Origin of the sequence: Brucella intermedia LMG 3301 (assembly GCF_000182645.1) — a bacterium.
GTDB lineage: Bacteria > Pseudomonadota > Alphaproteobacteria > Rhizobiales > Rhizobiaceae > Brucella > Brucella intermedia.
In genome coordinates this window covers 692060-1149755 of record NZ_ACQA01000002.1, presented here as the reverse complement: position 1 = coordinate 1149755, position 457696 = coordinate 692060, and the positions used below count along the sequence as shown (strand labels likewise).

Here is a 457696-nt window from a genome sequence, read left to right as displayed (position 1 = left end):
AAGGATGTCGATGGTTTCCATTTCATCAATGTCGGCAAGCTTGGCACTGGCGAGGTTGAAACGGCTTTCGTTCCCTGCACGCCCGCAGGCGCGATGATCATGATCGAGCGCGTCCATGGCCGCGATCTTTCGGGGCTCAATGCCGTGGTGATCGGGCGTTCCAACATTGTCGGCAAGCCGATGTTCAATCTCCTGCTCGCCGCCAATGCGACGGTTACGGTAGCGCATAGCCGCACGAAGGACCTGCCCGCGATTGCCCGCACCGCGGATATTCTGGTGGCGGCTGTCGGACGCCCGCAGATGGTCAAGGGCGACTGGGTCAAGCCGGGCGCAACAGTGATCGATGTCGGCATTAATCGCATTCCGGCGCCTGAAAGGGGCGAAGGCAAGACACGACTGGTTGGCGATGTCGATTTCGCGGAAGCCGAAAAGGTCGCCGGAGCGATCACGCCGGTTCCGGGCGGCGTCGGTCCGATGACCATCGCCATGCTCATGGCGAACACGCTCACCTCGGCTTGCCGCACTGCTGGCGTGAAAAAGCCAGTTTTTTGACACAATTGAACTGCGCTTTTTGTGCAGTTTCATTCCGGTTTTGATGGTTTGAGAGGCAAAACAGCTGAAATCACTGTTTTGCCTTAATTTAATTTAGAGCCTTTTCAGAACACCGAAGCGCCTTCGTCAGCCCGACCGGCGATCTGGCGGAAAGCACGAAACAATTCGCGTCCCATGCCATGTTCATTGCCGGAAAGATCGGGGCGATCCTCGCCGCGATCGTTCAGCAGGGCAATATTGGTCAAGGCTTCCAGCGTGCCATTAACGGCATCGAGGCGGATAACATCGCCGTCGCGGATTTTCCCGATGATGCCGCCATCAAGCGCTTCCGGCGTGACATGGATGGCAGAGGGAACCTTGCCCGATGCGCCGGACAGGCGGCCGTCGGTGACAAGGGCGACACGCTGGCCGCGATCCTGCAAGATGCCCAGAACTGTCATCAGCTTGTGCAGTTCCGGCATGCCATTGGCTTTCGGACCCTGATAGCGAACCACGGCGATGAAATCGCCGGTCAGATCGCCCGCCTTGAACGCGGCCTGCATTTCCGCCTGATCGTTGAATACCCTGGCGGGCGCTTCGATGACCTGGCGTTCCGGCTTCACGGCGGAAACCTTGATGATCGCATTGCCGATATTGCCGGTCAGGACCTTGATGCCGCCGGTAGGCTGGAACGGCGCATGAATCTTCGCCAGAACCTTGTCGTCGCCGCTTTTTTCCGGCACCGGCTCGCGCACGACATTGCCGTCAGCGCCAAGCTTCGGCTCGATCGCGTAAGGCCGCAGACCTTCGCCGAAGACGGTGCGCACATCCTCGTGCAGGATGCCGCCATCGAGAAGCTCGCGGATGAGAAAGCCCATGCCACCAGCGGCATGGAAATGGTTCACATCGGCAAGACCGTTCGGATAGACACGCGCCAGAAGCGGGACCACGTCCGAAATCTCGGAAATATCGTGCCATGTCAGCTTGATGCCAGCGGCGGCGGCCATGGCGATCAGGTGGATGGTATGGTTGGTGGAACCGCCGGTTGCATTGAGGCCGATGACGCCATTGACGAAGGAACGCTCGTCCAGCATTTCGCCGACCGGCGTATATTCATTGCCGAGCGCGGTGATCGCCAGCGCACGCTTTGCCGCTTCACGGGTCAAGGCGTCGCGCAGCGGCGTGCCCGGATTGATGAAGGATGCGCCCGGCAGATGCAGGCCCATGATTTCCATCAGCATCTGGTTGGAATTGGCTGTGCCGTAGAAAGTGCAGGTGCCGGGGCCGTGATAGGATTTCGACTCCGATTCCAGCAATTCGGCGCGCCCGACCTTGCCTTCGGCATAGAGCTGGCGGGTCTTGGCTTTTTCGTCGTTCGGCAGGCCGCTGGTCATCGGCCCGGCAGGCACGAACACGGCGGGCAGGTGACCGAAGGCCAGTGCACCGATGATGAGTCCGGGCACGATCTTGTCGCAGACGCCGAGATAGACGGCGGCATCGAACATATCATGCGACAGGCCGACGGCGGTCGCCATCGCAATCACTTCGCGGGAGAACAGCGACAGTTCCATGCCCGCGAACCCTTGCGTGACACCATCGCACATGGCGGGCACGCCGCCTGCAACCTGCGCCACTCCGCCCGCTTCACGCGCAGCCTGCTTGATAAGCTGCGGAAAGGTTTCGAACGGCTGATGCGCCGACAGCATGTCGTTATAGGCGGTGATGATGCCGAGGTTCGGAATCTCGTCGCCGGTCAGCGCCGCCTTGTCGTGCGGACCGCAGGCGGCAAATCCATGCGCGAGATTGGCGCAGCCCAGCACCGCCCGCTTCGGCTTGTTGGATGCAGCCTCACGCACACGGCCAAGATAGGCTTCGCGCGTCGGCTTGGACCGTTCGCGAATGCGCGCGGTGATTTCCTGAATGCGTTTATGCGCCGTCTCGGTGGGCATGGGGTGTCACCTTTGCCGATATAACCAGAGCATTTCCTGTTATTGATGAAACGCTGGGAATGCTCTATCTGTTTGTTTTATCGCGCATCTTTTCCGAAAACCGGGTCCCACTTTTCGGGATACGCTCTAGCTGCTCCAGTAAAGCTGGATCGGTGTGCGGGCATGATGGAAGACAGCCCGCACGGGCATTTCGTTCTCGTCATCGCCGGAAAGCGCCTTTTCCAGCGTTGCCTGCTTGGCGGCGCCTTCGATATGCAGAACCAGCATTTCGGCTTCGGCGATGATGGGAAGGGTCAGGGTCAGGCGTTTCTCGCCAGCGCCCTCGGCATGGATCGGCAGCACGAGCGCCCGGGTTTTCGGGTTGATCGCCTGATCGAGACGGTCCGCACCCGGAAAGAAGGAGGCGGTATGCCCGTCATTGCCCATGCCAAGCACCACCACGTCGAAAGGACGACGCAGCGCATCGATGCGGCTGGCGGCGGCAAGCGCCGCCGTTTCGGCCGTCGCCGCCGGATTGTAAAGGCCGACGAACCTTGCCACGCCCGCATGGTCGCGGAGAAGATGCTCACGCACCAGCTTTTCGTTGGAGCGATCGCTTTCGACGGGCACGAAACGCTCATCCACAAGGGTGATCGTAACGAGGTTCCAGTCGATCATCTTGCGGGAGAGCACTTCGAACAGCCTGAGCGGCGTGGTGCCGCCGGAGACGGCGAGCGTTGCCTGTCCCCGTTCAGCGATGGCGGCATTCAGCTTGTTCGCAATGGCTTCGGAGAGCGCCTGCGCCAGTTCTGTTCCGCTGGTGAAATCGTGCCGTTCGATGCTCATTCCATTCCCTTCCAAGACAGAAATCAGAGGCTTTCGTGCCATGTACGCCCGTCACGCTCGATGAGCGCGATGGACGATGACGGCCCCCATGTTCCTGCCGTGTAGCCCTGCACAGGCTGGCTGTTCAACTCCCAACCTTGCAGGATCGGATCGACCCAGCGCCATGCGGCTTCAACTTCGTCGCGCCGCATGAACAGCGTCTGGTTGCCGCGAACCACATCCATGATGAGGCGTTCATAGGCATCCGGATTGCGCTCGCTGAAGGATTCGGCAAAGCTCATGTCCAGCGGCACATGGCGCAGGCGCATGCCGCCCGGACCCGGGTCCTTGATCATCAGCCACTGCTTCACGCCCTCATCGGGCTGGAGCCGGATGACGAGCTGGTTGGCGATCACCTTGCCGGCGCTTTCGCCGAAGATGGAATGCGGGATCGGCTTGAAGGTAACAACGATTTCAGAAACGCGCGTGGCAAGCCGCTTGCCGGTGCGCAGATAGAAGGGCACGCCAGCCCAGCGCCAGTTGGCGATTTCGGCCTTCAGCGCCACAAAGGTTTCGGTATTGCTGGTGTCGCTTTCCAGATCTTCCAGATAGCCGCGCACCGGCCCGCCCGCCGAGGCACCGGCGCGATACTGACCGCGCACCGTCACATCTTCGACATTGAGATTGGTAATCGGCTTCAAGGAGCGCAGAACCTTGACCTTTTCGTCATGGACGGCATCGGCTTCGACCGATGAAGGCGGCTCCATCGCAACAAGGCAGAGAAGCTGGAGAATGTGGTTCTGCACCATGTCGCGCAGGGCGCCCGCCTTGTCGTAATAGCCAGCGCGTCCTTCCAGGCCGACCGCTTCGGCGACGGTGATCTGCACATGGTCGATATGGGCGGAGTTCCACAACGGCTCATAAAGCGCATTGGCAAAGCGCAGCGCCATCAGGTTCTGCACGGTTTCCTTGCCGAGATAGTGGTCGATGCGGAAAATCTGGTCTTCGCGGAAAACGCTGCCGAGCGTGTCGTTGAGCGCCATGGCGGATTCCAGATCGCGACCGATCGGCTTTTCCACGATGATGCGCGTGTCGCGGGTGATCAGGCCATGTGCTTTCAGCCGCGTGGCGATATCACCGAACAGCGTCGGGCTGACGGCGAGATAGAAAGCGCGGATCTTTTCCGGCTTCTTGCCGATCAGGGTCTTGAGTGCATCCCAGCCTTCTTCCGACTTCGCATCGACAGCCACATAGCTGAGGCGGGCAAGAAACCCGTCGACTTCCTTCTCGTCGACTTCCTCTGGCTTCACATGCTCATGAATGGCATTGCGTGCGAACTGTCGGTATTCGTCATCCGTCATGGCGCTGCGCGATGCGCCGATGATGCGCGTCGGGTCGGTGAGCTGGCCTGCACGCTGACGCTGGTACAGCGCCGGGATGAGCTTGCGTTCGGCAAGATCGCCGGAACCGCCGAACACGATGCAGTCGAAGGGCTCTACCGGGATTGTCTGGCTGGTCATCTATCGCTCTCTTCTCTTCTGGCGCAAATCAGTCTGCCTTTGGGCAGCATGCGATTTTAACGCTGCCCTTGTCTATTATCTAATCGATTTAAATTCAACAGTCGCAATGCCGCATTCCCGCGAAAGTGAAAGCATCCTGCGATAATTGACGGATTAACGGCTTGTGCACACATGACATGTTCATCTTAAGGCCATATTGGAACAAACAATCCGGATTCAAGTGATTTGGCCAAGTTGGATGGTGTCTTGGTTATGCCAAAGGAGAATGACATGAAGAGGCTGCAGGATAAGGTCGCAATCATCACCGGCGCCGGTTCGGGCTTCGGTTCAGGCATGGCGCGCCGATTTGCAGCCGAGGGCGCCAAGGTCGTTCTCGCCGACGTGAACGTGAAGCACGTTGAGGATGAACTCGCCGAGATCGGCAAGAACGGCCTTGCCGTGCAGGCCGATGTTTCGCGCAAGGACGACATGGAGCGCGTGGCGCGCGCGGCCTTTGAAGCATTCGGCTCCATCGACATCATGATCAACAATGCCGGTTTCACGCATCGAAACATGCCGCTGACGGAAGTCACGGAGGACAATTTCGATCTGATCGCCGCGGTAAACATGAAGGCGCTTTATTATTCGACCCAGATCGTCGTGCCGATCATGGAGCATCAGGGCAGCGGCGTCATCATCAACACGGCTTCGGCAACCGCGCTGCGTCCGCGCAAGGGGCTTGTCTGGTACAGCGCCTCCAAGGGCTGGATCATCAGCGCGACCAAGGCCATGGCGCTGGAGCTGGCGGAAAAGAACATCCGCGTCAACTGCATCTGCCCTGCCGAAAGCGAGGGTGAGGCATTGAAGCTGTTTCTGGAGGAGGATACGCCGGAAGCCCGGGCAGCGCTCAAGGCGACCATTCCGCTCGACCGGTTCTCCACGCCCGACGATGTGGCGGAAGCCGCTCTCTGGCTGGCCTCGGACGCCGCCTCCATGGTGACGGGGACGGCACTCAATATCGACGGTGGTTACTCAATCTGAGATTGCAGCTCCGGCGGCCTGCAAATGGCGTTGTTTTGCGCTTCCGGTGCTCATGCTCGCCATAACCACAATCTACCAATCTAGCCGTTGGCTTCGGCGAGGAAGTCATCGAAGATGGCTTCCAGCCGCCTGTGCCGTTCGGCTGCCATGAGCTTTCCGGTTTCCGTCTTGAAACCGGAGGCGAGGCCGAACAGTTTTGTGCGGAAATGGTCGAGCGCGAAACGCTTGTCGTCCAGCGGGCGGTTTTCGGCGTGCGGGTCGTGCCAGTCGTAAAGCGCACTGCCCATGCGGCCTGCAATGTAGAAGCACCGCGCTGCACCAATGACGCCGATGGCATCGAGCCGGTCGGCATCCTGCAATATTTTCGCTTCCACCGTGACCGGCTCGATATTCGCCGAAAAACTGTGCGCCTCGATGGCGTGGGCGGCAAGGCCGATGCTCGCTTCATTCCAGCCGAGACCGCGCAGCAGCCTCGTCGCCTTTTCCGCCGCCAGACGCGAAGCGCGGTTTCGGTCCGGCGAATTCTTTTCCACGCTCACGCAATCATGCAGCAGGGCGGCGGCGCAAAGCACTTCCGCATCGCCGCCTTCCCGGCGCTGGATGGCGGCTGCATTCTTCCAGACGCGGGCAAGGTGGGACAGGTCGTGCGATCCGTCCTCGCCATGTTCGAGCGCATGAGGCAGCAGCCTTTCGGCGAGCGTTTCAAAGGGCGCGAAGATATGTGCTGTCATGCTGGCTCCGCCATGGTTGGGGGATTCGGTCCATGACAGAATTACGGGTTCCTACGCAGCACGGTCCAGTTATAAAATGCGCCGAGCATCATGATCAGGCATGTGCCGAGGAACACGGAGCGCATGCCGAAGTGACCGCCGACAAAGCCGCCTGCGACCGGCCCCACAACCTGGCCGACATATTGCGCCGAGACGGAAAGCCCGAGAATGCCGCCCGCCACACGGTCGGGGACATTGTGTCTTATGACGCTGCTAATGCAGGGCAGGAGGCCGCCCAGTGCCAGCCCCATCAGAAAACGCAGGCCGATCAGCTGCCAGGCTTCCGTCACGAAGGCCTGCGGGATCAACAGGAGTGCGGAAATCGACAGCGCGCCGATGATGACGCGCGTATGGCCGATGCGGTCGGCAAGGCGACCGAGCCGTGAGGACGACAGGATGCTGCCGAGTGCGGCAGCGGCCATCACCACGCCGGAAATCAGCGTCACTTTCGTCTGGTCGTCCATCAGTTGCATCACGTAGACGGTGATGATCGGCTCTATCGACATATTGGCGAAAAGCAGCAGCATGCCCGTCACCAGCATGGCGATAACCGGTTTCCTGTCAGGGACGGCTGCCCAGATGGATTCCGCCTTCTGCTCTTTCGTCGGCTTGGGCGGCTTGCGCTCTTCGCGGATGAGGAATGTCGTGGCCAGAAAGGTGAGAAAGATCACGCCGCCCGCCAGCCAGAAGGTTGCGCGGATGCCGATCAGCGGCGGCAATGCGCCGCCGAGCAGCGGGCCTGCCAGATTGCCCGCCATGATGCCCGCAGAAAGCGCGCCCAGCGCCCAGCCGGTTTTTTCCCTTGGCGTCTGCGTGGCGACGAGGATCATGGAGCCGGACGAATAGCCGCCCGCAATGCCGACGAACAGGCGCAGCGCCACCAGCTGCCACACGCTCGTCACCATGCCGATCAGCGACATGGCGATGGCCATGCCGAGGCTGGCGCGGATCAGCATCAGCTTGCGCCCGTAACGGTCGCCGAGCTTGCCCCACAACGGCGCGACGAAGGCTGCGGCCAGAAAGGTCGCGCCGTAGGCGATGCCCGACCACTGCACGATCGCCGCATGATCCGCGACGCCCAGCTGTTCCACATAGAGCGGCAGGAAGGGGAGAAGGAGCGACATGGCGATGAGCGTGGTGAAGGAACCGAGGAGGCAGATCAGCAGGTTCTGCTTCCAGTAGCGTTCCGGGTTGTCTTCAGCGGTCACATTTTCCTGGCGGGCTGCGGTCTCATCGTCGGCAGCGGCTTGGGCGGTGCTCATGTCATGTCTCGCGATTGCAATGTATTCCATTTTGGGATACCAAAACGGTATGCATGAATGCGCCTGTCGAAACGACTTGTCAATCGGGGCGCTGCCTTAAAACGGAGAATGGTTGCCGATGTCACAGATGAGGCAGGTTGAAACGCAGCTTCGCGACATGATCCTCGGCCTGGAACTGGGGCCGGGCGAGCGTTTGACCGAACGCTGGATCGAGGCGCAGTTTGCCGCCTCGCGCACACCGATCCGGGCGGCACTTCTGCGGCTGGAAGCGGAGGGGCTGATCTGCCGCGAAGGGCGCGGCTGGACGGTTTCGCCAATCAATCTCGGCGAGATCGAACAGATCGGCGTCTATCGCGAGGCGCTGGAAATCGCCGCGTTAAAGCTGACCTGCGCGCTGGAAGATCGCAGCGGCGTGGAGCCGATTGCGGCCATGCTGGACAGTTGCGACGCCGACACCTCGCGCGAGGAATGGCACCGGATCGGCATGGATTTTCATATCGAGCTGGCGCGGCTTTCCGGCAACGAATTTCTCAGCCGTGGCGTGCGCGATGCCATGCAGCGCCTCTCACGGGCGCGCTGGCTGGAGGTGCGCGACGAGGCAGCACTTGCCCGCGCATGGGCCGAACACCGCGCCATTCTCGACGCGGTGCGCGAAGGAAATGCCGAAAAGGCGACGGCGCTGATGGGCGCGCATCTGGACGGAAGCCGCAGCCGCCTCGTCAGCAATCTGCACGAAGACCGTCGCGGCCTCAAGGCACGCGGCTTTGCCGTCATCAGCGCGTGACGGGGTCATCGCCATTCGGGCAGCTTATGCCCGTCTCGCGAATAATATTGCGTGCGTCCGTCACCGATGCCGATATCCCGCAAGAGATATTCCGGCGAGTATTCGTTGATGGTGACACGGGTGCGCCTAAACGAAAACAGGCGTGAAAACAGCGCGCTCCAGCCACTTTCCGTTGCGTGGCTGATCGCGGAGGCCGTGGCGGTCGTGCAGGCAGAATCGAGGTTCTTCATCATCTCACCTATCGGATGAAGCGGCTGTGGGAGGCAGCCGCCTGTTAAATTCTGCCTATAGCTATGCGCCGGAAAACCTTTGTTTTCCAATCGAACATCGAGTAGTGTGCATAAGGAGAACTTATGCATCATGACGACAGCGCTTCCCCCTTTATCGGCCATTCGCGTTTTTGAATCCGCCGCCCGCCATGCAAGTTTCACCCGCGCTGCGGCGGAGCTGGGCATGACGCAGGCTGCTGTCAGCTATCAGATCAAAATATTGGAGGAGCGCGTCGGCGCGCCCCTGTTTCTGCGTATGCCGCGGCAGGTGGAGCTGACCGAACTTGGCAAGCAGCTCGCGCCCGCGATCACGGAGGCGTTCGAGACGATGCGCAATGCCTTTGCCAGCCTGCGGGAGGACGCGGAGGGCACGCTGTCGATCAGCGTTCTGGCCACCTTTGCCGCCAATTGGCTGGCGCATCGGCTCGGCTCGTTCCAGATGCGGCATCCATCGCTCGCGGTCAGGCTCGACACGTCCGACAGCTTGATCGACTTCGCGACGACCAATGTCGATATCGCGATCAGAAGCGGCTTCGGCAAATGGCCGGGACTGGAGGCGCATCAGCTCATCAAGGCGAGTTTCACGCCGATGCTGAGTCCGGCTCTGGCCGCAACCATCGGCGGGGTGAAGGAACCTGCCGACCTGCTGCGGCTCAAGATCATCGACGCGAGCGACCCCTGGTGGAAAATCTGGTTCGAGGCGGCGGGGATCGAAAACCCGCAATTACCGGGCAATACGCAGAACCGGCTTGGAGCACAGCATATTGAAGGGCGGGCGGCGGCCGCAGGGCAGGGCGTCGGCATCCTGACGCCCGCTTTCCACCAGATGGAAATCGCCACCGGCCAGCTTATCCAGCCCTTCGACATTCTCGGCGACGATGGCCGCGCCTATTGGCTGGTCTATCCCAAATCCCGCCGCACCACGCCAAAAATCCGCGCATTTCGGGAATGGATATTGAGCGAACTTGACTGCGGATAGATGGCAGCAGAAAGGCTCAATCTTTCGATGCGACGAGGAAAACCGCGTGCTGGGCGTCATATGCGCGCCTGAAGGCAGGGCGTGCCTCCCCGCGCGCGACATAGGCGGCAAGGTTCGGATAGTCGTTCAATATGCCTGAACTCTTCAGCCGTCGCAGTACGGACACCATCAAAAGATCACCGGCACTGAATGCGCCCTCAAGCCAGTCATTATCGCCCAGACAAGCGGAAAGTGCGTCCAGTCTTTTGCGGATACGCGCTTCCACGATCGGCATGCGCTGCTCGTACCAGCTTTCCTTCCGTTCGACAAAACCGGCCATTTCCCGTTCGACGATTACCGGTTCGATGGTGTTATGCGCAGCGAACATCCATGTGATGGCGCGTGCGCGGCCATTGGCGTCATCCGGCAGAAGACCGGGGTTCTGCTCCGCGATATGAAGCACGATCGCGCCGGATTCAAACAGCGCAAGATCGCCCTCTTGATAAGTCGGTATCTGGCCGAAGGGTTGAAGATCGAGATGGGGGCGGGCTTTCATCGCCTCAAACGAGACGAGGCGCACATCATAGTCCCGCCCGGTCTCTTCAAGCGCCCATCGAACGGGCATGTCCCGCGCCATCCCTCGGCCGCGATCGGGAGAATTTTCAAATGCGGTGATGATAGGACGTGGCGGACTGTCGCCGCTGGAAGGCGTTTTCGTCATGATGGTTCCTCCTCAACATCACTTCAAATGGAAGCCGGGCTTTCCGATGCAATCTCCGCCTTGTTCTCCAAACAATACCGACCAGTTGGTATGTTGTCAACGCGCGTGAAAAGCTGGCACTACAGTTGCACATTCATCAGGTTCGTAGCGAACAGAGCGATTTTCGAGCACGGAGCGGAGTGTGAAGGATACGCGAGCACCGGAGCGCAAAAAATGCTCTTTGCCGCCGGGCATCACGAGGAATGCAACTGCTGTTTCAGGAAGGGGAGACACGGTGAGGAGATCCGGCCGAGGACAACAGGAAAGGAGGGACGGATTGGGAAACGGAGAAAAAGGGGAGCGAAGAAGCGTGCCGGGCAATGAAAAAACGGGAATGAGCGGGCAGGTGCGAAGAGAACGGCGAAAGGGAGATCCGTCGCAACCGGGGAGGAGACCGGCGTAAACATCCAGATGGAGCAGTCCAATTGTCCAGTCAAAACAGGCAATGCCCATCGTGGGGCCTGCTCGTGCGTCTTTTCCTTCTCGCTTCAAGTGGGGGAGTTTTGTTCCATCGCATAAGCGCCAGAACGTCAGGCGCTCAAAATTTTTTTCTGTCTCATGTCACATTCGGCATTGCTCGTTCGTCATGTCTATCGAAAGCCCTTCAACCAAAAGGAACGATACCATGACCCCTCTACTCAACCCGTTCAACGTTGCTCCCGCCACGATGAAATCCTGGATGGCCGCTTCGATGACCATCGCCTCCAGTCTGGAAGCGAGCCTGATCGAACTCGTCAAAATCCGCTCGTCGCAGATCAATGCCTGCGCCAATTGCATCAACATGCATACGGTCGAGGCGCGTTCGCTGGGCGAGACCGAACAGCGCATCTATTTGTTGTCGGCATGGCGCGAAGCACCGTGCTATTCTGAGCGCGAGCGTGCGGCGCTGGGCTGGGTCGACGCGCTGACCCGCCTGTCACAAGGCCACGATCTGGAAGAAGCACGCAGCGCCATGCAGGCACAGTTCTCCGAGGAAGAACAGGTGAACCTTACGCTGATGATCAACATCATCAATGGCTGGAACCGCATGGCTGTCGGCTTCAATCTCTGGTTCGAACCCGAAACCAAGCAGCCTGTCGCAAAGGCAGCCGTCTGATGACCGACATATCCTCGCAAGGCGATGCAGCCGAAAGCTTCGATCCGCTGCGCCCGAAACTGATCCGCGTTGCCTATCGTATGCTGGGTTCGGTCGCCGATGCCGAGGATATGGTGCAGGAGGCGTTCATCCGATGGATGAACGCCGACCGCAGCGAGGTGCGCGAGCCGGAAGCCTTCCTGCGCCGCACCGTCACCCGTCTATGTCTCGATTTCCTGAAATCCGGGCGCAACCAGCGCGAAACCTATTTCGGGCCATGGATTCCCGACCCGGTTGTCGAAGAAGAGGCGGATGATGACGTGACCCTGCCGCTGATGCTGGCGCTGGAGCGTCTTTCGCCGCTGGAACGTGCGGCCTTCCTGCTGCACGATGTCTTCGGGCTGGATTTCGACGAGATAGCGCGGACCATCCAGCGCGATGCCGCAGCCTGCCGCCAGCTTGCGGCGCGGGCCCGCAAGCATGTGCGCGAGGAGCGTCCGCGTTTTCAGGTCGACAGGCAGCGCGGGCTCGAACTGGCGCAGGCCTTTTTCACGGCGTCACGCAGTGGCGACATGAATGCGCTTGGTGCGATGCTGGCGGCAGATGTGAACCTTCATGCCGATGGCGGCGGCAAGCGTCCGGCTTTCCCGAAGCCTGTTTTCGGCTTCGACGAGGTGATGAAGACCCACGAGAAACTGGCCGCCTATTTCAGCGGCAACCAGTCCACGCTTTTGCGCACGGTTTTCATCAATGGGTTGCCCGGCTTCATCACGCAAGAAGCCGATGGAGAAATCCAGACGACGGCGCTGGATATCGAAGAAGGAAAGATCGTCGGGATTTATGTCGTGCGCAATCCCGACAAGCTGAAGCACTTGCACTGAACTGAAGCGCCGCTATCCGATGAAATAGCGGCAAAGCCCCGCCGCGCCGATGCCGATCAGCACGGTCGGCAGCATGGAAAAGCGCGTTGCAGCGAAGATGGTGATCGCGAGCGCGATCAGGTCGGCAGGCTTGTCCGACACGAAATCGGGCGCGATGACCGAGATCAGGACGCAACCGGGGGCTGCTTCCATCACCGCCGTCGCACGTTTGCTGAGCGTGCGGTTGCGCAGCAGCACATAGCCGCCGATCCGCGTGAGATAGGTGACGCTTGCCATCAGGACGATGGTCAGAACAGCTAACGGATCGATCATTCTTCACCTGCCAGCAGATAGGCTGCAACGAGACCGGACAAGGCCCCGGCGGCGACATACCAGGCGCCGGGAATGGTGAGATAGGTCAGTGCGGCCACGACAAGGCTGACCAGCCAGGGCCGCGCGGCCGCGAAGCCTTTCCACATGCCTGCCAGCAGCACCAGAAAAACCGCCGGAAACGCCATGTCGAAACCATAGGGGCGCAGGTCTCCCATCATCGGCCCAAAGGCAGCGCCCAGCGTGGTGAATAAAACCCATGCAAGGTAGAAAGGAATCGCCACACCGGCATAGAAGGTGAGGCTCAAGGCCGGATTGACGCCCTTCGACTGGCGACGTTTGGCGTCGGCAAGGCCGAGCGCCCAGCTTTCATCGCACATCAGAAACAGGCTGGCGAACGCCTTGCGCTTGGGCAGATGGCGGATAAAGGGTGCCAGCGCCGCGCCCATCAGCAGGTGGCGGCTGTTGACCAGAAAGGTGATGGCGACGATCAGCAGGACATGCGGCGGTGAGGTCCAGAGCTGGATGGCCGCAAATTCCGACCCGCCTGCAAAGTTCAGTCCGGTCATCAGCGGCACTTCCACGATGCTGAGGCCTTTTTGAGCAGCCTGCGCGCCCAGCACCAGCGCATAGGGAATGATGCCAAGCAGAACCGGCAGACCGGCTGCGGCCCCGCGACGGAATTCCGAGCCGCGCCCGGATCTGCTTTTTTGAGGCGCATAGGCCTGTGAAATATCCATAGAATTCCTGCTGGAGCGGTGCGCTCTGTCTGGTTGTTTGGCGGCGCTTGTGCAGCGTCGGGTCTCATCTGGCTGCAAGATACGGTGGCTGGCCGCTGGTTCGCGGCCGCCCCTTGGTCAGTCTCTTGCGGGCTTTCATGAGAGGTTTCGCAACTATAACCGCTCTCTTCGGCAATTTGGTTGCGAATTACGCCGGTTTGCGCCAATGTTTGGCAGGAAATGCCACAGATATCGCCATAAATGGAATTCAAAGCCAATGAAGCTGGATGAGATCGATAAACGGATTCTCCGCGTGCTGCAGCGCGATGGCCGCATCGCCAATAATGATCTGGCCCGCGAGGTCGGCCTGTCGCCTTCGCCATGCTTGCGGCGGGTGAAGCTTCTGGAAGAGGCGGGCGTGATCGACCGTTATGCCGCCGTGTTGAACCCGGCCAAGGTCGGCAAGGGTTTGACTTTCTTCACGCGCATCCGGCTGGACCAGCAGGACGAGGAGACGCTGCAGACCTTCGCCAAGGAAATCCTGAAGTTGCCGCAGGTGCTCGAATGCTATTTCATGCTGGGCGACTATGATGCGATGATCCGGGTGGTCGCGGCGGATATCGAGGATTACCGCCGCTTCCAGTCGGAATATCTGAGCCGGATCAAGGGCGTTCAGAACCTGAAGACCGACGTGCCGAGCCAGACGGTCAAGCAGACTTCCGAAATGCCCCTGTAGCGGCATTTTCGGGGGGATGCGATTATGCAGCCTCCTCTCTGGCAGCCATCGGCTGCACGCGCGCCAGTTCCTCATTGATCTGATCGGCCAGTGCGAAGAAGTGCCTTCGCACCTGCGGAGCATAGGGGTTGGCGTGTTCGATCGCCTGAAATACTTCCGGCGCATCGTGACGCACCATGCTGACCGCCTGCATCAGAAGATCGAAGCTCTTCGTCGTCATGCGGGTTGGCAATGGCTCCATCTGCACCAGAACCCGGGCGATAAGATGCGTCAGGCCCTGAACCATCGCCGCCTCGCGGTCGTGGTCTTCCGGGGTCGTTACGATGACATTGAGGGAAAGATGCTTTTTCAGGAAGGCCGCAACGCGGTGGAAGCGCGTGCCGCGCACGGGGCAGACGGCGATTTTCAGACCGGCAATGCCGTGGCGCGCGCTTTGCGGACCGAACAGCGGATGCGTGGCGACGATATCGACATGCGCCGGAAGACCACGCCGCATGATGTCGGCAGGCCCGACCTTAACCGAGCCGACATCCAGAACGAGCGCGCCCGGACAAAGATGCGGAGCGATCTTATCCACCACGCTTTCGAGCGTTGCAACCGGCGTTGCAAGGATGACGATATCGCAGGCCGCAACCTGCTCCACGGAGGCCAGGGCAACGCCGTGCATAAGTGCGGTCTGTTCCAGATCTGCGGCGGGATCGTAAGCATAGAGCCGGAAATACGGGTTCAGGTGACGGGCGATAAGCTGCCCGAATGCACCAAAGCCGATAATGCCGATTTTCGTATGCTGATTTCTGTCGCGAGACATGGACTGACCTCTTAAGGGCCGCATGGCCAGAGGCGCTGTCCTTGAAACTCAACCGCTGGCAATGCAGCGGTTGAACTATGACAAAGCAAACCCGCCGCTATGTGCGCGGGGCGTAATAAGACCGGGTGCTGATGCGTGCTTTGTTCATGCTGTCTAGCTATTCCTGCTTCGGGCGCATGTCAACATGTGGTTTATTTCAGATAGGCGCGAACCACGTCGACAAGTTCACCTGCGCCTTCATCACGCTCCTTTTGCGGAAGGGCGCCATCGGCCACATGCATGAGAATATGGTCTTCGATCACTTCCGCCATCAGCCCGTTGACCGCGCCGCGAACGCCCGCAATCACCTGCATGATTTCCGCGCAGCCCTTCTCATCTTCGAGCATCCGTTCCACGCCCTCCAGCTGGCCACGAATGCGGCGCACGCGGTTGATGAGCTTCTGCTTCTCGCGGATGGTATGGGTCATGGGCGCTTCGGTCCTTCATGGCAATGTTGCGGGTATTCACGCGGTGCGCGGTTCAACCTCCACCGTCACATGCGACAAATCATGGATTGCAGCAAGCTTGTTGCGGTAATAGGACGGCGCTCGCGGCTCCTCCGCGATGATGGAAACGATGGCGCCGTGATGGCCCGGCCCGAGCTGCCAGACATGCAGGTCGGCGATTTCCCCGCCCTCGCGGCTGATGATTTCGGCGATCTCGTCCGGCAGGTCTTCTCCATCGGGCAGGTAGTCGAGCAGGGTCGAGCCGGTGTCCTTGATCAGCCCCCACGACCAGCGGGCGATCACCACCGCACCGACGATGCCGATCGCCGGGTCAAGCCAAAGCCATCCATAAAGACTGCCCAGCAGAAGCGCCGCGATGGCAAGCACCGATGTCAGTGCGTCGGCGAGCACATGCATATAGGCGGCGCGCAGGTTCTGGTCATGACCGTGATGATGATCGTGGCCCGGTTCATGGTGATGATGGCCATGGTGGTGCGAATGGTCGTCCCTAAGAAGCCAGGCGCAGACGAGATTGACAATCAGCCCTATGACAGCGACCAGAATGGCCTCCTGAAAGCCGATGTTGACCGGTGCGCTGAACCGCCAGAAGCTTTCCCAGCCGATCAGAAGTGCGATCAGCGCCAGAACGATGGCGCTGGCAAAGCCTGCCAGATCGCCGAGCTTGCCGGTGCCGAAGGTGAACCGCGAATTATGCGCGTGTTTGCGTGCATAAACATAGGCGAGGGCCGCGATCAGCATCGCCGCCGCATGGGTGGACATATGCCAGCCGTCGGCGGTGAGCGCCATGGAGCCGTAAAGGTTTCCGGCGATGATCTCCACGATCATCATCGTCGCCGTGATGGCGATAACGAGCCAGGTCCGCTTTTCATTGCGCCGGTGGTTTTCTCCCAGAAAGACATGGTCGTGTCCGGAGACTGGATGACGCCCGGAATGATCGGCATGGTGATGCGTGCTCATGGAAACGCTCCCTTGTTAGAATAGGGGGGTATACTATTTTCACGCGCGTTACAAATCACACTTTCATGGAGAGCGTTTAACCTCGATCAGCAGGAATGACCGCTGGCAACGCCTCTCAACGGCAGAAAAATTCACCTTTAGCGGTAGGACCTACACCTATTCGAGAGGCCTTATGGCCTGATTGCAGGAATCTTTTCGGGGGCGGGATCGGCTAATATCGGAGTCGTAACTTGGGGCAAAGCATCGAAGCGCCGCTGGTCCGGGCAACGCGGAACGACGCTTCGGATTTTGAAGCTGCGCATCGTGCTTTGCTAGAAATCCACGCTGATTTTCAGGCCGGTGCCGTAACGAGAAGAGCGGAGGGATTCATGTCTTCAGACAAGAACGGGCATTCGCCGCGCAGTCGTGCGCGACGGCATTTTCTGGGCCTCACAGCCGCCACTGCCGCCAAGGTTGCGGCGCTGGGCGTGTTTGCTGCAACGGTGTCTTCCCGTCCATCACAGGCGCTGGGCACGAAATGGTGGCATGGCGGACATGGCGGTGGCGGCGGAGGCTCCGGCGCCAATTGTCTCCTGAAAGGAACGCTGATCGAAACGCCCGGCGGCCCGGTGGCGGTAGAGGAATTGTCTGTCGGCGATCTTGTGACCACGGTCCGTGGCGACGCGCGCCCGATCAAGTGGGTCGGCTGGCAGAGCCACAGAAAGGGCGGCATGCAATGGGACGAGAGCGTGATGCCGATCCGCGTCAGGCGCCATGCCATCGACGGGAAAACACCGCAGCGCGACCTTTATCTTTCGCCCAACCACGCGCTGCTCATCGATGACGTGCTGATCCGCGTCAAGGATCTGGTCAACGGCCAGAGCATCGCGCGCGTGTCGATGGACAAGCCGATCGACTATTACAACATCGTTCTCGACAGCCATGATGCCGTGCTGGCGGAAGGGGCCGCCGTGGAGACCTACCTGATGCGCGGCGACAGCTACAGGAGTTTCACCAATTTTGCCGAATATCAGGAATTATATCCGGAAGAAGCCAATATCATCATGCAGCCCTATGCGCCGCTGATGGGCTATGAAGGTGCCCGCCAGCACATCCATGCGCTGTTGTGCATGAGCGGCATTCTCCCTGTGCGGGACGTGGTTGAGGAAACCTATCAGCGTCTGGCCGCGAAGGCAGGTGCAATCGTAGCGTAGAACATGAAGCACCGGACGATGGTAAGAATGGCGGGGTGCCGACTGCACCTCGCCTTTTTCATGAAAGAAGTCCGGCCTAGATCCTGTCCATCAACGCATACCATGACAGGGCAAGGAACAGGAGCGGCGAGCGGAAAGTGCGACCGCCGGGGAAGGCGGGGATGCGCAGTTCTTCGAACAGTTTCAGCCTGTCGCGATTGCCTGCCAGGGTTTCCGCATAAAGCTTGCCCATGTAGTTGGCGAGCATGACGCCATGGCCGGAATAGCCGCCTGCTGAAATGACGCCCGGCATGACCTCGCGCACGAAGGGCTGGCGCGGCATGGTTATGCCGACCGAACCGCCCCATGCATGGGTGATCTCGACATTGTCCAGCGCCGGATAAATCTCGGCGATCTGGCGGCGTATATGGGTGCTGATGTCGCGCGGATTGTCGGCTGTATAGGCCTCGCGCCCGCCGAAAAGCAGCCTGCCGTCCTTCGAGCGGCGGAAATAGCGCACCACGAAGCGGGAATCGTCGATGGATTCCCCGCCCGGAATAACAGGGCTGTCATCGCCCAGCGGCACTGTCGCCCCGATGAAGGAGCGGATCGGCATGACATGCGATGTGCTGACCGGTTCCAGCACCCCGCCATAGGCCCCACCGTAGGCATTGACGGCGATGAAAGCGTTTTTCGCGACGATGGTTCCGCGATCGGTTTCGACCTCGACCCGCCCGCTCGCTGTGCTGATTTTGGTGGCTCTGGTGTCTTCGAACAGTTTTGCGCCTGCCGCCTGCGCCGCTTTTGCAGTTCCGACCAGCAGTTTCAGCGGATGAATGTGGCCGGTCCCTGCATCATAGACGCCGCCATGATACCGTTCGGACCCGAGCAGGCTCGCCGTTTCCCCACGGTCGAGCAGACGCAGATGCGGATAGTTGAACCGGCTCGTCATCAGCTCGACATGACGCTCATACGATTTCAGATAACGCGGCTTGTGCACGACCGAAATCTGGCCGGGCACATATTCCATGTCGATCCCGTGTTGGTCGGCAAAGGCGAGAAGATGGGCCTTGGCTTCCTCCGCCAAATCGAAGAGGGCCTTGGCGCGTTCAAAGCCATATTGGGCTTCGAGGTCTTCGGCCCATGTGCGCTGGCCGGTGCCGAACTGCCCGCCATTGCGGCCCGACGCCCCATCCCCGAACCGCGCTCCGTCGATCAGCGTGACGTCCACGCCCTGCCTTGCGAGATGATAAGCCGCCGAAAGCCCCGTATACCCGCCCCCGATGACAACGACATCCGCCTGCCGCGACCCATCCATCTCCGGATATTGCGGGCGGTCCGGAACGGTCGCCTCGTACCAGGAATAGCCGGGCGAGATTGGGGACTGGTAGGGCATAGGCGATTCCGTTTAAGGGAGTAGGGGAATAAGGGAATAGGGGAGTATGTCAGGTTTCCGATAATTTGCGGATCAGAAGCCGTAGCAGTTTTCCGACACTTTCACTCTTGGCCATTATGGGTTCCATTTTCTCGCTTCTGATGAAACCCAACCGTTCAACAATGAGCAAGTGAGTTTCGACTTCTTTCAGGGAGCCTTGAGCAATACGCAGAAACTGCTGGTAGGAACCGCGCGTGTCGCGTCCGTAACCTTCGGCAATATTGGCGGGCACGGAAACGGCAGCGCGCCGAATCTGGCCGATAAGGCCATGAATTTCCTCTTTCGGCCAGGTGTCAGTCGATTTGTATATGACCGTCACGAGCTCCATTGCTTGTTGCCACGCAAGTATATCGCGATAAGAATTGATTGCCACAGCCACGCCCCCGCATATCTGCTTACTCCCTTACTCCCTTACTCCCTTAAACATTGAGCAGCAGAAACTCCCGTTCCCACGGGCTGATGACTTCCATGAAGGTTTCGAATTCGGCGCGCTTGATGGCGGCATAGGTGGTCATGAAGGAACTGCCGAACAGATTGCGCAGTTCAGCGTCTTCCTCGAACAGTTCCACAGCGTCGATGAGGCCGCGCGGCAGGTCGATTTCCTTGGTGTTGACGCTTGTGGTCGCAGGCTGTTCCGCCTCGATCTTGTTCACAAGGCCGATCAGGCCGCAGGCGAGGGACGCAGCAAGGGCAAGGTAGGGGTTGGCGTCGGAGGAGGGGATGCGGTTTTCCACGCGCCGTCCATTGGGGTCGGAGCGCGGAACGCGGAAAGCGGTGGTGCGGTTGTCATAACCCCATTTGACGTTGACCGGTGCCGAAGCGTCCGGCGTCAGACGGCGGTAGGAGTTCACATAGGGCGCGAACATGACGAGCGCGTTCGGCACATGGCGCTGCATGCCGCCGATGAAATGGCGGAAAGCCTCGCTTTCGCTGCCATCCTCATTGGTGAAGATGTTGCGCCCGGTCTTCTTGTCCACGATGGACTGGTGGATATGCATCGCCGATCCCGGCTGGCCCTGAATGGGCTTGGCCATGAAGGTGGCATACATGTCGTGTTTCAGCGCCGCCTCGCGGATGGTGCGCTTGAACATGAACACCTGATCGGCCAGTTCCACCGGGTCGCCATGGCGCAGGTTGATTTCAAGCTGGCCTGCGCCTTCCTCGTGGATCAGCGTGTCGATCTCCAGCCCCTGACCTTCGGAGAAATGATAGATATCGTCGATCAGTTCGTCGAATTCGTTGACGCCCGCAATCGAATAGCCCTGACCACCGCCAATGGCGCGGCCGGAACGGCCGACGGGCGGCGTCAGCGGATAATCGGGATCGGGGTTCTTGCGAACCAGATAGAACTCGATTTCCGGGGCAACGACGGGCTTCAATCCGCGCTTGTTATAGGCGGCAACCACATTGCGCAGCACGTTGCGCGGGGTGAATTCCACCGCACGCCCATCCTGATAGACCAGATCGCAGATGACCTGCGCCGTCGGGTCGGACTCCCACGGCACAGCCGAAAGGGTCGAAAGATCCGGCATCAGCTTGAGGTCGCCGTCATCTTCCGGATAGTGGAAGCCGTAGCCGTCTTCCGGGTAATCGCCGGAAATCGTCGTCATGAAGACGGCGGAGGGCAATGCCAGCGAGGTATTGGAGGTGAATTTCTTCGACGGCATCATCTTGCCGCGGGCAACCCCCGCCTGATCGGGGGTAATGCATTCGATGTCTTCTATGTCGCGCCAGGCGAGCCATTCGGTTGCCTGCTTCCAGTTCTTCACACCGCGAAGAGATTTGACATAGGCAGGCGTACGGCGACGCGGCGCGCGCGTAACCTTCTTTTCCGTCGTATCAGCAGACATCCATCACCAGAAAATGATTTCGATATCGGCATGATAGCTGTGACCGGCCGCAATGACAAATGGGTTGGCCAAGCTTTTGTGTGCGCCGTCGCAGAAAGCGCACACAAAAGAAAATCCATGTGTCAGAGGCCGAAATGGCCCTTCAGCGCGGGCACGTTCGCCACGAGCTGGTCGATCAATTGCGGGTCATGATCACGCACATAGTTGATTACCTGTCCGCCTGCTTCGGTGATCTGGTCGCTGGAAAGGCCGCTGGAGCGAAGCGTGGCCGCAGCTTTCAGAAGCGCGCTCATCTTTTCGCCCGCCACATTATCCATCAGGCCCGACAACGCACCCATGATGCCGCCGGCGCTGTTGGCGAGCACGTCGTGGGCGCTGGCGAGCTGCTGCGCATCCGGCAGGAGCGCGAAAATCTTCTTGCCGATTTCAGGCGCGCTGTGCTGCAGCACGGAAAACACCGAGCCGGCGAGCTTTTCGGCAAGCTGCGGATCGATGTTGATCTTGGTGGCGATGCTGTCGATGAGAGATTGGAGAGACATGAAAATTCCGTATTCCTTGCCCCCGCAAGGGGCGGTTCGAACCGCGGTTGGAGGCAAGGCGCTACGGCTTCCGCCCCAACCATCTACAGGCGACCCGAAAACAGAAACCGGGGCCGGGATGCAGGGACCATCAATGAGGCACCGGCGTCAATGCACGGGACGCCGCTTTGTCGGGGTTCGGTGAATTTTTGGTCAAGATTCAGATTGCGGTATTGGCGGTTGCCGCCGCGTCCCGATTGCCCGAGGCAAAAAAAGCCCCGACTGGCAGGACCAGCCGGGGAGGTCAGTTGAGGAAATCCGACCATAAAGCGAGTGGTATATCAAGTCCGTTTCATCGAATTTTACGGACAACCGCGCGTTTGGACATTGTGTCGCTGCCAAAACCCAGATGGGTGAGCATGGCAGCGACGGCGATGGTCGAGAGCGCCATCATTTCTCGTGGGTGACGATGACGGGGATGAGCAAGTCTCCCCAGTTACCGTCGCCGCTCCCGTGCTGCCGAAGGCACACGAAATGAAGGAACATGGCGGCGACGGCAATGGTCAAGGCATCATGATTGCTGGTTGGTGACGATGACCGGGATCAAGAGATCGCCCCAGTTGCCGTCGCCGCTCCCGTGCTGCCGAAGGCACACGAAATGAAGGAACATGGCGGCGACGGCGATGGTCGAGAGCGCCATCATTTCTCGTGGGTGACGATGACTGGGATCAAGAGATCGCCCCAGTTGCCGTCGCCGCCATGATGACGGGCCGAGCGGACCAGTTCCACGGAAACGCCTGCCTCGACCGCCTTCATGACGGTGTAGTTGAGGCGATGCAGATCGTTGGCGAGCATACGGATAACGGTCTGCTGATCCGTGGTCATGCTTGACGATTGTTCTTCTGCTCTTTCCTTGACGCGTGCTGGCGAATTCATGGAACTGTTCCTCCTGTTTGATAACTGGGATTCCGTTTGTTCGCGCATTTCCGAACGCAAAACCGGTTCCCACTTTTGGCTGGAAATGCTTTATTCCGCAGCCGGTCTGAACTGTGCTGTTTCAGTCGATTCCTTCATGGCGGTGGTCGAAGACTGGCCGCCGGTGATTGCAAGCGACACGGCATCGAAATAGCCGGTGCCGACTTCGCGCTGGTGCTTGGTCGCGGTGTAGCCATTGGCTTCGGCTGCAAATTCCGCTTCCTGCAGTTCGGAATAGGCTGCCATCTGCCGGTCCTTGTAACCGCGTGCCAGTTCGAACATGCCGTAGTTGAGCTGGTGGAAACCGGCCAGCGTGATGAACTGGAACTTGTAGCCCATCGCGCCCAGCTCGCGCTGGAACTTGGCAATCGTGGCGTCGTCGAGGTTCTTCTTCCAGTTGAACGACGGCGAGCAGTTATAGGCGAGCTTCTTGCCCGGATGCGCCTTGTGCACGGCTTCGGCGAAGCGGCGGGCCTGTTCGAGATCGGGCTTGGATGTTTCCATCCAGATCAGATCGCAATAGGGCGCATAGGCAATCGCACGGGCGATACATGGCTCGATGCCGTTCTTCACCTGATAGAAGCCTTCCGCCGTGCGGCCTGCATCGTAATCGACGAATGGCTGGTCGCGCTCATCGATATCCGAGGTCAGAAGCTTGGCGGCTTCCGCATCCGTGCGGGCGATGACAAGCGTTGCCGTTCCCATGACGTCTGCCGCAAGGCGCGCCGCGTTGAGGTTGCGGATATGCGCTGCCGTCGGGATCAGGACCTTGCCGCCAAGATGGCCGCACTTCTTCTCCGAAGCTAGCTGGTCTTCATAATGCACGCCTGCCGCACCTGCTTCGATGAAGGCCTTCATGATCTCGAATGCATTCAGCGGACCGCCGAAGCCTGCTTCCGCATCTGCAACGATGGGCGCGAACCAGGTGTCGACCGAAAGTCCCTTGCCTTCGGCGGTTTCGATCTGGTCGGCGCGCTGCAAGGTCTTGTTGATGCGCTTGGCCAGTTCAGGGGCGGCATTTGCCGGATAGAGCGACTGGTCGGGATACATGGCCGAAGCCGTGTTCGCATCCGCTGCAACCTGCCAGCCGGAGAGGTAGATTGCCTTCAGACCGGCGCGAACCATCTGCATGGCCTGATTGCCGGAAAGCGCGCCGAGCGCATTGACGAAATCTTCCTCGTGGATCAGCTTCCACAGACGGTTGGCGCCCATTTCAGCCAGCGAATACTTGATCTCCACCGAACCGCGCAGCCTTTTTACGTCCTCGGCCGTATGGGCACGCTGGATGCCGTCGAAGCGACCCTTGGGTGCCGAAGGAATAAGGCTGTAAAAATCTGTCATTTCGGTGTCTCCTCACACTTTGAATTGGTTCGGGAAAAGCAATTTTCCTGCGCTCTTTCTGTGACCAGATTTACAATCGTGTTTGGCTTGCCGCCAGAAAAACCGACAAAACCGCCGCATAATTGAGGTAATGCTGTCGGTGTTTTGACTGGCGAGCGATGTAAATTTGTAAATATTGTCAAAATCAATCTTTGCATCTATGTTGTCATGAATTGTAAAGATCGGGAGGGTCGAGTTGAGCGAGCGCAAGATATTTGCCGGGCCGCGCATCAGGCGCATCCGTAATGAACGCGGTTTGACCCAGACGGCGATGGCTGAGGCGCTCGGCATTTCGCCGTCCTATCTGAACCTGATCGAGCGCAACCAGCGCCCGCTGACGGTGCAACTTCTTTTAAAGCTTGCCAGTGTCTACAAGCTCGACCTCGACAGTCTCCAGGCTGAAAGCGGCTCCACGATCACGGGCCTTAAGGAAGTGTTTTCCGATCCGCTTTTGACCGGCGAACTGCCGGGCGATCAGGAACTAGTGGAGATCGGCGAGGCGGCGCCCAATGCCGCCGTCGGCATCATGAAGCTTTACCGCGCCTATCGCGAGCAGCAGCAGCGCCTGTCCGACCTTTCGCAATTGCTGTCGCATGAGGGGAGCGGGGCGGAACTTTCCGCCACACGTCTGCCGCTCGATGAAGTGCGCGATGTGATGGCGCGGCGGGTCAATCATTATCCGCGCATCGAGGAGGAGGCAGAGAGTTTCTACACCCTGCTTAAACCGGACGGCGATTTGTCGAGCGCCTTGAAGGATTGGCTGCGCCGCGAGCACGGCATCACGGTTCGCACGCTGCCGGTTGCCACAATGCCGAACTGGCGCAGGCGCTATGACCGGCATTCGCAGCGGCTTTTCATTTCCGAGCGCCTGTCGCCCTTCGATCAGTTGCAGGAAATCGCCATGGAGGCAGCACTTGTCCGCATGCACGTGGTGATTGGTGCTGAAACGGAAGGCTTGAAACTGTCATCGGGCGAGGCGAAGCGCATCGCGCGGTTCGAGCTGGCGCGTTATGCGGCGCAGGCCCTGATGATGCCCTACCGCCAGTTTCGCGATGCAGCCGTGCGGGCCCGTTATGATGTTGACGTGCTGCGCACGCGCTTCGGGGTCTCGTTCCAGCAGGCGGCAAACCGGCTGACCAGTTTGCAGCGTCAAGGTGCGAGTGCGCTGCCCTTCTTCGTGATGGAAATCGACCATGCGGGCAACCGCCTGCGGGTTGCGGGTGCGGAAGGTTTTCCGACCCGGTTCGGCGGGCAGTGTCCCAAGCTACCGGTCTATGCAGCTTTTGCCCAGGCAGGCCAGGTGCTGGTCGAGCCGGTGGAACTGCCGGACGGCTCGGCCTTTCTGACAATTGCCCGCACTCTGGAAGGGCCGCAGGGTGCATTCAGCGAGCGTCCGCGCCGCACCGCGCTGCTGCTTGGCTGTGCGCTGGAAGCCGGCGCCGACACAGTCTATGGCGCGTCGCTTTCAAAGGCCGGCAATACGGAGATCGGCTCCGCCTGTCGTCTCTGCGAAAGACAGGGCTGCATCACCCGCGCCGAGCCGCCGCTGACCCGACCGCTCGGGCTGGACGAGATGGTGGCGGGATTATCTGCCTTCGACTTCCAGTAGGGGCGCGATATTTCGGCTTTGCTGGCCTGCAAATGGCGTGACTTTTCGCTTCCGGTGCTCATGTACCCAAAAGTACGCTCCGCTCCGGTTCTCAAGCCCCACCATTTTCGACTCAGCACAGCCCAAATCTCCTTGCCCTAGGGTTGGGGCGGGGGCTGCGATGCAATTTTTATGTTCGTCCTGTCACGACCCTGTTGACGAACGCGGCGCAATCTAAAAAAGTGCAATAAAGAAACCGTATATCCACCTTGAACCTGCACCGGAATTTATTGTGCAGATTGGAGCAAATGATGGGGATTAAATCCTTCCTTCTGGCAACGACCGTCGTGACGGGCCTTGTCGCAGCTGCCACATTTTCCGCGAGCGCGCAGGAGCGGGTGGTCAATATCTATAACTGGTCGGATTATATCGACGACTCCATCCTCAAGGACTTCACCAAGGAAACCGGGATCAAGGTCGTCTACGACGTTTACGACTCCAACGAAATTCTGGAAACGAAGCTTCTGGCTGGCGGCAGCGGCTATGACCTCGTGGTGCCATCGGGCGAATTCCTTGGCCGTCAGATTCCCGCAGGCGTGTTCCTGAAGCTCGACAAGGACAAGCTGCCGAACCTCAAGAACATGTGGGACGAAATTTCGACCCGCGCGGCAACCTACGATCCGGGCAACGAATATTCCGTGAACTACATGTGGGGCACGACCGGCATCGGCTACAACAAGGCCAAGATCAAGGAAGCGCTCGGCACCGACACCATCGATTCATGGGCCGTTCTTTTCGATCCGGAACAGTCGGCCAAGTTGAAGGATTGCGGCATCTACCTGCTCGATTCCGCCAGCGAAATGCTGCGCCCGGCATTGAACTATCTGGGTCTCGACCCGAATTCCCCATCGCCTGACGACTTGCAGAAGGCGCAGGATCTCTATCTCAAGATCCGCCCGAACATCCGCAAGTTCCACTCGTCGGAATATATCAACGCACTGGCCAATGGCGATATCTGCATGGCCGTCGGCTATTCGGGTGATATCTTCCAGGCCCGCGACCGTGCCGAAAAGGCAAAGCAGGGCGTCGAGATCGGCTATTCGATCCCGAAGGAAGGCGCGCTGATGTGGTTCGACCAGATGGCGATCCCGGCTGACGCCAAGCATGTGCCGGAAGCGCTTGAATTCATGAACTACATGATGCGCCCGGAAGTGGCCGCCAAGGCTTCGAACTATGTGTTCTATGCCAACGGCAACAAGGCTTCGCAGGAGTTCATCGAAAAGGAAATCCTTGACGATCCGGAAATCTATCCGACCGAGGAAGTCATGAAGAAACTCTTCGTGCCGACGCCTTACGACACCAAGACCCAGCGCGTGGTGACCCGCGCCTGGACCAAGATCGTCACAGGCCAGTAATCCCTGCCGAGGGCAGGCCCGGTAAAATCGTGAAGAGCGGCTCGCTGTTTATCAGGGGGCCGCTTTCAATCTTGTAACAGCATATTCATGCAGGTTCCGGCAGGCTTATAGGGGAACGGAATGGAATCTTTTGGCAGTTTTCGCCGCAAGTTTGCGCCTTGGAACGACCCTGCGGCCAAGCCCTTCATTTCTTTTGAAAATGTGACGAAGATTTTCGGCGACTTCACCGCCGTCGATGATCTGTCGCTCAATGTTTTCAATCGCGAGTTTTTTGCGCTGCTTGGCGCTTCGGGCTGCGGCAAGACCACGCTGATGCGCATGCTGGCGGGCTTCGAGGAGCCGACATCGGGCCGCATCACGCTGGACGGTCAGGACATGCGCGGCATTCCGCCCTACAAGCGCCCGGTCAACATGATGTTTCAGTCCTATGCGCTGTTCCCCCATATGACGGTCGAGAAGAATATCGCCTTCGGCCTGAAACAGGACGGCATGGCGAAATCGGAAATCGATGCGCGCGTGGCCGAAATGCTGAAGCTCGTGAAGCTTGAGCAATATGGCAAGCGCAAGCCGCATCAGCTTTCCGGCGGCCAGCGCCAGCGCGTGGCGCTCGCCCGCTCTGTCGCCAAGCGCCCGAAGGTGCTGCTGCTGGACGAACCGCTTGGTGCGCTGGACAAAAAACTGCGCGAGCAGACCCAGTTCGAGCTGATGGATCTGCAGGTCAAGCTCGGCATGACCTTCATGGTCGTCACCCACGATCAGGAAGAGGCGATGACCATGGCCGACCGCATCGCGGTCATGGACAAGGGGCGCATCAAGCAGGTGGCGACGCCTGCGGAAGTCTATGAAGCGCCGCGCTCCAAATTCGTGGCCGACTTCATCGGCAATGTGAACATCATCGAGGGCGAGGTGGTGAAAGCCGCCAATGGCGAGGCTGAGATCGCCACGGAAAAATTCGGCTTTCATATCCAGACGGAAACCCGCGAAGAACTCAATCCGGGCCAGAAGGTCTGGTATGCGGTGCGTCCCGAAAAGACGCGGATCACGCGCGAAAAGCCGGACGATGCTTCGATAAACGCGGTGGAAGGCGAGCTTTGGGATATCGCCTATTTCGGCGACATGACGGTGTTCCATGTGCGGCTGGACAATGGCCGCACGATCAAGGCCGCGAGCCTCAATGCCGTGCGCAGGACCGAAAATCCGCTGACCTATGACGAGCGCGTCTGGGTTTCCTTCGATACCGACGCCGGTCTGGTGCTCACAGCGTGAGGATTGCCCCATGCAGAAGCTGATTGCTTCCATTGCCAGCCGTCTCGTCATCGCGGTGCCTTATCTCTGGCTGCTGGTATTCTTCCTCGTCCCGTTCTTCATCGTCTTCAAGATCTCGCTGTCGCAGGTCGCGATGTCGATCCCGCCTTATGTTCCAACCTTTGGGATCGCTGAGGGGCTTGCCGCGAACTGGGCGAAGATCAAACAGCTGTCCTTCGACAATTATCTCTGGCTGCTCGACGATCCGCTTTATTACAAGGCCTATCTGTCGAGTGTCCGCATCGCGGCGATTTCAACCTTCCTGACTTTGCTGGTGGCCTATCCGATGGCCTACGGCATTGCGCGTGCGCCGACGACGATCCGCCCGACGCTTTTGATGATGGTGATCCTGCCGTTCTGGACATCGTTTCTGATCCGCGTCTATGCGTGGATCGGCATTTTGAAGCCGGAAGGACTGCTCAACCAGTTTCTGATGTGGCTCAATATTATCGATACGCCGCTGACTATTCTGAATACGGATACGGCGGTCTTTATCGGTATCGTCTATTCCTATCTGCCTTTCATGGTGCTCCCGATCTATTCGTCGCTGGAAAAGATGGACTATTCGCTGATCGAGGCGGCGCAGGATCTGGGCTGCACACCATTTTCCGCCTTCTGGAAAATTACCTTCCCACTGTCGCTTGCGGGTGTGCTGGCGGGCTGCTTCCTGGTGTTCATTCCTGCCATCGGCGAATTTGTGATCCCGGACGTGCTGGGCGGGTCTGAAACGCTCATGATAGGCAAGACGATCTGGAACGAATTCTTCTCCAACCGTGACTGGGCCGTGGCCTCTGCGGTGGCGGTCGTCCTTCTGGTCATCCTGATCATTCCGATCGTCATATTCCAGCAAGTTCAGGCACGTGCGCAGGAAAAGGGGAAATAGACCATGAATAGCAATTGGTCGCGTTTCAATATTGCGTCTGTCGTGCTCGGCTTTGCATTCCTGTATCTGCCGATCGTTATCCTTGTGATCTTTTCGTTTAATGAATCGCAATTGGTGACTGTCTGGGCTGGCTTTTCCACCAAATGGTATCGGGGGCTTCTGAATAATGAATCGCTGATGGCGGCAGCATGGATAACGCTGCGCATCGCGTTTCTTTCAGCGACCGTCGCAACCGTGCTCGGCACGCTCGCCGCGCTGGCGCTGACGCGCTATACGCGTTTTCGCGGACGTATCCTGTTTTCGGGCATGGTCTATGCGCCGCTTGTCATGCCGGACGTCATCACCGGCCTTTCGCTACTGCTGTTGTTCGTGGCGATGAATTTCGACCGCGGCTTCTGGACGATTGTCCTGGCCCATATCACCTTTGCCATGTGTTTCGTGGCAGTCGTCGTGCAGTCGCGTCTGGTGAGCTTCGATCGCTCGCTGGAGGAAGCGGCCATGGACCTCGGCGCACCGCCGGTCACGACTTTCATGAAGGTGACGTTGCCGGTGATCCTCCCCGCCGTGGTTTCCGGCTGGATGCTGGCTTTCACGCTTTCGCTCGACGATCTGGTGATCGCAAGCTTCGCCTCCGGCCCGAGCGCAAGCACCTTGCCGATGAAAATCTACAGCCAGATGCGGCGGGGTGTAACACCGGAAATCAATGCGATCTGTACGATCCTGATCGCGCTGGTCACCACCGGCGTCATCGTCGCATCCATCGTCAACAAGCGCCGCGAAGTGCAGCGCCGCCGCGATGAGCAGGCAGCATTCCGCCTCGGGTAATGGGGTCTGCCTGCTGGCCGTTTCCGGTCAGTAGGCAAACCGCGCCGCGAGAAGTTTGCCCCGTGCCATGGTCGGCAATTCGATATAGCGGTGCATCAGCGTAGCAACGCCCACGCTCAGCACAAGATAGGCCGGCAGCAGCGCGATCAGCGCGACATGCCCGTAAAACAGATGTACGAGCGCAAAAAGCACGGTCGCATGGACGAGATAGAGGCTGTAGGAAATGCGGCCCAGAAATTGCGGCAGGGGCAGGAGCAGGAAGCGGCGCAACGTGTCGCTGGAAACCGCAAGCACCATGACCCATACCAGCCCTGTGATCGTCGCCCAGTCCGTCAGGTCTCCGAGCCAGCTTTTGAGCATGGGCGGCCCGGCTCCATAGGTGACGAGTATCAGAGCCAGGATATTGATCGCGATCGCCATCCGGTTTGATAGCCGCCGGTAGAAGCTTTGAATGGCAGGCAGGTTCTGCGCCATCAGGCTGCCCAGCAGGAAGAAGCTCGCAAAATGCACGGTTATCCACCAGCCGCCCGTATAGGGATCGGATCGAAGGCCATTTGCGAGAATGGAAAGCCCGAAAGCAACCACAATGGCCGTTGTTGGCCTTAATGCGATGGTGAGGGCGAAGAGCAGGGGAAATATGATGGATATCCGCATCTCGTAAACCAGCGACCAGAAAGCCGTGTTCACTTCGCCATTGGGATAGGCGCCGATGAACAGCAGATGCTGCGCGATCGTTTGCGGCGTCACCGGTGTGGTCCATGTGAGGTTGAACCAGTTGCTGAGCTGCGGGATTGGCCCGTTCAGAAACAGGGCGCCGACAAGCGCGAGCGAAAGCGCAACGAGATAGGGCAGATATATGCGGCAGGTGCGTCGGATAAGATAGGCTGGATAAGATGGCGCATGGTTCATGAAAGGCAGCGTGAGAACGAAGCCGCTCAACAGGAAGAAGAGCAGGACTGCTTCATGAGCGGCAAAAAAGAACCGCAACGGGGATCGCAGCAGAATGAAAAAGTATGGCCCCATGGCATCATAGGGCCAGATGTTCACGAAATGCCGCATCAGGACGACGGTCGCTGCCAGTCCGCGCAACGCATCAAGTTCGGGATAGCGTCCCGGCTGGGTATGTATCGGCACGAGCGCGATCCCCTGCTTTTAGTGAGGGAACCGACTTTGCGGGCCATGGGTCCTTCGGTCAATTCGGGCCTTCGGATGGCCCGCATCACCGAAAGACGTAAGCGCGCCCCGCATGCAGGAACCGGATTATTGCCCCATTCCCGGCGAGGACGGTGAGATGAAGGGCCTGTCCCACGAGCCGCCGACAAAGAAATTGAGCGGCGGCTTTGCGGGCGGGGCTTCGGCAGGCGGCTGGCTGTTCTGGCCGTCGGTGCCGCCTTCCTGTTGCTGTTGTTGCGGCTGGCCGTTGGGGAAGACGACCTCGCCGCTCAGCGCCAGGCTGCGATCCACGAAAGGCACGATGCCTGCCAGTGTCAGCGTCCCGTCGGATGTGTCGAGGCGCGCATTTTCCAGCGTCGCCACGCCGTCGGAAAGATTGGCCTTCACATCCAGACGATTGAAGGCAAGCGCAACATTCTCCTTGCGTTCAAGCGCGAAAAAACGCTGGCTTTGGGCCTTGGAGAGAAAATCCTGCACGGCAAAGCCCTGCATCTGGCCATTGTTGAGCTGTATGGTAACATTGCCCTGCGCATTGGTCAAAAGGCCGGACCAGCGATTGGCCGGGCCTTTCATGAACAGGGAAACATTGCCCTTGCCGCTCACGAAAGGCTTCTCGAAGCCCATTGCGGTGAAGAACTGCGAGCTGTCGATATCCGAAGCGTTGAAGCGCAATTCGCCGCTCGCGCTTTTCAGGTCGCGCACGATCTGGACATTGGCCTGCATGATGCCGTTGAAGGCCTTGGCGTCGCCGATGTCAAATATGGCACGGCCACCGCGTATCTGCACGGCAGCGGCCACGCCCGTCATGTTGACCGGTCCCGCCGTGGCGTTCTGCGCCGAAAGACGAAGGTCGACCTCCGCGCGGTCGATGAAGCTTGTGTCGACCAGTTCCCGGTCGGCATTGTCGCGCTCGCTCGGCGAACGCGCGGCGCTGTCGGGAAGCGGAATGAAGGCCGAAAACAGGCGGCGAAGGTCCAGCTTGTCGAAGGCCAGGGTGCCGGTCACTGCCGGTTGTGCCTGCTCCAGACCGATTTCGATCACGCCCTTGGCCGGGCTGTCATTGGCGGTCATTTCCACGTCAGCAAATTTGAGCCGCTTCGGTGTCGCGGTGATGGTGGATTCCAGCGAAAACGCGCCGATCTCTGCACTGCCCGCGATAGGCGGGCAGGCTAAGCCAGCGCACCGCGCCGCTGAGCGAGGGCGTTTTTGCAGTCAGCGCGCCTTCGAAAAAACGATCCTTGGAGATATTTGCCTTGCCCTGAAAGGTGAGGCTCAACGGATTGGCGGTGAGGCTCGCGGTCACATCCGATGTGCCGCCTGCCAGCAGCGGCAACGCCTGCGCGGCAGTCAGGCTGAACTGTGAAGTCTCGTCACGCCATTTGGCGCTGCCCTTCAGCGTCGCGGCGCTGGATGTGCGCGGCCATTCCAATGTTGCGCTGACATTGGTGATCTGCTCGTCGCTGGTGATTTCCGGCTCGCTGCCCGGCCGGTTGAAGGCAATCGTTCCGTCGCGAACCACGACGCGGCCAAAGGGCTGCGAGGCCTGCTGCGCGGCCAGCGCATTGTCGCCGGAACCGCTTTGCTGCAATGCGCGCTGCGCGCGGATAGCGGTGCCAAGGCGCCCGTTGGAATTGGCGATGGCGTCAAGGAGTTGCGAGAAATTCGAAACCGGCCCGTCGAGGTTTACATGGGGGCGGACGATCTGCGTTTCGGAAAACGAGATATGCCCCATGATGGCATCGAGCGGTGAAAGCTCGACATCGATGCGGTCCGCGCTCATGAGCGGCTTCTGGCCCTGATCGGTGAGCTTGCTGAGCGTCACGCCGTTCAGGGAGGCGCGCAAAACAGGGAATACCTTCAGGCGGGGCGCCTGCTTGAGTTCAACGCTGTAACCAGTCCAGGCGCTGATTTCCTGAGCAACGCGGATACGGATGGCATCGGTGGAAACGATGAAAGGCACCACAGCCAGCAAGGTTGCTGCAGCCGCGGCGCAGAGAATGACGAGCGCAATTATGAGGCGCGTAAATCGGGGCCAGCGCATCAACCATCCAATCAGTGAAACAAGGTTACGGTGTAAACTAGAGTATTTTTCAGTCAAATGGAAAGATGGGATGCTGCATAAATGCGGCGAAAACAAAGAGATAGAGTACGCTCTGATTTGTTTCGCCAGGTGAAGGAGGGGGCAAAGGCCAATTGGTTAATCAATTGCTGCGCGGAAATTAACCCTGATTTTACAGAGGCTACCAAGGCGTAAACCCGAAACGGGGAATTTAAGCCCTTGTTAACCGGCTTCACGCGATAAGGAGGGCAACACCTGAGTGATGATCGAGCTGCCGTTTCCGGTGCTCCGTTGCGAATTGCTTTTGTGTCCTTTTGTCTCTGAGATTCCGATAGCGCCGGTTCGTCCGGCGCTTTTTTTTGCCCGCGCAAGGGCTGAGGAGGCTCAGTCAGCCAGAACGCGGGTGGGCGGGAAGGCGATCTCGACCACCGTTCCATGTCCCGGAGTGGAATCGATGGCAAATTGCGCCCGATTTGCTTCCACCATGGCTTTTGTCAGCGGCAGGCCCAGGCCGGTGCCTTCGTTGCGCCAGTCCTTGGCGCTTTCAGCCTTGCGTCGCTCCAGCGCGTTGACCTGCCGAAAAGGCTTCAGTGCCTGTTCCACCTCGGATTTGGTCATGCCGATGCCGGTGTCGCGCACCCGCATCACCACATCGCCGTTCAATTCGTAGCTTGTCGACACGATCACCTGACCGCCCGGCGCGGTGAAGCGCACCGCGTTGGACAGAAGGTTCAGCGCGACCTGCTTGATCGAACGCGTATCGGCAACGATGTCGGGCAGGTTGGACTGGAAGCTGGAGCGGATGATGACGCGCTCGCGATTGGCCTGCGGCTGCATCAGCGCGATGGCTTCGGCGATGGCATCGTTGAGCGACACCGCTTCAAACTGCATGTCGAGAGCACCGGCTTCAATCTTCGAGATATCGAGCAGGTCATTGACCAGCGCCAGCACGTGATTGCCGGAACGATTGATATCGCGCAGATAATCCCGATAGCGGTCATTGCCGATAGGGCCGAACTTCTCGTCGGCCATCAGTTCGGAAAAGCCGATGATCGCATTGAGCGGCGTGCGGATTTCATGGCTGATGCGCGCCAGAAACTCGGTCTTCTGGCTTGAGGCGCGCTCCGCCTCCTTGCGTGCATTGGTCAGTTCTTCCTCGGTGCGCTTCCATTGCGTGATGTCACGCAGCACGGCGCAGAACCCACGCGTATGCGGCAGCTTGCCGATGGTCATGAACAGCGGAATAAACCCGCCCTTGGCTTCACGGCCAATCACCTCGCGTCCGTCATTGAGGACGCTCAGAACTCCGTTGCCGGAAAGACCGTGCAGATAGTCCATCGCAGCGCGCTGGCTTTCAATGGCGAACAGCATTGAGAAGAACTTGCCTTCCGTCTCCTCGCGGTCATAGCCGAACAGGGCCGAGGCCGAATGGTTCATGGAGCGGATGCGGCCTTCCGGGTCGATGAGGACAACCCCGTCGGTTGCCGTGTCGAGAATGGTCTTCAGTTCCTCGACATGATCGGCCAGCGCCTGTTTTTCATTATCCTTGTCCATCGCCACCGGCGTTTCAACCGGAGCGGCAGCGGTTTCGACCGGCGCGGGTGTTGCGGGGGCTGCTACCGGCATCAGGCTCAGCATGAGTGCGCGGCCATCGCGCCAGGCAATGGCATTGAGGTGCGCATCGACAGGCTCTTCGCTGCCATCGGCGCGGCGCAGCACCATGCCCTGCCGCGTTTCGCCATCGTCGCTTTCGCTGTTGAACAGCACATCAACGCCACCCGCGCCGCGAATATCATCGAGCGATTCATAACCTGTCAAATCGAGCAGGGCTTGATTGACGTAGTGGATCGTATCGCCCGAATGGATGATGACCGGTACAGGCAGATTGGCCAGCAGGGCGGTTTCATCGCCGTGTGTCGGGCCGGGGGTGTGCAGTGCCGCTTCTTCAACTGCGACCGGCTGCGGGCTGTCCGCCACAGCTTCTTCCGACAGCGCGCCCGGCTCGCTGGTCGACCGTGAACTGGCGAGACCCTGCTTGCGCAGACGGTCGGCAATTTCGCGGAAGGCGTTGCGTTCGGTTTTGGTGAGACCGCCTTCGGGGCGCTCTTCACGCTCCCGTTCCTTCAGGATGCGCGCCTGATCAGCCGCCACTTTTTCCTGAGCGCAGGCGTTCAGCAGGCTGATGACTTTGTCGGATTCGCGACGGCCGGGCGTCGGCGCAATATCGAGCGGCGGCTTGGGCAACGTGGCGACAGGCCTGTCGTCGTTGGCGACTTCTTCGCTCAACGCCAGAATGTCGTCGTCTTCGACAGACGTCACCGTTTCCACGGTCTCGCTGACGGGCTTGCGCGTTTGCGGAATTCCGCCTGCAAGCACCAGACCGATTTCTTCAGGGTCCTTTTCCGCATCTGCAGGACGGACCACGCCGAAGCCGCGGAAGCCGGTGAACTCCCGATCACGGGAATAGACGGGCAGGGCGGCAAGCTCCACTGGCACACGCAGATCCGTGCCTTCCACCGGCCACATCAGGCGTTTTCCCGACCATGTGTCGCGCTTGTCGAGCAGGGCGGCAATGCTGCCATCTGGATCGAAGCCGAAGACATTGGCGACATCGGCAAAGCGGCGTCCGACGACATCGGCTGCATTCGGCCCGATCGTCGCCGCAAGATCCGGAGATATTTCGGTGAATGCGCCATCCGGTCCGACCTTCCAGATGAAGCGCGCTGGCGGCGCATCCTGATCGAACACGAAATTCCGGGGCTTCGGCTGATCGGCTGAAGCCTGTTCGACCATATCGGCGTTCGCGCTCTCGGCAGGCTCGGGGAGCATCTCCTCGAGTATCTCCTCGGCCTCGCCGGGCAGTGCAACGGGCGCTGCCTGCACGACGTCCGGCGCATCGCCGATAATGCAGAGAAGATGCATGGGGCGCGTATCGGTCAGCCGCGCAATCGCTCCCGGTACGGAATGTCTTCCAGCGCGGATGCGACGCTTGACGATGCGGTCAGCCGCGTCTGCGGCTTCGATGACGAGGTCTTCCAGCGTGGCGGAAGAAATTTCGAGCGCGGCAAAACGCGGGCTCGCCGCAATCACGCGGCTGTTTGCGTCGATCAGGGCCACATGGGTGGTTTCATCGCTCAGACCGGAAATGATGGCTTCCGCCTTGGTGTTCTCGCCATTGGCCGTCAGCAGCAGGCCGGACACGCCATCGGGAAGTGCGATGTGCGAAACGCTGAAACGGGTCAGGTCGGAACGCAAGCCTCCGCCAAGGCGAATGGAAATGGTGCGGGTTTCACCCTCCGCATTGCTGTTGGACGAAGCAATCTGCCGGCGCGTGGCAATGGGCAGGTCAAGGCTTCCGCCGATCATGTCTTCCACGCGATCAAAGCCGAAAAGCTTTGCGCCGGGACCATTGACCCAGAGCACTGCCGACAGGTCGTGCGTCAGCACGAGCTGCGCATCGCCCTTTGCAAAGCCCTCGCGGATAGAATCCAGCGCGGCAATATCGATGAAGGGGTATGATCCTGACATACCAGTCCTTACCTGTTCTTTCGACCGCCCGCAGTGCTTGTTAACGCCCTGTTAATAAGCCTCTTATGGGCGCGGGTCCACATTGCCATTGGATATGGGCCGCATTTTCTATTTCATTAGTTAATACGGGAAAGGTAATTTTACAGGCCCAGGCCAATATCGCGGTTGTGCACAGCCGGTCATCTGGAATGGTTACCAGCCCGTGACCTTTATCAGCCGGATTTGATATAGAATCCCGCAATTGGGAATTTCTAAAAAAATAGAGCTATAATCACTTGCAATATGGATCGATTCTCCGTATGTGACCCCCTGTCGGCGACGCCAGAGCGTCACGCAGCCGACACAAAGGTACGCGGTCGTAGCTCAGTTGGTTAGAGCGCAGGATTGTGGCTCCTGAGGTCGTTGGTTCAACTCCAACCGACCGTACCATTACTTTCAGCCATTCAACAAAAATAGTGTAATAATATCAACCACTTAGGCGGATTTTTTATTGTTGGTTCGGTTCTTAAACGTACCGTTGTGTGATACAGACTGTGCTACAAAATGCGATACAAAGCGTGCCATTGCGTGTTATTATTCCTTCATGGCTGGCTATCGCATTAAATCAGACCCTCATCGTTATTTGAAAGATCGCGACGGCGTTTATCAGTACGTTCGCCGTGTTCCCAAGTCTGTGGCGGACAAGGATAGTCGCGCTCCTATCGTCCGCATAAGCCTAAAAACCACCGATCTCGCTCGGGCGATGACGAAGCGCAACGAGTACGAATCTGCTGACGATGCACTTTGGTCGATGCTAAATGCTGGAGCGGATGGCGATAAAGCCCGCGCACTTTATGATGCCGCAATCAAGCGAGCCGACGCTATCGGCATTTCATATGTGCCAGCCGATAGGCTGCTTGCGATGCCAGATGACGCTCTAGCGGCCCGACTAAACCTAGTAACTGGCAATCCAGTAGAAGACGCAGCCGCAGTGGGCGCCGCGAGCATCCCGTCAGTGTCTGTGACGCAAGCCCTGAAAATCTACTTTGATGAAATCACTCCCGACGAATTGACGGGTAAGAGCGAAATTCAGAAAAAGCGGTGGCGCGCACACAAGCAGCGGGCGATCGACCATTTTGTGAAGATCGTTTCAGATAAGGCTATTGCGGAGATTACGCGCGAGGACGCGCAGAAATTCTATAAGGTCTGGCTACAAATGATAACGAAGCCAGCCAAAGGGAAGCAGCCGATATCGGCCAGCATGGGCAACCGCATGATGGGCGGGATGCGAGTTCTTTTTGCTGAGTATTTCAAGCACATGGGAGATAGGGATCGGCCAAACCCTTTCCGCGATTTGAGCTTTGCAGAGAAGGTCGAAAAGTCGAGGCCCCCGATCCCGACCACAATAATCCGGGAGAAGTTCCTAACCTATGGACCACTCGCCAGTCTAAATGATGAAGCTCGCGGCATCGTCCTAGCGATGATTGAAACGGGCTGTCGACCAAGTGAACTTTGCAACATTACGGCCGAGCACATATTCTTGGCCGACAGGGTTCCGCATATCCTGATTGCGCCTCGAAAAGACGCTGCAGATCCGCGTGAGATTAAAACCGCTTCGTCTGTTCGCAAGCTGCCGTTGGTCGGCATAGCGCATGAGGTTTTTAGGAAGCATAGGAATGGCTTTCCTCGTTACAAAAACAAGGAAGACACGCTGTCGGCGACGCTGAATAAATATTTCAAGGACAACGAGCTGTTCCCAAAAGGCGCGGGCTATACCGTTTATTCGCTTCGCCATTCATTCGAGGACCGCATGAAAGAGGCGGGCCTGGACGATGAACTGCGCCGAATGTTGATGGGGCATACAGTTGACCGCCCACGATATGGTACGGGCGGTTCTTTGGAATGGCGAAAAGAGCAAATGGAAAAGTTCACGCTGCCGTTCGACGTAGCCGTGATTTAATACGATCGCGAATATTATCGTTTGCAGTCAGACTGCGCTGCATTCGTTCCACGCGCTCATAAAGTGGCAGGAGATTCTGTTCTGTTTCCGGAAAGCAGGCAATGACACCGGCTATGGCGTCCAACCATCGTTCGGTGTCAGCAAAGGTGTATGACGCCATTACTTGCTGCTTTCTGCCGGGCCGGCACGGCTTGCCTTATCCGCGGCTTCCTGCGCCTCTCGAACCGATTTCGAAACATCCTCGTCAGATGCGGTGCCGCCCTCGTAGCTGCCTTGCGCACGCTCTCCGATGTGAATGTGCGGAATCTGCTGGTAGGCGAGGTATATGGCGACGAGCGCCGCGATGACGATAAATACCCGCTTGTAGTCTCGCGCTGACATCCTCACTCCCTTTCCCGCAGTGCGGCGCGGTGGCTTTCCGTGCTATCACCTTCGCATTCTCTATACGCTTTCTGCGCCGCCTTCACGGCGTGTTCACCCACCACCATCACACCGCCCTCCGCTGCCGGCGGCGGTTGTCATTGGCTGGATTGCGACGCTGGCCTGGAGCGCCATAGCGGAACCGAACGCCAGTAATGCGCGCCAGTTCGAAAGCGGTGTTGCGCAGCGTCTCAGCCTCGGAGTGATAGCCAAGCGCGCGTACGGCCTTTGAGATCGATAGGACTTGCGCAGCAGTCGTGCCTTGTAGCTGGAACTCAGCGGCAGTCAGGATGGGTGCCATAGCGGCGTGCGTCGTCGATACATGTCTGTGCATGTTATTCTCCTCGTGTTTGGTGGGTGCAAAAAGCCGTGGCGCAAAAACGCGCAAGGGCTGTCATTCTTGGAGATTCGGGGGCTTAAGCGCCCCGTCGCTATCTGTGTGCTGTGACCGTCTCGCCCATCCGATAGGACTTGAAGGTAAGCCAGTCTGTCAGGCCGCGTCCGCCGTTGCACTCGGAGCAGGCGGCAGCCAGATTGTCTAACTGGTCTGTGCCGCCTCCACATTTGCGTCGAAGGTGCTCGAGCGTTGCGCGATGCGGCGGATTTGTTCGTCCCGGCGTGTGGTGCAGAATCTCGATCTGTCGATCACAGTAGCAGCATGATCCGCCCTGTAACGAGACCAGCCTTTGTAACGTTCGCTTTCGTTGTGATGGTGTCATGCGGATAACCCCAACCCAACGCCGCATACGGCCACAACAAATCCAATGACGACGGTCATCTCGACCGCTTCACGGGCGGCATAACGTAGCCACGGCTGTGGGCGGCCATGTTTCCTAGCCTTGTAGTCAGGGCGGCGCATAGGCTCAACATTGCCGGCCTTGGGTGTGTCGGTTTCCGTTTCGAACTCGTCGTTGGCGAGCATTTCCAGGAGCGCGCGGTTCATGCTGCTGCCCTCCGGTCTGCCGCCGGTACGTTGTCGTTAGCGACAGGCTCCAGGCAATAATACCCGTGATTGCCCGCGCCCCGATGGTTCATCGGGATCGTCCAGCCATAGGAAGGCAGGCGCTTGCGAAGATGGCTGATTTGCACTCGCACTGTATTGTGCGCGTTGTCCGGTCCGCCGTTCGGATCGAAAGCATAGACGTTTGTCGACGAGGTCGTTGATGTAAATGCGGCGCGGATAAATCGCTGCCAGCGCGTCGACGATGTTTTTCTGTCCACGTGTAAGCGGCGCGTCCTCAAGCTCGATGGTGGGGTTGCGCTCCATCTTACGCAGCCTCCGCCAGTTCAATTGGAGCACAGCAAGCCACGGCCCCGCTCGTCTGGAAAACTTCGAACGTCTCGCCTGGGCACAGGGCAGCGAGACGGGTCGCCTCGGCCAAGGCCTGCTCGAAGGAGCCGTGTTCGTATGGCATGGTAGTGAAGACGCCAACGCGGCCAGTCTTCTTGCCGCGGCGGAATACAAAGAATCCGCCGCCGATGATTTCATTCAGGCGAGGCTTCGAGCTTCTTCTTCTCTTGGTGGGTTCCATAATTGCAGTCTCCTCGTGTTTTGGTCGGTGGTCAGCAGATCAAGCTGGTGAGGCTGTCTTCGTGCTGTGGTGTCATCGTTATATGCGAAATAGTCAACAAATGTCAACACCTGATGATGACAAAAACACATCATGAAAAATGATATGGTTTATTAACTGTAAATTGTTCTTGAAATGTTCCGAAACAGGTGGAATCCTTAGTCTCGTACCAAGGAGAGGCGGATGGCTGCGTTATTTGTCGTTCAATCCTTCACCGAGTGCCGGTGGGGAATCATTCCTGACAATCCGATCGAAGTTGAAAACGAAGATCAGGCTGTGAGGTTGGCGGAGAGACTCGCGCCAATAAAGCCCGCAGTCATTGCGGTCTATCGCTGGAATAATCAGGCCGAAGTGATTGCAATGTTCGGACGTGTGCCAGAGACCGTCCTTGAGGCCGCAAACGGCTAGTCAGCGCGTGTTGTATTTCCCTACAACACGATGGCATACGGGCCAATCAGCGCGGAACTCTTTGAATTCCTTGTGTGGATTATACTGCTCAAGCATCCATTCGCGATCGTTGTAGCCAACGAGTCGCTTAATAATTGCTTCGTTCTCGTCCATTTCGCTAGTGTGATAAAGGATCACATCTTCGTCACGCATCGGCGGCAGATTGGGGTTCACGAGCGCCGTTTCGCCAGGACGATAGGCCGGGACCATGGATTCTCCAGAGAGAAGCAAGCCGTAGCCGCCCTTAACACCCTGCAGAACAGCGGGCATCTTCATATAGCTGATTGGATCGAACGTAATAATTACGTGCCCGTCGCCGCCCTTGGCTGCCGCATATACGGGAAGGTCGCGTTGATCGCCTACCAGCTCGTTGCCGGGAATTAGTTTCGGTGTGAAGATATCGGCAGGGCGTTCAAGTTCCGCCCGCTCTTCTTGGCCAATCATATCGCCTTTTTCAAAGGCAAGCCAATCCTCGCGAACATTCAAGGCTTTTGCCAGGCGAGCGACGAAGTCGACGCTAGCTCCGCGCTTGCCGCTTTCGAGCAAGCTTATTGCAGACTTGTCGCGACCAACAAGGTCGGCAAGCTGGGCTTGGCTCATGTCACGTGCGACGCGCGCATTCTTAAGGCGAAAGGCGAAATCCTTATCCATGATGGGCTTTTCGCATATTGTTGTGAAATTGTAACGTGCGAATATGTCATCATGTGTTGACATAGATGCGAATATGTCATATCTATACGTCATCAACCGACGCATAAGACGTTGGACAGTTCGAAGGAGGGCCTACCTCATGATGCCAGAAAACATCCTCCCAAGGATATCGGCACTCAATAGATAGCGGCCGCGCGAAGGCGCAATCGTAATAGAGGAGAGAGCGAATGACGAAAGTTGCCGACAGAAGCGAACCGGCTCTCGTTGAAGTGCCGCCATAGAATTCATCAGGGACGCTGGCCGCTGAAACGCGGCTGGCGCTTTCGGCGTTCTTTAAAAGCAGGCTGTTATGGGTCGGCACCACCCGTTACCCCAGCCTGCCCGTACGTCGCGGTTAACACGAGGAGGGCCGAAGCCGCTTCTACGCCGCGATTTCCTTCGCAGGTACCACCCCGCGCGACCAGACAGATGCCGTTAGACACGGCACTTGTCAACAGTCACCAACCACACACGAGGAGACATGCAGCATTCATCAAGGCAGGAACTGCAGGCAACTGCCGCCGCGCACCGTAAAAATGGCGCGTCGTTCGGGAAGATTGCGGAATTGATGGGCATTACCAGAGGTCACGCTTGGTCGCTGCTTTCGGAAAGATCGCCCACGCTCCCGGCGCCAAAGCCAACAGAGAAGACCGTTGTGCGGCGCACAACTTTTAACGGCGGTTATTCGGGAGGATGCATGGACATTTATGTCTCGCTGCCCCGCATAACCATTCTGGACGGTCCATTTACAGGCACAGTCCACTAGCCTTTTGAGGCAGGCCGACCGCGAGGATGACGGGGCCGACGACTAACCTCCCGACGAGGAGGCCATCTTGAAAACGAAATATACACGAACGGGCGAGCGGGACATGACAAACCGCAAGCCTTACCGGACGGCTGCGCAAAAAGCAAAGGCGCGCGCGAACGCCGTGCTTCGGAATGGGACGCACGTTTCCAACGCGCCAGTCACTTACCACCGCGCATCGAAAAGAGGTGCCGCATGACCTGCGAATGCGGTGAATGCTGGGATTTGCCCGGCGAGATAGTCGTCCACAAACTGTGGAAATGGAAGGGCATCATCATTGAGGAGCGCGACAGCTTTCGCTGGCTGACCGTGCGCTTCATGATCCCCGGCACCGGCCTTGTGCAACTTGAAGTCTCGCGCTTCGAAGTCGAGCCCGATTTTGAAGAGGATGACGGCGGAGTCGAGGCCGACAAGCCTGAAGATGACAACGTCATCCCGGTCGATTTCGCCAAGAAAGTGAAGCTTACGAAAAACACCAAGACGAGGGGAGCCGCGTGATGACCTCCACCACGTACAGCCACACGCGCAACTATGCGCCCAAAGACTACGCGGATGGCGACACCCTCTATGAGCGGGAAACCACGCTCGGCCTTGGTGACCGCTTTCTCTGGGGCTTGGCAGTCGTTGCTGTGCTCGCCTTGACGGTCGGCTTCTACGGATGGGTGCTGGCATGATCTCTTTTGCCACAAAAGCCGCGGCTGACATGCCGTTCATCGATCCCGGGCGAAAGCCCGGTGTCGGCCGCATCGGGCAATCCTTGGCGCTTGCAGCGTTCGCGCTGGCAATCGCCACGACAATTGCAGCGTTCCTGTTCTGGAACCTGCTGCTGCCGTTCTACGGGCTGCTTTATCTGTGGGGGGCGGCATGACCGCCCCACGCGCATGGCTGCTCACAAGCCCGCCGGCATGGCTCGTAGGCTGGCTCATACTTGCGGCCGTCATCGCCGCAATCACCGTTACCCACCACACCTACTGAACACGAGGAGACCTATGGCTCTATCTCTTTCAAGCCTCAAGTCGACGAAGAGAAACGATCCGCCCGTGATCCTTCTCTACGGCGTCGACGGCATCGGCAAAACATCGCTCGCGGCAGAATTTCCAGATCCGATCTATCTCGCAACCGAAGGCGAGCGCCCGCCGTCTGATATCGAAATGGCAACGCCCGGCACGATTGAATCCTTCGACGATCTGCTGAACGTCATAGGCGAACTGCTGACCGAAGAACACGACCGCCGCACCGTGATTATAGACAGCCTCGACGGGCTAGAGCCGCTTGTCTGGCGTGCGACCTCGGCCCGCCTCGGTATAAACAGCATCGAGGAGGCCGGGTTCGGTAAAGGCTACGTGGAGGCCGATACCGAATGGAACGAGCTCATGGCAGCGGTGTCGGCGCTATCCCGTGCTGGCATGTATGTCGTCATGCTGGCGCACCCTGAAATCGTTCGCTTCGACAGCCCGACTACCGATCCGTATTCTCGATACCAGCCCAAGCTGCACAAGCGATCGAATGCACTGGTTCGCGAGAAGTCCGACATCGTCGCGTTCATGAACTACCGTATCTCCATCAAGGAAAAAGAAGTGGCCCGCCAGACGAAGGTTAGCCACGCGGAAGGCGGCAAGGAGCGCCAGGTGCACTTCAACGAGGCGGCGGGCTTCAACGCCAAAAACCGCTATTCGATGCCGGACAGCGTCGTTTACCGCAAAGGGCAAGGCTTTACCGACATTGCCAAGTTCTGGCCGGTTGGCAACGACAATGACCAAGGGGACGCCGCTTAATGGAAAAAGCTCTAGCTGGCCTTGTAGCAATCGCAGCCATCCTCTTCTTCGCACCGCTCTTGGGTGTTCTCGGTGGCGCGTTCGTCGGCTGGGTCGTGGGCCTGTTTTTCGCAGAAACGATCCATGCGTTCCTTGCCGCCGTTGGCATCAATGCGGCGGGCCTTGCGATGTGGCAGATCGGCGCTTCGCTTGGTTTCATCGGTGGATTCTTCCGCCCGGCTATTCATCGGGCGAAGGCTTAAATCTCGCCGTCACCACACCCCAACAACACGAGGAAATGACAAATGGCAAAACTAGCCAGCAGATTTGATGCGACTGCTCACGATACAGAGCAGCGCGACTACGAGGAACTGCCGAACGGCGACTATGAGCTGGAAATCGAGGCGTCGGAGGTCAAGGAAGGCGCAAACGGTACCGGCCTCAAGACAACAATGACGGTTCTTCGCCCCGAGGAATACAAGGGCCGCAAGGTCTTCAATTTCTACAATCTGGAACACAAGAACGCGCAGGCGCAAGAGATCGGCCAGCGTCAGTTCGCGAGCCTTTGCCGAGCGATCGGCGTCTCGGAAGTCGAGGATTCCGAAGAACTGCACTTCAAGGCGTTTACGGCAAAGATCGGCCTCGGCAAGCCTTCGAAGGACGGCCAATATCCGGCGCGCGCCGAGATCAAAAAATACTACTTCCCAGATGAAGGCAACGTGCCCCAGCCTTCGATCGACGTCAATCAGCCTGTAGCGCAGGCCCGCCCGGCCAACGACAACCGACCGGCTGCGGCTAACAGCAACACGCCAGCGCCAGCGGCTGCTGCGGCAGGCAAGAAACGACCTTGGGGTTAAGCTAAACAACAGGCGCGGCTACCAACCGCGCCTTCTACCACCAACCACGAGGAGACTTTGATGAGAGTCAGCATTGACCGCTCACAGCTCGCGCACGCCTTGGCGACCGTCACGCGCGCCATCGAAACCCGTAATTCAATTCCTATTCTCGCCAACGTGCTCTTGGCTGTTGAGGACGGCCAGTTGCGCCTCACCGGCACCGATCTGGATGTGGAGATAACGACCAGTCTCCCGGTGCTCGACTGCCATTCGGGCAGCGCAACCGTTCCTGGCAAGATGCTTGCGGATATCGCAAAGCGCGTGACGGGCGACATTACCCTTGAGCTGGATGCAGCTAGCAGTGGAGGCCGCCTTACAGTCGCTTCTGGTCGCAGCCGTTACAAGCTCGATGTCTTGCCTGCTGAGGACTTTCCGTCCTTTAGCGTTGGGAAATTCGACACAACACTTGAGCTGGATCTGGTTGCGCTTGTTGCGCCGTGTGTGCACGCAATCTCCACTGACAAGGCTAGGCAGTTTCTACACGGTGTGTTTTTTCACTCGCACGAAGGCAGGCTTGTTGCGGTCGCAACCGACGGCCATCGGCTTGTCAGGAACTATGGCGACGAGGGAGATACCGAGTACGGCGTGATCCTTCCTTCAAAGCTTGTCGCGATGCTTCCGAAAGGCGTCATCAAGCTTAGTCTGTCTCAGACAAAAGTGCGAATAGAGGCTGGCGGCACCGTCATTACATCAAAGCTGATTGAGGGGACCTTCCCCGATCATGCCCGCCTGATCCCGACTGGAAATTCCATCATTCTTACCGTGGACCGGCAACAGTTGATCGGCGCGCTCGGGCGAGTTTCAGCTATCGCCACTGACGCATCGCGCGCAGTGAAATTGGAAGTCGCGGATGTGCTTTGTTTGTCTATCGCCGACAAGGCGCAGGATGAAATCGAAGGCGAGTTGGACGGCGAGCCTTTGACCATCGGATTTAACCCCAAGTACTTGCAGGACATGCTCGGAGCAGTTGATGAGAAGGATGTGTGCTTCGCGTTCTCTGACGGCATGTCGCCAGCCGTTCTGACCGGCCAAGGCAACTGGACAGGGGTTGTGATGCCCCTGAGAGTGCAGTGATGGACAAATTGGATCGAGAGGTCGTTCACGAAGTCATTGATATGCTTCGCAATAGTGCGGTCGAGGAAGCAATTTTGACCTTAGAACGCCACTTTCTGCCAAAATGGGGCAGCGTTCAAGAATGCAAAGCCGCCGTGACTGTAAACGGTGAGAAAATGGGCGGCATTAGCGATCAGCTTGCAAAGGCTCTTGTAATGCAGGGAGCGGTCTAAAATTGGCACCCCTCCCAAAAGCTGAATCCAGCACCGTCCGCGCCATCTACGCAGCTTACGAGGCCCAGGCTAAGTCCTGGGACTCGTGGGGCATCAGCGTGGGCGAGGCGGGCACGGAATGTGATAGAGCCCTTTGGTACGGCTTCCGCTGGGTCTCAGCACACGAAGTTCATTCGGGCCGCCAGCTCCGCCTGTTCGCCACCGGCAATATCGAGGAAGATCGCTTGGTCGCTGACCTCGAACGCATTGGCGTCGACGTTTACGGGCAGCAGGACAAAATCAGGCTGGTGTCTGGGTTCGTGCGCGGCAAGTGCGACGGCAAGGCAATGGGCGTACCCGAAGCGCCGAAGACTGAGCACCTGCTGGAATTCAAGTCGAGCAATGAGAAGGGTATCAAGGAACTGCAAAAGCACAGCTGCCAGAAGGCCAAACCCTTGCACTACGCCCAGTGCCAGCTTGGAATGCAGGCTTTCGGACTGACACGCTGTCTGTATCTGGCGTCGTGCAAGAACACCGACACGCTCTATGCCGAGCGGATCGAGTATGATGTCGAGTTCTGCCTTCGATTGCTGGCACGCTGCGAACGCATCGTGTTTGCGGACGAGCCACCGAGCCGCATCAGCGAAGACCCGGAGTTCTTCGGATGCATGTTCTGCAAACACCGTGGCGTCTGCCACGAAGGCGTGCAGCCGCGCGTTAACTGCCGCACTTGCCTTCATGTTCAGCCCGAGCATGGCGGTGATTGCCACATGTCATGCGCTCGCTGGAACAAGCCATTGTCGATCGACGAGCAGCGAGACGGCTGCCCGGCTCACCTCTATCTGCCGGGGTTGATAAATGGCGAGCAGATCGATGCCGACGAGGTCGCGGAGACGGTCACATACCGGCTGGCGACGGGTGAGATTTGGGTGGATGGCGCCAACGACAACAAGCCGAACAACAAACAGGTAGCATGATGTTACAGCTTAGAGATTATCAACGCGCCGCTGTTGACGGCCTTTACGACTATTGGCGCGAACAACCTGGCTCACCACTTATCGTGCTTCCTACAGGCGGCGGCAAGAGCCTCGTGCTGGGTACGATCTGCAAGGAACTGATCGAAGGCTGGCCCGACATGCGCGTGCTTGTAGTGACGCATGTTCGCGAGCTCATTCTCTCGAACTATCAGGAGCTGCTGAACATCTGGCCGTTCGCACCGGCCGGCATCTTTTCGGCCGGCGTGGGCCGGAGGGACGCAAAGGCGCAGATCGTTTTCGGCGGTGTGCAGACCATCGCAAACAAGGTGGAGCAGATCGGTCATATCGACGTCGTTCTGGTCGATGAAGCCCACCTGATGCCCAGAAATTCGGAAACACAGTACGGCAAGCTTATCGAAGGTCTGCGCGCAATCAATCCGGACCTGAAGCTGGTCGGTCTCACGGCCACGCCTTATCGCTTGGGCGAGGGGCTTTTGACGGAAGGTGACGGCGCGCTTTTCGACGACATCTGCTTTGAAAAGCCGATCGGCGAGATGATTGAGGAAGGTTATCTCTGCCGTCCGATCTCAAAAGGCATGGCAACCGCCTTCGACCTGTCCGGCGTTGGCAAGCAGGGCGGCGACTACAAGCAGAACGCTCTGCAGGCGGCTATCGACAAGGACGACATCACTGCTTCCGTGGTCGATGAGATCGTCACGTATGGCACGGCATCGGGTGCGGAGCGTAAGGCTTGGCTGTGCTTTTGTAGCGGAGTTGAACATGCCCGACATATGCGGGACGAAATTCGCAGCCGGGGATTTAGCTGCGAAACAGTGACCGGAGACACCCCGACCGGTGAGCGCGACCGCATTCTGGCTGACTTCAAGGCTGGCAATATCCGCGCACTTACGAACAATTCAGTGCTCACGACCGGCACGAACCTGCCTATCATCGATCTGGTGGCGTTTTGCCGACCGACCTTATCAGCTGGCCTCTATGTTCAGATGGCGGGCCGTGGCCTGCGCCTTTATCCCGGCAAGGAAAACTGTCTGTTTCTGGACTTTGCTGGCGTCGTTCGCAAGCATGGGCCTATCGATGCGGTTACGCCGCCGGGTATGAAAAAAGGCGACGGCGAGGCGCCCGTGAAGCAATGTCCGCAAGAGCCTGACGATCGTGGTCTAGTGGGCTGCGGCTCGCTGATCCATGCCTCGCTGCATACCTGTCCGGATTGCGGATACGAATTCCCGGTCGACGAAACGCCGAAGATATCTGCGCAGGCCGAAGACGTGCCGATGTTGTCAAAAGACAACGCCAGCACCCGTCAGGTGGAGCGCCGCACATTTGCATACCACGAAGGCAAGGGCGGTAAGCAGGACAGCGTGAAGGTGTCTTACTGGGTTGGTATGTCGCCAATCAACGAATGGCTCGGCCCAGCCCATACCGGCTTCTTTAAGTCGAAGTCTGACAGGTGGTGGCGAAAGCATGGCGGTCAGGCACCGTTCCCGAAAACTGTGCTCGAATTCATGGAGCGTCAGAACGAATTGCTGCCAACCGGGGAAATCGTTGTGAAGCCCAACGGGAAATACTGGGAAGTTGTTGACGCCATTGCGGGTGTTGCGAATGACAACGTGCCGAAGGCCAGCAACGATAATGAGCCGGCGCCGCACTACGCCCGAGTATCTGCCGGGCTGGCTGACGTATTGGATGACGATATTCCGTTCTAGGGAGTTCCGCATCGCATGTTGGGGCGGGGGCTCTGGTTCATGCGATGCGGATGCATTCCAGAGAAGGTTTGCGGCACCAGAATATGGGCATATTAGCGAATGGTGAAATAACAGAATGTAACGGTTGCCAACAATAGGCTCCGCAACTGCATGAAATAGAAAAGCCCGCTTCGCGATTGGGAGGAGGAGCGAAGCGGGCCGATCTGAAAAGCGCGGTTGGGAGGAGGAGTACCGCGCTTAGGGTCCGGTTTCTGGGAGGAGGAGTAAAACCGGACGAGGCGTAAATAGGCGGTCCACTCATGCGTTGCAAGGGCAGAAACTGCATAGCTGATATGCAGGGAAAATAAAAACCGCCCGGCAGCGGACGGTGCGCGCCTGGGCGGTCTAACTCCCTCCCAAGAGTGGCGCGAATATACATAAACAACCGTCGCATGCAACAGTTAAATCCAAGTATTAATTACACTAAAACAGTAGGATTAAGTTTATCAAAATAAACCAATCCATTAACGGGATGCGCCGCGAGGCATGTTAACTTACCTACCGGACTAACCAACCAACCACCGAAACACGAGGAGCAACAATGCAAAACAAAGCCGACAACACGAAAGCACAGAACTATCTGGCATATGATGTTACCGTCCTGGAACGGGAATTCGCCGACTTGGTTGCGGCATACCCCGAACTGGCAGAAGACGACGAACTGCGCGCCGACACAATCGAAGGCGAGACGGACGCATACCGCGTGCTCGGTAAGATCGTGGCCATCGAGCGCGATGCAAACAGCATGGTACTGGCCATCGGCGAACGCGCCAAGGAATTGGCCGCGCGCAAAGATCGATACACCAGACGCAAGGACGCCATGCGGGCCTTGTTGCTGCGCCTGTTGAAGGCCGCTGACCTGAACAAAGTTAGCCTGCCGGAAGCGACTGTGTCGGTCGGTAAAGGGCGCGCCGGGGTTGAGATTGTGGACGAATCCGCTGTGCCTGCGCGTTTTTTGAAGGTTGTGAAATCGCCTGACAAGACGCTTATCAAAGAGGCGCTGGACGCTGGGAAGACCGTCAAGGGAGCCGTACTGCGCGAAGGCCAGCCTACGCTTACAGTGAGGGCGGCGTGAGCTACGCACCGTGGATGGCTATGATGGGCCCTGATGACGAGCCAGACTACCACGCCTATTGGCAAGAAACGGAATCGCTGGCGGACGCAATGATCGACATTGCCACCTATGACGACTGGTTTTCCGACCTAACCCGCCCGATTGCTAGCGTGCAGCAAGGCGGCGAATCCAGCCTATAACCAACACCCCGCCAGCCACCAACTGGCGGGTTACCACCATGAACCACGAGGAGATGAAAATGAATGAACCGCTACCAAGCGGGCCTTTCGGCTGCGTCCTTGCGGACCCGCGATGGGCATTTAGAACCTACAGCAAAAAGAATGTCGCGCCGGCTAGAGGTCGCCAGCCTTACAGCGTGATGTCGCTTGACGATATCAAGGCGCTACCTGTCGAACAGGTATGCGCCCGCGACTGCTTGCTGTTCATGTGGACCGTTTCACACCTGCAGCGTGAAGCATTCGATGTGGCTGCATCGTGGGGCTTCCGTCCTGTCAGCGTGGCTTTTGTCTGGGACAAGGGCCGGATGGGCATGGGCTATTGGACGCGACAGGAAGTCGAAATCTGCCATCTGTTCAAACGAGGCAAGCCGCGCCGTCTTAATAAAGGCGTGCGTTCGTTGATCAAAGCGCCGCGCCGTGAGCATAGTCGCAAGCCTGACGAACAGTACGACCGCATTGAGCGGCTTGTTGACGGTCCGTACCTTGAGCTGTTCGCACGCCAAGCGTGGGCGGGATGGTCATCGTGGGGCAATGAGGCGGGCAAGTATGTGGCCGCAAACGACAATCAGGATTTGCTGGGGAGGGTGGCTTAATGGCTAAGCTTACAAGGGCACAGGCTCAAGCCCACTCTCAAGCAGTCGCCATCCTACGGCAAGAACGGCTGTCGGAAGACGATAAAGAATTTGTCTACAGGAACTGGAACGAAGGCGCGAACCACGTGAACGGCGCTGCAGGCGCTTTCTTCACACCATTCGACATGGCGTTTGATTTTGCAATAGATGCCGGTGGCGGTCGTATCATCGACCTCTGCGCCGGGATTGGAATGCTGTCTTACGCCATCTGGCAACGCAGCCGATTCAATGACAGCAGGCCGCAGATCACCTGCGTTGAGCGTAATGCCGATTATCTAGAGGTCGGGAAAAAGCTCCTGCCAGAGGCAGAATGGATTCATGCTGACGTGTTTGACGTTCTGGATATGGGACTGGGGCACTTCGACAGTGCGATTAGCAACCCTCCATTCGGAAATATCAAGCGGAGCAAGAATTCCCCGAGGTACAGCGGAAAGGACTTCGAATTCCACGTCATTGATATTGCGTCCCATCTGGCAGACTACGGCACGTTCATCGTTCCCCAAATGTCGGCAGGCTTCAACTATTCCGGACGGCAGAGCTATGAGCGACAAACCAGTGGCAAGGCCGTTAAGTTTCAGGAGCAGACTGGCCTGCATTTCGATACAGGCTGCGGTGTCGATACCGCCTATTTCATCGATCAATGGAAAGGCGTCTCTCCAATGTGCGAGATCGTTTGCGTTGACTTTACAGAAGCGCGCCCTGTTGCCGCGAAAGCGCAACCGGCGAATGACAACCAGCCTCCCTTACAGGCCAGCCTATTCGGAGACGCCGCATGAGCCATCCCGAACAGTGTCACGTCTGCGCCCGCCACGCCGTCGGCCTCGGCGTGCAGTCAGACCGCGAACCTATCCGCTGGCTGTGCAAGGAATGCGCCGACATTGCCGAGCATATTCGGCACCGGCGTCGGTTGGACCCTTACGAACTTCGCGCTCTTGATACGGGCGTTGAGGCGGTTGGTTCATACCTTCAAGAGCTTGGCAAAACCGACCTTAAGGAAATGGACGAGCTTGAGGCGCGCATGCTGGTGAAAGCCGCGTGGGAAGGTTGCGGGCGAGGAATGCGGGAAGCGTTGAAGGAGGCGCCGTTCTAAGTTCCGTTCGGCGGTTCGATAGATGGCATCTTCTTGAGTAACGTATCGTTGTATGTGGCGCCACCCTGACCATGATGAACTTTGCGATGGCAGGTTGGGCAAAGCGCAATCACATAACTGGGGTCATCAGGGCCGCCGTCGCTCACTCGACGGATATGATGAGGTTCCAGGTACGGTTGGCCGTTGATGCGCAGAAAGGGCGCTTGGCAGCTGCAACCCTCACAATGACCGTTGGCCCGAGCAAGCACATAATCTCTAACGTGTCGGCTTCGCTCATAGATGGTACGAGTTGACGCTTTACCCTCGCGGCTTCCCGCTGCTTGTCGAGCAAGATCTCTCATAGCAGCTAAATCGACAGCGGGAACGGGCTGTTCATCGTCGACGGCTTCAACAATGTTCTCGAGGTTTCTAAGTTCGAAGATAATGGCTTTGCGCATATCATCGTTGCGATCAGGCGACTGTCCCCAACGCCAACTTTCGCAGACAAAGCTGCCCAGGAAGATCAGATCTTTGCCTTTCCCGAGGCTTTCGAAAAGGAGTAGATCCTTGCCCAACATAGCATGGTCACGAATTGCTTTATTGCCGCGGACCATTTCCATGTCGCCTACCTGACCTTCACCATAATAGTCAAAACGTCCATCGGGCAGATGTTGGTCTTCATAGCCGTAGTGACTGCCAGCCTTACCGGTGATGATAATTACAACGTTATGGTTGGACGGAGTAACGATGCCACCCTGTTGCTGGCCAGCAAACTGACCATGAATGTCGTTTCGCCTGTTATAGTGTCTGCCGACGACAAAACCCCAAGTCATGCTTACCCCGCGCATAAAGCCAGGGTTAAGCACTACAAAAACAACCAGCGGTTTTCCAGTTTAATTCGCATGAGCCTAAGCTGCCATCTTTACATCAGTCGGCCGTCTCGCAACTGTTGTTCGCGCTCATGTTCGACGCGATCGAGTATCGCAAAAGCTTGCTGGGCAACGTCTTCTGTCAGCGCAATTTGTAGTCGGCCTTTGAATGTTATCGGCCGGCGCGTGGACTTAGCCACAATGGACCACGTGCCATCCCCGTTCTTAAGCATATCGTAGTCTTTACACATCTCTTTCCCTCCCGAGGTAATCATGCAGCAATCTGTATTACCGGATACCGACCCCATGCTCGATGTTGCGCTGGCCTACGCAGCGCGTAACTGGCCTGTATTTCCATGCCGTGCCGCCGATGAGGAATTCGTCGACGAGGACGGCCTTATCGAAATCCTCGCCACCAAAACTCCGCTGACCTCAAATGGGTTCCGCGGTGCGACGCTGAATGAACGCATTGTACGCGAACTCTGGCGTCGCAATCCCGGTGCTATGATCGGCGTGCCTACCGGTGCGCCTATTGGTGCGTGGGTGCTGGACATCGACCCGAAGCACGGCGGGCCGGATACGCTCGCAGCATTGGAAGCCGAGCACGGCGCATTGCCCGCGACGCTGACGGCCGAAACAACGAGCGGCGGGCGTCATTACTTCTTCAAGCACAAGGCGGGCGTTCGTAATCGCGGGGCATTGGGTGCTGGCATCGACGTTCGCGGAGACGGCGGTTATGTCATCGCGGCCTGTAGTGTGCCTGCTGTTGGCCAGCCTTACCGCTGGCTGGTCGATATGGAGCCCGTCGATGCGCCGGACTGGCTGCTGGAGCTTGTCTTGCCACGGTCATACGACAGCACGACCATGTACCAGGCGCCGTCGGTGTCTGGCACGATTAATGACCGATACGTCGAGCGGGCGGTACAGTCTGAGCTTGACGATCTCGCCATGGAGCCGATGGGGAACCGCAACAATCGTCTGAACGACGCTGCGTTCCGGCTGGGTACGTTCGTCGGTGCTGGTGCGCTGGCGGAATCCGAAGCGCGGGCATTGCTGCAAGATGTGGCACGCGGCTGGGACAGGGACTTCCCACGTTGCTGCAAAACGATCGACAATGGGCTGAAGGCTGGCAAGATGCATCCGCGTCAGGCACCAGAAGCCGTCAACGACAATACCAAGCTCGTGGACATTACACGCATGCTCGACAATGCGCGGGCGAAGGTGGAGGGCGGAGAGGTCAACCCAGAAGAACTGGTGACGACCGTCCAGATTGATCCAGAGAAGTTACCGCCCATCGAAGAAGAGCTCACCGACCAACCCATCCTCGCAGCTACGCCATTCCAGTGGAAAGACCCGTCGACACTGCCACGCCGCGAATTCGCTTTCGGCCGGCATTTCATCCGCAAGTATGTCTCAGTCACTGTTGCACCGGGCGGCCTTGGCAAAACCGCAAACAGCATTGTGGAAGCGCTCGCGATGGCGTCTGGCAAGGCTCTAAACGGCGTCAAGCCGCCGCGCCGGCTCAAGGTCTGGCTCTTTAACGTGGAAGATCCGCGCGACGAGCTTGAGCGACGCATAATGGCGGCGTGCATCCACTTCAACCTGAAGCCGGAAGATATAGACGGTCATCTGTTCCTCGACAGTGGCCGTGAGCAGGAACTTGTCGTTGCCATCGACGACAAGAAAGGCGTCAAAATCCAGGAGCCGATCGTCGAGGCAGTTGCCGAAACCATCCTTGCCAATGGGATCGACGTGATGATCGTCGATCCGTTCGTGTCGACGCACCAGGTCAACGAAAACGACAACGGTGCTATCGACAAGGTTGCGAAACTCTGGGCGCAGATCGCGGACTATACGAACTGCTCCATCGACATCGTGCACCACCTGCGCAAGGTGAGCGACCGCGAGGCTACCGTCGAAGACGCACGCGGCGCTGTGGCTCTGATCGGTGCAGCGCGTTCGGTGCGCGTGCTTAATCGTATGTCAGAAGCGCAAGCCAATGAGGCGGGCATTCCCGGTATGGATCGGTTCGGCTACTTCTCGATCACCTACGGCAAGTCGAACCTTACGCCGCTGTCACACCGGCTGGACTGGCGGCATATCGAAAGCGTCGCATTGGGCAATGGTCGTGGGCTGACCCAGCCGCAGGACCATGCGCCGGTCGTCACTGAATGGCATTGGCCGTCGAGCGAGGAAGTGGCAGAAGGGCTGACCGATGAACAAAAAGAAGCTATCCGTGGCGCTGTAAACGGCGGCATGTATAAGCAGGCGCCGCAGGCAAAAGACTGGGTTGGGCACGCCGTGGCATATGCGCTGGGGCTGGATGTCGACGACGAAGTGCAGAAGAAGCGTGCGGGCCTTATTACCAAGGCACTCTTCAAGGAAGGTTTCCTGGCGAAGGTCGAGGAGCGCGATCCAGTGCAGCGGAAAACGACATCGTTTGTGCGGGCGGTTTGATTCAACTGATGCCAGTATAACTTTGCCGCTCGCATTTGCGTGCCCTATCTCATAAGATTAGGCGGTGCCGCCTACGAATCTTCCTCGATCAAATTGGAATACACTATGGACAGTGCGGTGCCCTTCCTGCATGCGCGTGGTCAGTCGGCTGATGAAATTCGGCTGTTGGATTGGAGCCGGAACCCCATAGGGGTGCCAGCGAGTTGGCCAGCGCCCTTGGTCACTGCAGTACAGATGATGTTGGCTTCGCATTTCCCCAAAGCAATCATTTGGGGGCCGGAGTTTACGACGATTTATAACGACGCTTTCCGACCAATTCTCGGGGAAAAAGAGAATTGCATGGGGGCTTCGTTTCGCGATATCTGGTCGGAGGCGTGGGATGAGTTGTTGCCCATGGTCAAGAAAGCTTACGCTGGCGAGGCGACATTTATCGAAGACTTTCCGCTCGTGATCGATCGACACGGATATGATGAACAATGCTATTTCACATTCTGCTACAGCCCGATCTTTGATGAACAGGGTCGGGTCGGCGGGATGATCGACACGGTCATTGAGACCACGCAAAAAGTGGAAGCCGAAAAGCACGCCCGGATTCTGAATACCGAACTCGCTCACCGCATCAAGAATACCTTCAGCGTGGTGTCCGCTATTGCGAGCCAGACATTCAATAACAATGCCGATGAAGAGGTCATTAATACATTCATAAAGCGGCTTTCTGCGTTGGGGAACGCGCATGATGTACTAAGGCTCGGCAAAAGCTCGGAAGGTTCGTTGCGTCAGATCGTATCTGGAGTAACAACTGCGCTTGCAGTAGACGATCGCGTTCACATGGCAGGGCCAGATGTATCGGTAGGCCCGAAGGGCGCATCGACCATTTCGCTATTGGTCCACGAATTGACAACAAACGCGATTAAGTACGGTGCGCTTTCTAACCCTACGGGGCAAGTGCAACTGAACGTTGCTATATCCAAAAGGCAGGTTGAGCCGGTTTTCTCAATGAATTGGATCGAAATCGGAGGACCGCCGGTAGCCCCGCCGACAAAGACAGGTTTTGGCTCCAAACTCATAAGAATGGGGCTTCTTGGTTCGGGGGAAGTTAGGTCCGAATATAAACCAGAAGGGTTCAGCGCAGAGTTTACCGCACCGCTGCTGCAGCTCCAGGGAGAGGGGCGTTTGTTTGACTCAACTTGATATCGGCCGGATATTAAATCGTGAAAGCGGGGCTTCGGCTCCGCTTTTTTTATTGAGTACCGTGAGCGCTGATGTCCTGGGTGTCCGACTTTCCGTTTGAGAAAAATATCAGGGTGAGCAGCGCAAACACCATTATGATAATAGCAACGTCGAAGGCGTTTACAGCGCAAGCGATGCCGATAGCTCCTGTCGACCACAGACTGGCCGCTGTTGCCGTACCTTTGACCGATGAACTTAAACGAAGGATTGCACCACCACCGATAAACCCCATGCCGGTGATCACGCCTTCAACAATGCGCGCGAGTGCTTCGGGGCTTTCGGAAGTAATTCCCTCTGTCGCTTGGATGAAGCCGCAACTGGCAACTGCGACCAGCGGAAAGGTCCGAAGGCCAGCGCTCCGTTCTTCACGTTCTCGGTGCCACCCTATCGGCAACGCCAGGATGTACGCGGCGGCAAGCGCTATAATATGTGGCCAGACGTTGAAATTATCGGACTTTAGCGCCTCTTCGAGCGCGATCTGAAGCTGATCCATGTTTCTATCACTCTGGGTCAATGGCTTCAGTAAACGGAGTTAGCCGGTTTCAGTTCCAAACAAGCAACCTTATGGCGTCAATACCATACAGCTCGAGTTATTGGACAAGCTAATAGCGGTTTCTCGGGCCGCTTTCTTATTGCCGCGACCAATCCGGTGTGATGCCGTTCGTGCCCATGATCCAGTAAGTTCCCCCTGTATTAACAAACCAAACGCTGAAAATTGCGCACAGGACTAGGAATACGATGGCCGAGATAGTGATACGCGCTTTACAAGATCTGCGCCTCAACAGGAGATATACGCCTGCACCAACAACAGCAGATGACACATAGGCAGCAATCATAAATGGCCCTTATTGGGAAGAAGACGGAAGCCCAAGCACGGTGTTCGATAGCCCGTTTTGTTGGTCCCAATAAAATTTGCGCGGCGTATCACGAGAGTTCACACATTGCTAACCATAAGTGAAGTGGCTCGCCAACTTTTCGCCGTATGGCAATCAGCAAATGTTGCATCGGAATTCAACCGGAGACGAACAATGTCAATTGGACGGAAAATCGGCGCCTTTGGCCTCACCGCTGGCTTGGCCGTTTCACTTACCTTTTTGCCGGCACTGACTGGCGGCACTCATACCGATGCTGCTTACGCCAAAGGAGAAGGCGGCGGTAATGGCGGAGGCAACGGTGGCGGTCACGGTGGTGGTCACGGCGGCGGACATGGAGGAAGTAAGGGTGGAAATTCCAGCCACTCCGGCAAGGCAGACTCGCATCGATCATCTACCAACAAGTCGATCAGTCATAAATCGGGTTCAGTCACGAAGTCGAGCGTTACCAAGGCAAGTGCAACAAAGGACAAGAATACGCTTGGTCCTTTGAACGCAGCGCATGCATCGGCGACTGCGCGAGCAAACGCAGCTCCGAATTCAGCCGTTGGTAAGATCGCATCCTATGAGCAGGCAAGAGATAGCGCCTTGGCGATCAGCGATCCGATTGAACGGGAGCGGGCTCTGGTCGAGGCAAAAGACCAGTTGGAAACGGCATTCAACCGCACGATTTCAGAGAAAGAATTCTCTCAGATCGACAGTCTGTTGGACGAATAAGACTGGCCTTGCAGAGAAAAGGAAAGCCCCGCCATCGAGCGGGGTTGGGAATGAAGATAGCGGAGCTTAAGCTCCGCTTTTTTTCGTGGGGTAAGATCGAAGGCGATATTCGAGCGCTCTCTTAGTCACTTGAAAGTTGAGGGCAGGACAGATCGCCTTCTTCGCATTTCAGGTGTTCGGAAAGTTGCTTGCTTCTGTCGGCTGTTAATCTTTCCCGGCACATAGCGTATACCATCGGTTGCACCGTGCCGCCCTCTGTTCCTGAGGATGAAAATTCACATTCTGCATCTCGGAATTTAATCCAAGCCCGTTGTGATATGGTCAGAAGCTTCTTAGCGTCGTTGCCAGCAAGACGCCTTTCAAGCTGTTGGTAAAGCGAATTCAGTTTCTTGTCCGCTTTTTGAAAGCCCTGACCGGCACACTTGTTCATTGTTGCCTGATCTTGCGCGTTATCGCACTCAGAGGATGCTGAAGCAGAGCCCGAGAAGAACATAGCTGTTAACGCTATGGCGATATATTTAAGCATTATGCTCTCCGTTACTTTAATGTGATAATAATGGAAGAAATACTCGTAAATTATAAACCATGCATCTGGAATTGCCCGCGATGGTTAATTAGAAGAGGAGCGCATTACTTATTAGAGAAAGCTGATATTAGTGCCGGAAGTTACTTACAGCATGCTATCGCCGCGTTAGACGTGCCCCCCGCCATCGATCGGTGGTTTTCACTGACTCCGCTCGACCGCGAAGCTTGGGGCGTCTTCGCCTTTGCCTTCCTGCAGAAAGTCGATTAGTTCACCCATTAATGCTTCGGCTACAGGTTTGATCATTGCCAATTCGATTGCACCTGTATCTGTTTTGAGAGTGAGAATTCCGACCAGAGGATCATGGTTGAGCACGGTATAGCCCGCACCTAGAATTTTGTTGAAGCCGGTACGACCGATTTTAGCCATTGTTTCCTCCATCAGGTTCGGATCAGCTAACCTCTATCACTAAAAATTGGAGAGAACGATACGCGGTTCGGCTCGACGGTCAGGGGCGCTTCGCCAGGCGCTCGGAGATTCTGGCGCGATTAATAGCTACGGCATCTTCGGTCGGCTCCCAATCATTGCACCATACATCGGGGAAGCCGTCTAGCAGTTGATCGATGTTGGTAAACTGCGGGGAATATCCACGCGCGAGCATTTCGTCGATAATCGCTGCCTGTCTTTTGGCGAGGTAGCCAAGCCGGGGATAGAAAAAGCGAACGTGCCCCTTACCCAAGGTATAAACGGATGGGTTGCGGGCATCGGTGGGTGCTTCTCCTCGCTCTATCGCTGAGCGTACTAAAGCGAAAACACGCGGCAATTCCCTATACTCAGCTATAAGATGGGGGCCGGTTAATTCTGACGGGTCTACGCAATTAATACGAGTCACAGTGCCACTTAACGCTCTGCTATTTGAAAGCGGGGGATATAGCCGGGAATCTCAGATTCAGGCAAGTACCGCTGCTGCCAAAAGTACCTTGCCCAGCCGCCCAATACAACCCGATGTCATAATCAAAATACAACTTCTGATACTGCGCACTTCTTTGTGCGCACTTCTCGAAAAGACCTAAAAGAAGTTCGCAAATGCACGCTGCTTTTGGTGCGTAAGTGTTCTTATATAGAAACTTACGCACAAAGCGCGCGGCGCGCAGTTCTCGAGTTTTGAGAAGTGCGCACTTTTCCTGATTTTTGCCAATTCCAGAATACAACCTGATTTGAGGTCGGGCGCAAAATTTTCGCCACGCTGCGTCGGCCATTAACACCACATTTATTGAGGCGCTGCACACTCGCATCGTCTCTACCAGTTTCTGCTTGACACATTCGTTCGAGACTCATTCCATCTTTATATCGGACTACCATCCGATTCACGCCGCTACCAACGGCATACCGCAATAAACACGAGGAGCTCACATGGCACGCAACCGCACGCGCGCGCCTTCATCTACGACCACGACCGCCACCAAAACGCAAACCGTCCGCATCAACGGCGCCCGTGTCAAGATTACCACCCGCAATGGCCGCGTTACTACCAAGCCCGCCTTGCCGCTCGAATGGGAATTACAGGCGGCACAAGTAGCCAGCCTGCGCCGCCTGCCACAGTACCAACGCCAGTTCCTGCTGGCGGGTGACATGAACGCCAGCAAGCGTGGGCCAAGAGCCCAGGCCCAGGCAATCGCAACAGGAATGGCCAGCGGCGAACCTGACCTTCGCATCTATGGCGAATACGGGCGTCTGCTGATGATCGAGAACAAGGTCGGGCAGGGAAGACTGTCGCCGGCCCAGAAAGACCGCCACGCTGCCCTACAGCGGCTGGGCTACACGGTTCTGGTCATTCGGGCCACCACAACGACAGAAGCCGCTGAGCAGGCCGTTACGGCGGTTCTGGAGTGGCTGGCAGAGACGCACACCACCAAGGCCGCCTAACCAACCAAACCAAAACACGAGGAGTAATTATGTCACATCTCAATTCCAAGCCGACTATCGCAACTAGTGCAATCCATGGATGGACATTGCCCGAGCGCAGCCCAGAGCAGCGAGAAGCCACGAGAGAGCGACTGCGTCTCGAGCGCGCCCGAGAAGTGAAGGCAATTGCCAAGATGCGCCGTCGCATCGAACGGCGCCAGTCAATCGGGAACGATTGGGATGGTCGCGCTGCAAACGATAATATCGCATGGCCCTTGGCCGTGGCGCTGGTCAAAGAGGGTAATACCGAGCTTTTGAAATATGCGATGATGTACCGACGCATACACACTGCAGCTAAGAGTAACGCTCTTCTAGGAGGGTCGGCAGTTTCCCTAGGAGATGGCATGGCACTGGATCGCCATATCCATGTGAAGTCAAACGGCAGCATTGCGTACAAACATGTTCGTCAATCCACCGCCGCAAGTGTTGACATCCCGGCGCAGCGAAAATCAATCACCGACGCAGAGACACAGCTTTCATCCGATAAGTCAGAAAGCGGGTATACAAGCATTCCTAAGCCGTGGCGAGGCGATGTATCTGTGAATGAGATGATTGATGCGAAGCAGAAGTTGCCCCGATTGCAATCTGCATTGGGTTACCTTTGCGAGCCCTTTGAGTTAGCTTGCATCGATGGGAAGACGCTAGCAGAAGTTGGGGCAACCGTAGGTGTATCTAACCGAAGCGGCGCGCAAGGGGCGGGACGAGCTCTTGTCCATACAGCACTTATCACATTACGAGACATCTTGGGAGATTTACGGCGGAAAGACATAGCGGCCTGACGCATGCGCTGAATGTCCCAAAGCTTGGTAATAGTGGGAAGGCAATCTTCCACATTATTCCAAGTTCTGTGCGCACAGGCTGATGCCAGCGACAGACGCTCGGCCACGATGTGAGCCGGGCGTAACTATCGGCAAGGCAGCATAGCTGAGAAGGTTGCGGTTCGTTCGTGGCCGTTCCTTGCCATTTCAACAGCAAACGCAGCATCATCATACGGATGAACGCGACCCGCCTGTATTATGCGCAGGAACGGTGACCGTCACATCGTGGTCGGGATAACCATGGGCACCCGGATGCTGAAAAGGCCACTGCAGGGTCGTTCGTTTGCTGCATTCATCCAGCGTCGTTTCTCCTCCGGCTGCTGGTTCGGCGGGTTGAGCCTATTGCGGTAGGCTCCCCGCCGGCACGATTGGCTTGATTGATTGTTGGGCTCTCCTAATTGATAGTTTGAGGAGCCAGACATGACGTATTCCGCAACGAAGAGTCCGTTTCGTACCGGTGTCCGAGGGCTATGCCCGAGGTGCCAACAAGGACACCTGTTCAAAGGCTATCTAGCACTAGCCAAGCAGTGTGAGGTTTGCGGTCTGGACTATTCGTTCGCCGATCCCGCTGACGGCCCCGCATTCTTTTCGATGTCGATCGCCGCGGTGCCTGCGCTGCTATTCGGTATCTGGTTGCAATCAGTTTTTGATCCACCGATCTGGGTTCATGCAATCACGACCCTGCCGATAATCGTGATTGCATGTGTTCTGTTGTTGAGACCAATTAAAGGTTGGTTGGTCTGCTCCCAGTATTTTCATAAAGCTGAGGAAGGAAGGATTGATACCGACTGGCGGCCAGGTCCGCGATAGTCTGTTTCAACTGGCTGGCTCAACGGAATCTACCGGTAACGACTGCCGCGGCCCTTCATGAGCATGCATGCAACCAAGGCCACCAGACCGACGGATGCCCACGCCGATGCGGTTCCGGGATTTTGTCGTGCGTATTGCACAGCACGCTGGCCATGTTCACGTGCCCCTTCGGCGAGCACATTCACCGCGTCCTTCGTGGACGCAAGGGCGTCGTCGGTTGCGCCGGATAGATTCCCGAGATGATCTGACAATCGGGACGATAGGCTGCTGATTTCCTTGCGCAGTGCGTCGATTTGTTCGGAAACCATGCCTTCGGTGGTCTGTGCCATTTCATTCTCCTTTTCGATTACGAGGAGAGAACGGGCGTCATCGATTAATTGTTCCATTCAATTTCAGCGGGCAAGAGCGCTGGTGTGCTCGCCGGTCTCATAAGCCGGATATGATCGGTTCGATCCCGATGCCCGCAACCAATTAAAGAGCAGCTGACTCTTAATCAGCTGTGCGAAGGTAAGCATGACCAGACGTGATCAGCGCAGCACTGAAGCCGCATCTTACCGCAAGCTCTACAAGACATCCCGCTGGCAACGCTTACGTGAGCGGCAACTGACCGCGCATCCATTGTGCGTCTACTGCCTGCAGCAAGAGGATGTCACGCCTGCCACGGTATGTGACCACGTCCGGCCACATAGGGGCGACGAAACGCTGTTCTTTGATCCCGATAACCTTCAAAGCCTCTGCGCTCCCTGCCATGACCGCGTCAAGCAGCGTGAAGAGCTCGGCCAAGATGTCATTCGGTTCGGACCGGACGGGTGGCCGATAGCATAACCATGCAATTCTCGACCTCTTGCATGGTTCAGGCGGGTGAGCTTCGGCTCCCCGCCTCTTTCATATGAGGTCGGCAAGGAGTCGAGACCTTGGATCTATTTGGAAATTGCATCTCCGCCCCATTAGCGGACAACGATAACCGCCCTGATTATTCGAGGCTTGGTAGGTATGCAGAGTTTCTGGTTTGCGCTGATATCACCAAGAATGGATACCACGCTATTCATTCAGATACGTCTGGGTTCGACGTCCTTATGATAGCAGGCCACAAGACGTATCGAATTCAGGTTAAATCATCATCTATCATTAGGCGCCAACGCGCTGAATGGAGATGCAGGATATCCGTGGACCGACGCGGCGGTAACGCTAGCCGGAAGCGTGAGCTTGATCGGCGTGATGCCGATATACTGGCTCTCTTCCATAATGACTTGGAAACTATCGTTTATCTGCCGGTTTTGCCTGGGTGCGGGCATGTGAAGCTGCCTGTCAGGTATTTGAAGGAAGCAAAAACGATAGAAACCCTTCAGAGCGCCATATCAGTTATGGACGGAACGACAGTTCACTATATCCCCGAAGGTATCCCGGCATAGACGGGGGGATCAAAAAGCGCCCAAGTCCGCAGTCACAGGACCAGCGGGGACCGACAGCGCACGCATCTGCAATTCAAAACATGACCCCATAAGGATTTCATTCCATGGCAAAGCCGAGAAATCCCCTCGGCAAAGCAAAGGTCGAGGGTCGCGACAAAATCAATGCCGGTCGGTACAATAACCGCGCCGAACCGGCCGCAAACGGCCCTCTTGGGGCTCCTCCCGTTTGGTTGAAGGATAGCGCTGAGATCAAAGCGAAGTCAGCCTGGAAGCTTTTCGCCAAAGAGCTGCCGTGGCTGAATGAATCGCATCGAACACTGGTCGGAATGGCCTCGACTATTCAGGGCCGCATCATGGCTGGGCAGGAAGTTGGTGTGCAGGCAATGAACCTGCTTCGCCAGATGCTGGGCCAGATGGGTGCGACACCTGCTGACGCCTCCAAGGTCGCGACACCTGACGAGGGCGAAGAGAAGGATGATCTGCTTGACTGATATGCCTGCGCTTGAGCGTGTGAGCGCTTATGCGCAAGCTGTCATTGATGGCAGTGAAGTTGCTGGCCCTCACGTTCGTAATGCCTGCCGCCGCCATTTCGACGATCTCGAACACGGTCACGAGCGCGGCCTGTATTGGGATGACGACGCCGCCGATCGCGTGTTTAGGTTCTTTGAAGGTCGGCTCAAGCTTTCTGAAGGCCAGTTCGAAGGCAAGCCATTCAAATTGCATGCCTCACAGGCGTTCAAGCTGGGTTCGCTGTTCGGCTGGAAACGTGCTGACGGTTCGCGCCGCTTTCGGCGCGCCTATATCGAGGAAGGCAAGGGCAACGGCAAATCGCCGTTTGCTGGCGGTGTCGGTCTATACGGACTGATTGCCGACAAGGAAGCCGGCGCGCAGATCTATGCCGCTGCTGCCAAGAAAGAACAGGCTGGAATTCTTTTTCAGGATGCCGTGAAAATGGTGCGCGCTGCTCCTGCATTGGTCGAGCGGTTGAAATTCAGCGGCGGTATCGGGCGCGAGTTCAATATCGCGCATCACAAGTCGCAATCGTTTTTTCGTCCGATCTCGAAGGATTCCGGCAAGTCTGGCTCTGGTCCGCGACCGCACTTCGCGCTTTGCGACGAAGTCCACGAACACCCAGACCGCTCGACGATGGAAATGCTTGAGCGCGGTTTCAAGTTTCGTCGCCAGCCTCTGCTGTTGATGATTACGAACTCGGGCAGCGACCGAAACAGCATTTGCTGGGAAGAGCACGAGCATGCCGTCAAGGTTGCAGCAGGGACGCAGACGCCGGATGAGGATTTTACCTATGTCGGCGAGGTGATCGACGACACGACATTTTCCTATGTCTGCGCGCTGGACAAGGGCGACGATCCGCTCAAGGACGAAACCTGCTGGAAGAAGGCTAACCCGCTTCTGGGCGTTATCCTGACGAAGGAATATCTGGCCGGTGTTGTCGCGCAGGCAAACCAAATGCCGGGCAAGCTGAACGGCATTCTTCGGCTGCACTTCTGCTGCTGGACCGATGCCGACAAGGCATGGATGCCGCGCGAGACCGTCGAAAGCGTAATGGACGATTTCGATCCTGAAGTCGAACACGCTGACAAACCGGTTTTCATGGGCGTCGACCTGTCCGGTAGCAAGGACATGACCGTGCTTGCGTGTGTGGTGCCGACTGGCTTCAAGGAAATGGAGCGCGAGGATGGGTCTACCGTCAATCTGCCGACGTTTGATGCGTGGGTTGAGGCTTGGACGCCAGCTGATACGCTGGAAGCGCGAGAACAGGCTGACAAGGCGCCATATGCGCTTTGGGTAAAGCAGGGCTGGTTGAATGCCCCGCCAGGCAAGCGAATTCGATATGACTTCGTGGCTTCGCGGGTGCAGCAAATCGATCACGCCTTCGATATCAAGGCCATCGCCTACGACCGATATGCCTACGACAAGTTCCACGAGGAAGTCGAAGCGCTCGGGTTGGACATTGAACATGTCGCACACCCGCAGGGCGGTAAGGTTCGGGCACGTCCCGAGCCAGCAAAGGTAGAAGCGGCGAAAGCTGCTGGCTTACCGCCGCCTCAAGGCTTGTGGATGCCGGGCTCGGTTCTGGCGCTCGAAGACATGATTATCGACGGTCGCATTCGCACGCGGCGCAATCCGGTACTTATGACCGCCCTGATGGGCGCCACCTTCGATCATGACCCGCAAGACAACCGATGGTTCGTGAAGACGAAGGCGTCAGTGCGCATCGACGCTGCTGTCGCTTTGGCAATGGCGGTTGGTGTAGCGATGGACGGCGCGGTTATGCCGAAAGAATCCGTCTACAAGAAACGCGGCATCCGAATGGCCGGCTAATCGGAACAAGGAAAGATATGGGTATTTTAGACCTGTTCCGGTCCAAACCGGAGGCAGCGCCTTCGGTCGCGCCGAAACGAGCGCCGCGAGCTGACTGGCAATATTTCGACGGCTTGAATGATCCAAGGCTGGCCGCCTTTCTTGGCGGCGGCGCAGAAACTGCGAGCGGCATGGCGGTGACGCCAAAGGCTGCCCTTTTCAACACAACGGTTTTTCGCTGTGTCGACCTCATCTCAGGCAGCATCGGAATGTTGCCATTTTACCTAATGCACAAGGACGGGAAGGGGCGACTTCACCCAGCTGATGATCATTCTCTGTTTGATGTTCTTCTTACGCAGCCGAATAACTGGCAGACGGCGTATGAATTCCGCCGGCAGCTGCAATCACATGCGCTGACCTACGGCAATGCGTATGCCCGTATTGTTCGAAACGGCAAACGTGTGGTGGCTTTGCAGCCCCTGCACCCAACCAATGTCACCGTCGAGCAGAAAGACGACCTGACCGTCATCTACAAAGTCGTCTTGAAGGGTGGTCGATATGTCCAGCTGCCCCAGTCGGAGGTTTTCCATCTCCGCGATATGACGGACGATGGCGTCATCGGCCTTTCCCGTGTTCAGCAGGCAAAAGAAGCCATTGGCCTTGCCATGCAGACCGAAAAAGCCGCGGCTCGCCTATTTAAGAACGGTACGATGGTCGGCGGCGCGCTCACGCACCCAGGTAAACTCGGTGACCCGGAGTTCGAAAACCTCGACACCAGTCTCAAGGAAAAGTTCTCTGGCGCGGAAAACGCCCACAAGTGGCTGATTCTTGAAGAAGGCATGAAGGCAGAGCCGTTCTCTCAGACGGCAAGAGATAGCCAGCAGATCGAGACAAGAAATCATCAAATTGAGGAAGTTGCACGTGCTTTTGGTGTGCCGCGACCTCTGTTGATGATGGACGACACGTCCTGGGGCAGCGGTATCGAAACCCTTGGCCAGCTTTTCGTCCGTTATGGACTGGCGCCGTGGTTCACCGCTTGGGAACAGGCGGTTTCTCGGTGCCTGCTGACCCGAGAAGAGCGTCGATCGTATCAGGCTGATTTCGATGAGCGCGAATTGCTTCGCGGTTCGATTAAGGATCAGGCCGAGTTCCTCGCGAAAGCCTTAGGTTCGGGTGGCTCGAGACCGTGGATGTCCCAGAACGAAGCTCGCGATTATGTGGGCTTGAGCCAGAGCGACGATCCAGACGCGGACAGCCTCAAAAACCCAATGACGCAGCCAGAAACTGGCCGCCCTCCTTCAGGAACACGCAATGAGCCTTAACAGAACGCCGGTTGCTGCCGTTGCGCGACCGAAGTCGTATCAGTGGGATGTGCCTCTCTCCGCCTTGGAGCGGTGGGAGAGTGCTCCCCAAGCGGCAGAAGCAGACGATCCGAACACTATTTCGATCTTTGACGTGATCGGTGAAGATTATTGGACCGGGGGCGGGTTTACGGCTAAGCGAGCCGCCGCCGCGCTTCGATCTATCGGGAAGAACCCGGTCACCGTGAACGTGAATCCGCCAGGCGGCGACATGTTCGAGGGACTGGCGATTTACAATCTCCTCGCAAGCCATCCCGGCAAGGTCACTGTCAATGTGATGGGTTATGCGGCGTCTGCGGCATCAATCATCGCGATGGCTGGCGACAGGGTGATCATGTCGACCGGTTCGATGATGATGATCCACCGAGCTTGGGGCCTTGCTGTCGGCAATACGCACGATTTTACCGACGCTGCGACACTGTTTCAGTCCTTCGATAGTTCAATGGCGGATATTTACGCCGCCCGAACCGGACTGGCGCAAGACGTTGTACTTTCTCTATTGGATGGCCCGTCAAAGGCGTCGGACGGCACTTGGCTATCTGCCGACGAGGCCATTGAAAAGGGATTTGCGGACGAGAAGGGCGCTGGAATCGGCAAGCCAGACGCAAAAGCTGAACTTCCCGCACATATCGCAGCAATGCGCCGAATTGACCGGGCGCTAGCTGCAGCAGGTGAGACGCGGCGCTCGCGTACTCAACTTCTCCATGAAATTCGAGGCGAGCGTGATGCCGCCGAGAACGCCAAGCGCGATGCTGGCGAGGACACGACAAGCGAAGCCGCCATTCGTGCGGCACTTTCCAGCAATTTATCAATTCTCAGGAGGTAGTCCGAATGGACGCTACCGAAATTAAAGCTCTTATCGAAGAGCAGGGCCGCGCATTTGAAGCGTTCAAGGCAGAACACAGCGCTGCGCTCAATGACGTAAAGAAAGGCACGGAAGATGTCGTTCGAACCGAAAAGGTCGATCGCATCAATGCCACTGTCAGCGATCTTCAGGCGGCTCTCGACGAGCAGGCCCAGAAGCTCGCTGCTTTGCAGACGGCAGGTGCCTCGCACCCGGCTCGCGACATCAAGAACGCCGAATACACCAAGGCGTTTGACCGCTTCTTCCGCAAAGGCGATGAGGCAAGCATCGACGCATTCATTCAGGCCAACCCACAGGCCGCGATGAGCGTCGCCGTTCCAGAAGATGGCGGCTATACGGCGCCGACCGAATGGGACCGTACCATCACCGACAAGCTGAAGGTCGTTTCTCCGATGCGCGGTATCGCTTCGGTCATTCAGATTTCTGGTAATGGCTTCTCCAAGCTCTACAACGACCGCGCTACGGCTTCGGGCTGGGTAGGTGAAACCACTGCGCGTCCTGAAACCCCGGCTGCAAAGTTCGCCGAAGTGAAGTTCAACACCGGCGAAATCTACGCGAATCCTGCGGCAACGCAGCGCCTGCTGGACGATTCCGAAATCAATCTCGAAAACTGGCTTGCCGGTGAAGTCGAGACCGAGTTCGCCTATCAGGAAGGCATTGCGTTCGTTTCCGGAAATGGCACCGACAAGCCCAAGGGTCTGCTGACCTATACGGCGGCGAATTCGCACCCGTGGGGCGCAATCCCGACGGTGAATAGCGGTGACGCAGCTGGTCTCACGACCGATGGCCTTATTGATCTGGTCTATGACCTGCCTAGCGAGCGCACCCCGAATGCGCGTTTTGCAATGAACCGCAAAACGCAGGGCGCTATCCGTAAGCTGAAGGACGGTCAGGGCAATTACATCTGGCAGCCGGGTCTGGTTCTGGGCCAGCCAGCAACGGTCCTTGGCTTCCCGGTCAGCGAGCTTGCTGCAATGCCGGACATCGCCGCTGACGCCATCCCGGTTGTCTTCGGTGATTTCCAGCGCGGCTATCTGGTGGTTGACCGCATGGGTATTCGCATCCTTCGCGATCCGTACACCAACAAGCCTTTCGTGCAGTTCTACACCACGAAGCGCGTTGGCGGCGGCGTGACTGATCCGACGGCCCTGCGTTACCATAAGATCGCAACGGCTCCGACACCTTAATCTGAATAGTAACGGGGCGCCTTCGGGCGCCCCTTCATATAGGAGGCGCTGATGGAAGTTCGTGTTTCAAAGGCATTCAGGGCGGTGCCTGAAGGTGAGGTTTATCCGCGCCAGTTTGATGTCGGCGATACTGTGACTGGTCGCATGGCCGAGGTGGCGCGAGCGCTGGGCTGTGTCGCAGATGAGCCTGCCAAGCGGAAGGGTTTCGATCGTGGCGGTGGATCTTGATCGGTTAAAGCGACATCTTCGAATTCAATTCGATGATGAGGACGCAGAGCTTGAAGGTTATTTGTCCGCCGCTCAAGGGTCGGCTCTGCGATATATGAACCGCGACACGGTGCCGACAGGTGCTGAAGCCGAAGTGGATGCGGCCGTGCTGCTTATTGCTGGCGATCTTTACGAAAACCGCGAGCGACAATCGACTGCCGAGCTGTTCGAAAACCGGTCGGCGCGCTGGCTGCTTGATCCGTACAGGCTGTTGAGGGTGTAGTGCCGTTCATCGCAAGTTCATGCATAATTCTTCAAGATGCGTCTTGAAAGGAGTATGCAGAATGAAGCTTGTTAAGGGACTTATTGCTGGGGTTCTGGGCGTCGGGCTGCTGATCGGGGCAGGTGCTGCGCAAGCTGCACCAACAATCAACGTTGCAAAGCCGGACATTAGCTCCAATGTTGAGCAGGTCCGGGATCATCGTGGACATCATTCGCGGAAACACTGGAAGAAGCGGCATTACTATAAGCGCCATCATTGGCGCTCGCACCACCGCCATTACCGTGGGCCACGGTGGCATTCACACCGCTATTACCGACATGACGGCTGGCGTAATCACCATCGTCACCACTATCGCGGTGGGTATTACATCAGAAGAGGGTACTGATTTTAGGGCGCTACGGCGCCCTTTTCTTACGGAGTGATCAATGCCTTGGCTCCGATTTATTGCGACATATGATTTCAGTCCCAAGCCTGCGGTAACGATCCGCTACCCGGCGGGCTACGTCGGACTAGTGACCACACCTTGCGCTAATCGCGCTGTTGCCGCTGGCAAAGCCGAGCGACTTCCAACCCCTACGAAAGACGAGGCCGAAGCATGGCGAAGCGCGCAGGTGCCGGCAGCCTGAACTGCCGTTTGACGTTTCAGCGTCGCGAACAGATAAGCGATGAATGGGGCGGTACACGCGGCGAGTGGGTTGACCAGTTCACCGTACCGGGAAGGCTGGAACCACGATACGGCAGCAACGTTGAAAGCGTCATGGCTGCGCGAATGCAGTCCATGCAGCCGTACAATCTGACCATCCGTGGCAGCAGCGCGGCAAGGCAAATAACGGCATCGTGGCGGGCCTACGACGCTCGGGCAGGTAAGACTGGGGGCAAGCCAAACCGCGTGTTTGGGATAAAGACTGTCGTCAATCCGGACGAGCGCAATGCCTGTTTGGAAATGCTCGTTGTTGCAGGCGAGGAAACCTGATGGTGGTTAAGGTAAAAGGTCTGGATCGCCTGCAGATAAAGCTCAAAAAATTCCCGGAAGTTGCTGAAACACTTGTCAAAGCCGCTATGGAGCAAGGCGCGCAGGACATCGTCAACATGATGCAAAACCTTGTTCCCGTCGATGATGGCGAACTGATGGAAAGCATCGGTTGGACGTGGGGCACCGCCCCCAAATACAGCCAGCGCATCGGCACCGTTAAGTCGAATGACGGCAAGCTGACAATTACGATTTACGCCGGCAATTCCAAGGTGCGTTACGCACATCTGGTAGAGTTCGGCAGCGCGCCGCACGTCAACGGCGGCATGTTCCCCGGAACATTCAACCCGGGTGCCAAGGCGCAGCCCTTCTTTTACGTTTCATGGCGAGCTAAGCGGCGAAGTGCACGGGCCCGAGTGTCGCGCGCAATCACCAAGGCAGCCAAACAGATAGCGGCGGATCGCTAATGGACCCGGTTTTAGAACTTCAGGGCGCAATTATTCAGCGATTGCGCAGCTTTCCCGCGCTTGTCTCGCTGATTGGTCAGCGCAGCTACGATAACCCGCCGACGAATGACCAAGGGCAAGTCTCACCCTCGATTTTTCCGTATGTCAGCGTCGGCGCGTCGAGCGCTCAACAGGCAAACGTCGACTGCATTTTCGCTGACGATATCATTTTCCAACTGGATGTCTGGTCGATTGAGCCAGCCAAAAAGCAGATGCGCGACATCGCAAACGCAGTGCGTCTCGCAACACGAGGGTGGGAGCCTGCTTTGGCATCTAATGCCCTCGTGACATTCGACTACTGGCGAACTGACTACATACAGGACGGCGCGATCAATCATGCGTCGATCCGTTACACGGCGATCATCGAGCAGCCCTAGGGCCTCCACGCCGACCACCCCAAAAATCTATCTATAGACCGCCCTCTGGGTGGTCTTTTTCGTATGGAGGCCGCAATGGCTCAAGCTACGACGATCAAAGGCGGCAAGGTCCGCGTTAAGATCGGCAATGACGCAACGCCGATCGTGTATAAAGCACCATGTGGCTTTACCCAGCGATCGATTACGCTAACCAAGAACCTCAATGAAGTCTCGATCCCGGATTGTGAAAATCCTGACAAGGTCGACTGGATCGGTCGTGACGCCGCATCGCTCTCAATGAGCATTAGCGGCGAAGGCGTGCTAGCTTCAGAATCCGTTGAGGATTGGCTGGATGCAGGTGAGAGCATCGACTCCATCCCGGTACAGGTTGAAATCGAGTTTCCTGCCACGACCTACACCTATACTGGCAAAATGCACGCTGAGAGCCTCGAAATCGGCGCCAACAACGGCGAGCGGGCTACACTCAATGTGTCGCTGCAATCCGACGGCGAGATGGTCCGCACCTCTGCTCCGACGGCCCCGTAATGAGCAGGGACGCGAAAGTCGAACTCGACTGGGCGGATGGTACTTATACCTTCCGCCTCGGTTGGGGTGAATTGGAAGCCTTGCAGGAGGCTTGCGACGCCGGCCCCTGGGTCATTCTGGAGCGGTTATTCACCAAACAGTGCCGCGTCGGCGATATTGTTCATGTTATCCGGCAGGGACTGATTGGTGGGGGCTTGGAACCGACGGCCGCCACGAAACTCGTGCGAACCTACATCGAAAAGCGCCCACCTGCCGAGAATATCGTCTTCGCCACCATCATCCTGCAGGCTGGCATTCAAGGCGTACCGGAAGAGCCGGTGGGGCAGCAAGCGGCGGCAAATCAGACGGAGAGCAACTTGACAGTCTCCCCAACGGAAAAGTCAGATTTGCCGCGGTCTACGGCAACGGGGCGGCGCTCGGATTCACGCCGCAAGAAGTAAGACGAATGTCCATGTGGCAGTTCATGGCTGCCGTTGACGGCTACGTCAAAGCTAACTCGACCGACGATGGCGGTTTGAGCCAGAAGGAAAAAGACGAGCTTTGGGAGTGGGTGAGCGAGGGGTAGGGTTGCTTTCTAGTAGCAACCCAACTGTGTCGCTTCAGCCTGCGCCTGAGCGCGTTCAGCTTCCAGTATTCCAGCATAGTTGGCCCGGCTAAGCAGTTGTTGGCATCTTAGTTCTTTGTTCGCCGTGTCCGATGCCTGATTGCTGGCGCAACCGGACAAAGCCAACATTGCTACGCAAACTGTAGTTATCGCTTTCATAGATCTTCCTCCTCGCAAAGGAGTATGGCTCGTGTCGGCATGATTGGTAAAGTGACGCCGCAAATCTACTTAAACGGATTCAGCGACTTTGCGCCTTTGGCCTTCGGATCGATGGTCAAAGTATATGTGCCGCCCGGAAATTTGTAAGGCGCACATCGTTGCAAGGCCCGGCTGAGCGATTCCACGCCAGCCTTTCCAATCCCGTCTTTCGGGAACTCTTTGGCAGTCACATCCGACAAATCCCCATCTTTATCCAGTTCGACAGAGAGAACAATCTTGCTTGCCAATTTCAAAGAAGCAGGCGGGTTCCAGCACTCCAGAGCGGCCCGCGCGGACGCATCGTTCTGCTCATTAGCCTGCGCGGGAATTGCCATGACGGCGGCAGCAATCACCAAAAAACATACTCTCATGGAGCCTCCCTGCCATGGCAACCAACCTTGAATCTCTTGTCGTCCAATTTTCAGCCGATTTCAAGCGCTTGGAAAACGCCATCAATCGCCAGCGCGGGCAGTTCACGCGGCAGATGCGCCAGATGGAGAAGTCCGCAGATGCCAGTGTGCAGCGCATAAATGCGGCGCTTGGCAATATCGGCAAGGGCACAATGCGAGACCTCGCGGCCCCTTTGACCGGCATTTCTGCCGCTTTGGGGACGCGCGAGTTGATGCAGTATGCGGATGCTTGGACCCAGGCTGGGAACCTCATTCGTTCGTCAGCGACGGCTGCTGGTGTTGGCGCTCGCTCGCTGAATGAATTGAAGGACGGGGCTAACGAAGCCCGAACAAGTCTTGAAGCCTATACTGACCTGTATGCTCGGCTGATCAGATCGGCCTCCGCAGTAGCCAAGTCTGAAGACGAGATTGCTTTGGCGACGTCGCTTGTCTCGAAAGCCTTTAACGCAGGCGGGGCATCGGCACAGGAACAAGCTGCTGGCATCCTCCAGCTTGGTCAGGCGCTTGGATCGGGTGTGCTGCAAGGTGACGAACTGCGATCCCTGCGTGAAAACGCGCCAGTCATCGCGAAGGCGATTGCGGACGAGTTTAAGACGACGATCGCAGGTTTGAAGCAGCTTGGCGCCGATGGGAAGCTGACGTCCGATCGTGTTTTCAAGGCTATCCTGAATGCTCAGAAACCCATTGAAGCGCAATTCAAAGCGACTAACGCAACGATTGCTGACGCATTCACACAGCTGAACAATGAATTCACGGCCTACATTGGAAACGCTGACAAGTCGGCTGGCGCTAGTGCGCAGTTGGTTCAGGCGCTGCAGTACGTGGCCGACAATTTCAAGGAAATTGCCGGCGTCGTCGCAGCGTTTGCAACAGTACTGATTACCGCCTTCACTGGACGGGCGATTGCTGGCGTCGTAGTTGGGATTGGTCAGGCTGTCGTCGCATTGGGTTCTTTTCTGACCGCACTGCGCACCGGAACCAGTGTTGTTGCTGCATTTAGTGCTTCTCTGGGGCCGATTGGCCTTCTTGCAGGTGCAGCTGCTGGGGCGGTTTACCTGCTCTACAACAATATGTCGTCGGGCGACCATGCGGCTAAATCATTCAGCGAAGCCGTTGACGGAAACAAGGTTGCGCTAGAGAGCGCTGCTTCTGCTTCTCGTCAGTATCAGACTGAACTGGTCAAGCAGATCAGTCTGCAGCTCGAGGCCGCCAAAGCGGCTTACGCACAGGCTGATGCGGACTTCTCGGCGGCTAATGCGCGAGCTCAGGGGTTTCGGAAGTTAACCGGGCTCAAGTTTGAACCGCTGGAATATGCCGCCGATCAGGCACTGGCAAACGCAGACGCCCTCGGGTTGGCTGTTGGCAAGTTAGAGGACCAGCAGAAAAAGGCTCAGCAAATCCTCGCCTCAACCCCATCGGGCTACGGCGGCGGCATCCCGGTAACTCCGGACGACAAGAAGAAGGGTCGAACGAAGAAAACCCCTGCTGAGCGCTTTGACGATAACGTTCAACGTATCACCGACCGCACAGCCGCCCTTGTCGCAGAGACCGAAGCACAGCGCCAGATCAACCCGCTGATCAACGACTATGGCTATGCCATGGAGAAGGCGCGTACTGAGCAGGAACTGCTCAATGCGGCGCAAAAGGCCGGTGTTGCACTCACTCCGGAACTGCGAGCACAAATTGCCGCCACAGCAGATCAGTGGGCCCTTGCCAGCGCAGAGGCTAACAAGCTTGCCGAGGCGCAAAACCGCATTCGGGAAACCGCTGAAGATATGGCGGCATTCCAAAAGGATCTGGTCGGCGGGATTGCTAACGATTTTATCAACGGCGCCAGCGCAGCGGAAACCTTTGCCAACGCACTCGGGAGGATTGCCGATAAACTGATTGAAATCGGCCTTGCGAACATCTTCGATACCGACAAGGGCGGCTTCAATCTGTTCGGCGCTCTGGGCGGCATCTTCCGTAAAAACGGTGGACCGGTAAAGCGTGCTGGCGGTGGCATTGTTCGTGGTCCTGGCGGGCCGCGTGGCGACAAAATCCCGGCGATGCTGAGCGATGAGGAATTCGTCGTCAACGCGGCAGCTACGAAGCGCAACCGTGCTTTGCTGGAAGCCATCAACAGCGGGCGTGTTATCGGACTAAAGGACGGCGGCTCGCCTTTGCGCGCGCCATCCATGCCGATTCTGCGCTCATCTGCTGCGACGCAGCAAGCGCAATCCGGCATCGCCGACGTTCGTGTCTTTGTGGATCGTGACGGCAACTGGCAGGCCGAGGTCGAACGCATCTCACAGCGCAACGTCAAGCAGGGACTGGCTTCCTACGACAAGTCTGGAGCTGTTCGGACAGCGCGCGATCTGAGGCAGGTGAATTCAAGAGGACTGGCAAAGTAATGGCTGAACTTCTTCCGACTGGCCTTCGATATCAGCCGACTTTCCCGGTCCTGAATCGCCCGGTTTCCATGTCTCAGTACAGGGATCGGGCCATTTCAGCGATTGAGAACGGCGATCCGTTCTGGACGTGGACGGCGAAAATAAAAGCGATGACGAACGCGCATCGCCAGAGGCTCGAGGCCTTCATCGATCGGTGCCGCGGCGGGCAGGTTACGGTGCATTATACGCCGAAGCATGTTTGCATTCCGCAAGCCTATTGGGGCGACGCGAACAATCCGGCGATTGGCGGTACGGCAACCTTGGGCGCGATCAACGGCAATACACTTACATTAAACGGGGTCGCAGTGGGGCTGAATCTGACGAGCGGCGACTTGGTGGGCTTCACGATCGGCGACTACAACTTTATCGCCCGCATCGTTGCCGACGCCAAAGCGGCCAGCACGAGCGTGCAGGTGAAGGTTGAGCCCTTTCTGCCGTCCTACATCACTGTCGGTGCCACTGTCAGGTTCAAAGACCCCGTTATGAATATGCGGCTCATGCCGCGGACATGGGAAATTGGCGAAGGCAAGTTTCCCGATGCGTCTTTTCAGCTCATTGAGGTGCCGAGGTAGCCATGGCTACCGCTGTCGTCGCGCACGAATAGCGCGAATCCATGTGTTGTTGAACATAATGGCCCCGATGACCAACGCGACGGCGCCGAGGACTATCATGCCGATAGCTACGCCTTGGTCACCGAACTGCTGATACAACCAGCCCGTTCTTTCTACTGCCTGGGCAGGATTTCCAAGGCGAAGAACGCCTTGGATCAAGGCGCCCAAACCGACAATCAACATGCAAACGCTTCTAATCATGCCGGCCAGATATCAGCTGGGCGCGGTTGAATCCACCCTTTCAATGGCTTGGCGGTAACTCATGGCCTTTCCTGCACGTCTACAGCAACTGCTCAACGAGGGCAGGGGCAAGATCGCATCTGCCGTAAAGTTCGAGTTCGGCACCGGCACCTATGGTTTTTTCTCAGGCAAGGGAAGCGTCGATTATGGTGGCCTGACCTATCACGGTAACACCATCATCGATATTGACGAACCAATGTACGCGCTTGGCACAGCGGCCCAACCAGTAACCATGCGCTTGCCCGCTGCCGCCGACTTCGGCCTGACGCCGGATAAACTCGGATTGATCGAGCAAGAAGATTATAAAAATCGACCTGTCACGTTCTACGACTTCTATTTCGACCCGGACAACAACGCTTTCCTTCATGCCGAACCGACCTGGTACGGCTATGTCGATTACATCGACCACCGCGAAGAAAGCGATGAGGTCTGGTTAGAAGGCCACATTGAAACGGGCGCGGTCGACAACTTCCGCGAGGGCTACCGCTACGCCTCGCATGAGGACCAGCAGCTTGTGTCGCCCGGTGACATGCTTTTCGAATACGCCGCGAGGATAAAGAATGAGTTCTTCAAAATCAAATTCGGTTAGGGTTCCCGGTTGGGATCGGGCGTTGGAAGACCTCGCGACGGCTCATGTCTCGATCGCGCCGGAATGGGGCGTTTCGGACTGCCTCATGACTGCCGCCGATGCCATCAAGGCCGTAACCGGCGAAGACCCGCTTGAAGAGTTCCGCGGCAAGTACAAGACGGAAGCTGGGGCAGCCCGCAAGATGCGCGCCAACGGCTGCGAGAACGTCAAGGACGTATTCGAAACCTATCTCCAGCTTGAGCCGGTCAATCGGCTTTCTGCCCGCCGGGGTGATGTGGGCGTTATCCGCATCAATGACGAATACGTGGCCGGGTTCATTTGCGGCTCTGGCTTCGCAGTGAAACAGCCGCATGGGCTCGCGTTCTTGTCCGTGACCGACATCGAGCAGGCCTACAAGGTCGGCCTGTAACCACTTCGACAATTTGCGCCTTTGAAGGTCCGCCAGCAGCGGGCCTTTTTTGTTGCGCCTGCATGAGGCTGTCGCATGCCATTTTTAGCGCCTATCTTCACCGCGATTGGCGGTCTTGTATCGAGCGTGGCCGCATGGGCTGCTGCAAGCCCGATCCTCGCCGGTATCGCGCAGACCGCCTTTGGCATTGCACTCAAATATGCGGTCAATGCGCTGTTCCCTCCCAAGACGCAGAGCCGCGCATCCGAACTGGAAACCCAGTATGGCGCCAATATCCCGCGCTCGGTCATTCTCGGTACCTGCGCGACTGAAGGCCATCACATTTACCGCAACAGCTATGGGTCTGGCGGGCGTCTGATACAGGACGTTTTCGTCCTGTCGAGCTTCCGCATCACAGCGGTGCCACGTGTTCGCTATAATGGCCAATGGCGCATCTTGAGCCAGCAGGACGCCAACGGCTACTGGCTTGTGCCGAACGAAGGAACCAGTGGCGACGATCACGATAACGTCCGCGTCAAGTTCTTCTACGGCACGATGGACCAGCAGGCGGAGCCGACGCTGATCAGCAATGCCCGTCCGGCTGGCCGGTGGACTGCAAACCATCGCGGCGCAGGCGTTGCCTATGCCGTCGTGTTTTCCGAACTGCGCAAGAATGGCGACGGCCTGACCTCTCCGGCAAAGCTGCTGTTCGAAGTCGTCGGTGCGCCGCTTTACGACTGGCGCAAGGACAGCACGATGGGCGGATCAGGCGCGCATCGCTGGGACGATCAGAGCACGTGGGAATATTCCGATAATCCGGTCGTGCAGATCTACAATCTGGAACGCGGTTTTTTCAACGGCACTCAGCGCATGGTCGGCAAGGCTGTTCGTGCAAGCCGTCTGCCGTTGGCAGAATACACCCGGGCTGCGAACATCTGCGACGAAATCATGTCGGACGGTTCGAAGCGCTATCGTGCACACGCAATTGCCAAGGACGGTCCCGGCGCGAACCACGACGCAAATCTGACGCCGATCCTTGAAGCAATGTGCGGCTCGTGGGTGGAGCGTGTTGACGGCGAGTTTCCGATTGCTGGCGCTCCGCAAGCCATCGTTGCAACCATCACCGACGACGATATCAAGCGTGGAGCACCGCTTCGTTTCAGTGCCAAGCGCAAGCGTACCGAACTCATCAATACCGTTGCGGCCTCTTATGTTTCGCCGGATGACTTCTACGAAACCAAGGACGCGGCTACCCGTATCGATGAAGGGGCGCTGGCCGAAGATCGGGAAACGCTTGCCAGTGCCATTCCTTACGCTGCCGTCACCGATGTGCGGCAGGTGGACAGGCTTGCAGATATTGCCATTCGTGGCGCTCGTTATCAGGCATCGGCTGAAATCGTTGTTCATCCGAAATTCCTCGATACCATCAAGGAAGGCCGGTGGGTTCGCTGGAACAGCGCGAAGTATGGAGACCGGACATACCAGGTACTGACGCGCCAGCTTGGCGGGATCAATACGGATGGTGCCCGCGATATCTCGATTGCGCTGCAACAGATCAGCAACGGCGTTTTTGACCCGACGGCTTACGAAACTGACCCTCCTGTCATTATCGTTGTTCCGCCGCCGCAATATCTGGCCGAGGTGCAGAACTTCTTTGTCATTCCATTTAAGGTGGTTGCGGATGGACAGGGAGAAATCCCGGCAGCTCGGTTGCTCTGGGACACTATCGAAGATATCTCGGTCATCGGCGTTAACATCGAATATTGGCCTGCCAATGACCCAACGCAGGTGTTTACGCGGTTTGTCACGTCAGAAGTGACCAATGTTGTTCTATCTGAAGGCCTGACATCCCTCACAGACTGGTTTGTGCGTACTCGGCTGCGTGTCGATAATGGGCGCGCTGTGGCATGGTCGGCAGCAACTCCATTCACTACGCTGGACGCTCGCGGTGATGAAAGCCCGGTCGATTATGGTCGCCTCGACAGCGACGTGAAGGGCCTTGTCAACTGGATGACCGATGACCGGCGCGAGATTATTCGGCAAGCGCAGGAGAATGCGACCGGCACAGCCGATGACGCGCTCAAGGGGTTCGCGAACGTTCTTCGCCTCAGCCAGCAACTGACAAGCACGTTTGGTTCTGCAAAAGCTCAGTGGAAACAGGATATTTTTGTTGCCACCGGGCCGAACAGTGCCATCGGTCAACAGTTGACCGAAATCAATGCGCAATTGTTCACCGACGACGGCGCAAGCGTCATTGATCTGATGCAAGCCCGTGTTGATGGCGTCGAAGGCGATGTAACTGCCATTTCAAACGCTTTGACAGAAGTAAACGCTTCTGTTGATGGCACCGTGGCAAATGCGGCGTGGCGTATGACGGCACAGGCTGGCAGCAGCGGAAACTCAGTAAAGATATCGGCATTTGGTCGATTGGGGATTGGTGATACCTGGAAGCAAGCGGGCTGGTTCGTGAACGTCACGCCAACTGGCAGTCAGTTTATCGTCGTGGCCAATCAGTTCGCCATTGCCGATCCGAACAATGACGGAAGCTATACCTATCCGTTCGTTGTCCAAAATGGCGAGGTCTACATCCAGAATGCGCGCTTGGGCACTCTCAAGTTCGACATCCTCCAAGCCAATAACGGGAAGATGGTCTTGCGCGGTTATGACAACTTCGCAGACATAAGGATTGTGTTCTGATGGGCTTGTTTTTCATGGGTTGGAAACCGGGCGTCGGATCGGTGCTGAAAATCCTCAAGTATGAAACTGATGATCCGTTGACACTGGCGAATTCGGCTTACAATCGGTTTGGAGTGCTCCCCATTTCACCGGACAGGTCGGCTAGTTTGATTTAGCCCTGATGAACTGCCGAGGGGAAGCCATCTTGAGCGCGGAATGTGGATGGATTTCATTATAGTCCTCGATCCATCCGTCGATGAACTGGAGCGCTGTTTCTGCGTCCGGTAGTGCTGCGATGCGAATATAATCCCGCTTCAGGGTTTTGACGAAGGCCTCCGACATGCCGTTCGACTGCGGGCTGGCGACCGGCGTGAAGCAGGGTGTCAGATTGAGTGCTTGCGCAAACAGCCTCGTGTCCCTCGCGGTGTAAGCAGAGCCGTTGTCCGAGAGATGCTCGATTGCATGTGGGGCTCTGGTTCCATTGAAGCGTTTCTCGACCGCCTCCAGCATCATGTCGCGCACGTCTGAGCCGGAGATGCCCGCGTTGGCGACCGCCGTCCAGGCAATGATCTCGCGGTCGAAGGCGTCGATGATGAAGGCGAGACGGATGACCTCGCCGTTCCAGCAGGTGAACTCCAGCCCATCCGAGCACCAGCGCAGGTTGGAGCGCATGACCATGACCTTGCCATCGTGGAGGCGGCCCTTGCGAACGGCTGTGTGCTTTTCCAGCAGCATGGCGTGGTTGCCCATGATGCGATGGACCCGTTTGGCGTTGATGACAGGCTTATCGGCGGCTCGCCTTTCGCGATTGAGGAGCGCGGCGATCCGCCGATAGCCATAGGTTGGCCTTTGATCTACCAGCCTGCGAATGATGGGCAAAAGCTCTGCATCCTCGGCCTTGTGATAGGAGCCGCGCGGCTTCGATCTGCCTTTCAGCCGCTCGTTGAGGTTGGAACGGGATACGCCCAGCGTGTCTGCGACGGCCTTCATCGCGAACCGTCCTTCGGCAACAAGATCGGCCGCGATATCCGTTTTTTTGAGTCTGCTTTGGACAAGGCTTCCCGAAGGATTTCGACCTCCATCGTCTTGCGGCCGAGCATGCGCTCCAGCTCGCGGACGCGATCTTCCAGCTTCTTCACTTCCGAATTGCCGACCACCGGCTCGTCAGAATCCACAGCTGCAGCACCTCCCTCGCTCAAGAGCCTGCGCCACCGATAAAGCAGATTGGGCGCGACGCCATGGCGGCGAGCGGTGGACGATACCGTCTCGCCTGGTTCGAAACTCTGCTCAATGATTGTCAGCTTTTGCTCGGTTGTCCACCGCCTGCGGCGAACATCACCCGTCAGCAATTCAACGTGTCGATACTCGTTAGACATAAGCCTATACCCAAGCCTGTGCTTGAGCCTTTCTGCTTATGCCGACTGTCCGGTCGAAATGGGGGGCAGTTCACGGTTCTTCTTCAATTCTGAGACACAGAACCTGTCCTATATCTGGGACAAGTTCTATTTTTCGACCGGGTTCAATCCGGCAGTTTATCCCGGATCGACTGGCGTGAACGGCAACCTCTACGTGATTGAAGGTACATCTGCTTCGCAGGCAAGGCGGGCGTTCGTAAACCAAATAGTGAGCGGCAGCGATTACTTTCTGTCTTACGAGATATTCCCCCGCTTTCCGGATATGCCAATCGTACCGATTTATGAGGCGAAGCTGATGGACAGCTTTGGGCGAGTGCGTGTTGGTCACATCGATAGCCCATCAGGCAATAAGGACCGCGTTCAAACGGTTCGCGCTTATAATTCTGACATCTGCTACGCGACCCCTGGCGCAACCGGGCCGGGAGGTAACAACATCCGAGGGTTCAGAAGCATTCATCCCGACCTTGGCTATACTGGCTGGGTGGGCCGCATCACTAACAACGAGGGACCATATATTTGCGCATTGAGCAATTCCGACAGTGGCGGCTATTACCGGGCATTGACCTGTCAATGGGACTTGCCCGCAAACAACGCCGCTATCCCCGCACCGGATGCAACGCCAGTTGCCGGACAGGATATGCTTCGGATCAATCCATCGGTTGCAATTCTCACGCGACGGGGATTTACGGTCGATGCCGCTACCGCTCGGCAGTGCATATTCACAAGTACCCGCGTTCCGAATATGTGCGTCATGATGGGGCAAACCGGTCTTATACCGGCAAACACTTCAGTTTACGTGCCGCGAACAACAGATTTCCCTCTGCACGAAACAATGTTCGTTGACACAATCGTGGCGTTGCAGGGGTTGGATTTTACCATCCCGGCTGTTGATCGAACGGCCAACAAGACCGGGCGGCAGATGAAGGTCTTCTACAAGATCGACCCGAACGGCATAACCTTCAGTGTCGAAGGCGATTATGCCGTATATGTCCGTTACATGGTCTATGCGACCAGCACCGACGGTTTTTCGTCCGGCGGTGGCAGCACCTTGCGCAGGCTGGATAACGGTGGCGTCCAGATCAAGAGGCCCGGATCGAGCGATACAGGCCCGACGGGTAACGATATTCTCGTGGATACCCGCTTCCCTTCAATGCGCGTCATGCTTGAGGGATGGATACCGGCGTCGTCATTTTCGACTGCAAACGTGGTGGATAGCCAGTACGGCTCCCATGCTGCCATTGTGAATTTCGACGGTTCGGGGCAGTTCATTTTTCCTAAGGTGATGTGCAACTGGCCGGAGCGGATCACGCAGGGTTTCCATCAATATGTGCGCCTGCCAAACACCAATGCGTGGCAACCTACGAGCCAATCATGCGTGACTGTCGTAGAGACTAACCGGATCGTCATTCACATCAGCCCTGGCGCACCTACGACAATCGACACCTCAACAGGCAGCTTTCTCTACAATCTGCCAGACCCCATCGGCGTCCGTTACTACATCTTGAGCGCCACGACGCTCTAAGCTCTCAGGAGAAAAACCTATGGCTGTTTTGTCCGACTACACGTCGGGAACGATTTCGCTTGCCAATGGCTCAGCGACAGTTACTGGCACCGGGACGCTTTTCGAAGTCACGCGGTTTCGGGAAGGCGACACGCTTCAAATCCAGAACCTGACGGCGGTCATCGCCAGTGTCGACAGCGACACACAATTGACGCTCACCGAACCATGGACTGGCACGAGCATTGTTGATGGTCCGTATCGCGCTCGACAGCTTGCCGACGGCACCCGCGTGGGTACGCAGGCTGCAGCGCTCATTGAGCTTCTGGGCGATGGCACCTTGGCTGGTCTGGCGGCTCTCGGCGTCGAGGAAGGGAAGGCCCCGGTCGGCGGTCCTGCCGGTCAGTATGTGTTGGCCGACATGGTAACAGACCCGAACGGAAGCCTTGGCAAGCTGGCGGCGCTGACGCTTGCGGCACGGCAGATATTGCAGACGGATGCAGCGGGCGATCTGAAGCAAGTTGCACTGGCTGCAAACAAACTCCTGAGAACGGATGCCAACGCAGATATTGCACAATCTGATATTACGGCCGCCGCAATCGCCCTGCTCAATCTTAGTGGAACTGCCGCCGCTGACCGGCTCCCGTACCTTACTGGCGCAAGTGGTGCTGGACTGACGGCCCTTACCGCGTTCGCCCGGACGGCGCTTGCAGCAAATGACGGTTACTCAATGTGGCAAGCGATGGGTGGTGCAACTGTCAGCGGGACATTCAAGCTTCCGGGCGGTTGGCTTTTCCAGTTTACGCGCAGTTCATATGTGACTGATAGCGGCGGGTATGCCGCTGTCACATGGCCAACTGCCTTTGGAAATACTGAATATCTCTGCTGGTCATTTCTCGCATCCAGTAGCACAGGATCGCCGGTTTGGACAATTTGGAATACATCTCAAGGTCTTAGCCAAGCCAACGTGTACTGCGAAAACCGCTCCAGCAACCTTCCTTTCTCGGGACAGGCAATACTAATGCAGAGTCTAGCTATTGGAAAAGCGCCATGACCATCTATGCAACTTTTGACGCACAGGGCTTCGTTTCAGGCTTTTGGGACAGTAATTTCGTTAGTAACAAGCAATCCATCCCGAAAGAAGCAATTGAAATATCGGACGATGACCGACGAAAACTTCTCGAAGCACCATCTACGCGCAAATGGAAAGATGGAGAAGTTGTTGAATGTGAAATAGTTCCAACGCAGCCCGCGATAGAAGAATATCGTCTCGGTATCCAGAGTTATATCGATAGCAAGGCGAAGGAGAAGCAATACGAAAACGGTGCTACGTTCGCGAGCTACGTAAATTCTACCATCCCTCAATGGGCAAATGATGCTTCGGCCTTTGTTAAGTGGCGGGATGACGTTTGGCTGTATTCTTTCTCAGAACTTGATAAGGTTCAGTCGGGCTTGCGGGACCAACCGGCTGTAGAAGACTTTCTCAAGGAACTGCCGGGGCTTGAGTGGGCTGACGTTTGAACGGCAGATTAATTTCCTTGGCCTTTCTGCGGCCGAAATCGGTAAGTGGCTTCTCGAATGTTCGATAGGTGATTTCGCATATTGTCAGCGTCAACACCAAACCAAGAACAAGAATGGCTACGGCCTGCGCATCTCCCAGGGCATCTTTGGACCCGTACCAACGGTAAAAAGCTTCGTACACTGTCAAGAAACAGAAGGCATGCAGGAGGTATATCCCGTAAGACCTGCCGCCTACCCACGCTATAGGGCGCCAAACGGTACGCGTACTCTTAAATAAAAACCCGGATTGATACGAGCAGAGCCAGACCAGAATGGCTGAGAGTACTGCCACCAAGCCTATCGAATAACGGTTGGCCCCGCCTGCTACCAGCCAACAGATCAAGAACAAGGTCGAGGCCAAAACTACGCGTCGTATCGTTGCGGACTTCATGAAAGTCGGGCGAAATTTGCTGAGAACGCCTGCATTTTCAGCTACAGCAATCAGGACGCCCCACAGGAGCGCGTCGAGCCGCGTGACCCAAAAGACCGAGAACAATGGTCGATCCAATGGGAACTGAACAATAATTAATGCCACTGCGATCCACCAAAATTTCCGCCGAAAGAAAACAATCAGTAGCGGCAACGCTATGTAGAACTGTTCCTCCAGCGACAGCGACCAAAAGTGAACATTCACTCCGCAGTAATCGCTTGGATTGACCGTGCACCAGTAGGCTCGCCAGTTCGACATATAGAATGACTGGAAGAATGCATCCGTGAAATTGCCCACAGGGGTTTTGAAAGCTCCCATGTCATTCCAGAAGGCGGCTAGAAGGACGGAGACTAACAGCGTCAGCCAAGCCATAGGTATTAATCGGAAAAATCGCCTGATCCAAAATCTAGCAATTGTATCCGTTTGTTGAGCTGGAGAGGCGCTCCGCAAGTCCAAAATCGTCCGCGTAACGACGTAACCTGAGATGGCAAAGAATATATCGACGCCCGCCCAGAAATGGAACTGTCGTAGTACGGGAACCCAATATGCATCCTTGACTGGTGCCAGAAATGGGTAGTGAGCCAGCATGACCAGAATTACGGCTATACCTCGTAAAACCTCAATTTCTTGATTCTTGTGATTGCTCAAGTTCGGAACCGCCGCTAACATCCCTCGTCTTAGAATTAGCTCATCGCTTCAAAAAACAAAACAAGGAATGACGAACGAGAAAGAAGATTTTCTCCGCTGCTCCTGCATTGTTCTTAGATTGCCGCAGTTCTATTGGTGAGGCGAGGGCCGTTGTATTGCTCTCGCCGTCCTCCTGAAGCCTACTGACGGCGTACGTCTTGATTTAGCGGGTGAGGAATTAATTCTGCTTCACTATTTTCGTTGGCGGGAGCGTTCGCATCAAGGTTTTCTAGGAAATCTACCGCCTTTTGAATGTCATCGAAGGGGATTTGGCGAATTAAATCCTCCGGTAAATTCCACCATTGGCTTTTGAGAAGAGAACGTATCACGTTCTCTTCAAATCTATACCCGATCACGTCCGCAGGTATTCCAGTTACGATAGAGTATGGCGGCACGTTACGGGTCACTACGGCCCGAGCGCCGATGATTGCGCCATCGCCTATCGTCACGCCGTTCTTGATCCATGCGCCATCACCGATCCACACGTCGTTGCCTATAGTGATTGGCTCGATATACCAAAAGCCATCATAGGTCGGCATATCAGGCGTTTTGAAGCCAAGTTCGTCAAAATAAAAGAATGGAGAAGACGACAGAAAGTCTTTCGGGTGGTTCCCGTGTCCAATCACTACCCGTTGCCCGATTGAACAGAAAGAGCCGATCACTGTGCCTACGCTCTGAATATGTGTGTCGGGCGCAGCATAGGTGTAACGTCCGACATGTTGGATAGGGGGAGCCCAAGTCTGAACCGGATGGCGAATTATCTTTTGGTTTCTAAAGCAATTTAGATACCGATCCCACAAGGCATGATCCTTTTGTTCGCTCTGTGGAGCGATCATCAACTGAGGTCGAGCGGCATCCAGCAGCAGCTGCTTCAGGATGTCCCGTATAGCCTTGCTCGGATGAATGTAGGAACCAAGTCGTCTTTTATAATGCCGATAACGAGATATCGGAGCCTGTACGGGTAGCTGGGGTGCTTTGATTGGCTCAGGTGGATCCGATTTTTGAGTGCGCTCGATATTCTCCAGTATCAAGTTGATATCATACCGGGTTCGGCTTTTAATGAAGTTTGTGATGTGCTCGATTTTCTCGATGCTGGAGCCTTGCTCAAAATGCCCGTTAGCAAAGTACAATGCTCGACGCTTAATAAACGGGCATCTGTCTTCTATGAGAACTCGATCGGCGCAACTGATGACGAAATTATACGGAGAGATATTTGCATACTTTTCTGATGGGGAGAAGGCCGCAAACTTGTACCCGCGGGCAGAAAAATATGGGGTCTGGGCCAGCTCGTGCAGATTAACTGAGGCTACGTAGCTGTCGATTTCTGGTAGGTTCTGCCAATAGTTGCGAAAATCCTGGGTAGCAGTGAGTGACCTGCGATACACGACAAAATACGATTGGAGATGTTGAATGTCGTCGCGGTTCTTCACCTTCTCATTAAACCCGGCAAGCCCCCAAAAATCGCAGGGCTTGTCATCCATTCGGGAAAACAATTCTGAAAGCGGAAACACTGGTCCGAATAACGTGAAGTTGGTGACGAGGACCTCGTCAAACTCACCCAAACGATCGTAGCCGATATGCTCAAAAGCATCCTTATAAGCCCAGGCATCAAGGCCGACGTTTTCACGGATAATCAACCGGTTAGAAGAGGCCCGCAGCTTTCTATAGCCATCAGTATTCACTTCTCCGTTCACGACGACAACTATCTCGGAACAGTGCTCGCCTAGCGCTTTTAATGAATGAACGACGTAATCATCAACGATACCGTCAGCATCCCAGAAGAAATATACTAGCAATCGCTTATTAGCAGCTGGACGCGTGACGATAGACAAATTCTTCATAATAAACCCCCGTAGCCCAAACATCATGCCTTGTAGGTAACGATGTGTCGTTATCAAACCGCAATATCATCAACGATCAGTTGCATCCAGATTAATTTCACTCTCACTTTAATTAAGAGGTGTTGCTCACTAAGGCGGCTTTCTCTTTGCCGAAAGGAAAAAGCCCCGGCAAGGTTTCATTAACCGGGGCAGGCGCCTTGGGAAATCTAGCTGAAAGCAACGATAAGCGCCCAGTCGACATTTAGAAGTTAGATTGTAAACAATCCGTATGTATCCGAAAGAAAACCCCGGTGCCGTGTCGCGATCACCGGGGTCCGCGCATGTTTGAAGCGGTGGCTTCATCCGCGCCAATTGATTATCTCACAAAATAAGGAAACCACCAATGGACAAAACCGTGCCTACTGGCGCGGCGCTTAAAGCGTCCAGCCGTAAACCGCGAGCGCAGCCCCACCAACGGCGCCGATGACAGACCAACCAATCATGCTAATCCCCATGAAGCTATGATACGTTTCGGCGGAAATCTTTTTGAAAACTGCAAACACCAAGAGGTTTGCAGCAGCGCCGACGATTAGACCGATACCGTTGGCGACGTAAGCGGCTGGATGAAGCGCCATGCTCTGCATGAAATATGGGCGCAGCAGGAAAGTCGCTCCCAGCATACCTCCGATCAACACAAAAACGGAAACCATTCCGAAACCGGACCATCTTACTAGCATTTGCTCAATTACCTTTGTCATGGGGAAGAGGTCAGGCGGTAATGCCCATTGCTCGTTCGACCGACAACCCTCCGACCGCAAAATCCTCAAGAAAAACCCCGGACTAGCCGGGGCTGTTTGTCAGCGAACTTGCAGTACCTCGCCGGAATACCGGTCGATGACTACCCGCATTTCATCATCGTAACGGTCAACTCCGCGGACGATGTAGACATTGCGTCGACGTGATACGCTGTCGATTTCGTCCATACCTTCTCTCTGAGCGATGCGTGCTGCACGTCGTTCGCTGATACCTTCGCGATATCGCGGGCGATCACTTTCGGGTTCTAGTAAGCGAATGCCGTTCGGGCCGATTTCTATGCTCTGTGCATGAGCAGGAAGAGCGGAAGCCAATACGGTTATCAGTGCTGCGAAAGCTGCAGGTTTGTACATTGTCCATCCAACATTCAGTGGTTCATATCGCCCGCCAATTACCGGCGGCTTTGTACAGCGCCTCGTCGCCAGTGAACATCGGCTTGTGGCTCAATTACGCTAACAAAGCGCATGATCCCGTGATCTTCAAGGCAGTCGACCAGACCCGCATTCCTGGTGGCGCTCGATATACTTCCGGTTCAGCAAATCGACAGCTTCCTTGGCATCGCTCTCGCTGAGGCCGGACTGTTTGTGGCCATCGATAGAGACAATCTCGCCGTTGAATACGTCATAGACGCACCACGTCATATCGCTTTCCCGGCGCATGTCGAAACCATTTCTAATCATAGCCATTCCTCCGATGATCAGATTAACGGCATCGGAATAACGAACGGGCGGCGCTTCCGTTCGATCAATTGGCATTACGCCTCAGAACGAACCGTGCGCGCATAGCACGGATTGAGCTGCCACCTCCAATACAGGACATCCTCATGAACAAAACAACGTTCTTCGCGTATGCGAGGCGCGCGCCTTTTGGCGGCCGTCTTTCGCAGGCGCAGGTCGACGGCACGTCGGCAATTCTCGCCGAAGCTGAGCGCCGAGGCCTGCCAGACGAGCAGACCGCTTATGTGCTCGCGACGGCATTCCACGAGACAGGCGGCAAGATGCAGCCGATCGAGGAAAACCTCAATTACACCAGTGCAGCACGCATCAGGCAGGTCTGGCCGTCGCGCTTTTCCACTGTGCAGAGCGCCCAGCCTTATGTGCGTAACCCGCAGGCCTTGGCGAATAAGGTCTACGGCGGGCGCATGGGCAATACGGGCGCTAACGATGGCTGGCTGTACCGCGGTCGCGCATTGGCGCAGATCACCGGTAAGGACAATTATAAGAAGTACGGCCTTGGCGATAATCCCGACGCCGCGCTGGAGATGGCCACGGCTATTCGCATCCTGTTCGACGGGATGATCAACGGCAAGTTCACTGGCAAGAGGCTGGCTGACTTTTTCGGTAGCGGATGGTCCGCTCCCCAGGATGCGCGCGCGATCGTCAACGGAAGCGATAAGGCCAGCCTCATTGCCGGTTACTACCGCAACTTCCTCGACAGCCTCGTGGCAGCTCGCGAAAAGAAACCTGCCAAGGCGGAAGACGCCAAGCCTGACGACGTGCCGCTGCTACAGGATAAGACCGTCCAGACGATCGTTGCCGGTACGGGCGGCACGCTCGTCACTGGCCTTATCGGTGCGGTTTCCAACCCTTGGGCGTTCGCGACGGTCGCGCTTCTGCTGGTCGCAGCAGGCGCGGGCTTCTGGCTCTGGAAAAGTGGCAGGCTCGAACTGAAGAGGGTGGCGGCGTGAGCCTCAAAAGGATTGCCATTGAATATGACAGCGACGCGGGTACAGCCACGCTGCGGATCGATAACGGCTCGCAGCAGTGGGACAACGCCAAACTCACAGTCTGCGATGCTACCGAGACACGCGACGGCTACTTGCTGCCGTTCACAGGGCAGCATCGCATGCTGATGTTGACAGGAGCGCCGACATGACTTGGCTTTTATCCCTGCGCTCCAAGATCACAGGCTGGGCCGTAGCAATCGCTGCGGCCCTTGCGATTCTGGCAGGCTTACCTCAAGGGCAGGGCGGACAACGCCACAAGCGCCACCGCAGACCGGCTCAAGGCCGCCAATAAAGCAAGGAAGATCGAAGATGAAACCAGCAAACTTGGCGGCGGTGATGTTGACGCTGCTTTGTCTCGGTGGATGCGTGACGGCCGGTAGCTACTGCGACGTAGCGCGGCCTGTCCGCCCGAGCGTCGAGGACAGTCTGACTGACGGCACGAAGCGCCAGATCCTCGCAGAGAACACGAAATTGGAAAAGCTTTGCGGGGTGCGGCCGTGAGGACGCGAATGTGGCTAGCCTGCCTATGGCTGGGCGTAGCAGCAAGGGGGATTATCGGATGACCGGCGCTGAAATCATGGCCGTTGTCGGCTTTATCGTGATGCTGATGGGCTTTCTGTTCGGGCTTTGGAAGTATGTTGAAAGCCAGATCGCGAAAGCTGAAACGCGCAACGCTGCGAAAGCCGATGCTGCAACGGCTCTTGCCAGCCTGACGCGGCAGGAGCTTTCCGACTACAAACTGCGGGCGGCTGAGACCTTCGCCACGAAAGCAGGCATGCAGGAACAGACGTCGCAGATCATGCGGGCCATCGAAAGTGTGGCGCATCGCATCGATGGGCTAACCGAGCGGATTGATAACATCATGGCAACGAGGACGGGGCGGGGGAGGGCATAATGTCTGTGAAATTGTGATGCCACTAAATTGCAGATTCATTTCTTAATCTGAACGTTTGTCGTTTCTAATTTTGTTGATTATGTTTTTGACGGCCTCGTCAATTATGGTGAATTCAGTTGCCATTAATTTTCTTTGGATTATATGATGAGGTTGTAACACCTTGCTAAACGTCCTCAAAAGAGGAGCTGCCACATGACCAACAAAGAACGGACGCAGACGCTACAGGCCCTCCGGGATACCAAAAAGAAGGCAACTGCTTCGAAGGCAGCAGCTCTTAAGTTGCTGAAAGAAGCAGGGCTTCTTACGCCGAAGGGCAATCTGAAAATGAAGTACCGTGAGTCACACAAAGCTGCCTAACGGTGACGTTTGCATAAATTAGCGACTTCCTTTGTGCTCGGCTACCACGGATGCTCTTCCGAGGTGGCCGATAAAGTTTTGGCTGGCGAAAATTTCAAGCCAAGCAAGAATGATTTCGACTGGTTGGGTGAAGGAGCCTATTTCTGGGAAGCGAACCCACTACGAGGACTTCATTACTATCGCGAGTATTGCGCCAGAAAAAAACTGGACTCATCAGATGGTACAGTAGTAGGTGCCGTTATTGATTTAGGTAACTGTTTAGATCTTACCACCTCAGCAAGCGTCGAAATTCTTAAGGAAAGTTACGAACTCACTCGAGTTAGTTTTGAGCAGGTAGGTGTGCCTCTGCCGAGTAACGGTAAAGAACCTGATCTTTTGACCAGGCGTCTCGACTGCGCTGTAATAAATTTGCTTTTTACCTCTCGTGCGCAAAAAAAACTTCCATTGTTCGATACAGTTCGAGGAATATTCATCGAAGGCGAACCTATTTACCCTGGTGCGGGCATTCGCGAGAAAACCCATATTCAGATTGCAGTTAGAAACCCCGAATGCATTAAAGGTGTGTTTCGGGTCAAACCCGCTGAGATCGGAGAGTGACTTCTTTTGATGTCAGGCCGGTCCGTGGACGAGGGGTTAGAAGAATGGCCTCTCAAGAGTGCTCATCTCCTCCAAGTTTGCTTGAACTCTTGGTCAAACCACATTTCCGCATCGTAGCGCGCACCCATTACCGAGCGAAAATCGAGATAATGGGAGTATCCTTTTGAGGATAACCAGGTAATGAAGTCACTGAAGCTCGGGTGCTCAAGTTCCTGTTGCGGTTGCGTCTTTCCCCACTCGTGACAAAGATACCGGATTGCCCGTTCGGCCTCATCTTTTTTCGTGCTGAGTTCCGTTTCTGGGATTTAACTATGAAAACTCACGTTCAATTTCGTCAAAATAAAGAAAGGCGCCCCGAAGGGCGCCAGTCATTTACTTCTTGGTGTCGCCGTAACCGGGCTTAGGTACACGTTCCACCGTGGTCGTCGTTGGCCTATTAACGGCGACGCTCACTGGAATAAATTGACCTGTACGGGAATCGCGACCGACTTTAAAAGTCTTAGACATAGTACTGAACGTACTTTCTCGATGACCTTGATTTTTGGCCCCGATAGTCGTATCCCACCCTTGCTACAGTGATGGATCGACTTGTGTCGCAAGGCGCATCGAAAAATCGACACTACCGAGGCAGGCTGCGAGGAATCGCGTCCTGCCTTTTTTTATTGCTGATTTTCGAATGGAAGTAAACTAGGATAATACAGCGCGTTACACTTATTCTACAAATCCTGTGAATATCTGTCAATATGTAATACGCATAAATGCTTGACTCCGTCCCGAGAACGAGTCCGCAATTGATCCTGTGGATAACTTAGGGTTGCACGTAGGCAGTTTTCAATACCTGTTCCAACTTTGTTCCAGTTATTCACATTTGCCTTTCGGATCTCTCCATTAACACCACATTTATCGAGACATTCCATCCTTCCTTTTGCGCCGCTCACCACGGTTACCAGGACGGCGCCGATCATTTCGTATCTTCTAACTGAAATTCCCGCCTGACCAGATCGGCGATATTCTCACGCCAGTTGGGATCAGTTGCTTGTATCCGGCGCACCAATTCCGCTTCCAACCGAATGGAAATACTCAGCTTTTCAATCGGATTTTTAGGGCGCCCACGGCGCTCACGCCTCCGGTCTTCGTTCATTGGTTACTCCTCTTCCAGATCCTCAAAACAGAAGCTGGGAGATGAACCTTGCCTGAAGGTTACGCGGCGTCTTTCTTATTCCCGCTTGACATCTCATCTCGAGGCTCATTTTCTTTTCACTATCGGACGACCAATCCGCGCCGCGAGTCGGCTACCAAACCAAACACGAGGAGACTGTATGTCCCATGACAGACAGGGCGCGGGTGCGCGCCTTTCACACGAAGAACTCCTGCGCCGAGCGGAGGCTTACCGCGAGCACGGCACGCTGGTTAAGGCTGCGGCGGCGCTTGGCATAAAGAAGTCGGCATTTCACGACAGCATTAAGCGGGCCGCTGAGATTGGGCTGCTGGGTCCGTCACCGACATTGCCCGGCTATGCGATCAAAAGCCTGACCGAGACGCCGAACGGCACTTACGTGCGCCAGACGAAAGAGGCTGGTCCAGTTTATGAGCCGACTGCAGGCCTTGCTGTCAAAGGCAAGACAACGCTCGTCAATGCCGAAGGCCGGGTGATTACTCAGCACATCATGGAGCGGGCGGACGATAAGGCTCGCGCCGAAGCGATGTCGGCAGCTTTGCAAGGCTTCAAGGATGAACTCCCGCAAGCAAAGCCCGTCCTCCCGCCTACGCATACTGCGGGTGACTTGCTGAACCAGTATACAATTACCGATCATCACTTGGGCGCCCTTGCGTGGAATGAAGAAACCGGGGCGGGCGATTACGATTTGAGGATCGGGGAACAACTAATTCTCGACTGGTTTGCCGCGGCTATTGCCCAATCTCCTAACGCCAAGCGTGCGGTCTTCGCTCAGTTAGGCGATTTTCTGCACTACGATTCATTCAAGAGTCTGACGCCAGAACACGGCCACCTTTTGGACAGCGATAGCCGGTATCCAAAGATGGTGCGCGCCGCAATCCGTATCATCCGCACCGTTGTGAGGATGCTGCTCGAAAAGCACGAGCAAGTGGACGTAATCATGTGCGATGCAAATCACGATCCCGCCGGGGAGGTGTGGCTTCGTGAATCTTTCGCTGCGTTTTATGAGGATGAGCCCCGCGTCAACTTCGATACGAACCCGGGAACCTACTCCGTCATTGAGCACGGAGACGTCTCGTTATTCTATCACCACGGCCATCGTCGCGGGACTAAAAACGTGGATTCGATCATGGTCGGCAAGTACCGCGAGATCTACGGCCGCACAAAATACAGTTACGCTCACACCGGCCACCGTCATGCTGACGAACTGCGAACGACCGACCTCATGAAAGTCGAACAGCACGAGACACTAGCCGCTCCAGATGCGTATGGTTCAAACTGGCTTTCTGGCCGCTCTGCCAAAGTAATCACTTACCACAAGAACTATGGCGAAGACGGGCGAGTGATTTTGTCGGCAGCCCGGGTAATGGGCGCCGCGCGTATGCCGATGGCCGCGAATGATAACAAGCCTAGCCGCGCGGCAGCCTGACCACCGCGCCGCCCACGGAGCGGCGCTTTCACCACAAACACGAGGAGAAACCATGCTTGAAGAAGCAGAAGACCGCGCTGCGCGAGCGGCGGTTGAAGGACGACAGATGGGGGCCGGTGGGGCAGTTATAAGTTGCCTGCCAAAACCTTATAACGACAATGTGTCAGTTGCCCAGCAACAGGCACGCAAGCCGCTCGTCATCATTGAAAGCCCTTACAGCGGCGACGTGGAGCGCAACACCAAATACGCCCGCGCGTGCCTTTTGGACAGCTTGCGGCGAGGCGAAGCACCGATTGCGAGCCACTTGCTGCATACGCAGGTGCTGGACGATTTGCGGCCTGATGAACGAGAACTCGGCATTGAGGCTGGACTCGCGTGGTATCGGGTGGCGGAGAAATGCGTGGTCTATGAGAATTTCGGGATGAGCCGAGGCATGGCGGAAGGAACGGCGCGAGCGCGTAGCCATGGCGTGCCGGTTGAATTTCGGCGGTTAGGGGCTTGGAGGGCGGCGGCATGACCAACTTCCACGTAGGCCAGAAGGTCGTCTGCATCGATAGCTCCGTCGGGTTCGAGCAGTTCCTGGAGATCAAGGAAGGCGAGATTTACGAGATCGCCTGGATTGGCCCGTTCGAACACTACACGCAGGGCAGTTTCATCGGCGTTCGGCTGAAAGGCGTCGATCGAGGAGTTTGCCCTCAGTTCGGTTATGACAACCCGCCGTTTGCGGCGCGTCGGTTTCGCCCGCTTGTTCGCGATAAGCTTTCGTCAGTTCGCGGACTGCTTGCAGGCGGGCCGGTGACTGAGAAGTTCGAAGAGCCGAAGCGGAATGTGAGGGAGGAAGTCTAATGGTTCCAGACGCACGAATTGACCGTGAAATTGCTCGTGGCGAACTGGATACCAGAAAGCAGCCCATGCCAAAGCCGGTTCACTTAACAGACCTGGGGCTTCGCGCATCCGCATCCCCCGTCACTTCCGACGGCGGCAGCACAAGCTACTACGAGCTACCTCCTCACGCGACCGAGCTAAACGACCTGATCGAACACAAAGGCATGTCCTTCGCGCTCGGCAACATCTTTAAGGCTTGCTATCGGTTTGGGGAAAAGGATGCGGCTAGTCGAGTGTATGACCTGAACAAAATCATTTATTTCGCCGAACGCCTCAAAACTTTGGAAACGAGAAGAAAAGCGTAGCCAGTAGCGTGCACTCTATGGGTGCTTATCTATGAAAAGAACGTTTTCGCGATGAGCAATCTTCTGAGGGGCGGCCTCTGTTTGTGCACGTCTTCAATATCGCGCCGCGCGGCTTGTCGGGGAAAAGCGGTTTGATCACGCGCCACTAGAAGTCGGTCAGGTCGTATCGGCTCATGGATGGCTTGATTCAGCTTACGTTACTCTTGGAAAGGTACGGCCCATCAACCGGCAGTCGCTAAGGAAGGCCGCATTTCCCCACGATTCTTGACGCCAAAGTTGCCACGGTCCATATAAATGGTGTCGAAAATGGCAGGTCGGTATCTGGTGAGCCCCGACCACTGTTCTTCGGAACGGTTCTTCCAGCCCTTAGCGGGGCCGCGGACCTCGACGGAAGCGAGCGTAACAGCCCGCCCGTCGATGCTGCGTCTTTTCACCTAGATGCATCGTCGGATCGGCTGAGCGCCTCTGTCAACTAAGTGCTGCGGCACGGAGACGAGGAACGTCCCATGTTCACCGACTACATTAAATTTCTTCCCCTGCTCTCGATGTGCGGATGGATCGCGATGTTCGCATCCAAGCATAAAAGCCTGTTCTTAGGCGACTGCATGGGCCTTCTTTACCACTTGGCGCTGGTGCCGGTGGTGGCTCTGCTCCCCGGTACTGTCGAAATCAAATTTGCCGGATACCTCTGGTTATTCAGTGACGCGATGGTCGATATGGCCTCGATCAACGGTGCCGGACACCAGAACGTTTGGACGGCACGGATGTGTGTGCATCTGATGGCATCGATTTGGATAGCGGGTGCTTCCTTCGGTATGACAGGCGCGGCTTGTTTCATCGGCGTTCTTCTGGGCGTGGGTCTTTTCCTGCACGCCCTACTCGGACCGCGTATCGAGCACACAAAGCAGGTTCTGTTCGTATTCGTTTTCCCTGGGATGATCGCTTGGCTCTTGTCGGTTGCCGATTGGCTGGGAGCCTTTTCGTTGACTGTTCCTGTCGGTCGCTGAACTACCTTCGCTTGCCTTACGGGGCATGACAACGTGCGAGCCTATCAAGCAAGCTGAATCTTAGGACGATGCCAAGTTACACCGTCGTTCCCGTTGATGGTTTCACGACTTGGTTCGCGCTATCGTTCAGAGCGTCTCGGATAGCCTGAACGTTCTCAGTGCCACTGGCAGGGCCGGATTGTCAGTCCGGCCGCCTTGGCTGCTTTGACAAACGATTTCCTGGCGGTGTTCGGCAGCCCTTCAAGGTCGGCCAGGCAAGCCTGCAACGCCTCCTCATATTCCTTACCGTGAGCGTCTTCCGGCCAATCCTCAAGCAGGCATCGAGCGGCTGTCGCCGTGTCCGGTACCACGCGGTATTTTCCGATACCGTAAAGCTGGACATCTACTGGTTTTCCCCAAGGCATATTCCCCTCCCGAAGAACTTGCCCTGCCGAGGGACGAGCGACGGCAGGGCTGCGTCAGCGACGGTTCTGGTGCAGGGTGTGCTGTGCTGGCGCCAAGGCAATTGGTTAGACCCCCTCGTGTGAAACTCCGCCTACAACCATTTGTTCCCGCCTAGGCGAGTGGATCGTATTCAACGGGTTGCGCACGAGCCGTCTGCTTTGGACCATTGCTGTTGGCAGCTGGACATTGTTCGATTTCGTGGCGTCTTTCGAACCGTTGGTGGGCCAACCGCGCTGATAGCTCACTGAGATAAGCGTGATCTCTGAGCCCGCTATGGTAAAGCATGATAGTGCACGATGCCAGGTCGGCAGCGGAGTAATCTTGGTCGCTTTCTTCAAGTATGGTCGCAGCATGACTGAAGCAGCTCCGCATGAAATTCACTTCGATAGGATTATATATGCGGCTCGCTTCGCTAAAAAACGGCATTTTGGTCTCCCTTTAGCTTTAGCTAGTAGAAACCCCCACAACTATTAGTTAACCTTGGGCGCTATTAGCCGTTAATACAAATCACAAAACCCCGGACGCAGAAAAAAAGAACCCCGCCTATTCATTGAAAGGCGGGGTAGCGTCAGTGCAGGCTCTTAACGACGCGAATTTGTTTACGGAGACCTTTTAAAACCGGGCAGCGTCCTGGTTGTTCCCAATTATTCGTTTCGATCCTTGCCGGCGTGTCCGACGAACAGTCCGCGTGACACCTCTTGGATAGCTTTCGCGGCTTCGATGGCTGTCCAGCCGGAGTTTTCAGCTTCCTCGATCAGTTCAACGACGCGGAACGCGATTGCTGTCTGACAGTCAATATTACGGTCAGGATATTTGCCGTCGCTTTTCGGACCGGAGATTTTCTTTGAACTCGCCATAAGCACCCTTCCTCATTTTTTGACGAAGGTAGGGCGGGGATTGCGAACTTGTAGTGGCGCCTAGAACAAACTCGGCTGCGCTTCCTCGTTGTCATTCCTTGGCGTCAGGTCGATAAGATCAGCGTCGGCCAGAGGCTTTTGCATTTCCTTGGCTTCGTTCCAGGGAGCCCGCAGCCATGTGTCGATTTCCTCTGTGGTGCGGAGAATAACTGGCATTGCCTTTGGGTGGATCGGCTTCACCACGGCATTCGGGTCGGTGGTCAGGAACGCGAAGATATCGACCTCGACCGGCCCTTCCTTTTTCTTCCTTACACCCTTCCAACTTGTCCATATTCCGGCGAAAGCAAATAGCGGCTTTTCCTCGTTCAGAGCGAACCAGTGCAGCGGCTTGCGCTTGGTCTTCGGGTCCGGTTCCTGCCCATATTCGGAAAAGGAGGTTGCAGGAACGACGCACCGGCTTTCAACGCCTTGCCAGCGTCGCCAATGAGGCGAGGTGAGGTTTCGGATATTCGTTACCCCGCTATCCGCTTCGCCTTTCACATACATCGGCGGCGTCGGCATGCCCCAGCGGAGCATTGCCAACTCTGGCTCATCGCCCTTGAGGTTCCGCAAAACTGGGGCTGGATAGTCGGGAAAGATATCCATCTGCGGATCGATGCGGTTCGTCATATCTCCAAACTTGGGGAACAGGCGGCGCATGGCCTCATGTGTCGTTGTGATGTTGTACAGATTGCACATGCGCTCCTCCTCGTTTGGGGAGAATAGCATTCCTATTTTCGCCGTCCAGCCAGCGCATCCTCGCCTTCCTGCTTGTGGGCGCGACAGAACCATAGCTGGCCATTCGACAATTTATAACCAAAGGTTCCCCACTCCTTACAGCCTTTGGCATAACACCAGTGCACGAACAGACTTCCGGCTTTCGCAACACGGGCGTTGTCGTTCTTGTATTCGGCCATTCTCACCTCGGCATCTTCGTAATTCCAAACTGCGCATCGCCCTTTGCTGTGCATGCCTTGCATCTCAGGCGTCCATGTAGGTCGATGAAGAAGGTATGTGTTCCAAACTTTCGAAGAAGGATCATCCGATCTACCGATCCGATATGTCCGCAGCGACAGCAATAACCATATAGTTCGTACCACTGGAGAAGATCCATAATCCGGGTCGAAGCTGGCATTTCTTGCAGGAAGGGAGGTCGTATTCTCATCGATCAAAGTACGTCTCCCACGGCTTGGATTTCTTGTCCGTCGGGTCGTAAGGCACGCCGCCATAAAGCCGAATGAACTCTTGCTGGCCTTCCTCCGACGCGAATTTCACGATCGAGAAATGATACCCTTCATGATACTGGTAGCCATGCAGGTGATAGGCGCCCAGCCGATGTTCATCCGCGATCACTTCCAAAAGCCGTTGGCGTAATTCGTCTGTCAGATACAATACGACCTGAAACGGGTAATGCTTATTAATCAGGGTTTTCGGCGGTTCGCCGCGTGATCTGCCGCTCATTTCACGAAGACAGTCGGCTTCCATCCTCGGGTATAGCCATGACTGACAGCCATACTGGCTATGGCGACCTCTTTAACGAGAAAATCCCGATCTTTGAGAAGCGCCTCTATCGCGGCTCGCGCATCGCCCTTGTGGTAGGCGAGAACCAATTCAATTTCGTCGTCGTATTCATTTTCCTGCGCAACCGCACTCATTGTTCTGCTCCATTGAAGCAGACACACACGCCACCAAGCATGTCTGGATTTCATCAGCGCCGCCCGCTGATGTTCCTAAAATGTTCTTGTTTGAGAGGAGAGTCAATCGCGAACTCAGCGCTGTGGAAACTTATGGGATCACCTGTGGATTTCCTGTGCGCATTCGCGGGTTTATCGAACCAAAACCTTCTCCCATTTCCCATCGCCGAACGGTTTGCCGCCATGCCGACGCATAAATGCGCTCATGCACCTTTCGGTAGGAAAACTGAAAACGCAGAAACCAACTCCAGACTTGCGGGCCATGCGATGAGGCAGGCGAGCACCGAGCCGATCAGCATCACGATGCACCTCGCGACGTGCAAACTTCAAGGCGTAAGATTCGGGGAGTGCGACCTGGAACGTTTTCATTAGGCTGCCCTCTTAAAGAGATCGACAGGATGGCCATGGGTGACAGCGAGCCGCGAGAGTTCGACTTCGCGAACTAGGAAGTCGCGGTCTTTCAAAAGTGCCTCGATGGCAGCGCGCACATCTCCACCGTGATACGCGAGAACTTCCTCAATTTCGGCGTCATAGCTTTGGACAAGAGCGTTCATAGGTTTCTCCTGCTTTCATTATATGTTCCTATTTTGTTCTCATTGGAGTTTTCAGTCAAGATGCTAAATTGCGTACCTCAACGTGTTACAAATCGTGCAATATTTTGTGTAACAATATGTGCTACAGTTTCGGACGCGTAACGAAAATAACGCAACAAAAACAAGATACAAGGAAGCGGTTTTATACCAACCGACCGTACCATTGCCCTCACATATTAGCTGCGAGTTTAGAGAAGCGCCGACGCAAGGCCTGTGTGGCGGTTCGCTGAATTGGAACCAATTTCCCAGCCTTCCATTAGGTCTATAGCGGCCCGTTTTAAAGCCGCTGCAACCAACAGGAGGATTTGATCCATGAAACAGGTCAACCCGACTGAGGCAAGGCAAGGACGTGAAGGCAAGCCCGTTCTCATGGTGCTGCTGGTCAGCATTGCGGCGGCGCTGGCCGTCTGGGCGCTGGTTGAAATCTACGGTGCCGTCATTTCTCCCGATGAGAACATGCCGAACGGCGAAAATTCCTTGCCGCCCGCGACGACTGAGACGGTTCCTCCGGCTTCGGCACAGTGAGCGACAAGCGAATAATCCCGGCGGAACCAAACCCCACCATGCCCGTTATCGGGCATGGAACAATTCTGGGAACAATTCTGGGCTGAATTCACGCACGACAATATAGTCAGTCTGCCGGTAGTACTGGCGCGAATGCTGCTGGCAACCCTGCTCGGGTCCATCATTGGCCTTGAACGGGAATGGCGCAGGCGGCCAGCGGGACTGAAGACGCATATGCTCGTCTGCCTCGCCTCGGCTACCTTCACGATCGTCTCGCTGGAACTCGTCAACGTGCCGGTATTCAACGATCAGAATATCCGGATGGACCCTTCGCGTCTCGTGGAGGCGATCACCAGCGGCGTTGCCTTTCTGGCGGCCGGTTTCATCATTTTCGCACGTGGAAAAATAACGGGTATCACGACAGGCGCTGGCATGTGGCTCGCGGCTTCCGTCGGTCTCGCCAGCGGTCTCGGCCTCTGGCATATCGCGATCATGGCGACGTTCATCGCCGTCGCGGTCCTGATCGTGGTGGGAAAGATGGAAAACTCCGTCGGCCCGGACAACAGCAAAGTCGACTGTAAAGTCGGGGGCAAGCCCTCCTGAGCTGCCGTCGGGCCTTATCCCTTTGAGGGATGGATCAGGCTTCGGCGAGCGCCTCGGCAATGCGGTCCTTCAAGGCAAGTCGCTGCTTGCGCAGGTTCGTCTCTTCTTCCTGGCTTACCGGTTCTATCTTCGTTTCCGCCCGGTGGATGCGGTCGTTCACTGAATCATATTCTTCCAGAATCTGGGCAAAACGCGCGTTCTTTGCCTTCAGGGCATGGATGGCTTCGAGCTGACCGGGAAACTCTTCACCGAGCGTATGGGGGGTATTCGACATTCCAAGGCTCCTTCCTTTGGGTTGAAAAGAGCTTCGCAAGCTCGCGAGCGGGTGGCATTGATTGCAATCAAGCCGGGTGGAAAGGAATATGCCGAAACTGCATGGCTGGCATGCAAATGGCGATCTTCTAAGCAGGCGGAACGATCCCCATCTAATGAGTGCGGACGAAGAACTGTCCGTGATGGAGAAAAAAATGTTTACCCGCTTCAATAATCGTTTCGGTCGTGCATTCGCGCAATTCGGTAGCGCCGTTCGTGCCTCTGCCGCTGTGCGCGCTGGTCAGAAGCCCACTGCACAGGACCTTGAGACGCTTGGCATCGACGTCGATCAGTTCCGCCGCATCCAGGGTTAAGCAATCCAAATAGGCGTATGCGTATCTGAGTAAAAAGCCCGGCAGTGCCGGGCTTTTGTTTTTTCAATCTTCGTCCGTCGCCATCTGGCTCAGCAATTCGCCCTTGCCGCGCTGGCGCATGATCATGGGGACGACGACTGCGGCAATCGCAAGCGCGATCAGCACAATCGAAACCCATGAATGTACCAGGGCCATCGGGTTGCCCTGACTGATCTGCAATGCCTGACGCAGGCTTTTCTCGGCCATCGGCCCGAGGATCAGGCCAACGACAACCGGCGCGATGGGATAATGGAAGCGCCGCAGCACATAGCCCAGCACGCCGAACGCCAGAAGCAAACCCAACTCGAATGAGACCGGCAGGCCGAACAGCATCGAGGTGGAGGCATTCGCGCCGATTGTTCCAAGCGTTGCGAAAACCAGAATGCCCGCATAAAGCCAGTGCCGCGGGATGGTGAGCATCTTCACCCACAGGCCGATGAGGGGCAGGTTGAGAACCAGCAGCATGAGGTTGGCGACGAGAAGGCTCGCCACCAGACCCCAAACCAGCGTGGCATTGGTCACAAAGAGGAGGGGCCCCGGCTGCAGGCCGAATTGCTGGAAGCCGGCAAGCATGATTGCCGCGGTCGCCGTAGTGGGCAGGCCGAGCGTCAGGAGCGGCACGAGCGTACCGGCGGCGGAAGCATTGTTGGCCGCTTCCGGTCCGGCCACGCCTTCGATTGCACCTTTGCCGAATTCTTCCGGATGTTTCGAGAACTGCCGTTCCGCCGAATAGGAAAGGAAGCTCGACACATCGGCGCCGCCCGCTGGCATGGCACCGATTGGAAAGCCGATTGCGGTGCCGCGAAGCCACGGCATCCACGAGCGTTTCCAGTCGTTCTTCGTCATCCAGACGGAACCCTTGACGGCGATGACCTCATCTTCTGGCCGAAGCTTTTTCGACACGACCGCAAGGGTTTCGCCGATGGCGAACAGCGCGACCGCCAGTGTGGTGACATTGATGCCATCGAGCAGGTTCGGCGTTCCCATGACAAGGCGTGCCTGACCGGTCAACTGGTCAATGCCGATCAGTCCGAGCGCAAGGCCGATGAAAAGGGACGTCAGGCCGCGCAGCGTGGAATCGCCGAAGGCCGCCGAAACGGTCATGAAGGCAAGCAGCATCAGCGCGAAATATTCCGATGGCCCGAAGGAGAGGGCAAATTTCACGACCCACGGCGCGACGAAGGCGAGTGCCAGAGTGGCTATCAAGCCCGCGATGAAGGAGCCGATGGCGGCTGTCGCCAGCGCTGGTCCCCCGCGCCCGGCCCGGGCCATCTTGTTGCCCTCCAGCGCGGTGACGATGGATGCGCTCTCGCCCGGCGTATTGAGCAGGATCGACGTAGTCGAACCGCCATACATGCCGCCGTAATAGATGCCCGCGAACATGATGAGGGAGCCTGACGGGTCGAGCTTGTAGGTAACGGGCAGGAGCAGCGCGACGGTGAGTGCCGGGCCGATGCCGGGCAGCACGCCGACGGCGGTGCCCAGTGTTACGCCAATCAGCGCATAAAGAAGATTCGATGGTTCAAGCGCCACCAGAAGTCCGTTGGCGAGAAGTGCGACAGTATCCATGAGGGCACTCAGCCTTTAAAGCATTTCCAGCAAATGCGCGAAGCGATTTACGTAGGATAATGCGACAAAACAAGAAAGCATTTCCAGCAAAAGTGCGAAGCGGTTTTGCGTAGGATAATGCGACAACACAAGAATGCATTTCCAGCAAAGTGCGAAGCGGTTTTGCGTCGGATAATGCGATATCACGAGGACTTAGGGCATTTCCGTCGTTTCAGCCGAAACGGGGAATGCTCTAAACGAATTGTTCGAGCCAGCCAGACGGCAACGATAGCTGCAGGCCGCGTGCAAAGATGAACCAGATCACGAAGGCAAAAACGATGCCCACGGGAACGCTGATCCAAAATTTGCGATAGCCGAAGCCGCGTGCGGTCGCTGCGAAAAGCAGGCCGGTGGACAGGGAAAAGCCGACAGTCTTCATCGTCAGCATCTGGAGGGCCAGACCGCCGATTATCCACGCCATCGGCGCGATTTCCTGATGCTCACGTTCGGGGAAGTCGCCGCGAAGCGCCTCGAACACGGTCCAGATCGCGAGGCCGAACAATCCGGCTGCGACGACATAGGGCACGGTTTTCGGGCCGACCGGGGAATAGCTCGTCACATCGTTGCCATAGGTTGTCGACCAGGCAATGGCGATGGCGACAGCTGCGAGAACGAGAGCGATGACGAGTGCGGCGAAGTCTGGCGCCGCCCTTTCGGGGCGGCGCTCTTCATGCTGGCCTGATCCTGTCATTTGACGAGACCGATTTCCTTGAGGATGGTTTCAGTCGCGGCAACGTCCTTGGCCAGTTGCTCCTTGAATGCCGGACCGGCAAGGTAGGTATCCGCCCAGCCCTTGTCCTTCAGCGCCTTCTGCCAGGATTCCGACTTCACCATCTTCTCGATATCGGCATTGATGGCAGCTTCCTGCTCGGCAGTGATGCCGGGAGCCGCGCCGACCATGCGCCAGTTCTGGATCGAAACGTCCACGCCGCCTTCCTTGAAGGTCGGTGCGTCGATGCCTTCCACGCGCTCGTCGCTCGAAATGCCGATGATGCGCAGCGTACCGGCCTTGATCTGCGATTCGAATTCACCGTAGCCGGAAATGCCGACGGTCACCTGATTGCCGAGAATGGCCGCCAGCGCCTCGCCGCCGCCAGAGAAGGCAATGTAGTTGACCTTGGTCGGATCGACGCCTGCGGCCTTGGCAAAAAGGCCTGCGGTGATGTGGTCTGTACCGCCTGCGGAGCCGCCGCCCCACGAAACCGAGCCCGGATCGGCCTTGAGCTTCGCGGCAAGGTCGCCAATGTTCTGGATGTCGGAAGAAGCCGGAACGACGATGGCTTCATATTCGCCGGTAAGGCGGGCAATCGGCGTGATCTGTTCCAGGGTAACCGGCGATTTGTTGGTCAGGATCGCGCCGACCATGACATAGCCGCCCACGATCAGCTGGCTCGGATCGCCCTTGTTCTGGTTCACGAACTGCGCAAGGCCGATGGTGCCGCCAGCGCCGGGAACGTTGATGACCTGCACGCTGCCGGAAATCTTTTCGTCCTGAAGTGCGCTTTGCATCGTGCGCGCTGTCTGGTCCCAGCCGCCGCCCGGAGCAGCAGGCGCAAGCACCTTGTAGTCTTCTGCGGAAGCAGAGCCTGCCATAGCCAACGCCGCTACCGACGTCAGGGCCAGAATAAATCTACGCATATGTCCTCCCAACGGAATATATTGCCGCCCTGCGGCGGACCTCCCCAAAGTCCCGCTTTCCTAGCGGGAGCAAACTACATGGAGATTAGCGAAAACAAATTCAATAGGCCAGCATATGCGACAATAGTTTGGCCGCAATTTAAGTGACACGCTTTCGAATCGCTTGAAGATCGCGCGCCGGAAATAGCCGTCGAGACCTGCTTGACGGCGGCAGCGGGCCAACGTAATAGTGTAACGACGGTTCCCCGACCGAGAGCGAAGGGGATTAATAGGGAACACGGTGAGGACGACCCGAAAAGGGGCCGAGACCGTGGCTGCCCCCGCAACTGTAAGCGGATTGCCGTTCATCCTCGTGACGTTGAAAGCGTCATGCCACTGCGCCGGAGAAACGCGGGAAGGCAGATGAACAGCAGATATTCGCGAGCCAGGAGACCTGCCGTCTAGTGTTGTCCATTGTCACGGGCGGGGATGCCCGGAGCAGGAGCCGGTTATGACAGTTTTCCGCGTCGCAGGACGCTTCCTTCCATCGTCATCGCATGATTTCGACATGTCCCCGGATATGCCTGTCCGTCTTTCGCGCGGGATTTTTTCCGCCGCCTGACAGGGCTCGTTTCTCTTATCATTTTCGGGGATTCCCATGAAAATTCCAGGCAATATGCCGTTTCGTGCCGCTCTCTGCGCGGTCGCATTTCTGGCAGCCGGTCCGGCTGCACAGGCAGCAGAAACGCAATATCCGCTGACGCTGAAAAACTGCGGCCGTGATGTCACCTTCAAGCAGGCGCCAAGCCGCGCCGTTGCGGTCGGGCAGAGCAGCGCAGAAAATTCTCTATAGCCTCGGTCTCGGCGACAAGCTTGTCGGGACGGCGGTCTGGTTCGGCCCTGTCCTCAAGGGTTTCGAGGAGGCCAACGCCAAGGTAAAGCGGCTCGCCGATAACGATCCCAGCTTTGAAAGCGTTCTGGCGGAAAAGCCGGAAATCGTGACGGCTGATTTTCAGTGGCATGTCGGGCCCACGGGCATTGTGGCAAAGCCGGGAACAATTCGAGGAGCTTGGCATTCCGGCCTACACGTCGCCATCCGATTGCGTCGGCAAGGATAATTCCGGTGGCGGCGACGGCGTTCGCACGGCAGCGTTCAAGATGGATATCGTCTATCAGGAAATCACCGAACTGGCGGAAATCTTCAACGTGCAGGACCGTGGCGAGAAACTCGTCGCCGACTTGAAGGCCCGCGAAGCAGCGGCGCGTGAGAAAATTTCGTCCAAAGGCGAAAATCTTTCTGCAGTCGTCTGGTTCTCCAGCACACAGGTTGACGCTGACCCCTATGTGGCGGGCAAGTTCGGTGCGCCCGCCTATATTCTTTCGGCGCTCGGCATCAGGAATGTGATCGACAGCGAGGAAGAATGGCCGACAGTCGGATGGGAGACGATCGCGAAATCGAGCCCGTCGATGATCGTTGCCGCAAAGCTGGATCGCCGCCGCTATCCGGCTGATGACATTGCCGTCAAGCGCCAGTTCCTCGACAATGATGCTGTCACGAAGCTGATGCCTGCGGTGAAGGACAAGCATGTCTTCGACATGGATGCGCAATCGATGAGCACATCGCTTCGCGTGATCGAGGGCATCGAAACGCTTGCCGCCGATATCGCCGCCTCGGACCTCGACAAGTGACGGCGCGGGCAACAGCAACAGGCTTGAAACGCAAGGGAAGGGCACGCTCCGGCGTGTCTTTCCTGGTCTTTTCCCTTGTCCTGCTTCTCGTCGCCCTTTGGCTTGGGGCTGCGATAGGCGAAACGGCGATACCGCTCGACGTGGTTGCCAAGACTGTGGCCAACCGGGTGTGGAACGCCGGATATGCGCTCGAACCCATCGATGAGGGCATCGTCTGGAGTTATCGCCTCAGCCGTGCCGTCATCGCCGCATGTTGCGGCGCGTCGCTGGCAATATCCGGCGTCATCCTGCAATCGCTGCTGCGAAATTCACTTGCCGATCCTTACATTCTTGGAATTTCTGCGGGTGCTTCGACCGGGGCTGTCGGCGTCGCCATTCTCGGCATCGGCGCTGGTGTGCTATCGCTTTCGCTGGGCGCTTTCATCGGAGCCATCGTTGCCTTCTGCCTTGTGTCCTTGCTGGCGCTGCGGGCAGGGCGGGGCAGCAGCGCGATCATCCTCGCCGGCATTGCCGGTTCACAGCTTTTCAATGCGCTGACATCATTCATCGTCACCAAGGCTGCAAATGCAGAACAGGCACGCGGCATCATGTTCTGGCTTTTGGGCAATCTTTCAGGCGTCCGCTGGCCGGACGTCATCCTTGCCCTGCCTGCCTGTCTGGTGGGCCTTGCCATCTGCCTGTGGCATTCACGGGCGCTGGATGCCTTTACCTTCGGAACGGAATCCGCAGCTTCGCTCGGCATACCGGTCCGGCGCGTCTATGCGGTGCTGATCGGCGTCAGCGCCATGATGACGGCGGTCATGGTTTCCATCGTCGGCTCTGTCGGGTTCATCGGGCTTGTCATTCCCCATGCCGCCCGAATGGTGGTCGGGGTTCGGCACGGCAGGCTGTTGCCTGCGGCGGCACTGATTGGAGCAATCTTCATGATCGTTGCCGATATCCTGTCGCGCATAATCATTCCGGGCCAGGTGCTTCCGATTGGCGTCATCACGGCATTGTTCGGTGCGCCCGCCTTCGCCCTCCTGCTCGGACAAAGAAGGGCGTCGTCATGATCCTTTCGGCACGCAATGTCGGCTGGTCGGCGGGCAATGTCGAGATTTTGCGCAATGTTTCGCTAAACGTGGCGGAAGGTGAATTTCTTGGCATCATCGGGCCGAACGGATCGGGAAAGACCAGTTTTCTGTCCCTGCTTTCCGGCGTGCGCCGGTGCCGTGTCGGCGAAGTGAACCTTTGCGGTGCGCCCATCGGCAGTTTCAGCCGTCGCGAGATCGCACGCCGGCTGGCGCTGGTCGAGCAGCAGGCGGGCACCACGGAACGCATCACGGCGCGTCAGGCGGTTGAACTGGGGCGGACGCCTTATCTGGGCGCGCTGTCGCCATGGTCGGCGGAAGATGATGCAATCGTTGATCAGGCGCTGGCCAATGTCGATATGGGGCATCTGGCCGACCGCTACTGGCACACGCTTTCGGGCGGGGAGCGGCAGCGACTGCACATAGCCCGCGCTCTGGCGCAGGAACCACGGATATTGCTGCTGGACGAGCCGACCAATCATCTCGACATCGGACACCAGATCGGGCTGCTCGATCTTGTCAGCCGGCAGAAACTGACGGTCGTGGCTGCCTTGCACGACCTTAACCACGCCGCGATGTTCTGCGACCGTATCGCGGTCATGGACCGGGGAAATCTCGTCGCGCTGGGCACGCCCCGCGAGGTGTTGCGGGCAGAGCGCATCGCCGAGGTCTTCGGCATAGAAGTCGACGTCGAGCACACGGGCATCGACGGGTGCCATATCCGCTATCGAGCGCCGGACCGACGTTCTGTGAAACTCAGATATTCGGCTTGACGGGGGTGAGAGGATTGAACAGCAGCCCGCGACGGTCATTATCCTGCTTCATGCGGGCATCCTAATAAATATGGTAGCAAGTAGGATTATAAAATAGAAGTTACTAATATAGATACTTATGAAATAATACTAACATTATGATAAGCTGCATGTTTTATTCAATTTAATCACAGTAAATTGACCGTATTTATTGACAATCTGTTTTCATGGCGTTGACGATGGCGTTATAAAGCCTCAGCGCATCAGGGCATATGCACTGAATGCAAGGCGTAGCCTTGTCTCTAGGTGTATTGCAGAAGGACAGAAGAGATCATTCTTTGATTTGTTCCGTCATTCTCGGTCCTGATATGCGGGTCTCTCTGGCTTTCGGCCGGAAAGATCCGTTTTGGATCAAGAAACAATATTGGCACGCCCGCATTAACGGGCGTGCGGCAAATGCAGTTATTTCAATGAATTACTCTATTTATAATGAGCGGCGGCTTTTCATTTTGGAAAGCCGCCGTAATTTTTCTCAGGGATATTGAGCACCGGTGACGGTGAGATAGACTGCATAAAGCGACTTCGTCGCGGCGATGAAAAGCCGGTTGCGGCGCGGACCGCCAAAAGTCACGTTCGCGACTGTCTGCGGCGTTCTGATCTTGCCGAGGAGCGTGCCTTCCGGGGAGAAACAGTGCACGCCGTCGCCGGCGCTGGTCCACAGGTTGCCGTCCGTATCGAAGCGGAAACCATCCGGCAAGCCATTATCGATGGTGCAGAAGACCGTACCGCCGGTGACCCGTTTGCCGCCATCCACAACGTTGAAGACGCGGATGTGGCGCGGTGCGTTCTCGTCGTGGCTATAAGCGCTGTCGGCAACATAGAGCTTGGTTTCGTCAGGGGAGAAGGCAAGGCCGTTCGGCTGATGGAAATCGGTGATGATCGCATCGAGTTCGCCCGTTTTCGGGTCAAGGCGATAGACGTTGCGTGTCGGCTGTTCGGGTAGGGCCTTGAAACCTTCATAATCGGCCATGATGCCGTATGTCGGATCGGTGAACCAGACGGTTCCGTCTGAACGCACAATCACATCATTGGGGGCATTGAGCTTCTTGCCCTGGTAGCTGTCGGCAAGCACGGTGATGCTGCCGTCCGGTTCGGTGCGGATGACGCGGCGACCGCCATGCTCGCAGGTGACGAGGCGTCCTTCGCTGTCGCGCGTATGGCCGTTTGAGAAATTGGATGGCTGGCGGAATACGGAAACACCGCCTTCTGGCACCCAGCGCAGAATGCGCTGGTTGGGAATGTCGCTCCACAAAAGGCAGTTCTGGTCACCGAACCACACCGGACCTTCCGCCCAACGACAGCCGCTATAAAGCTCGTCCAGATCGGCGCTCGGCACGATCATCTGCTTGAAACGTTCGTCGTGGATTTCGTAAATCGAAACAGTCTGTAGCAAGGAAAATTACTCCGGGAAAAACTATCGTGCGGCCCGACGGCCACTGGCGAGGATGATCACCGCAATGATGGTGAGCCCGGTCAGGACGAGGCGGACACCGGCGCCGAAACCATAAGTGTTGAGCATCGAGACGATGAGGAACATGAACAGGGCGGCGCCCCAGATGCCGGGGATGTTGGAATCGCCACCGGCAACCGCCGTACCGCCAATGATGACGACAGCAATCGACATCAGGAGATATTCCGCCCCCATGTTCAGCGCCGCGCCGCCCGAGAAACAGGCAAGCAGGAAGCCGCAGAGCGAGGCCAGAACGGCGCAGAGCAGATAGGTGACGAAGCGCGTGCCATCGACGGGGATCCCGGCCATGCGCGCCGCGAACGGGTTCTGGCCGATTGCAGAAATCCAGCGCCCGTAGATGCTCTTTTTCAGGAGTACCCAGCCAATAACCGACAGGATCAGAGCCACTATGGCGACATTGGGAATGCCGAAGGTCGAGGCTGTGGTGAACTGTGCCAGGCTTTCCGGCGGTTTCACGCGCAGGCCGCGATTGCTCCAGATGGCCGTTGATTGGATCAGGAAGCTCATCGACAAGGTGGCGATGATGGGCGGAATGCGCAGGAGCTTGATCAGCGCATAATTGCAGATACCGACGGCAAGGCCGATGAGCAGCGCCACAGCGAGCCCGGCGAGGATCATTCCCTCCTGGGAATCCATCAGCTTCAGCGCCAGCGTTGCGGCGAGCGTCATGTTGGCGGGAACCGACAGATCGATATTGCCGGGGCCAAGCGTGATGACGAACATCTGGCCGAGACCGACGATCACCGAGAAGGATGCAAAGGTGAAGGCAGCGTGGGAAAGCCCGTGCGCGCCTGCGCCTCCGGTGAAAAGGATGGTGATGATCCACACGGCGACGGTCGCGATGAACGACCATATCCATGGGCGGCTGGTAAGCAGGGCGAGACCGTTCATTGCTTTTTCTCCCTCTTTTCGAGGCGGTTGAGGAAGAGGCGCAGGGCCAGCACCACGATGAGAATGCCGCCTTGCGCTCCGATCTGCCAATCCGGTGAAATGCGCATGAAGGAGAGGAACGATCCTGCAAGCGTCAGTGTGAGCGCGCCGATGACAGCGCCGATAGGCGAGACGCGCCCGCCGACGAATTCACCGCCGCCCAGAATGACGCCTGCGATGGAGAGAAGCGTATAACGTAACGCGATATTGGCATCCGCCGATGTGGTGAGGCCCACCAGCGCAATACCTGCAAGCACCGCGAAGAAAGCAGCCAATGCATAGGTTCCGGCGCGGATCATGGTGACAGACCAGCCGGCGCGCTCGATGGAGCGCGTGTTGCCGCCTGCGCCGCGCATCAGCACGCCGAAGGTCGACCGCATCACGATGAAATGCGTGACGAACGCAATCAGAATGCTGGCGACAATGGCCATCGGCATGAAAGGCGGCTTGGCGGTCATGATCCACCGCGCCCAGTCGGGAGCCTGGCCACCCGGCGATGGCAGAAGGAGGACTGCGAACCCGCCCCAGACGAAGCTCATGCCCAACGTGACGACGATGGATGGCAGGTTGCGCAGATGGATCAGCGCGCCGAGCGCCGCATAAGCCGCGATTGCGGCGGCAAGGATCAACACCCCGATGACAGGAGCGGTGTGGAGGTAGGTCGCGGCGACGCAGACCACGAAGCTCACGAAGGTGCCCATCGAAAGATCGAGGTCGTTGACGGCCATGATCAGCATCTGTGCGATGGTTGCCAGTGCGATCGGGACGGCAAGGTTGAACAGGAGGTTCAGCCCGGTGTAGCTCATGGCACGCGGCTGCATGTAGAAGACGGCGGCCAGAAGCAGGACCAGCGAGAACACCGGCGTCAGCAGGCGGATGGTGGAAGAGGAGAGGCGCATTATTCGTGACCTCCCTCGAAGGATGCGGCAAGCACGTTCTTTTCCGTAATGTCTTCGCCGGTCAGTTCAGCAACGATAGCGCCGTCGCGGAAAACATAGACCCGGTCGCAAAGTTCGATTTCGTCCATTTCGGTGGAATACCAGACGAAGGTGCGCCCGTTTTCCGCCTCATGGCGCAGAATTTCATAGACTTCCTGCTTGGTGCCGACATCGACGCCACGCATCGGATCGTCCATCAGGATCGTATGCGCGCTGGTTGCCAGAGCGCGGGCGAAGAGCACTTTCTGCTGGTTGCCGCCCGACAGCGACAGGATACGGTTGCCCATATCCGGCGTGCGTATCTGGATGCGGTCCTTCCATTCTCCGCCGAGCGCGTCTTCCCCGGTCTGGTCGACGAGTTTCAGCGACGAAAGCCGGTCGAGCGAACTGACCGTGAGATTGTGCAGGATGCTCCACAGCGGAAAAGTGCCGTTGAGGCTGCGGTCGCCTGCGACGAAGGCGATCTCGCAGGTGCGGGCCGGTATCCAGTTGGGGCGTCGCGCATAGTAAAGGTCGAGCAGCATCCTGGTCTGTCCGTGCCCTGCCAGACCGGCGAGGCCGATGACTTCGCCCTTGAAAGCCTGAAACGGCTTTATGTCGGCGGCGCGCTTTGCGAGGGACAGAACGGGCGAGCCGGTGGCATCGGTCTTTGCGACGCGGCGCGCCGCTTTCTCGCGCTCCACGCTGCCCATGGCCTCGACGAGGCTGCGATTGGTAAATTCGCTGGCGGCGCGATTGGCGACGACCTTGCCGTCCTTCATCACCACGATGCGGTCGGAGGTGGAGAGAATTTCGCCCAGCATGTGCGAAATGAGGATAACGGCACCGCCGGTTTCAACGAAGCGACGCACATAGGCCATCAGTTGCGCGGCAATGCCTGCATCGAGCGACGAGGTCGGCTCGTCGAGAATGACCAGTTTTGGCGCAGTACCGGGAGCGGTGAAGTTGATTGCGATTTCCACCATCTGCCGCTCGGCAATCGACAGTTCGTCGATGGTCGCGCTGCTTTCGATCTTGTGGCCCGGAAAAATCTCGTTGAGTTTTTTGGAAATCAGTTCAACGGCCTTGCCACGCCAGTTCGCGCCTTCGAGGTCGCGTTGCATGATGCGGACATTCTCGGCAATCGTCAGGTTGGGGAACAGCGACAGTTCCTGAAACACGCAGCGCACGCCGTGCTTGCGCGCCATCGCCACGCCATGTCCGGCTTCGCCGTGATAGGAAACGCTGCCTTCGTGCGGCGACAGCCCGCCATTGATGACATTGACGATGGTGGATTTGCCCGCGCCATTGTGCCCCACAAGCCCGACACACTCGCCTTCGCGGATCACGAGTTCGGCGCCATCCAGTGCTTTCACCGCACCGAACTGCACGCGGATATTGCGCGCGGCGACGACCTCTCGTTTCTCTGCTGCTTCTGTCATACGTTCATCTGACTGCTGGAAATGCTGAATAAGGTGACGGAAAAGGGCGGGAACGAAACCCGCCCCGATCGTCTGATGATGCAACGCGCTGCTTATTTCGCGGCGTCGATGACCTTCTGCGCGTCTTCAAGCGAATATTCGACATTCGCGACGCCACCCTTCTGGGTGTTGGCAAGGTCCTTGTCGAGCGATTCCTGGCTGACACTGAGGAACGGAACCACAAGGTCCTTCTTCACGTCCTTGCCGTCGAGAATCTGCTGGGCAACCCAGAAAGCAAGCGTGGATACGCCGGGTGCAATCGAAACCGACATGGTTTCGTAGCCGTTGGCGTCCTTCTGCTGTTTCCACCACTGCAATTCGTCCTCACGATTGCCCATGATGATGATCGGCGTTTCGCGCTTGGCGGCGGCGAAAGCCTGCGCAGCGCCGTAACCGTCGCCACCCTGCGTCACGACCGCATCGATTTTCGGCAGGCTTGGGAGAATGCCCGCGACGGCACGCTGTGCGACGTCTGCGGCCCAGTCGCCATTGACGGAACCGACGATCTTGAATTTAGGATGTTTCTTCACGCCTTCTTCGATGCCGGCATGGATATTGTCATCGACGGAAACACCGGCAAGGCCGCGAATTTCGAGCAGGTTGCCGCCATCCGGGAGGCGCTTGGCAAGATAGTCGATCTGGCCTTCACCCATCGCCTTGAAATCGACCGCGATGCGCCAAGCACAAGGCTCGGTCACGATGCCGTCGAAGGAAACGACCGTGATGCCCGCATCGCAGGCTTCCTTGATCGCGCCATTCAAGGCGGTCGGCGAGGCGGCATTAATGACGATGGCGTCATAGCCCTGCAGGATCATGTTCTGGATCTGCGCGGCCTGTTCGGTCGCCTGGTTTTCAGCCGTCGTGAACGGGTCGGCAGCAGCCACCACGCCGGCCTTCACGGCTTCCTTGGTGATCTTGTCCCAGCTTTCCAGCATGGCCTGACGCCATGAGTTGCCAGCATAATTGTTCGAGAATGCGATCTTCTTCGACGATGTGTCGGCCATTGCGCTGCCTGCGGCCAATACGCCTGCCAGTGCTGCGGATGCGAAAAGGATTTTTGCGAGTTTCATTCATTCCTCCCAGTTGCCAGTATGCGACCCGCAGCGCCCCGGCACTTCGGATCGTCTGAATTGATTGTGGCGCGAGCCTCCCGCACCGCCGCTCCTCAACGGCACCAGTCCGCGCCTGATGCGATTTTTCACTCTTGTATCGCGGGCAATTTTCTGGTGAAGCGAGGATGAAAGAAGAGAAGCCTTCTGTGAAGGCCCATTGAAGCAACTGACTTGCGGGTTCCCGCAGCAAAATTGCGGAAACCCGCAAGACGCGCCGAGGATGTCGCGGCGTATTATAGCTTCATGAGCGGTTTGCGTTCTGGAGGAGAGACGCTTGCTTGAACTCGCCCCCCAAAGGTTGCTCGACCACTATCTGAATATTTCCAGATTGCTGGCGGGACAACTCGACTTCGATTCCATCATCCGGGCGGTGGCGGCGGAGATCACGCATATCGTGCCCTATGACCATCTGGACGTCTGCATCAAGACGCTCGATGGCAAGTTCCATATCGCCTATGAGAGCGGCATATCGACGGACTGGAGCCGCAATCCGCCCGCACCGCTTTCCGGCAGTCCCATTCGAACTGTGCTTTCCGGCGAGGCCGATCATCTTCTCACTGACGATGCGCGCACCGATCCGCGCTTTCATTTTACGGGTGCTTTCTCCAGACCCATCATCGAGCACGATCTGAAGGGCCGCCTGCATGTGCCGCTGAAGGCGCAGGGCGATATTATCGGCGCGCTCAGCTGTTCCAGTCTCACTCCCGCCTGCTACACCATGCAGGATGTGGAAAATGCCCAGTCGATTGCCGATCTGCTTACCCCGTATTTCTTCGCGATCCGTGCGGCGGAACAGGCCAAGCGGTCCGCCATTGTGGAAGCGGAAGCACGAGCGCGGGAGGAAGGCTTGCGCTTCGGCGCGCTTAAACTGACGGAAGCGCTGGAAATCGAGCGCCACCGCATCGGCATGGACCTGCATGACCAGACGCTCGCCGATCTGACACGACTGGCGCGCCATGTGGAGCGGCTCACCCATGCGCCGGACCTCTCCGGCGAACAGCTTGAGCCGCTGTTTCGAGGGCTCCAGCATTGCATGCATGATCTTCGGCAAATCATTGAAGAAGCAAAGCCTTCGATCCTCCAGCTGTTCGGTTTTGTGCAGGCGACGGAAAACCATCTGGGCCGTTCGGTGCGCGACAGCGGATCGTCCGTCGAATGGACGCTGGATGACAGCAGCGGCGGCATGGCGGATCGGCTGGAAGAAACGGTCGCGACTTCGCTGTTTCGCATCGTGCAGGAGGCAATCAACAATGCAATCCGTCATGCTCATGCAAGCCGGTTGCGCGTTGCTTTCCGCAACAAGGGCGGTCGCCTCCATGTTGAAGTGGCGGACAACGGCATCGGTATGGATCGCCATACGCAGCGTCCCGACGTAGGGCATGGGATCGACAATATGCGCACACGCGCGCGGTTGATTTCTGCGAGTTTCGCTATCAGGAAAAACGGGGAAGGCGGCGGCACCAGTGTGACGATTCACCTGCCTGCGGAAATGTGCCGGGAGGGCGGAGGATAAAATGCATGTTCTGATCGTGGAAGATGATCCGTTGCACCGCGCCTATCTCGGCGAGGCCGTGCGGGCGGCGCTGCCGGAATGCAGCGATGTGCTGGAAGCTGAAAACGGGTCGGCGGGCGAGAAACTCGCGCGCCAGCACAGGGCCGCCCATATCGTCATGGATTTGCAGATGAACGGGCGCAACGGCATCGAAGCCGCGCGCACCATCTGGAAGGAAAATCCCGAAACGCGCATATTGTTCTGGTCGAACTATGCCGACGAAGCCTATGTGCGCGGCGTGTCGCGCATCGTGCCGGAAGGGGCGGCTTACGGCTATGTTTTGAAGTCCGCATCAGACGACAAGCTGCGGCTGGCATTGCGCAGCATCTTCGTCGAGGCCCAATGCGTCATCGACCGCGAGGTGCGCGGCCTCCAACAAAAGAGCCTTGGTCATGCCAGCGGTTTCAGCGAAAGCGAATATGAGATTCTGATCGATATCGCGCTGGGGCTTACGGATCGCGTCATTGCGCGCCGCCGCAATCTGTCATTGAGAAGTGTCCAGAACAGATTGCAGCAACTCTATGAAAAACTTGGGGTTTATCAGGAGAAGAGCGAGCCGGATGAGGGGCGTTTCAATCTGCGGGCGCGCGCGGTAACGGTCGCGCTTTTGCGCAAACTGCTGAACTACAGCGCGCTTGAACGCGCCGAAGTCGAACTGAACGAATGGCTGGCAGCATCGGCCCGAAAATCGAATCCGATTTTCGGAAAGCACGACGCGTAGTTTCAGGACGCCATAGCCGCTTTCAGGCGTGGCTGCTCCAGGTCGAGACCGAGTTCCGAGGCGCGGTCGATAACCGGCGCGAAGCGGCGGCGCTTCTTCTCCTCGTGGTTGGAAGCAATGTCTGCGATACGGTGCTTGAGGAAGGGGTTGAGAAACCGTTCCCGCACAGAATCCACATAAGCCGCTGCCTGGTCTCCGAGACCATCCGCAGCGAAAACCGGCAGGACTTCCTCGCGCCAGACTGTTTCCAGTTCACGCCGGATCGTTTCGTCCTGCATGGCTTCCAGCACGATCTCGTCTTTCGGGCGGCCGCCCTTCAGCCATTGCTCTGCGATGAATGTATGGCCAAGGTTGAGCAGATAGAGCTTCAGATGCTCATAGCGCGCGAGATCGTCGGTGACGACGATATCTTTGTGTTCGCAAGGCAACGTCAGGCCGTCGGCCTTCTCGATTGCCCAGAGCGCATAGGGTTCGGCGACGGCGCCGATCGGCTCGATGGGTTCGGAGACGATACGATCGACAAGGCTGTTGGCGAAGACGCAGCGGGTTTCGAGCCATTGCACGAAACTGTCCGGCAGTTTCCAGTCATGGGCGAGATCGATCAGGATTGAGCGCAGCTTGTCGCCATTGCGCGAGATCAGCTCGCAGGGAAATACCGACAGCGGCGCATCGGGATTGTGCTGCCAGCGATGATGCAGAAGCACCAGAAGCTTGGCCGGAAAGCTCTTCGGCAAAGCTTCCGGATTGGCAAGAAGCGAACTGTCATCGCTCTTGTCGAGCTCAAAACCCTTGTCGCCGGTGTTGGAAAGAATCACATCGACACTGGCGCCAAGGTCTAGAATCGCAGGCCAGTCTTGATGGGCGGAATAGGCGGTGGTGACGGCTCGCGCCTGATATTCCTTCTCGAAGGGTTTCCCGTCGGCCAGTCCGCGGATCATTACCGGATAGCTGCGGGCTTCGTTCAGGGCTGCGATCCGCTGGCTGCTCTGCGGATTTGAAGTGGTCTGCACGACGGCGATTGTCCCGATGGCTTTGCCCTCGGCAAGCGCCTCCGAAACAAAGAAATCGACATGAGCCAACAGAAAACGACTGGTGCCGAACTGCAGGATCGCTGGCTTTTCGTGCATGACCTTCTCCCATAAATCAGTGGTTTTAACTAAGCGATGCAGGGCAAATTGGTCAAGCCAGTGGAGAGATTTAACGGCCGAATGATTTCAGCGCAGATGTGGAAATGTGCAATTTGCCGCAATTCTTTGGGTTTTTGCGTATATTGCGCTTCGTTTCGCTTGCTAATATGGTAAGGCCAATTCGAGGAGAGGCGAATTGGGAGCATCATGAGCGACTTTACGGCGACCGCGGAACCGCGCAGGCTTTATCAGCAGATTGCAGACCGGGTGAGAAACCTCATTCAGGACGGCCAGTTTCCTGCTGGCAGCAGGCTTCCGGCTGAGCGCGAGCTGGCACAGCAGCTCGGTGTGTCGCGGCCTTCGCTGCGCGAGGCGCTGATTGCGCTCGAAATCGCCGGCAATGTCGAAATCCGCATGGGTTCCGGCATCTATGTCACGGCAGAGTCGGAAAAGCGTTCGCTTTCACAAGGAGCCTCCATCGGCGAGAGCCCGCTTGAAATCATGCAGGCGCGCGAAATGGTCGAGGGCAGCGTGGTTGTCATGGCCTGTGCGCGCATGACGCCTGAAAGCCTGGCCGAACTGCGCGCAACGATTGACGCCATGAAGGTGAATGTCGATGCCGGGCGCAAGGCCATTGAACTCGACAGGCAGTTTCATCTGCTCATTGCCGAGCAATCGGGGAACTCCGTGCTGGTGCGCATCGTGCGCGACCTTTTTGACGAGCGGCATAGTCCGCTGACGTCGCATATCAGAACGCGCTTCGAGGATAACGATACATGGGCTCTGGCTCTGGCCGAGCACGAGGCGATCTACGCAGCGCTTGAGGCGAAGGATCCGCTTCAGGCGCAGGCAGCGATGCGAACGCATCTGGACCGATCCAAGCAGCGTTGGATGGATAATGAACCCAGCGAGTGATTAGCCGGGGCGATTTGGGAGTGAGGTCAGACACATGAATGATTCCGTTGCTACAGCGGTTGCGCCGGTAATTTTGCTGCATCCTGCGGATGATGTTGCGGTGGCGCGCGTTTCGGTTCGCGCTGGCGATCCGATCGGCCTTGAAGGGATCAAGGCCCGAGAACTGATCGGACGTGGGCACAAGGTTGCCGTTCGCGACATTCCGGAAGGTAAGGAAGTCCTGAAATACGGGCAGGTGATTGGCGTTGCGACGAAGGACATTGCGCAGGGCGAGCACGTGCATCTCCAGAACCTCGCCATGCTGCCCTCCGAACACGAGCATCAGTTCTCCATCGATATTGAGGAACGCGGCATGCTGCCCGAGGCGGAACGCCGTCATTTCATGGGCTTCGACCGTGGCGCTGGCGGCGTCGGCACGCGCAATTTCATCGGCGTGATTTCGTCGGTCAATTGCTCGGCCACGGTGTCGCGCTACATCGCCGATTATTTCAATCGGATGGGCGGTCTCGACGGTTTCGACAACGTCGATGGCGTCGTCGCGCTGACGCATGGCAGCGGTTGCGCGCTCAACACAAAGTCGGAAGGCTATCGCCTTTTGACGCGCACCATTCAGGGCTATGCCAAGCATCCGAATTTCGGGGGGATATTGCTGATCGGGCTTGGCTGCGAAACCAACCAGATTGCGCCGATCCTCGAACATTATCGCATGGAAGAAGGCTCGCGCCTGCGCACCATGACGATCCAGCAGCATGGCGGCACGCGCAAGACCATCGATCATGCGATTGCCGAGATCAAGGAAATGCTGCCTTTGGTCAATTCTGCTGTACGCACCAGACAGCCTCTGTCGAAGTTGAAAGTGGCGCTGGAATGCGGCGGCTCGGACGGTTATTCTGGAATCTCGGCCAATCCGGCATTAGGCTATGCCTCGGACCTTATCGTGCGCAATGGCGGCACGACCGTCCTGTCGGAGACGCCGGAAATCTACGGTGCCGAACATCTTCTGACGCGCCGCGCAGTAACGCCTGCGGTGGCGGAAAAGCTGTTGCAGCGCATCGACTGGTGGCGTGACTACACCGCGCGCAATGGCGACGAACTCAACAATAACCCATCCCATGGCAACAAGCTCGGCGGTCTCACCACCATTCTGGAAAAGTCGCTCGGTGCGGTTGCCAAGGGTGGCTCCATGCCGCTCAAGGCCGTCTATGAATTCGCTGAAACCGTGACTGAACCCGGCTTCGTGTTTATGGACACGCCGGGTTATGACCCCGTTGCCGTGACCGGGCAGGTGGCCGGTGGCTGCAATGTGATCTGCTTCACCACGGGTCGCGGTTCGGTATCCGGCTTCAAGCCTTCGCCCTGCATCAAGATCGCCACGAATTCCGAAATGTACGAGCACATGAAGGAAGACATGGACATCAATTGCGGCGGTATCGTCACCGGCGATGAGACCATCGAGCAGTCCGGTACGCGCATCTTCGAACATATCATCGCGGTCGCATCAGGCGAGAAGACGTTGAGCGAAGTCTATGACTATGGCGACAACGAATTCGTGCCGTGGCAGGTCGGCGCCGTAACCTGATCCCCACGCTTCATAGCCCTTTATTCAATGACGACTGACAGGAATAATTCGATGGTCAAAGCTCTGCGTATCGAGAGCGAAAACGTTACCCGTTTTGCGGAAATCGACGAAGCGCCGTTGCTGGCGGGGCATGTCCGTGTGCGGGTTCGGCATGTGGGGCTCTGCGGCAGCGACCTGAACACTTTCAAGGGGCTTAACCCGCTGGTGCAGCTGCCGCGTATTCCAGGGCATGAAATCGGCGGCGAGATCATTGAAGCAGGCGCGGGCGTCAGCGCCGCCTACGCCAGTGGCAAGCGGGTGATCGTGCTGCCCTACACGAATTGCGGTGAATGTTCGTCCTGCCGCAAGGGCCGGCTCAATGCGTGCCGTTATAACAAGACGCTTGGCGTGCAGCAGAATGGCGGCCTGGCCGATCAGATCGTGCTGCCGGCCGAAAAGCTGATCCTCAACGATACGCTGGAACCGCGTCATCTGGCACTGGTCGAGCCGCTTTCGGTCGGCTTTCATGCCGTCGAGCGCGGACGGGTCCAGGCAGGCGACACGGTCGCTGTTCTCGGCTGCGGCATGATCGGCATGGGCGTGCTGCTCGGTGCAGTCGCCCGTGGCGCCAAGGTCATCGCCATCGATCCAAGTGCTGAAAAGCGCGAACTGGCGCTGCAATTCGGCGCCACACATGCGCTTCCGGGCGGCGAGGACGTTGTCGCGAAAATTCAGGAACTGACAGACGACGACGGCGTGGACGTTGCTTTTGAAGCGGTCGGCCTGCCGATCACTTTCACGCAGGCCGTCGATCTGGCGGGCTTCGCGGGCAGGGTGGTTTATGTCGGCTATTCCAAGGCCCCAGTCACCTACCAGACGCAGTTCTTCAACCTGAAGGAACTCGACATCATGGGATCGCGCAATGCGACGCTTGCGGATTTCGAGGCTGTCATCGCCCATCTGGAAAAGCTTGGAGCGGATGCCGACAAGCTGATCTCCAAAATATTTCCCTTCGATGAAGCTGAAGCGGCGCTTCCCTACTGGGACGGCGACCGCAATGTCTTGAAGATCATCATCGAGCGCGACTGAAATCGAAGCAAATGTCCGGGCCGAATGGACGGTGCCGGACGCTAGTGGAGGAAACCGGCCAAAAGGCCATTGTTTAATGACCCCATACGGGAGGATACTGATGAAGAAACTCGTTACCGGCATGATCGCCGCCAGCATGCTGCTGGCAGGAAGCATGGCTGCATACGCTGCCAATGTGTCGATCAAGGTTGCCTATGAAAACAACCCCGGCGAGCCTTTCGATGAGGTAATGCATTACTGGAAAGACGATCTTGCCAAGCGCAGCAACGGCGAGATCACGCTCGAACTTTATCCAAGCTCGCAGCTTGGCTCCAAGAAGGACGTGACCGAGCAGGCCATGATGGGCCTCAATGTCGTGACCATTTCCGACGTGGGCTTTCTTGCCGAGTATGATCCTGATCTCGGCGTGCTCTATGGTCCGTTTCTGACCGACGATCCGGCGCAGCTTTTCAAGGTCTATGACGGCCCATGGTTCAAGGAAAAGAGCGAAGAGCTGAAGAAGAAGGGCATTCATATCGTAATGCCGAACTATCTCTATGGCATTCGCCAGATCATTTCCAAGAAGCCGATCCGCACTCCTGAAGACCTGAAGGGCATGAAGATCCGCGTGCCGAACAATGTCATGCAGATCAAGACCTTCGAGGCAATGGGCGCGACGCCGACCCCGATGCCGCTCGGCGAAACCTTCCCGGCGCTCGCGCAGGGCGTAATCGATGGTGTGGAGAACCCGATTTCGGTTCTGTACGGCCAGAAGTTCCAGGAAGAAGCCAAGTATCTGAGCAAGGTCGGCTATCTGACCAACGTGGCGCTCATCGTGGGCGGCGAAGCCTTCTTCTCCACGCTGCCGGAAGATCAGCTCAAGATGATCCATGAATCCGCTTATGATGCGGGTCTCTACAGCCAGAAGCTGACGATCGAAAAAGACAATGAAATGATCGAAAAGATGAAGGAAGCCGGCGTCGAAGTTATCGATGTCGACCGCGCTCCCTTCAAGGCACTTGCTGAGAAGGTCTACACCCAGTTCCCGGAATGGTCGCCTGGTCTTTATGACAAGATCAAAGCCGAACTGAACTGATCCATCCTTTTTCGGATATCGCCATGTCGCGGCCTTGCCGCGGCATGGTCTGCTCATGGAATTCAATCCGATGAAATTGTTTGAAAAACTGATCGAATGGCTGGCTGCCGTGCCGCTGTTCATCCTGCTTGCGATGTTCAACATCGCCGTTGTCATGCGTTACTGGATGCACCAGCCATTGCAATGGACCGAGGAAATGGCTGGCCTGCTGATGATCTGGATCGTGATGCTCGGCAGCATTGCCGCGGAACGCAGCAACCAGCATCTTGCCATTCCGATGCTTGTGGACCTGTTTTCGGAAAAGCTGCGCGAGATCATCAACGCTGTCGTTGCCATCCTGTCGGGGCTGTTTCTGCTCTACGTGTCCTATGCCGGCTACAAGCTGTCGGTGGCGGCACAGCTTAAAGTGACCGACGTGCTGCGCGTTTCCTATTACTGGATTGATATCGCCGTGCCGGTCGGCTTCGTCATTATCGCCCTTTATATGTTTGCAGGCGCATTCAAATCCTTGCGCGCCGCTTTTGCGGGAGACAAGGCATGAATCTTACGACCATCGTTCTCATCATGCTGGCGCTGATCGCGCTCAATATGCGCCTCTACGTGGCCATCCTGATTGCGGTCTTCACCTATTTCACGTTCTTCAACCAGATGCCGATAGCGATTGCAGTCCAGCGCTTCATCAGCCCGGCTCAGAACACATCGCTGCTCGCCATTCCGTTCTTCATCATGCTTGGCACGGTGATGGCGCATACCGGCATTGCAGAACGTCTGATCAAGGTCGCGGAAATTCTGGTCGGTCGCATGCGCGGCGGCATGGCGCTCACCAACATCATGGTTTCAACCCTGATGGGCGGCGTCAGCGCGTCCAATCTGGCCGACAGCGCCATGCTTACCCGCATGATGGTGCCGGAAATGGTCAAGCGCGGCTATGACAAGGCATTTTCCTGCGCGGTGACGGCTGCCGGTTCGCTGATTACGCCAATCATTCCTCCGGGCATCGCGCTCATCATCTATGGTCTGATCGCGGATGTTTCCATCGGCAAGATGTTTATGGCTGGTGTCGTTCCGGGCATTCTGGGTGCCATCATCCTGATGATCGCGGCCTATATCACGTCGGTAAAGCGCGGCTACAAGCCAAGCCGTGAAAAGCGGATGAGCGGCGCCGAAGTCGTCTCGACGCTTGCCTCGGCATGGCCTGCTGTCCTGTTGCTGTTCGCGATCATCGGCGGCATCCGCATGAACATCTTCACGCCGACGGAAGCCGGTGCGGTTGCCGTGACGCTGGTTTTGATCATCGGGTTTGTGATCTATCGCGAAATGCGCATCTCGCATGTGGTGGATTCGCTGATCGAAACGGCGAAATCGACCGCTTCCGTCATGCTCGTCATCATGGCGTCGTCAGCGCTCGCATGGGTGTTTTCGCTCGAACAGGCCGGCCAGTCGCTGATGCAGCTGATCTCGTCCTTCACCAGCAACCCTTATGCGTTTCTGCTGGCAGTCAACGTGATCCTGCTGATCCTCGGAGCGCTGATCGAGGGTACCGCCCTGATGATCGTTCTGGTTCCGCTCCTGATGCCAACGGTAAAGGCTCTGGGCATCGATCCGGTACATTTCGGCATCGTCGTCATCGTCAATCTTTCGATTGGCACGCTGACGCCGCCGGTCGGTACTGTCATGCTGATGGTCTGCAACATCGCCAAGGTAAGGGTCGGAGATTTCACCCGCCAGGCGTTCAGCATGTATATGGCGCTGTTCATCCTGCTGGCGCTCGTCACTTACGTGCCGATTATCTCGACCTATCTGGCTCATTAGACTGCGTTTCGATCTGATTTGGATCAGATCGACGCTCTGATCAAAAAAGCGCGGGTAACGCCCGCGCTTTTTCGTTTGTTCACCACGGATTTTCAACACGCGGCCAGATGGTACGGGTGAGCTTGCGATAATTGGTTGTGCGCGGATTGCTCGGATAGGAGCTCGGTGCCGCGACATAGATGATCTCAGCTGCGATCGGCACAAAACCCGCGTGGAAATGATTGGTGGACTTGACCACCAATGTATCCTTCTTCATCGGGTCGATGCCGATATTGGAAAAGATATCCGGCTCGAATGTCTGCGTCCGGTTGGTGTTGAGAATGATGTCGATCTCGGTGCCTTCAATCCGCACCGCCGCCGAAGGTCCAAGCGTCACTCGGCTTGGTCCGAAACTCTGCCAGCCTTCGGCGAGGGTTTTCAGGACAGTCACGCGGGCATCGATGGGTTCACCGCCAAGCGGACCGGATTTGCCGCCGAAACGCAGATCGATTACCGCACCTTCGCCCGCCGCATGGCAGAATGTCACGGCAATGGGGTCCCAGATCGTGGCAACGCCGACATTATCGATACGCCGTTCGATCAGGCGGCGAAGAACATAGGTTCCGTCGCCGGCGACACCGCCGCCGGGATTGTCCCATACATCGGCGATCACCGCAGGTTTGGCAGGATTGGCTGCATGGGCGGCCAGCGCCCGGTCGATGCCCTGATCGGTGTCGAACATGGTCATCAGGGTCTGCTCGCGCAAGGCGATAAGTTCACGCCCGAGTTTTTCCGCAAGGGATTTGCCCTTCGCCGGGTCATTGTCGGTGACGACAAGAATGCGGGTTCCCATTTCCGGCACATCGGCAGCCATGAAGCCATGAATGACGGAAATGGACAGGACGCCATCCTTGCCCTGCATCGCCTTTATGCGGTCGACGAAGGAGCGCATCGGCTCCTTGCTTGTCGGATAGACGCCGATCATTTGGCAGTCGAAGGTGGAGATGACCGGGCTGATCCGGCCTTTCAGCGCATCCAGCGCGAGATCGACCACATGCTCGCCGCGTTCGTAGAAATCCGTGTGAGGAAATTCGAGGAAGGATGCGAAAATATTAAGGTTTTCGACCCGCTTCGGGGTGAGGTGGCTGTGCGGATCGAACTCGCTGGCGACCAGAACATCGGGCCCGACAATGGCGCGCACGCGTTCCAGAAGATCGCCCTCGCAATCGTCATAGCCTTGCGCGACCATGGCGCCATGCAGACCGAGAACAACGGCATCGACAGGCAGCGCGGCCTTCAACTGATCGAGAATTTCATCACGCAGTTCCTCGAAAGCTTGCCGCTGCAACAGGCCGCCCGGTTCTGCCCATGTGGCGGTGCCTTCGATGACCGTTAATCCTTCCGGCGCTGCGCGCTTGCGTAATGCCACGATGGGCGATGAGCATAACGTGGGCGTTTCCGGATGCTTGCCGGGTGCCGCGTAGAATGCCATCTCGAACGAGGCCCTGTCGGTGGGGACCGGCGAGAATGTATTGGTTTCTGTCGCAAGCGATGCGGTGAAAATGCGCATGAAAATGTCTCTGGGCGAGGGGCGTTTTATTTCTGCGGTGCGTAGGCAATGGCCTCGACTTCGATCTTGATGTCGATCATCAGCCGGGACTCGACCGTGGTGCGCGCTGGCGGCTCTTTTGGAAAATAGGTGGCATAGACGGCGTTCATGCGCCCGAAATCCCGCGCGTCTTCCAGCCAGACAGTGGTTTTAACGACGTCTTCCATTGTCGCTCCCGCAAGCGCAAGCGCGGCCTTGACGTTTTCGAGCACCTGTTTCGTCTGTGTTTCTATGCCGCCTTCGACGATCTGGCCGTTCGGTCCCACGGGCACCTGACCCGAGATATAGACTGTGTCGCCTGCGCGGACGGCGGGGGGAAAGAGGCACATGTGATGCGCCGAAGACCTGTTTTCTGGACATGATTTTCTCCGGTTATTTGACTGCCCCAAGCGCCAGTCCCTTGATGAGATAGCGCTGGAGCCAGATGAAGAGGATTGCGACCGGCAGCGTGGCAAGGAAGGTTGCCGCCATGACGTAATGCCATTCGACGGTGTAGCGTCCCGCTACCAGCGAGAAGACCTGAATGGGCAAGGTGTAGCTTTCCTGCCTGCGCAGCATGGTCAGCGCCACGACGAATTCATTCCACGCATTTATGAAGGTGAAGATCGCCGTCACGGCGATGGCAGGTAGGCAGAGCGGCAGGAATACTTTTATCAATGTCTTGCCGCGTCCGGCTCCTTCCATCCAGGAGGCTTCTTCCAGATCGCGCGGTATGGTGTCGAAATAACTCTGCAGCATCCACACGGTGAAGGCGATATTGAAGGCCATATAGACCGCGCCGACCGCCGAAACGCTTTCGATCAGCCCATAAGCGGCGAGCAGCCGAAAAAGGCCAAGCACCAGAACGATGGGCGAGATCATCTGCGAGACGAGCAGGAATTGACGGAACACGCCGTGACCTGCAAAGCGAAAGCGCGACATCGCATAGGCTGCAGGAATGGAAATGATGATCGCGCCCACGGAAGCAATGACTGATACGTAAAGCGAGTTCAGAAGCGCTTGCCCGAATTTGGTCTGGACCCACATTTCCGAAAAGTTCTGCCAGCGAAAGCTGCTTGGCCACCACGTTGGAGAAAGAACTTCCTGCGGCGGTTTGACGGCGGTGAGAAACATTACCGCAAAGGGAAACAGCGTCAGCACGATAAGCGGCGACAGAACGGCCCAGGCAACGATCGTGCGTTTCAATTTTGAGCCGGTCATGCACGTTCTCCCCGCATTGCAAGGCGGATATAGATCGCGGTGAAGACGAGCAGTATCGCCAGCATGATGAGCGATACGGCGGAGGCCTCTCCCAGTTTTCCGAGCCGGAAGGCGAGCTTGTAGAGATGCGTCACCAGAATATCGGTGGAGTTTGCCGGTCCGCCCTGTGTCATGACCCAGATGATCGGAAAGGAATTGAAAACGTAGATCGTATTCAGCACGATGGCGATGTTCACGAAGGGCTTGAGCAGCGGAAAGGTGATTTCGCGAAACTGCTGCCACAGGCTGGCGCCTTCGAGGGACGATGCTTCGTAAAGATCGTCTGGGATGGAGGACAGCCCGCCGAGAAAGATCGTGGTGGTGAACGGCACGGTGACCAGAATGCCGACCAGTATCTGCATGGGAAAGGCTGTCGCGGCGCTCGCCAGCCATTGAATGTTGCTGTCGATGAGACCGAGATTGCGCAATGCGGAATTGAGCATTCCGCTTTCGCCATTCAGCGCCCAACGCCAGACAATGGCCGTCATGGTGAGAGAAACGGCCCAGGGCAGCATCACGATGACACGGGCGACCGACCGCCCATAGAAGTCCATGTTCAGGATGACGGCGACCGGAATGGAAACGATGAGCGCTCCGCCCACCACGGCGACGGTCCAGACGGCAGTGCGCCAGACCGCGTTGAGAAAGTCGGGCGTTGCGAAAAGCGCCGTGAAATTTGCGCCATTGTTGAAATCGCGCAACTGCCCGAAGCGGTTGACGTCGTGGCTGGCAATTTCAACGAGATGCACCACGGGCCAGAAGATCACCACCGCAGCCAAAAGCAGGCTCGGCAGGATCAGGAGATAGGGCAGGGTGCGGCTTTGCATCGGCAATCAAGATCCCGGGAAGAAAAAGCGCCCGGCAGAGCATGGGCTCTGCCGGGCAGGCGGGGAGTGTTACTTCTTCAGGATCGCATCCGCCTTGGCGGCGGCGTCCTTCAGCACGGCATCGGGTTCGCCCTTGCCGAGATAGATGCTCTGCATGGCGTTGGAGGTGATGTCGGCAATTTCTTCCCAGCCCGGAATGACCGGCGCAAAGCGGGCATCCGGAAGAAGCGCGGTAAAGGCGGCGAGATCGGCATTATTCACATAATAATCCATCTTCGCCTCTTCCTTATTGACCGGAAGGAAGCCTTCGCCCTGTGTGAACTTGGCGCGCCACTCTGTCTGGAACAGGAAGTCGAGCACTTTCCAGGCTTCCTCCTTGTTCTTGGAGTTCTGGAACATGATGACGGAATCGGTCACGCCATAGGTGCCGCGCGCGCCTGTCGGTCCGGCTGGAATGGCTGCGACACCGTATTTGAGATTGGGCGCTTCTTCCTTGATCTGGTTGGAAAGAAAAGGCGCGGTTATCATCATACCGACCTTGCCCTGCTTGAAGAGGTTCTGCACGTCTTCTCGTGCATAGGACGTGACGCCGGGCTGGGTGAGGCCGTCATCAATCAGTGACTTGTATAGCTTGGCAGCCTCCAGCGCCCCCGGCGTGCTCAGGCCCGACGTCCCGTCCTTGTTGAGGATTTCGGTGCCGTAGGACCACATGGCATAATAGTAATAGACGTCGGTCTCGATTTCCTTGCCCTGCAGGCCGAAACCGTAATTCTCTCCGCCGAGCGCCTTGATCTTGGTAGCGGCGGCTTTCAGTTCGTCCCAGGTTGCAGGCGGGTTTTCGACGCCTGCCTTGGCAAGCAGATCCTTGTTGTAATACATGGCGCGCGCCGAGGCCGCGATCGGCAGGCCGTAGGTCTTGCCCTCCAGGACGGACGGCGACAGGAAAGTCTCGATGAACCGGCCCTTGAACTCGTCGTTCATGTAGCCATCGAGCGGTTCGGCGATGCCTTGCTGCACGAAATCGATCAGCCAACGTGTGCCGATGATCGAAAGGTCCGCGTTGGTGCCTGCGGAAATGTCGGTGGTCAGTTTCTGCAGAAGCACATCCCACGGGACGACTTCGAAATTAAGCGTGATACCGGGATTGGCAGCTTCGAACGCTTTCTTCACTTCCTCGAAATACGGGCCGGTCTTGGAACTGTACTCCGCGACCGTCATGCGCACTTCACCAGCATTTGCGACTGACGACAACGCCAGAATGCTCAATCCGGCCAGAAGGCCGGCCTTCCATTTGTTGATAGACATCTTCCCGTTCCCTTGTTTTGCCCCGCATTGGCGCGATGACCATCTATTTTTGTTATTTTCCTACATTATCGGCATTGATAGCAGTTTCAAGTGAAAAGTTCTGTTGCAAACTTACATTTTGACTTTTACGCTGGCGGGAATAAACAGTTGCAGAAAGCTGCCGCATAAAAGGGGAATAGCGTGGAGCAAGCAGGCGAATTTGCCGGGAAATCGGTGCTGATTACCGGGGCAGGTGGCGGCGTGGGAAATGCGCTGGTCGATCTTTTTTCCGAACGTGGCGCCCGGGTTGTCGGTTGCGATACGTCACCGGAGGCAATGACGGGCGATGGCTTCCATGCGCGTCACGCCTTCAACCTGCTCGACCGTGACGGGCTGGAGCCCGCAGCAAAGCGGATCATAGCGGAATCCGGCCTGCCTGATATTGTGATCAACAATGCTGGCTGGACCCGTGCCGAGACTTTCGATGGGCTGGATCAGGGCAATATCGACGCCGAGATCGACCTCAATTTGACTGCGGTTGCCGGATTTTCCAATGTGATGGCGCAGGCCATGGCTGCCCGCGGGCACGGTGTTTTTGTGTTTATTTCGTCGGTCAACGGACTTCTGCATTTCGGAAACCCGGCCTATGCGGCCGCCAAGGCCGGGATCAATGCCTTCGCGCGCGCTATCGCGGTGGAGTTCGGAAGAAAGGGCGTGCGCGCCAATGTCGTCTGTCCGGGGTCGATACGGACACCCGCATGGGATCATCGTATCGCGCAGGACGCGGGCGTTCTGGACCGCTTGCAGCGTTTTTATCCTCTGGGGCGTATCGTTGACACCCGTGAGGTCGCGGAAACGGTAGCCTTTCTGGCTTCCGACCGGGCATCGGGGATTACCGGCGCCATCCTCCCGGTCGATGCGGGGCTGACTGCGGGCTGCCGTCCTTTCATAGAAGATATTCTCGGAGGACACTGACCGATGAAAGAGGTTTCGCTGCGCGGCATTACCAAGACCTTCGGGCAATTGACCGTTCTCGATCGTGTCGATCTCGATATTCAAAGCGGGGAATTTCTCGTGCTCGTCGGTCCTTCGGGCTGCGGGAAATCCACGCTTCTGCGGATGGTGGCCGGGCTTGAACCGATTTCCGGCGGCGATCTCCTGATCGGTGGAGACCGGGCCAACGAGTTGCCGCCGCAAAAGCGCAATATCGCGATGGTGTTTCAGTCCTACGCGCTGTTTCCGCATATGACGGCGCGTGAAAATATTGGTTTTGGTCCGCGTATTCGTGGCGAGAAGTCGGAGGAAACCGCAGCGAAAGTGGACAAGGCAGCGTCCATTCTCAACCTCCATTCCTATCTTGATCGCTATCCACGCCAGCTTTCCGGCGGGCAACGCCAACGCGTCGCCATGGGGCGGGCCATCGTTCGCGAACCGTCGGTGTTCCTGTTCGATGAACCGCTTTCCAATCTCGATGCGCAGTTGCGCGTACAGATGCGCACCGAGATCAAGGCGCTGCATCAACGCCTGAAATCGACGGTGATCTACGTCACCCATGATCAGATCGAGGCTATGACGATGGCCGACCGGATCGTGGTTATGAATCAGGGAAAAATCCAGCAGATCGGTGCGCCGCTTGAGCTTTATGACCGCCCGGCCAACAAGTTCGTGGCGAGCTTTATCGGTTCGCCGTCCATGAGTTTCATTCCCGGAACCGTATCGGAAGGCATATTTCGCACTGAAGAGGGCGAAGAAATTGCCGTCTCGGCGGGATCGCCCGAAAACCGGCAGGCCGAAGCTGGCATTCGCCCGGAAAATTTTACAGTCGCGCCGGGTGGCACGGGGCTGACACTTACGGTGGAAGTCATCGAGCCGACGGGTCCGGAAACGCATATCTATGGCCGGATAGCGGGACAGCCCATAAGGGCTGTGTTTCGCGAGCGCTTGCATCTTGCGCCCGGTGAACAAGTGCCTGTAACTGCGAAGAGCGAACACATACATCTTTTCGACAAGGATAGCGGTCTCCCGCTTTGAACTCCCCATGAGCAAGGTTGCCGACATCATCACGCGGCTGCATGTCGTGGCGCAGGACGGATCGAAATCCGAACGGCGGCTGGCTGCGCTCGTGCTGGCAGATCCGGATTACGCTTCCAAGGCGGCAATTTCGGAAATCGCCGCCAGAGCTGGCGTCAGCGAACCTACCGTCACGCGCTTTTGCCGCGCGCTCGGCTGCGACGGTGTTCGTGATTTCAAATTCTATCTGGCACAGGCGCTGGCCATTGGCGGCCAGTATCTGACGGCTGAAATTCCCGCACGCGATGTGCGTGAAAGCCGCATTGCGACCGCTGTGACCGATGCGGCGGTCGCAGCCATCCAACGCGCCAGCGACGGACTGGACATGGCCGTACTGATGAAAGTGGCCGAACGGCTCGCCGCCGGGGGCCCTGTTCTTTGCCTAGGGTCCGGCGGCATCTCTTCCATGCTGGCAACGGAAATGCAGAACCGTTTGTTTCGGCTCGGTATTCCTGTCAGCGCACAGGTGGATGGGCAGTTGCAGCGCATGTATGCTGCCGTCACCACGCATGAGGCGACGGTAATCGCCTTTTCCGTTTCCGGCTTTGCGCGTTCGGTCGTGGAAGCCGTGCTGGTCGCGCGCCAATATGGAGCCCAGACAGTAGCGATCACGCCTGCAGGTTCCGACCTGGCCAAGGCGGCGGACGTGCTCATTCCCTATCAGGCCAATGAAGACGGCAATATCTACAAGCCGACCTCGTCGCGCTTCGCGCTGCTCGCAATTCTTGACATGATCGCCACGGCCACGGCGGAAGCGCGCGGGCCGAAGGTGCTGGAAAGCCTGCGTCGCATCAAGCATAGCCTCAATACGCTGACCATAGATGATCCGCGCCTGCCGCTGGGAGATTGATTCATGACCGGACCGAAAACCATTCACGACGTGGATACGCCTGCGATCCTCATCGACATTGACCGGGTGAAAGCGAATATTGCCCGGGTGCAGGCTCATGCCGATGCGATAGGGGTAAAACTGCGTCCGCATATCAAGACGCACAAACTGCCGTTCTTCGCCAAAATGCAGGTGGAAGCTGGCGCAGCGGGCATCACCTGCCAGAAACTCGGCGAGGCCGAGGTCATGGCCGACGCCGGGCTGACGGATATATTCCTGCCTTACAATATTCTGGGGCGGGAAAAGCTCGACCGCCTCCATGCACTGCATCAACGCGTTACACTGTCGGTAACGGTCGATAACTCAACTTCCCTCGCAGGATTGGCGGCGCGTTTCGCCGATGAAAAGCATCCGCTGAAAGTGCTTGTCGAATGCGACACGGGCATGGGGCGCTGTGGCGTGCAGACGCCAGCCGAAGCATTGGAACTGGCTCGCATCATCGACCAGAGCGCTGGACTGGGTTTCGGCGGTCTTATGACCTATCCCGCAGCGGGCAAGCCGGACCAGGCTGAACAATGGCTTTATTCGGCCCGCGAACTGCTGGATGCAAACGGTCTTTCCTGCGAAACGATTTCGAGCGGCGGCACGCCCGATATGTGGCGCAAGCCCAGTGACAGTGTTGTCACCGAATATCGTCCCGGCACTTATATCTATTTCGACCGGTATCAGGTCGAGAAGGGGGCTGCGACAGTGGATGACTGCGCATTTACGGTGCTTTCAACCATCGTCAGCCATCCGACAGCAGAACGCGCCATCATAGATGCCGGGTCCAAGGCGCTTTCCAGCGATACGTTGGGACTGAGCGACTTTGGCGAGGTGAGGGGACGTTCCGACGCCCGTGTTGTTGGCTTGAGCGAGGAGCACGGCAAGCTGACCGGCGATGTCGCTGACCTGAAGGTTGGCGAGCGCGTGCGGATCATTCCTGATCATGTCTGCGTCGTTTCCAATCTCTTTGACGAGGTTCATCTGGTTTCGGGCGAGGATGTCATCGATATCCTGCCGGTCGCCGCACGTGGAAAGTTGAGATAGTCAGGAGGGTAGCATGAGGTCTGCGGTCAACCCGTTTGCCGGTGACAGGGATCGCGAGCAGATTTGGGAAATGCTCGTGCGGCGCGATATCGAGGCTTTCGTATCGCAGGACTGGTCGCTGGTGGCCGATGATTTCGACGAGGTGCGCTTTCTCGGCATCCACGCGCATAATGATCGCAATCCCGACAAATGGGATGCAGGATTTCCGACGCTTGCAAGTTATCGTGATGAATGGCTGCGTCAGGCGGCGGAAAGTGCGGCGGTCGAATATGCCGAATCTCTGGCAGAAGGAATCTTCCGCGCGACCGATCTGAGTGTCATCGATATTACGGGCGACGTCGCTTTGGCGCGGAAAAAATTCGAAGGGACGATCGCAAGGAAGGACGGCTCCGTCGACCGCCTCAACTGGCAGACCCTCTATTTCTGCCGCCGCGACAAAGCACGCTGGAAGATCACAGGCTTTGTCGGATATATGGCGTATCGCTGAAATATCCGCCCAAGCGGAATGTCTATCGCGGCGCGGATTGCCCGATCTGCGCCGTTTTTATGTATAGACTAGATAGTTCCAGTTCGAAGTATAATCACACTATTTTTCTGCAATTATAGTCGTTTTTGTCCCGAATTATACTAATTCGGATGATGTCGCAGCTGATTGCATATTTGTCGCAGGCCGTTCCGGCAATTGACTGGAAGCGGACTACTATTGTCTTCAGGCTGGTCGATTGCCCTCTGTTTTGGACGGCATTGGCAATCCTCGAAATTCGTCGTGCGACCCTTCAAAACAATCATTCAAGGGGACGGTCGCTGGACGGTTCATTTAGACGAAATCGCGGCAGTGGGTGGACATGTCGGGAAATGACCTATATAGAATCAAGAAATCTATCGATAATCATTCCATGCGGACCGTTCGCGGATCGCAGATACCGTGCGAGGAATCTGCGTTGGAATGAAGTTCTATCATTGTTAAAAAGGAGATTAAGTCCGCCAGCACAGCGGGGTTAGACTTGATGCATGGTATTTTATACAAGGAAGAAAGTATGAAGTCGCCGGCTGAGACTAAAATAAGCTTGAAAGGCATTTTTAAAGTCTTCGGCGATGATCCGGAGCGTGCAATGCAGGAATTGCGCGCAGGTAAATCAAAAACCCAGATTCACAGCGAATTCGGCGCAACAATCGGCGTCGATAACGCGACCTTCGATATTTATGAAGGCGAAGTATTCGTTATTATGGGCCTTTCGGGCTCGGGCAAATCCACGCTTCTGCGTCTGCTCAATCGCCTGATCGAACCGACTGCGGGTTCCATCGAAGTCGATGGCCGCGATGTCGTCAAAATGACAAAGCGCGAGCTGATTGATCTTCGCCGCCGCGACATGAGCATGGTGTTTCAATCCTTCGCGCTTCTGCCCAATCGCACGGTCCTGAACAATGCCTCCTTCGGTCTTGAAGTAGCCGGGATGGGTGAGGCGGAACGTCACCAGAAAGCACTGAAGGCACTCGCAGCCGTCGGGCTGGAGCCCTATGCTCACAGCATGCCGGACCAGCTTTCCGGCGGCATGAAACAGCGCGTCGGACTGGCGCGGGCCCTTGCCAGCGAGCCGACCATTCTTCTGATGGACGAGGCGTTTTCCGCACTTGACCCGCTGATCCGCACCGAAATGCAGGACGAATTGAAGCGCCTTCAGGCGGAGCACAGCCGGACGATCATTTTCGTCAGCCACGATCTGGATGAAGCCATGCGCATCGGCGACCGTATCTGCATCATGCAGCACGGCAAGGTGGTGCAGGTTGGAACGCCCAATGAAATCGTGTCTGCACCGGCTAACGATTACGTCCGTTCGTTCTTCCGCAATGTCGATGTATCCCGCGTTTTCAAGGCCGCTGATGTGGCGCGCGAGGACGAACTGATCGTCTTCGAACCTGAGCAGCTGGCGACAGCGCTTGAAAGGTTCGATGCCAGCGGGAAGACATTCGGCGTGCTGATCGACGCCGACCGCACCTATCGCGGTATGGTCAGCCGTGACGCGCTGGCGAAGGGTGTTGCAGCGCAAGGTGGGGAGAGGCTGGAAGGCGTCTCTGCCATCGAAGCCGAAGCGCCGCTTTCCGGGTTGTTGACGCAGGTGGCCGAAAGCCCATGGCCGGTCCCCGTTACGGATCGCCAGAACCGCTATGTCGGTGCCATCAGTAAATCGGCATTGCTCGAAACGCTTGGCCGCGCGGGTTGATACCTGCACGCCAACGGACTTTTGCCTGACAGGGGCAGAATGGGTCCAATCCAGAAGAAATACGGAAATGGACGGTAAAATATGGATTTGAATTTCAGTGTCGGCGAATGGGCGGATGTTGTGGTCAACTACATACTTGACCACTTTACGCCCGCGCTCGATATGATCGCAGCCACTATCGGTTTTGTTACCGATAGTATCCAGAATGCTTTGCTTGCTGTGCCGCCTGTCGGCGGGGTTGCAGTGCTAGCACTGCTATCGCTGTGGCGCGTGGGGTGGAAATTTGCGATTTTCACCGCTCTTGCGCTGGGGCTCATCATCCACATGGATTTGTGGACCGGCACGATGGAAAGCCTTTCTCTGGTGCTGGCCTCGACAGTTATTGCTGTCGTAATCGGCATCCCGCTTGGTATCGCGATGGCGCGCAGCGACACGATTGCTTCGATCGTCCGCCCGGTTCTTGACCTCATGCAGACGATGCCTGCTTTCGTCTATCTCATTCCGGCTGCCATGTTTTTCGGTCTTGGTGCCGTGCCCGGAACGATTGCGACGGTGATTTTTGCCATGCCGCCGGTCGTGCGTCTGACCAATCTCGGTATTCGGCAGGTGCATTCGGAGTTTGTCGAAGCGGGGCTGGCCTTCGGCTGCACGTCGCGGCAACTCCTGTTCAAGGTGCAGCTTCCGAACGCCATGCCCTCGATCATGGCCGGCATCAACCAGACGATCATGCTGTCGCTTTCAATGGTGGTTATCGCATCGATGATCGGCGCAGGCGGTCTCGGCAATACTGTTCTGACCGGTATTCAGCGCCTCAATGTGGGGCTCGGCTTCGAAGGCGGTCTGGCAGTGGTCATCCTGGCAGTCATTCTCGACCGCATTACCCAGAGCTTCGGCAAGGGTGGCACCGGGTTTTTCAAACGGCTTGCATCTTTAAGGAAGGCGGCGGACACCCAGTCCGCCTCATCCTTTCGCAAGCAGGAAGCATGACGCAAGCAATAATAACCAAGAATAACAACGGGAACTGATACCAATCGAAAAGGAGAAGCTATGTTAGGCAAACTAACCAAATTCGGTCTGGCGGCAGTTGTGGCGGGAACGATGACCATGGGCGCAGCGTTTGCGCAGGACAGCAAGCCGGTTAAAATCGGCTGGGCGCCATGGTCGGATGCTGAATTCGTCACAAAACTTGCCAAGAAGCTGATCGAAGACAATCTCGGCCAGAAGGTCGAACTGGTTCAGACAGACGTGGCCCCACTCTATCAGGGCGTGAGCCGTGGCGATATCGATGCCATGATGATGGCATGGCTGCCGGAAACCCACGCCGATTACTACAAGCGCATTGAAGGCAAGGTCGAAAATCTCGGGCCGCTCTATGAAGGTGCCAAGCTTGGCTGGATCGTTCCGGCTTACATTCCCGAAAGCGAGATCAGTTCCATCGAGGACCTGAAGAAGCCGGAAGTTCGCGAAAAGCTGAAGGGCGAAATTCAGGGCATCGATCCGGGCGCCGGCCTTACGCGCCTGTCGCAGGAGGCGATCAAGAAATATGGGCTGGACTACAAGCTCAATATTTCCAGTGAAGCGGCCATGCTGACCACAGTCGACCGCGCCACACGTTCCGACGGCTGGTTCGTGGCAACGTCGTGGAGCCCGCACTGGATGTTTGGCAAGTACAAGCTGCGTTACATTGCTGATCCCGAAGGTGCACTTGGTGGTGCGGAACATATCGACGCAATTGCGCGCAAGGGCTTCAAGGAAGAAAATCCGAAAGTTGCCTCGCTGCTCACCAAGATGAGTCTTCCGATCAGCGAGCTTGAGGCTGCAATGTTCGACGCGCAGGAAACATCCTATGAAAAGGCCGTCGACAAATATATCGCGGATCATCCGGACCGCATCAAGGAATGGCTGGCTGAATAATCAGCTCAGTAAGAAAGCCCCGGTTCTCCGGGGCTTTTTCATATCCTATCCTCTTCGAGCAATCAGAATACCCGATATCACGATGATACCGCCCAGAGCCTGCAACATGCCGATAGGTTCCGACAGGATAGTCCAGGCAAGAAACGCCGCGACGACCGGTTGTAGAAGCAAGGTGAGTGACGAGAACGACGCGGGAAGATAGGCAAGCGCATAGGCGATCATGCTCTGGCCTGCGGCGTGGGTCACCCATGCAAGGCCCGCGAGGATAAGCCATCCATAGAGCGTCGCAGGCAGTATCTGGCCTTCCATGAAATAGGCGATCGGCAATGAAAATACGGCGGCAATCGCGCTGCTCCATAGCATGATGCGCATGGTAGAAAAGCGGCTGCGCAAGCGACCCACCGAAAGGATGTAGCCAGCATAGAAGACTGCGGCCAGAAGCGCCATCGCATCGCCGGACGATCGCGATTGGAGAAGCTCGCCCGGCCCGCCCTTTAGCACGATGACGCCAATGACAGCGACGGCAAGGCCGATCATGAAGGATGTGCTCACGCGCGACTTGAAAAGCAGCCATGCGCCGAGTGTCACGAAAATCGGCGCCATATTGGCGAGCAACGTGGCATTTGCAACGGATGTCATGTGCAGCGACAAGTGCCACGCGCCGAGGTCGAAAGCGATGAACAGGCCGGGCAGGGCGAGGCGCAGGCAGTCGGTTGGTGTGAGCGGTGCCGCATCCTTTTCGTCGCGCCGTTCGCGACCATCCATGAACAGCAGCGGTAAAACTGCAAGTGCTAGACGCCAAAAGCCTGTTGCCAGCGGCCCCACCTCGGAAAGGCGCACAAATATCGGCGAACTGCCGATAGCGATGCCGCCAACGATGAGGGCTGTCATCGCGACGCGTTGTGCGTTGGAAGGTGCAGGGCTTGCGGCGGTAGTATGCGACATTTTCAAACTCGAATTTGCGCCGAAATCAACCTGCCCGCGCAATGCACGCGGCTAAAGAGTGGCCGTCGGCTGGGACTGAACTGGTCTTGGAGAAAATCAGCACATTTCTTCCAAGATCGGTGTTCTGAATATTGTCCTTCTCGCCGCGAAAGAATGTAACGAAGAAAAATTTCCTCGCGACGTTGATATGACGCAGGCTTGCTTATTCCTGTTTGAATGAGACGTCCAGCGGTGGCCGAAGCAAAATTCGGAAAATTCCGTCCCAATCCGCTTCGGCGTATTGCGGATTGCATGAAAAAGCGCCCCGGAGGGCGCTTTGCGATTATCCACGATAGTAGGGCGAAAAGCACTGTCTACGTGGCCCATTATAGGGCTGGAACGTATTGTCCCAGGAGCGATAGGACCGGAAGCGGTTATAGCACCAACGAACATGCGCGTTTGACATTCTTGGTGCCCGGTAGACGTGGCGCGGCTGGCTTAATGCGCCGCCAACAATGGCGCCTGCGCCAAAAGCCGCCAGCGGATACCACCACCCATCGCTATGGCGACGATAGCCGTGGCGATGATGCCGATAACCCCGGTGACCGTTCCAGTGGCCGGGTCGATTGTGCCGATGGCCCCGGAAATGGCGCGGCGGTCGGCGATGATCGCGCACTTGCTCCACATTGTCGTTGATGACAGGGCGCTCCAGATTCATGGGTGCCGCCATTGTCGGTACAACCGATGTCGCTCCGAAAATCACGGCGAAGGCCCCGACACAGGTCTGCTTGAATATATTCATGTGCAACCCTCCTTGTTAATATAACGAGGTTGAACGATTGAAACTATTCCTTTGTTCCCATTTTTCGTCCGGTTAAAAGTCGGGTCTGGATTCTTGCATGGCTGACTTTTGCAAAGGAAAGGGAGCAGGCTCCTCCCCAAGAACCTGCTCCCCAATGCATCGCCCCCCGCCGTAGGTGGTGCGATGCTTACCTTTATCCATTTTGTTTTTGCGCAGTATCCTGCGCAAATCGCTTCGCACTGTTGCAGGATGGATTTTATCCCGAATTTAGTGTTTCAAACCTTACCTTCGATAGCGGCGTTTAGCAACTTCAACGCGCGTTCCTTTGTCAATTCAATCGGATTGCCGCCGGCAGTAGGATCTACTATTGCCATCTCAGCGATCAGATCTTTGCGGGCATTGTCCATGCTGAGACCCTTGATGAATTCAGGCAGTGCATTGGGGACACCGAGGTCGCTGCGCAGTTTCATGATGGCCGTCAGAAACCCGTCGAACCCGCCCTCGATACCAAGATAATCGGCGAGCCTTTCGATGCGCGTTTCGATGGCCGACCGGTTCTGAATCAGAACATAAGGCATGAAAACCGCATTGGTCATGCCGTGATGTGTATCGTAGAGAGCGCCGATCGGATGGGAGAGGGAGTGGATTGCGCCCAGACCCTTCTGGAAGGCTGTCGCACCCATGGCCGCAGCCGCCATCATGTTGGCGCGGGCTTCGACATTCTTGCCGTCGGCGTAAGCCTTTGGAAGGTTTTCAAAAACGAGACGGATGCCCTCGACCGCGATACCATCTGCCATGGGGTGAAAGCCCGGTGCGCAATAGGCTTCAAGACAGTGCGCCAGCGCATCCATGCCTGTGCCCGCCGTAATGAAAGGCGGCATCCCCATTGAAAGTTCAGGATCGGCAATGACCGTGACCGGAAGCATCTTGGGGTGAAAGATGACTTTCTTGGTGTGGGTCGTTTCGTTGGTCAGAACGCCTGCACGGCCAACTTCCGATCCGGTGCCCGCAGTGGTTGGCACGGCGATGATTGGGGCAATGGCCTTGCTGTCCGCACGGGTCCACCAGTCGCCTATGTCTTCAAAATCCCAGACCGGCCGTGTCTGTCCTGCCTGAAAGGCAATCAGCTTGCCAAGGTCCAGCGCCGAACCGCCACCAAATGCGATGACGCCATCATGCTTGCCGCTCTTGAAAACCTCGACACCCGCGTAGAGATTGCTTTCGACCGGGTTGGGTTTCACATCGGAAAACACTCCGTATTTGACGCCAGCTTCGTCCAGAATAGCGAGTGTTGAGGCCACCACGGGAAGCTTTGCCATCCCAGGATCGGTCACAAAGAGCGGGTTCTCAATGCCAGCACCCTTGAGGACCGCAGGCAGTTCCTTGATGCGGCCAGGGCCGAAAAGCACGGTGGTGGGGAAATTCCATTTGGCAGTCAAAGTGGTCATGTCGATTGCTTTCCAGAACTCAAATCAGGTCAGATTTTCTCGCGCAGGTGGAAGGATTTCGGTCGCGTGAGATTGCCGTAGCCGATGGGCGACAGTGCGGCGCCCTTGCCGGTGTCTTTCACCCCGGTCCAGACAAGTGCAGGATCGAGATAATCGCAGCGGTTCATGAAAACCGTACCCGTTTCGATGCGATCGCCGAGGGCTGTTGCGTGGTCCGTATCGGCAGTCCAGAGCGAAGCCGTAAGGCCATAGATGCTGTCGTTCATGAGTGCTAGGGCTTCCTCATCGTTGCGCACTTTCATGATGCCGACGATGGGGCCGAAACTTTCCTCACGCATGACGCTCATCTGGTGGTCCACATTGGTAAGCACTTCCGGCGCGACGTAAGGGGAACCAGCGCGATCATTTTCGACGCTCATATCGATGTGGGCCTTTGCGCCCTTGCGCAAGGCTTCGGCTTTCTGCTCGCGGATGAGATCGGCGAAACGCGCCTGCGCCATCGGGCCAAGCGTCGTTGAACCGTCGAGAGGGTTGCCGACCACATATTGCTTCGTCAGGTCAATGAAACCGTCAACGAAGCGGTCATAGATGGCTTCATGAACATAGATGCGCTCAATTCCGCAGCAGCACTGGCCGGAATTGAAGAACGCGCCATCCACAAGGTTGGCGACGGCATGATCCAGATTGACGTCGGGGAGCACATAGGCCGGGTCCTTGCCGCCAAGCTCCAGCCCAAGCGTCATGAAGGTGCCTGCAGCAGCCCTCTCAATGGCCCGCCCGCCGCCGACCGACCCGGTGAAATTCACATGGTCGATTGCGCCGGATGCAAGCAGCTTTTCCGTTGACGCGTGATCAAGGACGACGTTCTGGAACACGCCCTTGGGCAGCCCGGCCTTCTCGAACGCTTTTGCAAAGCGTTCACCTGCCAGCAGCGTCTGCGTCGCATGTTTTAAGATCACCGTGTTTCCGGCCATCAGCGCGGGGATGATCGTGTTGACTGCGGTGAGGTAAGGATAATTCCATGGCGCGATTACCATCACGACGCCGAGCGGTACATGTTTGACATACCGACGAAAGCCGTCCTTCTGCGCTGGCACATAGGCCTTGAGGGACTCCTCGGCGATGTCGATCATATATTGGCCGCGTTCCTGAACGCCGCCATTTTCGCCGCCGTAGCGCGTTGGCCGTCCCATCTGCCATGCGATTTCAGGCACGATCTCGTCCTGCATTCCGGCGAGGGCATCAAGGGCTGACCGGCAATAACGTGCGCGTTCCGCTATGCTCAATTGAACCCATCCGGCCTGCGCGTCGCGGGCAGCGGCGACGGCCGAGGCGATTGCGGTCTCGTTCAAGAAAGGACGTTCGGCATATACAGAGCCGTCTATCGGGGAGATGATTTTGGCTGTGCCGCTCATCTGTAGTTTCCTTTGAAGTCTGGCATTATGTCGGGGTCAGTAGCGCTCGAAACCGCGGTGCAGCTCCCAGTCGGTCACGCGCCGGTCGTATTCGATCTGCTCCCAATGGGCGGTATGCACATAATGGTTGACCACGGCCTCACCGAGCGCCTCCTTGAGAAACGCGGAGTTCTTGAGAGCCTGAGCGGCTTCGCGAAGCGTATAGGGAATTTCCTTGAGTTTCACGGCACTATAGGCGTCGCCGACGAAAGGTTCTTCAAGTTCCAGCTGCTCGTCTATTCCTTTCAAACCTGCTGCGATAAGGGCTGCAAAGGCCAGATATGGATTGAGATCGGCACCGCCGATGCGACACTCGATGCGAATGCCCTTCGTGCCTTCGCCGCACAGGCGAAACCCTGCCGTACGATTATCCTGGCTCCACATGATCTTCGTTGGCGCAAAAGTGCCAGCCTGAAAACGCTTGTAGGAATTGATATAGGGCGCCAGGAAATAGGTGTAATCGGTGGCGTATTTGAGTTGCCCAGCTACCCATGAACGCATCAGCGGGGTCATGGTGTAAGGCGCTTTCGGATCGAAGAAGAGCGGCTCCTTGCCGTCGGCGCTCCAGATGGAGTTGTGCACGTGGCTCGAGCTTCCCGCCTTGCTGTAATCATACTTGGCCATGAAGGTGATGCATTTGCCCTGCGCCTCGGCGATTTCCTTCATCGCGTTTTTCATGATGACATGGCGATCCGCCATTTCGAGCGCTTCGGCGTAGCGCACATTCAGCTCTTCCTGCCCCGGGCCCCATTCACCCTTCGAGTTTTCGACCGGAATGCCCGCCGCCGCTAGTTGATTGCGCATTGCGCGAAGAACCGGTTCTTCCTTGGTGGTCAGGTGGATGACATAATCCTGCACATAAGGCGAAGCCGTTTCCATGTCCTGCCAGTGCTTGGCGCGGGCCGTCTTGTAGGTCTCATCGAACAGATAGAATTCGAGCTCGGATGCAAAATAGGCGCGATAGCCGCGCTCGTGCAGGCGGGCGAGTTGCTTCTTGAGGATGGCGCGCGGAGAATGCGCCAGATCCTGGTGGTCGTGATGATCGAGCACGTCGCAAAGCACGATGGCTGTCTTTTCCAGCCATGTGGCGACCCGCAAGGTCGAAAGGTCCGGCTTGATGACAAAATCGCCATAGCCCTTATCCCATCCGGCGGCCTCATAGCCCGGGACCGGCTCCATATCGATATCGTCTGCGAGAAGATAATTGCAGCCGTGGGTCTCGTCGTAACCGGACTCCACGAAGAACTGCCCGTAGAAGCGCTTGCCGATCAGGCGTCCCTGCATGTCCACAAAACACGCAAGAACCGTATCGATTTCATCTTCCGCGACTGCCTTTTTCAATGCATCGAATGTCAGTTGTCCGGCCATTTAGTTTGCTGTGCTCCCACGGAATGAAGTGAGAGGCGCCGCGCGAAAGCACGGCGCCCTTGTTCGTCAGGCATAACGGTACGGTGCGCCTGCATCGCGCATGGTCTTCTGGTATTTCTTGAGGATTTTGACCACTTTCGCGGTTCGTGCACTCTTGGCCGCAATCTCATCCCAGAACTGCATGGCTGCATCTTCCACCTGCTTCCATTCAGCTTCGGGAATGCTGGTCAGTTCCAGCTTCCCTCCTGTGGTGCGATAATGCGCTTCGCCCCACCAATACCAATGCTGGCGGTAGTAATGCGATGAATCCATGGCCAGCTTGAACAGCTGCTTGAGGTGATCCGGCACGGCATTCCATTTTTCCGTATTGGCAAAATAGGAGCCTGCCCCAAGCGCCGCTGATATTGTTGGTGAGGTAGTATTTGTTAATGTCGGCCCAGCCGACCGTATATACTTCCGTCGCACCGGACCAGCACACACCGTCCAGTTCGCCGGTCTGGATGGCTACTTCAATATCCTCCCATGGCAAAGTCACCGGAACGACGCCGAATTTGGTCAGGAAACGTCCCCCGGTCGGGAAGGTAAAGACACGCAATCCTTGCAGATCCTGCAGACTGCGGATCGGCTTGGTTGTAGCAAAATTGCAGGGGTCCCAGGACCCGGCACTAAGCCACGTTACACCCGGAATTTCCTTATATGCTTCTTCCCAGATTTCGTTGAGCCCATACCAGTTGAACAAGGCGGGCACATCAAGGCTGTAGCGCGATGCGAAGGGGAAATAGGCCCCAAACACCGCAACGTCGACCGGCGACGCCATGGAGTCGTCGTCGCTTTGCGCGGCGTCGATCGTGCCGGACTGAACGGCACGGAACAACTCACCTTGCGGCACAAGCTGGTCGGCCGTGTAAAGTTCGATCACCATTTCGCCATTGGCAGCCTTGTTGAACGCGTCAATCGAGGGCTTGATGACGTGCTCGGCAAGGGCCGGGCCTGCATAGGTCTGCAACCTCCATTTGATCGGGCTCTGTGCCCTGACGTAAGGCGTTGCAAGTGTGCTTGCCCCCAAGGCACCTACAGACGTCAGCCCGGCCTTCTTGAGAAAATCGCGTTTGTTAAGCTTGCTATTCTCATTCATGCCCATTCTCCCACTCTTGTTTGAGTTCACCCTTTATTTGTTCCGGTCTGGCCATTGGGGCTCTTGTTACCGGTTATGCGCATTCTCCCGTAATTGTCGTCATCGTCCTGTGTACCAGTTGGGCAACCACATCGCGATCTCCGGAAAAATCATCAGGATGATGATGGTCAGCACCATGAGGAAGAAGAACGGCACGATCGATCGATAGATATCTATCAGCGTGACTTCCTTCGGCGCCAAGGCTCGCATCATGAAGAGATTGTAGCCGAAGGGCGGCGTGATATACGCGATCTGGCAAGTGATGGTGTAGAGCACGCCGAACCAGATGGCGTTAAAGCCGAGGCTCTTGACCAGCGGTATGTAAAGCGGCGCTACGATGACCAGCATGGCCGTATCATCAAGGAACATGCCCAGTATGATGAATGAAAACAGCATTAGTACCAGGATTGTCCACGGCGAAAGATCGAAGGTGTTGAGCAAGATCTTTTCAATGGCTTTCACCGCGCCGAGACCGTCATAGACCGACGAAAAGCACAGCGCCGCCAGAATGATCCAGAGGAACATGCAGGTGACGGTGAGACTGTTGCGTGTCGTGGTTTCCCATACCGCCTTGTTCAGGCGTCCGGTAAAAAGTGCGGCAAGCGTTGCAAGTAAGGCGCCGACGGCGGAACTTTCGACAAGGCTGGTAACGCCGGTGAGGAACAGGCCCATCATCGCGCCGAAGACCACAAGCGGCAAGATGCCTGCGCGCAGGGTGACGAAACGGTCACGCCACGTGATCTTATCCAGCTCTTCTCTGGGCAATGTTGGTCCGAGTTCGGGCTGGATACGGCAGCGGATATAAATGTAGATCGCAAAGAGCGCTGCCATGAGAAGGCCAGGGCCGATGCCTGCGAGCCACAGCTGCAAAACCGGCTGCCGGGCGATCATCGCATAAAGAACGAGCACGACGCTCGGTGGAATGAGGATGCCGAGCGAGCTGCCCGCCTGGATGACACCCGTAACCATCACCTTGTTGTAGCCGCGTTTCAGCAGTTCGGGCAGCGCCACGGTGGCGCCGATTGCCATGCCCGCGACGCTGAGGCCGTTCATGCAGGAAATGATGACCATCAGGCCAATCGTGCCCAGCGCGAGACCGCCGCGAATGCCGCCGAACCAGACGTGGAACATCCGGTAGAGATTGCTGGCAATGCCCGATTCCGAGAGCATATAACCCATGAAGACGAAGAACGGCACCGTGATGAGCGGATACCAGTTCAGTACTGCAAAGGTGGCATTATAGGGCATCTCGAACGAGCCTTTGCCCCAAAGCAGGAGTGCCGCGAGCGAACCGACGAAACCGATCACGCCAAATACGCGCTGCCCGGTCATCAGCAGCACCATCATGGTTGCAAACATGAAGAGCGTAATGAATTCAGAGCTCATATGTGATGTCCTTCCTCAATGGCAGGACCCGCAATCGTGCTGATCGGCTTTCCGCGCAGGGAGGCCCAGTCCTTGAAGAAATTGGAGACGCATTGCAGCAGCAGCAGGAAAATACCGACGGTCATGATGAGCTTGATCGGCCAGAGAAGCGGCGCCCAGGCGGTATAGTTCTTCTGGTTGTAAACGATGGCGTAATTGGTCGCTGAAATTCCGCCCGCAACCATCACGCCCAGATAGAAGATGATGAACAGGATGCTGATCATGTCCGTGATCATTTTTCTTCGCGGAGAAAGGCGGTCGAAGAAAAGATCCATGCGCACATGCGCGCCTTGCTGCATGGCATAGGCGCCGCCGAGCAGATAATAGGCGGAGAGGAGGAACTGGGACATCTCCAGTACCCAATTCACCGGTACGCCGAGAAACACACGGGAAAAAGTGGAGTAAAGGAGGCAGGCGCCGAGTGCGAAGAACAGATACATCGCAAAGCGCCCGATGTAATAATTCATTGCATCAACATATTTGACGAACAGTCTGATCGGCTTCGGCATTTCCGGCTCCTTCAGGCTCCCTGTTCAGTGTCTTGAGGACCAATTGCTTTCGCTATGTCCTCCAATATGGTTGCGAGTTTTTCGGACCAGGCAGTCTGGGCCGAACCATCGGCAATCTCGTTGTTGCGCAATTCGATCATCACGCAGGGTGCATTGCGCGACCGCGCGTGACGCTCCAGCGTGTAATAGACACGATCCGCTGGCGAATAGGGCTCGTTTACGCCCACATGGAGGGTATCGTCCTTGCGCAGGGCCTCAATCAGTGGCTTGCCGATCCGCTCGTCTTCATCGTGGATGATGCCGATCTGCCATGGGCGGGGTACATCCCGATAAATGGGAGTGAAGGAATGGATCGTCACGATCCATGATGGCAGCCCGCGTTGCGCACGTCTTGAAATGATCTGTTCAACAGCAGTGTGGAATGGACGATGCGAAAGATCGATACGCGCCATACGCTCCATGGAGTTGAGTGCATGGTTTCCGGGAACCACGGTCGTCTCGCTGATTTCCGGAATAAGATCATGGGCGTCGAGCGGCCGGTTGCAGTCGATCAGCAGGCGCGAAAGCTGACTTTCGACAAGCGGCGCGTTGAGAGACGAAGCCAGACGTCTGGCAACTTCCACCGCGCCGGGGTCCCACGCAATATGTGCCCGCAAGGCATCGGCATCCAGTCCAAGTCCGTCGAAAGTCTCTGGAATGAAATTGGACGCATGTTCGCAGACAAGAAGATAGGGACTTTCCCCCTCCTTGTTGAAGACAGAAACAGGCTCGCACGAAGCCGTGCGATGTTCTCGCTCGTCCGTCATTCTGTTCGTTCCCCGCGCTGTAACTTATGTTACGTTTTTTCCACTTATGCGCTATTGCGGATTATTTGATACGTCCTATGATTATTTGTCAAACACAATTTCGCCCAAATTTTATAAGGGCAGTCGCTAAGGGAAGTACTCTGCCTGTGCATGCAAGCGTTGCGGAACTGATCAACGAACGGATCGATACGATGCCGGCGGGCGAGCGAAGCGCCGCGCAGACGCTGATCGCCAATTATCCAATCCTGGGGCTGAAAACCGTCGCGGAATTTTCCGCTCTGGCCGGTGTCAGTTCCCCGACGATCCTTCGCTTTGTAAACAGGCTCGGGTTTCAGAATTATCCCGATTTCCAGGCGCGGTTGCAGGACGAACTCGCTGCCCAGTTACAGTCTCCGCATCATCGCAATGAACAGCCGGGAACCGGGCCGGATACGGCTTATCCGGCGGTGGAGCATACGCTGGAAAATATCCGTGAAAGCTTCCGGCACCTTGGCGAAAAGCAACTGAGGCAGGCTGTTTCGGCCTTGACCGACGCCAAGGGAAACATCTACCTGATCGGCGGGCGCTTCACCGATCCCATCGCGCAATATATGGCCGCACATTTGACGATCATTCGTCCCCACGTCTTCCATCTTGGCGGGCAGGAGAGCGTCTGGCGTGACCGCCTTCTCGATATGGGAAAGCGCGACGTTCTGGTGGTCTTCGATATTCGCCGTTATCAGGACAGTCTTTTGCAGCTTGCCGAAAAGGCGCGGTCACGCGGTGTCGAGGTCGTTCTCGTCACCGACCAGTGGCTTTCGCCGATAGCACGCGTGGCCCGTCATGTTCTAGCGGGACGCACAGCCGTGCCGTCCGCATGGGATTCTTCGGCTGCGCTCTTTGTGCTGGCGGAAACGGTCATTCGCGAAATGACCCGAATGCTGGAAAAGGACAGTGCCGCCCGCATTGCGGAACTTGAAGGGCTACGCTGACGAAAATCGTTCAGGGAATGTCCTATTCCAGCCCACAGGCGCGCAGAAAGAGTGCAGAAACTTCCTTCTCGATCCGTTCGAGATCCAGCGGTTCGTCCTTGCCGAGCTCCATCATGCTGCGCACCTGCGCTTCAAAATCGGCATAATGCTGGGTCACGGCCCAGATATGCATCTGAAACAGCAGCGGGTCGACAGGCCTGATGCGCCCGTCGTCCACCCATGACTGGATGAGGCGGACAGCGTTTTGGGTCGCTGACTGATGTTTGGCCCAGTGGCGTCCGAGATAGGGCGCACCATTGGCAATTTCGGTGGTGAAAAGGCGAGAAGCCTTGGGGTTCTTCTGGCTGTATTCGAGCTTGGCGCGAATATATTGCCGGATCACCTTGGCAGGATCGTTTTCGGTATTGGCGCCGAGGAATATTTCTTCCCACTCGTCGAGGATATAGACGATGATATCCTCGTAGAGTTCTTCCTTGCTGGAAATGTAATAGTGCAATTGCGGCTTGGTGAGACCGGCGCGGTGCGCAATGCCTTGCGTGGATGCCCCCGCAAGGCCTTTCTCGGCAAACTCGTCGATCGCGGCGGCCCGTATTGCGCCGAGAATGCGCCGCCTGCGGCCGAGGACCTTGTCCCGTCCGGTCAGTTCGGTGTCTTCATTCTCGTCGCTGTTACTCATCCATACCTGCCGCGATTGGTAAGGGGCTTATTGGCCCAGCTTTTTCTTGATGTCGAGCCCTATGCCCTTGTTAACGAAGGCGTCGGTCGCAACCTTGCTCATGTCGAGTTCGTCACCGCTGACAATTCCTGCCTTGCGGGCAAGTTCGTAAAACGCCTTGACGCGATCCATCGAAATAGCGCCGATTCCCTTTTCGAGCGTGTCGCCGCTGTCGATGAGCTGGAGGTTCTTGATCCGCTCCAGTTCCGCATCGAGCGTTTCCTTGCTCATGTCCGGATTATCTTTCAGGATCAATTCATAGGCCTTGCTGCGGTCGCCATAGAGAAAATTGGTCCAGCCCTCGATGGAAGCGCTGACGAAACGCTGTACGACATCGGGATTCTTTTCGATCAGGTCCTGACGGGTTTCGATCGTGTTGCCGTAAGTGCTGTAGCCATAATCGGCGAGGAGGTAGGTCGTGACCTTCGCACCTTCCTTCTCGGCATAGATCGGTTCCGCAGTAGCATAAGCCTGCTGCACGACCTTCTGGTCGCTAAGAAACTGGGCGAGGCTGTAATTATAGGGACGAAGCTGTTCGTCCTTGAAGCCGAACTCCTTCACCAGCCACGGCCAGAAGGAAAACTGCGCATCCTTGCCCATCAGCACGGTCGGCGCATTGGCGAGGTCCTTGAAATCCTTGTACTGGCCTTCATGCACCATCAGTGCCTGCGGGTCTTTCTGGTAGAAGGCGGCTACAACCGTTGTCGGCACGCCATTGGCGACATTGTTGAACGACAGAAGCAGGTTGCCGGTCAGCAGGAAGTCAAGACGGCCCGCGGCCAGCATCGGGCGGTTGTTGACCTGTGGCCCGCCCATGTCAATCTGCACATCGAGGCCGTATTTCTCGTAAGTGCCATCGGCTACGGCCTGATAAAAGCCGCCGTGACCGGCTTGCGCCAGCCAGTTGGTGCCAAGCGTCACCTTGTCGAGCGCATGGGCCATTTGTGCGGAAAGGCCCACGGAGAGCGCGGCAAACGCCGCAACCAGAGTTTTTTTCATATTGGTTCCCCTTGTTTTAATCAGTCAAAGCCATGTCGGCGGTCCAGCCGCGTGTTTTACCCGGATTGAGCAGGCCGTACGGGTCGGCGAGTTTCTTGAACTCGATCTGAACGCTGTCGATCTCCTTCATGCCGCCATCCTCGATGGTGTAGGCGTGAGGATCGTAGATGTCGCAGCCGTCAACCTGCTCCAGTTCCTTGATCAGGCGATACATCTCGTCACGGCCTTCGAAGCGGACAAGCGGAAGTGCGAAAATCTGCACTTCACCCTCGAGCCGGGCCATTTCGTGATGCATATATTGTGTTTCGCCGTAGCGCGCGATCTGGCGGGTCACCACATCAACATCGAATGGGCGCGGATAGGCAACCTGAAGGTAGGTCCAGCCTTCTTCGGCCTTCAGTGCCTGCAAGGTCGTATGGTTCCAGCCGCATTCGTAAGCGGGCTGGAGACCGTTCTTGTGCAATTCGTCCAGCGTCATGGCGAAGGAAATCTTGCCGCCAAATTCCGTGGCGAGAGCCTCGAAACGGGCCATCTCTTCCGGTGCGATCATGGCGAAAACCGCATCCTTGTCGGAAGGGAAGAGTTCGCCGAACTTGGTATAGAAGCGCGCAAAACGACGATCTACCGTCGTTAGCAGATAGCAGTCCAGATTGGCTTCCAGTGCCTTGAGGCAGAAGTTGAGCGTTGCCTCGTAACTGTCGAACAAGGCTGCGGTATGTATCCAGTCGGTCGATTTGGTGAGGCCGATTTCCAGTTCCAGAATGATGCCGTTGGTCCCATAGGCATGCTGGACTTTATGGATGTCGCGTCCCGTCAGTTGGATGATTTTCGGTTCCGGTTCCACGGTCAGGACCTTGACGGAATAAACGTTGCCATCGTCGCGCAGCATGCCGTGGCGTAGCGAACCGATGCCGCCTGAACCGCCGGAGAAAAAGCCGCCAATCGTGGCGATGCGACGGGTGGACGGATACATCAGCAATTCCTGTCCGGTCTCGCGCACGGCATCGTCAAGACGCGAAATGCGAGCCCCGCCTTCGACACGAACCCTGCCGGGTTCGATGGACACGATGCGGTCGATCTTGGTCATGTCCAGGATGATGCCGCCTTCAAGCGGAACGCACTGGCCGTAATTGCCGGTACCGCCGCCGCGAACGGTGATCGGGATGCGAAGTTTCGCGGCAGCAGCAGCAACGCGGCGTACTTCGTCCTGATCCTTCGGAATGACGACGAGATCGCCGACATAATGGCCGATATCCTCGGTGAGGATGGGGCTGTACCAGAAATAATCCCGAGAGCGCAGTTCGACCTGCTTCGGGTCATCGTAGATGCGGATTCCGTCGATTTCGGCGCGGAATGCGGCCCAGTCATAGATGCGCTGTGGTGCGGCAGAATTCATGGGGTTCTCCGATTAAATTTTTGTACCGTCGCGCCAGACAACGCGGCGGGCCTGCGGACGGCTGATGAGATCGGTAAGGTCTTCGGCATCGTGCCATATGAAGCTGGCCAAGCCGTCCACCTGAAGGGGCTGTATGCGCTCGCTGCCGATAAGTCGGGAGGGCAGGGTAGTGATGCTGTCGAGCCATTCCTGCGGTTCGACATGGCAGACCGGCGCTGCAAGACGCAGTATGGCGAGTGGGTCATAATTGCCATAAGGGTAGAATGCATCGCCAACATTGTCAGAGCCGAGCATGACATCCATGCCCGCTGCTCGCGCTTCCTTGAGAGGCGCGACACCGCGCTGGCGCGGAGATTTCCCCCCGATCCGATCCTGTAGATAAAGATTGGTTGTTGGCAGCGACACGAGCGCGGTGCCTGCATCGGCGGCGGCATCAAGAATCCGCTGCAGTTCGTCCGGCCCGCGCAGCGATAGTGAACAGGCATGGCCGCACAGCACTCGACCGCCCATGCCATGATGTCTGGTGGCCGATACGATCAGCGAGAAGCCGTCCGCTTCTACCTCCAGCCCTTCATCGACATGAAAGTCGAGGTTGAGGTCGTGCTGCACGGCAACACGGAACATCTCTTCGATTTTGGCTTCAAGATCGGCATTGCGATAGAAGAACGCGCCGAACACGCCGCCGTCTTTTGCAACGCGGGCTGCGATTTGCGAACCCGCATCAAGCACCAGATCGCCATGGACGAGCGCTGCAAGCTGGAGGTCGAGGCGGTCTTTCCATTCCTGACGCAGTTCGTTGAGAACGGGCCAGGCAGTGGGCACTTCCGGTGTCGTCCAGTCAACATGGCTGCGCATCGCACCGACGCCTTGTTCAAACGCGGCCTGAAGGCCCTGGGTCGCGCGGGCGCGAATATCCGCCTCGCTCCAGTTCTTCCGGTCTGTGTTCATCAGGTCGATTGCGTCGAACAGGCAATCCACCTTGGCGTCGCCATTTTCAGCAATGCGCCGGATCGTAAAAGTCTTGTCCAGATGGACATGAATATCTGCGAAAAGCGGTGTGACGAAGCCACCATTCCTTGCCTGCGACGGTACAAGCGAGGCGATACGACTGTCTTCGATCTGGATGTCGGAGTGCCCGGTGCGACCGGCTATGGCTACCCCTTGCAACATTCTAGCGCTCACGACGGATCTCGCTTTCATGCCAGCGTCCGAGGACAAGGCGCGACAGCCAACTTGTCACGAGGAAGATCACGATGCCGAGCAGCGATACGAGGAAAAGTGCCGCAAACATGCGCGGAATTTCGTTGCGGAAGCTCGATTCCAGAATGCGTGAGGCGAGCCCTGTGCTCTGGCCTGCCGTACCGGCAACAAACTCAGCGACAACTGCGCCGATCAGTGACAGGCCACCGGCGATTTTCAGCGCGGCCATGAAATAAGGCAATGCGCTTGGCGCCAGCAGATAGCGCAGGCGCTGCCATGGCGAGGCACGGTAGAGCCGGAAAAGATCGCGCAGGTTGTGGTCGGCGCTGCGCAATCCAATCACGGTGTTGGACAGGATCGGGAAGAACGCCACGATCCATGCACAGATCAGCAGGGCTGAAAAAGTATCACGCACATAGATGAGGATCAGCGGCGCGATAGCGATGACCGGCGTTACCTGAAGGATAACGGCGAATGGAAAGAACGCCATTTCTATGGGGCGGGAGAGGGCGAAAATCATGCCGAGCAGAATGCCGCCGATAATTGCACAGCCGAGCGAGATCAGGGTCAACTTGACCGTAAACCACATGGAGGCCATCAGCGATGGCCCGTCCTTTATAAGCGTCTGAGCAACCAGCGAAGGCGCAGGGATCAGGTAATGCGGCACCTGATAATAACGGACGAGACCTTCCCATATGCCAAGGGCGATTATGATCGCCAGCGTCGGCATGACAATACGCAAGGCGCGCTCGCGCCGGGCGAGGCGATCCTGTTCGACATTCAGGACAGGCAGTTCGGTTTGTATCGGATTCATCGTCCTGTCCTCAATGATCGATATCTTCGGAGGAAAGTGTCGCGGTCAGCGCGTCGGACACCTTGGCGCAATATCTCGCGTAGGCATCGGTTGTGCGGTAGTTTTCGGCACGTGGGTAGGGGCCGATGATCGGTATGTCGGCCACAACGCGGCCCGGTCGGGCAGCCATCACCACTACCCGGTTGGACAGATAAACCGACTCATAAACGCTGTGGGTTACGAAAATCACGGTCAGACCGTGTTCCTGCCAAAGTCGCAGAACGTCATTGTTGAGCTTGAAGCGCGTCATCTCATCCAGCGCCGCAAATGGCTCGTCCATCAACAGAAGACGCGGACGCGTAACCAGAGCACGAGCGATGGAAACGCGCATTTTCATTCCGCCGGACAGTTCCCTCGGAAATGCCGTGGCAAAGCGGGACAGGCCCACTTGTGCCAGCGCTTCTTCGACGCGCGGGGTTGCTTCCTTGCGGGCAATGCCGGACAGTCGCAACGGCAAATAAACATTGTCGAAGACGCTGGCCCACGGCATCAGCGTCGGCTCCTGAAATACGAAACCGATATCCTGCGCGCCGATAGGCCCCTTGCCGGGAGCGTGGCCGTTGATACGGATATTTCCGGCTGAAATCGATTCCAGGCCGGCGATCATGCGCAACGCCGTGCTCTTGCCGCAGCCAGAGGGGCCGAGAAAGCTGACGAACTGGCCTTGTTCGATCCTGAGCGACATGTCGCTCACGGCCATCACGCCGGTACCATATTGCTTGTAGACGCCGTCTATCTCGATCAGGGAGGATGGAGCTTGCGAGTTGGGGGCCACGCTCATTGTCCTTACCAGGCTGTTTTGTTGTCGAGCCAGGAGAGCGGCGCTCGTTCAATTTCCGCCAGAACCTCTACCAGGCGCTCGGCGGCAAAATCGATCGTCGCTCGACCTTTCTCCGCGGTCGCGAGCGTCGCATCACCAGCAGCGCCATAAGGATTGATATCCTGAATCTGCCAGGCAGGCTTGGCGCCGCCGCTCAGCGAAAGATGTTGGAAATCACTTGCAAAAGTTTCCGTAAGCGTTCGGAAATCCTGTACTTTCGACATATCGACGAGATCGGGATGCATCTCCAGCATCACTGAGGTTTCCATGTCGCCGGCATGAATGCCGTGCTTCAGGTCGTGATCGCTGTATACACCTTCCGGCATTCCAAGGCCGAACCAGTTGATGCTTACAACAAGCATGTTGTGACGGATGCGAAGCTCCCGCGCTACGATATCCATGACACTGATCTGGCCGCCATGGCTATTGAGCAGCGCCATCTTGCGGACACCGCTTCCTGCCACGCAAGCGCCGATCTCGCACCACATGCGAATGATGGTCTCGGCTGAAAACGTCAATGTGCCAGGGTAACGGCTGTGCTCATTGCTCTTGCCGATGGCTTGCGTCGGCAGGAAAAGCGCGTGGCTTGTTTCAGGCAGGCGGGCGATGGTTTCCTTGACCATGCCGTCAACGATGGCAGCGTCGACGGCCAGCGGAAGGTGTGGTCCGTGCTGCTCGATTGCACCAACCGGCAGAACCGCCACGAGCTTCTCACGCTCGAGGCGGGAGAATGCCTCGCTCGTATAATCGGACCAATATCGTTTCAAGACTGCAACTCCTACACGCTCGGGCCAAGGGCGTTAGAGCGCATCCCGAAAAGTGTGAAACGGTTTTCGGAACAAGATGCGCGTCAAACCAGATTTGAGTGCATCCTACTAAACAATCTGACCGATCGGTCAAACTAAATGTTTTAAATATACGGATTGCGTGCAATTAAGGTGTGAATCCGTGGCTATTTGGTCACGTGACGGGCCGCGACAGGTTTATGATGTGCGGAAAGTTCCGGAGGTCCTATGGACGAAAGATGCATTATCATTGGGGCTGGCCATGCTGGCTCGCAGGCTGCGATCAGTCTTCGGCAGGAAGGCTATGCAGGCGAAATCATTCTCATCAATGACGAAACCGATATTCCCTATCATAAGCCCCCACTGTCGAAATCCTATCTGAAAGCGCCGGAAGGGGGCGGTCTGGTTCTGCGTCCGGAATCGGCCTATCGCGACAATAATATCGAGATGATGTTTGGCCATCGCGTCGATGCCGTATCTATTGCAGACAAGACGGTCACACTTGATGACGGGCGAGTCCTGAGCTGGTCGGAACTGATCTTCGCGACCGGTGCGCGTGCTCGCATTCCCAATTTGTCAGGTGTCGAGCTTGACGGTGTTTTCACGCTCCGCCGGATGGAGGATGCCCGCCGCATCGCGGCAGCAATGCCCAGTGTTGAGAATGTGGTCATTATTGGCGGCGGCTTTATTGGTCTGGAAATGGCTCATAGCGCGATCGCGCTTGGCAAAAAAACGGTTCTGATCGAGGCAGCACCTCGTGTGCTGGGGCGTTCGGTTGCAACGCACATCTCCGCCCACGTGGAAGCGCGGAGCCGCGCCGCCAGTATCACAGTTTTGACGGGTCTCGGCGTGACGGCCATTGAGGGTGAAAATGGTCGCGTGACAGGCGTGGAAGCTGCAGACGGAACCAAATTCCCGGCCGATATGGTTGTGATCGGTACGGGTGCGGTGCCAAACGTGGAGCTTGCTGTTATGGCTGGGCTTGCGATCGACAACGGCATTGTTGTGGATGAGAACCTGCGCACGTCTGCGGGCCACGTCTACGCTATCGGCGATTGCGTAAGCTATGATCATTTTCAGGCCGGTCGTCGGGTGCGGCTTGAATCGGTGCAAAATGCGACAGATCAGGCAAAGCATGTCGCTCGTACCATTGTGGGCCGCGAGGCGCCGTTTAGGGAAATTGCATGGTTCTGGTCGGATCAGGGCGATATGAAGTTGCAGACGGCAGGCCTGTCCTTTGATGCCGACCGGCATATCCTTTCGGGAAACCCGGAAGAAAATGCATTCTCCATCTTTCACTTTGCCGGTGACAGGCTTGTCGCTGTAGATTCCATCAATCGCCCGGCAGATCATATGATCGCGCGTCGGCTCCTGGCCGCGGGCATTAGTCCGAGCGAAGCAGATGTTGCTGCCGGGGCGGCAAGGTTGAAAGAAATGCTGGCCGCTGCGCCGAAAGCTTGAGGATATACGATGAGCACTTTGAAACATCTGCTACCCGCCGACATGGCCGCACCTTTTGCCGCCTACAGCCATGGCGTGAAGTTAAAAGCCGGTGCAGAAATGGTTTTCTGTTCCGGTCAGCTCGGCATCGCGCCGGACGGAAATGTACCGGAAGACGCCGGCGCTCAGGCAGAACTCTGCTTTGAAAATATAAGCCGCATCCTGCGCGATGGAGGCATGGACCTATCCAATGTGGTGCGTATCAATGCCTATGTCACCGACCGAGCCTATATGCACCCATATATGGATGTTCGCGACCGGCTGTTCCCGCAGCCCGCGCCAGCCTCGACACTGATGATCGTTTCCGGTTTCACGCGTGAGGAGTTCAAGGTCGAGATAGAGGTGGTCGCGGCGCGGTAATCGCCAAACGAAAACACCCGTCGCGGGAGGAAGCGACGGGTGTTTTATGGGGAAGACCGGACTTGGGAGGAGGATATCCGGTCTTGTATCACCGAGGGAATGGGAGGAGGAGAAAACACCCCGGCGATATTCTGGAAACTGTAGGACCGCGCAATTATGGGGACTCGCGATCCTTGAAGAAGGCCAATGCCTTCCGGTGCGCTATTAGCGAGCAGCGGCCTTGCGTGCGACGAACGGGATTTCCGAAGGCAGGATGCCGAGGTCGTTCAGTTCACGTGGGCTCAGGCGGCTCAGTTCGTTTACAGTGTTACGGTAACGGCGCCAGTTGTTGTACGAGCGGATCAGGTTCATTTCTCTCACCTAGTAAAAATCTTATCTCTTTGTTGCAACCAGCATATAGGCTCGAAGCATTTCGAATTGGAGAGACAGATTTGCATAGCTGCAATGCGTTTAAGCTTGTCAGTTGCACGTCTTTTGCGCAGCTCGGTCATCATGCGATCACAATCTCATGCCGAATTGGGGAAATCGGCTCGATTCAGGCTGCTTCGGCGGCTAACCGGTTAAAAATTCTTTAAAAATTTACCGTCCAGAAAGTTGCTCCCACAAATTGTAGCGGCGCAACTGTCTGTTAATTCGTCTCACGCGCCTAATTGCGCGATGTCCTTCGTGTCGTGACAGCCTTGTATAATGAAGTATAGATCCGGGTATCCCGGAGGCTTCGAATTTTGTCGCAAAAGTCCGGGAAATCGTCGGTTAGAGACAACAATTCCACATGACTTGCGCCCCGGATTGGGTTAAGGGAGTTTTGTCGGGTGTCGGGATGCCATATCGTATGACGTTCTTGCACTGTCTGTCTGCGGGAGAGCGCCAATTGGCCGCCGAAGGGGAAATCGCCCGAAATCTCTCAGGTACAAGGAACCGCAGACCGGTAAGACAACTCTGGAAAGTCGGGGGCAACCCTGCGCCGAAGGTGTAAGTATGGCTTTAGCCATGCGAGTCTCTCAGGCCTGAGACAGAGGGGCACGAAGCAACCGCATTTTGCGGAGGCACACGTGCGACTCTGGAGTTGTTATGGGCGATACCGCACATTTGAATACCCTGCCTTTGCAGGATCTGCATGAACAGGCTGGCGCGCGCTTCGGCGGATTTGCCGGCTGGAACATGCCGATAACCTATCCGCTGGGCGTCATGAAGGAACATCTTCATACGCGTGAACATGCGGGCCTTTTCGACATTTCTCATATGAAGCTGATCGAGGTTTCGGGCGCGGACGCTGCCGCACTTCTTGCTGAAACCTGTCCGCTTGACCCGACTGTGCTGAAGGAAGGCCAGTCTAAATATACGTTCTTCCTCAACGAAAATGGCGGCGTGCTGGATGACCTGATCGTCACGCGCCTTGGTGAAGACCGTTTCATGGTCGTTGCCAATGCTGGCAATGCCGATGCCGATATCGAGCATCTGAACGAAGCTGCTTCCGGCAAGAACGTAACCGTCAATCCGCTTGACCGGGTATTTCTCGCCCTTCAGGGGCCCGAAGCTGAAAGCGTCATTAATGATGCCGGTCTCAAAGGTGCGGAGCTTGCCTTTATGAGCGGTTTCGAGCCGAAGCAAGGCTGGTTCATGACCCGTTCGGGCTATACCGGCGAAGATGGTTTCGAGATTGGCCTGCCAGCCGATGAGGCCCGCGCGCTTGCAACCAGGCTGCTTGCCGACGAGCGCGTCGAATGGATCGGCCTTGCCGCACGCGACAGCCTTCGACTTGAAGCCGGTCTCTGCCTGCACGGTCAGGATATCACGCCGGAAACCGATCCGGTTTCGGCCGGCCTCACTTGGGCGATCACCAAGCCTGTGCGGGAAAAAGCTGCATTCAACGGCGCAAAGGCCGTTCTGGACGCCATTGCCAAGGGCGCTGCTGCCAAGCGTGTGGGCCTAAAGCCGGAAGGCCGTCAGCCGGTCCGCGCTGGCGCCGATCTTTTTGATGAATCCGGTCGCCAGATCGGCACCGTTACTTCCGGTGGGTTTGGCCCATCGGCAGGTTTCCCGGTCGCCATGGGTTATGTAGAGGCAAGCCTCGCTACCCCCGGCACACGTGTCTTCGCTGACGTTCGCGGCAACAAGGTGCCCGTTGACGTTTCGGCACTTCCCTTTACTCCGCATCGCTATCGCAAAGGATGATTTCCATGGCCAATATCCTGTTCACCGAAGATCACGAGTGGATCAGCGTCGAAAACGGCGTTGCCACTGTCGGCATTACGATCCACGCACAGGAACAACTGGGTGACCTCGTTTTCGTCGAGCTGCCGGACGTCGGCCGCACGGCGACCAAGGGCGAAGGCATCGTGGTTGTGGAATCGGTCAAGGCCGCTTCCGATGTTTATGCACCGGTCGATGGCGAAGTGGTCGAAGTCAACGAAGCCGTTGCAAGCGATCCGGCTCTTATCAATCAGGCTGCGGAAGGCGAGGGCTGGCTGTTCAAGCTGAAGCTTTCGGATGAAAGCCAGCTTTCCGGTCTCCTCGACAAGGCCGGTTACGACAAACTGGTAGGATAACGCGATGACCCAGCAGGTTCTTCCCTTTGTTGCCCGCCATATCGGGCCGAGACTGGAAGACGAGCGCGCAATGCTTGCGGCGCTCGGCCTTCCTTCCATGGAAACCCTCATCACCCAGGCGGTTCCGGCGTCTATCCGTCTGAACCGTGCGCTTGATCTGCCGGCGCCGCTCAGTGAATCCGATGCGCTTGCAGAGCTGAACGCCATCATGGGCCGCAACGTGGTGAAGAAGAGCTTCATCGGCGCGGGCTATCATGGTGTGCATACGCCGCCGGTCATCCAGCGCAATCTGTTTGAAAACCCTGCCTGGTACACCGCCTATACGCCGTACCAGTCGGAAATCAGCCAGGGTCGTCTTGAGCTTCTGTTCCACTTCCAGACGCTGGTTGCAGAACTGACCGGCCTGCCGGTCGCCTGCGCCTCGCTTCTCGATGAAGCAACTGCGGTTGCTGAAGCCATTGGCGTTGCCTGCCGTCATCACCGCGACAAGCGAAGCCGTATCCTGCTTGCAGGCGAACTGCATCCGCAGACGGTTGATGTGGTGAACACCCGCGCTGAACCGCTCGGCTGGCAGATCGAAACCGGCAGCACTCTCGATGAAAATACTGCTGCCATCGTCGTGCCGTGGCCGGATACACGCGGCGTCTACGGCGACTTCAGCAAGGTGATTGCCGATGCGAAGGCCAAGGGCGCACTCGTTATTGCCGTTGCCGATCCGCTGGCGCTGACGATCATGGAAGCGCCTGCGACGTGGGGCGCGGACATGGCTGTTGGCTCCATGCAGCGTTACGGCGTACCGATGGGCTTTGGGGGCCCACATGCAGCATATCTGGCTGTGTCGGAACCTCTGACTCGCATCATTCCCGGCCGCATCGTCGGCCAGTCGGTCGATGCGCATGGCCGTGCGGCCTATCGTCTGGCGCTCCAGACCCGTGAGCAGCATATCCGTCGCGACAAGGCGACCTCCAACATCTGCACTGCGCAGGCCCTGCTTGCCAATATGGCCGCATCCTTCGCGATCTGGCATGGCCCGGCAGGCTTGCAGGCGATTGCCACCCGCGTTGCCGGTCTTGCTGCCCGCTTTGCTTCCGGCCTCAAGGCCGCGGGTGTCGAAATCGCAGGCGATAGCCTGTTCGATACGGTCAGCATCAAGGTTGCCGGAAAGGCGAAGGCCATTGCTGACGAAGCTGACAAGGGCGGTCGTCTGCTTCGTGTCATCGATGCGGACACGGTCGGCGTAACCTTCGATGAAACCTCGACCGAGGAAGATCTTGCAGCGCTTGCCGTTCTGTTTGGTGCCAAGCTGGTCGACGGTGACAAGGTTCTCGTGCCCGGCAAGGGACGCGGTGAAGGCTTCCTCACGCAGGAAGTATTCCATTCGCATCGTTCCGAAACCGAGATGATGCGCTTCCTGCGTCGTCTGGCCGACAAGGATCTGGCGCTTGACCGCGCAATGATCCCGCTTGGCTCATGCACCATGAAGCTCAATGCGGCAGCAGAAATGATGCCGGTGAGCTGGAACACGGTTGCTAATCTGCATCCGTTTGCGCCTGCGGCACAGACCGAAGGCTATGCCAGGATGACGGCGGATGTCGAAGCTTGGCTTTGTGAAGTCACCGGCTTTGCTGGCGTTTCGCTACAGCCAAATGCAGGTAGCCAGGGCGAATATGCTGGTCTGCTGGCAATTCGCCACTATCACCAGTCGCGGGGCGAAGGTCATCGCAACATCTGCCTTATTCCATCGTCTGCACATGGCACCAATCCGGCCAGCGCCTCGATGGCTGGCATGAGCGTTGTCGTGGTCAATTGCCGTCCAGATGGCGATATCGACATCGACGATCTGAAAGCCAAGGCCGAGAAGCATCGTGATAATCTCGCTGCCTTCATGATCACCTATCCTTCGACCTATGGCGTGTTCGAAGAAGGCATCAAGGCGTTCTGCGAAATCGTCCATGAAAATGGCGGTCAGGTCTATTTCGACGGTGCGAACCTCAATGCGCTGGTTGGGCTCGCCCGTCCTTGCGACATTGGCGCTGACGTCTGTCACATGAACCTGCACAAGACCTTCTGCATCCCGCATGGCGGTGGCGGTCCGGGCGTTGGCCCGATTGGCGTTGCCAAGCATCTGGTGCCTTATTTGCCGGGCCATGTGGATATCGGTTCCAAGCACGCTGTTTCGGCGGCGCCTTTCGGTAGCGCATCCATTCTGGTCATCACGTGGATGTATATCCGCATGATGGGCGGCGCTGGTCTCAAGAAGGCGACCGAGGCTGCGATCCTCAATGCCAACTACATTGCGCATCGTTTGAAGGACGCTTATCCGATCCTTTATACCGGCGCACATGATCGTGTGGCGCATGAGTGCATTGTTGATACGCGAGTTCTGAAGGATAGCGCTGGCGTGACTGTGGAAGACGTGGCCAAGCGCCTCATCGACTACGGTTTCCATGCGCCGACCATGTCCTGGCCGGTTGCCGGTACGCTGATGATCGAGCCGACCGAGTCTGAACCGAAGTCGGAAATCGACCGTCTTTGCGATGCGATGATTGCCATTGCAACTGAGGCGAAAAAGGTTGCCGATGGTGTCTGGCCTGCGGACGACAATCCTCTTGCCAATGCACCGCACACGGCAGGCGATACGCTGGCGAGCGAATGGACACATCCTTACACCCGTGAGGAAGCAGTGTTCCCGGCAAGCGCTATCAATGGCGATTTCGACGCGACAGCAAAATATTGGCCACCGGTCAGCCGCGTGGATAATGTGGGCGGTGACAGAAATCTCATCTGCTCATGCCCGCCTGTAGCTGCCTACGGATAAGTTGAAGCGCAGTTTTGCCGACAAGAAGCGCCGCGGAAACGCGGCGCTTTTTTTGCGCATGGACAGGCAGAATTTATTGATTAACTGGATTTCAGTTAATCTGCTTGGAAAGCCGCTCGGGTCGAGGCGTCTCTCCCGGATTGTTCTTTTAAAACAGAAAGATGTGCTGGTTGCATCTATGCGGTGAAATGAGACGCTAGCCGGATTTCAGGCAAAAAAAGAGCCGGACTGGGAAGTCCGGCTAAGTTATGAAGGTGCCTTATAGGCAAACCTCCAGAGGGGAACACTTACCGCGCGCAATGGGAGGAGGCACAGCGGTAAGTGACTGTGATATGTATCACCTTGCTCCAATCTTCAACCCCTGAAACACGAAATTTTTGACCATTTCGGAAAATTCTGAAACTTTTCCCATTTTGACCGTTCCCAGCGGGTCATTGGTCAATATTTGTGTTCCTCAACGGACAAGTCGTGCTTCAAATCGAAACAATCTTTCGTCGTGGTGGTCTCGCTCGACTCCAAGATCGATTCCGAGGCTCGAAGCTTCTTGGGAGCGATCACACAACAAACGATAGCATCGCTTCATCTCGACGCGAATTACCACCGGGATCGCAAAAACGACGACGATACCAATCTCAATCTCGAAGAGATAAAGGTTGGGCGAAAGGGAGAGAGGAAGTCGTGATCCGTGGCCTGCTCCGGATCGAGGCCAGTTTATCTCTGCCCACTGCATCTGCTATCCGGTTACGCGGAGATGACTTAGGTGCATTTTCAATGCCTTATACAATTCTATCATCCAGTCACAGTTATAAGCTTCTGAAATGGTTAGAATAATTCTAAAACATTCCTGCGCTGGTCAACTTCATTTAACTTGCAGGGCTGGCAGTGCGGATATAAAAGATGACCAAATGACGAAGGCTTCATGCCGGGTTTGAAGAGAAGCGACCATCGGACAGGCCGATTTCTCTGTCTTTTGGATAGTCGGAATGCTTGTACCTTTTCTCATCATGTTCCGCGAAGGCGTGGAAGCTGCGCTGATCGTCGGGATTATTGCCACTTATCTCCATCAAACCGGGCGTAGCGCCTGGATGCCTGTGGTCTGGATTGGCATTCTGCTGGCTTTGGCCATGTCGCTGACTGTTGGCGCTATCCTGCAGCTTCTGAGCGCGGAATTTCCTCAGAAAGCGCAGGAGCTTTTCGAGGCCATTATTGGTCTGATTGCGGTTTTCGTCCTCACTTCAATGGTGTTCTGGATGCGCAAGGCGGCGCGCTCCATCAAGGTGGAACTGCATCATTCCATCGATGCGGCGTTCCAAACCCCGACGCACAAGGGCTTTGGTCTTATTCTCATGGTCTTCTTTGCGGTGGCGCGTGAAGGGCTTGAATCCGTTTTCTTTTTGCTGGCTGCTTTCCAGCAGAGCGAAGGCCCGGCGGCGCCTGTGGGCGCGCTGCTCGGCGTTTTGCTTGCAGCGGCGGTTGGATACGGCATCTTTAAAGGCGGCTTGAAGTTGAACCTCCGCCGCTTCTTTCGCTGGACGGGCGTTTTCATCCTGATCATCGCGGCGGGCATTCTGGCCAATTCTGTCATGGCGCTGCATGAGGCAGGTATCTGGAACCACTTCCAGGCAGTCGTTTTCGACGCGAGCGACATTCTCCCGCTAGACAGTACGCTCGGCTCAGTTCTGGCTGGGGTTTTCGGATATATCGCAACGCCGACTGTCAGCGAAGTGGTCGCCTATGTGGCTTTCCTCGTTCCGGCACTCATCCTGTTCCTCATGCCAGCGAGCGGATCAGTGGCCGCAAGCCAGATCAAGACAAGCGCACAATAAAAGAGATTTTCATGACGAACCCGAAGCCTACAGAACCGATGTCGCGCAATCTGGTCCGCATAGGACTGGCCGTCGCCGTGCTGCTGCTGCTCGCTGCCGGTGGGGCATTTTATTATGCATCCCGTGTATCGGACAAAGCGCGGCATGCAGGAGCTGGCGACAAGATACAAGTCGCGATCAATGCAAAAAGCTGCGAGCCGAACGAATTGACCGTCCCGGCCGGGCGCTCGGTTTTTGAAATCATCAACAAGTCGGATCGCACGGTCGAGTGGGAAATCCTCGATGGTGTGATGGTTCTCGAAGAGCGCGAGAATATTGCGCCGGGCTTCAAGCAGACAATCACAGCGAAGCTGGCGCCAGGCGAATACCAGATTACCTGCGGGCTTCTTTCCAATCCTCGGGGCAAGCTGACCGTAACTGCGACCGCTGCCAGCGAAGCGGAAAAGAGCAAACTGCCCCTTATAGCTTTTATCGGTGCACTGGCTGAATATCAGATTTATCTCACAACCGAGGTTGCTGAATTCCAGAAAGCTGTTGCGGCGCTTTCCGCCGCAATAGCGAGCGGTAATCTGGAAGCCGCACAAGCCGCCTATGGTCCGGCGCGCGCCGCCTATGCGCGCATTGCGCCCGTCTCGGAAGCATTTTCCGATCTCGATACGGCCATTAATGCCCGTGCCGATTATTTCGAAAAGCGCGAGAAGGACGCAGGCTTCGGTGGTTTGCACCGTGTCGAATATGGTCTGTTCGAACAGAAATCCGTCGATGGACTGGCAGCTGTGGCTGGCAAGCTTGAGCAGGACGCCACCGTCTTGAAAGAACGCATTCGCGGACTTCGCATTTCACCGGACCGCATGATGGCGGGCACTGCTTCCGCCCTTAACCGTTTCGCTTCAACAGCGTCGGATGAAGGTGAGGACCGCTATGCACATACTGATCTGCAGGCTTTGTCGGGCCTTCTCGAAGGCGCCGCCAAGACTGCCAATGTCCTGCGCCCCATTGTCGAAAAGGTTGATCAAAAGGCATTCGAAGGCATCGACAAGGACGCTGCTTCGATCAAGTCGCTGCTCGGTGCGGACGCTCAGGGCAATGGTTTCAAGGCGTATGACGCACTGTCGCCTGATGAAAAGGCGAAATTCAAGGACGGCGCGGCACAACTTGCTGCGCAATTTACGAAACTCCGCGATCAGCTGGGAGTAGATTGATGACCAGAAAATTTTTTAAAAACGATACGATAACGTCTGAAGAACCTGTTTCGTCCGCTCGGCGCGCATTGCTGCTGGGTGCGGGAGCCGCCGGTGTTGCCGGAACTGTTGGAAGCGTGCTTGCACCTCAGGCAGCACAAGCGCTTTCTTCTGAGAACGTGACCAATGCGCCTGAGAGCGAGAAGCTTCACGAAAGCCAGGCTTTTTACGGAAAGCACCAGCCAGGCATCGTCACGCCGCGTCCCGCGGCCGGGCTCGTTGCTTCTTTCGACGTTTTGGCACGGGACCGCTCCGAACTTGAGCGCATGTTCCGGCTGCTCACCGAGAGGACCGAATTTCTGATGAAAGGCGGGACGCCGCCGGAACTCGATGCAAAATTTCCGCCCTCCGATTCCGGCATTCTTGGCCCGGTCGTCACACCCGACAATCTCACTGTTACGGTTGCGCTTGGTTCGTCTCTGTTCGATGACCGTTTTGGCCTGAAACCGTTGAAGCCGAAACTTCTGCAGCGCATGACGAGTTTTCCCAACGATGCCCTGCAAAAGGACATTTGCCACGGGGACCTCGTAATTCAGTTCTGTTCAAATACGCCGGACACGAACATTCACGCCCTGCGCGACATCATGAAGAACATGCCCGACCTTTTGTTGGTGCGCTGGAAACAGGAAGGGACGGTTCCTGTGCAGCCGCCGCATTCGCCGAAGGCGAAAGAAAGTGCGCGGAATTTCCTGGGCTTCCGCGACGGGTCTGCCAATCCCGATCCATCTGATGAGGCATTGATGAACCGCATCGTCTGGGTGGGCGAAAAAAATGCGGAGCCGGATTGGGCAACCAATGGCAGCTATATGGCGGTGCGCATCATACGGAACTTTGTCGAACGCTGGGATCGTACGCCGCTACAGGAACAGGAAGCGATTTTCGGACGGCGCAAGGATAGCGGAGCGCCATTCGACGGAAAAACCGAAACCGATGTTCCCAATTATGCGAAGGACGCCGACGGCAAAATCACGCCGCTCGACTCGCATATCCGCCTGGCAAATCCGCGCGATGCAAATGCCGAGCAGCACCTCATTCTGCGTCGTCCGTTCAACTATTCCAATGGCGTCAGCAAATCGGGCCAGCTTGATATGGGTCTGCTTTTCATCGCCTATCAGGCCGATCTGGAAAAGGGCTTCATCACGGTTCAGAACCGGCTCAACGGTGAGCCGCTGGAAGAATATCTGAAGCCGATCGGGGGTGGGTATTTCTTCGCGCTGCCAGGTGTTGAGGATCACAAGGACTACTACGCGCGCGCACTTTTGGAGGCCAGCGGTCCGCAAAATGCCCGCGGGTAAGGAAACTACCAGAACATTTTGATTTTACGCGCATTTTTTGAAATGCGTCCCACGTGGAGAGGCAAAATATGAAGTATCGTCTGCCATTGCTTGCATCGGCATGTGCCGTTGCCCTTACGCTCAGCTTCGGCGCTGCGAAGGCCGAAGTTTCACCGCTGGACCTCGTTCAGCCGATCGCTGATTACAAGGTCTATGTGCAGGAAAACCTCGACGTTCTGGTCAAGGACACCAAGGCGTTTACCGATGCGGTCAAGGCAGGCGATCTGGAAAAGGCTAAGGCGCTTTATCCCTCCACCCGTGTCTCCTACGAAAAGATCGAACCGATTGCCGAACTCTTCGCTGATCTCGACGCTTCGATCGACAGTCGTGCGGATGACCATGAAAATGGTGAGAAGTCGGAAGACTTCACCGGATTCCACCGTATCGAATACGGCCTGTTCGCGCAGAATTCGACCGAAGATCTCGCGCCCATTGCAGACAAGCTCTATGCTGATGTGCTGGAACTTCAGAAGCGGGTGAAAGACCTCACCGTGCCGCCAGAGAAGGTGGTTGGCGGTGCTGCTGCCTTGCTCGAAGAAGTGGCGGCAACCAAGATCTCCGGTGAGGAGGATCGTTACAGTCACACCGACCTCTGGGATTTCAAGGCCAATGTCGACGGTGCCCAAAAGATTGTCGAGCTTTTCAAGCCATTGCTGGAAAAGGAAAATCCGGACCTCGTGAAGAAGGTGGAAATCAACTTCAAGACGGTCGATGACATTCTCGCCAAGTACAAGAAGGGCGACGGCTACGAGTCCTACGACAAGCTGTCGGAAGATGATCGGAAGGCGTTGGCTGGTCCGGTAACAACGCTTGCCGAAGATCTCTCCACCCTGCGCGGCACGCTCGGCCTGAATTGAGAATAGAGAATTGAAATGGCGGGGTAACCCGCCATTTCATGCGCTCATGCGCAGCTTGATTTCTGCATTCAGCAGGACGCGCTGGGTTTCCGGCAGTTCCAGCCGGTCATCTGTTGTTTCGCCCAGCGTCCGAAACAAGAGTTCAATCGCCAGACGTCCGATCTCGTTATAGTCCTGAGCCACCGTTGTGAGTGGAGGGCAGGTATATTCCGACAGCGGATTGTTATCGTGACCCGCGACGCGAACGTCACAATCCTTGAGCCTGCCGATTTTAAGGCCGGCCTGCCAGAGGCCGCTAGTTACGCCGAAGGCGATGCGGTCGTTTGAGCACAGAACGGTGCTGGTCGGAAGTCTGCCCTTTTCGCGCAGAATTCTTGCGGTCTGCTCGAATGCATAACGTTCGAAATCCCAGCTGCGGCTTTCCTCCAGATCGATGATGCGCGGCTCATAACCGAGCTTTTCCATTGCCAGACGATAGGCTTCCTGCCGCTTGACAGCATTATTATTGACCATGGGCATGGAAAAATAACACGGCTCGCTGCCCGAGCGGCAAAGGTAATCGACAATTAGGTGGAAGGATTTGAGATTATCGGTCCCAACAAAGGGTGAGGTGCTGTCGAGCGGAGAGTCGACATATACAATCGGAACATCTTCGGCGAGGCGCGCCAACGTTGAATGCTGCGATGCTTCACCGAGCGGCGCAATAATGGCGCCGGCGACATTCAGAGATCGCAAGGTTTCGATCGCCTGCTTCTCAAGTTCGGGCTTGCCATCGGAAGAGAGAACAATTGCCAGATAGCCGCGTTGTTCCGCGAGGGATTGCAACCGTTTTGTCATCGCCATGTAGAAATGGTCGAGCTGGTTGGGGATGATTATACCCAGAATTGTCGTGCGACGCCGATTGAGGTTCACTGCGAAAAGATTGGGACGAAAACCCGATTGTTTGATTGCCGCTTCTATCAGCTCCCGGGTCTTGGGTCGAACGGACGATGGATCGCTGAAGTATTTCGACACCGTCGGACGCGAAAGCCCTACGAATTCCGAAAAATCTTCCATGGTGCGTATCGTCTTGCGCACGTCTCTATGTCCTGTTCGTCAATCGTCGTAGGTTTGGCTGCATGCGGCAAGGCTGCTTTTGGCGAAGCGGCAATGCAAATGGAACGCGCTGATTTCTCAGGACAGAATCTGATCCTGATTGCTGCTTCATCAACGATTTCAGGATGTTCCTCCAGCTCTGTTCGCCTTCATTCTCGCTCAGGCGATATCCGGTCAAACTGTCAAAGGCAGGGCAAAACGTCAAGCCGACAAATGTCTTTGCCGAGAATGATGCCATGGCTATTCCAGTATGCTAAAACAGTAACTCGTGAATTTGGTAGGTGAAATGTCCGCTTTTTCAGCCTTAGCCCCCTCTTCACACCGCGGTCGTTTCTCCTCACAACGCAAAATTGAAAACCGTGCTTGACAAGGCGTGAAAGCTCGCGCCATAAATTTTACATATGTAAGAATTTTGCTATGCATTCGTAAAGGAGGAGACGAAATGCGGACCAAATCTTATGTTGCAGGGCTTCTCGCGTCTGCTGCAGGGGTCGCACTTATGGCTGGAACTGCGTGGGCGGAAGAGCTCACCGTGGCCACAGTCAATAATGGTGATATGATCATCATGCAGAAACTGTCGCCGGAGTGGGAGAAAGCGACCGGCAATAAAATCAACTGGGTTGTTCTTGAGGAAAACGTGCTGCGTCAGCGCGTGACGACCGATATTGCTACCAAGAGCGGCCAGTTCGATATCCTGACCATTGGCGGCTACGAAACCCCGATCTGGGGCAAGGCGGGATGGCTCCTATCGGTCGACGATCTTGGCGAGGATTACGGTTATGACGATCTCATCAAGCCGGTTCGCGCCGGTCTGACGGTTGATGGCAAGCTCTACGCGGTTCCGTTCTACGCCGAAAGTTCGTTTACGCTATACCGCAAGGACCTGTTCGATGCGGCTGGGCTCAAGATGCCCGATGCGCCAACCTATGCGGAAATAAAAGACTTCGCGACCAAGCTTACTGACAAGTCGAAAGAACAATATGGTCTCTGCCTGCGCGGAAAGCCGGGCTGGGGCGAAAACATGGCCTATCTCGGTACGCTGATCAACACTTTCGGAGGCCGATGGTTCGATGAAAACTGGAAGCCACAGATCAATTCAGACGAATGGAAGAAGGCAATCAACTTCTATGTCGACCTGATGAAGGAAGCTGGACCTCCCGGAATTACCTCGAACGGTTTCAATGAAAATCAGGCGCTTTTCTCGACTGGCCATTGCGCCATGTGGATTGACGCCACTTCGGCGGCAGGCCGGATTTATGATCCTAAGCAGAGCCAGGTTGCGGACAAGGTTGCCTTCACCAAGGCACCGGTAGAGGCAACGCCGAATGGTTCGTCCTGGGCTTGGTCCTGGAACCTTGCAATTCCGGCATCGAGCAAGAAGGTCGATGCTGCAAAATCGTTCCTGAAATGGGCGACGTCGAAAGAGTACGTTGAGCTCGTAGGCAAGTCCGAAGGTTGGGTTGCCGTTCCTCCGGGCACGCGCCAGTCCACCTATGCCAATGAGGAATACAAGAAGGCAGCTCCGTTTGCGGACACAGTACTGAAAGCTATCGAATCTGCCGATCCGACCAAGCCGACCAAGGACCCGGTTCCCTATACCGGCATCCAGTTCGTAGCCATTCCTGAATTTCAGGCAATCGGGACATTGGTTGGTCAGGCGATTTCGTCGGCTGTCGCCGGTCAGCAGAGCGTGGATGCAGCGCTCGATGGCGCGCAGCGTCAGGTCGAACAGATCATGACGCAAGCGGGTTACATCAAGTAACGGCCAAAAGAGCGGTTCTGACGTTATCCGTTGGAACCGCTCTGACTGTTTGCTTTGCGCATTTCCCGTACGCAAAATCGTTCATGCTTTTGCTGGAGATGCTCTAGCGGCCTGTCGTCTTCGGTAGGAGGAGAAACGACTGGTCTGATTTTCGTAGACGTTCGCCGTGGCGAATCCGAAACGGGAAGGGGAGGATTGGTTCGAATGCCAGCAAACCAAACGTTGGCCGCAGGCACAAAGTCACGCTTTGCCGTCAAGTCGCGTCGCAGTGTCCGCACGGGACCACTGCTCGCTCCGGCAGTCATACTGCTTCTGCTCTGGATGATCGTCCCGCTGTCGATGACACTGTGGTTCTCGTTCCAGTACTACAATCTTATCAACCCGTTCATTACCGGCTTTGCCGGTTTCTCGAACTATTCCTTCCTGCTGTCCGATCCCACGCTTTGGTCGGCGATCGCCAAGACGCTTATTCTCGTTGTTTCTGTTCTGGTGATATCTGTCGTTTGCGGCGTACTCTTCGCCGTCATCTTCGATCAGGAATTCTGGGGAAAAAACATAGCGAGGCTTCTGGTCATCGCACCGTTCTTCGTTATGCCGACCGTGTCGGCGCTCATCTGGAAAAACCTGTTGATGCATCCGGTGAATGGGCTGTTCGCCTTCATCTCGCGCAGTTTCGGATTGCCGGTCATCGACTGGTTTTCACAGTTTCCAATGGCATCCATCGTCTTGATCGTGTCCTGGCAATGGGTGCCGTTTGCGACGCTGATCCTGATGACGGCAATGCAGTCCCTTGATCGGGAACAGATGGAGGCCGCGCGACTTGACGGTGCCAAGGGGCCGGTCATGTTTTTTTACATCGTGTTGCCGCACCTGCTGCGCCCGATTTCGGTCGTCATAATGATCCAGACGATTTTCCTTCTTTCAGTCTTCGCGGAAATTCTCGTCACCACTTCAGGGGGGCCGGGTATCGCCACAACGACGCTTACCTATTTCATCTATCTTAAAGCACTTCTTCAGTGGGATATCGGCGGCGCTTCCGCAGCTGGCGTTATCGCAATCATCCTGGCCAACATCGTTGCAGCGTTCCTGATCCGGACCGTTGCACGAAATCTGGATAGTTAGGGGGCTGACCGATGGCTGCAAAACGCAGGATCAACAAGGCCGCGGTCTCGGCTGGGGTTATCGGCTGGATTGTGGCGCTACTGATGTTCTTCCCGATTCTCTGGATGCTGCTCGCTGCATTCAAGACGGAAATCGACGCGGTGGCGCCCCCAAGACTATTCTTTGAGCCGACACTGGAGAATTTCGTAGCGGTCAATCAGCGAGCCGATTATTTCCGCTATGCCATGAACAGCATCGTTGAAAGTCTTGGTGCGACCATTCTCTCGCTTATTATCGCGGTGCCAGCCGCTTATGCCGCGGCATTCTTCCCCGGCAAGCGCACTAAAGACCTTCTCTTGTGGATGCTTTCCACCAAGATGCTGCCCGCCGTCGGCGTATTGGTGCCAATCTATCTTCTCGCGCGTGATAGCGGACTTCTCGATACGCGCACGGGCCTTATCATCATCTTCACCCTGTCCAATCTGCCGATTGTCGTCTGGATGCTCTATTCCTTTTTCAAGGAAGTGCCGGGAGAAATCCTGGAAGCAAGCCGCATGGACGGGGCGAAAGTCGGCCAGCAGATACGCTATCTGCTTTTACCACTAAGCCTTCCGGGTATAGCGTCGACCGCGCTTCTTTCCATCATTCTATGCTGGAACGAAGCGTTCTGGAGCCTCAACCTTACGGCTTCGCAAGCGGGCCCGCTCACCGCCTTCATCGCCTCCTTCTCATCCCCGGAAGGATTGTTCTGGGCAAAACTCTCGGCAGCGTCCACGCTCGCCATCGCGCCGATACTTGTCTTCGGGTGGATCACGCAGCGCCAGTTGGTGCGCGGCCTCACCTTCGGCGCCGTGAAATAGAGGAAATGAAATGGCTACACTTTCATTTAAAAACGCCACCAAGTCCTTCGGCAATATTGATGTTATCAAAGGGGTCGATCTGGATATTGCCGACCGTGAATTTGTGGTTTTCGTTGGGCCGTCCGGTTCGGGCAAGTCAACGCTTCTGCGCATGATCGCCGGGCTCGAGGAAATTACTGGAGGTGATCTCACCATTGACGGGCAGCGTATCAACGATACGCCGCCGGACGAGCGCGGTCTTGCCATGGTTTTCCAGACCTATGCGCTCTACCCGCATATGAACGTTCGCGACAATATGGGTTTTGCGCTGAAACTCGCCGGTGTCGCCAAGGCTGAACGTGAGAGCAAGGTTGAAGAAGTTGCAAAAACGCTGCAACTCGATCAGTTGCTCGACCGCAAGCCGAAACAGCTTTCGGGGGGGCAGCGCCAGCGCGTTGCCATCGGACGCGCGATGGTGCGCGAACCGAAGATATTCCTGTTCGACGAGCCGCTGTCCAATCTCGATGCAGCGCTGCGCGTGCAGATGCGTATCGAGTTGGCGCGTCTGCACGACCGCCTCAATGCAACAATGATCTATGTCACGCACGATCAGGTGGAAGCCATGACGCTTGCGCACAAGATCGTGGTTCTCCGTGATGGCAAGGTGGAGCAGGTGGGATCGCCGCTGGAGCTTTACCACCATCCGGTCAATCGGTTTGTGGCCGGCTTTATCGGTTCACCGACCATGAACTTCATCGAAGTCAACGCCAGCATAGTCGATGCCGATGGGGTCACAGTCCAACTCGCCAATGGCCGTTCGGTCAAAGCGCCCGTCAAAGGCGTAGGAGTAAACGCGGGTGCGCCCTTGGTTCTCGGCATTCGTCCGGAACATCTTCACCCGACCTCTGATGGTATTCTCGAGGGAGAGATCATGGTTGTAGAACGCCTTGGCGGTGAGACTTATCTCTATGTACAAAATGAAAGCGCAACCGGACTGGTTGTTGCGGAGGCAGGCGGGGGCAGCGAGGCACGTGCACACGAAACGGCCAAGCTGGGTTTTGACCCGACCGATGCGCATTTGTTTACACCTGACGGCAAGGCTCTGGAGCGCTTTGAACGGCATCCATTATTGCTGACGGAAAAGAAAACGCACCTGTAGGAGCAGGCTGCAATATCCCGGAGTATCCCCATGAGACTGAAAGACAAGGTGGCCCTCATCACTGGTGCGGCGCGCGGTATTGGGCTTGGATTTGCCGAAGCCTACGCGCGCGAGGGCGCGAAGGTCGTCATCGCCGACATCAACATTGACCGGGCGGAAGAAGCCGCGCGCAGTATCGGTACATCGGTCAAGGCGGTAAAGCTTGATGTGACTGACCTTCGCCAGATCGACGATGTGGTCGCGAAAATCGACGCGGATTATGGCGGTATCGATATTCTGGTCAACAATGCCGCGATCTTCGACATGGCTCCCGTCAACGAATTGACCGAAGACAGCTACGAGCGTGTGTTGGGTATCAACCTCAAGGGACCGCTTTTCATGATGAAAGCGGTTTCAAATGTGATGATCAAGCGCGGACGCGGCGGCAAGATCATCAATATGGCCAGCCAGGCAGGGCGTCGCGGCGAGGCGCTCGTGACGCTCTATTGCGCATCGAAGGCGGCCATCATTTCCGCTACGCAGTCGGCCGCTCTTGCTCTGGTCAAATACGGTATCAACGTGAATGCGATTGCCCCCGGCGTGGTCGATGGCGAGCACTGGGATGTGGTGGATGCGAACTTTGCGAAATGGGAAGGTTTGAAACCGGGTGAGAAAAAGGCTGCGGTGGCAAAATCTGTGCCGATCGGTCGGTTTGCGACGCCTGAAGATATTACTGGCATGGCGGTGTTCCTCGCGTCATCTGACAGCGACTATATCTTAGCCCAGACTTTCGGTGTTGATGGCGGCAACTGGATGGCATGAGGCGGTGGGGCCGAGACATAAAATGAAAGCGATCTATTTTACCGGCCACGGCGAAGCAGGCCTGACCGACTTACCGGAACCGGCATTGCAGCCTGGGCACGCCTTGATCGACGTCAAGGCGTCAGGTCTCTGTCATACCGACATTGATGTCCTGCATGGCCGCTACGGTTCCAGCGCATTTCCGTTGGTGCCGGGTCACGAATATGCGGGCATTGTGGTCGCCGTGGCAGAAGACGTAACCAATGTGAAGGTGGGCGACCGCGTTGCGGTCGATCCGAATATTCCATGCGGTTATTGCCGTGCCTGCCTCAAGGGGCTGACCAATCTCTGTTCGGATTTGAAAGCTTATGGCGTAACGCACAATGGTGGCTTTGCGAGTATGAGTCTTGTCGAGGCAAGCCATCTCCATTCCATCGGGGATCTGCCTTTCAATGTAGCGGCCCTCGCGGAACCGCTTGCCTGTGTCCTCAACGGACTTGGCGCAGCAGATCTCAAGACTGGTCCATACGGAACCGAAACCGCGCTCGTCTTCGGTGCCGGGCCTATAGGATTGTTGCTTGCGTTGTCGCTGAAGGCACGAGGTGTAAAGCACGTTGCTGTAGCCGATATCAACGAACACCGGCTGGCATTTGCGGAGGGCCTGGGGCTTGAGCCAGTCGTTTCGGGCTCGGAAATGCTGGATAAGCCTAAACGCAGCTTTGATTTTGTCGCGGATGCCACCGGTATTACCCAGGTCGTTGAAAGCATGGTGAGCTACGCGGCTGATGGCGGGACGGTTCTGATGTTTGGCGTTTGTGCACCGGAGGCCCGGATTTCGGTCGCGCCTTTTGAAATCTTCCGCCGTCAGATTCGAATTGCAGGGTCACATTCGCTCAATCGCAACATTCCGCAGGCCCTGGAAATCCTGAAGCAGGACCAAGGCGAAATGGCACGCCTTGTATCGCACCAGCTGCCCCTTAGGGAGATGCTGCCTCACTTCACCAAACATGGCGGTGATCCAGCCACGATGAAAGTCCAGTTCGTACCCGATTGAATTGAAGGAAATCGTCATGACAAAGCTGTCCCGCGTAACGCTTCAGGGCTTTGATAATGTCCATAAACCCGGCTACGACCCAACTTGTTTGAAACCGGGCATCGTGCATTTCGGTGTGGGGAATTTTCACCGTGCCCATCAGGCTGTCTACCTGGATGATCTGTTTGGAATGGGCGAGGGGTACGACTGGGCGTTGGTCGGGGCCGGGGTGCGTGGCAGTGACGACGCCATGCGTGATACGCTCATGGCGCAAGACTGGCTTACCACAGTTGTCGAACAAGAAGCTGATTATGCGGGGGCAAGGATTACCGCTTCCATGGTCGATTATGTAACCCTATCGACAGAGGAGGGGCGAAAGGCTTTGATGGCCTACCTTACATCACCTGATACTCGCATCGTTTCCATGACGATCACCGAAGGTGGTTATTACATCGATCCGGCAAGTCAGACCTTTGATCCTGCCCACCCCGATATTGTGGCGGATGCCGCCCATCCAAATCAACCGAACACCGTCTTCGGTCTGATTGTGCAGGCGCTGAAATTGCGTAAGGCGGCTGGTGTGCAGCCCTTCACCGTGATGTCGTGTGATAACATTCCGGGCAATGGGCATGTGACCGAAGATGCTGTCGTCGGTCTCGCGAAACTGGATGATCCCGCCTTTGCCGATTGGATTTCAGCCCATGTCGCTTTTCCAAATTCCATGGTGGACCGCATTACGCCGGCCACCGGCGCGCGTGAACGCGAGTTCGCAGCGAAGGAGTTCGGGATCGAAGATGGCTGGCCAGTCTTCTGTGAAGGTTTCAAGCAATGGGTGGTGGAAGACAATTTTCCTGCTGGACGTCCCGCGCTGGAGAAGGTTGGCGTCACGTTTACCGATCAGGTCGCCGCTTATGAATTGATGAAGATCCGTATTCTGAACGGCGGCCATGCGGCTATCGCTTATCCGGGCGGTTTGCTCGACATACATTTCGTGCATGAGGCCATGGAGCACCCGTTGATCCGGCGCTATCTGGAAAAGCTCACCACGGAAGAGATCATCCCTGAAGTGCCGCCGGTGCCTGATACCGATCTGGAGGCCTATCGGCTTCTCATTGACAAGCGCTTCGCCAATCCAAGCATCGGCGATACAATTCGCAGGCTATGCCTCGACGGTTCCAACCGCCAGCCGAAATTCATTCTGCCAACAGCTTCTGATCGAGTGGCTGAAGGCAAGTCTGTGACAGGATTGGCGCTCGTTTCCGCATTCTGGTGCCGCTATTGCTATGGCAGAACCGATAGCGGCGCGATCATCGAACCTAACGATCCGTCGTGGGATCGCCTGGCTCGACAGGCGGCACTCGCGAAAAGTAATCCGTCGGCCTGGCTTGCAATGGAAGACATCTTTGGCTCGCTTGCCTCAAATTCAGCCTATGTCACGGCGTTCTCGTCCGCGCTTCTACGCATCTGGCAGGATGGGACTGTTAAAACGCTCGAGCGGTATCTGGCAGGTGACCCGCTATAACCAAATTACAATGCGCCCGGATAGACCCTGACCGGACGATTGTCCTTGACCGACTCCATGACCACAAAAGTGGATGTGCTCGCCACATTGGGCAAGCTCGAAATCTTTTCGCCCAGCACCTCGCGGTAACGCCGGATGTTGGGCGTTCGCACTTTCAGAAGATAGTCGAAAGAGCTGGCAATCATGTGGCATTCTTCGACTTCGCGTATTTTGCGCACCGCCGTGTTGAATGCTTCAAGTGCGGCTTCGCGTGTGTCGGACAATTTAACTGTCGTGAAGGCGATGTGATCGAGACCAAGTTTTTCGGGATCGATTTCCGCGCGGAAGCCGACAATATAGCCTTCATCGACCAGTCTTTTCAGCCTCGCCTGGCAAGGGGTCTTGGATAGGCCGACCTTTTTCGAGAGTTCGGTCACCGGAATGCGCCCATCTTCGCTCAGGACTTCCAGAATGCGTCGATCAAACTGATCCAGATCGTCTAAAGAATCTATCTTTCGCATTCTTTTTGCCTTCATTCGAGCCAATAATAAGATCGATAATCCTTCATATGAAGCAAATGAAGGCAGAATGCAATTTGGACAAATGTTAGTGTGCGCCCACATAAAGCAGAGCTAAACTGGGCAGAGACGCTCGGGGCTGTTTTCATTTGCGAGCATTGCACCATGACCGACACCATACCCGTCCCCACCAATCCGGTTTTCCAGACTTTTGCGCCGCCGATCCGCGAGCAAAACGCGATGAGGCAGGCGATCACCGCCGCTTATCGTCGTCCTGAAGCCGAATGCGTTTCCGCATTGGCTGCGCAGGCTGCTTTGCCGGAAGAAACGGCCAAGCAGATCCGTGCCACGGCCCGCAAGCTGATCGAAGCGTTGCGCGCCAAGCACAAGGGCACAGGCGTCGAAGGTCTGGTGCATGAATATTCGCTGTCGAGCCAGGAAGGCGTGGCGCTGATGTGCCTTGCCGAAGCGCTGCTGCGTATCCCCGACATGGCGACGCGCGACGCGCTGATCCGCGACAAGATTTCCAATGGCGACTGGAAGTCCCATATCGGCGGCGGGCGTTCGCTTTTCGTCAACGCGGCAACCTGGGGCCTTGTGGTCACCGGCAAGCTGACGAATACAGTCAATGATCGCGGCCTGTCAGCCGCTCTGACGCGCCTGATCGCGCGTTGCGGCGAGCCTGTCATTCGCCGTGGCGTTGACATGGCCATGCGCATGATGGGCGAACAGTTCGTCACCGGCGAAACCATCGACGAGGCGTTGAAACGCGCCAAGCCGTTGGAAGAACGCGGTTTCCGCTATTCCTACGACATGCTGGGTGAAGCCGCGACGACTGCTGCTGACGCCGAGCGCTATTACAAGGATTACGAGACCGCGATCCACGCCATTGGTCGTGCATCGGCTGGTCGGGGCATTTATGAGGGCCCCGGCATTTCCATCAAGCTTTCTGCTCTGCATCCGCGTTACGTCCGCTCACAGAGCGACCGCGTGATGGGAGAGCTTCTGCCCAAGGTGAAGGCGCTCGCTGTCATCGCCAAGTCTTATAATATCGGCCTCAATATCGATGCCGAAGAAGCTGACCGTCTGGAACTGTCGCTCGATCTGTTGCAGAGCCTCATCGAAGACCCGGAGTTGGCGGATTGGGAAGGCATCGGCTTTGTGGTGCAGGCCTATGGCAAGCGTTGTCCGTTTGTGCTCGATTTCATCATTGATCTGGCGCGGCAGAACAAACGCCGCGTGATGGTTCGTCTGGTCAAGGGCGCTTACTGGGATGCCGAGATCAAGCGTGCGCAGGTGGATGGACTGGAAGATTTCCCGGTTTATACGCGCAAGGTACATACCGATGTTTCCTACATAGCCTGCGCCCGCAAGCTTCTGGCTGCGACCGATGCCGTTTTCCCGCAATTTGCAACCCACAATGCGCAGACGCTGGCCACCATCTATCATTTGGCTGGGCCGGATTTTAAAACCGGCAAGTTTGAGTTCCAGTGCCTGCATGGCATGGGTGAGCCGCTTTATGATGAAGTTGTCGGCGCTGACAAGCTTGGCCGTCCGGCCCGCATTTATGCGCCTGTCGGCACGCATGAAACGCTGCTGGCTTATCTCGTCCGCCGCCTTCTTGAAAACGGCGCGAATTCCTCCTTCGTCAACCGTATCGGTGACGAAAATGTTTCCGTTGATGAGCTGATCGCCGATCCGGTTGAAGTCGTTCGCTCCATGGCTGTTGTCGGGGCACGCCATGATCAGATTGCCCTGCCGGAAAATCTCTATGGCGCGCGCAAGAATTCCGATGGTTTCGATCTGTCGAACGAGACTACGCTTGCTGAACTGAGCAAAATTCTGAAAGACAGCGCCACTCGTGCATGGACATCGGAGCCGCAGGTTGCTGGCGCCAAGGTGAAGGGAACCAGCCGTCCGGTGCTCAATCCCGGCGATCACAGCGATGTTGTAGGCCAGGTGACGGAGATTGCCGAGGCAGACGTAGCCAAGGCCATGAAGGCAGCAAAGAAGGCAACGGCGAGCTGGTCGGTGGTCGCGCCTGCTGAGCGTGCAGCCTGTCTGGAACGTGCCGCTGACATCATGCAGCGTGATATGCCGGTTCTACTGGGCCTCATCATGCGCGAAGCTGGCAAATCCATGCCAAACGCGATTGCCGAAGTACGCGAAGCCATCGACTTCCTGCGCTATTATGCGGAACAGACCCGGCGTACGCTGGGCGTTGGCCATAAGGCGCTGGGGCCTATCGTCTGCATCAGCCCGTGGAACTTTCCGCTGGCGATCTTCACCGGCCAGATTGCGGCAGCGCTTGTCGCCGGCAATCCGGTGCTGGCAAAGCCTGCCGAAGAAACCCCGCTTATTGCAGCACAGGGCGTTCGTATCCTGCATGAGGCTGGCATTCCCGCTGATGCGCTGCAGCTTCTGCCGGGCGATGGCCGCATTGGGGCCGCGTTGGTTGCTGCCGAAGAAACATGCGGCGTGATGTTCACAGGCTCGACCGAAGTGGCGCGTCTCATTCAGGCGCAGCTTGCCTCCCGTCTGTTGCCAAATGGAAAGCCTATTCCGCTCATTGCTGAAACCGGCGGTCAGAATGCAATGATCGTGGATTCTTCTGCGCTCGCCGAGCAGGTCGTTTTCGACGTGATTGCATCGGCATTTGATAGCGCCGGTCAGCGTTGTTCAGCGCTGCGTGTTCTCTGCCTCCAGGAAGACGTCGCTGACCGCATCCTGACCATGCTCAAGGGCGCACTGAAGGAACTTTCGATCGGTCGTACCGACCGGCTGAACGTCGATATTGGCCCGGTCATCACCGATGAAGCCAAGACCATAATCGAAAAGCACGTTCAGGCTATGCGCGATCTCGGCCGCAAGGTCGAACAGCTGCCGCTTGGGGCTGAAACCGAGAAGGGCACTTTTGTTGCGCCGACCATCATCGAGATCAATTCGCTTCGCGATCTGAAACGGGAAGTCTTCGGCCCGGTATTGCATGTCGTGCGCTACAAGCGCGATGATATGGAGCGTCTGATCGACGACATTAACGCGACGGGTTACGGGCTTACTTTCGGCCTGCATACACGCCTTGACGAAACCATCGCCAACGTTGCGGATCGTATCCGTGTCGGCAATATCTATATCAATCGCAATGTTATCGGCGCCATTGTCGGCGTGCAGCCTTTCGGCGGGCGCGGCCTGTCCGGCACCGGACCCAAGGCTGGTGGCCCACTCTACCTTGGACGTTTGGTGGAAGCAGCGCCGATCCCGCCGCGCCACAGCTCGGTTCACACCGATCCGGCGCTTAAGGACTTTGCCAAGTGGCTTGGCAATCGTGGCATGAATGATCTGGCACAAGCTGCCCGCGATACCGGCAGCGCCTCGGCGCTCGGCCTTGATCTGGAATTGCCGGGCCCGGTCGGTGAGCGCAATCTTTATGCGTTGCATGCGCGTGGAAATATCCTGCTGGTTCCGCAGACGGAAACAGGCCTTTATCGCCAGATGACTGCTGCCCTTGCCACGGGTAATACCGTCTATATTGACGAGACTTCGGGCTTGCGGAATGTTCTGAAAGATATTCCGGCTTCCGTGGCAGCGCGTACGATCTGGACCAATAACTGGGAATCCGATGCGCCATTTGCCGGTGCTCTGATTGAAGGCGACGCTGAACGCATCGTGGAGATCAATAAGAAGATCGCGACGCTCCCCGGGCCGTTGGTTCTGACGCAGGCGGCTTCCTCGGAAGAACTGGCAAACAACCCGGACGCCTATTGCCTCAATTGGCTTCTGGAAGAAGTTTCGACCTCGATCAACACCACGGCTGCGGGTGGCAATGCCAGCCTGATGGCAATCGGCTGACCCAAAAAAGGCGGCTGCGGCCGCCTTTTTCTTTTTCGGTCGGTCTTGCATGGCTGTGCACCGATAACCTGGAGCGGTTCCTGTTCTAACAGAATCGCCGGAACCGCTCTAAGTGTTTGTTTTAGCGCATTATCCATCCCAAAACCGTTTCACACTTTTGCTGGAAATGCTCTAAAACAGAATTATTGGATTATTTTTTATGGTTTCAGAATAAAATTTACAAAGGCATTGACAGGCTTTTATAAAAAGCAAAGACTATGCACACGCTTGCAAAAGCGTCGGCGTGGAGGCGCCGCATAAAGGGAGGAAAACAATGCGTTCGGCATTTTTCGTTGCTGCGCTCGCTGCGGGCGTATCTTCATTTGCTTTTTCTGCGCAGGCCGCAGGCAATCTCAATCTCATTTGTTCGGCGGATGTGGTCATCTGCGAGCAGATGAAGAACATGTTCGAGAAGGATACCGGCATCAAGGTCAACATGGTCCGGCTTTCTTCCGGTGAAACCTACGCCAAGATACGGGCCGAAGCGCGCAATCCGAAAACCGACATCTGGTGGGCCGGCACGGGCGATCCGCACCTGCAGGCAGCTTCCGAAGGGCTGACGCTTGAGTATAAGTCGCCGATGCTCGAGCAACTGAATGATTGGGCCAAGAAGCAGGCCGAAAGCTCCGGATTCCGCACGGTCGGGGTTTATGCCGGTGCGCTCGGTTGGGGTTACAATACTGATATTCTGGCCAAGAAAAACCTGAAAGAGCCGAAATGCTGGGCTGATTTGCTCGACGCATCCTACAAGGGCGAAATCCAGATGGCCAACCCGAACTCTTCAGGCACGGCCTATACGGCGTTGGCTACGCTCGTGCAGATCATGGGCGAAGACAAGGCCTATGAATATTTGAAGAAGCTCAACGAGAACGTATCGCAGTACACCAAATCAGGCTCGGCCCCGGTCAAGTCGGCGGCGCGAGGGGAGACAGGTATCGGCATCGTCTTCATGCACGATGCGGTTTCGATGACGGCGGAAGGCTTCCCGATCAAGTCAGTCGCACCGTGCGAAGGCACTGGTTATGAAATTGGCTCAATGTCCATCATAAAGGGTGCCAAGAATCTTGAGAACGCCAAGAAGTGGTATGACTGGGCGCTGACCGCCGAAGTGCAGTCGCACATGAAGGATGCGAAGTCCTTCCAGTTGCCGTCGAACAAGTCGGCTGAAGTGCCAAAGGAATCGCCGCGCTTCGAGGACATCAAGCTCATTGATTATGACTTCAAGACATATGGCGAACCGGCCAAGCGCAAGGAATTGCTCGAGCGCTGGGATAAGGAAATCGGCGCGCACGCCAACTGATCTTTCGTTAGCTTGAAATCCGGGTGCGCCGCTCCTGTTGTGCGACGCACCATTTCCAAATGGCGGAGCTGCCAGCGGTATTCCTGAAGAATGCAGGAGCCGGAGCGCTGGTCATTCCTTGGAATCTCCATGGGGAGGACACGGACATTCATGAAACAGCATAATCGCAGACTGAATATTGTTCTTATGCTGGCGTTGGCAGCATTTGTCTTGCTGCCTTGGTACCGCATTGAAGACGGCTTTCTGAGTTTCGGTTGGCTGGACGGAATGTATGGCGACGGTGCAACGGCGCCGGGCTTCTGGCAAATGGCCTTCTTCGGGCGTCCGTGGCTTGGCGCTATCGCCGTGTTGATGCTTCTCTGCGCCTCTGCCCGTTTCATATTGCCTGTAGAGCGTCGTAGCGGTGTTTTAGTCTGGGCAAGTCTCCTTGGTGTGATATTTCTGGCGCTGCAAGGGCTGGCTATCGGCTTTTCCGGCTGGAACTGGACGATCAGCGAAAATCTGTTCGGCACGCTCGCAGACGGTCAGCCGGCCTTCGGCGCAGGAGCGATCCTGACAGGCCTATGCTTTCTGCTCATTTTTTCGTTTGGTCTGGCGGAACGCGGCGTGATGAAGGGGGACGCTTTCGTCGTCTCTTCCATCACCCTGCTTGTCGCGCTGGTAGCTGTATTTGTCTTCTATCCTGTCATCAGCATGTTTGCCGGGTCGGTGCAGGATTTCGATGGCTCGTTCAAGCCTGAAGGGTTTATTGACAATATTCAGGATTCCTCGATCTGGAGCCTGGCCTGTCTTGTCGGGGAAGGACGGTGTGGCGTCGCATGGCGCACATTGTGGCTGGCGCTGATGACGGCGACGGGGTCCACAGTGCTGGGCCTCGCCTTTGCACTGGTCGCTACCCGCACGGGTTTTCCTTTCAAGAAGGGATTGCGGCTTCTCACCATATTGCCGATCATCACGCCGCCCTTCGTCGTCGGGCTTGCTTTGACGCTGCTTTTTGGCCGCGCGGGGGTCGTGACGGAGCAGTTATCCAGCATATTCGGCATCGAGCCCGGACGGTGGCTCTACGGCCTCATTGGCATATGGATCGCTCAGGTCCTGTCGTTTACGCCCATTTCCTTCCTCGTGCTAATCGGCGTTGTCGAAGGTGTGTCCCCGTCAATGGAAGAGGCATCGCAAACCCTGCGTGCCGATCGCTGGCGGACGTTCCGCAAGGTTTCATTGCCTCTGATGGCGCCGGGCCTTGCCAATGCGTTTCTCATCGCCTTCATAGAAAGCATGGCGGATTTCGGCAATCCGATGGTGCTCGGCGGCAGCAATGGCGTGCTCTCGACAGAAATATTCTTTGCCGTGGTGGGCGCCCAAAACGATCCCTCGCGTGCGGCGGTTCTCGCTATCGTGTTGCTGTGCTTTACATTGACCGCGTTTCTCATTCAACGCGTATGGCTTTCCGGCAAGAACTTCGCCACGGTGACCGGCAAGGGTGATTCCGGAATGCATGCCGGCTTGCCACGCGGGCTAAAAATCGGCGTTTATGCCCTTGTCATCCCTTGGATGGTTTTCACTGTCGTTGTTTATGCGATGATCCTCATCGGCGGCTTCGTGCGACAGTGGGGGCTCGATAATACGCTGACGGTCGAACATTACGCACGGGCCTTTTCTATCAATTGGACCGAGAACGGCATTGCATGGACCGGCGTGGCGTGGAACTCGTTCTGGACGACCATGGAAATTTCACTGCTATCGGCACCACTCACTGCGGCAGTCGGTCTGCTGACGGCTTATCTGATCGTTCGTCAGCGTTTTGTCGGACGCAATGTTTTCGAATTTGCCCTGATGCTGAGTTTTGCCATCCCCGGAACGGTAATCGGCGTCAGCTATGTCATGGCCTTCAACTTGCCGCCGCTTGAAATGACCGGCACAGCGCTGATCCTGATTGCATGTTTCGTGTTCCGCAACATGCCGGTGGGCGTGCGTGGGGGGGTCGCAGCCATGAGCCAGCTCGACAAGAGCCTAGATGAAGCCTCCCTGACGCTGCGGGCAAACAGCTTCCGCACGATCCGCAAGGTCATTCTGCCGCTGCTGCGCCCGGCGATCACTGCGGCGTTGGTCTATTCCTTCGTACGCGCAATCACCTCCATCAGCGCGGTCATCTTCCTTGTATCGGCAGAGTACAATATGGCGACGTCCTATATCGTCGGCCTGGTCGAGAACGGCCAGTTCGGTGTGGCCATCGCATATTCATCGATGCTGATCGTGGTCATGATCGTCGTCATCACCAGCTTTCAGCTTCTCGTGGGTGAACGCAAGCTCAGGCGCGAGAACCGCGTTGCAGCCGTCACCCCCGTCAAAACTATTCGTCAGGAGAAAGCCGCATGACTGCGATCCGTCCCGGCTCCGTTACATTTGAAAATGTCACCAAGAAGTTCGGTAATTTTACTGCCTTGCCCGATCTGTCCCTGACTGTCGAGCCGGGAACGTTAGTGACGCTCCTGGGCCCGTCCGGTTGCGGCAAGACGACGACATTGCGGCTGCTGGCCGGACTCGAACACCCAACGTCCGGCCGTATCCTGATCGGCGGCAAGGACGTGACCAATCTGCCGGCCAACGAGCGCGACGTTTCGATGGTCTTCCAGTCCTATGCACTCTTCCCGCATATGAGTTCGCTCGACAATGTGGCCTACGGCCTGGAGTCCTCGGGCTTGAAAAAGGCCGAAGCGCGCGAACGTGCGGAAGAGGGGCTCAAGCTCGTCGGTCTTGCAGGAATGGGGCATCGCCTACCTGCCGAACTCTCGGGTGGGCAGCAGCAGCGCGTGGCCGTGGCCCGCGCTCTCGTGCTGGAACCACAGGTTCTGCTTCTGGATGAACCGCTTTCAAACCTCGACGCCCGGTTGCGGCGCCGGGTGCGGACCGAAATTCGGGAGTTGCAGCAGCGGCTCGGCTTTACTGCCGTCTATGTGACACACGATCAGGACGAGGCGCTTGCCGTTTCCGACACGATCATCGTCATGAAGGAAGGCAACATCGCCCAGAAGGGAAGCCCGCGTGATCTCTATGAAACACCGGCCTCCGCTTTCATCGCGGACTTCATGGGGGAGGCGAATGTTGTGCCATGTGAGGTAGTGACGGCGGATGGAGGTGAAGCGGTCATTCGTGTGGGTGGCCTGATCCACCGCGTCGCTGCCCCCCACGCTCGGCCGGGGCCGGCGCAGCTCGCAATCCGTCCCAATGCCGTGAGCTTACAGCCGCGGGCCGGCGGCGGCTTCCCGGGACGTGTCGCGCATTCAGCCTATCTTGGCGATCATATTGAATATGAAATCGAGACCGAGCACGGCAAGCTTTTCATTGTCGATCCGGCGGTCGAAGAGGCTCTGCCGCCACAAACCGATGTCTCTATCGAGTTCGAATCGCGCGGGCTTGCCATTATCAATCAATAGGCGCAGAAACGTCGCGCCTCTCCTTATCTCTCATCGGAAAACCAACATGACTTCCCATCCCGGACCGGAACTAGAAGCGCGGCTGGCGCTTGCCGAAAAGATAGCGCGCGAAGCGGGCGCCAAGGCTCTCGACTATTTCAAACGACGTGAAACGCTGGTTATCGAAACCAAGCGCGACCCTCAGGATGTGGTATCGATTGCTGACAGGGACGTCGAAAAGCTCATTCGCACCCGTGTGTCGGAAATCTTTCCGCAAGATGGCTTTCTGGGAGAGGAATACGGGCTGAACGAGGGTACGTCAGGTTACACCTGGGTCGTCGACCCGATTGATGGCACCAGCCCTTTTGTCAACGGCATGCCGAACTGGTGCGTTTCCATTGCCGTTCTGAAAGACGGAGAGCCCGTCATCGGCGTAATCCAAGCCCCGTGCTTTGACGAACTCTATGCCTCGGCAAAAGGCTTGGGCGCAACACTTGATGGCAAGAAGCTGGTTCTCGATCCAAGCCGCACGATCCGCAATTCGGTGACGGGTATCGGTGCCAACAACTATGTGACGCCGCAACTCGTGGCCAAAATCGTGGAAGATCTGCTGGAGGCGGGTGGGACCTTTATTCGCAATGGTTCGGGCGCGCTGATGATAGCCTATGTCGCGGCTGGCCGGTTGGTGGGCTATTATGAACCCTACATGCATGCCTGGGATTGCATGGCTGGGTTTTGCCTCGTGCGTGAGGCCGGCGGTTATGCGCATCCTTTCCCAGTCGATGGAGAAAAGCTTACCAAGGGCAACAAGGTTTTCGTGGCTGCACCCGGTGCGGTTGATGATCTCAAGAAAGTGGCCGGTCTCTGACTGATAGTCCCGGCGTATTGGCGCTTATTCCCAGCCATATTCTGAATAGGGTTCGCCTCCGGCGGCGCTGAGAAGCGCCTGCCGGACATAGGGAATGGTGTTTTCCGGGAGATTGTCCAGATGTTTCCATTGGAGATTGGCGTGCTTGTCCGGCTCGCATAGCGCGGGGGTGCCTGCCCATTCCTCGGTGCGGAAGAAATGGCCTATCCACGGGCTGCCAGCCGTCAGGCTATGCAAGGTGTGGACTGATTTCAGAGATTCCGGCGCGATGACCACGCCCGTCTCCTCAAACGCTTCGCGAATGGCTGCGGCGCGGATTGTTTCGCCCCCATCAAGTCCCCCTGCAGGAAGGCTGAATGAACCGTCCATCCATCCCGTCGCTTTCCGCTGCAACATGCAGATTTCTGCTCCGCGCGCCAGAATGACAAAGACAGCGGACGAAAGCTGAAAACGGACACGCCCACTCAATGGGATCTCCTCCAAAAACAAATCGGCAAGTCTTCTACGGACTTGCCGAAAGCTTACACGAGTCGGTCAGTTTCCTAAGGAGGATCAGGAGTTGTCCCGTTGGAAAATCCAGTCATGATCGGGGTGGTTCTTGAACCGCCATTTGCGCAAGGGACCGGCCATCACATTGAGATAATACATCTCATAGCCGTAGGGTGCGCCACATGGGTGATGGCCTTTTGGAACAAGCACGACATCTCCATCCGCGACCGCCATGGTTTCATCAAGGCTTCCGTCTTCGGTGAAGACACGCTGGAAGCCAAAACCCTGCGCCGGATTGAGACGGTGATAATAGGTCTCTTCCAGATAGGTCATGTCGGGAAAATTGTCTTCGTCATGTCTGTGGGGAGGATAGGATGACCAGTTTCCCTGTGGTGTGAAGACCTCGGTAACAAGAAGGCTGTCGGCAACATCCCGGTCTTCCATCGCAATATTGTGGATGAAGCGGGTGTTGGCGCCTTTTCCGCGCTGCTCCAGTGTCAGACTTTCCGGCCCAAGCTTCTGTGCCTTGCGGCCGGGTTTGCCCGGCGCGGTGCAGATCGCCAGAACGCAATCTGTCGTGGCAGTCGCGCGCCAGTCGCTTTCAGCAGGCACATAGAGGCAGTGCGGCGGCAGTTTCTCGAACACATTCATGCGTTCGCCTATCTCACCGAAATCCTCGCCGGAGGCGGAAATCTTCGCTTTGCCTTCCACAAGGACCAGGATCACTTCGGTCGATCCGGTCTTTTCGGATGCACTCTCACCGGGCTTTAGACGATAGAGCCCGAATCCGACATACCCCCATTCGGCACTTTCAGGGGGGATGTCGTGGACCTTTCCATGCGTGCCCTTGGGCTTGCGCAACAAATTGGCCATGTCTCAGTCTCCTTTGTCGAGCCCTGCTTCACGTGCGAATGATTTCAGTGATTTCAACCCGAGTGACTGATACTGGTATGGATTGCGAACTTCCGGGTCCTGTTCGGCTTCGATCACCAGCCAGCCCTGATAGGCTTTGTCAGCCGCGACTTTCAGCACAGACGTGAAGTCTACGCCGCCCTCTGCATCGCCGGGAACAGTGAATACACCGCGACGAACTCCCTCCAGAAAAGACAAGCTCTGGTCCCGTACCTCGGTAGCTATCGCCGGACGAACGTTCTTGGCGTGGATATGACCGACGCGGCCCATATGCTTTTTGGCAACCTGTTCCGGATCACCACCGCCGAACAGGCAATGGCCGGTATCGAGAAGGAGCTTCGTGTGCGGCCCGGTATGCTGCATCAGAAGATCAATCTCGTCTTCGCTCTGCACTACCGTTCCCATGTGATGATGGTAGACAAGCGCGATACCTTGGGCCGCGGCAAATTCTGCCAGTGCTTCGACGCCCGTCCCAAATTCTTCCCAGCGCGCTTCTTCCAGGACCGGACGCTCGGATAGCGGCTTGTCGTTGTCACCATGAATGGCGTTCGAGGTTTCGCAAACGATGATGACCTTCGAACCCATCGCCTTCAGAAGATCGAGCGCAGGCTGCATGGCCTTCTTTTCTTCTTCGACGGAATTCACCAACAGATTGAGTGAATGCCAGCCCGATACGTAGCGAAGCCTGCGGGGCTCGAGCACGGCTTTAAGAGCGTCGGCTTCCTGCGGAAACTTATGACCTTTCTCGATCCCGTCGAAGCCGATTTTGGTGGTTTCATCGAGGCATTGATCCAGGGTGATGTACGCGCCGAGGCTGCGATCATCGTCGTTCGACCAGGCAATTGGATTGGTGCCATAGAGGATCATCGGTCAGTTTCTTTCTTTGAGCTTGGCTTCGTAATCTTTACGGGCAGCGCGCACCTGTTCGCGCTCCGAGACTTCCGGCACGGCAACATCCCACCACCATCCACCGGTTTCAGGCGTCGGGTAGGGGTCGGTGTCGATAATGACGACTGTCGTGCGCGGACTGTTGCGGGCTTCGGCAAGGGCATGTTCCAGCTCGCGGATCGATCCTGCTTTCTTCGTATCCGCGCCCATCGCTCCGGCGTGGGCAGCGAAATCGATCTTCGATGGATTAACATGCGCGGCATGGTCGAGCAGGTTGTTGAACTCGGCGCCGCCGGTCGCCATCTGAAGCCGGTTGATGCAGCCGAAACCGCGATTGTCTGTGATCACGACAGTGATCTTCTGCCCCATCATGACGGCTGTGGCGAGTTCGGAATTGGCCATCATGTAGGAGCCGTCGCCAACCATCACGATGACGTCGCGGTCCGGTTCGGCCATCTTGATGCCAAGGCCGCCAGCAATTTCATAACCCATGCAGGAGAAACCGTATTCCATATGATAGGACATGGGGCGACCAGCCTTCCAGAGTTGATGGAGCTCTCCGGGCATCGTTCCGGCCGCACACATGACGACAGTGTTTTCCCGTGCCTGACGCTGTACCGCGCCAATCACCTGCATATCGGTCGGCAAGGCATTGCCGTCGCTGGGGGCAGCAGTGAAATTGTCTGCTGCGGCAAACCATTTCTCTTTCAATGCGGCATTGACGGGTTGGCGCTTATAGCTGCCGATTGCCTTCGAGAGCGTTTCAAGGCCGATCCTTGCATCGGCAACCAATGGAAGCGAACCATGCTTGGAGCCATCATAGGGCTGGACATTGAGCGAGAGGAGCTTGTGGCCGGGGTGCTTGAACAGCGCCCATGATCCGGTTGTGAAATCCTGAAAGCGCGTGCCGACACCGATCACGAGATCGGCTTCGGCCGCGATCGCATTGGCGCTGTCTGCCCCGGTTACGCCGACCGGGCCGAAATTGAGCGGGTGATCCCACGGCAGGGCCGATTTGCCAGCCTGCGTTTCGATGACCGGAATGCCGTGCGCTTCGGCAAAATTGCGCAACGCTTCGTGGGCGCCGGAATAATGTACACCACCGCCTGCGACGATAATAGGTTTAAGCGCTGCCTGGATCGCCGTGGCTGCGCTGTTCAGTTCGTTTTCGTCCGGTGGCGGACGACGCCAGTGCCAGACTTTCTGTTCAAAGAATTCTTCCGGCCAGTCATAGGCTTCCGTCTGTACATCCTGGCAAAAGGCGAGCGTCACCGGCCCGCAATCGGCAGGATCGGTCATTGTGCGGAACGCACGAGGCAGGGCGGTGAGAAGCTGTTCCGGCCGGGTGATCCTGTCGAAATAGCGGCTAACCGGACGAAAACAGTCATTCACGGTCATGGTGCCGTCGTTGAAGTCTTCGATCTGCTGCAAGACGGGATCAGGGCCGCGATTGGCAAAGACATCACCGGGAATGAGAAGGACGGGCAGGCGATTTACATGGGCAAGGGCAGCTGCCGTGACCATATTCGTCGCTCCGGGGCCGATGGAGGAGGTGACAGCGCAAGCGCGTTTGCGGCCAAGCTGCTTGGTATAGGCAATGGCTGCATGGGCCATTGTCTGTTCATTGTGGCCTCGCCACGTGGGTAATTCTTCGCGAATGCCATGGAGTGCTTCTCCAAGCCCGGCCACATTCCCATGGCCGAAAATAGCCCAGACACCCGCGATAAAAGTCTCCCCTTCCGGCGTCAGCTGGTTTGCGAGATAGCGCACCAATGCTTGTGCGGCGGTCAATCGAATAGTTTTCATAGCTCCTCCAGCGTCCTCCCGGCAGAACGAACTCAATATTTGCGCACGCTGTCCCAAACGTTGCAAAGGCTGCGATAGCGCGTAGCCATGTCGGCAATTGCTTCATCGTCGCTGATCGAACCATTCAGCCATTTGCGTGCCGCGTCACCAAAGATGGTGCGCCCCACCGCAAAACCTTTGACAAGGTCGAAGTCGGCAGCGATAGCAAGGCTGGCTTCCAGTTCTTCGGCGGGTGCGTCCAGTCCCAGGACGACGATGCCGCGTGTGTGTGGGTCGTTGCGTGTGATTGCGTCACAGGCATTGGCCCAGGCCGCTTTGGTTTTCATAGGCTCGAGCTTCCACCAGTCGGGATAAACCCCGATTTCGTAGAACCGCTCGATCACACGAGCTGTCGTATCGTCATCGACTGCTCCTGCTTTTGACGGGATGATTTCGAGCAGGAATTCCAGTCGGTTACGCCGGGCGGCTGCGAAAAGACGTGAAACAGTTTCTTCCTGCTGCGCCTTGAACTCAGCCGTGTCATCTGGATGATAGAAGCATAGTAATTTTACGACATTCTCGACAGGCCACTCCACAAGTCCGCCGCAGTCGGGTCCCAGTTCCGGCTCCAGTTTAAGTGGACGCGAACCGGGCCATTCAGTCGGGCGCCCGATCCACAAGCCCGTGCCTGCTGCCCTGTAAAGAGCATCGCGGCCCAGCCGCCCATCGCATAATATGCCGTAGCCCTTGGCCCCGTCAGCCACCTGCAAGGCAGCATCCAAGCACAGCTGTTTGAATTCTCCGATCTTTTCGCTTGAAACACCCGCTTCGGCGGCCATTTCTTCAAGCTGGATGCGGTGGTCGAACGCAAAGACGCGCATGTGAGGCCAGCCGCCGCTCCGGTTGGTGGACCAATGTAACTGCTCCAGGGCCGCATCCTTGCGCAAAGCCTTGTTGCGAATGCCAGTGCGGAAAAAATACTGAAGCTCTTCCCAGCTCGGATAGGCTGGCGTGCATCCATGCCGCGAGACTGCAAAGGCGCCGCAGGCATTGGCGAATTTGAGGCTGGTAGGCCAGTCCTCGTCCTTCAGCCAACCGCGCAGAAGTCCGGACATGAACCCGTCGCCTGCCCCAAGCACATTGAAAACATCAATCGGAAAACCTTCGCCGCTCTGTCCCTCGTCGAGACTGTCGGGAATCGCGCCTTCAAAAACCACCGCTCCCATCGGACCGCGTTTGCAGACCAGTGCTGCGTTCGTTACATCACGCACCGCCTTCAGTGCCTGTAGCGTATCAGTCGAACCGCCTGCGATATGGAACTCCTCTTCTGTTCCAACGACAAGATCAAACAGATGAAGCGTCGATTGCAGCTTGGCTGTGACGGCTGCGGATTCGATGAAACGGTTTTCGCCGTCACCGTGGCCGGAAAGTCCCCAGAGATTGGGGCGATAGTCTATATCAAGCGCCGTGCGGCTGCCATTGCCACGGGCGAGGCGAATTGCCTTCAGGACCGCCGCTTCCGTCTTCGGATGGGATAAATGTGTGCCGGTTGCCAACACACAGCCCGCTTCGGCGATGAAATCCGGATCGATATCGTCCTCGCATAAAGCCATGTCGGCGCAATTTTCGCGATAGAAGATCAAGGGAAAATGCTGCTGGTCGCGAATGCCGAGAATAACCAGGGCAGTCAGGCGCTCTGGGTCGGTAACGATGCCCCGAGTGTCCACGCCCTCCCGCTCCAGTTCCCGCAGCAGAAAACGCCCCATATGCTCATCGCCGACACGCGTGATCACCGCCGATTTGAGACCAAGCCGCGCGGTTCCGGTTGCAATATTGGTGGGGGAGCCACCGACATATTTGTTGAAGGAGGCCATGTCTTCCAGAAGGCCGCCCACTTGCGCGCCATACAGGTCCACCGAAGATCGGCCAATCGTGATCAAGTCGAGCCGTTTCACTCCATCCTCCCTCGGTATTTTCTTATTGCTGCATGGCTGTGCATGAATCATGACACATAGCAGTTATTCCATTTTTGATTAAAATGGATTTATTATTCTATTTCAACTGAAAAATGGAATGTGCAGGGGAAGGTCAGTCGCTTTGCCTTAGTGTCCCTACGGCGACGGCAAGTGCGATAGCCAGGCAAAGCGTTGCGGAGAGCGAACGAAATGCACCGAAATCCACTTCGGAAACCAGCAGTGTCTGCTTGGCGGATTTGCTCATGGGGCTGACAAAGGTGTCTGTGATACCGACGACGTCAATGCCCCGCGCGGCGACGGTTTCAGCCATGGCGACCGTTTCCGGCGAGTAGGGGGAAAAGGTAATTGCCAGAAGCACATCGCCTTCGCGAATAGCGTGCAGGTTTTCCAGTTTGCCCACGGCACTGTGCAGCATGGCGGGAACGTGCATTTTCTCCAGCGCGTAAGCCAGATAGCTCGCGACCGGAAAGGCGCGACGGATTCCGACGATATGGATTGTATGCGCGCTCGCCAAAAGCTGAACAGCCTTTTCGAGTGCTTCTGGATCAATGGTCTTCAGCAAACCTTCGAGGGAGGTGCGCCCGGCCTCGGCAAACTCCGCAAGAAGGGCAGGGGCGCTACCCGTTGCGGTTTCTCGCAAATGCTGCAACCGGGTCGAGTAATCAGGCCAGCCACCCGCATAGGAATCCCGGAACAGCTTCTGCATTTCGGAAAAGCCGGAGAAGCCCATGATCTGGCAGAACCGCATGAAGGCGGAACTCTGCACGCCTGCCCCTTCGGCCATCTCTGCGACAGTCGACACGGCGATACGATCCTGATTGGCGGCAACGAAATCGGCGCACTGCTTGAGCCTCTTTGGCAAGCGGTCGGACACCTCCAGCAGCTTCGCTTCGAATTCCTTGATATTTGCCGGAACGCTGATCGGTGACGGGGCAGGGGAATCCATCATTGGCCTTTCAATATGGTCTCTTGACAATCTTTATGTCACATTCTAGCAAAATAGAATAAATATTCTACAGCGTATCTTCAGGTGAATGAAGATGGCTGTTTTCCTGGGGAGGATGAGGCAATGGTGACACGTCTGGCGTTACTCGGTGCGGGCCGTATCGGCAAGGTGCATGCGGGCGCAATCGCTGCGGACAGGCGGGCCAGGCTGGTTGCCGTTGCGGATGCCAATGAAGCGGCAGCACGCGCAATTGCCGACTCTGCCGGGGCCGAAGTTCGCAGCATCGACGCTATCGAAAAGGCAGACGACATTGATGCTGTGCTGATATGCACGCCGACCAATACCCACGCCGATCTTATTGAACGGTTTTCGCGCGCCGGCAAGGCCGTTTTCTGTGAAAAGCCCATTGATCTCGATATTGCGCGCGTCCGCGCCTGCCTCGCAGTTATCCGCGAAGCCGGCGCGAAGGTGATGCTGGGTTTCAATCGCCGGTTCGATCCGCATTTTGCTGCAGTACGCAAAACCATTAAAGACGGACGCATCGGCAATGTTGAAATGGTGACGATCACCAGCCGCGATCCCGGCGCGCCACCGGCGGAATATATCAAGGTATCCGGCGGCATTTTTCGCGACATGACGATCCACGATTTCGATATGGCGCGTTTTCTGCTTGGGGAAGAAATCGAGAGCGTATCGGCGTCGGCCTCGGTTCTTGTCGATCCAAAAATCGGGGAACTCGGTGATTACGATAGTGCGAGCGTCATCCTGACGACCGCCTCCGGCCGACAGTGCGTCATTTCCAACTCACGACGAGCTTCCTATGGCTACGACCAGCGCATTGAAGTCCATGGATCACTCGGGGCTGTTTCGGCGGAAAATCAACGTCCGGTTTCGATAGAAATCGCTTCCAGGGACGGTTATAACCGTCCGCCTCTGCACGATTTTTTCATGACGCGCTACACGGCTGCTTATGCAGCGGAAATCGCTTCGTTTATCGATGCACTTGATACAGGAAAGGCGCCCTATCCTTCAGCAGAAGACGGGTTGCAGGCCTTGGCATTGGCTGAAGCTGCTCTTCGTTCGGTCAAGGAAGGTCGGACCGTCAAGGTTGCGGAGGTCCTAGGGTAATACGGTAATTTCGTTTGCCTTTTATCGCAATCGGCTGCGATATGCGGGACATGGCCTACGAGATCGATGATTTACCGTTCGAAGAGTTTTTTGTGCCCGTGAGCAATGCTACGGCGGCCTTGGTTCGACTCGACGAGCGGCTTTCGCGCTCACCTATTCACGATGGCATGATCGAACGGTTGCATATGCACGATGCCGTCGCTTCGATGTGGCTTGAGGGCGAACTGGTGCATATGGAAGACCTGGTCTTGCATGATGCCTTGATGGACAACCGGATGCCAAGCCATGCCTTGACGATAGCGCATGCGGTTTTGCGCATGCGCAGACAGATTGCCGGAAAATCAGCAGACTGGGCCCTCGGACCCGCTGGTATCCAGCAATTGCTCGGCCGATCCATCGATCTCACCCCTTCGGAAGTCGAACCGCGCCAAGCTACGGATGATGATTTCGACCCGTTGCTCAATGACATTGACAGTCTGCTTGCGCGGACGGGTGCTCTTCTGGAAGGCGTGGCTCCCGTCAGACCCAAGCCGGAAACGACGCCGCGTGACACGCTGCTTTATGACGATGACTGGGATGAGGATGCGCGTTTGCAGGAATGGCGCGATTGTCTTGCCGGCACGAGGCATCTGCCACCGCTGATGCGAGCCGCATTGATCCATGACGCCTGGTTTTCGCTGGAGGTTGTGCAGCGGTCATCGTGGATAGGCCGGCTTCTGACGGCCGCACTCCTGCGCCAAAGCGGTCTTGCAACGGGCCATCTGCCGACAATCAGTCTCGGCCTGCGTGCGAAACGGCCCGATGAACGTCGCTCGTCCAACCGTGTGATCAGGCTCAGAACGTTTTTTGAAAGCATTGAAGAAGCTGCCGACCTTTCCATGAAGGAGCATGACCGGTTGCTTCTGGCGCGTGAACAAATGCAACGTAAGCTCAAAGGGCGCAGGTCCAATTCGCGCTTGCCGGAACTGATGGAGATGGTGCTGCGCAGCCCGGTCATTTCCAGCCAGATGGTGGAAAAGGAATTGCAGGTCACGCAGCAAGGGGCGCTGAAACTGATTTCGGAACTCAATTTGAGAGAGATCACCGGACGCGGGCGGTTTCGGGCCTGGGGAGTTCTCTAGATCAGCTTCATGCATTTGCGGCGCAGATGATCCGCGAAAAGCTCGAACTCGTTGCGGCGGGCAGCATTGGAGCGCCAGACCAGAACCAGCGATCGGTAATTGTTCTTGCCCTCGTAAGGAACGACGCTTAGTTCCGTTCCTCGCGTGACACCCGCTTTGACCGCCACCTCCGGCAGAAGGGTGACGCCCATTCCGAAATCGACAAGCTGCACCAGTGTCGTGATCGATGTGGCATGGACATCGCCGCTTGCTTGCGCCGGTGTGGAACCTATGGCGGCCATGACGTGTTCGCGAAGACAATGCCCTGTTTCCAGCAGGAGAAAGGGCTGATCCTGCAAATCGTCAGCATCGACCCGGTCGCGATTGGCCAGGGCATGATCGCGCCGCACCGCCAGATAGAAGATATCGTGACCAAGCTCTGATACTTCAAATTCATCGAGATCGTATGGATGGGCGACGAGCGCAACATCGAGGGATCCTGAACGCAAGCTGTCCAGCAGGGAGCGCGTGAGGCCTTCGCGAATGGTAAGCTGCAGTTCGGGAAAGGCCCTGGAGGTCGCAGGCAGAATTTTGGGTAACAAAAAAGGCGCTATCGACGGAATGACTCCCATCCGCAATCTGGTCGTCAGCGGGCGTTCTGCCTGCCGCGCATGTTCAGGTAGTTCTTCGATGAGAGCTACGATAGTGCGGGCTCGCTCCAGAAAATCTTCGCCGGCAGGCAGAAGCTGCATTCGTCGGCCTGAGCGATCGATCAGCGTTACGCCGAGTTCCGCCTCGAGGGACTGAATGGCGGCACTCAAGGTTGATTGGGTTACGCCCACGACTTCGGCGGCTCGTGAAAAGGAGCCCGCTTTGACGAGGGCCATGAAATAGTGGAGTTGACGGACACTGATGTTGAGCATCGAATCTTAAGTCCTTGTTCCATCGTTATAATCGATGGAATTTATCGATATAATCGCTTTGACCGATTTGGCAAGAAACCCTATATATGACTCGCAGAACGGAAAATTCTGAAAATTCAGAAAATTCCGCATAACCATCGAATTTTAAAGGTAGGTATAAGATGCTCGGTATCGGCGACAAGCTCCCCTCCTTCAAGGTCACCGGCGTAAAGCCCGGCTTCAACCATCACGAAGAAAACGGCGTTTCGGCGTTTGAAGAAATCACCGAAGCAAGCTTTGCTGGCAAGTGGAAGGTTATCTTCTTCTACCCGAAGGATTTCACCTTCGTTTGCCCGACGGAAATCGCTGAGTTTGCCCGTCTTGCATCTGATTTCGAAGACCGTGACGCAGTCGTTCTGGGTGGTTCGACCGACAATGAATTCGTGAAGCTCGCATGGCGTCGTGATCACAAGGATCTCGACAAGCTGCCGATCTGGTCGTTTGCCGACACCAACGGCTCGCTGGTCGATGGCTTGGGCGTTCGCTCGCCGGATGGCGTCGCGTATCGCTATACCTTTGTTGTCGATCCGGACAACACAATCCAGCACGTTTACGCAACCAACCTCAACGTTGGCCGTGCTCCGAAGGATACGCTGCGTGTTCTCGATGCGCTGCAGACCGATGAACTTTGCCCGTGCAACCGCGAAGTCGGTGGCGAAACGCTCAAGGCAGCTTGATAGGTCCTGATTGAGTGCGGAAAGGCGGGTCAAGGCCCGCCTTTCTTCTATCTGAAGCGGTTCCAGCCCAACATGGACATCGGAACTGCTCTATCTCTTTGTTTTTACGCATTCTCCCATGCAAGACCGCACCGCATTTTTGCTGGAAATGCTTTGATATCCCGAATGGCAGATAAAGAGGGTTCCATGTCCATTGATGACCTGAAGTCAAAAATCCCGGATTTCGCCAAGGACGTCCGTCTCAATCTTTCGTCCATGGCAAGCGATGAAACACTGACGCCACAGCAGAAATACGGCCTGTTCGTTGCGTGCGGCATTGCCTCTCGCAACGCCGACGTGCGTAAGGCGTTTGTTGGCGAAGCCACCGCCAAAGTCGACGCTTCCGTCATTCAAGCCGCGAAGTCGGCTGCGTCGATCATGGGCATGAACAATGTCTATTACCGCTTCGTACATCTCGCTACCAATAAAGACTACCGTACCATGCCGGCAAAGCTGCGCATGAATGTGATCGGTAATCCGGGCGTCGACAAGGTTGACTTCGAGCTCTGGTCGCTGGCGGTATCTGCCATCAATGGCTGCGGCATGTGCATCGATGCGCATGAGGATGTGCTGCGCAAGGCCAATGTGTCGTCGGAAGCGATCCAGACGGCTGTCCGCTTTGCATCGATCATCCAGTCGGTGGCTATCGCATTGGAAGCTGCCGACACGGAATAGGGCCCTCGCGCCTCACAAGGAAAAGCCCGCGCGGATCGCTCCACGCGGGCTTTTTGCTTCGTACAGTTTACTATTCGCCGCGCTTGAACGAAATGAAGGTAAAGCCAATCAGCGAAACCACGGCGGCTGCGACCATGTAATAACCGACATAGTCGAAGCTATAGTGCGTTGCGAGCCAGGTCGCGATGTAGGGTGCGACCGAGGCACCCAGAATACCTGCCAGATTGAAGGTCAGCGAGGCGCCGGTGTAACGGACAGAGGTTGGGAATGGTTCGGCGAGCGCGGCACCGATCGGGCCATAGGTAAGACCCATCAGACCGAAGCCGATGATGAGGAATGCGAGGACGCCAGCAGTGCCCGCCATGAACAAGGGCGCCATGATGAAGCCGTAGAGGCCGATCAGGACGGTGACGATAATCATGACCGGGCGCATGCCGAAACGGTCGGACAGCAGCGCAGCCACAGGGATCATCAAGCCGAAGAAGACCACGCCGATCATCTGAAGAATAAGGAATTCCTCGCGGCTATAGCCAAGGGCGCGTGTGCCCCAGCCCAGCGAAAAGACCGTCATCAGATAGAACAGGACGAAGGTTGCAACCGCACCGATGGTGCCTAGGAGAAGGCTCATCTTGTGCTGCTTGAACAAGGTTGCGACCGGTACTTCGACGCGTTCAGCCTTGTCGATTGCTTTCTGGAATTCAGGCGTTTCGGCGATCTTCAGACGGATGAACAAACCCACACCGACCAGAAGAGCGCTGGCTATGAAAGGAATGCGCCAGCCGAAAGCAAAAAATTGTTCTTCGGTAAGAGCCTCGGCCAGAATGAGGAAGATGCCCGTCGCCAGAATGAAGCCAACCGGAGCGCCGAGCTGCGGGAACATGCCGTACCATGTCCGCTTGCCTTCGGGCGCGTTTTCAGTTGCAAGCAGCACCGCGCCGCCCCACTCGCCACCGAGACCAAGCCCCTGGCCCAGACGGCACAGAGCCAGCAGAAGAGCTGCCCAGACGCCTATGGAGTCGTAGGTTGGCAGGAAACCGATGGCGACCGTGGAAATACCCATGGTCATGAGCGCTGCGACCAGCGTAGCCTTGCGTCCGACCTTGTCTCCGAAGTGGCCGAACAATGCTCCGCCGATGGGGCGTGCAAAGAATGCAATCGCAAAGGTTGCCAAAGACTGGAGAAGCGCGGAGTTGCCGTCGCTTGCCGGGAAGAACAGATGGGGGAACACGATCACCGCGGCGGTCGCGTAAATATAGAAGTCAAAAAATTCGATCGTGGTGCCGATCATGCTTGCGGCCAGAACTCGGCGCGCGGAGTTTTTCTGCGGAGCAACCGCTACAGCGACTGTCATTGTTTCAGTTCCAATATTGCGGGCCGTCTTTTTAGGGGAGGGAGCCCAAGATGTGGCTTCTTTAAAGCCGGCGAATATAGAATCGCAAGCGGAAAAGGGCTTTTAAGCAATTTTGTGATTTCGGATGGGCTGTTTTGGAAACAAAAGCGAAAGTGGATAAAATTCCTGTCAGCGCGCGTTCTGATCTTTCATTAGGGCTGATTAAATTTCCTGTGTCATCTGTACGAAAGTAAACATGTTTCGAGCAAAGTACGATATCGGCTTGAGGGGGGCAGCCCGGGACCATGCGGTCCTGCGCTTGCCTTCCCGTGGGCTCGTGACGTTGCTTGCAATCCTGTTTCTTGTTTCCGCGCAACTTTGTTACGCCATGGCGCATGAGGCGCCCTCTGTGCAGACGGTTTCTGATTGTCATGTGAACATGTCGCATCAGATGGACGACACATCGGTCTCGGCGGATGCGGGCAAAACTGCGCCGAAGGATCACGGCGGCAAAACACCGAATGCTTGTGTGATGATGACGTGCGGCTGTGTTGTTCAATTGGCAACGGATTTGCGCGCGGATGTTCCTGTACAGGATTTTGGTTTGCCGCCGCTCGTTGCAGCGCTGAACGGCAAATCCCCGAACAGCGACCTGCGACCGCCCATATCGCTTCAGGCTTGATCTTGGAAATCGCCGCCGAAATTTGGCGGCTATCACGATTATTGTCTGGAGACTTACCATGACTGGAATTACACGCCGCCGCCTGTTCGCTCTGGCGACCGGGGCGGCCTTTGCCACGACCATCCGCCCAATTGACAGCTTTGCTCAAGACGCTCATCAGCATATGGCCCACGGCGCGGGGGCCTTGTGGACCCCGACTGCTGGACGGCCTTTGCCTCTCCCGCCTCTGATCGAACCGGATGCGTCGGGTGTCGTCAAACTCAAGGTGCAGGCAGGGTGGCACAGTTTTGAAGAAGGAAGCGAAGCAGCATCGGCTGGCGTCAACGGTGCCTATCTTGGTCCGCTCGTGCGCTTGAAGAATGGTGAAACAGTCACCCTTTCCGTAGAAAACGGCATGGATGATGAGACTACGCTTCATTGGCACGGGCTTTTCGTCCCCTCCATACTCGACGGCGGCCCCCATAATGTGATTGCGCCGGGCGCGGAATGGAAACCGAAAATCACGGTCAATCAGCCAGCCTCGTTCAACTGGTTCCATCCGCATCTGCATGGAAATACCGCCCGTCAGGCGCATCTCGGCATTGCCGGTCTCATGGTCGTGACTGATGGCAAGGATGCTGCACGCGGGCTGCCCGAAGACTACGGTATAGATGATATTCCGCTGGTGCTTCAGGATCGTCGGGTGATTGAGGGGACAGGATTTATCAGCCTGACATTATGGACTTGATGCATGGTTTCCGTGGCGACAAGCTTATCGTGAACGGGATAGTTTCACCGGAAGCGCGGGTCCCTCAGTCCATTGTCCGTCTGCGCATCCTGAACGGTGCCAATGCGCGAAACTTTCATGTTCGTCTCGGTGATAATCGCCCCTTATTTGTCATCGCGTCGGATGGCGGTTTCATCGGAAAGCCGGAACCGGTCAAAAGGTTGTCCATAAGTCCCGGTGAGCGCTACGAGGTTCTGGTGGATTTTTCCCAAGGCAGGGCAGTCGATTTGCTGACCTACGAAAATGACAGCGGTGGCGATGATCTGCATTTGATGCGGTTTGAGGTGGACAGCGCCTTGCAAGCGAAAATCAAGTCCTTTCCAGATCGTCTGGATGGGCCAGGCGTCCCGGACGAAAACCTTTCCGTAAAACGCCGCTCGTTCTTCTTTGACGAGCGAATGACGGAAAATATGAGGCTGATGATGGCAAAACCGTCCACCGATCCTCATGCCGGGCATAACATGGGCAGTATGGACATGAGCTCCATGCAGTCTGGCGCTATGGATCATGAGATGCACGGGGCCAGAAGTTCTGCCGATGCAGGTCCGGCGCTTGACGCCTTGTCGTCAGGCGTAACGATGGCGATCGCAGGCAAACCGTTCGACATGGGTCGTATCGATGTCGAGGCCAAGCTTGGGTCCTGGGAAATCTGGGAACTTACAACGAAGGAGATGCCGCATCCATTCCATATCCATGGGGCGTCGTTTCGCATTCTTTCCCAGAATGGCAAAGCGCCCCCCGCACATCAAGCGGGCTGGAAGGATACGGCTTTGATTGATGGGAAGGCTGAAATATTGGTTCATTTCGACCGTGAAGCGGCGAAAAGCCATCCATTCATGTTTCATTGCCACGTGCTGGAACATGAAGATGTGGGCATGATGGCTCAATTCATAACGGTATAATCCGCCTCTGACCGCGTGACAGTGTTTGTCACGCGGTCGCTCCGGCATTTTATTTTCGAACAATTTCGAGCGGTGTGCGTTGTCGTCTCATCACGAAGGATCGCGATCAGGAGGAAACAATGCAGCCGTTTTTGATTGCTTCAGCAATGATGCTTCTGGCAGTTCCAGCCATTGCCGCGGATATGAGCGTCAAACTTTATGAAGCTCTGCCAACAGGCCAGGGAAAGGAAATTGGCACCGTCACCATCTCGCAGATGGATGCTGGATTGTTATTCAAGACCAATTTGAGAGGCCTTCCTGCTGGTGAGCACGGCTTTCATGTGCATGAGAAAGGCAGCTGCGCACCGGCTGAACAGGATGGAAAAACTGTCCCGGCGCAATCTGCCGGCGGGCATTACGATCCGTCGCATTCCAAGCACCACATGGGACCGGAAGGTGAGGGGCATCTTGGTGACTTGCCTCTGCTCGAAGCCGACGCACAGGGTAACGTGACTCAAAGCGTGACGGCCCCGCGGCTCAGGTCGCTGGATGAAATCAAGGGGCGAGCCTTGATGGTTCACGTGGGAGGAGATAACTACTCTGATAAACCCAAGCCGCTTGGCGGTGGCGGCGCTCGGTTCGCCTGCGGGGTCATCCAATAATCGCTATCCCCAGTTTTCGATGCGAATCTTGGAACCATCGGAAAACCGGGAAATGTGAAACGCCGAAGGATCGACGACCGGCGTTTCACCTGTAACCATATCGGCAACGAGCTTGCCCGCGCCGGGACCAATCCCGAAGCCATGCCCTGAAAAGCCTGTTGCTACGATCAAGCCTTCAATGCCCGGGAGTGGCGAGATGACCGGGATGACGTCCGGCATCGTGTCGATGAGCCCTGCCCATTCCTGCTCTATCGTTGCCTGGGCGAAAGAGGGGATTGCCTGCCTGAGCTTCGTCAGCACCTGAGCGTTGGCGGCCTTGTGCGGAGCAGGATCGAGCGTGCGAATTTTTTCGAAAATGGATATCTCGTCGGCAGGCCGGAGTTTCCATTGGAAAGCTTCTTCGAAGAAGCGCTCGCCGAACCGGAAGCGCAACGACCGCCACTCGGTTGAAAGCGAGGGTATGAAATCCCGAAAGAACCGGAAACTGTCGGGCACGATATCCGCGATAGAGCCACCGAGGCTTGCAACCGTGTATCCGCCATCAAGCCTCTTGCGCAGGGCAAAGTCCGAAAACGCAATTGCAGGTTCGACACCGGCATCAATGGGAGCCGTGCGGAATACGGAAGAACGCACCTTCAACTGCGGCAGGTGGGCCTTGAAGCTCGAAACGATAAGTCTTGACCAGGCTCCGCCCGCGACGATCACTGCCTCGCAGCACAGACGGCCTTTTTCGGTAAGGACTGCCGTGACCCGGCCATTGGTCGTCTCTATACCGCGCACGGCACAGTTTTGTAGAATGATGGCGCCATTCTCTTGCGCTTTTGCGGCAAAAGCCGGAACCGCCTTTTGCGGTTCGGCCCGTCCGTCGCGCGGCGTTATCATGCCGCCTGCGAGCCGACGATTGATGCCGGGTGCCAATGCTGCGACCTGATTTGCATTGAGAAGTTCCGTCCCAATGCCGTGTTCCCGAGCTATCCTGATCCACTCCGCATAAAGAGCCATTTGCTCTTCTTTTTCAGCTGTGTAGGCAATTCCGGTCACACGGAAACCGGTTTCGCGCCCCGTTCGCTCATTCATGCCTTCCCATAGTCGCATGCTTTCGACGATGAGGGGCATTTCCCGGCTGTCGCGCCCGGTACGGCGGCACCACCCCCAATTGCGGCTGGATTGTTCCCCCGCGATCTCCCCCTTTTCAAGGAGAGTGACAGGAATGCCGCGTTCGGCCAGAAAAAGGGCAGTGGAAACACCGATGACGCCGCCGCCGATGATGGCAATTTTGGTTTCCTGCGGCAAGCTGTCAGCTGTCGCCACCTTATCCGTGACCGGCCCCATTTCGGTATTCTCCTGCAATGCGATTGGGTGATTTGAGCATATGGAAGCACAGTGAACATGGCTCGCTTTTTGTTCACGATCAACCGGATAACCTGTTACACAAAACTTAGTTGCGATATTCCTGAGATAATCCATCCTGTTTTTGTAGCTTTCTGGAGAATGTGTCTCTATATCCGCCTGAACTGCAATCTGGACACGCGATCTTGCTTATGGACGCAGCACGCAACCCGCATGATAAAAGACAGGTATTCGGGCAATCCGGCCCAGCACTGACTCTGTCCGGTATTACCCGCCAGTTTGGCGCTGTGCGTGCGCTCAATGATGTCTCTCTCGATGTTCACGAGGGCGAGATAATTTGCCTGGTCGGCCATTCCGGCTGCGGTAAGACTTCCCTGCTGCGCATTATCGCGGGCATCGATGTTCCAGACAGTGGAACACTCACCATGGGGGGGCAGGCGCTGGTCGGCCCATCCGTCTTTATTGAGCCTGAAAAACGGAACGTGGGTGTCGTCTTCCAGGACTACGCTTTGTTTCCGCACCTGACGGTAAGAGAAAACATCCTGTTCGGATTGCGAAGAATGCCCCGCCACGCGGCGGATGCGCGGACAGGAGAGCTTCTCGAACTGGTGTCGCTCTCGCACATGGCGGATCGCTATCCGCACATGCTGTCAGGTGGCGAGCAGCAACGTGTGGCACTTATCCGGGCCCTTGCTCCGAAACCACAGCTTCTGCTGATGGACGAGCCGTTTTCGAACCTTGATAGAGGACTGCGCGCCCGGGTTCGCCGTGAGACAGTGGCTTTGCTGAGGGAGCTTGGCACAACGGCGATTATCGTAACGCACGAAGCCGAAGAGGCGCTGTCGACCGGAGATCGTGTCGTATTGATGCGATCTGGCGAAGTTGTTCAGAATGGCCCGGCACGCGAGCTTCATGACCAGCCCGTGAACCGGTATGCAGCGGATTTTTTCTGTGACTTCAATGTGATACCCGGAAAAGTCGAGGGTAATGGGCTGGTAACTCCCTTTGGGAAAATTGCCATAAGTGCACAGTTTGGACCCGACGCTGAAGCGTTTGCCTATCTGCGTCCGCGTGACTTTACGATTGTGACCGATAGTGAGACTGGCGAAGCTTCATTGCGTGGTCATATTGAAGCCCGCACCTTTCTCGGTGAAATCGAAGAACTGGTCGTGCGGGTAACAGATGCGGCTCCGCGCCTGCGTGTACGCACCGAACTGCGGCTTCCGGCTTCTTCCAACGATATAGTGCTACGCCCGCATTGGGATAAGGCGCTGATTTTCCCCAAGTGACTGAAAATATCCGCTGTCGAAGTGTTGCAGCAATTGACCGTCGGTGCGCTGCACCGTATAACTTGATTGCGTAACTCATAATTTAATATGAAACAGGTCCATCTGGAGGTAAAATGTCCAAGTTCGCGCGTTCTGGCCTTGCTCTCGCCGCAGTAACGTTCTTTGCAGGAGCTGCCCACGCAGATGAAGTGAACATTTACACGACGCGTGAACCGGGCCTCATTCAGCCCCTGCTCGATGCTTTCAAATCGTCTACCGGAATTACCGTCAATACGGTTTTCCTGAAGGACGGTCTGGCAGAACGCGTAGCTTCTGAGGGCGCCAACTCGCCCGCCGACATTCTTATGACGGTCGACGCCGGGAACCTGGTCGATCTCGTCGACAAGGGACTCACCCAGCCTGTTGATTCCAAGGTGCTGAAAGAAGCTGTTCCGGAACAGCTCCGCGACGCCAAGGATAACTGGTTCGCATTGTCCATGCGCGCTCGCATCGTCTATGCCGCGAAAGACCTCGAGCTCGACAAGATCAACTATGAGGACCTGTCCGATCCGAAGTGGAAGGGCAAAATCTGCATCCGTGCGGGCCAGCATCCTTACAATACAGCACTCTTCGCGGACTATATCGCGCATTACGGTCCGGAAAAGACCGAAGAATGGTTGAAGGGGCTCAAGGATAATCTTGCGCGCAAGGCTGCCGGTGGCGATCGTGATGGTGCCAAGGATATCGTAGGCGGCATTTGCGATATAGCCGTTGCCAATTCCTATTATGTCGGCCTGATGCGTTCGGGTAAGGGCGGTGACGAGCAGAAGACCTGGGGCGAAGGCATCAAGGTTCTGCTGCCGACATTCAAGGATGGCGGAACCCAGGTCAACATCAGTGGCGCAGCCGTTGCAAAGAATGCACCGCACAAGGACGCAGCAGTCAAGCTGCTCGAATATCTGGTGTCCGACGAAGCCCAGCAGCTCTACGCCAAGGCCAATTTCGAGTATCCGGTAAAGCCGGGCGCTCCGCTTGATCCAATCGTGGAATCGTTCGGTGAACTGAAGATCGACAGTGTTCCGCTTTCGGAAATTGTGAGCCATCGCAAGCAGGCAAGCGAACTGGTCGACAAAGTCGGTTTTGATAACTAAAAGCCGAATGAACTAACCAGACCAGCGCCGGTGCATTTCATGCGCCGGCGTTGTACTAGAGCGCGTCTCCCGAGAGCGGATGCTAGTTCGGGCAAAGACGTGCATTAAAACAAATGGATAGAGCATTTCCGAAGATCTAACAGGAAATGCTCTATAGAGAGACCAATGGAAGCTTTTGCAGCCACCCGGAAACGAGTTTTGCGACCCGCAAAAGCGGGACGCAACTGGCTAAGGCTCTCGGCATTGGTTGCAGTTCTGGTTTTACTTCCGGTTCTTGCCCTTGCCTTTGAAGCCATACAAGGATCTGCGGGGCTCTGGGCGCACCTTCTCGCCACCAATCTAGCGACAGCTTTTCTCGAAACGGTAATTCTGCTTATCGGTGTCGGCATCATTGCCGCTTTCATAGGAACGTCAACGGCATGGCTGGTGACGGCATATGATTTTCGCGGGCGGCGCCTGCTTGAATGGGCGCTTTTGCTGCCCTTGGCCGTACCGACCTACATCGTTGCCTATGCCTATCTCGATATCCTGCACCCTATTGGTCCGGTGCAGGGAGCGGTGCGATTCATGCTGGGATACGATAGTCCGCGCCAGTTCCGCTTGCCCGATATTCGTTCAATGGCCGGATGTATTATTCTTCTCGGCTTCGTTCTCTACCCCTATGTCTATATCCCTACACGGGCAATGTTTCTAACTCAGTCCGCCAGCCTTATCGAAGCGGCAAGAACTTTGGGCGTTAGCCGCAAGGGCATTTTCTGGCGTGTTGCATTGCCGCTCGCGCGGCCTGCCGTAGCGGTTGGGGTCAGTCTCGCTTTAATGGAAACGCTGAATGATGTAGGCGCCGCCGAATTCCTGGGCGTGCGCACATTGACTGTTTCGATTTACACCACATGGATTACGCGCTCGGATTTGCCAGGCGCTGCGCAATTGGCCCTCGCTCTCCTGTTTCTGGTGGTTGCTCTTGTTTCGATTGAACGCTGGGGGCGACGCAAGCAACGTTTTGCTTCCAACATCCGTCATTCGCGTGGCTTCGAACCATTGAGCGTCAGGAACGGGCGGGGCGTCTGGTTGTTCTGTCTCTGCTCCCTTCCAGTCGTCATTGGATTTGTTCTGCCGGCAATTTATCTGGTCGTGGAAGCGGTGAAGCGCGCCCGTTTTGCCGGTATCTCTCCGCGATTGGTTGGCGAAGCTTTCAATACCGTTGTGCTCGCGTCAGTGGCTACAGCGTTGGTGCTGATATGCGGAATATTTGTTGCATATGCTGTCCGGCTTTTCCCGGGGGCTGTTTCACGCTGGTCGTATCGCGTGTCCACGATGGGATATGCGGCTCCGGGGACCGTTATCGCCATCGGCATTTTGGTGGTGGCCGGTAGCTTCGATCAACTTTTCAATCTGTTCACATCGCATGTCTTCGGTTATTCGGCAGGGCTGGTGCTGATCGGGACAGGCGCGGCGGTCATCTATGCCTATGTCGTTCGATTTCTGGCCATCTCCGCAGGTGGCATCGATTCCGGGCTGGAGCGCATACCCGTGTCACTGGATCATGCTTCGCGCACGCTCGGGCGTGGCGTTACCGAAACGTTTTGCGCAGTTCATTTGCCACTATCGAAAACAGCCATCGTGGCGGCGGGTCTCCTCGTATTCGTAGACTGTGTGAAAGAACTGCCTGCAACACTTCTGCTGCGCCCCCTCAACGTCGAGACTTTCGCAACGCATCTTTATGGCGAGGCCGCACGCGGAACATACGAAGAAGCCTCCCTTGCCGCCCTCGCCATCGTGACGGTCGGAATTTTACCGGTGATATTGCTTGCGCGTGTCGGTAGGCGCTTCGGTAAGCGTGTTTAATCTCCTGCCATTAACAGCAACAACAGGTGACAAAATCGATAATTCAGGATTGCTTAAATAGTTATCGATACTTTTATTCGGGGAACCAAGCACAGTCGGGATAGTGCTTCTGGTTGTATTTAACAAGAACTGCACCTTAGGCGGGGCAGGGGGCTGCATGTTCAAAGTTCTGGAATGCGTGACTGTACAGCACGATCAGCCTTTTGTGGTTCTGGCTGCATCCATTTCATTTGCAAGCATGTTTGCATTTTTCCTGTTGCTGGCCCGCGCGCGCGAATGCACCAGGAGCCGCCGTGACAACTGGCTCGCAATCAGTGCTTTTGCCGGTGGAGTTGGCGTGTGGGCAACCCACTTTGTGGCGATGCTCGCTTACAGCGGCACCGTAGCAATCGAGTTTGATTTTACCGCCACCGTTCTTTCGGCGGCGACGGCTGTTCTCGGTTTTTGGTTGAGCCTACATCTACTTAAGGGTGCTGCGCTGAAATATGCTCTGATGGCGGCCATTTCGGCGACGCTATCGATAGCCGCAATGCATTTCACAGGCATGAGTGCGATCAAAGCAGCGGCTGACATACACTATGATCTTCCACCGATCTTCGTGGGCGGCGCAATCTCGGTCCTGATTTTGCTGGCCGCTTTCTGGTTTGTGACGAATGCTTCCGGCTGGTCACGTATTCTGCTTCCGACCGTAGGAGGCATACTCGCTGTTTGCACACTCCATTTCACCGCGGTTGCCTCGACTGAACTGGTCCCAAACCCCACTCTTCCCGCGGCCGATCCGCTTGGGATCGGACGCCTCTGGCTCGTTGTTGCCATCGCGGCAGTGGTGTGTAGCGTGGCGCTGGCGACAATTTCTGCCGTGTTTATAGACCGTTACATGACGGACTTGAAGGGGTTTGCAAACGCCACATTAGACGGTTTGGCCGTTATACGGGATGGCGGGATAGTCGAGATGAATGCCCGGTTCTCTGAGCTCATGCGGAGAAGCGAAAAGTCGCTGATGGGTATTGAACCCGATACTTTGTTATTGGCGGCTGACGGGCTTCCGGTCTGTGCTCGCCGTGCCGAGGCTATCGAGGCGGCTCCAAGGTTTCCCAATGATGAACGCATTTTTGAGCTTGCGGTCCATGCCATCGAATATCAGGGACGTCCTTGCGAGGTGCTCGCCGTACGCGATCTTACCGAAAAACGCGCAGCTCAACGCCAGATTGAGCACATGGCGCGTCATGACGCGCTCACCGATCTGCCCAACCGCATGTTTTTTGAGGAAAGGTTGGCGAATGCCGTTGCGCGTCCCAGCCGCGAGCCTTTCGCCGTGCTGGCACTCGATCTGGACCGGTTCAAGGCTGTGAACGACATTTTCGGTCACGCCGAAGGCGACCGGGTATTGAAGACGGTTTCCAGCATCCTGAAGCGCTGCGTAAATGGCATAGATACTGCCGCACGCATCGGCGGTGACGAGTTTATTATTCTGCAAGTGGGCGTCCCGCAGCCTAGAGGTGCCCGGAAGCTGAGCGAGAAGATTCTGGAAGCCTTCCGCTTGGAGCTGAATACCGTGCTTGATCCGACCGCTGTCGGCGTCAGTATTGGCGTTGCCCTATATCCAAATGATGGCAAGGATGCGGAAGCCATCCGGCATGCGGCAGATATCGCGCTCTATCGGGCGAAGACGGAAGGGCGCGGATTATTTGCATTCTATTCCCCGGAAATGGATCAGGAGATAAGAGAGCGGCGCCAGCTAGAAGCGGATTTGCGTCACGCGATGGTGCGGGGACAGATCGGTATCGCCTATCAACCTTTGTTTGCGACGTCTGACGGGCGTTGTACGGGTTATGAGGCATTGGTCCGCTGGAATCATCCGGAACGCGGGCAGATACCACCGGACGTGTTCATCCCTATTGCCGAGGAAACGGGAACAATCGTGGCGCTGGGCGAATGGGTTCTGCGTGAGGCTTGCCGCACGGCCGCCGAATGGGAGAGCCATCTGTCCATCGCTGTAAATCTGTCTCCCGTCCAGTTCCGGCTCGTCAGCCTGCCGGATACCGTCAGGTCGGTTATCGCAGAGACCGGGCTTGATCCGACGAGACTGGAACTGGAGGTAACCGAATCCGCTTTGATGAAGGATCGACTGACGACTCTTGAACTGCTGCGTCGAATGAAGAAGTCGGGAGTTCGCATTGTTATGGACGATTTCGGGACCGGTTATTCATCGCTCAGCAATCTTCAAAGTTTTCCATTCGACAAGATCAAGATTGACCGCAGCTTCATCACCAGCATGGAAACGGATGTCAGCGCCAGAGCAATTGTACGAGCCATTGTCGGGCTTGGTCGCAGTCTCGATCTGCCGGTCGTGGCCGAGGGGATCGAAACCTTTGACCAGCACCGCATGGTGATCGAAGAGGGCTGTGAACAGGTTCAAGGCTTTCTTTTCGGCCGGCCGGCTAATGCGCCCGCTCCAATCGACCCGTCGCGCTGCCTCAACAAAACGGCTGTGGGGCAAGTAAAAGCCAGCTAAGAAGCCCGATCCTTGTGAATAACCGCGAGGTTTCGCTATTTCTAAAGGCTGCCTTGCTGTGCCGAATTGTTACAAAGCTGTTATCTGATGCGATTGTGAACGGAACATTGCAGCGAAGCGCCGACGGCTCGGAACCGCAAATTCGTTAAGCAATGGAAGGGGTTGCGTAGTCCTTGATCTGGCATAGCACCCAGAATAGGGCAATGTTTTCAACACGATATTTCGCGTGAACGCAATAATAAGTGAATTTATCCGGGGGAGCTTTCCATGCTTGTAACACGTTGCGGCCACAAAGCGAAAGCTGAATAGGACGAACAGTAATAGTACTCGGATCGCAAGAAACGTTCTGGCGGATTTCTTGGATACGAATTTAGTCAAGTGGATGATGGAAACGATGCTCACCTCGCAACAATGGCTTCCGGTCGAGTTGCTCAATATCGGTCTGGCCGCTGCCCTTTTCTTCGCCTGCCTTGTTCACTCGCTGTGGAAGGCCGTGTTCGACGAGCTTAACCCTGTATTCTGGCGCCGGACGGCAGCGTTGCTCTGGGCCGGTATCTTCATTGTCGCGCTGAGCGGCGGAATTGAAAGCTTCAACTGGCCGCAGGCAATTGGTTGGCTTTTGGTTCTCGGCGGCGTTGTCGCGACTGTCACACGTACCGGCATGAGCTATTATCGCCAGTACTGCGCCCACACATCGCGCGCCGTCCATTCGGGTCGCGCCCGGCTTTCGGGACGGTGATCGCCATGTTTGCAAAGACCCTCGAAATGCCTTTGCGGCTCCACCGCCCACATAGCCTGCGCTCGTTCTTTATCCGCGCTTTTGGCTCTGCACTATCCCGTAAACATTCGTAGAGCGTGCACCTGATCGGCAGTAGCTAAGGATGGGCCCTTCGGCTTCGTCCAGTGCTGCTGCCATCGCATCCACATCTTCTTGCGTCAACTGACCGCCGACGACCGGAATATAATAGGTTGCAAGTCCTGCTTTTTCTGCGACGCGTGCAATTTCGCTGAATTCGGGCTGCTGGGGGCCTCCCTCGCCATCGGGCCGGTTGCAGATGATCGTGCGAAATCCCTCTGCAGCGATGTCGCGCACATCGTCGGGTTCGATTTGCCCTGAAACCGAATAATTGTCGTCTATCTGGCGAATATCCATGTTTTCCTCGCTTGCCGCCCAACTTGCGACGGCTTGTCCGGTGGCAACTTACATTAAAGTTGTTTTCATGCCACATGAAACTGCCGGGAAAAATGGGCGCGGTGACGGGAGAGCGGTTGAGATGACGATCCACAAAGTTAGCCGGAGTACTCCACGTATCGCCCACCGTGCGTCGGGCTTCCATGAGGGTGAGCGAGTGGTGCCGGAGGAAGTGCCCGTGGCGGTGAGCTATAACGGTTCTACCCAGGCCGTGATGATGGCTACCCCCGATAATCTTGAGGACTTCGGGATCGGTTTCACCCTTACCGAAAATATTGTGGACGATATTTCCGAGATTGAAACCGTCGAGGTCGTGGCATTTGAGAAGGGCATCGACATACAGATTAGATTGTCTGAACGGCCTGAACAGAGGCTTGCCGCGCGACGCAGGTTCATGGCTGGCCCCGTTGGCTGTGGTCTTTGCGGGATAGACTCGATTGACCATGCGTTGCGGTCCCTACAGGCCTTGGAGCAAAGCGGTCGAACATTTTCTCCCCACGATATTTCGCAAGCTGTCGGATCTCTGGCAGACGAGCAGCGATTGAACTCTCAGACCCATGCCGTTCATGCGGCGGGTTTTTATGTTCCTGGCAATGGGCTTATCGCCGTTCGCGAGGATGTCGGGCGCCACAACGCATTGGACAAACTTGTGGGGGCTGTTTTGCTTATCGGGTGCTCGCCAGAAGACGGTATCGTTGTAATTACCAGTCGCGTTTCTGTGGAAATGGTGCAGAAAGCCGTTATGTTCGGCGCGCCTGTTCTGGCTGCGATCTCTGCGCCAACCGCTTTGGCCATTCGGACGGCTGATGAAGCGAACCTGACGCTTGTTGCACTGGTGCGTGGTGACGACTTCGACCTTTATGCGCATCGTGAGCGCATCATTGGAGAAGGACCGGCCTTTTCTTAAAGGCCGGTCAGCGCACGTTACGCTAACGCAGCAATACGGCTACGCTCACTCACAAGTTGCAAAGCAGCATTCGCTGCTTCCACGCCCTTGATCTTGAAGTGGGCATGGAAGAAATCGTGGTGCTCCTTGCTTTCATGGAAATGATGCGGCGTCAGGACCACGCTGAGCACTGGAACTTCAGTCTCCAGCCCAACTTGCATCATGCCGTTAATGACGGCAGTTGCCACGAAATCATGCCGGTAAATGCCGCCGTCCACCACGAAAGCCGCACCGACGATAGCGGCGTATTTTCCAGTCTTGGCCAGGGTTTTGGCATGAAGGGGGATTTCATAGGCGCCGGGAACGTCGAAAATTTCGACTTCCACATTGGCACCAGCTTTTGCCGAGAGTTCGGCAATAAAGCTTTTGCGGGCCTCATCGACAACATCGGAGTGCCAACGGGCTTGAATAAATGCAATTTTGAATGAAGTCTTGTTCGGATAGCTCTGGTTCATAGGTCCTCACGAAACTAGAATCAGGGCGCACAACAGAACGCATGGACAGTGCCGGAATGACACGATCCTGACGTTCAATCGCTCTCTTCCATCCGGACTTTAACCGTCGGCTCCGGCATCTCACCGGATCTGCTGACCCTGAACCATAACCGAATCGGCATGTGTTCAGGCGCTCGCGGGCTCGAAACTATCGCTTCATACCGCCGGTGGGGAGTTTCACCCCGCCCCGAGAACAAGCCCGCACACCATTGTGCGAGCGGCCTGAAATTATGATCTCCTCGCGGTCTTGTCCAGTATGGCGTGAGAAATTTCCGCGCTGTTATTTCATGGTCGAATCCGCCTTGGAAAATTGCAGCGTCTCAAGCAATTAATCCTTGAATTTCTAGGGAGTTTCTAGGCAGGGAGTGCTACCCATGGTTTATTCGATTGAATTTCTCCCGTTTTATCTTTCGAGCATATTGACACGCCGATGGGGTTTGGGCCTATCCTGTGCGTCACAGCTTGTCTTGGGGATACCTTCGCGTCCCATAAAGACAACGTTGTCAATTCGGGTGAAGCGGCGTAAGAGTAAGATGGAGGATCTCGGTTAGTACGTCGTGAGGGTGGCTGGGCGCAGGCGAAAGCGGCAGCTTTCGCATTTTGTTGCGGCAGTGGAAAAGCGAGGAACCGGATATGCGAAGCAGCCGGTTTCGGATCCGTGCCGAGGAGGCCCGGATGGGAATGACGCGATGGATCGCCGCGCAGAAGCGAGAGCCTGCCCGGATATCCGTTAGTTAGTTTTGTTGGTTTCTACGGGAGGTAGATATGCATAAACTTTTGAAGCTCGCTGCGATGGGTACGGCCGCCTGCGCTTTGCTCGCTGGAATGTCGCCGATTTCCAACGCCCAAGATAAGCAGAATGTTGAAGTTCTGCACTGGTGGACCGCCGGCGGTGAAGCCGCCGCGCTCGACGTTCTCAAGAAGGATCTTGAAAAGAAGGGCATCAGCTGGACCGATATGCCGGTGGCTGGCGGCGGCGGCACGGAAGCTATGACGGTGTTGCGCGCACGTGTCACGGCAGGCAACGCGCCGACGGCTGTGCAGATGCTCGGATTCGATATTCGCGACTGGGCAGAGCAGGGTGCTCTTGGCAATCTTGACGAGATCGCCACCAAGGAAGGATGGGAAAAAGTTATTCCGGCTCCTCTGCAGGAATTCGCAAAGTATGACGGCCATTGGATTGCGGCGCCTGTCAACGTCCACTCCACCAACTGGATGTGGATCAACAAGGCCGCGCTCGACAAGGCTGGCGGCAAGGAGCCTGCAAACTGGGACGAACTGATCGCGCTGCTTGACAAGTTCAAGGAACAGGGGATCACGCCTGTCGCTCACGGTGGTCAGCCGTGGCAGGACGCGACAATTTTCGATGCCGTCGTACTTTCCTTCGGTACGGACTTCTACAAGAAAGCTTTCGTCGATCTTGATCCCGACACGCTCGGCAGCGATACGATGAAGCAGGCTTTCGACCGTATGACGAAGCTTCGTTCCTATGTTGACGACAACTTCTCTGGCCGCGACTGGAACCTTGCTTCCGCTATGGTTATTGAAGGCAAGGCCGGTCTTCAGTTCATGGGTGACTGGGCAAAGGGCGAGTTTGTCAAGGCTGGCAAGAAGCCGGGTGAAGACTTCGTCTGCATCCGCTATCCAGGCACGCAGGGCGCGATCACCTTCAATTCCGATATGTTTGCAATGTTCAAGATTTCGGATGACAAGGTCCCGGCGCAGCTGGAAATGGCGTCCGCGATCGAAAGCCCGACATTCCAATCGGCCTTTAACGTGGTGAAGGGCTCTGCCCCAGCCCGTACCGATGTACCTGATACCGACTTCGATGCTTGCGGCAAGAAGGCCATCGCTGACGAGAGGGAAGCGAGCGAAAAGGGTACGATGCTGGGTTCCATGGCACACGGCTACGCCAACCCGGCTGCGGTCAAGAACGCCATCTATGACGTCGTCACACGTCAGTTCAACGGCCAGCTCTCATCTGAAGACGCTGTCAAGGAACTCGTATCGGCAGTTGAAGCTGCGAAATAACAGCGAGAGCGTCCGGGAGTGTTCCCGGACGCCATTATCTCCGTGCTCCAGATGTTGGAAGCGGTGGCAGCAAGAGCCGGAAATCAAAACAATAATTGCATGATGGACGTCTGCATGTTTCCATCGGAGACGGCGGCAGACTGAGCTTATCGGGTGCATTCTGTTGCGCATAATGCTGACGCGTTGGAATGCTGATCAAACAGACGTCCGGACGGACAGCCTGCTGATGTGGGCTAAGCGGGCGACGTAAACAGGGTGGCGCAAATATGCAGCGTAACAGCCGATTACAGGAACTGGTGCCAAAGCTGGTTCTGGGACCGAGCTTTTTGATAGTGCTCGTGTTCGTCTACGGTTTCATAATCTATACCGGCATCCTTTCCCTCACCAATAGCCGAATGCTGCCGTCCTTTGGTTTCGTCGGACTTGCGAATTATACCAAATTATGGGCTTTGCCCCATTGGTGGCGTGCGATCACCAATCTTGCGATTTTTGCCTCGCTCTACATCATTATCTGTTCGGTGATCGGATTATTTCTGGCGATCCTTCTTGACCAGAAGATACGCGGCGAAGGCATCCTTAGGCCGATCTACCTCTACCCGATGGCCCTGTCCTTCATCGTTACCGGAACGGCATGGAAGTGGTTCCTCGACCCAGGCATTGGACTGGAAAACACAATGCATTTATGGGGTTGGGAGAGTTTCTCCTTCAACTGGATCAAGAGCAATACCATGGCAATCTACTGTCTGGTGATTGCTGCGGTGTGGCAGTCCTCCGGATTTGTGATGGCGATGTTTCTCGCGGGCTTGCGTGGGGTAGATAACGAAATCATCAAGGCAGCCCAGATCGACGGTGCGTCAACCGGAACAATCTATCGCCGCATCATCATTCCGTTGATGCGCCCGGTGTTTCTATCCGCTTTCGTGGTTCTCGCTCATCTTGCGATCAAGGCATATGACCTTGTTATCGCGTTGACCGGCGGTGGACCGGGACAGGCCACGGAACTGCCAGCAACTTTCATGTATTCCTACACCTTCACGCGGAACCAGATGGGTATCGGCGCGTCGTCCGCTATTATCATGCTGGTCATGATCTTCTCGATCATCATCCCTTACCTTTATTCGGAAATTCGCGGAGGGTCGCGGTCATGAGCGCCCAATCGCAAGACAATGCCATCAGCAGTGGAAAGCTGACACGGGCGCTGATCTATACCGCGTTGCTGGTCTTCGCTTTCTACTATCTGCTGCCGCTCTATGTGATGCTGGTTAACTCGTTCAAACCCCTCGAGGAAATCCGTCAAGGGGGAATGTTGAACCTGCCGCAACAGTGGACCATCGAGCCATGGCTATCGGCCTGGTCCACTGCCCAGATCGGGGTGCAGCCTACCGGGTTGAAGCCGTTCTTCATCAACTCGATCCTTATGGTCGTGCCGGCGGTTGCTATTTCGACCATTGTTGGCGCGTTGAACGGCTACGTACTGACCAAATGGCAATTTCGCGGCTCAGATATCTTCTTCGGCCTGCTGTTGTTGTCGTGCTTTATCCCATTTCAGATCGTGCTCATTCCTATGGCGCGCGTTCTTGGTTTCCTGGGAATTGCCGGCACGATCTGGGGGCTGATCCTCGTGCACGTGGTGTACGGTATCGGGTTCACGACGCTTTATTTCCGCAACTACTACGAGGCTTTTCCAACGGAACTGGTTCGCGCAGCCCAGATCGACGGGGCAAGCTTTTTCCAGATATTCTGGCGGATTTTGCTGCCATCCTCAGGACCGATCATTGTCGTTTCCGTGATCTGGCAGTTCACCAATATCTGGAATGACTTCCTGTTTGGTGCTTCCTTCTCGGGTGCGAATTCTACCCCGATGACGGTAGCACTCAACAATCTGGTTTCCTCCTCCACCGGCGTCAAGGAGTACAACGTCCATTTTGCAGCAGCCATCCTCGCTGCTCTGCCGACGCTGATCGTCTACATTGTTTCCGGCCGCTATTTTGTACGAGGCCTGATGTCCGGCGCCGTTAAGGGATAAGTTGCAAATGTCTTTTCTGAAAATATCCGACCTCTACAAGTCCTACGGCAATGTTTCGGTTTTGAAGGATATCAATATCGAGATCGACGAAGGCGGTTTTCTGGTTCTCGTCGGGCCGTCCGGCTGCGGCAAGTCCACGCTGCTCAACACGATTGCTGGGCTTGAGCCCATCACTTCCGGGGACATCTCAATCAACGGCAAGTCTATTGCAGGGCTGCATCCGTCGCAGCGCGATATTGCAATGGTCTTCCAGTCCTATGCGCTTTACCCGAATATGACGGTTGCCGGGAACATCGCTTTCGGCATGGAAATTCGCAAGGTTCCAAAGGCCGAGCGTGACAAGGCTATTCAGGAAGTCGCCGACATACTCCAGATCGGTCATTTGCTGGATCGCAAGCCGAGCCAGCTTTCCGGTGGCCAACGTCAGCGCGTGGCCATGGGGCGTGCTCTGGTGCGCAATCCTCAGGTCTTCCTTTTTGATGAACCGCTATCGAATCTCGACGCAAAACTGCGCGTTGATATGCGCACGGAAATCAAACGGCTGCATAGCCGGATGAAGACCACGATCGTATATGTGACGCACGATCAGATCGAGGCGATGACGCTGGCTACCCAGATTGCAGTCCTGAAGGATGGAATCTTGCAGCAGTTCGGCACGCCGGCCGAGATTTATAATAACCCGTCCAACATGTTCGTTGCCGATTTCATGGGCTCCCCAGCAATGAATTTGCTGACAGCACAGGTCGAAAAAAATGGTTCGGGTTATGCGATTAATCTCAAGCGCGGTGAGGGCGAACCGCTCAAGCTTCCGTTGAAGACAGCACCGCAGGGTCTCGGTGCCTATGAAGGCAAGGATATCGTGTTCGGCATCCGCCCCGAGGCATTGACCGATCCCGATGGAGCAGACCGCAATGCCGACGCAATCGTGGAAGGCGACTGCCTTATCGACGTTGTCGAGCCGGCGGGCTCCGACACGTTCGCGGTCACGCGTCTGGGCGGCAAGCATGTCGTGGCACGTCTACGCGCCGATGCCCGCATCACCGCAGGGCAGCCGGCCCGGCTGGCTTTCAATCTCGACAAGTCGGTTTTCTTCGATCCGAACAGTCAGGCCCGCATTCTCTGACCCGTGGCTCGGACAGGGCAGTCTCGGGGTTGCGCATTTCAACCGCTGGAAATGAAAAGAGCGCTTCCAATGAATGGAAACGCTCTTTTTCATGAGTGCCTGGAGGGCAAAAACTTGCTTGGGGCGCGTTAACGCAGGAAATCAAGTCCGAGAAGACCGACTGCGAGGGCAGTGTTGAGCGAAATGATCATCATTCCATAGATGATAGCGGTTCTTGTAATATCGTTCATTTCCTACCTCCTTGAACCGGAGCGGCCCCCCACCCGGTTCGAAGCTTCGTGAAACTGTAACGAAATGTAACAAGCTGTTACGGGAAGCGCAACCCTGTTTTACACAAATGTGAACGGCTGAAATCTCGCGTGAGGCATTCCGGTGCCGGTCTACGGCGATCGTCTTGAGCCTAAACCGCGAGAAATGACTGATTTTATCGCGCATTCACTGCATTGTGACGCCGTTCGGCTAGCAATAATTAGTTGGGCGCTACATAGAATTGCCGATCCTTTCGTGCCCGTTTATTCGGAATATCATCGTGAATCGCATCATTCCTCTCGTGTTGGCCATAGCCCTGTTCATGGAGCAGATGGATTCGAATGTCATCTCGACTTCGCTTCCCGCTATCGCAGCCGATATCGGCACAAGCCCCATTGCGCTCAAGCTGGCGCTGACGGCTTACCTTGTTGCGCTCGCGGTTTTTATTCCCGTCAGCGGCTGGATGGCTGATCGTTTTGGAGCCAAGAATGTGTTTCGGGCGGCGATAGCGGTGTTCGTGGTTGGGTCCGTTGCTTGCGCCGCATCGAATTCACTCACCGCTTTCGTCATTTCACGGTTTTTGCAGGGCATGGGCGGCGCGATGATGACCCCCGTTGGGCGTCTCGTCCTTATTCGTTCGACCCCACGCAGTGAACTCGTTTCAGCCATGGCCTGGCTGACAATCCCTGCGATGGTCGGGCCGCTTGTCGGCCCGCCGGTGGGCGGCTTCATCACGACATTCCTGACCTGGCATTGGATTTTCCTCATCAACGTGCCGATCGGTTTCGTGGGGATCTGGTTTGCCAGCCGGTTCCTTCCAGATAACGACGAGCGCATCGTAAAGCGACTTGATTGGACAGGTTTTTTTCTTTCGGGCATCGCCATGTCCGGGGTGGTGTTCGGACTGTCGGTAGTCAGTCTGCCAGCTTTGCCGCCTGCGGTTGGTTTTACCACCCTTGCAATCGGTGTCGTCTGCACGGTTCTGTATCTACAGCATGCGAAAAGGGTCGACGACCCTTTGTTGAACCTGAAGCTTTTTGATAATCAGGTGTTCCGCGCAGCGGTTATTGGTGGCAGCATTTTCCGGTTTGGGATTGGTGCCATTCCGTTTCTGTTGCCGTTGATGTTTCAGCTGGGTTTCGGTCTCACACCCTTTCAATCGGGCATGATGACATTTGTGTCGGCAATTGGCGCGATCAGCATGAAATTCGGTGCAAAGCGCATCTTTGTCCTTGTCGGTTTCCGGCGCGCCCTGATGGCAGGTTCTTTGATCTCGGCCTGCTTCATTGCGGTCAATGGGCTGTTTACGCCAACGACGCCTTACTGGATCATCATTGGTTTTCTGTTGGTGGGAGGCTTTGCGCGCTCATTGTTCTTCACCGGGGTCAACGCGCTGGCCTTTGCGGAAATACCCGACGAAAAGACCAGTCAGGCTACGCCCATCACGGCCGTTGCCCAGCAGGTTTCCATCGCTATCGGGGTCGCATTGGCAGGTGGTATTCTGGAGATCAGCACATCTCTTCGCAGAGCCCACCTCGAACTCGTAGATTTCCACATCGGCTTCTTCGTGGTTGCCGCTGTTTCGGCCTTGGCTTTTCTCTGGTTTGCCCGGCTTGCGCCGGATGCTGGCAAGGAACTAGCCGCGCCGACCGTCAAGAAACACCGTAGCGAGGAGCACGCAACAATAGAAGCTGCGAGTACCTCCACTGGAAAATAAGCCTTAGCCCTTGAAATCGCGAGCGAGCAGATAAAGCTCCACGGACTCGGCGCGGGATGCCGGTGGCTTTACATGATGCACAGAGCGGAATTTCTGCTTGAGCAGTGCCAGGAGTTCGTTTTCGGTGCCGCCCTGGAAAGTCTTTGTAAGAAAATGTCCACCCGGCTTTAGAACCGAAATGGCAAAATCGGCAGCGACTTCGCAAAGATGTACGGTGCGCAGATGATCGGTACGGCGGTGGCCGGTGGTCGGGGCAGCCATGTCCGAAATGACCAGATCGGGTTTGTCTCCCAGAGCTTCCATCAGCTTCCGCGGTGCTTCGTCGTCCAGAAAATCCATTTCCAGCAGAACGACGCCGGGAAGGGGATCGACGTGGAGATAGTCTATGCCAACGACGTGCGGGTCTTCGTCGGTTGAACCGACAACCTTGGCCGCAATTTGGGACCACCCGCCCGGCGCGGCCCCGAGATCGATGATCTTTTGGCCTTTTTTGAGCAGATTATAACGGTCGTTGATTTCAATGAGCTTGTAGGCCGCACGTGAACGATAGCCGTCTTGCTTGGACTTATGCACGTAAGGATCGTTCAGGTGGCGTTGAAGCCAACGGCGCGACGATTCCTTGATCGTGCCTGCCTTTTTCTTCACGCGCACCTGCAGATTGCTGGAGCCCGCGCCCCCGCGACCGCCAGTTTTCACTCCGCTTTTATTGCCGCCTGTCTTGCTCATCATCAGTGCCTGTTTCTAGCGCCTGTTGCGCGATTGTGCCGCCATGCGCCATCGCGCGACATCAGTTCGGTCAAAATGCCTTCACGCAGACCACGGTCGGCAACGAGTAGCTTCTCGCTCGGCCACACTTTGCGTATTGCGTCAAGGATAGCACAGCCTGCCAATACCAGATCGGCGCGATCCGCGCCAATACACGGGTTGGCTACGCGTGCATCAAAATCCCACGACAGCAGGCGGTTGGTCATTTGCGTTACGTCTTCGGCGCCCATCCACATTCCGTCGACTCGCCGACGGTCGTAGCGTTCAAGTCCGAGATGTATTCCGGCCAGAGTGGTCACAGTTCCGGATGTGCCAAGCAGATGGAAGCGCGGGCTGGCGGTAAGGTTCCCAAGGCACTGCCGCTCGGCAAATTGCGCAAGCAGATCGGTTACATGGGAAACCATGGAATCGAAGCTTTCCTGCGTGACATTCCGTCCGCCGAAACGTTCTGCCAGCGTCACGACGCCGACGGGAAGAGACGTCCAGGCCATGATGTGCTCGGCAAGGCGTGGGGACCGTCGACGGGAAACATCGATCAGGGCGATTTCTGAAGAACCGCCGCCAATATCGAACAACACCACGGCATCCGTTTCACGAGTTACCAGAGTGCCGCACCCAGAAACTGCCAGGCGGGCCTCTGTTTGCCGGTCCACGATCTCCAGTTCAAGACCGGTTTCCGCACGGACTCGTTCCAGAAACTGCTCGCCATTCGATGCCGAACGGCAGGCTTCGGTCGCGATCAGCCTCGACCGTCTGATTTTTTTCCCTGCCAGTTTGTCGCGGCAAATCTTCAGCGCTTCCACTGCGCGATCCATTGCATTGTCACTGAGCCGACCGGTGGCGCTCAAGCCTTCCCCAAGCCGCACAATCCGCGAAAACGCATCCACGACCCGGAACTGACCAGGTCTTGTCGGGGATGCTACCAGCAACCGGCAATTGTTGGTGCCGAGATCCAAAGCTGCGTAAAGGGGGGCATCACCCTTGTCGTGCTGCACGCCGTTGCTGGCTCTGGGCGTCTGGCCATTGGTGCCCTTACGCTTGTTTTGGACAGGGACGTGCGGGTTCTCTGCACGCACAGCATTATGCGAAGTCTTGACCGATACTTCAGCTGCCGGCGGCGTCTGAGCACCAAGTTGCCGCGATTGCTTCTTTTTACGTGCACGCCGGCGGCGATTCGAGATTTTCCCGGAAGACCGCTGTTGGTTGTTGCCCGGATCTGTAGCGGCTGGCTTTTGTGACGAGGTTTCAAGGGCTGGCACGGACTTGCCGCGCCGACGCCGACGCGCACGTTTACGCTGGGCCTGCGAACTCGTGCCTTCGGTTTCGTCCTGTGCTTTTGAGCGTCCTGAATCGGATGCACTACGGGCATTACCGATATCTGCAACGGCTTTTTTGCGCGGTCTGCGCTTGCCGTTATCGGACGGATTCCAGGCTTGCGAATTGCCCGATTGTCCGCCGGACGCCCCTTGATGCACCGTTTCTGCGGTGCGCTCGTCGGGGTTCTTCAAGGTTCTTGTCCTTATGGCGCCGCGCGAACCTGTGAGGACGCAAGCAAGGCGCTTCAATTTCTACGTTGTGCATAATGTAACAGTGGTTTTCTGTTTTACCAAGGGGCAGGCTGTCGGGAGCCGCCGGAAAATTTCGAATACACGTATGAAATTTGAACCAACGGCGTGCCGAGGGCTTTCGCTGGTGGCGAAAGCCCTTACGGAACCGACCTGGCTACAGGTTAAATATCGTAAGTATGGGCTGCGTTGATTGTCGCGACGAATTGTTTCGTGCGCTCACGCGTAGGCCGGGTGAAAACTTCGTGTGCGGAGCCGGTTTCAACAATATTGCCCGACTCGAGGAAGACGACATTTTTTGCAATCTTCGATGCAAGCCGCAGATCATGTGTCGCGATCACCATGGTTGTGCCTTCCCGGGCGAGCTTGCTCAGAACATCAACGACCTCTGATGCCAACTCGGGGTCGAGCGCCGAGGTAGGTTCGTCGCATAACAGCACACGCGGCGAGGGTGCCAGTGCACGCGCAATAGCGATGCGTTGCTGCTGTCCACCGGAAAGGGTCGAAGGCCAGGCATCTGCCTTGTGCGCCATGCCCACTTTCGTGAGCAGTTCCATCGCACGTTCCTTGGCCCTGTCCTTCGGCCATTTCAGGACGGTAACGAGTCCTTCCATCACATTCTGGATCGCTGTCTGGTGTGGAAAGAGCTGGAAGTTCTGAAAAACCATACCCGTCTGGCGGCGGATTGACTGGATCGCTTGCCAGCTGGGCTTGCGGTCAGGCTCGAAGCTGAGGCTCTGGCCACCCAGAACAAGAGTGCCGGAGGTCGGTACCTCCAGCAGATTGATGCAGCGCAACAGCGTGCTCTTGCCGCCGCCGGACGGGCCCACAAGCGCGGTTACCGTTCCCTCTGCAATTGCAACGTTGATGTCGTTGAGAATGACCGCGTCGTCAAAACGCTTCACGATGTGTTGCAGCTCGATCATGCGTTTGTCTCCAGCGTGCCGCCATAGCGACCGAAGCGTCGTTCCAGCCGTACCTGCAGGGCAGAGAGAACGGAACTCATCACCAGATAGATCAGAGCCGCTTCGATATAGAGGATGAGAGGTTCATAAGTGGTGGCCACGATGCGTTGTGCTGATTGGAAAAGCTCCGGCACTGTGATTGCGGCGGCGAGCGAGGTATCCTTCACCAGGGAAATGAAGGAATTGGAAAGCGGTGGTACTGCCGTACGGGTCGCCTGTGGCAGAATGGTGCGCGAGAGGGCCTGACGCCAACTCATCCCGATGGAATAAGCGGCTTCCCATTGACCTTTCGGAACGGCTGATATCACAGCCCGGATTATCTCCGAACTATAGGCGCCGACGCTTAGGGTGAAGCCGATTACCGCCGCAGGAAAAGCATCCAGATAGATGCCTGCACTGGGCAGGCCGTAAAAGATTACGAACAACTGCACAAGCAGTGGTGTGCCGCGGAATATCCAGACATAAAAGCGGGCGATGGACGAAAGCCAGAGCGGCGCGAATAGCCGTACAAGTGCTGTCAACAGGCCCAACGTAAGGCCGAAAGCAAAGGACAAAAGAGTGAGGGGGATGGTGAAAATCAATCCAGCCCACAGAAGGGTGGGCAGGGACTCCGCCATTAGTTGAAGCCAGTCGGGCACGTTCTTCGGCTCCTCATCAATATCTAAGCGTCAGACTGAAATGAAGCTGGGCGCTCATATCTTATACAGTCTGGCATTCATGTCGTTGGAATAGTTTTTCGCGCTCACAATAAAACGAAGCCGGAAGTAGCTTCCGGCTTCGCGGCATGAACCGAGACGACGCTTACTTGGAGACGTCCTGGCCAAAATATTTCTGCGAAATCTTGTCGTAGGTGCCGTCGGCCTTGATTTCATCGAGGGCCTTGTTGATGGCCGCCACGAGTTCGTCGTCGCCCTTGCGGACAATAATGCCGGACGCATCCGCATTTTCCTTTTCGGCGACAACCTTGACCGGTGCCTTCGGTTGGTGCTTCTTGAAATCGAGGAATGACAAGCTGTCATTAAGTGTGGCGTCGGCGCGGCCGGTCAAAACCAGCTGGATCGACTGGTCGAAGCCATCAGTAGCAACGAGTTCGGCGCCAGCTTCCTTCGCCAGTTTCCCATAGTTGCTGGTGAGGGACTGAGCCGATTTCTTGCCCTTGAGATCCGCAAAGTCCTTGATCGTATCGTTCTTGTCGTTGACGATCAGAACGACCTTCGAAACGATATAGGGATTGGAGAAGTTGAATTTCTTCTGGCGTTCTTCGGTAATGCCTACCTGATTGATGACGGCGTCATAACGCTTGGCATCAAGACCTGCGATGAGACCATCCCATTTGCCTTCAACGAATTCCGGCTTAACGCCGAGCTTGGCGGCAACCGCTTCACCGATTTCGACGTCGAAACCAACGAGCTTGTTGTCCTTGTCGTGATAGGTAAACGGCGCATAGGTGCCTTCAGTCCCAATTTTCAAGACACCAGCCGACTTGATGGCGTCGAGATTTTCTCCGGCCATTGCGCCAGTGAGGAGAACTGCCTGAATGATGCCTGCGGTAGCGAGAATCTGAGCGAATTTCATTGTGGTATCCGTGATCTGGTTGATGTCCTATTGATCGCAGAAATTTAATTCTAATGATGCGTCGAAACCGGGTCGCAACGTCCCTCAATTGAGAGTTTATTTCTAATTATCAGCGACAGGATGAAATTGTATTCCATCTGGGGTATTTGTCCAGATGAGAAACAGGAAGACGCTTCCATTGATCGTCGGGATTCTGGCTCGCTAAGGTATGCCTCGAAATGAAAACGCCGCCTTGAAGGCGGCGAAATCTTTAGAATGTCGGATTATTCCGGTTTTCCGTACCCGCCACCGGTCGGTGTGACGACGGTGAAGGCTTCACCTGCCTCCAGAACGGTCTGGTCGCAATTGCCAAGCACTTCAACCGAACCGTCCCCGCGGCGCACTTCGTTACGGCCGGTTTGTCCCGCCTCGCCGCCATCGAGGCCGAAGGGCGCCACGCGGCGATGCCCGGAGAGAATGGCGAATTCCAGCCTCTTCAATGCCCGGATCGTGCGCTTGGTGCCGTCGCCAGCGCTCCATTTGCCCTTGCCGCCCGATCCTTCCCGAATGTGGAAATCTTCCAGCAATACCGGAAAACGGGTTTCAAGAATTTCCGGGTCGGTCAGGCGTGAATTGGTCATATGTGTATGCACCGCATCCGCGCCATTGAAGCCGGGGCCGGCTGGTGCGCCCGAGCAGATGGTTTCGTAATATTGATATTCGTCGTTGCCGAATGTCAGATTGTTCATGGTGCCTTGGGCTGCGGCCATCGCCCTGGTCGCGCCAAACAGACAGTTGGTAACAGCCTGACTTACCTCGACATTTCCGGCCACGACCGCTGCCGGATAGCGTGGTGAAAGCATGGAGCCTTCCGGCACGATAATCTTGATCGGGCGCAGGCAACCCGCATTCATCGGAATGTCGCCTTCGACCAGCACGCGGAACACATAGAGCACAGCCGCACGGGTAACAGGTTGTGGTGCGTTGAAATTGTCGGAACGCTGTTCGGACGTGCCAGTGAAATCGACAGTCGCTTCACGCTTTTCCTTGTCGATCGTAACTCGCACTTCGATCTTGCAACCCTGATCCATTTCATAGGTGAAATGGCCATCCGGCAGCTTGTCCAGCACTCGGCGCACGCTCTCGGCAGCATTGTCCTGAACATGGCCCATGTAAGCCTTCACGACATCCTCGCCGAAAAGCCCGATCATCTTTTTCAGCTCGGCAACACCCTTTTCGTTGGCTGCTATCTGCGCCTTCAAATCGTTGACGTTCTGGGTCAGGTTGCGGACAGGATAGGTTGCGCCGGTCAACAGATCAGCCAGTGCATCTTCCCGGAACGTACCCCGGGCCACCAGCTTGAAATTGTCGATATAGACGCCTTCCTGCTCGATATTGACCGCAAGCGGCGACATGGATCCCGGCGAAATGCCGCCAATATCCGCGTGATGTCCACGGCTTGCGACCCAAAACCGGATTACACGATTGTCATCGTCGAAGACCGGCGTGCAGACGGTGAGGTCGGGAAGGTGAGTGCCGCCATTATATGGGGCGTTGATGAGGAATACATCACCGGGCTTGATCTCGCTGTTTTCGCGAATGGCGGTGGCAACCGATGCGTCCATGGAGCCCAGGTGCACCGGCATATGAGGCGCATTTGCAACGAGATTGCCTGCAGCATCGAAAACAGCGCAGGAGAAGTCGAGACGCTCCTTGATATTGACCGAATAGGCAGTGTTCTGAAGCGTCACGCCCATCTGTTCGGCGATGGACATGAAGAGATTGTTGAAAATCTCAAGCATGACGGGATCGGCTTCAGTGCCGATGGCCGTACGGGCGGGAAGCGCCTTGATACGTGTCAGCACCACGTGGTCATGGGCGCTCAGACGCGCCTGCCATCCGTCTTCGATGACGATTGTCTGGTTCTTCTCGATAATGATCGCCGGGCCGGTAACAGTCTGGCCGCGCTGCATCTGTTCGCGCAAGACAACGCCCGCATCGTGCAATTCGCCTTGCGAGAAGAAGCGTGTCCGCTCGGCTGTTGCGGCTTCCAGATCGCTCTCAAGTGATTGCGCGCTTTCGGTTTCACCCGCGCCGCCGCCAACGGCTTCTACTTCGACAGCATCGATAACGAGAGCCTTGTTTTCCGCAATGAAGCCGAAACGGCGCTTATGCGCGGCTTCAAACTCGGCGCGAAGACGGTCGGCGCTGTCCTCTTCGGGGAAGGTGGCTTCAACGGAGAGGACCGTATCGGTGCCTGCATAGCGGATGTGAGCGCGCAGATGTCGTTCAATGGCATCTGCTTCGATGCCTTGTATAGTGAGTTCGGCAACGCATTCCTGCGCAAGTTCTTCGCCTAGCTCCTTCAACGCTTTTGGAGCGTCGATATCGAGTGGGACGCCAAGCGCTTTTTGGCGCGTGGCGCGAATATCAGCAAGGCCCATGCCATACGCTGACAGGAGCCCCGACATCGGATGAAGAAGGATACTTTTCATGCCGAGCGCGTCCGCCACGAGACACGCATGCTGGCCCCCAGCTCCACCAAAGCAGTTGAGGGCATAGCGCGTCACATCGTATCCGCGCTGGACTGAGATTTTCTTGATGGCCTCAACCATATTGGCCACCGCAATTCGGATAAAACCGTCCGCCACTGCTTCAGGCGAACGACCGTCACCGATTTCGGCAGCGAGCGCGGTGAAGAGTTCGCGCACCCGCTCAACGTCTAGAGGCTGGTTCTGTTCAGGGCCAAAGATCGCCGGGAAAAATTCCGGCAGCAGCTTGCCAAGCATGACGTTGGCGTCGGTGACTGCGAGAGGTCCGCCATTACGATAGCAGGCCGGGCCCGGGTTGGCGCCTGCCGAATCCGGACCGACACGGAAGCGCCCGGCGTCGTAATGCAGGATCGAGCCACCGCCAGCGGCAACCGTGTGGATCAGCATCATGGGTGCGCGAACACGAACACCAGCCACTTCCGTCTCGAAAGCACGTTCATATTCGCCGTCGAAATGGGCCACGTCTGTAGAAGTGCCGCCCATGTCGAAGCCGATGACTTTCGGGAAACCGGCCGTTTCGCCGGTGCGGGCGAGACCGACGACACCGCCCGCCGGACCGGAGAGGATGGCGTCCTTGCCCTGAAAGAGATCCGCCGCCGTAAGGCCGCCCGACGACATCATGAACATGACGCGCGCGCCGGTGCGCTCGACATCCAGTTCGTTTGATACCTGTGCAACGTAGCGGCGGAGAACGGGTGACAGATATGCATCAACGACGGTGGTGTCGCCCCGTCCGACCAGCTTGATCAGCGGCGAAACTTCATGGCTGACAGAGACCTGCTCAAAGCCAAGGTCGCGCGCAATGCGAGCAATTTCAGCCTCATGCGCGGGGAACTTATAAGCATGCATGAGGGCGATGGCGATGGATTTGTAGCCCTGTTCTTTCAGTGCGACCAGTGCGCTTTCGGCTTCGGCGGGATCTAGCGCCGTTTCAATTGTCCCGTCAGCCTGTACGCGCTCATTCAGTTCGATCACCTTTTCGTAGAGCGCCTCCGGCTTGATGATCTCGGTTGCAAAGATGTTCTTGCGTTCCTGATAGCCGATGCGCAGCGCATCGCGAAAGCCTCTGGTGGTCACCAGCGCCAGCCGCTCGCCCTTGCGCTCCAGCAGCGCATTGGTGGCGACTGTCGTGCCCATACGGACTTCTCCGATGATTCCGGCGGGGACCGGATCGCCGGCTTTCAGGCTCAGATGTAGGCGAATGCCCTGGACGGCAGCATCCTTATAGGCAGACGGGTTTTCGGAGAGAACCTTGCGCGCATGAAGCTGGCCCTGTGGATCGCGCCCGATAACGTCGGTAAATGTGCCGCCGCGGTCGATCCAGAAATCCCATACTCCACGTCCCGTTCCGCTCATTATCGGCTCCCTCATCCAATGCAACTGGTGCATTTTGACATCTTTTCAGAATTTCATAGTCCCACTTTATTGACAAAATGTCGATAAGATGGTGACATAAAATACACATAAATGAGGGAGCAGCAAGAATGGGGAAGAAAAGGGACGGTGAAGTAACTGCGACGTTCTCCACCGAGATTCGGGAAGCGAGTTTCGAGGAAGTTGCGCTGCCCAAGCATCTGCGTCCTGTTGCTTCGATTGGCCCCATCGTTTCATCCGCCCATCTCGCTGAAGGCGGTTCACCCGGCATGTCCGAGGTCGAGTATGGCCTTATTCTCGCGTCTCATGCGTTTTCCCGTTGGATGGTACGTTGCATGGCTGCGGCAGGATTGCCGGGTCTTTCCCCTATCGAAGTGCTTATTCTCCACTCGATCCGCCATCGGGATCGCGAAAAGAAACTGGCCGATATCTGCCTCGTTCTCGATATTGAAGACACGCACATTGCAACTTATGCCATTCGCAAGCTTGAAAGTGCCGGCTTGCTGACCACCGGCAAGGCTGCCAAGGAAAAAACGGTAAAGATCACCGCCAAGGGGGCCGAAGCTTGTGCGCGTTATGCGCAGATTCGGGAGCGTCTTCTGGTCGATTCCACTTCCAATGCACGACCTTCGGAAGAAACGCTTTCGGAGGTGGCGGCCCTTTTGCGATTCATGTCCGGCGCATTCAATCAGGCCACGCGGTCTGCCATCACACTTTAAGAGGGTCAGAGTTTGAGCGGAACCGAATTGAGTGAGCCAGTTTCAAAGCCTTTGCTGACCGTCGATGGCCTCAGTGTCGAATTTGGGGCAAGCCGTGTCGTTGACGATTTGAGCTTTTCGGTCCATCCCGGTCGGACGTTGGCTGTGGTGGGGGAATCCGGTTCAGGCAAGTCGATTACGTCGCTTTCCATCATGCGGCTTGCCGATATGAGCGGCGCGAAGTTCCCCTCAGGTCGAATTATGTTGGGCGAGCGCGATCTGCTCAAGGCTGACCAGAAGACGATGCGAAGCATTCGCGGCAAGGAGATCGCCATGATCTTCCAGGAGCCGATGACTTCGCTAAACCCGGTTTTCACTATCGGCAACCAGATATCCGAAGTTCTGATGCTGCACGAGGGCATGACCCAGCAGGCGGCGCTTGCAGAAGGCAAGCGACTTCTCGAAATGGTGCGGCTTCCGGATGCGGAAGGACTGTTGAAGCGCTATCCGCACCAACTCTCCGGCGGTATGCGTCAGCGTGTCATGATCGCCATGGCGCTCGCCTGCCGCCCGAAATTGTTGATTGCCGACGAGCCGACGACCGCTCTCGATGTGACCATTCAGGCCCAGATACTGCACATTATCAGGGAGTTGCAGCAAGAGCTTGAAATGGCGGTAATTTTCATCACGCATGACATGGGTGTGGTGGCGGAAATGGCCGACGATGTCATCGTGATGTGGAAGGGTAAAAAGGTAGAGGAAGGTCCAGTCGGACAGATTTTCTCAAAGCCGCAGCATGCCTATACCAAAACGCTGCTGTCGGCGGTGCCGAAACTTGGCAGCATGACGGGCGAAGCCTTTCCCAAGCGAATGCCGGTCATGACCATGCGCGACGGTGTGCCGGTGGTGGCAGGGGAGGAGCGCAATCAGGACACTGCGCGCTACGATAGCAAGCCTCTCCTCTCTGTTGACGATCTCTATGTGCGCTTCCCGATCAAGAAGAACCTGTTCGGCAAGATCACGCATGTCTGCAACGCGGTATCGAATGTCGCCTTCGATATCTATCCGGGCGAGACACTGGCGCTGGTTGGTGAATCCGGTTCGGGCAAGTCGACCATAGGGCGCACAATCCAGCAACTTCAGACACCATTGTCCGGGGATATTCGCTTCAACGGCAAGGCATATTCGGCAATGAGCGCGGCCGAACGCTATGCAATGCGCCGTGAAGTCCAATATATCTTTCAGGATCCGTTCGCATCGCTCGACCCACGCAAGACGATCGGCTTTTCCATTGCCGAACCCATCCGTACGCATGGCCTTCTCGATAATGACAAGGCGATCAATGCGCGCGTTGCGGAGTTGCTGGAGCGTGTCGGTCTTGGCCCGGAACACGCCAGGCGCTATCCGCATGAGTTTTCGGGCGGTCAGCGTCAACGCGTTTGCATTGCGCGTGCGCTTGCTTCCAGGCCGAAGCTCATCATTGCCGACGAAGCGCTTTCAGCGCTGGATGTCTCCATTCAGGCGCAGGTCATCAATCTGTTCATGGACCTGCAGAAAGAGCACGATCTGGCCTATCTCTTCATCAGTCATGACATGGCGGTGGTCGAGAAGATGAGCCATCGGGTCGCGGTTCTCTATCTCGGCCAGATCATGGAGCTTGGTTCGCGCCAGCAGGTTTTCGAAACCCCATCACATTCTTACACGAAGCGGCTTCTGTCGGCTGTGCCGATTGCCGATCCGACTGCGCGGACCAAGCGACCTGCGCTGGAAGGTGAAATTCCAAGCACGACCCGCCTGATCGACGACAAACCGGCGATTTATAAACATCGCGAGGTCGCAGCCGGGCATTTTGTAGCTGAAACTGCCTGAACCATAAAAGCTTAACGAAACCCAAAGGGGAAAACAATGATAAGGAAAACACTCAAAGCCGTTTTCATGGCTTCCGCATTGTCGACGGCTGTGTTTGCATCTGCTCCGGCGTTCGCTGCCGGAAAGCTCACCATTTCGTCCCCGCAGGACCCGGGCAGTTGGGACCCGATCGACACTTTCCTCGTCAATTGGGCTTCTGTCGCCACCAATATTTTCGATGGCCTTGTCTATCGTGGACCGGACCTCAAGATTGTCCCGGCACTCGCGACTTCGTGGGAAGAACTGGACAAGGGCAAGCGCATTCGCTTCCATCTCCGCGAGAACGTCAAGTTCCAGAACGGTGAGCCTTTTAATGCGGACGCCGTCAAATTCACCTTCGAGCGTCTGTTGGGCGATGAAGGAGCGAAAGGTCCTCAGCGTTCCAACTATATTGCAATCGAAAAGGTGGAAGTGATCGACGAAAAAACCGTCGATTTTCATCTGAAGGCGCCCGATCCGGTTCTTATCACCAAGCTGGCCGGTTACGGCGGCATGATTGTTCCGCCAAAGTACATTCAGGAAAAGGGCGACGATTATTTCAATATGCACCCGGTGGGGACCGGGCCGTTCAAGTTCGTCTCATATGAGCCGAAGGTAAACATCAAGCTTGAGGCTTTCGCAGACCATTGGGGTGGTGCGCCGAAGCTTTCGGAACTCGAATATCGCTTCATAACCGAGCCTTCGACCGCCGTTGCCGAACTTCAGGCCGGTCGCGTCGATCTGGTTATCCCGCCAACCATTCCAATTGGAATGATCCCGACAATTCAGGGCGACCCAAAACTGGAGCTGGTCACCGCTTCTGGGCCTACGGTTTATGCCTTGCGCTTCAATACCGCTGACGGCATCACCAAAGACGAACGCGTGCGCAAGGCGCTGATTATGGCGGTGGATCGCGATGCGATCATTCAGTCCATTCTGGCAGGTCAGGCGGAAGCGATTGCCAGCTTTCAGGGCTCGTTATCCTTCGGCTTCGATCCGAATATGAAGCCGCTGCCTTACGATCCGGAAGGTGCGAAGAAGCTTCTCGAAGAAGCGGGCGTTCAACCCGGCGCAACCGTGCAGATCGATGTGCGCGGGCAGGAGGCAAGCTTCAATGAAGTGGCGCAGGCAGTTGCGAGTTTCCTGCAAATGGTTGGTATCAACGCAACCATCAAGCCTTACGATACCAACGTCCTTTTGAACGACATCATCCCGCAGGGCAAGACGGGTGCCATGTTCCAGCAGTCCTGGGGCGGTTGGACCTTCGACTACGACAACACTGCCTATTCGATGTATCATTCCGGCGAGAAGTGGAATCCCTACGACAAGGACGAAAAGCTGGACAAGATGCTCGAAGCACAGCGTTCGGTTCTTGACCGTGGGGAGCGTGAAAAGCTCCTGCAGGAAATCGCGCATTACGCAGCCGACCGCGCACTCGAAATGCCGCTCTATAACCTCAAGGCGATCTTCGGCGTCAACAAGCGCGTGAAGAACTTCGTTCCGGTTCCCGACAGCCGTCTGCGGTTGACGGACGTTACCGTTGAGTAAGCAAGAATGACAATACGGCGAGCCGGATATGTCCGGCTTGCCGCAGCATTGCGGAGGCGCACTGGTGGCCGGATTTCTGATTAAACGAATTTTGCAGGCGTTATTTGTGCTCGTCGCGATGACGCTGCTTGTCGCTTTCGCGGTCCGCCTGACGGGCGATCCGGCATTGATGCTGACGCAAGGTGCGGGCAGTATCACCGAAGCCGATCTTGCACGCATCCGCGAAGGTCTTGGTCTCAACCAGCCGTTCTTCGTTCAATACTGGCAGTTCCTGAAGGGCCTGTTCACGATGGATCTGGGGCGCAGTTTCCTCGGCGGTACACCCGTATCGACGCTGGTGGCTGGCGCCTTACCTGCTACGCTGATGCTTGCTTTCGCTTCACTGTTCGTTTCCATCGTGATTTCCGTCCCGCTTGGGATCAAGGCGGCCGTGTCCCGCGGAAAATGGGCCGACCAGTTGATCCGCATTTGCTCGCTGGTGGGCCTTTCCTTTCCTAATTTCTGGCTGGCGACCATGCTGGTGCTGCTTTTCGGCATCTCACTGCAGTGGCTGCCGCCAAGCGGCATGAGCGGCGTTGCGAGCTTCATCATGCCGGCGCTCACAATGGGTATCATCCTGACGGCAACGAATGTCCGTCTCGTGCGCACGTCGATGCTGGAAACGTTGCAATCGCAATATATCATGGTGGCACGGGCCAAGGGATTGAGCGAGAACAAGGTTCTCTACAAGCACGCGCTACGCAATTGCGCGATCCCGCTGATCACTTATCTCGGCCTTCAGTTCGGCGGCCTTCTCGGCGGCATCGTGGTAGTCGAGCGGGTGTTCAACTGGCCAGGCATGGGCACACTCGCCTTTGACGCCGTGGCAGGGCGCGATTATCCCGTTCTGCAGGCCACTATCGCGATCCTTTCCATGCTGATCATCGGCGTCAATCTTCTCGTGGACATCGCCTACGGGCTTGTCGATCCGCGTATTCGCACGGAGTAGGACCGATGGCGACCAAGACTTCATCCGTTCTGTTTTCGCGTTTTGCGAGCCTTGAGTTCATCGTCGGTGTCGTGCTCACCGGCTGTATTTGTCTGGCTGTGGTTTTCTCGGGCTATCTCTTTCCCGGTGGCGCTAACAAGATCGATCTTCTGGCGCGCCTGACGCCGCCATTTGTCAATCCGGCACATATTTTCGGGACCGATCCGCTGGGCCGTGATGTGCTGGCGCGTGTCGTCACCGGCGGCAAGGTTTCGCTGTTTGTCGGTTTTGTTTCGGTGATCGGCTCCGTTGTCATCGGCACGGTCATGGGCCTTGTCGCCGGTTATTATCGCGGCTTCTGGGATATGGCGCTGATGCGCTTTGTCGATGTGCAGTTGGCTATGCCGTTTATCCTGCTCGCCATTACGGTCATGGCCATTCTGGGCGGCGGGTTATTCAACACCATCATTCTGCTGATCGTCTCGCAATGTGTGCAATATGCGCGACTTGTGCGGGGCTCGGTACTATCGCTACGCGAGCGGGAATTCATCCTGTCGGCCCGCGCTATCGGCGTGAAGGATTGGCGCATCATTTTCCAGCACTTGCTACCGAACTTGCTCGGTCCGGTGATCGTGCTCATGACTCTCAATGTCGCAAACAACATCCTGCTGGAATCGAGCTTGACCTTCCTTGGCCTCGGTGTTGATCCGACTATCCCGAGTTGGGGCGGCATGTTGGCCGACGGGCGTACTTATCTCCAAACCGCCTGGTGGGTGAGCATATTTCCGGGTCTCGCCATTCTGTTCACTGTGCTAGGCCTCAATCTCCTTGGAGACTGGCTGCGCGATAGCCTCGATCCAACAGGCAGGACTTCACGATGAGCGTGCTTTTTGAGAAAACCTATCCCCGCACCGTTCACGCGCTTGTCGAACGTTTTATGAAACCGGAAATGCGCGGCGCGAAGATGGAAGCCTGGTTGTTCGACGACCAGCCGAGCCGCTTTGCCGCCGAAATGAAGCTGCGTGAAGCAGGTGTCGAGGCACGATTCCGTTCTGCCTACAAACCACTCCTTCACTTCTTTCTTGAAGAGGTGGATAGCGTCACGCTGAGGTCGGCTGCGATCCGCTATCCTCGTCATGACGCCTGCGTGCAGAACCGCTTTCTCCTGGAGACTTATCCGTTGTCCGCGCTGCTGCCGGGGGTGGATGTCACTTTCGCCGCTTCTGGGAAAGACGACTTTCACTATGAAGTTGATCTGCTTTTTGCCGATGGTAACAGCGAGAACCACCGGGTTTTTGCTCCAAACCGCGTGCACGAGGATTTCATCGGCGAAACGCTGGTTTCGCCGACTGGCTGGCTGTCCATCACGCATCATGGCAGAACTGATAGCGAACGCTTTGAAACATCATACGAAAAGCTGTTCCACGATACGATCTCGGCTATCGCCGCGCATGACTGGAAGCATGGCGAACCCTATTTTGACGAACTGAATATTGCAGTCAGCCTACCGATCACCGACCGCCGCCTGCCTTACGATGAGGAAAGGCTCAGCCTCACCGAAGCCATGCACGAGGATATCTATTTCTCGCTGCTCGAAGTTTTCCAGAAAAAGTCCGGCCGTCCGGTCGGGGATCGTGGTTTGCAACCGGGCCAGATCGTACCGGAAGTCCGCTTTCACGATGCGGCTCCTTCAGTCAGGGTCGAAACACGTCCGCTTGCCACAGCTGATGCAGTGACCGCTGAACAGGTGCTGGGAGAGGCTCAGGCGCCACTTTCCGCAGATCAGATCAAGCGTGAGATTATCGCGCTAGGTGGCCTGCCCTTTGAGGCAAAAAGCCGTGCAGGTCGGAGCGTTCGCGCGACCTATATCCAGGGCAGCGACGCGGCGATGATGATCAGCGCAGGTCAACATGCCAACGAGACCACGGGTGTCGTCGGCGCACTGCGTGCGGCCAACCGGCTGATCTCGCGTGAAAGCGCCCATTTCACGATTTCACCGCAGGAAAACCCCGACGGATACGAAATCCACAAACGGCTTTGCGCCTTGCAACCGCATCATATGCATCATGCTGCCCGCTATACGGCGCTCGGTGACGATCTGGAGTATCGCAAAGGCGAGGGGCTTTACGAAAAGGCTATCCGCGTTGAGGCGGAAAAGCTCACAGGCGCAAAACTGCATGTCAATCTGCACGGCTATCCGTCGCATGAATGGACGCGCCCGCTATCGGGTTATGTGCCGCGTTCTTTTGCCATGTGGACCCTGCCAAAGGGCTTTTTCCTCATCATCCGTCATCACGCTTCATGGGAGCGGCAAGCGGAGGAACTGATAGACCGGGTAACGAAGCATCTGGCGGCTATCGACGGGCTGGTTGCGTATAACAACGCCCAGATCAGGCTTTTCGAGCAACATGCCGGTGAAACGGGTTTCCGCATTATCAACGGTTTCCCATGCCTTGTCGGTGTGGATGATCGACACACCGTGCCGCTGACGCTGATTACCGAATATCCTGATGAAACGATTTATGGGGATGCGTTCGTCAAAGGACATACCGCGCAAATGGAAACGGTTCTGGCATCATACGATGCCTTGCAGGCACTGTTTCCGTCCAGCGCGGTTGCTTAGAGCGCGTTTCGATCCGATTGGATCAGATCGGCGCTTTAAAGATAATAAACGCCGATACGCTTCCCGCCGATGATTTCGACGGCAATCTCCATCTCGTAAATGTCTTCGAGGATTTCCGGATGAATGAGTTCGTCCGGGTTTCCCTGATGGACGACCTTGCCGTGGCGCATGGCAACGATATGGTCGGAGTAGCATGAGGCGAAATTGATGTCGTGCAGAACCAGAACGACCGTTTTTCCAAGTTCATCCGCCGCCCGGCGCAGCAGCTTCATCATTGAAGCCGAATGCTTCATGTCGAGATTGTTGAGCGGTTCATCCAACAGCACGTAGTCCGTGTCCTGGCAGAGAACCATCGCCACGAAGGCGCGTTGGCGCTGCCCGCCGGAAAGCTCATCCAGAAAACGTCCGCTTAAATCGTCAAGGCCGAGATAGCCGATGGCCTGTTCGACATGTTTGCGATCCTCATTATTCGGGCGACCCTTGGAATAGGGATAACGGCCGAAAGTTACGAGATCACGCACGGTCAGGCGGGAATTGATTGCGTTCTCCTGCCGCAGTATCGACAGCCGTTTTGCCAGCACGTCACCCAATGTGGTCGAAACGTCGAGTCCGTCTACGGTAACCCGCCCTTTGTCCATAGGCAGGAGACGGCTCATCATGGAGAGTAGGGTAGATTTTCCCGCACCGTTCGGACCGATGATCGAGGTTATGCCGCGTGCTGGCAGTTTCAGGGACACATCATCCACAACCGGGGTGCCATTGTAGGATTTGCTGACTTGGCTGATTTCTATCAACGCGCGTGCCCCCCTGACGAGAAGGATGATGAAGACTAGGCCGCCCAGAAACTCGATAATGACGCTGAGTGCGGAATTGAATGAGAAGACACGTTCAAGAATGGTCTGTCCGCCCACGAGGCAGAAGACTGCAAGCAGGGCCGCTACCGGCAGTATAATTCGGTGCTTTGCCGAACCTGCAATCATGTAGGCCAGGTTGGCCACCAGCAGGCCGAAGAAGGTAATGGGCCCGACCAGTGCGGTGGAAACGGAAACCAGCACCGTGACCATGAACAGGATCTTGCGCACGATCCGCTGGTGATCGACGCCAAGATTGATCGCGGCGTCGCGCCCGAGAGACAGCACGTCAAAGACGTGAATAAAGCGCAGGCCGTAGAGCGAAACTGCAACAACGATAACGGCCGACATTATCAGAATGTCGCTGTTGATGGTGTTGAAGCTTGCGAAAAACCGGTCTTGCAGGACGGCGAAAAGATTTGGATCGAGCATCCGCTGCATCAGGTTGGAAATGCTGCGGAAAAACACACCGCAGACAATGCCGACGAGCATAACGAGATGCAGGCTGCGTGTGGCGCCCGAGAAAAGCCAGTAATAGAGCGTCCCGGCGAAAACCACCATGATGGCGGTTTCTGCGAGAAATCGAATGTTCGGTCCGAGCCAGTCCATATGGACAGCGCCGAAGAAGAAGACCACCACGGTCTGGATCAGGATATAGAGCGCATCGAAGCCCATGATCGAGGGCGTCAGGATGCGGTTGTTCGTGACCGTCTGGAACAAGACCGTCGAAACTGCAATCGAATAAGCAACCAGTAACATGGCTGCAAGTTTGGTACCGCGGAAGGACAGGATAAAGGACCAGCTTCCTTTTGCGCCGACAGTCATGAATGCGGCGACTGTAAGCAACGTGAGCAGGCAAAGCAGCGTGAGGTTCAGGGTGGGGCGCTTAAGCAAGGCGTGAACCTCGCCGCAACAGAAGGTAGAGGAACAGGACGCTCCCTACGACACCCATCATCGTTCCGATCGGGATTTCGTAGGGGAAGCGGACCAACCGTCCGACGATGTCGCAGGCAAGAACGAGCCCTGCGCCGAGCACCGCAACCCATGGCACCGCGCGCCGCATATTGTCACCCATGAACATGCTGACGACATTGGGAACGATAAGCCCCAGGAAAGGTATCATGCCAACCGTCACGACGACCGATGCACTGACCATCGAGACGATGATTAGGCCAAGTGTGACCACGCGGCGGTAGTTGAGCCCAAGGTTGGTGGTGAAATCCTCGCCTAGTCCCGCGACCGTAAAGCGGTCGGCGGCGATATAGGCGATGACAGTCAGGCTGAACGCGAACCAGAGCAATTCGTAGCGCCCGCGAAGAACGCCGGAGAAGTCGCCGGTCGTCCAGGAATTGAGCGATTGCAGGAGGTCAAAGCGATAAGCAATGAAGGTGGTGATCGCGTTGACAACACCACCAAGCATGATGCCGACCAAGGGCACGACAAGAACGGAACGCAATGGAATTGTACGAAGAATACGAAGGAACAGGGCTGTTCCAGCAAGCGCTGTGACGGATGCAACCAGCATTTTGCCAATAACCGGCGTCTCCGGTGCGAACAGTATAACCAGAAGAATGCCGAGACCCGCGGATTCCACTGTGCCAGCCGTTGACGGTTCAACGAAGCGGTTTCGGGTCAGCATTTGCATGATCATTCCCGAAACGGCCATGGACATGCCCGCCAGAATGATAGCAAGAGTGCGCGGAATGCGGCTGATGAGCAGAACTTCAGTGGCACGGTCTGTGCTTCCTGCCCCAAAAAGCGTACTCAGCGATACCTCGCTGACGCCGATGAACAGGCTTATGACAGCCAGTACGGCAACAACGATAACGGCTGCTGCAAGTCCCTTCACACGCATTTCCTGTTCTATTGCCTGATTACGAATTCGGGCCACCGATGGCGGCCCGATCGAATTGGGTTTGGAAAGCTGTCACTTTGCCTTGTCGAAAGCCTGCGAAAGCTGATCAACCGTGCCGTGAAGCGCACCGAGGCCGCCTCCGACGAGATACCAGTTCTGAGCGTTCAGATAGACGACCTGATCCTTCTTCCAGGCATTGGTCTGGCGCACGAGGTCGTTGTCGAGAACCTGCTTGGCCGAATTGCCTTCCCGACCAATCGCCGCATCGCGGTCAATGACGAACAACCAGTCCGGATTGGTTTCCAGGATGAATTCCGAACTGGCAGGCTGGCCATGGTTGCCAGTGGAAAGGTCTGGCGCTGCCGGCTTGACGCCGAAGCTCTCGTGAAGGACTCCGAAGCGCGAACCAGGACCATAGGCGCTGATCTTTCCGCCGGATGTGAGGATAAGAAGCCCTGTACCCTTATTGGCAGCCTTTTCCTTCAGGGCAGCAAGCGCAGCATCAAGCTTTTCGACTTCAGCCTTTGCTTTTGCTTCCTTTCCGAAAATCTGGCCAAGCTTTTCCACATTGGCTTCAGTGTCGACGATAAAGTTTTTCGCGTTGGTGGTGAGATCAATCGTAGGTGCGATTTTCGAAAGTTCACCGTATTTGGCGGCTGAACGGCCTGCCACGATGATGAGATCAGGCTCTGCCGCGTTGACGGCCTCATAATCAGGCTCGAACAATGTGCCGATCTTTACGTATTCATCGCCCTGATATTTCTTCATATATTCAGGAAACGATATGCCGCTGGGAACGCCGGTTACTTTGACGCCGAGACGGTCAAGATTGTCGAGGGTGCCAAGATCGAAAACCAGTACTTTTGTCGGTGAGGCTGGAACCGCTGTTTCACCTTGGGCATGCTTGACGGTCAAATCCGCGGCATTTGCAGATGCAGCGACGCCAAGTGCCACGACAGCGGCACCACACAAGCGGGAAACCTGTTGAGCGATATTCAGCATGGTGTTCGATCCTTTCATCAATCCTGTGCTTTATAGTCAAGTATCTTCGCCGTCAAAGACGGAGAGGTAAAATTCAGTTGTTTTTGACGATGGGAGCTTTTCCGAGCAGGATGAAATCGAGGCTGTCTTCTACCGTTAACGGTATCATTGATCCGTGGCTCTCATTTTCAAAACGACGGAATGCTGCATCCATTTGCGGCAGTTCAGAAAGCTCCTTGAAGATATCCGCACCAGAGGGCCCGCCGCGCAGTTTCTTCAACCGGTCATCATCCTGCTTCGTCTGGCCAGGCCGGTTACCACGTTTGCCCGAGGTTTCTATAAGCAAGCGGATGGGGCGAGGGCTATCCTTGGAACTCGTGACGAACTGATCCTTATCTTTCAAAATTGAGCGGTCATTCCACCAGATCGATGGGTCTGCTGCACTATAACTCTGGAAGGAAGCCGGGTGGTTGAACAGGGCATATAGTGTAAACAACCCGCCCAGAGAGTGCCCGAACAAAGCCTGCCGGTCTTTGTCGATGTTGAAACGCTTTTCGATCTCAGGCTTCACCTGATTTTCGATGAAGTTGAAGAAGGCCTCTCGTCCTCCTGTCTTCGGTACATTGAAGTGAACCGGGATCAGATCATCGCGCGTGGGAGGGGTGAGGTCGAAATATCTCAGCCGGACAATTTCTTCCGGATTGTCGGTGGGGTAGCCGATGCCGACAACGACAGCTTTCAATGCTGGGTTTTCCGCCATACGTTTTGCAGCAATCGGCAACGTGCGATTGCCGTCAATCATGTATATAACCGGGTAACCGCCTTCGGGTGCCGCACCTTTGGGGGCAGCAGTGAATATACGATAGGCAATGCCATTGGCCTCCATGTCAAACGACGAAGTGACAGGCTCGGCAGCTTGCACGGTTGAAGCGGTAAGTATCCCCGTCATTGTCAGGCACACCCATTTTACGATCATCGTCACTACGCTCATAGGAGCATCCCATCAGTGGAAGGCGCCAGCCGTTGGGGCAGGCGTCTTGGCTTGCAATCCTAGAAGCGGGAAGTCATTCCGACCCAGAGACGACGCCCATCGACGACTGAATTGAAGTCATCCACGTCCACCTTCTTGTCGAAGATGTTGTAAACGGCGGCATTCAAGGTGACATTCTCGCTGAAGTCATAAGACCCGCCAATATCGAAGGTCGCATAGGGCTTGTATTTACGGGCGACCACCTTGCCGTTTCTGTAAACCGGTTCGCCGGCTGTTCCGATACGCGCGCCCGCATTGGTTTCTTCGCCGTGGTAGTTACCGGCTGCCCATGCGCTCAGGCCTTCAACCGGCGTTATCCAGTCCGCACGCAGGCTCGCCATGTGCTTCGGCGTGCGTGCCAGAGGCAAGCCCTTGTAATCACCCGTCTGCTGTTCGGAGTCGGTGTAGGTATAGTTACCGCGTAAGGTGATCGTGTCGGTTGCTTCCCAGTTGAAGGTGAGTTCCACACCCTGCATCACGGCTTCATCGATATTGAAGCTGTACCAGAGGCGATAATTGGGATCTTCGCTCCAGCGAACAGGATCACCGTTCGCATCCGTGATCAATGCATTGCTGATCTTGTCCTTGAAATCCGTGTAGAAATACGTTGCGCCCAGACGAAGGCCGGACTGATTGTCCCAGAGAACACTCGCTTCATAGCTCGTGCTCTTTTCTGGCTGCAGGTCCGGATCGCCGATGATCACGCCACAGGTGCCGTTAGGACCGTATGAGCATCCCGCCCCGCCCGTCGTATAAGCGTATCCCGGGGCGATAGTGCGCAGTTCTGGTGCGCGGAAACCTGTGGAGATGCCGCCCTTGAACGTCAACTGTTCAGTTGCGTGCCAGACGGCATAGCCGCGCGGGCTGAAATGCGATCCATAAATCTCATGGTCATCCATGCGCAGGCCACCCGTCAGGGCGAAGTCCGGGGTGATCCACCATTCGTCTTCGGCAAAGAGCGCCCACTGGCGGACACTGAATTCCTCGTCCAGACCGGTGCGGCGTCCCGGGTTTTGATCGGTGAGCACCGATTGCATGAACTGCCCACCTGTTACCAGGGTGTGATTTCCGTAGAATTCAAACGGCGTCGTGAACTTGCCATCGAGCACAGAGTTGCGGATGTGCGGAGAACGTAGATTCTCGACATAGCTCTTCGTCTTCTTGTCCCAGTTGAAATTGGTGCGCTCCGCCCATTCCTGCTGGAACGAGAACTCCGATGTTGTCGGACCCCAGCGGCCGGTGTGGCTGATAGACCAATGATCGCGATCATTGTAGTTGTAGGAGTCCGAACCCGACGCTGCCGTATTGCCAACGGTGGAGTCGCGGCGAAGGCGCGTCTTTCCCAATTCGAGCATGATATCGTGATCTTCATTCGGCGTGATCGTGACACGTCCCGTGATGTCGATATCCTTCTGCTCAGGCGTGCCGCTGACGATATTGTCTTCCTGCCGCTTGAGACCACGCCCCCAGAGCTGAACGCCTACAAGATTGGGAACCAGCGGCCCGGTCATATAGTAGGAGCCTTGCAATGAGTTTCCGAATTTGGAGTGCTGCTGTACCGTGCCGTCGACCGAGAAAGAGCCGCTCCACGTGTCCGACACCTTTTTGGTGATCACGTTGATAACACCGCCCATGGCGTCCGATCCGTAAAGCGAGGACATCGGGCCGCGAATGACTTCGATCCGTTCAATGGCGTTCGCCGGTGGCAGGAAGCTCTGTTCGAAACCGGAATTGCCGTTGGTGCGGGCGTCGCGGGTGCTCTGCCGTTTGCCGTCTACCAGAAGCAGCGTGTAAGAGCCGGGAAGACCGCGAATGAAGATGTCCTTTTCAGCCGCGGGACCGGTTACAGCTACGCCTTGCACATCTTTTAGAGCGTCCGTCAGATCGCGATAGACGCCTTTTTCCAGCTCTTCTCCGGGAATCACGGTGATACTTGCGGGCGCGTCGGTGATGTTCTGTTCGAACCCGGTCGCCGTGACAACGATTTGTTTGAGTTTGACGGCTCCGTCAGCACCCGTCTCGACGGCTGCTTCCGCTGCCTTTTTCTTGGCGCTCGCCTCGGAAGATGCTTCTTCTTTGGCCTTGGTCGCGGTTTGCGCGTTCGCAACCGCTTCGCTCAAAAGCAGCGCTGTGGAAAGACACGTGCCCGCAAGGATCGCCCGGTACACGAGCGGTTTGCCAGCCATACGCCTGTTTTGTGTACCATCGGCCCACAATCCCCGAAACAAGCTCGTCATTTTCGTCACCGTTTAAAGTTGAGTTTTCAAGTCTCCTTATGTATGGCGATAAGGTGACGTCAATCGTCATGTTTTATAAGCATTCTAAGTTCCAAAAACTGCAAATGAACGGGCACAAAAGTGATGTCGGGCAAGGAAGCGAAAACGCAGCAGCAAACGGCGAAAGGTGAGAACGAAAGCCTTCGCTTGGGACAATTACGCCTGCTGATCGCTCTTGATGCACTTCTTGTGGAGGGCAGTGTTGGCGGCGCTGCAAAGCAGATGGGGTTGAGCATTGCGGCGATGAGTCGGCTGCTTGGCCAGATCCGCGAGAAGTTTAACGACCCCATTCTGGTTCGCTCGGGACGTAACATGGTGGCTACGCCGAAAGCCGAAGCGTTGCGTGCGCGTTTGCGACGCCTTGCGAATGAAGCTGAAGCACTCCTCAATTTGGATCTCGCCGAAGTGCCGAAATCCAGTTGCACCGGCCATCATGGCTGGAACCGAAGCGCCATCGTCGCACCGCCGCCGCTCGGTATCCGTAAGGTGGTCGAGCTTGAAAACCACCCCACGCCGGAACAGCTTGCGGCGCAGTTCGCGGACATCCAGGGCGAAAATGATCCAATCAGGAGGCTTGCAAAATATATCGCTGTGGTAGGGCGAAAAGCCGGGCACACCCGCCCGCTGGAAATGTCCGAAGCCGAGGATGCTTTCACGACGATTTTCACAGGGAATGCCGATCCGATGCAGATCAGTGCATTACTACGGCTTATTCACTACCGTGGAGAAACTGCACCGGAACTGGCTGGCATGGCGCGGGCGGCAAGAAGAATTTACTCAGCCGACGCCGGACTGAATATGCCTGCACTGGATTGGCCAGCCTATCTGTCGCCCAATTCCATGCAATCACCGTGGTTCATGCTTTCGGCATTGCTGGTCGCCCGGGCTGGCTTTCCGGTTGTCCTGCACGGAAACTGCGGTACCGGCGAGATATCGGGCAAGCTTGAGATCGCTGCCGAAGCTATCAATCTTCCGATCGCGACATCACACTCTCTGGCGAAAGATGCATTGAGAGCACATGGCATATGCTTCATGCCTATGGCCGGTTTCGCTCCTCAGATCCATGCGCTGATGGCGCTCTATCCCCTGTTCGAGTCGCGTTCATCGATGAACAGCCTCGTTCATCTGCTTAATCCGATGAACCTCAAGGCATCTTTCCTTGGGGTTACCCAACCCGCATATCGCAAATTGCATCGCGATGCAGGTGCGCTTCTTGGCTTGCCGTCGATCTCGGTTGTTTCGACCAGCCGCGATGTTGCGGAACTGGTTCCACACAGGGCCCATACCGTCCACAGACTTCTGGACGGTCGTGAAATAGATCTGCTGCTTCCCACACTATCCAGAGAGAGCGGAGACAAGCATTCGAACTTCAGCTCATTTGAATACTGGTATGGCGTCTGGTCCGGTGCGGCCGTGGACAAGCGCGCAGAAAATACAATCGTTGCCACCGCTGCCATGGGGATGATGACGGCAGCATCCGCCGACAATGAAAGCTATACGCTGTTCTTCGACAAGGCTGGAGAACTCTGGCGCAATCGGCATAGCCAAACGGCAGGATGATTCAAAATCAGCTGCAATTGCGGAACTTGAATCTGTTTCACGTTCCCCAAAATTTGAAAAAGCTTTCCCTGCGGCTGTCCGGGATGGCAAGTCCATGCTTTGTCTACTGATTTTATAGGCTTTATCTTCTCCCCGTAAGTTCGATTGCGAAAGGGGAGCGCCGATGGTTAGCCCGATATTCGGTGAGGCGGGAACGTCGATTTTCGAGGCGATGTCGCGGCTTTCCGTTGAGCGCGGAGCTATTAATCTGGGACAGGGTTTCCCGGAAGGCTTTGAGCCAACTGAACTCCTTGACGCTGCTGCCCTCGCTCTTCGTGAAACTTCACAACAGTACCCACCCATGATGGGCCTGCCCGTCCTCCGTCAGGCGGTTGCAGAAAACACGAGACGTTTTCTTGGCCTCGACATTGACTGGGAAAAGGAAGTCCTCGTCACTTCCGGCGCTACGGAAGCGCTAGCCGATACGTTTCTCGGGCATCTGAACACGGGCGACGAGGTAATTCTGTTCGAGCCAGCTTACGATGCTTATGCAACGCTTATTCGTCGTGCAGGAGGAACGGTGGTCCCGGTACGGTTGAAGCCGCCTCTGTGGGAACTACCGCGTGAGGAGTTGGCGAAAGTCATCTCTCCACGGACGAGGCTGATTGTCGTCAACACGCCGATGAACCCGGTAGGCAAAATATTCGATCTCGATGAATTGGAGTTTCTCGCCGATCTCGCCATCAAGCATGATCTCCTGATTGTATCGGACGAGGTCTACGAGCATCTCGTCTTCGATGAAAGGCCGTTTCATTCCTTATGGGGCGTTGAAAAAATACGTGACCGTGTGGTGCGTATCGGCTCTGCTGGAAAAAGCTTTTCCCTGACGGGTTGGAAGGTTGGTTATGTGACCGCTTCCGAGGCGACTCTTGCGCCAATTGCCCGTGCGCATCAGTATGTAACTTTTACCACGCCCCCGGCTTTGCAAACGGCAGTGGCGGTAGGGTTAAGCTTGCCGGACAGTTATTTCACCGGCCTTCGTGCGGCGCTGGCATCGCGGAGAGACCTTCTGGTCGAAGGGCTGAAATCTGCGGGGTTCGAGGTCGCCGATGTACCAGCCACCTATTTTGCTGTGGCGGACATACGAGCACTTGATAGCGGAGACGATGATCTCGATTTCTGCCGACGTTTGACGCTTGAAGCAGGCGTAACACCTGTGCCCATCTCGTCCTTCTACGGTGCGCGCGATGTGCGCAGCCATGTGCGTTTCTGTTTCGCGAAGCGCGAAGAAACGCTGCAGGAAGCCAGTTCAAGGCTGGCACAGTGGAACAATGAACGCAAACGGCGCGCTGCGTAAGCGTGCCTCAAAAACAACCACAGGGAAAATGACATGCATCCAGTTTCATTGTTGCGCGGAGCTGTTTCCGCAGCACTCTTTTCCGTACTCGTCGCTTCACCTGCATTTGCGGACAAAATCCGTTTCGGCGTGACTTCTGGTCCACATGCGGAAATCGCCGAAGCACTGGCACCCGTCGCCAAGGCAAAGGGATTGGAAATAGAGATTGTGGAGTTCTCGGACGGCGCACTGATCGACCCGGCAACGAATGATGGTGATCTCGACGCCAATGGCTTCCAGCATACGCCTTATTTCGACCAGCAGAACAAGGATCGAGGTCTCAGCCTTGTTGCCGTCGGCGGTCGTACTGTGCTGTTGCCGATGGCCGGATATTCGCACAAATATAAATCACTTGGCGAACTGCCGGAGGGGGCACAGATTTCGATTCCCAATGATCCCAGCAATGCGGGTCGTGCCCTGAAACTTCTCGAGGCGGGGGGCGTTCTCAAGCTCACACCGGGGGTGACTTTCAACGCAACCGAACTCGATATCGTTGATAATCCGAAGAAGGTCAAAATTATTCCAATGGAAACGGCCCAGCTTCCCCGGTCGCTGGAAGACGTGGATTTTTCCGTTATCACTTCGCATTTCGCGCTGAGTGCCGGGCTGGTGCCGAGCCGTGATGCGATTTTGATTGAAGATCAGCTATCCGATTATTTCTGCCTGCTTGCTGTCGCGGAAAAGAACAAGGATGCGCCCTGGGTCCAGACGCTAATCGAATCCTATAAGTCCCCCGACGTCAAAGCGTTCATCGAGAAGAAATTCGGCGGCAACATCATAGCGGGTTGGTGAGATGAATGTGCTCGTACGCAGCGAAAATATGTCGAATACGGCACTGGGTGATGTGACATCACCACTGTCGATCATCGACATACGTTCGCTGACAAAGACCTATGACGAGAAGGCTGGTCCGGTCATCGACAATGTTTCGCTTCAGATTGAAAAGGGAACCATTCACGGTATCATTGGCCGCTCAGGTGCAGGGAAGAGTACGCTGGTCCGTTGCCTGAACGGACTGGTGCATCCAAGCGATGGGAAAGTCTTTGTTTCGGGCCGTGAGATCACAACCCTCCGGCAAGAAGAACTACGGCAGGTCAGGCGTGAAGTATCAATGATATTTCAGCATTTTAGCCTCCTTTCCTCGCGAACTGCTTATGGTAATGTAGCTCTACCGTTGGAACTCGCCGGTATTGATCGGAAAACTATAAAATCGCGTGTTAACGATCTGCTTGAGTTGGTGGGCCTCAAGGAAAAGGCTGGTGCTTATCCATCGGAACTGTCAGGCGGTCAGAAGCAGCGTGTCGGCATAGCGCGGGCATTGGCTCTGGAGCCCAGCGTCCTGCTATCCGATGAGGCTACCTCAGCGCTTGATCCCGAAACCACGGAACAAATTCTTTCTTTATTGAAAGACATCAATCGACGCCTCGGCCTGACGATTGTGCTTATTACGCATGAAATGGAGGTAGTACGCGACATCGCTGACTATGTGACGGTTCTCGATGGCGGCAGGGTCGTTGAAAGTGGCCCGACTTTCGATGTTTTCGCTTTTCCGCAATCCCCAACCGCCCGGTCATTTCTGGCAAGCATTGTTGCTCATGATCTTCCGGCGGAAGTGTCTCGGCGGCTACTGCCGGAACCTGTAGCGGGATCGGATCCCGTTCTGCGTATCGTGTTCGCCGGTGATGCCGCCCACGCGCCTGTCGTTGCAACGCTTGTGCAGCGTTTCGGGATAAATCCGAACATACTGCATGGACGTATAGATTATATTTGCGGCAAACCTCTGGGCATCATGACGCTTGTCGCTGAGCACGGTCCGGCTGATCTTGCCGCTGTCCGAAGCTATCTTTCTTCACTCAATCTTCATGGAGAGGTTATCGGCCATGTTGTCCGATCTGCTTCCCCCGGCGCTCGCCGGGCTCTTGCTTGAATCGCTGAGGCAGACGGCCATTATGGTGGCCGCATCAGCTGTCCTGTCCACTTTGATCGGCCTACCGCTGGGCGTCGCGCTGGTTGTTACCGGCCACGGCCAGTTTCTTGAACGACCGGCTTTTAACCGCATAGCAGGCACGATCGTCAATCTGGTTCGATCCACGCCGTTCATCATCCTGATGGTGGCGATCATTCCCCTGACGCGCCTGATTGCTGGAACCACGGTTGGCACCTATGCAGCCATCGTTCCTCTGACAGTGGCAATCGTACCCTTATACGCGCGACTAGCGGAAACGGCGATGCGTGAAGTAGACCAAAGCCTGATCGAGGCTGCGGAAAGCATGGGCGCGACGCCTATCCAGATCATCTTCAAGGTGCTGCTGCCAGAGGCGCTGCCGGGGATTATTGCCGGGCAAACGGTTACCCTTGTCAGCCTTGTCGGATACTCGGCGATGGCAGGAACGGTCGGCGGCGGTGGCTTGGGCGATCTCGGAATTCGTTTCGGATATCAACGCTTCATGCCGGAAGTCATGATCGCCGTTGTCATCATTCTGGTTGCAATCGTGCAATCCATTCAGATTACCGGCGATTATGCCGCTCGCCTTGTCAATCACCGCGTGGCCCGCAGCCGTCGCTCGCGCTAAGAATTTTCAGGAGGTTTCCATGACCATACATACCACGCCGATCAACCTGCCTTTGCTTGATCTGTCCCGTTTCAACGGAAGTGCGGAGGAGCGCGGCAGCTTTATTGAAGAATTGCGCCGGACGCTTCACGACCACGGTTTTTTCTATCTTACGGGCCACGACGTCGATCCAAAACTCGTGGAAGACGTAGTAAGTACGGCGAAGAAGTTCTTCGCACTGCCCGCGGAAGAAAAGCTGAAGATCGAAATGGTGAAGTCGCCCCATTTTCGAGGCTACAATCGAGCTGGCTTTGAACGGACACGCGGCCAGCAGGACTGGCGTGAACAGCTGGATATCAACACTGAATCGGAGCCCGCCGTAATTGGTTCGGACAGCCCGGCGTGGAAGCGACTGATCGGCCCGAACCAATGGCCGGATGCGTTGCCGGAACTCAAGCCGTTGCTGCTTGCCTATCAGGCCGAGGTGACGCGTGTCGGCATCGACATTCTGAAAGCCATCGCTGCTGCATTGGGACAGCCGGAAGACTTTTTCGCCCAGATTTACGAACCGCATCCGTCTCAGCTCTTGAAGATCATTCGTTATCCGGGCCGCGATGTGGCGGAAAGCGAACAAGGGGTGGGTGCCCATAAGGATGGTGGCTTCGTTACCGTCCTCCTGCAGGATGTTGTTCCCGGTTTGAGGGTTCAACGCGAAGACGGCGAATGGATCGATGCGCCTCCAGTCCCAGGCACCTTTGTCATCAATACCGGGGAACTGCTTGAGCTTGCCACGAACGGATTCGTGCGGGCGGATGTACACGGCGTCGTCGCGCCGCCAGCAGGTGTTGAACGCTTCTCAGTCGCGTTCTTCCTTGGCGCTCGTTACGATGCGACTATTCCGGTTATCGATTTGCCGGAGGAGTTGAAGACCAAGGAACGCGGCGTGACTGTGGACGCGCTTAATCCGATCTTCCGCGAGGTAGGTGCAAATAATCTCAAAAGTCGCCTCCGGTCGCATCCGGATGTCGCACGTGCCCATCACGCGGATTTGCTGACTCCCGAACAGTTGGCAGAACGCACGCCGGGATCGGCATACTGATCGTTTGATTGTCGTTTTGACGGGGCGTATCGTTATTTGTGAACCGGGACGCCCCATTGCCCATCCCTTAACGGCCAATTGCGCTGGTGTCGTCAGTCGCCAAGGAATGGGTCGGGGGTATGTCGACAATTCGCTTCTTGAGACCGTGCTCTGTTGAGCGATGCTGCCTATCATTTGCGTGTCTGCAGATATTTTAAAGCTGTGATTGTTGACAGGCCAGAGGCGGCGATAACCATTTGGCGGCAGTCTTTGCCGATTTGATCGACCGGTTTCACCTCAACTTTGCAAAAATTTCGGCAAATTGACCGTAGACTTGTCATTTTGAACAATTTGCCCCCTACAAATTTAACAAATCCACGGCTTGATCGGTCAAAGCATCAATGGAAATCTCCCTACACTTATATAAGCGTGACGTAGGGAGGGGATCGCTGAAATGCCTGTAATGCCCGAATTGTGTGCCGATACCATAGTTTATAACGGCACGATCTGGTGTGGATACGAAGAGGGCACAGTTGAAGCCCTGGCCATCTGGCAAGGCAAGGTGCTTGCTACGGGTACGAAGGACCAGATATGGTCCTTGAGGGGCGACAAAACCCGTTTGATCGACCTCGAAGGGCGCTTCGCGACACCCGGATTAAATGATGCCCATCTGCATCTTATCTCGGTCGGGCTTACACTCAAATGGATTGATGCGACACCGCAGGCCGCGCCAACATTACAGAGCCTGCTTGATGCCATTCGCGAGAAGGCTGCTTCTGCGCCTCCCGGGACCTGGATCAAAGCACGCGGTTATGACCAGACGAAGCTCGACGTCGGTCGTCATCCCCATAAGTCGGAGCTCGATGCGGTCGCTCCAAACCATCCCGTCATGCTCGTACGTGCTTGTGGCCACGTGTCGATCTTCAACTCGAAAGCCTTTGAGCTGGCCGGTGTGGATGACAACTTCCCGGTACCGGAAGGCGGTTTGATCGAACAGAAAAATGGCGTTCTGACCGGGATGGTGGCTGAAAATGCTCAAGGCGCCGTTCGCAGGGCTATCCCCAAGGCGACGACGGAAGAAATGATCGAAGCCATTGAGGCTGCGGGCAACCTTCTTCTTTCCTACGGCATTACCAGCGTTATGGATGCAGCTGTCGGTCAGGTTGCGGGCTTCGATGAAATCCGTGCCTACAACATCGCGAAGCTGCAAAAGCGTTTGCCGGTACGCACCTGGCTCGTACTGCTTGGCGACCCTGGGCCTTCCATCGTTGAGGAATGCTATAAAGCAGGGCTTGTTTCCGGTGTCGGTGACGACATGCTGACGGTCGGTGCCGTCAAGATTTTCCTCGATGGCTCAGCAGGCGGGCGGACCGCGTGGATGAGCAAGCCTTATCTTGGCGACGACAACAATATCGGTGTCCAGATATTACCGGACGCGGAATTGGAAGCGCTGGTGCTGGACGCGCATAAGAAGGGTTACCAACTGGCATGCCACGCTATCGGCGATGCAGCAATCGGCCAGCTGATCATGGCCTATGAAAAGGCGCTAGTCGCTTATCCCGATCCCGACCGCCGCCATCGTATCGAGCATTGCGGTTTCTCCACGCCGGCGCAACACGAGCGGATGAAGAAGGCCGGCATTTATCCGTGCCCGCAACAGGTCTTCATCTATGATTTTGGAGATGCCTATATTTCTGTTCTCGGCGAGGAACGCGCCCTTTCAAGCTACCCGCTGAAGACGTGGAAAAATCTCGGTTTCAAACCCGCGACCGGCAGCGATGCGCCGGTTTGTCACCCCAATCCCTATCCGAATATCTATTCGATGCTGACCCGTGAAACGGGCAAGGGGACGGTGATGGATGCCCGCGAGTGCGTGACCATTGAAGAGGCTCTGCAGGTTTACACCGAGTTCGGAGCTTTTTCACAGAAGTTGGAGAATGTGAAGGGCAAGCTCGTGCCTGGACAGGTTGCCGATATTGCAGTTTTCACGCGCAACATGCTCACTGCAAAGCCGGAAGAAATTCTCAACGACACGCATTGTGTTCTTACCCTACGCGACGGTGAGATCGTGTTCGAACGGTCGTGAAGCGATACTCCGGTTCCTGCCGGATCATAAAAAGAATTGAAGCGGAAACGCTTCGGCGCAATGTCGGACAGCGAAGTTTCGGCGGAACTGTCCGAATGAACGGTTCATCTGAATCGCAAGAATGACACTTATGAAGGGGAACAATATGAGAAAATTTGCATTGCTGGCGGCGCTGTCCGCAGCTCTGTTGACGGGAACGGCAGCCTATGCTGCGGATGAACCGCGTTCAGGGGGCGTTATCAGTTTCGTCGCGCCTTACGGCGACAGCTTCTCGACGCTGGACATTCAGGCATCGCCTGCCACGCAGGACGAGTTCTACGCCAAAGCTATTCACCGCACGCTCTATGATTGGGATGCCGATTTGAACAAGCCGGTGCTCGGTCTTGCAACGGACGTGGCCGTGTCCGACGACCGGCTCGTCTATACCTACAAGCTTCGTCAGGATGCATTTTTCCACAATGGCAAGCCTTTGACGGCAGACGACATTATCTGGAGCTACACACGGATAATGGACCCGAAAAAGGCATTCCCACCAGCACGCTACATTGCCGAGATCAAAGGAGCGGAGGAATATACGCAGGGTAAGGCCAAGGAAATCTCCGGTCTGAAGAAGATCGATGACCATACGCTCGAGATCACGTTGAAGCAGCCGATCGATCCGGGTTTCCAGTTTATGCGTAACAACACAGCGATCTATCCTGCAGGCGAGGGGGACAGTGAGGAATTTCAGCGCCACCCCGTCGGTCTCGGACCATACAAGTTTGCCGAATATGTTCCCGGCTCACGCCTCACGGTCGAGAAGTGGGACAAATACTACGAGAAGGGCAAGCCTTACGCCGACAAGATCAATATCATGATCATGGGTGATGCGGCGGCGCGCGATGTCGCGTTCCGCAACAAGGAAATCGATGTAGCTGTGCTTGGCCCCGCGCAGTACACTGCCTATCTTGCCGACCCCGAACTGGCGAAGAACATGGTCGAGGTGGCGGAAGTTTATACGCGCGCCGTCGGCTTCAACCCGGATTTCAAGCCGTTCCAGGACAAGCGCGTCCGTCAGGCAATCAACTACGCGATCGATAGCGATCTCATCATCAAGCGTCTGGTCAAGGACAAGGCCTATCGTGCTGTAGGTTGGCTTCCAAACTCATCACCAGCCTTCGACAAGGATGCGAAGCCATATCCGTATGATCCCGAAAAAGCGAAAGCCTTGCTCGCAGAAGCCGGATATCCAGATGGTTTCGAGTTCGAACTGACTGCAACGCAGAATGAGAGCTGGGGTTTGACCATTGTTCAGGCGATCATTCCGATGCTCGCCAAGGTCGGCATCAAGGTGAAGGCCAAGCCGGTAGAGGCCTCTGTGCTTGCTGATGTGGTTCCGGCTGGCAATTTCCAGGCCTATATGTGGTCGCTCGAAAGCGGGCCCGATGCACTCACCGCGATGCAGTGCTTCTATTCCGCGACGCCGCAATCCGCATGCAATTATCAAAAATTCTCCAATGCGGAATTCGACAAGATTGTCGACGAAGCCAAGGTGGCAAAAACCGAAGAAGAGAAGAACGAACTTCTGAAGAAGGCGAACAATCTGTTGCAGGAAGAAGCGCCGGTCTGGTTCTTCAACTACAACAAGGCAGTGATGGCACACCAGCCATGGCTGCATGGCCTGCAGCCGAACTCGGCGGAACTCGCGGTTCAGTCCTATGAAAAGCTCTGGGTGGACGACACGGTTCCGGCCGGTCGCTAGTTCCAGCTGTTCTGGATCGGCCCGCTCTTTCTCGGGCGGGCCACTGATCCCCTTTGCTCCAGCGTAATCGGCGCTGATCCGAAAGGAGGACCGTGTGCTCTATTTTATTTTCCGGCGCGTCCTACAGATGATACCGACGGTCGTGGCGGTATCGTTGTTGATTTTCGTTATCTTCAGCGTGGTTCCAGGTAGCATCGCTTCCGGCCTTATCGCCAATGGCAAGGGCATGAACGATCCGAAAATGGTCGAGAAGATCACCCAGGAATTCGGGCTCGACAAGCCTGTTCATGTGCGTTTCGGTAACTATCTCGTTCAGTTGGCGCAGTTCGATCTAGGGACTTCTTATCGTTCAAGGCAGCCGGTTATCTCGCTTATTCAGGAGCGAATGTGGCCCACGCTGAAGCTCGCTTTTGCCGCGATGGGACTTGCTATCCTGATCGGGGTGCCGCTCGGATTTCTCGCAGCGTTGAAACCCGGAAGCATTCTTGACAGCGTGACCATGATAGGAGCGGTTTCGGGTCTTTCCTTGCCGCAATTCTGGTTGGGTCTGCTCGCCATGTATCTCTTTGCATTGACGCTCGGATGGCTGCCGAGCTTCGGTTATGGCGACGGCGGCATCAGAAATATTATCCTCCCGGCGCTCACTCTGGGTGTCGCGCCCCTTGCACTGTTGGCAAGAACGACGCGAGCAGCCGTGCTTGAAGTGATGGGTGCCGATTTCATTCGAACAGCGCGTTCCAAAGGCATGAGCAGCTTTCGGCTTGTGAAATGGCATGTCATGCGAAATGCGCTGGTGCTGATCATCACGACTATCGGCCTGCAGTTCGGATCGATGATGGGGCAGGCCGTGGTGGTGGAGAAACTTTTCTCGTGGCCGGGTCTTGGTTCCTTGCTGATTGATAGCGTTTCGCTGCGCGACATCCCCGTCGTGCAGGGGGCAATTCTCGTAATCGTGTTGTGGTTTCTGGTTATCAATACGATCGTTGACATCCTCTACGCGGTTATCGACCCGCGTATAAGCCACGAGTAAGCCCATGAAGCTCCGTTTCAATCTCGTATTCGGCGGTTTCATATGCATCGTCATCGCGGCGGCGGCGATTTTTGCACCGCTGCTGGCCCACTATAACCCGGTCCTTGATGCCGATTTGATGAACGCCGAACTTCCGCCTGACACACAATTCTGGTTTGGTACCGATGCACAGGGGCGCGATGTCTTTTCGCGAATCCTCTATGGCGCGCAGGTGTCACTGACCGTCGGCGTCGTCTCGCAGTGCATCAACACTGTCATTGGTTTGTGTTTTGGCATTTCCGCGGGCTATTTCGGCGGATGGTGGGACGATCTCGTCAACGGTCTGACAAATCTGATGCTGGCGATACCGTCGCTCATCTTTGCTCTGGCAATCATGGCTGTCCTCGGTCCCGGTTTGCCGAGCCTTCTGCTTGCTCTGGGTTTGACGAACTGGTCCTGGACCTGCCGGATCGCGCGCAGCTCAACCCTTTCTCTCAAGAAACAGGGATATGTTCAGGCCGCCAAGATGCTCGGTTATAGCGATGTCCGCATCATGATCACGCAGATTGTGCCGAACATGATCGGCCCTATCCTTGTTATCGGCACTCTTGGAATGGGCGATGCTATCCTTGCGGAAGCAGCTCTTTCCTACCTTGGTCTCGGTATCAGCCCCCCCGATCCAAGCTGGGGGAACATGCTCACCGATGCGCGAGAGCTGATTGTGAACGCGCCTTGGGCTGCGGTGTTTCCGGGCCTGGCTATCTTCCTCACGGTACTCGGACTCAATCTGTTCGGCGATGGTCTTCGTGACTGGCTCGACCCGCATATGAGGACGCGCAAAGTATGAGCGAACAACCACTTCTAGAAGTCGAAAATCTTCGCATCGATATCGTTTCCGGTTCAAGCAAACATAACGTGGTCGAGGATGTATCGTTCACAATCGCCGCTGGCGAGACCTTTGGTCTGGTGGGCGAGTCCGGCTGCGGAAAGAGCATCACCGCGCTGTCCATGATCGGGCTGTTGCGTAAGCCGCTGTCAATTACCGGAGGCGCGATCCGCTTCAAAGGACAGGACCTGCGAGCCATGTCGTCGCGCGAAGTGCGAAAGCTGCGTGGCAATCGTATCGCGATGATTTTTCAGGAACCGATGACCGCCCTTAATCCCCTGTCACCAGTGGGAAGACAGATTGCGGAAATGTTCGTGCTGCATCAGGGGGCAACCTGGCATGAGGCAGAACGCAAGGCGATTGAAGCACTTGCCAGCGTTCAGGTGCCCGCACCAGAGCAGCGTGTGAAGAACTATCCGCATCAGATGTCTGGCGGCATGCGCCAGCGTGTGATGATCGCGATCGCCCTTGCATGCAATCCCGATCTGCTGATCGCCGATGAACCCACGACCGCGCTTGACGTGACCGTTCAGGCAGAAATTCTGCGTCTTATGCAGGAACTTTGCATGGCGCGAGGGACTTCCGTTCTGATGATCAGCCATGATCTTGGGGTCATTGCGAAAATGTGTCGTCGCGTGGGTGTCATGTATGCCGGGCATCTGGTCGAGGAGCGTGTAACGGCGGATCTGTTTCATCATCCGGCACATCCTTACGCGCATGGTCTTCTGGCGTCCCTGCCGCAGCTTGGATCGCGCCAGACGGAAGGCCAGCTACGGCTTCAGGAAATCGAGGGTGTCGTGCCATCGATTTCCGCTTTTCCAAAAGGCTGCCGGTTCGAGCCGCGTTGCACGCGTGCGACCGATGTTTGCCGTGCGCAAAAGCCGGGCTGGACGCCGCTTGAGGATGCCGGTGTGGTGAGGTGCTTCCATCATGAATGATCTACATTCAACCAAACTGGCAGAACCTTTGGTTCGCATCGATGATGTCTGCGTTTACTTCCCGGTGAGCGGTGGAATTTTCAGTCGTTCCAAGCAATTGCTGCGCGCCGTCAACAATCTCAGCCTGACGCTTAACAAAGGCGAGTGCCTTTCGATTGTAGGGGAGTCTGGTTGCGGTAAGTCCACACTGGCCCTCTCCATAGTCGGCTTGCAGAGACCGACCAGTGGGCAGATCTATTTTGAAGGACGTCCGATCACAGGCAAGAATGAACCTTCCCGTCTGGAACGGTCGAAGATGGCGCAGATGGTCTTTCAAGATCCGTTTGCTTCACTCAATCCTCGCCAGACGGTGTACACGTCGCTCGCTGCACCTTTGCGACTTCACGGCGTGAAATCGCGTAGCGAAATCGACGGTCGCATTGAAGAGATCCTACGTCTCGTTGGTTTGAAACCCGAGCAGGCGAGGCGTTTTCCGCACGAATTTTCCGGTGGTCAACGCCAGCGTATAGGGATCGCACGAGCGCTGTTACTTAATCCGAAAGTCATCGTGCTCGATGAGCCCGTTTCGGCCCTTGATGTCTCGATCCGGGCGCAGATCATCAATCTGCTCCTGGAGCTGAAGGAGCGGCTTGGCCTTTCCTACATCATGATCAGCCACGACCTGAGCGTCGTGGAGCATATGAGCGACCGGGTGGCGGTCATGTATTTCGGGCAGATTGTCGAAAGTGGTCCGTGGGATCGGATTTTCTCGAATCCAACCCACCCTTATACCCGGCGGCTGATTTCGGCCATTCCTGACCCGATGACCGAATTGACGGGCGGTCGACTGATTGACGATCGAAACCCGCCGCAACCGCCTGCCGGTTATGCGTTTTACCCAGACAGCTTCGGCACGCATGACGTTCATAAGATACCACCTCCTACGCAATTGATTAATATTGGTGGAGAGCAGCGTATCCGCGTTATGAAGAAACCCTGATTTGCAATAAAAAGCGCCGCTAAGCGGCGCTTTTTATTGCTATATTGGAAGTTCAGCCGCTGATGAGCTTGACTTCCATGAAGTCTTCCAGCCCCCATTTGCCGCCTTCGCGACCATTACCCGACTGCTTGTAGCCTCCGAACGGGCTGCCCGGCGCGCGGGAGGTGCCATTGATCTGCACCATGCCGGCACGCAACTTTCGAGCCACGCGTTTCGCCCGTTCCGGGCTGCCGGTCTGGATATAGGCTGCAAGTCCGTAAGGCGTGTCATTGGCAATGGCGATGGCTTCTTCTTCCGTATCGAAGGGGATCATAGCCAGCACCGGTCCGAAGATTTCTTCGCGGGCAATCGTCATGTCATTATTCACATCGGCAAAGACGGTTGGTTTGACGAAGTCCCCTTCGGTGAATCCATCGGGACGCCCCGTTCCACCAGCCACAAGCCGAGCACCTTCGTCGATGCCCTTCTGGATCAGTTTCTGCACTTTCTCGAACTGGATCGAAGAGGAAAGCGGGCCAATATGATCGCCTTCTTCTGCCGGGTCACCAACCTTCGTGCCTTCCGCCACCTTCCTGGCGAGTTCGACCGCTTTGTCGTAAACCGAACGTTCGACCAGCATGCGCGTCGGCGCATTGCAGGACTGGCCGGTATTTTCGAAACAATGGGCAAGGCTGCGGGCAATGGTCTTTTCGAGGTCGGCATCGGCGAAAACGATATTCGGCGACTTGCCGCCAAGTTCAAGCGAAACCCGCTTCACCGTTGCTGCTGCAGCTCGAGAGACCGCTGTGCCTGCGCGCGTCGAGCCGGTAAACGACATCATGTCGACATCCGGATGCTGCGACAGGGCCTCACCAACGACAGCACCTTCGCCATTGACGAGATTGAACACACCTTGCGGGAAACCAGCCTCATCCACAAACTCGGCGAAGAGCATGGCCGACATGGGGGCAATCTCGGATGGCTTCAGTATGACGGTGCAGCCGACAGCTAGCGCAGGGATAACTTTTAGCGCGATCTGGTTCATTGGCCAGTTCCAGGGCGTGATGAGGCCGCAAACGCCAATCGGTTCGCGCACTATCGTCTGGTTCGGAAATTTCGGAGAAAGAAGCTCTTCGAACTCGAAATTCTCGAATGCTGCGATGAAGGCTTTGGTATGCGAAAGGCCTGCCGCAGCCTGCGATTCCCGCGCAAGCGTGATTGGCGCTCCCATTTCCAGCGAGATCGCCTTGGCCATTTCCTCAAGACGAGCTTCATAAATTTCCACGAGCCGTCGAATATAACCGATGCGGTCCGCGGCAGAAGTTTCGCTCCAGGACGGGAATGCCTTGCGGGCAGCTGCGACCGCCAGATCAATGTCTTTCGCAGAGCCTGCAGAGATTACGGCATAAGGCTTCTCGTTAGCGGGATTAATGACCTCAATGGACTTGGCCTCTACCGGAGCGCGCCATGCGCCATCGATATAGAAGTCTGTTTTCTGAATGAGGTTTTTCTGAAGCATCGTGCCGTCCTCCGTCGCGCTTAATGTCCCGGGTCGTTTCAAGCGGACCCGGTTTGTGTTTTGACACTAATACCCGGACATTGCAGCGTCAAAACAGAAGGCTGCATGGAAGCATCAATTTTTCTTATTCATTATCGTAAGCCTCAATCTCGACGCCCAAAGCGGCCAGCCCTTCCTCAAGATAATCTCCGAGAAGTGGTGTGCCGATAAGATACTTGGCCTCCCGACCATTATCGCGGTCGGCAGCGGTTGACAGGGCTTCGTCCCATTCGTCGACGCTGAAATCACCCCGTCCTACCCACATCAGCGCCAGCAGTTCCTGTCGTTCGTCTATGTTAAGAGAACGAATAGCCGCAAAAAGTTCCTTTCGAGTGGGATTGGTCAGCGAGGCATCGAGAATATCAACTTCGTTGTCATCGCTGGCGTTGGATCCGGAGTCTTCATCGGTAGCGGGAACCTGAACATCATATTCCCGAGCCTTGGCGATAATAAATTCCAAATTCTCAATATTGTTGACCAACTCGACCACGCTCGCCTCCGTCACCTTGGCTATTTGTCAAACAACGCTTTCGCGAAGCCTTGGTTCCGGTTGCCTCAAAGAGCGGGATCGGCTTCGCGCAGCCTGTAACCGACGCCTGTTTCGGTCAGGATATAATGCGGCTGATCCGGCGATTTTTCAATCTTCTGCCGTAGCTGGCGGACATAGATGCGAAGATATTGCACGTCAGCCGCCGGTCCCCAGACCTGGCTTAAGATGAAATGGTGAGTCAGCACTTTCCCTGCATGCTGTACGAGCAAGCTCAGGATATCATATTCTTTTGGCGACAGCTTAATTTCTTCGCCGTTCAGTTTTACAATGCGGCGCACGAGATCGACGGTCAGACCACCACATTGGAAAAGCGGCTTTTGTCCCTGCTGTTGTAGTCGATGCCGCAAGGCGACCCGAAGACGAGCGGCAAGCTCCTTCATTCCGAAAGGTTTCGGGATGTAGTCATCTGCCCCTTCTTCAAGGGCGCGGACAATCCCGGCTTCATCGGTGCGGCTCGAGAGGATGAGAATTGGCAAGCTTATTCCGTTCTCTCTCCAGCGTTGGAGCAGAGTATGGCCGTCGGTATCAGGAAGGCCCAGATCGAGCACCACGATGTCGGGCTTATCCATTGCAATGCGTTCGTCAGCTTGGCTGCCATCTGCAGCTTCGACAACGGTATAGCCTTCTGTTGTCAGTCCGACCCGCAGCAATTTGCGGATGGCTGGTTCGTCATCGACAACTAGAATCTTGAGCTTCGGATCGTTCATGAATCCCTGTCAACTTCATCAGCGGGAATGGGCAAGGTGACCGTAAATACAGCGCCAGTACCTTCTTGTTGGTTACCTGCCCGGATGGAGCCTCCCATCGCCTCGATGAAACCGCGTGCGATAGGAAGACCCAGTCCGGTGCCAGCCTGAACGTGATCTCCTTTACGCACACGATAGAACGTATCGAACACATGCTCCAGATCGTCATGAGGAATCCCTGGGCCTCGATCCGAGATTTCCAGCGTTATGTTGGATGTATCCGCGTGAGCTTTAACCGTAATGGGCGAATTCTCCGGAGCGTATTTTGCGGCGTTGTCGAACAGATTGAATAAAGCCTGCTCAAACAGGACGGCGTCAAGGTGGACCATCGGCAGATTGACTGGAACCGCGACGTTGACCTGATGGCAGGCGAGTATCCTGGATGCACGATTGAGTGCAGCCCCGATCAGGTCTCCAACAAAATGAAGCGAGAGATTAGGCTTCATCGCACCGGCTTCGATGCGGGTCATATCAAGGAGATTGGCGATGAAGCGGTTCAAGCGTTCAGATTGATCCACGACGGTTGCAACAAGCTCTGATCGGTCGGCGTCCGGCAAAGATGCGGAATAGTCGCGCAGTGTCGTCGCGGCTCCGAGAATGGCAGCCAAAGGGGTCTTCAGATCGTGCGAGATGGAGGTGAGCAATGCCGAACGCAGCTTGTCAGCTTCGGCGGCCAGTTTTGCCCGCTCTACATCGCCAACAAGCTGAACGCGTTCGATGGCAATTGCTGCCTGATCGGCCAGAGCTTCGAAGAGACGCTGTTGCTCAGGCGTGAGAATTGGGCCCACACGATCATTATCGAGACCGATAACGCCAACGGACGTTCGTGCAGTTTTGAGAGGCAGATAGAGCCGCTTTGCACCCGGCAGCGTATTGGCGCCGCGGCCTGCCGGCAAGTCATGCTCCCAGGTCCAGTGCGCGGCAGCTATATCAGCATCGTCCAGAGTATCATCTGGCGGATAACCGGCCCTGACAGCAATGCTGTTAACGTCGGGAAGCAGAATTACGACCCTTACCTTGAGCATGGATGCGATCTGGAATGCCGTTGCCCAGAGCACATCATCAATTGAACCTGTTCCTGCCAGCTTTTTACTGAAGAGATACAGATCTTCCGTCATGCGCGCGCGTTGTCGCGCAGCCGCGGCCTGCCTTTGGACGCGACTTGCCAGATTGCTGGCGATAACGCTCACAAACAGGAAGAAAACCAACGCTACGACACTTTCGGGATCGGCGATTGAAAGCGTGTAAAGTGGCGAGAGAAAAAAGAAGTTATAGGCGAATGCGCTGATTACGGATGCAAAAAGCGCAGGCCAAAGACCGAGGGTGACTGCGACACCAAGAACGCCAACAACGAATACCAGCGCTATGCTGCGCACATCCAAAAACTGATCGAGCAACAGCCCGACAACAAGGGCTACGCCGGTCATTGCCATGCCGATCAGATAGGGCGTTACATCGGGCGGTGTGTTGTGCCGGGCGGTGTTTATCTTGCGGCTGGCGCTCCCATTTTCGTGCTCGACCCCGGCTGTTATATGAATATCGATAGCACCGGAAAGCCGGACAAGCTCGCGCGCGACGGACCCGTCAATCATCTCGCGCCAACGCGACTTTATGGACTTTCCGGCTACGATCTGAGTGAAGTTGTGAGCTGAAGCGTAGCGAACAATGTCTTCGGCTACTGACTGGCCCGGAATGGTGATCGTTTCCCCGCCAAGCTGTTCGGCAAGCCTCAACGCCGTTGCAAGCCTGTCCTTTGCTTCATCGGCGAGCCCCGCAGAACGGGCGGTTTCGATATGGATTGCGGCCCATGGGGCGCGAAGGCGATCTGCAAGCCGACGGGCATAGCGAACAAGCGATACACTGCGCGGACTGTCATCGACGGCGACCAATATGCGATCGCTTGCCGCCCAGGGCCCTTCTATCGCATGAGCGCGCATATGGCTGAGAAGCTGTTCGTCTACACGTTGGGCGGTGCGGCGCAGCGCCAGTTCGCGTAACGCTGTCAGGTTGCCGGGGGAAAAATAATTGCGGATCGCCCGTTTCGCTGTCTTGGGAAGGTAGATCTTGCCTTCATTGAGCCGTTTAATGAGATCTCCGGGGGTGAGATCAATCAGTTCGATGTCGTCGGCACGGTCGATTATGCTGTCGGGCACAGTTTCACGCACGCGAATACGGGTGATCTGCGCCACAACATCATTCAGGCTTTCGACGTGCTGGATATTGAGCGTTGTGTAAACGTCGATACCGCGCGCCAGAATTTCCTCTACATCCTGATACCGCTTGGGATGCCTGCTGCCGGGCGCATTCGTATGTGCAAGTTCATCTACCAGAACCAGCTGCGGCTTGCGCGCCAGAACCGCATCGATATCCATTTCTTCGAGTTGATGACCCCGATATGCAACGCGCGCGCGAGGAATGATTTCAAGCCCTTCAGTAAGGGCTTCAGTCTCCGCTCGTCCGTGCGTTTCGACAATGCCGATGACGACATCTATTCCATCAGCTTTGCGCGCGCGGCCCGACATCAGCATTTCATAGGTCTTGCCGACACCTGGCGCAGCACCGAGAAATATCTTCAGACGGCCACGCGTCTCGCGTTCCGCCTGTTCAAGCAGAGCATCCGGGGAGGGTCTGTTTTCGCCGAAACGAAGCGGGTCCGATGTCAAACAAGGCTCCTAACAGGAAAGGGCGGCAAATCTTGCCGCCCGAGTTATTCTACTTGGTTTCGTCCCTGTCCAGAACAAGGTTCAGCTCGAGAACATTGACCACCGGCTCCCCGAGGAATCCAAGTTCACGAGGTTCGATCTGTTGCTCTACAATCCGGCGCAATGCGGCTTCATCAATCCCGCGTGCCTTTGCAACGCGAGGCACCTGATAGAAGGCTGCCTCCGGGGAGATATGCGGATCAAGACCGCTTGCAGATGTTGTCACGAGGTCAATCGGTGGTTCTGTAGAGCCTTCTTGGTGCGCAAGGGCCGCGGCGTTCGCTTTAATCCGCTCAATGAGCTTTGGATTGGTTGGGCCCAGATTGGAACCACCGGAGCTTGCGGCATCGTAACCGTCTTTTCCTGCGGCAGATGGCCGACCGTGAAAATACCGATCGCTGGTAAAATTCTGGCCGATCAATTGGGAGCCGATGATTGTGCCGTCCTTTTCGATAAGGCTGCCACTGGCTTTCGCCGGAAAGATCGCTTGGGCGATGCCGGTCATGCCGAGCGGATAGAGTAATCCGGTTATAACGGTAAGCGACACGATCATGACAAGCGCTGGACGAAGTTGTTTCAGCATTTTTGCTTATCCTTATACGAGGCCAAGGGTGATAATCGCCAGATCGATGGCCTTGATGCCCACGAACGGCACGACGACACCGCCGAGTCCGTAGATTAAAAGATTACGCGAAAGGAGAGCGCCTGCGCCGACCGGCTTATAGGTGACGCCTCTCAACGAAAGCGGGATCAGGGCCACAATGATCAGGGCATTGAAGATGATGGCCGACAAAATGGCACTCTGTGGAGAAGCCAATCCCATAATGTTGAGCGCGCCCAACTGCGGATAAAAGGCCAGAAACATCGCCGGAATGATTGCAAAGTACTTCGCAATGTCATTGGCGATGGAGAATGTGGTCAGTGCCCCCCGCGTCATCAGCAATTGCTTGCCGATCTCAACAATTTCGATGAGTTTCGTGGGATCACTGTCGAGGTCGACCATATTGCCTGCTTCACGCGCGGCAACCGTGCCGGTGTTCATGGCCACGCCTACATCAGCTTGCGCAAGGGCAGGGGCATCATTGGTGCCATCGCCGCACATTGCAACAAGTTTGCCCTTGGACTGTTCCTCGCGGATCAAAGACAGTTTGTTTTCAGGCGTTGCCTGCGCCAGAAAGTCGTCCACCCCGGCTTCGGCGGCGATGGCTGCTGCGGTCATCGGGTTATCACCGGTAATCATGACTGTACGAATACCCATCCGGCGCAGTTCCGCGAAGCGTTCACGGATGCCGCCTTTGACGATGTCCTTCAGATGCACGACACCAAGGAGTTGACCATCCTTGGCGACAGCAAGCGGTGTGCCGCCCGCCTTGGCGATCGTATCAGCGATGGATTGCAGTCCGGACAGGGTGCCTTGATCAACGCGGCTGCTCTGCTCCACATAGGCGAGCACCGCATCCACCGCACCTTTGCGAATGACAGAACCTTCAACATCTACCCCGCTCATGCGGCTTTGTGCGGTGAACGGTACAAAATGAGCGTGAAGGCTCTGCATGTCGCGCCCACGCAGGCCGTATTTTTCCTTGGCAAGAACGACGATAGAGCGACCTTCCGGTGTCTCATCGGCAAGCGAAGCCAACTGTGCCGCGTCGGCCAAGTTTTGCGCGGTTACGCCGCTGACAGGTACAAAAGCAGTCGCCTGACGATTGCCGAGGGTGATCGTTCCGGTCTTGTCGAGAAGAAGCGTGTCGACGTCCCCTGCGGCCTCTACGGCACGACCAGACATGGCAAGCACGTTGAACCGAACGAGACGATCCATGCCCGCAATGCCAATAGCGGAAAGCAAGGCGCCGATTGTAGTCGGGATGAGTGTTACAAACAGTGCAACCAGCACTGTGACCGGAACATAACCGCCTGCATAGGTCGCAAAACTCGGGATTGTCACAACGGCCAGAACGAATATCAGCGTCATGCCTGCAAGCAGAATGTTGAGTGCGATCTCATTCGGCGTCTTCTGACGTTCGGCACCTTCCACCAGGCTGATCATCTTGTCGATGAAGGTTGAACCCTGCGCGGCAGTGATGCGGACCTTGATCCAGTCGGACAGGACCTGTGTTCCACCGGTGACGGCGGAGCGGTCGCCGCCGGACTCGCGAATGACCGGTGCGGATTCCCCGGTGATGGCCGCTTCGTTAACGGAGGCCACGCCTTCGATGACTTCGCCATCCGAGGGAATAATGTCACTGGCTTCCACCAGAACCACATCACCCACCTTCAGACTGGTCCCCGGTACATTCTTCCAGCTTTGGCTTTCCGGACTATCCAGAAGTTTGGCCTGCGTTTCTGTTCGTGTGCGGCGCAGGGAGTCCGCCTGCGCCTTTCCACGTCCTTCGGCGACGGCTTCAGCAAAATTCGCAAACAGAACCGTGAACCATAGCCAGAGAACGATCTGGAACGAGAAGCTGGCATCGGGATTGCTGGTGGCAACGTCCTTCAGGAGAAGCAAAGTGCTCAACAGTGAAACGACTGCAACCACAAACATTACCGGATTGCGTGCAAGGCTCCTCGGGTTGAGCTTGCGGAAGGCATCGCCGATGGCGGGTAAAAGGATGCGGGCATCGAGAATGCTCGCGGATTTGGACTGGCTCATAAAGGAGGCTCCAGTAAATTACGTTTCCGTTTCGGAAAATCTCAGATCAACCCGGCAAGCTGAACCGCGAGAAGGATGGCGGTCGTTGCCAGAAGGATAGAGAGGATGCAGTTTGAGGGGCGCAGCATCAGAACATTTGTCCCTTGATCATTGCGAAGTGCTCGGCGACGGGCCCGAGCGCCAGCGCGGGGAAGAAAATCAAGCCACCGACTACGAGAATGACGCCAATCAGCAAGCCGACGAAAAGCGGGCCTGTTGTCGGGAAGGTACCGGCGGATTGCGGAGCGGCTTTCTTGGCGACAAGCGAACCGGCGATTGCGAGAGCCGGAATGATGACGAGAAACCTTCCCATCAACATGGCGAGACCGATCGTGATGTTGTACCACGGCGTATTGCCGGATAATCCACCAAAGGCAGAACCATTATTCGCTGTCCCTGAGGTATAGGCGTAGAGGATTTCCGAGAAGCCATGCGGGCCGGGGTTGGCGATTGACGCCAGACCTGTCGGTAGGACCGAAGCAATGGCCGTGAATCCAAGAATGGACAACGGCAGGCAAAGGACGGCCAGCATCGCCATCTTCACCTCCTTGGCTTCGATTTTTTTGCCGAGATATTCGGGAGTTCGCCCAACCATCAGGCCAGCTACGAAAATGGCGACGACGACGAAGAGGACTATGCCGTAGAAGCCTGCGCCAACCCCGCCGATGATTATCTCCCCAAGCATCATATTGATCATGGGGATCATTCCGCCGAGCGCCATCATGCTGTCATGCATGGCGATCACTGCGCCACATGAGGCAGCGGTTGTAACAACGGCGAATAGCGCGGACATAGCGATGCCGAAGCGTGTTTCCTTACCTTCCATGTTGCCGCCGTCAATTCCGAGTGCATGGATAAGAGGATTGCCGGTGGCTTCCGCCCAGTAGCAGACTGCAACGCCCGCGACGAACAATATGCCCATGGCGGCAAAGATCGCCCAGCCTTGGCGCTCGTTGCCGACCATCCGCCCGAAGACGTTGGTCAGCGAAGCACCGATGGCGAAAATCGCAACCATCTGGATCAGGTTGGAAATGGCGTCGGGGTTTTCGAAAGGATGCGCGGAATTGGCGTTGAAAAAGCCGCCGCCATTGGTGCCAAGCATCTTGATCGCGAGTTGCGAGGCGACTGGCCCGAGCGCTATCACCTGTCGCGCACCCTCCAGCGTCGTAGCTTCGGCATAGGCTCCAATCGTTTGCGGCACGCCGAGACTGACGAAAGCCAAGGTAAGGAGGACGCACAAGGGCAGTAGGATGTAGAGCGTGCAGCGCGTAAGATCGACCCAGAAATTTCCAAGCGTCTTCATCGACTTACGCGAGAACGCGCGAATGAGCGCTATGGCGATGGCAACGCCGGTCGCAGCTGAAACGAAGTTTTGCACTGTCAGCCCTGCCATTTGCGTCACGTAAGAGAGTGTGCTTTCGCCGCCATAGTTCTGCCAGTTGGTGTTGGTGACAAAACTTGCGGTGGTGTTGAAGGCGAGATCAGCGGGAACGTTGCTCATGCCCATCGGATTGAAGGGCAGGGAGCCTTGAACCCGCTGGAGCACGTAAAGGAGCAAAAAGCCCGCCAGGTTGAAAAGAAGCAGGGAAACGGTGTAGGTTGTCCAGTGCTGCTCTTCGCGTTCGCTCGTGCCTGCGAGACGATAAAGCCCGCGCTCCGCAGGCACCAGGATTGGTGAAAGAAAAGTCCGTTCACCGTTGAAAACGCGCGTCATGTAGCCGCCGAGCGGCTTGACGAGCAAAATGATGATCCCGCAGAAAACGAGGATCTGAATCCATCCATTAAGGGTCATTTTCTTTTCCGAGGACTGAATAGCTGCCGGTTACGTGGTGTCGGCCAGAAACCCGCTTAGAATCGTTCTGGTCGCAAAAGCGCATAAAGAAGATAGGCGGCTATGAAGACGGCGACCAAAGCGCCGGCGATGTATTCGATCATCATGACCTGCCTCAAAGCCTTTCGCAGATGCGCAAATAGCCGAACAGCAGGCTAAAAAAGCCGATGCCGATTGCAAGGACGAAGAAATCCATAATCATGCCCGAGAGGGCTCCCTGTTTCTTACAGGGGCATTATGTTGCCGTTTGGCATAGGGTTTCGAGAGCGAAGCCGGGACCGAAAAATAAAAAACTCATATATGGAAGCGGCCCTTTAGGAGCGATGCCAGGGAACGAGAGTTAGAGCGAGGCTGCAGCTGCAGCCCGGCCCGCCGTCCGACCGGAAAAGATGCAGCCGCCAAGAAACGTCCCCTCAAGCGCGTTATATCCGTGATAGCCGCCGCCGCCGAAACCGGCGGCCTCACCTGCAGCGTACAGGCCAGGTACTCTTTCTCCAGCTGAATTGAGAACCTGGGCGTCCAAGTCGGTATGCAGGCCGCCGAGTGTCTTGCGTGTCAGAATATGAAGTTTGACTGCAATGAGTGGACCATTGGAAGCTTCCAGCATTGGATGCAGGGGAACGGCGCGTGTAAGACGATCGCCGATATAGGCCCTGGCATTATGAATCGCCATTACCTGAGCATCCTTGGAATAGCGATTGATCAGCTCGCGGTCCCGCGCTTCGATTTGATCGCGTATATGGTCAAGCTTGAGAAGCTTTTCTCCCGTTAGACTGTTCATTTTTGCAATGAGTTCATCAAGCGTAACCGCTGTGACGAAATCCGCTCCATTGTCCAGAAATGCCTTCACCGGAGGTGGCGGGGCTTTACCAAGGCGGCTTTTAAGCAAGAGTTTCCAGTCCTTGCCGGTGATATCCGGGTTTTGTTCCGATCCGGACAGGGAGAATTCCTTACGAATGATTTTCTCCGTCAGGACGAACCAGGAATAATCGTAGCCGGTGGATAGAATATGTTTGAGCGTGCCCAGTGTGTCGAAACCGGGGAGATAGGGGGCAGGGAGGCGATCACCCCTGGCGTCGAACCACATGGAAGACGGTCCCGGCAGAGTGCGAATGCCATGGTTCGGCCAAATCGGGTCCCAGTTGCGCACGCCTTCCGTGTAGTGCCACATGCGATCGGCATTGATGACGTGACCGCCTGCGGCTACCGCGATATCAATGCCTCGCCCATCGACATGGGCCGGAACACCCAACACCATTTCTTTCGGCGGATTGCCGAGCCGGTCGCGTGGCCATGCTCTTCGAACTTTGTCGGGATCTCCGCCTATTCCCCCCGACGTGACGATCACGCAGTCCGCGAAGTAGGCGAACTCCCCTACGGCATCTCGTGATGAAGGTTTCCCGCGCTCAACGGTCGAAGGGGCCAGCACTTCGCCATAGACGCCGCTGGCTCGTCCGTCTGTAGTGGCTATGCTGTTGACTCGGTGGCGGCATTTCAAGGTAATAAGCCCTTTGCCGATCGCTTCACGAAGAGATCGTTCGAACGGCGCAACGACGGCGGGCCCAGTGCCCCACGTAATATGAAAACGCGGCACGGAATTGCCGTGACCATCTGCTCGCGCGCCGCCGCGCTCTGCCCAGCCCACAACAGGAAACCAGCGCATGCCGAGACTGTGGAGCCAGGATCGCATTTCTCCGGCGGCAAACGCCAGATAAGATTCCGCCCAGCGCTTTGGCCAGTGGTCTTCGGGTCGATCAAATTGTGCCGAGCCGAACCAATCTTGCCGTGCGAGATCAATATTGTCCTTGATTCCAAGACGACGCTGTTCGGGACTGTCGACCATAAACAGTCCACCGAGCGACCAGAATGCCTGTCCGCCGATGGAGTTTTCGCCTTCCTGTTCGAGGAGAATGACTTTGCGCCCGGCAGCAGCCAGCTCGTGAGCCGCGACAAGCCCCGCTAGTCCTGCTCCGATGATAATCGCATCAGCATCAGCCATCCCCGCTTCCTCTCTCCCAAAAGGCGCTTGATACAGGCATCGTGACTGAAGGGACGAAGCGTTGCAAGCGATGGCTGAAACTATTCAACCGAAGAGATAAGGCACGGTCCAGTCGGCAATCAGCTTGATGGAGAGTCCGAACAAGGTCAGTTGAACCAGCAAGAAAAACGGACCGTCCGGCATTATTCGCGTCAGCTTGGCGCCGACGAAGGTACCGACTATTGCAGCGGGAACCAGCCAGAGACCAAGCGACGTATCGAGGTGGGAAAACTGCTGCAACTGCCAGTAAGGAACGAGTTTAACGGCGTTGACGATGGCGAAAAGAATAGTCGAGGTACCGGCGAAGACCAGCTTCGGGAGGTGTTGTGGCAACACATACATCTGAAACGGTGGAGCCCCGGAATGAGAGACAAAGCTGGTCAGTCCGGTAAGTACACCCCAGAATGCTCCGCCGGGCACATCCGCCTTTCTGGCTTTCTTACGATAACGGGCGCCGAACCACGCGTTGAAACAGAAAAGGATACCAACCAAGCCGACCAGCATTCCTATGAATGTAGGCGACAGGTGCGCACTGAACATCCATCCGATGCCGACGCCGAGAATCGCGGCGGGAGTCAGGATCGCGAGATTGCGTGGGGAAAAATGGCGGCGGTAAAGATACAGCCCGAACATATCGCTGATGACATAGATCGGAAGCAAAAGCGCAGCAGCAGTGACGGGTGATATGACTAATGCCATCAAGGGAACGGCAAGTGTACCAACCGACGGCAAGCCACCTTTTGAAAGCCCGACAAGAAATGCCGCAATGACTGCGATTGCGAGAAAAAGGGGCGTATGTTCGATCATGTAACGGCGATGTCAGATTTGCGAGCGGTGAAAAACATCTCCGGTCGGAGGACCGGAGATGTTGTGTGTGGATATCAGGCGTGGGCCCATTCCCAATAAAGGGCACGAGCGCGTTTGGTCAGCGGTCCATATTCCAGTTTGCGGTCATCGAAACCGACGATCGGGACGACTTTGCTCATGTTGCCTGAAGAAAAGATTTCGTCTGCCTGGCGGAAGTCGTCAATTTTCAGAACGGTTTCATGAACGGAAATGCCCGCATTGCGCAACAGGTTGATGACCCTCTGGCGAGTGATGCCGTTGAGGAACGTGCCGTTGGCGGCCGGGGTGAACACCTCACCGCCGCGGACCATGAAAACGTTGGAAGTTGCAGTTTCTGCGACATTGCCAAGAACGTCCGTCACCAGAGCATTGTGGAAGCCCTTTGCCTTGGCCTCACGCAGCATGCGCGCATTGTTCGGATAGAGGCACGCAGCTTTGGCATTGACCGGCATGACTTCCATATAGGGTCGGCGGAACGACGTAGTGGTGATAGTGAAGCCTTTTGGTTCGACCATGGGGATCGCTTCCAGGCAGAGTGCAAAATCCGTTGACGAGGCAAGCGGCGCGACAGTGCTCGTGTCGCCTTCTTCTGCCCAGTACATGGGACGGATATAAACGTCTGTTCCCGGCGCGAATTTCTTCAGGCCTTCGCGCGCCAATGTTTCGATATCGCTGGTAGAAAGTGTGGGCTCCAATCCCAAAGCGCGGGCTGAATCATTGGCGCGTGCACAATGACGGTCGAGATCGGGCGTAACACCTTCAAACAGGCGTGCGCCATCAAATACCAGCGAACCAAGCCAGGTCGCCTGCGAGGCTGCGCCTAGAATTCGTACATCCCCTTCACGCCATTCGCCCTTGTAATAGGTCCACATCGCCCGCTTATCGTTCATTTTCCTAGTCCTTTGACAATATTCTTTCATGCTTCCGCCCGCGTCAGAACGCCTTCAAACACAGATCGTTGTCGGAAAATGCTCGGAGCGTCTCGATATGATTGAAACGGATCAATGTCCTAAGCACACTTTTAAGGTGCGGTTTCATCGATCCGGCACGGGCCTGCGTGCATGGTAGGAGGAGGCAACGCCGGAGACAAGCGCGAACTTGTCACGGTTTGCTTTCAGGATTGTTCTTCAACAAGCGCCGGGGTGGGCTCCGATGTAACCACAGCCGGAGGGCCCTCCACGCCGCGTTGTCTTTCGCGAATGAAAGTAAAGAGACCGGAAATAGTGATGAGAACGATGCCGATCATCATTGGCGTGTCTATATGGTCGTGGAAGACGAAATATCCGAACAGGATCGCCCAAATCATCTGACTGTATTGCGGAGAGGCGATGGCGCTCGCAGGCGCGCGCTGGGCCGCAAGCATCAACAGGATATTGGCTAGTGCTGCCAGAAGACCGTAGCCTGCGAGGTAGATCCACTGCTCAGTGTTGGGTGCCTCAAATGACGGAGCCATCAGAGCTCCGCAAATGATGATGGGACCGATCAACCCGCTTGTATAAAGGGATATGCGCTTTTCCTGCTTACCCATGACGCGGAAGATGATGATGCTCATCGCTCCGCCCATGCCGGCAGCAAGTGCTCCGAGATGGCCGATGGAAAGCTCCCGGAATCCAGGCCGCAGCACGATAAGAACTCCGACGAATCCGATAAGCACCGCCGACCATCGCCTCCAGCCAACCTGCTCTTTCAGGAATACCACGGAAAGGATCGTCACGTAGGCAGGCAGGAGGAAAATGAGCGCGAAAGCCTCCGCCATGGAGAGATGTGTGAATGCGGTAACGCTGCCTATGGTTCCCATGGCGGCCGTTACGGTCCGCAATAGCCACATCTGAATGTTGGTTGTGCGAAACATGTCCAGCCAGACATCGTCTGCTTTCTTTGTAAAAGGGATAGCCAGCAGACCAAGGACGGCGCCGAAAAACGCGACTTCATACGGCGATAACGTTCCATCGAGAAACTTGACGCAGGCGTCGCTGACAGCGAATGCCGCATAGGACGCAAACGCGAGAAAAATACCATAGAGCATGACGATGTCCGAAAGAAACGGGGGGAGGGGTTCGTTCCTATCGTTCCCTTAATCGATTAGAAGCCTATTGGCAAAAGACATTTCTGAAATTCTGTTTTTAAAGTCTATAAGCAGCTCATTGCTTGAGGAAGAAGTAAATTCGACCTTTTCAAGGTTTCGAGCTCAAGCAAAAACGCATGCCTCATTTGCAATCATATCCGTGGTGGAAATTTGGGCAAACGCCTATTTACCCATCATCCAAACGAGGAGAAAGCAAATGAACATTCGTCAGAAAGTACAGCAGTTCGTATCCCGCCGCCGCGCTATCCGTGAGCTCGGTGCAATGGACGACCATCTTCTTGCCGATATCGGTGTTTCGCGTTCGCAGATCCAGAGCGCAGTTTTCGGTAAGTAATAACTTATGGCGTGTCTCCCGAAGGATCGCCCCGTAAGTGAAAATCGAATAAAATAACAAAGCGTCGGTCTCCAGTCCCGACGCTTTTGTTTTATGTATCCCTTATTTAAATAGTTTTTCCTGGCCGACATTCTGGATTAGGTTCGGTATCGCGGTACGCTGGAACCGCTTGAATCCAGTCTTGTCCATCATCTTCTCACAGAATGCTAATGGGACATAATCCGTGCCTTTTTGGGACAGATTGCGATTGCGTGTATCCTGAATTTCAGTCAACTTGTACTTGCGGGGGCGGCGATGAAGGTACGGTCTTTCCGTTTTAACTGCGGTAGAATTGCCGTTCTTCATCGCTTCTATTTCATAGCAACGTTCTATTGCCGGTGCATGTTGTCATACCAAGTCATTGCCAGTAAGAAGTTGGAATGCAGGAGTGCACGTAGATCTACCTCTTGCATCATCGGGCGGTCTCAGGCTTATCTGGCTGCCCGATGATGCAGAGGAAGACTCAAGATGGACATTGTCTGGCGCGGAATTCTGATCGGGATCGGCGCAACCATAGTAATGGATTTATGGGCACTTTTGCTTGCTGCAATGCCCGGACAGGCACGTCCAAACTGGGGTCTGGTGGGACGCTGGTTTTGGCATCTTCGGCATGGGCGGATTTTCCACGACGATATTTCCTCTTCTGCACCTTATAAGCATGAAGTAGCGCTCGGCTGGATCGGGCATTATGCAGTCGGCATTCTTTATGGCGTGATCTTTGCCATTTATGGTGGCGCGGAATGGTTTTCTGATCCAGTATTTTTCCCGGTTTGGATATTTGGTATACTGACGGTATCGGCGGGGTGGTTTTTATTGCAACCGGGCCTGGGAATCGGTTGGGCGGCGTCCAAGCTGCCAAATGCGCGCAATGTGCGACTGCTCAATCTTATAGCGCATACATTTTTTGCTCTTGGCATGTACGGAACGGCCTTGCTCCTGCAAAGCTCATTCCAAACAGTCGGTTAGAATTTGCAGAGCCGCATTCACGAACTGTCTTTTTTGAATCTGTTTCAAATATTTCCCGCAAATGAGTGACTGGCGCGCGGTGAAATCTCAGTCCACACTAAATCATGTCAACAAACTGGCATTCACGCGGCAGAACTGTGCTTTTGTCCGCGATGGGTGTATGGGGAACATGTCCGCCTGCAAATCTGCAGCGGCAACTAACATTATGGCAATCGCATAGGTTGCTTCAACTCGACACATTTGCGGGGCGCAATAGGTTGCGCGTCGTGATTTGACGCGAATTGGGGCGCTAAATTGACGGGCGCTTTGCCTTGGAGGGACGATGCTCGAAAAGCTGTTCAAATTGCAGGAACACGGCACAACGGCGAGAACGGAAATTATTGCCGGCGTGACGACCTTCCTGACGATGTCTTACATCATCTTCGTAAACCCGGATATTCTGTCCACTACGGGTATGGATCGAAACGCCGTTTTCGTTGCCACCTGCCTTGCGGCAGCTCTCGGCTCGATCATCATGGCGCTCGTCGCAAACTGGCCAATCGGCATGGCGCCCGGCATGGGTCTTAATGCCTTCTTCGCCTTCACCGTTGTTGGGGCGATGGGTTTTTCCTGGCAGCAGGCACTCGGTGCTGTCTTTATTTCGGGTATCATCTTCCTGATCCTGACCGTTACAGGTGTACGCCGCTGGTTGGTGGAGGGTATTCCACATTCGCTGCGAAGTGCGATTGCAGCCGGTATCGGCATGTTCCTGGCTTTGATTGGTCTGAAAAGCGCTGGTGTGGTTGTCGGCAATCAGGCGACTTTGGTTGGCCTGGGTGATTTGACGAAGGCGGGACCGCTTTTGGCGATTGCGGGCTTCTTCATTATCGCGGTGCTGGACGCCCTTAAGGTTCGCGGTGCGATCCTCATTGGTATTCTCATTGTCACCGTGGCATCTATCGCTCTTGGCATCAGCCAGTTCGGCGGTGTTTTCTCAGCGCCGCCTAGTCTTGCTCCGACTTTCCTTCAGCTTGATGTGATGGGTGCTCTGCATACTGGCATTCTGCACGTCATTCTCGTTTTCGTGCTGGTTGAAGTTTTCGACGCCACAGGCACGCTGATCGGCGTGGCTAAGCGTGGCGGTCTGATTGAACCGGGGAAACCAAACCGTCTCGGACGCGCCCTTTTTGCCGACAGCACGGCAATTCTGGGTGGTTCGCTTCTCGGTACTTCGTCCACGACGGCCTATGTGGAAAGCGCATCCGGCGTTCAGGCGGGGGGCCGTACAGGCTTGACGGCACTGGTCGTAGCACTTCTGTTTCTTGCGGCCTTGTTCATTTCCCCGCTCGCTGGTTCTGTTCCAGCCTACGCGACGGCACCGGGCCCTTATCTACGTCGCTTGCCTGATGATGCGTGAATTGACCGAGATCGAGTGGCACGACGTAACGGAAGCTGCGCCGGGCTGCGCTGACAGCTTTGGCTATCCCGTTCACCTATTCGATTGCCAACGGTTTGGCCTTCGGTTTCATCAGCTATGTCATCCTCAAAGCCTTCACGGGCAAGGCACGTGACGTGCATCTGGCTACCTGGCTGGTCGCTGCACTTTTCGTCATCCGCTTCGCATTCTTTGCGGAGTAACCGTAAAGCGCCGGGCCGAAAAGGTCCGGCGTAATTCTGCAATAGCGGGAGGAACCAACTGTGCAGACGAATGAACTGAAACTGCTTGAAAAGCTTATTGAGGTTATCGAGCAGGACATCATTCCGCTGACTGAGCGAGGTGTTGCGGAAGGCAACAAGGTTTTCGGTGCGGCGCTGTTGCGCAAGTCAGATCTGTCTCTTGTTCTTGCTGAAACCAATAACGAGACCGAGAATCCGCTCTGGCACGGCGAAGTGCACACATTGAAGCGCTTCTATGAAATGCCGGAGAATGGACGTCCCGATACGAAAGACATGGTGTTTCTTTCCACTCATGAGCCGTGCTCCATGTGCTTATCGGCTATCACATGGAGTGGTTTCGACAATTTTTACTACCTTTTCAGCCATGAAGATTCACGGGATGCTTTCTCTATCCCGCATGATTTGAAGATCCTCAAGGAAGTCTTCACGCTGGAACCGGGCGGATACAACCGCGACAACGCTTTCTGGCATAGCCATTCGATTCCGAAAATGATGGCATCCTTGCCGGACGCCGATCGTTTGCGACTCCGCAAAAAGCTCGACGCGATTTTTGCGAAGTATGACGAATTGTCCGACACTTATCAGTCAAGCAAGGATGGTAACGCAATTCCTCTCAACTGATGAACAATCGTTTCTTATAGTCATACGCCTGAAATAGCCTCGTGCCAGAGGGGATGCGCGATACAGGACACCCCGTTCGCGCATTTTCCATGTCTGACAGGACGAGTATCATGACTTCTGACCACATAATATCAGCGATTGGCTTTTGCACTCCGGCAGGTGACGGCAATTTCAGCACGCTTGAAGGGGCAATCCGTAATATCGTCGAACTCGGTTCGGACGCTGTGGAATTGTCGCTTTATGGCGAGGAAATAATCTCAGGCGGCCGTCTCATTCCGCACCGCGTGGATCGCCTCGTCAATATTACCAGACAGTTTGACGTCCGTTACAGCGTCCACGGACAGATCGTTTCCAATTTCATGGATCGCGAACATCTTGAGTATCAAAAGGCAGTGGTCCGGGCGATGCTGGAACTCTGCGATCGTGTGGGAGCGGAAGTACTTGTTCATCATTCCGGCCACGCCACAATGCCTGCGCCTTCTCGCCTTCCCGACCTCGACAAGATGGAGCGGGATGCGCTCGGCGAAATGGCGGAACTGGCAAAGTCTTATGGCGTCCGCATCGCGCTGGAAAATATCTTTGCAATGAGCGATGCCGAGTATCGGCAGACACCGGCTCAGGTTGCCGAAACGGTCGCTGCGGTCAACCACTCTTCCGTCTGCGGGCTGATCGACTTCAGCCATGCTTATATTGAGTGCAGTCGTCTCGGAATCGATTGGCGTCCGCAAATTCGTGCCATGGCTCCGGTAACCGGGCATCTGCATGTTCATGACAGTTTTGGTCGCCCTTACACGATGACCAAGTTTTATCATCCTGCGGAGGCAACGGCGCTCGGTATTGGCGATCTGCATCTGCCGATCGGTTGGGGCGATATTCCGTGGGACGAGATTTTCGATGAACTGACTTTTTTGCCCGATACCTTCCTGATCATGGAAATCGGGGAAGATCGTTTCAGTACCGAGCAGGCTGATAGTCTTGCGCGTGCCCGCAAGCTCGCCGAACGAGTTAACAGCCGCCGGAAAGCCGCTTGAACGAAACAAAACAGGCCGCGTGACGAGCGCGGCCTGTTCGAGTTTTCAAATTGTTTTTATTTCCGAATTTCGCTTAGCTGCTTTTGCACCGCATCGATGACGTCGTCGCCGATCTGAGACTTGTATTTGGCGTAGATCGGCTGGGATTTTTCGAGCATGCGCGCGTGCTCTTCCGGCGAAAGCGTGTTTACTTCCAGACCCGCTTCCTTGATCTTCTCGAGTGACTTCTGGTTCAATTCACGAATGACCTTGCGTTCTACGTCGCGTCCGACAACGGCGCATTCACGCAAGGCGGCTTGTTCCTCAAGGGAATATGTGTCGAAGATCGGCTTGGAATACAGGAACAGGAACGGCGTATAGGCATGCTTGGTTTCTGTCACATATTTCTGCACTTCGTAGAATTTTGAAGTATCGATGGTGACGTAAGGATTTTCCTGCGCATCGATGGCCTTGGTTTCCAGCGCTGAGAAGATTTCACCGAAAGCCATCGGTGTGGCATTGGCACCGAAATTCTGGAATGTGTCGAGGAAGATGTTGTTCTGCATCACGCGGACTTTCATGCCGCTGAAATCTTCCCATTTGTTGACCGGATGTTTTGAGTTTGAAAGGTTTCGGAAGCCGTTTTCCCAATAGGCAAGATTGACGAGGCCGACGGCCGCGAGCTTTTCGTCCATCATTTTGCCGAAGGGGCCGTCGACGACGGCATCTGCCTCTTCATCGTTTGCGAAGAGGAATGGCAGATCGAAAACGCCAAGCGCTGGAACTATCCCGACGAGGGGCGACGACGAGGTTACCACGCCTTCCTGCACACCGGAACGCAGTGCCTGCGTTGCCTGCAAATCGCCTCCCAGAGCTCCACCCCAGAAGGCGGTTATCTTCATTTTGCCACCGGACTTTTCAGCAAGGCATTCATTCATTGCCTTGATGCCATTGCCGACTGGATGATCCTCGTTGATGCCATTGGAGACACGAATGTTGCGCTCCTGAAATTCGGCAAGAGCGGGTACGGTTAGCGCGGCCGCCATCAGGGCGGTTGTTGCCAGCATAAGCAATTTCTTCATTGAACTCTCCTCCCAGAGTTGATGTTAAACCTAATGCAGCCAGTTCATGGGTACCAGTACGAGACTTGGGAACAGAACCAGCAGGAACAGCACGATCACTTGCGAAATCAGAAATGGATTGACGCCAGCGACCACTTTTCCGAGCGGCACCTTTGAGACGCCGCTCACCACATTCAGCACGACGCCGACCGGCGGCGTGATGAGCCCGATGCTGTTGTTCATAATGAAAAGAACGCCGAAATAGGCCGGGTCGATCCCCGCCTGTTTGACAATCGGCATCAGGACTGGCGTCAGGATGAGGATCGTCGGCGTAAGGTCGAGTGCTGTTCCGACGACGAGCACAAGTATCATGATCGCAAACATCAGCAGTTTCGGACTGTCGATCAGCGGCGCGATGTAACTGCTGATTTCAGCCGGGATATTTGCTGCCGTTATCAACCATGACGACACCAGGGCCGACGCGACGAGAAACATGATGACGGATGTTGTTTTGGCAGCTCGCAAAAACACGCCGTAAAGATCGACAAATCTCAGTTCGCGATAGATGAACATGCCGACAAAAAGGGCATAGGCTGCGGCAACCACAGCCGCTTCTGTCGGTGTCATGACGCCCATACGGATGCCGCCAAGAATGATCACGGGCATGCCGAGCGCCCAAAGTGCACGTCCGGTCGCCTGCAGCCGATCTTTGCCGGATTGCTTGGGAAGCACCTTGAGATTGTCTTTTCTGACGACGATCTGCCAGGTGAAGAGTAACGCGATACCCATCATCAGACCGGGCACTATCCCGGCCATGAAAAGCTGCGTTATCGATACGTTGGCAGCAACCCCAAACACGATCATGGCCATGGATGGCGGGATAACCGGCGCGATGATGCCGCCTGCCGCCATCAGTCCCGCAGACCGGGGGATGTTGTAGCCCGCTTTCGCCATCATGGGGACTAGGATGGTTGCCAGCGCCGCAGTGTCCGCAGCGGCGGAACCCGAAACGCTGGCCATGATGATGGCTGCGAGAATGGCAACGACGCCGAGGCCGCCGCGAATATGCCCGACGCAAGCTATGGCGAAATCAATGATGCGGCGGGACAAGCCGCCGGAATTCATAAGCTCACCAGCCAGAATGAAAAACGGTATTGCCAGCAGCGTGAAGGAATCCACGCCGGCAATCATGTTCTGCGCGATGATCTGCGTGTTGAACATCCCCATGTACCACATGAGAACCACACCGCAGAACATGAGCGAGAAAGCGATCGGAACGCCGATAGCCATGGCGCTGAGAAGCGAGCCGACAAATACTACGAGCGTCATGTCGTCTACTCCATCAGATGGTCGAGCGAGTGTTCGCCCGCAAAGGTGGCAATTTCCTCATCGGTCAAACGACCGGTGACAGCGCGCAGGAAGCGCTCGGCGGCAATGATGAACATTGCGCCACCCGTGAATAACCCGACGCCGTAAACCCAGATCATTGAAAGTCCCGTGACGGGTGCGACCATGCTGGCGTTGATGTCGAACTGTTTCCAGGTGCCCCAGAAGAAAATCCCGGAACAAAGCAGGACGATCAGATAACTGATTGCCATGCAGGTAACGCGCCCTTGCCGTCCAAAGCGAGCAACGAGCGACTCGATGCCCAAATGGCTATTCTCGCGAAAGGTGAGGACGGCTCCAAGAAAAGACACCCAGACGAAAAAATAACGCGCAAGTTCTTCCGATACGGTCAGTCCAGAGTTTGCGGCGTAGCGCAAAATCACGTTGACGAAGACCATAATAGCCATGCCGGCGAGGAGGAAGACGAGAATTGCGCCAAGTATCTTGTAGAAGAAGTCTATGGCTTTCGTCATCTATGCGCCCTCAGACTTTATCGAGCAAATCGCGCGCTTGCAGGTTCTGGATCAGCGCCCTGATACCGAATGTCCATTCAGGACATTTGTCGGTCCGGTCGACCCAGTTGATGAGCCGTCCAAGCTTCGGCGTGGAAATCTCCACGCGGTCGCCGACTTCGTGGGTAAACCCTTGTCCCGCACCACGACGATCCTTCACGGGCGCGAACATGGTGCCAAGAAACAACACTGCGCCGTCCGGATACTGATGATTGCGGTTCATCATCTGTGACGCAAGATTTTCAGGATCGCGGCTGATCGCTTCCATAGGGCTTTCGCCGGTCATTTCGAAACCGTCAGCCCCATGAACCGTCAGCGACAGCTTGAGTTTGCGCAATACGTCCATAGTGAATTGGGCGTCGAACAAACGAACAAACGGGCCGATAGCGCAGGAAGCATTATTGTCCTTCGCTTTACCGAGCAGTAAAGCCGAACGACCTTCCACGTCTCGAAGATTGACGTCATTGCCAAGAGTTGCGCCGACAATACGTCCATCCGAGGCGACAACCAGGACCACCTCGGGTTCCGGGTTGTTCCATTGGGAAATGGGCAGAATGCCGACGGTAGCGCCGCATCCAACGGCCGACATCGGCTGAGATTTGGTGAAGATTTCCGCGTCGGGCCCGATACCCACTTCCAGATATTGGGACCAGAGTCCCATTTCCTGAAGAAGCGCCTTGACCTCCGCAGCCTTTTCGGAGCCTGCCACGACGCCGCGCAAATTGTCGCCGATAACCGGCGCCAGACGTTCGCGAATTTCGCGGGCTCGAGAGGGATCGCCTTTGGCCTGTTCTTCAATCACGCGTTCAAGCATGCTGTCGGCAAAGGTAACGCCTGCTGCTTTGATGGATTGCAGGTCTATGGGAGCGAGCAACTCCCCGCGATCACCGGAAAGATAATCATCCAGAGAACCGAGGTTTGGATAGCTCTCGGTATTCTCCAGTTCACTTATTAGCGAACGGCGTTCCAGAAGGCCCGAAACCGTAGCTGACAAGCTGGACAGATCGTGCACATGGCCATTTTTGACCAATACAGGACAAGGACCGTTTTCGGCTTTCGACCACACACGGCCAATCAAAACCGCTGAGTGGCTGTCTTCAGGCAGAATCAACGTTGCTTTCAGTTCACGCTTGTCTTGCACAGATATCCTCCCAATGTATGGCCGTTTCCCACGGGCCATATGTTGTCAGGATGCCTGACAACAATAGTACTATTATTAGCAGTCCAGAATTGAGTCCAGCCTTGAGACGGCTTTGAGCTCAAAAATTAGATCGATCTGTTTTTCTTCGGCCGACGGTATAGGCTTTGTCCATTTCGGAGCTGAGGGCCATGCCCAGCCCGGTACCGGGCGGAACCGTAATCATGCCGTCCTTGACTTCGGGCAGGGCGGTAACAAGATCGCGATACCATGTTTTGTAGAACGCGCGGACGCTTTCCTGAATCAGGGCATTTGGTGCGTTGAGCGATAGATGCGTCGAAGCACACAGAACGACCGGTCCGGTGCAATCATGTGGCGCGACCGGAAGATGCCAGGCTTCGGCCATAGCAGCGATCTTCCGTGCTTCAGAAAGGCCACCACACCAGCTCAAGTCAAGCATGACGACGCCGGCCACGCCTGTTTCCAGAAGATCACGAAATGCCCATCGGCTTCCTAGAGTTTCGGAGGCACAGATAGGTGCAATGCTGGCTTCTGCATAACGTTTGAGACTGCCGAGACTGTCCATCTTGATCGGGTCTTCGTGCCAGAAAGTCTTGAATGGCTTGAGTTCACGGGCAATCTGCATGGCGGGCAAGAGCTGCCACATGGAATGGAACTCGACCATGATATCCATGCGATCACCGACCGCCGCCCGGATTTTTTCAAAAGGCTGCAATGCCGCTTTGAGATCGGGTTGAGAGATATACTGCCCGCGTGTCTTTTCTGCCGCCATGTCGAATGGCCAGATTTTCATCGCCGTTATGCCTTCTTCCAGCAATGAGAGGGCAAGTTCATCGGCATGGTGCAGGAAGCCGTTCAGATCGTCGTAGCTGGCTCCGGAACCGGCCAGACCGTAGTTGCCGGATTGCTGGCCGGTAGCCTTCTTGATGTATTCGGTTCCGGCGCACGTATTATAAGTGCGGATGGATTGACGACTGAAGCCGCCGAGAAGCTGAGCGATAGGGAGATTGGCAGCTTTGCCGTATAAATCCCACAGGGCGATATCGAAAGCGGAGTTGCCACGCACTTCCGCGCCGGTTGAACGGAAACCGAGATAGCCCACAAGGTCAGAGGCCAGCAGATCGATTTGCAACGGATCGCGACCTAGAACACGCGGCGCGACATATTCGTGCAGATAGGACTCGACCGTCTCGGACATGAAAAAGGTTTCGCCGAGGCCGGTGATTCCTTCATCTGTATGAACTTCCACCCACAAAAGATTTGGCCGTTCGGCGATGCGAATGGTTTCGATTGCTGTGATCTTCATTGCACCTCCCAATGCAACTGCTTATCAGGCGCTAATCTTGAGGAACGTCGTTGAGCTTTTCGATATGAAGAAGCAGGGCGCTATGATCCTTCTCGCCTCCGCCGTCTTCAACGAAAGTCGCAAAAGCCTCTCGCACGGTCTCGGTCAACGGCAATTTCAAGGACAGGTCGCCTGCGGTCTTCAGGATCGAGTTGAGGTCTTTCAACTGAATGCGCGATGTGCCTCCTGGCTTAAAATTGCGGTCGATCATCCGTTTGCCGTGGAGTTCGAGAATGCGGCTTTCACAGAAACCTCCGCGGATGGCATCGCGGAATGCGGCACGCGACCCGCCGCCTTTTTCGACAAGAACCATTGCCTCTGCGATTGCCCCGATGGTCACGGCAACAATCTGTTGATTGGCAAGTTTTGCAAGCTGGCCGGCACCTGACGGACCCACGCGCGTGAGGCGTCCCAACGGTTTGAACACATCGGCGAGGGTGGCGATAACCGCTTCATCACCTCCGGCCATGATGGCGAGTGTACCTTCCTGTGCACCGACCACGCCCCCGGAAACCGGCGCGTCGATATGATTGACGCCCGTCGCCTCCAGACGCTTCGAATGCTCGCGCGCGAAGTCCGGCGAAATTGAACTCATGTCGATGACTATGCTGCCTTTTTTCAAGACAGCAGCGACACCTTGCTCAAAGAGGACATCACGTACCGCTGGTCCATCGGTCAGCATGGTGATGACGATATCGGCGTCCACCCCCGCCTTTGCGGCGGTTTGAGCGAGCTTGGCACCTTTTTCCACAAGGGGGGCAGACTTGGCGCTGTTCCGGTTCCAGACCGTTACGTCGAAGCCTGCATCCAGAAGCCGACCGGCCATTGGTGCGCCCATCAGGCCGGTACCGAGAAAAGCGATCCTGCATTTCAAAGCTTGCCTCCCATTTCATCTTCGATGTGAACGCGAATGATCTCATCAAAGGAGGTTTCGGCGGTGAAGCCAAGGGCCTGTGCGCGTTTAGCCTCGAAACCGGGCGCCCACCCTGCGACCATGCGCATGATCATTTCATCTGGCTCGCGTCGGATGAGTCGGACGGCCTTATCGCCAGCAACGCGGCGCAACGCCTCAATCTGCTCACCGACGGTGGCGCTGAGACCAGGCATGGAAAGATTGCGACGCGCACCGACCGCTTCCGTATCGATAGTGGCTCCATGAATCAGAAAGCCCACCGCTGAGCGCGGCGAAGCATGCCAGTGCCGAACCTCTTCAGGAACAGGTAATATGGCTTCCTGACCGGAGAGCGGTTCGCGCAATATACTGGAGAAAAAGCCGGATGCAGCCTTGTTCGGTTTGCCCGGCCTTATGCAGATCGTCGGCAGGCGGATGCCGATACCGTCGAAGAAGCCGCGTCGCGTATAGTCGGACAAAAGAAGTTCGCTGATTGCCTTCTGCGTGCCGTAACTGGTCAACGGCGTCGTATGAAATTCATCCGGGATCGGATAGGGCAGCGGAGCGCCAAAAACGGCGATGGAGGATGTGAAGACCACACGAGGCTTATAGCCATCGGCAACGTGCGCAAGTCTGATTGCATCGAACAGATAACGTGTGCCGTCCAGATTAATTCGATATCCTTTGTCGAAATCCATCTCTGCTTCACCGGACACGATTGCCGCTAGGTGAAAGATGACATCAGGCCGTCCTGATACGATCTTCTGCGCGGTTTCCTTGGTGGATATATCCGCAGCCAAAGTGTCGACCGATCCTGCGAAGCCGACTGGAGGTTCTGCGGCGACGATATCGACAAGCGTGAGCTTCTCTACGGGGATATCCCCGAGACGGCCATCGTTGGAAAGGCGCTGCGCTAATTTGCGGCCCACCATGCCAGCGGCGCCGATGATTGCGATATGCATCCAGAAATCTCCTCCCTGCCTTGCAGCCACTGACACTCAAATGATGCAGACTTGGCTGTGGAACAACACTTATCCAATCTCCCGCAGATTCATGTTGTAGGGTTGTCTGATAACCTTATATGTAAGCGTTGGAAACAGTTTTCTCCGTTCTGTCCAAGGAATGAAACGGAAAAGCCCGCCGCATCTGAAAAACTGTCGTACTCCTGCGACAGCGCATTGCACTTCGATAAAGCCAAGAGGATATCATGTACGTTACGGGGGACAGGGCGGGAAACAAGCAGGACGGTCTCGTCGCTCTTTTGGGTGGCGATCTGGTTATGACCGAACAAAATGACATGTCTGGCTATTGTCGTGACTGGCCGGGGGATGTGGAAAATGCGGCGGTTGCGGTGATCCGTCCGCGTTCGACAGCGGATGTTTCCGCCGCGGTCAAAGCCTGCGCTTCCCTGGGATTGTCTATCATTCCGCAAGGCGGAAATACCGGTCTCGTGCAGGGTGGCGTACCGGATGGCCGGGACAATCTCGTCATTTTGAGTCTTGAGCGGATGAACCGCATTCGGAAAATAGATCCGGATGATTTTTCAGCGGTTGTCGATGCGGGTTGCATTCTCTCGGAACTGAAAGACAAACTGGCAACCGAAGGAATGTTTTTTCCGCTGGCGCTTGGTGCGCAGGGAAGCTGTCGTATCGGGGGAAATGTCAGCACCAATGCCGGCGGCATCAATGTGTTGCGCTATGGCATGACCCGCGAGTTGATACTGGGGCTGGAGGTCGTTCTGCCTGACAGTACTATATTCAACGGTCTTTCGACGCTGAGAAAAGACAATGGCGGCATTGATCTGAAACAGCTTTTTATCGGTGCGGAAGGCATTCTTGGAATAGTAACCGGCGTCGCAATCAAACTGATGCCCTTGCCGGACAAGGTGGAAACTGCGCTGCTTGGGCTCAATTCCCTTGAAGATGCCATTGCGCTTTATCGGCGGGCACGGGTGCAGTGCTGTGATCTGATGTCGGCATTCGAGTTCATGCCTCCGGTGGCTTTTACACTGGCACAAGAGGCGATGCCGGAACTCGCCACGCCGCTGGGGCAATATCCGGCCTATGTCTTGATGGAGATTTCAGGCTCGGGACTGGTCGATATAGCGTCACTGATGGAGCAGTTTCTTGCAGGAGCAATGGAAGATGGCCTCGTTCTTGACGGGACCATCGCGTCCTCGCGGGCACAAGGTCAAAATCTCTGGATGTTTCGCGAGGCGATGAATGAAGGGCAGGCGCTGCGTGGCAAGCATCTGCGCACTGACATATCGGTTTCATTGTCGAAACTGGCATCGTTCGTCGATGAAGCTGAAAGGGAACTGGCCAAGGTTCTTCCTGATTGTCTCGCGGTTTCCTATGGACATGTCGGGGACGGCAATGTGCATCTCAATGTCATCCCGGAAAGCAATCTCGATGTTGCTGCGAAAGACGCGAAGATCAAGCTTGCGAAGGAAACGATCAATGCTGTTCTGGATCGTTATGCAGGCAGCATTAGCGCGGAACACGGCATTGGTCGCCTGAAAAGGGACGATTTCGAGAAGCGTATTGACCCTGCACGGCGAAAGCTGCTTGAAGGTCTCAAACAGGTAATCGATCCGGACAACATCATGAATCCGGGCTGCCAGCTTTCGCTTGACTCTTCAAAAGGCTGACGACACATCAATTGCACAGGCAATCAGGGAGACTTTATCATTTTGTTTGGTGAAATCAGGCGCAATGAGCAACTCCCTGGACGCATCGCTTCCGAAATCACGCGGCAGATCGGTGAAGGTACTCTCTTGCCGGGGCAAAAGCTGCCGACAGAACATAATCTGGCTCAGAGCTTCGGAGTTAGCCGCTCGGTTGTACGTGAAGCGATAGCCCAGTTGCGCAACGAGGGTCTGGTTGAAACCCGACAGGGTGTCGGGGCTTTCGTGACAGAACCCGACAGGAGACACGCCCTCCGGATAGAGCCAGAAACACTTGCCAATCGCGAAAATTTCCGCAGCCTGTTCCAGTTACGAATGGCACTCGAAATTGAAGCGGCGGGATTAGCGGCGGTTCATCATGATGAACATGACATGATGCAACTCAACGAAGCGCTCGCAGAAATGAGCGGTTCAAAAAAATGGACCGATACGGGTATAGCTGCCGATCTGGCTTTTCATCGGGCGCTCGCTTCTGCAACTCACAATGAGTATTTTCCGTTGGTCCTAGGCTTCATTGCCGAACGCATCAATCAGGCAATCAACGCAGCGCGTGCGCGGGCCGTGCTCGAGCAGATTGTCGAGATCACCATTGATGAGCATACCGCAATCAGGGACGCCGTTCATTCGCGGGATCCGTTGCAGGCACGCGAAGTGATGCGCCACCACATCGTGCAGGCAGCAAGCCGAGTCGGCCTCAAGCTGGAAACTTTTTGATGGCTTCTTCTTTCGGGCTTTTCAATCTGGAAGGGCGCATTGCGCTGATCACGGGTTCCAGTCAGGGCATTGGTTTTGCCCTGGCGCGAGGGCTTGCGGAACATGGTGCAACGGTGATCATCAATGGCCGTGACCGGGGCAAGGTGGATCAGGCTGTCACCCTGCTGGAGGATGATGGACATAAGGTCTTTGCATCTGCCTTCGATGTGACGAATGCCGCGGAAGTCCGCGCCGCCATTGAGATGATTGAAGAGGAAATCGACGCACTCGATATTCTGGTCAATAACGCCGGGATGCAGTACCGCGCACCGCTTGAGGATTTCCCTATCGAGAAATGGCAGCAGCTTCTGGAAACCAACATCTCCAGCGCTTTTTATGCCGGGCAGGCGGCTGCGCGCCATATGATCGCGCGAGGACGCGGCAAGATAATCAACATTGCTTCGGTTCAAAGTGAACTGGCGCGTCCTTCGATTGCGCCTTATACCGCGACAAAGGGAGCTATCCGTAACCTGACCCGCGGTATGGCCACCGATTGGGCCAGACATGGCTTGCAGGTCAATGCGATTGCACCCGGCTATTTCAAGACGCCGCTGAATCAGGCATTGGTTGATGACCCCGAATTTACGGCTTGGCTGGAAAAAAGGACGCCGGCGGGCCGCTGGGGGAATGTGGAAGAATTGGTCGGTGCCGCCGTATTCCTGAGCAGCGATGCTTCCACTTTTGTGAACGGACAGGTCTTGCATGTCGATGGCGGCATGACCGCAAGCGTATGAGGAATTGATGCTGCGTATCATCGTGATGGGTGTTTCGGGTTCCGGAAAATCGACGGTCGGGGAGAAGATTGCAGATGCTTTGAAGCTTCCGTTTCTCGAAGGCGACTCTCTTCATCCAAAGTCGAACGTCGATAAGATGTCGGCAGGCATCCCCTTGCAGGACGAGGATCGCTGGCCCTGGCTCGATAAAGTCGGAGAACGTCTTGCAGCCTCGAGCGACGGGATTGTGATATCCTGTTCCGCATTGAAGAAGAGCTATCGGGATCGCCTCCGCACCGCAGCGGATGCGCCTGTCCTTTTTGTTTTTCTGGACGGCAGTTTTGAAGTCTTGCATGAGCATATGGGGCATCGCACAGGCCATTTCATGCCGGTAACGATGCTGGAAAGCCAGATTGCTACACTTGAAAGCCCGGTCGGAGAGCCGTTGGTATTCCGAGCAGATGTTGCCGAGAGCGTGGAAAAGATCGTTTCCGATAGCCTCGAATGGATAGATTCAGTTCAGCGTTAGCGTTATTTCAACGGCCAGAAGAACATCAGTGTGGGTACCGTTACAATCGCGATGATGATGGATAACGGCAACCCAAGACGCGGATAATCGCTGAATTTGTAGCCGCCCGGTCCCATCACCAGCGTATTGCACTGATGACCGATCGGGGTGAGAAAATCGCACCCCGCACCGATCGCGACTGCCATAAGGAACGCTTCAGGCTTGAAACCGAGCCCAGAAGCAAAGCTTGTCGCGATTGGAGCCATGACGAGGACCGTCGCGGCATTGTTGAGAAATGGCGTCACCATCATCGCTGCCACAAGAATGAGCGTCAAAGCACCGGCCGGTGGTAATTGATGGCCGATTGTGGCAAGTCCCTCTGCTATGAGATCAGTGCCCCCGGTCGTCCTCAGTGCATCGGAAACCGGAATGAGCGCAGCCAGCATGACCAGAATTGGGCCATCAATCTCGTCATAGACCTCGTTGAGAGGTATGACCTTGAACAGAAGCATAGCAACGGCAGCCGCAAAGAAAGCCACCGCAACCGGTACGAGGCTTAAAGCGGTCGCACCGATGGCGGCAATCAGAATGGCGAGCGGGATCAATCCGCGCCGGACACTGCCGAGCATCAACTTGCGGCGGGCGAGTGGCAGCAATTCAAACTCGGGCAGGAAGGTTGATAGATTTGCCTGTCTGCCTTGCAGGACGATTACATCGCCGAAGCGCAGTATAACTTCGCTGAGGCGCTCGGTAATCCGCTCCCCTGGACGACTGACAGCCAGAAGATTCAGATCATACCGCGCGAAAAGGGCGAGTCTCTGGGCCGTCAGTCCGATGAGACGCGAATTTTTTCCAATAACAGCTTCGACGGCTTCGATGTCGGTCGAACCGCTGGTCTCGGAAGGATTGCGGTTCTCGGAGAGGGTGAGCTTTCCCGCACTTATGATCGCATCAAGCGCCTTTGGGTCGCCTTCAAGTAGCACTACATCGCCTTCATTCAGGACGGTGTCGGGAAGCGGCGTCAATCGCTGTTCCTTGCGTACGATGGAGGTTACCATCGCTTCGCCTTCAGCAGCCTTGATGAGATCAGTCACGCGCTTGCCGATCATTGTCGAGGTTTTTGTGATGCGCGCTTCGGAAGCATAATTCTTGATCTTGATTGCTTCATCCAGCGAAACATTTTCGCGCGTGCGTTGCGGGACGAGCCAGTAAAAAAGAACCAGATAGATTAGCCCCACGGCTGAAAGCACGGCGCCGACGGGCGTGAAGTCGAACATGGTGAAGGGCTCCCCCACCATTTCGCCGCGAATGCGAGAAACGACGATATTGGGCGAAGTACCCACCTGAGTCATCAAACCGCCGAGCAGCGCGCCAAACGCCATAGGCATGAGAAACGTTGAGGGGGAAACATTGGAGCGGCGTGCGAATTGAAAAGCGACCGGGATCATGATGGCCAACGCACCGACGTTTTTCACAAAGGCGGAGAGCACGGTGACGACCGCGACCAACACGGCCAGCTGTAATCTTACACTGCTGATCTCCGGCAGGAAACGCTGCACTGCCGCCTGCATGAGACCGGAACGTGCGACGCCTGCGCTAACCACCAGCGCACTGCCCACGATGATGACAATGTCGTCGCTAAACCCCGAAAATGCGTGATCGAATGGGACAACGCCAACAGCTATCGCTAAGAGAAGTGCGCAGAGCGCGACGACATCATAACGGAATTTGCCCCAGATAAACGCCCCCATCATAAGTATGATCACTGCGAAGGAGAGTATCTGCTGATGCGTCATCTATCGGAATTTCCTCACAGGCGGAAAAATATTCCATTCTGTGTAGCCGATAAATTCTAAAACAGAAATCGATTATTATAGCGGGTTGCGACCTTCGACGGACGCAACCCGTCAGAGTGTCAATCGTTCAGGCGCTGGCCGTCCCTGCCAAAAACATGGACATTTTCTGCGGATGCGCCAACCCTCACGGTCTGGTCTATATTATGGGCCGAGCGCCCGGCAACGCGGAAGATAAGTGGCTTGCCGTCAGGCAAAGCAGCGTGAATATAGCTTTCTGCACCGACGAGTTCGACCGCTTCGATACGGACGGTCGTATTGAAACCATCAGCATCGGGCGCGCCATCTTCGAGAATGTGGACATCTTCCGGGCGAACACCGATGGTGAAATTTCCTGCGGGTGTCTTCACCGCACTGCCGGTCGTCCAGCCGACGGTTTCTGCACTTGGCAGCAAGTTCATGGACGGAGAGCCGATAAACGTTGCGACGAATGTGGAGGCCGGTTTTTCATAAAGTTCGATCGGTGTGCCGACCTGTTCGATACGACCTGCATTCAGCACAACGAGACGGTCTGCCATGGTCATGGCCTCCATCTGGTCATGGGTGACATAAACGCTCGTGGTGCCGAGCGAACGTTGCAGACGCTTGATCTCGACACGCATCTGCACGCGCAGTTTCGCATCGAGGTTAGAAAGCGGTTCGTCGAAGAGAAATGCCGCCGGTTCGCGGACGATGGCTCGGCCCATGGCTACACGCTGGCGCTGGCCACCGGAGAGCTGGCGCGGCTTACGCTCCAGAAACTGCTCGATTTCAAGGGCTTTGGCAGCCTTTGCGATGCGACGTTCGATCTCGTCTTTCGGTGTCTTGCGGTTTTTCAGGCCATAAGCGAGGTTTTCCCGTACCGTCATATGCGGATAGAGCGCATAATTCTGGAACACCATGGCAATATCGCGCTCAGCGGGCTCAGCATCGTTGACCACGCGGGCGCCGATGGAGATGGTGCCAGATGTAATGCCTTCCAATCCGGCTATCATGCGCAGCAGCGTGGATTTACCGCAGCCGGAGGGACCTACCAGCACCACGAATTCCCCGTCATCGATCTCCAGCGATACGCCTTTGATGACTTCAACATTGCCGCCATAGCTCTTGCGGACGTTATCAAGAACGATTTTGCTCATTACTTTTCCGTTTCAACGAGACCTTTGACGAACCAGCGCTGCATCAGCACCACAACGAGGATCGGCGGAATGATAGCCAGAATGGCTGTTACCATGACGTAGTTCCAGGGAGTGGAAGCGTCAGCCCAGTCGACCATGCGACGCAGGCCAATGATGATTGTGTTCATCTTTGCATCATTGGTAACGAGCAGCGGCCACAGATACTGGGTCCATCCGTAGATGAAGAGAATGACGAAAAGCGCTGCGATATTCGTCTTCGAAAGCGGAAGCAGGATATCCCGCATGAAACGGAAAGGTCCGGCATTGTCGATACGTGCTGCTTCCACCAGCTCACCTGGAATTGTGAGGAAGAACTGACGGAACAGGAATGTCGCCGTCGCAGATGCCATCAGCGGCAGCGTAAGCCCGGCATAGGTGTCGATCATGCCGAGGTCCACGATTACCTTGTAGGTGGGCAGAATGCGCACTTCCACGGGCAACATCAGCGTGACGAAGATCATCCAGAAGAAGAACATACGCATCGGAAAGCGGAAGAACACAATCGCGAAGGCGGACATGAACGAGATAATGATCTTGCCGACTGCGATGGCCATAGCAACCACGAACGAGTTCCAAAGCAGCCTTTCGAGACTGACGCCGACGACACGTTCAACGCCGCCGAAGATGGCTTCGCCATAGTTTTCTATGAAATGATCGCCGGGCAGAAGCGAGATTGGCGGGCGGATGATCTGGGTCGAAGTCATCGTCGAAGCGACGAATGTATAGTAGATGGGAAAGGCGACGATTATGATGCCAAGGATGAGGATCAGGTGACCGATTAGGTTTGAGATTGGGCGTTTTTCTATCATTGTCGCCACCCTCACGAATAATGCACGCGCTTCTCGACGAAGCGGAACTGGAAGGCGGTCAAGGCAATCACGATTGCCATCAGAATGACGGACTGTGCAGAAGACGAACCGAGGTTCAGATTGACGAAGCCGTCATTGTAAACCTTGTAGACCAGCGTTTCGGTCGCTCTGGCAGGGCCACCTCCCGTCACGGCATGGATGATGCCGAACGTGTCGAAGAATGCATAGACGGTGTTTACGACCAAGAGGAAGAACGACGTCGGTGCGAGCAAAGGAAATACGATGGACCAGAATCTCCGCGATCCCCGGGCACCATCGATAGCGGCTGCTTCGATCAAAGATTTAGGGATTGCCTGTAAACCTGCAACAAAGAACAGGAAATTGTAGGAAATCTGTTTCCAGGCGGCAGCAACGACGACGAGGCCCATAGCCTGATTGCCATCCAGTAGCGGGTCCCATGCGAAGCCATTGCGGCGCAGGATATAGGCGAAAGTGCCCATCGCCGGATTAAACATGAAAAGCCACAGCATGCCGGCCACGGCGGGTGCCACGGCATATGGCCAGATGAGGAGCGTACGATAAAATGTTTTACCGCGAATAACGCGGTCTGCAGCGGTCGCAAGCAACAGCGCTGCGCCCATCGCGAGCAGAGCGGTCAGGATATTGAAAACAATCGTCACTCTGAATGAGTGCAGATAGTTGGGATCGGCCAGAACACTTGTGAAGTTGGCCAGACCCACGAAGGTGGATTTGAGCCCGAATGCATCTTCACGCATGAAGGACTGATAAATCGCCTGACTGGCTGGCCAGAAGAAAAACACCACAGTCAGGATGATCTGCGGGGCCAGCAGGAAATAGGGCAGAATTTTATTTGGAAAGGTTACTTTCTGCACGGGGAGCTTCCTCGTGGGATAACAACGCCGCCTGCCACAAAAGGCAGGCGGCGTTGTGTCAATGTGATCGTTTACTGAGCTGCGGCAATCGCGTCGTTGGCACGCTTGACGCCGTTCTCAAGTGCTGTTTTCGCGTCCTGCTTGCCGCCGAGCATGGCTTCGAACTCTTCATTCAGGATATCGCGGACCTGTGGCAGGTTAATGAGGCGCACACCCTTTGAGTTTTCGGTCGGGGCCCTGCCCATCATCTGGAGAATAGGCGTTTCGCGGCCCGGGTTCTTTTCGTAGAAATCCGACTTCTTGGTTTCCTCGTAAGCAGCGAGCGTCACTGGCAGATAACCCGACTTCTCGTGCAGCTTGACCTGAATTTTGGTCTGGGAGAGGAAGTTGAAGAATTCTGCAACGCCCTTGTACTGTTCGTCGCTAAGACCGGCGAAAACCCAAAGGGCCGCACCGCCAGGAATCGTATTTTGCGGGCCGTGACCTTCATAATAAGGCAACTGGCCGATGCCGTAATTGATGCCCGACTTCACGACATCTCCAAGGCCGCCCGAGGATTCGGTAAGCATCGCGCACTCACCTGAAGTGAAAAGCTGCTTGGCTTCCGACGTACGACCGCCGTAGCGGAACGTGCCGTCCTTTGCGAGGTCGGCAATCGACTGGAAATGCTGAATGTAAAGCGGAGAATTGATCTCGAGCTTTACATCGGTGCCGCCGAGACCGTTTTCGTTGGTGCCATAAGGAACGTTATTCCAGGCCGCAAAGTTTTCGGTCTGAATCCAGGTCAGCCATGTCGAAGTAAAGCCGCACGCTGCCGCACCACTGGACTTGATCTTCTTGGCCGCTTCAAAAACTTCCGGCCAGGTCTTTGGCGGATTGTTTTCATCGAGACCGGCCTTCTTGAAGGCGTCCTTGTTGTAATAGAGGATCGGCGACGAGGAGTTATATGGGAAGGACAGCATGGTGCCATCGGGCTTTGAGTAATAAGCGACGATGCCGGGCAGGTACTGCGACTTATCGAACTTGAAACCACCCTTTTCCAGCACTTCGGCAGCCGGCACTACAGCACCTCCGGCAGCCATCATTACACCGCTGCCGGCATCGAAGACCTGCAGAATTGCAGGGGGCTGCTTGGAGCGGAACGCGGCAATACCGGCATTCAGCGTTTCGGGATAGGTTCCCTTGTAAACCGGAACGATCTTATATTCGCTCTGGCTTTCGTTGAACTCTTTCGAGAGTTCGTTGACCATTTCGTTGTTGGCACCGGTCATGCCGTGCCACCACGCCAGTTCCGTCTGGGCGAATGCCTGCGAACCGATGGTGAGGGCGAGGGCGCTCGTCAGCGCCGAAGTCGTGATCAGACGGATAAGCATGTTTCCTCCTCGAGTGTGAGATTGCGTGAACATTCGAGCTCCTTTAGGGGGGCTCAAAGTTCCGACATCTGCGATATATTCATTGCACTTATATGAATGCAATTTTTTGCAAAGGATCAACCTTCGATTCTTCCAATGGCAGAATAAATCCGAAAACGATAGCATTCGAAATGAAAAAAAGCGAAAGGCAAGTGATAATCGTGGGGAGAACATGTGCACAATGAAGCCGTCGGAAACGCTGCCCGATGGCATTTGAGCACGGTGATTGCCTGTTCGCTGCCCCGGCGGATTGACCAACGTGCAAGTCTGAATTGAATATACCTCCTCGAATCTGGCCGACGGGTTGCTGAAATCCTATCAACCAGGCCGGACATTGATCAGTTTGCAGACGGGTGAGCTTATGCCGAGTGATGATCGCAGGAAAAGTCGCGTTACGCTTTTGGATGTGGCGCGCCACGCCAATGTATCGCGTGCGACGGCTTCACTGGTCATTCGCAAAAGTCCGCTGGTGGGGGCAGCGACACGCGAGAAGGTGGAAAAAGCCCTGCAGGAGTTGGGTTATGTCTATAATATGGGCGCAGCCAGTCTCCGGGCGGAGAGGTCGAATACGGTGGGCGTCATCGTGCCGACCCTCGGCAACCCGTTTTACGGTGAATTGCTTTCTGGAATAGACAGTGTTGTAGGTGAAGCTGGGCTGGTCGTTCTTCTTGCAAACAGCCACGAGAATTTTGCCAATCAAACCACCCTCATGCAGCGTATGCGCGAGCATGGTGTCGATGGCGTGATTGTATCGCTGACGGCAGAAACGGCTCCCGAATTCATCGAGCAGTTTGTGGACTGGGGGCTGCCGGTCGTTCAGGTATTGCGTCATGTGACGGACCGAATTGACTACGCAGGCGTGGATTATGCGGGCGGCATGCGGCAGGCAGTCAATTATCTGGCCCGGTTGGGGCATAGGACGATCGCCTTTGCCGTGCATGGGCCGGTCCATTCCGCATATCGCGAACGTGTCGAAGGATTCCGGGATGCGATGGAGCAACAAGGCCTCGATCCCGGTTTGATCGTTCGCTTGCCATACACGATGCCGGAAATCGCCAAAGCGGCCCCGCTACTCTTTCAGGCGGGAAAAGCGCCGACAGCGGCGATCTGTTTCAATGACGTGGTTGCGCTGGGGCTTTCAGCGGGTCTTTATGACTGTGGGAGGAAAGTTGGTGACGACTTCTCTCTGATCGGCTTCGATGATGTAAGCGACGCGGAGGCGACACGGCCCCGCTTGAGTTCAGTGTCAACGCGACCGGTTGCAGTGGGCCAGAACGCCGCCAGGCTGCTTCTTTCCCGGCTGGCAAGTCCGGAAAAGCAGGCCGAGCGGATCGTGAGCGAGACATATTTGCAGGTGAGGCAGTCCTGTGTACCGTTAAAAGCGCCAGTCATCTAATCCGAATTAATGATTGACGAGCGGCATCAAACCCAATTAGATCGATCTAAATTTGTTGCCGACAGGAGGAAAAGTCGGCATAGTCCGTGTACCGGGAGGTTCGGCATTGTATAATTTCAACTTCGCGCCCGTTTTCGCGTCGATGGATAAGCTGCTTGTCGGTGCGTGGCAGACAATTGAGCTCTCGTGCGCTGCGATGGTGTTAGGCTTGATTGTCTCGATTATCTGCGCCGTCGGTAAGACATCCGGACCCAAACCGGTACGCTTCGTCATCGATGCCTATATCGAAATCATCCGCAACACACCGTTTCTGGTGCAGATTTTCTTTATCTTCTTTGGATTGCCTTCTGCTGGTTTGCGCCTGTCGCCCAATAGTGCTGCGCTTCTCGCACTGATCGTGAATTTCGGGGCCTACGGCACGGAGATTATTCGGGCGGGTATTGAATCTATTCATAAAGGTCAGGTGGAAGCTGGGACAGCGCTTGGTCTCTCCAGGCTTCAGGTATTCCGCTATGTCATCATGAAGCCAGCCTTGCGGACGGTCTATCCATCGCTCACCAGTCAGTTCATTTATCTGATGCTGACTTCGAGTGTTGTATCCGTCATTTCCGCCAATGAGCTTGCGGCTGCGGGTAACGATTTGCAGTCGGCGACCTTTGCGAGCTTTGAGGTCTATATCGTTATCACGCTCATGTATCTCGTCATGTCCATCGGTTTCTCTGCCGTCTTCGCGTTGATCGAGAAGGTGGCCTTCAAATACCCGTTGAGCCGATAGGAGCAGGCCATGATCAGACCTTTTGGCTGGAACGAATTTCTCATCATCGTTTATGCAGCGCAATGGACCATTGCTCTTTCCGCCATTGCCTTTGTGGGCGGCGGTATTGGAGGGCTGCTGGTTGCGCTGATGCGCGTCTCGGATGCCCGCGTCCCGCGTTTCATTGCGCTCGGCTTCATAAGGCTGTTTCAGGGCACACCGCTTCTGATGCAGCTGTTTCTGGTCTTTTTCGGTCTCAATATTTTCGGACTGGGCATCAATCCGTGGATCGCTGCAACAATTGCACTGACTTTGCATGCGAGCGCTTTTCTGGGCGAGATCTGGCGCGGCTGTATTGATGCTGTGCCGCCCGGTCAGCGCGAAGCCGCAACTGCCTTGGGGCTGCGTTACTATAATCGTATGCGCTATGTGATCCTGCCGCAGGCTGCGCGCATTTCCGTTGCGCCAACGGTGGGGTTTCTCGTGCAGCTCATCAAGGGAACGTCTCTTGCTGCGATCATTGGCTTTACGGAACTGACACGCCAAGGTCAGATCATCAACAACGCGACATTCAGCCCGTTCATGGTGTTTGGCACCGTGGCTGCTATCTATTTTGTCCTGTGCTGGCCGCTATCCATTCTCGCGCGCCGCATGGAAGCGAGGTTTTCTCGTGCTACGGCTCGGTAATCGGGGGGCTGGGGAAGACAATGGGCATTTCCGGCCTGCTGCGAGACATGGCTGCGGCAGGAAATGCTCCGAAAAATAAGAAACGGTGCCGGCGAGGAGACCGGCCCTTGATAGGGAAGGAATAAAAATGAATATCACCAGACGTTTGGCTATGGCCTTCATTGGTGCGGGAGCTCTCGCGACCGTGCTGGCACCTGCAGCATTTGCGCAGACTGTTGACGGCATCAAGTCCGCCGGGAAAATCAAGATCGGTATGCTGGTCGATTTTCCACCTTTCGGCATCATGAATACCAGCAATGAACCGGATGGCTATGACGCTGACGTGGCAAAGCTGCTGGCGAAGGAGATCGGTGTCGAGGCTCAGATTGTTCCGGTTACCGGTCCGAACCGGATTCCCTATCTGCAGAGCGGTCAGGTCGATGTCCTGGTTGCTTCGCTGGGCATCACGGAGGAGCGCGCCAAGAGCGTGGATTTCTCCCAGCCTTATGCGGGCATTTCAATTGGTGTATTCGGACCGAAGGATATTGCGGTTGCGAAGCCGGAGGATCTTTCGGGCAAGACCATCGGCGTCGCGCGGGCTTCGACGCAGGATACGGCAGTTACCAAGGTTGCGCCGCAGGATGCCAACATTCGCCGCTTCGACGACGACGCAAGCGCAGTGCAGGCTTTGCTTTCCGGTCAGGTTGAACTGATCGGTCTATCCAACGTTGTGGCGGCTGAGATCGAAAAGGCTGCTCCGGGCCGCTACGAACAGAAAATCCAGCTCAGCCAGCAGGTACAGGGCATCGCTGTTCGCAAGGGCTCGGCCGAAATGCTGGAATTCGTCAACAAGTTCATCGAAAAGGCGAAGAGCGACGGTGAACTGAACAAGATCCATGAGAAGTGGCTTGGCGCGCCGCTGCCGGATTTTGTTTCCCAGGCAAAGTAAGCTCCTGAATTCCGCCTTGCCCGTCCTCAGGCGGGCATGGCGATCCAGTCCACGAAAGTGAGTTTCTCGACATGAACCAGACGGCTCAGGGAACGACAAACCAGATGCAGCACGATGCTTCTGGTGCGGCAGTGCTTATGCAAGGGGTGAACAAGTGGTACGGCACGTACCATGCGCTCCGAAATATCAATCTGACTGTATCCCGCGGCGAACGTATCGTTATTTGCGGCCCGTCTGGTTCGGGAAAGTCTACTCTCATCCGCTGCATCAATCAGTTGGAGACCATTCAGGAGGGCCGTATCATCGTTGATGGCCACGACCTGACTGCTGGTGGAAAGAATGTAGATATCGTGCGGCAGGAAACCGGTATGGTTTTCCAGCAGTTCAATCTCTTTCCGCATATGACTGTTCTTGAGAATTGCACGTTGGCGCCGATGAAGGTGCGGGGCATCTCGAAGCCGGAGGCCGAAAAGACAGCGCGCAAATATCTGGAGCGCGTCCGCATTCCCGAACAGGCGGACAAGTATCCGGCCCAGCTTTCCGGCGGACAGCAACAGCGCGTGGCTATTGCCCGTGCGCTCTGCATGAATCCCAAGATCATGCTTTTCGATGAACCGACTTCGGCGCTCGATCCAGAAATGGTCAAGGAAGTTCTGGATACCATGATCGATCTCGCGAAAGAGGGCATGACCATGCTGTGCGTTACGCATGAAATGGGCTTTGCGCGGCAGGTCGCAGACCGCGTCATTTTCATGGATCAGGGGCAAATTCTCGAAATGGCGGAACCGGAAGAGTTTTTCGGTAATCCGAAACACGAGCGCACAAAGGCATTCATTGGCCAGATTTCCTGATTGTCTCCAATAATTTAGTAATGGAGTTTGAAGTGACGAACGAAGTTCTGCTCATCGAGCCTATGATGCCGTTGATCGAAGAGCGACTGGACGCGGCTTACAAGGTTCTTCGCCTGTATAAACCGGAGGACAGTGGGGCTATCGATGCGGCCCTCGGCACCATACGTGCTGTCGTCACTGGGGGCGGAACAGGGCTCTCCAACGAGTGGATGGAACGTTTGCCGTCACTTGGCCTGATCGCCATTAACGGTGTGGGAACAGACAAGGTTGACCTCGCTTTTTCACGTGGTCGCAACGTCCATGTCAGCACCACGCCGGGCGTTCTGACGGACGATGTCGCTGACACCGGCATTGCCCTCATGCTCGCGGTAATGCGCCATGTCGTTGCGGGCGATCGGTTCGTAAGGGAAGGTAGATGGGCTCGCCGGGAGGCTTTCTCTCTCGGGATAAGCCCGAAAGGCAAGCGGGTCGGCGTCCTGGGGCTTGGCCAGATTGGCAAATCGTTTGCGCGGCGCGCGGAAGCATTTGGCATGGAAGTGCATTACTGGAACCGTTCGCCTGTCGCAGACACCGGTTGGGTCGCACACGCCACGCCTGTGGAACTTGCGCAGCAAAGCGACGTGCTCGCAGTGTGCGTTGCAGCCAACCCTGCCACGGCAAATATCGTGAATGCGGATGTTCTGGCGGCACTTGGAAACAAAGGCTATCTGGTCAATGTAGCCCGAGGCAGTGTCGTTGACGAAGATGCGCTTCTGGAAGCGTTGAACAACGGAACCATTGCTGGTGCCGGCCTTGATGTTTTCGTCAATGAACCGACGATCAGAGCGGATTTTCTGACCGCGCCAAACACGGTGCTGATGCCGCATCAGGGCAGCGCAACGGTCGAAACCCGTGTTGGAATGGGCGAACTGGTGCTCGCCAATCTCGCAGCATATTTTTCCGGTGATGTTCCGCCGACCAAGGTAAACTGAGTTATTATCCATGATTGTCAGACAGGCCTTTTTTGAAGGCGCTATTCATGCTGGGCGCGAGGATGCGTTCAAAGCTTATGTCGCCGATATCCTCATGCCGATGTGGCTCTCCTTTCCCGGTATCAGGGAAGTGCGCGTTCTTTACGCTGTCGAACGCGATGAAGGTGCTCCGGCTTACCCGATGGTGCTTTGGACCAAGTATGACAGCAGGGAGGCTCTGGCGGAGGCGCTCGCGTCATCTGTGCGATATGAAAGCCGGGAGGCGACAAAGGGCCTCCTCGAAATGTTCGATGGTCATATCCATCATCACGTCTTCGATCTCACCCTCGAAGGGTGAGGTCGCGTCTATTCAGCAGCCTCAAGCGCCCCACGTCCGCTCAAGGACATTGATCCAGTTGCCATGGGCCAGCTTGACGATGGAGGCATCGTCGTAGCCGTGCTTGCGGAATGCTTCTATGACCAGCTGGAGATCGCCTACGTCGCGGAGCGTCGACGAAATCGTGGTGCCATCAAAATCGGAACCGAGCGCCAGATGGTCGATCCCGATGCGATCGACAATGTAATCGGCGTGACGAACGATCTCGGATAGATCGGTATCAGGATCGCGCTTTCCGTCTTCGCGCAGGAATGACACGCCGAAGTTGAGCCCAACAAGACCGCCCGTATCGCGAATGGCATCCAGTTGCCTGTCCGTCAGGTTGCGGCTTTGCTGGCAAAGCGCGTGCGCATTGGAGTGCGAGGCCACGAGCGGCGCGTCGGAGATCGCTGCAACGTCCCAGAACCCTTTCTCGTTCATGTGAGAAAGGTCGATCATGACTTTCAGCTCGTTGCATGCGCGAATGAGAGCTTTGCCGTGATCGGTAAGGCCGGGACCGATATCCGGGGAGGCGGGAAAGCGGAAGGGGATGCCGTGGGCAAAAATATTCGGGCGGCTCCAGACAGGCCCCAGCGTTCTAAGGCCAGCTTCATGCAGAACATAAAGCGCATCGAGGTCTTCGCTGAAAGCCTCCACACCTTCGATATGATAGACGGACGCGAAAATCCCCTTCGCAAACGCATCGCGAATATCTGCTGCCGTGCGGCAGACACGCACTCGGCCTTCAGATTCGCGTTCGATTTTCAGCAGGATTGCAGACATGGCGAGCGTCGCCTTCATCGCATCCGTTTGGCTGGGCGTCGCGAGGTTGCCGTTGGCATCGAGTTCGCGTGACGGCGAGGGTACATACACTGCGCAAAGTCCGCCGCCCAGACCACCCTTCTGCGCGCGTGGCAGATCGATATGTCCGACATTTTCGCCATCAAGAAAGCGCTTCTCCGGCGCGGCAGCCTCGGATGACCACAACCGCAACAGCACGTCGTTGTGACCATCAAAAACGGGTATCTTCTGTTCTGTTGCCATGGAGTAGCCTTTTCAAATCAAGTCCAGTATTTGAGACACGGGTGATGGACCCAAGCGCGAAGAATTGCAAATGCGATTTCAGTCACTTGATATGATCACCCTGCATGAGCGGCGATTCCTTGTAGCGAAAGCTTTCTTTTAGGTTGCGCTCATGCAAAGTCTGCATAGGCAATGCAAAATTCTGCATTGGCCCCTGCATCCGCTGACGTGATAGCGGAAAGGTGGAAAAATATATCCGGATATAAGCGTCGACGATTGCATCCCAATTCATGGACATGTTCGGAAAGCGCTGCAAGAGGAGCTCTCAATGATTTCAAGACGTGGTTTTCTGGCGGGTGCGGCTGCCGTTCCCTTCCTGTCCTATGCGAGCATTTTGCCTGCTATCGGAGCTGGACGTCAGGACATTTTGGTTGTGGCGCAGCAGCTCGACAACATGACCAGTCTTGACCCGCATGAGAGCTTTGAAGCTGTCGGCAGCGAAATCTGCAACAACATGTACCAGCGTCTGGTGCATCCAAGCCTCTCCAATCCGGATCAGGTGGAAGGCGGTGTGGCGGTTTCCTGGGAAGCCGACGGCGAAGGCAAGGTCTTTACGTTCAAGATCGATCCGAACGCAAAGTTTGCGAGCGGTGCCCAGATAACAGCGGAAGATGCTGCCTTCTCGCTGCAACGTGCGATCAAGATGAACAAGGGGCCGGCTTTCATCATCGGCCAGTTCGGCTTCACGCCTGAGAATGCCGAGAAGAGTATCGTCGCAACCGATCCATCGACATTGACTTTGACGGTCGAGCAGCCGACATCGCTGCCATTCCTGCTATACTGCCTCTCGGCAAGCGTTGCCAGCATTGTGGAAAAGAAAACTGTTCTGGAGAACGCCTCCGGGGATGACCTTGGCAATGGTTGGCTTCAAAAGAACAGCGCGGGTTCTGGTGAATGGGTCCTCGTTTCCTGGAAGCCGAGCGAAAGCATCATTCTGAACGTTAATCCGCATGGCGCCTACAAGGGCAATGTGAAGCGCATCCTTTTGCGACACGTTGCGGACCCGTCCTCGCAGCTTCTGATGCTTCAGAAGGGTGATGTCGATATTGCGCGTAATCTCACCACTGAACAGCTTCGTATTCTGGACGGTGATGAAAACTACAATCTGGTGCGCAAGGGCGTTGGCGGCTTGATGCTGATGTCGCTCAATCAGAGCGTGGAAGCTCTCGCCAAGCCGAAGGTCTGGGAAGCGATCAAGTGGGCTGTGGATTACGAGGGCATTCAGAAGAACATCGTGCCGCTGAACTACAAGGTGCATCAAACGCTTGTTCCTGAAGGCTTTCCGGCAGCCTTGAATGAAAATCCATTCAAGAAGGATATTGCCAAGGCAAAGGCTCTTCTCGCGGAAGCAGGTGTTCCAGATGGCTTTTCCATCAAGATGGATCACTATTCGGCGCAGCCTAGCCCGGATATCGCACAGGCAATTCAGGCGAGCCTTGCCGAAATCGGGATCAAGGTGGAGTTGCTGGCTGCCGAAAATCGTCAGGTTCTGACGAAGATGCGGGCTCGTGAACACCAGATGGCGTTGACCGTATGGGGCTCTGACTATTTCGACCCGAATACCAATGTCGACGTCTTCTGCAACAATCCGGACAATTCCGATGATGCGAAAACCAAGCCTTTTGCCTGGCGCTCGCATTTCCAGAACGAAGATTTCGCCAAGAAGTCTTTGGCCGCGCGTGATGAACAGGACCCGGCCAAGCGCGTGAAGATGTATGAAGATCTGCAGCGCGAATTCATGAACAACAGCCCGTTCATCATCATGATGCAGAAGTTCGAGACGGCGGCCTGCCGCAAGGACGTTACCGGGATGCGTCTCGGCGTGCTGTCCGATTCCCATTCCTATGCAGGGATCGCCAAGGCGTGAAGAAAAGCCTCAAGAACCTGACCGGAATCCTGAGCAGCGTGTTGATCACGCTGTTCGGGCTTATGGTTATCACATTCATGATCGGCCGCGTCATGCCGGTCGATCCAGTTATTGCTGCCGTGGGCGACAACGCGCCCGAAGCCGTTATCCAGCGCGTACGCGCGGAGATGGGGCTCGATCAGCCGCTTGTGGTTCAGTTTGTACATTATATCGGGCAGGTCCTGCACGGTGATTTTGGCAACTCCATTCTGACCCGCAATCCGGTAGCTCAGGATATCGCACGCTATTTCCCGGCAACGCTGGAACTGGCAACGGCCGCCTTGATTGTTGCTGCACTGATCGGAATTCCGCTGGGCGTATGGGCAGCGGTGCGGCAAGGGTCTTTCGTTGACCAGACGATCCGCGTCATCTGTCTTGCGGGACACTCGGTTCCCGTTTTCATGCTGGCGCTGATTTCACTTCTGGTTTTCTATGCGACGCTCGATCTCGCACCGGGACCGGGGCGCCAGGACATCATCTACGAGGGCATGATTCCGCATGTAACGGGCCTGCTCACGATCGACACGCTCATCGAGGGCGACTGGGACGCATTCTGGGATGCTGTCCGTCACATGATTCAGCCCGTCCTGATCCTAGCATATTTCAGCATGGCGTACATCACACGCATGACCCGTGCCTTCATGCTTGACGCGCTCAAGGGCGAGTTTGTGATTACGGCCCGAGCAAAAGGCCTGTCGCTGACATCTGTGATCTGGAAACATGCTTTCCCGACCGTTGCAGTACAGCTTGTGACCGTTCTGGCGCTTACCTATGCTGGTTTGCTCGAGGGCGCCGTCGTTACTGAAACTGTCTTCAGCTGGCCGGGCCTTGGGCAGTATCTCACGGTCTCATTGATGAATGCCGATATGAACCCGGTTGTAGGGTCTACACTGCTGATCGGTGTTATCTATGTCGGGCTCAATCTGCTCGCCGATATCCTCTATAAAGTTCTGGACCCCCGTGTGCGATGATTTTTGCCAATTTTCATAACTGGGCGCTTGATGACTCGCCCACCTCCCGCTCTCAGGCGAACTGGGGGAGGCGCTATCGTATCTGGGTAAATCTTCGGGCCAATCCGCTCGCAATGATTGGTCTTTTCATCATCGTCGCTTTCGTTGCTTTGTCGCTGGCTGCGCCATTGCTGGCGCCCTATGATCCAAGTGTGCAGGACCTCGGCAACAGACTGTCCGCTCCGACTGCGGAACACTGGTTCGGCACCGATGAACTGGGCCGCGATATTCTTTCGCGCATTCTCTACGGTGGCCGCGTAACCCTTGGAATGGTTATCGCCGTCGTCATTCTTGTCGCGCCGATTGGACTGTTCATCGGCTGCATCGCCGGTTACTTCGGTGGCATGGTTGACACGGCACTGATGCGCGTTACGGATGTTTTCCTTGCCTTTCCGCGACTGATCCTTGCGCTGGCCTTTGTAGCGGCCTTGAAGCCAGGCGTCGAAAGCGCGGTGCTTGCGATTGCATTGACCGCGTGGCCGCCCTATGCGCGTCTGGCGCGTGCGGAAACCATGACCCTGCGCAAAAGCGATTTTATCGCCGCAGCCAAGTTGACTGGTGCTTTGCCTTTCCGCATCATTCTGCGCCATATCATGCCGCTCTGCGTGCCGAGTGTCATCGTGCGTATCACGCTTGATATGAGTTCGATCATCATCACCGCCGCAAGTCTTGGCTTCCTCGGGATGGGCGCACAGCCGCCATCGCCCGAATGGGGTGCGATGATAGCGACCGCCAAGCGCTTTATTTTCGAACAATGGTGGGTTGCCACTATCCCCGGCATTGCGATCTTCCTTGTATCGCTCGCCTTCAATTTCCTCGGCGACGGTCTGCGCGACGTGCTCGATCCGAAGCAAAATTGAGAGAACAGATGCTGGTTGATATCAAAAATCTGCAAATCAGCTTTGAAACGCGCACCAGCCGTTTCGATGCCGTGCGCGGGGTTTCCCTTCAGCTCGGTCGCGAAAAACTGGGTATCGTTGGCGAAAGTGGTTCAGGCAAGTCGCTGACCGCACGAGCCCTGATGAAACTCCTGCCGCCAATCGCTGATGTGAAGGCTGACAAGCTTTCGTTCGACGGTATCGACATTCTGTCGGCTACCGAACGCGGGATGCGTCAGATACGCGGCAAGCGGGCTGGTTTCATTCTGCAGGACCCCAAATATTCGCTTAATCCGGTCAAGACCATAGGCGTGCAGGTGGCTGAGGCGTGGCGCACCCATAAAGGTGGCAGCAAGCGTCAGGCAATGGATGCGGCGGTTGATCTGCTCGATCAGGTCATGATCCGCAATCCGCGTGAAGTGGCAAAGCTTTACCCGCACGAGGTTTCGGGCGGCATGGGCCAGCGCGTCATGATCGCTATGATGCTGGCGCCCGATCCCGAGCTGCTTATTGCCGACGAACCCACATCCGCGCTCGATGCTACCGTACAGGCGGAAATTCTTCGCCTGATCGACGATCTGGTTTCCAAACGGGGAATGGGGCTTCTTCTCATCAGTCACGATCTCCCGCTCGTGTCGCATTTCTGTGACCGGGTAATGGTCATGTATATGGGCCGTGTCATGGAGGAATTGAAAGCCTCGGAACTGGTGCGCGCCGAGCACCCCTATACCAAGGGGCTTCTCAATTGCATTCCGTCTCTGATGCATCCTCGCGATCGATTGCCGGTTCTCAATCGTGAAGAAAGCTGGCTGAACTCATGATAGATATTGATCAACTCCGCATCAGCTTCAACGATCGCGAAGTCGTCAAGGGTGTGTCCTTTCGTGTGGAGAAGGGCGGAAGTTTTGGCATCGTAGGCGAAAGCGGTTCGGGCAAGTCCACCATTCTGCGCGCCATGGCCGGCCTCAACGAACAATGGAGCGGCCACATCGCGTTCGACGGCAAGGACGTAGCCCCGAAGCGGGCGCCCGCCTTCTTCCGTCAGGTGCAGATGGTGTTTCAGGATCCATTTGGATCGCTGCATCCGCGCCAGACAATCGACCGCATTCTGAGCGAGCTTCTGCTGGTCCACGGTATCGGCAATATCGACAAGCGGATTGAAAAGGTCCTCGATGAAGTCGCATTGCCTAAAGCCGCGCGGTTTCGTTTTCCGCATCAGCTTTCGGGCGGTCAGCGACAGCGCGTGGCGATAGCGCGTGCTTTGATTGCCGAACCGGAAGTACTTCTGCTGGACGAGCCAACTTCGGCGCTTGATGTTTCGGTGCAGGCTGAAATTCTCAATCTGCTCGCCGACCTGCGTGCGGAAAAGAATCTCACTTATGTGCTTGTGAGCCACAATCTCGCGGTAATCGCGCATCTGTGTCCAAATGTCGGAGTGATGCAACACGGCGAGATGGTAGAGCAGCTCGGCGCCGAGGATTTGCGCGCCGGCAGAACGACACATCCGCATACCACAGAACTGCGCGCTTTGAGCGTCAATCTGGAAGAACCTGCCTGACGGAGTTTTCATGTCAACGCATGCTGACTGGAACGCGGCTTCTCTTGCCGCGAAAGTCTTTTCGCGAAGCTGGGCCAAGGATGAGCCGGGCGGTGTCATCATCGGCTTTGGCCCTGATGGGGTAAAGTTTGCTTATGCAAGCGGGCTTGAAAGCCTGTCTACCGGTGTTCCATTTACGGCAAATACAGTCGTTCGCTACGCATCAGTCACGAAACATGCATTTTGTGCAATGGTTCTCAAACATGGCGATGTCATTGGCCTGGAGGACCGGCTAGGTGATCATCTGCCGGAATTGCAAAGCCCACTTGCCGATGTCACCGTCGGACGTGCACTCGACATGACTGGCGGGCTCCCCGATACACGCGAATGCCTGACGCTTCTCGGACTATCTGTCTATACGGAAACGGAAGCCGGTCAGCTTCTGGATTATCTGGCTTCCCTCAAACGTCTCAATTTCGATGCCGGCTCAGAGATTTCCTATTCCAACACCGGTTACCGGCTGGTGGAAGCCGCCCTTGAACGAAAGGGATTCCGTTTCAATGATTTTGTGAAATCGGACATTGCGCAACAACTCGGCATTTTCATGGAAGCGCCGGATGTCTGGAATGACCCGGTTGCCGGTCTCGTGCCCGGTTATTGGAAATCTGGTGAAAAGTGGCAGCTTAGCTCCGCTGGCCTGCATATTTCAGCTTCCGGCAGCCTGACGGGCAGCGGGATGGCGCTGACGAAATGGGCGCAGGCGCTCGTTAACGGCGAGGGGCCGTTCAAAGGCCTGTTGGATAGGCTGTCGGCAGACCGTCGTCTTTCTGATGGGCGCGTCACAGGGTATGGCCTCGGGCTGCGCAGGAACGAGGTGGACGGAAAGCGTTTTGTCGGACATGGCGGTTCGCATCCCGGCTATAAGAGCTATTTTCTGCTCGACCCAACAGCAAAAACCGGAATGATCGTGGTTTCGAACCGCGAAGATGCCAATACGTATAAGATGGCGCGGGACTGCATGGCCGCTCTCAACGGTTTGTCGTTGCCTGAGACGAACTGCACCATCCCGGACGGGCTTTACGTGGCGGATAGCGGACCGTTCTGGTTGGAAATGCGCAACGGTATAGCCAATTGGCTCGATTCCGAAGACACGCTTTACGATATCGGCGGTGGCTGGTTCTCATCCCTGTCACCGTCCTCACCGGTTCGGCTTCGCTGGACGGGTACGGAATTGGAAGGGGAAATCGGCTATGTGTCCCGCCGATTGAAGCCGGTCAAAGTGGAGCCGCTCGGCCACGAACTCGACGGACACTGGCAGGCGCCATCCTATGGTGCCAGTTTCGATATCAAGGACGGCCACCTCATCATGGGTATAGGTCCTACGCGTCGGGCCATGCCATTGGAAGACCTGGGCCAGGGACGGGCCCTGTTCACGCTGCATGATGGCCCGTGGACCAAGCGTGTCTGTCTGCACAAGCTTCAGGACGATCGCATCGAACTGGTCCTGAGCCGCGCTCGGATGATTGAGTACGTCCGTTAATCTGGACATCAAAGGTTATGGATGCGGCGGAAGGGCGACCTTACCGCCGCATCTTGCATTATGGTAGGTTGTGACGCTTGATTCCGGAAATATGAGGTAACGTGATGCTGGAACGGATGATCGATCAGGGCGCAGGACGGGAACCTGCCGACATCGTGCTGAAAGGCGGCCGTTTCTTCGATCTCGTGACTGGCGAGCTTGTCGAAAGTGATATTGCCATCTGTGGGGACCGGATTGTCGGAACATTCGGCACCTACCAAGGCAAGCAGGAAATCGATATTTCCGGACGGATCGTCGTGCCGGGATTTATCGATACTCATCTTCACATCGAATCCTCGCACGTTACGCCGCATGAGTTTGATCGTTGCGTGCTGCCGCAAGGGGTGACGACCGCCATCTGCGATCCGCACGAGATCGCCAACGTGCTCGGTGCAGAGGGTATCAAGTTCTTTCTTGATAGCTCCATGGAAACCATCATGGATATCCGTGTGCAGCTTTCGAGCTGTGTACCGGCGACCCATATGGAAACGTCTGGCGCCGAGCTTCTGATCGACGATCTGTTACCTTTTGCGGACCATCCCAAGGTGATCGGGCTTGCGGAGTTCATGAATTTTCCGGGCGTTCTGGCGAAAGACCCTGAATGCATGGCGAAGCTGAGAGCTTTTCAGGGGCGGCATATCGATGGCCACGCGCCGCTTCTGCGCGGCTTTGATCTGAACGGCTATATTTCTGCGGGCATTCGCACCGAACACGAGGCCACAAGTGCGGAAGAAGCGCTCGAAAAGATGCGCAAAGGCATGCATGTGCTTGTGCGCGAAGGGTCCGTTTCCAAGGACCTGAAAGCGCTCATGCCGATCATTACGGAGCGCCATGCGCAGTTTCTGGCGCTGTGCACGGATGACCGTAACCCGCTGGATATCGCCGATCAGGGCCATCTTGATTACCTCATTCGGACCGCGATTGCAGGCGGCGTCGAGCCGATTGCCATTTACCGAGCTGCAAGCGTTTCCGCAGCGAGGGCCTTCGGCCTTTTTGACCGCGGTCTGGTTGCCCCGGGGCAACGGGCTGATATGGTCGTGGTGGATAGCCTCGAAGGCTGCCACGCTGAAATCGTCCTGTCAGCGGGCAGGGTGGTTTCGGAAGATTTGTTTGCCGCGCGCAAGGCCGTCGCACCTGTGGGGCGCAACAGCGTCAAGGCGCCGAAAGTCAGCGCATCGAGTTTCCGCTCGCATTCGAACAGCGGCAAGACCCGCGCAATCGGGATTATTCCGGGCAAGATCATAACGGAAAGCCTGAAATTCGACCTCAAGGTCGGCCCGAAGGGTGTCGAGCCGGATTTCGAAAAGGATGTGGTCAAGATCGCCGTTGTCGAACGGCACGGTAAAAATGGAAATATCGCGACCGGTTTTGTGCACGGCTTCGGCTTGAAATCGGGGGCAATCGCGTCAACGGTCAGCCATGACAGCCATAATATCTGTGTGGTAGGCACATCCGACGAAGACATTGCTGCGGCCGCGAACCGATTGGGCGAAATTGAAGGCGGTTTTGTCGTCGTGCGCGATGGCAAGGTGTTGGCTGAAATGCCTTTGCCCATTGCTGGTTTGATGAGCGCCGAGCCGTATGAAACAGTCCGCGACCAGCTTCGCGTTCTGCGTCACGCAGCCGAAGAACTAGGGTCGGTCCTCGAAGAGCCATTTCTGCAACTGGCCTTCATCGCCCTGCCTGTGATCCCTCATCTTAAGATTACCGACCGGGGCCTCGTGGACGTCGACAAGTTCGAGTTTGTTGGCAACTGATCAGTGCAAGCCGCCCACACCCAATAGTTCCTCAACAGTCTGCTGATTGTCTGCAAGTTCTGTCGACGTGCCAGACCATGCGATGCGCCCGCGTTCCAGTATGATGACATGATCGGCAAAATCGAGCGCGCTCTGGATGCGCTGTTCGACGAGCAGGATCGTCATGTCGCCTTTCTGGGCTAATGCCGAGAAAGCAGCCATTAGTTCTTCGCAGATGACGGGAGCAAGCCCTTCCAATGGTTCGTCGAGCAGCAGTACTGTCGGCTGGCCAAGAATGCTGCGCGCGGTCGAGAGCATCTGCTGCTCGCCACCGGAAAGCTGTGATCCGAGATTGCGGCGTCGTTCCTTCAGGCGCGGAAACATTGCATAGGCTTCTTCAAGCGCGTCTTTCGGTCGGCTTTTAAGGCCAACGAAAAGGTTTTCTTCAACTGTGAGGGTGGGGAAGACATCACGGGTCTGCGGCACGTAGCCGAGACCGGCAATTGCGCGAGCTGCCGAAGGAAGCGTGGCGATATTCTTCCCGTCCAACAGAATTTCGCCGCCATAACGGCGTGTTTGCCCTGCTATGGTAGCAAAGAGGCTGGTCTTGCCGACACCATTGCGGCCAAGAACGGCAAGCCGCGACCCCGGATCGGCTTTGAAGGATACATCTTCGATCACGCGTGTGGGGCCGTAACCGGATGAAAGATTGCGAATTTCAAGCGCGGCTGCACTCATTGCGCATAGCTCCCCAGATAGGCTTCGCGGACACGGGCGTCCTGCACGACATCTTCAGGCAGCCCGTCAAAGATTACCGTTCCTGCGGCCAGAACGACGACGCGCTTTGCAAAGCGGAAAACGAGATCCATATCGTGCTCGATCATGAGAACCGCCAGATCGGGGGGTAATCGGGCAAGTGCTTCCTCGATGCGGCCCGTATCGCTTTGTGGAACTCCTGCGGCAGGTTCATCAAGCAGCAGCACCTTGGGACGAAGAGCCAAAGCAAGGGCAATTTCCAGAAGACGCTGCTGGCCATATGCGATCTCGTTCGCCCGCAATTGGGCGAGAGACAGAAGGCCGAGCGTATCGAGAATGTCGCGCACTTCATCCATCACTTCGGGCATTTTGCGATAGTTGCCGAGAATGCGTCCTGTCATGCCTTCTCGTTGCAGGATCGCAAGCGCGACGTGTTCTTCAGGGGTCATGTCGAAGAAGAGGCGGGTAACCTGAAATGAGCGCACAAGCCCACGCCGAACGCGCTGCATGGCGTTAAGCCTGGAGACATTTTCGCCGCCCAGTGTCACCGTGCCGGAGGTGGCCGGAAGATTGCCCGTAACAAGATTGACGAACGTGGTCTTGCCTGCCCCGTTGGGACCTATAAGCGCAACGCGATCGCCTTTCGCCATGCTGATCGAAACATCGTTGGTGACCGCCAGCCCGCCGAAATTCTTGCGCAGTTTTGTTACTTCAAACACGGTGCTCATTTGCGATGCGCCTTCTTTTCAAAGTAATAGGCGACCGTGCCGTAGAGGCCACGCGGCGCAAACAGCACGACAGCAATCAGCAGGGCACCGACCATCGTAAGCCAGTGGAAAGGATTTGCGGCAGAGACGAGGTCTTCGAACCACATGAAGACTACCGTGCCGATCAGCCCGCCGAACAGCGATCCCGTGCCGCCGAGAACCAGCATCACCAAGGCCTCTGCCGACAGGGTGAAGCTGAGACTGTCGAGCCCGACGACCTGCGTCGATATGGCGTTCAGCGCGCCGCCAACGCCGGCAACGGCACCGGAGATAACGTACATGCGAAGCTGGACTGACTGAACCGAAGCCCCCATCGCGTGAATGCGGATTGGGTCTTCTTTCACGCCCCGGCAAAGCATGCCGAAAGGCGAGCGCACGACAAACCGCAAGAAGATGAAAGAAATCAGCAGCAGGACTACAGCGTAAATGTAGACCGTGTGTCCGTAGAGATCGAACTCGAATATGCCGAGAATTGGATCGGGCGCAATGCCACTCAGTCCATCGCTACCGCCGGTCCAGCTTGATGCCTTATTAGCCGCTTCGTGAAAAAGATGGATCACGGCAATCGATAGGACGAGTTGCGCGAGGCCGTGGGCACGCAGAATGACGGCTCCGGAAACAAGTCCGGTGATCGCGCCAGCTATCAGGCCGATGAGTGTCATCAGGAGCGGGTCGGTAATTCCGAAATGTGCGGCGGCGATGCCGGCGCCATAGGCTCCCGCGCCAAATAGGGCAGCGTGACCAAGTGTTGCGATGCCGCAATAGCCGGTCACCAGATCGAGGGACAATACGAGCAAGGCAATTGCGATGATGCGTGTCAGCAGCGCCAGATTATCGGGAAACAGAAACCAGCCGATGACACTGGCCAGGATTATGGCTGTGATGCCGAGGAAACCCGCGCGAGAATGACGGCGTTGGTTGAGGCTTTGCGTCACGTCGGTCATTTTCTGGCCAACCTTCCTGCAAGGCCGCGGGGGAATAGGGTCACAATGACGATCACCGCCAGATAAAAGAAGAACTCGCCATATTCCGGTGCCAGATAACGGCCGGTAGTATCGATTGCGCCGAGTAGGAGGCAAGCGATCAGCGCACCGGGTATGGAGCCTGCACCACCGACCGAAACAACCACCAGAAAAGTCACCATGTAGCGGAGTGCGTAATAGGGCTCAACAGGCAGAAGTTCGGCGCCAACAACGCCGCCGAGAGCTGCAAGCCCAATGGCAAGCGCAAAGCTGACGGCATAAACGATTTCAGTTCGCACACCGAGGGCTGCCGTCATATTGGCATTGTCGACAGCGGCACGCAGTTTCACGCCGAAGGCGGTGCGTTCGATGATGTACCAAAGGCCAAGAGCTACTACCAGGCCGCAACCGATCGCAAAGACACGGTGTTTCGCGATAGCCCGAAATCCGAGATCGACCGATCCACGCAGCGCTTCCGGCAAGGGGATGGTCTTCAGCGTCGGCCCGAATATGTAATTCGTCAGTCCTATGATGCAGAAAGTGATGCCGATGGTCATCAGAACCTGGGTCAGCTCGGGCGCTCCGTAAATGCGCCGATAGAGCAGCCGTTCCACCGGAACTGCGATGAGCATCGTACCAGCGACGGCAATAATGATCGCAAAGCCGTAATTGAGGCCGAGTTGCTGGGCGGCATAGGATGCGAAATAGCCGCCGATCATCGCAAATGCTCCATGAGCCAGATTGACGACCCGCATCAAGCCCATGGTAACCGAGAGGCCGATGGAAATGACGAAAAGCACCATGCCGTAAGCAAGGGCATCGACAGCAATGCTGAGCACAGTCTGCATTGAATGATCCTGTTGGAACGTATCCCGAGATGCGCAAGACATTGTTCGGGATACGCGGTAAAACAAGCAGTTACGGACCGGAGCGAACGCGTTTCACGCCTCTCCAGGCAATGCGCGGCAGTAGTTCGACCGCCGAGCTATTGAGCTTTCAGTCCGGGGTCTCCCTGCTTCTCGAAAGTCTGGATTTCCTTGTTGTAGAAAGTCCCGTCATCAGCCTTGGCTACTTCACGCAGATAGATATTCTGCGTCATGTGGCGGCTTTCTGGATCGATGGATACTGGGCCGCGCGGGCTGATCCATTCCATGCCTTTGACTGCTTCGACCGCTTTCTCGGCATCTTTTTCGCCGCCGGTCGCTTCGATCATCTTGTATATGACATGCATGCCGTCATACGCGCCAACCGAAGGGAAGGAAAGTTCGACAGGATTGCCAACAGCTTTCCGGGCTTCCTCTACGAACTTCTTGTTCTCCGGCGAGTCATGGGAAACCGCATAGTGGAACGTCGTCAGCACGCCGAGAGCATTCTCGCCCAACGCCGGAAGATCGGATTCCTGGGTCAGATCACCCGGAGCGAAAAGCTGGATGCCCGAGCCCTTTAAGCCGTTATCGACATAGGACTTCATGAAACCGAGCGTCGTTGGCCCTGACGGCAGGAACGCGAACACGCCTTGAGCGCCGGAATCCTTGATGCGCTGCATGATCGGGCTGAAGTCGTTCGTTGCAAGTGGCATACGAATGGCTTCGACCACTTCTCCACCAGCTTCGGTGAACGCTGCCTTGAATGCATTTTCAGCATCCACTCCTGGTCCATAATCGCTCACAACCGAGATAACTTTCTTCACACCCTTGTCGAGTGCGACATTCGCGATCGGGGTTGACGTTTGCCACGTGGTGAAGGACGTGCGCACCACATAGGGGCTTTTGGTTACGATGGAAGACGTGGCGGCATTCATGACCACCATCGGCACATTGCCTTGTTTGAGAATGGGTGTAACCGCCATGGCGTCAGGAGTGAAGTAAAAGCCAGCGAGATATTGTACGCCTTCCTTGACCACGAGTTCCTGCGCAAGTGCCTTGGACTGCGCCGGGTCTGCCTGCGGCACGTCGCGATAAACGATCTCGACAGTGTCATCGCCGATCTTGTTACCATGCTCGGCCATATAGGCGTCGATGCCAGCTTTGAAGTTCTTGCCCTGAAGGGCAAATGGCCCTGAAAATGGACCGATGACACCGACCTTCACCACGTCCGCATAAGCTGCCGACGTCGCAAGTGAAAAGACCGCGAGCGCGGTTATTGCGATTTTCTTCATGTTCTCCTCCCTATCGCCCACCATTCCTGCCCGTGACCGTCTCGTCGCAACAGGGAATGTCCTGATTTCAGCATGCCTATCTAAATGGTCATGTAAAATGAAAAATTACTTATAATCGATACCCGGATGGTTATGTGTCTGGCGCTTGTTCGGTGCCGATCCGGACAATCTTGTCGATCAGCGCCGATGCAATGTTAAGAGCACTGCCGGTTGACGCAACGATCTGCGGCAGGACCATCCATTCGACCATCCAGGCTGCGCCTGAGCGTTCCTGTTCGTGCACCATCGCCTGATGGAGCCCTCCCATTTGGGCTGCATTGAAGCGGGCAAGGCTAATCAATATCTCCGCTCCCACGGGATTTTGCTTGTGCGGCATAGCCGACGATCCGCCGCCACCTGTCAGGGAAAGTTCCTCACCCATTTCGGCCATGAGTGCGATGTCCTGTCCGAACTTTCCCAGAGTACCCGTGACAAGCGAAAGCAGATTACCAAATTCAACGATGAATGCGCGTTGGCTGTGCCATTGCAGACTATCGTGCAGTTCGAGCTTTTCGGCTAGCAGCGCCCGCAGGGCTGGTGCTTGCGTGCCGAATTTTTCAAGCGTTCCTGCTGCGCCTCCGAACTGCACGGGAAAGGAGATGGCGTTCAACTTCGTGCCGTAACTGCAGAGAGGGTTTTTCCAGCTCGAGATGCGGTCCGATACGGTTATGGGAAGAGCAGCCTGCATACGTGTATAGCCGGTGAGCGCATTCGTTCCGAACGTCACCTCAAGCCATTCATAGCGTTGAACCAGTTGTTGAATTCTTCCATAGAGGATTGTGCTTGTACGCTTCAGCCGCAAAACAAGACTCGTATCGATGACATCCTGGCTCGTCGCACCATAATGAACATACTCTCCGTAATCTTTCCCCACAGCCAGTTTTAGCTCTTTCACGAGCGAGGGAATAACCACACCATCGCGGGCCGTGGCCTTTGCCAGACTGGAGAGGCTGGGTTCGAACGTCTCTATCGTTTGCGCGATTGCAAGTCCTGCCTCGGTTGGTATCAGGCCAAGATCGGCTTGAGCCTCGGTCAGTGCCGCTTCGTAGCGCAACATTTCAGCAATATCGGCTGCTGCCGTGAACAGGCTCAATATCTCTTCGTCATCGCCGAAGAGCTGCGCCAGAAATGGGTGTTCGAAGACCGAGATACTCATGCGTCAAATATCGAAAAAGATGGTTTCTTTTTCGCCCTGCAAGTGAATATCGAAATGATAGACGCTACCTTCGCGTCGACCGATGAGAGTTTGCACCCGGCTGCGGTGTTCGATGCGAACAAGGATGGGATCCTCTGCATTGGCATCGGCTTCGTCGGAAAAATACATCCGTGTCTGCAAGCCGAGATTGATGCCACGAGCCACGATCCACAAGGTGACGTGCGGCGCCATGAGGCGACCATCCTTGAAAGGAACGCGCCCCGGCTTGATCGTCTCGAAAGTGAATTCGCCTGTGTCCATATGGCTCGGACACCGGCCCCAGCCACGAAAGCCGATGTCGGCCTTGCCGCCGGTTTCCGAAGGGCTGTTATAGAGGCCGCGCGCATCAGCCTGCCATATTTCCACAAGCGCATCGCGAAGCGGTGCACCCATTCCGTCAATGACATGACCTTTGATGGTGATGCGTTCGCCCGTGGTTTCCTCACCGTAGAGAGGGCCAGACCCGAGGTCCTGCTGGAAGACGCCGTCGATTCCGACAAAGTTGGGGGTCAATCCGATATGGACATAAGGGCCTGCGGTTTGTGAGGCGGTTTCTTTCAGATACGTGAGAGGTTGCGCCATATCAGTTGCCCTCCGGGCGATTTTCGAAGAGGGTTGAACGACGACCGCGTAACACGATGTCGAACTTGTAAGCGAGCATATCCATCGGCAAACTGGCGTTCATATCCAGCGGTGCGACCAACCGTTCGATAGCCGATTTGTCCGGGATGGTTTTGACGATCGGGCATATCCAGATCAATGGATCCCCTTCGAAGTACATTTGAGTGATGAGACGTTGCGCAAAGCCATGCCCGAACACCGAGAAATGAATGTGAGCCGGACGCCAGTCGTTCACGCCATTTGGCCAGGGATATGGACCGGGCTTTATGGTCTTGAACCAGTAATAGCCGTTCTCGTCCGTTATGGTGCGGCCGACACCCCCGAAATTTGGATCGATGGCTGCAAGATAGGTTTCTTTCTTGTGGCGGTAACGTCCGCCGGCGTTGGCCTGCCAGAATTCCAGGAGCGCCCCCGGAACAGGCCTATTGCTTTCGTCGAGAACACGGCCATGCACAAGGATGCGCGGGCCGATCGGCATCTCACCGGGGCGCGCGTAATTCAGGATGAGATCATTATCCAGCTCATGCAGCATGTTGTGCCCGAATACCGGGCCGGCAATTTCGCTTTTGGTGCCTTCGAGCGAAAGCAGCGCGCGGGTAGGTGAGCGAAGCACCGAGGTCTTGTACCACGGCGTGTAGGCCGGTGGATGCATCGACAGATCACGAGCAAAGAATGGAGTTGTCTCTGGCAGACTGTTTTTCATTTTTCGGCCTCCTCCGCATCCATCTGCGCATAAGTCTGCTTGGCGATCTTGAAAGCGTGGTTCGATGCCGGAACTCCCGCATAGATAGCGACATGCATCAATGCTTCGCAGATGTCCTCCCTCGTCGCGCCTGTATTTTTTGTAGCGCGTATATGCATGGCAACCTCGTCGTCTTGCCCGAGTGCGGCAAGAAGCGCAATGGTAACGATCGAACGCTCCCGTTTGGTCCAGCCCGGACGCGACCAGACGGTTCCCCATGCAGCTTCCGTTATAAGCTCCTGAAATGGTGCATCAAGGTCGGTCGCGCTGTTTGAAGCACGATCAACATGCGTATCGCCCAGAACCGAACGGCGCACATTCATGCCGATCTTGTAACGGTCTGACCGCACGGCATTGTCAGCCATGGTTATTCTCCATGCTAGAATCTGTTTGTAATAAAGTTGCGTAACAGCGAGACGTAGGCATCGGGCTGTTCGACGCAGGGGATATGGCCGCAGTCGGCAATCTCTGCAAAATCTGCTTGAGGAACGAGGCCTGCCAATTCGCGCGCAATGGCGGGCGGTGTAGAACCGTCCTGCTCGCCGACCAGACACAATGTCGGCACCGAAATCTTTTTGGCTACTTGCGTTAAGTCGGCATCCCGCAGAGCAGCGCAAGTGGCTGCATAGCCTTCGAGCGGTTGCCGAACGAACATGTTGCAATACGCACGATAGGAAGGATTATCGGGATGCCGATAGGCAGGGGTGAACCAGCGGGGCATTGTCGCGTCGAGAATGCTTGCGAGGCCGTTTTCCCGAATAGCGGCAATACGCGCATCCCACATATCGGCAGTGCCAATCTTGTGGGCAGTGTTGGACAGAACAAGCCCTGTCACCAAATCGGGTCGCGCGGCAACAACGCCTTGCGCAATCAAACCGCCGACAGAAAGCCCGCAGATGATCGCCCGCTTTATCGAGAGCTTGTCTAGCAGTGCGGTGAGATCGGCGGCGAGCAGTTCGATTGTGTAAGGAGTGTTTCCGATGTCCGAAAGACCGTGGCCGCGCTTATCATAGACGAGAACTGATACGTCGTTGCCCAGGCGTAAACGAACTTCATCCCATATGCGCAGATCGGTTCCCAGCGAATTAATGAAAACCAGAACGGGCTTTTCGGCTGCTGCCCGTTGAAAGTCGTAATGGATGACGACGTCGTTTACGGATGCGAATTGCACGGCTTTCTCCTCTTGCATCGCACTGTCATGCTTTCAACTGGTTAAGTAAAATGATATTGTTGGCCGAAATCATAACTATAAGGTTATAGATAGGTGATTGGAAACCGGATCAAGTTTCGCCATCTGCATACGTTTGTTGAGGTTGCGCGACAGAAAAGCGTGGTCAAGGCTTCGGAAGTCTTGAGTATCAGTCAACCGGCCGTGACCAAGACAATGCGTGAACTGGAGGAAATTCTGGGCGTTCCGGTGGTGGAGCGCGATGGTCGCGGGATAAGGATAACGCGGTTCGGTGAAGTGTTTCTTCGTCACGCGGGAACAGCTCTGACGGCTCTCAGGCAGGGACTGGATTCCGTATCACAGGAACTGGACGGATCGGGGCCGCCTATTCGCATTGGCGCATTGCCGACAGTTTCAACACGGATCATGCCGAAAGCAATGAGCCTGTTTCTTGCGGAGAGAACATCCAGCCAGGTCAAAATCGTGACGGGCGAAAATGCTGTTCTTCTGGAGCAGTTGCGGATTGGCGATCTCGATCTGGTCGTCGGGCGCCTTGCAGCACCTGAAAAGATGACCGGGTTTTCCTTCGAGCATCTTTACTCGGAGCAGGTCCGGTTTCTTGTGAGGGCGGGGCATCCTCTGGCAACTGGACACGCGGTTTTCGAAAGGCTGGCCGATTATCCGGTTTTAATGCCGACACGCAACTCGATCATTCGTCCTTTTGTGGACCGGCTGTTGATTACAAATGGGATCGGAACACTGCCTGTTCAGATAGAAACTGTATCCGATGCTTTCGGGCGCGCATTTGTCCGCGAGAGCGATGCGGTGTGGATTATATCAGAGGGCGTTGCGGCCAGGGACGTCTCAGAGGGCAAGCTGGTTGCGTTGCCCATTGATACAAGCGAGACAACGGGCCCTGTAGGGCTCACGATGCGGACCGATATGGCGCAGACCGCCGCGATGCAGATTCTGATCCAGACATTGCGTGAAGCTGCCGGCCTGAAGCCATAGAACCGCGGTCGACTACCTTGATGAGGTGGCCGACCGCGCGAGATGCGACAAGTTCCGATTGGAACTTATCGCCGGGGGTTCAATGAATACTGTTGGGGCCTCTGTACCAAACCCTTGGTATGTCTCGACAATATCAATTGCAGTTCAATCGTCGGCTTTCAGAACGGTAATCCGACATAGTTTTCGGCAAGTGCGGTCGAAGCAGCGTGGGAAGTGCAGAAGTAGTCAAGTTCCGCTTCCTGTACTTTTTCATCGAATGGCGCCATGTCCGGGAAGCGGTGCAACAGTTTTGTCATCGACCATGAAAAGCGCTCGGCCTTCCAGATGCGGGCGAGGGCTTTGCCGGAATAGGCGTTAATACCGGCTTCGGACCTGTCGAGGTAAAAGTCCCTCAGTCCCTCGTAAAGATAATGCACATCGCTTGCGGCGAGGTTCAGTCCTTTGGCGCCGGTCGGAGGAACAATGTGCGCGGCGTCGCCAACAAGAAACAGCCGTCCGAAGCGCATTGGTTCGACCACGAAGGAGCGCAGGGGCGCAATGGATTTCTCGAAAGACGGTCCAGTCACCATGGCTTCTGCATGATGTGCTGGAAGACGCCTACGCAATTCATCGTAAAAGCGCTGGTCGCTCCAGCCTTCGATTGTCTCGTCCAACGAGCATTGAATATAGTAACGGCTGCGGGTGAGGGACCGCATGGAGCACAGGGCAAAGCCCCGTTTGTGGTTCGCATAGATCAGTTCGTGCGCGACGGGTGGAATATCGGCCAGTATTCCAAGCCAGCCGAAAGGATAGATCTTTTCGAAAATATTGATTGCCTTTTCCGGCACGGATTTGCGGCTCACGCCGTGAAACCCGTCACATCCGGCGATGAAATCGCAATCAATACGATGCGTTCTACCCTCTTTCTCGAATGTGACATATGGCGATGACGTATCGAAATCGTGCGGGGTCACGTCGGCCGCTTCGTAAATGCTGGCAGCGTTTGACTTCTGCCGTTCATCCATGAGGTCGTGCGTCATCTCGGTCTGGCCGTAGACCGTGACCCGTTTGCCGGTCATTTCATGCAGATCGATACGATGATCCCGCCCGTCGAAAGCGAGCGAGAAGCCATCATGCAGCAGACCTTCAGCATGCAGGCGCGCAGATGCGCCAGCCTCATCCATCAGCTTGACGGTGCCTTCTTCCAATACGCCTGCACGCACGCGGCCCAAAATATAATCCGCGCTGACGCGATCCAGCACGATATTGTCTATCCCGGCTTTCGTCAGAAGCTGCCCAAGGAGCAGACCCGAAGGGCCTGATCCGATGATTGCGACCTGAGTTCGCATATAGTCCTCCCAATGCAGTCTTCCTTATTCTTGGGGGAACCTTCAGGCTGACAATGGATAATTCCGGCAATTTATTGTACAAATCGAACATTATCGGAGGACAAGATGTCGGAAAATTTTGTTCCAACATACGAGCTTTACGGAGAGGACAACGAGCAGAGGCCGGATTTCTGGCTGCACTGCGAAACGCTTTTTTCGCGATCGAGTTTGCACAATTTCGAGATTTCACTGCATCGTCACGTGAGTTTCTTTCAGCTTCTGTATATTGAAAGCGGTTCGGGGCAGGTAAATTTTGACGGCGCCATCCGCCCATTTCAGACACCATGTGCGATTTTGGTGCCTCCCGGTTTCAATCATGGGTTTGCATTTTCAAAAGATATAGTGGGCCACATCGTGACGATTCTGAGCCCGCATATGCCGTTTGTGGGAGGGGGGACAGCGGGAGTGATGGCAGAGTGGCTGACGCAGCCGCAACTCATATCCATGAAAGACGCAGGCGAAGATAATCTCGGATTACTTTCCTCTCTTCTGAGCCAAGTGCAAGAAGAGTTTCATGCAAGAAAATCATATAAAAACAGCATGCTGGAGTCTCTTGTTCAAGTTGCATTCATTTACATTTTAAGGCATGCATATTCTTCAAACCCGGCGAAGCGTCAAGAAAGCCGGGTATATATGCCCGCTCGTATTGAAAGGCTGTTGGAGCTGATCGATCGCTATTACCGAGATCACAAGCCGGTTTCATTTTATGCGAAATTGCTGGGAGTTTCACCGACGCATCTCAATCGGACGGTGAAGCAGCTAACTGGAGGAACGACACAAGATTTGGTTGCAAACAAGCTGATGGATACGGCCAAGCGCGATTTGATAGCCATGCCATCCTCCGTACAGCATATCGCCTACAGCCTCGGATTTTCAGATCCGGCTTATTTTTCGCGCTTCTTTCTGAAAATGACAGGTGAAACACCACGTGCGTTTCGCTTGAGGGAGCGGGAGCGTCTCGCCGCTCAAGACCTATCACTGTAAGGTTTAATTGGATTTTTCATCCTCGACAGTTCATCTCAGCAAACTGCGAAGGTCCGACTGGACTTGCAACATGGCGGGTAGGAAGCGTTCGACCAGCCCCCCTGTTTCGACGTGAGCCGCCGGCGCCCCGATATTGATTGCTGCAACTACGGTGCCTCTGTGATTGAAGACTGGAACTGCGATTGAACGCAGCCCGAGCTCCAGTTCCTGATCGTTGATTGCATAACCTTGATCACGAATTACGGAGATTTCCGCCATCAATTGGTCAATTGCCACCTTCGTAAATGGCGTCAGCGCTTTCCGTTCGGTGCGCTCAAGAATCGTAAGTGCTTCGGGTTCGTGAAGCGAGGCTAGGAGCACGCGCCCCATCGAGGCACAGTAGGCCGGAAGCCTGCTTCCAGCCATCAGGTTAATGGACATGACACGCATCTGCGAGGCGCGGGCGATGTACACGATTTCTGTTCCGTCCAGAACGGACGCGGACGCACTTTCGCCGACTGTGTCGGACAACCGGTCCAGATGCGGCTGGATGATCGTCGGCAAGGGTGTCGAAGAAAGATAAGCGTGTCCGAGCCGAAGAATTTTCGGCAGAAGCATGAAAAACTTGCCGTCGTATTCGGCATAGCCGAGCGCAGCGAGGGTCAGCAAACACCGCCGTGCTGTCGCGCGGTCGAGTCCGGTAATCTTTGAAACGTCCGCTATCGAAAGACGTGGCTGATTTTCGCCGAACGCTTCGATAACTTTCAATCCTTTGGCAAAGCCTCCGATGAAGTCAGTTTCGCGCATGAAGCCTCCTGAAAGCGACAATCTATTTTGTGCGATATGTGAACAAATGTCAAATAACGCACAAATGTTTTGACCCGTCGTTGATGCGGTGGCTAATTTCATCGTGTTTGAGGCTGGAAACGCTCGGCGTGAAATCGCGCGTTCCAGTATGGAGGCGAAATGGACAAGACAATCGGAAGTTTGGCGGACGCAGTCGCCGGAATAGGTGATGGCGCGAGTGTCATGATCGGGGGATTTGGTGGCGCGGGCGCGCCAATCGAACTCATTCATGCCCTGATCGACAAGGGGCCGAAGAATCTGACTGTGATCAATAACAATGCTGGCAATGGCGGCATTGGCATTGCAGCCATGATCGACGCCGGGATGGTTCGGAAGATGATCTGTTCTTTCCCGCGCTCATCCGATCCGCGCGCCTTCACAGATAAATATATAGCTGGCGACATTGAACTGGAACTCGTGCCGCAAGGAACGCTTGCCGAGCGCATTCGTGCAGGTGGCGCCGGTATCCCGGCATTCTACACCCCGACCGCCTACGGCACGGAGTTGGCGGAAGGCAAGATTATAGCTGAATTTGACGGGCGACCCTATGTGCAGGAGCGCTGGTTGAAGGCTGATTTCGCGCTCATCAAGGCTCATCTTGGCGATAGGCACGGCAATCTGACCTATCGTATGGCGGCGCGCAATTTCAATCCGCTCATGTGCATGGCTGCAGCGAGAACCATTGTGCAGGTGTCGGAAATTGTTCAGCTCGGCGGCATTGAACCGGAAAATGTCATCACGCCGGGCATCTTCGTTGACAGTGTCGTTGAAGTTGCAAATCCGAAGCAGGAAGAAGAACTCATTCGCGCGGGAGTGACCTACGCATGATGATCGATATTCATGACGACATCAAATTATCCAATGCGCAGATCGCCTGGCGTGCCGCACAGGATATCCAGGACGGTGCCTATGTAAATCTCGGTATCGGCTTTCCAGAAATGGTCGCCCGTTATCAACCGGAAGGCCGCGAAGCGATTTTCCATACGGAAAACGGCATTCTGGATTTCGGCGAAGCCCCTCCGGAGGGCGAGGAAGATTGGGATCTGATCAATGCTGGCAAGAAGGCGGTCACGCTGAAGCCCGGCGCGGCTTTCTTCCACCACGCCGACAGCTTCGCAATGGTGCGCGGCGGCCATCTCGACGTGGCAATTCTTGGTGCATATCAGGTTGCCCAGAACGGCGATCTCGCTAACTGGCGAGTAGGGGCCAAGGGTGTGCCGGCGGTCGGTGGTGCAATGGATCTTGTGCACGGCGCGAAACAGGTCGTGGTGATTACCGAGCATGTGACGAAGAAGGGCGAACCGAAGCTCGTCGAAAAGTGCACTTTCCCGCTAACCGGTGTTGCATGTATCACGCGTGTCTATACCAGCCATGCGGTGATCGATATCGACAAGGGGCGTTTTGTGCTGCGTGAAAAGTTGGCTTCCATGACATTGGAAGACCTTCAGGCCATGACCGGTGCGAAACTCCACGTGGACGGCCCGGTTGCCGATCTCGTTGTCCCGGAACTGTGAGGCCATACCATGAGTGAAGCATATATCTGCGATTATATCCGCACGCCAATCGGTCGCTACGGGGGCGCGCTTTCATCGATTCGTGCCGACGATCTTGGTGCGGTCCCACTGAGAGCACTTATGGAGCGTAATGGCTCTGTCGATTGGGAAGCCGTCGATGACGTCATTTTCGGCTCAGCCAATCAGGCCGGGGAAGACAACCGCAATGTCGCGCGTATGTCACTTCTGCTGGCGGGATTGCCAGTTGGGGTGTCAGGAACCACGATCAATCGTCTCTGCGGGTCAGGGATGGATGCTGTCATAACGGCCGCACGCGCAATCAAAGCCGGCGAAGCAGAACTTGTCATCGCCGGAGGCGTGGAAAGCATGAGCCGCGCGCCTTTCGTCATGCCGAAAGCCGACAGCGCATTTTCACGCAAGGCGGAAATCTTCGATACGACCATCGGCTGGCGGTTCGTCAATCCTTTGATGAAGAAGCAGTACGGTGTGGATTCCATGCCGGAGACGGGCGAGAACGTAGCGGAAGATTTCAATGTTTCGAGGCAGGATCAGGACATATTTGCGCTTCGCAGTCAGGAAAAGGCGGCAGTTGCGCAAGAGAATGGACGCCTTGCCAGGGAAATCGTGCCCGTCACAATACCGCGGCGCAAAGGTGAGCCGATCATTGTGGACAGGGACGAACACCCCCGTGTGACGAGCCTGGAAGCATTGGCAAAGCTGGGCACGCCCTTCCGCGAGGGCGGCACTGTGACGGCAGGCAACGCTTCAGGTGTAAATGACGGAGCTGCAGCGCTCATCATCGCGTCAGAGGAGGCCATTAAAAAATATGGCCTCACGCCCATAGCGCGCATTGTTGGTGGTGCTACGGCAGGTGTTCCTCCCCGCATCATGGGTATTGGTCCTGCTCCGGCGACAAGGAGGCTCTGCGCGCGTACCGGTATCGCGACTGATGCCTTCGACGTCATCGAACTGAACGAGGCATTTGCATCGCAGGGCCTGGCAGTGTTGCGCGATCTCGGAATCTCCGACGACGACGAGCGTGTCAACCCGAACGGCGGCGCGATTGCTCTTGGACATCCACTCGGTATGTCCGGTGCGCGCATTGCAGGCACGGCGGCGCTCGAACTTTCGCTCAATCGCGGCAGGTATGCTCTCGCAACAATGTGCATAGGTGTCGGGCAGGGGATCGCCCTTGCGCTTGAACGCGTTTGAAGCGCGCGCGAATGAGAAATCCGGACGTTTCGCCCGGATTCTCCACCTCGTGAAAACGGGATAATACTTTTGCATTGTCGGGCGACTACAATATTGCCCGCGACTAACGATCAAGCTAGCATGGCCCATTACAACAACGTCGGGAACAACCCGTCGAACCAAAATGGGAACATGTCGATGAAAATTGCTCGCCTTGCCCTTATGGGCGGACTCCTTGCAACTGCACTCGATACAGGCTCTGCGACCGCCCGCGATCTGACAGTCGTTTCCTGGGGCGGCAACTATCAGGACGCCCAACGGGAAATTTACTTCAAGCCCTTCTCCGAGAAGATCGGCAAGCCCTTGCTGGATGAATCCTGGGACGGCGGCTACGGTGTCGTTCAGGCAAAGGTGAAAGCAGGAAAGCCCAATTGGGATGTGGTGCAGGTGGAGGCGGAAGAACTCGCCCTTGGTTGTGCGGACGGTCTTTACGAAAAGATCGATTGGGACAAGCTAGGCGGCAAAGACAAGTTTCTCGACAGTGCGGTCAATGATTGCGGTGTCGGTGCGATCGTGTGGTCTACCGCGATCGCCTATAACGCGGACAAGTTGAAAGATGGTCCGCAATCCTGGGCAGATTTCTGGGATGTGAAAAAGTTTCCAGGCAAACGCTCCCTGCGCAAAGGCGCCAAATATACTCTCGAATTTGCACTCCTCGCTGACGGGGTCAGCAAGGACGAGATTTACGATGTTCTCTCGACGCCAGAGGGTGTGGATCGCGCATTCAAAAAGCTTGATGAACTGAAGCCAAATATAGTCTGGTGGGAAGCAGGAGCGCAGCCACTGCAATTGCTGGCCTCGGATGAAGTGGTGATGGCGTCGGCCTATAACGGGCGCATCACGGGCATAAACAGGAGCGAGGGCAAGAATTTCAAGGTGGTCTGGCCGGGCAGCATTTATGCTGTCGACAGCTGGGTCATCCTGAAAGATGCCGAAAACAAGGATGTGGGGCTGGATTTCATTGCTTTTGCGAGCCAGCCCGAGAATCAGGTGAAATTGCCGAAATACGTGGCTTACGGCCTGCCGAACAAGGAAGCCGCAAGCAAGGTGCCCGCGGAATTCGCATCCGATCTTCCGACAGCGGAAGCCAATCTGAAAGACTCTCTGCCACTGAATGTCGACTTCTGGATCGACAACTCAGAAGAGCTGACGAAGCGCTTCAACGCGTGGCTGGCACAATAATTCGCAATTATGGCCCCGTGGGCGCAACACCGGCGGGGTTTCCCCGTTTTCCGGAAGATGGAGTAATTCATTGACGGACTGCCGCATCCGCTTCGAGAATATCAGTAAATCATACGGTGATTTCAAAGTTATAGATGGTTTGAACCTCGATATAGGCAAGGGCGAATTCGTGAGCTTGCTCGGCCCCTCCGGTTCAGGCAAGACCACGCTTCTGATGATGCTTGCCGGGTTTGAAAGTCCGAGCAGCGGGACGATTTATGTCGATGGAAAGCCTATCAATGCGGTTCCCTCATATAAGCGTAACATGGGCGTGGTTTTTCAGAACTATGCGCTTTTCCCGCATATGACCGTTGGCGAAAATGTTGCTTTTCCTTTGCAGATGCGTGGTGTTGGAAAGGGCGAGATCGGCAAGCTGGTGGATAAAGTGCTCGATATGGTGCAACTTTCCCCGATGCGCGAACGCAAGCCATCGCAACTGTCCGGCGGGCAACAACAGCGGGTGGCGCTTGCCCGTGCACTGGTTTTCGAGCCAGGTGTCGTCTTGATGGACGAGCCGCTGGGCGCTCTCGACAAGCAGTTGCGCGAGCAGATGCAACTCGATATCCGCGCGCTGCACAGCCGATTGGGATTGACGATTGTCTTCGTCACCCATGATCAGGGTGAAGCGCTGACCATGTCGGACCGGATCGCTGTCTTCAACAAAGGAAAAATTGAACAGATCGGCACGCCGCGTGCGATCTACGATGAGCCGCAAACGCGGTTTGTCGCCGAATTCATAGGCGAAACCAATCTCGCCGAAGGGATAATCGAGCGGATGGAAAACGCGCGTGCTTTTATTCGCCTGAAGGACGGCGGCACGCTGACCGCAGCATCCAAGGAAACTCTCGCGGCCGGGCAGAAGGTTCTCTTGTCCATCCGGCCTGAGCGTATCGAACTTGGCAGCGAGGATAATTCAGACAACCTCCTTAGAACGCGCGTGGTTGATAGCGTCTATCAAGGAGATCATCTGCGTATCCAGCTTGATGGGAGTGCGCATGATTTCATCGTGCGGCTAGACAGAAAATCGCGCGAATGGACGCCCGGAACTGATGTCGTCGCCAAGTTCAGTGCCGCTGATTGCTGGACGATCGCAGCATGACGGTTTTGTCCGGCAAAAATATTCGAGCGATATTTTTGATCACGCCTCTGCTTGTTTTTATCGCGCTGTTTTTTCTTTGGCCGCTCGGGGTGATGATGAAGCAGGCCGTGTCAGATACAGCGGTATTGCGCGTTCTACCCCGAACCGCAGAAGCGGTAAGTCTTTGGGACGGACAGTCGGGTCCATCGCCAGACATGAAGCAGGCCCTGGTAACGGACCTGAAATCTTCGACTGACCAACAGGCGATAGGCGATATGGTTCGGCGCTTGAACAGCGCTCAATCCGGCTTTCGCACGTTGATGAGCAAAACGCTTTCAGCCATCGAAAAGGGCGATCCTGTTCCAGATCTTGAAATGATCGACAAGCGATGGAGCCGGCCGGAGTTTTGGCGGGCGATTGCAAATGCGCTTTCCCCGACAACTGATCGCAACCTGCTTGCGGCCGTCGATATGGAGCGCTCGACATCGGGTGAAATTGTTTCTATGGCGCCGGGCACATCGGCAAACCGGGCGATCATGCTGCGTACTTTCTGGATTGCTGCTCTGGTGACATTGGCTTGTGCAGCGATTGGTTACCCCTACGCGGTCTTGCTGGCGTCATCTACGGGCTGGATCAAAAGCGTGCTGTTTGCTGCTGTTTTACTGCCGCTGTGGACATCGTTGCTGGTGCGAACGGCTGCCTGGTTCATTCTTTTGCAGGATAAGGGCCTCATCAACGATACGCTGATCTGGCTCGGCATAACCGATGCGCCTTTTCCCTTGATCTTCAACAGGGCGGGTGTGGTCATCGCCATGACGCATGTGCTTCTGCCGTTCATGGTGCTTCCGATCTACAGCGTGCTTGTGTCTATCCCAGGCAATCTCATGCCTGCAGCCGCATCTCTTGGTGCGCCGCCGTGGAGAGCGTTCCTGCGAGTGCTGCTTCCGTTGAGTATGCGCGGTATCGTGTCCGGCATGCTACTCGTATTTATGAGCGCGATTGGCTACTACATCACTCCTGCGTTGATCGGTGGACCGGGCGACCAGATGATAAGCTCGATCATTGCTTATTACGCAACCGGTTCGGCCAATTGGGGCATGGCCGGTGCACTTGGGCTCGTGTTGCTCGTAGCCTGTCTGATACTCTACGCGGTTTACGGACGGCTTACCGCCGATGATCCCCGGAGGGCATGAAGATGGGGCGCTTCGCGAAAATCGTGTTCGGTGCGGCTGCCGTGATCTTTCTGATCGCGCCGCTGTTCGCCATCCTTCCACTGGCATTTACCTCCAGCGTGTTTCTGACCTATCCGGTGCCGGGCTGGTCAGGGCGCTGGTTTGAGGAACTCGCGACAGCGGATGTCTGGCGCCGCGCGATCGTCAACAGCCTGATCATCGGTTCTGGGACTATGATTTTGGCAACCGTGTTGGGGACGATGGCCGCGCTTGGCTTGCGCAGCAGGATAATTTTTCTTTCCGGCCCCATTAAAACTCTGTTCCTATTGCCAATGGTCGTTCCCGCAGTAGTGCTGGGTGTGGGCATGCAACTGCTCTTCGTGCGATTGGGCATAGCAAATTCGTATCTTGGCGTGATTGTCGCGCACACCGTGATTTCGATCCCCTTTGTTCTGGTAAGCGTTACGGGTGCTCTTGGCGGTATCGACCGGCGTATCGAGCTGGCAGCCGAGAGCCTTGGCGCGTCGCCTCTCACAGTATTTCGAAAAATCACGCTTCCGCTTGCCATGCCGGGTATCGCTTCGGGTGCTGTGCTGGCATTCGCCACCTCGCTGGACGAGGTTGTTCTGACGCTGTTCGTCGCGGGACCAAATCAGCGTACCCTCGCGCGCCAGATGTTCTCGACAATTCGTGAGAACATCAGCCCGGCGATCGCTGCCGCAGCCTTTCTGTTTATTGCAGGCACCGTGCTTCTGGGGCTTGCGGTGATGCTTTTTCGCCGAAAGCGCATGAGTGGAGCAGTCTCCACCTAAGCACTGCCAGTGATTCTGACCGCTGCGATATTGTTTTTGTATCTTAACGATCAATTCGCGTCGAGAGGATGATGGACGACATCGTGCGCTCGACGCCTTCCAGCGCGCCTATGCGATCCAGAACGGCATCAAGCTCCTGTATGGAAGGGGCTTCCACAACGACGATCATATCGAAATGTCCGCTCACAGAATGAAGTGAACGGACGGCCATCATGCCGCGCAATGCAGTTTCGACCTTTGGCGCGAGCTTTGGCAAGGCAGTCACTAATACGTGGGCGCGCACCAGATCACGCTCGAACTCCGGGGCGATTCGGACCGTATAACCCTCGATGACACCGCGCTTTTCGAGCTTCTCGATACGGCTTTGAACCGTTGTTCGCGAAACTCCGAGGCGCCTCGCAAGGTCGGCCGTCGAAGCACGGGCATTTTCACGGAGGAGGGCGATGAGGATTAGATCTGCTTCTGTCGTCATAATGCATATAAAATACGTCAATATGCATAAACAAACAACGTCATATCGTCAGTTCGCATACTTCTTTTTGCATGGAACTATGCGATTCTTGCATATCCGAATTGCATTCCAAGGGGAATTTACATGAAAGAGATCGTTGTTGTAGGTGCAGGCAAAATCGGCGCTACCATTGCCGATCTTCTCGCTTCCACAGGCGAGTATGCTGTTACCGTTGTCGACCGCTCTCAAGCGCAGCTCGATGCACTGGAATCGGGTGCCGAAGTCAAGACGCAGGCGCTCGACATTGAAGACGCCAAGGCCCTCGAAGCTGCCTTGGCCGGCAAGTTTGCGGTACTCAGCGCCGCTCCGTTCCACCTGACGACCCGTATCGCCGAAGCTGCGGCCAAGGCAGGCGTGCATTATCTCGACCTGACCGAAGATGTGGCCAGCACGCGTCGCGTCAAGGAACTGGCGAAGGAAGCGAAGACGGCTTTCATTCCGCAGTGTGGCCTTGCTCCCGGCTTCATCTCCATCGTTGCCTATGATCTGGCGAAGCGTTTTGACAAGCTGGACAGCGTTCGTATGCGCGTTGGCGCTCTGCCGCAGTACCCTTCGAATGCTCTGAACTATAACCTGACCTGGAGCACGGACGGCGTCATCAACGAATATATCGAGCCATGCGAAGCTATCGTGAACGGCGAACTGACCGAAGTTCCTGCTCTCGAAGAGCGCGAAGAGTTTTCGCTTGATGGCGTCACCTACGAAGCCTTCAACACCTCGGGTGGTCTGGGCACGCTTTGCGAAACGCTGGAAGGCAAGGTGCGCACGCTCAACTACCGCACGATCCGCTATCCGGGTCACGTTGCGTTGATGAAGGCGCTTCTCAACGATCTCGGCCTGCGTCATCGCCGTGAAGTGCTCAAGGACATCTTCGAAAATGCCCTGCCGACCACTCTTCAGGACGTTGTGGTGATTTTCGTGACTGTGTCGGGCACCAAGAATGGTCGCCTGGTTCAGGAAACCTACGCGAATAAGGTCTATGCCGCTCCGGTTGGCAAGATCGTGCGCTCGGGCATTCAGATTACGACGGCTTCGGCGATCTGCGCCGTGCTCGACATGCTCGCCAAGGGCGATCTTCCACAGCAGGGCTTTATCCGCCAGGAAGACATTACGCTCGGAGCGTTCCTCGCGAACCGCTTTGGCAAGGCCTATGCACAGGAAGACCATTGCGCACGCATGGTTGCCTGATAGCTCCTGCCGCATGAATGCAGGGCCTGTTGCGCTTGTGCGCAGCAGGCCCTGTTTGCGTTTTGGTGGCGGCCGTCTCCGCCCTACCAAAGTCGCAATTGAATAGGATCGGATTTAAGCGCATTGCCCGATCCAAACTGGTGGATGGAATATGTTTGTCCGCTTGATGTGTATCTGTGCACCCCGAAACCACTACAATTCGGGATGTGCTTTGAAGAAGTAGGAAAGCTATGTTGAAATCAATTGTGCTGGCCGGTCTGGCCTCAGTCTTTCTCGCTTTGCCGGTTCAGGCGAAGGAATGGAAAGAAATCCGTATCGCCAGCGAAGGCGCATATCCTCCGTTCAACTACATGTCTCCAGACGGCAAGCTTGAAGGTTTCGATCTCGATATCGCCAATGCGCTTTGCGAAGCGATGGAAGCGAAATGCACGATCGTCGCGAATGACTGGGACGGCATGATCCCCGGTTTGCAGGCCAACAAGTTCGACGCAGTCATTGCTTCGATGGCTATCACCGAAGAGCGTGAAAAGCAGGTGGCCTTCACGGACCGCTACTACACGACACCGCTTGCGGTTGTCGTGCCGAAGGACACGGACATCACCTCGCTTGATCCGTCGGCATTCGACGGGAAAACGGTAGGCGCGCAGGCCGGCACCACGCAGGGCAACTATGCCGACGACGTCTACAGCAAGGCGGGCGCGGACGTGAAGCTCTACCCGACCGCCGACGAAGCCAATGCCGATCTTGAAAGCGGCCGTCTTGATGCCATCGCCGCCGACAAGTTTCTCGCCGCCGACTGGCTGAAGAAGCAGGGCGCAGATTGCTGCAAGTTCCTTGGTGATATTCCCGGTTCCGAAACGAAGATCGCGGTTGCCCTTCGCAAGGGTGATGATGATCTGCGCGAGCAGTTCAACGCGGCGATCAAGAAGATCCGTGAAGACGGCACCTACGAAACGATCCGCAAGAAGTATTTCGATTTCGACATCTATTGATGCCAAAATTTCATCGGGCGCTCTCCAAACATGGCTTGATGTGGGGAGCGTCCGGTGCTTCAGTTGGAAGACGCATAAAAAGGTGGGGCGTTGCGCTGAACTGGTAATGCTCCGATAATATAATTATAACAAAGGAATAAGGGGAACGACCATGCTGAAAGCCATCCTGTTTGCAGGCGTTGCATCTGTAATCGCTGCCTTGCCAGCGCAGGCCAAGGAATGGAAGGAAATCCGCATCGCGACGGAAGGTGCATATCCACCTTTCAATTTTGTCGCCGCGGATGGTTCGCTTCAGGGTCTGGATGTCGAAATTGCCGAGGCCCTGTGCAAGGCGATGGACGCCAAGTGCACCATCGTCGCCAACGACTGGGACGGGATGATACCCGGACTGAAGTCGAACAAGTTCGATGCGGTCGTCGCCTCGATGAGCATCACGGAAGAGCGCAAGAAAGAAGTCACCTTCACCGACAAGTATTACTCCACGCCGCTTTCCGTTGCCGTGCCGAAGGACAGCCCGATCACATCCTTGGATGCGGAGGCCTTCAAGGGAAAGACGATTGGTGCTCAAGGGTCGACCACGCAGGGTAACTATGCCGAGGATGTCTACGGCAAGGCCGGTGCCGACGTGAAGCTTTATCCGACTGCCGATGAAGCCAACGCAGACCTGAAAAGCGGACGCCTTGATGCAGTCGTTTCCGACAAGTTCCCGATCTCCGACTGGATCAAGGGTGACGGCGCGGGTTGCTGCAAGCTTATTGGCGATATTCCCAATACGCAGACCGATACCGGGATAGCGTTGCGTCAGGGCGATGACGACCTGCGCGAACAATTCAACGCAGCAATCAAGAAAATTCGCGACGATGGTACCTATGCCACGATCGTGAAGAAATATTTCGACTTCGACATCTACTGATTGCTTGTAATAAAGGCAGCTCTTTGCTGTAAGCAACAACGCGCCGGCTGAAATCGGCGCGTTTATTTCGTTGTTTTTATGGATGCGTAAATGCCGATTCAGCAACAAGATGTCATCGTTCTGGGGGCGGGTATTGTTGGTGTATCCACGGCACTGCATCTGCAGGCGCGGGGCCGTTCGGTGTGCCTGGTCGACAAAAACGACCCCGGCAATGGCACCAGTTTCGGCAATGCCGGTCTGATCGAGCGTTCAAGCGTCATACCCTATTCCTTCCCGCAAGGCTTCTGGACGCTTGTTCGTTACGGCATGAACCGCCGTTCGGACGTTCGCTATAACCCCTTCTACATACCGAAAATGGCTCGTTGGCTTTTTCGATACTGGAGGGAATCGTCGCCGGAGCGGTTGAAGATTGCGACGGATGCCATGTTGCCCTTGATTGAGGCCAGCGTCCGGGAGCATGACAATCTGGTGGCCCAGTCCGGCAGTGAAAAATTGATCCGGTCACAGGGGTGGATCGAAGTTTTCCGGTCATCTTCGGCATTCGACGCAGCGGTGCGCCGTTTGCCCGATCTGCAGCGTTTCAAACTGTCCTATGACATTCTGGATGCAGCAGCATTGCGGGAACGAGAGAAGTCGCTGGGCGATGTGGCTGGCGGCATTCATTGGCTCGATCCGAAAACCGTCGTTAACCCGGGAGGACTGGTCAAAGCCTATGCCGATCTGTTTATCAGAAACGGTGGGGTTTTCGTTCATGGCGATGCTGCAACCCTGACAGCGGAGGCGGGCGGTTGGCAGGTTACGACTGAGAACGGCATTGCGCATGCGCGTGACGTGGTCGTGGCGCTCGGTCCGCAGTCCGGTCTCGTCTTCAGGAAATTCGGCTATCCAATCCCGCTTGGCATCAAGCGGGGGCATCATCTTCACTTCACCATGAAGGACGGTTCGCGGCTCGGCCATACTGTTGTCGACGAAGAAGCAGGCTATGTTCTTGCGCCTATGGTGCAGGGGGTGCGGCTATCGACGGGCATAGAGTTCGCTTCACCCGATGCGCCCGCAAATTATATTCAACTCAGAAAAGACGAGAAGATTGCGCGCCAGCTTGTGCCGCAATTGGGAGAGGCTGTCGAAACCACGCCCTGGCTTGGATTGCGTCCTTGCCTGCCGGACATGCGCCCGGTCATCGGGGCCGCGCCTAAGCATAAAGGGCTATGGTTCAATTTCGGCCACGCTCATCACGGGCTTACGCTGGGGCCGGCGACAGGGCGCTTGCTTGCAGAGATGCTTGTCGGAGAAGAGCCATTTGTCGATCCAAAGCCCTATTCGGCCGAGCGTTTTCTGTAGGCTGATTTAAAAATTTCGTGACAGGCTTGTCAGCCGCGGTCGAGCGGGGCTATCAATTGGCTCCACTCTCATATCGCGCAGTCGCGAACAATCGATCCGGAAAATCTCGTGAAAATGAAGCCTTTAGGCCGTACCGGCCTTACTGTAACTGAAATTTGCCTCGGCACCATGACCTGGGGCGTACAGAATACCGAGTCCGATGCTCATGAGCAGCTCGACATTGCTCTCGATGCCGGTATCAACTTCATTGATACGGCCGAGGGATATGCCATCCCCATGAGCCCGGAAAGCTATGGCAAGACAGAGACCTATATCGGTACCTGGTTTAAGAAATCCGGAAAACGCGACAAGATCGTGCTGGCAAGCAAGATTGCTGGTGGCGGCAGGCAGAAGTGGATTCGAGATGGTGCCAAACCAAGCCGCAACAATGTCCGCGAAGCGGTGGAAAACAGCCTGAAGCGGCTTCAGACTGACTATATCGACCTTTATCAAGTCCATTGGCCGATGCGGGCGCACTATCATTTTGGCCAAAGCTGGACCTTTGATCCTTCCGCTACGGACGGGGCTGCAGAAACCGAACAGATGCACGACGTGCTGCTCGGACTTGGAGACATGGTTCGCGACGGAAAGATCAGGCACATCGGTCTTTCCAATGAGACAGCATGGGGAACAATGCAGTGGCTTCGTCTGGCCGAACAGCATGGCTTGCCCCGCGTCGCCTCGATCCAGAATGAATATAGTCTTTTGCAGCGCCAGTTCGATTTCGACTTGGCAGAATTGTCGCTCTGCGAAAACGTGGGGTTGCTGGCCTATTCGACGCTGGCCGCCGGTGTACTGACCGGAAAATATCTGGGTGGGAAACTGCCTTCCGGTTCGCGCGCAGCCATTTCCGAAGGTGGCCTCTGGCGCAACAATATTCATTCCGAGCCAGCCGTCCGCGCCTATATCGATGTTGCCACGAAGCACGGGCTCGATATTGCCCAGATGGCAATCGCCTTTGCGTTGACGCGCCCGTTCATGACGTCGGCGATAATTGGTGCGACAACTGTCGACCAGCTGAAGACTGATATCGCAGCTCACCAGGTCAAGCTCTCGGATGACGTTCTGGCGGACATCGAAACGGTCTACAGACAGTATCCGCGCCCTCTTTGAGCCCAAAGTTCCAAAGGCCCGCCAGACCTGGCGGGCTTTTCTATCCCGCGAGATAGACCTCGTGCTTGACGATCCATTGGTCGATGGGCGTTTCACTTGAAGAGCTGACAATCACCATTCGGTCGAAGCGAATGCTGCGGCCGACTAGCAAGCGTGCCATCCGTGCCATCTCTGTGTCGCGCGAGCCATGGTCGGCGACGCCATAGGCAAGCGAGACATGTGGAAGAAAAGTCGAGATGTCTTTCTCCCCCGAAATATCGAGAGAATCCTGCTTTAGCGTCATCAGTGTCGGTGTTTTCTGCAGTGCAGCATAGAAGGAGCGGAAATAAGCTTCGGTTCCCGCTACATCGTCAACCAGAACGTCCAACGGTTTGCGACCGACTGCAAGGCTGAGCACCAGAGGCAGTAGCTCATCTGCCGAACGTCTCATGTCAGGTACGAGTGTCGCATGCGGCTCGAATATGGGTGAATTGAAGCCGGAAGCCAGATCGGTCACGACAGATTCGAGAAATCGGAGATCGTCACGGGCGGGACGCAACCAGATGGAATGGAAGGTCATTGCTGTTGGATCTCCCGAACGCTGCGGTCATTTTTAATGGGCCTCACGCTGCTACGGAGAATGAGTGGCAATTCGAGCATAATTGTCTGAGGTGGTGCGTTCGGTGCGGTCTGCCGCTCGTCCAGCAACCGGATGATCTCGGCGGAAAGCCGTTCTGCGTTCTGATCGAATGTGGTCAGTCGATAGGCACCCCAACGTGCTTCCGCGACATTATCGAAGCCAATGACTGAGACATCGTCGGGAATGGAGAGATTGAAGACATCGCGCGCGCAGTCCATCATGCCGAATGCCATGAGATCGTTGACGCAGAAAATGCCTTCGACGCGCTCTCTTTCGCCCAGCATCAGAGAGGCGGCACCGTAACCGCCGTCATAATCTGTCAGTTCGCCACGCTGCACGCTGACGCTCAACCCAAGGCTTTTGCTTTTCGCGACGAAGGCTTCCTCGCGCTCGACCAGATTGAGGCTGCCGACATTCGACGTTATGAGGCCTAGTTTTTTCATGCCCCGTGCCGCGAAGATTTCGACAGCCGTTTCGGCGGCAAGCCGATTGTTGATATGGATGTGGTCGGCTCCCTCTTCTGTTCGCCCGACGAGAATGAGGGTCTGGCCGTTTCGTTGGGCAAGCTCGACAAATGACGAAGACGGCATGCCAGAAAGAACCACCGTCGCTTCCGCACGATAACGCAGCAGTGTTTCATGCGCGGCAGAGAGGTTCTCTCCGTGTTGGCCGGTCGGAATCAGAACAGGAACACTGCCGCGGGCTGCGAGCCGACGGGAAAGTGCTGCGATCTGGCGGGAGCGAAACGGACTGTCGGGATCTGCCGCGATCATCCCGACAATACGGCTCCGATTGGCCAGAAGGCCGCGTGCAAGGTCATTGACCTGATAGCCGAGCTTTTCGGCAGCTTTCAGCACTTTCTCGCGTGTCGCAGGCGAGACACTGGCGCCTGGTGTAAAGGTGCGGGACACGGCGGAGCGCGATACGCCAGCCTCCAGTGCGACTTCGTGCGCGCTGATAAATCGAGGCAGGCTGTCCGCGATGTCATGCTCTCGCTGTGTTTCTTTATCTGGCATTTCATCGCCCTACTTTTGAAAGGACATCGGCCCTGAGGAAGCGCTCGACCACGAACATGAAGGCAATTGACGGCACCAGCAATATCAGAGCGCTGATCGATGCGATTTGATAATTGCCGCCGGAACTTGCTGTATAAAGCAGCAGGGGCAGGGTGGAAATGTCCGGAGCGCCGACGAAGTAAGTGCCGGTGAACTCGTCGAGCGATTCAAGAAAAACAAAGATCGCGCTTGCAAGCAGGCCGGGCGCGGCTATCGGCAGGGTGATGTCGAAGAATGTCTTGAGTGCGGAAGCGCCCATTGAACGAGCCGCTTCTTCGATCTCGCGATCAATTGCTGAAAACGCTGCCGTGGCGATCCATACGGCGTAGACCAGCCCGTGGGTGACATGCACCAGAACTACACCGGTGATCGTTCCATTCAGGCCGAAAGAATAGAACATCTGCGCAATGTTCACGTAAACGGGCAGGTTAGGGAAAGCTTGCGGGATGAGCAGCGTCAACAGGATCAAGCCGCGAAAGGGCAGTTTCAATCGTGCGAGAGCATAACCGGCGGGAATGGCGAGGCCGAGCGATACGATCACGGTAAGCGCTGCAATAAGGACGCTTGTGCCGAGCGATGAGAGCGCATTGCCGCGAGGCGAAAACACATTCGCCCAGAATGAAAATCCATATTGAAGCGGCAGTGTATGCGGGAAATACCAACGCTCAGCTACAGCCCACAGGAGCAGGTTCGCGAGCGGTCCGAAAATCGCGAAGGCCAGCAGACCAAGCAGCATGCCGCGTGGCAGCCAGCGCCAGTCGAGAATGTTGCTCATTGGCCGTGCTCCTTCATGGTCTGGCGCAGATAAACCCAGGCGACGAGGCTGGTCATGAGAAGCGAGATCGTACCCAGCGCATTTGCGACGCCGTAATCGCCGTAGGCATTGATGCGGAACGCCATGTTGGCCGTAATCATCGTTGGCGACTGCGCATTGATCATCAACGGGACGGACAAGACGGACATCATGGTGACAAAGCTCAATATCAATCCAACGAGCAATGTCTGGCGGACTTGAGGAAGCACGATCTCGATGAGAATGCGCAGCCGTCCTGCACCAAGATTGCGAGCGGATTCGATTGTGCTGCGATCAAGGGATGCCATGGCGCCCGCCAGCAGCAGCGTGACAAACGGTGTCTGTTTCCAGACGAATGCGATGACGATGCCGCGCCAGTCCAGAAAGCTCATCGCTTGCAGCGGCGTGAGGACACCGGTTTCGATGAGCAGGCTGTTCATCAACCCGTTCTTGGCCAGGAAGGTGCGAAGTATCTGGCCGACGACGATGAAGGGGATGAAAAGCGGCCAGCGATAGAGCCAGCGCAGAACGGTAACTGCTCGCGGGTTGGAGCCGAGTGTCAGATAGCCACCGATAGCGATAGAGAACAGCGCGATGAGCAGCGACGACAATGTGACGATGACGAGAGTGAAGATGATGTCGCTGGAATATAGCTCGAATGCCTTGGTGAAGTTGCCGGTTCCCCATTCACCGGAAACATGGAAAGCTCCGGTGATCGCCCCGAAAAGCGGTACGATGAACAGCAACAGCACGATCGCCAGCGCGGGAGCGACAAGAAGAATACCCGTTAGTCGATGCGACATTCGAAACCTCATGACCGTAAGCATAGGAGTGCTCGGCTTGAAACCACGTCCAACCGAGCACTCCAATCGAAGCTGTAGGGTTTAGTTGCCTACTTGACGTTCATATGCTTCCAGAATCGCGGTGTTATAGGGTGCGATCGGGAAAGGCTTTCCATATTTCGCAAGGTCGTCCGGCGAAATATCCGTGAAGAGCTTGTTCCAGGTGTCGCCGTCCAGCTCTGCCTTGACGTGGTCGGCATCGATGCCCGGATACCAGTTGAAGCGCTTGACGATGCCTTCAGCCTGTACCTTCGGGCTTGTCGCCAACGCAACAAACTTTTCGGCCAGTTCCTTGTGCGCACTCTTTTCCGGGATCACATAGTGCATCGGCTGTCCGGGCATTCCGGGTGCTGGAAGGACAAGTTTCATTTCCGGCGGTAGCTGTCCATTGGCCTTCCACGAATAGAACATGTCTACCCAGACCGGCCCCATCGCGATTTCGCCTCGGCTCAGCATGTCGAGTGTACCGGCATTGCCCGGGGTAAGGGTGGCGTTCTTTGTAAAGTCCTTGAGCGAGGAAAACGCCTTGTCCCAGTTCTTTGCTTCGCCTTCTTCGAAAGGCCCCTTCATCAGCTTCTCTGCGTCGCCGCCATAAGCATAAATCCAACCCATGACGAAACTTACGCCGGACGCTCCGCCCTTTATCCCGTTGTAACCGAACTGCTTCGGATTTTCCTTTGCCCATGCCACAAGCTCGTCATAGCTCTTCGGTGGATTGGCGACGAGCGCGGGATTATAGGCAAGCGCGGTTTGGCTGTTGAACATCGGCATGACGTAACCGTCGACATCGGTGCCGAGCGCCATTTTTGCATTATCGCGTGTCACCAGCTTGCCGCTGTCGATTTTGCCACGATAATTTTCGAGGAACTTTGCCGTTACCATTGGCCCGACGAATTTCTCGTGGACGACAGCGACGTCAGTGTCCCACTTTTCCACGCCAGCTTTCGACTGAGCTTCGAAGCGCTCGAGAACCTTCTGCGAGCCGGCATCGCCAGGACCGGTTCCGACCACGCGAACGGTCGTGCCGGGATTCTCCTTCTCGAACAACGGTCCAAGATACTGATTGATGTAATCGACCATGTTCTGGTCGCCTGCCGTGATGACGGTAAGTTCGTCTGCGGCAGCCGGTGCAACGGTGATGCCGATCGCCATTGCCGCGTTCAGGATAGTTCTCATGAAAGGACTCCTGTCTGAAACCGGGGTTTCCGGTCTTATGATTGAAAACAGATGCGGAGCATCTGGTGGTGCTGTTGATCGGGAACGGTAATAATCGCGGGGGCGCATGCCCATGAAAGCAAGCTTGAGACGGGTATTCTCCCGCTTCGGCCGGCGATGCGGGTTTTGGCTTCAATGCACAGCCGTGCATCGCAGGGGTCATTAAAGATTCCGTCGTGCATTGATCTCGGATCTCCTTAACTCAACAATAGGCGCGGGCAGCGAAGCTACAGCCCACGGACTATCTGTCGAACAAAAACAGGGCATGATCCGGTATGCGAATTTCTACATTTGCCCCAGGTTGGTGGCTCTCCTGAGCGTCGACCATGATGTGCCTATCCCCAACACGGATCATATGTCTCCAAAGGCCGCCGGGATAAGTGGTTTGCTCGACGGTGCCATTGAGGACCAATTCGGCTGTGGGGGAGTCGGGATCAGCCCCGGGCTTGGTAAGGCGCGCTGCTTCGCTGCGGAAACGTGCCGATGCCGGGCCATCGGACAGATTGCGGCGACCTGCGGAAATAGTGCTGGCCTTGTTATTGGCGCCAGCAGCGATCTCGATGCGATCAGCCTTTATCTGGATCGGTACCTCGATCAGGTTTTCCGCGCCCATGAATGCTGCGACGAAATCCGACGCCGGATGATTGTAGACCTCTTCGGGCGCGCCAGCCTGGGCGATTTCACCATTGTTGAGAATGACGATACGGTCGGCCATGACCATGGCTTCTTCGCGGTCGTGTGTCACATGAACTGCGGTGATGCCGAGACGGCGCTGCAAGGCGCTGATTTCATGGCGAACCGATAGTCGGATGCGTGCATCCAGGTTGGAAAGCGGTTCATCTAGAAGCAGGATGTCAGGCTGAATGGCGAGTCCGCGCCCGAGGGCGACACGCTGGCGTTGGCCGCCGGAAAGGGCGGCAGGTTTGCGCTCCAGCAAGGCATCCAGTCCCAGCAGGCGCGCAACGTCGTCGACCTTCTGCTTGATGGTTTCCTTCGCTACGCCGCGAATTCGCAAGCCATAGCCCATATTCTGCGCAACTGTCATGTGCGGCCAGAGCGCATAAGACTGGAAGACGAGTGCCATGCCGCGCTTGTCCGGAGGCAGTCTGGTCACATCCTTGCCGTTCAACCGGATTGCGCCGCCGGATGGCATGTTGAAACCCGCAATGGCTCGCAACAACGTTGTCTTGCCGCAGCCAGAGGAGCCAAGAAGCGCGACGAACTCGCCTTTTTTGACGGATAGGTTTACGCCTTTGAGAACTTCATTATTGCCATATCGAACGCGCGCGTCCGCCACCTCCAAAAACGCTGGCATAAGCGGCTCCTCCCCAGGATCGCCGGCTGATTTTATATTTTCTGCACAGCCGTGCAAATTGGATTGAAGCATCTTTAAGCAACCTCGACAAGCCGCAAAAATGAAATTGCGCCGGAAAAACTGTCTCGAGTTCCGTTATGGAACGCCGTTTGGTGGCTGTTTATCGGGATTTCATAACAGCTGTATGACGCAACGTCGATGGCGTGGACAGCGTTGCAATGCTGTCCACGTCAGACACGAGCAGGTCTGGTAGAGACTTTAGAACCGAACTTCACCGTCAGCGTCTAGCCGCTCTTCGACTTTGGGAGTCTGTCGGGAAACGTAAATGAACGCGGCAAGGAATATCACTGTCATCAGCAGAACGATTGTAGGGGCAGGCGCGCTGTCGATGAAGAACGACAGATAGACCCCGAAGAAGGAAGCAAAAACCGCAATTGCTGCGGCGAGCAACATCATGGTGCTGAACTTGCGTGTAAGCAGAAACGCAATCGCACCCGGCGCAATCAACATGGCAATGGCCAGAATGATACCCACCGCTTTCAAAACGGCTACAATAGTCAACGAGATCAGGCAAAGCAGGCCATAATGCAGCAGGCGGACCGGCAGACCGACTGCACGGGCTTGTACCGGATCGAATGCGTGTAGCAGGAAATCCCGCCATTTGACGACAAGGATGCCAGCGGTGAGTGCGGCAATAACGGCCGTTTCGACCAGATCAGACAATGTTATGCCGAGCATGTCGCCAAACAAAATGTGGTCGAGGTGGACCGTCGAGCGGATCGCAACATAAAGAACCAGACCAAGGCCGAACATGCCGGAGAATACGATGCCCATCACTGTATCCTGTTTAATACGGCTGTTCTCGGTGAGATAACCCGTTGCAAGGGCACAGGACATGCCCGCTACAAACGCTCCGAAGCCGAAAGGTATTCCGATGATGTAGGCGACGACCACACCCGGAAGAACGGCATGGCTGATCGCATCCCCCATCAATGACCAGCCCTTGAGAACCAGAAAGCACGACAGCAATGCTGTCGGGATCGCGATGAGGACTGAAATGGCCAAGGCATAGCGCATGAACTCGAACTGAAATGGGGCGGCCAGGGTTTCAAAAATGATCATTGCTGGAACTCCCTGAGGGCTAATGAAGCCTTGCGCCGTGCTGCCAGCAGTCCGTGTTTCGGAGCAAGAAGGAATACGCTGAGAAAAACCAGTGTCTGGAGCACAACGATGATGCCCCCCGTCGCCCCATCCAGAAAATAGCTCACATAGGCCCCGAAAAAGCTTGTGACAGAGCCAATCGCGACAGCGATCCACAGCAGTCGCGAAAACCGGTCCGTCAGCAGATAAGCGGTTGCGCCCGGCGTCACCACCATACAGATGACGAGGAAGGCCCCGACCGTTTGCATGGCAGCGACAGTGGATGCCGACAGCAATGTGAAAAACATGATCTTCAGCAGAGCGGGCCTCAGTCCTATCGAACGCGCATGGTTCTCATCAAAGAACACCACCATCAGGTCTTTCCACTTCAAAAGAAGCAGCGACAGGGAAACGAAGCCGATAATCGCCAACTGCAATGTATCCTCCGGGGTGATGGCGAGGATATTGCCCAGAACGATGGTTTGAACGCTGACTGCCGTCGGCTTGAGCGAGATCATGAAAAGCCCGAGCCCGAAGAACGAGGAGAAGATCAGGCCGATGATGGCGTCTTCCTTCAGCTTTGTCCTTTGGTTGAGGAAAAGCATCGCTGCCGCTGCAAGGCCGCCCGAGAAGAACGCGCCGATGGAGAAGGGGAGGCCAAGCATGTAAGCGCCGGCAACACCCGGAACGATTGAATGGGAGAGGGCATCACCAATAAGCGACCAGCCTTTCAGCATGAGATAGGCCGAAAGAAAGGCACACACGCCACCCACCAAGGCGGAAACCCACATAGCATTCAACATGTAGTTATAGCTGAATGGCTCAAGCAGCAGCGTCATTGTTTCCGGCTCCGGTCGTGGGGCGCCGACCCCCCTTTTTCATAAACAACGAACGGGCGTTCATCGTCCGTTATGACGTTGACGGGTGCTCGTCCGGAACGTTCATTCCGGGTCAGTACGAAATGGCGCAACACACCGCCGAAAGTCTTTTCGAGATTTGCCTGCGTGAAAACTTCGGTGGTCCGACCGTAGTCAAGCACCGTGTGTTTCAACAATACAGTGCGGTCACAGAATTCGGGAACGCTGCCGAGATTATGCGTCGAGACCAGCATGACGCGTCCTTCATCCCGAAGGCTGCGAAGAAGAACGATGATCGCTTCTTCGGTCTTGACGTCCACGCCGGTAAAGGGTTCGTCCAAAAGAATGACGCGTCCATCCTGGGCCAGCGCTCGGGCGAGAAACACCCGTTTCTTTTGCCCGCCGGAAAGCTCGCCGATCTGCCGATGGCGAAACTCAAGCATGTTCACACGGGCAAGCGCATTCTCTACCGCTTCCCTGTCGGGACGGCGCGGCATGCGCAGCATGCCCATGTGGCCGTAGCGTCCCATCATGACGACATCTTCAACGAGAACCGGGAAATTCCAGTCGACATCTTCGCTCTGCGGAACATAGGCCACCAGATTGCGCTTCAGTGCAGCTTCGACCGGCATTCCGAGTATGGATATTTCACCTTTGGCGAGTTTTACAAACCCCATGATCGCCTTGAACAGGGTTGATTTTCCTGAGCCGTTAACGCCTACCAGCGCCGTAATTGTTCCGGTCGGAATAGCAAAGCTCGCATTATGCAGGGCCGTATGGCCATTCCGGTAAGTGACAGTGGCGTCTTTTACATAGATTCCTTTTTCTGGCGCGGAGTGAAGTACTTTATCAATACCTGCGGACAAATTCATTGCTTAAGTCCATTAGCGATGGTGCGCGAAGTAACTTTCAGCAGGTCAATATATGTCGGCACGGGGCCATCCGGTTCTGAAAGTGAATCGACATAGAGAACCCCGGCATATTTTGCACCGGTTTCGCGGGCTACTTGCTTCGCAGGGGCGGGGGATACGGTGCTCTCCGAAAATACGGCGGAGATGCCGTTTTTACGCACTCCATCAATCACTTTGCGAACCTGCTGGGGCGTGCCCTGTTGGTCTGCATTGATTGGCCAGAGATAAAGTTCCTTCAGGTTGAAGTCCCGCGCGAGATAGGAAAATGCGCCCTCACTCGAAACCAGCCAGCGCTTTTCCTTTGGGATTGCCTCCATCTCTGCTCGGATCGGGTCGATGGCGGCTTTGATCTTTGCCTTGTAGGCTTCGGCGTTTGATTTGTAGGTAGCTGCGTTGGCAGGATCGTTTTTGACAAAGGCGTCCCGAATATTATCGACATAGATTAGCGCGGCATTCGGGGACATCCATGCATGTGGATTCGGCTTACCGTTATATGGGCCCTCGGTGATGTCCATTGGCTCCACGCCGTTGGACACGATTGCGCTTGGAACATTGTTGAGACGGGCGAAGAATTTTTCGAACCAAAGCTCCAGCCCCAGCCCGTTCCAGAGTACCAGCTTCGCATCCTGCGCTTTGATCAGGTCTCCGGACGTAGGCTGGTAATTGTGAATCTCCGCGCCTGGCTTCGTAATAGATTCAACGATTGCAGCATCGCCCGCAACATTCTGCGCAATATCGGCAATAACGGTAAATGTCGTCACGGCCTTGAATTTCTCCGCCAGTGCGCCGGTTGCGCTAGACCAGACAAGAGCTGCACTCAAAAGACCAAGCGTTGCTGTTCGTAAAATGCAATTCCGCATATTCCAATCCTTATTGCTAATAATTTGCAATTGCATAATCGAATAACAGTCGACTGACAAGTGCTTTTGCGATCCATTTGCACCTGCAGGGGCTGGTTAGGGCTCAAGATTCCGATTGCAAAAAGCTTCTACACGTATAGATTGCACATACCATGATGGGTTGCATTGCGAAGGGGGCGTCAGTGCCGAGGGGCATGCGGCCTCCCGACAAACCAAGTTTATTCTCTGCGTGGATTGAATGAATGAGGTGACGATGAGCTTACTGATTGACTTGTTGTTGAATATTCTCTGGGATGGGGCTGAGGAATGGTTGTGTATGAACCACATATGAGCGGGACTAGATGGGGCTTTACCTGCGCCACTACGCAGATGGGGCCGGTCAATTATCGCGCAAGCGGGACGACTTTCCTCGTCTTGAGAGAACAGGTTCGCAATCTGAGGTGGTGTTGTTCTGGCCGGGATGGCGAGAATTCCAATTGCCCGACCGGTACCGTGTTTATCATTCCGGCTTTCGTGAAATTAACAATCGATTGGCCCGAGCCCACAGAAGTATTGATAGGGCAGTTTGATGGACAGCTTCTTCGGGACGTTTTTTTCCAGAATATTTGGAAGAACGAGATCAAGAATTTTGGAAGTGCTGCAAAGTTCCTATGTAAAGAATGCTTGCCGATATCAAATATGATCTGGGATGAAATCCGCCTGCGAGGTGAGGGGGATGAGCCTTATCTGCGCGCTCTTGGTTTGGTCCTCATGCATACGATAGCTCGCAGTGCACCGGGCAATCGAATTTCCACTGATAGCAAAGCTGGACTCAGCAAGTTGGCGTGCCATCGTATTGAAACATACCTCTCCCAGAATTTTCATCAGCCTGTTTCGGTCCGGGATATGGCTGATTTGGTCGGAATTTCGGCGGGCCATTTTTCAACGTCCTTTCGCAATAGTTTCGGACAGACACCTCATCAGTATTTGATGGGGCTAAAGCTCGATGAAGCCGAGCGGCTGCTTAAAAAGACATCTATGTCGATAAGAGATATTGCGCGCCATTTGAGCTTTTCCAGCCAGAGCCACCTAACCACAGCTTTGCGGAAATATCGGCAGCTCACCCCGGGTGAGCTGCGCAGATAGATCGGAATTCAATTCCCAGGTGCTGCCCCGTCGGTGCTTGTTTCGTCCGGTTGCCGACTCATCGAGCAGTTGGCGTGTCGGTTGGCTTCCGCTTCAACCATTTGCGCCAGATGTGAATTTCACTTCGGCGGCGCCAGCGGCGGACGCGATGAGAATCGTGCGACAGAACGATAAGTCCGAGGGGAAGCATCCAGAAGCCTAGAATCGGAAGAAACCCCAGAGACCCGCCCACTACGAGTGAGCCGCCAAGCATACGACGCATCATGACAGATTGCGGCATGGGGATTCGCCGACCAAGAATCACAATGGCTTTTTTTCGGGGCATTTCGGCGTACTGATCACTCACTGGGTCGTCTCTCAGGCTGATATGTTACAATTCACAGGCGGAAAATCTCCCAGAGAATATAGGGTTTCGAGGGCAGAATGCAAAAAGATGAAAAAAAATGGATTTAGCCCTTTGCAAAGGCGAAATCCTTTTGCTATACGCCACCTCGCTGACGCAACGAGCACCTGTTCCCCGGTAGCTCAGCGGTAGAGCAACCGGCTGTTAACCGGTTGGTCGCTGGTTCGAATCCGGCCCGGGGAGCCACTTCGCGCTCGATAATTCTATAAATCCATAATCATAAGGCCTTGAGCTTCGCTGAAGCCATCTCACTCGTATGCTCAAACGACTCTGTTAAGGAAGATTGAGCGGCACGTCATAAACCTGACATGTCAGCCTTGCGCTATAAGGTTGCCCATAGCTAAGCTGTTATCTGTTTCGATAACCAGTATGCGCGTCCCACTAAAAATGCCTGAGCAGGCGGCCGATTTGCGCTTGGTTCCGCTCATCGGTATAAGTTCGAGCGCTACATTGTTCGGGAGTGATTTATGCGTTTGGCATCCAGTTTTATTGTTATGAATTTAGCCTTGGTTTCCGTATCTCCGGCTTTTGCTGGTGCGAAAGAAGATGCGTTGACGCTTCATAAAGCCGTCGTTTCGGGGATGATGACTTATATCGAACTGGGCGAGAGTTCCGATGGGCGATCCAGGGAGCTGGGCGTCGCGATGGAAGAAAAGGTGACGACTCCCGTCGCACGTGCTCAGTCTGACTGGCGACAAGCCGCAGACGCGGATGCAAGCTCCGCTGAGTATAAGGCATTCGTAAGTTGTGACGTCGCTGCTGGCTCCCTCATGAAGGTTTCGCAGACAATATCCGAGTACGTTAAAAGCGACAGCACTGATGAACCAGACTACGATCCTTTGCTGACGAAATTTTCCGAGGATTTGACCCTGTGTGAAAAGGAACTTGGCGTTCCTTTGACTTTCTAGACATAGTGGTAGCGAGCGTCCAACCGCTTCAGGTGAGGAACATTGTCACTCCGAATTTCGTTGAACCTACTATTGGTCCAACTGTCGGAGTGAAAAAATGAAACTTTCAGTCCTTATGGCGCTACTGTTAAGCTTTTCGAGTGTGTCTTTCGCCCAGGAATCGGGGATGCCGACACAGTCAGGCACACAGGAACCCGAAGTGCCGGGCAACCCGCCGCCGGCACCGGGACGGCCGCCGTCTGATCCTGACAGCGTTGACGTACCTAAAGCGTCCGAATCGCAGAAACAGGATCGACTTCTGAACTCCAAAAAGGATCAGTGTGTTCCGGGGCAGGACGCAAGGAAGTGTGTTGAACAGCAGCGCGGCCGTAAATGACCCTCACGGTGTCGTATACTGGGAAAGTACTCGATCTGACAGCGGTCGGATAACTCTGCCACAGGCTTCTTGTCACCAGCAGAGGCCCGGCGGAGGATTTAAAAGTCTTGTATTAATCTCGCTTATCGTTGCGAGTTCTTATTTCCGATTGGACTGGCGATAAGCCACTCGATAACGTCTTCTCTGTTTGATTGTTGAGCGTGATCAACAAGAACGTCGTAAATGGCGGCGATGGTTGCTCTCGCCATCACGTTATTCATTTGCAGAATGTCGACAGTTTCCCAGCCACATTGTTCAATTGCTGTGGCTACTTTATCGATGAGAAGGGGATGGGCCACGTTGAGTTCCATTATGATAAAGAGATGCCACTCTACCATAAGAAGCCAGCGATGAAGTTGATTTCAATCAACCGCAGGTTTGGGTGACGACTGAGGGTTTCGCTGAGCGGTTTGGTTGGCTAGGAATGGCGGGGTTTGACACTGGGGCTCGCAGGTCCGCGCTGCATAAAAAAATCTTGGGAAATCGAACGAAACTTGAAATACCAAATGAGTTTGAGAACGGAATGACAAAAAAATGTATGAAAGGCTGTTCAACGGGGAAGCGCCGACAGGGAGTAAAGATTGAGATGAAGATTCTTTTTTGGGTGATCGGTGTTGCCGGTCTGCTTTCAGCCACTAATCTGGGGCTGGCGCAGGATCTGACACGACTATGCCAAACCGTTGAAATGCAGTATCGAAACCTGCATCGCAACGGCAAAGTCAGCACCAAGACCCCGGATGTTCTCGCCCAGTTGGTCGCGACGGCGTCCACCGGCATTACCGGAGCCACGACGACTGTCGAGGATGTTACGCCGGAAAAACTGGTGGAATGGGCTAAAGCCGGGACGCCACCTGTCTCGTTACCGAGCGAATTGGTCGAACAGATAATAGGCAACACCGATACAATACAGGATATGAATCATTTGCCGGGTACGAATTTTTACGTTGTGAACGGCACGGCCGGATCGCTGTCCTGCTATCAGCCGGGCGTATATTTCAGGATAGAGAACGGACAAGTCGTAAATGCCAAGGGGCCCGACAACTGGCTTGAAGAAGGAAGCGGATGCCAGGTCATTCGATCATTTGGGACCATCGACTCGGTTCCTGTTGCCTTTGAAAAGGGATATAATGGCGAAGACAGCGACTATGTTCTCAATATCTCGCCATGGACAGGAGCTGGTTTTGGCCCTGCGTGCACCGCGACTTTTCAGTTTGAAAACGGTCGGCTTTCCCACGTCACTGTGAAGTGAGCCGTCTAGCAATGGAGGTGACTGTCAGATGTCACTAAGCCGTAGCGAATTTGAAAAGAGCTGGATATCGGTGCCGGAAAAAGCGAATTTTCCGGCACCGATCCGAATCCGACGCTATGTAACCGTCAACGCTCGTATCGGGGTGCCGACGCATTGTGGTCGCGAGGTCCTTCTAGTGCCAGCAATCAATGGAATCGTTATCGAAAGGCTTGATATCTACGAGCCAAACTGCGCCGGGCTATAAAGCTCTCTCCGGCGTAACGCCACGAACAATCGGGGAGATGTTTGAGACGGGCGGCTCACAGAGCATGCCTGTGAGTTTATCGGGCTGGCGTTCCGCTACCTTGCTTGTTTATCATAACAAACGGAATCAGATGTGTTGGGTGGATTTGCCAGACCTTTTTGTAAACCCTTGTAATTCAAGGGAATCAATTTGCAGAATGGCGCAATAAGGCTATCTGCTCCGATATCAATAGCAATCTAGACAAATTATTGATTTTATTTGAGAAAATTTGGAGGCCTCGCCCGGAATCGAACCGGGGTGCAAGGATTTGCAGTCCTCTGCGTAACCACTCCGCCACGAGGCCTTCCGTAAAGCCGTTGCCAAATCACTTGGCATTGCCTTGGTCCGTTCCAATATTGATACAGACCGGTCTCGTCAAGCCGTTAGAGGCAAATGTAGAAAATTTCTCCATGGGTTTCCACGACGAGAAAACTCAAGGCTGTTCATCTCTGTCTGGTGGCATTTGCGGGCGGGCCAGATTACCCTTGGAGAAAGTATAGCCTGTTTCGACAACACTCACCCCGAACTTGTTCCTCAACCGGTCGATGGCATTCTCGGCGACGGCGCGTTTGGTGGCCTGTGTGTCCACAAGATCGGGCGGATCGGCCCGGTCGCTTGAAGAAAGTTCGCTAACGCCAATTCCAAGCAGACGAAATTTCGTTCCATCCAGCTCTTTTTCAAGAAGCTGCAATCCATGGCGAAAGATTCTATCTGCAAGTTGGGTGGGGTCGGAAAGCTGGCGATTGCGGGTACGCAATTTGAAATCGCGGGTTTTCAGCTTCAGGACGACGGTGCGTCCGGCTATGTCACCAGCTTTTAGTCGCCGGGATACTTTTTCGGCAAGTGCGCGAAGCACCGGAACGAGATCATTTGCGTCCGACAGGTCGTTGTTGAAGGTCGTCTCGGCCGAGACGCTTTTCATGTCGTGATCAGGCTCGACCTTGCGGCTATCCTGTCCTCGCGACAGTCGGTACAGACGCTGGCCCCTGGTGCCATAGGCTTTCATGAGCGTTCCTTCCTCCATCGTCTGGAGTTGGCCAATGGATCGGATTCCGTCACTTTCCAGTTTGGCTGCAAAGGCCTTGCCGACGCCCCAGATCGTGCTGACCGATCGGTCCCGCAGAAAGGTTAATGCCTCCGCTTCGCCGATAACAGAAAAACCGCGGGGCTTTTCGATGTCTGATGCAACCTTGGCCAGAAATTTGCAGTAGGAAAGTCCTATTGAGGCGGAGATGCCTATTTCGTCCTCAACCCTTTTGGCAAAGCGCGCCAGAACGATTGCGGGCGGCGCTTTGTGCAGTCGCTCGGTGCCGCTCAAATCCAGGAATGCCTCATCGATAGAGAGTGGCTCGACGAGGGGCGTCAGGTCACGCATCATCTGCCGTACGTCGCGACCGACGCGCACGTATTTTTCCATATTGGGTTTGATGACAACTGCGTCCGGACAGGCTTCCAACGCCTTGAACATGGGCATGGCGGACCGCACACCATGAATACGGGCGAGATAGCAGGCAGTCGATACGACGCCGCGCTTCCCCCCGCCGATGATGAGGGGTTTGTCCCGTAACTCCGGATTGTCGCGCTTTTCGACCGAGGCGTAAAATGCATCGCAATCAATATGGGCGAGGGAGAGCCTGTAAAGCTCGCGATGGCGAAGAAGACGCGGACTGCCGCATGCATGGCAACGCCTGCCTGTATCCGTCTTTTGCGGCGCAAGGCAATCGCGGCATACACCTTTTTCCGGACTGTTAGGGGCAGTGGTGTCAGCCATGAGGACGAACCGTCTGATGAACATAAAAGGAACATCCTTTTATAGCATCGAAAGGCTGAAGCGCCACCGGCATATAGGTCCTGCAGGTTCTTACACTTGACATTGCCGGGAATATCACCAAGTTTAGTGCCATGAACAACCGTTTTGCATCCATACTCCATCGGGTTCATCCGATCACGGGATAGCTACCCTCGAGTTCTGCCTAGCGCAGGGGAACTCCGGGGGACGGTACGCCGCTTGTCCAAAGCGGATTTCGAATAAGCGCTTTCTCCAAAATCAATCTGAACAGCTTCGTGCATAACAGCACGGAGATTTATTACCTTTCAACAGCAGTGAGCACTCGCCATGAGCGGAAAGAATCGCAAGAAGCCCAATATCGTCGTCAGCGAAATCGACTATGAACGCCTGATGGGGTTGGCCACCAATGTTTCGGAACGTCTCGAGGAGATTGCCGAGGAACTGATGGCCGAGCTCGACCGTGCAAAAGTCGTGCCTGCAAAGCGCTTGCCGCAGGATGTGATCCACATGGGCTCTACTGTCGAGTTTCGCTCCAATGACGGACAGCAGCGCCGGGTGGCGCTCGTATATCCTGGCGAAGCGGACATTGCGCAGGGAAAGATTTCCATACTCACGCCAATCGGCACCGCGTTGATTGGCCTTGCACCGGGCCAGTCAATCTCCTGGACGGCGCGCGATGGCAAGCAGCACGAATTGAACGTGTTGTCGGTTTCGAATGAAGTCGAGGTTGCTACAGCAACTCCTGCTGCTGAATGATCAATAAGAAAGCCCGGCTTTGCCGGGCTTTGTCATGCGGTGGTTGAGCACACTCCTAGAGGTGCTGGTTCAGACCGCCAGGCAGGTGCGTGAGGGCTTTGTCTATTGTTGCCGGATCTCGTCCTGCTTCCTCGCAGTAGCGCAACAGTGTCGGTTCATGAGACAGGAAAAATTGCAGTACTCCCGCGAGAAAGCCGGGCTCAAGCGCGGCCTGCCGGATGGACGTCGCTTCGATGCCGGTCAGGGCGAGAAAGCGAGGCAGCAGGTCCTTGTCTTGCGCCAGCCACGCTAAAGCTTCAATAGCGATCGCTTCCGCATCCGCCTGACTCATCAGCGTTTTCATGTGGTTTCTCCGCTTTTTTCGTTGTCTGGCCGAATGTGTAGCTGCCGCTCCGTCGAGGAACAATGGAATTATTTGCCTTTCATCAATGAAATGAGGTTAAACTGATCGTGGTCTGAAAGTGGAGAACTTTCTAGTGGTCTATTTCGGTCCATTGTCAGATAAGAAGATCGAGAAAATGCCGGTTTGCTGCAGGGAATAAGACCAAGGAATATTCGATGCCGAAAAGCGTAATGATTGTCGAAGACAACGAACTCAATATGAAGTTGTTTCGCGATCTAATCGAAGCCAGCGGATACGAGACCATCCGTACGAGAAACGGGCTTGAGGCGCTGGACCTTGCGCGAGAGCATCGACCCGACCTGATTCTGATGGACATACAGCTTCCGGAGGTATCGGGGCTGGAAGTCACGAAATGGCTGAAGGACGATGATGAGTTGCGGCATATTCCGGTGATCGCCGTAACGGCATTTGCCATGAAAGGCGACGAGGAGCGTATACGGCAGGGCGGCTGCGAAGCCTATATATCCAAGCCGATTTCGGTGCCCCGCTTTATAGAAACAATCAAATCCTATATGGGCGACGCTTAGCGGAAATCAGGGCGGGGGCATCATGACTGCAAGAATTCTCGTCGTTGACGATGTGGATTCCAATGTAAAGCTCCTCGAAGCCAGGCTGCTCTCCGAATATTACGAGGTCGTTACGGCCCACAGCGGGCCGGAGGCCATAGAGATTTGTCTGGGCGGACAGATTGATGTCGTCCTGCTCGACATATTAATGCCGGACATGGACGGTTTTGAAGTCTGCCGTCGTTTGAAGGACGATCCCCGCACATCCAACATCCCTGTTGTCATCGTAACGTCGCTTGATGGTGCGGAGGACAAGATCCGCGGTCTCGAAGCTGGTGCCGACGACTTTCTGTTCAAGCCCGTCAGCGATCTTCAGCTTATGTCGCGCGTAAAGAGCCTGGCGCGGCTGAAACTCGTCTCTGACGAGCTCTTCCAGCGAACGGGCACCGTAGCGGACGCAGAGGTGGAGACGCTGCTGGCAAGCAAGATGGGCGGGAATTATGCCGATAAGGATGAGGTGGCTCGCATTCTCATCGTCGATGAGGATGAACTGGCGGCCGCGCGCCTTCGTCTCATTCTTGGAGAGACTTATCGCGTGGACGTGGCCAGCGATGCGAACACAGCCCTGATCCGGGCGATAGATACCGATTACGACAGCATCGTCGTTTCAGCCAATTTCACTTACTATGACCCGCTGCGTCTATGCTCCCAGTTGCGAACTATCGAGCGCACACGGCTGGTGCCGATCATTCTTGTCGTGCGGGAAGATGAAGGGGCGCTGGTGGTGCGCGCACTGGAACTGGGCGTAAACGACTATCTCATGCGTCCGCTTGAGAAGCTGGAGCTATTCGCACGCTTGCGAACGCAGATAAAACGGAAGTGCTATAACGATCTCTTGCGGCAAAGCCTCAATCGCACGATTACCATGGCAGTGACGGACAGCCTGACGGGGCTGCATAATCGCCGCTATCTGGATACGCATATGCCGGTCCTGCTTACACGCGCCATGGGGCGCGAGCGGCCATTGTCCGTCATCATGCTCGACTTCGATCACTTCAAACGGATCAACGACCAGTTTGGGCACGATGCGGGCGACGATGTCCTTCGCGAGTTTGCGGCACGCCTGCGCAAGAATATTCGCGGCATGGATCTTCTATGCCGCTACGGCGGAGAGGAGTTCGTCGTGGTGCTTCCAGACAGCGATGTGGAGGCCGCAAGAGCCGTCGCGGAGCGAATCCGGACGGCCGTATCGGAGGCGCCTTTTTCTGTCGCCAACGGCAAGCACAAGGTCAATTTGACCGTTAGCATGGGCATCGCCGGATTGAGGCTGATAGGGGACAGCGCCGAAGCCCTTTTCTCGCGAACTGATGCGGCGCTCTATCAGGCGAAAAAGGGAGGACGAAATCGCATCGTCTCCTCGGCTGCCTGAAAGTTGAACATGGGCAGAAAACGAAAAAGCCGCCTCGAAGGAGACGGCTTTCTATTTCAATCGTCTTGTCGATGACGACCTGAAACGAATTACTTGATCTTCGTTTCCTTGAACTCGACGTGCTTGCGCGCAATCGGGTCGTACTTGGTCTTTGTCATCTTTTCCGTCATCGTGCGGCTGTTCTTCTTCGTTACGTAGAAGAAGCCGGTGTCAGCGGTCGACAAAAGCTTGATCTTGATCGTCGTAGCCTTGGCCATATCGAATTACCTGCTCTGTATCTTTGCCGGAGCATGATCTTGCCGAAAACCGGTTCCCAATTCTCGGGATCATGCTCAATGGATGGAAACCTCCAGCGATTCCGGTAATCTCATCCGGCAGCGGAAATTTGGCGCGACACTACGTATTGGCGGCGAAAAGTCAAGCCCGCTTCTTCCGCAAAAGCAGCCTTCCTGCTGCAAAGAGTGCATATGCGGCAAAAAACACACCGAGAGTCATCGGGAATCCCTTCGGGCCCATCATGTCCATGCCAACGCCGACGGCCTGCGGTCCGGCAAGCATGCCGATGGCATAGCAGAACACGAAGGCGGCATTGGCGGACGCCAGTTCCCGCCCCGTCAGTTCGGAACCCAGATGCGCGAGGCCGATCGTATAGAGGCCCGCCACCACGCCGCCCCAAAGGAACAGGATACCCGCCATGAGATACCAGTGCTGCATGAGATAGGGCAGTGCGATCATGCCGATGAGGCCGGTGGTGGCGCAGAAAAGCAGAAGCTTGCGGCGGTCTGAAATGCGGTCGCTGACAATGCCAAGCGGAATCTGCATCAGAACATTGCCAAGCCCGATCATCGTAAGCAGCAGGGCCGCATCGGCCTCAGGATAACCTATACGCGCGCCGAAGACTGGAAAGAGGGCGAAGCCACCGGTTTCAACAGCGCCGAACACGAAGACGGCCATGGTCGCTGTCGGTACGGCAAAAATGAAGGGCAGAAACGGGACGTGTTCACCTTCCTCGAAATCGGGGCTGTCACGCCAAGCGATCGCAACCGGTATGAGGGCGATCATGATGATGGCGAAGCCGACATAGAAAGGCAGTCCTCCCGTACTGCCGATCTTCGAGAACAGCCACGGTCCGAGCGCAAAGCCCAGCGAAAGCGATGTGGAGTAGATGCCGAGTACCAGGCCACGTTTTTCAGGCGGCGCCGATGCGTTGATCCAGTATTCCGACAGAACGAAAAGGACGGTCAGCGCGAAATGCAGAACGATGCGCAGCGCAAACCAAGCCCAGAGGGGCTGAAAGAAATGGAAGCCGAGAAATGCCCCGCTTCCAATGACAAGCATAAGGAAAATCGCCTTGACCACACCCAGCCGCGCGGCAATAGGCGCGGCAAGGGGGGCGGCAACGATGGAGGCCAGGCCCGCAACAGCGGTATTGGCTCCAATCAGGCTAGCAGAATGGCCACGGCTTTCCAGAAGAACGCTCAACAGTGGAATGCCCAGGCCGATTGCTGCACCAACCGCGCTGATTGTGGCGATGGCTGCAGCGAGCGAACGCCAGTGCAACTGGCCCTCTGCCGGCCCGCCGCCTGGTTCTTGCGGGACAAGATCGGCGGATTGGATTTCTTGATTCATGGAGTTCAGATCACTTCGCGGACAAAGCGGCCATGCCGCTTGCAATATTGTACCACCGGCAAGGTGGCGGGCAGTTCAGAGTCGGCATTTGTCAGAAGCGCGCGCGCTTCTTTCAGGATTGCCTGGGTGATATCGGCCACATCGAACCTGTCGATTTGATCGATCGAAACCCAGTCCAGATCTTCCAGTTCCCCACTGGGAACGAGCGGTTGTCCATCAAGTTCCGGTATATGATCGCGGAAGGCGATAAAAAAGCGGGTATCGAAACGGCGAACATTGTCTGGCGGCGTAACCGCGCGGGCAAAGTAGCGCAGGCTGCTGAGCGCCGGTATCATGCCATTGTCGAAAAATGCCGACCAGTCGCTATGTGCAGGCAAGGTAACCGGTGTCGATGCCGCTTGCCCTATGCGAAGGCCAGTTTCCTCGAAAGTCTCTCGGATGGCGCATAGGCCGAGTGCCCGGGCGCGGCGCAGCGACGCACGGGCTCCCATGCCGGCAAGCAATTTGGCAACATCATTGTTGTGCAGTTCTGCTGTCGCGCCGATAGCGCCATCTATCGGATCTGCCCGGCCGCCTGGAAAGACGAATTTGCCCGGCATGAAGGCAAGGCTGGCGTGGCGTCGACCCATGAGAATGCGCGGCTTGCCCCCCGACCGGTCGACAAGCAGCAGCGATGCCGCGTCACGCGGCCGCAAAGCTTTTCCGGCTTTGATTGGCGAGGATGGAAGCTGAACCATGGCGGTCACGGTGACGTTTAGGTCACGTCGCCATATTCGCCGTCACCCTTGCCTCCAAAACCGTGCATGTACAGCGCCCATTGCAGCCCGATGGTTGCGCCTTTGATTGGCTGCAAAAGCAGCAGCGACATGATCACGGTCAGGGGGCCCCAGATCGCCATATGAGCCCAAAGCGGAAGATTGGTGGTTGCTTCAACGCCCATGAAGGCACCCACGACCACGTGCCCTACGATCAAGATGGTCAGATAGGCAGGAAGATCGTCAGCACGTTGTTCTGTGTAGTCTTCATCACACACGGAACATTGCGCCACGGGTTTCACAAAGGCCCGGAACAGTTTTCCTTCACCGCAATGCGGGCAACGTCCGCGAAATCCGCGCCACATGGCTTCGCCCAAAGGGCGTTTCGGGTGGGCCGCCTTGGGGCTTTCCCCTCCGAAAACCTGTATATTCTGCGCGGAATTGGCCTCTAGCGTGCTCATCAGCGACCTCTTCTCTTCTGACGCGGGATGCCCGCGGGTTTACCCCTTCGTCCACGCATCGTCCGGCTTGCCTTGTGATGCGAGCGGGTCGCCATCGGCAGAGGATGCGGTTCCGAAACCATCTCAAAACGAAGCGCACCCGCCACGGGGAGCGCTTCCACAAGCCGAACCGTCACTGTATCGCCCAAACGGAAGCCCTTGCCGCTCCGCTCACCGGCAATCGCATGGTTCGCTTCGTCATATAGATAGTATTCATGACCCAAAGTTGAAATGGGCACCAGCCCGTCTGCGCCATATGTCGCAAGGTTCACGAAGAGGCCCGCTCTCGTCACCCCGGTAACGCGTCCCTCATATTCATCACCGAGATGTGCGGCGAGGAAATGAGCGATAAGACGATCCACCGTTTCGCGTTCGGCCAGCATGGCGCGACGCTCGGTCGAGGAAATCAGCGCAGAGATTTCCTCCAGATGCGCTTCTTCATCGGCGGTGAGGCCATCGTTGCCGAGGTTCAGGGCCTTGATCAGAGCGCGATGAACGATAAGGTCGGCGTAGCGGCGGATCGGCGAGGTGAAGTGCGCATAGCGACGCAAATGCAGGCCAAAATGCCCGATATTGTCGGGGTTATATTCTGCCTGGCTCTGTGTGCGCAACACCACCTGGTTGACTAGTTCCTGATGATCAGAGCCCTCGACGGCCTCAAGAATCCGATTGAATTGCGCCGGCTGCAACTCGGCTCCCTTGGCGAGGCTCAGGTCCAGCGTCCTCAGAAATTCACGCAAGGTTTCCTGCTTTGCAAGCGCTGGGGCGTCGTGAATGCGGAAAATAAGCGGCTGGCGGCGCGCTTCCAATGTTTCAGCGGCGGCAACGTTCGCCTGAATCATGAACTCTTCGATGAGCTTGTGCGCATCGAGCCGTTCGGGAACGATGACCTTGTCGACCTTGCCGTCGGGCGTGAGCAGGATTTTCTTTTCCGGCAGATCGAGTTCCAGCGGTTCGCGCGCGTCACGCCCCCGCTTCAGCACGGCATAGGCGTTCCACAGCGGTTTCAGTATGCTGTCGAGAATAGGCGAAGTCTTGTCATCCGGCGCACCGTCGATCGCGGCCTGCGCCTGCGAATAGGCCAGCTTCGCCGCCGATTTCATCATGATGCGGTGAAATTTGTGCGATTTCTTGCGTCCGTCGGCCGCAAAAACCATACGGACCGCAAGGGCAGGGCGGTCTTCCAGTTCACGAAGCGAACAGAGATTGTTTGAAATCCGCTCTGGCAGCATCGGCACGACGCGGTCCGGGAAGTAGACCGAGTTACCGCGTTTTTGGGCTTCGCGGTCGAGCGCAGAATCGGGACGGACATAGGCGGCGACGTCCGCTATAGCCACAATGACGATCTGGCCTCCCGGATTCTCGGGGTCCTGGTCCGGCTCGGCGTAAACAGCATCATCATGATCCTTGGCATCCGCCGGATCGATGGTGAGAAGTGGAATATCGCGCCAGTCTTCGCGGCCATCCATCGTGGCTGCGGTCGCAGCTTCTGCTTCGCTCAGCGCTTCAGCCGGGAAAACATGCGGGATTTCATGCTCGTGGATGGCAATCATCGACAGGGCTTTTTCGCTGTCGATCGAGCCTACCACCTGCCGAACCTTGCCGCGCGGCAATCCCTGACGCCGGGAGGAAATCAGGTCGACTTCAACAAGATCACCGGCTTCCGCATTTTCCAGATGGCCCGGATCGAGCTGCACTTCCGGCTGCTTGCGGTTTACCGGGTCAAGCCGCCATTCACCATTGCCGAGCTTGCGCACAATACCGAGCACCGCATTTGTTCGGTGCTCGAGACGCTTCATCACTCGCGCGGTATAGTCCGGCCCGTCACGATCTTCATTGCGGAATATTTTGGCTAGAACGCGATCCCCAACGCCGACGGCCGGGCCGCCTTCAGACGCTTTGTTGAGCCGGGTGCGGCGGATCAGGATGGCGGGTGGCTTGCCATAACCTGCTTCATCCCATTCCGACGGGCGTGCGAGCAAACCGCCATCTTCGTCGCGTCCGGTAATATCAAGCACAGTGACGGCAGGTAGCGCACCGGGGCGAGATAGCCTGCGGGCGCGTTTTTCAACAAGGCCCTCGTCAGAAAGTTCGCGCAGAAGGTCTTTCAGATAGACCCGCGCATCGCCCTTGATGTTGAAGGCTTTCGCCAGTTCCCGCTTTCCCGCCCTGTCGGGATTCTCCTCAATATATTTGAGAACCTCTTCGCGGGTCGGCAGAAACGCGTGGGGATCGCTCTTGCCCTCGGCGGATTTTGCTTTGGCTGCACGCCGTTCGGTCCGCGCGGAACGACCGGTATCGGATTTGGAAAAACGGCGTGCCAATTGTTACTCCTCTGCCGCCTCGGCCTTGGATTTGGCTTTCGGCTTGGCTGTCGACTTGGCTTTTGCTGGCGCTTTCTTGGCCGCAGGCTTCTTTGCAGCAGCTTTCTTTTCCGTGCTGGCCGAAGCTTTGCGGGCAGGGGCTTTCTTGCTCTTGGAAGAGCCGGCTTTTTCCGTAATCAGCGCCAGTGCTTCTTCCAGCGTAACGCTCGCCGGGTTCTTGCCCTTCGGCAAGGTGGCGTTGACCTTACCCCAATTGACATAAGGTCCATAGCGCCCGTCGCGAACAGTGATTGACCCGCCGTCTGGATGGTCGCCAAGCGTCGCCAATGCTGCCGGAGTAGAACGGCCACGACCGCCACCCTTCGATTGCTTGTCGGCCAAAACCGATACCGCACGGTTAAGACCGACAGAGAAAACCTCTTCGGCATTTTCCAGATTGGCGAAAGTGCCATCGTGGCTGACATAGGGCCCATAGCGACCAATCCCGGCGGAGATCATCTTGCCGGTCTCGGGATGCTGACCAATATCACGCGGCAGCGACAGAAGCGCAACGGCTTTCTCATGATCGAGCGCATCGACGGTCCAGCCTTTCGGGAGGCTGGCGCGCTTGGCTTCCTTGCCTTCGCCGCGCTGGACATAGGGGCCGAAACGGCCTGTCCGTGCAGTGATTTCCTCACCGGTGAACGGATCTTTGCCGAGCGATTTCGGTTCATCCGCAGCCGCGGCTTCGCCATTGGCGTCACCGCCGAGCTGGCGCGTATATTTGCATTCCGGATAATTGGAACAGCCGACGAAAGCACCGTATTTACCGAGTTTCAACGACAGGGTGCCCGTGCCGCAGGTCGGGCATGAGCGAGGGTCACTGCCGTCTTCGCGCGCCGGAAACACCAGCGGTGCCAGCTCTTCGTTCAGCGCATCGAGAACATTGGTAACGCGCAGTTCCTTGATGTCATCGACGGAGCCGGAGAAATCGCGCCAGAAATCGCGCAGCACATCTTTCCACGAAAGCTTGCCGTCGGAAATGAGATCGAGCTTTTCCTCAAGGTCAGCCGTGAAATCATATTCCACATAACGCTCGAAGAAGCTTTCGAGGAAGGCCGTAACCAGACGCCCCTTGGGCTCTGGAATAAGCTTGCGCTTGTCGATCGTGATATATTCACGGTCACGCAGCGTGGCCAGCGTGGCGGCATAGGTCGAAGGACGGCCGATGCCCAGTTCTTCCATCTTCTTGATGAGCGAAGCTTCCGAATAGCGCGGGGGAGGCTCGGTCGAATGCTGCGTCGCATCGATCTTTTCGCGTGCCAGGGCTTCGCCTGAACGAATTTCCGGCAGCTTTGCGCTATCCTCCTCGTCGTCTTCTTCCTCGCGGTGATCCATATAGGCAGCGAGAAAGCCATCGAACCTGGTGACCGATCCATTGGCCCGCAGGAGGGCCGAACGCGAGCCATTGACCGCCTCGATGTCGACCGTGGTACGCTCGATATCGGCGGCCTGCATCTGGCTTGCGATGGCGCGCTTCCAGATCAATTCATAAAGCCGTGCCTGATCGTCGTCGAGATAGCGGCGCACGTCCTTCGGATGGCGGGAGAAATCCGTCGGGCGGATGGCTTCGTGCGCTTCCTGCGCGTTCTTGGCCTTGCTGGAATAATAGCGAGGCTTTTCCGGCACATATTTCGCGCCGAAGCTCTTGCCGATTGCATCGCGGGCCGCATTGATGGCTTCCGGCGCCATCTGCACACCGTCGGTACGCATATAGGTGATCAGGCCGGCAGTTTCGCCACCGACATCGACGCCTTCATAAAGCCGCTGCGCCACCTGCATGGTGCGCGATGCGGAGAAACCGAGCTGGCCGGATGCCGCCTGCTGCAAGGTTGACGTGGTGAATGGCGGTCCGGGATTGCGCTTGGTCGGCTTTGCCTCAACGGACAGCGCCTTGAAGCTTGCGCCTTCAAGCATGGTGCGAATGGCGGTTGCCTGTTCGCCATTCTTGATATCGAGCTTGCCGAGCTTCTTGCCGTCAACAGCCGTCAGGCGGGCAGTAAAACTGTCATTGCGCGGTGTCTTCAACAGCGCGGCAATGTTCCAGTACTCCTCCCGAATGAAGCGCTCGATCTCGGATTCGCGATCCGCGACGAGACGCAGCGCTACTGACTGAACGCGGCCAGCCGAACGCGCGCCCGGCAGTTTGCGCCATAGCACGGGCGAAAGCGTGAAACCGACGAGATAGTCCAGTGCGCGGCGCGCCAGATAGGCGTCAACCAGAGGCTCATCAATATCGCGTGGATTGGCAATGGCATCGAGAACAGCTTTCTTGGTAATGGCATTGAATGCCACACGCTTGACCGTCTTGCCTTTGAGCGCCTTCTTCTGGTTCAGTACTTCGAGCACATGCCAGGAAATGGCCTCACCTTCGCGATCCGGATCGGTTGCGAGAATGATGCCGTCGCTGTCTTTCAACGCTTTGACAATATCTGCAAGACGTTTGGAGGAATTGCTATCCACCTCCCACGACATTGCAAAATCTTCATCGGGGCGAACCGAGCCGTCTTTAGCTGGCAAGTCTCGCACATGACCGAACGAGGCCAGAACCTTATAGTTCGAACCAAGATATTTATTGATGGTTTTTGCCTTGGCAGGCGATTCGACAACAACGACGTTCATTTAAAGCAGCCCAGATTCGCGTCCCATGGAGACAAAATATCTCCTCTCCGCGAGAAATTCGTTGCCTTCACATGAACAGCAGGCAGCGTTTGGTCAAGAGCAGGACGACAAAAATAACGAAATACAACTTAAGATTGCTGTTAAGTTGAGTGTAACCAGTAGTAGCATGAAATGAAACAAAGAGCGATTTATCTCGCGGGGAGATAGGTATGGGTGATACAACGAGTTTTCCAGATATGGAAGACGATGACGATGTACAGAGCGCGACTCGGCACGAGACGCTGACATATATCGAGCAGATGCTGGAGCAGCTCAATTTAATGGCAAAGAATACAGATTATCTGTTGCTGTCCTATATGATCGAGATGGCTCTTGTCGAAGCGCGAGAGGCACTTCACAACGAAGCCAAGACATAAGAGGCTATTCCAGAGGGACAAGGGCGACCTGATTACGGGCATATCGGTGCAGCCTCCCGGCCAGGTCCAGCTTCAGAAGAATGAGCTGGATAGCACCGGTATCCAGACCCGTATGGCGAACCAGCGTGTCGATATCGGTCGGCACGGGGCCAAGTGCATCAATAACAATGTCCCGTTGTTCCTCCGTCGCAATCGGTTGATAAGATTCTGGTTCTTCCATGGCCGGAGACAAAAGATCCGGTTGTGTCGGCATATCCGTTGGATACGCACTTGAACCCGGCCAGCGGCCGGAGCATCTCGATAACGTCGTTTGCTTCCGTTACCAATGTTGCGCCTTGTTTGAGAAGCAGGTTCGTGCCGCGCGCACGAGGATCGAGCGGTGAGCCCGGCACAGCGAATACTGTACGCCCCATGTCGCCGGCCATGCGTGCGCTGATAAGCGAACCGGATCGTTCGGCAGCTTCGACGACGATCAATCCCAGCGAGAGCCCTGCAATGATGCGATTGCGACGGGGAAAATCGCGCGAGCGAGGCTCCGCGCCCATCGGCATTTCGCTTATGAGTACGCCACCCTCTTCCGGTATGGCGCGATAAAGGGGCAGGTTTTCGGGTGGGTAGGGGCGATCAAGCCCGCCTGCCAACACGGCGACGGTTCCTGTCTTCAAGCTTGCGCGGTGGGCAGCGGCATCGATGCCGCGGGCAAGTCCGGAAATAACAGCAAACCCGGCTTCGCCAAGATCATTCGCCAAGCGTTCGGTGAAACGCGCGCCAATTACCGAGGCGTTCCGGGAACCGACAATTGCAACGGGAGGCTTGTTGAAAACAGCGGCGTTTCCCTTAATCGTGACCAGCGGGGGTGGGGCCTCACAATTTTTCAGCTGTGGCGGATAATCCGGTTCGCCCATTCCAACAAGGCGGGCACCGGCTCGATCGATGGTTTCAAGCTCGCGCTCTGCATCGTCCATGGACATGACGCGGATGGGGCGTGCGCTGCCGCCCCGGATGTTGAGATCGGGCAGCATTTCTATCGCGCTTGAAGCTGAACCGCAAAACAGAATCAGGTCGCGAAACGTGACAGGGCCGATATTGTCGGTTCGGATGAGGCGCAGCCAGTTGAGACGCTGGCGGTCGGAGAGGCGAATTCCAGTTTTCGAATTCGCGCTTCCCTTCACCCCTTGGCTCCGATCTTGTTTTCGGTGCCGTTTATCAGGCGCCCTATATTCGTCTTGTGTTTGTAGAAGACAAAGACTGTCATGATCGCGAAGAGGACCGCGATTGCGGGACTGCCCTGGAAGTAAAGCGCGATTGGAACAATGATGCTGGCGACAAGCGCTGCAAGGGAAGAATACCGCGTGAGAAGTGCGGTTACGATCCATACGGCGGCGAAGACGAGCGCGCCGGGCCATGCCAAACCGATCAGGATACCGAGATAGGTGGCAACGCCTTTACCGCCCTTGAAGCCGATCCATACCGGAAAAAGATGCCCGATGAAGGCACCGAAGCCCGCGCCGATTGCGGCATCGGGCCCGTAGCGTGAAGCGATCAGAACGGCGACCGTGCCTTTGAGGGCGTCGAGGATCAGGGTTGCTGCGGCAAGCTTCTTGTTACCGGTGCGCAGTACATTCGTCGCCCCGATGTTGCCCGAGCCGATGGACCTGACATCACCCAACCCTGCAAGGCGGGTCAGAACCAGGCCAAAAGGAATCGAGCCCAGAAAATAGCCGAAGACAAGCGCTCCTACGAGCGTCATGCTGACAAATCCCGATTCGGCCATGAACATCCCCTGCTGCTTCTTGATTCCGCCTACCCGGAATTTTCGGTTGATTGTTCCGGGTTATGCGGTGTTTTTCAAGCCGAATATACGGTCTTTCCGGCCACTAATGTGTGGACGACGCGGCCTTGAAAACGCGCACTTTCAAAGCAGCTGTTTTTTGAGAGTGAGTGCAGGTCTTCCGCTCGCACGACCCATGGTTCTTCCAGATCGACAATGGCAAGATCGGCCTTGGCGCCCGGTTTGAGCGTACCGGCATCCAGACCGAAAATTTTCGCCGGAGCTGTCGATAGAACCTCCACCAGCCGCAGGAGCGGAATGCTGTCATTGTGATAGAGGCGGAGTGCAGCTCCCAGGAGTGTTTCGAGGCCGATGGCACCGGCTTCGGCATCCGAGAAAGGCAGGCGTTTGGTATCGACGTCCTGCGGGTCGTGAGCCGAAACGACAATGTCGATGGTGCCGTTTTTCACGGCTTCGACCATGGCAAGGCGGTCCTGTTCGCTGCGCAGGGGCGGGGAAAGACGGAAGAAGGTGCGGAATTCTCCAATGTCATTCTCATTGAGCGACAAATGGTTGATCGATACACCTGCCGTCACCTTGGCGCCCAGATCCTTGGCGCGGCGTACGGCCTCCGCCGACATTTCGCAGGAAAGCTGTGCGGCGTGATAGTTGCTGTTGGTCAGCGCTGCCAGACGCAGATCGCGCTCCAGCGGAATCACTTCCGCTTCCCGGGGACTGCCGGAAAGTCCAAGCCAGCTTGCAAACAGACCTTCGTTCATCACGCCGTTTGCGCCGAGATAAGGATCGCGCGTTTCGCAGGCAATCACGGCATTGAAATCGCGAGCATAGGTCAGCGCGCGCCGCATGAGCTGTGTGTTGGCGATGGTCTGCCTGCCTTCCGTGAAGGCAACCGCACCAGCATCGCGCAAGAGGCCGATTTCGGTCATCTCTTCGCCGCGCAAGCCTTTGGTGATCGCCGCTGCCGGATGCACATTGACGACGGCCGTATCGCGTGCCGTGCGCTTGACGAATTCCACGAGCGCCACGTCATCGATCACCGGATCGGTGTCGGGCATCATGATGATGGAGGTCACGCCGCCCGCAGCTGCCGCACGGCTTGCCGAGGCGATGGTTTCGCGATGTTCTGCGCCGGGTTCACCGATAAAGACACGCGCATCCACCATGCCGGGTAACACTGCCTTGCCGTTCAGGTCGACGATTTCGGCACCTTCCGGCGCACCCTGATTGCGGGCGTTGGCACCGGCGGCAACGATCTTTCCATCGCGGATCAAAACGCTGCCGGTTTCATCGAGACCACGCGACGGATCGACGATGCGCGCGTTTTCAAAGAGGATCGCGCTCATGCATTTTCTCCATTGCCCAGGTTGCGTCGCGGGTCGAGCAGGGCTTCCATTACGGCCATGCGCATGGCAACCCCCATTTCAACCTGTTGCTGGATGACGCTTTGCGGCCCGTCGGCAACGTCAGATGCGATCTCAACGCCGCGATTCATCGGGCCGGGATGCATGACAAGGGCGTCCGGCTCGGCGTGTTTCAGCTTTTCCTTGTCGAGGCCATAGAAGCGGAAATATTCGCGTACCGAAGGCACAAATGAACCGGCCATGCGCTCACGCTGAAGCCGCAGCATCATGACGACATCCGCGTCCTTCAAGCCTTCTTCCATCGAGTTGAAGACCTCGACGCTCATGTCCGCCATGCCGGAGGGCAGGAGCGTGGATGGCGCGACGACACGCACCCGCGCGCCAAGAGCATTGAGAAGAAGAATGTTGGAGCGTGCCACGCGGGAATGCAGCACATCGCCGCATATGGCGACGATCAGATTTTCGATCTGGCCTTTGGCGCGGCGGATAGTGAGAGCGTCAAGAAGTGCTTGTGTTGGATGTTCATGCGCGCCATCACCGGCGTTGACGACCGAACAGCCGACTTTCTGCGCGAGCAGGGCGGCAGCGCCTGCCGAGGCGTGACGGATGACCAGTATATCCGGCTGCATGGCGTTCAGCGTCATCGCGGTATCGATGAGCGTTTCGCCTTTCTTGACCGATGAATTACCGACCGACATATTCATGACGTCCGCACCGAGCCGTTTTCCGGCCAGCTCAAACGATGATTGCGTTCGTGTCGATGCTTCAAAGAAGAGATTGATTTGCGTGCGACCTCGCAGCACGGACTTTTTCTTCTCGGGCTGTCGGGAAACAGCGATTTCCTGATCGGCGAGATCAAGAAGGCAGAGAATGTCCAGGGGCGAAAGCCCCTTGATGCCCAGCAGGTGGCGGTGAGGGAAAAGCGGAGGGACCGTTTGATTTGTCATGGCAAGTCACCCGTATAGGACCATGAGGCAGGTCCCGCAACCGTCCTTATAATGGCTATGGGCGATTCACCAAGAAAAACCTGTGCTGTCCTGACGACAAATTGCGTTCGGGATGGCAAAATTTTAGCAAATGCGATGCAAGAACCCTAAATAGAACTGAATCGCACAAGACGGAACGAGCTTTTGAAAACGCACGACGTGACCAACCAGACACCGCCCATGACGGGCAACAATGCCTATCTGGGCGATCCGCTTCTGATGCAGATTGCGGCACGTTTCCCGAAGGAACTGCATACGGATCTGGAGCAGACGGGCCGTTTTCGTCATGTCGGCTGAAGCACAGGACCTTGCGCGTCTCGCCAACACCGAGCTGCCGAAATTGCGCACCCATGACCGGCAGGGCAACCGTATCGACCTGGTTGAATATCATCCAGCCTATCATGCGCTGATGCGCCGCTCTATCGCGGCTGGCCTGCATTGTTCCATCTGGGAGGGCAACCCGCTGGAAACCGGTCGCCGTCATCAGGCACGCGCCTCGCGCTTTTTCCTGACGGCGCAGCTTGAGGCGGGGCATCTTTGCCCGCTGACCATGACGAGCGCATCGCTTGCCGCGCTCATGGCCTCGCCGGAAATTTACAAGGAATGGTCGCCGGTCATTCTTTCAAGAAAGTACGATTTTTCGCAGAAGCCAGCATTTGCCAAACAGGGCATTACGCTTGGCATGGGTATGACCGAAAAGCAGGGCGGAACCGATGTGCGGGCCAATACGACCCGCGCCATCCGCAACGAAGACGGCACCTATGCCATTACTGGCCACAAGTGGTTCATGTCCGCTCCTATGTCGGATGCGTTCCTGACGCTGGCGCAGGCAGAAGACGGTCTTTCCTGTTTTCTGCTTCCGCGCCTCACTTCGCAGGGAAGCGGGAACGGGTTCTTTTTCCAGCGATTGAAAGACAAGCTCGGCAACAAGTCCAACGCCTCATCGGAGGTGGAATTTGACGGCGCGGTCGGTCATCTGATCGGTAATCCGGGCGAGGGCGTCAAGACCATCATGGATATGGTCACGCTGACGCGGCTCGATTGCGCAGTGGCATCGGCTGGACTTATGCGATCTGGCCTCGCCGAAGCCGTGCATCATAGTCGTCACCGGCAGGTGTTTGGCAAGGCTCTTATCGAACAGCCATTGATGCAGCGTGTACTCGCCGATATGGCGCTCGATGTCGCCGGCGCGACCGCGCTTTCCATGCGGCTGGCACGCGCCTTTGATATGGCTGCAAGTGATCGCGCAGAGGCGGCGTTTGCCCGCTGCATGACGCCGGTGGTGAAATACTGGGGTTGCAAGATCGCGCCTGCCTTACTCTATGAGGCAATGGAGTGCCTTGGCGGCAACGGCTATATCGAGGAAGGCAATCTTGCGCGCGCCTATCGCGAAGCGCCGGTCAACGCGATCTGGGAAGGGTCCGGAAATGTCATGGCGCTGGATGTCGCGCGTGTGCTGTCCCGCGCGCCGGCGCTTTTCGATGAAGTACTGGAGTGGATCGGCGGACAGCTTGGCCCGCGCGGGCAGGGAACGCTTGATGTGCTGCGTGCTGCATTGCAGCTCACTGAAACCGATCCGGGTGTTGCACGCCTTCTGACCGAGCAATTGGCCTATGCCGCCGCCGCCGCAGAACTGCGCCAGCTTGGTGCCGACGATGTGGCTGACGCATTCATTGAAACCCGCCTCGGCGGACAGTGGCGGTCGACCTATGGCATGCTGGATGCACGCCACAATGCGGAACGCATTCTCGACCAGCTTTATCCGGCGTCGTAATCGTCGGATACCGACCGCCTGATGCTGTGCAGGCGGTCGAGCGCCCCTTGAAGAATGAAAGCTGCGGCCGCCGAATCGATACGTTCGGCCCGCTTGCCTCGAGAGACGTCCATGCCGATAAGCGCCCGTTCGGCGGCGACCGTCGACAGGCGCTCGTCCCAGAACACAAAGGGCAAGTCGGTGAGCGGCTGCATGGTGCGCACAAATGCCCGCGTGGCCTGAACGCGGGGACCCGATGTTCCATCCATATTCATAGGCAAACCGATGACGATAACGCCGACCTTGTCGGCGTCGAGAGCTTTCAGAAGCACTTGTGCGTCGATCGAAAACTTCACCCGTTTGATGACCGGGCGCGGATGGGCGAAGGAAAGACCGAGGTCCGATACCGCAAGGCCGATGGTCTTGGTTCCCAAGTCCAGTCCGGCAATGGTCTTTCCGGGCTGAAGCAGCGCCGGAATTTCCTCGATTTCAACGACAGCCATCGGTCCTCATCGGATTTTGAAGTGGTTTCTATTGCCTTCAACTTTATTGGCGTCATATCTGTTCGCAAACTGGAAATCGAGCCGGAAACACAGATTGAGGAGAGAGTTTATGAAACTTACATGGCTTGGCCACGCCGCCTTCCGCGTTGAAACTGCAAGGGCCGTCATTCTCATCGATCCGTTTCTCAACGGAAATCCCGGTGCGAAGGGCATAGATTTCAAGGAAGTAACCAGCGGTGTGACCCACATCGCGCTGACGCACGGCCACGGCGATCACGTCGGCGATACGGTAGCAATTGCAAGGGAACATGGTGCGACGGTTATCGCCAACGCCGATCTTGCAAGCTGGCTCGGCAGTCAGGGCGTGGAAAAGGTCGATCCCGGCAATACGGGCGGCACGGTGGCGCATGACGGCTTTACCATTACATTCGTCAACGCACTTCATTCCTCGGCAATGCTGACGGAAAACGGCGTATCGCAGGCATTGGGCAATCCGAACGGTCTGGTGTTCCATTTCGAGGATGCGCCGACGCTTTATCATATGGGAGACACGGATATCTTTTCCGATATGGGGCTTATCAACGAGCTTCATCAGCCAGAGATCGGGATCGTTCCCATTGGCGATCGCTTTACGATGGGCGGTGCGGTTGCGGCTCTCGCCTGCCAGCGTTACTTCAATTTCAAAACCGTGCTGCCGTGCCATTACGGCTCGTTCCCCATCATCGATCAGACGGCGGACAAGTTCGCTGAAGGAATGGCAGACCATCGCGAGACAAAAGTGCTGACCGATCCGGCTGGAACTGTCCACAGCTTCTAAAGGCCTTTTGAGGCGCAAGAAATGTTGCGCTTCAACAGTCGCGCCGTTATAGCCGGTAGGAAACCTTTTCAGGGGTGGCGGGTCGCCGCCCGATCTGAAGCACAACCCGGAACACGCAATGCGGTTTTCGGACAAGATGTGCGTGGGTACAAAGTTAGTGCATTTGCGGAGAACAGGATGTCCGTCGATATTTCCACCGTCAAGCGCGTCGCGCATCTGGCGCGTATCGCTGTCAGCGACGACGATGCCGAACGCATGACCGGCGAACTCAATGCTATTCTGGGCTTTGTCGAACAATTGAACGAAGTCGATGTCGACGGTATCGAGCCGATGACTTCCGTTACGCCAATGGACATGCGCATGCGCGAAGACAAGGTGACCGATGGCGGCATTGCTGCCGCAGTGGTCGCCAACGCACCGGTTACGGAAGACAATTTCTTCGTCGTCCCAAAGGTCGTGGAGTAGGTCATGGCCATTCGGGTTTCAGTCGAGACCCCTTTGCAGGACGATGTGCGCGCGCTGGTCGACGGCCTGAATGCGCATCTCCTGCCGCTGTCGCCGCTGGAATTCCAGTTCAAGATGACGGTGGAGCAGATGGCGGGGCCGGATACGTCGGTCTTTGTAGCGCGCGACGAAAACGGCAAGGCTGTCGGCTGCGGTGCCTTGAAGATGCATGGAGATGGCATCGCCGAGGTGAAGCGCATGTTTACCCTCCCGGAAGTGCGCGGCAAGCGCGTTGGCTCGGTTCTGGTCGATGCGATTGTCGATCTGGCGAGGGCGAGGAGCGTGACCCGTCTGGTACTCGAAACGGGAACTGGTCCCGGTTTTGCCGGGGCATGGCGACTTTATGAGAATTCAGGTTTTACGCGCTGCGGTGTGGTTCTGGACTATCCCGAATCTGAATACAGCGCCTTTTTTGAAAAGCGTCTCACTGAGGCGCACTGACAGGATTTGACGATGAGCGAACTGACCGCACTGACCATTGCCGAGGCGCGCGACAAGCTGAAGGCCAAAGCCATCACAGCGACCGAACTGACCGACGCCTATCTTTCAGCTATCGACTCTGCGAATGACACCATCAACGCTTACGTGAAGGTGACACACGATCAGGCGCGTTCGATGGCGAAGGCTTCGGATGAGCGCATCGCCAAGGGCGAGGCGGGCGCATTGGAAGGCATTCCGCTGGGCGTGAAGGACTTGTTTGCGACCAAGGGTGTGCATACGCAGGCCTGCTCCCACATTCTCGACGGTTTCAAGCCGGAATATGAATCGACCGTCACCGCCAATTTGTGGTCGGATGGCGCGGTTATGCTCGGCAAGCTCAATATGGACGAATTCGCCATGGGCTCGTCCAACGAAACGTCCTATTATGGCGCGGTCAAGAATCCATGGCGGGCCAAGGGTTCCAATGCCGACCTGGTACCGGGTGGTTCGTCGGGCGGTTCGGCTGCCGCGGTTGCAGCGCAGCTTTGCGCTGGCGCGACTGCAACCGACACAGGCGGCTCGATCCGTCAGCCAGCGGCTTTCACCGGCACGGTTGGCATCAAGCCGACTTATGGCCGCGTGTCGCGTTGGGGCACGGTGGCCTTCGCATCCTCGCTCGATCAGGCCGGGCCGATCGCCCGCGACGTGCGCGATGCGGCTATCCTGCTGAAATCGATGGCTTCGCTTGATCTCAAGGACACCACGTCCGTCGATCTGCCTGTTCCGGATTACGAAGCTGCCCTCGGCAAATCGCTCAAGGGCATGAAGATCGGCATTCCGAAGGAATATCGCGTCGATGGCATGCCTGGCGAAATCGAGGAACTCTGGCAGAAGGGCATTCAGTATCTGAAGGATGCTGGTGCGGAAATTGTCGATATTTCGCTGCCGCACACGAAATATGCGCTGGCCGCCTATTATATAGTCGCGCCTGCGGAGGCGTCCTCGAACCTCGCCCGTTATGACGGTGTGCGTTATGGTCTGCGTGTGCCAGGCAAGGACATTGCCGACATGTACGAACAGACCCGCGCGGCGGGCTTCGGCAAGGAAGTTAAGCGCCGCATCATGATTGGCACTTACGTTCTCTCGGCTGGCTATTACGATGCCTACTATCTGCGTGCGCAGAAGGTACGGACATTGATCAAGAAGGACTTCGAGGACGCATTCGCCAAGGGCGTCCACGCGATCCTGACGCCAGCGACGCCATCGGCTGCTTTTGGCCTAGCCGATGAGGATCTCGCCAACGATCCGGTAAAGATGTACCTCAATGACATCTTCACGGTGACTGTCAACATGGCCGGCCTGCCGGGCATTGCCGTGCCTGCGGGCGTCAATGACCACGGCCTGCCACTTGGCCTTCAGCTCATCGGACGCCCGTTCGAGGAAGAGACGCTGTTCCAGGCGGCGCACGCCATCGAACAGGCAGCCGGACGGTTTACTCCGGCAAAATGGTGGTAAAATCCGATCTTCTTATTCGCCGGGGCTTCCCCGGCGAATTTGCTTCTATGGCCGCCTTGGCAGTCAGGGCGTGGCGGATTGCGGCTCGTGGCGTGGAACTTACCGCTGATCGGCAGCACGCGCTGGAAGCCAAATTCCTGCACGACCTTCAAGAGAATGCGGATGGTGTGTTGACTGCCGAAAAGGGCGGAACTATTGCGGGCTGGGGTGCGAGAGTGCCGCGAAGCAATTACATTTCCGACCTATGGGTCGATCCGCCCTGCCACGGGCAGGGAATTGGCGGACAGCTTCTTGATGCCCTGATGGCGCAACTCCTGTTCGACGGCTTCGATGAAGCAGTGATCGGGACGCATGCGGATAATCTCCCCGCGATCTATCTTTATGAAAAGGTTGGTTTCCGGATCGAGTGGCAGGGAGAGGAGTGGTCGGAAAGCTTCAGGAAACAGGTTGAAAAGGTGAGAATGCGCGCAAAGCTTTGAAGCCAGCTTGTCGCAACCATTGCCGAACGTTCTGTCGCGCCTATCCTTCTTGAGAGTGAATACACTAGGAGGAGGGCAAGCGATGTGGATCATGCTGACGGAAGTAAACGGGGAGAAGCTCGCCGTGAATTTCAATCATGTTTTGTGCTACAATACTTATGGAACCGGCACGCGTATTGTGACGCTGAGCACGGACCAGACATTCTTCGTCAAGGAATCGATTGAGGAAATTGAAGCCAAGCTCGGCATCGATGTGAAAGCTTGAAGCTTCATTTTAACAATGGCTTAAACAGTTTTATTGAAAAAGAGAATGAACGGCATCGCGCTTGCGGGTTGCCGTTCATGGGACGCGAGCAGTTCAGGCTTTCTGGAAACGTGCTCTAAATATCCAACTCTTCGACAAAAGCCGCACGGTCCTGAATGAAACGGAAACGAGCTTCCGGCTTGGTGCCCATCAGTTCATCGACCGTGTTGCGGGTTTCATCGACATATTCTTCGTCCACCTGGACACGCAAAAGCGTTCGCTTCTTAGGGTCCATGGTCGTTTCCTTGAGCTGTTCGGCGCGCATTTCGCCAAGGCCTTTGAAACGGCCTATTTCCACCTTGCCCCGTCCGGTAAACATGGTGCGCAGAAGCTCATCCTTATGCGCTTCATCACGCGCATAGGCGACCTTTCCGCCCTGGCTCAAGCGGAAAAGCGGAGGCACTGCCAGATAGAGGTGGCCGTTGCGGATCAGGTCCGGCATTTCCTGATAGAAGAATGTGATGAGCAGGGATGCAATATGCGCACCGTCGACGTCAGCATCGGTCATGACGATGACGCGATCATAGCGCAGATCGTCTTCCCGATAGTTCTTGCGTGTGCCGCAACCAAGAGCCTGAATGAGATCTGCAATCTGCTGGTTCGCCGTCAGCTTCTCGCGTCCTGCGCTGGCAACGTTCAGAATCTTGCCGCGCAACGGCAAAATGGCCTGGTTGGCGCGATTGCGTGCCTGCTTGGCCGAACCGCCTGCCGAGTCACCTTCGACGATGAACAGTTCCGCCCCGGCGGCCGCGTTCTGGGTGCAATCGGCGAGCTTGCCCGGCAGGCGCAGCTTGCGCGTCGCGCTTTTGCGGACAGTTTCCTTTTCCTGACGGCGGCGCAAACGCTCATCCGCGCGGTCGATCACCCATTCCAGGAGGCGGGACGCCTCCTGCGGAGAAGCCGTCAGCCAGTGATCGAACGGATCACGGATTGCATTTTCCACGATGCGCTGCGCTTCGACGGTGGCAAGCTTGTCCTTGGTCTGGCCGACAAATTCCGGCTCGCGGATGAAGACCGACAGCATTCCCGCCGCCGACACCATCACGTCGTCAGTGGTGATGATCGAGGCGCGTTTATTGTTGGTCAGTTCCGCATAGGCTTTCAGGCCGCGTGTCAGCGCAATGCGCAAGCCTGCCTCATGGGTGCCGCCATCGCCGGTTGGGATGGTGTTGCAATAGGAATGGACGAAACCGTCGCCGCCAAACCATGAAACGGCCCATTCAACCGCGCCGTGGCCACCCTGCTTTTCGGTCTTGCCTGCGAAAACCTCGCGCGTGACCTGATGTTCCTTGCCAAGCGATGCCTCGAGATAGTCTTTCAGGCCGCCGGGGAAGTGGAACACCGCCTTCTCCGGCGTTTCCTTCTTCGGGTCGAGGAGGGAAGGATCGCAGTTCCAGCGGATTTCAACCCCGCCGAACAGATAGGCCTTCGAGCGCGCCATGCGATAGAGACGATGCGGATCGAACTGCGCCGTTTTCCCGAAGATATCAGGGTCCGGGTGGAAACGGACACGGGTGCCGCGACGGTTATGCACTTCGCCGACATCTTCCAGTCCGCCCTGCGGAATACCGCGCGAGAAACGCTGCCGATAAAGACGGCGATTGCGCGCCACTTCCACTTCAAGCACGTCCGAAAGGGCATTCACCACCGAAACACCCACGCCATGCAGGCCGCCTGACGTTTCATAAGCCTTGCCGTCGAATTTGCCGCCAGCATGCAGCTTGGTCATGATGACTTCGAGCGTGGATTTTCCCGGCACCTGGGGATGTTCGTCCACTGGAATGCCGCGCCCATTGTCCGAAACGGTGACAAATCCGTCGGCGTCGAAACTGACTTCGATGAAATTGGCGTGTCCCGCCACCGCCTCGTCCATCGAGTTGTCGATGACTTCGGCGAAGAGGTGATGCAGCGCCTTTTCGTCCGTGCCGCCAATATACATGCCGGGGCGCAGGCGTACGGGTTCCAGACCCTCCAGAACACGGATGGACGAAGCATTATAGTCATCGCCTGCCGATGAAGCAGGCGGCGCCTTGGCGGTTACCGGCTTTGGAACAGAGAGCGACGGCGCTGCCACCGGCTGCGCAACAGGTTGCGGCGCCACAGGTTTTTCGCTCTGTCGCCCCTGTTCCTGTTCTCGGGCCCGGGCATTGTTGACCACTCTCGAGAAGAGATCGTTGCTATCGTCCATTTGTTCCGAAAAGCTCTCTATCTGAATTTCAGGAGGCCGCTGTCGAGCCTGCTCGCCAAAGACCGGAAAATACTGTTCGCGAATCACTTGAATGATGCCACGCGCGCTCGCGAAAGGCGACTAAAGTTCGCCTTACGTTCCGTTTGCGCACGGCTTTTTCAAAGGGTTTTGTCCAGAACGGAACTGATTTGCACCAGAAAGCGGTCGAAAGTCAAACAAGCGGGGCAATTCCGGTCAAATTGGATGGAAACGCTGCGGCAGTTCGCATAGAGCCATAGCGGGGACATTCCAGATACCGAGAGTTTGAAATGCAGAGCAGCGCGACAGGCGGCATGGAAGCGCACGTAAAAGGCATGGCGATCATGGTGCTCTCGGTGCTTCTGCTGCCGCTGATGGATGCCATCGGCAAGTGGCTCGCCATGGCAGACCATATGCCTCCGGCAACCGTGACCTTCATGCGCTTCTTCGTTCAGTGCTGGCTGATGTTCTTCATCCTGCTCATGGTCGGCGGCTTTGCAGCGTTGCGAACGCAGCATCTGGCAGGCAACCTCATTCGCGGTGCGCTGATGGGGTTTGGCGGGCTCTGCTTCTTTACGGCAGTCAAGTATATGCCGCTGGCCGATGCGATGGCCGTCTTCTTTGCCGAGCCTCTTATTCTGACGCTGTTTTCGGCCATTTTCCTGAAGGAGAAAGTGGGCTGGAGAAGATTCAGTGCTGTCGGTATCGGTCTCATCGGGACGATGATAGTAATCCAGCCGAGTTTCGAGATTTTCGGCGCGGTCTCGCTTCTGCCGCTCGCGACCGCCGTAACTTTTGCGATCTATCTCATTTTGAATCGCAAATACGGTGCGAAGGAAAGCCCGCTTGTCATGCAGTTTTATGCCGGTGTGGGCGGCTGGATGTTTGCGGGGCTCGCCATGATCTATGGAACTGCGGCGGGGCTTGGCGATCTGAGTTTCGGGCTGCCGCAGGGCATCCAGCCCTGGCTGCTCCTGCTGCTTCTTGGAACAATCGGCACTGTCAGTCACCTCATGGTCGTGCAGGCGTTCAAGCTCGCACCAGCATCCATGCTGGCGCCGTTCCAGTATCTTGAAATCGTCAATGCGGTTCTGGTTGGCCTGATAGTATTCGGCGATTTCCCGACGCCATCGAAATGGCTCGGTATCGCAATCATCGTCGGATCGGGTTTTTATGTTTTCATGCGCGAGCGCCGGGTGAAGGCCGACGCAGTGGCGTGAGCAGAACTATTTGAGCTGACGCGGACCGAATACCGTCTCGAACGCCTTTCCCAAAGCGACGTCCATGTCGCCCATCGTCACCGGCAAGCCCAGATCGACAAGGCTGGTAACGCCATGTTCGGAGATGCCGCAAGGCACGATGCCGGAATAATGGTTGAGATCCGGTTCGACATTGATGGCTATGCCGTGGAAGCTCACCCAGCGCCGCAGACGGATGCCGATAGCCGCGATCTTGTCTTCGCACATGCCGCCATTGGCCAGGCGGGGCTTTTCAGGCCGCGTTACCCATACGCCAACGCGATCCTCACGCCGTTCGCCTTTGATGTTGAACTCGGCCAGGCTCTCGATGATCCATTGTTCGAGCGCCGTCACGAAGGCACGCACATCCTCGCGGCGGCGTTTCAGGTCCAGCATCACATAGGCAACACGCTGGCCTGGCCCGTGATAGGTATATTCCCCGCCGCGCCCCGTGTTGAACACGGGCAGGCTGTCGGGCGCCAGCAGGTCGCTTGCATTGGCGCTTGTTCCTGCCGTGTAAAGCGAAGGATGTTCGACCAGCCATACGAGTTCGTTAGCGGTGCCTTCCCGAATGGCCTGCACACGCGCTTCCATGAAGGCAAGTGCTTCCTCGTAGTCCGTCAGCCCGTCTGCGACAACCCAGTCCACCGGCGGTGCATCTGCCTGTTGCGGCAGAAAACGCGTCTCCAGCGCGTTGCGCTCGCGCGGCTTTGGTGAGGCAATATCGGAAACGGGGGAAACGGAGCTATTCGTCATGATGGGAGCATATGGCGGTTTTGCAGCGTAATCGCCAGATGTCAAAATGCCTCTGCAATCAATCAATCGCGAGCGGTACTTCCTTTTCACAGCGATTGCGACCGGCTTGCTTGGCGCGATAGAGCGCCCGGTCAGCAGCGTTCACGAGGTGGCTGTAATCCGGATGACCATTGAATGCCGCAACACCGATGGACAGGGTGACAGACTGACGCGCGCCATCGGGTAGGTTCATAGGTTGTTGGGCTATCTGTCTGCGCAGTTCCTCGCCGATTGCAAATGCCTTGTCCTCGTCGGCTTCGACAAGCGCGACCAGAAATTCCTCGCCGCCATAGCGGAACACGAAATCGCTTGGGCGGCAGAGCGAAAGGATCGTTTCGGCCACCTGCTGAAGAACCGCATCGCCACTGCTGTGCCCGTAGGTGTCATTGATGTTCTTGAAGTGATCGATATCGATCATCAGAACGCTTAAATCCATTGCCTTTTGGGACGCCATGCGCACTTCGCGGGTCAGGATCGAGGGCATGAAACGACGATTGAGCGCGCGGGTCAGAGGATCGCGGCCCGTTTCCATGGCCGCAGCCGCCTGAAAAAGTTCGGATAGCAGAAACTTCACTTCCCCGATCTTTGTCTGGAACAGTGACAGGGAGGCAGCGAGTTCAGTCGGGTTATCTTTGCGGGCGCCGTTGATGGCCGGAAGGAGCACATTGTCTATATGTTCTACATTCCGGCGGATATTTTCCAGCGTCGAGGAATTGGAGAACATGAGATCGGCCTTATGCTGCAACCATAATCCGAAGTCCGAGCTGGCCAGCGTGTGAAGCGGGCTGTCGGGATTGCCATAGAGATTGAAAAGGAGCGACTGGCTCCATTCCATGAGTGCGGCACGTTGCGATTCTCGCTCAAGCGGAAAATCATGGCTCAGCGTAAAGGCCCGATAGGCTTCGTCGGTCTGGGCGCTTTCGCGCGCGTCTTTCACGAAGGACTGGCTCATGATTTCAATCGCAATGTCGATTGCATTGCTGACATGCACGATCAGACGCGCCAGACCCTCGCGTGTGGCAACTTCCAGCTTCAGCTGACGGACGATCTCGTTCTTGAGCAGGCGCGCGCCCTGCATGACGACATGGATCGGTACGTCGATGCGGGCGTGGACTTCGCCGACCTTGCGCTGCTCACGGATGAATGCGTCAACATCGCCGGCGGTTCTCTCGAACATTTTCAGGAGCCAATCGCTCAGCGAGTTGTGCAGGCGCTCCTGGACCATTTTCTGGGACAGAAAAGTTGCCGCATCACGATTGCTCATCAGACGATCATAGAACACACCAACGAACTGCTCACGGTGCCGCCCGATCAGGTCGCGAAGGAAGAGCGAATCTTGCTCCGGCAAGCCGCCGACCAGTTCGATCCATTCGATCTGGGTCGTAACCAGACCGGTTTTCTCGCCCCTTATGGCGCCGATTTTAGAGGCCGAATGATCCATGTTCCTGCTCCTTGCGACAGCCGCAAAGCTCCGCCCGCTACCGGACGTGAACCGGCGCAGGATCGGCTTTGCGGATTGGAGATTCTGCAGCTCTTCCCTTGCTTCAAGGGATAGCATGCGAATTCAATTGGCTTCTGATATCCAGATTCTCTTAAAAATACCCCAGCAAAATTGCAGGTGGTGTGCGGCGTCCCGTTTGATGGGGCGGGGTCGAGATTGATAGCTCGCCGTAAGATTAAGTGACTTTACCACTCGCCTGTCTGACCTAGGTATTTGTGGGCAAGATATTCCAATTCTGGACAGCTCTGAAAAGGAAAATGGAATGAAATTCAAGTTGGTTTCTGCGGCTCTCGCGCTTTTCGCGCTAACTGCTGTTGCTGAAGCGGCCACGCCTGTTGCTCCGGCCGCACTACCGGCTGTCGGTGCCCATGGCGCTGGTTCTGCCATTCAGGTTGATTATCGCTGCCCTCGTGGTGCGGTTCGTACGCGAAGCGGTCGCTGCGTCTGGGATCGCCGCTGGCGCGATGACCGTCGCGGGTGGGATCGTCATTCACCCCGCTATTATCGCGAACGCGACCGTGCTCGCTGGCGCCATGATCGCCACCGTCATCGTGACCGCGTATATATCGAGCCGCGCCGTCGCGGCCCGCACAACTAAAGAAGAAAAGAGCAGCGTTTTCGCTGCTCTTTTTCATCAGACGGACTCAGCCTGCGAACGTGAAATGCCCTCGAGTTGCGGAAACACATCCGCTGTCATGGGAGCGAGGACATCAATTACCAGTCCGCCCGGCGCGAAGTCGATATCGCATTTTGCCTTCAACTCGCCTGCGAGAACGGAGTAGAGCAGCCGCTGGCCAAAGCCTCGCCGGGCAGGACGTTCGACTGGAGGTCCGCCGCTTTCGATCCAGCGCATATGAAGTTTCTGCTCGCCCTGCCTTTGAACGACATTCCAGTCGAATTGGACGGTGCCGCTTTCGTTGGACAGCGCGCCGTATTTCACCGCGTTGGTTGCCAGTTCATACAGGCCCAGTGAAAGGGAGACGGTTACCCGGTCGCTCACCACCAGTGCCGGACCATGGGTACGGATTCGATGACCGAACGTGCTGTTGAAAGGGGCAAGCGCGGTGTCGCAGATCTGGTTGATCGTGGTGCCCGTCCAGTCCTCACGCAGCAGCATGTCGTGGGCCTGGCTAAGTGCGCGCAGCCGCTCGCTGAACAACTCGTTCGCGGTCTGCGGATCGGTGGCGTTCCGCAAGGTCTGGTTGGCGATGGATTGCACCATCGCCATCGAGTTCTTGAACCGATGTGAAATTTCGCGGGTGACCAAAGCCTTGTCAGCTTCGGCTTTCTTGCGCTCCGTGACGTCGATGACGATACCCAGAAGCGTCGGTGACTTGCCCGTCAGTGCCTTGGCTCGGGTTTCAACCCAGCGCACCTGACCCAGCCTGTTCGTGATGCGATATTCCATCCGGAAAGACTTGCCGGTCGCGAAAGATTCCTGCGACCGCTGGATCAGTGCAATCCGGTCTTCCAGCACCACCATTTCGATGATCTTGTCATAGTTGACCGGCTCATCCGGCGTCAGCCCGAAAATACGCCTGTATTCCGATGAACAGCTGATTTCGCCCGTATGATAATCCCGCGTCCAGAAGCCAACATTCGCCACTTCGATGATATATTGCAGCTGATCGTTGCTGCGCTCTTTTTCAAGCGAAAGCGTTTCGCGTTCTTTTTCCAGCTCGACCAGCTTGCCGAGTTCCAGGGTCACATCGAGCTGTGATGAAACGAAGTGATGGAGTTCGCCTGCTTCGGTCTTGACAGGGGAGATGTGAAGCCGGTTCCAGAATGGTTCGCCTGACTTCTTGTAATTGAGAATATCGATATCGATCGACTGTTCCGTTTCGATTGCCGCGCGGATCATCTCGACATGTTTCGGGTCCGTGCCGGGGCCTTGCAGGAAACGGCAATTCTTCCCAATGATTTCATCGGCTTCATAGCCTGTCAGGTTCTGGAAGGCCTTGTTGGCAAAGACGATGGGGTTATCGGGCAGGCGGGGATTGGTGATGAGCATCGGCATGGGCGTCAGTTGAACTGCCGCCGTGAAAGGATCCGCTTCCTGGGAAAAAGATGTTCCCAAAATTTTTACGGACGGCCCTGCTTTTGTTGCCAATGCAAACCCCACTCCCTGAAAACGCTTACAAGCTGCCCTACTTCACGCAAGTTATCCGATTGTCTCGCAATTTGCTAACGAAAATAATGGAATAGCGAGAACCAATTGTCGTCTCCTCCGTTAGAAGCCGCATGAAACATGCCGCGTTGCGGGGAGAAAACAGGGAGCCGGCAGATTTTCCCCGCAACGTTCAGCGGACATTCATAAACAGACGGCAATGATGGCATCATTGAAATGGAGAAGCACAGGATGAACACCTTCAAAAAGATGATGGTCGGCCTTGTCGGTGCGAGCTTTTTGATCGGCGCGATAGTCCCGGTCTCGGCTGCGCCCGTCATGCCAACTGCGCCTGCGGCGAGCAACGAGCATGTTCAACAGGTTCGGGATGACCGCTGGCGTCGCGGACCGGGCCATGGGCACTGGGGCGGCTATCGGCCGGGGCCTCGTCCGGGCTGGCATGGCCGGCCATACCGCCCGGGGCCGGGTTACTGGAATGGTTATCGCGGTGACCGCTATTATCGCCACGGCTATCGCCGGCATAATGACGGTTGGTGGTATCCGCTCGCTGCGTTCGGCGCCGGTGCAATCATCGGTGGTGCGATTGCCGCTCCGCCGCCACCGCCCCCGCCAGTCTATCGCGCACCGGCTTATGGTTACAGCAATTCACATGTACAGTGGTGCTATAATCGTTATCGCTCATATAGGGCCTCGGATAATACTTTTCAGCCGTATAACGGCCCCCGCCAGCAGTGTTATTCGCCATATTGATAGTTGAAAACTGCTGAACACAATGAAGCCGCCCTTCAAGGGCGGCTTTGTTTTTGTGGACTAGCTTCATCATCTGTACCACCAGTAATTGTCATTCACGGCGGTGCACCCTAAAAGGCGGTCGGGGTGAGTTCCGGCAGCGCGCTTGTTGAAAAGCTTTCGGTTCCCCTCTGTTACAACAGAGCGCCAAAGGAGACAGGATGCGCGCGATTTTACCCAAAGCAATAGCCGGTGTAATTTTACTCGGTATATTGAGCGTAGTACTTGGTTCCTGGTACACGATTGATGAAGGCGAGCGTGGCGTTGTTTTGCGCTACGGTGCTGTTTCCGGCGTTGCACAACCCGGCCTCGGTTTCAAAATTCCGGTGATCGATTCTATCGTACGAATATCGGTGCAATCCAAAGCTGCGATCTATAACAGCATGGAAGCCTATAGCCGCGACCAGCAACCAGCCACGATGAACCTGTCGGTCAACTATCGCATTCCGCCAGACCGCGTGGAAGAAGTCTACGCGACCTATGGCGGTGAAGACGGGCTCCTGTCCCGCCTTGTAGAGCGGCGCGTTTTCGAGGAAAGCAAGACGGTTTTCGGCAAATTCAATGCCGTGGAGGCTATTCAGGAACGAAGCCGTCTCAATCAGGAAATTGCGCAGGCCATTCAGAACAGTGTGCGCGGTCCGGTTATCATCGACACGGTGCAGATCGAGAATATCGACTTTTCGGACTCTTATGAGCAGTCCATCGAACAGCGCATGTTGGCCGAAGTTGAAGTGCAGCGGCTTCGTCAGAATGCAGAGCGCGAAAAGGTGCAGGCTGAAATCACCGTGACGCAGGCAAAAGCGCAGGCAGATGCTCGCCGCGCCGAAGCAGAGGCGCAGGCGGATGCCGTTCGTCTTCAGGCGGAAGCCGAGGCTGACGCGATCAGGCTGAAGGGCGAGGCGGAGGCAACCGCCATCAAGGCGCGTGGCGATGCACTTCGCGACAATCCGGGTCTCGTTGCATTGACGCAGGCCGAGAAATGGGATGGTCAACTGCCGACCACAATGCTGCCCAACGGAGCGATTCCGATGCTGAATCTGAACAGTTCCCAGACGCCGCAGAAATCGCCCGATTACTGACCGGTGAATAAAGAACAGCGGGGCTCCGACTATCCGGTGGGGCGCGCATCCTGTTGAATGGGTTTCACGCCTTTCGGGATGCGCTCTTATCCGCCGCGCTGTTCATAGCCCTCGATGTTTGTCCCATCCATTTTCTGGCGCAGATACTGCTTGAGCCTTGCGATATTGTGCGCATCCCAGCCAGTTACGCCGGTAACTTCCAGCCACGCGTCGACATAGTGCTCAGGAGCATATACATGCCCGTGCCCGATCGGTGTGGCCGTTCCAAAGGCCATGTCGAGGGCGAGTTGAAGCATGGTTACCACCGGATACCATCGCAGATCGGGTGACACATCGGGCCCGCGCGGTGCCTGCATCCAATCAGGCTGGCGGTAGAAGGACAGCGTGTCGAAGAAAGTGACCGGGTCGCTGGCATATTGCAGATAAACCACACGCATTGGGCCCCACCGCGTTCCATTTCCCGGGGCTTCACCATACTGGTTCATGAAACGCGCAAAGGAGCCGTCCCTGAACACCGGCAACCATTCCGGCGTTCCCGGATTTCGCCGTCTGGTCATGGCTTTCCAGTCGCGGCTGGGGAAAGGAGGGCCGCTCCATAGCGCGCCGTTGATGGGGTCATCAAGCATTTCGAAAAGCTCGGACGAAATTTCCGAGTTCATCGCACCGAGGCTCAAGCCATAAAGATACAGGCGAGGTCGGCTGTCCCGCGGCAGGTTTTTCCAGTAGTTGTAGACGGCGATGAACAACGCCCGCGATGCTTCCGCTCCATATTCGGGCTGAAAGAGCAGCGACAATGGGCTGGAAAGATAGGAATACTGCACGGCGACGCTGGCCACATCACCATGGTGCAGAAACTCAAGACCGTCCATTGCTGCAGGGTCAACCCATCCTGTTCCGGTGGGCGTGATGACGACCAGTACCGAACGGTCAAAGCCGCGTTGCCGCTTCAGCTCTTCCAGTGCAAGCTCCGCGCGTTGTTCCGGCGTGTCGGCGACTTGCAGACCCGCATAGACCCGTATGGGGTCGATTGCCCTTTCTCCGGTCATCGCCGTGATGTCGGAAGCGGCAGGGCCCGAGGAGACAAATTCGCGTCCAGCCCGCCCAAGTTCGTTCCAATGCAAAAGCGAGGCAGCACTGCCGGTTTTGCCCGGTGCCGTCGGTTGTGGGCGATCCGGCTCGATCAGAGCGTCGTACTCGCGAAAGGAACGATCCAGAACCCTGAACGCGGACTGGATGAGCAGCCCGTTGGCAATCGTCCAGACAAGGATCACGGTAATCGTGACGCCGAGGACGTTGGCTACCCGGCGAGGCATGACGAGTTGCACTTTCCCGGAGACGAATCGCCCTAGCCGGATGAGAAGGCGAACAAGTACCAACAGAATGAGGAATGTCAGTACTGCCAAAGCCGAAACGCTCATCGGATAGGCGCTGGGCACCGGTTCCATGTCCATGACGGCTCGAACCGAATTCTGCCAGCTTGCCGCAAAATAAAGGGCTACGACAGCCACCGCGAGACAGACCACGCCGACGGCAAGATTGGCTCTGCTGCGCAGGCGGTCTTGGGGTTCGGGCAATTCCAGGTAATGCCAGAGCCAGCGCCATAGCACGCCAATGCCATAACCTGATCCGAACGCGACGCCACCGAGAATGCCCTGCATGACGTAGGTGCGTGGAACGAGGCTCGGCGTGAGCGCCGCAGCAAAAAACAGGGTGCCTAGCGCTATGCCAACGCCGGATAAGGAGCGCCGGAAATGGAAGAATGCCTTGGTGGTCAGAGACATGAAATACCGTGCCGTTAGTTCATTCCGATGAAGCTAGGGCAGAACCTGTTAATTTGGTGAAAATGGCACGAGGCTGGCTGTTTGGATGTAGTCGCCCTTCGCCGCTCCAGCAGCTCTTGTCATTTCAGGCGCCACTTCCAACAAATTAACAGGTCCCGACCCTAGCTGTAGCATGGCCACGCGGCAAGGTCCGGCCCGGAAGGCCCGGCAGTCGTCGTTCTATCACCATACGGTTCAGAATCGCTGTTCTGTTGAAGCTGCTAAGCCCTCAGAAAAACGTGAAAATGACCTATTTACCGGCATCTGGAAGCTGTTGCGCGAGATAGAGTATCCCTGACCTGTTATTTTTTTGAATTTATGTTGGAGAAACCTGACTTTATGGTGTTGACCAATCCGTAAGCCACCCTTATGTTCCGCCGCACTTCCGGGGGCGATTTGCTCCAACAGGGAGCGCGTAGCTCAGCCGGTAGAGCAACTGACTTTTAATCAGTAGGTCCAGGGTTCGAATCCCTGCGCGCTCACCAACACATTCAAATACTTAGATGTCACCGTTTGATCCCCGATTTGCGGTTGGGCGATTTTTTATACCTGATCTCTGGCGATGACCTGTCGGCGGCCTATCAACTGGCTGGTCGCGGCGGCAATCCGGCACGGCTGCGCATCTTTTCCAGAAGGCTGGCGGCAATCGGCTCATAATTTTCATCGAAATGGTGGCCGCCAGCCAGTTTCATGACTTCCATGCCCTTCAGTTCCGGAGCAGTGCAGGCGGTATCCTCTTCTTCCTGTCCATAGACACAGACGACCCGGTCGAGCGGGATTGTCGAAATGGCCGGAATGACGTCCTTGTCACCATCCATTCCGAGCCAGCCTTCAATCGAAACCTGAAATGTGGTCGTCGTTTCGACCCCGAGAAGGCCGATCATTTTCGTCCGGTCCTGTATGGCCGCAGGCAGGTATTTCCAGGCAAACGGAAATGTATCAGCGCCAAACGAATAGCCGAGAACAGCTACCGGCAATTTATTTGTCGGATCAGCTTTTTTGATCATCGCCGTCGTGTCGTTGGCGATTTCCTCCGGCGTGCGTTCCGACCAGAAATAGCGTAGCGAATCCACGCCGATCACGTGGACGCCGTGTGCCTGCAGCCACTCGCCGATGGATTTGTCGAGGTCGCGCCAGCCACCATCACCGGAATAGAAGACCGCAATCATATCGGCCTTTCCGTCCTTCGCAGGAAGGTCGACGATCGGCAGGGCTTCGTTCTTGGCGTCCTGATCCGCCATGGCCACGACATTGTCGACAGCCATTTTGAGTCTTGCCGGAAATGCAGGAGCAGATTGAAGCACGGCTAAATTTTCCTGCCGGGCAGTAACGGGATTATTCGTCGGTGATCCGGCCGGCCCGATCACCAGGGCAGGGGCGGGAATTGCCACATTGAACCCATAGGTGAAGCCTCCATCCGGGTCCTTGGTTGCTGCGGCTTTTTCCGTGCAAGAAGGAAGACGGGTCCTGGCAGGAACCGGATCAAGCGCGACAGCGCCTGCAATCGTTGCATCCGGAGAATCCGAGGCCGCCGCATAAGCGATGGTCGCGCCTTGTCCGACACCCGTCAGGACGGGGTGAAAATAGACCCCGAGATCCAGCCCGCGCAAGGCTTCCTTGGCGATGGCTTCGAAATCGGAGTCCAGATAGTTGCATTCGCCGCCCTCCTTATCGAGCGCCGCGCGCCACGGACCAAGCTCGACCGGCAGAACGATCATATTCCGGGCAAGCATGGCATCCATGAATTGTTTTTCCCGGTCGCCTATGCCGCCGTCATCACTCAGCAGGATGGCAAGTCCGACAGGATCGTTCTCTGGCATATAGACAGGAATGTTGGACAGTCTTTCGGCACTGGCATGGATAACCGGCTCGTCGGAATCGATGACTTTTGTCCAGAGCCGCGCGATTTTACCAGTATGCATTGTGCCGTACACGCCCGCTGCTGCCACCAGCGCCAATCCGAGCACAATAAAGAGAACGCGTCTTTTCGTCATTTGCGGATGAACTCCAGTGGGCTGCCATTGATGAGGGTCGTGGCATCGAGAAGGGCGCGCGGCGTCTCAAGGCCGCCCGGGCAAACCATGTAATGCGGCGTCCAGACAGGATCGAATTTTTCCTTGAAGGCTTTCAATCCGCCAAAGTGATAGAGATCGGCGCCGCGCTTGTAGATGAACGAGCCGAAGCGGTTCCAACGGGAGGCCAGCCTGCTGCCGCTCAGGCCCGATAGCGGGGCGGCGCCCAGGTTGAACCACTTGTAGCCTTCTTCCTTGCCGGCCATCAGCAGCTTCGCGAAAAGCGCGTCCATAAGGAGCTTATGCACATTCGGCATGTAGCGCATGAGGTCGACAGTGATTTCATATTTGTCCGCGCCGCGCCATATGTTGGCAAAAGCCACGATTTCTCCGTCGCGTTTCAGCACTGCAACGTCAAAGCGTTTCATATATTCTTCATCGAAATATCCGAGCGAAAACCCTTTCTCGCTGCCCGACTTGAAATCCAGCCAGGCATCCGAAATCTCCTGCAGGCGTGGGATGAGCGGAGGCACATCGGCGGACGGAATGATTTCAAACGTCAGTCCATCCTTGTCGATCTTTCTGTCGGCATAGCGGAACGGCTGGCGACGCGGTCCTTCCAGCGAGAATTCGGCGAGATCAACGCGGGCGACTTCACCGAGTTTCAGGGCGACAAGGCCCATATCCAGAAACAGGGGCAGGCTTTGCGGACCAACACCGTAAAATACGGTGCGCAGGGCAAGCTTGTCGGCCAGCCCGTGAAAGGACCATGCAAGCTCTTTGCCGGTTTGTTCATTACCGATGGGTTCGCCAAGCGCGATCAGACTGCCCCCGGACTGGGAATACATGATGAAGGAGCTGTTGTCGGGGGCCAGAAGAAATTGCTTGTCGCCAAGCAGCGCCAGGGCGGCATCCGTGTGCGGCCATTGGGCGACGAGGGCGGGCACGGCGGGGGGTATTGAATAATCCACCTTTCGCCTGCGATGACCGTTCCGGTTGATGATGGAGTAAAGGCCAACTGCGGCGACCACGGCAAAGACCAACACGGTTGCCCGCAGGAAGCGTGGGGCATTGCCGTTCCAGGCGAAATCCCACCAGAGCGTGTTGGAATATTCCACGTGGCGATAAACGAAAAATCCAAGCCATGTGGAAACGAGCACAGTTGTGCCGACGGTCGCGATCCAGTTCCAGCTCAGGTCAAACGGCCCCGAAATAGGGCGGCGATAGAACGAATCCCGGAACCCCCACAGTGTGAAAGCGAAAAGACAGAGAGTAATGGCTTCTTCCCAGTCGAGACCTTTTGCCAGAGAAAAGGCCGCGCCGCAGAGAAGCAGGATTTGCGCAGCCACCCATGCTCGCGCAAGCCTCTTTGAGAGACCGCGAGCAACGATGAGCAGCGCCACGCCGACCAGACTGGCGGCGAGGTGCGACATTTCCATGAAGGATTCCGGAACGATGTCGGAGAGCACTTCGACGCGGTAGCGAAGGTCCGGCGTGGCCCCGGAAACGAGAAGCATGATCCCGCCCAGAAAGATGATGCTGGCAGACAGACCGGGGACGAGCGGCTCGACCAGCCGCTTGGCGAAGCGTGCCTGCTTGCCGAGCATATGGCGGCGGCGCATGATCTCCCATATGAGAATGCCTGCGGTCGCCACGACAAGCGGCATAATCGTATAGATAAGCCGGTAGGCGAGAAGCGCCGCAATCGCATCCGGTTTTCCGCCAAGGCCGAGACCTGCAATAATTGTCGCTTCAAAGGCGCCGAGGCCGCCGGGCGCATGGCTGGCAATGCCCAGCACGATGGCGATCACATAGACGAGTGCGAAAACGGCGAAGCTAGGCACAGCATCGGCGGGCATGAGGACATAGAGCGTAGCCGCTGCGGCGCCCACATCCACGAGCCCGGCAAATATCTGGAGCAGCGCTCCCTTTGAGTTGGGCAGGCGCAGGCTGAATGAGCCTATCGTGAAACTGCGCTGCCCATGCGACAGCCAGTAGATCAGCCAGCCGATACCGCCCAGAATAGCGATGCCGGCAACGATATCGATGCGGGAATCGATGGCAGAGAGCCAGGGAACATCCCGTGGATCGATGAGAAGAGCGGCGCCCACCATTATGATCAGCGCGAACCAGATCGCGAACCATGACGTGCCGACGATCTTGCCGATGTCAGCAAGACTCACGCCCTCCGCGGCATAGATGCGATAACGCAGGGCACCGCCGGTCAGCAGGGAAAAGCCAAGCGCGTTGGAAATCGCGTAGCCAGCGGCGCCTGCAACGGCTGCAAGGCGGCGCGGTATCTGGTTTGGCGCGATCGTATCGACGGCCACGACATCGTAAAGTGCGACAGCGGCATAGCTCAGAGCCGTGAAAAACACTGCCAGCGCAAGCGTTGCCCACGATATATTATGCAGTGCGGCGAGCGTTTCCGTGCGCGATGTATGCTGGAGAAGATTCTCCAGCACATAGATTGCAAGCAACGCAATGGCGATACCGGCTATCGGAAACAGAAAATGTTGGTAGCGGGTGAACCAGCCATGATGTCTTGCTGACGTTTCGGATGGCATGGAAGGCACTTCGTCATCATCAATAAGGCTCATAGGAACATCGTCCGGTTGGAGCAACATATATAAATTGCGCAATGATCTCGATTTAGGGCGAACTTGTGTTCGAGCGAGATGCCGCATTGAAAATATTCAAAGCAGAGCAGAAGTTGGTCTATATAAGCCTGCGGTTGGGTCAGGCTGCAAGTGATTTGATGAATTGAAAGAGGTCTTGGTGCTCGATATTTCATACATGACCGCTGCCGGAGCCGGTGCGTTGTCTTTTCTGTCACCCTGCGTTCTTCCGCTTGTGCCGCCTTATCTGTGCTATATGGCTGGCGTGAGCGTCGAGGATTTCCGTGCAGAGAAGGCGACAACCGTTGCAGCAGCGCCTTCGGCGCGCCGTTCGCTGGCGTTTGCCGCAATTTGCTTTGTTCTCGGTTTTACCACTGTTTTTGTGGCGCTTGGCGCTGGCGCCTCTTCGATTGGCGCCTTCCTGCGCGCCTGGCAGCAGGAAATTGCAATCGTCGCGGGCGTGGTCATCATATTGATGGGATTGAACTTCCTCGGCGTCCTGCGCCTGTCGTTCCTGTCTCGCGAAGCCCGGTTCCAGGCCCGCAACGCTCCGGCGTCGCCGCTCGGAGCCTATGTCATGGGGCTGGCATTTGCATTTGGCTGGACGCCATGCATCGGGCCAGTTCTTGGGCCGATCCTGACGCTTGCGGGCGGTAGCAGCACGGTGGGCGAGGGTGCGCTGTTGCTGGCAACCTATTCGCTTGGCCTTGGCATTCCTTTTTTGATCGCCGCCCTTTTTTCCGGCGCATTCATGCGGTTTCTTTCGCGTTTCCGGGTGCATCTGGGCAAGGTGGAGAAAGCGATGGGCGCGCTTTTGGTGGTAGCAGGAGTTTTGTTCCTGACGGGCGGCATGCAATCATTCTCGTACTGGATGCTTGAAACCTTTCCTGCACTTGGGCAAATCGAAGGTCTTTTCCTGAAGACTGGCGCGTAAGTTTTCATAGACGCTTTGATGTTATGAGCGAAGATCATCTCAATTTTCTGGACGACACAATGACAGACCGTACCTGCCTTTCCATCGTGCTAGCTGCTGGCGAAGGCACACGCATGAAATCCAGCCTGCCCAAAGTGTTGCATCAGGTGGCGGGATTGCCGCTGGTTTCGCACGTGGTCAAGGCCGTTCAGGGCACCGGCAAAAGCGATGTTGCGCTGGTCGTGGGGCGCGGCGCCGACGAAGTGCGCGCGGCGGTGGAAAAGAATGCAGGGCCTGTCTCGGCCTTCGAGCAGAAGGAACGTCTCGGTACAGCGCATGCAGTTCTGGCCGCGCGCGAGGCAATCGAACGCGGTTATGATGATCTGCTTATCGTTTTTGGTGATACGCCGCTGATCGAGGCACAATCCCTGCAAAAGGCCCGCGAGCGGCTGGCCGGAGACGCAGACGTTGTCGTTATCGGTTTCCGCCCGGAGAATCCGCACGGCTATGGCCGTCTGATCGAAGAGGGCGACAAGCTTGTCGCCATCGTTGAAGAAAAGGAAGCAAGCGAAGCGCAGAAGCAGATCGGTTTCTGCAATGGCGGGCTGATGGCTGTCCGTGGCCAACATGCTCTGGCGCTTCTGGATGCCGTCGATAATAACAACGCCAAGGGCGAATATTATCTGACCGATATTGTCGCCATCGCCCATGGCAGGGACATGAATGTGACGGCCATCGAAGTGCCGGTCGATAATGTCATCGGCATCAACAATCGTGTCGAACTGGCTGAAGCCGAAGCCATCTGGCAGGATCGCAAGCGCCGCGAGATGATGCTGGCAGGCGTGACGCTTATTGCGCCCGGAACCGTGTTCTTCTCGCATGACACGCTGATCGAGGCCGACGTTATTGTTGAGCCGAATGTATTCTTCGGCCCGCATGTGCATGTTGCGTCGGGAGCCTTGATACATTCCTTCTCGCATCTGGAAGGTGCGGAGGTCGGTCCCAAGGCAGAGATCGGGCCGTTTGCCCGCCTGCGCCCCGGTGCAAATCTGGGAGAAAAGACCAAGGTCGGCAATTTCTGCGAAGTGAAGAATGCCACCTTGCATAAAGGCGCGAAAATCAATCACCTGACCTATATCGGCGACGCGATAGTCGGCGCATCGAGCAATATCGGCGCGGGCACCATCACCTGCAATTACGACGGGTACAACAAGTACAAGACGGTGATCGGCGAAAACGCGTTCGTCGGCTCGAACAGTTCTCTGGTTGCGCCGGTAGAAATCGGCGACAATGCCTATATCGCATCGGGCAGCACGATTACCGACAATGTTCCTGCCGATGCGCTGGCCTTCGGTCGTGCCCGGCAGGAAACGAAGGAAGGCCGGGGGAAAATCCTGCGAGAGAAGTATGCCGCCATCAAAGCGGCTAAAACCGCGGCGAAATAAATCGTCCAATAGCTTAAGTGAGCGGCAATCCATTGGGTTGCCGTTCTGCGTTAGAATCTTTAAACCGCGAAACATTACGTCTCGACGTCGGATCTGGAGCAGCCCATGTGTGGAATTATCGGCATTATCGGAAATAACGAAGTCGCTCCGCTTCTCGTGGATGCACTGAAGCGGCTTGAATATCGCGGCTACGATTCTGCCGGTATCGCCACCTTGCAGAACGGCAAGCTCGATCGCCGCCGTGCCGAAGGCAAGCTGGTCAATCTGGAGAAGCGACTGGCTGGAGAACCGCTTCCTGGTGTCATCGGTATTGGCCATACCCGCTGGGCGACGCACGGCAAGCCTGTGGAGCGTAACGCCCATCCGCACATCACCGAGCGCCTTGCGGTTGTTCATAACGGCATCATCGAGAATTTCGCCGAACTTCGCGCCATGCTTGAGGCGGAAGGCTACAAGTTCCAGACCGAAACCGACACTGAAGCTGTCGCGCATCTTGTGACCCGCGAACTGGCAAAGGGCAAGTCTCCGGTCGAGGCTGTCCGCGACAGCCTGCCGATGCTGCATGGCGCTTTCGCGCTTGCTTTCCTGTTCGAGGGCGACGAAGAGCTTTTGATCGGCGCTCGCCAGGGGCCGCCGCTTGCCGTCGGTTATGGCGAAGGTGAAATGTTCCTCGGTTCGGATGCCATCGCCCTTTCGCCTTTCACGGATACCATCGCCTATCTCGAAGATGGCGATTGGGCCGTTCTGACGCGCAAGGGTGTGACCGTTTACGACGAGAACAACAGCGAAGTCGAGCGGCCGATCCAGAAGACGCAGACGGCTAACATGCTTGTCTCCAAGGGCAATCATCGTCACTTCATGCAGAAAGAGATGTTCGAGCAGCCGGAAGTGATCTCTCACACGCTGGCGAACTATCTCGACTTCACCACCGGCAAGGTGCGTCAGGAAGCAATCGGCATCGATTTCAGCAAGATCGACCGCCTGACGATATCTGCCTGCGGCACGGCTTATTATGCTGCGTCCGTCGGCAAATACTGGTTCGAGCAGATTGCGCGCCTGCCGGTCGATAGCGATATCGCGTCTGAATTCCGTTATCGCGAAATGCCGCTTTCGAAAGATTCGCTGGCGATGTTCGTATCGCAGTCCGGCGAAACGGCTGATACGCTGGCATCGCTGCGCTACTGCAAATCGCAGGGGCTGAAAATCGCCGCTGTCGTCAACGTGACGGGCTCGACCATTGCGCGTGAATCCGATGCCGTTTTCCCGACGCTTGCCGGGCCGGAAATCGGGGTTGCCTCGACCAAGGCCTTTACCTGCCAGCTCTCGGCCATGGCCTCGCTTGTTATCGCGGCTGCGAAATCGCGTGGCGCAATCGATGACAAGCGCGAACAGGAACTGGTGCGCCAGCTTTCCGAAGCGCCGCGTTTCATCAATCAGGTTCTGAAGCTGGAAGACCAGATCGCCGCAGTCTGCCATGAACTGGCCAAGGTCAATCATGTGCTTTATCTCGGTCGCGGCACTTCCTTCCCGCTTGCCATGGAAGGCGCGCTGAAGCTCAAGGAAATTTCCTATATCCACGCCGAAGGCTACGCCGCCGGTGAGTTGAAGCACGGCCCAATTGCGCTGATCGATGAAACCATGCCGGTAATCGTCATCGCGCCGTCGGATCGCCTTTTTGAGAAGACCGTTTCCAACATGCAGGAAGTGGCGGCGCGCGGGGGTCGGATCATTCTTATCACCGACAAAAAAGGCGCAGAAGCTGCCAGCATCGACACGATGGCAACCATCGTTCTGCCGGACGTTCCGGAATTCATCACTCCGCTTGTCTATGCGCTGCCGATCCAGATGCTGGCCTATCACACCGCTGTTCTGATGGGCACCGATGTCGACCAGCCGCGCAATCTGGCGAAGTCGGTGACTGTCGAGTAATCGGGAAAAGCAGCTGTTACGGCTTTTATAAAGCGTTGAAGGTGATTTCACTCCCCAATGCCTCATCCTGAGGAGGTGCGCAGCACCGTCTCGAAGGGTGAGGCATCGCTTCGCTCCGCACCTCAGGCTAAGGGGCGAGATTATTATCCCGCCCGCAGGAGCCTGATCGCTTCGTCACGCCCAAAGAGATAGAGCAATATCCGCAGCGCCTGTCCGCGTTCGGATTCCAGGTCTGGATCGCTCGTCAGAATGTAACGCGCGTCCTTGCGGGCGATTTCCAGAAGATCGCCATGCGCTTCGATGGAAGCCAGGCGGAAACCCGGCGTTCCGGACTGCCGCGTGCCAAGCAGTTCACCTTCGCCACGCAGTTTCAAGTCTTCCTCGGCGATGCGAAAACCGTCTTCCGTCTCACGCATCACTTTCAGCCGGGCTTGCGCGATTTCACCGAGCGGCCCCTTGTAAAGCAGCAGGCAGGTCGAAGGTTTGTCGCCGCGCCCCACACGCCCGCGCAGCTGATGCAATTGCGACAGACCGAACCGTTCTGCATGCTCGATGACGATGATCGTGGCATCGGGCACATCCACGCCGACTTCGATCACTGTGGTGGCAACCAGAACACGGGTTTCGCCCTGTTTGAACGCCCGCATGGCCTCGTCTTTTTCAGCACCGTTCATGCGGCCATGGATAAGGCCGATGCGGTCTCCAAAGACGGGTTTGAGGCTTTCAAAGCGTTCTTCCGCTGATGTCAGTTCAACGACTTCGGATTCTTCGACCAGCGGGCAGATCCAGTAGATTTTCTGTCCTTCTCCGACAGCCTTTCGGATGCGCTCGACAAGTTCGCCCATGCGCTCCATCGGCACGATAGCCGTTGTGATCGGCTGGCGTCCGGCTGGCTTCTCGGTCAGTTTCGAAACGTCCATATCGCCAAAGGCGGTAAGCACAAGGGTGCGCGGAATGGGGGTCGCTGTCATGACCAGCATATCCGGTGCCGAACCCTTGGCCGTCAGCATCAGGCGCTGATGCACGCCGAAGCGATGCTGTTCATCAATGATGACCAGGACGAGGTCGTGGTACTCGACCTTTTCCTGAAAAAGCGCGTGCGTGCCGATCACAATATCGATCTCGCCGCTTTTCAATCCTTCAAGCACTGCATTCCGGTCGCGTCCTTTTTCACGGCCGGTCAGGAGCGCGGGCCTTCAATCCCGCTTTCTCCGCAAGCGGCGCAATAGTCGCAAAATGCTGGCGGGCGAGAACTTCCGTTGGCGCCATCAGCGCGGATTGACCACCGGATTCAGCGGCATGCGCCATGGAAAGCAGCCCCACCACCGTCTTGCCCGAGCCGACATCACCCTGCAAAAGCCGCAACATGCGTTCAGGCGATTTGAGGTCTGTGATGATCTCGCGAACGGCCTGATCCTGCCCCTTCGTCAAGCGATAGGGCAGGTGGCGCATGATTTCGGCGACGATGCGTCCTGTTCCTTCCAATGGGCGACCGGAAAGACGTCGGGTCTTGGCGCGAACAAGGGCGAGCGCCAGTTGTCCGGCGAGAAACTCGTCATAGGCGAGCCTGCGTCGCGAAATACTTTCAAGCCCAATATCGGAGGGGTCTTCCGGCAGATGAAGCGTATTGAGCGATTGCTGGAAACTGGTAAAGCGCTCCCGCGCCAGCAGGGGAGCGTCGACCCATTCCGGCATTGTTGGAACACGGCTCAAAGCTTCCTTGACGGCGCGCGCCAGCGTCTTCGGCGACAGGCCAGCCGTCAGCGGGTAAACCGGCTCGACCATCGGCAAATTGGCCGCATCTTCCAGGCTCGCAATGTAGTCCGGATGGACCATGGAGGCGCGGCCGTTGAACCATTCCACCTTCCCAGACACGATGACGGTCTCGCCTTCGGGCAGCATTTTTTGCAACCATGGCAATTGTGCATGGAAGAAGGTCAGCGCGATTTCGCCGGTATCGTCATGCGCGAAGACGCGATGCGGAACATTGCCGCGTCCGGGCGGCGCTGGCTGGTGCTGGTCTACCGTTACTTCCAGCGTGACGATTGCGCCTTCAGGCGCGTTAACGATGCCGGGGCGGTTGCGCCGGTCGATCACGCTATGCGGCGCCAGAAACAGAAGCTGGCCGACTTTCGGCTCCGCGCCCGGTATGTCGGTGCCGAGCAGTTTGCCAAGCAGGGCGGCGACCTTCGGGCCAATGCCTGAAAGCGAACGAACGGAGGCGAAAAATGGGTCGAGAACGGATGGACGCATGGCGGGAGCATTAACTGCTTCTGGCTGCCGTGCAAGGGCGGCGTGCAATCTTTCTGTGCTCTTTTTGTTCCTGTTGGATAAACGGGTTCCCGTTTGCGGCGCAGATGCTATATACCAGCAGCAATTTGGAACTGACTGGAGCTTACCAAGGATGACTGGCAGCACATTGGCGACGGAAAATCTGGATGTACGGCGCCGCAAGCTTCTGTTTCGCGCGTGGCATCGCGGTATGCGCGAGATGGATCTGATCCTTGGACAATATGCGGACGCGTATATTGTGGGCTTCACCGATCCGCAGCTTGATGAGTTCGAGCATATTCTCGAAGTGCTCGACCGCGATCTTCTCAAATGGGTGACGGGCGAGAGCCCGATCCCCGCAGACTACGACACGCCGCTGTTTCGCGATATTGTCGCTTTCCGCGACCGCATAGAATTCTGAGTTCAAGGTTCTCATGCCCGTTTTCAGCAAACTAGGTCTCAAGTCCTCCAGCGCATCCGGGGCAAATCGTCATATCGTGATCGACGGCGTCGCCGACGGTTATGAGGCGTTCTGTCTTATCCGTCTGGTGGAAGAGATCGGCGAACGCGGGCCGATCATGTATATCGTGCGCGACGGGCAGCGCATTGCGGATCTGGAACAGGTCTTGAGTTTCGTGGCGCCGGACATGCCGGTACTGCATCTGCCTGCATGGGATTGCCTGCCTTATGATCGCGTGTCGCCGGGAGCGGACGCCGCCGCGCGCAGGCTCACAGCGCTTGGCGCCCTGGCCGCGCTCAGGAAAGCGCCGCATCCGGCAATCATTCTGACCACAGCCAATGCCGTGCTGCAAAAACTGCCGCCACAGGCTGCAATTGCCGAGCAGGTGATTTCTGCGCGCCCCGGCAACCAGCTGGACATGAACGATCTGGCATCCCGGTTGGAGCGCAACGGCTTCGAGCGCGTTTCCACCGTGCGCGACATCGGCGAATTTGCGGTGCGTGGCGGTATTCTCGATCTTTATGCGCCGGGCGCGGAAGAGCCGCTCAGGCTCGATTTCTTCGGGGATACGCTGGAGACGATTCGCGCTTTCGATCCGGCCTCGCAGCGCACCACCGGCACGCGGAAGGAATTCGTGCTTCAGCCGATGAGCGAAATTACGCTCTCGCCTGACATGATCAGCCGTTTCCGCAAGAATTACGTCGCGATGTTCGGTGCGCCGCAGCGCGATGACGCGCTCTATCAGGCTATCAGCGAAGGCCGCCGCTTTGCCGGGATGGAACACTGGCTGCCGCTGTTCTATGACAGGCTCGACACCGTATTCGATCATGCGGACGATATGCCGGTGGTCTTCGATCATCTTGTCCATGAGGCGCTGACCGAACGCCACACCATGGTTGTCGATCATTACGAGGCGCGGCTGAGGCAGGCTGAAGGCAAGGAACCGGGCAGTGACGCCGTGCCTTACAAGCCGGTGAAGCCGGAAACGCTTTATCTCACGCCATCAGAGGTCGAGAAGCACGCGGAAGCCGGGGGCATGCGCATCGACCTGACGCCGTTCGGTGCGCCGGAAGTTACGGGTCGGACGATTGTTCATGCCGATGTGCATAAGGGCCGCAGCTTTGCCGAGGAGCGCGCCGCCACCGATGTGAACCTGTTCGAGGCGGTGGTGAAGCATATTGCCGAACTGCGGGCGTCGGGCAAGAAGGTGCTGGTTGCTGCCTGGACCGAAGGCTCGCTCGACCGTCTTTTGCAGGTGCTCGACGAACATGGGCTGGAAAAGATCGAATCCGTCGACAGGCTTTCTACCGTCAAGGCGCTGTCCCGCGACAAGGTGACGGCGGCGGTGCTGGCCGTCGAGAGCGGCTTCGATGCGGGCGATCTCGTCATCGTGGCCGAGCAGGATATTCTGGGCGACCGCCTCATCCGCCGCTCCAAGCGCCGCAAGCGGGATCAGGACTTTATCTCGGAGGTTGCCTCACTCAGCGCTGGCGACATTGTCGTCCACGTCGATCACGGTATCGGTCGCTTCATTGGCCTCAAGACGATCACGGCGGCAGGTGCGCCGCATGACTGCCTTGAAATCCATTATGCAGGCGACGACCGGCTGTTCCTGCCGGTTGAAAATATCGAGCTTCTGTCGCGCTATGGTTCGGAAGGCTCGGATGCGGTTCTCGACAAACTTGGCGGCGGCGCATGGCAGATGCGCAAGGCGAAGCTCAAGAAACGCCTGCTTGAGATTGCCGGTCAGCTGATCCAGATCGCTGCCGAACGCCAGATGCGCGGCGCGCCGGTCATGACGCCGCCCGATGGTCTCTATGCGGAGTTTGCAGCTCGCTTTCCGTATGATGAGACCGACGATCAGTTGACGGCCATTGAATCCGTCGCGGACGATCTGGCTGCTGGCAAGCCGATGGATCGCCTGATTTGCGGCGATGTCGGTTTCGGCAAGACAGAAGTGGCGCTGCGCGCTGCCTTCATTGCGGCGATGAGCGGCGTTCAGGTTGCGGTCGTCGTGCCGACGACGCTTCTGTCTCGCCAGCATTTCAAGACCTTCTCGAAACGTTTCCACGGTCTGCCCATCAACGTCGCGCATGCATCGCGGCTCGTGGGGACGAAGGAGCTTGCGGCTGCCAAGAAGGGGCTGGAGGATGGAACCGTCGATATCGTCGTCGGCACCCATGCGCTGCTCGGCAACTCCATCAAGTTCAAGAATCTCGGACTGCTCATCATCGACGAGGAGCAGCATTTCGGCGTCAAGCACAAGGAACGGCTGAAAGAGCTGAAGTCGGATGTGCATGTGCTGACATTGTCCGCCACGCCGATCCCGCGCACCTTGCAGCTTGCGCTGACCGGGGTGCGCGAACTCTCGCTCATCACCACGCCGCCGGTCGATCGCATGGCAGTCCGCACCTTCGTGTCGCCGTTCGATCCGCTCGTCATTCGCGAAACGCTGTTGCGCGAACGCTATCGCGGCGGCCAGAGCTTCTATGTCTGCCCGCGTATTTCCGATCTTGGCGAGATCGAAGAATTCCTGAAAACCCATGTGCCTGAGCTAAAAGTCGCCGTAGCCCACGGCCAGATGGCGCCGGGCGTGCTGGATGACATCATGAACGCCTTCTATGACGGCCAATATGATGTGCTTCTGTCCACGACCATCGTGGAATCCGGCCTCGATATTCCGACGGCCAACACGATGATCGTGCATCGCGCCGATATGTTCGGCTTGGCGCAGCTCTACCAGTTGCGGGGTCGTGTCGGTCGCTCCAAGCAACGCGCCTTCGCGCTGTTCACGCTCCCTGCGGGCAAGATGCTGACGCAGATGGCGGAACGCCGCCTCAAGGTTCTGCAGTCGCTCGACACGCTGGGCGCGGGCTTCCAGCTTGCAAGCCACGACATGGATATTCGCGGGGCAGGCAATCTGCTCGGCGAGGAACAATCCGGCCATATCAAGGAAGTCGGTTTCGAGCTCTACCAGCAAATGCTGGAAGAAGCCGTGGCGACACTCAAGGGCACAATCGAGGTTGAAGACAGCCAGTGGTCGCCGCAGATCGCGATCGGCACGGCGGTAATGATTCCGGAAGCCTATGTGCCCGATCTTCAGCTCCGCCTCGGCCTTTATCGTCGCCTTGCCGATCTGGAAGAGCCGCAGGATATCGATGCCTTTGGTGCGGAACTTATCGACCGTTTTGGCCCGATGCCCGAAGAAGTGCAGCATCTGCTCAAGATCGTTTACATCAAGGCGCTCTGCCGCCGTGCGAATGTCGAGAAGCTCGACGCCGGTCCGAAGGGCGTGGTCATCCAGTTCCGCAATGCCACTTTTGCAAATCCCGTCGGGCTTGTGAAAATGATCGGGGAACAGGGTTCTATGGCCAAGATCAGGCCAGATCAGAGCATTGTTTTCATCCGCGACTGGGCAACACCGGAGAAGCGCCTCAACGGCTCGGCAGTCATCATGACTCAGCTCGCAAAAATTGCTACAGGCGGCTGAGGCACACGGGGATAAAAATTGAGGGTTCGGAGCCGCCTGTTGGTCCCGAGATTTTAGAACGGAGAGAACTTTGATGCTAAAGAATGCTTTGCGCATTTTCTGCACTGCGGGTGCACTTGTGTTGGCTTCTCAATCGGCTTTTGCTCTGACCACACTCAACTGCAAGGTTGAAGGTATCGAGAATTTTGTCACGCGTTTCAGCCATAACATTGCGATTCAGGAAGCTCAGACCGCCAAGACAGTCATCTTTGAAGGCCTCGACATGGAAGCTGACCCGGAGCCAAAAAAGACAAGCAAGGAAGTTCCACTCGCTGACGTTGAATGGCCTGTGATGCCAGATATGGCGACGCTGGAACGTCAGAAGCTGCAGGCCGAATACAAAGATGCTGCCAATGGCAATAAGATCGTTGTCATCAAGGGCACGGACGGTGGCGAATATATGGAATATGAATTTGCCAAGCAGCCATGCTGGGACTCTGGTTCGCGTGTCCGATCAGAGCATGTAGGCATTCAATTATTCAAAGAAAAAGCCCGCGCGTCCAGATGGAGCGCGGGCTATTTTATAGCTTTTCTTTCAGCGATCCTCGGCAATACCCGGTTCAAAACCTTCCGCCGTCTGGCGGATGGCGTCGGCAAGAACATCGGCCGTCTGTGCGCCCATGACGGCGTATTTCTGGTCGATGATGAAACAGGGGCACGCCGCGCACACCAATGCGGCTGGCCGTATCTATCTCCTCGCGAATTGTCGCCTTGTCGGCATCGCTTTGGAGAAGCCGGGCGACTACTGCCGCGTCCATGCCGACGCTTGCCGCCGCATCAACCAGCACTTCATGGTCGCCAATATCCTGTCCCTGCTCGAAATAGAGCGAAAACAACAGGCCGACCATCCGATCCTGCGTATCGGGTGCAGCCTGTGCCGCCCAATGGATGACGCGATGTGCGTCGAGCGTATTCGGCGCGCGGGCGATGGCGTCGAAATCGAAGACGATGCCGTTTTCCTCGCCAAGCTCGGTCAACTGTTTGTGGATGTCATCGATCTTTCCGCCTGTGCCGAATTTCTCCCGCATATAGGCCTGGCGATCCTTGCCTTGTGGCGGCAGGGTAGGGTCCAACTGGAAGGGACGCCAGCGCACTTCCGCCTCCACATCCGGCACCATGGCAAGAGCCGCCTCGAGGCGCTTGCGCCCCAGAAAGCACCATGGGCAGACGACGTCCGAGACCACATCGATAGTTATCTTTCTGGCGGCCATGGTTCAATCTCCGTGCAGGAACCGGAGGCTCGGCCTCCCGTTGAATACTCATCATATATTGGGTGGATGTAGGGCGAATTACACTGACGTTAAAGCCCGGTCATTGTTTTGCGCGCCACCATGTCGGCAGTTGATAACCGTAGAGCGAAGTCTTCTGCGGATGTTCGATGCGGTCCCACCGGGCCACCCATTGATAGGGCAGGTAGTAGAGCGGAACGTAATAGTCGCCGGAGATAAGCACACGATCAAGCGCGCGGACCGCACTGACGAAATCTGCACGGGTCCTTGCGGCCAGAAGCGCTTCGATCATCGCATCGACCGCCGGATCGGCAACACCGGGATAGTTGAAGCTTCCCTGCACATCCCGCGAGGCCGCACCCCAGCGCATCCATTGTTCATTGCCGGGCGAAAGCGAACCGGTCAGCGCGCCGAGGATCATGTCGTAGTCGAACGTTTGCAGGCGTTGCTGATACTGGGCATCATCTGCGGTGCGGATTTCTGCCGTAATGCCGAGTCGCGCGAGATTGCGCTTGTAAGCAAGCGCGACCTTTTCTTCGTCGGGCGAGCGCGTCATGATTTCGAACGTGAGCGGTTTGCCCGAAGGATCGACCGCAAGACCGTGTTCAAACTGGAAGCCTGCCTCCGTCAGCAGATCATAGGCCTTCTTTGCAGGCGTGCGATCATGGCCGCTGCCGTCCGTTACCGGCGGATGCCATGTGCCATTCATGACATCCTCGCGAACAGCGTCGGGGAAAGGCGCAAGCAATTGCTTCTCGCGGTCGTCTGCAGGTTTGCCCACCGAAGAAAGCTCCGATCCTTCCCAGTAACTCTGCGTGCGCCGGTACTGATCGGCAAAGAGATTGCGGTTGGCCCATTCAAAGTCGAACAGCAGCCCCAGCGCCTGCCGGATGCGCCGATCGGCGAAGATCGGGCGGCGCGTATTGAACACGAATCCCAGCAGATTGGCTGGCGTGCCTTTTTCAAAGTTGTCCTTGATAACCCGTCCCTGTTTGACCGCCGGGAAATCATAGAGCTTTTGCCAGCGGGTCGGGTTTGCTTCGATAAAGACGTCGAGCAACCCCTTCTTGAAGGACTCGAAAAGGGAAGTTTCGTTGCGATAATATTCGACTGTCAAAGTGTCGAAATTGTTGAGGCCGCGCTGGGAGGGTAAATCCTTGCCCCAATAATCAGGGTTGCGCTTGTAGACGATCCGCTGGCCGGGCTGCACGCCGGAAACAAGGTACGGGCCGCTGCCAACAGGTGGTTTAAGGGACGAATTGCCAAAAGTTTCGCGATCGATGGCGTGCCTTGGCAGCACGGGCATAACGGACGCGATAAGCATGGGAAACTCACGGTCCGACTTGTCGTTGAAGGTGAAGCGAACGGAGCGTTCGCCCGTCTTCTCGATCTTTTCGACACGGCTCATCCGGTTATTGTAGGGAGGGCGTCCCTTTTCCGTCAGGATGTCGTAGGTGAAGAGCACATCGTCCACCGTCACCGGTTGGCCGTCAGACCATCTCGCTTTCGGGTTCAACGTGAACTCGACCCATTTGCGATCCGGATCGGTAGAGACTTTCTCCGCAAGGAGAGGATAGAGCGTAAAAGGTTCGTTTCGCGAACGCTGCATCAATGGTTCGAAAACCAGATTTCCCAGATCGCTGTCAAGAAACAGGCCGCGCGCCGTTGTACGCATGCTTTTCAGCACAAATGGATTGAGACTGTCGAAAGTGCCGACAACGCCCATTGTGAGCGCGCCGCCCTTCGGTGCGTCGGCATTTGCGTAAGGAAAATGGGTGAAGTCGGCTGGTAGCGCCACGTCTCCATGCATGGAGAGCGCGTAGTCCGGCTGGGTTTCCGCTACCGCCTGCACCGGCATTGCGGCGACAACCGCTCCGGTAAAGCTCGCAAGAACCGCTTTGCGGAGATAGGCAATCAATCCGTTCAACTTCAATCGTCCATTGTAAACAAGTTTGATGGTCGCCGCCGGGAAGCGCCGATTCGGAACCGAAAACTAGCATGATCGTACATTAAGTGCGGAATTAGGGCGTGTCCGCCGCGTGACAGTAGGAGCTAAAACAAAGATTTTGGCGGATTCCGAGCATGGAATGTCGAAACTCATCTGGATTCATGCCCCTAGTCGTTGTAACACGGCTCCGGATTGGGCCCGGATAGGGCCTGAATGGGGGCTAAAACCCTCAAGGTCACGCTGTTGCCGCATTTTCAAATCAGTGACGGTCTATCGCTGACTTAACTACAGAACGGGAACTATAGATCAGAGTGTTGAAAGGAACCTGTTGATCATGTCCAGCACGAAGACAATCGCTGCCGCATCTGCCATTGCTGGCGCGTTCGCCCTGCTTGCCTCCGCGACGATGCCTGCATCGGCGCAGCAGCCGCCACAGGGCTGGTTCAAGGTCTGCTCGAAGCAGGAAGACAATGACATCTGCAACACGCAGAACATCGTCACCGCGGATTCCGGCCAGCTCCTGACCGCCGTCAACCTCATCGAGATCAAGGGCAAGATCAACCGCAAGATCTTTCAGGTGACCGTTCCTATCGGCCGTCTGATTCCTGCTGGTGTCGGCCTCCAGATCGACAACAACAAGCCGGTCAAGCTTGAATACGGCATCTGCTTCCCGGATCGCTGCATCGCCGAAGCTCCGCTGACCGACGATCTCATCAACGCGCTCAAGAAGGGCGGCAAGCTGACCCTGACTTCGGTCAACTATCAGAACAAGCCGAACCCGATTCCGGTTGCACTCACCGGCTTCTCCGGCGCTCTGACTGGCCCGGCTCTCAAGCAGTCGGAACTGGAAGAACGCCAGAAGGAACTTCAGGACGCCGTCCAGAAGAAGCAGAAAGACTTTGAAGCCAAGATGAAGGCTGAACAGGACAAGGCAAAGGGCGCAGCAAACTAAGCTGCATCCAGTCTGTCACGAGAAAGGGGCGCTTCGAGCGCCCCTTTTCTTTTCAACTATCGCTTTAAAAGACGCTTCTATCTTAATGATTATATTTCAAATAAAAGAGATTAGAGCGCCGGTTCCATTCATTGGATCGAAACGCGCCCTAGTTCGAGTGCTGCGCTTTTACGCGATATGAACCGTTATCCAGCCGGTCGAACATTTCTTCTATCTGCGGATGGCGCAGGGGCTCGCCGCTCAAATCCGGCACGAGGTTCTGTTCCGAAACGTAGGCGACATATTCGGATTCCGCGTTTTCAGCGAGCAGATGATAGAATGGCTGATCGCGATGCGGGCGCGCTTCCTCGGGAATGGATTCATACCATTCTTCCGTATTCGCGAATTCTGGATCCACGTCGAAGATGACCCCGCGGAAGGGGAATAGCCGGTGCTTGACCACCTGGCCGATCTGGAATTTCGCGTGCTTTATCTGTGTCATACCCATGCAACATTATTTAGTTCACCGCGCGACAAATTAAAGTCGGCAGCGACCGGCAATTCTGTCAGTTTGATGTGTCAGGTGGTCCGAAAATCAGGTTAGCTGGAGCGTTTTCCGTCGTCTCGGTGTGGAAGCCTCGGCAGTTTCGGAAGAAGATGCGAGAAGCCGCTGCCGGGGCGAAGCCCTTCACGCATGAAGAACGCGCGCAGCGGCGCAAAGGAGCGAAGCATTTCCAGGCCCACGCCGCGCACGATCTGCGCCGGAAGCATGCCGGACAAAAGCGAACGATTGAGTGCATCGACGGAGCCGGTGCGGGCCAGAATATCCGGGCGTCTCGCGCGGTCATAAGCGCGAATGACCCGATCCGAACCGGGATCTGCCGGATCGCTTTCTACGGCCTTGACCAGCGTTTCGACATCGCGCGATCCCAGATTGAGGCCTTGTGCGCCGATTGGCGGAAAAACGTGCGCGGCTTCGCCGATAAGAATCGTGCGTCTGGCTGCAAAAACATGAGGCACGAGGCCGGAAAGCGGCCAGGCCTGCGGCTTTATTTCGAGTTCGATCTTGCCGAGCATGGATTGCATCATGTCCTCGATGCGCCTGGCGAGCGTGGCGTCATCAAGTGCAAGAAGCGCTTCGGCGCGACCCGGATTCACAACCCAGACAAGGCTCGAGCGTTTGCCTTTGAGGGGAACCTGGGTGAAAGGGCCTTCCTCGGTGTGGAACTCCGTCGAAATGTTTTCATGATCGACAGTGTGTGAAAAGGAAAGCACAACGGCCGTCTGCGGATAGCTCCAGCGGCGTGTGCGGATGCCGGCGGCTTCGCGAGCCATCGAATTGCGTCCATCGGCTGCAACGACCAGCCGCGTATGCAGCGTGTCGCCGCCCGACAGGGTGACGGTCACGTGGTCGCCATTGTGGCGATATTCGATGACGGGTGCATTGATGCGTTGAATATTCGGATTGCGTGCGACGGCTTCAGAAAGTTTCTCGTTCAATACGGCATTGGGGATGTTGTAGCCGAACGCGGCCTCGTCGATTTCACCGGCGCGGAAGGTCACGACGGGGCTTCTCACAAGCCGCCGTGTCGCATCCACGATGCGCATGGAGGCGAGGGCTGCTGCTTCCGGCTCGATACCCGGCCAGACGCCCAGTCCCTCCAGCAATCTGATGGCCGGCATCATGAGCGCTGTCGTGCGACGGTCTCCCTTGTCGGTCTCCGGTCCGAGCAGGACGGTGCGATAGCCTTTCGCGCCGAGCGCCAGCGCAGCCATCATGCCGGCGGGTCCGCTGCCGCTGATGACAATGTCGGTGAGTGGCTTGTTCACAACAAGATCGTTCATCGTGTTTCATCCCCGGCCCGACATTGCGGGCCTCGTGCATCGTCTGATGATTCCAGCCGCACTTAAACCGAAATACAGCCAAAAGGCCATTCTTCCGTGGGATTATGGCGGATTTGCCTCACGCCTTACTTGCTCTTTTGCGCTTATTCAGGGAAAGCTGCTGCAGGATCATGGCTTTTTCCCGAGGGAAAAGGTTTCGATGATCATTAGTTTTGGGGATGTCAGTTTGTGTAGTGTACGCGTTCCCCGATAGATTAAATATACTCGCCGCCTCGGGGATTGTCTTGGGCGGGATAAGCGCGGCGACAAACTGAAATGGCGGACGGCGTGAAAACCAAACTGACCGGAAAACTCAAAGCCAAGAAAGTCACCGCGCCGCAAGCCAAGGCGTTTTCGGTTCACCTTCTGACGGCATCGGGTTCGTTTCTGGCATTCCTTTCCATCGTGGCGGCCAGCGACGGGCGCTACACGGCAATGTGGTGGTGGCTGGGGCTGGCGCTTTTCGTCGATGGCATCGATGGACCCATCGCGCGCAAGCTCGAGGTGAAATATGTTCTTCCGAACTGGTCCGGCGAGCTTCTCGACAACATCATCGATTATGTCACCTATGTTCTGATACCTGCCTTCGCGCTTTATCAAAGCGGGTTCATGGGCACCTATCTGTCGTTCATATCCGGTGCCATAATCGTGGTTTCGAGCGCGATCTATTATGCCGATACCGGCATGAAGACGAAGGAAAACTTCTTCAAGGGTTTCCCGGTCGTCTGGAACATGGTCGTCTTTACGCTTTTCATCGTCAGGCCGGGCGAGTGGGTCGCATTTGCGACTGTCGTCGTGTCGGCAATCCTTTCGTTCCTGCCGATCAACTTCCTGCATCCGGTGCGCGTCGTGCGCCTGCGCCCGCTCAACCTGACTGTTTTCCTGCTCTGGTGTGCCTTTGGCGCGGCTGCGCTCTATTATACTCTGGATGCGCCGTTGTGGGTCCGCGTCGGCGTTTCCGTGACAGGGCTTTACATCTATTTCATCGGGGCGATCATGCAGCTTTTCCCGAGTCTGGGCCGTGAAGCGGCACTTGCGAAGGCCAGAAAGGTTGTCGAAAAGAAGCAGAAGAGCGGAGAAGCACCATGATCAATGCCATTCGCGTCCACCAGACCGGTGGTCCGGACGTCATGAAGTATGAGCAGATCGAGATCGGTGAACCCGGTCCGGGCGAAGCGAAGGTGCGCCATGAAGCCGTCGGTCTCAACTTCATCGATGTCTATTTCCGCACGGGGCTTTACAAGGCGGCGCAGATGCCGTTCACGCCTGGAAATGAAGGTGCGGGCACGGTCGTGGCGGTTGGTCCGGGCGTGAGCGATGTTCGCGTTGGCGATCGTGTTGCCTATGTCGCCACACCGGGCTCCTATGCAGACGAGCGCATTCTGCCAGCCGAACGGCTGGTCAGGGTTCCCGATAATGTCGATCTGAAGACCGCCGCCTCGATGATGCTGAAAGGCATGACGGCGCAGTATCTTCTGCGGCGCACGTTCAGGGTCGAGCCGGGACAGACGATCCTTTTCCATGCTGCTGCCGGTGGTGTGGGGCTCATTGCCGGGCAATGGGCGAAGCACCTCGGGGCTACCGTCATCGGCACGGCAGGATCGGAAGAAAAGATCGCGCTCGCCAGAAAGCACGGCTACGACCACGTCATCAATTACCGCACTGAAAACTTCGCCGAAAAGGTGAAGGAGCTGACGGACGGAGCGGGCGTCGATGTGGTTTATGATTCCGTTGGACGCGATACCTATATGGGCTCACTGGATGTGTTGAAGCCACTTGGCATGTTTGCCTGCTTCGGCCAGTCCTCCGGTGTCATTCCGCCGTTCGATCTGGGCATTCTGGCCCAGAAGGGATCGCTCTTCGCCACGCGACCGACCCTGTTCAATTACATCGCCAAGCGGGCCGACCTCGAAAAGACGGCGGCAGAGCTTTTCGATGTGGTGGGAACCGGCGCCGTCAAGATCGAGATCAACCAGACCTATGCGCTCAAGGATGCGGCAAGGGCGCATGAGGATCTGGAAGCCCGCAAGACCACAGGAACGACCATTCTGCTTCCCTGAACTGACTGATGATCGCGGCGGTGTGCATATGTCCACCGCTGCTTGCTTTTGGGCTTTTCAAGAGCAGACTTGCTGGCTAAGGTCGCTCAAAAATACAAATGGGGAACAATGACAGCGCCTTTAACCGACCGGCCTCTTCTTGATGTCCGCCGGCTCACGAAAGTATTTGGTCAGCTGCGGGCCTGTGATGGTGTCGATCTCACCATCGGGGAAGGCGAGATTCACGCGCTCCTGGGCGAAAATGGCGCGGGAAAGTCCACCTTCGTGAAAATGCTGTTCGGCGCCCTGCAACCCCTTGAAGGCGAAATCGTCTGGAAAGGGCAGCCTGTCGCGATAGACGAACCTGCCGCTGCAAGAAAACTCGGCATCGGCATGGTTTTCCAGCATTTTTCCCTATTTGATTCACTTACCGCCGCTGAAAACATCGCCTTGTCGCTGGACCGTTCGCTTCCGCTTTCGGAGGTTGCAAAACGTGCGCGTGAGGTCGGCAAGACCTATGGCCTTCCTGTCGATCCGCAAGCGCATGTCGGCGACCTGTCGGTTGGCGAACGCCAGCGCATCGAGATTGTGCGCTGTCTCCTTCAGGAACCCGACCTGATCATTCTGGATGAGCCGACATCGGTGCTGACGCCGCAGGAAGCCGACAAGCTGTTTGAAACGCTGGAGCGGCTGAAAGCCGAAGGCAAGTCGATCCTTTATATCAGCCACCGTCTGGAGGAAGTGAAGCGCCTTTGTGACCGCGCGACGGTGTTGCGGCATGGCAAGGTCGTCGCGCATTGCGATCCGCGCAAGGAAACCGCTGCCTCGCTTGCCCGCATGATGGTTGGAAACGACATCAACGTCGTGGCGCGCACTCCCATTGCGGCGCAAAATGCGGGTGACGATGCGCTTTTAGAAATCAGGTCGCTGTCGCAGCCGCCGCGTGGACCGTTTTCGACGGCGCTGAAAAATATTTCGCTTTCGGTTGCCGCTGGCGAAGTCGTTGGCATTGCAGGCGTTGCGGGCAACGGGCAGGGTGAATTTTTCGAGGCCGTTTCCGGTGAAGTGTTGCAGTCCAGCGCCTCGAATGTGCGTATTCGCGGTAAGGATGCTGGCAAGGCAGGCATTAGCGAAAGGCGCATGATGGGCGCGGCCTTCGTGCCCGAAGAACGGCTTGGACACGGTGCCGTTCCGACCATGACATTGACCGACAATCTGTTCTTGTCGCGGTACAGGACCGACGCGAAAATGTTCCTGCGCGGCGGCAAACTCAGGCTGATCGCGGAGAGCGCGCTTCGGTCGGCTGCAAAGCGCATCATCGAACGGATGGATGTGCGCAAGAGCGCTGAAAATCCACCAGCATCCGCACTTTCCGGCGGTAATCTGCAAAAATTCATCATCGGGCGCGAGCTTGACCGTTCACCGTCTGTCATGGTGGTGAACCAGCCGACATGGGGCGTCGATGCCGGTGCTGCGGCGCATATTCGTCAGGCGCTCGTCGATCTTGCGCGTTCCGGTTCCGCAGTTCTCGTTATCAGCCAGGACCTTGATGAACTTCTTGAAATCAGCGACCGGATCGCGGTCATGAACCACGGCCAGCTTTCCGATCCAATGCCGATTGCCGATGTGACGCTGGAAAAGATCGGCCTCCTGATGGGCGGTGTTTCTGGAGAGGCTGCATGATGCGGATCGAACTCGTCAAACGCTCGCAACCCTCAAAACTTTTCAGCGCCTTGTCGCCGTTGCTTGCGCTGACATTGACGCTGGTTTTCGGCGGTCTCGCTTTTGCGCTGATGGGCAAGGACCCGCTGCATGCGCTCTATGTCTTCTTCGTGGAGCCCTTGTTCGACATCTGGTCGTGGCATGAATTACTCGTGAAAGCCGCGCCGCTGATCCTGATCGCGGTGGGGCTATGCATCTGTTTCCTGTCCAACAACTGGAATATCGGTGCCGAGGGGCAGTTCATTGCCGGTGCCATCGCGGGCTCGGTGCTGCCCGTCATGTTCCCCGATCTGCAGTCATGGGTGGTTCTGCCCTTGATGATGCTGATGGGCATGGCAGGCGGGATGGCTTATGCGTCCATTCCCGCCTTGCTGAAAGTGCGCTTCAACACGAACGAAATTCTGACCAGCCTCATGCTTGTCTATGTCGCGCAACTGTTTCTCGACTGGCTGGTGCGCGGCCCGTGGCGCAACCCGGAAGGCTATAACTTCCCCGAAACCCGCCAGTTCAACGATAGCGCCATTCTGCCGGAAATCTGGAGTGCATCGGGCCGTGCCCACTGGGGTTTCATGTTCGCGCTTGTGGCGGCGGTGGTCGTCTGGTTTCTGCTCAAGCACACGCTGAAGGGCTTCGAGGTCAAGGTCATCGGCCAAAGCCCGAGGGCAGGGCGTTTTGCGGGTTTCAGCGCAGGCAGGATGGTGTTCTTCGTCTTTGCGGTTTCCGGCGCACTTGCCGGTCTTGCCGGCATTGCGGAAACTTCGGGCGCCATCGGCCAGCTTCGCCCCGTCATTTCCCCGGGCTATGGCTTCACGGCAATTATCGTCGCCTTTCTCGGACGTCTTAACCCGCTGGGGGCGATCGCGGCCGGTCTGGTGCTGGCGCTTTCCTATCTTGGCGGCGAAGCGGCACAGGTTTCCATAGGCATCTCGGAAAAGTCAGCACGCGTGTTTCAGGGCATGATCCTGTTCTTCGTTCTCGCTTGCGATACGCTGATCCTCTATCGCATTCGCTTCATATCCGCAGCCCGAGCGGGAAAGGCCTGATCCCATGGATTTGACACAGGCTATTCTCCTGACAATTGCAACGGCTGCGACGCCTCTCCTTATCGCGGCCATCGGTGAGCTGGTGGTGGAGCGCTCCGGCGTGCTCAACCTCGGTGTCGAGGGCATGATGCTGATGGGTGCGGTGTCCGGCTTCGCCATCGCACAGATGACCGGTTCGGCATGGCTGGGATTGTTTGCCGCCGTTCTGGTGGGCGCTCTCTTCTCCGCCGTCTTTGGCTTTCTGACGCTCATACTGGTCACCAATCAGGTGGCGACCGGGCTGGCGCTCACAATCCTCGGCGTCGGCGCGTCGGCCCTGCTCGGCGAAAGTTTTGTCGGGCTTCCCGGCGTCCGGCTAGAAGCCGTTCATATTCCCTATCTGACCGATATCCCGCTTGTCGGTCGGTTCCTCTTTGGTCAGGACCCGATCTTCTATATGTCCATCCTGCTGGTTATCGGCGTGGCGTGGTTTCTGTTCCGTACACGGGCTGGCCTTACCCTGCGCGCCATCGGCGACAGCCACGGCTCCGCCCATTCGCTCGGCGTGCATGTGGTGCGCACGCGCTATCTGGCGGTGCTGTTCGGGGGTGCCTGCGCCGGTCTGGCGGGCGCGCAGCTTTCGCTCGTCTATGTACCGCAATGGGTGGAAAACATGACTGCCGGTCGTGGCTGGATCGCGCTTGCCCTCGTCGTCTTCGCTTCGTGGCGACCTTGGCGGGTGCTGATCGGCGCTTATCTGTTTGGCGCGGTGACGATTGGCCAGCTCCACGCGCAGGCGCTGGGCTTTGGCCTGCCATCGCAGTTTCTGTCCGCGCTGCCTTATCTTGCGACGATTGTGGTGCTGGTCATCATTTCGCGCAACAAGCGCCTGACGATGATGAATACGCCGGCTTCGCTCGGCAAGCCCTTCGTGCCGGACAGGTAAAGCCAACGGTTGAGGGGTAGACGAAAATCACTCCCAAGGATTTTCGTTCTGGTTAGTGGGTGCAAACAAGGAGTGCAGGGATCATGAAAAAGACGCTTTTGGCTATAGCCACCGCGACGAGCTTTATGCTCGGCGGCGCGGCGCATGCAGAAGATAAACTGAAGATCGGCTTCATCTATATCGGACCTCCGGGCGATTTCGGCTGGACCTATCAGCACGATCAGGCCCGCAAGGAGCTTGTTGAAGCGCTTGGCGACAAGATCGAAACCACCTTCCTGGAAAACGTGCCGGAAGGTGCTGATGCCGAACGTTCGATCGAGCGTCTGGCGCGTGCGGGCAACAAGCTGATCTTCACCACCTCGTTCGGCTACATGGACCCGACGCTCAAGGTCGCGAAGAAGTTCCCGGATGTGAAATTTGAACACGCGACCGGCTACAAGACCGCCGACAACATGTCGGCCTATAATGCGCGCTTCTATGAAGGCCGTTACGTGCAGGGCGTGATCGCCGCCAAGATGTCCACCAAGGGCGTGGCCGGATACATCGCTTCCGTGCCGGTGCCGGAAGTGGTGCAGGGCATCAACGCGTTCATGCTCGGCGCGCAGTCAGTCAATCCTGACTTCAAGGTCAAGGTGATCTGGGCCAATTCCTGGTTCGATCCGGGCAAGGAAGCTGATGCGGCCAAGGCTCTGATCGATCAGGGTGTGGACATCATCACCCAGCACACCGATTCCACCGCTGCCATTCAGGTCGCGCATGATCGCGGCATCAAGGCTTTCGGTCAGGCTTCGGACATGATCAAGTTCGCGCCCGACACGCAGCTTACCGCGGTTGTGGATGAGTGGGGTCCTTACTATATCGACCGCGCCAAGGCAGTTCTCGATGGTACGTGGAAAAGCCAGAACATCTGGTGGGGCATGAAGGAAGGCCTCGTGAAGATGGCGCCTTATACCAACATGCCGGACGACGTGAAGAAACTGGCGGAAGAAACCGAAGCCAAGATCAAGTCCGGCGAACTGAAGCCTTTCACCGGTCCGATCAAGAAGCAGGACGGCTCCGTCTGGCTGAAAGAAGGCGAACAGGCTGACGACAAGACCCTGCTGGGCCTCAACTTCTACGTCGCTGGCGTGGACGACAAGCTGCCGCAGTGAGTTTTCACCACGATCAAAAAGAAGGGCGCTCAAAGCGCCCTTTTTATTTTCTTACATTGTATTGAAGCCGTCTGTTAAAGCGATAGCTTAAGTCCTTCATGGCTGTCGATGAAGCCAAGGGACCGATAGAAACGCAATGCGTCGGCACGTGATTTGTCTGTTGTCAGTTGCACCAGGCGGCAGCCGCGTTCGCGGCACCGTTCGATCGCCCACTCGATCATCTGACGACCGATTCCACCGCCGCGAATGCGGCTCGCAATCCGGACGCTTTCGATCTGGCCGCGCCACATGCCCATCCGCGACAGGCCGGGTATGAAGCTGACCTGCATGCAGCCGATGATCTCGCCTTCCTGCTCCACGACAGCCAGAAGCTGGTTGGGGTCGGCGTCGATGGCTGCAAAGGCGCTGCGATAGGAATCCCGCAAGGGAAGGCTCGCATCTTCACGCTTTGCGCCCAGCGCATCATCGGCCAGCATGGCGACAATCGCCGCCACGTCAGCCGAGGCTGCCTTTCTGATCTTTATGGCCGCATCCGCCGCCATCAGACCGCCATGCCGTGAAGATCGTAGGCGTCGCTCGCTTCGATCTTTACCGTCACGATGTCGCCCACGCGAAGCGGGCGGCGCGACTGGATGTGAACGCTGCCGTCGATTTCCGGAGCATCGTAGCGCGTGCGGCCCTTGGCAACCGTTCCGTTCGACTCGTCGATGATGACCGGCAGGCGCTTGCCGACCTTCTTCTTGAGGAGATTGGTCGAAATCTGCTGCTGCTTGGCCATGAAACGATGCCAGCGAGCTTCCTTGATCTCTTCCGGTACCTGCTCCAGACCGAGGTCATTGGCCTTCGCACCCTTGACCGGCTCATATTTGAAGCAGCCGGCGCGTTCGATCTTGGCTTCGTCGAGCCAGTCGAGCAGCATCTGGAAATCTTCTTCGGTTTCACCCGGATAGCCGACGATGAAAGTGGAACGCACGGCCAGATCAGGGCAGGTTTCACGCCAGGCCTGAATGCGGCGCGACGTCTTTTCCTGATGTGCGGGACGGCGCATATTCTTCAGCACCGCAGGCGAGGCGTGCTGGAACGGAATATCCAGATAAGGCAGGATCTTGCCTTCCGCCATCAGTGGAATGACTTCATCGACATGCGGGTAGGGGTAGACATAATGCATGCGCACCCATACGCCCATCTCGCCCAATTCACGCGAGAGATCGAGGAACTTGGTGCGAACCGTGCGGTCCTGCCACATGGCTTCCTGATATTTGATGTCGAGGCCGTAGGCGCTCGTATCCTGCGAGATGACGAGGATTTCCTTCACGCCTGCATTAACCAGCTTTTCCGCTTCGCGCAGCACCTGATCAATCGGGCGCGAGACGAGATCGCCGCGCAGCGCCGGAATGATGCAGAACGAACAGCGGTTCGAGCAGCCCTCGGAGATTTTCAGGTAGGCGTAATGGCGCGGGGTCAGCTTCACGCCCTGCGGGGGCACCAGATCGACAAACGGGTCGTGCGCGGGAGGGGCCGCTTCATGCACCGCGCTCATCACGCTTTCATAGGCCTGCGGGCCGGTGATGGCGAGCACGTTCGGGTGGCGCTGGCGGATGACCTCGGGCTCTGCGCCCAGGCAGCCGGTCACGATCACCTTGCCATTTTCGTTGAGGGCAAGGCCGATGGCATCCAGCGATTCATCGCGCGCGGAATCGAGAAAGCCGCAGGTATTGACGATCACCAGATCGGCGCCGTCATGCTTGCGGGAGATTTCATAACCTTCGGAGCGAAGGCTGGTGATGATGCGTTCGGAATCGACAAGCGCCTTCGGGCAGCCAAGGGAAACGAAACTGACGCGCGGTGCGCTCATTGGGAGAACCTTGCAAATATCGGAAATTGCGCGCGCAATATCACGATAAAGGGGCAACGGTAAAGTTGAGATGACAAAAAAAGCCGGAGCGCAGGGCTCCGGCTTCTTGATACTTGGTGAGGTTGGCTTACTCGGCCTGATCAGCCGGAGCCGCGTTCAACTGGCCGTAACGCTCTTCGCCAATCTTGGCGAGAAGGTCGAGCTGGGTTTCGAGGAAGTCGATGTGACCTTCCTCATCGGCCAGAAGCTCATCGAAAAGCTGCTTGGAAACATAGTCGCCGAGTTCGTCGCAGATTTCGCGGGACTTCTTGTAGGAAGCGCGGGCGTCGTATTCGCCTGCAAGATCGGCTTCCAGAACTTCCTTGACGTTCTGGCCGATGCGCAGCGGAGCTACGGTCTGCAGGTTTGGAAAACCTTCCAGGAAGATAATGCGGTCAATCAGCTTGTCGGCGTGATGCATTTCTTCGATAGACTCTTCACGTTCCTTCTTGGCAAGACGCGTGAAGCCCCAGTCGTTGAGGAGGCGGTAGTGAAGCCAATACTGGTTTACAGCGCCAAGCTCGAGGAAAAGTGCCTCGTTAAGCCGCTCGATGACCTTTGGTTCGCCTTTCATTCCATGAACTCCCGAATTTGTCGCGTAGAGAACGTACACGATCCATGAACTGGATCACGTTTTCGTCCATTTGGTTATGACGAAGATGATACTCTTCAGTCACCCTTATGATCGTTTCCACGACGTTTGGGAAGCAGCCACAGCAACGGCCGCGCTTGGACATGATGTTATAGACGGTGCCGGGAACGATAAGTTGCCAGCAATCCTGATCGAGAAGCTCGATAACGACGGCTTCGATGTCCTTATCGGTAATAACATTGCAGCTGCACACTAGCATGAGGAACTATCTCCCAAGCGCGCGCAGAAAAAGTCGGATGCGAAAAGCACCGAAGGGAGGGACTTTACCGGCTCAAACTGTACTTCAACTGTGTGGCTGCGCAGAAAATCTGGCAGCTTTATTTCACTCATGGCGCAAGGCCGAACTGAACCGGTCAATGGTTCCTCCAACTGCAAGGGTTAAAGGCCCGAACATTAAAGGCGTTACTTAAGCGGTGTTTATAAAACCCACCCAATTAAGTCAGGTTATGGCCGTTCGGGTTCAGTTCTGTCAATTTTTATGTTTTTGAAATGTTCTAAAAATCAATAGCTTAGAATCATTCTAAATATGAGTTAACTACCCATCTTTAAAGGACAATTGGCAACTGCGTTTGCCATAGCGGCGCGGGAAATGCGCCGCCAGGACATTATGCGCCATTTCGCCGCACCTTGTGGATAGGCAGCGGCCTGCGGCATCACGAGCCAAGCACGGCGCTGAAGCCTTCGAACTGCGGGGGACCGAGATAGAGCGGCTTGTTATCCCCGGCATTGCGATGCGCATCGCGGAATTGTTCGGATTTGGTCCACGCGACGAAATCCTCGCGATCGCGCCAGACCGTGTGCGAAGCATAAAGCGTGTAGCCTTCTTCTTCGTTGGTCGCGCCGCGAAGCAGATGAAAGCCTTCGAAGCCGGGAAGTTCCGACAATCTGGAGTCACGATTCTTCCAGACGGTCTCGAAATCGGCCTCGCTGCCGACGCGAACCTTGAAGCGATTCATGGCTATGAACATTGCTGATCCTTTTCCATCAGGTTTGGGACTGGCTGTAGCGCATCCCGAAAAGTGCGAAGCGGAATGCTCTAACTATATAGTTTTCGGCGAGTGCAGCGGTAGGGCTGCACTCGCCGCGTCACATCTCGGGATCAGAAGGCCGCCGCGGTCAGGTTGGTCGGCCTTAGCAGATGTGACGATCTTAAACGGGAGGCGGGAACGCCTCCCGCAGTTCTAGAACTGGAACTGTGTCGAGACGAGGAAGGTGCGCCCGCGACCGGAGCCATAGGTGCTCAGCGCGGGGGTATATTCCTTGTCGGCAATGTTGAGCACCTGAAGCGAAAGATCGACCGTATCGGTGAACTTGTACTTCGCGAACACGTCCACCAGCGTGTAGGGATCGGTATCGCTGCCGCTGATGGTCCGCCCGCTTGAAACGTGCTGGACACGCAGGCCGCTTTCAAGCTTGCGTTCGAAGAAGCGCGCGCCGGCGGTAACAGTCACCACATCTTCCGGCAGATACTGGTTGGCGCCAAGCCCCGCCGTCTGCTCAGGCAGTTCGGAAGTGGAGTGCGTATAGGCAATGCCACCGAACGCGAAGCCGGCATCGTAACGGGCATCGAGTTCGAAGCCCTTCACATCGGACGTGCCGTCAACATTGATGAACTGGCTGTTGGTGCTGGAGGCGGTGATATAGTCCTCAACCCGCATCATGTAATAGTTGGCCTTGATGCGCAGGCCGTCTTCTGCGGTCAGGATGCCATCGCGAGCGATATTGACGCCGAATTCCCAGCCGCGCTGCTTTTCAGGACGGAGATTGGGGTTTCCATGCAGCCCCGCGGTTCCGGCATGGGCGATGCCGCCAAGGAAGGTTTCCTGCAGGGTCGGCGAACGCATGGAATGCGCATAGGTAATGTAGGGCTGCAACCAGTCGGTTACGTTGTAGGCGACTGTGACCTTGGGGCTGAACTCGCTGTCGCTGTTCGAGATCGAACTGTCTTCGCTTTCGAGCTTGAAGTAATCATAGCGAAGGCCTGTAACGACTTGCAGCGCCTGATAATTCCAGGTCGCTTCCGAGAAGACCGCACCACGATTGGATGTGGCATCTGTCGGGTTGACGCCCGTCTTGGTGCCGCCCGCATTGTCGCGGTTGATTTCAAAGCCGTTCTTCCATGCAACCGCCACATCGCCAAAGGTGAAGCGCGACGTGTTCGAGGCGGTCATGCCGGTGGTTTCGGCCGAGACCTGCCGCCCGACGAAGCCGCCATTACCATCCACCCAGTTCTGCAATGTGCTGTTGTGGTAGAGGTTGACGTCGATGCCGATGAGATCGTTGTCGGACGGGTTGTAGTTATACTGTGCGAAGAACGTGCGGTTCTGCAGGAACATATCGTAGATCGTATAGGTTCCCGGACGATAGCCCGCAGCATATGTGCCATAGTGGTTGTTGTAGAGAACGCCGCCAAGCGTCAGCTTCTGGTCTTCGCCAAGGCCGAACTCGGCCTTGAACAAGCCGGAAGTCAGTTCCTCGCCGGTCTTCTCGACAGTCACGCCGTCGCCGTTCTTGTAGTCGTTGGAATCGTGGCGGCTGATGGCCGCGACAAGCCCGATCGAATTGACGCGTGCCGCGCCCGCCAGCATTTCGGAGAATCCGGTGCCGTTGCTGCCCCAGGAAGCACGTCCCAGAACGCCCTTGTCCTTGCCGTCGAGAATGACATCGTCCACGCCGAGCGTGCGGAAATTCACACTGCCGGCAAGCGCAGTACCGCCTTCGGTCGTAACAGCGCCGCGCGCCACGTCAATTTCAGACAGCAGATTGGGGTCGATATAGGCATAGCCCTGCGCGTCATGCGCGGTGTTGCGATAGCTCTGCGGCACGCCGTCGATCATCATGTTGACGCGGCCGGAGCCTTCAAAGCCACGGATATTGACCGCCACGCCCGGATTGGAGCCACTCTGGAGGGTGAAGACGCCTGCGGTTCCGCGCAGCACATCGTCCAGTTTCGCGCCACCGAAACGATTGATCTCTTCGCGGTTCACCTTGCCCACGGGCGCCGTGACCGAGGTCGGCACTTGTGTGTCGTTCGCGCGGCGAATGGTGATCGTCTTCAGCGCAACGCCGGCTTCGTCGTCAGCCGCTTTCTGCTCCTGCCCGAATGCTTGCGACGTCATCGCCGCCAGAATGACGGCAAGTCCCGTGCTCGCCTTAAATGACCTTCTATGAACCCCACCAGTCGCCCGCATTTCCAATGTTTCCTTCATGACCAGACACGCTTCGCCAGTCCTTTGGACAGCGAAGAAACCGAAAAATTTCAATTGTTTATGACTTCCCCCTCAAGAGAAGGCCGCGTGCTGGCTGGGAAGAAAACATCTCCCTGGCTTGCGTGGAAAAAGCGAGATTTAAACTTGACTCGTTTATTCCAGTAATGCAGTGATTAATAAACATGAGTATTGATGTCAACAAAACAAATTTGCTGTCATCACCGTGTGGAAAGTCGATGCTGAGGCGAGAAAATGAACAGGCGTATCCATATCGACATGCAGGTGCGGTTGCCGCGCGGACCCGTTTCCGAGCGGGCCGCAGATCGCATTTCCGAAAGCCAGCTTCACAGCGATTCGACCGGATCTGTTCCGGCTCAGATAAGACCTCGCTTCGGCGAGAGTGCGCTTGAGCCGCAACTGAAAACCTATGGCAGCCGCGAACTTTTCGACGGCTCCCGGGAAGTGGGCATAGAGCACGGCGGCTCGCTCTATCGCCTCAAGATCACCCGCCAAGGCAAGCTCATCCTAAACAAGTAGGCAACATCAGATGACGACCCATACCAAGCCCTCCCCAGAGGAGATTCTCAAGGCACGGGCTGATAATCCGAAAATGCGCGAACGCGATTTTGCGCAGAGTCTCGCTATATCAGAAGCCGATTTTGTTGCAGCGCATTGCGGACAGCCCGAGATGGCGTCGATTTCGGCGCGACGCATTCGTGCCGATGTTGAAACGCTGTTGAACCGCATCGCGTCTGTCGGCGAGATCATGGCATTGACGCGCAATGAAAGCGTGGTTCATGAAAAGATCGGACCTTTTGAAAAGACTGTCTGGGGAGCGCACGCTTCGCTGGCGCTCGGCAAGGAAATCGATCTTCGCATTTTTCCAAAGCACTGGGTTCACGGTTTTGCGGTCGCCAAGCGGGACGGTGAAGCAACGCGCCGCAGCCTGCAGTTCTTCGACGCCACGGGCGAGGCGGTCTTCAAGATACATCTGCGCCCGGCTTCCGACGTTGATGCCTATGAGGCGCTCGTTAGGGATATGCTGCTGGATGATCAGTCTCCGGTCATCGAAACAAGCATCCTCGCTCCCAAGGGACCGAAGGCGGATGTGTCGCTTCTCGATATCGACGCTTTCCGTGAGCGTTGGGGCGCTCTCACCGATGTGCACCAGTTTGTCGGCCTGCTGAAGGATTTCGGCGTGGACCGGCATCAGGCCGTGCATCTTGCCGGTCATGATTTCGCCTGGCGGGTCGACACGTCGTCAGTCGAGGCCATGATGAACCATGCGGTGCAGGAAAAGCTTCCGATCATGTGCTTTGTCGGTAGCCGCGGCTGCATCCAGATTCACACGGGGCCGATCCACGAGATCAAGATGATGGGCCCTTGGCTGAACGTGCTGGACCCGACTTTCCATATGCATTTGCGCCTCGATCACATCTCTGACGTCTGGGTTGTGCGCAAGCCGACCAAGGACGGGCATGTGACCTCGCTCGAAGCTTATGATGCCAGGGGCGAACTGATTGTTCAGTTCTTCGGTGAGCGTCATGAGGGCGAAGCGGAACTGGCCGATTGGCGCATGATCGTGGAAAATCTTCCACGTCTGCCGCAATCCTCCGCTGCATAGGGTGACGGCGATGTCGTTCATTTCCTTGCGCCTCAGGCACGGAGCCGCCCTTGTCGCCATCGCACTGTCGCTGGCGACCGGCGCTGCGAGCGCCGACACTGTCGATCGTTTCACCGATACGTCGCGCATTGTTTCCGTTGGCGGATCGCTGACGGAAATAGTCTACGCTCTCGGGGCGGAAAATATGCTTGCCGGTCGTGACCAGACAAGCGTTTATCCCGAAGCCGTCAAGAAGCTGGCAGATGTGGGATATATGCGCCAGCTTGCCCCCGAAGGCGTGCTTTCGGTCAACCCGACCGGCATTCTGCTCCTCGAAGGCAGTGGCCCGCAGGATACACTCGATGTCCTGAAAAAAGCGTCCGTGCCGATGATCGTCGTGCCGGAGACCTTTACAGGCGAAAGCGTCGTCAGGAAAATCGAGATCGTGGGCAAGGCACTCGGTCTGGAAGACAGGGCCCGGACGCTTGCTGCAGAAATATCCAGCGACATTGAGGCGGCCGAAAAGGCTGCGGCAGGCCATAACCCACGCAGGCGTGTGCTTTTCGTATTGTCGGCTCCCGGCGGACGCCTGATGGCATCAGGCACCGGCACGGCGGCTGATGGCATGATCAAGCTTGCCGGTGGTGAAAACGTCATCAGCGAATATCACGGATACAAGCAGTTGACCGACGAGGCCGTTGAGAAGGCGGCGCCTGACATGATCCTGATCATGGATACGGGCGCGGATGGGATGACGCCGGAATCGCTCATGAAAAACCCGGTTATCGCGGCAACACCGGCGGGGCGGAACGGAAACATCGTTTCTATGGAGGCGTCCTATCTGTTAGGTTTCGGGCCGCGAACCGGCGCTGCCATTCGTGACCTGTCGGCAAAACTCTATGGCGCTCCTGCGGGGCAGTAACATGGTCGGGCTTGCGCGGTTCCAGCGCAGGCCCGATTGCAAGGATTATTGGAAATGACGATCCAGGGTCGCGTGGCGCGCATGCAGCGCATTACAGCGCGTCATTCAGAAAATGACACGGGAGACCGCGCGGTACGCGCACGGCTCACCATCATATTGCTCGCGGCGGCCTTGTGCTTCGCTGCTCTGTTCAGCCTCACGGCTGGCGCTTCGGATGCGTCCGTGCTTTCGGTTCTGCGCACTCTGACCTCCGCTGGAACCGAGGGCGCGGATGCATTTCGCCGCGATCATCTGATCATCATGGAAATCCGCCTGCCGCGTATCGTCATGGGCATGCTGATAGGGGCGGGGCTCGCGGTTTCCGGGGCTGTCATGCAGGGGCTTTTCCGCAATCCGCTTGCCGACCCGGGCCTCGTCGGCGTTTCCGCTGGCGCGAGCCTTGGAGCGGTTTCCATGATCGTTCTGGGCGGCACCGTTCTTGCGCCGGTCATAGCTGCTCTTGGTGTCTATGCTCTGCCGCTGGCGGCATTCCTTGGCGGGCTGTGCAGCACGTTTCTGCTCTATCGTGTTGCGACGAGGCGGGGGCGGACCTCTGTGGCGACCATGCTGCTTGCAGGTATCGCACTGGCGGCTCTGGCGGGCGCTGCCACCGGCGGGCTTATCTATCTGGCCGATGACCGCCAGCTCCGCGACCTGACATTCTGGGGCCTTGGCTCCCTTGCCGGTTCCACCTGGGCGAAGATCGGCGCCGCAGGTCCGATCATTGCCGTCGTCCTCGCCGTATCGCCCTTGCTGGCACGCGGTCTCAATGCGCTGGCTCTCGGAGAAGCTGCCGCTGGCCATCTTGGTATTCAGGTGCAGCGCGTCAAGAACATCGCCATCGTCACGGTCGCTGCCGCCACCGGCGCGACGGTCGCCGTCGCAGGCGGGATCGGCTTTATCGGTATCGTCGTGCCGCATATGCTGCGCCTTGGCATCGGTCCGGATCATCGCTATCTCCTGCCGGCCTCAGCCCTGCTGGGCGCGACGCTTCTGCTGCTCGCAGATGCGGTAAGCCGCACGATTGTGGCTCCGGCGGAATTGCCGATCGGCATCATCACCGCGCTTTTCGGCGCGCCGTTCTTCCTCTGGATATTGCTGCGCCAGCGCGGCCTGCTCGATCTGTGAGGCTGTCATGATTGAAACAACTTCATTGGGCGTAAGCCTGTCGGGCAAGACCATCATCAGCGACGTTGCCTTTTCCGCCAAACCGGGCGAGGTGACGGCAATCGTCGGGCCGAACGGCTCCGGCAAGACAACGCTGCTGCGTGCGCTTTCCGGTGATATCGCCTATACGGGAACAGCCTGTCTGGACGGCAAGTCCTTCGCGGAAATCAAGCCCTGGCAGATGGCGGCGCGCCGCGCGGTGCTGCCGCAGGCGAGCGCCCTGTCATTTCCCTTCACGGTACGGGAAATCGTGAAGATCGGGCTTACGGGCGGCTACAGCGGTGTTTCTCGCGATGAAGAAAAGCGGCTGCCCGATCTCGCCTTGCAAAGGGTTGATCTTGCCGGTTTCAGCGGGCGGCTCTATCAGGAGCTTTCCGGCGGAGAGCAGCAGCGTGTGCAGCTTGCCCGTGTTCTGTGTCAGGTCTGGAAGCCCGTCGTGGGCGGCAAGGCGCGTTATCTGTTTCTGGATGAGCCGATTTCAAGCCTCGATATACGGCATCAGATCGTCGTGATGGAGATTGCGAAGGATTTCGCGGCGGCAGGCGGCGGCGTGATCGCGATCCTGCACGACCTCAACCTGACCGCCATGTTCGCCGACCGTATAGCGGTGATGAGCAAGGGCAAGCTCGACGTGATGGGGACGCCGCGCGAAGCGTTGACTGACGAGCGGCTCGAACGTGTCTACGAATGCTCGTTACGGGTCGGCGTTCCGCCCGAAAAGGGCGTGCCTTTCATACTGCCGCAATCCGCCTATCGCGCCGCCGCAGAATGAAAAAAGGTCCGGCAGCAAGCCGGACCTGTTCGTTCGCACCCTGGCGCCGAGCCGTCAGCTCGCGACGCGCTCCGGTTCCATCTCATCGAGACCAAGCAGGTGCCGCACATTCGGGCGCGCCTTGACGAGGTCGGCAATGCTGTACTTCATCAGCACGGCAAAGAAGGCATTGAGCGCTTCGCGCAGCGCCGAATTCAGTGCGCAGCTATCAACCAGCGGGCATTCGGTGGCGTCGTTTTCGAAGCACTCGGCCATGGCGAAGTTTTCTTCCGTCACCCGCACGACGTCGAACAGTGAAATGTCCTGTGCCGCGCGTCCGAGCCGCACGCCGCCATTGCGACCGCGCACCGTTTCTACCAGCCCATGCTCGACGAGCGGCTGAAGAATCTTGAACAAAAACAGTTCAGAAACGCCGTATGCGCGTGCAATTTCCGGAATGCGGCTGAGCTTGCCGTCATTGGCAGCGCAGTACATGAGCATACGAACGGCATAATTCGTCTGGCGGGTAAGACGCATCACTGTTCCTTTCAACACGTCTTGAAGCAATCTCGCCTCCACAGAGGCAGCGATGCTCCAATCCTTGAGTTTGCAGCTCCAACCGAAAACGTTCATCCCTGTTTCGGAACTGCTTTTAAATTCTGGTCCTGTCGCATCTGCTTTTCCGAAAGGTTCAAGGCGCGATCGGAACATGCGCTAAAGCGAGTATCTGTTTCTTAACCCACTTTAGAATCATTCTTAAAATATATGAAGTCTTTTCTCACCTTTAAAGGGGAAAAGTTGTTGCCGGCATCAATTCGCTGCGAGTTCCTCCCAGACCGGCCGCAAACGTCCATTTTGGCGTCACTGGCAAACATCTATCCACTCGGCGCTGACGAGTTCGGCCATCCTGTGCGGAGCGATGCGCACGGCGCTGTTGGTAGCCCCGGCTGCAGGCACGACTTCCTCATAGGTCTTCAGCGAAATATCGCAATAGACGGGCAGGGCGCTCGGCAGGCCGAACGGGCAAACGCCTCCGACGGGATGGCTGGTTTCAGCAAGGACAGTCTCGGCATCCAGCATACGCGGCTTCGTTCCAAACTGATCCTTGAACTTGCGATTGTCTATGCGGGCATCGCCACGGGTAACGATGAGAATGGTCTGCTCCTTGGCCGAAAAGGAAAGCGTCTTGGCGATCTGCCCCGGTTCCACGCCATGCGCTTCGGCGGCGAGAACAACGGTGGCGGTGCTGGTGGGCAGTTCGATCACTTCGATTTCAGGCGCTTTGGCCGCAAAAAAGGCCTTTACGGAATCCAGACTCATAGCTTCCCTTTTCTTATTTTGATTATTACACTCAAGTTTAAGCCGCATTATGACAAAGGACAAGTCCGGTCGCTTCATTGCGGCATTTTTGCATAAAAACTCTATCAGACCGGCGTCCGGATCTGCAACAAATGATGAAGGTGTTGGAGACGGCAGCGCGCCTCATAACACGGCAGCCCGCCGCGCCGTGTTATGAACTGGCGTTCGGGCTGCTTCAAAGATCGACCGGGCGACCGGAGGCTTCTTCTTCCAGGGTGACCGCCACATTCGCATTGGCGGAAAGTCTTACCTTGTCGCCTTCAACGTCGGCAACGAAGCCAAGTTCGATATAATGGTGATGGTCGGCGTGCTGGCCGGAATTATCGGTCTTCTTGAGCTTGATGCGGTTATCTTCAATGTGGTCGACCGTGCCGACATGAACGCCATCGGCTCCGATTACTTCCATATTTTCGCGGATTTCGTGCTGCATGGGATTTCTCCGTGTTGAATTCTGCCGAAATGGCGATCTGTGATAGAGGCTTGCTCGCAAGAACCTAGTGCGCATCCGGGCGCTGGCCATGGCATCGACATCGAAAGTTGCATTTCGAGCGCCGGATCGAACTGTTGTCCTCTCAACCTGCCGCCGTTTTGATCTTCGCTATTCGGAATGCTGGCAAATGAAACAGTGCACGTTGACGTGAAAAGAAAAGCTGCTAAGAAGTCACTCGCTGAGCGATTGGTCGCAAATCGGTAGCTTGCTGCGGTTTGCTGCTTTACCGGAATCGGGAAAAGCACGAGAAATCAATTGCCTGGAGGGGTGGCCGAGCGGTTTAAGGCACCGGTCTTGAAAACCGGCGTGCAGGAGACTGTACCGTGGGTTCGAATCCCACCCCCTCCGCCATTTTCATCGAATTCAATAAGTATCAGCGGTATTCGGTTGCAAGGGTGCGCGCGTTGCGGGCTACGACGCCCGTATTGAAAGCCTCCCTCCTTCTCGGTCCCAAGGACGGCCGAGCTTGTGCAACTGTGGAAGGCCACGGTGCCACCAAGCTGCAATCCTTGCAAAAGCGGACTCAAATATACTACAAAGTCCCATTGGTGTTCATGCCAATAAAAATCATGAACATTATCACTATGACGACCCCGAATAATGCAAGGGATTGGAGAATAGAGAATGTATCAATTTCCATATTCATTAATCCTAGAATATAATATTGTATAGACTAGCATAAAATTACTTGACACGCCAGAAGATGATTCTCGATTGGAGAGGTACGCTTTTTTATTGCGCTAATACTCGAGATTACTTTCGCTCAGGGGTGCGAAAATGAGAAGGGCGCGACAGGTTTCGCGCCCGGAGCGGTGCTCAAGAAGCTTCTTCTTCGATCACATTCTGTGCGACCTGTTCGATGCCGCCATTGAAGCGTTCGGCGGCCAGCAGTCCGAGCCATACGGCGATGAGGCATAGCACGACCGAAAAACCGATATTGAACAATGCCTTGCCCGGTTGGCCAGCCCGGAGGAGGTCCATTGTCTGCAAGCTGAATGACGAGAAAGTGGTGAAGCCACCGCACACGCCGACCATGAAGGCGATGCGCCAGATTTCCGGGATGGGAAAGCGGCCTTGTTCCAGCGTCAATGCGCCGAAGAACGAGATTGCAAACGAACCGATAATATTGACGACGATAGTGCCCCAGGGAAGCTCACGACTTACGGGGAGCATCAAGAGGGCCAGCCAGTATCGCGCGACGCTTCCGATCGCTCCGCCGAGCGCTACAACGAGGGTAGCTTGCATTGTTCTGTGTCCATTCAATAATGGATAGAGGCTTCGCCGTCTGCTTCCGGAAGCTTGATAAGTATCCTGCTTCACGAGGCACTGCGACGCGCTCTTCTCCTGTTTCAATTCAAGCAGGAGTCATCAGCCAATTGCTGGCAGTTTCGGGAGAACCCCATTCCCATCACGTATGGCAAAGGCCATGGGGGATTTATACTGAAAACCGAGACCGCCCGTCAATCTGACGGGCGCGGCTCCATCGCCCGTGCCGATCACAAAACGGTAATCAGTTGAGAGCGCCGCCTTTGCGCCGACCCAGACGGCGTCTTGCGGCGTCGCTTGCGCGATAAATGAATGAAGCGGGTGCGGGCAAGGTGCGACGCATGAAGGCGACCTTGCGCAAATAGTTTTCGATTTTCCAGGTAGCCCATGTGCCACCGCGGAAATAGGCGACGTCGCCCGCCCGCAAGATGCGGGTGCCGCCGTCCGCATCGGTGACGTGGACTTCGCCTTCAAGGATATAGACGGTTTCGTCCCAGCCGAAATACCAGCGGAAGGTGCCTGCGGTGCAATCCCATATAGCGGTATAGGCGGCGCCGTCCGCGCTTGCCGATTGCTCGCTGGAACGGGCCTGCGGATTGCCATCCAGCACCCAGTCGGGATTGATCGGCGCGGGCTTCAACTCCATTTCCATTGCATTGTCGGAGACGACGGCGGGCCCCTGGGGCGCAACGAAGACCCTTGGCATTGTCCGAGCTACAGCAAGGACGGCACTCGCAAACATCAATTTCCAAGCCATGATTTCCCCCGATTGGCTGCCACCCATCAGATAGCGGCTAATCGTCAGAAATCGGTTAAGGTGCGGGGCGAAATCGGCCGCCCGTGCAACTAATGCGATAGGCGCGGGCGGCAGAGTTTCCATATCAGTGGCACTGCGAGAATTGCGATGGCCCCGACGCCTGCGAAGAACGGTCCATATCCGAAATATTGCGCCACGTAGCCCGATGCGACGCCGCCCGCCATGCTGATGAGAGCATCCATGCACTGGAACAGGGTGAAGTCCACCCCGGCCTGTCTCGGGTCCGACCAGTGCATGAACTGCGCATAAAGCGCGACGAAACCAAGTGCCACAACGCCGGAGGAACTCGCCACTGCAACCGCAATGAGCACGACGCCTGCATTCTTGTCCGAGGAATGGAGAGCAAAGAACAGGAAGCAGAAAGCCTGCAGCAGCAGGGCCGCGACCAGAATGCCGCGAACGCCGAAAGCGCGAACCAGCCAGCCACCGGCCAGCGCCGCCGCAAGGCCGATGAACATGCTGCCTGCTCCGTTCAGAATGCCGACTGTGGTGAGGTCAAGCCCTGCATCGATGAGAAACGGGCCGAGCATTGCCAGTCCGGCCTTTTGTGCGATCACATAGACCGCAGCCGCCGCAAGGCCGCGTCTCATCTCCGGTCGCCGCCATGCGGCCAGCAGGGAAGGGGTGTGAGGGCGATCCTCGACCCTGTCTCGGCCGCGCGAAAAGACCGCGAAAGGAAGGCCCAGCAGCACGAGGACTGCGGCCATGGTCCAGATGGCGACCTGCCAGCCCGCTTTGTCCACGAGGATCAGAAAGGCACCGGCGCCGATGGCCGACCCGAGATAGGCGCCGCCGACCTGCGCTGCATTGCCCCAACCGTAGTTTTCGGGCGACAGGCTTTGCACGGCATAGCCGTCACAGGCGATGTCCACGGTGGCCGTGGCAAAGGCGACGACGGCCAGGATCGCAAGCAGCAGATAGACCTGTCCCGGATCGACAAAGCCGATGACAAGGAGGCAGAGAACGGACAGAAAGCCGCCGCCGAGAATAATGGTGGCGGTGCGGGTTTTGCCCGCCGGAGGCAGCCGGAAACGCTCTACCGCGGGCGCCCAGAGAAACTTGAGCGCCCAGGGCAGAATGATGAGCGAAACGAGGCCGATCTGGTCGAGCGATACGCCATTGTCGCGCATGATCGCTGGCAAACCCGTCCACGTCATGCCGCCAATGACACTCTGGGCGATGTAGAGGCCGCCGATCGTCGCAAACACGGCGACCGGCGAGGGTGCTTTGTCCATCCGCTCCATTTGGGCCATCAGAAGCGGTAGCGGAGGCTGCCGAACATCTGGCGGCCTTCCTGCTGATAGCAATAGCCTGCCGTGCAGACCGGGTCGCGATTGTCGAAGATGTTCTTGGCGTTGACCTGCAACAGAACGCCTTCAAGCTTCGGATCCTGATAACCGAAATCATAGGAAACGGCGGCATCGACCATGATGCGGGATTCGTTCTTGAAGCTGTTCAGATCGTCTCCATAGCTGGAGCTGACGTAACGAATGCCGGAACCGAGGCCGAGACCGGCAAGCACGCCGTTCTCGATCTTGTAGTTGCCCCAGAGCGACAGGACATCGTTCGGCGTGCCGGAGAGTTCGTTGCCGACGGTGCCTTCCGCGCCCTTGTCGATCTTGACCCGCAAGTGGGTGTAGGAAGCGATGATGCCGATGCCGTTATCGAGCGTGGCATTGGCTTCAAGCTCGAAACCGCGCGAATTCAGATCGAGCTGGCGCTGCTTGTTCATGCCCGAAGACGCATCGAGCACGATGCCGTCCTTCTGGTCGATGTCGAACAATGAAGCGCTGATGACGGCGTTATAACCGGGAATTTCGTATTTGACGCCGATTTCCTTCTGGCGACCGATGGTCGGATTTGGCGACGTGCCTGTCATCGCTCGCGACGTCATCGTAAACGAAGCCGATATTGGGAGAGAAGGAGGTCGAATAGTTGACGTAGGGGATGAGCCCCCCATTCGGTCTTGTAAGCCACGCCGACGCGTCCCGAGAACGCGCTGTCGTTCTGCCTGGTATCGGTATAGTCGACATCCGTGGTCGTGGACTTCACCCAGTCATAACGGCCACTGCCGAACACGGTGAGGTTATCCCACTCGATCTGGTCATGCGCGTAGATGCCGACCTGATTCATCTTCTGGGCGCCGTTGAACGGAACGTCCATTGCGCGAATGTCTTCAATCGACACGTAGGACAGGCCGCTATAGGCCTTGTAGTCCGACCAGGCATAGTCGATGCCAGCGATTGCCTTGTGGGTCAGCGCTCCGGTTTCAAAATCGAACTGCGCCATCGTGTCGACAACGAAGTTCTTCATGCGCTCCTTGTAGTGGCCCCAGTAGCGGGCGAGATCGGCGGTGCCTTCCTGCGGATAATGGCCGCTATATTCAAGGTCGGCATCGACATCGCTGTAGCGGACATTCTGGCGAACGGTCAGCAGATCGTTGAAACGATGCTCGAATTCGTAGCCAACGCGGCCCTGTTTCTGCACGAAATCATTATAGTTCGGATCGCCTTCGTAGAGGTTGGAAACCTCGCCATAGGACGGATTGTAGAACGCAGCCGTGCCCCCGGTCACCGAGCGGGAAAACTCGCTGAGGAATGTAAAGCGCGTGTCTTCATCCGGCTTTATGGTGAATGACGGGGCAATGTAATATTTGTCGTCCGGATAGCCGGGTAGTTCGGTATCGCTAATGCGGCCAAGGCCGGTAATGCGATAGAGGAATGTTTTGTCTTCATTGGCCGGGCCGGACAGGTCGAAAGCGGCCTGATAGCGATTGTGGCTGCCGAACAGCAACTCGACCTCCCGGAATTCTTCTTCCTTCGGGCGCTTGGTGACGACGTTGACGATACCGCCGGGGCCACTCACGCCATAGAGGGAGGAAGCCGGACCCTTCAGCACGGTAATGCCCTCGATGCCGTATGGCTCGGTTTTCAGCCACGCAGACGGGCCGTTGATGATGCGCAGGCCATCGCGGAACATGCCTGTGTAATAGGCCGGAAAACCCCGCAGATAGAACGCGTCATACCGTGTGTCGAAGCCGAAATTGTTTGGATTGGCGCTCGCCGTATAGCTCAACGCATCGTTGAGCGTAACAGGCTTCTGGTCTTCCATCTGGCGCTGGGTGATGACCGAAATGGACTGCGGAATCCTGACGATATCCGTGTCGATCTTGGTGCCTTCACGATCTCTCTTGGCGACATAACCGTCCTGAACGAGCGTGTCGTTGCTCTGCGACTGGATCGTAACCGTGTCCAGAACAAGCGGTTGCGCGCTGTCCTGCGCCAGCGAAATCGCAGTGGAAGCAAGAAGGGTGGAGCAGGTCAAAGCCAGGTTCAGCCGACCGTGACGGGAATTGAAGCGCATGCGGGTCCCTCGGTTCATAAGCCTGTCGCGAGAGTTCCCCGTCTCGTGACATTAAATAGGAGTGTGCTACTCAACTATAAAATGGAGTAAGAGAGTCAACAATTATTAGGGGGCAATCGAAGGGTAAGGGTGAGGTCAGGCTTGCGGCTGCGATCTATCTGCAACACTTTGCCCACGCTGCCGCAACCCTGTATGGCGGGCGTGAAGCAGCTTGCGAACAAGGGTTGTGCCAGGCGCTTGGAAGAGGTCAGCCGATCTCGCGGGATGCGGTCGGCGTGTGATAATAAAGCGGGAAGATCAGGCCGTAGGGAATGGTCACGACATCGGCCATCTGGTCGTCGGTAGGGCGATCATCGCTCATGCTATCGCGGTCCGTGTGACCGGCATCGATATCCAGCTCCGACAGTATGACGATGATCGTGCTCCAGAGCAGGAATGGAAGCAGGGCGATGGCGATATAGATATAGCTCGTGTCCATGCTGCGATGGTGAGCTACGAAGTCTTCTTCATCAAGGAACAGACTTCTCAAGTTCGGCCGCTTTGCAGTCGGATTTTGCTTTTGCCGTGGGCGCCACCGGAATTGCTCCGGTGGCGAAAATCATGCGGAGACGATTGCGTCGTTGGGGGCGGGCAGTTCAAACAGCCGGGCGCCGTTCTCGGTGCCCTTTTCCTCATAGCCGATGATCCGGAACCATTTCACAATGTCGGAACGGTCGAGCCAGCTTCGCGAGTGGACAGGCAGATCGCCCGCCAGCGCCTGAATCTGCCGGATATGCTGCTTGCAGAAGCGCACGGTGTTGCGGTTGAAGAATTCTTCCTTCGCGGCGAAAAGCGTGTCCGTCGCGCCATCCGCTTCGTGCCACGCGATGATTGCCACCACCTTGTCGTCTTGCAGCAAGGCATGTGCACGACCTTCCCGCAGGTTCATCATCAGGTTGTCATAGGCGGCTTTGGTATCCTTGCCGGCGGCGATATATTCGATCGCCATGCGCCTCGAAAGGTCATGAAAAACGCTTTCAAGATCACCGACAGTCGCTGTGCGTGCCTTCATTTTTCTGACCTCCCTTCGTTTCACTCCCGTCGTGCGCAAACCACGACGGCCCATAATGACCTCTTTCGGCCACCGCTTTCAACGTGAAAAGCCGGGGCCGGTTCCGGTCGGGCGAGGCGAATTATCCCTGCGGAAGCGGGCTCAAGGGCGTTGCCGGGCAATATCGGCGGGCAAATCCTGCAATCACGTGCCTGCAATCACGTGATTGTGAAAACGAGGTGCAAAACCGCCAAGGCAAGCGGATTTCCGGTCGTTCTGCGGGGCTTTTCCGAATGCGCTAAAGCCCCGGTTTTATAGAGACCTGGGGATGTTTATGCACAACTAGGGTACAAGATATTTGAACTATTCTGAAGGTATGTGTATCCAGCGTATATGTTTCTCGTCTGCGTATCGTGGAATTTCTCGGAAACACTCAAAAAGTCTTACCCACCAGATCGGCAGGAAACGACAATGACCGACCTCCCCGGATATCCGAGTCGTCGCAGTTTTCTGAAAGCCTCCGCAGCAAGTGTGATGCTTTCAGGGCTCGCTGTCTCAGCAAAAGCGGAACCGCAAACTCCCCCGGTTCCACTCGAACAATATGAACGCCAATATTTCAATGAAGTCGAATGGGCTTTCGTTCTTGCAGCCACGGCGAGACTGATTCCGTCCGAAGGCGACGGCCCCGGCGCTATCGAAGCCCGTGTTCCCGTATTCATCGATCTCCAGCTCGCCGGCGATTTCGGTCGCGCGGATGACTGGTACATGGTCGGACCCCACGATCCGTCCGCAGATCCGACGCGTGGCTGGCAGACACCGCTGAACCCTGCGCAGATTTACCGTCAGGGCATTCCTGCATTCAACGCATGGTGCGAGCAGAAGTACGGCGCGGCTTTCTCCGCCCTGACTGCGGAACAGCAGGATGCGGCGCTGACCTCGCTGCAAAAAGGGGAGGTCGGCCTTCAACCTGAACTGCGCGACTTCTTCACGCTTCTTTTGCAGAACACCAAGGAAGGCTATTTCGCCGATCCGATGTATGGCGGCAATCACGGCATGCAGGCGTGGAGCTATATCGGCTTCCCCGGTGCGCGCGGCAGCTACAAGGAATGGGTCGAACGCTACAATGTTCGCTACCCGCTGGGCCCGGTCTCGATCAAGGGCGAAAGGGCTTAACGATGGCACGTCAGGAAAAGAAAAAAGACGTGGTTGTGGTCGGCCTCGGCTGGACCGGAGCCATCCTGTCCATGGAACTGGCGCAGGAAGGGCTTGAAATCGTCGCGCTCGAGCGCGGGCATGACCAGAACACGGTCCCGGATTTCAAATATCCCAACATGATCGACGAGCTGAAATACGGCGTGCGCCTGAAGATGATGCAGCGCGCCAGCCAGCAGACCGTCACGATCCGCCGCAACGCCGACGAAGTCGCCTTGCCCTACCGCAGCTTCGGCTCGTTTCTGCCCGGCAACGGTGTCGGCGGTGCAGGCACGCACTGGAACGGCCTGAACTGGCGTCCGCAGCCCGAAGAGCTGCGCCTGCGCTCCTATGTCAAGGAACGCTGGGGCGAGCAGATCATTCCCGAAGACATGCTTCTCGGCGACTACCCGATCCACTATGACGAGCTGGAGCCTTTCTTCGACCGTTTCGAGCGCATCGCGGGCATTTCCGGCAAGGCGGGCAATCTGAAGGGAAAGATCGTCGAAGGCGGCAATCCGTTCGAGGGCTGGCGTTCCAATGACTACCCGATGCCGCCGATGCACACGACCTGGGATGGACGGAAGTTCGCCGATGCGGCTCAGGGCATGGGGTATCACCCGTTCCCGTCGCCGGGCGGCATTGCCTCGACCGCCTATGTCAACGAATATGGCATGCAGATGGGGCCGTGCAATCACTGCGGTTTCTGCGAGCGTTTCGGCTGCTACCAGTATTCCAAATCATCGCCGCAGACGGCCATCCTCGATGCGCTGAAGCGCATGCCGAACTTCTCCTATCGCACGGAGTCTGAAGTTCTGCGCGTCGAAATGGCGCCGGACGGCAAGACCGCCACGGGCGTGACCTATTTCGACGAGGCGACGCAGGAAGAAGTCTTCCAGCCTGCCGATATCGTCATCCTGGCGTCCTTCTCGCTCAACAACGTGCATCTGGCGCTTCTGTCGGGCATCGGCCAGCCATACGACCCGGTAACGGGCGAGGGCGTCACCGGGCGCAATTATGCCTATCAGATGAACGGCGGCGTGACGCTCTTCTTCAAGGATGAGGAATTCAACCCCTTCATCGGCACCGGCGCGAACGGCATGTGCATCGACGATTTCGGTGTCAACCAGATCGATTTCGGACGGGAAGGCTTCATCGGCGGTTCGTACTGGCGCGCCGGCCAGACCAACGGCCAGCCGATCCGCAGCATGGCGCTGCCATCCGGTACACCGGCATGGGGCGGCGCGTGGAAAAAGGCCATCGCCGAATGGTACGGCCATTCCATGTCGATCGGCAGCCATGGTTCGCACATGTCCTACCGGACCAACCATCTCGATCTGGACCCGACCTACAAGGACCGTCACGGTCGCCCGCTCATGCGCATGACCTTCAACTGGAATCCGAATGATATCCGGATGACCCAGTACATGAAGACCAAGATGGAAGCGCTGGCCAAGACGATGAACCCCGACCTGATGCAGTCGTCCTTCAAGAAGGAAGGCGCGCAGTATGACGTGCGCCCATACCAGACGACGCACAATACGGGTGGCCATATCATGTCGGACAATCCGCGTGAGGGCGTGGTCAACCGCTATTCGCAGGCATGGGACAAGCACAATGTGTTCCTGACCGGCGCGGGCAATTTCGTGCAGAACACGCAGTACAATCCGACAGGTCTGCTCGGCGGGCTTGCCTATTCGACTGCGCATGCGATCCGCACGCAATACCTGTCCAATCCGCGTCCGCTGATCTGAGGAGAATGGTGATGAAGACTTTTCTTCGCATAATCGGCGCTCTCGTCGTCATCGGAATTGTCGCGCTGCTGGCCTTCATCTTCGTGCCGGTACAGCTGACGAAGCCAACCAGGGAACCGGCGGCGGACTGGAAACCCGCCGAAGGGCAGGGCCAGTATGTCATGTATGCATCGGACTGCATGGCCTGCCACACGGCGGAAGGCGGCAAGCCTTTTGCCGGTGGACGCCCGATTGCAAGCCCAATGGGTACGATCTGGACGACCAACATCACCCCGGACAAGGAAACCGGCATCGGAAACTGGACGCTCGATCAGTTCCGCGCCGCTCTTTATGACGGCATTCGTGCCGATGGCTCACATCTCTATCCGGCAATGCCTTACGAGAACTATCGCAAGCTGACCGAGGAAGATGTCCGCGCGCTGTATGATTATTTCATGCATCAGGTACAGCCGGTGAACAATGTCGTTCAGGAAACCAAGCTCGGCTTCCCGTTCAACATGCGTTTCGGCATTCGTGCATGGAACTGGCTGGCTCTCGGTCAGGAAGCGGGCTTCAAGGCCGCAGGCAAGTCGGAAGCACAGGATCGCGGCCAGTATCTGGTCGAGGGCCCGGCTCACTGCGCCGCCTGCCACAGCCCGCGCAATCCGCTGATGGCGCAGAGCGGCACGCAGGTTGGTGACAAGGACTTCCTCACCGGCGGCGTCGTCGATGGCTGGAACGCACCGTCGCTGCGCGGCGCAAATTCCGCCCCGCAGAAGTGGTCCATCGAGGAACTGGCGACCTATCTTGCAACAGGCCGCAATTCCTACTCCACGGCCAATGGCGAAATGGGCCTTGCGGTCGAACATTCGCTTCAGCATCTCACCGATGCCGACAATCTGGCGATTGCCGCATTCCTGAAGGGGATTGACGGTGCTGCCGTTGAAGTGCCGCAGGAGTTTGCCGTGAAGGCGTCCAAGGCGCTGCCAGCCGCCCCGGCTGATGCCGCCGGTGAAGCAACGACAAAGATGCTGACCGAAGCTTCTCCGGATATGCCGCTTGGTGCGCGGCTCTATCTCGACAACTGTGCTGCCTGCCATTTCGTGACGGGCAGGGGCGCTCCGGGTATCTTCCCCGAGCTTGCCGGTAATGATCTGGTGACAGGTTCGGAAACGCAGCCGCTGATCTCGATCATCCTGCACGGCGCCGAGGTTCCGTCCACGGCAAAGCGTCCGATGCGCCTTGTGATGCAGGGCTACGCCGACCGCCTGACGGACGATGAAGTTGCCGAACTGGCTACCTTCGTGCGCTCCGCATGGGGCAACAGCGCCGGGCCGGTGAAGGCGGCGGATGTTGCAACGGTCCGCAACAGCCAGACCCACTGACAACAAAGCGCCGATCTGACTGGATCAGATCGGCGCTCTGTCTCTTTATTTTGGGCGATCTTTCCCGAAAACCGTTTCACACTTTTCGGGATGCTCTTTAAAGAACGGCGGAATGAAAGTTCCGCCGTTTTGTCATTCAGGCGGCTTCGATGTCGCGCATCGGCGGGTTGCCGTAGAAGCGGCTATATTCGCGGCTGAACTGCGACGGGCTTTGATAGCCGACCCGATGGCCTGCCGTACCGGCGTCCAGCCGCTCGACCAGCATCAGCCTGCGGGCTTCGTTAAGGCGGAGCTGCTTTTGATACTGTACCGGCGTCATCGCCGTGATCGCCTTGAAATGGTGATGAAACGACGACGCGCTCATATTGACGTGTTCGGCAAGCTGTTCGATCCGCAACGGTGCGGCAAAGTTCTGGCGAAGCCATGCGATAGCCCGCGCTATACGGTTGGCCTGGCTGTCGGCGGTGGCGATGTTGATCAGTCGCTCGCCGCCGGGACCCGTCAGAAGGCGATAGAGGATTTCCTGTTCGATCAGGGGCGCCATCACCGGAATATCGTCGGGGTTGTCGAGAAGGCGCAGCAGGCGCAAGGCTGCATCCAGCAGGCCCGCAGGCGCGGCATTGACGGTTATTCCCCATTGATCGCCATCGGCCATCATCCGTCTGCGAACATCCACACGGCCGATCAGGTCGGTCAGTTTCTCGCTGTCGATGGCGAGCGCCAGGCACAGATGCGGCGCTTCCGGGCTCGCCTCCACCACCCGCCATGTGACCGGCAGGTCCAGCGACGTCACCAGATATTCGCCCTTGGTATAGTTGATCGTTTCGGAACCGAGGCGCAGCGATTTTGCGCCTTGCAGCACCATGGCGAGGCAGGGCCTGTAACTGCTGTGGCACGGTATGCTTGGCGTCGTGCGCCTGCTGATCGACAGACCTTCGATCGGCATGCGGTATTCGCCGTCCTGTGCGGTGAAACGCTCCGCGAGAGCGGCAAGCTCGTTATAGGTCTCTGTCAATGACGTCATGGATGATCCGGTTCAGACGATGTGGAATAGAGCAATTATTGCGCAAGCGGGTCGGTATCGGCAATCGCGAAACAGGCAGTTTTGCAGGATCGTGCAAGAAGCTTGCAGGATCGGTCTACCGCATCTGCCCGTGTCTCCGGCATATTCCGCCTGCTTCCCCAATCCAATAAATGGAGTCTATCATGGCCATAGCAAGAGGTTATGCTGCTACGGATGCAGACGAGCCGTTGGTTCCGTTCACATTTGAACGGCGCGAGCCCAACGCGGATGACGTGGTCATCTCGATCCAGTATTGCGGCGTCTGCCATTCCGACATCCATACCGTTCGCAATGAATGGAAGAATGCCGTTTATCCCATCGTTCCGGGACATGAAATCGCGGGCGTCGTGACTGCCGTCGGCGATGCGGTCACCAAATTCAAGGTCGGCGACAAGGTCGGCGTCGGCTGCTTCGTGGATTCCTGCGTCGGCTGCGCCAGCCGGGATGTCGACAACGAGCAATATCTTCCGGGCCTCATCCAGACCTACAACACCTTCGACGCCGAAGGAAAGGAACGGACGCAGGGCGGATATTCGGACCATATCGTCGTGAAGGAAGGATATGTCCTTTCCATGCCCGACAATCTCCCGCTCGATGCGGCAGCGCCGCTGCTTTGCGCGGGCATCACGCTTTATTCGCCGCTGCGTCACTGGAATGCAGGTCCGGGCAAGCGGGTCGCGATCATCGGCATGGGCGGGCTCGGGCATATGGGCGTCAAGCTCGCCAATGCCATGGGCGCGCATGTGACGGTGCTGAGCCAGTCGCTTTCCAAGAAGGAAGACGGTCTCAAGCTCGGCGCCCATGAATATTACGCCACCAGCGACGCTGCCACCTTCCAGAAGCTGGCCGGAACGTTCGACCTCATCATCTGCACGGTTGGCGTCGCCATCGACTGGAATGCCTATCTTGCGCTGCTCAAGGTAAACGGCACCATGGTTGTTGTCGGCGTGCCGGAACATATGGTGCCTGTGCATGCCTTCTCGCTCATTCCGGGCCGCAAGTCGCTTGCGGGATCGATGATCGGCTCGATCAAGGAAACGCAGGAAATGCTGGACTTCTGCGGCCAGCACAACATCGTTTCCGAAATCGAGAAGATCAATATCCAGGAGATCAACGAAGCCTATGAACGCGTCCTGAAGAGTGACGTGCGCTACCGCTTCGTCATCGACATGGCTTCGCTGGCAGCATGATGTAGCCTGGAGGAGAGGGCATTTCCCGTTTCAACCGAACATTGGAGATGCACGTCTATCCAGAAATGCAAAACCCCGGCCCATCGGTGCCGGGGTTTTGCCTTGGATAATCAGTGCCTGCGCAGGTTTTTCCATACCAGCGCGGCTGTCACCGTCAGAAAAGCCGCAAGGATCGTACCCTCTATTATAAAATACCAGTGCATGAGCGAAGCTCCTATGCCGGAACTCTGCCGCCGCCAGATCGAACGTTCGGTGCCCACGGAATTGCTGTTTGCGGTTCTTCGAGAATATTTCGCTTGAGGGCGAAGCCTGCTACCGCATGGCGCGCGACGTGCAGGGGTTTGAGACCGTTCTGCGCATCACAACATGCCTTCCATGTCATTTCATATATGACATCGCGGTCATGCTCCGGCCATTCATAAAGATAATCTATTGCATCTTCAACGCAGGCAATTTCGTGAATGAGATAGGGCCCATCCTTAACAAATACAGGGCTGTCAAACAAACGGTCGCTCATCAGAACCTCCATTTGATCGAACGAAAATGTTAGTGTGACGGCGTCGATTTAGTAAGCCGCCACGGCCGTTCAAGTGGCCGGAATAAAAAAGTTTTCAGCTTCTGGGGTTTAGGGGCAGGACCCTGTCAATTTGATGGAAATGGCGCCTGAAATGACAAGGGCTGCCAGGAGAGACGCACAGGCACATTGCTTATCGCTTATTACAAAGAGCTGAATTACACTCTGTCGGGCAGCATCTTGCGGTTGGGGGAACGCATCCTTGGGTTTTGACGAGAATACTCTGTTTTTTGCGGCGGGTATCTGCTCCCTGGCAGTGGCCCTGACGATCCTGAGTGTCTGGTACCAGAACTCCCGCGACAGCTTCCTGTTATGGGGTTGCCTTGGCATGATCCTGCTCGGCACGGGGGCGGTGCTTTATTATGCCGGTCCGTTGCCGCTGGCCACGGCCTCCATCATTGCCTTCACCCTCGAAAGCCTTGGCTTCATACTGCTGATCCTCGGTTCGCGGCAGATTTCGGGCCGTGCGGTTCGCAGCCGCTTTTTGATCGTTCTGGCGATTGCCGTCATCAGCGCGACGGTGCTGCCGATCCTGGCGGGACAGACGGGCACCGGCACGGCAATTTTCAACCTGACATCGGCCCTGTTGCTCCTGCTGACCGCGAAGGAATATTTCCATGTCTATCGCGAGGCGCCGGTGCCCGTGACAGGCATGATCGCGCTTTATGTCCTGACGGCGATCTCGTTCTTTCTGTGCGGTGCCGTGATCCTTTATGAACGGCAATGGGTGATGACCGCCATTCCCAGCAACTGGGCTGAAAATATCAATGCGATAACGGCCATCATCGGGATTACGGGCATGGGCGCCCTGTCGCTGAATTTCACCCAGTCGCGTATTGCGCGCCGCCATGCCAATGATGCGCGCACCGACAGCCTGACCGGTTTGCTGAACAGGCGCGCCCTTTACGATGTGCTGACCGACAATGAATTGCAGCTCGGGGATTCCGTCGTGATCTTCGACCTCGATGCGTTCAAGTCGATCAACGATACGCACGGGCCACATCATCGGCGATGAGGTGCTTGGAACCTTTTCCAATGTCCTGCGCAGCCATGTCAGATGCGAGGCGCTGATTTCCCGTGTCGGCGGCGAGGAATTCGTCCTGGTCCTGCGGCAGAAGCAGAACAGCGAGGTTCTCGCCATGGCGGATGCGATCCGCAAGGCCTTCGCGGCGACAGTTTTTGAAGCTCTGGCCGGAGATTTTTCCACGACGACCAGTGCGGGCATCGCATTCTGTACGCCGGGAGACCGTGATTTCCTGACCGTGTTCCACCGGGCGGATGCCGCGCTTTATCGCGCCAAGCATCTGGGACGCAACAAGGTATGCACCGAACTGCACAGCGTCGCCTGAACCCTCTGGTCAGCAATGAAAATGGGCCTGAATTTCAGGCCCATTTCCTCTGGCTCGTCATGTGCCGAAGCGTTCTTCGCTGAGCGCCGCCGCCATCAAGGCCCTGGTATAGTCTTCGCGCGGGCGGTCGAAGACCTGTTCGGTGTCGCCCTGTTCGACGATCTTGCCGTTCTTCATCACGATCACATAGTCCGAGACGGCGCGCACGACCGCCATGTCGTGGCTGATGAAGAGATAGGACAGTCCATGGTCCTTTTGCAGGTCGCGCAGAAGCGTGACGATCTGCTTCTGGACCGAACGGTCGAGCGCACTTGTCGGCTCATCGAGCACGATGACGCGCGGTTTCAGGATCATCGTGCGCGCAATGGCGATGCGCTGGCGCTGGCCGCCTGAAAACTCGTGCGGATAGCGGTTGCGCATGGCCGGATCGAGGCCGACTTCCTTCAGCGCCTCCTGCGCGCGGCGGTCGCGTTCCTTTGCCGAAAGGTTCGGTTCGTGGATCAGAAGCCCCTCGGTAATGATGCGTCCGACCGTCATGCGCGGGCTCAGCGAGCCGAACGGGTCCTGAAAGACGAGCTGCAATTCACGGCGCTTGGGGCGCATTGCTTGCGGCTCGTGCGGCAATTCCTGCCCGAGATAGGCGATGCGGCCCTCGGAGGCTATCAGCCGCAGGATGGCGCGCCCCAGCGTGGACTTGCCCGAACCGGATTCGCCCACAATGCCGATGGTCTGGCCCTGCTTCAGCGTCAGCGAGACATTGTTGACGGCTGTGAGGTAGTTGGCGGCGCCAAGCCACGGCTTGCTGATGAGAAAATTGACCTTCACATTATCGGCGCGAATGAGAACCGGCGCATCATCGCGGGGAGGGGCTTTTTCGCCTTCCGGCTCGGCGTTGAGCAGCATCTTCGTATAGGCGTGCTCGGGCGCGGTGAATAGCTTTTCCGTCTCGTTCGTTTCGACCACTTCGCCGGAGCGCATCACGTAAACCCGGTCGGCAAAGCGCCGCACGATGCCGAGATCATGCGTGATGAAAACCACCGCCATTCCAAGCCGCTTCTGCAGATTGGCCAGAAGGTCGAGAATCTGCGCTTGAATGGTGACGTCGAGCGCGGTCGTCGGTTCGTCGGCGATCAGGATATCCGGCTCGTTGGCGAGCGCCATGGCGATCATGACGCGCTGGCGCTGGCCGCCCGACAGTTCATAGGGATAGCTGTCGATGCGGCGTTCCGGTTCGGGAATGCCGACGAGCCTGAGCAGTTCGAGAATGCGCGGGCGCGCATCCTTCTTGCTCAACCCGCGATGATAGCGGAGCGGCTCTGCAAGCTGGTCCCCGATGCGGTAAAGCGGATCGAGCGATGTCATGGGCTCCTGAAAGATCATGGTGATCTTTGCGCCGCGGATGGTGTTGAGCTTCTTTTCGGGCATGCCGATCAGATCCTGCCCGCGATAGAGCGCCTGGCCGGTAGCCCTGCCGTTCTGGGCGAGAAGGCCCATCATCGCCATCGTCGTCTGGCTCTTGCCCGAACCGGATTCTCCCACGATTGCGATCGTCTCACCCGCTTTGACATCGAGATTGATGCCGCGCACGGCTTCGACCGGGCCATCATGCGTGTCGAAAGTGACCTTCAGGTCGCGCACGCTCAGAATGTTTTCACTTGTCATCTCAGCGATCCTTCGGGTCAAGGCTGTCGCGCAGGCCGTCGCCAAGGAAGTTCAGCGCAAACAGGATTGTGGTCAGCGTGATGGCAGGCCAGATCAATAGCCAGCTGGCGCCGCGCATGTTCTGGGCACCTTCGGAAATCAGCAACCCCAGAGAGGTGAGGGGGTCCTGAACGCCGAGACCGAGGAAGGAAAGGAGACTTTCGAGCAGGATAGCCTTGGGCACCAGCAGCGTCACGAAAACGATGACGGGGCCCAGCGCATTCGGGATGATGTGGCGGGTAATGACGCCGCTGCGTGTCGCGCCGAGCGCTTCCGCCGCCTGCACGAATTCCTGCCGTTTGAGGCTCAATGTCTGCCCGCGCACGATGCGCGCCATATCCAGCCATTCCGTCGCGCCGATGGCGATGAAGATGATGAAAATGGATCGCCCGAAGAAGACGAGCATCAATATGACGAAGAAGATGAAGGGCAGCGAATAGATGATATCGACAAACCGCATCATCACATTGTCGATGCGCCCGCCCAGATAGCCGGAGATGGCACCAAAGGACACGCCGAGGATCAGCGACATGGCGGAAGCCAGCAGGCCGATGGCGAGCGACATGCGAACGCCGACGAAGATGCGGGTCATCAGATCGCGGCCCAGATTATCGGTGCCGAGCAGGAAATAGTTGCGCGTCACGTCGAGGGTGAGCTTGCCCGACAACCCATCGGACGCGATATCGATCTTGGGATTGCTGAACAGGTCGGAACGCTGGAAATAACGCAGCACGCGGTCATCTGTCGGGCGCTGTGAGGTGAAATTGACAACGACATTGTTGCCGGTCAATTCCGGTTCGCCAGCGGCTTTCAGCCGTGCACGGGCCAGTTCGCGTTCAAGGCCCGGCATGATCGTATCCGCGCGCGGATAGGCTTCGAGGCTCGGAGCCACGCGCACGAACTGCGGATAGATCTTGTCATAGGGATGCGGGCTCAGCATGGGGCCGAACACGCCCAGAAAAGCCATCACGAGAAGGGCGATGGCGCTCGCCGCGGCGGCCCTGTTCTTGCGCAGGCGCAGCCATGCATCCTGCCAGAGGGAGCGGCTTGGAACTTCCAGCCGGGCTGTTTCGGTCGGAACGGAAAGATCAGTCATAGCGAACCCTCGGATCAAGCCATGCATAGAGAAGATCGACGATCAGGTTGAAAACCACGATGAAGATCGAAATGACGACAACGGTTCCCATGACGAGGGTGTAATCGCGGCTGAGCGCGCCCTGCACGAAGTAACGACCGATGCCGGGGATGCCGAAGATCGTCTCGACCACGACCGAACCGGTGAGAAGGCCGGCGGCGGTGGGGCCGAGATAGGAAACGGCGGGAAGCATGGCGGCGCGCAAGGCGTGCACGCCGACAACCACGCGGGAAGGCAGGCCATAGGCGCGCGCCGTCCGAACGTGGTTGGCGCGCAGCGCCTCGATCGTTGCGCCACGCACGAGACGCGCAATGACGCCCACCTGCGGCAGTGCCAGGGTAAGGACCGGCAATATCCAGTAGGTTATATTGGCCGAGGACCAGCCGCCCGCCGGAACCCAGCCGAGGATGACACCGAACAGAAGGCTGAGAAGAGGGGCCACGACGAAGTTCGGCGTGGTGATGCCGAATGTGGCGAGCGCCACGACGAAATAGTCGATGGTCGAGTTCTGCTTCAGGGCTGCAAGCGTGCCGAGAAACGTTCCGATGATTGCCGCAAGCGTCAGGCCAAGCGTGCCGAGAACGATCGATACCGGCAGGCCGGAAGCGAAAAGATCATTCACGGAGAAGTCGCGGCGCGTGAAGCTCGGTCCAAGATCGCCATGCAAAAGATTGCCCAGATAAATCAGATACTGCTGCCACAGCGGCGCATCCATATTATAGGCCTTCTTGAGGTTTTCCAGGATCAGGGGGTCGATGGGCCTTTCAAGGTCGAAAGGTCCGCCGGGTGCCAGCCGGATCGCAAAGAATGTCAGCGTGATGATGATGAATATCGTGGGTATCGCACTACCCAATCGTCGGAGCGTATAGCCCAGCATGTTCTTTTCCCTTCTTTGCCGAACCGCCGTGCAGCGGTCCGGCAAATCCCAAACTCTTTGTTTTATGCATTTTCCTTATGCAAAACCGCTTCGCGCCTTTGACTGGAAAATGCTTCTTGGGCCTTGTTTTTGTTGTGTTTTCAGTTCTTCAAGGATAGCCAGCGGGTGCCGTGCGAATTCATAAGGTTGTTTTCATAACCCTGAACACGGTCGGCAACGAGCGCGGTGGACGAATAATACATCAGCGGAACGACCGACCCCTCGCTGAGGAGGATTTTCTCTGCGTCTGCGAGAATGTTTGCCCGGTCAGCGAGATTGGTCGTCGTGGCGGATTTCGCCATCAGCGCGTCGTAATCCTTGTTCGACCATTCGGCGTAATTGAAATAATTGCCGGTGGTATAAAGCTCCAGGAACGAATTCGGATCATTGTAATCGCCGATCCAACCGTCGCGGGTAATGTCGAACATCCCCTTTTCCTGAAGGTAGTTGTAGAAGGTCGTACCCTCGACCTCGTTGAGCGTGGCCTTGATACCGATATTGCCCAGCATATTGGCGATGGCCGCCATGGTATTCTTGTGGTTTTCCGAAGTGTTGTAGCGCAAGGTCACCGAAAGGCTTCCGGGCTCGACACCGGCTTCCTTCAGCAGCGTTTTGGCCTTGTCCTCACGGTCCAGAACGTCCGCATCGGCGAAATCCAGCTTCGGAGCGTCCTTCACGTAATTCACGATGCCGGGCGGCACCATGGAACTGGCTGGGAGCATGACGCCGCGCCAGACTTCATCGGCGAGGAAATCACGATCGATAGCCATGGAAATGGCCCGGCGCACACGCGGATCGCGCAGCTTACTCGACGGCTCGCCCTTGATGTCGATATAATAGATCCCGAGATAGGGGGCGAGGCGGAACTGGCCGCTCAGGTTCTTCTTCACATAGTCCATCTGCTCGGCCGGAACATCGGAACAGATATCGACTTCCTTCGCTTCAAAACGGCGCATGCAGCTTGCACGGTCTTCAAACGGTATCCAGTTCGCTGCATCGATCTTCACATTGGAAGCATCCCAGTAGTTGGGGTTCTTCTTCATGGAAATCTTATCATTGGGATTGAAGCTGACAAGCGTATAGGCGCCATTGGTTACGAGATTGCCGGGCAGGGTGAACTTGTCCCCGAACTTCTCGACCGCTTTCCGGTTGAGCGGAAAACCGGTCTGGTGGGTGAGCAGTTCCAGAAAATAAGGGGCAGGGTTCTTGAGCGTGATCTGCAATGTTTTGTCGTCAAGCGCCTTCACGCCCAACTGGTCCAGCGGCATCTTGCCGGTAGCGACTTCCTCGGCATTCTTGATGGCATATAGGACGCTGGCATATCCCGCGGCGGTTTTCGGGTCCATGATGCGGTGGAAAGTGAACTCGAAATCGCCAGCGGTGACGGGGTCGCCATTCGACCACTTGGCGTTCTCACGCATGTGGAACGTGTAGATGAGGCCGTCTTCGGAGATGTCCCATGAGGATGCGGCGCCGGGAATGGCCTCGCCCTTCTCATTTTGCACAAGCAGACCTTCATAAAGGTCGCGCAGGACACGGTTTTCCGAAACTGTGGTCGTGTGTTGCTGGTCCAGCGTGGCGGGATCGGTATCGTTGCCCCGGTTGAGCACTGTTTCTGCCGATGCGGCACCTGCCAGCGCCATCAGGCAAACGCCTGTCATCAAAATTCCGCGAACCATGAAAAACTCCCATATACTTTTTTACAAAATGTTTGCCCCGCAAAAGGGCCCTCCGGATCTGCCGGAAGAAAAATGGGCCGCGCCGATAAGCGCAGCCCAAGCTGAAAATTTATTGTTTTAAGGAAAGCCAGCGCGTCTTGTGGACATCCATCAGGTTGTCGGTCCAACCCTCGACCTTGTCCGAAACAAGGGCGCGCGATGAATAATAGAGGATCGGAATATTGCTCAGTTCATCGAGCTTCAGCTGTTCGGCTTCGGCAAGCGTCTTGGCGCGTTCCTTGAGATCAAGGGTTTTTGCCGCCTTTTCCATCAACGCATCATAATCGGCGTTCTTCACCTTTGAATAGTTGAAGCTCACGTCGCTCTGGCTGATGTAGAGGAAGTTCTGCGGATCGTTGTAGTCGCCGATCCAGGCAGCACGGGCAATATCGAACGGACCATCGTCACGCATGTAGTTGAAATAGGTCGCGCCTTCGGTTTCGTTGAGCGAAGCCTTGATGCCGATATTGCCAAGCTGGTCGGCGATGGCAGCCATGGTGTTCTTGTTGTTTTCCGAGGTGTTATAACGCAGTTCGACCGAGAGCGTATTCGGTTCGACGCCTGCTTCCTTCAACAGTTCCTTGGCCTTGTCTTCACGCTCCAGCATATCGTCGGAATATTTCAGCCTTGGCGCATCCTCAACATAATTGGCGATATGGGGAGGAACCATCGAATAGCCCGGCAGCATCGTGCCCTGCCAGACCTGATCGGCGATGAAATCACGGTCAATGGCCAGCGAAATGGCCTGACGGACGCGCGGGTCCTTCAGCTTGCTGTCGGCGGTCTTGCCCTTCACCGGCAGATAGTAGACGCCGAGATAAGGCGCCAGGCGGAATTCCTTGGAAAGGTTCTTCTTCACATAGTCCATCTGCTCGGCCGGAACGTCGGAGCAGATCTGCACTTCCTTCGCCTCGAAACGGCGCATGCAGCTTGCGCGGTCCTCGAACGGTATCCAGTTGATCGTATCGATCTTCACCTGATCCGCTTCGTAGTAATGCGGGTTCTTCTTCATCACGATCTTGTCGTTCGGGGTGAAGCTTTCCAGCATATAGGCGCCGTTCGTCACCATCTTGCCGGGCGTGGTGAACTTGTCGCCATTGGCCTCGACGCTCTTCTGGTGCAGCGGGAAGCCGGTCTGGTGGGTCAGAAGCTCAAGGAAATACGGAGCAGGGGAGTTCAAGGTCACCTTGAGCGTATGATCGTCGACGGCTTCGACGCCGAGCTGGTCGGTCGGCTTCTTGCCGCCGGCAATGTCTTCGGCATTCTTGATGACGAACAGCATGCTGGCATAACCGGCGGCTGTCTTCGGGTCCATCAGGCGGCGGAAGGTGAACTGGAAATCGCCGGCGGTAACCGGGTCGCCGTTCGACCATTTCGCATTGTCGCGCAGATGGAAGGTGTAGACCGTGCCGTCTTCGGAAATATCCCAGGATTTCGCCACACCGGGAATTGCCTCGCCCTTGGCGTCCTGAATGGTCAGGCCGTCATAAAGGTCGCGCAGAACATTGCCTTCGGACACAGTCGAGGTGCGGTGATGGTCCAGCGTCGCCGGGTCGGTGTCGTTGCCGCGATTGAGAACGGCTTCGGCTGAAGCAGCACCGGCCAGCGCCAGAAGACATACACCTGTCAGTAGAAATTTACGATACATGTGAGAACCCCTCCTTTGAAATTTTTGAAATGCCCCGCATCTTATTTATAAGATCGCCACTTGCAAGAGAACTTATCAACACTTTGACTTAATTAATATATTCACAATTTTTTGAGTAATTCGCGCGCTTAACTTCTGGTACGGGGTCACGGGTTTTCATCGGATTTACAAAGCCGGAACGCCATCTGGATGTGCCCAGAAAACGCCGCATTTCCCGCGATTTCCGACATTTGAATGTCAGTTGGAATGCACTTGAAAACAGCTCGATTCGCTGGAAATTTACATGCACAGTTTCAGCGGCGATCCTGTTATAATCTGCATCCTGCCGTTTATCGCCGTCGCGCATCCGGGACGATATCCACCACTATCGCGATGGGTCCATCGCTTCACATCGGATAGTTCCATAATACATATTATCTGATTTACACTGAGGCCCTCAGGCCTGCTCCCGCAAAGAAAGAAGCGCCTTTTCAGGCGCTTCCTCTCTCATCAGAATGTCCGCTGCAGCATGATCAAGCCTTGCCAGGCGTCTGTCCCGTTGAGGACCGACTTCTTGTCGCGCCACCGCACATAAGAAATCTCCGGCGTGACCGTGAAGCCCGGAACCATTTCGTAAGCGACATTTGCGGTCGTGTAGAACGTATTCACGCCGTCATAGGAAAGCTCGGCATTGAATACGGTCTTGTTGGACATCTTGTAGGCGCCGCCGCCCCAGACGGCCCAATCGCCACCCCATTGGCCGTAGAAACTGTTGATCGCGCGAACCTGCCCCGCGACCTGTCCGTCCTCGCCCTTGACGTCCATATAGCTGTCCTTGTTGGACTTGTAGGCTCCCATGGCCCAAAGGGACAGCTTGTCGGTAATGTTGAGATTGCCGCGCAGCTTGCCCGCCCATTCTTCGTTGCGGGCATCATAGGCGGCGACTGCGATGATGGCGCCCCAGTCCTTGGAGTATTTCACGCCGCCAACGACATGCGGGGCGTAGTCGCTTATGGTGCCGTCATAGCCGTAATCATGATCGGTGTCCTTATTGTTGCCCTGTTCGAGCGCCAGGACAGCCGACCAGCCATCTTTGCCGGTATAGGTATAACTGATCGCGGCTGTGCGTGCGCCGCCAGCCGGGATAACATCGTCGTTGAAGACGTCGCCAAGATAGCCGACGAAAGATGTGAAGACCGAATAATCAAGACCGACACGCAGCCCGCCCAAATCCACATATGCAACGCGCAACGACCCGGTGGAGCTGGAATCCGCGCCATTGCTCCATTCGAAACGGGTTTCCGCATAGGTTTTGAGCGTACCCAACTCCGTCTCGGATGCTGTGCTGGCGCGAAGCGTGAAGCGTGTGGAAATATCCCAGGTGTCGCGCTTGGTGGAGCGTTGCAGATATGGCGCACCGTCCTTGTCGGTAAAGCCGCGGCCATAGACATCATCGCCGCCCTGCATGAGATAGCGGACATAGCCATGCACCCGCAGGCAGGTTTCGGTGCCGGGTATGTAGAAATACCCAGCGCCATAGGTATCGCAGACCCTGACATATTGTGCTGCGTCCGGCTCGGGTGCGACTATGTTGTCCGCACCATATGCCACGGAAAGGCTGCTCAGAGTCGCAATGGAACTCATCGATAATAAAGTAAATCTCATTTCCCCTCACAAATATTTAAAAAGTTATTGTCAAAGATTTGCTTCGTCTTACGATCCGTGAGAATGATAGATGAAAGGAATATTTTTCTCTAATCGCAAGTTGTATTACATTAATTGTATCGCACAATTAGTTGCACGTTATTGGAGAGGAAGTGGCAATAAAGCGGGGGTAATTACTTAAAATAGTAAGCCTGACACTGAACGGATACAGTTACTTATTCTCGCGGCCCTTGGGGCCGCTTTGTCATTGGGAGGGTTTCATGTATCTACGTTTCGTTCTTGCAAGCGCTTGCTGGCTTTCCTTGGCTGGTGCCGCATCGGCTGAAATCGTGCTTAACCGCGACAGCGGCAGCGATCCGTCATCGCTGGATCAGCATCGGACAACAACGGCGCAGGAAGGCGCCCTGCTGCGTGATCTTTACGAAGGGCTCGTCACGGAAGACGGCAAGGGAGAGCTGATACCCGGCGTTGCGCAGTCCTGGGATATTTCGTCCGATGGACTGACCTATACGTTCCGCCTGCGGGAAAACGCGAAATGGTCGAGTGGCGACCCGGTCACGGCTGGAGATTTCGAATATTCGTTACGCCGCATCATGGACCCGAAAACCGGTGCTGGTTACGCCAGCATCCTCTATCCGATCAAAAATGCGCGGGAAATCAATACGGGCAAACTGCCGGTCGATCAGCTGGGCGTCCAGGCGCTGGACGATCATACGCTGAAAATCACACTGGCCTCCCCCACCCCTTATTTCCTTCCCATACTGGCCCATCAAACGGCCTTGCCGCTCAACCGGAAAGCGGTCGAGAAATACGGCGACAAGTTCACCATGGCCGGAAACATGGTGTCGAACGGTGCCTACACATTGGTGAGCTTCACGCCGAACGCCCAGATCGTCATGAAAAAGAACCCGTATTTCTGGGATGCCGGAAGCGTCAGGATCGATGTGGTGAACTGGGTTCCGTTTGAGGAGCCTGCCTCGTGCATGCGCCGCTTTGAAGCCGGCGAGTTACAGATTTGTGGCACGGTTGCTGCCGAGCAGATGGACTATATCAAGGCAAATCTGGGAAAGAATCTGCGCGTCGCCCCCTATTTCGGCATCTATTTTGTCAGCGTCAAAGGCGAACCGGATGGCAAGTTGCGCGATCCACGGGTGCGTCAGGCCATCTCGATGGCAATCGATCGCAATTTTCTGGCCAGTGAAATCAGGCGCGGAATGATGGTGCCCGGCTATTCGATGGTGCCTCCCGGCACCCAAAACTATGTCGCGGATGTGCCACGTCTGGAATATAAGGACCAGGATATTCTTGATCGCGAAGACAGGGCGAGACAATTGCTGGCGGAGGCAGGCGTCACGCCGGGCAGCCTTTCGGTCAAGCTGCGTTATGCCACCTCGATCAATAACAAGAACTCAATGATCGCCATTGCCGACATGCTCAAGAATATCGGCATAGAGGCGTCGCAGGATGAAGTCGAAAGCACGACCTATTTCAACTATTTGCACGAAAAGGGCATGTATGATTTTGCCTATCAGGCGTGGATTGGTGATTACAACGATCCCTATTCCTTCCTGAGCCTGTTCACCACCGGCAATTCCTTCAATATATCCGACTGGTCGAACAAGGATTACGATGCCCTCATCACCCGGTCGGAAACCATGACCGACGCCAAGGCGCGGGCGGAAACGCTTGCCGAGGCCGAGCGCATCCTGTTGAAAGAAGTGCCGGTCATTCCCCTGCTCTACCCCTTGTCGCAAGCGCTCGTATCGGAACGGGTCGAAGGTTATAGCGACAATCTGACGAACGTGCACGCAACCCGCTGGCTGTCCCTCAAGACCCAATGAGGCATGCTCCATTGCACGCTATCGCGCTTGGGCAGGGATGATCCCTGCCCTTGGCACTTCATTATCGAAGCTCAGAAACGGCTCTTTGCAAAACGTTGCTGCAGCCACTGGGCGGCAGGCCCCCGTCGCCGCCGCTTGTTCCAGATCAGTTCCAAGGCGACCGGATGTGCGCCCTCGTCGAACTGTAACCGGGGAATGACGAGTTCCGGCGCCAGCGGCGAGTCCTTCAGTATATGTTCGGGAATGAACGCCCAGCCGATCCCTCGCGTGAGAATTTGCAGGATGACCCAGTGGCTTTCCACCCACCAAACATCCGCGCCGACCCGCAGGCGCTGGCTTTCAGCCGTATCGCTGTGCTTTCGCGCCATGATCTGGCGAAACGAACGCAGATCTTCCCAACTGACCGCTGTTTGCGCCAGCGGGTGCGTGCGTCCGCAGACCAGCACCAGAGGCACCCAGCCGATTGTATGGAAGCCAAGTTCATCCGGCATCTGTTCGGCGCGCCACATGACCCCGAGGTCCGCCTTTCCGTCCAGCACAAGCCCGCTTATCGCGGTCGAAGGCGGGAATTTCAGTTCCAGCTCGACATGCGGAAATTCCTGCGCGAAAGCGGCAAACAGCGTGGCGATGGCGGGCTCAGGATAAAGCTCGTCTATCGCGACGACGAGACGGGTTTCAACGTGATCGCCGAAATTTCTGGCGACTGAAACCAGGTGCTCCCGCCGGGCAAGCAGCAGGCGCGCTTCCGGCAACAGCCGCGCTCCGGCCTCCGTCAGCATCGGATTGCGGGAAGCCCGGCTGAACAGCTTGACGTCGAGATCGTCTTCCAGCGAGGAAACCAGCGTGCTGATTGCGGACTGCGCCTTGCGCAGGTGCCGTGCGGCAGCCGAGAACGAGCCGTGGTCCGCGGAGGCCACAAAAGCTTCGAGTTGCTCCAGTTCAATGCTCATCTATCTGAAATCCAGATAATATCTAACTTTTCTTATCGCCAGAATAAGATAGAAGCACGCCCGTTAACAACAGGGATTAAAGGAAATGCGCAGTTTTATGGACCGTGTCCGCCATGCAATGATGTTTGAAATCATCGGTCTGGCGATCTTCATACCCGGTTCGGCCTTCATTCTGGACAAGCCTGCGGCAGAGATGGGCGTCATCGGCATTGTTTCGGCTACCACCGCGACCGTGTGGAATTTTCTGTTCAATCTGGGCTTCGACAAGGCGATGCTGCGCTTCACCGGCAGCGTCAGCAAGAGCATGATTGTCCGGGTGCTGCACGCGATCCTCTTCGAGGGCGGGTTGGTCGTGCTCCTGATCCCGTTCATCGCGTGGTATCTGGGAATTTCGCTGGTAGCCGCGCTTGTGATGGATATAGCGATTGTCGTCTTCTATCTGGTCTATGCGTTTGTATTCAATATCGCATATGACAAGCTGTTCCCCTTGCCTGTCGGTCAGGCCGCGCACGCGGTTTGACCGCCCTTCAGGAGTGATGCAGCCGCACGGGGCGTGTTTGGCAGCCGGCTCTCAACAGGGAGCGCGGCGCTTGCGCAAATTCGCCTGACGCTGTTCCCAGGCGATAAGCAGCAGGCTCGCCAGCACGATCAGGAATGCACCGGCAAAGACATTTGTTGCCGGAACTTCCGCCCAGATCAGATAGCCATAGATAAAGGCCCAGATCAGTCCGCTATATTCCACCGGCGCCAGCGCGGAGGCTGGTGCGTGGCGAAACCCTTCGTAAAGAAGGAACTGGCCGAGCGTGGACACCAGCCCGAGACAGATCATCAGCACCCAGCCGGAAAGGTCGGGCTCCTGCCAGGTCCATGGAAAGGAAAGCGCGCAGGCCAGACCGAACAGCAGGCTGGTCGCATACATCTGCGTCATCGTGGTTTCGCTGCGGCTGACAAGCCGGATCAGGATCGTGCTCCATGCCCAGCAGAAGCCTGCAACGATGCACATGGCGGCGGGAATGAGATTGGGCGAATGGGTCGGGTTCGCAGCCACGGTCACGCCGATGAAACCGATGGCGCAGGCGATCCACCGCCCCGGCCCGATCTTCTCTTTCAGCACGAGGATCGACAGGAACATGACCATGATCGGCGCGGAGAAATAGAGCGTGGTCAGTTCTGCAAGCTCGAGATGGCGAGCCGCATTGTAGAACAGCAACCACGCGCCGAGCATCAGGCCCGCGCGGAGCACGATGGTGTTGCGATAAGGGCTTTTGAAAATCGACGGATGGCGGTGATAGCGGATCAGCACGCCCGTGATGAGCACGATCACCAGGCTGCGCATGAACAAGATCTGCGGCACCTGATAGGTCGCGACGAGCCATTTCACCATTGCATCCTGAAGGGCAAAACAAGCGTAGCCGCCGCAAGCAAGGGCAATGCCTGCAAGCGGTCTTGAACTGACTGACCCGGTATTCATGGATTCCCCGATCCGGTCCAGGAATCCCGTAGCGGGATGGACCACGAACGCTGAATTTGCAGGACTGGAGCCCATAAGCAAGAGGCTGATATATGAGGGCTGCAGACGGGAGCGCCAATGTAGCCGGAATGCAACAAATTGGGAGCCTGGAGCGGTTCCGGTTAAAACGGAATCGTCGGAACCGCTCTAAGTATTTGTCTGTCGCATTATCCACCGCATCGAAGCGGGATAAGAAATCAGTCCAGTGAACTGATTTCCCCGCGTAGACGCTTCGCACTTTTGCTGGAAATGCTCTAGAACACCAAGGATCGATGCGCCGCTGTTCCCGCCGTCACCCCGTCGGCAACCGACCACGCAACGCTGTGCGCACCGCGCGTAATGTCGCCTGCTGCAAAAATGCCCGGCACCGTGGTCGTCTTCAGACCGTCCGTCCGTATCGTTCTGCCGAGCGGCAGTTCATCCATTGCGCAGCCGAATATGCCGGCAATCTCGCTGTTCAGGCGATTGCGGGGGCCGATGTAAAGCGCGTCGACGGGCACCAGTCGCCCGTCGTCAAGCTCGACTTGCGAAAGTTCTTTCCCCTGCCCGCAGAGCGCACGGACCGGGCTGCGTTCGATCTTCACGCCGCGCCGTTGCAGTTCTGCGAATGTCTCGGCATCCGGCTCCATTCCCTTGTCGATGAAGAAGGTCGTTGGTCCCCATTCGGAAATCAGCATGGCCTGATGCACCGACATGGGCGACAGATTGAGGACGCCAAGTTGCCGGTCGCTGAATTCATAGCCGTGGCAATAGGGACAATGAATGACCGTATTGCCCCATCGCTCCGCAAGGCCGGGAATATCCGGCAGTTCGTCCGATATGCCGAAGGCAAGGATCAGTCGCCGCCCCTCGACGATCTCGCCACCATCGAGTTCGATCCTGAAATTGTCGATTTCGCCGCTGCCGGAAACGGCCTTTCCTCGCGTGAAAATCACGGTCGGATAGGCTTCGACCTGCGCTTTCGCGGTTTCCAGCATGGAAAGCGGGTTGCTGCCGTCCTGCGCAAGGAAGCCGTGCGAATGTTCGGCAAAACGGTTGCGCGGTTTTCCGGCGTCGATCACGCGGACCGTTCGCCTGCCGCGCGCCAGATAGGTTGCCGCAGACAGGCCGGCGAAGCTGCCGCCGATAATGATCGCATCATGACGCATGACTGCTCTCCAGATCGAACTTTGCGCCGCGTTCCAGCGCGCGTTGATGAAAATCCGCGCTCAGCATGGCGAGCGTGACCTCGCCAAAACGCTCCAGAAGAAGGTTTTCGGCGTCGCTGAATGCCTTGCCGAGCGAAGCGTTGACCGCCTGTTCCACCAGACATTCAGGCTTTTCGGCGCGGTTTCCCATGGCCAGAAGTGTCGGTTCCCCAATGGCCTCGTAAATGTCGCGCAGCGTCACCTTGTTTAGATCGCAGGCGATTTCCCAGCCGCCACCATGTCCCTTTTCCGAGCGAACATAGCCCTGCTCGCGCAGCCCGCCCATCACGCGTCTGACGACGACCGGATTGGTGGTCATGGCCTTGGCAAGAACCTCCGATGTGACCGGCCCTCTATGTTCCGCCATGTGGAGAAGGACGTGCAGGACGCCCGATAGTTTGCTGTCTCTTTTCATGTAACTATAAATGTTACGAGAAGCGGCAAATGTCAACACACCCGGCGAAAAACCCCGGATCAGATAAATGTGATAGCTATGGCGCGGGCTTGATTATGCCGCTGTTTCAGGCCTGCAAGGGCGCCGTTATATCACTGGGCGTATGATCGTTTTCAAGCCGTTGGCCTCACCGGCCATCAGCCGGGCATAGGCGTCCGGCACTTCATCGAGCGGGATTTCCCGGTCGACAAGCTGCAATAGCTGCGCCTCAAGATCGGGCAGAAGCCTAGCGATTTCATGCAGTTCGTCCTGATAGGCGTGGCAGCCGATCAGGCTTGTCTCCCGCTCCACCAGAATGTTGGGATCGAGTTCTATCCTGCCATGGGATATGCCGACCAGTGCCAGCGAACCGCCGCCGGAAAGCACGTCGAGCGCTGCCTTGAGGACATTGATATTGCCGGTGGCGTCGATCGCATGGCGGATCGGCTGGCCATTGATTGCGGCTTCAATCGCAGCCTTGTCGAGAGGCACTGCGGTCGCTCCGGTAGCTCTTGAAACGAGATTGGCGCGCTGGTCGTTGCGGTCGCAGACCAGCACCGGACCGTCATGCAGGCGTGAGAGCAGCAGCGCTGCAAGCCCGCCGATCGGCCCGCAGCCGACAACGAGAACGGCTTCGCCCGACGGCACACACTGCCTGCGGATTGCGTGCAGTGCCACCGACAGCGGCTCGCCCATCGCGGCGACCACCGGATTGATGGCCGGGTCGTAATGAACGAGCAGACGGGCGGGAAGTGCTGTCTCCTCGGCAAAGCCGCCGTCGCAGACTTCACCGATGAAGCCCAGCGTTTCGCAGACATTGTGCCTGCCGCTTTTGCAGGACGGGCATTCGCCGCACCAGTAACGGGAGTCGGCGATCACCGTATCGCCCGGTTTGAAGCCGGTCACGCCATCGCCGGTTGCGGTCACGATGGCTGCAAATTCATGGCCTGCGACCGAAGGGGACCGGCTGATCCACTGGCCGGTCATGAAATTGTGCAGGTCCGAGCCGCATATGCCCGCAGCCGTCACCTTGAGCCGGACCCAGCCCGGCTCGGGATGCGCCGGCGGGTCGATGGTCTCGACCCGCAAATCCTTTGCCGCATAAAGCCGGACAGCCTTCATCGCAGCCCCTCCCGGCCTTAGAGGTAATCCTTGCGGATTTCCGACACGGCGTTCTCGTGCGAGGAGAAGCCTTCATAACGTGCCAGCGTGCGGGCATGTTTTGCAAATTCCGGATAGGCGGATGCCGTCACATAGCCGATGGACGAACGCTTGACGAAATCCGTTACAGAGAGCGGGCCATAGGTGCGCGCCCAGCGGCTGGTCGGCAGCACGGCGTTCGGGCCGAGGCCGAAATTGCCGATGACGACCGGCGTGTGCGGTCCCATCA

Annotated in this window: 432 protein-coding genes, 6 tRNA genes, 11 pseudogenes and 4 riboswitches (2 of these 453 cut by a window edge); of the genes and pseudogenes, 235 read left to right on the top strand and 214 right to left on the bottom strand. The window is 56.5% G+C overall.

Translation table 11 applies throughout. From position 1 onward, the window contains the following. On the top strand, nt 1-552 hold the 3' portion of the coding sequence (gene folD, locus OINT_RS17880; RefSeq protein ID WP_006470582.1) for a bifunctional methylenetetrahydrofolate dehydrogenase/methenyltetrahydrofolate cyclohydrolase FolD. The gene continues 348 nt to the left of window position 1, outside the view; only the last 552 of its 900 coding nucleotides appear in the window; its start codon lies beyond the left edge, outside the window; its stop codon occupies nt 550-552. A 104-nt stretch (nt 553-656) separates the two neighbouring features. On the opposite strand, the gene edd is transcribed toward folD, so the two are convergent. The 3 genes from edd to zwf all read right to left on the bottom strand — a co-directional run bounded on the left by edd (nt 657) and on the right by zwf (nt 4804). Beyond that, nucleotides 657-2480: a phosphogluconate dehydratase gene (gene edd / locus OINT_RS17875; protein ID WP_006469300.1), complete on the bottom strand. Its 1824-nt coding sequence runs from the start codon at nt 2478-2480 to the stop codon at nt 657-659. 126 nt (nt 2481-2606) lie between these two features. Continuing rightward, a complete protein-coding gene (pgl, locus tag OINT_RS17870; protein ID WP_021587394.1) occupies nt 2607-3305 on the bottom strand; it encodes a 6-phosphogluconolactonase in 699 nt (232 codons plus the stop codon). Between the two features lie 23 nt (nt 3306-3328). Continuing rightward, nucleotides 3329-4804, bottom strand: coding sequence for a glucose-6-phosphate dehydrogenase (gene zwf, locus OINT_RS17865; RefSeq protein ID WP_006469298.1), 1476 nt, complete (start codon nt 4802-4804; stop codon nt 3329-3331). Between the two features lie 270 nt (nt 4805-5074). Between zwf and OINT_RS17860 the strand changes: the two genes are divergently transcribed. Then, entirely contained in the window at nt 5075-5824 is a 750-nt protein-coding gene (locus OINT_RS17860) for an SDR family oxidoreductase (protein WP_006473068.1), read from the top strand. Nucleotides 5825-5904: 80 nt separating this feature from the next. Here the strand turns inward: OINT_RS17860 and OINT_RS17855 are convergent, their stop codons facing one another. Then, entirely contained in the window at nt 5905-6555 is a 651-nt protein-coding gene (locus OINT_RS17855) for an HD domain-containing protein (RefSeq protein WP_006469296.1), read from the bottom strand. A gap of 41 nt (nt 6556-6596) precedes the next feature. Then, entirely contained in the window at nt 6597-7856 is a 1260-nt protein-coding gene (locus OINT_RS17850; RefSeq protein WP_006473067.1) for a multidrug efflux MFS transporter, read from the bottom strand. 118 nt (nt 7857-7974) lie between these two features. Here OINT_RS17850 and OINT_RS17845 point away from each other — a divergent pair, with 118 nt between their 5' ends. Then, the gene (locus OINT_RS17845) at nt 7975-8640 is read left to right on the top strand and encodes a GntR family transcriptional regulator (RefSeq protein ID WP_006473066.1); all 666 of its coding nucleotides are present in this window, start codon (nt 7975-7977) and stop codon (nt 8638-8640) included. A 5-nt stretch (nt 8641-8645) separates the two neighbouring features. On the opposite strand, the gene OINT_RS17840 is transcribed toward OINT_RS17845, so the two are convergent. Then, nucleotides 8646-8870 carry a hypothetical protein gene (locus tag OINT_RS17840; protein WP_021587393.1) on the bottom strand — a complete coding sequence of 75 codons (225 nt, stop codon included), beginning with the start codon at nt 8868-8870 and terminating at the stop codon, nt 8646-8648. A 130-nt stretch (nt 8871-9000) separates the two neighbouring features. Between OINT_RS17840 and gcvA the strand changes: the two genes are divergently transcribed. Beyond that, on the top strand, nt 9001-9888 hold the full coding sequence (gene gcvA / locus OINT_RS17835; RefSeq protein ID WP_006473064.1) for a transcriptional regulator GcvA: 888 nt from the start codon (nt 9001-9003) through the stop codon (nt 9886-9888). Between the two features lie 16 nt (nt 9889-9904). Here the strand turns inward: gcvA and OINT_RS17830 are convergent, their stop codons facing one another. Continuing rightward, nucleotides 9905-10588: a glutathione S-transferase family protein gene (locus OINT_RS17830; protein WP_006469292.1), complete on the bottom strand. Its 684-nt coding sequence runs from the start codon at nt 10586-10588 to the stop codon at nt 9905-9907. Nucleotides 10589-11252: 664 nt separating this feature from the next. On the opposite strand from OINT_RS17830, the gene OINT_RS17825 reads away from it, so the two are divergent. Together OINT_RS17825 and OINT_RS17820 are read left to right on the top strand one after the other, a co-directional pair. Continuing rightward, nucleotides 11253-11723: a carboxymuconolactone decarboxylase family protein gene (locus tag OINT_RS17825; RefSeq protein WP_006473063.1), complete on the top strand. Its 471-nt coding sequence runs from the start codon at nt 11253-11255 to the stop codon at nt 11721-11723. After that, a complete protein-coding gene (locus OINT_RS17820) occupies nt 11723-12583 on the top strand; it encodes a sigma-70 family RNA polymerase sigma factor (protein ID WP_006469289.1) in 861 nt (286 codons plus the stop codon). The genes OINT_RS17825 and OINT_RS17820 overlap by 1 nt, the downstream gene beginning before the upstream one ends. 12 nt (nt 12584-12595) lie before the next feature. Here OINT_RS17820 and OINT_RS17815 read toward each other — a convergent pair whose 3' ends face one another. Beyond that, nucleotides 12596-12895, bottom strand: a complete 300-nt coding sequence (locus tag OINT_RS17815; protein ID WP_006469288.1) for an AzlD family protein — start codon at nt 12893-12895, stop codon at nt 12596-12598. Then, nucleotides 12892-13632 carry an AzlC family ABC transporter permease gene (locus tag OINT_RS17810; RefSeq protein WP_006473062.1) on the bottom strand — a complete coding sequence of 247 codons (741 nt, stop codon included), beginning with the start codon at nt 13630-13632 and terminating at the stop codon, nt 12892-12894. The genes OINT_RS17815 and OINT_RS17810 overlap by 4 nt, the downstream gene beginning before the upstream one ends. Nucleotides 13633-13888: 256 nt before the next feature. On the opposite strand from OINT_RS17810, the gene OINT_RS17805 reads away from it, so the two are divergent. Beyond that, complete coding sequence (locus OINT_RS17805; RefSeq protein ID WP_039853356.1) at nt 13889-14347, top strand: Lrp/AsnC family transcriptional regulator; 459 nt, start codon at nt 13889-13891, stop codon at nt 14345-14347. A 22-nt stretch (nt 14348-14369) separates the two neighbouring features. Here OINT_RS17805 and OINT_RS17800 read toward each other — a convergent pair whose 3' ends face one another. From OINT_RS17800 to dmeF, 3 genes are all read right to left on the bottom strand, one after another. Next, on the bottom strand, nt 14370-15155 hold the full coding sequence (locus OINT_RS17800) for a prephenate dehydrogenase/arogenate dehydrogenase family protein (protein WP_006473060.1): 786 nt from the start codon (nt 15153-15155) through the stop codon (nt 14370-14372). 191 nt (nt 15156-15346) lie between these two features. Next, nucleotides 15347-15622, bottom strand: a complete 276-nt coding sequence (locus tag OINT_RS17795) for a metal/formaldehyde-sensitive transcriptional repressor (protein ID WP_006469285.1) — start codon at nt 15620-15622, stop codon at nt 15347-15349. Between the two features lie 36 nt (nt 15623-15658). After that, nucleotides 15659-16618, bottom strand: coding sequence for a CDF family Co(II)/Ni(II) efflux transporter DmeF (gene dmeF / locus OINT_RS17790; protein ID WP_006469284.1), 960 nt, complete (start codon nt 16616-16618; stop codon nt 15659-15661). A 368-nt stretch (nt 16619-16986) separates the two neighbouring features. Here dmeF and OINT_RS17785 point away from each other — a divergent pair, with 368 nt between their 5' ends. Continuing rightward, complete coding sequence (locus tag OINT_RS17785; RefSeq protein ID WP_006473059.1) at nt 16987-17811, top strand: Hint domain-containing protein; 825 nt, start codon at nt 16987-16989, stop codon at nt 17809-17811. 76 nt (nt 17812-17887) lie between these two features. Here OINT_RS17785 and OINT_RS17780 read toward each other — a convergent pair whose 3' ends face one another. The 7 genes from OINT_RS17780 to aceA form a co-directional block, all read right to left on the bottom strand. Continuing rightward, the gene (locus OINT_RS17780; protein ID WP_006469282.1) at nt 17888-19186 is read right to left on the bottom strand and encodes an NAD(P)/FAD-dependent oxidoreductase; all 1299 of its coding nucleotides are present in this window, start codon (nt 19184-19186) and stop codon (nt 17888-17890) included. Nucleotides 19187-19235: 49 nt separating this feature from the next. After that, nucleotides 19236-19598: a four helix bundle protein gene (locus OINT_RS17775; RefSeq protein ID WP_006473058.1), complete on the bottom strand. Its 363-nt coding sequence runs from the start codon at nt 19596-19598 to the stop codon at nt 19236-19238. A 46-nt stretch (nt 19599-19644) separates the two neighbouring features. Beyond that, nucleotides 19645-21075: a glutamine synthetase family protein gene (locus tag OINT_RS17770; RefSeq protein ID WP_006469280.1), complete on the bottom strand. Its 1431-nt coding sequence runs from the start codon at nt 21073-21075 to the stop codon at nt 19645-19647. Nucleotides 21076-21197: 122 nt separating this feature from the next. Further along, entirely contained in the window at nt 21198-21614 is a 417-nt protein-coding gene (locus tag OINT_RS17765) for a DUF2267 domain-containing protein (RefSeq protein WP_006473057.1), read from the bottom strand. 550 nt (nt 21615-22164) lie between these two features. After that, the gene (locus tag OINT_RS24320; RefSeq protein WP_021587385.1) at nt 22165-22293 is read right to left on the bottom strand and encodes a hypothetical protein; all 129 of its coding nucleotides are present in this window, start codon (nt 22291-22293) and stop codon (nt 22165-22167) included. Then, entirely contained in the window at nt 22293-22529 is a 237-nt protein-coding gene (locus OINT_RS17760) for an SMc00767 family acetate metabolism repressor (RefSeq protein ID WP_006473055.1), read from the bottom strand. The genes OINT_RS24320 and OINT_RS17760 overlap by 1 nt, the downstream gene beginning before the upstream one ends. A gap of 90 nt (nt 22530-22619) precedes the next feature. Continuing rightward, nucleotides 22620-23909, bottom strand: coding sequence for an isocitrate lyase (gene aceA, locus OINT_RS17755; RefSeq protein ID WP_006469275.1), 1290 nt, complete (start codon nt 23907-23909; stop codon nt 22620-22622). A gap of 235 nt (nt 23910-24144) precedes the next feature. Between aceA and OINT_RS17750 the strand changes: the two genes are divergently transcribed. The 5 genes from OINT_RS17750 to OINT_RS17730 all read left to right on the top strand — a co-directional run bounded on the left by OINT_RS17750 (nt 24145) and on the right by OINT_RS17730 (nt 29964). After that, the gene (locus tag OINT_RS17750) at nt 24145-25557 is read left to right on the top strand and encodes a helix-turn-helix domain-containing protein (protein WP_006469274.1); all 1413 of its coding nucleotides are present in this window, start codon (nt 24145-24147) and stop codon (nt 25555-25557) included. A gap of 290 nt (nt 25558-25847) precedes the next feature. Next, the gene (locus tag OINT_RS17745; protein WP_006473054.1) at nt 25848-26951 is read left to right on the top strand and encodes a polyamine ABC transporter substrate-binding protein; all 1104 of its coding nucleotides are present in this window, start codon (nt 25848-25850) and stop codon (nt 26949-26951) included. Nucleotides 26952-27071: 120 nt separating this feature from the next. Continuing rightward, nucleotides 27072-28217: an ABC transporter ATP-binding protein gene (locus OINT_RS17740; RefSeq protein ID WP_006469272.1), complete on the top strand. Its 1146-nt coding sequence runs from the start codon at nt 27072-27074 to the stop codon at nt 28215-28217. Nucleotides 28218-28227: 10 nt separating this feature from the next. After that, complete coding sequence (locus OINT_RS17735; RefSeq protein WP_021587384.1) at nt 28228-29139, top strand: ABC transporter permease subunit; 912 nt, start codon at nt 28228-28230, stop codon at nt 29137-29139. A gap of 3 nt (nt 29140-29142) precedes the next feature. Beyond that, nucleotides 29143-29964, top strand: coding sequence for an ABC transporter permease (locus OINT_RS17730; protein ID WP_006469270.1), 822 nt, complete (start codon nt 29143-29145; stop codon nt 29962-29964). A 27-nt stretch (nt 29965-29991) separates the two neighbouring features. Here OINT_RS17730 and OINT_RS17725 read toward each other — a convergent pair whose 3' ends face one another. From OINT_RS17725 to pdhS, 3 genes and pseudogenes are all read right to left on the bottom strand, one after another. Beyond that, nucleotides 29992-31098: an acyltransferase family protein gene (locus tag OINT_RS17725; RefSeq protein ID WP_006469269.1), complete on the bottom strand. Its 1107-nt coding sequence runs from the start codon at nt 31096-31098 to the stop codon at nt 29992-29994. A gap of 126 nt (nt 31099-31224) precedes the next feature. After that, a pseudogene (locus OINT_RS17720) lies at nt 31225-33178 on the bottom strand (AsmA family protein). A 402-nt stretch (nt 33179-33580) separates the two neighbouring features. Then, nucleotides 33581-36724 carry a cell-division control histidine kinase PdhS gene (gene pdhS, locus OINT_RS17715; RefSeq protein ID WP_006469268.1) on the bottom strand — a complete coding sequence of 1048 codons (3144 nt, stop codon included), beginning with the start codon at nt 36722-36724 and terminating at the stop codon, nt 33581-33583. A 352-nt stretch (nt 36725-37076) separates the two neighbouring features. Here pdhS and OINT_RS17710 point away from each other — a divergent pair. Next, a tRNA-His gene (locus OINT_RS17710) sits at nt 37077-37153 on the top strand. 154 nt (nt 37154-37307) lie between these two features. Continuing rightward, nucleotides 37308-38663, top strand: a complete 1356-nt coding sequence (locus OINT_RS17705) for a site-specific integrase (RefSeq protein ID WP_021587383.1) — start codon at nt 37308-37310, stop codon at nt 38661-38663. Between the two features lie 159 nt (nt 38664-38822). On the opposite strand, the gene OINT_RS17700 is transcribed toward OINT_RS17705, so the two are convergent. From OINT_RS17700 to OINT_RS17685, 5 genes are all read right to left on the bottom strand, one after another. Further along, a complete protein-coding gene (locus tag OINT_RS17700) occupies nt 38823-39044 on the bottom strand; it encodes a hypothetical protein (RefSeq protein ID WP_006471939.1) in 222 nt (73 codons plus the stop codon). Nucleotides 39045-39150: 106 nt separating this feature from the next. Further along, complete coding sequence (locus OINT_RS17695; protein ID WP_006471940.1) at nt 39151-39417, bottom strand: hypothetical protein; 267 nt, start codon at nt 39415-39417, stop codon at nt 39151-39153. 381 nt (nt 39418-39798) lie between these two features. After that, nucleotides 39799-40026 carry a hypothetical protein gene (locus OINT_RS17690; protein ID WP_006469263.1) on the bottom strand — a complete coding sequence of 76 codons (228 nt, stop codon included), beginning with the start codon at nt 40024-40026 and terminating at the stop codon, nt 39799-39801. Then, entirely contained in the window at nt 40023-40304 is a 282-nt protein-coding gene (locus tag OINT_RS23640; protein WP_138920928.1) for a response regulator transcription factor, read from the bottom strand. Before OINT_RS23640 ends, OINT_RS17690 begins: the two co-directional genes overlap by 4 nt. Nucleotides 40305-40351: 47 nt before the next feature. Beyond that, entirely contained in the window at nt 40352-40615 is a 264-nt protein-coding gene (locus OINT_RS17685) for a hypothetical protein (protein ID WP_006469260.1), read from the bottom strand. A 222-nt stretch (nt 40616-40837) separates the two neighbouring features. On the opposite strand from OINT_RS17685, the gene OINT_RS17680 reads away from it, so the two are divergent. Next, nucleotides 40838-41062 (top strand): hypothetical protein, encoded by a 225-nt coding sequence (locus OINT_RS17680; protein ID WP_006469259.1) that lies wholly within the window; start codon nt 40838-40840, stop codon nt 41060-41062. On the opposite strand, the gene OINT_RS17675 is transcribed toward OINT_RS17680, so the two are convergent. Then, complete coding sequence (locus OINT_RS17675; RefSeq protein WP_006471942.1) at nt 41063-41752, bottom strand: XRE family transcriptional regulator; 690 nt, start codon at nt 41750-41752, stop codon at nt 41063-41065. 1039 nt (nt 41753-42791) lie between these two features. Here OINT_RS17675 and OINT_RS17665 point away from each other — a divergent pair. The 15 genes from OINT_RS17665 (at nt 42792) to OINT_RS17600 (ending at nt 52266) form a co-directional block, all read left to right on the top strand. Then, entirely contained in the window at nt 42792-43094 is a 303-nt protein-coding gene (locus OINT_RS17665) for a hypothetical protein (protein ID WP_006469255.1), read from the top strand. Continuing rightward, nucleotides 43094-43270: a hypothetical protein gene (locus OINT_RS23910; protein WP_157796389.1), complete on the top strand. Its 177-nt coding sequence runs from the start codon at nt 43094-43096 to the stop codon at nt 43268-43270. Before OINT_RS17665 ends, OINT_RS23910 begins: the two co-directional genes overlap by 1 nt. Next, nucleotides 43267-43464, top strand: coding sequence for a hypothetical protein (locus OINT_RS17660; RefSeq protein ID WP_006471944.1), 198 nt, complete (start codon nt 43267-43269; stop codon nt 43462-43464). The genes OINT_RS23910 and OINT_RS17660 overlap by 4 nt, the downstream gene beginning before the upstream one ends. Nucleotides 43465-43585: 121 nt before the next feature. Continuing rightward, on the top strand, nt 43586-44371 hold the full coding sequence (locus tag OINT_RS17655) for an ATP-binding protein (protein WP_006471945.1): 786 nt from the start codon (nt 43586-43588) through the stop codon (nt 44369-44371). After that, complete coding sequence (locus tag OINT_RS17650) at nt 44371-44613, top strand: hypothetical protein (RefSeq protein WP_006469251.1); 243 nt, start codon at nt 44371-44373, stop codon at nt 44611-44613. The genes OINT_RS17655 and OINT_RS17650 overlap by 1 nt, the downstream gene beginning before the upstream one ends. Nucleotides 44614-44655: 42 nt before the next feature. Continuing rightward, nucleotides 44656-45207, top strand: a complete 552-nt coding sequence (locus OINT_RS17645; protein WP_006469250.1) for a DUF669 domain-containing protein — start codon at nt 44656-44658, stop codon at nt 45205-45207. A gap of 60 nt (nt 45208-45267) precedes the next feature. Further along, a complete protein-coding gene (gene dnaN / locus OINT_RS17640) occupies nt 45268-46320 on the top strand; it encodes a DNA polymerase III subunit beta (protein ID WP_006471946.1) in 1053 nt (350 codons plus the stop codon). After that, nucleotides 46320-46532 (top strand): hypothetical protein, encoded by a 213-nt coding sequence (locus tag OINT_RS17635; protein ID WP_006471947.1) that lies wholly within the window; start codon nt 46320-46322, stop codon nt 46530-46532. The genes dnaN and OINT_RS17635 overlap by 1 nt, the downstream gene beginning before the upstream one ends. Nucleotides 46533-46534: 2 nt before the next feature. After that, a complete protein-coding gene (locus OINT_RS17630) occupies nt 46535-47488 on the top strand; it encodes a hypothetical protein (RefSeq protein ID WP_006469247.1) in 954 nt (317 codons plus the stop codon). Beyond that, nucleotides 47488-49212 (top strand): DEAD/DEAH box helicase, encoded by a 1725-nt coding sequence (locus tag OINT_RS17625; protein WP_100229492.1) that lies wholly within the window; start codon nt 47488-47490, stop codon nt 49210-49212. The genes OINT_RS17630 and OINT_RS17625 overlap by 1 nt, the downstream gene beginning before the upstream one ends. A 580-nt stretch (nt 49213-49792) precedes the next feature. After that, on the top strand, nt 49793-50326 hold the full coding sequence (locus OINT_RS17620; protein WP_006469246.1) for a siphovirus Gp157 family protein: 534 nt from the start codon (nt 49793-49795) through the stop codon (nt 50324-50326). Then, nucleotides 50323-50505 (top strand): hypothetical protein, encoded by a 183-nt coding sequence (locus tag OINT_RS17615; RefSeq protein ID WP_006469245.1) that lies wholly within the window; start codon nt 50323-50325, stop codon nt 50503-50505. The genes OINT_RS17620 and OINT_RS17615 overlap by 4 nt, the downstream gene beginning before the upstream one ends. A gap of 38 nt (nt 50506-50543) precedes the next feature. Beyond that, nucleotides 50544-51137: an MT-A70 family methyltransferase gene (locus OINT_RS17610; RefSeq protein ID WP_006469244.1), complete on the top strand. Its 594-nt coding sequence runs from the start codon at nt 50544-50546 to the stop codon at nt 51135-51137. Next, nucleotides 51137-51952: a methyltransferase gene (locus tag OINT_RS17605; protein ID WP_006469243.1), complete on the top strand. Its 816-nt coding sequence runs from the start codon at nt 51137-51139 to the stop codon at nt 51950-51952. Before OINT_RS17610 ends, OINT_RS17605 begins: the two co-directional genes overlap by 1 nt. Then, a complete protein-coding gene (locus OINT_RS17600; RefSeq protein WP_006471950.1) occupies nt 51949-52266 on the top strand; it encodes a DUF6511 domain-containing protein in 318 nt (105 codons plus the stop codon). Before OINT_RS17605 ends, OINT_RS17600 begins: the two co-directional genes overlap by 4 nt. Here the strand turns inward: OINT_RS17600 and OINT_RS17595 are convergent. Continuing rightward, nucleotides 52263-53078: an HNH endonuclease gene (locus OINT_RS17595; RefSeq protein WP_235691682.1), complete on the bottom strand. Its 816-nt coding sequence runs from the start codon at nt 53076-53078 to the stop codon at nt 52263-52265. The genes OINT_RS17600 and OINT_RS17595 overlap by 4 nt on opposite strands. Before the next feature lie 309 nt (nt 53079-53387). Between OINT_RS17595 and OINT_RS22535 the strand changes: the two genes are divergently transcribed. Continuing rightward, complete coding sequence (locus OINT_RS22535) at nt 53388-55571, top strand: bifunctional DNA primase/polymerase (protein ID WP_006469241.1); 2184 nt, start codon at nt 53388-53390, stop codon at nt 55569-55571. Between the two features lie 105 nt (nt 55572-55676). Continuing rightward, entirely contained in the window at nt 55677-56762 is a 1086-nt protein-coding gene (locus tag OINT_RS17580) for a sensor histidine kinase (RefSeq protein ID WP_006471953.1), read from the top strand. Between the two features lie 49 nt (nt 56763-56811). On the opposite strand, the gene OINT_RS17575 is transcribed toward OINT_RS17580, so the two are convergent. Further along, complete coding sequence (locus OINT_RS17575) at nt 56812-57294, bottom strand: MgtC/SapB family protein (protein ID WP_006471954.1); 483 nt, start codon at nt 57292-57294, stop codon at nt 56812-56814. A gap of 535 nt (nt 57295-57829) precedes the next feature. Here OINT_RS17575 and OINT_RS23905 point away from each other — a divergent pair. Next, a complete protein-coding gene (locus OINT_RS23905) occupies nt 57830-58390 on the top strand; it encodes a hypothetical protein (protein WP_006471955.1) in 561 nt (186 codons plus the stop codon). Between the two features lie 121 nt (nt 58391-58511). On the opposite strand, the gene OINT_RS17565 is transcribed toward OINT_RS23905, so the two are convergent. From OINT_RS17565 to OINT_RS17555, 3 genes are all read right to left on the bottom strand, one after another. After that, complete coding sequence (locus tag OINT_RS17565; RefSeq protein ID WP_006469237.1) at nt 58512-58916, bottom strand: lysozyme inhibitor LprI family protein; 405 nt, start codon at nt 58914-58916, stop codon at nt 58512-58514. Nucleotides 58917-59114: 198 nt separating this feature from the next. Beyond that, entirely contained in the window at nt 59115-59342 is a 228-nt protein-coding gene (locus OINT_RS17560; RefSeq protein ID WP_006471956.1) for a hypothetical protein, read from the bottom strand. A 79-nt stretch (nt 59343-59421) separates the two neighbouring features. Then, nucleotides 59422-59805 carry a pyrimidine dimer DNA glycosylase/endonuclease V gene (locus OINT_RS17555; RefSeq protein WP_039853344.1) on the bottom strand — a complete coding sequence of 128 codons (384 nt, stop codon included), beginning with the start codon at nt 59803-59805 and terminating at the stop codon, nt 59422-59424. Nucleotides 59806-60326: 521 nt separating this feature from the next. On the opposite strand from OINT_RS17555, the gene OINT_RS17550 reads away from it, so the two are divergent. The 3 genes from OINT_RS17550 (at nt 60327) to OINT_RS23120 (ending at nt 62506) form a co-directional block, all read left to right on the top strand. Next, nucleotides 60327-60839 carry a VRR-NUC domain-containing protein gene (locus OINT_RS17550; RefSeq protein ID WP_006469233.1) on the top strand — a complete coding sequence of 171 codons (513 nt, stop codon included), beginning with the start codon at nt 60327-60329 and terminating at the stop codon, nt 60837-60839. Between the two features lie 29 nt (nt 60840-60868). Then, nucleotides 60869-61657: a hypothetical protein gene (locus tag OINT_RS17545; RefSeq protein ID WP_006471958.1), complete on the top strand. Its 789-nt coding sequence runs from the start codon at nt 60869-60871 to the stop codon at nt 61655-61657. Nucleotides 61658-62116: 459 nt separating this feature from the next. Continuing rightward, nucleotides 62117-62506 (top strand): DUF983 domain-containing protein, encoded by a 390-nt coding sequence (locus tag OINT_RS23120; protein ID WP_006469230.1) that lies wholly within the window; start codon nt 62117-62119, stop codon nt 62504-62506. A 29-nt stretch (nt 62507-62535) separates the two neighbouring features. On the opposite strand, the gene OINT_RS17540 is transcribed toward OINT_RS23120, so the two are convergent. Further along, nucleotides 62536-62835 (bottom strand): hypothetical protein, encoded by a 300-nt coding sequence (locus OINT_RS17540; protein WP_235691681.1) that lies wholly within the window; start codon nt 62833-62835, stop codon nt 62536-62538. A gap of 66 nt (nt 62836-62901) precedes the next feature. Between OINT_RS17540 and OINT_RS17535 the strand changes: the two genes are divergently transcribed. The 14 genes from OINT_RS17535 to OINT_RS17465 all read left to right on the top strand — a co-directional run bounded on the left by OINT_RS17535 (nt 62902) and on the right by OINT_RS17465 (nt 72961). Beyond that, nucleotides 62902-62972 (top strand) — tRNA-Met (locus OINT_RS17535). A 47-nt stretch (nt 62973-63019) separates the two neighbouring features. Continuing rightward, nucleotides 63020-63331 (top strand): HNH endonuclease, encoded by a 312-nt coding sequence (locus tag OINT_RS23115; RefSeq protein ID WP_039853341.1) that lies wholly within the window; start codon nt 63020-63022, stop codon nt 63329-63331. Between the two features lie 691 nt (nt 63332-64022). Next, the gene (locus OINT_RS17520) at nt 64023-64409 is read left to right on the top strand and encodes a phage related protein (protein ID WP_039853339.1); all 387 of its coding nucleotides are present in this window, start codon (nt 64023-64025) and stop codon (nt 64407-64409) included. Between the two features lies 1 nt (nt 64410). Beyond that, nucleotides 64411-66261, top strand: coding sequence for a terminase large subunit (locus tag OINT_RS17515; RefSeq protein ID WP_039853337.1), 1851 nt, complete (start codon nt 64411-64413; stop codon nt 66259-66261). A 17-nt stretch (nt 66262-66278) separates the two neighbouring features. Beyond that, entirely contained in the window at nt 66279-67562 is a 1284-nt protein-coding gene (locus OINT_RS17510) for a phage portal protein (RefSeq protein WP_039853336.1), read from the top strand. Next, nucleotides 67552-68427 (top strand): head maturation protease, ClpP-related, encoded by an 876-nt coding sequence (locus OINT_RS17505; RefSeq protein ID WP_006469226.1) that lies wholly within the window; start codon nt 67552-67554, stop codon nt 68425-68427. Before OINT_RS17510 ends, OINT_RS17505 begins: the two co-directional genes overlap by 11 nt. Before the next feature lie 5 nt (nt 68428-68432). Next, complete coding sequence (locus tag OINT_RS17500; RefSeq protein WP_006469225.1) at nt 68433-69653, top strand: phage major capsid protein; 1221 nt, start codon at nt 68433-68435, stop codon at nt 69651-69653. A 51-nt stretch (nt 69654-69704) separates the two neighbouring features. Continuing rightward, nucleotides 69705-69881 carry a hypothetical protein gene (locus tag OINT_RS23895; protein WP_006469224.1) on the top strand — a complete coding sequence of 59 codons (177 nt, stop codon included), beginning with the start codon at nt 69705-69707 and terminating at the stop codon, nt 69879-69881. Continuing rightward, nucleotides 69865-70143: a head-tail connector protein gene (locus OINT_RS17495; protein ID WP_006469223.1), complete on the top strand. Its 279-nt coding sequence runs from the start codon at nt 69865-69867 to the stop codon at nt 70141-70143. Before OINT_RS23895 ends, OINT_RS17495 begins: the two co-directional genes overlap by 17 nt. 595 nt (nt 70144-70738) lie before the next feature. After that, complete coding sequence (locus OINT_RS17485) at nt 70739-71116, top strand: head-tail adaptor protein (protein ID WP_039853335.1); 378 nt, start codon at nt 70739-70741, stop codon at nt 71114-71116. After that, a complete protein-coding gene (locus OINT_RS17480) occupies nt 71116-71580 on the top strand; it encodes an HK97 gp10 family phage protein (protein WP_039853333.1) in 465 nt (154 codons plus the stop codon). The genes OINT_RS17485 and OINT_RS17480 overlap by 1 nt, the downstream gene beginning before the upstream one ends. Next, nucleotides 71580-71996: a DUF3168 domain-containing protein gene (locus tag OINT_RS17475; RefSeq protein ID WP_006469221.1), complete on the top strand. Its 417-nt coding sequence runs from the start codon at nt 71580-71582 to the stop codon at nt 71994-71996. The genes OINT_RS17480 and OINT_RS17475 overlap by 1 nt, the downstream gene beginning before the upstream one ends. Before the next feature lie 75 nt (nt 71997-72071). Beyond that, a complete protein-coding gene (locus OINT_RS17470) occupies nt 72072-72521 on the top strand; it encodes a phage tail tube protein (protein ID WP_039853328.1) in 450 nt (149 codons plus the stop codon). Beyond that, nucleotides 72521-72961 (top strand): gene transfer agent family protein, encoded by a 441-nt coding sequence (locus OINT_RS17465; protein WP_006469219.1) that lies wholly within the window; start codon nt 72521-72523, stop codon nt 72959-72961. Before OINT_RS17470 ends, OINT_RS17465 begins: the two co-directional genes overlap by 1 nt. A gap of 388 nt (nt 72962-73349) precedes the next feature. Here OINT_RS17465 and OINT_RS17460 read toward each other — a convergent pair whose 3' ends face one another. Next, nucleotides 73350-73694: a hypothetical protein gene (locus OINT_RS17460; protein WP_138920927.1), complete on the bottom strand. Its 345-nt coding sequence runs from the start codon at nt 73692-73694 to the stop codon at nt 73350-73352. A gap of 14 nt (nt 73695-73708) precedes the next feature. Here OINT_RS17460 and OINT_RS17455 point away from each other — a divergent pair, with 14 nt between their 5' ends. Further along, nucleotides 73709-76126 carry a tape measure protein gene (locus OINT_RS17455; RefSeq protein WP_006469217.1) on the top strand — a complete coding sequence of 806 codons (2418 nt, stop codon included), beginning with the start codon at nt 73709-73711 and terminating at the stop codon, nt 76124-76126. After that, nucleotides 76126-76737 (top strand): hypothetical protein, encoded by a 612-nt coding sequence (locus tag OINT_RS17450; protein WP_006469216.1) that lies wholly within the window; start codon nt 76126-76128, stop codon nt 76735-76737. Before OINT_RS17455 ends, OINT_RS17450 begins: the two co-directional genes overlap by 1 nt. Nucleotides 76738-76743: 6 nt before the next feature. On the opposite strand, the gene OINT_RS17445 is transcribed toward OINT_RS17450, so the two are convergent. Further along, the gene (locus OINT_RS17445; protein ID WP_006469215.1) at nt 76744-76959 is read right to left on the bottom strand and encodes a hypothetical protein; all 216 of its coding nucleotides are present in this window, start codon (nt 76957-76959) and stop codon (nt 76744-76746) included. Between the two features lie 79 nt (nt 76960-77038). Between OINT_RS17445 and OINT_RS17440 the strand changes: the two genes are divergently transcribed. From OINT_RS17440 to OINT_RS17430, 3 genes are all read left to right on the top strand, one after another. Further along, complete coding sequence (locus tag OINT_RS17440) at nt 77039-77605, top strand: hypothetical protein (protein WP_006469214.1); 567 nt, start codon at nt 77039-77041, stop codon at nt 77603-77605. Continuing rightward, entirely contained in the window at nt 77577-78014 is a 438-nt protein-coding gene (locus tag OINT_RS17435) for a DUF6950 family protein (protein WP_006469213.1), read from the top strand. Before OINT_RS17440 ends, OINT_RS17435 begins: the two co-directional genes overlap by 29 nt. Before the next feature lie 75 nt (nt 78015-78089). Beyond that, nucleotides 78090-80690 (top strand): phage tail tip fiber protein, encoded by a 2601-nt coding sequence (locus tag OINT_RS17430; RefSeq protein ID WP_006469212.1) that lies wholly within the window; start codon nt 78090-78092, stop codon nt 80688-80690. 141 nt (nt 80691-80831) lie between these two features. Here OINT_RS17430 and OINT_RS17425 read toward each other — a convergent pair. Next, nucleotides 80832-82045 (bottom strand): IS3 family transposase gene (locus OINT_RS17425; protein ID WP_115168607.1). Its coding sequence is split into 2 segments (ribosomal slippage): nt 80832-81709 and nt 81709-82045, totalling 1215 coding nucleotides; the frame shifts between segments, so codons are not numbered across the junction. Between the two features lie 22 nt (nt 82046-82067). Here OINT_RS17425 and OINT_RS17415 point away from each other — a divergent pair. The 3 genes from OINT_RS17415 to OINT_RS22525 are packed head-to-tail and all read left to right on the top strand — an operon-like array spanning nt 82068 to nt 85103. After that, nucleotides 82068-83606 carry a hypothetical protein gene (locus tag OINT_RS17415; RefSeq protein WP_006469211.1) on the top strand — a complete coding sequence of 513 codons (1539 nt, stop codon included), beginning with the start codon at nt 82068-82070 and terminating at the stop codon, nt 83604-83606. A 19-nt stretch (nt 83607-83625) separates the two neighbouring features. Continuing rightward, nucleotides 83626-84636 carry a hypothetical protein gene (locus tag OINT_RS17410; protein ID WP_006469210.1) on the top strand — a complete coding sequence of 337 codons (1011 nt, stop codon included), beginning with the start codon at nt 83626-83628 and terminating at the stop codon, nt 84634-84636. Beyond that, entirely contained in the window at nt 84633-85103 is a 471-nt protein-coding gene (locus OINT_RS22525; protein WP_050791025.1) for a hypothetical protein, read from the top strand. The genes OINT_RS17410 and OINT_RS22525 overlap by 4 nt, the downstream gene beginning before the upstream one ends. Here the strand turns inward: OINT_RS22525 and OINT_RS17400 are convergent. The 5 genes from OINT_RS17400 to OINT_RS17380 form a co-directional block, all read right to left on the bottom strand. Continuing rightward, complete coding sequence (locus tag OINT_RS17400; RefSeq protein ID WP_172491081.1) at nt 85066-86220, bottom strand: acyltransferase family protein; 1155 nt, start codon at nt 86218-86220, stop codon at nt 85066-85068. The genes OINT_RS22525 and OINT_RS17400 overlap by 38 nt on opposite strands. 179 nt (nt 86221-86399) lie before the next feature. Beyond that, the gene (locus OINT_RS24375) at nt 86400-88100 is read right to left on the bottom strand and encodes a rhamnan synthesis F family protein (RefSeq protein ID WP_115168614.1); all 1701 of its coding nucleotides are present in this window, start codon (nt 88098-88100) and stop codon (nt 86400-86402) included. Between the two features lie 413 nt (nt 88101-88513). Beyond that, nucleotides 88514-88837, bottom strand: coding sequence for a hypothetical protein (locus OINT_RS17390; protein WP_235691680.1), 324 nt, complete (start codon nt 88835-88837; stop codon nt 88514-88516). A gap of 99 nt (nt 88838-88936) precedes the next feature. Continuing rightward, nucleotides 88937-89245 (bottom strand): hypothetical protein, encoded by a 309-nt coding sequence (locus OINT_RS17385; protein ID WP_006469206.1) that lies wholly within the window; start codon nt 89243-89245, stop codon nt 88937-88939. A 126-nt stretch (nt 89246-89371) separates the two neighbouring features. Next, complete coding sequence (locus OINT_RS17380) at nt 89372-89572, bottom strand: hypothetical protein (RefSeq protein WP_025089952.1); 201 nt, start codon at nt 89570-89572, stop codon at nt 89372-89374. A 143-nt stretch (nt 89573-89715) separates the two neighbouring features. On the opposite strand from OINT_RS17380, the gene OINT_RS17375 reads away from it, so the two are divergent. From OINT_RS17375 to OINT_RS23105, 7 genes are all read left to right on the top strand, one after another. Beyond that, nucleotides 89716-90579, top strand: a complete 864-nt coding sequence (locus OINT_RS17375) for a hypothetical protein (protein WP_006469204.1) — start codon at nt 89716-89718, stop codon at nt 90577-90579. Beyond that, nucleotides 90576-90767: a hypothetical protein gene (locus tag OINT_RS17370; protein ID WP_006469203.1), complete on the top strand. Its 192-nt coding sequence runs from the start codon at nt 90576-90578 to the stop codon at nt 90765-90767. The genes OINT_RS17375 and OINT_RS17370 overlap by 4 nt, the downstream gene beginning before the upstream one ends. Beyond that, nucleotides 90764-90910: a hypothetical protein gene (locus OINT_RS23890; protein WP_172491080.1), complete on the top strand. Its 147-nt coding sequence runs from the start codon at nt 90764-90766 to the stop codon at nt 90908-90910. The genes OINT_RS17370 and OINT_RS23890 overlap by 4 nt, the downstream gene beginning before the upstream one ends. 17 nt (nt 90911-90927) lie before the next feature. Then, nucleotides 90928-91119, top strand: a complete 192-nt coding sequence (locus OINT_RS17365) for a hypothetical protein (protein ID WP_039853319.1) — start codon at nt 90928-90930, stop codon at nt 91117-91119. A 58-nt stretch (nt 91120-91177) separates the two neighbouring features. Then, nucleotides 91178-91513, top strand: a complete 336-nt coding sequence (locus tag OINT_RS17360; protein WP_039853318.1) for a hypothetical protein — start codon at nt 91178-91180, stop codon at nt 91511-91513. Between the two features lie 192 nt (nt 91514-91705). Continuing rightward, complete coding sequence (locus OINT_RS23885) at nt 91706-91870, top strand: hypothetical protein (protein ID WP_006469200.1); 165 nt, start codon at nt 91706-91708, stop codon at nt 91868-91870. A 63-nt stretch (nt 91871-91933) separates the two neighbouring features. Then, complete coding sequence (locus OINT_RS23105) at nt 91934-92467, top strand: hypothetical protein (RefSeq protein ID WP_235691679.1); 534 nt, start codon at nt 91934-91936, stop codon at nt 92465-92467. Nucleotides 92468-93428: 961 nt separating this feature from the next. Here OINT_RS23105 and OINT_RS17350 read toward each other — a convergent pair. Further along, nucleotides 93429-93608: a hypothetical protein gene (locus OINT_RS17350; RefSeq protein WP_006469198.1), complete on the bottom strand. Its 180-nt coding sequence runs from the start codon at nt 93606-93608 to the stop codon at nt 93429-93431. Between the two features lie 178 nt (nt 93609-93786). On the opposite strand from OINT_RS17350, the gene OINT_RS17345 reads away from it, so the two are divergent. The 5 genes from OINT_RS17345 (at nt 93787) to OINT_RS17325 (ending at nt 97270) form a co-directional block, all read left to right on the top strand. Next, a complete protein-coding gene (locus OINT_RS17345) occupies nt 93787-95073 on the top strand; it encodes a hypothetical protein (RefSeq protein WP_006471961.1) in 1287 nt (428 codons plus the stop codon). Between the two features lie 52 nt (nt 95074-95125). Then, nucleotides 95126-95590 carry a DUF7768 domain-containing protein gene (locus tag OINT_RS17340; RefSeq protein ID WP_006471962.1) on the top strand — a complete coding sequence of 155 codons (465 nt, stop codon included), beginning with the start codon at nt 95126-95128 and terminating at the stop codon, nt 95588-95590. Beyond that, on the top strand, nt 95587-95919 hold the full coding sequence (locus tag OINT_RS17335; protein WP_006471963.1) for a hypothetical protein: 333 nt from the start codon (nt 95587-95589) through the stop codon (nt 95917-95919). Before OINT_RS17340 ends, OINT_RS17335 begins: the two co-directional genes overlap by 4 nt. Next, nucleotides 95919-96263 carry a hypothetical protein gene (locus OINT_RS17330; RefSeq protein WP_006469195.1) on the top strand — a complete coding sequence of 115 codons (345 nt, stop codon included), beginning with the start codon at nt 95919-95921 and terminating at the stop codon, nt 96261-96263. Before OINT_RS17335 ends, OINT_RS17330 begins: the two co-directional genes overlap by 1 nt. 506 nt (nt 96264-96769) lie before the next feature. After that, nucleotides 96770-97270: a hypothetical protein gene (locus OINT_RS17325; RefSeq protein WP_006471964.1), complete on the top strand. Its 501-nt coding sequence runs from the start codon at nt 96770-96772 to the stop codon at nt 97268-97270. 155 nt (nt 97271-97425) lie between these two features. Here OINT_RS17325 and OINT_RS17320 read toward each other — a convergent pair whose 3' ends face one another. The 7 genes from OINT_RS17320 to OINT_RS17280 form a co-directional block, all read right to left on the bottom strand. Beyond that, on the bottom strand, nt 97426-97674 hold the full coding sequence (locus OINT_RS17320) for a DUF982 domain-containing protein (RefSeq protein ID WP_006469191.1): 249 nt from the start codon (nt 97672-97674) through the stop codon (nt 97426-97428). Between the two features lie 684 nt (nt 97675-98358). Continuing rightward, nucleotides 98359-98571 carry a hypothetical protein gene (locus tag OINT_RS17310; RefSeq protein WP_006471965.1) on the bottom strand — a complete coding sequence of 71 codons (213 nt, stop codon included), beginning with the start codon at nt 98569-98571 and terminating at the stop codon, nt 98359-98361. A 60-nt stretch (nt 98572-98631) separates the two neighbouring features. Further along, nucleotides 98632-99309, bottom strand: a complete 678-nt coding sequence (locus OINT_RS17305; RefSeq protein ID WP_006471966.1) for an SOS response-associated peptidase — start codon at nt 99307-99309, stop codon at nt 98632-98634. 32 nt (nt 99310-99341) lie between these two features. After that, nucleotides 99342-99527, bottom strand: a complete 186-nt coding sequence (locus tag OINT_RS17300; protein ID WP_036565350.1) for a hypothetical protein — start codon at nt 99525-99527, stop codon at nt 99342-99344. A 244-nt stretch (nt 99528-99771) separates the two neighbouring features. Then, nucleotides 99772-100095, bottom strand: a complete 324-nt coding sequence (locus OINT_RS17295; protein WP_006469187.1) for a hypothetical protein — start codon at nt 100093-100095, stop codon at nt 99772-99774. Then, the gene (locus OINT_RS24125) at nt 100068-100265 is read right to left on the bottom strand and encodes a hypothetical protein (RefSeq protein WP_006469186.1); all 198 of its coding nucleotides are present in this window, start codon (nt 100263-100265) and stop codon (nt 100068-100070) included. The genes OINT_RS17295 and OINT_RS24125 overlap by 28 nt, the downstream gene beginning before the upstream one ends. A gap of 407 nt (nt 100266-100672) precedes the next feature. Further along, on the bottom strand, nt 100673-100858 hold the full coding sequence (locus OINT_RS17280; RefSeq protein ID WP_006469185.1) for an SH2 domain-containing protein: 186 nt from the start codon (nt 100856-100858) through the stop codon (nt 100673-100675). A 351-nt stretch (nt 100859-101209) separates the two neighbouring features. On the opposite strand from OINT_RS17280, the gene OINT_RS17275 reads away from it, so the two are divergent. Together OINT_RS17275 and OINT_RS17270 are read left to right on the top strand one after the other, a co-directional pair. Then, a complete protein-coding gene (locus tag OINT_RS17275; protein ID WP_006469184.1) occupies nt 101210-101422 on the top strand; it encodes a hypothetical protein in 213 nt (70 codons plus the stop codon). Nucleotides 101423-101476: 54 nt separating this feature from the next. Further along, the gene (locus OINT_RS17270) at nt 101477-102004 is read left to right on the top strand and encodes an MgtC/SapB family protein (protein ID WP_006469183.1); all 528 of its coding nucleotides are present in this window, start codon (nt 101477-101479) and stop codon (nt 102002-102004) included. Between the two features lie 34 nt (nt 102005-102038). Here OINT_RS17270 and OINT_RS17265 read toward each other — a convergent pair whose 3' ends face one another. Then, on the bottom strand, nt 102039-102278 hold the full coding sequence (locus OINT_RS17265) for a YdcH family protein (RefSeq protein ID WP_006471972.1): 240 nt from the start codon (nt 102276-102278) through the stop codon (nt 102039-102041). A gap of 88 nt (nt 102279-102366) precedes the next feature. On the opposite strand from OINT_RS17265, the gene OINT_RS23985 reads away from it, so the two are divergent. Further along, nucleotides 102367-102630: a hypothetical protein gene (locus tag OINT_RS23985; protein WP_006471973.1), complete on the top strand. Its 264-nt coding sequence runs from the start codon at nt 102367-102369 to the stop codon at nt 102628-102630. A gap of 63 nt (nt 102631-102693) precedes the next feature. On the opposite strand, the gene OINT_RS17255 is transcribed toward OINT_RS23985, so the two are convergent. The 3 genes from OINT_RS17255 to OINT_RS17245 form a co-directional block, all read right to left on the bottom strand. Next, nucleotides 102694-104238, bottom strand: coding sequence for a tripartite tricarboxylate transporter permease (locus OINT_RS17255; RefSeq protein WP_006469180.1), 1545 nt, complete (start codon nt 104236-104238; stop codon nt 102694-102696). A 232-nt stretch (nt 104239-104470) separates the two neighbouring features. After that, nucleotides 104471-104968: a tripartite tricarboxylate transporter TctB family protein gene (locus OINT_RS17250; RefSeq protein WP_006469178.1), complete on the bottom strand. Its 498-nt coding sequence runs from the start codon at nt 104966-104968 to the stop codon at nt 104471-104473. Next, on the bottom strand, nt 104965-105915 hold the full coding sequence (locus tag OINT_RS17245) for a Bug family tripartite tricarboxylate transporter substrate binding protein (protein WP_006471974.1): 951 nt from the start codon (nt 105913-105915) through the stop codon (nt 104965-104967). Before OINT_RS17245 ends, OINT_RS17250 begins: the two co-directional genes overlap by 4 nt. A gap of 221 nt (nt 105916-106136) precedes the next feature. Then, nucleotides 106137-106370, top strand: a riboswitch (cobalamin riboswitch). Nucleotides 106371-106552: 182 nt separating this feature from the next. Between OINT_RS17245 and OINT_RS17240 the strand changes: the two are divergent. The 4 genes and pseudogenes from OINT_RS17240 (at nt 106553) to OINT_RS23630 (ending at nt 109950) form a co-directional block, all read left to right on the top strand. Continuing rightward, nucleotides 106553-107583 (top strand): annotated as a pseudogene (locus tag OINT_RS17240) (ABC transporter substrate-binding protein). Then, the gene (locus OINT_RS17235; protein ID WP_006469174.1) at nt 107580-108635 is read left to right on the top strand and encodes a FecCD family ABC transporter permease; all 1056 of its coding nucleotides are present in this window, start codon (nt 107580-107582) and stop codon (nt 108633-108635) included. The pseudogene OINT_RS17240 and the gene OINT_RS17235 overlap by 4 nt, the downstream one beginning before the upstream one ends. Beyond that, entirely contained in the window at nt 108632-109426 is a 795-nt protein-coding gene (locus tag OINT_RS17230; RefSeq protein ID WP_006469173.1) for an ABC transporter ATP-binding protein, read from the top strand. The genes OINT_RS17235 and OINT_RS17230 overlap by 4 nt, the downstream gene beginning before the upstream one ends. Nucleotides 109427-109686: 260 nt before the next feature. After that, on the top strand, nt 109687-109950 hold the full coding sequence (locus OINT_RS23630; protein WP_128005843.1) for a hypothetical protein: 264 nt from the start codon (nt 109687-109689) through the stop codon (nt 109948-109950). Here the strand turns inward: OINT_RS23630 and OINT_RS17225 are convergent. The 5 genes from OINT_RS17225 to OINT_RS17205 all read right to left on the bottom strand — a co-directional run bounded on the left by OINT_RS17225 (nt 109938) and on the right by OINT_RS17205 (nt 115334). Further along, complete coding sequence (locus tag OINT_RS17225) at nt 109938-110807, bottom strand: SMP-30/gluconolactonase/LRE family protein (protein WP_050791044.1); 870 nt, start codon at nt 110805-110807, stop codon at nt 109938-109940. The two genes, OINT_RS23630 and OINT_RS17225, sit on opposite strands and share 13 nt — an antisense overlap. A 72-nt stretch (nt 110808-110879) precedes the next feature. Then, nucleotides 110880-111827, bottom strand: coding sequence for an ABC transporter permease (locus OINT_RS17220; RefSeq protein ID WP_021587289.1), 948 nt, complete (start codon nt 111825-111827; stop codon nt 110880-110882). Next, nucleotides 111824-112765 (bottom strand): ABC transporter permease, encoded by a 942-nt coding sequence (locus OINT_RS17215; protein ID WP_006469170.1) that lies wholly within the window; start codon nt 112763-112765, stop codon nt 111824-111826. Before OINT_RS17215 ends, OINT_RS17220 begins: the two co-directional genes overlap by 4 nt. Continuing rightward, on the bottom strand, nt 112765-114225 hold the full coding sequence (locus tag OINT_RS17210; RefSeq protein ID WP_031346997.1) for an ATP-binding cassette domain-containing protein: 1461 nt from the start codon (nt 114223-114225) through the stop codon (nt 112765-112767). The genes OINT_RS17215 and OINT_RS17210 overlap by 1 nt, the downstream gene beginning before the upstream one ends. Nucleotides 114226-114317: 92 nt before the next feature. Further along, on the bottom strand, nt 114318-115334 hold the full coding sequence (locus OINT_RS17205; RefSeq protein ID WP_006469168.1) for an ABC transporter substrate-binding protein: 1017 nt from the start codon (nt 115332-115334) through the stop codon (nt 114318-114320). Between the two features lie 316 nt (nt 115335-115650). On the opposite strand from OINT_RS17205, the gene OINT_RS17200 reads away from it, so the two are divergent. Together OINT_RS17200 and OINT_RS17195 are read left to right on the top strand one after the other, a co-directional pair. Then, a complete protein-coding gene (locus OINT_RS17200; RefSeq protein WP_006469167.1) occupies nt 115651-116889 on the top strand; it encodes a GAF domain-containing sensor histidine kinase in 1239 nt (412 codons plus the stop codon). 1 nt (nt 116890) lies between these two features. Beyond that, nucleotides 116891-117649, top strand: coding sequence for a response regulator transcription factor (locus OINT_RS17195; protein WP_006469166.1), 759 nt, complete (start codon nt 116891-116893; stop codon nt 117647-117649). A 2-nt stretch (nt 117650-117651) separates the two neighbouring features. On the opposite strand, the gene OINT_RS17190 is transcribed toward OINT_RS17195, so the two are convergent. Then, a complete protein-coding gene (locus tag OINT_RS17190) occupies nt 117652-118776 on the bottom strand; it encodes a mannitol dehydrogenase family protein (protein WP_006469165.1) in 1125 nt (374 codons plus the stop codon). A 207-nt stretch (nt 118777-118983) separates the two neighbouring features. Between OINT_RS17190 and OINT_RS17185 the strand changes: the two genes are divergently transcribed. The 6 genes from OINT_RS17185 to OINT_RS17160 all read left to right on the top strand — a co-directional run bounded on the left by OINT_RS17185 (nt 118984) and on the right by OINT_RS17160 (nt 125225). Continuing rightward, nucleotides 118984-119691 (top strand): FadR/GntR family transcriptional regulator, encoded by a 708-nt coding sequence (locus tag OINT_RS17185; RefSeq protein ID WP_006469164.1) that lies wholly within the window; start codon nt 118984-118986, stop codon nt 119689-119691. Nucleotides 119692-119725: 34 nt separating this feature from the next. After that, on the top strand, nt 119726-121270 hold the full coding sequence (locus OINT_RS17180) for a UxaA family hydrolase (protein WP_006469163.1): 1545 nt from the start codon (nt 119726-119728) through the stop codon (nt 121268-121270). 51 nt (nt 121271-121321) lie between these two features. Next, complete coding sequence (locus tag OINT_RS17175; protein WP_006471978.1) at nt 121322-122338, top strand: zinc-binding alcohol dehydrogenase family protein; 1017 nt, start codon at nt 121322-121324, stop codon at nt 122336-122338. Nucleotides 122339-122438: 100 nt separating this feature from the next. Then, nucleotides 122439-123413 (top strand): C4-dicarboxylate TRAP transporter substrate-binding protein, encoded by a 975-nt coding sequence (locus tag OINT_RS17170; protein WP_006471979.1) that lies wholly within the window; start codon nt 122439-122441, stop codon nt 123411-123413. 70 nt (nt 123414-123483) lie between these two features. Then, the gene (locus tag OINT_RS17165; protein ID WP_025089988.1) at nt 123484-123954 is read left to right on the top strand and encodes a TRAP transporter small permease; all 471 of its coding nucleotides are present in this window, start codon (nt 123484-123486) and stop codon (nt 123952-123954) included. Continuing rightward, on the top strand, nt 123951-125225 hold the full coding sequence (locus tag OINT_RS17160) for a TRAP transporter large permease (RefSeq protein WP_006469159.1): 1275 nt from the start codon (nt 123951-123953) through the stop codon (nt 125223-125225). Before OINT_RS17165 ends, OINT_RS17160 begins: the two co-directional genes overlap by 4 nt. 79 nt (nt 125226-125304) lie before the next feature. Here the strand turns inward: OINT_RS17160 and OINT_RS17155 are convergent, their stop codons facing one another. The 5 genes and pseudogenes from OINT_RS17155 to OINT_RS17135 form a co-directional block, all read right to left on the bottom strand. Further along, nucleotides 125305-126774: a M81 family metallopeptidase gene (locus tag OINT_RS17155; RefSeq protein ID WP_006469158.1), complete on the bottom strand. Its 1470-nt coding sequence runs from the start codon at nt 126772-126774 to the stop codon at nt 125305-125307. Nucleotides 126775-126800: 26 nt separating this feature from the next. Then, nucleotides 126801-127173: pseudogene (locus tag OINT_RS17150) on the bottom strand (RidA family protein). Nucleotides 127174-127185: 12 nt separating this feature from the next. Continuing rightward, complete coding sequence (locus OINT_RS17145; protein ID WP_006469156.1) at nt 127186-128013, bottom strand: carbohydrate ABC transporter permease; 828 nt, start codon at nt 128011-128013, stop codon at nt 127186-127188. Beyond that, nucleotides 128010-128879, bottom strand: a complete 870-nt coding sequence (locus OINT_RS17140; RefSeq protein ID WP_006471981.1) for a carbohydrate ABC transporter permease — start codon at nt 128877-128879, stop codon at nt 128010-128012. The genes OINT_RS17145 and OINT_RS17140 overlap by 4 nt, the downstream gene beginning before the upstream one ends. A gap of 69 nt (nt 128880-128948) precedes the next feature. After that, on the bottom strand, nt 128949-130184 hold the full coding sequence (locus OINT_RS17135) for an ABC transporter substrate-binding protein (protein WP_006469154.1): 1236 nt from the start codon (nt 130182-130184) through the stop codon (nt 128949-128951). 180 nt (nt 130185-130364) lie between these two features. On the opposite strand from OINT_RS17135, the gene OINT_RS17130 reads away from it, so the two are divergent. From OINT_RS17130 to OINT_RS17095, 8 genes are all read left to right on the top strand, one after another. Further along, entirely contained in the window at nt 130365-131138 is a 774-nt protein-coding gene (locus tag OINT_RS17130; protein ID WP_006469153.1) for an SDR family NAD(P)-dependent oxidoreductase, read from the top strand. Between the two features lie 3 nt (nt 131139-131141). After that, a complete protein-coding gene (locus tag OINT_RS17125) occupies nt 131142-132194 on the top strand; it encodes an ABC transporter ATP-binding protein (RefSeq protein ID WP_006469152.1) in 1053 nt (350 codons plus the stop codon). 7 nt (nt 132195-132201) lie between these two features. After that, on the top strand, nt 132202-133083 hold the full coding sequence (locus tag OINT_RS17120; protein WP_006469151.1) for a MurR/RpiR family transcriptional regulator: 882 nt from the start codon (nt 132202-132204) through the stop codon (nt 133081-133083). A 3-nt stretch (nt 133084-133086) separates the two neighbouring features. Continuing rightward, a complete protein-coding gene (locus tag OINT_RS17115) occupies nt 133087-134151 on the top strand; it encodes a D-TA family PLP-dependent enzyme (protein ID WP_006469150.1) in 1065 nt (354 codons plus the stop codon). Nucleotides 134152-134164: 13 nt separating this feature from the next. Further along, nucleotides 134165-134638 (top strand): hypothetical protein, encoded by a 474-nt coding sequence (locus OINT_RS17110; RefSeq protein WP_006469149.1) that lies wholly within the window; start codon nt 134165-134167, stop codon nt 134636-134638. 550 nt (nt 134639-135188) lie between these two features. Further along, a complete protein-coding gene (gene proV, locus OINT_RS17105) occupies nt 135189-136373 on the top strand; it encodes a glycine betaine/L-proline ABC transporter ATP-binding protein ProV (RefSeq protein ID WP_006471982.1) in 1185 nt (394 codons plus the stop codon). Between the two features lie 81 nt (nt 136374-136454). Next, nucleotides 136455-137360 (top strand): ABC transporter permease, encoded by a 906-nt coding sequence (locus OINT_RS17100; RefSeq protein ID WP_006469147.1) that lies wholly within the window; start codon nt 136455-136457, stop codon nt 137358-137360. A 60-nt stretch (nt 137361-137420) separates the two neighbouring features. Beyond that, nucleotides 137421-138287, top strand: coding sequence for a glycine betaine ABC transporter substrate-binding protein (locus OINT_RS17095; protein WP_006469146.1), 867 nt, complete (start codon nt 137421-137423; stop codon nt 138285-138287). 45 nt (nt 138288-138332) lie between these two features. Here the strand turns inward: OINT_RS17095 and OINT_RS17090 are convergent, their stop codons facing one another. From OINT_RS17090 to OINT_RS17050, 9 genes and pseudogenes are all read right to left on the bottom strand, one after another. Further along, nucleotides 138333-139232: a DMT family transporter gene (locus OINT_RS17090; protein WP_021587287.1), complete on the bottom strand. Its 900-nt coding sequence runs from the start codon at nt 139230-139232 to the stop codon at nt 138333-138335. Between the two features lie 322 nt (nt 139233-139554). Then, a complete protein-coding gene (locus tag OINT_RS23100) occupies nt 139555-140013 on the bottom strand; it encodes a BA14K family protein (RefSeq protein WP_006471984.1) in 459 nt (152 codons plus the stop codon). Between the two features lie 275 nt (nt 140014-140288). Further along, a complete protein-coding gene (locus OINT_RS17080) occupies nt 140289-141461 on the bottom strand; it encodes an iron-containing alcohol dehydrogenase (RefSeq protein WP_006469143.1) in 1173 nt (390 codons plus the stop codon). Nucleotides 141462-141490: 29 nt separating this feature from the next. Continuing rightward, nucleotides 141491-142876: an aldehyde dehydrogenase family protein gene (locus OINT_RS17075; protein ID WP_006469142.1), complete on the bottom strand. Its 1386-nt coding sequence runs from the start codon at nt 142874-142876 to the stop codon at nt 141491-141493. Nucleotides 142877-142912: 36 nt separating this feature from the next. After that, nucleotides 142913-144283, bottom strand: a complete 1371-nt coding sequence (locus tag OINT_RS17070; RefSeq protein WP_006469141.1) for a glutamine synthetase family protein — start codon at nt 144281-144283, stop codon at nt 142913-142915. A gap of 66 nt (nt 144284-144349) precedes the next feature. Continuing rightward, nucleotides 144350-145418, bottom strand: a pseudogene (locus OINT_RS17065) (TRAP transporter substrate-binding protein). A 99-nt stretch (nt 145419-145517) separates the two neighbouring features. Next, the gene (locus OINT_RS17060) at nt 145518-146843 is read right to left on the bottom strand and encodes a TRAP transporter large permease (RefSeq protein WP_006469140.1); all 1326 of its coding nucleotides are present in this window, start codon (nt 146841-146843) and stop codon (nt 145518-145520) included. Then, on the bottom strand, nt 146840-147391 hold the full coding sequence (locus tag OINT_RS17055) for a TRAP transporter small permease subunit (RefSeq protein WP_006469139.1): 552 nt from the start codon (nt 147389-147391) through the stop codon (nt 146840-146842). The genes OINT_RS17060 and OINT_RS17055 overlap by 4 nt, the downstream gene beginning before the upstream one ends. A gap of 11 nt (nt 147392-147402) precedes the next feature. After that, nucleotides 147403-148197: an N-formylglutamate amidohydrolase gene (locus tag OINT_RS17050; protein WP_006469138.1), complete on the bottom strand. Its 795-nt coding sequence runs from the start codon at nt 148195-148197 to the stop codon at nt 147403-147405. 26 nt (nt 148198-148223) lie between these two features. On the opposite strand from OINT_RS17050, the gene OINT_RS17045 reads away from it, so the two are divergent. Continuing rightward, the gene (locus OINT_RS17045) at nt 148224-149168 is read left to right on the top strand and encodes a MurR/RpiR family transcriptional regulator (protein WP_006469137.1); all 945 of its coding nucleotides are present in this window, start codon (nt 148224-148226) and stop codon (nt 149166-149168) included. A gap of 22 nt (nt 149169-149190) precedes the next feature. Here OINT_RS17045 and OINT_RS17040 read toward each other — a convergent pair whose 3' ends face one another. Genes OINT_RS17040 through OINT_RS17010 form a run of 7 tightly spaced genes read right to left on the bottom strand, consistent with a single transcriptional unit; the run spans nt 149191 to nt 155918 of the window. Beyond that, the gene (locus tag OINT_RS17040; protein ID WP_006469136.1) at nt 149191-149844 is read right to left on the bottom strand and encodes a TetR family transcriptional regulator C-terminal domain-containing protein; all 654 of its coding nucleotides are present in this window, start codon (nt 149842-149844) and stop codon (nt 149191-149193) included. 27 nt (nt 149845-149871) lie between these two features. Continuing rightward, complete coding sequence (locus OINT_RS17035; RefSeq protein WP_006469135.1) at nt 149872-150882, bottom strand: ABC transporter substrate-binding protein; 1011 nt, start codon at nt 150880-150882, stop codon at nt 149872-149874. A gap of 16 nt (nt 150883-150898) precedes the next feature. After that, nucleotides 150899-152278, bottom strand: coding sequence for an FAD-binding oxidoreductase (locus OINT_RS17030; protein WP_006469134.1), 1380 nt, complete (start codon nt 152276-152278; stop codon nt 150899-150901). A gap of 12 nt (nt 152279-152290) precedes the next feature. Then, nucleotides 152291-153448, bottom strand: coding sequence for an amidohydrolase family protein (locus OINT_RS17025; protein WP_006471987.1), 1158 nt, complete (start codon nt 153446-153448; stop codon nt 152291-152293). Nucleotide 153449: 1 nt separating this feature from the next. Then, nucleotides 153450-154292, bottom strand: coding sequence for an ABC transporter permease (locus OINT_RS17020; protein ID WP_006469133.1), 843 nt, complete (start codon nt 154290-154292; stop codon nt 153450-153452). 10 nt (nt 154293-154302) lie between these two features. After that, on the bottom strand, nt 154303-155112 hold the full coding sequence (locus tag OINT_RS17015) for an ABC transporter ATP-binding protein (protein WP_006469132.1): 810 nt from the start codon (nt 155110-155112) through the stop codon (nt 154303-154305). A gap of 5 nt (nt 155113-155117) precedes the next feature. After that, entirely contained in the window at nt 155118-155918 is an 801-nt protein-coding gene (locus OINT_RS17010; RefSeq protein WP_006469131.1) for a creatininase family protein, read from the bottom strand. A gap of 246 nt (nt 155919-156164) precedes the next feature. Here OINT_RS17010 and OINT_RS17005 point away from each other — a divergent pair, with 246 nt between their 5' ends. Both OINT_RS17005 and OINT_RS17000 read left to right on the top strand, forming a co-directional pair. Further along, nucleotides 156165-157397, top strand: a complete 1233-nt coding sequence (locus OINT_RS17005) for an NAD(P)/FAD-dependent oxidoreductase (RefSeq protein WP_006469130.1) — start codon at nt 156165-156167, stop codon at nt 157395-157397. A gap of 9 nt (nt 157398-157406) precedes the next feature. After that, the gene (locus OINT_RS17000) at nt 157407-157796 is read left to right on the top strand and encodes a RidA family protein (RefSeq protein WP_006469129.1); all 390 of its coding nucleotides are present in this window, start codon (nt 157407-157409) and stop codon (nt 157794-157796) included. A gap of 204 nt (nt 157797-158000) precedes the next feature. Here the strand turns inward: OINT_RS17000 and OINT_RS23095 are convergent, their stop codons facing one another. Then, on the bottom strand, nt 158001-158147 hold the full coding sequence (locus OINT_RS23095) for a DUF1127 domain-containing protein (protein WP_002965914.1): 147 nt from the start codon (nt 158145-158147) through the stop codon (nt 158001-158003). A 496-nt stretch (nt 158148-158643) separates the two neighbouring features. Then, a riboswitch (glycine riboswitch) is annotated at nt 158644-158727 on the top strand. A gap of 140 nt (nt 158728-158867) precedes the next feature. On the opposite strand from OINT_RS23095, the gene gcvT reads away from it, so the two are divergent. The 7 genes from gcvT to efeO (OINT_RS16955) all read left to right on the top strand — a co-directional run bounded on the left by gcvT (nt 158868) and on the right by efeO (OINT_RS16955) (nt 168421). Continuing rightward, nucleotides 158868-159971 (top strand): glycine cleavage system aminomethyltransferase GcvT, encoded by a 1104-nt coding sequence (gcvT, locus tag OINT_RS16995; protein WP_006469127.1) that lies wholly within the window; start codon nt 158868-158870, stop codon nt 159969-159971. 5 nt (nt 159972-159976) lie between these two features. Continuing rightward, nucleotides 159977-160345, top strand: a complete 369-nt coding sequence (gcvH, locus tag OINT_RS16990; protein WP_006471988.1) for a glycine cleavage system protein GcvH — start codon at nt 159977-159979, stop codon at nt 160343-160345. Nucleotides 160346-160349: 4 nt separating this feature from the next. Then, nucleotides 160350-163163 carry an aminomethyl-transferring glycine dehydrogenase gene (gcvP, locus tag OINT_RS16985; protein WP_006469125.1) on the top strand — a complete coding sequence of 938 codons (2814 nt, stop codon included), beginning with the start codon at nt 160350-160352 and terminating at the stop codon, nt 163161-163163. Nucleotides 163164-164146: 983 nt separating this feature from the next. Further along, nucleotides 164147-164989: an iron uptake transporter permease EfeU gene (gene efeU / locus OINT_RS16970; RefSeq protein WP_006469121.1), complete on the top strand. Its 843-nt coding sequence runs from the start codon at nt 164147-164149 to the stop codon at nt 164987-164989. A gap of 11 nt (nt 164990-165000) precedes the next feature. Further along, nucleotides 165001-166191 (top strand): iron uptake system protein EfeO, encoded by a 1191-nt coding sequence (efeO, locus tag OINT_RS16965; protein ID WP_006469120.1) that lies wholly within the window; start codon nt 165001-165003, stop codon nt 166189-166191. Further along, a complete protein-coding gene (gene efeB, locus OINT_RS16960) occupies nt 166191-167525 on the top strand; it encodes an iron uptake transporter deferrochelatase/peroxidase subunit (RefSeq protein WP_021587283.1) in 1335 nt (444 codons plus the stop codon). Before efeO (OINT_RS16965) ends, efeB begins: the two co-directional genes overlap by 1 nt. A 68-nt stretch (nt 167526-167593) precedes the next feature. Beyond that, nucleotides 167594-168421: an iron uptake system protein EfeO gene (efeO, locus tag OINT_RS16955; RefSeq protein ID WP_006471993.1), complete on the top strand. Its 828-nt coding sequence runs from the start codon at nt 167594-167596 to the stop codon at nt 168419-168421. A 36-nt stretch (nt 168422-168457) separates the two neighbouring features. On the opposite strand, the gene OINT_RS16950 is transcribed toward efeO (OINT_RS16955), so the two are convergent. Continuing rightward, nucleotides 168458-169477: a LacI family DNA-binding transcriptional regulator gene (locus tag OINT_RS16950; protein WP_006471994.1), complete on the bottom strand. Its 1020-nt coding sequence runs from the start codon at nt 169475-169477 to the stop codon at nt 168458-168460. Nucleotides 169478-169958: 481 nt separating this feature from the next. Between OINT_RS16950 and OINT_RS16945 the strand changes: the two genes are divergently transcribed. From OINT_RS16945 to OINT_RS16915, 7 genes are all read left to right on the top strand, one after another. Continuing rightward, the gene (locus OINT_RS16945) at nt 169959-171278 is read left to right on the top strand and encodes an ABC transporter substrate-binding protein (protein ID WP_006471995.1); all 1320 of its coding nucleotides are present in this window, start codon (nt 169959-169961) and stop codon (nt 171276-171278) included. A 204-nt stretch (nt 171279-171482) separates the two neighbouring features. Continuing rightward, on the top strand, nt 171483-172400 hold the full coding sequence (locus OINT_RS16940) for a carbohydrate ABC transporter permease (protein ID WP_021587282.1): 918 nt from the start codon (nt 171483-171485) through the stop codon (nt 172398-172400). Between the two features lie 11 nt (nt 172401-172411). Next, nucleotides 172412-173239, top strand: coding sequence for a carbohydrate ABC transporter permease (locus OINT_RS16935; RefSeq protein ID WP_006469113.1), 828 nt, complete (start codon nt 172412-172414; stop codon nt 173237-173239). A gap of 10 nt (nt 173240-173249) precedes the next feature. Beyond that, nucleotides 173250-174377, top strand: a complete 1128-nt coding sequence (locus OINT_RS16930; protein ID WP_006469112.1) for an ABC transporter ATP-binding protein — start codon at nt 173250-173252, stop codon at nt 174375-174377. Between the two features lie 30 nt (nt 174378-174407). Continuing rightward, nucleotides 174408-175178 carry an L-iditol 2-dehydrogenase gene (locus OINT_RS16925; RefSeq protein WP_006469111.1) on the top strand — a complete coding sequence of 257 codons (771 nt, stop codon included), beginning with the start codon at nt 174408-174410 and terminating at the stop codon, nt 175176-175178. Between the two features lie 22 nt (nt 175179-175200). Beyond that, the gene (locus OINT_RS16920; RefSeq protein WP_006471538.1) at nt 175201-176211 is read left to right on the top strand and encodes a zinc-dependent alcohol dehydrogenase family protein; all 1011 of its coding nucleotides are present in this window, start codon (nt 175201-175203) and stop codon (nt 176209-176211) included. A 16-nt stretch (nt 176212-176227) separates the two neighbouring features. Further along, complete coding sequence (locus tag OINT_RS16915; protein WP_006471540.1) at nt 176228-177712, top strand: mannitol dehydrogenase family protein; 1485 nt, start codon at nt 176228-176230, stop codon at nt 177710-177712. Nucleotides 177713-177717: 5 nt separating this feature from the next. Here OINT_RS16915 and OINT_RS16910 read toward each other — a convergent pair whose 3' ends face one another. Next, nucleotides 177718-178212: an Lrp/AsnC family transcriptional regulator gene (locus tag OINT_RS16910; protein ID WP_006471541.1), complete on the bottom strand. Its 495-nt coding sequence runs from the start codon at nt 178210-178212 to the stop codon at nt 177718-177720. Nucleotides 178213-178374: 162 nt separating this feature from the next. Here OINT_RS16910 and putA point away from each other — a divergent pair, with 162 nt between their 5' ends. The 5 genes from putA (at nt 178375) to OINT_RS16885 (ending at nt 187678) form a co-directional block, all read left to right on the top strand. Next, entirely contained in the window at nt 178375-182058 is a 3684-nt protein-coding gene (putA, locus tag OINT_RS16905) for a trifunctional transcriptional regulator/proline dehydrogenase/L-glutamate gamma-semialdehyde dehydrogenase (protein ID WP_006471542.1), read from the top strand. A 313-nt stretch (nt 182059-182371) separates the two neighbouring features. Beyond that, on the top strand, nt 182372-183397 hold the full coding sequence (locus tag OINT_RS16900) for an ABC transporter substrate-binding protein (RefSeq protein ID WP_006471543.1): 1026 nt from the start codon (nt 182372-182374) through the stop codon (nt 183395-183397). A gap of 150 nt (nt 183398-183547) precedes the next feature. Then, on the top strand, nt 183548-185773 hold the full coding sequence (locus OINT_RS16895; RefSeq protein WP_006471544.1) for an ABC transporter permease: 2226 nt from the start codon (nt 183548-183550) through the stop codon (nt 185771-185773). Next, a complete protein-coding gene (locus OINT_RS16890; protein ID WP_006469102.1) occupies nt 185770-186831 on the top strand; it encodes an ABC transporter ATP-binding protein in 1062 nt (353 codons plus the stop codon). The genes OINT_RS16895 and OINT_RS16890 overlap by 4 nt, the downstream gene beginning before the upstream one ends. 46 nt (nt 186832-186877) lie before the next feature. Then, complete coding sequence (locus tag OINT_RS16885; RefSeq protein ID WP_006471545.1) at nt 186878-187678, top strand: inositol monophosphatase family protein; 801 nt, start codon at nt 186878-186880, stop codon at nt 187676-187678. A 24-nt stretch (nt 187679-187702) separates the two neighbouring features. Here OINT_RS16885 and OINT_RS16880 read toward each other — a convergent pair whose 3' ends face one another. The 6 genes from OINT_RS16880 to OINT_RS16855 form a co-directional block, all read right to left on the bottom strand. Next, entirely contained in the window at nt 187703-188146 is a 444-nt protein-coding gene (locus OINT_RS16880) for an NUDIX hydrolase (RefSeq protein ID WP_006471546.1), read from the bottom strand. Between the two features lie 84 nt (nt 188147-188230). Next, the gene (iolB, locus tag OINT_RS16875; RefSeq protein WP_006469096.1) at nt 188231-189040 is read right to left on the bottom strand and encodes a 5-deoxy-glucuronate isomerase; all 810 of its coding nucleotides are present in this window, start codon (nt 189038-189040) and stop codon (nt 188231-188233) included. A gap of 3 nt (nt 189041-189043) precedes the next feature. Continuing rightward, nucleotides 189044-189946 carry a myo-inosose-2 dehydratase gene (iolE, locus tag OINT_RS16870; RefSeq protein WP_006469095.1) on the bottom strand — a complete coding sequence of 301 codons (903 nt, stop codon included), beginning with the start codon at nt 189944-189946 and terminating at the stop codon, nt 189044-189046. A 3-nt stretch (nt 189947-189949) separates the two neighbouring features. After that, nucleotides 189950-191773 carry a 3D-(3,5/4)-trihydroxycyclohexane-1,2-dione acylhydrolase (decyclizing) gene (gene iolD / locus OINT_RS16865; RefSeq protein ID WP_006471547.1) on the bottom strand — a complete coding sequence of 608 codons (1824 nt, stop codon included), beginning with the start codon at nt 191771-191773 and terminating at the stop codon, nt 189950-189952. 32 nt (nt 191774-191805) lie between these two features. Then, the gene (locus OINT_RS16860; protein WP_006469093.1) at nt 191806-193758 is read right to left on the bottom strand and encodes a bifunctional 5-dehydro-2-deoxygluconokinase/5-dehydro-2-deoxyphosphogluconate aldolase; all 1953 of its coding nucleotides are present in this window, start codon (nt 193756-193758) and stop codon (nt 191806-191808) included. A gap of 82 nt (nt 193759-193840) precedes the next feature. Further along, entirely contained in the window at nt 193841-194674 is an 834-nt protein-coding gene (locus OINT_RS16855) for a MurR/RpiR family transcriptional regulator (RefSeq protein ID WP_006472667.1), read from the bottom strand. 123 nt (nt 194675-194797) lie between these two features. Between OINT_RS16855 and iolG the strand changes: the two genes are divergently transcribed. Both iolG and OINT_RS16845 read left to right on the top strand, forming a co-directional pair. Continuing rightward, nucleotides 194798-195802, top strand: a complete 1005-nt coding sequence (iolG, locus tag OINT_RS16850; RefSeq protein ID WP_006472666.1) for an inositol 2-dehydrogenase — start codon at nt 194798-194800, stop codon at nt 195800-195802. 50 nt (nt 195803-195852) lie between these two features. Further along, nucleotides 195853-196923, top strand: coding sequence for an RHE_PE00001 family protein (locus OINT_RS16845; protein ID WP_006472665.1), 1071 nt, complete (start codon nt 195853-195855; stop codon nt 196921-196923). Here OINT_RS16845 and OINT_RS16840 read toward each other — a convergent pair. Beyond that, complete coding sequence (locus OINT_RS16840) at nt 196920-197825, bottom strand: hydrogen peroxide-inducible genes activator (protein ID WP_006469089.1); 906 nt, start codon at nt 197823-197825, stop codon at nt 196920-196922. The two genes, OINT_RS16845 and OINT_RS16840, sit on opposite strands and share 4 nt — an antisense overlap. A gap of 161 nt (nt 197826-197986) precedes the next feature. On the opposite strand from OINT_RS16840, the gene OINT_RS16835 reads away from it, so the two are divergent. Together OINT_RS16835 and OINT_RS16830 are read left to right on the top strand one after the other, a co-directional pair. Then, complete coding sequence (locus OINT_RS16835) at nt 197987-198541, top strand: peroxiredoxin (RefSeq protein WP_006469087.1); 555 nt, start codon at nt 197987-197989, stop codon at nt 198539-198541. Nucleotides 198542-198727: 186 nt separating this feature from the next. Next, the gene (locus OINT_RS16830; RefSeq protein WP_006472664.1) at nt 198728-199255 is read left to right on the top strand and encodes a carboxymuconolactone decarboxylase family protein; all 528 of its coding nucleotides are present in this window, start codon (nt 198728-198730) and stop codon (nt 199253-199255) included. 70 nt (nt 199256-199325) lie between these two features. Here OINT_RS16830 and OINT_RS16825 read toward each other — a convergent pair whose 3' ends face one another. Continuing rightward, the gene (locus tag OINT_RS16825; protein ID WP_006469085.1) at nt 199326-200606 is read right to left on the bottom strand and encodes an MFS transporter; all 1281 of its coding nucleotides are present in this window, start codon (nt 200604-200606) and stop codon (nt 199326-199328) included. Nucleotides 200607-200841: 235 nt separating this feature from the next. Between OINT_RS16825 and OINT_RS16820 the strand changes: the two genes are divergently transcribed. From OINT_RS16820 to sodC, 3 genes and pseudogenes are all read left to right on the top strand, one after another. Further along, on the top strand, nt 200842-201267 hold the full coding sequence (locus tag OINT_RS16820; RefSeq protein WP_006469084.1) for a hypothetical protein: 426 nt from the start codon (nt 200842-200844) through the stop codon (nt 201265-201267). Nucleotides 201268-201325: 58 nt separating this feature from the next. Next, nucleotides 201326-202935: pseudogene (gene cueO / locus OINT_RS16815) on the top strand (multicopper oxidase CueO). Between the two features lie 119 nt (nt 202936-203054). Continuing rightward, nucleotides 203055-203576 (top strand): superoxide dismutase family protein, encoded by a 522-nt coding sequence (gene sodC, locus OINT_RS16810; protein WP_006472661.1) that lies wholly within the window; start codon nt 203055-203057, stop codon nt 203574-203576. A 3-nt stretch (nt 203577-203579) separates the two neighbouring features. Here the strand turns inward: sodC and OINT_RS16805 are convergent, their stop codons facing one another. Further along, nucleotides 203580-204908, bottom strand: a complete 1329-nt coding sequence (locus OINT_RS16805; RefSeq protein WP_006472660.1) for an NAD(P)/FAD-dependent oxidoreductase — start codon at nt 204906-204908, stop codon at nt 203580-203582. A gap of 209 nt (nt 204909-205117) precedes the next feature. Between OINT_RS16805 and OINT_RS16800 the strand changes: the two genes are divergently transcribed. The 5 genes from OINT_RS16800 to OINT_RS16780 all read left to right on the top strand — a co-directional run bounded on the left by OINT_RS16800 (nt 205118) and on the right by OINT_RS16780 (nt 212444). After that, nucleotides 205118-206215 carry an ABC transporter ATP-binding protein gene (locus tag OINT_RS16800; protein WP_006472659.1) on the top strand — a complete coding sequence of 366 codons (1098 nt, stop codon included), beginning with the start codon at nt 205118-205120 and terminating at the stop codon, nt 206213-206215. A 113-nt stretch (nt 206216-206328) separates the two neighbouring features. Continuing rightward, nucleotides 206329-207345, top strand: a complete 1017-nt coding sequence (locus tag OINT_RS16795) for a Fe(3+) ABC transporter substrate-binding protein (protein ID WP_006469080.1) — start codon at nt 206329-206331, stop codon at nt 207343-207345. A 165-nt stretch (nt 207346-207510) separates the two neighbouring features. Then, nucleotides 207511-209190 carry an ABC transporter permease gene (locus tag OINT_RS16790; RefSeq protein ID WP_006469079.1) on the top strand — a complete coding sequence of 560 codons (1680 nt, stop codon included), beginning with the start codon at nt 207511-207513 and terminating at the stop codon, nt 209188-209190. A 157-nt stretch (nt 209191-209347) separates the two neighbouring features. Continuing rightward, on the top strand, nt 209348-211705 hold the full coding sequence (locus OINT_RS16785; protein WP_006472658.1) for a bifunctional diguanylate cyclase/phosphodiesterase: 2358 nt from the start codon (nt 209348-209350) through the stop codon (nt 211703-211705). A gap of 382 nt (nt 211706-212087) precedes the next feature. Continuing rightward, nucleotides 212088-212444 carry a hypothetical protein gene (locus tag OINT_RS16780; protein WP_021587277.1) on the top strand — a complete coding sequence of 119 codons (357 nt, stop codon included), beginning with the start codon at nt 212088-212090 and terminating at the stop codon, nt 212442-212444. 69 nt (nt 212445-212513) lie between these two features. Here the strand turns inward: OINT_RS16780 and OINT_RS16775 are convergent, their stop codons facing one another. Further along, entirely contained in the window at nt 212514-212858 is a 345-nt protein-coding gene (locus OINT_RS16775; RefSeq protein ID WP_006469075.1) for a protein tyrosine phosphatase family protein, read from the bottom strand. A 121-nt stretch (nt 212859-212979) separates the two neighbouring features. Here OINT_RS16775 and fdhD point away from each other — a divergent pair, with 121 nt between their 5' ends. Then, nucleotides 212980-213804 carry a formate dehydrogenase accessory sulfurtransferase FdhD gene (gene fdhD, locus OINT_RS16770; protein ID WP_031346983.1) on the top strand — a complete coding sequence of 275 codons (825 nt, stop codon included), beginning with the start codon at nt 212980-212982 and terminating at the stop codon, nt 213802-213804. 17 nt (nt 213805-213821) lie between these two features. Here the strand turns inward: fdhD and OINT_RS16765 are convergent, their stop codons facing one another. After that, the gene (locus OINT_RS16765; protein WP_006469073.1) at nt 213822-214298 is read right to left on the bottom strand and encodes a 6,7-dimethyl-8-ribityllumazine synthase; all 477 of its coding nucleotides are present in this window, start codon (nt 214296-214298) and stop codon (nt 213822-213824) included. A gap of 76 nt (nt 214299-214374) precedes the next feature. After that, nucleotides 214375-214536, bottom strand: a riboswitch (FMN riboswitch). Between the two features lie 566 nt (nt 214537-215102). On the opposite strand from OINT_RS16765, the gene OINT_RS16760 reads away from it, so the two are divergent. From OINT_RS16760 to OINT_RS16740, 5 genes are all read left to right on the top strand, one after another. Next, nucleotides 215103-216368 (top strand): ABC transporter substrate-binding protein, encoded by a 1266-nt coding sequence (locus OINT_RS16760; RefSeq protein WP_006469071.1) that lies wholly within the window; start codon nt 215103-215105, stop codon nt 216366-216368. A gap of 266 nt (nt 216369-216634) precedes the next feature. Further along, nucleotides 216635-217516, top strand: coding sequence for a carbohydrate ABC transporter permease (locus OINT_RS16755; RefSeq protein ID WP_006469069.1), 882 nt, complete (start codon nt 216635-216637; stop codon nt 217514-217516). Continuing rightward, entirely contained in the window at nt 217513-218394 is an 882-nt protein-coding gene (locus tag OINT_RS16750; RefSeq protein WP_006469068.1) for a carbohydrate ABC transporter permease, read from the top strand. The genes OINT_RS16755 and OINT_RS16750 overlap by 4 nt, the downstream gene beginning before the upstream one ends. A 7-nt stretch (nt 218395-218401) precedes the next feature. Beyond that, nucleotides 218402-219517 (top strand): ABC transporter ATP-binding protein, encoded by a 1116-nt coding sequence (locus OINT_RS16745; RefSeq protein ID WP_006472655.1) that lies wholly within the window; start codon nt 218402-218404, stop codon nt 219515-219517. Between the two features lie 529 nt (nt 219518-220046). Next, nucleotides 220047-221483 carry a DHA2 family efflux MFS transporter permease subunit gene (locus tag OINT_RS16740; RefSeq protein WP_006472654.1) on the top strand — a complete coding sequence of 479 codons (1437 nt, stop codon included), beginning with the start codon at nt 220047-220049 and terminating at the stop codon, nt 221481-221483. Between the two features lie 3 nt (nt 221484-221486). Here the strand turns inward: OINT_RS16740 and OINT_RS16735 are convergent, their stop codons facing one another. The 6 genes from OINT_RS16735 to OINT_RS16710 form a co-directional block, all read right to left on the bottom strand. Continuing rightward, complete coding sequence (locus tag OINT_RS16735; RefSeq protein ID WP_006472653.1) at nt 221487-222209, bottom strand: RlmE family RNA methyltransferase; 723 nt, start codon at nt 222207-222209, stop codon at nt 221487-221489. A 2-nt stretch (nt 222210-222211) separates the two neighbouring features. Continuing rightward, nucleotides 222212-223756 carry a Ppx/GppA phosphatase family protein gene (locus OINT_RS16730; RefSeq protein WP_006469063.1) on the bottom strand — a complete coding sequence of 515 codons (1545 nt, stop codon included), beginning with the start codon at nt 223754-223756 and terminating at the stop codon, nt 222212-222214. Between the two features lie 221 nt (nt 223757-223977). Then, on the bottom strand, nt 223978-224739 hold the full coding sequence (locus tag OINT_RS16725) for an amino acid ABC transporter ATP-binding protein (RefSeq protein WP_006469062.1): 762 nt from the start codon (nt 224737-224739) through the stop codon (nt 223978-223980). Next, on the bottom strand, nt 224736-225416 hold the full coding sequence (locus OINT_RS16720; protein WP_006469061.1) for an ABC transporter permease subunit: 681 nt from the start codon (nt 225414-225416) through the stop codon (nt 224736-224738). The genes OINT_RS16725 and OINT_RS16720 overlap by 4 nt, the downstream gene beginning before the upstream one ends. Nucleotides 225417-225579: 163 nt before the next feature. Continuing rightward, the gene (locus tag OINT_RS16715) at nt 225580-226353 is read right to left on the bottom strand and encodes an amino acid ABC transporter substrate-binding protein (protein WP_006469060.1); all 774 of its coding nucleotides are present in this window, start codon (nt 226351-226353) and stop codon (nt 225580-225582) included. 263 nt (nt 226354-226616) lie between these two features. Further along, nucleotides 226617-230255, bottom strand: coding sequence for a hydantoinase B/oxoprolinase family protein (locus tag OINT_RS16710; protein WP_172491089.1), 3639 nt, complete (start codon nt 230253-230255; stop codon nt 226617-226619). A 113-nt stretch (nt 230256-230368) separates the two neighbouring features. Here OINT_RS16710 and OINT_RS16705 point away from each other — a divergent pair, with 113 nt between their 5' ends. The 6 genes from OINT_RS16705 (at nt 230369) to OINT_RS16680 (ending at nt 237981) form a co-directional block, all read left to right on the top strand. Further along, nucleotides 230369-230977 (top strand): winged helix DNA-binding protein, encoded by a 609-nt coding sequence (locus OINT_RS16705; RefSeq protein ID WP_006469058.1) that lies wholly within the window; start codon nt 230369-230371, stop codon nt 230975-230977. A 12-nt stretch (nt 230978-230989) separates the two neighbouring features. Further along, nucleotides 230990-232825, top strand: coding sequence for an ABC transporter ATP-binding protein (locus tag OINT_RS16700; protein ID WP_006469057.1), 1836 nt, complete (start codon nt 230990-230992; stop codon nt 232823-232825). A 36-nt stretch (nt 232826-232861) separates the two neighbouring features. Next, nucleotides 232862-234391: an ABC transporter substrate-binding protein gene (locus tag OINT_RS16695; RefSeq protein WP_006469056.1), complete on the top strand. Its 1530-nt coding sequence runs from the start codon at nt 232862-232864 to the stop codon at nt 234389-234391. 64 nt (nt 234392-234455) lie between these two features. Beyond that, nucleotides 234456-235379, top strand: coding sequence for an ABC transporter permease (locus OINT_RS16690; protein ID WP_031346976.1), 924 nt, complete (start codon nt 234456-234458; stop codon nt 235377-235379). A gap of 5 nt (nt 235380-235384) precedes the next feature. Next, on the top strand, nt 235385-236239 hold the full coding sequence (locus OINT_RS16685) for an ABC transporter permease (RefSeq protein WP_006469054.1): 855 nt from the start codon (nt 235385-235387) through the stop codon (nt 236237-236239). After that, nucleotides 236236-237981: a M14 family metallopeptidase gene (locus tag OINT_RS16680; RefSeq protein ID WP_006469053.1), complete on the top strand. Its 1746-nt coding sequence runs from the start codon at nt 236236-236238 to the stop codon at nt 237979-237981. The genes OINT_RS16685 and OINT_RS16680 overlap by 4 nt, the downstream gene beginning before the upstream one ends. Nucleotides 237982-238016: 35 nt before the next feature. On the opposite strand, the gene OINT_RS16675 is transcribed toward OINT_RS16680, so the two are convergent. The 6 genes and pseudogenes from OINT_RS16675 to OINT_RS16650 form a co-directional block, all read right to left on the bottom strand. Next, complete coding sequence (locus tag OINT_RS16675; protein ID WP_006472650.1) at nt 238017-238775, bottom strand: iron ABC transporter ATP-binding protein; 759 nt, start codon at nt 238773-238775, stop codon at nt 238017-238019. 9 nt (nt 238776-238784) lie between these two features. Next, nucleotides 238785-239726: pseudogene (locus OINT_RS16670) on the bottom strand (iron chelate uptake ABC transporter family permease subunit); the annotation flags it as partial. Further along, nucleotides 239719-240681, bottom strand: coding sequence for an ABC transporter permease (locus OINT_RS16665; RefSeq protein WP_006472648.1), 963 nt, complete (start codon nt 240679-240681; stop codon nt 239719-239721). The pseudogene OINT_RS16670 and the gene OINT_RS16665, both read right to left, overlap by 8 nt. 78 nt (nt 240682-240759) lie before the next feature. After that, entirely contained in the window at nt 240760-241707 is a 948-nt protein-coding gene (locus OINT_RS16660) for a siderophore ABC transporter substrate-binding protein (protein WP_006472647.1), read from the bottom strand. A gap of 55 nt (nt 241708-241762) precedes the next feature. Further along, nucleotides 241763-242659, bottom strand: a complete 897-nt coding sequence (locus OINT_RS16655) for an alpha/beta hydrolase (RefSeq protein ID WP_006469049.1) — start codon at nt 242657-242659, stop codon at nt 241763-241765. Between the two features lie 59 nt (nt 242660-242718). Beyond that, a complete protein-coding gene (locus OINT_RS16650; protein ID WP_006472645.1) occupies nt 242719-244884 on the bottom strand; it encodes a TonB-dependent receptor domain-containing protein in 2166 nt (721 codons plus the stop codon). Between the two features lie 174 nt (nt 244885-245058). Between OINT_RS16650 and OINT_RS16645 the strand changes: the two genes are divergently transcribed. The 12 genes from OINT_RS16645 to OINT_RS16590 all read left to right on the top strand — a co-directional run bounded on the left by OINT_RS16645 (nt 245059) and on the right by OINT_RS16590 (nt 259178). After that, entirely contained in the window at nt 245059-246534 is a 1476-nt protein-coding gene (locus tag OINT_RS16645; RefSeq protein ID WP_006472644.1) for a glycosyl transferase family protein, read from the top strand. Between the two features lie 163 nt (nt 246535-246697). Continuing rightward, nucleotides 246698-247870, top strand: a complete 1173-nt coding sequence (locus OINT_RS16640; RefSeq protein WP_006469046.1) for an aminotransferase — start codon at nt 246698-246700, stop codon at nt 247868-247870. Nucleotides 247871-247903: 33 nt separating this feature from the next. Further along, nucleotides 247904-248701 (top strand): MetQ/NlpA family ABC transporter substrate-binding protein, encoded by a 798-nt coding sequence (locus OINT_RS16635; RefSeq protein WP_006469045.1) that lies wholly within the window; start codon nt 247904-247906, stop codon nt 248699-248701. 1 nt (nt 248702) lies between these two features. Further along, nucleotides 248703-249836 (top strand): methionine ABC transporter ATP-binding protein, encoded by a 1134-nt coding sequence (locus tag OINT_RS16630; RefSeq protein ID WP_006469044.1) that lies wholly within the window; start codon nt 248703-248705, stop codon nt 249834-249836. Next, the gene (locus OINT_RS16625; RefSeq protein WP_006473155.1) at nt 249790-250482 is read left to right on the top strand and encodes a methionine ABC transporter permease; all 693 of its coding nucleotides are present in this window, start codon (nt 249790-249792) and stop codon (nt 250480-250482) included. Before OINT_RS16630 ends, OINT_RS16625 begins: the two co-directional genes overlap by 47 nt. A gap of 19 nt (nt 250483-250501) precedes the next feature. Next, nucleotides 250502-251560, top strand: coding sequence for an isopenicillin N synthase family dioxygenase (locus OINT_RS16620; RefSeq protein WP_006473154.1), 1059 nt, complete (start codon nt 250502-250504; stop codon nt 251558-251560). Between the two features lie 442 nt (nt 251561-252002). Further along, nucleotides 252003-253625: an amidohydrolase gene (locus OINT_RS16615; protein WP_006473153.1), complete on the top strand. Its 1623-nt coding sequence runs from the start codon at nt 252003-252005 to the stop codon at nt 253623-253625. 145 nt (nt 253626-253770) lie between these two features. Then, nucleotides 253771-255366 (top strand): ABC transporter substrate-binding protein, encoded by a 1596-nt coding sequence (locus OINT_RS16610; protein ID WP_006473152.1) that lies wholly within the window; start codon nt 253771-253773, stop codon nt 255364-255366. Nucleotides 255367-255460: 94 nt separating this feature from the next. Then, nucleotides 255461-256396, top strand: coding sequence for an ABC transporter permease (locus OINT_RS16605; protein WP_006469040.1), 936 nt, complete (start codon nt 255461-255463; stop codon nt 256394-256396). 4 nt (nt 256397-256400) lie between these two features. Then, the gene (locus OINT_RS16600; RefSeq protein ID WP_006469039.1) at nt 256401-257222 is read left to right on the top strand and encodes an ABC transporter permease; all 822 of its coding nucleotides are present in this window, start codon (nt 256401-256403) and stop codon (nt 257220-257222) included. After that, nucleotides 257219-258199: an ABC transporter ATP-binding protein gene (locus OINT_RS16595; protein ID WP_006469038.1), complete on the top strand. Its 981-nt coding sequence runs from the start codon at nt 257219-257221 to the stop codon at nt 258197-258199. Before OINT_RS16600 ends, OINT_RS16595 begins: the two co-directional genes overlap by 4 nt. Further along, complete coding sequence (locus OINT_RS16590) at nt 258192-259178, top strand: ABC transporter ATP-binding protein (RefSeq protein WP_006469037.1); 987 nt, start codon at nt 258192-258194, stop codon at nt 259176-259178. Before OINT_RS16595 ends, OINT_RS16590 begins: the two co-directional genes overlap by 8 nt. Nucleotides 259179-259230: 52 nt before the next feature. Here OINT_RS16590 and OINT_RS16585 read toward each other — a convergent pair whose 3' ends face one another. The 12 genes from OINT_RS16585 to OINT_RS16530 form a co-directional block, all read right to left on the bottom strand. Then, nucleotides 259231-260676: an aldehyde dehydrogenase family protein gene (locus OINT_RS16585; protein WP_006473151.1), complete on the bottom strand. Its 1446-nt coding sequence runs from the start codon at nt 260674-260676 to the stop codon at nt 259231-259233. A gap of 124 nt (nt 260677-260800) precedes the next feature. Next, nucleotides 260801-261205, bottom strand: coding sequence for a DUF3775 domain-containing protein (locus tag OINT_RS16580; RefSeq protein WP_006473150.1), 405 nt, complete (start codon nt 261203-261205; stop codon nt 260801-260803). A 65-nt stretch (nt 261206-261270) separates the two neighbouring features. Continuing rightward, nucleotides 261271-261972: a response regulator transcription factor gene (locus OINT_RS16575; protein WP_006469034.1), complete on the bottom strand. Its 702-nt coding sequence runs from the start codon at nt 261970-261972 to the stop codon at nt 261271-261273. Then, nucleotides 261969-264674 (bottom strand): sensor histidine kinase, encoded by a 2706-nt coding sequence (locus tag OINT_RS16570; protein ID WP_006469033.1) that lies wholly within the window; start codon nt 264672-264674, stop codon nt 261969-261971. Before OINT_RS16570 ends, OINT_RS16575 begins: the two co-directional genes overlap by 4 nt. A 49-nt stretch (nt 264675-264723) precedes the next feature. Then, entirely contained in the window at nt 264724-265296 is a 573-nt protein-coding gene (gene kdpC / locus OINT_RS16565; RefSeq protein WP_006469032.1) for a potassium-transporting ATPase subunit KdpC, read from the bottom strand. A 12-nt stretch (nt 265297-265308) separates the two neighbouring features. Further along, a complete protein-coding gene (gene kdpB, locus OINT_RS16560; protein ID WP_006469031.1) occupies nt 265309-267363 on the bottom strand; it encodes a potassium-transporting ATPase subunit KdpB in 2055 nt (684 codons plus the stop codon). A 127-nt stretch (nt 267364-267490) separates the two neighbouring features. After that, on the bottom strand, nt 267491-269194 hold the full coding sequence (kdpA, locus tag OINT_RS16555; protein ID WP_006469030.1) for a potassium-transporting ATPase subunit KdpA: 1704 nt from the start codon (nt 269192-269194) through the stop codon (nt 267491-267493). A gap of 56 nt (nt 269195-269250) precedes the next feature. After that, a complete protein-coding gene (kdpF, locus tag OINT_RS24440) occupies nt 269251-269337 on the bottom strand; it encodes a K(+)-transporting ATPase subunit F (RefSeq protein WP_353390991.1) in 87 nt (28 codons plus the stop codon). Between the two features lie 236 nt (nt 269338-269573). Continuing rightward, nucleotides 269574-271232, bottom strand: a complete 1659-nt coding sequence (locus OINT_RS16545) for an FAD-binding dehydrogenase (RefSeq protein WP_006469028.1) — start codon at nt 271230-271232, stop codon at nt 269574-269576. Nucleotides 271233-271316: 84 nt separating this feature from the next. Next, nucleotides 271317-272078, bottom strand: coding sequence for a sulfite exporter TauE/SafE family protein (locus OINT_RS16540; protein ID WP_006469027.1), 762 nt, complete (start codon nt 272076-272078; stop codon nt 271317-271319). Between the two features lie 74 nt (nt 272079-272152). After that, complete coding sequence (locus OINT_RS16535; protein WP_031346972.1) at nt 272153-273007, bottom strand: branched-chain amino acid aminotransferase; 855 nt, start codon at nt 273005-273007, stop codon at nt 272153-272155. A gap of 224 nt (nt 273008-273231) precedes the next feature. Continuing rightward, nucleotides 273232-274143: a DMT family transporter gene (locus OINT_RS16530; protein ID WP_006469025.1), complete on the bottom strand. Its 912-nt coding sequence runs from the start codon at nt 274141-274143 to the stop codon at nt 273232-273234. Between the two features lie 256 nt (nt 274144-274399). Between OINT_RS16530 and OINT_RS23090 the strand changes: the two genes are divergently transcribed. The 5 genes and pseudogenes from OINT_RS23090 (at nt 274400) to OINT_RS16505 (ending at nt 278850) form a co-directional block, all read left to right on the top strand. Continuing rightward, nucleotides 274400-274537 (top strand): DUF1127 domain-containing protein, encoded by a 138-nt coding sequence (locus tag OINT_RS23090; protein ID WP_006471330.1) that lies wholly within the window; start codon nt 274400-274402, stop codon nt 274535-274537. Between the two features lie 507 nt (nt 274538-275044). Then, the gene (locus OINT_RS16520; RefSeq protein WP_006469022.1) at nt 275045-275542 is read left to right on the top strand and encodes a DUF2938 domain-containing protein; all 498 of its coding nucleotides are present in this window, start codon (nt 275045-275047) and stop codon (nt 275540-275542) included. A 322-nt stretch (nt 275543-275864) separates the two neighbouring features. Next, nucleotides 275865-277159, top strand: a pseudogene (locus tag OINT_RS16515) (NCS2 family permease). A 60-nt stretch (nt 277160-277219) separates the two neighbouring features. Further along, entirely contained in the window at nt 277220-277819 is a 600-nt protein-coding gene (locus OINT_RS16510) for a nucleoside deaminase (RefSeq protein WP_006469021.1), read from the top strand. A 110-nt stretch (nt 277820-277929) separates the two neighbouring features. Continuing rightward, entirely contained in the window at nt 277930-278850 is a 921-nt protein-coding gene (locus OINT_RS16505) for a sugar phosphate isomerase/epimerase family protein (protein ID WP_006471328.1), read from the top strand. A 56-nt stretch (nt 278851-278906) separates the two neighbouring features. Here OINT_RS16505 and OINT_RS16500 read toward each other — a convergent pair whose 3' ends face one another. From OINT_RS16500 to denD, 7 genes are all read right to left on the bottom strand, one after another. Then, a complete protein-coding gene (locus OINT_RS16500) occupies nt 278907-279911 on the bottom strand; it encodes a TRAP transporter substrate-binding protein (RefSeq protein WP_006469019.1) in 1005 nt (334 codons plus the stop codon). Nucleotides 279912-279941: 30 nt separating this feature from the next. Further along, the gene (locus tag OINT_RS16495) at nt 279942-281219 is read right to left on the bottom strand and encodes a TRAP transporter large permease (RefSeq protein ID WP_006469018.1); all 1278 of its coding nucleotides are present in this window, start codon (nt 281217-281219) and stop codon (nt 279942-279944) included. 5 nt (nt 281220-281224) lie between these two features. After that, entirely contained in the window at nt 281225-281749 is a 525-nt protein-coding gene (locus OINT_RS16490) for a TRAP transporter small permease (RefSeq protein WP_006469017.1), read from the bottom strand. 10 nt (nt 281750-281759) lie between these two features. Further along, a complete protein-coding gene (locus OINT_RS16485) occupies nt 281760-282929 on the bottom strand; it encodes a fumarylacetoacetate hydrolase family protein (RefSeq protein WP_006471327.1) in 1170 nt (389 codons plus the stop codon). 118 nt (nt 282930-283047) lie between these two features. Continuing rightward, nucleotides 283048-284253, bottom strand: coding sequence for a mandelate racemase/muconate lactonizing enzyme family protein (locus tag OINT_RS16480; protein ID WP_006471326.1), 1206 nt, complete (start codon nt 284251-284253; stop codon nt 283048-283050). A gap of 31 nt (nt 284254-284284) precedes the next feature. Next, nucleotides 284285-285166 carry an NAD(P)-dependent oxidoreductase gene (locus OINT_RS16475; protein WP_006469014.1) on the bottom strand — a complete coding sequence of 294 codons (882 nt, stop codon included), beginning with the start codon at nt 285164-285166 and terminating at the stop codon, nt 284285-284287. Then, entirely contained in the window at nt 285163-286146 is a 984-nt protein-coding gene (gene denD / locus OINT_RS16470; RefSeq protein ID WP_006471325.1) for a D-erythronate dehydrogenase, read from the bottom strand. The genes OINT_RS16475 and denD overlap by 4 nt, the downstream gene beginning before the upstream one ends. A gap of 245 nt (nt 286147-286391) precedes the next feature. Here denD and OINT_RS16465 point away from each other — a divergent pair, with 245 nt between their 5' ends. Genes OINT_RS16465 through OINT_RS16450 form a run of 4 tightly spaced genes read left to right on the top strand, consistent with a single transcriptional unit; the run spans nt 286392 to nt 289865 of the window. Further along, entirely contained in the window at nt 286392-287834 is a 1443-nt protein-coding gene (locus OINT_RS16465; protein ID WP_006469012.1) for an FAD-binding oxidoreductase, read from the top strand. Nucleotides 287835-287876: 42 nt separating this feature from the next. Beyond that, entirely contained in the window at nt 287877-288584 is a 708-nt protein-coding gene (locus OINT_RS16460; protein WP_006469011.1) for a FadR/GntR family transcriptional regulator, read from the top strand. Beyond that, nucleotides 288584-289357 (top strand): SDR family oxidoreductase, encoded by a 774-nt coding sequence (locus OINT_RS16455; protein ID WP_006471324.1) that lies wholly within the window; start codon nt 288584-288586, stop codon nt 289355-289357. The genes OINT_RS16460 and OINT_RS16455 overlap by 1 nt, the downstream gene beginning before the upstream one ends. A gap of 7 nt (nt 289358-289364) precedes the next feature. Then, nucleotides 289365-289865, top strand: a complete 501-nt coding sequence (locus tag OINT_RS16450; protein WP_006471323.1) for a gluconokinase — start codon at nt 289365-289367, stop codon at nt 289863-289865. 2 nt (nt 289866-289867) lie between these two features. On the opposite strand, the gene OINT_RS16445 is transcribed toward OINT_RS16450, so the two are convergent. The 5 genes from OINT_RS16445 to ugpB all read right to left on the bottom strand — a co-directional run bounded on the left by OINT_RS16445 (nt 289868) and on the right by ugpB (nt 295929). Continuing rightward, complete coding sequence (locus tag OINT_RS16445) at nt 289868-291640, bottom strand: SLC13 family permease (protein ID WP_006469008.1); 1773 nt, start codon at nt 291638-291640, stop codon at nt 289868-289870. A 119-nt stretch (nt 291641-291759) separates the two neighbouring features. Then, nucleotides 291760-292815 carry a sn-glycerol-3-phosphate import ATP-binding protein UgpC gene (locus OINT_RS16440; RefSeq protein ID WP_006469007.1) on the bottom strand — a complete coding sequence of 352 codons (1056 nt, stop codon included), beginning with the start codon at nt 292813-292815 and terminating at the stop codon, nt 291760-291762. Continuing rightward, nucleotides 292815-293663, bottom strand: coding sequence for a sn-glycerol-3-phosphate ABC transporter permease UgpE (gene ugpE, locus OINT_RS16435; RefSeq protein WP_006471322.1), 849 nt, complete (start codon nt 293661-293663; stop codon nt 292815-292817). The genes OINT_RS16440 and ugpE overlap by 1 nt, the downstream gene beginning before the upstream one ends. An 11-nt stretch (nt 293664-293674) precedes the next feature. Next, on the bottom strand, nt 293675-294556 hold the full coding sequence (gene ugpA / locus OINT_RS16430; RefSeq protein WP_006469005.1) for a sn-glycerol-3-phosphate ABC transporter permease UgpA: 882 nt from the start codon (nt 294554-294556) through the stop codon (nt 293675-293677). A 71-nt stretch (nt 294557-294627) separates the two neighbouring features. Next, complete coding sequence (gene ugpB, locus OINT_RS16425; RefSeq protein WP_039853290.1) at nt 294628-295929, bottom strand: sn-glycerol-3-phosphate ABC transporter substrate-binding protein UgpB; 1302 nt, start codon at nt 295927-295929, stop codon at nt 294628-294630. Nucleotides 295930-296329: 400 nt separating this feature from the next. Here ugpB and OINT_RS16420 point away from each other — a divergent pair, with 400 nt between their 5' ends. From OINT_RS16420 to OINT_RS16390, 7 genes are all read left to right on the top strand, one after another. After that, nucleotides 296330-297364, top strand: coding sequence for a LacI family DNA-binding transcriptional regulator (locus OINT_RS16420; protein WP_031346967.1), 1035 nt, complete (start codon nt 296330-296332; stop codon nt 297362-297364). Nucleotides 297365-297470: 106 nt separating this feature from the next. Continuing rightward, a complete protein-coding gene (locus OINT_RS16415) occupies nt 297471-298139 on the top strand; it encodes an amino acid ABC transporter permease (protein ID WP_006471319.1) in 669 nt (222 codons plus the stop codon). A 9-nt stretch (nt 298140-298148) separates the two neighbouring features. Continuing rightward, nucleotides 298149-298805, top strand: coding sequence for an amino acid ABC transporter permease (locus OINT_RS16410; RefSeq protein ID WP_006469001.1), 657 nt, complete (start codon nt 298149-298151; stop codon nt 298803-298805). A 127-nt stretch (nt 298806-298932) separates the two neighbouring features. Next, on the top strand, nt 298933-299733 hold the full coding sequence (locus OINT_RS16405; protein ID WP_006471318.1) for a transporter substrate-binding domain-containing protein: 801 nt from the start codon (nt 298933-298935) through the stop codon (nt 299731-299733). A gap of 104 nt (nt 299734-299837) precedes the next feature. Next, nucleotides 299838-300584, top strand: a complete 747-nt coding sequence (locus OINT_RS16400) for an amino acid ABC transporter ATP-binding protein (protein ID WP_006471317.1) — start codon at nt 299838-299840, stop codon at nt 300582-300584. Nucleotides 300585-300604: 20 nt separating this feature from the next. Further along, a complete protein-coding gene (locus tag OINT_RS16395) occupies nt 300605-301555 on the top strand; it encodes a 2-hydroxyacid dehydrogenase (RefSeq protein WP_006468998.1) in 951 nt (316 codons plus the stop codon). Nucleotides 301556-301565: 10 nt separating this feature from the next. Next, complete coding sequence (locus tag OINT_RS16390; RefSeq protein ID WP_006468997.1) at nt 301566-301892, top strand: hypothetical protein; 327 nt, start codon at nt 301566-301568, stop codon at nt 301890-301892. A 21-nt stretch (nt 301893-301913) separates the two neighbouring features. Here the strand turns inward: OINT_RS16390 and OINT_RS16385 are convergent, their stop codons facing one another. Both OINT_RS16385 and OINT_RS16380 read right to left on the bottom strand, forming a co-directional pair. After that, on the bottom strand, nt 301914-302954 hold the full coding sequence (locus tag OINT_RS16385; RefSeq protein ID WP_006468996.1) for a dipeptidase: 1041 nt from the start codon (nt 302952-302954) through the stop codon (nt 301914-301916). A gap of 82 nt (nt 302955-303036) precedes the next feature. Then, entirely contained in the window at nt 303037-303249 is a 213-nt protein-coding gene (locus tag OINT_RS16380) for a hypothetical protein (RefSeq protein ID WP_006468995.1), read from the bottom strand. 12 nt (nt 303250-303261) lie between these two features. Here OINT_RS16380 and OINT_RS16375 point away from each other — a divergent pair, with 12 nt between their 5' ends. The 7 genes from OINT_RS16375 to ade all read left to right on the top strand — a co-directional run bounded on the left by OINT_RS16375 (nt 303262) and on the right by ade (nt 311660). Then, the gene (locus OINT_RS16375) at nt 303262-304860 is read left to right on the top strand and encodes an ABC transporter substrate-binding protein (protein WP_006468994.1); all 1599 of its coding nucleotides are present in this window, start codon (nt 303262-303264) and stop codon (nt 304858-304860) included. Further along, nucleotides 304857-305870 carry an ABC transporter permease gene (locus OINT_RS16370; RefSeq protein ID WP_006468993.1) on the top strand — a complete coding sequence of 338 codons (1014 nt, stop codon included), beginning with the start codon at nt 304857-304859 and terminating at the stop codon, nt 305868-305870. The genes OINT_RS16375 and OINT_RS16370 overlap by 4 nt, the downstream gene beginning before the upstream one ends. Next, nucleotides 305867-306769, top strand: a complete 903-nt coding sequence (gene nikC, locus OINT_RS16365; protein WP_006468992.1) for a nickel transporter permease — start codon at nt 305867-305869, stop codon at nt 306767-306769. The genes OINT_RS16370 and nikC overlap by 4 nt, the downstream gene beginning before the upstream one ends. A gap of 8 nt (nt 306770-306777) precedes the next feature. Next, nucleotides 306778-307608: an ABC transporter ATP-binding protein gene (locus tag OINT_RS16360; protein ID WP_006471316.1), complete on the top strand. Its 831-nt coding sequence runs from the start codon at nt 306778-306780 to the stop codon at nt 307606-307608. After that, nucleotides 307605-308345, top strand: a complete 741-nt coding sequence (locus tag OINT_RS16355) for an ABC transporter ATP-binding protein (RefSeq protein ID WP_006468990.1) — start codon at nt 307605-307607, stop codon at nt 308343-308345. The genes OINT_RS16360 and OINT_RS16355 overlap by 4 nt, the downstream gene beginning before the upstream one ends. Nucleotides 308346-308355: 10 nt before the next feature. Then, nucleotides 308356-309864: a serine hydrolase domain-containing protein gene (locus OINT_RS16350; protein ID WP_006468989.1), complete on the top strand. Its 1509-nt coding sequence runs from the start codon at nt 308356-308358 to the stop codon at nt 309862-309864. Between the two features lie 104 nt (nt 309865-309968). Beyond that, entirely contained in the window at nt 309969-311660 is a 1692-nt protein-coding gene (ade, locus tag OINT_RS16345) for an adenine deaminase (protein WP_021587260.1), read from the top strand. On the opposite strand, the gene OINT_RS16340 is transcribed toward ade, so the two are convergent. The 10 genes from OINT_RS16340 to pcaD form a co-directional block, all read right to left on the bottom strand. Next, complete coding sequence (locus tag OINT_RS16340) at nt 311661-312377, bottom strand: ABC transporter ATP-binding protein (RefSeq protein WP_006468987.1); 717 nt, start codon at nt 312375-312377, stop codon at nt 311661-311663. It abuts the gene before it with no gap. After that, complete coding sequence (locus tag OINT_RS16335) at nt 312374-313123, bottom strand: ABC transporter ATP-binding protein (protein ID WP_006468986.1); 750 nt, start codon at nt 313121-313123, stop codon at nt 312374-312376. Before OINT_RS16335 ends, OINT_RS16340 begins: the two co-directional genes overlap by 4 nt. Next, nucleotides 313120-314106 (bottom strand): branched-chain amino acid ABC transporter permease, encoded by a 987-nt coding sequence (locus OINT_RS16330; protein WP_006468985.1) that lies wholly within the window; start codon nt 314104-314106, stop codon nt 313120-313122. Before OINT_RS16330 ends, OINT_RS16335 begins: the two co-directional genes overlap by 4 nt. Continuing rightward, entirely contained in the window at nt 314103-314972 is an 870-nt protein-coding gene (locus OINT_RS16325) for a branched-chain amino acid ABC transporter permease (RefSeq protein WP_006471315.1), read from the bottom strand. The genes OINT_RS16330 and OINT_RS16325 overlap by 4 nt, the downstream gene beginning before the upstream one ends. Before the next feature lie 137 nt (nt 314973-315109). Continuing rightward, complete coding sequence (locus OINT_RS16320; RefSeq protein ID WP_006471314.1) at nt 315110-316282, bottom strand: ABC transporter substrate-binding protein; 1173 nt, start codon at nt 316280-316282, stop codon at nt 315110-315112. Nucleotides 316283-316412: 130 nt separating this feature from the next. Beyond that, the gene (locus OINT_RS16315) at nt 316413-317477 is read right to left on the bottom strand and encodes a 3-carboxy-cis,cis-muconate cycloisomerase (protein WP_006468982.1); all 1065 of its coding nucleotides are present in this window, start codon (nt 317475-317477) and stop codon (nt 316413-316415) included. A 3-nt stretch (nt 317478-317480) separates the two neighbouring features. Then, complete coding sequence (gene pcaG, locus OINT_RS16310; protein ID WP_006468981.1) at nt 317481-318098, bottom strand: protocatechuate 3,4-dioxygenase subunit alpha; 618 nt, start codon at nt 318096-318098, stop codon at nt 317481-317483. Between the two features lies 1 nt (nt 318099). Beyond that, entirely contained in the window at nt 318100-318840 is a 741-nt protein-coding gene (gene pcaH / locus OINT_RS16305; RefSeq protein WP_006468980.1) for a protocatechuate 3,4-dioxygenase subunit beta, read from the bottom strand. After that, nucleotides 318837-319244: a 4-carboxymuconolactone decarboxylase gene (gene pcaC, locus OINT_RS16300; protein ID WP_006468979.1), complete on the bottom strand. Its 408-nt coding sequence runs from the start codon at nt 319242-319244 to the stop codon at nt 318837-318839. Before pcaC ends, pcaH begins: the two co-directional genes overlap by 4 nt. A 14-nt stretch (nt 319245-319258) precedes the next feature. Further along, nucleotides 319259-320050, bottom strand: a complete 792-nt coding sequence (gene pcaD, locus OINT_RS16295) for a 3-oxoadipate enol-lactonase (RefSeq protein WP_006471313.1) — start codon at nt 320048-320050, stop codon at nt 319259-319261. 93 nt (nt 320051-320143) lie between these two features. Between pcaD and pcaQ the strand changes: the two genes are divergently transcribed. Further along, nucleotides 320144-321058: a pca operon transcription factor PcaQ gene (pcaQ, locus tag OINT_RS16290; protein ID WP_006468977.1), complete on the top strand. Its 915-nt coding sequence runs from the start codon at nt 320144-320146 to the stop codon at nt 321056-321058. Nucleotides 321059-321216: 158 nt separating this feature from the next. On the opposite strand, the gene pobA is transcribed toward pcaQ, so the two are convergent. Continuing rightward, nucleotides 321217-322386 carry a 4-hydroxybenzoate 3-monooxygenase gene (pobA, locus tag OINT_RS16285; protein ID WP_006468976.1) on the bottom strand — a complete coding sequence of 390 codons (1170 nt, stop codon included), beginning with the start codon at nt 322384-322386 and terminating at the stop codon, nt 321217-321219. Nucleotides 322387-322491: 105 nt separating this feature from the next. Here pobA and OINT_RS16280 point away from each other — a divergent pair, with 105 nt between their 5' ends. After that, nucleotides 322492-323409 carry a helix-turn-helix domain-containing protein gene (locus OINT_RS16280; protein ID WP_006468975.1) on the top strand — a complete coding sequence of 306 codons (918 nt, stop codon included), beginning with the start codon at nt 322492-322494 and terminating at the stop codon, nt 323407-323409. A 30-nt stretch (nt 323410-323439) separates the two neighbouring features. Here the strand turns inward: OINT_RS16280 and OINT_RS16275 are convergent, their stop codons facing one another. Further along, on the bottom strand, nt 323440-324195 hold the full coding sequence (locus OINT_RS16275) for an IclR family transcriptional regulator (RefSeq protein ID WP_006471311.1): 756 nt from the start codon (nt 324193-324195) through the stop codon (nt 323440-323442). A 159-nt stretch (nt 324196-324354) separates the two neighbouring features. Here OINT_RS16275 and OINT_RS16270 point away from each other — a divergent pair, with 159 nt between their 5' ends. The 7 genes from OINT_RS16270 to OINT_RS16240 all read left to right on the top strand — a co-directional run bounded on the left by OINT_RS16270 (nt 324355) and on the right by OINT_RS16240 (nt 331282). Next, the gene (locus tag OINT_RS16270; protein WP_006468973.1) at nt 324355-325062 is read left to right on the top strand and encodes a 3-oxoacid CoA-transferase subunit A; all 708 of its coding nucleotides are present in this window, start codon (nt 324355-324357) and stop codon (nt 325060-325062) included. Beyond that, nucleotides 325059-325748 (top strand): CoA transferase subunit B, encoded by a 690-nt coding sequence (locus tag OINT_RS16265; RefSeq protein WP_006468972.1) that lies wholly within the window; start codon nt 325059-325061, stop codon nt 325746-325748. The genes OINT_RS16270 and OINT_RS16265 overlap by 4 nt, the downstream gene beginning before the upstream one ends. A 9-nt stretch (nt 325749-325757) precedes the next feature. Then, complete coding sequence (pcaF, locus tag OINT_RS16260) at nt 325758-326960, top strand: 3-oxoadipyl-CoA thiolase (protein ID WP_006468971.1); 1203 nt, start codon at nt 325758-325760, stop codon at nt 326958-326960. 177 nt (nt 326961-327137) lie between these two features. Continuing rightward, the gene (locus OINT_RS16255) at nt 327138-328181 is read left to right on the top strand and encodes an ABC transporter substrate-binding protein (RefSeq protein WP_021587258.1); all 1044 of its coding nucleotides are present in this window, start codon (nt 327138-327140) and stop codon (nt 328179-328181) included. Nucleotides 328182-328251: 70 nt separating this feature from the next. After that, nucleotides 328252-329319, top strand: coding sequence for an ABC transporter ATP-binding protein (locus OINT_RS16250; RefSeq protein ID WP_006468969.1), 1068 nt, complete (start codon nt 328252-328254; stop codon nt 329317-329319). Next, on the top strand, nt 329316-330491 hold the full coding sequence (locus OINT_RS16245) for an ABC transporter permease (RefSeq protein ID WP_006471411.1): 1176 nt from the start codon (nt 329316-329318) through the stop codon (nt 330489-330491). Before OINT_RS16250 ends, OINT_RS16245 begins: the two co-directional genes overlap by 4 nt. A gap of 2 nt (nt 330492-330493) precedes the next feature. Next, a complete protein-coding gene (locus tag OINT_RS16240; protein ID WP_031346961.1) occupies nt 330494-331282 on the top strand; it encodes an ABC transporter permease in 789 nt (262 codons plus the stop codon). 43 nt (nt 331283-331325) lie between these two features. On the opposite strand, the gene OINT_RS16235 is transcribed toward OINT_RS16240, so the two are convergent. Continuing rightward, entirely contained in the window at nt 331326-331754 is a 429-nt protein-coding gene (locus OINT_RS16235; RefSeq protein WP_021587257.1) for an Lrp/AsnC family transcriptional regulator, read from the bottom strand. A gap of 123 nt (nt 331755-331877) precedes the next feature. Here OINT_RS16235 and OINT_RS16230 point away from each other — a divergent pair, with 123 nt between their 5' ends. The 5 genes from OINT_RS16230 to OINT_RS16210 all read left to right on the top strand — a co-directional run bounded on the left by OINT_RS16230 (nt 331878) and on the right by OINT_RS16210 (nt 337379). Further along, nucleotides 331878-332981, top strand: a complete 1104-nt coding sequence (locus tag OINT_RS16230) for a saccharopine dehydrogenase family protein (protein ID WP_006468965.1) — start codon at nt 331878-331880, stop codon at nt 332979-332981. A 230-nt stretch (nt 332982-333211) separates the two neighbouring features. Beyond that, entirely contained in the window at nt 333212-333973 is a 762-nt protein-coding gene (locus OINT_RS16225) for an ABC transporter substrate-binding protein (RefSeq protein ID WP_006471410.1), read from the top strand. 151 nt (nt 333974-334124) lie between these two features. Continuing rightward, nucleotides 334125-334886: an ABC transporter substrate-binding protein gene (locus OINT_RS16220; protein WP_006471409.1), complete on the top strand. Its 762-nt coding sequence runs from the start codon at nt 334125-334127 to the stop codon at nt 334884-334886. A gap of 90 nt (nt 334887-334976) precedes the next feature. Then, nucleotides 334977-336227 carry an NAD(P)/FAD-dependent oxidoreductase gene (locus OINT_RS16215; protein ID WP_006468964.1) on the top strand — a complete coding sequence of 417 codons (1251 nt, stop codon included), beginning with the start codon at nt 334977-334979 and terminating at the stop codon, nt 336225-336227. Between the two features lie 114 nt (nt 336228-336341). Beyond that, nucleotides 336342-337379 (top strand): aldo/keto reductase, encoded by a 1038-nt coding sequence (locus OINT_RS16210; RefSeq protein ID WP_006471408.1) that lies wholly within the window; start codon nt 336342-336344, stop codon nt 337377-337379. 40 nt (nt 337380-337419) lie between these two features. On the opposite strand, the gene OINT_RS16205 is transcribed toward OINT_RS16210, so the two are convergent. The 10 genes from OINT_RS16205 to OINT_RS16160 all read right to left on the bottom strand — a co-directional run bounded on the left by OINT_RS16205 (nt 337420) and on the right by OINT_RS16160 (nt 346986). Further along, nucleotides 337420-337938, bottom strand: coding sequence for a haloacid dehalogenase (locus tag OINT_RS16205; RefSeq protein ID WP_006468962.1), 519 nt, complete (start codon nt 337936-337938; stop codon nt 337420-337422). Continuing rightward, on the bottom strand, nt 337935-339014 hold the full coding sequence (locus OINT_RS16200) for a LacI family DNA-binding transcriptional regulator (protein WP_006468961.1): 1080 nt from the start codon (nt 339012-339014) through the stop codon (nt 337935-337937). Before OINT_RS16200 ends, OINT_RS16205 begins: the two co-directional genes overlap by 4 nt. Nucleotide 339015: 1 nt before the next feature. Further along, entirely contained in the window at nt 339016-339828 is an 813-nt protein-coding gene (locus tag OINT_RS16195) for an ABC transporter permease (protein ID WP_006468960.1), read from the bottom strand. Next, nucleotides 339825-340649 carry an ABC transporter permease gene (locus OINT_RS16190; protein WP_006471407.1) on the bottom strand — a complete coding sequence of 275 codons (825 nt, stop codon included), beginning with the start codon at nt 340647-340649 and terminating at the stop codon, nt 339825-339827. The genes OINT_RS16195 and OINT_RS16190 overlap by 4 nt, the downstream gene beginning before the upstream one ends. A gap of 81 nt (nt 340650-340730) precedes the next feature. Further along, a complete protein-coding gene (locus OINT_RS16185) occupies nt 340731-341864 on the bottom strand; it encodes an ABC transporter substrate-binding protein (protein WP_031346958.1) in 1134 nt (377 codons plus the stop codon). A 280-nt stretch (nt 341865-342144) separates the two neighbouring features. Continuing rightward, nucleotides 342145-343218, bottom strand: coding sequence for an ABC transporter ATP-binding protein (locus OINT_RS16180; RefSeq protein WP_039853281.1), 1074 nt, complete (start codon nt 343216-343218; stop codon nt 342145-342147). A 258-nt stretch (nt 343219-343476) separates the two neighbouring features. Then, a complete protein-coding gene (locus OINT_RS16175) occupies nt 343477-344340 on the bottom strand; it encodes a metal ABC transporter permease (RefSeq protein ID WP_006468956.1) in 864 nt (287 codons plus the stop codon). After that, nucleotides 344337-345197 carry a metal ABC transporter permease gene (locus OINT_RS16170; RefSeq protein WP_006468955.1) on the bottom strand — a complete coding sequence of 287 codons (861 nt, stop codon included), beginning with the start codon at nt 345195-345197 and terminating at the stop codon, nt 344337-344339. Before OINT_RS16170 ends, OINT_RS16175 begins: the two co-directional genes overlap by 4 nt. Then, complete coding sequence (locus tag OINT_RS16165) at nt 345194-346087, bottom strand: manganese/iron ABC transporter ATP-binding protein (RefSeq protein WP_006468954.1); 894 nt, start codon at nt 346085-346087, stop codon at nt 345194-345196. The genes OINT_RS16170 and OINT_RS16165 overlap by 4 nt, the downstream gene beginning before the upstream one ends. Then, nucleotides 346084-346986: a metal ABC transporter substrate-binding protein gene (locus OINT_RS16160; protein ID WP_050791024.1), complete on the bottom strand. Its 903-nt coding sequence runs from the start codon at nt 346984-346986 to the stop codon at nt 346084-346086. The genes OINT_RS16165 and OINT_RS16160 overlap by 4 nt, the downstream gene beginning before the upstream one ends. 327 nt (nt 346987-347313) lie before the next feature. Between OINT_RS16160 and OINT_RS16155 the strand changes: the two genes are divergently transcribed. Further along, nucleotides 347314-348111: an AraC family transcriptional regulator gene (locus OINT_RS16155; protein ID WP_021587253.1), complete on the top strand. Its 798-nt coding sequence runs from the start codon at nt 347314-347316 to the stop codon at nt 348109-348111. Nucleotides 348112-348169: 58 nt separating this feature from the next. Here OINT_RS16155 and OINT_RS23085 read toward each other — a convergent pair whose 3' ends face one another. Next, nucleotides 348170-348436 (bottom strand): hypothetical protein, encoded by a 267-nt coding sequence (locus OINT_RS23085; protein ID WP_152849512.1) that lies wholly within the window; start codon nt 348434-348436, stop codon nt 348170-348172. 189 nt (nt 348437-348625) lie between these two features. Here OINT_RS23085 and OINT_RS16150 point away from each other — a divergent pair. Both OINT_RS16150 and OINT_RS16145 read left to right on the top strand, forming a co-directional pair. Next, nucleotides 348626-348700: transfer RNA gene (locus tag OINT_RS16150), tRNA-Asn, on the top strand. 281 nt (nt 348701-348981) lie between these two features. Next, nucleotides 348982-349422 (top strand): hypothetical protein, encoded by a 441-nt coding sequence (locus tag OINT_RS16145; protein ID WP_006468951.1) that lies wholly within the window; start codon nt 348982-348984, stop codon nt 349420-349422. A 498-nt stretch (nt 349423-349920) separates the two neighbouring features. Here OINT_RS16145 and OINT_RS16140 read toward each other — a convergent pair whose 3' ends face one another. Next, the gene (locus OINT_RS16140) at nt 349921-350136 is read right to left on the bottom strand and encodes a hypothetical protein (protein ID WP_128005852.1); all 216 of its coding nucleotides are present in this window, start codon (nt 350134-350136) and stop codon (nt 349921-349923) included. Nucleotides 350137-350261: 125 nt separating this feature from the next. Between OINT_RS16140 and OINT_RS16135 the strand changes: the two genes are divergently transcribed. Then, a complete protein-coding gene (locus OINT_RS16135; protein WP_138920925.1) occupies nt 350262-351086 on the top strand; it encodes a hypothetical protein in 825 nt (274 codons plus the stop codon). 513 nt (nt 351087-351599) lie between these two features. On the opposite strand, the gene OINT_RS16130 is transcribed toward OINT_RS16135, so the two are convergent. After that, nucleotides 351600-351673, bottom strand: a tRNA-Cys gene (locus OINT_RS16130). A gap of 129 nt (nt 351674-351802) precedes the next feature. Beyond that, nucleotides 351803-353140 carry a DNA polymerase IV gene (locus OINT_RS16125; RefSeq protein WP_006471396.1) on the bottom strand — a complete coding sequence of 446 codons (1338 nt, stop codon included), beginning with the start codon at nt 353138-353140 and terminating at the stop codon, nt 351803-351805. Nucleotides 353141-353485: 345 nt separating this feature from the next. Between OINT_RS16125 and rnk the strand changes: the two genes are divergently transcribed. Next, on the top strand, nt 353486-353914 hold the full coding sequence (gene rnk / locus OINT_RS16120; protein WP_006468947.1) for a nucleoside diphosphate kinase regulator: 429 nt from the start codon (nt 353486-353488) through the stop codon (nt 353912-353914). Between the two features lie 55 nt (nt 353915-353969). On the opposite strand, the gene OINT_RS16115 is transcribed toward rnk, so the two are convergent. Continuing rightward, complete coding sequence (locus OINT_RS16115; RefSeq protein WP_006471395.1) at nt 353970-354257, bottom strand: DUF3572 domain-containing protein; 288 nt, start codon at nt 354255-354257, stop codon at nt 353970-353972. 215 nt (nt 354258-354472) lie between these two features. Here OINT_RS16115 and OINT_RS16110 point away from each other — a divergent pair, with 215 nt between their 5' ends. Next, on the top strand, nt 354473-354844 hold the full coding sequence (locus tag OINT_RS16110) for a response regulator (RefSeq protein ID WP_006468945.1): 372 nt from the start codon (nt 354473-354475) through the stop codon (nt 354842-354844). 22 nt (nt 354845-354866) lie between these two features. Further along, a complete protein-coding gene (locus OINT_RS16105; RefSeq protein WP_006468944.1) occupies nt 354867-356252 on the top strand; it encodes a PleD family two-component system response regulator in 1386 nt (461 codons plus the stop codon). An 89-nt stretch (nt 356253-356341) separates the two neighbouring features. Here OINT_RS16105 and rpmG read toward each other — a convergent pair whose 3' ends face one another. The 6 genes from rpmG to topA form a co-directional block, all read right to left on the bottom strand. Then, nucleotides 356342-356509, bottom strand: a complete 168-nt coding sequence (gene rpmG / locus OINT_RS16100; protein WP_002966024.1) for a 50S ribosomal protein L33 — start codon at nt 356507-356509, stop codon at nt 356342-356344. A 160-nt stretch (nt 356510-356669) separates the two neighbouring features. After that, nucleotides 356670-357812 carry an MFS transporter gene (locus tag OINT_RS16095; protein WP_006471394.1) on the bottom strand — a complete coding sequence of 381 codons (1143 nt, stop codon included), beginning with the start codon at nt 357810-357812 and terminating at the stop codon, nt 356670-356672. 74 nt (nt 357813-357886) lie between these two features. After that, nucleotides 357887-358618: an NUDIX hydrolase gene (locus OINT_RS16090; RefSeq protein ID WP_036565018.1), complete on the bottom strand. Its 732-nt coding sequence runs from the start codon at nt 358616-358618 to the stop codon at nt 357887-357889. Between the two features lie 17 nt (nt 358619-358635). Beyond that, the gene (locus OINT_RS16085) at nt 358636-359097 is read right to left on the bottom strand and encodes a DUF983 domain-containing protein (RefSeq protein ID WP_006468941.1); all 462 of its coding nucleotides are present in this window, start codon (nt 359095-359097) and stop codon (nt 358636-358638) included. Continuing rightward, the gene (gene rnr / locus OINT_RS16080; RefSeq protein WP_006468940.1) at nt 359097-361460 is read right to left on the bottom strand and encodes a ribonuclease R; all 2364 of its coding nucleotides are present in this window, start codon (nt 361458-361460) and stop codon (nt 359097-359099) included. The genes OINT_RS16085 and rnr overlap by 1 nt, the downstream gene beginning before the upstream one ends. A gap of 3 nt (nt 361461-361463) precedes the next feature. Continuing rightward, nucleotides 361464-364121, bottom strand: coding sequence for a type I DNA topoisomerase (gene topA, locus OINT_RS16075; RefSeq protein ID WP_006468939.1), 2658 nt, complete (start codon nt 364119-364121; stop codon nt 361464-361466). A 209-nt stretch (nt 364122-364330) separates the two neighbouring features. On the opposite strand from topA, the gene OINT_RS16070 reads away from it, so the two are divergent. Beyond that, nucleotides 364331-364537: a hypothetical protein gene (locus OINT_RS16070; RefSeq protein WP_006468937.1), complete on the top strand. Its 207-nt coding sequence runs from the start codon at nt 364331-364333 to the stop codon at nt 364535-364537. 4 nt (nt 364538-364541) lie between these two features. Here the strand turns inward: OINT_RS16070 and dprA are convergent. The 4 genes and pseudogenes from dprA to OINT_RS16050 all read right to left on the bottom strand — a co-directional run bounded on the left by dprA (nt 364542) and on the right by OINT_RS16050 (nt 368637). Then, nucleotides 364542-365709: pseudogene (gene dprA, locus OINT_RS16065) on the bottom strand (DNA-processing protein DprA). Next, nucleotides 365706-366311, bottom strand: coding sequence for a glycerol-3-phosphate 1-O-acyltransferase PlsY (plsY, locus tag OINT_RS16060; RefSeq protein ID WP_006471392.1), 606 nt, complete (start codon nt 366309-366311; stop codon nt 365706-365708). The pseudogene dprA and the gene plsY overlap by 4 nt, the downstream one beginning before the upstream one ends. Before the next feature lie 74 nt (nt 366312-366385). Further along, nucleotides 366386-367672 (bottom strand): dihydroorotase, encoded by a 1287-nt coding sequence (locus OINT_RS16055; protein WP_006468935.1) that lies wholly within the window; start codon nt 367670-367672, stop codon nt 366386-366388. Continuing rightward, on the bottom strand, nt 367669-368637 hold the full coding sequence (locus OINT_RS16050) for an aspartate carbamoyltransferase catalytic subunit (protein ID WP_006468934.1): 969 nt from the start codon (nt 368635-368637) through the stop codon (nt 367669-367671). The genes OINT_RS16055 and OINT_RS16050 overlap by 4 nt, the downstream gene beginning before the upstream one ends. 183 nt (nt 368638-368820) lie before the next feature. Here OINT_RS16050 and OINT_RS16045 point away from each other — a divergent pair. Continuing rightward, nucleotides 368821-370450, top strand: a pseudogene (locus tag OINT_RS16045) (acyl-CoA dehydrogenase family protein). Here OINT_RS16045 and ruvX read toward each other — a convergent pair. Next, complete coding sequence (ruvX, locus tag OINT_RS16040) at nt 370435-370932, bottom strand: Holliday junction resolvase RuvX (protein WP_006468933.1); 498 nt, start codon at nt 370930-370932, stop codon at nt 370435-370437. The pseudogene OINT_RS16045 and the gene ruvX overlap by 16 nt on opposite strands. A 109-nt stretch (nt 370933-371041) precedes the next feature. Here ruvX and OINT_RS16035 point away from each other — a divergent pair, with 109 nt between their 5' ends. The 6 genes from OINT_RS16035 to OINT_RS16010 all read left to right on the top strand — a co-directional run bounded on the left by OINT_RS16035 (nt 371042) and on the right by OINT_RS16010 (nt 374932). Further along, nucleotides 371042-371749 carry a metal-dependent hydrolase gene (locus OINT_RS16035; RefSeq protein ID WP_006471390.1) on the top strand — a complete coding sequence of 236 codons (708 nt, stop codon included), beginning with the start codon at nt 371042-371044 and terminating at the stop codon, nt 371747-371749. Between the two features lie 177 nt (nt 371750-371926). Continuing rightward, a complete protein-coding gene (gene gatC / locus OINT_RS16030; RefSeq protein ID WP_006471389.1) occupies nt 371927-372214 on the top strand; it encodes an Asp-tRNA(Asn)/Glu-tRNA(Gln) amidotransferase subunit GatC in 288 nt (95 codons plus the stop codon). A gap of 3 nt (nt 372215-372217) precedes the next feature. Then, nucleotides 372218-372694, top strand: coding sequence for a GNAT family N-acetyltransferase (locus tag OINT_RS16025; RefSeq protein ID WP_006468929.1), 477 nt, complete (start codon nt 372218-372220; stop codon nt 372692-372694). A gap of 12 nt (nt 372695-372706) precedes the next feature. Next, nucleotides 372707-374188 (top strand): Asp-tRNA(Asn)/Glu-tRNA(Gln) amidotransferase subunit GatA, encoded by a 1482-nt coding sequence (gene gatA, locus OINT_RS16020; protein ID WP_006471388.1) that lies wholly within the window; start codon nt 372707-372709, stop codon nt 374186-374188. 47 nt (nt 374189-374235) lie between these two features. Then, nucleotides 374236-374667: a GNAT family N-acetyltransferase gene (locus OINT_RS16015; RefSeq protein ID WP_235691677.1), complete on the top strand. Its 432-nt coding sequence runs from the start codon at nt 374236-374238 to the stop codon at nt 374665-374667. Nucleotides 374668-374749: 82 nt separating this feature from the next. Beyond that, nucleotides 374750-374932 carry a hypothetical protein gene (locus OINT_RS16010; protein WP_006471387.1) on the top strand — a complete coding sequence of 61 codons (183 nt, stop codon included), beginning with the start codon at nt 374750-374752 and terminating at the stop codon, nt 374930-374932. Between the two features lie 115 nt (nt 374933-375047). Here OINT_RS16010 and parE read toward each other — a convergent pair whose 3' ends face one another. Further along, the gene (gene parE / locus OINT_RS16005) at nt 375048-377159 is read right to left on the bottom strand and encodes a DNA topoisomerase IV subunit B (RefSeq protein WP_006471386.1); all 2112 of its coding nucleotides are present in this window, start codon (nt 377157-377159) and stop codon (nt 375048-375050) included. A 308-nt stretch (nt 377160-377467) separates the two neighbouring features. Between parE and OINT_RS16000 the strand changes: the two genes are divergently transcribed. Continuing rightward, nucleotides 377468-378397: a DMT family transporter gene (locus OINT_RS16000; protein ID WP_006468924.1), complete on the top strand. Its 930-nt coding sequence runs from the start codon at nt 377468-377470 to the stop codon at nt 378395-378397. Between the two features lie 6 nt (nt 378398-378403). Here OINT_RS16000 and lipB read toward each other — a convergent pair whose 3' ends face one another. Then, the gene (gene lipB, locus OINT_RS15995; protein WP_050791023.1) at nt 378404-379171 is read right to left on the bottom strand and encodes a lipoyl(octanoyl) transferase LipB; all 768 of its coding nucleotides are present in this window, start codon (nt 379169-379171) and stop codon (nt 378404-378406) included. 58 nt (nt 379172-379229) lie between these two features. Beyond that, a complete protein-coding gene (locus OINT_RS15990) occupies nt 379230-380651 on the bottom strand; it encodes a GGDEF domain-containing protein (protein ID WP_006471384.1) in 1422 nt (473 codons plus the stop codon). Between the two features lie 322 nt (nt 380652-380973). Here OINT_RS15990 and OINT_RS15985 point away from each other — a divergent pair, with 322 nt between their 5' ends. Continuing rightward, complete coding sequence (locus tag OINT_RS15985; RefSeq protein ID WP_006468922.1) at nt 380974-381309, top strand: hypothetical protein; 336 nt, start codon at nt 380974-380976, stop codon at nt 381307-381309. A gap of 36 nt (nt 381310-381345) precedes the next feature. Here OINT_RS15985 and OINT_RS15980 read toward each other — a convergent pair whose 3' ends face one another. Further along, nucleotides 381346-382788: a PAS domain S-box protein gene (locus tag OINT_RS15980; protein ID WP_036565014.1), complete on the bottom strand. Its 1443-nt coding sequence runs from the start codon at nt 382786-382788 to the stop codon at nt 381346-381348. 282 nt (nt 382789-383070) lie between these two features. On the opposite strand from OINT_RS15980, the gene OINT_RS15970 reads away from it, so the two are divergent. Together OINT_RS15970 and OINT_RS15965 are read left to right on the top strand one after the other, a co-directional pair. Then, nucleotides 383071-383589 (top strand): BA14K family protein, encoded by a 519-nt coding sequence (locus tag OINT_RS15970; RefSeq protein ID WP_006471381.1) that lies wholly within the window; start codon nt 383071-383073, stop codon nt 383587-383589. Between the two features lie 200 nt (nt 383590-383789). Continuing rightward, nucleotides 383790-384707, top strand: a complete 918-nt coding sequence (locus OINT_RS15965; protein WP_006468919.1) for a prohibitin family protein — start codon at nt 383790-383792, stop codon at nt 384705-384707. Between the two features lie 86 nt (nt 384708-384793). On the opposite strand, the gene OINT_RS15960 is transcribed toward OINT_RS15965, so the two are convergent. Next, entirely contained in the window at nt 384794-386488 is a 1695-nt protein-coding gene (locus OINT_RS15960) for an alpha/beta hydrolase (RefSeq protein ID WP_006468918.1), read from the bottom strand. Nucleotides 386489-386936: 448 nt separating this feature from the next. Between OINT_RS15960 and OINT_RS15955 the strand changes: the two genes are divergently transcribed. Then, nucleotides 386937-387012 (top strand) — tRNA-Lys (locus OINT_RS15955). Between the two features lie 96 nt (nt 387013-387108). Here OINT_RS15955 and OINT_RS15950 read toward each other — a convergent pair. Then, nucleotides 387109-388521, bottom strand: coding sequence for an AcvB/VirJ family lysyl-phosphatidylglycerol hydrolase (locus OINT_RS15950; protein ID WP_006468917.1), 1413 nt, complete (start codon nt 388519-388521; stop codon nt 387109-387111). Then, nucleotides 388518-391139, bottom strand: a complete 2622-nt coding sequence (gene mprF / locus OINT_RS15945; protein WP_031346387.1) for a bifunctional lysylphosphatidylglycerol flippase/synthetase MprF — start codon at nt 391137-391139, stop codon at nt 388518-388520. The genes OINT_RS15950 and mprF overlap by 4 nt, the downstream gene beginning before the upstream one ends. 178 nt (nt 391140-391317) lie before the next feature. Here mprF and OINT_RS15940 point away from each other — a divergent pair, with 178 nt between their 5' ends. The 3 genes from OINT_RS15940 to glmS all read left to right on the top strand — a co-directional run bounded on the left by OINT_RS15940 (nt 391318) and on the right by glmS (nt 395444). Continuing rightward, the gene (locus OINT_RS15940; RefSeq protein WP_025090207.1) at nt 391318-392091 is read left to right on the top strand and encodes a cytochrome c biogenesis CcdA family protein; all 774 of its coding nucleotides are present in this window, start codon (nt 391318-391320) and stop codon (nt 392089-392091) included. 59 nt (nt 392092-392150) lie between these two features. Further along, nucleotides 392151-393515 (top strand): bifunctional UDP-N-acetylglucosamine diphosphorylase/glucosamine-1-phosphate N-acetyltransferase GlmU, encoded by a 1365-nt coding sequence (gene glmU, locus OINT_RS15935; RefSeq protein WP_039853484.1) that lies wholly within the window; start codon nt 392151-392153, stop codon nt 393513-393515. 105 nt (nt 393516-393620) lie between these two features. Beyond that, a complete protein-coding gene (gene glmS / locus OINT_RS15930) occupies nt 393621-395444 on the top strand; it encodes a glutamine--fructose-6-phosphate transaminase (isomerizing) (RefSeq protein WP_006468912.1) in 1824 nt (607 codons plus the stop codon). A gap of 143 nt (nt 395445-395587) precedes the next feature. Here glmS and recG read toward each other — a convergent pair. Further along, nucleotides 395588-397697 (bottom strand): annotated as a pseudogene (gene recG, locus OINT_RS15925) (ATP-dependent DNA helicase RecG). 151 nt (nt 397698-397848) lie between these two features. Between recG and OINT_RS15920 the strand changes: the two are divergent. Beyond that, complete coding sequence (locus OINT_RS15920) at nt 397849-398136, top strand: FAD assembly factor SdhE (protein ID WP_006471374.1); 288 nt, start codon at nt 397849-397851, stop codon at nt 398134-398136. Between the two features lie 13 nt (nt 398137-398149). Beyond that, a complete protein-coding gene (gene mfd / locus OINT_RS15915) occupies nt 398150-401665 on the top strand; it encodes a transcription-repair coupling factor (protein WP_006468910.1) in 3516 nt (1171 codons plus the stop codon). 574 nt (nt 401666-402239) lie between these two features. Here mfd and OINT_RS15910 read toward each other — a convergent pair. Then, nucleotides 402240-402915: pseudogene (locus OINT_RS15910) on the bottom strand (DsbA family oxidoreductase). A 100-nt stretch (nt 402916-403015) separates the two neighbouring features. Then, nucleotides 403016-404866, bottom strand: coding sequence for an extracellular solute-binding protein (locus OINT_RS15905; protein WP_006468908.1), 1851 nt, complete (start codon nt 404864-404866; stop codon nt 403016-403018). Nucleotides 404867-405215: 349 nt separating this feature from the next. Between OINT_RS15905 and OINT_RS15900 the strand changes: the two genes are divergently transcribed. Continuing rightward, nucleotides 405216-405833 (top strand): invasion associated locus B family protein, encoded by a 618-nt coding sequence (locus tag OINT_RS15900; protein ID WP_006471370.1) that lies wholly within the window; start codon nt 405216-405218, stop codon nt 405831-405833. A gap of 148 nt (nt 405834-405981) precedes the next feature. Here OINT_RS15900 and hspQ read toward each other — a convergent pair whose 3' ends face one another. Together hspQ and OINT_RS15890 are read right to left on the bottom strand one after the other, a co-directional pair. Next, nucleotides 405982-406320, bottom strand: coding sequence for a heat shock protein HspQ (hspQ, locus tag OINT_RS15895; RefSeq protein ID WP_006468906.1), 339 nt, complete (start codon nt 406318-406320; stop codon nt 405982-405984). A gap of 92 nt (nt 406321-406412) precedes the next feature. Next, nucleotides 406413-407657, bottom strand: a complete 1245-nt coding sequence (locus tag OINT_RS15890; protein ID WP_006468905.1) for a UbiH/UbiF family hydroxylase — start codon at nt 407655-407657, stop codon at nt 406413-406415. 315 nt (nt 407658-407972) lie between these two features. Here OINT_RS15890 and pcsA point away from each other — a divergent pair, with 315 nt between their 5' ends. From pcsA to OINT_RS15860, 6 genes are all read left to right on the top strand, one after another. After that, complete coding sequence (gene pcsA / locus OINT_RS15885) at nt 407973-408785, top strand: phosphatidylcholine synthase (RefSeq protein WP_006468904.1); 813 nt, start codon at nt 407973-407975, stop codon at nt 408783-408785. Beyond that, nucleotides 408782-409756 carry a quinone oxidoreductase family protein gene (locus OINT_RS15880; RefSeq protein WP_006468903.1) on the top strand — a complete coding sequence of 325 codons (975 nt, stop codon included), beginning with the start codon at nt 408782-408784 and terminating at the stop codon, nt 409754-409756. Before pcsA ends, OINT_RS15880 begins: the two co-directional genes overlap by 4 nt. 108 nt (nt 409757-409864) lie before the next feature. Beyond that, nucleotides 409865-411418 (top strand): ABC transporter ATP-binding protein, encoded by a 1554-nt coding sequence (locus OINT_RS15875; RefSeq protein WP_031346383.1) that lies wholly within the window; start codon nt 409865-409867, stop codon nt 411416-411418. Continuing rightward, nucleotides 411418-412500 carry an ABC transporter permease gene (locus tag OINT_RS15870; RefSeq protein ID WP_039853482.1) on the top strand — a complete coding sequence of 361 codons (1083 nt, stop codon included), beginning with the start codon at nt 411418-411420 and terminating at the stop codon, nt 412498-412500. Before OINT_RS15875 ends, OINT_RS15870 begins: the two co-directional genes overlap by 1 nt. Before the next feature lie 4 nt (nt 412501-412504). Further along, nucleotides 412505-413425 (top strand): ABC transporter permease, encoded by a 921-nt coding sequence (locus tag OINT_RS15865; RefSeq protein WP_006468900.1) that lies wholly within the window; start codon nt 412505-412507, stop codon nt 413423-413425. Nucleotides 413426-413508: 83 nt separating this feature from the next. After that, nucleotides 413509-414576, top strand: a complete 1068-nt coding sequence (locus tag OINT_RS15860; RefSeq protein WP_006471365.1) for a BMP family ABC transporter substrate-binding protein — start codon at nt 413509-413511, stop codon at nt 414574-414576. A 74-nt stretch (nt 414577-414650) separates the two neighbouring features. Here the strand turns inward: OINT_RS15860 and OINT_RS15855 are convergent, their stop codons facing one another. The 6 genes from OINT_RS15855 to OINT_RS15830 form a co-directional block, all read right to left on the bottom strand. Then, nucleotides 414651-415118 (bottom strand): GNAT family N-acetyltransferase, encoded by a 468-nt coding sequence (locus OINT_RS15855; RefSeq protein ID WP_006468898.1) that lies wholly within the window; start codon nt 415116-415118, stop codon nt 414651-414653. Beyond that, nucleotides 415118-416431, bottom strand: a complete 1314-nt coding sequence (rimO, locus tag OINT_RS15850; protein ID WP_006471364.1) for a 30S ribosomal protein S12 methylthiotransferase RimO — start codon at nt 416429-416431, stop codon at nt 415118-415120. The genes OINT_RS15855 and rimO overlap by 1 nt, the downstream gene beginning before the upstream one ends. Before the next feature lie 127 nt (nt 416432-416558). Beyond that, nucleotides 416559-417044, bottom strand: a complete 486-nt coding sequence (gene bfr / locus OINT_RS15845; RefSeq protein ID WP_006468896.1) for a bacterioferritin — start codon at nt 417042-417044, stop codon at nt 416559-416561. Continuing rightward, nucleotides 417010-417321, bottom strand: coding sequence for a (2Fe-2S)-binding protein (locus OINT_RS23070; RefSeq protein WP_006468895.1), 312 nt, complete (start codon nt 417319-417321; stop codon nt 417010-417012). The genes bfr and OINT_RS23070 overlap by 35 nt, the downstream gene beginning before the upstream one ends. A 454-nt stretch (nt 417322-417775) precedes the next feature. Then, nucleotides 417776-418090, bottom strand: coding sequence for an antibiotic biosynthesis monooxygenase family protein (locus tag OINT_RS15835; protein ID WP_006468894.1), 315 nt, complete (start codon nt 418088-418090; stop codon nt 417776-417778). 213 nt (nt 418091-418303) lie between these two features. Continuing rightward, nucleotides 418304-420313, bottom strand: coding sequence for a TonB-dependent receptor domain-containing protein (locus OINT_RS15830; RefSeq protein ID WP_235691676.1), 2010 nt, complete (start codon nt 420311-420313; stop codon nt 418304-418306). Nucleotides 420314-420709: 396 nt separating this feature from the next. On the opposite strand from OINT_RS15830, the gene hemP reads away from it, so the two are divergent. From hemP to OINT_RS15805, 5 genes are read left to right on the top strand one after another with little or no spacing between them, the layout of a single operon-like run. Then, the gene (gene hemP, locus OINT_RS24370) at nt 420710-420868 is read left to right on the top strand and encodes a hemin uptake protein HemP (protein ID WP_374846691.1); all 159 of its coding nucleotides are present in this window, start codon (nt 420710-420712) and stop codon (nt 420866-420868) included. Nucleotides 420869-420878: 10 nt separating this feature from the next. Further along, complete coding sequence (locus OINT_RS15820) at nt 420879-421955, top strand: hemin-degrading factor (RefSeq protein ID WP_006468891.1); 1077 nt, start codon at nt 420879-420881, stop codon at nt 421953-421955. A gap of 10 nt (nt 421956-421965) precedes the next feature. Beyond that, entirely contained in the window at nt 421966-422856 is an 891-nt protein-coding gene (locus tag OINT_RS15815) for a heme/hemin ABC transporter substrate-binding protein (RefSeq protein ID WP_006471362.1), read from the top strand. A gap of 54 nt (nt 422857-422910) precedes the next feature. Beyond that, the gene (locus OINT_RS15810) at nt 422911-424023 is read left to right on the top strand and encodes a FecCD family ABC transporter permease (protein ID WP_006471361.1); all 1113 of its coding nucleotides are present in this window, start codon (nt 422911-422913) and stop codon (nt 424021-424023) included. A gap of 7 nt (nt 424024-424030) precedes the next feature. Next, nucleotides 424031-424834 carry a heme ABC transporter ATP-binding protein gene (locus OINT_RS15805; RefSeq protein ID WP_006468888.1) on the top strand — a complete coding sequence of 268 codons (804 nt, stop codon included), beginning with the start codon at nt 424031-424033 and terminating at the stop codon, nt 424832-424834. 54 nt (nt 424835-424888) lie between these two features. On the opposite strand, the gene rirA is transcribed toward OINT_RS15805, so the two are convergent. The 3 genes from rirA to OINT_RS15790 all read right to left on the bottom strand — a co-directional run bounded on the left by rirA (nt 424889) and on the right by OINT_RS15790 (nt 426602). After that, entirely contained in the window at nt 424889-425350 is a 462-nt protein-coding gene (gene rirA / locus OINT_RS15800) for an iron-responsive transcriptional regulator RirA (protein ID WP_006471360.1), read from the bottom strand. Between the two features lie 324 nt (nt 425351-425674). After that, entirely contained in the window at nt 425675-426133 is a 459-nt protein-coding gene (locus tag OINT_RS15795) for a YbaK/EbsC family protein (RefSeq protein ID WP_006471359.1), read from the bottom strand. Nucleotides 426134-426347: 214 nt separating this feature from the next. Beyond that, complete coding sequence (locus OINT_RS15790) at nt 426348-426602, bottom strand: DUF2171 domain-containing protein (RefSeq protein ID WP_006471358.1); 255 nt, start codon at nt 426600-426602, stop codon at nt 426348-426350. A 321-nt stretch (nt 426603-426923) separates the two neighbouring features. Between OINT_RS15790 and OINT_RS15785 the strand changes: the two genes are divergently transcribed. Then, nucleotides 426924-427013: transfer RNA gene (locus OINT_RS15785), tRNA-Ser, on the top strand. A gap of 465 nt (nt 427014-427478) precedes the next feature. Here OINT_RS15785 and crcB read toward each other — a convergent pair. The 7 genes from crcB to OINT_RS15755 all read right to left on the bottom strand — a co-directional run bounded on the left by crcB (nt 427479) and on the right by OINT_RS15755 (nt 433159). Further along, entirely contained in the window at nt 427479-427907 is a 429-nt protein-coding gene (gene crcB / locus OINT_RS15780; RefSeq protein WP_006471356.1) for a fluoride efflux transporter CrcB, read from the bottom strand. 107 nt (nt 427908-428014) lie between these two features. Further along, nucleotides 428015-428078, bottom strand: a riboswitch (Fluoride riboswitch). A gap of 94 nt (nt 428079-428172) precedes the next feature. After that, nucleotides 428173-428685, bottom strand: coding sequence for a cupin domain-containing protein (locus OINT_RS15775; protein ID WP_031346368.1), 513 nt, complete (start codon nt 428683-428685; stop codon nt 428173-428175). Between the two features lie 89 nt (nt 428686-428774). Continuing rightward, nucleotides 428775-429980 carry an MFS transporter gene (locus OINT_RS15770; RefSeq protein WP_006471354.1) on the bottom strand — a complete coding sequence of 402 codons (1206 nt, stop codon included), beginning with the start codon at nt 429978-429980 and terminating at the stop codon, nt 428775-428777. Between the two features lie 17 nt (nt 429981-429997). Next, nucleotides 429998-430624, bottom strand: a complete 627-nt coding sequence (locus OINT_RS24315) for a TonB-dependent receptor domain-containing protein (RefSeq protein WP_268870296.1) — start codon at nt 430622-430624, stop codon at nt 429998-430000. Nucleotides 430625-430635: 11 nt separating this feature from the next. Beyond that, nucleotides 430636-432108: a TonB-dependent receptor plug domain-containing protein gene (locus OINT_RS24310; RefSeq protein WP_268870295.1), complete on the bottom strand. Its 1473-nt coding sequence runs from the start codon at nt 432106-432108 to the stop codon at nt 430636-430638. A 247-nt stretch (nt 432109-432355) separates the two neighbouring features. Then, complete coding sequence (locus OINT_RS15760; protein ID WP_006468878.1) at nt 432356-432637, bottom strand: hypothetical protein; 282 nt, start codon at nt 432635-432637, stop codon at nt 432356-432358. Between the two features lie 69 nt (nt 432638-432706). Beyond that, the gene (locus tag OINT_RS15755; protein WP_006471351.1) at nt 432707-433159 is read right to left on the bottom strand and encodes a hypothetical protein; all 453 of its coding nucleotides are present in this window, start codon (nt 433157-433159) and stop codon (nt 432707-432709) included. Nucleotides 433160-433609: 450 nt separating this feature from the next. Between OINT_RS15755 and OINT_RS15750 the strand changes: the two genes are divergently transcribed. The 3 genes from OINT_RS15750 to OINT_RS15740 are packed head-to-tail and all read left to right on the top strand — an operon-like array spanning nt 433610 to nt 437447. Beyond that, nucleotides 433610-434311 (top strand): gluconate 2-dehydrogenase subunit 3 family protein, encoded by a 702-nt coding sequence (locus OINT_RS15750; protein ID WP_006471350.1) that lies wholly within the window; start codon nt 433610-433612, stop codon nt 434309-434311. A gap of 2 nt (nt 434312-434313) precedes the next feature. Next, nucleotides 434314-436083: a GMC family oxidoreductase gene (locus OINT_RS15745; protein ID WP_006471349.1), complete on the top strand. Its 1770-nt coding sequence runs from the start codon at nt 434314-434316 to the stop codon at nt 436081-436083. An 11-nt stretch (nt 436084-436094) separates the two neighbouring features. Beyond that, entirely contained in the window at nt 436095-437447 is a 1353-nt protein-coding gene (locus OINT_RS15740) for a cytochrome c (RefSeq protein WP_006471348.1), read from the top strand. Between the two features lie 136 nt (nt 437448-437583). Here OINT_RS15740 and OINT_RS15735 read toward each other — a convergent pair whose 3' ends face one another. Next, complete coding sequence (locus OINT_RS15735; protein ID WP_006468871.1) at nt 437584-438471, bottom strand: AraC family transcriptional regulator; 888 nt, start codon at nt 438469-438471, stop codon at nt 437584-437586. A 182-nt stretch (nt 438472-438653) separates the two neighbouring features. Here OINT_RS15735 and OINT_RS15730 point away from each other — a divergent pair, with 182 nt between their 5' ends. Continuing rightward, complete coding sequence (locus tag OINT_RS15730; RefSeq protein WP_006471347.1) at nt 438654-439700, top strand: NAD(P)-dependent alcohol dehydrogenase; 1047 nt, start codon at nt 438654-438656, stop codon at nt 439698-439700. Between the two features lie 214 nt (nt 439701-439914). Here the strand turns inward: OINT_RS15730 and OINT_RS15725 are convergent, their stop codons facing one another. Further along, nucleotides 439915-440217: a DUF982 domain-containing protein gene (locus tag OINT_RS15725; RefSeq protein ID WP_006471346.1), complete on the bottom strand. Its 303-nt coding sequence runs from the start codon at nt 440215-440217 to the stop codon at nt 439915-439917. Between the two features lie 259 nt (nt 440218-440476). Between OINT_RS15725 and OINT_RS15720 the strand changes: the two genes are divergently transcribed. Further along, nucleotides 440477-441289, top strand: a complete 813-nt coding sequence (locus OINT_RS15720) for a GGDEF domain-containing protein (protein WP_006468867.1) — start codon at nt 440477-440479, stop codon at nt 441287-441289. Then, a complete protein-coding gene (locus OINT_RS24120) occupies nt 441240-441623 on the top strand; it encodes a GGDEF domain-containing protein (RefSeq protein WP_235691675.1) in 384 nt (127 codons plus the stop codon). Before OINT_RS15720 ends, OINT_RS24120 begins: the two co-directional genes overlap by 50 nt. A gap of 57 nt (nt 441624-441680) precedes the next feature. Here the strand turns inward: OINT_RS24120 and OINT_RS15715 are convergent, their stop codons facing one another. The 6 genes from OINT_RS15715 to OINT_RS15690 all read right to left on the bottom strand — a co-directional run bounded on the left by OINT_RS15715 (nt 441681) and on the right by OINT_RS15690 (nt 450385). Further along, a complete protein-coding gene (locus OINT_RS15715; RefSeq protein WP_006471343.1) occupies nt 441681-443285 on the bottom strand; it encodes an ABC transporter ATP-binding protein in 1605 nt (534 codons plus the stop codon). 1 nt (nt 443286) lies between these two features. Further along, a complete protein-coding gene (locus tag OINT_RS15710) occupies nt 443287-444420 on the bottom strand; it encodes an ABC transporter permease (protein WP_006471342.1) in 1134 nt (377 codons plus the stop codon). Then, the gene (locus OINT_RS15705) at nt 444413-445336 is read right to left on the bottom strand and encodes an ABC transporter permease (protein ID WP_021586012.1); all 924 of its coding nucleotides are present in this window, start codon (nt 445334-445336) and stop codon (nt 444413-444415) included. Before OINT_RS15705 ends, OINT_RS15710 begins: the two co-directional genes overlap by 8 nt. A gap of 140 nt (nt 445337-445476) precedes the next feature. After that, the gene (locus tag OINT_RS15700) at nt 445477-447054 is read right to left on the bottom strand and encodes a peptide ABC transporter substrate-binding protein (RefSeq protein WP_006468862.1); all 1578 of its coding nucleotides are present in this window, start codon (nt 447052-447054) and stop codon (nt 445477-445479) included. A gap of 109 nt (nt 447055-447163) precedes the next feature. Next, entirely contained in the window at nt 447164-448741 is a 1578-nt protein-coding gene (locus tag OINT_RS15695; RefSeq protein WP_006468861.1) for a peptide ABC transporter substrate-binding protein, read from the bottom strand. A gap of 489 nt (nt 448742-449230) precedes the next feature. Continuing rightward, nucleotides 449231-450385 (bottom strand): porin, encoded by a 1155-nt coding sequence (locus tag OINT_RS15690; RefSeq protein WP_006468859.1) that lies wholly within the window; start codon nt 450383-450385, stop codon nt 449231-449233. Nucleotides 450386-450645: 260 nt separating this feature from the next. On the opposite strand from OINT_RS15690, the gene OINT_RS15685 reads away from it, so the two are divergent. Further along, entirely contained in the window at nt 450646-452226 is a 1581-nt protein-coding gene (locus tag OINT_RS15685; protein WP_006471023.1) for a peptide ABC transporter substrate-binding protein, read from the top strand. A 71-nt stretch (nt 452227-452297) separates the two neighbouring features. Here the strand turns inward: OINT_RS15685 and OINT_RS15680 are convergent, their stop codons facing one another. After that, nucleotides 452298-453176: a LysR family transcriptional regulator gene (locus tag OINT_RS15680; RefSeq protein WP_006468857.1), complete on the bottom strand. Its 879-nt coding sequence runs from the start codon at nt 453174-453176 to the stop codon at nt 452298-452300. An 85-nt stretch (nt 453177-453261) separates the two neighbouring features. On the opposite strand from OINT_RS15680, the gene OINT_RS15675 reads away from it, so the two are divergent. Continuing rightward, on the top strand, nt 453262-453696 hold the full coding sequence (locus tag OINT_RS15675; RefSeq protein ID WP_006468856.1) for a PACE efflux transporter: 435 nt from the start codon (nt 453262-453264) through the stop codon (nt 453694-453696). A 51-nt stretch (nt 453697-453747) separates the two neighbouring features. On the opposite strand, the gene OINT_RS15670 is transcribed toward OINT_RS15675, so the two are convergent. The 5 genes from OINT_RS15670 to hisD form a co-directional block, all read right to left on the bottom strand. Beyond that, a complete protein-coding gene (locus OINT_RS15670) occupies nt 453748-454647 on the bottom strand; it encodes a DMT family transporter (protein WP_006471021.1) in 900 nt (299 codons plus the stop codon). 293 nt (nt 454648-454940) lie between these two features. After that, on the bottom strand, nt 454941-455834 hold the full coding sequence (locus OINT_RS15665) for an NAD(P)/FAD-dependent oxidoreductase (RefSeq protein ID WP_006468854.1): 894 nt from the start codon (nt 455832-455834) through the stop codon (nt 454941-454943). After that, a complete protein-coding gene (locus tag OINT_RS15660) occupies nt 455824-456288 on the bottom strand; it encodes an Rrf2 family transcriptional regulator (RefSeq protein WP_031352879.1) in 465 nt (154 codons plus the stop codon). The genes OINT_RS15665 and OINT_RS15660 overlap by 11 nt, the downstream gene beginning before the upstream one ends. A 126-nt stretch (nt 456289-456414) precedes the next feature. Continuing rightward, entirely contained in the window at nt 456415-457428 is a 1014-nt protein-coding gene (locus OINT_RS15655; protein ID WP_006468852.1) for a zinc-dependent alcohol dehydrogenase, read from the bottom strand. Nucleotides 457429-457445: 17 nt separating this feature from the next. Further along, a protein-coding gene (gene hisD / locus OINT_RS15650) for a histidinol dehydrogenase (protein WP_006471019.1) crosses the window boundary here: on the bottom strand, nt 457446-457696 show its final stretch. 1066 nt of this gene lie beyond the right edge of the window; 251 of the gene's 1317 nt are visible here — the last part of the coding sequence; the start codon falls outside the window, past its right edge; its stop codon occupies nt 457446-457448.

What these genes read in the sequence shown, in the direction of transcription:
- OINT_RS16240 (WP_031346961.1), top strand. Translation starts at nt 330,494, where the DNA reads ATGGGGCGCTTCGCGAAAATCGTGTTCGGTGCGGCTGCCGTGATCTTT.
- gcvH (WP_006471988.1), top strand. Translation starts at nt 159,977, where the DNA reads ATGGCCAATATCCTGTTCACCGAAGATCACGAGTGGATCAGCGTCGAA.
- OINT_RS16410 (WP_006469001.1), top strand. Translation starts at nt 298,149, where the DNA reads ATGATCAGACCTTTTGGCTGGAACGAATTTCTCATCATCGTTTATGCA.
- OINT_RS15755 (WP_006471351.1), bottom strand. Translation starts at nt 433,159, where the DNA reads ATGAAGGCACGCACAGCGACTGTCGGTGATCTTGAAAGCGTTTTTCAT.
- parE (WP_006471386.1), bottom strand. Translation starts at nt 377,159, where the DNA reads ATGGACGATAGCAACGATCTCTTCTCGAGAGTGGTCAACAATGCCCGG.
- OINT_RS16825 (WP_006469085.1), bottom strand. Translation starts at nt 200,606, where the DNA reads ATGACAGTCGCTGTAGCGGTTGCTCCGCAGAAAAACTCCGCGCGCCGA.
- OINT_RS17705 (WP_021587383.1), top strand. Translation starts at nt 37,308, where the DNA reads ATGGCTGGCTATCGCATTAAATCAGACCCTCATCGTTATTTGAAAGAT.
- OINT_RS17375 (WP_006469204.1), top strand. Translation starts at nt 89,716, where the DNA reads ATGAACAAAACAACGTTCTTCGCGTATGCGAGGCGCGCGCCTTTTGGC.
- OINT_RS15690 (WP_006468859.1), bottom strand. Translation starts at nt 450,385, where the DNA reads ATGAGATTTACTTTATTATCGATGAGTTCCATTGCGACTCTGAGCAGC.
- OINT_RS15855 (WP_006468898.1), bottom strand. Translation starts at nt 415,118, where the DNA reads ATGGCGGCGGATGCGGCCATAAAGATCAGAAAGGCAGCCTCGGCTGAC.
- OINT_RS16640 (WP_006469046.1), top strand. Translation starts at nt 246,698, where the DNA reads ATGGTTAGCCCGATATTCGGTGAGGCGGGAACGTCGATTTTCGAGGCG.
- OINT_RS17815 (WP_006469288.1), bottom strand. Translation starts at nt 12,895, where the DNA reads ATGATCGATCCGTTAGCTGTTCTGACCATCGTCCTGATGGCAAGCGTC.
- pcaC (WP_006468979.1), bottom strand. Translation starts at nt 319,244, where the DNA reads ATGGCTGACAATGCCGTGCGGTCAGACCGTTACAAGATCGGCATGAAT.
- ruvX (WP_006468933.1), bottom strand. Translation starts at nt 370,932, where the DNA reads ATGGCTGTCGTTGAAATCGAGGAAATTCCGGCGCTGCTTCAGCCCGGA.
- OINT_RS16465 (WP_006469012.1), top strand. Translation starts at nt 286,392, where the DNA reads ATGTACGTTACGGGGGACAGGGCGGGAAACAAGCAGGACGGTCTCGTC.
- OINT_RS16110 (WP_006468945.1), top strand. Translation starts at nt 354,473, where the DNA reads ATGCCGAAAAGCGTAATGATTGTCGAAGACAACGAACTCAATATGAAG.
- OINT_RS16635 (WP_006469045.1), top strand. Translation starts at nt 247,904, where the DNA reads ATGCATCCAGTTTCATTGTTGCGCGGAGCTGTTTCCGCAGCACTCTTT.
- ugpE (WP_006471322.1), bottom strand. Translation starts at nt 293,663, where the DNA reads ATGATAGAAAAACGCCCAATCTCAAACCTAATCGGTCACCTGATCCTC.
- OINT_RS23910 (WP_157796389.1), top strand. Translation starts at nt 43,094, where the DNA reads ATGACCTCCACCACGTACAGCCACACGCGCAACTATGCGCCCAAAGAC.
- OINT_RS16500 (WP_006469019.1), bottom strand. Translation starts at nt 279,911, where the DNA reads ATGAAGAAATTGCTTATGCTGGCAACAACCGCCCTGATGGCGGCCGCG.
- OINT_RS16355 (WP_006468990.1), top strand. Translation starts at nt 307,605, where the DNA reads ATGATAGATATTGATCAACTCCGCATCAGCTTCAACGATCGCGAAGTC.
- OINT_RS16275 (WP_006471311.1), bottom strand. Translation starts at nt 324,195, where the DNA reads ATGCGCGAAACTGACTTCATCGGAGGCTTTGCCAAAGGATTGAAAGTT.
- OINT_RS24125 (WP_006469186.1), bottom strand. Translation starts at nt 100,265, where the DNA reads ATGAGTGCGGTTGCGCAGGAAAATGAATACGACGACGAAATTGAATTG.
- OINT_RS23985 (WP_006471973.1), top strand. Translation starts at nt 102,367, where the DNA reads ATGCCGAAACTGCATGGCTGGCATGCAAATGGCGATCTTCTAAGCAGG.
- OINT_RS17115 (WP_006469150.1), top strand. Translation starts at nt 133,087, where the DNA reads ATGACCGGACCGAAAACCATTCACGACGTGGATACGCCTGCGATCCTC.
- OINT_RS15745 (WP_006471349.1), top strand. Translation starts at nt 434,314, where the DNA reads ATGGCACGTCAGGAAAAGAAAAAAGACGTGGTTGTGGTCGGCCTCGGC.
- OINT_RS17305 (WP_006471966.1), bottom strand. Translation starts at nt 99,309, where the DNA reads ATGTGCAATCTGTACAACATCACAACGACACATGAGGCCATGCGCCGC.
- OINT_RS16585 (WP_006473151.1), bottom strand. Translation starts at nt 260,676, where the DNA reads ATGCTTCAGAAAAACCTCATTCAGAAAACAGACTTCTATATCGATGGC.
- OINT_RS15990 (WP_006471384.1), bottom strand. Translation starts at nt 380,651, where the DNA reads ATGGATCATTCGGCCTCTAAAATCGGCGCCATAAGGGGCGAGAAAACC.
- OINT_RS16780 (WP_021587277.1), top strand. Translation starts at nt 212,088, where the DNA reads ATGATGGAAACGATGCTCACCTCGCAACAATGGCTTCCGGTCGAGTTG.
- OINT_RS23895 (WP_006469224.1), top strand. Translation starts at nt 69,705, where the DNA reads ATGGAAGTTCGTGTTTCAAAGGCATTCAGGGCGGTGCCTGAAGGTGAG.
- OINT_RS17330 (WP_006469195.1), top strand. Translation starts at nt 95,919, where the DNA reads ATGGTTCCAGACGCACGAATTGACCGTGAAATTGCTCGTGGCGAACTG.
- kdpA (WP_006469030.1), bottom strand. Translation starts at nt 269,194, where the DNA reads ATGACCCTTAATGGATGGATTCAGATCCTCGTTTTCTGCGGGATCATC.
- OINT_RS17610 (WP_006469244.1), top strand. Translation starts at nt 50,544, where the DNA reads ATGAACCACGAGGAGATGAAAATGAATGAACCGCTACCAAGCGGGCCT.
- OINT_RS16755 (WP_006469069.1), top strand. Translation starts at nt 216,635, where the DNA reads ATGCAGCGTAACAGCCGATTACAGGAACTGGTGCCAAAGCTGGTTCTG.
- OINT_RS15685 (WP_006471023.1), top strand. Translation starts at nt 450,646, where the DNA reads ATGTATCTACGTTTCGTTCTTGCAAGCGCTTGCTGGCTTTCCTTGGCT.
- OINT_RS16695 (WP_006469056.1), top strand. Translation starts at nt 232,862, where the DNA reads ATGATAAGGAAAACACTCAAAGCCGTTTTCATGGCTTCCGCATTGTCG.
- OINT_RS16840 (WP_006469089.1), bottom strand. Translation starts at nt 197,825, where the DNA reads ATGCTCAACATCAGTGTCCGTCAACTCCACTATTTCATGGCCCTCGTC.
- OINT_RS16000 (WP_006468924.1), top strand. Translation starts at nt 377,468, where the DNA reads ATGCAGAGCAGCGCGACAGGCGGCATGGAAGCGCACGTAAAAGGCATG.
- OINT_RS17430 (WP_006469212.1), top strand. Translation starts at nt 78,090, where the DNA reads ATGCCATTTTTAGCGCCTATCTTCACCGCGATTGGCGGTCTTGTATCG.
- OINT_RS17745 (WP_006473054.1), top strand. Translation starts at nt 25,848, where the DNA reads ATGGGGATTAAATCCTTCCTTCTGGCAACGACCGTCGTGACGGGCCTT.
- rnk (WP_006468947.1), top strand. Translation starts at nt 353,486, where the DNA reads ATGAGCGGAAAGAATCGCAAGAAGCCCAATATCGTCGTCAGCGAAATC.
- OINT_RS15670 (WP_006471021.1), bottom strand. Translation starts at nt 454,647, where the DNA reads ATGAATACCGGGTCAGTCAGTTCAAGACCGCTTGCAGGCATTGCCCTT.
- OINT_RS16035 (WP_006471390.1), top strand. Translation starts at nt 371,042, where the DNA reads ATGAAACTTACATGGCTTGGCCACGCCGCCTTCCGCGTTGAAACTGCA.
- OINT_RS16340 (WP_006468987.1), bottom strand. Translation starts at nt 312,377, where the DNA reads ATGAGTGCAGCCGCGCTTGAAATTCGCAATCTTTCATCCGGTTACGGC.
- OINT_RS17275 (WP_006469184.1), top strand. Translation starts at nt 101,210, where the DNA reads ATGAAACAGGTCAACCCGACTGAGGCAAGGCAAGGACGTGAAGGCAAG.
- OINT_RS17685 (WP_006469260.1), bottom strand. Translation starts at nt 40,615, where the DNA reads ATGGAACCCACCAAGAGAAGAAGAAGCTCGAAGCCTCGCCTGAATGAA.
- OINT_RS16625 (WP_006473155.1), top strand. Translation starts at nt 249,790, where the DNA reads ATGTTGTCCGATCTGCTTCCCCCGGCGCTCGCCGGGCTCTTGCTTGAA.
- pcaF (WP_006468971.1), top strand. Translation starts at nt 325,758, where the DNA reads ATGAGTGAAGCATATATCTGCGATTATATCCGCACGCCAATCGGTCGC.
- OINT_RS16265 (WP_006468972.1), top strand. Translation starts at nt 325,059, where the DNA reads ATGATGATCGATATTCATGACGACATCAAATTATCCAATGCGCAGATC.
- OINT_RS16210 (WP_006471408.1), top strand. Translation starts at nt 336,342, where the DNA reads ATGAAGCCTTTAGGCCGTACCGGCCTTACTGTAACTGAAATTTGCCTC.
- OINT_RS15965 (WP_006468919.1), top strand. Translation starts at nt 383,790, where the DNA reads ATGCGCGCGATTTTACCCAAAGCAATAGCCGGTGTAATTTTACTCGGT.
- OINT_RS17125 (WP_006469152.1), top strand. Translation starts at nt 131,142, where the DNA reads ATGAAAGAGGTTTCGCTGCGCGGCATTACCAAGACCTTCGGGCAATTG.
- OINT_RS17220 (WP_021587289.1), bottom strand. Translation starts at nt 111,827, where the DNA reads ATGAACGGTCTCGCCCTGCTTACCAGCCGCCCATGGATATGGTCGTTC.
- OINT_RS17440 (WP_006469214.1), top strand. Translation starts at nt 77,039, where the DNA reads ATGGCCTTTCCTGCACGTCTACAGCAACTGCTCAACGAGGGCAGGGGC.
- OINT_RS15775 (WP_031346368.1), bottom strand. Translation starts at nt 428,685, where the DNA reads ATGGCTTGGAAATTGATGTTTGCGAGTGCCGTCCTTGCTGTAGCTCGG.
- OINT_RS17475 (WP_006469221.1), top strand. Translation starts at nt 71,580, where the DNA reads ATGGACCCGGTTTTAGAACTTCAGGGCGCAATTATTCAGCGATTGCGC.
- OINT_RS23115 (WP_039853341.1), top strand. Translation starts at nt 63,020, where the DNA reads ATGACCAGACGTGATCAGCGCAGCACTGAAGCCGCATCTTACCGCAAG.
- kdpF (WP_353390991.1), bottom strand. Translation starts at nt 269,337, where the DNA reads ATGATCGAATACATCGCCGGCGCTTTGGTCGCCGTCTTCATAGCCGCC.
- OINT_RS15700 (WP_006468862.1), bottom strand. Translation starts at nt 447,054, where the DNA reads ATGGTTCGCGGAATTTTGATGACAGGCGTTTGCCTGATGGCGCTGGCA.
- OINT_RS17190 (WP_006469165.1), bottom strand. Translation starts at nt 118,776, where the DNA reads ATGCACGAAAAGCCAGCGATCCTGCAGTTCGGCACCAGTCGTTTTCTG.
- OINT_RS16845 (WP_006472665.1), top strand. Translation starts at nt 195,853, where the DNA reads ATGGCCTACGAGATCGATGATTTACCGTTCGAAGAGTTTTTTGTGCCC.
- OINT_RS15660 (WP_031352879.1), bottom strand. Translation starts at nt 456,288, where the DNA reads ATGAAAAGAGACAGCAAACTATCGGGCGTCCTGCACGTCCTTCTCCAC.
- OINT_RS17080 (WP_006469143.1), bottom strand. Translation starts at nt 141,461, where the DNA reads ATGACCACTTTGACTGCCAAATGGAATTTCCCCACCACCGTGCTTTTC.
- OINT_RS17110 (WP_006469149.1), top strand. Translation starts at nt 134,165, where the DNA reads ATGAGGTCTGCGGTCAACCCGTTTGCCGGTGACAGGGATCGCGAGCAG.
- zwf (WP_006469298.1), bottom strand. Translation starts at nt 4,804, where the DNA reads ATGACCAGCCAGACAATCCCGGTAGAGCCCTTCGACTGCATCGTGTTC.
- OINT_RS15675 (WP_006468856.1), top strand. Translation starts at nt 453,262, where the DNA reads ATGCGCAGTTTTATGGACCGTGTCCGCCATGCAATGATGTTTGAAATC.
- OINT_RS17795 (WP_006469285.1), bottom strand. Translation starts at nt 15,622, where the DNA reads ATGACCCATACCATCCGCGAGAAGCAGAAGCTCATCAACCGCGTGCGC.
- OINT_RS17435 (WP_006469213.1), top strand. Translation starts at nt 77,577, where the DNA reads ATGAGTTCTTCAAAATCAAATTCGGTTAGGGTTCCCGGTTGGGATCGG.
- OINT_RS16055 (WP_006468935.1), bottom strand. Translation starts at nt 367,672, where the DNA reads ATGAGCGCGATCCTCTTTGAAAACGCGCGCATCGTCGATCCGTCGCGT.
- putA (WP_006471542.1), top strand. Translation starts at nt 178,375, where the DNA reads ATGACCGACACCATACCCGTCCCCACCAATCCGGTTTTCCAGACTTTT.
- OINT_RS15655 (WP_006468852.1), bottom strand. Translation starts at nt 457,428, where the DNA reads ATGAAGGCTGTCCGGCTTTATGCGGCAAAGGATTTGCGGGTCGAGACC.
- OINT_RS16360 (WP_006471316.1), top strand. Translation starts at nt 306,778, where the DNA reads ATGCTGGTTGATATCAAAAATCTGCAAATCAGCTTTGAAACGCGCACC.
- OINT_RS16680 (WP_006469053.1), top strand. Translation starts at nt 236,236, where the DNA reads ATGAGCGTGCTTTTTGAGAAAACCTATCCCCGCACCGTTCACGCGCTT.
- OINT_RS17055 (WP_006469139.1), bottom strand. Translation starts at nt 147,391, where the DNA reads ATGCCGAAGCCGATCAGACTGTTCGTCAAATATGTTGATGCAATGAAT.
- OINT_RS15950 (WP_006468917.1), bottom strand. Translation starts at nt 388,521, where the DNA reads ATGACGAAAAGACGCGTTCTCTTTATTGTGCTCGGATTGGCGCTGGTG.
- OINT_RS17730 (WP_006469270.1), top strand. Translation starts at nt 29,143, where the DNA reads ATGAATAGCAATTGGTCGCGTTTCAATATTGCGTCTGTCGTGCTCGGC.
- OINT_RS16125 (WP_006471396.1), bottom strand. Translation starts at nt 353,140, where the DNA reads ATGGCTGACACCACTGCCCCTAACAGTCCGGAAAAAGGTGTATGCCGC.
- OINT_RS16835 (WP_006469087.1), top strand. Translation starts at nt 197,987, where the DNA reads ATGCTCGGTATCGGCGACAAGCTCCCCTCCTTCAAGGTCACCGGCGTA.
- rimO (WP_006471364.1), bottom strand. Translation starts at nt 416,431, where the DNA reads ATGAGCGCACCGCGCGTCAGTTTCGTTTCCCTTGGCTGCCCGAAGGCG.
- OINT_RS16230 (WP_006468965.1), top strand. Translation starts at nt 331,878, where the DNA reads ATGAAAGAGATCGTTGTTGTAGGTGCAGGCAAAATCGGCGCTACCATT.
- OINT_RS16205 (WP_006468962.1), bottom strand. Translation starts at nt 337,938, where the DNA reads ATGACCTTCCATTCCATCTGGTTGCGTCCCGCCCGTGACGATCTCCGA.
- OINT_RS16145 (WP_006468951.1), top strand. Translation starts at nt 348,982, where the DNA reads ATGCGTTTGGCATCCAGTTTTATTGTTATGAATTTAGCCTTGGTTTCC.
- OINT_RS15750 (WP_006471350.1), top strand. Translation starts at nt 433,610, where the DNA reads ATGACCGACCTCCCCGGATATCCGAGTCGTCGCAGTTTTCTGAAAGCC.
- OINT_RS17015 (WP_006469132.1), bottom strand. Translation starts at nt 155,112, where the DNA reads ATGAGCGTGGCCCCCAACTCGCAAGCTCCATCCTCCCTGATCGAGATA.
- crcB (WP_006471356.1), bottom strand. Translation starts at nt 427,907, where the DNA reads ATGCAAGCTACCCTCGTTGTAGCGCTCGGCGGAGCGATCGGAAGCGTC.
- kdpB (WP_006469031.1), bottom strand. Translation starts at nt 267,363, where the DNA reads ATGAGCCAGTCCAAATCCGCGAGCATTCTCGATGCCCGCATCCTTTTA.
- OINT_RS23885 (WP_006469200.1), top strand. Translation starts at nt 91,706, where the DNA reads ATGACCAACAAAGAACGGACGCAGACGCTACAGGCCCTCCGGGATACC.
- OINT_RS17000 (WP_006469129.1), top strand. Translation starts at nt 157,407, where the DNA reads ATGAGCACTTTGAAACATCTGCTACCCGCCGACATGGCCGCACCTTTT.
- OINT_RS15725 (WP_006471346.1), bottom strand. Translation starts at nt 440,217, where the DNA reads ATGAGCGACCGTTTGTTTGACAGCCCTGTATTTGTTAAGGATGGGCCC.
- OINT_RS24120 (WP_235691675.1), top strand. Translation starts at nt 441,240, where the DNA reads ATGCGTTCAAGTCGATCAACGATACGCACGGGCCACATCATCGGCGAT.
- OINT_RS17680 (WP_006469259.1), top strand. Translation starts at nt 40,838, where the DNA reads ATGGCTGCGTTATTTGTCGTTCAATCCTTCACCGAGTGCCGGTGGGGA.
- OINT_RS17690 (WP_006469263.1), bottom strand. Translation starts at nt 40,026, where the DNA reads ATGAACCGCGCGCTCCTGGAAATGCTCGCCAACGACGAGTTCGAAACG.
- gatC (WP_006471389.1), top strand. Translation starts at nt 371,927, where the DNA reads ATGTCCGTCGATATTTCCACCGTCAAGCGCGTCGCGCATCTGGCGCGT.
- OINT_RS16255 (WP_021587258.1), top strand. Translation starts at nt 327,138, where the DNA reads ATGAAAATTGCTCGCCTTGCCCTTATGGGCGGACTCCTTGCAACTGCA.
- OINT_RS16645 (WP_006472644.1), top strand. Translation starts at nt 245,059, where the DNA reads ATGTCGGGCAAGGAAGCGAAAACGCAGCAGCAAACGGCGAAAGGTGAG.
- OINT_RS17340 (WP_006471962.1), top strand. Translation starts at nt 95,126, where the DNA reads ATGCTTGAAGAAGCAGAAGACCGCGCTGCGCGAGCGGCGGTTGAAGGA.
- OINT_RS15985 (WP_006468922.1), top strand. Translation starts at nt 380,974, where the DNA reads ATGAAATTCAAGTTGGTTTCTGCGGCTCTCGCGCTTTTCGCGCTAACT.
- OINT_RS15865 (WP_006468900.1), top strand. Translation starts at nt 412,505, where the DNA reads ATGGATTTGACACAGGCTATTCTCCTGACAATTGCAACGGCTGCGACG.
- OINT_RS16175 (WP_006468956.1), bottom strand. Translation starts at nt 344,340, where the DNA reads ATGATCATTTTTGAAACCCTGGCCGCCCCATTTCAGTTCGAGTTCATG.
- OINT_RS17695 (WP_006471940.1), bottom strand. Translation starts at nt 39,417, where the DNA reads ATGCACAGACATGTATCGACGACGCACGCCGCTATGGCACCCATCCTG.
- topA (WP_006468939.1), bottom strand. Translation starts at nt 364,121, where the DNA reads ATGAACGTCGTTGTTGTCGAATCGCCTGCCAAGGCAAAAACCATCAAT.
- ade (WP_021587260.1), top strand. Translation starts at nt 309,969, where the DNA reads ATGCTGGAACGGATGATCGATCAGGGCGCAGGACGGGAACCTGCCGAC.
- OINT_RS17145 (WP_006469156.1), bottom strand. Translation starts at nt 128,013, where the DNA reads ATGACCGGCTCAAAATTGAAACGCACGATCGTTGCCTGGGCCGTTCTG.
- OINT_RS16325 (WP_006471315.1), bottom strand. Translation starts at nt 314,972, where the DNA reads ATGCAGACTGTGCTCAGCATTGCTGTCGATGCCCTTGCTTACGGCATG.
- OINT_RS17465 (WP_006469219.1), top strand. Translation starts at nt 72,521, where the DNA reads ATGAGCAGGGACGCGAAAGTCGAACTCGACTGGGCGGATGGTACTTAT.
- OINT_RS16520 (WP_006469022.1), top strand. Translation starts at nt 275,045, where the DNA reads ATGGACATTGTCTGGCGCGGAATTCTGATCGGGATCGGCGCAACCATA.
- pdhS (WP_006469268.1), bottom strand. Translation starts at nt 36,724, where the DNA reads ATGTCAGGATCATACCCCTTCATCGATATTGCCGCGCTGGATTCTATC.
- OINT_RS23905 (WP_006471955.1), top strand. Translation starts at nt 57,830, where the DNA reads ATGTCAATTGGACGGAAAATCGGCGCCTTTGGCCTCACCGCTGGCTTG.
- OINT_RS17480 (WP_039853333.1), top strand. Translation starts at nt 71,116, where the DNA reads ATGGTGGTTAAGGTAAAAGGTCTGGATCGCCTGCAGATAAAGCTCAAA.
- OINT_RS17625 (WP_100229492.1), top strand. Translation starts at nt 47,488, where the DNA reads ATGTTACAGCTTAGAGATTATCAACGCGCCGCTGTTGACGGCCTTTAC.
- edd (WP_006469300.1), bottom strand. Translation starts at nt 2,480, where the DNA reads ATGCCCACCGAGACGGCGCATAAACGCATTCAGGAAATCACCGCGCGC.
- OINT_RS16660 (WP_006472647.1), bottom strand. Translation starts at nt 241,707, where the DNA reads ATGAAAGGATCGAACACCATGCTGAATATCGCTCAACAGGTTTCCCGC.
- OINT_RS17800 (WP_006473060.1), bottom strand. Translation starts at nt 15,155, where the DNA reads ATGTCTCGCGACAGAAATCAGCATACGAAAATCGGCATTATCGGCTTT.
- OINT_RS17540 (WP_235691681.1), bottom strand. Translation starts at nt 62,835, where the DNA reads ATGGCACAGACCACCGAAGGCATGGTTTCCGAACAAATCGACGCACTG.
- OINT_RS17655 (WP_006471945.1), top strand. Translation starts at nt 43,586, where the DNA reads ATGGCTCTATCTCTTTCAAGCCTCAAGTCGACGAAGAGAAACGATCCG.
- OINT_RS17825 (WP_006473063.1), top strand. Translation starts at nt 11,253, where the DNA reads ATGACCCCTCTACTCAACCCGTTCAACGTTGCTCCCGCCACGATGAAA.
- OINT_RS15715 (WP_006471343.1), bottom strand. Translation starts at nt 443,285, where the DNA reads ATGACAAGTGAAAACATTCTGAGCGTGCGCGACCTGAAGGTCACTTTC.
- OINT_RS17785 (WP_006473059.1), top strand. Translation starts at nt 16,987, where the DNA reads ATGTCTTCAGACAAGAACGGGCATTCGCCGCGCAGTCGTGCGCGACGG.
- OINT_RS17780 (WP_006469282.1), bottom strand. Translation starts at nt 19,186, where the DNA reads ATGCCCTACCAGTCCCCAATCTCGCCCGGCTATTCCTGGTACGAGGCG.
- OINT_RS15890 (WP_006468905.1), bottom strand. Translation starts at nt 407,657, where the DNA reads ATGAACGATCTTGTTGTGAACAAGCCACTCACCGACATTGTCATCAGC.
- OINT_RS16105 (WP_006468944.1), top strand. Translation starts at nt 354,867, where the DNA reads ATGACTGCAAGAATTCTCGTCGTTGACGATGTGGATTCCAATGTAAAG.
- OINT_RS16685 (WP_006469054.1), top strand. Translation starts at nt 235,385, where the DNA reads ATGGCGACCAAGACTTCATCCGTTCTGTTTTCGCGTTTTGCGAGCCTT.
- OINT_RS16940 (WP_021587282.1), top strand. Translation starts at nt 171,483, where the DNA reads ATGCCAGCAAACCAAACGTTGGCCGCAGGCACAAAGTCACGCTTTGCC.
- OINT_RS17820 (WP_006469289.1), top strand. Translation starts at nt 11,723, where the DNA reads ATGACCGACATATCCTCGCAAGGCGATGCAGCCGAAAGCTTCGATCCG.
- OINT_RS16160 (WP_050791024.1), bottom strand. Translation starts at nt 346,986, where the DNA reads ATGCGGAATTGCATTTTACGAACAGCAACGCTTGGTCTTTTGAGTGCA.
- OINT_RS17855 (WP_006469296.1), bottom strand. Translation starts at nt 6,555, where the DNA reads ATGACAGCACATATCTTCGCGCCCTTTGAAACGCTCGCCGAAAGGCTG.
- fdhD (WP_031346983.1), top strand. Translation starts at nt 212,980, where the DNA reads ATGACGATCCACAAAGTTAGCCGGAGTACTCCACGTATCGCCCACCGT.
- OINT_RS16630 (WP_006469044.1), top strand. Translation starts at nt 248,703, where the DNA reads ATGAATGTGCTCGTACGCAGCGAAAATATGTCGAATACGGCACTGGGT.
- OINT_RS17170 (WP_006471979.1), top strand. Translation starts at nt 122,439, where the DNA reads ATGAAGAAACTCGTTACCGGCATGATCGCCGCCAGCATGCTGCTGGCA.
- OINT_RS16390 (WP_006468997.1), top strand. Translation starts at nt 301,566, where the DNA reads ATGATTGTCAGACAGGCCTTTTTTGAAGGCGCTATTCATGCTGGGCGC.
- OINT_RS15810 (WP_006471361.1), top strand. Translation starts at nt 422,911, where the DNA reads ATGACGATCCAGGGTCGCGTGGCGCGCATGCAGCGCATTACAGCGCGT.
- gcvP (WP_006469125.1), top strand. Translation starts at nt 160,350, where the DNA reads ATGACCCAGCAGGTTCTTCCCTTTGTTGCCCGCCATATCGGGCCGAGA.
- OINT_RS17410 (WP_006469210.1), top strand. Translation starts at nt 83,626, where the DNA reads ATGGCTGTTTTGTCCGACTACACGTCGGGAACGATTTCGCTTGCCAAT.
- OINT_RS16590 (WP_006469037.1), top strand. Translation starts at nt 258,192, where the DNA reads ATGAATGATCTACATTCAACCAAACTGGCAGAACCTTTGGTTCGCATC.
- OINT_RS15705 (WP_021586012.1), bottom strand. Translation starts at nt 445,336, where the DNA reads ATGCTGGGCTATACGCTCCGACGATTGGGTAGTGCGATACCCACGATA.
- OINT_RS17225 (WP_050791044.1), bottom strand. Translation starts at nt 110,807, where the DNA reads ATGATCGTGCCGAGCGCCGATCTGGACGAGCTTTATAGCGGCTGTCGT.
- OINT_RS17255 (WP_006469180.1), bottom strand. Translation starts at nt 104,238, where the DNA reads ATGGATACTGTCGCACTTCTCGCCAACGGACTTCTGGTGGCGCTTGAA.
- OINT_RS15695 (WP_006468861.1), bottom strand. Translation starts at nt 448,741, where the DNA reads ATGTATCGTAAATTTCTACTGACAGGTGTATGTCTTCTGGCGCTGGCC.
- OINT_RS15830 (WP_235691676.1), bottom strand. Translation starts at nt 420,313, where the DNA reads ATGCGGGCGACTGGTGGGGTTCATAGAAGGTCATTTAAGGCGAGCACG.
- OINT_RS16025 (WP_006468929.1), top strand. Translation starts at nt 372,218, where the DNA reads ATGGCCATTCGGGTTTCAGTCGAGACCCCTTTGCAGGACGATGTGCGC.
- OINT_RS16320 (WP_006471314.1), bottom strand. Translation starts at nt 316,282, where the DNA reads ATGAAGAAAATCGCAATAACCGCGCTCGCGGTCTTTTCACTTGCGACG.
- OINT_RS15740 (WP_006471348.1), top strand. Translation starts at nt 436,095, where the DNA reads ATGAAGACTTTTCTTCGCATAATCGGCGCTCTCGTCGTCATCGGAATT.
- OINT_RS16190 (WP_006471407.1), bottom strand. Translation starts at nt 340,649, where the DNA reads ATGTCGCATCGACTAACGGGTATTCTTCTTGTCGCTCCCGCGCTGGCG.
- OINT_RS16155 (WP_021587253.1), top strand. Translation starts at nt 347,314, where the DNA reads ATGAGCGGGACTAGATGGGGCTTTACCTGCGCCACTACGCAGATGGGG.
- OINT_RS16385 (WP_006468996.1), bottom strand. Translation starts at nt 302,954, where the DNA reads ATGGCAACAGAACAGAAGATACCCGTTTTTGATGGTCACAACGACGTG.
- lipB (WP_050791023.1), bottom strand. Translation starts at nt 379,171, where the DNA reads ATGACGAATAGCTCCGTTTCCCCCGTTTCCGATATTGCCTCACCAAAG.
- OINT_RS17005 (WP_006469130.1), top strand. Translation starts at nt 156,165, where the DNA reads ATGGACGAAAGATGCATTATCATTGGGGCTGGCCATGCTGGCTCGCAG.
- OINT_RS16315 (WP_006468982.1), bottom strand. Translation starts at nt 317,477, where the DNA reads ATGAGTATCTCGGTCTTCGAACACCCATTTCTGGCGCAGCTCTTCGGC.
- denD (WP_006471325.1), bottom strand. Translation starts at nt 286,146, where the DNA reads ATGCATATCGCAATCATCGGCGCCGCTGGCATGGTGGGCCGCAAATTA.
- OINT_RS17760 (WP_006473055.1), bottom strand. Translation starts at nt 22,529, where the DNA reads ATGAATTCGCCAGCACGCGTCAAGGAAAGAGCAGAAGAACAATCGTCA.
- OINT_RS16010 (WP_006471387.1), top strand. Translation starts at nt 374,750, where the DNA reads ATGTGGATCATGCTGACGGAAGTAAACGGGGAGAAGCTCGCCGTGAAT.
- OINT_RS23120 (WP_006469230.1), top strand. Translation starts at nt 62,117, where the DNA reads ATGACGTATTCCGCAACGAAGAGTCCGTTTCGTACCGGTGTCCGAGGG.
- OINT_RS17565 (WP_006469237.1), bottom strand. Translation starts at nt 58,916, where the DNA reads ATGCTTAAATATATCGCCATAGCGTTAACAGCTATGTTCTTCTCGGGC.
- OINT_RS16950 (WP_006471994.1), bottom strand. Translation starts at nt 169,477, where the DNA reads ATGGAAGATTTTTCGGAATTCGTAGGGCTTTCGCGTCCGACGGTGTCG.
- OINT_RS24315 (WP_268870296.1), bottom strand. Translation starts at nt 430,624, where the DNA reads ATGACAGGCACGTCGCCAAATCCGACCATCGGTCGCCAGAAGGAAATC.
- OINT_RS16375 (WP_006468994.1), top strand. Translation starts at nt 303,262, where the DNA reads ATGATTTCAAGACGTGGTTTTCTGGCGGGTGCGGCTGCCGTTCCCTTC.
- OINT_RS17070 (WP_006469141.1), bottom strand. Translation starts at nt 144,283, where the DNA reads ATGGCCGGACAACTGACATTCGATGCATTGAAAAAGGCAGTCGCGGAA.
- OINT_RS15835 (WP_006468894.1), bottom strand. Translation starts at nt 418,090, where the DNA reads ATGTTCATAGCCATGAATCGCTTCAAGGTTCGCGTCGGCAGCGAGGCC.
- OINT_RS22535 (WP_006469241.1), top strand. Translation starts at nt 53,388, where the DNA reads ATGCAGCAATCTGTATTACCGGATACCGACCCCATGCTCGATGTTGCG.
- glmS (WP_006468912.1), top strand. Translation starts at nt 393,621, where the DNA reads ATGTGTGGAATTATCGGCATTATCGGAAATAACGAAGTCGCTCCGCTT.
- OINT_RS17295 (WP_006469187.1), bottom strand. Translation starts at nt 100,095, where the DNA reads ATGGAAGCCGACTGTCTTCGTGAAATGAGCGGCAGATCACGCGGCGAA.
- OINT_RS17045 (WP_006469137.1), top strand. Translation starts at nt 148,224, where the DNA reads ATGTTACGTTTTTTCCACTTATGCGCTATTGCGGATTATTTGATACGT.
- OINT_RS17360 (WP_039853318.1), top strand. Translation starts at nt 91,178, where the DNA reads ATGACCGGCGCTGAAATCATGGCCGTTGTCGGCTTTATCGTGATGCTG.
- OINT_RS16185 (WP_031346958.1), bottom strand. Translation starts at nt 341,864, where the DNA reads ATGAGAACTATCCTGAACGCGGCAATGGCGATCGGCATCACCGTTGCA.
- OINT_RS24310 (WP_268870295.1), bottom strand. Translation starts at nt 432,108, where the DNA reads ATGCGCTTCAATTCCCGTCACGGTCGGCTGAACCTGGCTTTGACCTGC.
- OINT_RS17040 (WP_006469136.1), bottom strand. Translation starts at nt 149,844, where the DNA reads ATGAGTAACAGCGACGAGAATGAAGACACCGAACTGACCGGACGGGAC.
- OINT_RS17380 (WP_025089952.1), bottom strand. Translation starts at nt 89,572, where the DNA reads ATGATTAGAAATGGTTTCGACATGCGCCGGGAAAGCGATATGACGTGG.
- OINT_RS15900 (WP_006471370.1), top strand. Translation starts at nt 405,216, where the DNA reads ATGTCCAGCACGAAGACAATCGCTGCCGCATCTGCCATTGCTGGCGCG.
- rirA (WP_006471360.1), bottom strand. Translation starts at nt 425,350, where the DNA reads ATGCGTCTTACCCGCCAGACGAATTATGCCGTTCGTATGCTCATGTAC.
- OINT_RS17595 (WP_235691682.1), bottom strand. Translation starts at nt 53,078, where the DNA reads ATGACTTGGGGTTTTGTCGTCGGCAGACACTATAACAGGCGAAACGAC.
- OINT_RS16895 (WP_006471544.1), top strand. Translation starts at nt 183,548, where the DNA reads ATGAAACAGCATAATCGCAGACTGAATATTGTTCTTATGCTGGCGTTG.
- gcvA (WP_006473064.1), top strand. Translation starts at nt 9,001, where the DNA reads ATGACGACAGCGCTTCCCCCTTTATCGGCCATTCGCGTTTTTGAATCC.
- OINT_RS17265 (WP_006471972.1), bottom strand. Translation starts at nt 102,278, where the DNA reads ATGTCGAATACCCCCCATACGCTCGGTGAAGAGTTTCCCGGTCAGCTC.
- OINT_RS16480 (WP_006471326.1), bottom strand. Translation starts at nt 284,253, where the DNA reads ATGAAGATCACAGCAATCGAAACCATTCGCATCGCCGAACGGCCAAAT.
- OINT_RS16830 (WP_006472664.1), top strand. Translation starts at nt 198,728, where the DNA reads ATGTCCATTGATGACCTGAAGTCAAAAATCCCGGATTTCGCCAAGGAC.
- OINT_RS16595 (WP_006469038.1), top strand. Translation starts at nt 257,219, where the DNA reads ATGAGCGAACAACCACTTCTAGAAGTCGAAAATCTTCGCATCGATATC.
- pcaG (WP_006468981.1), bottom strand. Translation starts at nt 318,098, where the DNA reads ATGGCGCAACCTCTCACGTATCTGAAAGAAACCGCCTCACAAACCGCA.
- OINT_RS16710 (WP_172491089.1), bottom strand. Translation starts at nt 230,255, where the DNA reads ATGAGGGAGCCGATAATGAGCGGAACGGGACGTGGAGTATGGGATTTC.
- OINT_RS16215 (WP_006468964.1), top strand. Translation starts at nt 334,977, where the DNA reads ATGCCGATTCAGCAACAAGATGTCATCGTTCTGGGGGCGGGTATTGTT.
- OINT_RS17090 (WP_021587287.1), bottom strand. Translation starts at nt 139,232, where the DNA reads ATGTCGCATACTACCGCCGCAAGCCCTGCACCTTCCAACGCACAACGC.
- iolD (WP_006471547.1), bottom strand. Translation starts at nt 191,773, where the DNA reads ATGAAAACTATTCGATTGACCGCCGCACAAGCATTGGTGCGCTATCTC.
- OINT_RS17215 (WP_006469170.1), bottom strand. Translation starts at nt 112,765, where the DNA reads ATGCGCCTCTCCTCTTCCACCATCCGCCTGCTGACGCCGGTGTTCTCG.
- OINT_RS16445 (WP_006469008.1), bottom strand. Translation starts at nt 291,640, where the DNA reads ATGACGCATCAGCAGATACTCTCCTTCGCAGTGATCATACTTATGATG.
- OINT_RS16920 (WP_006471538.1), top strand. Translation starts at nt 175,201, where the DNA reads ATGAAAGCGATCTATTTTACCGGCCACGGCGAAGCAGGCCTGACCGAC.
- OINT_RS16245 (WP_006471411.1), top strand. Translation starts at nt 329,316, where the DNA reads ATGACGGTTTTGTCCGGCAAAAATATTCGAGCGATATTTTTGATCACG.
- OINT_RS15960 (WP_006468918.1), bottom strand. Translation starts at nt 386,488, where the DNA reads ATGTCTCTGACCACCAAGGCATTCTTCCATTTCCGGCGCTCCTTATCC.
- OINT_RS17460 (WP_138920927.1), bottom strand. Translation starts at nt 73,694, where the DNA reads ATGAGAGTATGTTTTTTGGTGATTGCTGCCGCCGTCATGGCAATTCCC.
- nikC (WP_006468992.1), top strand. Translation starts at nt 305,867, where the DNA reads ATGATTTTTGCCAATTTTCATAACTGGGCGCTTGATGACTCGCCCACC.
- OINT_RS17250 (WP_006469178.1), bottom strand. Translation starts at nt 104,968, where the DNA reads ATGACAGGATCAGGCCAGCATGAAGAGCGCCGCCCCGAAAGGGCGGCG.
- OINT_RS17390 (WP_235691680.1), bottom strand. Translation starts at nt 88,837, where the DNA reads ATGACAAAGGTAATTGAGCAAATGCTAGTAAGATGGTCCGGTTTCGGA.
- OINT_RS17325 (WP_006471964.1), top strand. Translation starts at nt 96,770, where the DNA reads ATGTTCACCGACTACATTAAATTTCTTCCCCTGCTCTCGATGTGCGGA.
- OINT_RS16235 (WP_021587257.1), bottom strand. Translation starts at nt 331,754, where the DNA reads ATGACGACAGAAGCAGATCTAATCCTCATCGCCCTCCTCCGTGAAAAT.
- OINT_RS17660 (WP_006471944.1), top strand. Translation starts at nt 43,267, where the DNA reads ATGATCTCTTTTGCCACAAAAGCCGCGGCTGACATGCCGTTCATCGAT.
- OINT_RS17345 (WP_006471961.1), top strand. Translation starts at nt 93,787, where the DNA reads ATGTCCCATGACAGACAGGGCGCGGGTGCGCGCCTTTCACACGAAGAA.
- OINT_RS23890 (WP_172491080.1), top strand. Translation starts at nt 90,764, where the DNA reads ATGACTTGGCTTTTATCCCTGCGCTCCAAGATCACAGGCTGGGCCGTA.
- OINT_RS16270 (WP_006468973.1), top strand. Translation starts at nt 324,355, where the DNA reads ATGGACAAGACAATCGGAAGTTTGGCGGACGCAGTCGCCGGAATAGGT.
- OINT_RS15870 (WP_039853482.1), top strand. Translation starts at nt 411,418, where the DNA reads ATGCGGATCGAACTCGTCAAACGCTCGCAACCCTCAAAACTTTTCAGC.
- OINT_RS17805 (WP_039853356.1), top strand. Translation starts at nt 13,889, where the DNA reads ATGAAGCTGGATGAGATCGATAAACGGATTCTCCGCGTGCTGCAGCGC.
- OINT_RS16650 (WP_006472645.1), bottom strand. Translation starts at nt 244,884, where the DNA reads ATGGCTGGCAAACCGCTCGTGTACCGGGCGATCCTTGCGGGCACGTGT.
- OINT_RS17840 (WP_021587393.1), bottom strand. Translation starts at nt 8,870, where the DNA reads ATGAAGAACCTCGATTCTGCCTGCACGACCGCCACGGCCTCCGCGATC.
- OINT_RS16330 (WP_006468985.1), bottom strand. Translation starts at nt 314,106, where the DNA reads ATGACCGACGTGACGCAAAGCCTCAACCAACGCCGTCATTCTCGCGCG.
- OINT_RS16750 (WP_006469068.1), top strand. Translation starts at nt 217,513, where the DNA reads ATGAGCGCCCAATCGCAAGACAATGCCATCAGCAGTGGAAAGCTGACA.
- OINT_RS17205 (WP_006469168.1), bottom strand. Translation starts at nt 115,334, where the DNA reads ATGAAACTCGCAAAAATCCTTTTCGCATCCGCAGCACTGGCAGGCGTA.
- OINT_RS17270 (WP_006469183.1), top strand. Translation starts at nt 101,477, where the DNA reads ATGGAACAATTCTGGGAACAATTCTGGGCTGAATTCACGCACGACAAT.
- OINT_RS17035 (WP_006469135.1), bottom strand. Translation starts at nt 150,882, where the DNA reads ATGAAAAAAACTCTGGTTGCGGCGTTTGCCGCGCTCTCCGTGGGCCTT.
- OINT_RS16050 (WP_006468934.1), bottom strand. Translation starts at nt 368,637, where the DNA reads ATGACAAATCAAACGGTCCCTCCGCTTTTCCCTCACCGCCACCTGCTG.
- OINT_RS17620 (WP_006469246.1), top strand. Translation starts at nt 49,793, where the DNA reads ATGCAAAACAAAGCCGACAACACGAAAGCACAGAACTATCTGGCATAT.
- OINT_RS16805 (WP_006472660.1), bottom strand. Translation starts at nt 204,908, where the DNA reads ATGGGGCCGGTCACGGATAAGGTGGCGACAGCTGACAGCTTGCCGCAG.
- OINT_RS17320 (WP_006469191.1), bottom strand. Translation starts at nt 97,674, where the DNA reads ATGCCTTGGGGAAAACCAGTAGATGTCCAGCTTTACGGTATCGGAAAA.
- OINT_RS17450 (WP_006469216.1), top strand. Translation starts at nt 76,126, where the DNA reads ATGGCTGAACTTCTTCCGACTGGCCTTCGATATCAGCCGACTTTCCCG.
- OINT_RS16495 (WP_006469018.1), bottom strand. Translation starts at nt 281,219, where the DNA reads ATGACGCTCGTAGTATTTGTCGGCTCGCTTCTCAGCGCCATGGCTATC.
- bfr (WP_006468896.1), bottom strand. Translation starts at nt 417,044, where the DNA reads ATGAAAGGCGAACCAAAGGTCATCGAGCGGCTTAACGAGGCACTTTTC.
- OINT_RS16405 (WP_006471318.1), top strand. Translation starts at nt 298,933, where the DNA reads ATGAATATCACCAGACGTTTGGCTATGGCCTTCATTGGTGCGGGAGCT.
- OINT_RS17060 (WP_006469140.1), bottom strand. Translation starts at nt 146,843, where the DNA reads ATGAGCTCTGAATTCATTACGCTCTTCATGTTTGCAACCATGATGGTG.
- pgl (WP_021587394.1), bottom strand. Translation starts at nt 3,305, where the DNA reads ATGAGCATCGAACGGCACGATTTCACCAGCGGAACAGAACTGGCGCAG.
- OINT_RS16115 (WP_006471395.1), bottom strand. Translation starts at nt 354,257, where the DNA reads ATGAAAACGCTGATGAGTCAGGCGGATGCGGAAGCGATCGCTATTGAA.
- gatA (WP_006471388.1), top strand. Translation starts at nt 372,707, where the DNA reads ATGAGCGAACTGACCGCACTGACCATTGCCGAGGCGCGCGACAAGCTG.
- OINT_RS17770 (WP_006469280.1), bottom strand. Translation starts at nt 21,075, where the DNA reads ATGTCTGCTGATACGACGGAAAAGAAGGTTACGCGCGCGCCGCGTCGC.
- OINT_RS23070 (WP_006468895.1), bottom strand. Translation starts at nt 417,321, where the DNA reads ATGCTAGTGTGCAGCTGCAATGTTATTACCGATAAGGACATCGAAGCC.
- OINT_RS16505 (WP_006471328.1), top strand. Translation starts at nt 277,930, where the DNA reads ATGACTTCTGACCACATAATATCAGCGATTGGCTTTTGCACTCCGGCA.
- OINT_RS15880 (WP_006468903.1), top strand. Translation starts at nt 408,782, where the DNA reads ATGATCAATGCCATTCGCGTCCACCAGACCGGTGGTCCGGACGTCATG.
- OINT_RS16855 (WP_006472667.1), bottom strand. Translation starts at nt 194,674, where the DNA reads ATGGATTCCCCTGCCCCGTCACCGATCAGCGTTCCGGCAAATATCAAG.
- OINT_RS17735 (WP_021587384.1), top strand. Translation starts at nt 28,228, where the DNA reads ATGCAGAAGCTGATTGCTTCCATTGCCAGCCGTCTCGTCATCGCGGTG.
- sodC (WP_006472661.1), top strand. Translation starts at nt 203,055, where the DNA reads ATGCAGCCGTTTTTGATTGCTTCAGCAATGATGCTTCTGGCAGTTCCA.
- OINT_RS17135 (WP_006469154.1), bottom strand. Translation starts at nt 130,184, where the DNA reads ATGTCTATCAACAAATGGAAGGCCGGCCTTCTGGCCGGATTGAGCATT.
- iolG (WP_006472666.1), top strand. Translation starts at nt 194,798, where the DNA reads ATGGTGACACGTCTGGCGTTACTCGGTGCGGGCCGTATCGGCAAGGTG.
- iolB (WP_006469096.1), bottom strand. Translation starts at nt 189,040, where the DNA reads ATGGCCAATTTGTTGCGCAAGCCCAAGGGCACGCATGGAAAGGTCCAC.
- OINT_RS15735 (WP_006468871.1), bottom strand. Translation starts at nt 438,471, where the DNA reads ATGACGTCATTGACAGAGACCTATAACGAGCTTGCCGCTCTCGCGGAG.
- OINT_RS15770 (WP_006471354.1), bottom strand. Translation starts at nt 429,980, where the DNA reads ATGGACAAAGCACCCTCGCCGGTCGCCGTGTTTGCGACGATCGGCGGC.
- OINT_RS17845 (WP_006473066.1), top strand. Translation starts at nt 7,975, where the DNA reads ATGTCACAGATGAGGCAGGTTGAAACGCAGCTTCGCGACATGATCCTC.
- OINT_RS17180 (WP_006469163.1), top strand. Translation starts at nt 119,726, where the DNA reads ATGAATGATTCCGTTGCTACAGCGGTTGCGCCGGTAATTTTGCTGCAT.
- OINT_RS17600 (WP_006471950.1), top strand. Translation starts at nt 51,949, where the DNA reads ATGAGCCATCCCGAACAGTGTCACGTCTGCGCCCGCCACGCCGTCGGC.
- OINT_RS17175 (WP_006471978.1), top strand. Translation starts at nt 121,322, where the DNA reads ATGGTCAAAGCTCTGCGTATCGAGAGCGAAAACGTTACCCGTTTTGCG.
- OINT_RS16220 (WP_006471409.1), top strand. Translation starts at nt 334,125, where the DNA reads ATGCTGAAAGCCATCCTGTTTGCAGGCGTTGCATCTGTAATCGCTGCC.
- aceA (WP_006469275.1), bottom strand. Translation starts at nt 23,909, where the DNA reads ATGACAGATTTTTACAGCCTTATTCCTTCGGCACCCAAGGGTCGCTTC.
- OINT_RS22525 (WP_050791025.1), top strand. Translation starts at nt 84,633, where the DNA reads ATGACCATCTATGCAACTTTTGACGCACAGGGCTTCGTTTCAGGCTTT.
- mfd (WP_006468910.1), top strand. Translation starts at nt 398,150, where the DNA reads ATGCCCGTTTTCAGCAAACTAGGTCTCAAGTCCTCCAGCGCATCCGGG.
- OINT_RS16335 (WP_006468986.1), bottom strand. Translation starts at nt 313,123, where the DNA reads ATGAGCACCGTGTTTGAAGTAACAAAACTGCGCAAGAATTTCGGCGGG.
- OINT_RS15795 (WP_006471359.1), bottom strand. Translation starts at nt 426,133, where the DNA reads ATGAGTCTGGATTCCGTAAAGGCCTTTTTTGCGGCCAAAGCGCCTGAA.
- OINT_RS16180 (WP_039853281.1), bottom strand. Translation starts at nt 343,218, where the DNA reads ATGCCAGCGTTTTTGGAGGTGGCGGACGCGCGCGTTCGATATGGCAAT.
- dmeF (WP_006469284.1), bottom strand. Translation starts at nt 16,618, where the DNA reads ATGAGCACGCATCACCATGCCGATCATTCCGGGCGTCATCCAGTCTCC.
- OINT_RS17515 (WP_039853337.1), top strand. Translation starts at nt 64,411, where the DNA reads ATGCCTGCGCTTGAGCGTGTGAGCGCTTATGCGCAAGCTGTCATTGAT.
- efeB (WP_021587283.1), top strand. Translation starts at nt 166,191, where the DNA reads ATGACCAGAAAATTTTTTAAAAACGATACGATAACGTCTGAAGAACCT.
- OINT_RS17645 (WP_006469250.1), top strand. Translation starts at nt 44,656, where the DNA reads ATGGCAAAACTAGCCAGCAGATTTGATGCGACTGCTCACGATACAGAG.
- OINT_RS16165 (WP_006468954.1), bottom strand. Translation starts at nt 346,087, where the DNA reads ATGAATTTGTCCGCAGGTATTGATAAAGTACTTCACTCCGCGCCAGAA.
- OINT_RS17560 (WP_006471956.1), bottom strand. Translation starts at nt 59,342, where the DNA reads ATGGCTAAAATCGGTCGTACCGGCTTCAACAAAATTCTAGGTGCGGGC.
- OINT_RS17155 (WP_006469158.1), bottom strand. Translation starts at nt 126,774, where the DNA reads ATGCGCATTTTCACCGCATCGCTTGCGACAGAAACCAATACATTCTCG.
- OINT_RS16545 (WP_006469028.1), bottom strand. Translation starts at nt 271,232, where the DNA reads ATGGCTGATGCTGATGCGATTATCATCGGAGCAGGACTAGCGGGGCTT.
- OINT_RS17650 (WP_006469251.1), top strand. Translation starts at nt 44,371, where the DNA reads ATGGAAAAAGCTCTAGCTGGCCTTGTAGCAATCGCAGCCATCCTCTTC.
- OINT_RS16790 (WP_006469079.1), top strand. Translation starts at nt 207,511, where the DNA reads ATGGAAGCTTTTGCAGCCACCCGGAAACGAGTTTTGCGACCCGCAAAA.
- OINT_RS16765 (WP_006469073.1), bottom strand. Translation starts at nt 214,298, where the DNA reads ATGAACCAGAGCTATCCGAACAAGACTTCATTCAAAATTGCATTTATT.
- OINT_RS16735 (WP_006472653.1), bottom strand. Translation starts at nt 222,209, where the DNA reads ATGAGCAAGACAGGCGGCAATAAAAGCGGAGTGAAAACTGGCGGTCGC.
- OINT_RS17385 (WP_006469206.1), bottom strand. Translation starts at nt 89,245, where the DNA reads ATGTACAAACCTGCAGCTTTCGCAGCACTGATAACCGTATTGGCTTCC.
- OINT_RS17580 (WP_006471953.1), top strand. Translation starts at nt 55,677, where the DNA reads ATGGACAGTGCGGTGCCCTTCCTGCATGCGCGTGGTCAGTCGGCTGAT.
- OINT_RS16170 (WP_006468955.1), bottom strand. Translation starts at nt 345,197, where the DNA reads ATGACGCTGCTGCTTGAGCCATTCAGCTATAACTACATGTTGAATGCT.
- OINT_RS16420 (WP_031346967.1), top strand. Translation starts at nt 296,330, where the DNA reads ATGCCGAGTGATGATCGCAGGAAAAGTCGCGTTACGCTTTTGGATGTG.
- efeO (WP_006471993.1), top strand. Translation starts at nt 167,594, where the DNA reads ATGAAGTATCGTCTGCCATTGCTTGCATCGGCATGTGCCGTTGCCCTT.
- OINT_RS17120 (WP_006469151.1), top strand. Translation starts at nt 132,202, where the DNA reads ATGAGCAAGGTTGCCGACATCATCACGCGGCTGCATGTCGTGGCGCAG.
- OINT_RS15730 (WP_006471347.1), top strand. Translation starts at nt 438,654, where the DNA reads ATGGCCATAGCAAGAGGTTATGCTGCTACGGATGCAGACGAGCCGTTG.
- OINT_RS17030 (WP_006469134.1), bottom strand. Translation starts at nt 152,278, where the DNA reads ATGAATTCTGCCGCACCACAGCGCATCTATGACTGGGCCGCATTCCGC.
- OINT_RS17280 (WP_006469185.1), bottom strand. Translation starts at nt 100,858, where the DNA reads ATGAACGCTCTTGTCCAAAGCTATGACGCCGAAATTGAGGAAGTTCTC.
- OINT_RS17100 (WP_006469147.1), top strand. Translation starts at nt 136,455, where the DNA reads ATGGATTTGAATTTCAGTGTCGGCGAATGGGCGGATGTTGTGGTCAAC.
- OINT_RS16860 (WP_006469093.1), bottom strand. Translation starts at nt 193,758, where the DNA reads ATGATTCATGCACAGCCATGCAGCAATAAGAAAATACCGAGGGAGGAT.
- OINT_RS15820 (WP_006468891.1), top strand. Translation starts at nt 420,879, where the DNA reads ATGACGACCCATACCAAGCCCTCCCCAGAGGAGATTCTCAAGGCACGG.
- proV (WP_006471982.1), top strand. Translation starts at nt 135,189, where the DNA reads ATGAAGTCGCCGGCTGAGACTAAAATAAGCTTGAAAGGCATTTTTAAA.
- OINT_RS17470 (WP_039853328.1), top strand. Translation starts at nt 72,072, where the DNA reads ATGGCTCAAGCTACGACGATCAAAGGCGGCAAGGTCCGCGTTAAGATC.
- OINT_RS17140 (WP_006471981.1), bottom strand. Translation starts at nt 128,879, where the DNA reads ATGCAAAGCCGCACCCTGCCCTATCTCCTGATCCTGCCGAGCCTGCTT.
- OINT_RS15815 (WP_006471362.1), top strand. Translation starts at nt 421,966, where the DNA reads ATGTCGTTCATTTCCTTGCGCCTCAGGCACGGAGCCGCCCTTGTCGCC.
- OINT_RS16015 (WP_235691677.1), top strand. Translation starts at nt 374,236, where the DNA reads ATGGCCGCCTTGGCAGTCAGGGCGTGGCGGATTGCGGCTCGTGGCGTG.
- OINT_RS16575 (WP_006469034.1), bottom strand. Translation starts at nt 261,972, where the DNA reads ATGAACGATCCGAAGCTCAAGATTCTAGTTGTCGATGACGAACCAGCC.
- rpmG (WP_002966024.1), bottom strand. Translation starts at nt 356,509, where the DNA reads ATGGCCAAGGCTACGACGATCAAGATCAAGCTTTTGTCGACCGCTGAC.
- OINT_RS17740 (WP_006469272.1), top strand. Translation starts at nt 27,072, where the DNA reads ATGGAATCTTTTGGCAGTTTTCGCCGCAAGTTTGCGCCTTGGAACGAC.
- OINT_RS16535 (WP_031346972.1), bottom strand. Translation starts at nt 273,007, where the DNA reads ATGAACGATAAGCGGGCGATGTGGACCTATTACAAGGGCGAATGGCGT.
- OINT_RS17020 (WP_006469133.1), bottom strand. Translation starts at nt 154,292, where the DNA reads ATGAATCCGATACAAACCGAACTGCCTGTCCTGAATGTCGAACAGGAT.
- OINT_RS17575 (WP_006471954.1), bottom strand. Translation starts at nt 57,294, where the DNA reads ATGGATCAGCTTCAGATCGCGCTCGAAGAGGCGCTAAAGTCCGATAAT.
- OINT_RS16085 (WP_006468941.1), bottom strand. Translation starts at nt 359,097, where the DNA reads ATGAGCACGCTAGAGGCCAATTCCGCGCAGAATATACAGGTTTTCGGA.
- OINT_RS17445 (WP_006469215.1), bottom strand. Translation starts at nt 76,959, where the DNA reads ATGTTGATTGTCGGTTTGGGCGCCTTGATCCAAGGCGTTCTTCGCCTT.
- OINT_RS23630 (WP_128005843.1), top strand. Translation starts at nt 109,687, where the DNA reads ATGCAAGGCGTAGCCTTGTCTCTAGGTGTATTGCAGAAGGACAGAAGA.
- OINT_RS16800 (WP_006472659.1), top strand. Translation starts at nt 205,118, where the DNA reads ATGGACGCAGCACGCAACCCGCATGATAAAAGACAGGTATTCGGGCAA.
- OINT_RS16450 (WP_006471323.1), top strand. Translation starts at nt 289,365, where the DNA reads ATGCTGCGTATCATCGTGATGGGTGTTTCGGGTTCCGGAAAATCGACG.
- OINT_RS16225 (WP_006471410.1), top strand. Translation starts at nt 333,212, where the DNA reads ATGTTGAAATCAATTGTGCTGGCCGGTCTGGCCTCAGTCTTTCTCGCT.
- OINT_RS16945 (WP_006471995.1), top strand. Translation starts at nt 169,959, where the DNA reads ATGCGGACCAAATCTTATGTTGCAGGGCTTCTCGCGTCTGCTGCAGGG.
- OINT_RS16910 (WP_006471541.1), bottom strand. Translation starts at nt 178,212, where the DNA reads ATGCGAAAGATAGATTCTTTAGACGATCTGGATCAGTTTGATCGACGC.
- efeO (WP_006469120.1), top strand. Translation starts at nt 165,001, where the DNA reads ATGACGAACCCGAAGCCTACAGAACCGATGTCGCGCAATCTGGTCCGC.
- ugpB (WP_039853290.1), bottom strand. Translation starts at nt 295,929, where the DNA reads ATGCTTATCCGTCTGATCACGACTTCGGCGCTGACGAGCGCCCTCGCC.
- OINT_RS24375 (WP_115168614.1), bottom strand. Translation starts at nt 88,100, where the DNA reads ATGAAGAATTTGTCTATCGTCACGCGTCCAGCTGCTAATAAGCGATTG.
- OINT_RS16930 (WP_006469112.1), top strand. Translation starts at nt 173,250, where the DNA reads ATGGCTACACTTTCATTTAAAAACGCCACCAAGTCCTTCGGCAATATT.
- OINT_RS16540 (WP_006469027.1), bottom strand. Translation starts at nt 272,078, where the DNA reads ATGATCGAACATACGCCCCTTTTTCTCGCAATCGCAGTCATTGCGGCA.
- OINT_RS16760 (WP_006469071.1), top strand. Translation starts at nt 215,103, where the DNA reads ATGCATAAACTTTTGAAGCTCGCTGCGATGGGTACGGCCGCCTGCGCT.
- OINT_RS16070 (WP_006468937.1), top strand. Translation starts at nt 364,331, where the DNA reads ATGGGTGATACAACGAGTTTTCCAGATATGGAAGACGATGACGATGTA.
- OINT_RS16455 (WP_006471324.1), top strand. Translation starts at nt 288,584, where the DNA reads ATGGCTTCTTCTTTCGGGCTTTTCAATCTGGAAGGGCGCATTGCGCTG.
- OINT_RS15875 (WP_031346383.1), top strand. Translation starts at nt 409,865, where the DNA reads ATGACAGCGCCTTTAACCGACCGGCCTCTTCTTGATGTCCGCCGGCTC.
- OINT_RS16195 (WP_006468960.1), bottom strand. Translation starts at nt 339,828, where the DNA reads ATGAGCAACATTCTCGACTGGCGCTGGCTGCCACGCGGCATGCTGCTT.
- OINT_RS16925 (WP_006469111.1), top strand. Translation starts at nt 174,408, where the DNA reads ATGAGACTGAAAGACAAGGTGGCCCTCATCACTGGTGCGGCGCGCGGT.
- iolE (WP_006469095.1), bottom strand. Translation starts at nt 189,946, where the DNA reads ATGATCCTCTATGGCACCAATCCAATTGCCTGGTCGAACGACGATGAT.
- OINT_RS16725 (WP_006469062.1), bottom strand. Translation starts at nt 224,739, where the DNA reads ATGATCGAGCTGCAACACATCGTGAAGCGTTTTGACGACGCGGTCATT.
- OINT_RS16620 (WP_006473154.1), top strand. Translation starts at nt 250,502, where the DNA reads ATGACCATACATACCACGCCGATCAACCTGCCTTTGCTTGATCTGTCC.
- OINT_RS16775 (WP_006469075.1), bottom strand. Translation starts at nt 212,858, where the DNA reads ATGGATATTCGCCAGATAGACGACAATTATTCGGTTTCAGGGCAAATC.
- OINT_RS23090 (WP_006471330.1), top strand. Translation starts at nt 274,400, where the DNA reads ATGAACATTCGTCAGAAAGTACAGCAGTTCGTATCCCGCCGCCGCGCT.
- OINT_RS15665 (WP_006468854.1), bottom strand. Translation starts at nt 455,834, where the DNA reads ATGCGTCATGATGCGATCATTATCGGCGGCAGCTTCGCCGGCCTGTCT.
- OINT_RS17500 (WP_006469225.1), top strand. Translation starts at nt 68,433, where the DNA reads ATGGACGCTACCGAAATTAAAGCTCTTATCGAAGAGCAGGGCCGCGCA.
- OINT_RS16135 (WP_138920925.1), top strand. Translation starts at nt 350,262, where the DNA reads ATGGCGGGGTTTGACACTGGGGCTCGCAGGTCCGCGCTGCATAAAAAA.
- OINT_RS17160 (WP_006469159.1), top strand. Translation starts at nt 123,951, where the DNA reads ATGAATCTTACGACCATCGTTCTCATCATGCTGGCGCTGATCGCGCTC.
- OINT_RS17510 (WP_039853336.1), top strand. Translation starts at nt 66,279, where the DNA reads ATGGGTATTTTAGACCTGTTCCGGTCCAAACCGGAGGCAGCGCCTTCG.
- OINT_RS16785 (WP_006472658.1), top strand. Translation starts at nt 209,348, where the DNA reads ATGTTCAAAGTTCTGGAATGCGTGACTGTACAGCACGATCAGCCTTTT.
- OINT_RS17550 (WP_006469233.1), top strand. Translation starts at nt 60,327, where the DNA reads ATGGCACGCAACCGCACGCGCGCGCCTTCATCTACGACCACGACCGCC.
- OINT_RS23085 (WP_152849512.1), bottom strand. Translation starts at nt 348,436, where the DNA reads ATGCCCCGAAAAAAAGCCATTGTGATTCTTGGTCGGCGAATCCCCATG.
- OINT_RS17300 (WP_036565350.1), bottom strand. Translation starts at nt 99,527, where the DNA reads ATGGCCGAATACAAGAACGACAACGCCCGTGTTGCGAAAGCCGGAAGT.
- OINT_RS16610 (WP_006473152.1), top strand. Translation starts at nt 253,771, where the DNA reads ATGAGAAAATTTGCATTGCTGGCGGCGCTGTCCGCAGCTCTGTTGACG.
- OINT_RS16600 (WP_006469039.1), top strand. Translation starts at nt 256,401, where the DNA reads ATGAAGCTCCGTTTCAATCTCGTATTCGGCGGTTTCATATGCATCGTC.
- OINT_RS17365 (WP_039853319.1), top strand. Translation starts at nt 90,928, where the DNA reads ATGAAACCAGCAAACTTGGCGGCGGTGATGTTGACGCTGCTTTGTCTC.
- OINT_RS15680 (WP_006468857.1), bottom strand. Translation starts at nt 453,176, where the DNA reads ATGAGCATTGAACTGGAGCAACTCGAAGCTTTTGTGGCCTCCGCGGAC.
- OINT_RS17675 (WP_006471942.1), bottom strand. Translation starts at nt 41,752, where the DNA reads ATGGATAAGGATTTCGCCTTTCGCCTTAAGAATGCGCGCGTCGCACGT.
- plsY (WP_006471392.1), bottom strand. Translation starts at nt 366,311, where the DNA reads ATGGCCGAATCGGGATTTGTCAGCATGACGCTCGTAGGAGCGCTTGTC.
- OINT_RS16655 (WP_006469049.1), bottom strand. Translation starts at nt 242,659, where the DNA reads ATGAGCGTAGTGACGATGATCGTAAAATGGGTGTGCCTGACAATGACG.
- OINT_RS17635 (WP_006471947.1), top strand. Translation starts at nt 46,320, where the DNA reads ATGGACAAATTGGATCGAGAGGTCGTTCACGAAGTCATTGATATGCTT.
- OINT_RS16715 (WP_006469060.1), bottom strand. Translation starts at nt 226,353, where the DNA reads ATGAAATTCGCTCAGATTCTCGCTACCGCAGGCATCATTCAGGCAGTT.
- OINT_RS15970 (WP_006471381.1), top strand. Translation starts at nt 383,071, where the DNA reads ATGAACACCTTCAAAAAGATGATGGTCGGCCTTGTCGGTGCGAGCTTT.
- dnaN (WP_006471946.1), top strand. Translation starts at nt 45,268, where the DNA reads ATGAGAGTCAGCATTGACCGCTCACAGCTCGCGCACGCCTTGGCGACC.
- OINT_RS17765 (WP_006473057.1), bottom strand. Translation starts at nt 21,614, where the DNA reads ATGTCTCTCCAATCTCTCATCGACAGCATCGCCACCAAGATCAACATC.
- OINT_RS17455 (WP_006469217.1), top strand. Translation starts at nt 73,709, where the DNA reads ATGGCAACCAACCTTGAATCTCTTGTCGTCCAATTTTCAGCCGATTTC.
- OINT_RS17485 (WP_039853335.1), top strand. Translation starts at nt 70,739, where the DNA reads ATGGCGAAGCGCGCAGGTGCCGGCAGCCTGAACTGCCGTTTGACGTTT.
- OINT_RS17075 (WP_006469142.1), bottom strand. Translation starts at nt 142,876, where the DNA reads ATGAGCGGCACAGCCAAAATCATCTCCCCGATAGACGGCTCTGTATAT.
- OINT_RS17210 (WP_031346997.1), bottom strand. Translation starts at nt 114,225, where the DNA reads ATGACAGAAGCAGCAGAGAAACGAGAGGTCGTCGCCGCGCGCAATATC.
- OINT_RS16890 (WP_006469102.1), top strand. Translation starts at nt 185,770, where the DNA reads ATGACTGCGATCCGTCCCGGCTCCGTTACATTTGAAAATGTCACCAAG.
- OINT_RS16745 (WP_006472655.1), top strand. Translation starts at nt 218,402, where the DNA reads ATGTCTTTTCTGAAAATATCCGACCTCTACAAGTCCTACGGCAATGTT.
- OINT_RS16400 (WP_006471317.1), top strand. Translation starts at nt 299,838, where the DNA reads ATGCAGCACGATGCTTCTGGTGCGGCAGTGCTTATGCAAGGGGTGAAC.
- OINT_RS17230 (WP_006469173.1), top strand. Translation starts at nt 108,632, where the DNA reads ATGATCCTTTCGGCACGCAATGTCGGCTGGTCGGCGGGCAATGTCGAG.
- OINT_RS24320 (WP_021587385.1), bottom strand. Translation starts at nt 22,293, where the DNA reads ATGGCGCTCTCGACCATCGCCGTCGCCGCCATGTTCCTTCATTTCGTG.
- OINT_RS17335 (WP_006471963.1), top strand. Translation starts at nt 95,587, where the DNA reads ATGACCAACTTCCACGTAGGCCAGAAGGTCGTCTGCATCGATAGCTCC.
- OINT_RS16280 (WP_006468975.1), top strand. Translation starts at nt 322,492, where the DNA reads ATGTCGGAAAATTTTGTTCCAACATACGAGCTTTACGGAGAGGACAAC.
- OINT_RS17310 (WP_006471965.1), bottom strand. Translation starts at nt 98,571, where the DNA reads ATGGCGAGTTCAAAGAAAATCTCCGGTCCGAAAAGCGACGGCAAATAT.
- OINT_RS17665 (WP_006469255.1), top strand. Translation starts at nt 42,792, where the DNA reads ATGACCTGCGAATGCGGTGAATGCTGGGATTTGCCCGGCGAGATAGTC.
- OINT_RS23100 (WP_006471984.1), bottom strand. Translation starts at nt 140,013, where the DNA reads ATGAATATATTCAAGCAGACCTGTGTCGGGGCCTTCGCCGTGATTTTC.
- OINT_RS17050 (WP_006469138.1), bottom strand. Translation starts at nt 148,197, where the DNA reads ATGACGGACGAGCGAGAACATCGCACGGCTTCGTGCGAGCCTGTTTCT.
- OINT_RS17165 (WP_025089988.1), top strand. Translation starts at nt 123,484, where the DNA reads ATGAAATTGTTTGAAAAACTGATCGAATGGCTGGCTGCCGTGCCGCTG.
- OINT_RS17195 (WP_006469166.1), top strand. Translation starts at nt 116,891, where the DNA reads ATGCATGTTCTGATCGTGGAAGATGATCCGTTGCACCGCGCCTATCTC.
- OINT_RS15920 (WP_006471374.1), top strand. Translation starts at nt 397,849, where the DNA reads ATGACTGGCAGCACATTGGCGACGGAAAATCTGGATGTACGGCGCCGC.
- OINT_RS17505 (WP_006469226.1), top strand. Translation starts at nt 67,552, where the DNA reads ATGAGCCTTAACAGAACGCCGGTTGCTGCCGTTGCGCGACCGAAGTCG.
- glmU (WP_039853484.1), top strand. Translation starts at nt 392,151, where the DNA reads ATGACAGACCGTACCTGCCTTTCCATCGTGCTAGCTGCTGGCGAAGGC.
- OINT_RS16915 (WP_006471540.1), top strand. Translation starts at nt 176,228, where the DNA reads ATGACAAAGCTGTCCCGCGTAACGCTTCAGGGCTTTGATAATGTCCAT.
- OINT_RS17850 (WP_006473067.1), bottom strand. Translation starts at nt 7,856, where the DNA reads ATGAGCACCGCCCAAGCCGCTGCCGACGATGAGACCGCAGCCCGCCAG.
- OINT_RS17095 (WP_006469146.1), top strand. Translation starts at nt 137,421, where the DNA reads ATGTTAGGCAAACTAACCAAATTCGGTCTGGCGGCAGTTGTGGCGGGA.
- OINT_RS16820 (WP_006469084.1), top strand. Translation starts at nt 200,842, where the DNA reads ATGTTTCGAGCAAAGTACGATATCGGCTTGAGGGGGGCAGCCCGGGAC.
- OINT_RS17025 (WP_006471987.1), bottom strand. Translation starts at nt 153,448, where the DNA reads ATGTTGCAAGGGGTAGCCATAGCCGGTCGCACCGGGCACTCCGACATC.
- pcsA (WP_006468904.1), top strand. Translation starts at nt 407,973, where the DNA reads ATGGCGGACGGCGTGAAAACCAAACTGACCGGAAAACTCAAAGCCAAG.
- OINT_RS16440 (WP_006469007.1), bottom strand. Translation starts at nt 292,815, where the DNA reads ATGAGCAAAATCGTTCTTGATAACGTCCGCAAGAGCTATGGCGGCAAT.
- OINT_RS16490 (WP_006469017.1), bottom strand. Translation starts at nt 281,749, where the DNA reads ATGACGAAAGCCATAGACTTCTTCTACAAGATACTTGGCGCAATTCTC.
- OINT_RS16705 (WP_006469058.1), top strand. Translation starts at nt 230,369, where the DNA reads ATGGGGAAGAAAAGGGACGGTGAAGTAACTGCGACGTTCTCCACCGAG.
- OINT_RS16900 (WP_006471543.1), top strand. Translation starts at nt 182,372, where the DNA reads ATGCGTTCGGCATTTTTCGTTGCTGCGCTCGCTGCGGGCGTATCTTCA.
- OINT_RS15790 (WP_006471358.1), bottom strand. Translation starts at nt 426,602, where the DNA reads ATGCAGCACGAAATCCGCGAAAATATGGAAGTAATCGGAGCCGATGGC.
- OINT_RS15710 (WP_006471342.1), bottom strand. Translation starts at nt 444,420, where the DNA reads ATGACTGATCTTTCCGTTCCGACCGAAACAGCCCGGCTGGAAGTTCCA.
- OINT_RS16615 (WP_006473153.1), top strand. Translation starts at nt 252,003, where the DNA reads ATGCCCGAATTGTGTGCCGATACCATAGTTTATAACGGCACGATCTGG.
- OINT_RS16200 (WP_006468961.1), bottom strand. Translation starts at nt 339,014, where the DNA reads ATGCCAGATAAAGAAACACAGCGAGAGCATGACATCGCGGACAGCCTG.
- efeU (WP_006469121.1), top strand. Translation starts at nt 164,147, where the DNA reads ATGCTTGTACCTTTTCTCATCATGTTCCGCGAAGGCGTGGAAGCTGCG.
- pobA (WP_006468976.1), bottom strand. Translation starts at nt 322,386, where the DNA reads ATGCGAACTCAGGTCGCAATCATCGGATCAGGCCCTTCGGGTCTGCTC.
- mprF (WP_031346387.1), bottom strand. Translation starts at nt 391,139, where the DNA reads ATGAGCCTTATTGATGATGACGAAGTGCCTTCCATGCCATCCGAAACG.
- OINT_RS15860 (WP_006471365.1), top strand. Translation starts at nt 413,509, where the DNA reads ATGAAAAAGACGCTTTTGGCTATAGCCACCGCGACGAGCTTTATGCTC.
- OINT_RS16350 (WP_006468989.1), top strand. Translation starts at nt 308,356, where the DNA reads ATGTCAACGCATGCTGACTGGAACGCGGCTTCTCTTGCCGCGAAAGTC.
- OINT_RS16935 (WP_006469113.1), top strand. Translation starts at nt 172,412, where the DNA reads ATGGCTGCAAAACGCAGGATCAACAAGGCCGCGGTCTCGGCTGGGGTT.
- OINT_RS15805 (WP_006468888.1), top strand. Translation starts at nt 424,031, where the DNA reads ATGATTGAAACAACTTCATTGGGCGTAAGCCTGTCGGGCAAGACCATC.
- gcvT (WP_006469127.1), top strand. Translation starts at nt 158,868, where the DNA reads ATGGGCGATACCGCACATTTGAATACCCTGCCTTTGCAGGATCTGCAT.
- OINT_RS16795 (WP_006469080.1), top strand. Translation starts at nt 206,329, where the DNA reads ATGTCCAAGTTCGCGCGTTCTGGCCTTGCTCTCGCCGCAGTAACGTTC.
- OINT_RS17860 (WP_006473068.1), top strand. Translation starts at nt 5,075, where the DNA reads ATGAAGAGGCTGCAGGATAAGGTCGCAATCATCACCGGCGCCGGTTCG.
- OINT_RS17830 (WP_006469292.1), bottom strand. Translation starts at nt 10,588, where the DNA reads ATGACGAAAACGCCTTCCAGCGGCGACAGTCCGCCACGTCCTATCATC.
- OINT_RS16885 (WP_006471545.1), top strand. Translation starts at nt 186,878, where the DNA reads ATGACTTCCCATCCCGGACCGGAACTAGAAGCGCGGCTGGCGCTTGCC.
- OINT_RS17520 (WP_039853339.1), top strand. Translation starts at nt 64,023, where the DNA reads ATGGCAAAGCCGAGAAATCCCCTCGGCAAAGCAAAGGTCGAGGGTCGC.
- hspQ (WP_006468906.1), bottom strand. Translation starts at nt 406,320, where the DNA reads ATGGGTATGACACAGATAAAGCACGCGAAATTCCAGATCGGCCAGGTG.
- OINT_RS17350 (WP_006469198.1), bottom strand. Translation starts at nt 93,608, where the DNA reads ATGAACGAAGACCGGAGGCGTGAGCGCCGTGGGCGCCCTAAAAATCCG.
- OINT_RS17185 (WP_006469164.1), top strand. Translation starts at nt 118,984, where the DNA reads ATGAGCGACTTTACGGCGACCGCGGAACCGCGCAGGCTTTATCAGCAG.
- OINT_RS17245 (WP_006471974.1), bottom strand. Translation starts at nt 105,915, where the DNA reads ATGCGTAGATTTATTCTGGCCCTGACGTCGGTAGCGGCGTTGGCTATG.
- OINT_RS16090 (WP_036565018.1), bottom strand. Translation starts at nt 358,618, where the DNA reads ATGGTTCAGCTTCCATCCTCGCCAATCAAAGCCGGAAAAGCTTTGCGG.
- OINT_RS17810 (WP_006473062.1), bottom strand. Translation starts at nt 13,632, where the DNA reads ATGGATATTTCACAGGCCTATGCGCCTCAAAAAAGCAGATCCGGGCGC.
- pcaH (WP_006468980.1), bottom strand. Translation starts at nt 318,840, where the DNA reads ATGAAAAACAGTCTGCCAGAGACAACTCCATTCTTTGCTCGTGATCTG.
- OINT_RS17545 (WP_006471958.1), top strand. Translation starts at nt 60,869, where the DNA reads ATGTCACATCTCAATTCCAAGCCGACTATCGCAACTAGTGCAATCCAT.
- OINT_RS17700 (WP_006471939.1), bottom strand. Translation starts at nt 39,044, where the DNA reads ATGTCAGCGCGAGACTACAAGCGGGTATTTATCGTCATCGCGGCGCTC.
- OINT_RS23095 (WP_002965914.1), bottom strand. Translation starts at nt 158,147, where the DNA reads ATGAACCTGATCCGCTCGTACAACAACTGGCGCCGTTACCGTAACACT.
- OINT_RS17605 (WP_006469243.1), top strand. Translation starts at nt 51,137, where the DNA reads ATGGCTAAGCTTACAAGGGCACAGGCTCAAGCCCACTCTCAAGCAGTC.
- kdpC (WP_006469032.1), bottom strand. Translation starts at nt 265,296, where the DNA reads ATGCTGAAACAACTTCGTCCAGCGCTTGTCATGATCGTGTCGCTTACC.
- OINT_RS16395 (WP_006468998.1), top strand. Translation starts at nt 300,605, where the DNA reads ATGGAGTTTGAAGTGACGAACGAAGTTCTGCTCATCGAGCCTATGATG.
- OINT_RS16530 (WP_006469025.1), bottom strand. Translation starts at nt 274,143, where the DNA reads ATGCTCTATGGTATTTTTCTCGCGTTTGCGTCCTATGCGGCATTCGCT.